The sequence below is a fragment of the Nocardiopsis sp. TRM 82005 genome, from assembly GCF_056312425.1.
This window is the reverse complement of sequence record NZ_JBWDTQ010000011.1, coordinates 1-354,118: the sequence shown is the minus strand read 5'-3', so window position 1 is coordinate 354,118 and position 354,118 is coordinate 1. Positions and strand designations below refer to the sequence as shown.

Sequence of the window (354,118 nt, the reverse complement as noted above, 5' to 3'; positions counted from 1 at the left end):
TGGATCACCAGCACCACGAAAGCGGCATGAGGCTCAGGAACCTCCCGATCAAAACCCGCCACAACCCCCTCCACCTGGCGAACGGAGATGATGGCGGCGTCGCCCGCGTGTTCGAGCAGAGCGGCGTGTGCCAGGTGGGCGAGCGCCTTGGCGTCGTCACGGTCGTCGGCCCAGGCCGAGACCCGGAGCAGTGCTCGCTGGACGATCGGGTAGTTCCCCGTCGTCTCCTCACAGCGCACCGTCAGCTTCGGGGGGTCACCAGGCGCGTGGTCCGGGAAGGACTCGGTCATGACCGGCGTACCGGCCCACGCCGCGGGAAAGTCGGGAACCCTGGAGCGCAGATGGTCGGCGACCAGGTCCTCGATGTCGGAAAAGGGTTGAACGATCATGGCCCGGGGTTCTTCTCCTCTGTCTGTGGAACGGGGTCCGGAAAGCACGGAAGCCCGACCGCGGCCGGGCTTCTCCTCTGTCCGCCCCCGAGTTCCGGGGCGTTGTCGGAACGGTTCGTCCATACCCTCCGGGTCTGTGGAACCTTTCCGACGAAAGGGGTTCAGAACTGCTTCTCGTTGATGGCGGCCTGTAGGAGGCGGGTGGTCTCGGAGGACACGGCGGTGGTCGTCGACACGATTCCGGCGGAGTCGTAACCGACGACGCTCGGCCAGACACCGTCCACGGTCGCCCGCACGTGGCGCTGCACCGCACGCACGGTCTTGGGTCCGAGGAACCCGTCGGCCGCGGCGCCGGTGCGGCGCTGCATCGCGCGCACGGTCACCGGCCCCCAGATACCGTCGTCCGTGACACCGAGCTCGCGCTGGGTGGCCCGCAGGGTCAGTGGCCCGAGGAGACCGTCCTCGTCCAGCCGACCGGACGCGGGAGGCCGCCCCGGCGCAGCGCCCCCTCCGCCGGAGGCGGGCATACCGGCCCGCACCCACGCGCGCAGGTCGGCTCCGGGGCACGATGTGCTGTTACCCGACAGGCCGCCGTGGTAGGTCCTGGCCAGGGTCCTGCCGGCCTTCCGGCACGCCTCGTCGTACAGAGCCCGGATCGCGGTCTTGGCGGCGGGTGTGGCGTCGCCGTCGGAGCCGATGAAGCACACCCCGATGTGGGAGGTGTTGTGCGGAGCGGCGTGCGCGCCGACGGTCAGCCAGCCACGCCCCTCGTAAACGGTCCCAGACCGGTCGACCAGGAAGTTGTAGCCGATGTCGGACCAGCCCCGGCCGTCCATGTGGAAGTCCTGGATCTGGCGCGGGGTCTGGGTCGGCGGCCCCGCCGAGTAGTGCACCGTGAAACCGATGCGCTGCGACCAGCTGGTGAGGCTCCGGGACTTCGGGGAGCGAGCGTCCCACCCGGAGCGGCTGACAATGGTGAGCATGGGGAACTCTCCTTAGGCATGACGAAAAGCCGGTCACGAGGACCGGTGAAAAGGGTTAAAGGGGTGAAACCGCGAGCGGAACGCTCCAGCGGCGGAGAACCGGGCGCATATCCCGGAAACAGAAAAACCCGGCGGGATCCGGGTTTGGGCACAGAAGTCGTGCTGCGTTAAATAGTGCCACACCAGCGCCTGCCGACACAACCCCATGTGGGAGGTAAGCATGAAACAGATGCGTCAAAGCAGGTCAGAAAGGGTGTCACGGCAAAAGGGGCTGGGGTGGCCCCCAGCCCCGGACCCTCCGGGTCAGCGGTAGCCGTCGGGGTTGGCCGACTGCCAGCGCCAGGCGTCGGCGCACGCCTGGGCCACCGTGTGCTCGGCCCGCCAGCCCAGCTCGCGGTTGGCCTGCCCCGGGTCGGCGAAGCAGGTGGCGATGTCCCCGTCGCGGCGCGGTCCCACCCGGAAGGGGATGGGGTGCCCGCACGCCTGCTCGAAGGCACGGACCGCTTCGAGGACCGAGGTCCCCTGCCCGGCCCCCAGGTTGAAGGTCTTCAGCCCCTTCTGGGACTCCAGGTGGTCGAGCGCCGCGACGTGTCCCCGCGCCAGGTCCACCACGTGCAGGTAGTCCCGGACCCCGGTCCCGTCAGGGGTGTCGTAGTCGTCGCCGAAGACCGTGAGTTCGGACAGCCGCCCCGCGGCGACCTTGGAGATATAGGGGAAGAGGTTGTTGGGGATGTCGTTGGGGTCCTCCCCGATCAGCCCGCTGGCGTGGGCTCCCACGGGGTTGAAGTACCGCAGCACGGTGATCCGCCAGTCGGGGGAGCTTGCGGCCACATCCTCCAGGATCCGTTCCCCGAACAGCTTGGTCGCGCCGTAGGGGTTGGTCACCCGCAGTGCGCTGCCCTCGGGGATGGGCACCGTGTCCGGGTCGCCGTAGACCGTGGCCGAGGAGCTGAAGACCAGGTCGCGTACCCCCACCCAGTCCATCACCTCGGCGAGGGTGAGCAGGGCGTCCAGATTGTTGCGGTAGTAGCGCAGCGGTCGGCTCACGGACTCACCGACCGCCTTGAGTCCGGCGAAGTGCACGACGGCGTCGATGCCGTGATCCACCAGAAGGCGCTCGACGACATCATGCTCCGTGCAGTCGCCCTCCACGAACGGGATCTGCGCGCCGGTGATCTTCTCGACCCGGCGCACGGCCTCCATGCTGCTGTTGACCAGGTTGTCCAGGACGACCACCTGGTGTCCACGCCCGACCAGCTCGACAGCTGTGTGGGAGCCGATGTACCCGGCCCCACCGGTCAACAGAATCCGCACGACCCTTGTCTCCTTCTGTGTCGTGGGGCCGCGCTGTCGGGTGCGGCCCCTCCCGTCCTTCGGAACCGTCCGGTTCGGTTCAGAGCAGCTTGCCGAAGACCTGCTCCACGACCCGGGCCGCGGAGGCGGCAGCGCGCTGGCGTGGTCCGCCACATCGGGGGACATGAGGGCGAGAGGGGAGACGAGCCAGGGTCCGAACTCGCCGATCGCGGAACCAGGCCCACCGACAAGCCAAGACAAGTTGCACAAAGGCACCTTCGAGGTTAGCCCATACCTCCGAGGCACCCGGCATCACGGCGTATCGGCCTGCGCGGGTAGCCACGCGGGCCATGGGTGGACGGCTCCGCGTGCTCCGGGGGGAACACGGAGCCGTCCTGCCGTGTCCTGTGTGTCCGTCAGACCAGGTCGCCGGGGTCGGTGACCTGGCCGGACGAGGCGTCCTCCATACCGCCGGAATCACGCAGGTCGTTGCCGTAGCGACGGACCCCGACGCAGGTGTCGGTGATGGACAGGCCCTCGGCACCGCTGACCACACGGTTTCCGGTGAAGGCGAACCCGTCGGTTCCCGTACTGACCCGGACCCCGTAGTTTCCGGCGCCCGAGATCTGGTTGTCCCCGGCCCGGAGCCGCGTACCGCCCTGGACGTGCAGGCCGTTGTGGCCGATCCCGCTCAGGGAGTTGCCGGAGACCACCGTGTCCTCGCAGGAGACCAGGTACAGGCCCGTGCCCCCGGTGCCGGTGAGGGTGTTGGAGGCGATGGACGCTCCCGCCGAGGCGTCGACGCGGACCGCCGAGGTGGTGGTGCCGGTCAACACGTTGGCCGTGCACACCAGCCCCCGCACCCGTCGCCCCCGGATGCCGTAGGAGTCGCTGCCGTTGACGGTGTTACCGGTGATGGCGACGTTGTCGATCCATCCACCGTTGGGGTACCCGTCCAGCCGGATCGCCGCGTGTGATCCGCTGCCGGTGAAGGTGTTCCGCTGACCACCACGTCCGAGACGGGCTGGGAGCGGCCGGTCGGGTCGCCCCAGCCGGGAGGCCGGGTGTCGTTGTCCTTGGTGTCGATGATCGCGACCACCGCGACGCCGCCCGAACAGCCCGAGAAGGTGTTGCCGTGGACCGTCAGCCGGTCCCACGCGTAGGCGTGCACCCCCTCCCGTGAACAGTCCTCGAAGTGGCAACCCAGGACGCGCACACCGCTGTGGCCGCGTTCCAGGGTGGCCGCGTGCGAGCCGATCCCCCGCGGCCAGGGGCCGGTGGCCCCGGAACCGGTGAAGGAGCAGCCCACGACCGTCACATCGGTGCAGGGAGTGTCGTCGTAGGGACCGAACTCTCCGAAGTAGGAGCTGGACTTGGCCAGGTCCAGCTGGATCGCCTCGGTGTAGGAGCGCGTGCCCCGCGGGTCGGCGACCCCCCGTGAAGCGGACGTCCGCCACCCTCACCCCGCGGACCGCGTTGAACTCGATCGCGTGGTACCCGGGAACGTCGCGGACCACCGTGTCACGCACGGTGACGCCGGTGGCGTGGCCGAAGGACAGGATGTTGTTGTACCCGGGCACCGCGACCCCGTTGCCGTCCCACACGCCCCCCTCCACCAGGATGTTCCCGTGCCCGGTGTACCCGGGCAGGTTCTGGCCGGGACCACCGTTGGTCAGCAGGGTGCGCTCCCCGTCCCGGCGCACGACGGCGTTCGGCGCCAGGGCCAGGCGGGTGTCGCGGTAGATCCGCAGCGGCGGGTTGCGCACCGAGTACGTACCGCCCGGTACGTACACCGTCCCGCCGCCGGTGTCGCGTGCGTGGGACAGTGCGGTTTGGAGTGCGGCCGTGTCGTCGGTGCTCCCGTCACCGGCGGCACCGAAGGAGCGCACGTCGTACACCCCGGTGAGCACGGCCTCCGAGGGCATGTAGTGCGCGGGCAGCCTGCCCTCCTCGTCGAGTCTGGCCAGACCGCCGGGCCGGGTCAGGGGCCCGCGTCTTTGCGAGGAGGTGTAGGTGGACCTGACCTGGCGGCGCAGGGCCGCCCACTCGCCGGCCAGGTCGGGGGGATAGCTGGGAAGCGGCATCAGATTTCGTCCTCCGTTCCGGGGGCGGTCTCGACGGGCTCCTCGAAGACCAGCGTCGCGGTGTCCTGGCCCTGTCCCCGGATCGCCGGGGTGACCTCCATACCGATCACCCGCCAACTGTGCGAGAACGAGGGGCGCCCGTTGACCAGCGGGAACCAGTCGTTGACCAGGGTGAGCCGGGCCCTGTCACCCAGCCGGTCGGGGGTGAAGGTGGTCTGTCCGTCCAGGCGTACGCTCACCTGCGGAAAGCGGACGGCGCCCGAGGAGCGGCCCGCCCACCAGCGGGCGTAACCGTCCAGGGTGTCGCGGTCGGTGCTCCCGGGCACGTCGACGGTCCGGTCCAGCAGCGGCCAGCCCGTGTCGGTGAACCGGGGGGCGGACCAGACGCGGGACAGCACCGGTTCGGACTCCTCCTCCGGATCGGTCTCGGGGGCATCTCCCCGGACCTGCCAGGAGGTGGCCGCGTCGGTGGCGTCGGCCGGATAGGTCCACCCCAGCACGTTGCCCGGCTGGGTGAAGACGTGCTCGGCCCGGCCACGCCCCAGCTTCGGGGCGACCACGAACTCCCGGACGCGACGGCCATCGCGGACCGCCGTACGGACCATCCACTCCGGTCCCTGCTCGTGCGAGGACAGGTCCTCCAGTGCCTCGCCGTAGGTGAGTGCCTCCGAGGCCGTATAAGCGGCGTCGCGGACCACCCCCGACGTGCGGGAGTCGGCGTTGGCCAACCCGATGGGCCGCGACGACTCCATGTCCTGGACGAGGGTGCGGGCGATCCGCAGTTGGTCGGTCCCGCTGAAACGCAGGTCGGCGCGGATCTCCCTGTGGTGGAGGTAGCTCTCCAGGGAGGCGCCGGCCAGGTCGACGGTGACCCGGCCGCGGTCGTCGCTCTTGGGACCTGCCGACCAGAGCAGGTAGGTGCCCCAGATCCGGTCGCCGCGCCAGACGTGCACGACGGTGCGGCCCGGGCCGGTGGTCAGGTCGCCGTCGTGCCGACCGGTGACCCGGGCGACCCTGTCGGCGACCGCCGGACTGGTGATCGGGACCGAGCCGCTGAACGCCCCCGCCTGGCAGATCCTCCGGTCGAACCGCACCCCGGTGAGGTCGAGTTCGGCGATGGGCCGGTCGGTGACCAGGTCGCAGAACTGGTAGCGGTAGAAGGGCACGTCACACCTCCTGGACCGCGAGCCAGCTCACGTGGGTGCCGGTGGTGTTGCCCCGCCCCAGCACGATCGTGAAGCCGGAGGACGAGGGGTCGGTGTAGGTGACGTCCAGGGTGATTCCTGGTCCCAGAGAGTGAGAGGTCAGCAGGATACGGGGGGTACGGGAGAACATGCCCTCGGGAAGGTCCACCCTCGCCGAGCCCCGGTAGTAGTCCCGGGAGTAGAAGCTGCTCTCGACCAGCTCGTCCGGTTCGATCCTGACCGACCCAGCGGTCATCCTCGGCACCCCGCGCGGCTCGTACCGGCCGTCCAGCGCGGCGTCGGCCGCGGGCCCGGCGACCGGGCGCCAGTCGCCCGCGTCACGGATGTACAGGTCCCGCGTGGTGGTGACGTGCACCAGCGCGCCCTCCCGGACACCGCTCATCCGGTTGCGCGCCGCCATGCTCGGGACACTGACGACACCGCCGGCGGAGGCCGTGTAGTCGCGCAGGTCCCGGATGTTGCCGGGCAGGGACGTCCCCGGTTCGGCGGGCCAGCTGATCCCGTCGCTGCCGGTGTTCGCGCCCTGTTCGACGACGACCTCGAACAGGGGCAGGTAGGTCTCGTCCTCCTCGGGGTCGACCACCCGGACCTCGGCCCGCACCTGCTCGGAGTCGTCGTAGAGGTCGTCCTTGACCACGACGCCGATGACGTCGGTGCGGTTTCCGGCGGTGGGACCGTCATCCAGAAGCACGTCGACGTCCTCGGTGCTGACCACGAGGTAGGTGCCCTGGAACGGGGACGAGCGGCCGGTCACGGCCGCGGCGAAGGGCCGGACGGTCGCCGTCATCCCGGAACCGCCCAGGTCGGCGGCGCCGGGTGCGTACATCAGACCGCCGCGTCTGTGCAGCGGCCAGGGATCGTCTGCCGGACCGAGCAGGGAGCCGATGAGCAGCCGGTGGTCCTCGGCCGAGGTCTGCCCGGAGCGAAGGGCGAGGGAGCGAATGGACATGGTTCTCCTCCAGAGGGGGTGTTCGCGGGTGTACTGGTCACAGGTACGCGTCGTTCCAGCGGACCGAGGCGGCCGCGCCGTGCGCGGAGGTCTCGGGGCGGAAGTGGACCGGGTTGGGGCCCGGTTCGAGGGTCCAGTGCTCGGGGGGGGTACCGAGGCCGTACTCAGGGTGTGGAAGCCGTCGTTGCTGTTGACGGTGACCGTGCCGCGTTCACAGTCCACGACGAGGGTGTCGGTCAGCCCCAGGGACAGAGTGAACTCCAGGGTCCGTCCGGTGCTCCGGTTGAGCACGCGGGGCCGTGAGCACGGCCCCGTGATCTCGATGACGGGGTTGGTCGCGGTGTCACCGCCGTTGGTGAGTACCGCCGACCCCCCCGCGGCCGGGCTCCCCGTAGTCGAGCGGGTACTCCAGCGGGTAGTCCAGGCCGTCGTCGGAACGCACGGGCGCGGTGACCACGACGGACCCGGTCCGTCCGAAACGGCGGGGATCGGGGCAGGTCCACTGCACGACGACGGTGGGACGGGCCGCCTGGTAGCCGGGTCCTCCCGGAATGGACCTGGCGCTGACCTGGCCGTACGCGGTGAGGGTCTGGCCGCCGACCCGGATCGTGAGCGGGTCCTGGCGCGCGTCCGGTGGCAGGGTCAGGGCCCGGCGCAGCGGAGCGAGCGCGGTCTCCACCTCCCCCAGGCTCGGCGGGCTGGTCATGACCCCGGTCGCGGTGACGGTCCGATGCCCCGCCAGGGCCCGGCCGGGCCAGGCACCGTGCCGGGAAGGGCGTTCGACGTTGCCGATCTCCACGTCGGGGAGGTCGTCCCATCCCTGCAAGTCGACCAGGGCGAAGTCGCGCCCGTCGAACAACATGCGCTCACGCCAGCGAATCTGGCCTTCGGTGAGTTCGCTCATCACATTCCTCTCGATCGCATCAGGAACATCAGCCGCTCGCCGACGTCGTTGGCGGACATGCGTTCCGTCGCCTCGAAATGCTCGACGCGCACGGAAACGGCGCTGGACATGGCTCACCTCTTCTGCTCTGTAGACACGGGTGAGGAGCCCTGCGACCAGGAGAGGCGAGGAGGGGACGACGCCGGGTGGCCTCCGGCGGAGCCGGTGATGACGGACCGGCGCCGAACGCGGACGCGGGGCCCTGTGGGACGACGGAGGTATCCATGAACGCGGTGCGGCGGCGTCGGGGTGACAGGGCCCCAGAAACACGAAAACCCGGCGCGGGGCCGGGTCGAAGCACACATGTGGTGCTGCGGGAGAGCGTGCCAGATGCCGGGGCGGCGCACAACCGCTCATGAGGACGTGTCAGTGTTGGCGCACGTCAGCGGCACCAGAAAAGACCGGTTCCGTGAGTGTCACGGAACCGGTCCTGGCCGGCTCTCACATCACGGTCCCCACTTCCCGCTCGGACTGGCGTGCCCTCTCCCAGGAGGCGGAAAGGGAAGTAGGTTTCCGGGAATTCCTGCATCGTCGGCTTCTGTTCAGGCATGGAGCCGACGTCGTTGGCACAGAAGAAGTCGCACGATATGTCCCGTTGCAGAGCTACGAACTGCTTGTCCGCCTTCTCCCCGGCTATGTCGAGGTAGCGGTAGCTGTACTTGCCGGGCACCACTGGCCGGTGAGCATGGCGTGGTGGTGGGCTATGGCGATAGCAGCGATGCCGCTGGCGGAGCGGGAGCGCGTGGTGCGGGCGAAGTTCTCGGAGAACCTGGGCGACTGACCGCGTCGGGGCGGGCCCTCACCCGGTATGCACGACGATGGCATCCCCGACCGCCCGCTCGCCCTGGGCGGATACGCCGACGAGCACGGGTTCGCCATCGAGCACCATGCTGACCGACCCTCCTCCGTCCAGGGCCACCGCCTCCACCGCACCGAGGTCCCGGATGAGTTCGGCGACTTCGTCCAAGCCGAAACCATCGCTCTCCTCCGGATTCCTTCCCGAAGCGCCAAGCAGGAGCAGACGGCCGTCACCATCCACTCCGATGGCCATGCGCGGGTTGGCCCTCAGTGCCCACTCATAGGCGAACCGGGGGTCATGGGGGTGGATCAGACCGTTGGCCTCGGCGTCGATGCTCACCTCTCCACCACTCAGCAGCCGCGGACCGGCGTTGACGATACTCGTGGTCCCCCCGACCGGCAGTTCCCGGCCGTCGGCACCGAGGACCCGGGTGCCGACGTCGAAGCGCGCGCCGACCCGGCCATGCTCTTCCAACCACAGGGCCGCCTCGCCCCTGCCCTGGAGCGTGTACCCCTCCGGCGGAACCTCGGCACCCGGGGGGCCGAGCGAGACAATCACGCCCGTGGCGTCCACCACCGCCTCGGTTCCGTCCGTCTCGGGGGTGGAACCACCGAAGGCATCCGTGAACAGCACGAGCTCGGAGTCCAGCAGGCAGGTCACGTCATGCAGAGGGACAGGGGCCGGCCGATCGGGGTCGATACAGTTGCGCCGGATACCGGGCACACGATTGACCCCATCCGCCTCTTGGGCCGCCCCTCCCATGGAGACCGTGACTTGTGTGGACATCTCCACGAAGGAAGGGGACAGGCCGTCCCCCTCCAGCACCACCGCGGTCCTGCCGTTGGTCGCCTCGCTCTCGAGCCTTCCGTCGTAGACGCCGACTCCGGCTGGCGTCCCGGGCACGCCGTCCTCCTCGTTCATGACGAAGTAGCCCCCGTTGACTGCGAGAAGGGCCCCCTCCTCACGCGCCATCTCCGAGACCGTACTCGCGGAGTCGATCTCGCTCCCGTACGTGGCGCGCGCATGTCCGTCGAACGCGGCCGGATCTATAACAGCCAGGGCGACGCTCGTCCGGTGGTAGTTCCCGTAGGGCTCAGCGCCTGCCCATTCCACCGACGGATACCAGCCCTCGGCATCGAGCGCCTCGGCACGGGCATCAGCTCCGGACCTGGTCGAATAGCGCTTCTCCAAGAGGACCTTCCATCCGAGCACCTGTCCCGACCGGGCGAAGACCTCAGGCCAGAGGATCTCGGTCACCGCCGCGGGACTCCCCCGCTCGGTGAGCTTGGATGCGGTTTCGTCCGCCTCGGTACGCGATCGGAACCAGTCCTGCCCGGCGGTCACCGACACGGACCAACTGGGCTGTTCTCCACCGACGACCTCCCCCTCGTAGAGAAGGAAACCTGGCGCGGCCTCCCGGACGGCCCAGTCCTCGGACAGGCCGTGGGCCACCTCCGCCGGGTCGCCGGGTGCCACCTTGGCTTCCAGTGGGGCCGAGACCACGCCCTGGCCCGTGCAGGCGGTAGCCGTGAGAATCAGCGCGAGGAACCCGGCCGCGGACCTTCCGCGGGGATGGGGCACAGGACCTCCCTACGAGGCGAACGAAGATGTGGGGGAGCCGGCCGGCCAACGGGGCACACGTTCCGGGCCGTGGACGACGAACAGGGTCCCACGCGAGTATGACGGAAGGAAGGACGGCAAGGATACGAGCGAAGAAACCGGTAAGGCGGCCGACCGCACCGCAGCTCGGTCGCGTCCCCGTATGACATGCGAAGATATCCGGCGGCCCGGACCGGATACGGACTTTTCCACACCTTCCCCCGGGTTTCACTCCGATGGGGTCCGATGCCGTGCCCCGCCCCTTCCCGTCCGTCCCACCGAAACCAGGTGACCTGTGACCCAAGCTCCACCGTCCCCGGAACCCGACGTCATCACCCACCCCGACGGACGGGTCTCCCTGGCCGAAGGCACCTCCCTGCCCGAAAGCCCCTTCGTCAACCCCGACCTCCAACCGGTCCCGATATCCAAACGCACCTGGGGCAGTGGCAGCTTCAGCGCCCTGTGGGTGAGCATGTCGGTCAGCATCCCGGCCTGGACCCTGGCCAGCGGACTGATCTTCCCCTGGCGCCGCTGGCGGACTACGGCTGGGTCGTGGGACTGCTCACCGGCCTGCTGCTGCACTGGGGCCTGGGGGCGCTCTTCCCCGACCGGCGCGCCGCGGACGCCGCTGAGGCCCGGCGAAGGAGAGCGAGGACGATATGAGCACCCCTGAAGGTGTGACGGTCAACACTGTTGTATGAGCGTTGTCAAGGGGCAGGGCCCAGATCAGCATAGCTTCTACACCAAAAGGACAACGAGGCCCCGATCAGGCATAGGGCAGTGTGCGCTGGAGGCCACAATGAGGAGGCTCGGGCAATCAGCCCGGCCTTCGCCCTTCCAATGTTGCTCTGACCAGGTGTATGTCTGTGCCCATCCCCGTGCCCGCGCTTCGCACGCCCGAACGCTCACCGAAACCTCCAGTAGCGGTGCGGCACTCGGCAAAAAGCAGTTATCGGCCTGAGATCGAGGGGCTGCGTGCGGTCGCTGTCCTTCTGGTGGCCGTTTACCACATCTGGTTCGGTACCGTTTCCGGTGGCGTGGACGTGTTCCTCGTACTGACCGGTTTCTTCACCATCGGTTCACTCATACGGACCGTCGAGCGGCGGGGATACGTCAGCCCCGCCGACTTCCTGATCCGTCTGGCCAAGCGCCTACTCCCCACCGCGGCCGTCGTCATGGCGGGTGTACTGGTGGCCACGATCCTGTTCTTCTCCAGGGCGCGCTGGCCGGATGTCGCCGCGGACACCATCGCCTCGGCCCTGTACTTCCAGAACTGGAACCTGGCACTCCACTCCGTCGACTACCTCTCTCAGGACGATGCGGCCAGCCCTCTCCAGCACTTCTGGTCCCTGGCGATCCAGGGCCAGTCCTACCTCCTGTGGCTGATCCTGGTCATGGCTTCCGCCGCTGTCGTACGCCGCTGCTCGCTGTCGCTGCGTACCGCGGTGCTGTTCTGCTGCACCACCGTGTTCGCGGCGTCTTTCGCGTACTCCCTGTATGCGACCTCCAACAACACCGAGTGGGCCTACTTCGACACCGGAACTCGGCTGTGGGAACTGGCGCTGGGAGGCGTCCTCGCCATCGTCCTCCCACACATCAAGGAACTCCCCCGGCGGCTGAGGATCCTGATGGGCTGGCTGGGTTTGGTGGCCCTGGCCCTGTGCGGACTCCTGGTACCCGTCGGCGTTCACTTCCCGGGGTTCATCTCCCTGTGGCCTGTTCTTGCTGCCATCCTGGTCATTCTGGCCGGGAACACGGGCAGCCGTATGGGAGTGGACCGGTTGCTCACCTGGACTCCGCTGGTCCGGCTGGGCGGCATGGCCTACTCCCTGTACCTGTGGCACTGGCCGATCCTCACCTTCTACCTGGAGGTCACGGACAGGGTCAGGCCGAGTCTGACCGGAGGGGCCTACGTCCTGGCGCTCTCCCTCGTGCTGGCATGGGCTACCACACACGTCGTCGAAGGCGGCGTCACCCGTATCACCACGCGTTTTCCGAAGCGGCGCGTGTCCTTGGCGCTGGCTGCCACGTTCCTGGTACCGGTACTGGTGGCGACGCTGGGATGGCAGCAGTACCTGGACCGCCAGGCGGAGCTGCTCCGCTCACACAGCCAGGACACGAGCCTCTACCCCGGCGCAGCGGTCATCAGCAACCCTGCTCTTGCCGAGGGCCTCCCCCAGCTTCCGCTCTTCCCTCAGCCCCAGAACGCCCGCGAGTCCACGGTCGCCGAAACCGATGACTGCAATGTGGGTATGCAGGGAAGCGAACCGATCATCTGCGATTTCGGCCCCGAGGACGCGGATCGCACGATCGCGCTCGTCGGGAGCTCCCACGCCCGGCACTGGTTCCAGGCACTTGAGGAGATCTCGCGCGAACACGAGTGGCGTCTGGTCACCATTCTCAAGAGCGGCTGCCGGTTCAGCACGACGGAACAGGTACACGAGGGTGAGCCCTTCACCAGCTGCACCGAGTGGAACAACGCCGCCTATGAGCGGATCGCCGACGAGCGTCCCGACCTCGTGTTCACGACGGCGACCCGCAGCGATCCCGGCGGGGAGGGAGCGGAGGAACTGCCTGACGGATACCGCGAACGGTGGCAGCAGCTCGACGAATTGGGTGTGCGTGTGGTTGCCCTGAGGGACACTCCCCGCTTGAGTTTCGACGCCACTGAGTGCGTAGACGTCAATAGGCGTAGCAGCTGCACCACCGAAGCCGCCTATTCCCTGGCCGAGGTGCCGCCCTTCGAAGCCGTCGAGGACGAGCACCCGAACGTGCGCTTCATCGACATGACCGACGTTCTCTGCCCTTCAGGGTCCTGCCCCGCGGTGTTCGGCAACATCCTCGCCTACCACGACTCCAACCACCTGACCGCGGCCTTCTCCCGCTCGCTGGCCCCCGTACTGGAGCCCTTGCTCTTGGAGGCGATCGAGTAGCACGCCCACCCGTCGGTCCGCGCCGGAGAACAGACCCGGATCGACGGTCGCAGGGCTTTCATGGTGTTTCGCTCGCAGTGCCTGATAACACACATTTTTTACATCTTGGCTAACGTAAGGTGTCCTTGCGCCCCTGGGACAGAGCCGGGCATCCCACCTTTTGTCGGGACAGCCCCCTGCCCGCGCGAGAACCCACGCAAGCCAAGGCCGCAGCAGGCCCCCGTGCGTCCCGAAAGCCTAGGAAGAGTAGCCAATGGCAGATCTGAGCAGATTCTCCCAACGAGTCAAGGCTTACACGAAACGACGCCTCCCCCCACCGGTCAAGACGGGGCTTCTGCGTGCCACGGCCGAGAAACACCTGCGGAACCGGCCCAGTCTCAAGGTCTCGACCTTCCAGCAGAGCTCTGTTCTCGCCCGGCGTTGGGAAGGCACGTTCTCTGTCGACGCCTTGGTGGCCGCACAGGTGGAAGCGTTCACCGAGCTACTCAAGGCCAACGGGGTGGACTACTTCATCTCTCGCTCGAACCACCCCTACCACCACTCGATCGGGGTGGACGTCGGCTGGCGCAGCAAGATCCTGGGGATTCTCCGGTCGTCCTACTGTGACCGTGGCTTCTACATCAGGCAGGGTGCGGGCTATACCCTGCTCACGGAAAGCCTTCTGCTGAAGCACCTCGACTCCGACGTCCTGCGCCTGGGCGAGTACGTGGTCGGCGATACAGGTCCGGTGGTCACGGGCCCCGCGCACGGCTTCAGCATCGAGTTCTGGCGAGAGGGAGCCAACTTGCTGGACTCCTCGGAGTACAGCAAGCAGAAGCTCGAGGACCTTCGGGTCGTCACCCCCGAGGACGTCCTGCGTGAGTCCCTCGTCGGCCCCCAGCCCAACCCGGTGTGCGAGGTCCTGCCACCGGAAGCCCGTAAAGGCACCACCGTCACCATCGGCGGTAGCACTCACCCGACGCTGGAGGCGTTCACCTGGGACCTGGCCACAGAGGTCAGCTTCCCCATCGATGCCGTCTATACCTGGGTGAACGGCGACGACGAGGAATGGGCCGTCAAACGCAACAAGTACCTGGGCGACAGCGACCGACTGAACCCCGACTCCGCGTCGAAGGCGCGCTACACCAGCCGGGACGAACTGCGCTACTCACTGCGCTCCCTGGAGATGTTCGCCCCCTTCATCCGCAACGTCTACATCGTGACCGACGGCCAGCATCCCGAGTGGCTGCACCTGGACCACCCCCGCGTACGTGTGGTGGACCACAAGGAGATCTTCAGCGACACCTCTATACTGCCCGTCTTCAACTCCCACGCCATCGAGTCCCAACTGCACCACATCGAGGGCCTGGCCGAGCACTACCTCTACCTCAACGACGACGTCTTCTTCGGACGCCCGGTCGCACCCACGAAGTTCTTCTACCCGAACGGGATCGCCAAGCTCAACCCCTCGACCTACCGCTTCGGCCTGGGCTCCGCCGACGTCGAGGACCAGCCCGTGGACGCCGCCGCCAAGCAGAACAGCGTGCTGATCAGGGAGCGCTTCGGCAAGGTGCCCACCACCAAGTTCAAACACACCCCCATCGCGCAGCGGCGCTCTGTCCTACAGGAGATGGAGGAGGCCTACCCGGAGGCCTTCGCTCAGACCGCCGCCTCCCGCTTCCGCCACCCCGAGGACCACTCGATCCCGTCGTCCCTGCACAACTACTACGCGATGCTGAGCGGGCAGGCGGTGTTCGGGAACCTGAGATACACCTACCTGAACCTGGCCAACCTCACCGCAGTGCAGGAACGCACCCGCGAACTCCTGGCCAACCGCAACTACGACTCCTTCTGTGTCAACGACACCACCCCAACGGAGGACGACACCAGCGCCAGGCACGTCGACCGCTTCCTGAATGACTACTTCCCCTTCAAGAGCAGCTTTGAGAAGTAGGCGGGCACGGCCCGGAAGAAGCCGTCCTCCGGCGGCAAGTCGGGGACACCGACACCGAACTCGCCGTCCTCATCGTAGAAGTGCTCATCGCCCTCCGTGCAGGGCTCTTCGCCGTCGATCCGCACTCACGCACCCGCCCAGCTGCTCGTTTGCGCTCCAGCAGCCGAAGAGGCCTTCGCCCTACGCGAAATTGACACACCGCCAGAAACAGGGAAAAACCCTACGTCGGTCAGATAACGGCAAAGCCAACGAGAGCGGCGGCCGCCCCCGCTCGGGGGACGGCCGCCGCTCTCGTTAGGCGGGGTGGGGGCTCTACTCGCCCTTCCACACGGGGGCGCGCTTCTCGGCGAAGGCCGCCGCGCCCTCCATCGCGTCCTGGCTGACGAACACCGGGCCCGTCAGCTCGTTCTGCCTCTCCCACATCTCCTCGGTGGACCAGTCGTCCGAGGCGGTGATGACCTCCTTGGACACCCGCACCGCCAGTGGGCCGTTGGCGGTGATCCGCGCGGCCAGCTCCTTGGCACCCTCCAGGGCGCCGCCGCTGGCGGTGACGTGGTTGACCAGCCCGAGCTCGGCCAGGCGCGGGGCATCGACGAAGCCGCCGGTCAGGGCGAACTCCATGGCGATGTTGCGCGGGATGCGGTGCTGGAGGCGCAGCAGACCGCCCGCTCCGGCGACCAGGCCGCGCTTGGCCTCGGGGATGCCGAACTTGGCCTCCTCGGACGCCACGACCAGGTCGCAGGCCAGCACGGCCTCGAACCCGCCCGCGAGGGCGTAGCCCTCCACGGCGGCGATCAGCGGCTTCTTCGGCCCGCGCTCGGCGAAACCGCCGAACCCGCGCCCCTCCACGGTCGGGACCTCGCCCTTCATGAAGGCCTTGAGGTCCATCCCGGCGCAGAAGGTGCCGCCCGCGCCGGTGATGATGCCGACTCTCAGGTCCTTGCGCGAGTCCAGGTCGTCCAGAGCCTCGGCGACCTGGGCGGCGACCGCGGCGTTGACCGCGTTCCTGGCCTCGGGCCTGTTGATGGTGATGACGGCCACGCCGTCCTCGGCAGTGTAGAGAACATCGTCGGACACAGTGTCCCCTTACTTCGGCGGCATGCGCAGCGCGCCGTCGATGCGGACGACCTCGCCGTTGACGTAGCTGATCTCCAGCAGGGAGCGGGCCAGTCTGCCGAACTCCTCGGCGGTGCCCAGGCGCTTGGGGAAGGGTACCGGCGCGGCCAGGCGCTTCTTGAACTCTTCGGCGCCCTCGCCCTCCCCGTAGATGGGGGTCTCCAGGATGCCGGGAGCGATGGTGTTGACCGAGATGCCGGCGGCCGCGAGGTCGCGGGCGGCCGGAAGGGTCATACCGATGACGCCGCCCTTGGAGGAGGAGTAGGCGATCTGGCCGATCTGGCCCTCGATGCCCGCCAGCGAGGCGGTGTTGACGATCGCGCCGCGCTCACCGTCCTCGTTGAGCGGCTCGGTCTTGCCGATCTCGGCCGCGGCCAGGCGCAGCACGTTGAAGGTACCGATGAGGTTGACCTGGATGACCTTCTGGTAGCTGTCCAGGTCGTGCGGGTTGCCGTGCTTGTCGACGGTACGGGTCGCCCAGCCGATGCCGGCGCAGGAGACCGCCACGCGGAAGGGCTTGCCGGTGTCGGCGGCGGCCTGGACCGCGGCCTTGACCTGGTCCTCCTGGGAGACGTCGGTGCTGACGAAGACACCGCCGATCTCCTTGGCGACGGCCTCGCCGCGCTCGGCGTTGAGGTCGGCGATGACGACGGTCGCACCCGCGGAGGCGAGTTCCTTGGCGGTGGCCTCACCCAGGCCACTCGCGCCGCCCGAGACGAGGGCGGAGATTCCGTTCAGATCCATGGGCCGAACTCTACAGAGGATGGAAGCCACAGACTAGAACCGGGTTCGGTTAATTGCGGGTAGCCCTGTACGACCAGGCAGTCTCACCCGGGGTTGGGAAGGTTCCGGGAAACCACCGCACACCGTCGTCACGGAGCGCTACGGTTCTGTCATGGCGATGGCCAGCACATTAGAGTGGGTTCAGGAATCGACTTTGGAGGTTTCGGTGACTGCTGAGCCCCTTCCCGACTGGTTCATGCCCCCGCCCGGCGGCTGGACCGCTGACGACATGGACGACCTCCCCCCGGGAGCGCCCCGGATGGAGCTCATAGACGGAGCGCTCATCGTGATGTCCCCCCAAACCCGGTTTCATTCTCGGGTGATGGGAAACCTCGCCCACGTCCTCCGCGGAGCATCACCCCCCGGCGTCACAGCTGATCTGGAGATGACCGTCAAACTCGGAAAACGACAGCGCCCGGAACCTGACGTCCTCGTGTACAGGGAACCGAAGGATCCGTATGAGGCGAACAACCGCACCTGTTACTCCCCTGACGAGGTACTTCTCGCGGTGGAGATCGTGTCCGAGGAATCCGAGGATCGGGACCGTACGACGAAGCCGGACAAGTACGCCCAGGCAGGCATCCCCCACTTCTGGCGGATCGAGAGGGAGAAGGGCGAACCCGTCGTCCGCGTGTACGAGCTCGACGGAGCGAAGCTGCCCCGCTACGTCCCCGTCACCATCGCCAGGGAACGGCTCAAGCTCGATGTGCCCTTCCCCATCGACATCGACGTGAAGGCACTGCCCCGCCGGTAGGTCACCGTCTCCCGAAACGTCCCAGGCGGCGCTGACGGCGTCTTTGGCGCCACCGGGGCAGCGCCTCCCGAGCCAGGTCACCGGCGCCGATCAGACCCGCCTCGTTGCCCAGGGCGGCCGCGACCAGCCGGGCCTCCGGCCGGTACCCCCGGCCGGTCAGGTTCCGTTCGAAGGCCGCCCGGGCGGGTTCCAGCAGCAGCTCACCCACCTCCGACACGCCGCCGCCGATGATGAACAGCTCCGGGTCGAACGCGGCGGCCAGGTTGGCCAGGCCCGTCCCGAGCCACTCCCCCGCGTCGCACATCAGCTCCACGCACGCCCGGTCGCCCTTGCGCGCCAGCTCGCTGACCAGCGGACCCGTGATCCGCCGCGCGTCGCCGCCCACCGCCTGGTGCAGTGCTCCCGCCACGGGCGACTCCGAGACCACCAGTTCGCGCGCCTCCCGGGTCAGCGCGTTCCCGCTGGCGTACTGCTCCCAGCACCCCCGGTTGCCGCACTCGCACCGGTGGCCGCCCGGCACCACCGTCATGTGCCCGAACTCCCCGGCCAGCCCGTACCGGCCACGGCGCAGCCGTCCGTCCAGCACGACCGCGCCGCCGATGCCCGTTCCCAGGTTCACCACCACGACGTTGTCCACGCCCTGGCCCGCCCCGGCGCGCACCTCGGCCCAGGCGGAGGCGTTCGCGTCGTTCTCCACCACCACCGGCAGCCCCAGCCTCAACGACAGCGCGTCGCGCAGCGGCTCCTTGCGCCAGGACAGGTGCGGGGCGAACAAGACGTTCGCCCGCCGCTCGTCGACGAACCCGGCGGCTCCCACACCCACGGCGCGCACCCGGAACTCCCGGCGCAGATCATCCACCGTCGAGACGATCGTGTCCTCCACGACCGCCGGGCTCTTGCTGCGCCCGGGGGTCTCCGTCCGCAGCCGCGCCAGGACGCGCCCGCCGGGCGTCACCACACCGGCGGCCACCTTCGTGCCGCCGATGTCCACGCCGATCGTCAGTGCGTGCCCGTACCGCGTGTCCGCCATCGTGACCAACTCCACCGACCCTTCAAGGACCCGCGGCCCCGCGGGCCAGCCACACACGAGAACGCGCACCCGGACGGCTCCGTGCCCGGGTGCGCGGAGAGGAGAGCGGTCCCCTAGCCCAGCGCGGAGCGCACCACGGAGGCCAGGCGCTCGGCCACCGCGGTGGCCTGCTCCTGGTCCGGCGCCTCGACCATGACCCTGACCTTGGGCTCGGTACCGCTGGGCCGGATCAGCACCCGGCCGGTCTCACCCAGCTCCTCCTCGGCCTCACGCACGGCCGCCGCGAGCTCCTCGGACTCCTTGGCCCGGTCCCTGTCCACGTCCGGCACGTTGATGAGGATCTGCGGCAGACGGGTCATCGCCTTGGCCAGTTCGGCCAGCCCCTGCTGGCGGTGGGCCATCGCGGCCAGCAGGTGCAGGCCGGTCAGCACACCGTCGCCGGTGGTGGCGTGGTCCAGCAGGATCACGTGCCCGGACTGCTCGCCGCCGAGGCCGAACCCGCCGCGCTTCATCTCCTCCAGCACGTACCGGTCGCCCACCGCGGTCTCCACCACGGTGATGCCCGCACGCCCCATCGCCAGTTTCAGGCCCAGGTTGGACATGACCGTCACCACGAGGGTGTCGTCGGCGAGCCTTCCGGCCTCCTTGGCCTCGGTGGCCAGGATCGCCAGGATCTGGTCGCCGTCCACGACGCGGCCCTCGGCGTCCACGGCCAGGCAGCGGTCGGCGTCGCCGTCGTTGGCGATACCGGCGTCCGCGCCGTGCAGCCGCACCGCCTCCTGGAGTGCCTCCAGGTGGGTGGAGCCGCAGCCCTCGTTGATGTTGTGCCCGTCGGGCCGGTCGCCGATCGCGACGACCTCGGCGCCCGCGCGGCGCAGCGCCTCGGGAGCGACCAGGGCTGAGGCACCGTTGGCGCAGTCCACCACGACCTTGAGGCCCCTGAGGCCGTGCGGCATCGAGGCGGTCACGTGCTCGACGTAGCGCTCGGCGCCGTCGTGGGCGTCGATGACACGGCCGACACCGTCACCCACGGCGGGGGTGGAGGGCACGCCGAGCATGCCCTCGATCTCCTCCTCCAGGGCGTCCGCCAGCTTCTGGCCGCCCCGCGCGAAGAACTTGATGCCGTTGTCGGGAGCCGGGTTGTGGCTGGCGGAGAGCATCACGCCGAAGTCGGCGTCCAGGTCTCCGGTGAGGTATGCCACGGCCGGGGTGGGCAGCACTCCGACACGCACCACGTCGACGCCGGTGCTGGCCAGCCCGGCGACCACGGCGGCCTCCAGGAACTCACCGGAGGCACGCGGGTCGCGTCCGACGACGGCCCTGGGACGGGTCCCGTCACCACCGCGGGTCAGAACGCGCGCCGCCGCGATGGACAGCTCCAGCGCGAGAGCGGCGGTCAGGTCCTGACCGGCGACACCGCGTACACCATCTGTTCCGAACAGCCGAGCCACAGGCGGACAGCCCCTTTCGAAGACGGCGCCGAGCCGCGGCGCCGATGAAGTTCAACGAAGTTCAACGTGGCCCACAAGCCACCGGGAAAACAAAGAGCCCGCACGCCGTCCCTACAACGGGAACGACGTACGGGCCGAAGCTCAGCCGAGCAGGTGTCGGCGCATGAGCATTAACGCTTGGAGAACTGGGGAGCCTTGCGCGCCTTCTTGAGACCAGCCTTCTTCCGCTCCACCTCACGGGAGTCACGGGTCAGGAAGCCGGCCTTCTTGAGGGTCGGGCGGTTGTTCTCCGGGTCCAGGGAGGCCAGCGCGCGGGCGATGCCGTGGCGCAGGGCTCCGGCCTGGCCGCTGGGGCCGCCGCCGTCCAGACGGGCGAAGACGTCATAGGCGTCCTCGAAACCGAGGGAGACGAACGGCTCCTTGATGGTCTGCTGGTGGACCTTGTCCGGGAAGCAGTCCTCGAGCGGCTTGCCGTTGACCTTCCACTCACCCGCACCAGGGGCGATACGGACTCGGGCGACGGCCTTCTTGCGGCGACCGGTGCCCGCGCTGGGTCCGGAAGCGGTGGGGACGTAGGCGGCGACGTTCTCGTCGGACTCGCTGGTGTACTCGGAGGGGAACTCCTCCGGGTTGTCAACGTACTCCTGCTCGACGTCTTCGATGCCAGTGGGCTCGACCACGGTTCTCCTCGTGCTCTCTGTAAAAGTCTGCGAACGCCTAGGCGGGCTGCTCGATCTTGCTGATTTCGAACGGGACCGGCTGCTGGGCCTGGTGCGGGTGCTCCGGGCCGGCGTACACCTTGAGCTTCTTGGCCATCTGGCGGCCGAGGGAGCCATTGGGCAGCATGCCCTTGATGGCCTTCTCGATGGCCCGCTCGGGGTTCTTCTCCAGCAGGTCAGCGTAAGCGACGGAGCGCAGACCACCCGGGTAGCCGGAGTGCCGGTAGGCGCGCTTCTGCTCCAGCTTCTTGCCGGTCAGGGCGACCTTGTCGGCGTTCACGACGATCACGAAGTCGCCGGTGTCGATGTGGGGCGCGTAGTACGGCTTGTGCTTGCCCCGAAGCAGCGTGGCAACCTGGCTCGCCATACGCCCGAGCACGAGATCGGTAGCGTCGACAACGTGCCACTGACGCTGGACATCGTTTGGTTTGGGGCTGTATGTGCGCACGATCGTTTGCCTTCGCTCTTCAGTCGGCTGCCCCATCCCGTACCGGGAAGGGGGACTCGTATACACACCCGCGGTTGCGGGGTGTTTGGCCGGATGTCCCGTGCCATGCCACACAGGACTCTCCGAATGGTGAGTGCGCAGACGATGGTGCGTGGATCGGCGCCCGACTTCGGGTGGTTCGGGGCCCACGGCAACTCAACGCACAACGACGGAATATCCTACCTGGCCACCACAGCGCAGGTCAAAGCCAGCGGCGGGGCGGACCGGCAGGACCGCGCTCGGCGGTTTACAGCGCAAGCACGGGGTCACATCCGTGACCTCTCCGTCTTTTATTATGCCCGTTGCCGGGAGTGCTTCGTCCTTCTTCCGTCCCCGCGTTGGTTACGCTTGCACCGAAAGGCTGGTCTGTGCCCGCGAGGACGGGCGCCGACGCGAATCATGGAGACGCCCGTCACGGTCACCGACACCCGGGAACCCAGCACGGACGCCACAGCGCGGACCAGGCCACGGACCCGGTGCGCCGAGGTCCAGTCCCACCCCCAGAGCCTTCGGAGACTCCCATCAGTACCCATCCGAACCAGCCGCAGTATGGCCCCGACGGGCGGCCCGTCGGGCCGGAGGCCGGTGACGGCCAGGACCTACTCGGGTCAGCGCCCTCCCACCCTGAGGGTCAGCATCCCACATCGGGACCGCAGCAGACGCACAACGCGCCCGTGCCCGGCCAGCCTCCCTTGTCACAACAGCACTTCCCACCCCATGCGCCACCCGGCGGGCCACAGATGCCCCAGGCGCCACAAGCACCCCAGGCGCCACCGCGTCCCCCGGGCGGACCGGGCGGACCGGGCGGACCGGGCTTCCCCAGCGGCCCTCAGCAGGGCTTCCCCGGCGGGCAGGAAGGCCAGAGCGGCCCACAGGCACCGCCGCACGCGCCCAGCGGCCCACAGGCGCCGCCGCCTCCGGGCGCGCCCGGCTTCCCCGGTGCGCCGACCGGCCAGCCCCCGTACGGCGCTCCCACCGGCGGACAGTTCCCGCCCCGGCAGACGCCATCGGGGGAGAACCCCGCGCCGCAGGCCCCCTCAGGCGGCTTCTCCGGGCCGCAGCCGCCACCGGGAGGCCGCCCTCCGGGCATGGGGCCCCAGACGCCAGGCGGTCCCCACATGCCTCCGGGACAGCCCGGGCAGGCCCTTCCGCCCGGTGCCCCTCCCCAGGGCAGGAACGCCCCTCCCGGCGCTCCCCCGCCGCCGGGCCCGCAGGGCCCTCCCGGCATGCCTCAGGGCCAGCAGGGCCCCGGCCAGCCGCCGCACGGCGCCCCCGGATCGCGCCCCGGAACCCCGGGGATGCCGCCCGGCGCGCCCCCGACCGCCCAGCAGGCCTACCAGGCACCGCCTCCCGGTCCCACTCAGGCCCCCCGGGACGAGCCCGCCTTCCCCGCGGACGCCATGGGCGCGACGCAGCACATCAACGCCGTCCCCGCCGCGCCCGCCGACAAGAACGAGCGCCCGTTGTTCCGGGACGAGGTCCCCGACGACGCCGGCGTCGACACCGCGCAGTTCGACGTCCAGGCGGTCAACGACTACGACGACTATGACAACTACGACGGTTACGACGACTACGAGTACGGCAACGACACGAGCCCGCGTGCCGGGAACCGTCGCGTCCTGCTGATCGCCGGGTTCGTCGTGCTGCTGGTCATCGCGGGCGGAAGCACGTTCTTCCTCGCCAGCGGTACGGGGTTCGGCGGAGGCGTGAGCGCCGCGACCGTGGCGGACGAGGCCGACGACCCGGGTGCGCTCGACGCGGAGTCCCTCTTCCCCGCGACCGTGGACATCGAGGACGAGGGCACGTTCACCCGCGTGGCCGTGGAGGGCACCGAGGACTGCGCAGCGGGTACCCACGGCGACTACGGACAGGTACTCACCGACAACGGCTGCCGTCAGATGGTGCGCGCCTCCTACCTCAGCGAGGACGAGGCCCACGCGGTGACCATCGGTGTCACGGCCATGCCCACCGACGACGACGCGGCCACCGCACTGGACGCCCAGGACCTCGTGGGCGCGCAGTGGTTCTCCGGGCTCCCCGGCGAGGAGGGCAGCCCCGCCGAACGCCTCGGCTACTCGGGCGGCCACGGCAGCAGCGCCCAGTGGGGTCGCTACCTGCTCTTCTCCCTCTCGGCCAACAGCGACGGCACCGAGGAGGGCGGGGAGAGCGAGTCCGCCACCGAGCTGCGCTCCATCGGCGAGGGCTTCCTCGGCCAGGCCCACACCTACCTCAGCGAGGACCGCGGCTGACCCGGTCGAACAACGCGACGGGCACCCGGCGGCCCGAACCGCTCCCCGGAAGCCGGACTGGGAAATCCAGTTCCCTCCGCCGGGGAGCAGCCGCACGTATCCCGCGGGTTCACTGCCCGGGCAGCAACGTCGGGCCGTCGTTCTCCCCGGTCCGGATGCGCGGGGTGCGCGGGCCGGCGCCGACATCGGCCGACGGTGTGTCGCCCACAAGATGACCGCCTTCCCCGTCGGAGGCGTGATGGCCCGTACCCGCGGCGGTCTGGCATGATGGCTATCCGGATCGCTGCTCCGCGCCAATATATGGAACATCGCTCCGCTTGTCAGGTCAGAAGGAGGCGTCTCGAATGACGACAGCCGATACGCCGCCACCCGCCAAGGGTGGCCGGCCCAAGCGGTCCGACGCCCGGCGCAACCAGCAGACGATCCTGGACGCCGCCGCCGTCGTGTTCGTCCGTGCGGGGGTCGACGCCCCCGTGCGGGACGTCGCCGCCGAAGCGGGCGTCGGCATGGGCACCATCTACCGGCACTTCCCCACCCGGGCCGACCTGGTGGTCGCGGTCTTCCGGCACCAGCTCGACGCGCTCGCCACCGCCGCGGCCACTGCCCCGGCAGCCGACGAAACACCGTACGAGGCATTGCGGTCATGGGTTCACCGGTTCGCCGATTTCCTGGTCACCAAGCACGGCCTGGCCGAGGCGATGCGCTCAGACCAGGCCGGGTTCGAGAGCCTGCACGCCGAGTTCGTCGACCGCCTGCTGCCCGTGCTCGACCAGCTGCTGAAAGCATCCGCCGCCGCCGGACGCACACGCTCGGACATAGGGGCCTACGACCTGATGCTCGGTATCGGCAACCTGTGCATCGGGGTCGAGGCCTACCCCGACTACCACGCCCGCCGCATGATCGACCTGCTCCTCGCGGGCCTTGCGCAGGGCGCCCCGGCACCGGCGGGAAGCGAACCCGAATAGCGCCAGCGGACGCTGGCGTTCGGCCGAAGAGCCAGGTGGCGGTCCAACGGTCGCTCCAACCCGCCTCACGGCTCAGGAGCCGCGGCGAAGCGGCCGGCCGGGTGCCCCTCTGCGTACGGGGGCGCAGCGGGAGCCCCGAAGAGGTACACCGCGCGGCCCCGAGGGAAACACTGCTAGCGCCCCCGGCAGGGCAGCTCCCGCACCCGGCGGGTGGCCGAGGCACGCTCGGCCAGTTCCTCGTCGGGCGGGTAACGCACCTCCTCCAGGCTCAGCCCCTGCGGCCCCACCACGTGTACCGACGAATCCCGCTCTCCGGCTCCGAGCACCCTGTCCGGCCAGTCCGCTTCCCGGCGCCCGTCCCCCACCGCCAGGAGCGCGCCCACGAGCGCGCGCACCATGTTGTGGCAGAACGCGTCCGCCTGGATCGTGCCGTGCAGCAGGTACTCGTCCACACGTGTCCATTCCAGGCGCAGCAGCTCCCGGATGGTCGTAGCGCCCTCACGCTTCTTGCAGAACGCCGCGAAGTCGTGCTCGCCCAACAGGCGCCGCGCCGCCTCGTTCATCCGGTCCACGTCCAACGGGCTCCGGTGCCACAGCACGTCCCGCCGCAGCAGCGGATCCGCCCCGTAGGGCGCATCGCTCACCCGGTACAGGTACCGCCGGGACAGCGGCGAGAACCGCGCGTCGAACCCCGGCGGCGCCAGCCGGGCCGTGTTCACCCGCACGTCCTTGGGCAGCACCCCGGCCAGGCGGCGGAGTACCCGCTCCCCCTCGTTCTCCCACGTGCTCGCCGGGATGTCGGCCTGCACCACCTGCCCCCGCGCGTGCACACCGGCGTCCGTGCGCCCCGCGCACGTCAACGACACCTCCGGCAGCCGCAGCACCCGCGACAGCGCCGCCTCCAGCTCCCCCTGCACCGTGCGCCGGTCCGGCTGCTTCGCCCACCCGGAGAAGTCCGTGCCGTCGTAGGCCACGTTCAGCCGTACCCGCACCGTCGTCTCGTCCATGCCACCCATCTCCGCGTACGGAAAAGACGAGTGCCCGACCCCCAGGGGATCGGGCACTCGGCGGGGCACCGCGCGCGGGGCCTCCCGTGCGCGTCGTGCGCCCTACTTGTCGTCAGCCGCGTTCTCGCCCTCGGCCTGGGAGGTCTCCTCGGCCTGAGCGGTCTGGCCGGAGGTGGTGCCCTCGGCGGGCTGCTCGCCCGCCTCGGCGGCCGCGGCGGTCTCCTCGGCCTTGGGCTCGGGAGCCGGGGCTGCCTGCTGGGCCGCGGGAGCGCTCAGCGCCTCGACCAGCTCGATGACGGCCATCGGAGCGTTGTCACCCTTGCGCGGACCGATCTTGGTGATCCGGGTGTAGCCGCCGGGGCGGTTCTCGTAGCGCGGACCGATCTCGGTGAACAGCTCGTGCACGACGGCCTTGTCCGTGATCTTGGTCAGGGCCTGACGGCGGGCGTGCAGGTCACCGCGCTTGCCGAGGGTGATCAGCTTCTCCGCGTACGGGCGCAGGCGCTTGGCCTTGGCCTCGGTCGTGCGGATGCGGCCGTGCTGGAACAGCGAGGTGGCGAGGTTCGCCAGGATGTGCCGCTCGTGAGTGGGCCCGGAACCCAGACGGGCGCCCTTGGTAGGCGTGGGCATGGTGTCGTTCTCCTAGTGATGCGGTCCACGGCCGCACTCGGCCGGGGACCATGTGGGCGACGAAGGTCGGTTAGTACTGCTCCGTCTCGACGAAGGACTCGCCCTCGTCGTCATCGGAGCTGTAGGAGTCGGCCGCCGTGCTGGGGTCGAATCCGGGCGGGGAGTCCTTCAGCGACAGGCCCATGTCGACGAGCTTCTGCTTGACCTCGTCGATGGACTTGGCGCCGAAGTTGCGGATGTCCAACAGGTCCTGCTCGGAGCGGGCAACCAGCTCACCAACGCTGTGGATGCCCTCACGCTTGAGGCAGTTGTAGGACCGGACCGTCAGGTTGAGGTCCTCGATCGGCAGCGCCAGGTCCGCCGCCAGGGCGGCGTCCGTCGGCGACGGGCCCATGTCGATGCCCTCGGCGTCGACGTTGAGCTCACGCGCCAGACCGAACAGCTCGACCAGGGTCTTGCCCGCGCTGGCGACCGCGTCACGGGGACGGATGGCCGGCTTGGTCTCGATGTCGACGATCAGGCGGTCGAAGTCGGTGCGCTGCTCGACACGGGTGGCCTCGACCTTGTAGGTCACACGCAGGACCGGGGAGTAGATGGAGTCGATCGGGATACGACCGATCTCCTGTCCGGCCTGCTTGTTCTGCGTCGCCGAAACGTAGCCGCGGCCGCGCTCGACCGTCAGCTCCATCTCCAGCTTGCCCTTGCCGTTGAGCGTGGCGAGGTGCAGGTCGGGGTTGTGCACCTCGACTCCGGCCGGAGGAGCGATGTCCGCGGCGGTCACCACGCCGGGGCCCTGCTTGCGCAGGTACATCAGCACCGGCTCGTCGTGCTCGGAGCTGACGACCAGGCCCTTGAGGTTGAGGATCATCTCGGTGACGTCCTCCTTGACACCGGGCACGGTGGTGAACTCGTGCTCGACGCCCTCGATGCGGATGCTGGTCACAGCCGCGCCGGGGATGGAGGACAGCAGGGTACGCCGGAGCGAGTTACCGATGGTGTAACCGAAACCCGGCTCCAGCGGCTCGATGACGAACTTCGAGCGCAGGTCCGAGACCGCTTCCTCGGTGAGCGCGGGACGCTGTGCGATCAACATGGTCCGTGTCTTCCCTTCCACATGGCCGCCCGCTATTTGACGGCCACCGGACGGACACCGCGGCTGCGGTGCCCACTACTCGGATTCCTACCCCACCCGCGCGGGCCTCATCGTGCCCACGCGGGATCAAGCGCGGCGCGGCGCCCGCGCGGATAGGACCGCGGGCGCCGGCTGACGGGATCAGACCCGGCGGCGCTTGGGCGGACGGCAACCGTTGTGCGGAACCGGGGTGACGTCCTGGATGGAGCCGACCTCCAGGCCGGTCGCCTGAAGCGAACGGATGGCGGTCTCCCGGCCCGACCCCGGGCCCTTCACGAAGACGTCCACCTTGCGGACGCCGTGCTCCTGGGCGCGGCGGGCAGCGGCCTCAGCGGCCATCTGCGCGGCGTAGGGGGTCGACTTACGCGAACCCTTGAAGCCCACCTGTCCGGAGCTGGCCCACGAGATCACGGCACCGGTCGGGTCGGTGATGCTCACGACCGTGTTGTTGAACGTGCTCTTGATGTGAGCGTGCCCGTGGACAATGTTCTTCTTTTCCTTGCGGCGCACCTTGCGCGCGGCACCCTGACGGCCCTTAGGCGGCATGAGTAAAACTCCCAGAGATCATCGGTCCGTTGTCGCTTCCGGACGCGGTCGTACAGTCCAGTCCGGACGGACTACTTCCTACCGGCCTTCTTCTTACCGGCCACGGTCTTCTTCTTGCCCTTACGGGTACGCGCGTTGGTCTGCGTGCGCTGACCGCGGACCGGGAGTCCACGACGGTGGCGGATGCCCTGGTAGCTACCGGTCTCCATCTTGCGGCGGATGTCGCCCTGCACCTCACGGCGCAGGTCACCCTCGACCTGGTAATTGGTGCCGACCCAGTCGCGCAGCTTGACCAGGTCCTCCTCGGACAGCTGGTAAACGCGCGTGTTGCCGTCAACGCCGGTCTTCTCCAGGGTCTCCAGCGCACGGGTGCGCCCGATCCCGAAGATGTACGTGAGAGCGATCTCCACCCGCTTGTCGCGGGGAAGGTCAACGCCTTCAATACGTGCCATGTGGGCGAGACTCCTATTTGCCCTATGCGGAGGTCTGGCCCGTTCCACCCTCTCGTCGCCCAATCGACGAGGCCCCGGCCTCCGACCAGGGGTGCCTCCCGCGCCTCGCCGGCACAAGGAGTCGGAACAGGTTTTCGTTGTTTCATGAACCCGGTACCGGGCGGTTAAGCCCACCGGGTCGATCGCGGTACGTGAGACCGCAGCCAGCGATCCGGGGTGCTAGCCCTGGCGCTGCTTGTGCCGCGGGTCCGAGCAAATGACCATGATCCGGCTGTTACGGCGGATCACGCGGCACTTCGCGCAGATCTTCTTCACGCTCGGCTTGACCTTCATGGTTACTCCGAACTCATCCCCTCCCGGGCCCTGTGGCCCGCGACGGGGCTACTTGTAGCGATAAACGATGCGCCCGCGTGTGAGGTCGTACGGGCTCAGCTCCACGACGACACGGTCGTCGGGGAGAATACGGATGTAGTTCATCCGCATCTTGCCGCTGATGTGGGCAAGGACCTGGTGCCCGTTGTCGAGCTCTACCTTGAACATAGCGTTGGGTAGGGACTCGACAACGGAACCCTCGATCTCGATGGCGCCGTCTTTCTTGGCCATGTCCTCCACGCCTCGCTCATCGATTGGTTGATCAGGACAACCCGACGCGACCCCAGTGGTCCCGCATGACGCGACGGCCCCGGCGACGGCGGATGCCGTCACCGAAACCAAGACACACTGGAAGTTCAGGCCAACTGCAAGAGCGTGCGTCGGTTGGAAAGACGCGGCACAAAGAAGGCAGACTGACCCAACAGCCCGCGTATGGGCAATGTAAGTCTATCCCCTCGGGGCAAGTGCTCCTGACCACGGCGCGGAGCCCCGAAGAGGCACCGCCTAGCCCTGCCCGCCTTCGGAGCCGTTCTTCTGGGCGCCCAAGACCCCCATGGTCACCACGCCCATCACGACCCCCCACGGCCCCAGAACCCACAGGAACCACGGGTAGCCGTAGCCGGTGGTGAGGAACAGGATCAACCAGATCACGAAGCACAGGACGTTGACCCCGGCGTACAGCGCCCACGGCACGATCAGGGCCGGGTCCCGCATGCTGAGCGGGGGCGCCACCGCGGAGTCCTCCTGCCGGGGCGCCGCTCCTCGGATGTCGGCGAGGTCACGCTCAGGCAGGTCTCCGGTGACCGTGGCCAGTTCGTCCACGGTCCTGGCCTTGTAGACGCGGCCGAGGCGGTCGGTGAACTCCTCGTGGTCCAGCCGCCCCTGGGCGAAGTGCTCCTGTAGTAGCTGCGCCACTCGGTCGCGCTCCACGTCGGACGTTCGCATCGACGGCACCGGGTCGGACACTGCGCACCTCGCATCTTCCCCCGGAGGCTGCCCCGCGTGTGGGACGAAACCCCTACCAGGTCGGCTGGACGAACCCCATGTCATCGATTTTATCGCGGTTGGACTCGCGTGCGGTCAACACGACCGGCCCTTCCGCGGTCACCGCGACCGTGTGTTCGAAGTGAGCGGCCCGCTTGCCGTCCCGAGTCACCACGGTCCAGCCGTCGTCGAGCTGGATCGCGTCGTGGCGGCCCAGGGTGGTCATCGGCTCGATCGCCAGGCACATGCCCTCGACCAGCTTCATGCCCTTGCCGCGCTTGCCGTAGTTGAGCACGTGCGGGTCCATGTGCATCTCGGTACCGATGCCGTGACCGCCGTACTCGCGGACGTTGCCGTAGCCCCCGTTGCGGGAGATGTGGCCGGCGATCGCGTGTCCGATGTCACCCAGGCGCTTGCCCGGACGCAGCTCGGCGATCCCCTGCCACATGGACTCCTCGCAGACCTCCATCATCCGCAGGTCCTCGGGGCGGCCCTCGCCGACGGCGATCGTGACCGCCGAGTCGCCGTGCCAGCCGTCCAGGATGGCCCCGCAGTCGATGGAGATGATGTCGCCCTCGGCCAGCACGCGCTCCGCGCTGGGGATGCCGTGGACGATCTCCTCGTTCACCGAGGCGCAGATGGACCCCGGGAAGCCGTAGTAACCCTTGAAGGAGGGGACGGCTCCCGCCCCGCGGATGACCTTCTCCGCCACGGCGTCCAGTTCCAGAGTGGACACCCCGGGCCGCACCGCGGCCCGGAGGGTGTCCAGGGCGCGAGCCACGATCTGGCCCGCCGCCCTCATCTTGGCGATCTGCTCCGGCGTCTTGATCTGCACGTCCGGTTCACCCTTGCGGAACATCAGGAGTCGGCCCCGGCCTTCGCGATGGCGGCCTTGGCCCGGGCCGTCACCTCGTCCACGGAACCCGTGGCGGCGATGGTGGCCAGCAAGCCCTCCGCCTCGTAGAACTCCACCAGCGGAGCGGTCTGCGCGCGGTAGACCTCCAGGCGGTGCCTGATGGTCTCCTCTCGGTCGTCCTCACGCTGGTACAGCTCCGCGCCCTCGTTGTCGCACTTGCCCCCGGTCTTGGGGGCGTCGTACTCGACGTGGTACACACGGCCGCACTCGGGGCACGAGCGACGGCCCGAGAGGCGTTTGACGACCTCCTCCTCGTCGACCCTCAACTCCAGGACGATGTCCAGGCTGGTGTCGAGGTCGGCCAGGATGGTCCTGAGCGTCTCGGCCTGCGGGACGTTGCGCGGGAACCCGTCGAGCAGGAAGCCCGCGGCCGCGTCGTCCTGTGCCAGCCGATCTTTGACCATGGCGTTGGTGACCTCGTCGGGGACGAGGTCACCGCGGTCCATGTACTCCTTGGCCTTCTTGCCAAGCTCAGTGCCGCCGCTGACGTTGGCCCTGAAGATGTCACCGGTGGACACCTTGGGAATCGACAGTTCCGACGCGAGGATCTGGGCCTGGGTGCCCTTGCCGGCCCCAGGCGGCCCCACCAATACTGCTCGCATTTATCGCAGAAAACCTTCGTAGTTCCTCTGCTGGAGGTGACTCTCGATCTGCTTCACCGTGTCCAGCCCGACACCGACCATGATCAGGATGCTCGTCCCGCCGAAGGGGAAGTTCGCGTTGGCGCCAGTGGCACCGAGCGCGACCATCGGGAGAAGAGCGATCACACCCAGGTACAGGGATCCGGGGGTCGTCAGCCTCGTCAGTACGTAGTCGAGGTATTCGGCGGTCGGACGCCCTGGTCGGATACCCGGGATGAACCCACCGTACTTCTTCATGTTGTCGGCGACCTCAGTGGGGTTGAAGGTAATCGCCACGTAGAAGAACGCGAAGCCGATGATCATGACGAAGAACGTCGCCATGTACACGGGGTGGGTTCCGGTAAGGAAGTAGTTCTGGATGAAGGTCACCGCGGGGTTGGCGGAGTCCTGGCCCATCAGGCCCACGAGCAGCTGTGGAAGGTACAGCAGCGAGGAGGCGAAGATGACGGGGATGATGCCCGCCTGGTTGACCTTCAGCGGGATGTAGGTCGAGCTGCCGCCGTACATGCGGCGGCCGACCATCCGCTTGGCGTACTGCACCGGGATTCGGCGCTGTGCCTGCTCCATGAAGACCACAGCGGCGATGAGCGCCAGGCCCGCGATGCAGATGATGGCGAAGATCCAGACGGAGCGCTCTTGGTACAGCCCGGCGATCGAGGAGGGGAACATCGCGATGACCTGGGTGAAGATCAACAGCGACATGCCGTTGCCCACGCCCCGCTCGGTGATGAGCTCACCGAACCACATGATGATCGCGGTACCGGCGGTCATCGTGAAGACGATGGTCACCAGGGTCAGGATGTCCTGGTTGGGCATGTAGGTATTGACCGGGATGGCCCCCTGGAACAGGGCGCCCGTCCTGGCCATGGCGACGATGCTGGTGGCCTGTAGGACCGCGAGCATCAGCGTCAGGTAGCGGGTGTACTGGGTGATCTTGCTCTGCCCGGACTGCCCCTCCTTCTTGAGGGCCTCCAGGCGGGGGATCACCACCGTCAGCAGGTTGATGATGATGCTCGCGGTGATGTACGGCATGACCCCGAGCGCGAACACCGCGAGTTGCAGCAGCGCGCCGCCGCTGAACAGGTTCACGAGTTCGTACACACCGGACGAGTCGGAGGCGGTGATCGCCTCCATCTGATCCCGGATCGCCGCTGAGTTGATACCCGGAGCGGGGATCACCGAGCCCAGACGGAAGATCGTCAGGATGAACAGTGTGAACAGCAGCTTGTTGCGCAGGTCGGGCGTGCGAAATGCACGAACGAACGCACCTAGCACGTCTCCTCCTGCACGGCTTCGGCGGCGGAACGGGTTCCAGACATCGCGGCCGATCCTGAATCGTCGTAGAACGTCAGCTCCGGGCTGGTCGCCCGTTGCTCGGAAGTATTCACTTTACGTCAAGTGACGTACTCAAACAGATGGCACTGTAACAGTGATCACTCGACAGTTGAGTTCATGAGACATAACGATCACCGCTCACAACGCACGGGGGCGTCCGCCAGGCAGTCTTTCACGGACATGCCGGGCGAACGCCCCCGATCGCACATGGCGGGGAAGGCCCCTACAGCTCGGTGACGGAGCCACCGGCGGCAGTGATCTTCTCCTTCGCCGAGGAGGAGAACGCGTTCGCGCTCACCTGCACGGCGGCGGTGATCTCGCCGGTGCCCAGCACCTTGACGAGCTGGTTCTTGCGAACCGCGCCCTTGGCGACCAGGTCCTCGACTGTGACCTCGCCACCCTCGGGGTAGAGCTCGCTCAGCTTGTCCAGGTTGACGACCTGGTAGGTCGTCTTGAACCGGGCGTTGCTGAAGCCCTTGAGCTTGGGCACCCGGCGGATGAGGGGCATCTGACCGCCCTCGAAGCCGGGGCGCACGGTGTTACGAGCCTTCGTGCCCTTGGTACCGCGACCAGCGGTCTTACCCTTGGACGCCTCGCCACGGCCCTTGCGGACCTTGGCCTTGTTGGAGCCCGGGGCGGGACGCAGGTGGTGCAGCTTGAGCAGCTCGTCGGGGTTGTAGTCGCTCATTCGGCAACCTCCTCGACAGAGACGAGGTGCGCGACGATCGTGATCTGCCCGCGAACCTCAGGGCGGTCCTCACGGACGGTGGACTTACCGATCCGCCCCAGGGCGAGCGACTGGAGAGTAGCGTGCTGCTTCTCCTTGCCGCCGATCCCGGAACGGGTCTGCGTGATCTTGAGCTTGGCCATGGTCAGGTTCCTGCCTTCGCCTCAGCGCGAGCACGCAGCATGGCGGCCGGGGCGACGTCCTCGATCGGCAGGCCACGACGCGCGGCGATCTCCTCGGGCTGGTTGAGGCCCTTCAGAGCCGCCACAGTGGCGTGCACGATGTTCAGCGGGTTGGACGAGCCGAGCGACTTGCTCAGCACATCGTGAATGCCGGCGCACTCCAGCACGGCGCGCACGGGGCCACCGGCGATAACACCGGTACCCGGGGCGGCCGGACGGAGCAGGACGACGCCGGCGGCGTCCTCGCCCTGGACCCGGTGCGTGATCGTGCCCTGGACGCGGGGAACGCGGAAGAAGTTCTTCTTCGCCTCCTCGACGCCCTTGGCGATCGCGGACGGGACCTCCTTGGCCTTGCCGTAACCGACACCGACCATGCCGTTGCCGTCGCCGACGACGACCAGGGCGGTGAAGGAGAAGCGACGGCCGCCCTTGACGACCTTCGCGACCCGGTTGATGGTCACGACCTTCTCGATGTAGGAGACACCCTTGTCTGCGGCGCCGCCGCGGCGATCGTCACGGCGATCACGCCGCTCGCCACCGGCGCCGCGCCGCGGTGCTGCAGCCATCAGTGGTTCCTCTTCTCGTCGTTGTTCTTGGCCGTTACAGAGGTCATCGCTAGAACTCCAGTCCGCCCTCGCGCGCCGCATCGGCGAGCTTGGCGATACGCCCGGTGTACTGATTGCCGCCACGGTCGAAGACCACGGCGGAGACACCGGCGGCCTTGGCGCGCTCAGCGACGAGCTGGCCGACCTTGACGGACTTGTCGGTCTTGGTGCCCTCAGCGGCACGCAGGTCGGTCTCGACGCTGGAAGCAGCGGCCAGGGTGTGCCCCCTGGTGTCGTCGATGACCTGCGCGACGATGTGCTTGGAGGAGCGGAACACGGCCAGACGCGGACGCTCGGCGGTGCCGACGACCTTCTTGCGGACGCGGAACTGGCGGCGCGCACGGGAGGTGGCACTCTTGCTGGTCCGCTTGCGGCTCACGGTGATACCCATGCCTACTTACCAGCCTTTCCGGCCTTGCGGCGGATGTGCTCACCCTGGTACCGCACGCCCTTGGCCTTGTACGGGTCAGGCTTGCGCAGACCGCGGATGTTCGCGGCGACCTGGCCCACCAGCTGCTTGTCGATGCCCTCTACGTGGAAGAGCGTCGGCTTCTCCACACGGAAGCTGACACCCTCCGGGGGCTCCACCACGACCGGGTGGCTGTAGCCCAGCGAGAACTCCAGGTTGGAGCCACGGGCCTGGACGCGGTAACCCACACCGTGGATCTCCAGCGTCTTGGTGTAGCCGTTGGAAACGCCCTCGACCAGGTTGGCGATGAGCGCACGGGTCAGACCGTGCAGCGAGCGGTTCTCAGGCTTGTCGTCGGGACGCACCACCGTGAGCACGCCGTCTTCCAGAGAGACGGTGATCGGCTCGGCGATGGTGTGCTTCAGTTCGCCCTTCGGCCCCTTGACAGTGACGTCTTGCCCGTTAATCGTGACTTCGACGCCCTTGGGGACCGAGAGCGGCAGTCGACCGATTCGCGACATGCTTCAATCTCTCCCTGTTACCAGACGTAGGCGAGGACTTCGCCGCCCACGCCACGCTTCTTGGCCTGCTTGTCAGTCATCAGGCCGCCGGACGTCGAAATGATCGCCACACCGAGGCCACCCAGCACCCGCGGCAAGTTCTCCTTCTTGGCGTACACCCGCAGACCGGGCTTGGAGACCCGGCGGATGCCCGCGATCGAACGCTCTCGGGTGGGGCCGTACTTCAGGTCGAGGACGAGGCTCTTGCCCACAGGGGCCTCCTCGGTCCGCCATCCCTGAATGAAGCCCTCCTGCTGGAGGATCTCGGCGATGTGCGCCTTGATCTTGGAATACGGCATAACCACGGTGTCGTGGAAAGCCGAATTCGCGTTGCGCAGACGCGTAAGCATGTCTGCGATCGGGTCGGTCATCGTCATGGCCGACTGGCCCTTCCTCACCGCGGTTTCCGAGTGCGGGCCTTCCCAGGGCCTGTCCTTGCACGGATACTCCCGTCAAGGTGCACAAACGGACCTACGGCGTGGTCGTGGGCACCGCGGTCCCGAGGGGACTGCCGTGCCCTGATGGTTGGATGTTGCCTGACCGTGCCCGCCTGGTGCGGTCACGGACGTCATAAGCCACCGAGTGGCGGCGTTTCGGGGGGCCGACTCCGCGCTCTGATGTGAGCGCCCGGTCGGCCCCGCCGGAAACTACCAGCTCGACTTGGTGATACCGGGCAGCTCGCCGCGGTGCGCCATCTCGCGGAAGCAGATACGGCACAGGCCGAACTTCCGGAAGACGGCACGCGAACGGCCGCACCGTGAGCATCGAGTATACGCGCGAACGCCGAACTTCGGCTTCCGCTGCGCCTTGGCGATCAGGGACTTCTTAGCCATATGTGCCTTACCCCTCAGGCTTCCTTGAACGGGAAACCGAGCCGCTTGAGCAGGCTGCGGCTCTGCTCGTCGTTCGGCGCGGTGGTGACGACCGTGATGTCCATCCCACGCTGCCGGTCGACCTTGTCCGGGTCCACCTCGTGGAACATGACCTGCTCGGTCAGCCCGAAGGTGTAGTTGCCGTTCCCGTCGAACTGCTTCGGGGACAGCCCGCGGAAGTCCCGGATACGGGGCAGGGCAAGCGAGAGCAGCCGGTCGAGGAACTCCCACATCCGGTCGCCGCGCAGCGTGACGCTGGCGCCGATCGGCTGGCCCTCGCGCAGCTTGAACTGGGCGATGGAGTTCTTGGCCCGGTTGATCTTCGGCTTCTGGCCGGTGATCGCCGACAGGTCGGCGACCGCGCCCTGGATCAGCTTCGCGTCACGAGCCGCCTCGCCAACGCCCATGTTGACCACGATCTTCGTCAGACCGGGGACCTGCATGATGTTGGCGATGTCGTGCTCCTCCTTGAGGGCAGCGACGATCTCGTTACGGTACTTCTCCTTGAGCCGCGGCATCGGAGGGGCCGTGACGTCATTGGTAACCGTCATCAAATGTCCTTACCGGTGCGGCGGGAGACCCGAACCTTGGTTCCGTCTTCCTCGAAGCGGTAGCCGAGCCGGGATGCCTTGCCGTCCTCCGCGAGCGCGATGTTGCTCACGTGGATCGGGGCCTCCTTGGTGACGACCTCGCCCTGCTGGCCGCCCGCCGGGTTGGCCTTCCTGTGCTTCTTGACCAGGTTGACGCCCTCGACGACGACACGGTCTTCCTTCGGCATGGCCTTGACGACCTTACCGGTAGCACCCTTGTCCTTGCCGGCGAGGACGATGACCTCGTCGCCAGATTTGATCTTCATCGCTTAGAGCACCTCCGGCGCCAGCGAAATGATGCGCATGTACTTCTTGTCACGCAACTCACGGCCCACAGGGCCGAAGATGCGGGTGCCTCGCGGGTCCCCACCGTCCTTGATGAGCACGGCAGCGTTCTCATCGAAGCGGATGTAGGAGCCGTCGGGCCGGCGGCGCTCCTTAGCGGTGCGCACGACAACGGCCTTGACGACGTCGCCCTTCTTGACTCCAGCGCCAGGCAGGGCGTCCTTCACCGTGGCGACAATAGTGTCGCCGGTCCCGGCGTAGCGCCGACCCGAGCCACCGAGAACACGGATGGTAAGGATCTCCTTGGCACCCGTGTTGTCGGCGACCTTGAGTCGCGACTCCTGCTGAATCACGTCTGCTCCTGATGTGATGCGTGCGGTCCACTGCCGCACGGCTAGGTGGTCTCACCCCTCGCGCCGGCGGCCGACAACGGATGTCGGCCGCCGACAGGCTGGGGTTACTTAGCCTTCTCCAGGATCTCCACGATGCGCCAGCGCTTCGTCGCGGAGAGCGGCCGGGTCTCCATCAGTTGGACCCGGTCGCCGACGCCACAGGAGTTCGCCTCGTCGTGCGCCTTGTACTTGGACGTCCGGCGGATGACCTTGCCGTACCTGGCGTGCGTGATGCGGTCCTCGACCTCGACAACGACGGTCTTGTCCATCTTGTCGCTGACGACGTAGCCCTCGCGTACCTTGCGGTAGTTCCGGGTCGCGGTCTGGTTCTCACTCATTCGGCTGCTTCCTTCGACTCCTGCGCCGACTCACCAGACAGCGGTGCGATGCCCAGCTCATGCTCCCGCATGACCGTGTAGATCCGCGCGATCTCACGCTTGACCGTACGCAGCCGGCTGTGGTTGTCGAGCTGGCCGGTGGCGGCCTGGAAGCGGAGGTTGAAGAGCTCTTCCTTGGCTTCCTTGAGCTTGGCGACCAGGTCCTCGACGGACTGGTCACGAAGCTCATGGGCAGTCACGGACTTGGCCATCACTCCCCCTCCCGCGTAACAAACTTGCACTTCATCGGGAGCTTGTGCATCGCACGGCGCATGGCCTCCTTGGCCACGGCCTCGGGCACGCCCGACAGCTCGAACATCACACGACCAGGCTTGACCGGCGCGACCCACCACTCGGGCGAACCCTTACCGGAGCCCATGCGGACCTCGGCGGGCTTCTTGGTCAGCGGGCGGTCCGGGAAGATGTTGATCCACACCTTGCCGCCACGCTTGATGTGACGCGTCATGGCGATACGAGCGGACTCGATCTGACGGTTCGTCACGTAGGCCGACTCCAGGGCCTGGATGCCGAACTCGCCGAAGTTGATCGCCGTGCCGCCCTTGGCCTTACCGCGCAGATCCGGGTGGTGCTGCTTGCGGTACTTGACCTTGCGAGGAATAAGCACTGCTAGCTCCCCTCGGTCTTCGCGGGCTCAGCCGGGGCCTTGGCCTCGGTGTTCTGCTGCTGACCGCCGCCGGCACCACCGGTGCCGCCACGACGGCGACGCTGGGGACGCTCACGGCGCTGGCCGCCGCCACCGCCACCACCGGCGGAGCGCTGCGCGGCCTGGGCCGCCTCGCGCTCGGCGCGGGTCGCGGGCGCGTCGCCCTTGTAGATCCACACCTTCACGCCGATGCGGCCGAACGTCGTACGGGCCTCGAAGAAGCCGTAGTCGATGTCGGCGCGCAGCGTGTGCAGCGGGACCCGACCCTCGCGGTAGAACTCCGAACGGGACATCTCAGCCCCGCCCAGACGACCACCGCACTGGATACGGATGCCCTTGGCACCGCTCTTCATGGCGCTCTGCATGGCCTTGCGCATCGCGCGGCGGAACGCCACGCGGCTGCTCAGCTGCTCGGCAACGCCCTGGGCCACGAGCTGAGCGTCGGTCTCGGGGTTCTTCACCTCGAAGACGTTCAGCTGGACCTGCTTGCCGGTCAGCTTCTCCAGGTCGGTCCGAATGCGGTCGGCCTCGACACCACGGCGGCCGATGACGATGCCCGGCCGGGCGGTGTAGACGTCGACGCGGACGCGGTCACGGGTGCGCTCGATCTCCACCTTGGAGATGCCCGCACGCTCCATACCACGGGTCAGCATCCGACGGATCGCGACGTCTTCCTTGACGTAGTCCTTGTAGGACTTGTCGGCGTACCAACGGCTCTTGAAGTCGGTGGTAATTCCGAGGCGGAACCCGTGCGGGTTTACCTTCTGCCCCACTATCGGGTCCTTTCCTTCGTCTTGGACGAGGCGCCCGAGCGCTCAGCGACGACCACGGTGATGTGGCTCGTGCGCTTGGTCACCCGGAAGGCGCGGCCGAAACCCCGCGGACGAATACGCTTCAGGGTCGGACCCTCGTCCACCCACGCGCCTTCGACCACCAGCGTCTCGCGGTCCAGCTTGTCATTGTGCTCGGCGTTGGCGACAGCACTAGCCAGTACCTTGCCAACGGGCTCGCTTGCCGACTGGGGCGCGAACCGGAGCACCGCCTGTGCCTCGTCAGCGGGCAACCCGCGAATAAGGTCCACCACCCGGCGGGCCTTCCGGGGCGTAACACGGATGAACCGTGCCTGTGCCCTCGTTCCCATCGCTTTTCCCTCGCTCACGGAAATTCATCTCCACTCACCGTGGAGAAATGGTTCTTACTCCTGCTGCAACCGCTAACGGCGGCTACGGCGGTCTTCCTTGACGTGGCTGCGGAAAGTACGCGTGGGAGCGAACTCACCGAGCTTGTGGCCGACCATCGACTCGGACACGAACACGGGGATGTGCTTGCGGCCGTCGTGGACGGCGATCGTGTGACCGATCATCTCCGGAACGATCATGGACCGCCGGGACCACGTCTTGATGACGTTCTTGGTCCCCTTCTCGTTTTGCGACTCCACCTTCTTGACCAGGTGGTCGTCGACAAAGGGGCCCTTCTTAAGGCTACGTGGCATCAGACGTGCTCCTTACCGCTTCTTCTTACCGCTACGCCGACGCCGAACAATCAGCTTGCTGCTGGCCTTGCTCTTGTCCCGGGTCCGGCCTTCCTTCTTGCCCCAGGGGCTGACCGGGTGACGACCGCCCGAGCTCTTGCCCTCGCCACCACCGTGCGGGTGGTCGACCGGGTTCATCACGACACCGCGGACGGTCGGACGCTTGCCCTTCCAGCGGGAGCGACCGGCCTTGCCCCAGTTGATGTTGGACTGCTCGGCGTTGCCGACCTGGCCGACGGTCGCGCGGCAGGTGATCTCCACCATGCGCATCTCGCCGGAGGGCATACGCAGCGTGGCGTAACGGCCCTCCTTGGCCAGGAGCTGGATCTGGGATCCAGCGGAGCGGCCCAGCTTGGCACCGCCACCCGGCTTCAGCTCGACCGCGTGCACGAACGTACCCGTGGGGATGTTGCGCAGCGGGAGGCAGTTGCCGGGCTTGATGTCGGACTGCGAGCCGTTCTCGACCCGGTCGCCCTGCTTGAGGCCGGCGGGCGCCAGAATGTAGCGCTTCTCGCCGTCCACGTAGTGGAGCAGAGCGATACGGGCGGTGCGGTTCGGGTCGTACTCGATGTGAGCGACCTTGGCCGGAACGCCGTCCTTGTCGTGGCGACGGAAGTCGATCACGCGGTAGGCCCGCTTGTGACCGCCACCCTGGTGGCGGGCGGTGATACGGCCGTGGCCGTTACGCCCACCCTTGGAGTGAAGCGGACGCACCAGGGACTTCTCGGGCTCCGAGCGCGTGATTTCGACGAAGTCGCTCACGCTGGAGCCGCGACGACCCGGCGTCGTCGGCTTGTGCTTACGAATGCCCATCTTCTTCGCGCATTCCTTTACGTGTTGCTTGGTGTGTAGCGGTCAGACCCGGAAAAGGTCAGACACCGAAGATGTCGATCCTGTCGCCTTCGGCGACACTGACGATCGCGCGCTTGGTGTCAGGACGCTTCCCGTAACCGAAGCGGGTGCGCTTGCGCTTGCCCTTGCGGTTGACCGTGTTCACGCTCGTGACCTTCACTTCGAAGATCTTCTCGATCGCGATCTTGATCTGGGTCTTGTTGGCGTCCGGGCGAACGATGAACGTGTACTTGTTCTCGTCCATGAGCCCGTAGCTCTTCTCGGAGATCACCGGCTCGACGATGATGTCCCGGTGGTCGGCGATCCTCACTGGTCGTCCTCCTCGGACTGCGCGGCCTTGGAGGCACCGGCCGCGTGGGCCAGGAACTCGGCGTAGCCCGCCTCGGTGAAGACCACGTCGTCCGCGTACAGGACGTCGTAGGTGTTCACCTGGTCCGCGTCGAGGATGTGCACCTCTTCGAGGTTGCGCAGGGCACGCCGGTTGTGCTCGTCCTCGCGGGCCAGGACCACCAGGACCTTGTCGGACTCGGTGACCTGACGCAGCGTCTTCAGAGCGTTCTGCGTGAACTTGTTCTCCGCGTCCTCGGCCACGAACTGGCTGACGACGTGGATGCGGCCGTGGTTCGCCCGGTCCGAGAGGGCACCGCGCAGGGCGGCGGCCTTCATCTTCTTCGGGGTGCGCTGGCCGTAGTCGCGCGGCTGGGGGCCGTGAACCGTGCCGCCGCCGGTGTACTGCGGAGCGCGGATGGAACCCTGACGGGCCCGGCCCGTGCCCTTCTGGCGGTAGGGCTTCTTGCCACCGCCGCGGACGTCGCCGCGGGTCTTGGTGGCGTGGGTGCCCTGACGGCCAGCGGCGAGCTGGGCGTTCACGACCTGGTGGATCAGCGGGATGCTGACCTGCTGGGCGAAGACGCTCTCCGGCAGCTCAACGCTGCCCTTGGCGCCGCCCTCGGGGTTCTTGACCTCGATCTGGGCCATGACTTACTTGTCCCCCTTCACAGCGGTGCGGACGAGCACCAGACCGCCGTTGGGACCGGGGACCGCACCCTTGACCAGGATGAGCCCCTTCTCCGCGTCCACGGAGTGAACGGTCAGGTTCTGGACGGTCTTGCGCACGTTGCCCATGCGACCGGCCATCCGCATACCCTTGAAAACGCGGCCGGGTGTGGCGCAGCCGCCGATGGAACCGGGTGAGCGGTGCTTGCGCTGCGTACCGTGTGTGGCGGAGAGACCACGGAAACCGTGGCGCTTCATCACACCGGCGAAGCCCTTGCCCTTGCTCTTGCCCGTGACGTCGATCCTCTGGCCGCTCTCGAAGCTGTCCGCGGCGACTTCCTGGCCGAGCGTGTACTCGGAGGAGTCGGTGGTGCGAACCTCGACATAGTGCCGGCGCGGGGTCAGATCGTGCTTGCGCAGGTAGTCGCCGAGCGGCTTGTTGACCTTGCGCGGGTTGATCTGCCCGTAGCCGAGCTGGATAGCCGAGTAGCCATCGGTGTCCGGAGTCCGGATGCGGCTCACGACGCACGGACCGGCCTTCAGAACCGTCACGGGCACCATACGGCCCGCGTCGTCGAAGACCTGGGTCATGCCGAGCTTTTCGCCCAGAACTCCCTTGATCTGCTTGGTGGCCATGTCTGTGCGTCCTTAAAGCTTGATCTCGATGTCAACGCCAGCCGGGAGGTCGAGTCGCATAAGCGAGTCGACCGTCTTCGGCGTGGGGTCGATGATGTCGATCAGCCGCTTGTGCGTGCGCATCTCGAAATGCTCGCGCGAGTCCTTGTACTTGTGCGGCGATCGGATGACGCAGTAAACGTTTTTCTCCGTCGGCAGCGGCACCGGGCCCGCGACCTGTGCGCCAGTTCGCGTCACAGTCTCAACGATCTTGCGCGCCGAGCTGTCGATGACCTCGTGGTCATAGGCCTTTAGCCGAATGCGGATCTTCTGTCCCGCCATGTGGCCTGTTCGTCCTTAACTTCAGTGTCCGTAACGGTGAGCTGTCCGGTCACAGACGCCCAGGCCCGGCGAAATCCGCCGTGTGGCCGTGAGCCCCTATTCCCTTGAGAAACCGCAACAGGGCTTGCCCCTGCGGTGCGCCACCGTCACAGAGCCCGATGACGTCTTGTCGTGTGGCGGGCGGGCCGCCGGTGGGGGCGGCCCGCCCGCCACGCCCGGGACGGCTCCGTGCGGAGTCGTCACCCGGCGTGTGTGTGCTACTTGATGATCTTCGTGACGCGACCGGCGCCCACGGTCCGGCCACCCTCGCGGACGGCGAACTTCAGACCCTCTTCCATCGCGACCGGCTGGATCAGCTGGACGGACATCTCGGTGTTGTCACCGGGCATGACCATCTCAGTGCCCTCCGGCAGCGTCACGACGCCGGTGACGTCAGTGGTGCGGAAGTAGAACTGCGGGCGGTAGTTGTTGAAAAACGGCGTGTGGCGGCCACCCTCGTCCTTGGACAGGATGACGACCTGGCCCTCGAACTCGGTGTGCGGGGTGGTCGTGCCCGGCTTGATGATGACCTGGCCGCGCTCGACGTCCTCGCGCTTGGTGCCGCGCAGGAGCAGACCGACGTTGTCGCCGGCCTGGCCCTGGTCGAGCAGCTTGCGGAACATCTCGACACCGGTGACCGTGGTGGTCTGCTTGTCTTCCTTGATACCGACGATGTCGACGGTCTCGTTGACGTTGATGACGCCACGCTCGATGCGGCCGGTGACGACGGTGCCGCGACCGGTGATCGAGAAGACGTCCTCGATCGGCATCAGGAAGGGCTTGTCGGTGTCGCGCTGGGGCTCGGGGATGAAGCTGTCCACGGTGCCCATGAGCTCCAGGACGGCGTCAGCCCACTTCTGCTCGCCTTCGAGCGCCTTCAGGGCCGAGACCTTGGTGACGGGAACGTCGTCGCCGGGGAACTCGTACTCGCTGAGGAGCTCACGGACCTCGAGCTCGACGAGCTCGAAGATCTCGTCGTCGTCGACCATGTCGGCCTTGTTCAGGGCGACGACGATCGCGGGCACGCCGACCTGGCGGGCCAGGAGCACGTGCTCCTTGGTCTGCGGCATCGGACCGTCGGTGGCGGCCACGACCAGGATGGCACCGTCCATCTGGGCCGCACCGGTGATCATGTTCTTGACATAGTCAGCGTGGCCGGGGCAGTCCACGTGAGCGTAGTGACGCTCTTCGGTCTGGTACTCGACGTGAGCGACGGAAATGGTGATGCCGCGCTCGCGCTCCTCAGGAGCGTTGTCGATGTCCTCGAACGGGGTGAACGGGTTCAGCTCCGGGTACGCGCTGTGCAGCACCTTGGTGATGGCCGCGGTCAGCGTGGTCTTGCCGTGGTCGATGTGACCGATGGTGCCGATGTTGATGTGCGGCTTAGTCCGCTCGAACTTTTCCTTCGCCACTGGAAGTCTCCTAGACGTACAGAGCTATCTGGGTCCATCCCCAACGCGTGGCCGGGGATCGGATTGGTTACGTGTCCGCGGCTACTCGCCGCGAACCTTCGCCACAATTTCTTGGGCGACAGCGGACGGAACCTCCGCGTAGGAGTCGAACACCATCGAGTAGTTGGCTCGACCCTGCGTACGGCTGCGCAGGTCACCCACGTAGCCGAACATTTCGGAGAGGGGCACCTGGGCCTTGACGAGACGGACGCCGGAACGCTCGTCCATGGACTGGATCTGTCCACGGCGGGAGTTCAGGTCGCCGATGACGTCGCCCATGTACTCCTCAGGAGTGGTGACCTCGACGGCCATGACCGGCTCCAGGAGAGCCGGCTTGGCCAGCTTGACGGCCTCCTTGAAGGCCATCGAACCGGCGGTCTTGAACGCCATCTCAGAAGAGTCGACCTCGTGGTACTGGCCGTCCTGCAACGTCACCTTGATGCCGACGAGCGGGTAGTGCGCGAGCACGCCCAGCTCCGCGGCCTCCTGGCAGCCGGCGTCCACGGACGGGATGTACTCCCGCGGGATACGGCCACCGGTGACGGCGTTGGCGAACTCGTAGCCCGAGGCGTCGCCGCTTTCGGTCTTGAGGGGCTCAAGATCGATCTTGACCTTGGCGAACTGGCCCGACCCACCGGTCTGCTTCTTGTGGGTGAAGACGTGGCCCTCGACCTTCTTGCGAATGGTCTCGCGGTAGGCCACCTGGGGCTTACCGATGTTCGCCTCGACCTTGAACTCGTCACGCATGCGGTTGACGAGAACCTCGAGGTGCAGCTCGCCCATACCGGAGATCACGGTCTGGCCGGTCTGCTCGTCCGTGGCGACCTGGAACGAGGGGTCCTCGTCCGCGAGACGCTGGATCGCGATGCCCAGCTTCTCCTGGTCGCTCTTGGTCTTGGGCTCGATGGCCACCTCGATGACCGGCGCCGGGAAGGTCATGGACTCAAGGACGATCGGGTTGGCCTGATCGCACAGGGTCTCACCGGTCGTGGTGTCCTTCAGGCCCATGACGGCGACGATGTCGCCCGCGCCGACCTCGGGGATCTCCTCACGCTTGTTGGAGTGCATGCGGTAGATCTTGCCGATGCGCTCCTTGCGGCCCTTGAGGCTGTTCAGCACCTGGGTGCCGGCCCGCATGATGCCCGAGTAGATGCGCACATACGTGAGCTTGCCCAGGTGCGGGTCGCTCATGATCTTGAAGACCAGGGCCGAGAGGGGCTCGTCGTTGCTCGGCTTGCGGGCGAGCTTGGGCTCCTCGGTCTCGTCCTTGGGGTCGTGGCCCTCGATGGCCTCGACGTCCAGGGGCGCGGGGAGGTAGGCGATGACCGCGTCGAGCAGGGGCTGCACGCCCTTGTTCTTGAACGCGGTACCGCACAGCACCGGGACGGCCGTGCCGGCGATGGTCGCACGACGGATCGCGGGGACGAGCTGCTCCACGGTGGGCTCCTGGCCCTCCAGGTACATCTCCATGATCTCGTCGTCGGCCTCGGCCAGCGTCTCGATGAACTGCTCGCGTGCCTCACGGGCGGCGTCCACGTGGCTCTCGGGGATGTCGATCGTGTCGTACATCTCGCCGAGCGCGGCTTCCTGGTTCCAGACATAGGCCTTCATCTGGACCAGGTCGATGACGCCTCGGAAGTCGCTCTCAGCACCGATGTTGAGCTGGATCGGCATGGCGTTGGCGCCGAGGCGCTCACGGAACATGTCGACACAGCGCTGGAACTCGGCGCCGATCTTGTCCATCTTGTTGACGAAGCAGACGCGCGGAACGCCGTAGCGGTCAGCCTGGCGCCAGACCTGCTCCGACTGGGGCTCGACGCCTTCCTTGGCGTCGAACACCGCGACGGCACCGTCGAGCACACGCAGCGAACGCTCGACCTCGACCGTGAAGTCGACGTGGCCGGGCGTGTCGATGATGTTGATGGTGTGGTCGTCCCAGTGGGTGGTGGTAGCAGCCGAGGTAATGGTGATACCCCGCTCCTGCTCCTCCTTCATCCAGTCCATCGTGGCGGCGCCGTCGTGGACCTCACCCACCTTGTGGGTGACACCGGTGTAGTAAAGGATCCGCTCAGTCGTCGTGGTCTTACCCGCGTCGATGTGAGCCATGATCCCGATGTTGCGGACCTTGGCCAGGTCAAGAACAGTCTTAGCAGCCATGAGGCTCGTCGTCCCTCGGTCTTTTTCGATCCGCCGCTTACCAGCGGTAGTGCGCGAAGGCCTTGTTCGACTCGGCCATCTTGTGCGTGTCCTCACGCTTCTTGACGGCCGCGCCGAGACCGTTGCTGGCGTCAACCAGCTCGTTCATCAGACGCTCGGTCATGGTCTTCTCACGACGCCGGCGCGAGTAGGAGACCAGCCAGCGCAGGGCCAGCGTGGTGGACCGGGAGGCGCGGACCTCGACCGGCACCTGGTAGGTCGCGCCACCAACACGGCGGCTGCGGACCTCGAGCGCGGGCTTAACGTTGTCCAGACCCCGCTTGAGAACGACGAGCGGGTCCTGGCCGGTCTTCTCACGGGCGCCCTCCAGGGCGTCGTAGACGACGCTCTGGGCGATAGAGCGCTTGCCGTCGAGCAGCACCTTGTTGATCAGTGCGGTGACGAGCGGCGAGCCGTAGACCGGATCGGTGATGAGCTGGCGCTTCGGCGCCGGGCCCTTGCGCGGCATGCTTACTTCTCCTTCTTGGCGCCGTAGCGGCTACGCGCCTGCTTGCGGTTGCGGACACCCTGGGTGTCGAGCGAGCCGCGGACAATTCGGTAACGGACACCCGGCAGGTCCTTCACACGGCCACCGCGCACGAGCACGATGCTGTGCTCCTGGAGGTTGTGACCGATGCCGGGGATGTAAGCCGTGACCTCGATGCCACTGCTCAGCTTCACTCGGGCGACCTTGCGCAGAGCGGAGTTCGGCTTCTTAGGCGTAGTGGTGTAGACACGCGTGCACACACCACGACGCTGCGGACTCCCCTTCAGCGCCGGGGTCTTGTTCTTTGCGACCTTGTCCTGTCGGCCCTTACGGACCAGCTGCTGGATGGTGGGCACCGCGTCTCCGTCTTCCTCGTGACCTACGCCGGTTCTCGTAGCCGATATCGCTATTGACCTGCTGAACTTCCCGAATCCCCCGGCCCCCGATGTCGGGCGTGTCGCATTCATGCCCACGCATGGCGACAAGGCGTTCACACCCGGCCGCAGGCCGATTATGGGAGGGGGTTCGCATGCGCCGCGCGCCGTAGGACCTCATTACTGGGGCCGGGCGCCGCACACGCACGTGTGACCCGTCGACTCACGGGCACAATCACACAGGCTACCGCTTGCCATCAGAGTGGTCAAAACGATGTGCGACACGGCGAGAACCGTGGAACCGGTCCCCGCATAGCCGTGGGTCTCCCCTAGTCTACGCGGTCCCGGAGTTCTTTCGTCCCCGTTTTTTCCTCAGGGGGCGGCCAAAGGCGAACGAGCCGCCTCCCTGACGACTATTGTCACCCGGGAGGCGGACTCGAAGCTACAGAATCAACCAGAGGGCGACGGAGATCACCGTCACCAGGATGCCGAACACGGCGAAGACCGTGCCCGTGGTGATCAGTCCGAGCCCGTCCAACTCTCCGCGGGACTCCCGAATCGCCTTCTTCGCCTTGGGCCCGGTGACCAACAGTGCCACGAGGGCCGTGACCAGGCCCACGCCCGGAATCAGCGAGGCCACACCCAGCCACAGGGTCAGGAACGCTCCCCGCTCGGTGTCGGCCAGGAAGTCGATGTTGTCGTAGCCGGGGTAGGACTCCCCGGTGTCACCGCCCAGGGGCGGGTCGTTGAAGCCGGGGAAGTCCTCCGCCACGGAGCTCCTGCGCCACCTGCGGCTGACCGTGGTCTCGGACATGCCGTAGTCCGCCGGCGTGAAGCCGTCGTCGTACTCCGACTCCTCCCGTCCGTCGTGCTCCGGTTCCGCCGGATCGTCGTACTCCGGCTCCGCCAGATCGTCGTACTCAGGACCGTCGTCGTAGCCGGGCTCCTCGTCCTCCCCGGCCAGGTCGTCCCCGGACGCTCCGGTGTCACCCCAGGCGTCCTCCCGGACGTCGAACATCCGCGTGGCACCGTCCGGCTCCTCGTCCCTGGACCGGGCACGCGTCTGCATGTCGGCGATCGCGGCCAGGGGGTCGTCCGAGGCTGGAACCGCCGAGGAGAGCTCCCCGGTGTCGGGCTCCCCCCACGCGACGGCCTCCGGCTGACCGGCGGCGGCCTCTCGGCGCCGCTGCTCGGCCTCCCGGACCACGTCCGGCAACCGGGGATCGTCACGGTCGAACGCCCAGGTGTTGCCGGTCCCCGAACCCGCTCCCGGGTGGGAGAGCTCGTCGCCGTAACCGTCGCTCCACCGCTGGTCGGGCTCCGCGCCGGCCCAGCCGCCGGTTTCCCGGGAGGGCGTCCACGAGTCCGGACCGCCGGTGCCCTCCGCGGGCCGGTCGGTCCCCCAGGAGCCACCGCCCAGTTCATCGGTGTCCCAGGACGATCCCCGCGCCTCGTTACCCCTGAGAGGGCCGTCCGCGTCCCGGAACCGCTCGCCGGACATGCCCGTGTCCGACACTCCCGTGCCGGCAGGAGACCAGGAACCGGAGTCACCGCCCCACGGCTGCCCATCGGTCGCACCGGTCACACCGGTGTCGGGAGACCAGGAACCGAGCTCATCGGCACCACCGGCCGGAACCTCCCCGCCCCAGGCGGAAGAACCGCTCACACCCTCATCCCACGGCTGCCTCTCGGCGCCGGGCGTATCCGCGGTACCGCTTACGGAAGAGGGATCCGTCCCAGCGTTGGTGCCCCAGGCGTCCGCGCCGAACGCGTCGTCACTGCCGGGAGCGTCGACGCCCCAGGCGGAGGGAGCGCGCGCATCGTCCCACGGCTGCCCGCCGACCACACCGGTGTCGGGAGACCAGGGACCGAGCTCATCGGCACCACCGGCCGGAACCTCCCCGCCCCAGGCGGAAGAACCGCTCACACCCTCGTCCCACGGCTGCCCACCGACAGGAGCGCCAAGCGCACCGGTGCCCCCGGACACGGAAGGGGACGGGGCGTCCCAGGAGTCGAAACCGCGCCCGCCGACGGTGTCGCCGCCCCAGGTGCCAAGGTCCTGCTCCCGGGCGTTACCGGGGCCCCAGGGCTGGCCGCCCGGTGCCTCGGGGCCGGAGGACGGCGCGCCCCAGGCGGTGTCGTCTCCACCCGCCTCAGGACCGCGCGCGTCTTCTGCCTCACGGACACCCTCGTCCCACGGCTGCCCATCGGTCGCACGGGTCACACCGGTGTCGGGAGACCAAGAACCGAGCTCATCGGCACCACCGGCCGGAACCTCCCCGCCCCAGGCGGAAGGACCGCTCACACCCTCGTCCCACGGCTGCCCACCGACAGGAGCGCCAAGCGCACCGGTGCCCCCGGACACGGAAGGGGACGGGGCGTCCCAGGAGTCGAAACCGCGCCCGCCGACGGAGTCCTCGTCCCAGGGCCGGCCACCGACCGTGTCAGATCCGGCTGCGCCAGCGCCGCCGGGCACGGAGGCGGACAGCTCATCCCAGGCGGCGCCCCCTCCGTCCGTCGTGGAACCGGAAGCACCGTCATTGGGCGCACCGGGTTCCCAGGCACCGGGGGTGCCGCCGGTGTCCCAGGGCTGACCGGGGTCCGCACTGGAATCCCCGGAGCCCGTCTGGGCGGCATCGGCTTCCCCGGGGGCGTCCCAGGCTCCCGGAACGGGGATCTCCTGGGTCTGCGGGCCTTCGGACCAGGGGCCCTGTGAGTCACCCTCCGCTGAGTCCCCGGGAAGGGGCACCTGCGCACTGGCCGCCACACTCGGCAGGTCCGGGCCCTCGGTCTCTCCCGGAATCCTGGTCAACGGCTGGTAGGCCGACTCCCCGGCCCCCGGGTAGGAGATGCCGTTGGAGGGCGGCGGACCGCCCAACGCCTCCGGATACGGCTCCACCAGAGCCGGCCGGGACGAACTCAGCCCCGTGTACCCCCCGCTGTCAGGGAAGACCGTGTCCCCGGTCTCCTCGCCTTCGAGCGGGTCCTGGTAATCCGACTGTGTGCGATAGCGGTTCTCACTCGGCTTGAACCACGAGTCCCCCGCACCGGAGTCCCGCCGCTCGCCCCCGTTATCAGTCACCTGTGCCTCTCCCGCCAGCGCAGTAGCGCCGTCTCCCGTCCGCCTCAGCGGACCCTCTACGCGGCAACGGCGGCGGTACCACCCCCTGAGGGGGTGGCGGACCGCCGCCGTCAGCTCAGCAAACTACTTCTTACCGGTTGTACGGTCCGAAGTCGTACTCCTCCAGCGGGACGGCCTCGCCCGATCCCTGACCGAAGGTGTACTCACTCGGCTCCTCGTACCCGGAGACCGAGTACATGGAAGCCTTGGCCTCCTCGGTCGGCTCCACCCGAACGTTGCGGTACTGCGGAATACCAGTACCGGCCGGGATGAGCTTACCGATGATGACGTTCTCCTTGAGGCCGAGCAGCGGATCGCTCTTGCCGTGGATCGCGTTCTCGGTGAGCACCCGGGTGGTCTCCTGGAAGGAGGCCGCGGACAGCCAGGACTCCGTGGCCAGCGAGGCCTTGGTGATACCCAGCAGCACCGGGCGCCCGGCCGCGGGCTGGCCGCCCTCGGACACGACGCGGCGGTTGATCCGCTCGAACTTCGGACGCTCGACCATCTCACCGGGCAGCAGTTCGGTGTCGCCCGACTCCAGGATGTTCACCCGCTTGAGCATCTGGCGAACGATGATCTCGATGTGCTTGTCGTGGATGGACACACCCTGCGACTTGTACACCTCCTGGACCTCCGACACCAGGTGCTGCTGCACCGCGCGGGGACCCTGGATGCGCAGGACCTCGTGCGGGTTGATCGCACCCTGGATCAGCTGCTGGCCGACCTTGACGTGGTCGCCGTCGGTCACCAGGAGCTGAGCACGCATCGGAACCGGGTAGGCGATCTCGTCCGTGCCGTCGTCGGGAATGACGACGATCTTGCGGCTCTTCTCGGTGTCGTCGATCCGGATCCGGCCCTCCATCTCGGAGATCGGGGCCACACCCTTGGGGACGCGGGCCTCGAAGAGCTCCTGGACACGGGGCAGACCGTGGGTGATGTCCTGACCGGCCGAACCGCCCATGTGGAAGGTCCGCATGGTCAGCTGGGTACCGGGCTCACCGATGGACTGGGCCGCGATGATACCGATCGCCTCACCGACGTCCACCGGCTTACCGGTCGCCATGGAGCGGCCGTAGCAGGTGGTGCAGACGCCGATCTTGGCCTCACAGGTCAGCGACGAGCGGATACGGACACGGGTGCGCCCGGCCTGGACCAGCTTGTCGATGTTCTGCTCGGAGGTGTCGCTCAGCGCGGGCAGGATGACCTTGCCGTCGGCGTCCAGCGCGTCCTCGGAGAGGGTACGGCCGAAACCGGTGTTCTCGACGTTGTGCTTGCGCACCACGACACCGGCGGCGTTCTTCTCACCGATCTCGTGCCAGATGGAGCGGTCGGTACCGCAGTCGATCTCCCGGACGATGACGTCCTGCGCCACGTCCACCAGACGACGGGTCAGGTAACCCGAGTCGGCGGTACGCAGGGCGGTGTCCGCCAGACCCTTGCGCTGACCGTGCGTGGAGATGAAGTACTCCAGCACGGACAGGCCCTCACGGTAGGAGGACTTGATCGGACGCGGGATCGTCTCACCCTTGGTGTTGGAGACCAGGCCGCGGATACCCGCGATCTGGCGCACCTGCATCGGGTTACCACGGGCGCCCGACTGGACCATCATCCACACCGGGTTGTCGGCGGGGAAGTTGTCCTCCATGTTCTGGGCGACCTCGGTGGTGGCCTGGGTCCACACCTCGGTGAGCTCCTGACGGCGCTCGTCGTCGGTGATCAGACCACGGTCGTACTCGCGCTGGATCTTGTCGGCCTTGCGCTCGTACCCCTCCAGGATCTCGCCCTTGCGCGGCGGCGCGACGACGTCCTCGATGCCGATGGTCAGGCCGGACCGGGTGGCCCAGCGGTAACCGGCGTCCTTGAGGGCGTCCAGGGTCGTGGCGACCTGGACCTTGGGGTAGTTCTCGGCGAGGTCGTTGACCAGGGTCGAGATCTGCTTCTTGCCCACCTGGAAGTTGACGTACGGGTAGTCGACCGGGGTGGTCTCGTTGAACAGGTACCGGCCCAGAGTGGTCTCCAGGAGGTAGTCCTCGCCCTGCTGCCAGCCCTCCGGAGGCGTCCAGTCCTTCGGCGCCGGGGCGCTGTCGGCGATCCGCAGGTGGATCCTCGCCTGTAGGTCGAGGTCACCCAGGTCGTAGGCCATGAGCGCCTCGGCCGGGGAGAGGAACGCACGCCCCTCACCCCTGGCGCCGGCCTTCTCCGTCGTCAGGTAGTACAGACCGATGACCATGTCCTGGGTGGGCATAGTCACGGGCTTGCCGTCGGACGGCTTGAGGATGTTGTTGGTGGCCAGCATCAGCAGCCGCGCCTCGGCCTGGGCCTCGGCGGACAGCGGCAGGTGCACGGCCATCTGGTCACCGTCGAAGTCGGCGTTGAACGCCGTACACACGAGCGGGTGGATCTGGATGGCCTTGCCCTCGACCAGCTGCGGCTCGAAGGCCTGGATGCCCAGGCGGTGCAGCGTCGGGGCGCGGTTCAGCATCACCGGGTGCTCGGTGATGACCTCTTCGAGGACGTCCCACACCACGGGGCGGGACCGCTCCACCATGCGCTTGGCGCTCTTGATGTTCTGCGCGTGGTTCAGGTCGACCAGGCGCTTCATCACGAACGGCTTGAACAGCTCCAGCGCCATCTGCTTGGGCAGACCGCACTGGTGCAGCTTCAGCTGCGGGCCGACGACGATGACCGAACGGCCGGAGTAGTCGACACGCTTACCGAGCAGGTTCTGACGGAAGCGGCCCTGCTTGCCCTTGAGCATGTCGGACAGCGACTTGAGCGGACGGTTGCCGGGACCGGTGACCGGGCGGCCGCGGCGGCCGTTGTCGAACAGCGCGTCGACGGCCTCCTGCAACATCCGCTTCTCGTTGTTGACGATGATCTCGGGCGCGCCGAGGTCGAGCAGCCGCTTGAGGCGGTTGTTGCGGTTGATGACACGGCGGTACAGGTCGTTGAGGTCGGAGGTCGCGAAGCGGCCACCGTCCAGCTGCACCATCGGACGCAGGTCCGGCGGAATGACCGGGATGCAGTCCAGCACCATGCCCATGGGGCTGTTGGTGGTGTTGAGGAACGCCGAGACGACCTTGAGCCGCTTCAGGGCGCGGGCCTTCTTCTGGCCCTTGCCGGTGCGGATGGTCTCACGGAGCTTCTCGGCCTCCGCGTCCAGCTCGAAGTTGGCGAGCCGGTCCTGGATGGCCTGGGCGCCCATGCCGCCGCGGAAGTACTTACCGAAGCGGTCCCGCATCTCGCGGTAGAGCATCTCGTCGCCCTCGAGGTCCTGGACCTTGAGGTTCTTGAACCGGTTCCAGACCTCGTCGAGGCGGTCGATCTCCCGCTGGGCACGGTCGCGCAGCTGGCGCATCTCGCGCTCGGCGCCCTCGCGGACCTTGCGGCGGGCGTCGCCCTTGGCGCCCTGCTCCTCCAGCTCGGCGAGGTCGGCCTCCAGCTTGCGGTGGCGGTCCTCGACGGTGGAGTCGCGGCGCTGCTCCAGGTGCTGCTTCTCGACCGAGATCCGCGCCTCCAGGGACTGGAGGTCGCGTTCCCGGGCGTCGGTGTCCACCCACGTGACCATGTAGGCGGCGAAGTAGATGATCTTCTCGAGATCCTTCGGCGCCAGGTCGAGCAGGTAGCCCAGACGGGAGGGCACGCCCTTGAAGTACCAGATGTGCGTGACGGGAGCGGCCAGCTCGATGTGGCCCATCCGCTCACGGCGCACCTTGGCGCGGGTCACCTCGACGCCGCAGCGCTCACAGATGATGCCCTTGAACCGGACGCGCTTGTATTTGCCGCAGTAGCACTCCCAGTCCCGGGTCGGGCCGAAGATCTTCTCGCAGAAGAGGCCGTCCTTCTCGGGCTTGAGGGTGCGGTAGTTGATGGTTTCGGGCTTCTTGACCTCGCCGTGCGACCACTGGCGGATGTCGTCGGCCGTGGCCAGACCGATGCGCAGCTCGTCGAAGAAGTTGACGTCGAGCACTTAATTCGTCCCCTGCTCTCGAAGAATGCGGAAGTTAGACCTCTTCGACACTGCTCGGCTCGCGCCTACCCAGGTCGATTCCCAGTTCTTCCGCGGCGCGGAAGACGTCCTCGTCGCTGTCCCGCATCTCGATGGACATACCGTCACTGGACAGCACCTCCACGTTCAGACAGAGCGACTGCATCTCCTTGATGAGCACCTTGAAGGACTCAGGGATGCCCGGCTCGGGGATGTTCTCGCCCTTGACGATGGCCTCGTAGACCTTGACTCGGCCCACCACGTCGTCGGACTTGATGGTGAGCAGCTCCTGGAGGGCGTAGGCGGCGCCGTAGGCCTCCAGCGCCCACACCTCCATCTCCCCGAAGCGCTGGCCGCCGAACTGCGCCTTACCGCCCAGCGGCTGCTGGGTGATCATGGAGTACGGGCCGGTGGAGCGCGCGTGGATCTTGTCGTCCACGAGGTGGTGGAGCTTGAGGATGTACTTGTAGCCGACGGAGATCGGCTCCGCGAACGGCTCGCCGGTGCGGCCGTCGAACAGGAGCGCCTTGCCGTCGGTGTTGATCAGGCGGTTGCCGTCCGCGTTGGGGCGCACCGAATGGATCAGGCCGCTGAGCTCGTCACCGCGCAGGCCGTCGAAGACCGGCGTGGCCACACGGGAGTTCGGCGGCACTTCGGACGCGCCGACGGCCTCGAGCGACTTCTGCCACTCCTCCTCGACCCCTTCGACCAGCCAGCCGTTCTTGGCGAGCCAGCCCAGGTGGACTTCCAGGACCTGGCCGACGTTCATACGGCCGGGGACGCCCAGCGGGTTGAGAATGATGTCGACCGGCGTGCCGTCCTCCAGGAAGGGCATGTCCTCCTGGGGCAGGATCTTGGAGATGACGCCCTTGTTGCCGTGACGCCCGGCGAGCTTGTCACCGTCGGTGATCTTGCGCTTCTGGGCCACGTAGACGCGGACCATCTCGTTGACGCCCGGGGCGAGCTCGTCGCCCTCGTCACGGCTGAACACGCGAACGCCGATGACCTTGCCGGTCTCGCCGTGCGGAACCTTGAGCGAGGTGTCACGGACCTCGCGCGCCTTCTCACCGAAGATCGCGCGCAGCAGGCGCTCCTCCGGGGTCAGCTCGGTCTCGCCCTTGGGCGTGACCTTGCCGACGAGGACATCGCCGTCAACGACCTCGGCGCCGATGCGGATGATCCCCCGGTCGTCCAGGTCGGCGAGGACCTCCTCGCTGACGTTGGGGATCTCCCGGGTGATCTCCTCCGGACCCAGCTTGGTGTCGCGGGCGTCGACCTCGTGCTCCTCGATGTGGATCGAGGAGAGGACGTCGTCCTGCACCAGACGCTGGGAGAGGATGATCGCGTCCTCGTAGTTGTGGCCCTCCCAGGACATGTACGCCACGAGCAGGTTCTTGCCCAGCGACATCTCGCCCTGGTCGGTGGAGGGCCCGTCCGCGAGGACCTGGTTCTCCTCGACCCGCTGGCCCTCGGCCACGATCGGCCGCTGGTTGAAGCAGGTGCCCTGGTTGGAGCGCTGGAACTTGCCCATGCGGTACGTCTTGCGCGTGCCGTCGTCGGCCATGACGGTGACGTAGTCGGCGGTGACGTCCTCGACGACACCCGCCTTGTCGGTGAGGATGACCTCTCCGGCGTCGGTGGCGGCGCGGTACTCCATGCCGGTACCGACGAACGGCGACTCGGCGCGCAGCAGCGGCACGGCCTGGCGCTGCATGTTGGAGCCCATGAGGGCGCGGTTGGCGTCGTCGTGCTCCAGGAACGGGATCATGGCGGTGGCGACCGACACCATCTGGCGCGGTGACACGTCCATGTAGTCGACCTCGTCGGTGCTGACCTGCTCGAACTCCCCGCCCTTGCGGCGGACGAGCACGCCGGCCTCGGCGAAGGAGCCGTCGGCGTTCATCGGCGTGTTGGCCTGCGCGATGACGAAGCGGTCCTCCTCGTCCGCGGTGAGGTAGTCGACCAGGTCGGTGATGCGACCGTCGACGACCTTGCGGTACGGGGTCTCCACGAAACCGAAGGAGTTGACCCGGCCATAGGCGGCGAGTGAGCCGATCAGACCGATGTTGGGGCCCTCAGGCGTCTCGATCGGACACATACGGCCGTAGTGCGAGGGGTGCACGTCGCGGACCTCGAAGCCCGCGCGCTCACGGGACAGACCGCCCGGACCCAGCGCCGAGAGACGGCGCTTGTGGGTCAGACCCGCGAGCGGGTTGGTCTGGTCCATGAACTGGGACAGCTGCGAGGTGCCGAAGAACTCCTTGATGGAGGCCACGACGGGACGGATGTTGATCAGGGTCTGCGGCGTGATCGCCTCGACGTCCTGAGTGGTCATCCGCTCACGAACGACGCGCTCCATACGGGCCAGGCCCAGGCGGACCTGGTTCTGGATGAGCTCGCCGACGGTACGCATACGGCGGTTGCCGAAGTGGTCGATGTCGTCGGTCTCGATCGGGTTGGGACCCTTGACGGTGTCCTTCTCGACCTCACCCGCGTGCAGACGGACGAGGTAGTCGATCGTGGCGACGATGTCCTCTTCGGTCAGCGTGCCCTGCGTGTAGTCGGTGTCGAGACCGAGCTTCTTGTTGATCTTGTAGCGGCCGACCTTGGCCAGGTCGTAGCGCTTGGGGTTGAAGTAGAGGTTCTCCAGCAGCGCCTGGGCCGACTCCTTCGTGGGCGGCTCGCCCGGGCGCAGCTTGCGGTAGATGTCCAGCAGCGCGTCGTCGGTACCCGCGGTGGGGTCCTTCTCCAACGTGTTGCGGATGGACTCGTACTGGCCGAAACGCTCCAGGATCTGGTCCGTGGTCCAGCCCAGCGCCTTGAGCAGGACGGTGACGCCCTGCTTGCGCTTGCGGTCGATACGGACACCGACGAAGTCGCGCTTGTCGACCTCGAACTCCAGCCATGCACCGCGGGACGGGATGACCTTGCAGCCGAAGAGGTCCTTGTCCGTGGTCTTGTCGATGGACTTGTCGAAGTACACGCCCGGCGAGCGGACCAGCTGGGACACGACGACGCGCTCGGTGCCGTTGATGATGAAGGTGCCCTTGACGGTCATGAGCGGGAAGTCGCCCATGAACACCGTCTGGCTCTTGATCTCACCGGTGTCGTTGTTGATGAACTCCGCCGTGACGAACATCGGGGCGGAGAAGGTCATGTCCTTGTCCTTGCACTCCTCCTCGGAGTACTTGGGCGGCTCGAACCGATGGTCGCGGAACGACAGGGACATCGTGCCCGAGAAGTCCTCGATCGGGCTGATCTCCTCGAAGATCTCTTCGAGACCGGACTGCTCCGGAACGTCCTTGCGGCCAGCGTTTCGGGCTGTCTCAACCCGGGTCTTCCACTTCTCGTTACCCAGCAGCCAGTCGAACGACTCGGTCTGGAGGGCGAGGAGGTTCGGGACCTCCAGTGGCTCCTGGATACGGGCGAAGGAAACGCGGTGCGGACCAAGGGCGTTAGCGGAGGCGTTGCGCGAGGCTGCCAACAGGGGTCCTTCCGAAGGCTTGTGGCGGTTGAAGCGCGCACGCCAGACGATCCGTCACGGGAAGGACCGCCGCAACACGGTTGAGACGGTCACATCGAGCGGGAGCGGGCCACCGTATGTCCGGAAATGGAGTGGGCGGTAGCCGTTCACCGACATAGGGATCACCAAAGGGCAGCGCAAAAGAGCAGTGTAGCCGAACACCACACCGCTGTCCACTCACGGTTCGCAGCGCCACTCACGACACCGGCAGGATCGCCCGTTGAGGGCGATCCGTCAACCCCAACCAGGTGGTTCTCACCTCAACCTTGCTCGCCGAGTCGTCCAGAACTGCCGTCGGTGGACTGGTGCGCCTGCCCTGGCCCCGGGGGTGGAAGCCAACGGACATTCGAAGGATTCCCCCGCCGTGGTCGGGTAAACACTTCCTCAGGGCCTCACCAGGTTTCCCGGGACGGGAGGTTACCGCGTTCGGGGGACAGTTCGCACACGCACGCCCCGCCCGGGGCTCCCGAGCCCGCCCAGCTTCGCACACGCCGCAGGACAAGCCGTGGCGGACACGGCCGTGGCGCGTACCAGGATATCCGAGCGACGCCCGGCGGAAGGCCCTCAGAAAGCACAAAAGCGGCCGCCCCTCCCCGGGGGGAGGGGCGGCCGCGCTACGCAGACCAGCGGGCTTCTACGGCCCGCGGAGGACTACTTGAGGGTGACGGTGGCGCCAGCGCCCTCGAGGGCGGCCTTGGCCTTGTCAGCGGCCTCCTTGTTGACGCCTTCCAGCAGCGCCTTCGGGGCGTTGTCGACCAGGTCCTTGGCCTCCTTGAGACCCAGGCTCGTGAGGCCGCGGACCTCCTTGATGACCTGGATCTTCTTGTCGCCGGCGGCCTCGAGAACGACGTCGAACTCGTCCTTCTCCTCCTCGACCGCGGCCTCGCCGCCACCGGCGGCGGGGGCGGCGGCCACAGCGGTCGGGGCGGCGGCGGTGACGTCGAACTTGTCCTCGAAGAGCTTGACGAACTCGGAGAGCTCGAGAAGGGTCATCTCCTCGAACGCGGCGATCAGGTCGTCGTTGCTGAGCTTCGCCATGATGCGATCTCTCTTTCTCTACGGACACGCGTGCCTGTCGGCTTCACGTGCGGGCCAGTGGCCGGGCACCCTCGGTACCCGCCGGGGTGGGAAATGTTCAGGCGGCTTCCTCGGAGCGCTTGTCCGCCAGGGCCTGTGCGAGACGCACAGTCTTGGAGGGCAGCGCCTGGAAGACGGCGGCGGCCTGGCCCTGCTTGGCCTTGAGCACACCGGCCAGCTTCGCGAGAAGAACCTCGCGGGACTCCAGATCGGCCAGCTTGGTGATGTCCTCGGCGTTCATCGACTTGCCGTCGATGACGCCGCCCTTGATCACCAGGGGCGTGTTCGCCTTCGAGAAGTCACGCAGACCCTTGGCGGCCTCGACCACGTCGCCGTGGACGAAGGCGATCGCGGACGGGCCCTCGAGCAGGTCCTTGACCTCCTCGTCCAGCCCGGCCTCCGTGATCGCGATCTTGGTCAGCGTGTTCTTGACGATGCGAAAACGCGCGTTCTGACCGAGGCTGCGACGCAGTGCAGTCATCTGCGCCACAGTGAGCCCCCGGTATTCGGTCAGCACAACGCCGTTCGAGTCACGGAACTCCTCCGTGATCTCGGCGACCGCGGCTGCCTTGTCCGGCCTCGCCATGGGACTCCTTCCAACATTGATCGCTGGTCGAATCCCAAGGACCCGTGCGATCGGCGTCAGCACGAGAAAAGGCCCCGAGCGCAAGGCGCACGGGGCACGACCGCGTTCTACTGGGCGCTCAACACGCGCCCGGAACGGGAAGCTCTTGTGACACCTGCGCGGGCGCCCATCGCGGATGGGACCTTAGACCACCCGTTCGGGTGGCGACCAGCGGTCTTCGGCAAGAAACCAGCATACCGCACATGTCAGGGTGCCCGCCCACGCGAGCGGACCGGACCAGGTGAGCGTTCTCACCCGTGCGAGGGCACGGAACCGTACCGAGGGGTCCAACGTCGCGGTAACGACCGCCGCGGCCCGGACCCGACCATCGGTCCTCCGTGGCAATATAAGCGATCGGGCATCCCGCTTCCAGATATGCCCATCCCCCAAACCAAGAAAGCAGAGTTTCGTGAAGACTCGTATGCCTGCTCTGTTCGCCGCGGGCACTCTGGCCCTGTCCCTCACCGCCTGCGGCGGTGAGGCCCCCGAGGAGGAGTCCACCGACGCGGCCGCCGAAGAGACCGAGGGAACCGAGGACGGCGGCGGCATCCTCGACCTGCTCGCCGGTATCGGCGACAACACCCAGGGCATCGACAACTACACCCTCGACATCGAGATCGCCACGTCCGAACCCGAGGTCGGCGAGGTGAACATGACCATGACCTACGAGGTCATGGACGACCCGCAGAACACCCAGGTCACCGTGGTCATGCCCTTCATGGGCGAGACGATCCTGGAACTGTCGCAGCTGGGCGGGGAGAGCACCGACCTGACCGCGGAGGAGCTCGGCACGTCCATCGTCATCCTCCCGGCCGAGGGCGAGGCCCTCATGTCCAACCACAACGGCCTCCAGGAGGTCGACACCCCGTGGGCGCGCGGTGTGCAGGACACCGAGATGCTCGCCCCGGAGGACACGTTCGACACCGACCACCTCCCCGAGATCGCCGGGGCCCTCGCCGAGATCGAGCAGATCCAGGAGGCGGGCACCGAGGAGATCAACGGTGTCGAGACCACCCTGATCGAGGGCACGATGACCAGCGAGGAGGCCGAGGCCCTGAACGCGGAGCAGAAGCAGGCCTTCGACGAGCTCATGGACGGCATGGAGGGGACCATCGACGCCTCCCTCTGGATCGACGACGACGGCTTCCCGATGCGCATGGACTTCTCCGACGAGGTGTCCGACGTCTCGATGGTCTTCTCCAACCTGGGCGAGACCTCCTTCGAGATGCCCTCCGAGGACGAGATCACCGACCTGTAGGCACTCCCCCGCCGACACGTACGCAACGGTCCCCGAGTCCAGCGGACTCGGGGACCGTTCCCGTCTGTACGGCGGTCGAGGGGACGCGCCGCGGAAGGCTAGACCTCGAGCGGGATGCTCGGGCCCATGGACGTGGTGACCACGGCCTTCTTGATGTAGCGGCCCTTGGCCGCGGACGGCTTGAGGCGACCCACCTCGTCGATCGCGGCCCGGTAGTTCTCCACGAGCTGCTGCTCGCCGAAGGAGGCCTTGCCGATGATGAAGTGCAGGTTCCCGTGGCGGTCCACGCGGAACTCGATCTTGCCGCCCTTGATGTCGGTCACGGCCTTGGCGACGTCAGGGGTGACGGTGCCGGTCTTCGGGTTCGGCATCAGACCGCGCGGACCCAGGACGCGGCCGAGGCGACCGACCTTGCCCATGAGGTCCGGGGTGGCGACGACGGCGTCGAAGTCGGTGAAGCCCTTCGAGACCTTCTCGATCATCTCGTCGTCGCCGATGATGTCGGCGCCAGCGGCGAGGGCCTGCTCGGCACGGTCACCGGTCGCGAAGACCAGGACCCGAGCCGTCTTACCGGTGCCGTGCGGCAGGTTCACGGTGCCGCGGACCATCTGGTCGGCCTTGCGCGGGTCGACGCCCAGGCGCAGGGCGACCTCGACGGTCGCGTCGAACTTGGCGGTGGAGGTCTCCTGAGCAAGCTTCACAGCCTCGGCGGGGCTGTAGGTCTTGTCACGGTCCACCAACTGGCTGGCTTTGCGGTGGTTCTTGCTGCGCTTCACGCTGTTCTCCTAAGGAACTTGTGGTCACGGGGCCAGCGCCTGGCCCTGCCACTGCGGTTCGTGGACGCCGAGCGTCCCCGGCCACTCCGGCCCTCGGGGCCGGTGTCACCGTGCGGGGCTACTTGATCTCGATGCCCATCGAGCGGGCGGTGCCGGCGACGATCTTGGTGGCGGCCTCGATGTCCTCGGTGTTGAGGTCGGGCATCTTGGTCTCCGCGATCTCGCGGACCTGCTCGGCGGTGATGGAACCGGACGTGCTGCGACCCGGGTCGGCAGCGGCCTTGTCCACACCGGCGGCCTTCAGGATCAGCTTGGGCGCCGGAGGCGTCTTGGTGACGAAGCTGAAGGAGCGGTCCTCGTAGATGGAGATCTCCACGGGGATGACGCTGCCGCGCTGGGCTTCCGTAGCAGCGTTGTACTGCTTGCAGAAGTCCATGATGTTGACGCCGTGCGGACCGAGAGCGGTACCGACGGGCGGTGCCGGGGTCGCCTGACCGGCGGGGAGCTGCACCTTGACGAGTGCGGCCAGTTTCTTCTTCTTCGGAGGCATATCGGGTCCTTTGCCTGATCTGCGTTGTGTGCTGGCCCCTAGCCTCCCTGACGGCGCCGCTCGGCCGCGAGGGCCGGGACACCGCTGCCGGAGGAGGCGCGGCCACGCGCGGGGCGGTGGCCCGCCGAGGCCGGACGGGCCGGGACGCGGCCCGCCGGAGGCGGGACACGCGAATGGGTCCGCCGCGGGTGCGGACCCACCAAGTCTATGCCGATCGGTTGGGTGCCTTGGCATGCGCTTCGCGCTGGCAAGGGCTCGACCGGGCGGCGATGACCCGGGGTGTGCCTTGGCTGGGGCTTCGCGGCCGCAGGGCACGCCCGGGCGGCCGCGGCGGCCACAGGGCCGTGCCTTGGCGGAAACCCCGTGCTGGCAGGGCCACACCCGGGCGACGGGCGTCGGACGGGTTCAGATCTTGGCGACCTGGTTGAACGAGAGCTCGACCGGGGTCTCCCGGCCGAAGATAGACACGAGCACCTTCAGCTTCTGGGTGTCGGCGTTGATCTCGCTGACCGTCGCGGGCAGGGTCGCGAACGGACCCTCCATGACCGTGACGGACTCGCCGACCTCGTAGGCCACGTCGGCGCGGACCTCGCCGCCACCGGACGCCTTGGCCTGCTGGGCCTGCTCCGGCTCCTCCTCCGGCTCTGGCGCGAGGAGCTTGGCCACCTCGGTCAGGCTCAGCGGCGCGGGCTTGTTGGACAGGCCCACGAAACCGGTGACGCCCGGGGTGTTGCGGATGGCCGACCAGGACTCGTCGATCAGGTCCATGCGGACGAGCACGTAACCGGGCAGGACCTTCTCGGTGACCTGCTGGCGCTTACCGCTCTTGACCTCGGTGACCTCGTGCTCGGGCACCTCGACCTGGAAGATGTACTCCTCCATGTTGAGGGACTGGGTACGGCTCTCGACGTTGGCCTTGACCCGCTTCTCGTAGCCCGCGTAGGTGTGCACGACGTACCAGTCGCCGGGCAGCAGGACCAGTTCGTTCTTGAACTCCTCGACGGGGTCCAGACGAGGAAGCTCCTCGGCTTCCTCGGCCTCCCCGCCGGTGCTCTCCTGGGTCTCGTCGGCCTCGCCAGCGCTCTCCTGGGCCTCGCCGGCCTCGTCGGCGTCACCGGTCAGCTCCGGGCTGTCGGTGCCGGCCTCGCCGGCCGCGTCCTCCGGCAGCTCGCCCGCCAGGCCGGTCTCTTCCGCCGACGACTGATCCGGCTCCTCTTGGGGGAAGTCGTCAGAGGTCAGTGGGGACTCGGACACGGCTGCTCTTTCTCTCGTCGGATTCGCTCTGCGGGACGACGCACGCGAAACAGCGCCATGCATCGGACCCGGTCATGCCAGCTTACGGTCTATCCGGGCGGACCGGGACCAAGGTGCGGACGAGGAGGGTCGCGCCTCGTCCTGAATCCGAGAGGCGCGAACGCGAAGGGTGTCAGACGCCCTGCGGGGTACCGAACGTGCCGTACAGCCAGGTGATGGCCTCGCCGAAGCCCCAGTCGAGGAGGGAAACGTAACCCAGGACGATCAGAACGAAGACGAGGACCACGATGGTGTAGGTCACGAGCTCGCGACGCGTGGGCCAGCGGACCTTGCGCAGCTCGCCGACGACCTGCTTGGTGAACGTCACCGGACCGGTACGACGCTTGGGTTCCCTGTCGGGCTTGGCGTCGGCGTCAGTCTGAGTCACCTGGGGTCCTTAGGGTCGCGGGCTGCTGGTTGTCCCCGTAGCTGCCGGTGCTCGCGCGACGCGGTGCCCTTTGAGGCCACCACGCCGCGCGCGGACTTGCAGGGCAGGAGGGACTCGAACCCCCAACCGCCGGTTTTGGAGACCGGTGCTCTGCCAATTGAGCCACTGCCCTTAGCGGAAACTGCACTTCCACCATAGCCGGTCCGGAGGCGCTACGCACAACGTGCGCCAGATAACACCTGGGCCACGACCGGCTGACGCGAGAGAGTCTATGCGCTCACGGCCCCCTGGCCAAACCGTTCGTCCTCCAGGACGGGGGAGCTGGTTCTCCATCCCCTTCACCGCCCGTCCCGGACGGGGACTCACATGACAACATGGGACCATGACTGACCGACCTCGTATCTCTGCACGTATCAGCGCCATCTCCGAGTCCGCCACCCTCGCCGTGGACGCCAAGGCCAAGGCCATGAAGGCGGAGGGCCGTCCCGTCATCGGCTTCGGTGCGGGAGAGCCCGACTTCCCGACGCCCGACTACATCGTCGAGGCCGCCGTCGAAGCCGCCCGTCAGCCCCGGTTCCACCGCTACACCCCGGCAGGCGGCCTCCCCGAGCTGAAGCAGGCCATCGCCGAGAAGACCCGGCGCGACTCCGGCTACGAGGTGGAACCCGCCCAGATCCTGGTGACCAACGGCGGCAAGCAGGCCATCTACGAGGCCTTCGCTGCCATGCTGGACCCGGGCGACGAGGTCATCGTCATCGCCCCGTACTGGACCACCTACCCCGAGTCCATCAAGCTCGCGGGCGGCGTCCCGGTCTACGTCGTCACCGACGAGAGCACCGGCTACCTGGCCAGCGTGGAACAGCTGGAGGCGGCTCGCAGCGAGCGCACCAAGGTCCTGGTCTTCGTCTCCCCGTCCAACCCGACCGGCGCCGTGTACCCGCGCGAGCAGGTCCGCGAGATCGGCCAGTGGGCGAACGAGCACGGCCTGTGGGTGCTGACCGACGAGATCTACGAGCACCTGGTGTACGGGGAGGCGGAGTTCTCCTCCCTGCCCGTGGAGGTGCCCGAGATCGCCGACCGCACCGTCGTCGTCAACGGCGTGGCCAAGACCTACGCCATGACCGGATGGCGCGTGGGGTGGATCGTCGGTCCCAAGGACATCGTCAAGGCCGCGAGCAACCTGCAGTCGCACGCCACCTCCAACGTCGCCAACGTCTCACAGGCCGCCGCACTGGCCGCGCTCTCCGGTGACCTGGAGGCGGTGGCCGAGATGCGCGAGGCCTTCGACCGCCGCCGCAAGACGATCGTACGCATGCTCAACGAGATCGACGGCGTGGTCTGCCCCGAGCCGGAGGGCGCCTTCTACGCCTACCCGTCCGTCAAGGGCGTGCTGGGCAAGGAGATCCGCGGCAAGACGCCGCAGAGCTCCACGGAGCTGGCCGAGCTCATCCTGGAGGAGGCCGAGGTCGCCGTGGTGCCCGGTGAGGCGTTCGGCACTCCCGGCTACCTGCGCCTGTCCTACGCGCTCAGCGACGAGGACCTCGCCGAGGGCGTGAGCCGCGTCCAGAAGCTGTTGGCCGAGGCCAGGTAGAACCCCCTTTCGAACGCGCCCCGGCCCCGCGCGGCTCCGGGGCGCGTTCGCGTGTACGGGACCTGGCCCGGACCGGTGAAGTCCGGTGTCTCGGCACCACCGGTGCTCCTCATACGGCAGGCTTACTCCATGGAGACACCGACCAGCGCTCGCCGGTTGGACCGGCTGCCCAAGTCCCATCTGCACCTGCACTTCACCGGATCGATGCGCCACTCCACCCTGGTGGAGATGGCCCGGGAGAACGGGGTCCACCTCCCCCAGGCACTTGTCACGGAGTGGCCCCCCAAGCTCCGCGCCACGGACGAACGCGGCTGGTTTCGCTTCCAGCGCCTCTACGACATCGCCCGATCGGTGCTGCGCAGGCCCGAGGACATGTACCGGTTGCTGCGCGAGGCGGCCGAGGACGAACGCGCCGCGGGGTCCGCCTGGCTGGAGATCCAGGTTGATCCGAGCGGTTACGCGTCGCTCTTCGACGGGCTCACCGCGACCCTGGAGCTGATCCTGGACGCGGCCCGGGCCGCCGAGCACGAGACGGGGGTGGCCATCGGCCTGATGGTGGCCGCCAACCGCACCAGGCACCCGCTGGACGCCAAGGTCCTGGCCCGGCTGGCCCGCCAGTACGCGGGCAGGGGCGTGGTGTCGTTCGGGCTGAACAACGACGAGCGGCGGGGTCGCGCCCTGGAGTTCGAGGGCGCGTTCCGGATCGCGCGCCGGGCCGGACTGCTGTCCGCGCCGCACGGCGGAGAGCTCCAGGGTCCGCGCAGCATACGCGAGTGCCTGGACGAGCTGCGGGCAGACCGGCTGGGGCACGGAGTGCGCGCCGTGGAGGACCCGTACCTGGTGGAGCGGATCGCCGACCAGGGGGTGACGCTGGAGATCTGCCCGACCTCCAACGTGGGCCTGGGGGTCTTCGACGAGCTGGAGCACCTGCCGCTGCGCAGGCTCTTCGACGCCGGGGTACCGATCGCCCTGGGGACCGACGACCCCCTGCTGTTCGGCCCGCGCCTGGTGGAGCAGTACCGCATCGCCCGCGAGGTGTTCGGTTTCTCCGACCCGGAGCTGGCCGAGCTGGCGCGGATGTCGATCCGCGGTTCGGGCGCACCGGAATCGCTGCGCAAGGAGCTGCTGTCCGGGGTGGACTCGTGGCTGGCCAACGAGCCCGGGTGACCTGCCGGGGCCCGTTCGCCGACCGCTGGCTCAGGCCAGGAGCATCCAGGCGCCCTGGCCGAGCATGACCGCGCCCGCGACGAAGAACAGGGCGGCGGCACCGACCTGGATGGCGCGCTCGGGCAGCTTCTTGCCGAGAACGGCGCCCAGGGCGATGGCGATGGCGTCGGCCGCGACCATGCCGACGGTGGAACCGATCCACACGGGCAACCAGTGGTGCTGGGTGCCGACGGTGATGGTGGCGAGCATCGTCTTGTCGCCGAGCTCGGCGACGAGGAAGACGAGGAAGACGGTCGCGAACGCGGAGCGGATCCGCCTGGAGGCGGCACGCTCCTCGTCCTTGTCGGTCATCTCGTCTCCCCGCAGGGTCCACAAACCGAAGAACACGAACGCGACACCGGCGGCGAGAGTGAGCCAGTCGGTGGGCAGCGCGGCGCCGAGGACCTCGGCCAGCAGGACGCTCCCGGCGTGTACGGCGACGGTGGCGGCGGTGATGCCGAGGAGAACCGTGAGGGCCCGGTAGCGAGTGGCCAGGGACATCGCCACAAGCTGGGTCTTGTCCCCCATTTCAGCGATGAAGATGGCGAATGCGCTGAATGCCAGCCCCGTGATAAATCCTGTCACACTTCCTCTTCCGTCCGAGGTGCTCTGGGCGAAGGAGGCGGCGGACGCCACTTCAACCCGGCCTTATCCGGGTCAAAGGTCTCGTCCGCCCCCGGGACAGGGTTCCTGGCCTGACAGGGCTCGTACGACCGGGCCGCGGCGCGGCCAGGGTGTCGATCGTACGCATTGGGGACTACTCCCCTTCGACACGTCCGACTTTATGGGAAAGCAGAAGTGGAATGCAATTCATGGCTTTGCTGAATTTGTTTATCAGCTGGCCCTGAAAAACAAGTTAGCCGTGCCCAACTCAGAAATTGGGCACGGCTGGGAACGGTTCAGAGCGTGACGCCGACCATCACGGGCTCGTTGACGAGGCGGACCCCGAAGGCCTCCTCCACACCCGCGCGCACCTCACGGGCCAGGTCCAGCAGGTCCTCCGTGGTGGCCCCGTCGGGATTGGTCAGCGCCAGGGTGTGCTTGCCGGAGATGCGGGCGGGCCCGGCCCCGTACCCCTTGGCGAACCCGGCCCGGTCGATCAGCCAGGCCGCGGACAGCTTGACGTTTCCCAGGCCGTCGGGGTGGCCGGGCACCTCCACGTCGGCACCGAGGCGGTCGGCGGCCCGCTCGCGCACGGCCTCGAGCTCCTCCGCGGTGACCACCGGATTGGTGAAGAACGATCCGGCACTGCGGGTGTCCGGGTCGTCGGGGTCCAGGACCATGCCCTTGCCCCTGCGCAGGCCCAGGACGGTCTCCCGCGCCCGCTCCAGCGGCACGCGGGCCCCCGCCTCGGTCTCCAGGGTGCGGGCCACCTCGGCGTAGGCGACCGGGCGGCTGAGCTTGGAGCGGTGCAGGGCGAAGGTCACCTCGCACACCACGTAGCGGTCGTCGCCCTTGAAGACGCTGTTCCGATAGGTGAAGCCGCACTCGGCGTTGGTCATCCGGCGCCGCTCACCGGTGCGCCGGTCGTGGACGAGCACCTCGCGGATGGTCTGGCTGACGTCCTGGCCGTAGGCGCCCACGTTCTGGATGGGGGTGGAGCCGACCCGGCCGGGGATGCCCGACAGGAACTCCACGCCGCTGAGGCCCTCGGCGACGACGCGCTCCACCAGCGGGTCCCACTCCACTCCCGCGTCGGCGCGCACCAGCACGACGGACTCGCCCGTATCGTCGACGCCCGTCTCCTCGAAGGAGGTCTCCTGGGAGTCCACCAGGACCACGGTCCCGGGGAACCCGGCGTCGGAGACCACGAGGTTGCTGCCGCCGCCCAGGACGAGGACGGGTTCACCGGACGCGTCGGCCGCGGCCACGGCGGTGACCAGCTCCTCGGTGTTGGCGGCCGCGCGGAACTCCCTGGCCGGGCCGCCCAGGCGCAGGGTGGTGTACTCGGAGAGCGTGGTCACGGTCTACCTCGCCAGGCGCACGGTGGCCTTGGACCGCACCAGGACCTTGGCGCCACCGGAACGGGCGGTCAGCAGCACGCTGACGGTGCCGTCGTCGTTCTTGGCCCCGACCTTGCCCCCGACCGTGATCTCGGCGCCCTCGTCGTCGTCCGGGACCACCACGGGTGCGGAGAAGCGCACCGAGTAGTCGACGACGCAGCCCGGGTCGCCCGTCCAGTCGGTGAGCACCCGAGCGGCTTCAGCCATGGTGAACATGCCGTGCGCGATCACGTCGGGCAGGCCCACCGACTTGGCGAAGCGCTCGTTCCAGTGGATCGGGTTGAAGTCGCCCGAGGCGCCCGCGTAGCGGATCAGGTCCAGGCGGCGGACCGGGAAGGTCCGTTCGGGCAGCTCGGTGCCGACCTCGACGTCGGCGTGGCGCAGCCTGCTCATTCCTCTCCTCCCCGCACGACGAGCATCATCGTGGTGGTGACCACGTGCTCGCCGTCGGCGTCGTCGGCCACGGTCTCCAGGGTGAGCAGTTCGTTGCCGCCTAGGGACTTGATGCCCGTGATGCGGGTGACACTGCTGAGGAGGTCGCCGGCGTGCAGCGGACGGCTGTAGTGAAAGCTCTGGTCGCCGTGCACGACCCGGGAGAAGTCCACGCCCAGCTCGGGGTCGGCGATGGCCTGGGCCGAACCCGCCATGCCGAGGATCACGGGGAAGGTGGGCGGCGCGACCACGTCGGGGTACCCGGCGTCCCGGGCCGCGGCCGGGTCGGAGTAGACCGGGTTGGGGTCGTTGACCGCATCGGCGAACTCCCGGACCTTGCCCCGGGTCACCTCATAGGCCTCCGGCGCGGGATACTCCCGGCCGAGGTAGTCAGGGTTGATCGCCACGCTCTCTCCTGTCGTGAAAGGACCCGGACACGCGAACGGCCCGGTGAGCGGATCGCTCACCGGGCCGGAAGTTCACGAGAACTGCCTCTGCGCCGTCGCACTCAGAGACGATCGCACTCGAAAAGGGCGCTCGCCGAGGACTAGCGGGTCTCGCGGTGCTCGTTGTGCTTGCGGCAGTTCGGGCAGAACTTCTTGATCGCGAGACGGTCGGGGGTGTTCCGACGGTTCTTGCGGGTGATGTAGTTACGGTGCTTGCACTCCTGGCAGGCCAGGGTGATCTTCGGCCTCACATCTGTGGCAGCCACGTCGGAGTGCCTTTCTCGCTGGAAACAGTACAAAACGCCCGCGACGACCCCTGAGAAACGTGACTCAGGGGTCAGCGGGTGGTAGCGGGGGCCGGACTTGAACCGACGACACAGCGATTATGAGCCGCTTGCTCTACCGACTGAGCTACCCCGCCCCGATCAACGGAAGCCCTCCTCACATGGAAAGCTCCCGGTTCAGGCCGGCAGATCCTCCGCCGGCCACCCACCCGAGTGGACCGGACCTCATCAAGTGGTGGAGCCCCTTTACGGAATCGAACCGTAGACCTTCTCCTTACCATGGAGACGCTCTGCCGACTGAGCTAAAGGGGCGCGCTGCTGGGGCTTTCTCTCGTCCGCCCCGGGGGCGTTGCCCCCTTGCGCTGGTTATGACTATACAGGGGTTTGGGGGTGCTCTGCCAAATCGAATGCCCCGAGCCCGTGTCCTGACGGCGAAACCCCTGGTCACAGGCGCTTTCCCCGACCCAGTGTGACTCAGGCCGCGCCCTCGGAGACCCACACGTTGGACATGGCGTCCCGGTTGATCGTGCGGATATCCGCTGGCAAGCCGAGCCTGCGCAGAGCATCGGACAGACGGGTGTCGTGTGTGAACACGATCAGCTGCCGGTGCCTGCCCACCTCAGCCAGCACCGAGGCCAGGCCCTCCACGGTCTCGGTGTCCATCGCCTGGACCGGGTCGTCCAGTACCAGGAAGCCGAACGGATTGCCCTCCAGCAGCGTACGCGGCAGGCAGATGGACAGCGCCAGCGCCTGGAACTCGCCCTGGCTCAGCAGCCCGGGCGCACTGGTCTGGTCCTCGACGCCGTCGACCGCCACGTCCACCTCGACCCTGCGGCGGACGCCCCGGCCTGTCAGCCGCATGCCCTGGAGGTCGATGTGGCGTTCCTGGCGCAGCCGGTACCAGACCTGCTCGGCCTGTGTGGCGACCGGGCCCAGCCGCTCCGCCCGCAGGGCCCGCGCCTGCTCCGACAGCCAGTTCAGCGCGGCCTCGGCCGCGTTCAGCGTGTCCCGTGCCTCGATGGCGCCCTGGGCATCGTCCAGCCACCCCGAAAGCTGCCCGGCAAGCTCCGCCCAGCCGCCGGTGGGGTCCTCCAACCGCTCACTGGCGTCGCGGCGGGCGCTCACCGCGGCCGCCCGCAGTTTGCGGCCGACCACCTCGATGTGCTCGGCCAGCTCTCCCAGGTCGGTGATGTCCGCGCCGGACTCCCACAGCGCCCACACCTGGCCCAGCTCGCTCTCCGGGGGCAGCCATCCCGGCGCCGGGGACATCAGGAAGCGGGCCTGGTCCTTGGCCGCGTCAGCGCGCTCGTAGGCGGCCGCGACGACGGCCGCCTGCGGCCGGAGCGTCCGCAGCTGGGCGTTGGCCCGGCGCGCCCAATCCGCTCCCAGGGGCGCGGAACACGTGGGGCACTCGGTGTCCGTGGGATGGCGCTGATGGTGTTCGAGGGCCTGCTCCAGGAGCCGGACCACTCCGTGGGCGCGGTCGCCCTTGCTGCCCGCGGCCATGGCGAGCTCCATGGCCGCGCCGCGCAGTTCGTTGACCACGTCGGACATCAGTGCCCGTTCGGGCACCGCCAGCCGCCGCAGGCGGCGCAGGACCACGTGCGTGTCAGGATCCCTGGGTCCGTCGTCGGCGGCGATCCTGCGCAGGGCGTCCATGTCGAAATAGGAGGACGTCAGGAGGCTCACGGCCTGGGCGGCCCGGGGGTCGTCGGACTCCCGGAGCGCGTCGAGCAGGTGACGGAGTTCACGCGAGGGCCGGTCGCGGCGTTTGACGAGTCCGTCGCACACCTTGGCCAGTCGGCGCTCGGCCTCCGCCAGGCCGCTCAGCCCCAGCAGAGCGGTCAGCGTGTCGTACAGCTCGGCGGAGCGCCCGCTCACCGTGCGGCCGAGCTCGTCGTAGGACAGGAAGGGCCGGTAGCGCACGAGGTTCTCGCCCCACTCCAGCGTCCGGAGCGGCGAGACCTCGCCGTCCGGGCGGACGACCTCGCCGCGCGCCGAGCGAACGCTCTCACCCGTCCACCTGCGGCTGATCCGGGTGGGCCCCTCGTCCCCGGCGATGCGGATGTCCACGGCCGCCTCGGTGCGCTCGTCATAGTGCAGGTTGCGCCAGCCGTCGCGCCACCCGGTGGGCATCGCGTCCCACCGGGGGTTGCGCCCGGTGAGGGCGGCCTCCGCGGCCTCGGCGAAGCTCGACTTGCCCGATCCGTTGCGGCCCACGATCACCGTGAGGCCGGGACCGGACCCGAAGGTGAGCTCGGCCGGACGGCCGATCCCGCGAAAGCCCTGGACCCTGATCCCCGTCAGATAGGACCGCCGGACCCTGCCCGGGGCCGTCGGCTCCGACTCCGGCTCCGGCTCCTGTACCCGCTCGCCGTTCAGGCGGGCCGTGAGCGCGTCCTCGCCCCACAGGGCCGCCGTGACCCATGAGCGGACCTCGCGGGGGAGCCCGGAGCGCGTCAGAGCGTCCAGGAGCGCCGTCCCGCCCTCGAACGTCTCGGGTACCCGAGTCACCTTCGTCACCCCGCTCCTGTGTTGTTCCTGCACAAGCAGACTAGGACAGCCCGGGAGGAAGTGCTCGCCGAACGCTCTTCATCCGGCGGCGGATCCCCCGTCCCGAGACCCACGACACCACACCGGTTCCCACCGCGCTCGTCATCCGGCCCGACAACCGGGTGCCACCGGCGTGACGGCCGAGCAGGGGACCCTCAGACGCCGACGAGGCGCCTTCTGCTCCCGTCCCACGTGAAGTGCAGTGTCGCGATGCCGGGCACGTTCGGGTCCCTCAGACACTCGTAGATGTTCAGACTCGGCACACTGGCGAAGCAGCCCCACACCCGTTCCGACGTCAGGACGAAGTCCAGGTCCAGTTCCACCAGCAGGCCCAGCAGCCGCCCGTGCGTGGGTTCGTCGACCTTGGCGAAGGCGTCGTCGAGCAGGATCAGCCTCGGTGCCCACGGCACGCGCGCCGCGAGGGCGTCGAAGTGCGCGGCGGCGGCCGCGAACAGCACCAGGTAGGCCACCACCCGCTGCTCGCCCTGGCTGAGCGCCGTGCGGTGCCCCAGGCGCCGCTCGTCACCCGAGGCGTCGGTCACGTACACGGTGAACGTGAACCAGGACCTGTAGTCCAGCGCGGCGCGCAGCTGCGCGCCGCCCGTGGCCGTGGGGTCCAGGCGGCGGATCGCCTCGATACAGCGCCGTAGCGCGTCCCGGAGTCGCGTGGTCTGCACACGGGTGCGCTCCTCGGAGGGCGTGGCCAGGAGCGGCACGACCGCCTCCACGTCCGCGCCCGCGTCGGGGGCCAGCTGCCAGTCCAGGCGCACGCCGAGCCCGGCCGAGGTGGTGACGTCCTTGAGGACGTCGTTCATCGTCGCGATGAGGGCCCGGGCCTCGTCGATCTGACGGGCCAGGTGCCCGGCCAACTCGCCCAGCAGGTGCCGCTCGAAGGCTTCCTCCTCCGCGATCGCGACGCTCTCCTCGGCCTCGGTGACGGCGGTCGAGACCCGCTCGGCGTAGTCGGTGACGTCGTGGGCGCCCTCCTCGTCGTGCACGGTGAGGCGCTTGATCCCCCGGGACTCGCTCATCTCGGTGCGGATCTGCGCCCAACCCGCCGAGGTGAGCAGCCGGTTGAGGTCCTCGCGGCTGCTCAGGATAGCGCTGTCGTCGATCTCCGCGCCGCCCCCGTGAGCGGCGAGGCCCTCCTCTATCTGGTCGACGAAGGCCTCCAGCGAGACGAGTCGGGCGTCCGGCCCGGCGAGGGCGGCCTCGCCACGGGCAGCGAGGTAGGCGGCCAGGGGTGCGTCCTCTCCGGCGCAGGCCGCCAGACCGGCGGCCCTCAGCAGCACACCGTCGGGGACACCGGTGCCGGCCGCTCCGTCAGCGGCCTCCGCGGTGACGGTCGAGACCAACCCGTCCCCCGCCGCGAGCGCGCGACGCACCTGCTCGGTCCTCTCCTGCGTCGCCATGACCAGGCGCGCCTCCGCGCTGACCCGCTCGTCGCGGGACCGCTGGGCGTCTCGTTCGAGTTCGGGCAACCGCTGGGCGGCCTCCTCGGCCCTGGCCCTGACCTGGTCACGCGCGGTTTCGAGCTGCTCGGGGGCCACGCCCCGCGCCCGGTCGCCGAGCTCGATCTGGCGGCGGACGGTGATCATGTCGTCGATGGCCGCGGCCCGGGCGTCCTCGGCGAGCACCCGGTCGGCCCGCGCGTCCCGCCATGCGGTGACATGGGTCTCGTGGTCGGCCAGCTCCCAGGCCAGCACGTCCAGGTCCCGCAGCGCCGAGGCGATGAGCACACGCAGGTGGTCGAGGGCGCGTAGGGCGCTGTCCAGGTCAGCGCGTGAGGTGGGCAGGTCCTGCTCCCGCGGGGAGCCTTCGGCCTCTCCGGCACCGCCCACCGCCGCGGAGGCGCGCAGTTTCGCCCGGATGTCGAGCAGTTCCGCCCGGCAGGACTCCGCGGCGTCGCGCGCCACGTCGTGCACGCGGCGGGCGGCGGCCACGTCCCCGCGGGCGACTTCCAGAGTGGCCCAGGCGCGGATCAGCGAGGCCGGGCCGGGCAGGTCGCGGGAGACCTCCAGAAGCTCGGCGTAGGAGTGCTCGACCGCCCAGCGGCGTTCGCCCGCCTCTGCGAGCAGGGCCTCGGCGATCGCCATGCGGCGTTCGGTGTTGGCGGACTTGCGGTCGCGGGCGCGCTTGCGGGCGGCCTCGCCGATGTACTCGGGCTCGCTCTTGTGGTGGGCGCCGGAGGCGACGCCCAGGCGCCAGCTCCCGGAGAGGGACACGGCGCTGGACAGGGCGACGGTGCCCTGGCCGCCCCGGCGGTGCCTGGGCTCGGCGTCCGGAGCGGCCTGTCCGTCCCGGCGGTGCCTGGCGTCGTTCTCGGTGTCCTCGCCCCTGGCCCGCTCCATCTCAGCGTCCGAGTACAGCGCTATGGAGGACAGCAGGGACCGCAGGCCGTCCTGGTCGACGGTACGGCCGGCCCCGGGGTCTGAGGCGGTGGCCGGCACGAGGACGTCGAGCAGCGTCCGCCCCCGGAACGGCCTCGACAGCGCCGGGAGAGGCACCGGGGAGACCACCAGGTCACGCGTCGTCGGGTCCTGCAAGGCGCCGTCGGCGCGCACCCACCCGGCCAGCAGCCCGCTGGCCTCCAGCGCGGCTTCCAACCCGGCTTGCTCGCGCGTGCTGAGCCCTTCCGCGAAGTCCACCGCCAGGTACAGCGGGGCACCCTCTCCGGCGGGTCGCGGACGGGTGGCCCAACCCGGGCGCTCGGGGGCGTGTTCGGCGTTCCTCGTCCGCCGCTCCGCCAGCTCGGCGAGTTCGTCGGAGAGCTGGCCCTCCTCCCCCACTGCCACGTCCCGGCGGGCCCGCAGTTCCTCCAGCAGAGGGTCCACGGCGGCGTGCGCGAGGCGAGCGACGGTGGCGGGCACGTCCGGGTCCAGGACGCGCAGGGAGTCGCTGATGGGCAGTTCGACGCTGCCCTCCAACTCATGGATGGCCTCGCCCAGGGCGTGCGCGTGGCTGGAGTCCCGCAGCCGGGCCGCCCATGACCGGACGCCCTCCGCGTAGGCGGCGCTCTCCCGCCGCACTCCGCCGATGGCGTCCTGCTCGCGCGCGTGGGCCTGTTCGAGCGCGGCGTCGGCGCCCTCGGCCTCACTCGTCAGGGCGACCAGGCGGCGGTCGGCCTCGGCCTCGGCGGCCGTGAGTCCGGTCAGGTGGGTGGCCAGGTCGGCCCGGTCCGCGGCGCGGTCGGCGGACCCTGTGAGCCGGTCGTGGAGGCGTCCGAGAGCGTCGCGCAGGGCGTCCAGGTCGATGCCCTCCACGGGCTCGCGCTCGACGGCCTGCTCCAGCCCTTGCAGGTCCACCCGCGTGGTGCTCTCACGCGGCGCGTGGACGGCGGGCACCGGGTCCGGGACGGCGCCGAGGCCGTCATGGTCGATCCCCGCGGCGGCGGCCGCGCGCGAGGCCTCGGCGTGGGTCTGGCGCAGCACGTCCAGTGCACGCTCGATCGTGCCGGTGTCCTCGCCCAGCCGCTCGACGGCGTGCCGCTCCACCCGCTCGGCGTGCTCGGCGGCGACCCAGGCGGCCTCGGCCGCACGGATGTAGGCGCCCACGGCGGCGTCGTAGGCGCGGCGCTCGTTGCCCGTGGCCGTGGCGGCACCGCTCTGGGCGGTGGCGAGGGTCCCCTCGTCGGCCTGTGCGGTGTCACGGGTGCGGCGGGCCTGGTCGCGTTCCTCGGAGATCTGGCTCTCCGCCGTGATGAGGCGGTCGAGTTCGGACTGCAACCGCTCGGTCTCCACCGTGCGGTGCGCGGCGGCGTCGACCTGCTCGCGTACCTCGGCTACCCGTGCGCGCAGTGTGTGGACCAGGTAGTCCCGGTAGTCCTCCAGGAATGCGGTAACGCCCGTCCGGGCCTCGGCGAGGGCGTCCTTGTCGGAGCGGGCCTGCTCCAGGTCGGCGATGTTGCGGGCGACCTCGTCCAGGACGGACTCGTCCATGGGCGGAAGCGCCTCGGACAGGACCCCGACGAGTTCGCCGGCCTCCAGGCGGTCGCCGATGGTGGGGCGGCGCAACCGGTAGAGCAGGTGGATGAGGTTGCGGTAGCGGACGGAGTCGTCGATGCCGAACAGGTCGCGCATCACCCTGGCGCGGTAGGGGATGGCGCTGGTGAAACAGTTCTCGGCGCCGATCTCCGAACGGAGGCGGTCCACGGGTTTGGGGCGGCCGTCGGTGACCAGTTCGAGGTCGTGGCCGACCCGGCGCTCGGTGACGAAGAACACGCAGCGCGGGTCGGAGTCGCCCACCGCCATGACGGCGGCGCCCAGGGTCAGGTGGCTGGGCGGGGCGTCGGGGTCACGGGGTTCTTCCCGGTCCGCGTCGGCCTCGGCGCCGGACACGGCGTCGAGGCCGCGTTCACCGCGCTCGGTGGTGAACTCCACCCACAGGTAGCCGAGCCGGGTGGCGGGACCGGTGTCCTCGTCCTCCGGGGCCGCCTCCTCTCCGGCATCCCCGGTGTCGGGACCGCCGAGCAGGTCGGGGCCGAGCTCCTCGGACTCGGGGAGGCTGCCCGCATGGGGGCCCTCAGCCATCAGCCAGCGCAGGCTGGTCCTGTTGGTCCCCGTGGTGTCCAGCCGGCGCACGTCCCCGTCCAGCAGGAACGGGAGCAGCATCTCCATGGCCTTGGACTTGCCCGCGCCGTTGCGGCCACGCAGCAGCAGCCGCCCCTCCGCGAAGTCCAGGATGTGGTCGTCGTACTGCCAGACGTTGCGGATACCCGCGCGTTCGAGGCGGTAACGGGGGATGCCGCGGGAAGCACGGGGGCCGGAGGCGGCGAGGTCAGTCGGAACCGCCGCTGCTTCCGCCCCCGGGGCCTGGCTGGTCTCCTGTGTCACCACTGGACGCGCTCACCTTCTCGTTCGCCACCGCTTGCAGCACGGACTCCACCCGGCTCAGGTCGCCGTGAGGATCGGCGGGAGCGCCGGGCGCGGGGTCGTCACCGGAACCACGTGTCGGGGCGGGTTGTGTCCGGCCGTGTTTGTCATTGTCCTGGATCAGGGGGACGCGCTCGTCCGGTTCGGCCCCGTACCGGGCGGCCGCGGCGGTGAGCCGCCGCTCTCCGGGGGCGCCACACAGCAGTCCGAGCTCCGCCAGCATCTCCAGCACCTGCTCGCGCAGCCGCGCGGGGTCGGGGACCTCGGGCCCGGCGGTGCGGGCCCACATGGCCCGAGCTGGGGCGTCCGCGCCGCAGAGGGCCTCCAGAGCGGCGTGCAGCTCACGCTCCGGAACGGGGACGGAAGTGGCGGGCTGGCCGGGGTGCAGGCGACCGGAGAGGTGCCGGACCAGGGACAGGGCCACCTGGCCGGCCGGGTCGTCGGAGGGGAAGGCGGGGCGGGCCCCGGCCTCGTCGGGCATCACGAGGGCGACGCCCTCGGCGCGGACCTCGGCGTCACAGCCGAGGAGGTTGCCGAGCGCGGCCGCGGCTCTCCACTGGTGCGCGGCGAGGCGGTCGCGCTGCCGGTCGGGAAGCTCCTCGCGGTAGACGACGGCGGTCTCCGCGAGAAGGCGGCGCAGGGCCGTCTCGCCCTGCTGGTCGCTGTCAGGGTCGGTGTCGGAGGCGGCGGCGAGGAAGGAGTCCGGGTCGTCGGCGGCCCGGGGCAGGTGGGCGGCGACGGAGCGGGCGATCTGCAAGTGCGAGAGCAGGTGCGGATCGGAGGTGGGGTCGGCCTGGTGGTCGGCGATGGCGCCGGAGGTCTCGGTGAGGGCGCCGAGTCCGGCCAGGTGGCGCAGGGCGGCGCAGAAGGCGCGGCGCTCCCCGAGGCTCCGGGCGGGGTCGGCGTCGATCCCGGCCTCGTGCGCGGCGGCGCGGACCCGGTCGGCCAGCCGCCGGACCGTGGTGGGGCCGTGTTCCTCGACCAGGACCGCCAGTGCCAGGGCGAGGTAGGTGTGCGTGCGCGGGGTGAAGGGCACGCCGGTCGTGCGTGTGAAGGGGCGTGCCGTCTCCGTGGCGGAACCGCGTTTGACCAGACGGGCGTGGTCCTCGGCGACGGTCAGCCGGTAGCCGAGCACGCGTTGGAACCGCTGGATGAGCCACTCGGCGTGGGAGCGCACGAGGGGGAACTCCGCGGGATGGGTGCGTTCGGTGATGAGGGGCTGCGCCAGCAGGGCGCGGGCCGCAGCCTGGCGCTCGCCGATGAGCGCGGCGTCCTCGCTGTAGACGTCCGTCTTCATCACCCCCACGCTCGGGTCCAGGACCGGTTCGCGGACAGGTCGAGCGGACCCGTGGTCTCGGTGTCGGGGTCCGACCCAGGGAGGTTACCGGTGAGTTCGGGGTCTGCGACAGGGGTCACGGGGAAACCTTCGGTGTCCGGTTCCCCGTTGTCCGAACCGACGGGTTCCTCCTGGCCATCCGGCTCTGCCGAATCGGGCGGCCCCTCCGGGCCGTCCGGCTCCACCGGAGCCTCCGGGCGGAGCGGGTCCGCGGTGTCCTCGGGGTGAGCCGGGTCCGCGGTGTCCTCGGGGTGAGCCGGGTCCGCTGGGACGTCCTGCCTCCCCGAAGGGTCGGAGGCGGAAGGGCCAGGTGGCTCGTCCGGTGCGTCCGTTCCGGGAGCCTCGTCCGAGGGGCCGCCCGAAGGAACATCCGAGAGAGCGTCCACGGGGCCGTCCTCGGCGTCCGCCGGGCCGTCCTCGACGGTGTGCTGCCCGTAGGGGGTGACGCACAGGCGCAGCCCTTCCAGGGACAGCTCGCCGCCCTCACCCTGGATGGTGACCTCGGCCCCCGGAGAGGGGATGACGTGCAGGCGTAGCGCGAACTCCAGGTCCCCGGCCGAAACGGGCCGTCGACTCGCGTCTCCGGAGCCGAGCGCCGCGGTGAGGAGTTCCATGAGGACCTCCGTCCCGGCACCGGACAGGTCCAGGCGGGCGCGGTGGCCGGTGGGCTCGGTGAGCAGTGCGCGGATCTGTGCGGCACCGGCGCGGCGCCAGTGGGCGGAGGACTCGGCCGCGTCGCGCAGGCGTGCCTGCTGGGCGCGGTGGTCACGGACCGGTTCGGGCAGCCGGGTACCGGGGCGCTCGATGACGGTGCTGCGGTCAGGGGCAGCCTGCCACCAGCTGGTGGTGGCGGCGACGCCCTCGTCCGCGCGTCCCTCCAGGTGGAGGGCGGGGTGCAGTGCGTAGGCGGCGGTGGCGAGGGCGTCGGCCCGGTCGGGCCCCGCCTCCTCGAACCAGGTGGCCAGGCGTAGCAGAGCGGCGCGGCCGTGCCGTGGCGCCGATCTCCCTCCGGTGCCTTGTACGTCGTCCGCGCGGTCGTCCGTCCGCTGGTTGAGTCCCACAACTCAGCAGACTAGAGACCTCTCGGGCACGCCACGCCCGTTTCGGCACCACCTGGCCCCGACAAGAGGGCCATGTCACCCGATCTGATCAGGCATTATGTTCTTTTGAGGAACTTTGGCATGATTCTGGGGTCGCGGCGGAGGTGAACCTCACCTTCTCCGAGCACCGCCGGATCCCGGACCCGCCACCGTGTCCTGGCTCACTCCGAGGCCGGCACCGACAGACGTCCGCCGTCGGCGTCCTCCACCGCTTGGCGCATCTCCTCCGGCATGTCCTCGTGGTCGGTGATCGTGTAGGTGGAGAAGTACGTGGTGCCGTCGACCTCCACCGGGTCCCCCAGTTCGACCTCGACGTCGTAGGGGTCGTTCTGGCAGCCCTGGTCCATGCACCAGGTCCCCGAGACCTCCCCCTCGCCCCGTGCGACCTGGTCCGACCACTCCTCCCACTCCATGTCGGAGAAGGTGGTGAACTCGGTGGCGACGTAGTCGGTGGGACGCTGGTCGTCGAAGCCGCTCTCGTCTCCGTACCGGTTGTGGACCTGGGGGCCCTCGCCCTGCGTGCCCCCTTCCGATCCGTCCTGCTCCTCCGGGCTGGAGTGGCCCTCAGGGCTGGACTGGCCCTCAGGGCTGGACTGGCCCTCCGGACCGGTCGCCTCGGGGCTGTCCCCCTGGCCTTCCGGGCTCTGCTCGGTCTCTCCCTCGGGCACGTCGGGCGTGGTCACCTGCTCTCCGCATGCGGTGATCGCCAACAGCAGTGCCGCTCCGGTCAGGATCGTGCGCCTCATCTGGTCTCTCTCCTCCGTCGTTCTCTCCGGATCGCTGGTTCCCCTTGCGGACCCGGGGTTCGGGGCCCGAATCCGTCTACCCGCGCTTCATGGCCCCATGTGCCCGTGTGCCCAGCGGGCACCGGGCGGTGTGCACCCCCCTGTGTCCGACCGCAGCGAGGCCCCCCGGCAGGATGCCGGGGGGCCTCGACGGACCGCGTGTTCGATCACTGCGGGAGCAGGGGCCCCGCCACCCGGAGGTGGTCAGTAACCGTGGCCGTTGTCGTCCTCGTGGCCGCCGGAGCGGTCTTAGTCGACGTTGGTGCTCGCGGGTCCGTTGATGCAGTCACCCGTGGTCTGCGGCGACAGGATCGGGATGTTGACAGCGGCCACGCCCACAGCCAGCTCGGTGTTGCAGAGCTGAACGGGAACCAGCTGCAAGTTCTGGTTGAACTGCTGGTCACCGCCGTGCGAAGCGGAGGCGGGCGAGGCGGCTAGCATCGCGCCCAGGGCGACACCGGCGATCGCGGCGGCCGCTGTGAGCTTGCGCAGCATGCCGTCCCCTATTCGATGTTGGTGCTGATGGGGCCGTTGACGCAGTCGCCGGTGGTCTGCGGCGACAGGACCGGCACGTTGACGCCCGCCAGGAGGCCCACGACCAGCTCGGTGTTGCAGAGCTGCACGGGAACGGCCTGAAGGTTCTGGTTGTACTGCTGGTCACCGCCGTGGGACGACGAACCGGCAGAGGCGGGCGTGGCCGTCAGGATGGCGCCCAGGGCGATCCCGGCGACGGCGGCGGCAGAGGTGAGCTTGCGCAGCATGCCGTCCCCTATTCGATGTTGGTGCTGATGGGGCCGTTCACGCAGTCGCCGGTGGTCTGCGGCGACAGGACCGGCACGTTGACAGCGACCAGGCCGACGACGGCCTCCGTGTTGCACAGCTGCACGGGAACGGCCTGAAGGTTCTGGTTGTACTGCTGGTCACCGCCGTGGGACGACGAACCGGCGGAGGCCGGGGAACCGGCGAGAACGACACCGAAAGCAGCACCAGCGACGAGGCCGGCAACACCGAGCTTACGCAGCATTGAATTACCCTTCGAAATAAATTGAGATATTGTCTCGGTCGGACGGATTGCCGGAACTAGCTGATGTTGGTGCCGACAGGGCCGTTCACGCAGTCACCGGTGGTCTGCGGCGACAGGATCGGGATGTTGACAGCGACCAGGCCGACGCTGGCTTCCAGGTTGCAGGACTGGATCGGAACCAGCTGCAAGTTCTGGTTGAACTGCTGGTCACCACCGTGCGAAGCGTGAGCGTGAGCGGGAGCGCCCATGAGGAGCGCGCCCATCGCGGCACCGGCGACCAGGCCAGCAGCGGCCATCTTCTTGATCATGTTTCCCCCGAGAAACAGTTACGAGGCATTGACAGAAAAAGACGCAGGCGCTTCTTGCACCTGTGTCGCGGTGGACTGGAGCAATCATCATCCGCCCCCCCGGTTTTTGTCAACGCCGAAACTCGGGAAGCAATTTGTCCAGATTGTCGCAAGAATTCTTTTCGCGCCATCCACAAATGGATATATTGGATATGCTTCTGCTCGACTCACACAAAGGACTGACCCACGTACAAGATGGTGCCTGAACGTCGAAACGGGCATATCGCCAGCTACTCGCATACTCGCGACTGACCCTCATCTCCAGGACGGCCCGGAGAAAGGGTGAACCCGCAGCTCAGCGCTCCTGGGGCCGCACACCCCAACCGCCGGCTTCCCGCCGCCTGACAGAAAAAACGGCGTTACCCGCCCGTATCCAAAACGCGACACATCCGCGATCATCCGAATCCTGGGGGTGTCCGCCCCAGGACCGGAACAGCGTCGCCTTCCCCGCCAGTCGCCGCGACTATGACGTAGGTCACTCCAGCTTGGGGCGTGTCCGGCTCCCGCCGTGCGACGGTCCCGAACAAGGCGAGGCCCCGGCACCTCATGGCGCCGGGGCCTCGTTTCCCAGTGGGGCAGGACAAGGATTCGAACCTTGGAAGGCAAAGCCGACGGATTCACAGAGATCTCCCGCTGTGGGCCGCCCTGCCCCTGTCCTGCACCAACGGCCAGTTCGGCAGGTGTTCCAAGCGCGATGTTCCACCGTGGTCGCAGCAGAGCCGCCCAGACGGCCTCTGAGGGCGGCTTGACGTCCCGTGGCGGATCACGCCAGAGGCACCGTGTTCCGCCGTCAGCGAGCACCTCAGACAGTCAGTCTCTGGTCTTGAACCCTTCTGCGTCGCGCACCTCGGTTCGGAACCTCCGAAGACTGCCCGAAGCGTGCGCCAGCGAGGCTCCAGATGACCGGATACGGTCAAGAACCCGCATCGAGAGCCGTGCTCGCTACGGTCACCCCATGACCTCTGCTCCCCCACCTGAAAGTCCCCTGTGGCGGGAACGACTTCAGGAGCGCAAGGTCCGGACCGTCACATGGGCCGACGGCCACAGCCGCGCACTCAGCTGGGGCGGGATCATCGTGGGCGGGCTCTGCGCCACGGTCGCGGCATGGCCTGTGGCCATCACGGCATGGGACTTCCTGGGCCTCACCGACTGGCAGACCTGGCGCCTGGTGCTCTTCGGGGCGGGCGCCCTGGTACTGGCCGCTGGAGTGGTGGGCTCGAATTGGAAGCGCACCCCACCAGTCCGGCTCGTCTGGTTGATCCTGCTTGCCTGGCTGGTGGCCGCGGTCGCGGTCGCGGCCCTGACCGGACTGGCCTGGCTCCTGTTGGACTCCCCCGGATGGAAGCCTCCCACGGATCTGGCCCCCCGGCACCTGGAAGCGATCACCACCCGCGCGTTCGCGATCGTCGCGGGCCTAGGCGGTGTGGCACTGCTGGTGATCGCCTACCGGCGCCAGCGCACCACCGAGGCCGGGGGAGCAGCGGGAGGTCACCAAACTGTTCAACGAGCGATTCACCGCCGCCTACACAGAACTGGGCAGCGAGCATGCGGCCGTACGCTTGGGCGCCGTCCACGCTCTGGCCCACCTAGCCGATGACGCCCCCTCCGAGGAGGAGGTGCAGATGGTGATCGACGTGCTGTGCGCCTACCTGCGCATGCCCTACACCCCCGCACCCGAACCACTTCCGAAGAATGCTTCCCATGTTCGGCGCGAGGAGCACCGCGAGCGCGAACTGGAGTTCACCTCCTTCCGTGAGGTGCGTCACACCATCATCCGGATCATCGGCAACCACCTACGCGAGCCCACCCGCTGGCGCGGCAAGAACTTCGACTTCACCGGTGTCGTCTTCGACGGCGGCGACCTGTCCCGGTCTCGGTTCACCGGCGGGAACGTGAACTTCAGAGGAGCCGCGTTCACCGGCGGGGACGTGAACTTCATCGAGGCCGCGTTCACCGGCGGGGACGTGAACTTCGGAGGGGCCTCAGGGACATGCCCTGCCAAGCTGCTCGAAGCGATCGACCGCGGAGAACCAGGCGTGGTCACGTTGCCCGACCAGTGGCGACCGGACCCCGACGAGAACAGGGGGCGGCCAGGCGCCGGAGACTCTGGTTGACGCAGCCGATCGCTGGCGTCCGCGCCCCGCCGCCCATATCGCAAGAGCACTGCTCTCAATCCTAGGGAAGTCAGATCGATGTCCTCCAGGGTCGGACCGAGAGCCGCCGCGGCTCTCGGTCCGAGGGGGTTCTGCGGCGGTGCGGTGACGTTCCTCGACCTCGCGTGCGAGTACACCGACCTGAAGTGGTCCGAGGACAGCCGCGAACGACCGGGAACGCGAAAGGCCCCGGTGGCCAGCGTGTGGGCTGGTCACCGGGGCCTCTTCCCAGTGTGGCAGGTCAAGGATTCGAACCTTGGAAGGCAAAGCCGACGGATTTACAGTCCGCTCCCATTGGCCGCTCGGGCAACCTGCCTGGGGTGCGGCGACTTGTTCGTCGCGGCGCACAACCAAGACTAGCGGATGATCCGCCCGAACCTGAAATCGCTCGCTCGGGCGCGCCCTGGGCAGGGACTTCGGCGGCCGGGGCGGGGCGCGGCTAAGCTCAGAAGTCCTGCCCGCACCGGGGTCCGGCGCGGGCCGACGAGACCCACGCGGGCGTCCCCGGGCGTCCGCGACCCATGATGACTAGCGGGGTGTGAGCGAACGTGGCCGCCGAATCCAGTTTCGACGTCGTGTCCAAACTCGACCGTCAGGAGGTCGACAACGCCCTGAACCAGACCGGCAAGGAGTTGGCCCAGCGGTTCGACTTCAAGGGCACCGGAACCACCATCTCCTGGCAGGGCGATGACGGGGTCGAGATCAAGGGCAACTCCGAGGAGCGGGTCAACGCCGCCATGGAGGTCTTCAAGGAGAAGCTGATCAAGCGCAAGCTCTCCCTGAAGATCCTGGATCCCGCCGACGAGCCCCGGCCCTCCGGCAAGGAGTACCGCCTTCCTGTCAGCCTCAAGGAGGGCATCAGCTCCGAGGACGCCAAGAAGATCTCCAAGCTGATCCGTGACGAGGGGCCCAAGGGCGTCAAGGCCCAGATCCAGGGCGACGAGCTGCGCGTCAGCTCCAAGAAGAAGGACGACCTCCAGGTGGTCCAGAACCTCATCAAGGAGAAGGACTTCGACCTGGCCCTCCAGTACGTCAACTACCGCTAAGAACGCGGTGGTTCACCGCCGTGACCTGCGCGGGAGCTGAGCGGATCACCGAGGAGGGCACATCCGGGGCACAAGGCCGAGCGCGTTGTCCACGAGGGCGCGCGTTCGGTCTTGGGCTTCGGGCCACTCCCCCACGTAGGTGTTGAGCGTCACGGTCGGGGTGGAGTGCCCCAATGCCATCTGAACTGTCTTGACCGAGGCCCCCTCATGGATGAGCAGGGTCGCGAAGTAGTGCCTCAGGCAGTGCAGGCCGACGCCCTTGGGGATACCGACGGCACGGGCAGCGGGTGACCACACGTGCGACCAGTTGGCCCGGTGAATCGGGGCCAGGTCCCCGAAGCCACCGGTGACACCGCCCCAGAGGAAGACCAGCTTCGCCTTCCTCCATCGAGGGTTGTGGGAGTCTGTCTCGTCTTCGATCTCCACCTCCACCGGAGCGAAGCGCTCAAGATGCCGTTGCAGCGCCTCAGAGGCCACCTCGGGCAGTTCGACCGTGCGGGCCGAGGTCTTGGTCTTGGGAGGCCCCAGGAAGGGCTTACGGCCGGTCACAGCGATGAGCTGTTGGCGTACGTCGATCTCGCGCCGCCCGAAGTCGATCGCGTCGAGTTCGAGACCGAAGATCTCGCCGCCCCGGAGGCCGCAGCCGGCCCCGAGGTAGGCGATACCGGAGTACCGGGCGGGAAGGTGTGCGGCCAGGCCGTGAACCTGGTCAGGAGTCGGAATGTAGTGGTCGTGCTTGCCAGCTTCAGGCAGCCGCTGTTCCTTGCACGGTGAGACCTCTATCGCCCGATCGACCACGGCCCACGAGAACAGCGCGGTCACGTAGCTGTAGGCCACTCGGAGGGTTGAGGAAGCCAGAACGGCCGACCGATCCTTGATCCATGCGCGGATCTGCGATGCCCGCACCTGCGACATCTTGAGGTGCCCGAGGACGGGGTCGATGTGGAGCCGGAAGACGGACTCCATGCGTTCGGCTGTGGAGGCGCGATTGATCGCTCCCGAGCGCCAGAGCGCCCCGTAGTCCCTCAGGAGCATGTTGCTGGAGTCCGTGTCCACGGACAGCCCTTTGGACGCGTTGGCTTTCAGCTTGGCGTCGAAGGCTTCCGCGTGAACCTCGGGGTCTTTGCCTGACTTCTTCGGGAAGTTCCGTTTCCGTTGCCTGCCGAATTCGTCACGCCACCGAACTTGCCAACGGTCCCCGATGCCGTGTTCGGAACCAGGGATCTGCTTGTGCTCGCGGCAGGGCGTGTCACCTTCTGCGGCCTGGGACTTGTGCCATCGGTCGTAGACGGCCATTAGGCGGCCTCTTCCAACTCGGCGAGCTGTTCGCGGCCGATCCTGCGGCTGTACACGCGGCTGCGGTGGTGGGACTCGGCCAACCACCGGTCCACGGGATGCGCGTAGCCCTGCCCGGCGAAGGAGAACGAGCCGACCACGAGCGTGGTGTCCTCGATGGCCTCGGGCAGGTCACCGAGTAGTTCGTCATGACCGGTTTCGCGTGCCTGCCCCATGCGGAAATCCCGCCTCACCTGCCGCAGCTCCCCCAACGTGGTGGAATAGCGCCGCGACTTGGTGGAGAAGTGACCCCGAAAGCCCAGGGTGTGCGCCCACCGGTCAAGCTTGCGCTCCTCCAGGCCCCGCACCTCCGACAGGCGCCAGCACGCGTGGATCAACCTGCGCTGGTGGTCGGACAGGCCCAGGTGGTCCAGCGGAGCACCGGCGAACACGCGCCGGTCCAGGGTGCCGTCCTCGGTGGTGGACTTGGTGGCGTACTTGGCGATGTAGGCGGCCACCGCTTCCTCATCCACCCCACCGGAGGTGAAGGCGCCCGAGGTGATCGCGTGCACGTCCACCTGCTCACCCCAGGACAGGAACCTGGAACCGGTGTCGGTGTCGGCCGGGACCACCACGGCCGCAGCCGCGGAACGGATCGCGTCGGTGAGCAGTTCCACCGTCGCCCAGGCGGGCGGGGGTTCCACGAGGCCGTCCGGGCGTTTGGTGTCCAAGCGGATCACGGCATGGAAGTGGACCAGGCCCCGGGCCTGGAACTCGGCCACCTTGGCGTAGGAGACCCGCACCGTGCGGTTGAACTCGGTGCGCCCGATCCCGGCGGCGTCGGCCAGGTGGCGGCGCAGGTAGACGGTGAAGCGGCTCCACAGGTCCCCGGCGTGGTTGTTCCACAGCACGTGCCCGTCGTAGTCGTAGGCGTCCGCGTCCAGTGGTTGACCCACGGCCGGGTCGTCTGCGGTGTGGCGGCGGTAGCAGGCCGCACCAGTGCGGCGGGGGTGGCAGAGCACGGGCTTGCCGGAGGCGTCCGGTCCCCGGTGGACCGGGCCGAAGCTGGGGGCGGTCAGGGTGGCGAACACGCGCGGGTGGGAGCGCACGGCTTCCGAGACGCCCTTGTCTCCGCCGACGAGTCCGGAGCGGATGAGGTGGAAGGTGTCGCCCCGGTAGGTGTCGGCGCAGGCCGGGCACCGGGAAGCGCGGCGGTTGCCGCAGGCGACCATGAGCACCTGTCCGGGCTGGCCGGTGGTGGACCACACCGCCTCAGAGGTCCCGGTGGCCGTGTCCACGGCCGAGAGTTGGCCGCGCAGCCGCAGCGGCTCAGAGCAGCCACCGACCCGCTTGATGGTGGAGAGCACGTCATCGAGTGCGCCGGTGGCCACGCGTTCGCTGATCTGCTCTGTGGAGGGTGCGCGACGGGGCTGTGGAGCGTCGCCGGGGTGGGGCATGATGGGAAGCGCCTTTCGTTCCTTGCATTCGCGTGTGGGGTTCGTTGGGTAGGTGAAGCCCCGGCCCGGGTGGTGTGTGGAAGCAGCCCCAGGCCGGGAACGTTTCGCGGACCCCGGCACGGTGACGGTTCTTGGTCGGATTGGGCACCGTGTCGGGGGCGGATTCAAAAGTCGGTGTCGGCGTCCATGGGGGTGTCGACAGGCAGGGGCGCGACCTTCAGCAGCGCCCACCCGGTGTCACCGCAGGCCGGGCAGTCCGGCACCCAGGGCACCCGGGCGTTCTCGCAGCGTTGGTGTCCGCTGACCGGGTCGATGTCGCAGGAGGGGCAAGGTCCCCAGTCTTCGCGGACGTTGCCGTGGTCCCTTGTGGTGTGCCGGAAGAACGACGGGGCGCCGTGGGTGCCCCGGGGGTAGCGGGTGAAGTCCCACCCGGAGTGGCGGCCGTTCACCCCGGTGCAGGAGGGGCACAGCTTCCACTGGCCCTTGCGCCCCTTCTTGGGCAGGCAGCCGCGTCCCTCGCACTGGTCGCACAGCTCGCTGTCGGGCAGCAGGGCGAGCGGGGCGGGTACGGGCAGGTTCGCGAAGTCCCCGGCGGCCAGAGCGCCTTCCACCTTGGCGAAGAAGCCAGAACGGGTCATGCGGGTGGAGGAAGCGAGAGCGGAAGCGGCGAGCACCATAAGGTCTCCTCGAAGTGGCTTGAGCCAGTAGTGGCTTAAGCCAGTAGAGCACACCTGTTGAGAGTGGTCAAGCTACTGGCTTGAGCCAGCTTGTACGCTGGGTGTATGACACCGACCGAGGAACCTCTTCTGCCGAGTCGCCGCATAGCGAATGACTTGCGCGACTCCATCACCAGCGGTGTGCTGGAACCCGGCGAGAAGCTGCCATCCGAACGTGAGTTGGCCCAGCGGTACGGGACAGCGCGCAACACAGCCCGGGAGGCCATGCGCCTACTCGCTGACGAAGGGCTAGTGGACGCCCAGCACGGGCGGGGCGTCTTCGTGCGCGCTAAGCGGCAGCTCTTCCGATTCGGCAGCGAGCGCTACTCGCGACGGTTGCGCGAGGAGACCGGCCTGTCCCCCTACCGAGCCGAACTCGCACGCCAGGGCATGGCCGCACGCGTTGACTGCACCTCCATCGAGCGGGTACACCCGCCCGGCCGAGTGAGGGAGCGGCTCGGGCTTGCCGACGACGCTCAGGTGATTCGCCGGGAGAACTGGTACTACGCGGACGAGGCTCCTGTGCAGCTCGGAATTACCTACATCCCCGTGGAAGTCGCCGGGGATACCGTGCTGGCCAACTCCGCCAACATGGGCAAGGGCAGCCTCTACGCACGCTTCGAGGAGCAAGGACACGCGATCACCCGTGTGCGCGAAGAGATCTGCGCCCGGATGCCGACCCGGGATGAGGTCAAAGGACTGTCGATCCCTGACGGTGTGCCGGTCATCGACGTTCTCCACACAGGCATTGACCAGGAAGGCACGCCCTTCGAAGTCACGAACTTCATCATGCGCGCGGACTTCGCAGCACTGGACTACAACATGCCGGTAGAGGACTGAGGACCGATGAGCCACGAGGTGGAAGTCCGACCACGCGAAGAGCAGGACCTAGACACCTGCGCCCGGTTGCTGGTGGAGGTACACGAGCGAGACGGCTACCCCGTGGAAGGCGTTGCCGACCCCCGGGGATGGCTGGAACTCGACGAGAGCGGCCGGGCATGGGTCGCACTAACCGAAGGGTCGGTAGCCGGACACGTCAGCCTCAGTCCCAACAGCAGCGATGACGCCGTGAAGCTGTGGAAGGCCCAGAACAGCAGCAAACGGGAACTCGTGGCCTCAGTCGGCAGATTGTTCGTCTCCCCCACTGCGAGAGGGCGAGGAGCCGCACAGGCGTTGATGAGACAGGTCACGGAGTTCGGCCAAAAGCACGGTTGGCAACTCGTCCTGGACGTGATGGAGAAGGACCAGGCCGCGATACGCCTCTACGAGCGTCTGGGATGGGTGTGCATCGGGGAGATCACCCACCGGCTCGGAGAAGGACAGGAGATACCGGCTCGGGCCTATGCCCTGTCCTGTTGAAGGTTTCCTTACTTCCTCAAGCCCGCACCTGCGGTGCGGGGAGGTCCTGGTGGGGTCGGCGGCGCTCAGACTTTAGGCACCTCTCCGGGGCAGGATCCTCCTGAACCACCGCCAGGGGGCCGGAGGGGTGAAGACGGGGTGAGGGGGCGAGCCCCCTCCCCATTGGCGGGGCAAGCGTAATGGCCCCCTGGCGGTGGTTCAGCCAGCCCCGGACAGGACACCGCCCAAAGTCTGATCACCACCTCAGGGAGGTGGGGAGGGTACGGGAGGAAGGGATTGGGAGGGGTGTGGGGGTGGGGCCTGGTTCCTTTGCTGGGTCGACCCGGGCGGGTCGAAGCGCCAGGCGTATGAGGCAGGCCGGGCCGGGTGTGCGGGAGCGAAGCGCTCGAAAGGGGTGCGGGGCCGGCGGCGGGGTGGTGTTCGGGGGTCGAGGGCGCGGCAGGGGCGAGCGGGTGCGGATGCCGCGGGCACAGTTCACCGGGGAGCGTTCTCCACGGGCGAATCAGTGCGAGCGTGTTGATGTACCGAGCAACCAGGGTGCGCAGAGCGCGGTCGCTGGACACCCTGCCGGGTGCCCGGCGGTAGGCGCGCCGCGTCCGCGCTCGCCAGCGTCCCGCGCGGCGCGTCCTCGCGCGCCCCGCCGTGCCCAAGGAGTTCGGGCACGGCATTCGTCACGGGGTGAGCGAACCAAGGGCAGCACCAGTCCAGGGACACCAAGGGGTGTGGTGGACCGACAGAGCACACAGGCCGGGCAAGCGTCAGGATCCAGACAACCAGGCCAGGACAGCAGCCAGGGAGCGGGCAGCACGCGAAGCGTGTGGCCTCAGGCAAACGCAAAGGAAGAGAAGCGAGGCTAAAAAGCGCGGGAGTGTGGGGGATGTGAATGAAACCTAAGGTAACATTATTGCATCAATTCAGCAAAGAAGTGGTAAATATCTATCCCTGTGCGGGTCATCACTACTACGCTCCGAGATCGGAGATCAGCGCAGCGGTCGGAGCGTAGTAGTGATGACCCTCCAAGACACAAAAAAACACACTCTCTGTAATAACTGCAGGTGAGAGCGTGTAAAGGTTGCGCGTCCCAGGCGTGTTAGGCTCCGTCCACGCGAGCGTGGACGGAGCCTAACACGCCTGGAGGGCACAACGGCAAGTAGATCGGCGACCTATCTTTGCCATGGAAGGCTATGCATCCACGAGTTCAGGCGAGTCTTCCACTGCAGCAAGCCGGGTATGGAAGCGCTCGCTTGGTGTTGGCCTAGCAGCTTCTAGGACAAAGTCAAGGAACTCAACCCCAGCCGTCAGCAGGTCATCTTCGACGTCCAGCCTTGACCAGTGTTTGATCTCGAAGTCAACGGCGAGAGCGAACCAAGCTTCTCGGCCTGCGAACTCGCCTTCCATGAACCGGTGCAGGTCACCAGCAGTCTGGAAGTAAGGGTCGCCCCATACAGCAGCTTCCTCCGCTGTGAAGCATGCATAGGCCCAGACTGAAGCTCGTTCGTGTGCACCATTGAGTGCGGTGAACAGAACGACCTTGCCAGCAACTGAGAAGGTACCGGCCAAGGGACACTCATAGCCGTACCAAACCTGCAGGTCTTCCGCAGTGTTGTTAGGCAACCACGGAGCGTTCCCCCGTGCCACCAAGCTGTCGAGATTCATGTGTTCACCTCATCTCCTTGGTACCCATCAAAGCATGCATCGAAGCTATCCGCCATGTGATTCGGCCAAGGATACTCGGGAGCGTGCAGCGGATCAGTCGCTGGCCACACCACAGACACGTGCGAAGGCCGGAACACCCTGCCGGGAGTGTGGACGACAGCAAAACCTGCTTGCCGAAAGCACTTGGCTGCTGCGATCCGCCAGCTAGCTGCTTGTAGATCCCGTTGCTTGATCTCCCTGCCTCCAAGGATGTACGCGAGCATGTCGCTCAGAGTCACCTGCTCATCCTTGACAAGCAGGGACACATCCACCTCAGGAGGCAACTTCCCTCTGTCTACACGAGGGGCTGAGCGATAACGATCACCTTTGAGAGATACCTGAGCCAACAGACTGTTGTCAGGGACACAGTCTTCAGGTGGGGGGCCGCAGCGGCAGAGACGGCTCCGAAACATGAGCTGGGGGGAGAGCGCCGGGGTCATAAGACGCCAGTGTAGATGGAACCCCTATAGCGCACAGTAAAACCACCTATTCAGCCAGCTCTTCGCTCCTGACAAGCGCACCTGCGCACCCCTCCAGGGCACACCCAGGGCACACGGGTCCGGGATGTAGCGCGAAACAGCGAGAAGCACCAAGAGACGTAACAGCACGTCAGAGGGCATCCCCGTCTCCTGAGCTGGGAGGCCGGGATGCCCTTCTCAGTACGTCAACTACAGGTAGCGACGATCGAACGGCCGCCCACCTCCTGGTGGGCGGCCGTCGCCGTGTCTATCCACCCATGTCCCACTCCCGGCGCAGTCCCCGCAGCCGCCGGATGCGCTCCGCGGTCCGCGGGTGGGCGGAGAAGAGACGACCCACCCCGCCCGGGAACGGGTTGGTGGTCATCAGGTGCGCCGAAGCCAGCAGGCTGCGCTCCCGCGGCAGCGGGTACCGGTACGCGCCCACCTCCAGCTTGCGCAGCGCTCCGGCCAGCCCCTCCGGGTCCCCGGTCAGCCGTGCGGCCTGCTCGTCGGCCCGGAACTCGCGCCGGCGCCCCACGCCGAAGTAGACGATCAGCGCCGCGAGGGGTGCCAGCAGCACCACCATCAGCCCGCCGAGCAGGTTGGGCATGTCGGTCTCCTCCGAGTCCCCGAGCGGGAGGAGGAACGCGACCATGGACATGGCCGTGATCACCGCGGTCAGGGTGGCCGCGACCGAGCTGATCAGGGTGTCGTGGGCGCGGATGTGCGCCAGTTCGTGGGCGATGACCCCGCGCAGCTCGCGCTCGTTCAGAGTGCGTAACAGCCCTGTGGTGCAGCACACGGCGGCACGTCGCGGGCTCCCGCCGGTGGCGAAGGCGTTGGGCGAGCGCACGGGCGACAGGTACAGCCTCGGCATCGGCTGCCTGGCCGCTGTGGCCAGCTCACGGACGATCCGGTACAGCTCGGGCTGCTCGATCTCGCTGACCGGCCGAGCCCGCATCGCGCGCAGCGCCAGGGTCTCACCGAAGAGGTAGACCAGCACCCCGGCGCACACCACCAGGGTCAGGGAGAACTGGGCGCCCTTCTCGGCGCCGCACAGCCAGCCGACCATGACGACGAGCACCGCGACGCCGACGAACAGACCGACCGCACGGGCCACGTTGACGTGCACGCCGCCACCTCCCCACTCAGCCGACCATGGATGCGCATACATGGTGACAAACGTGCGGGTCGGCGCTCCGCGTTCCCCCTGTGGCCAGCCGCCGGTCACACCCCTGGTCTCCCCGGCCCCTCACATGCCCCGTACCGCTCGCCTCCCACCGGCCCCTCTCCCCTCCTCCCGGTGCCCGGGCGCTCACTGTGCCCCGCAGCACGTGTGAGAATCGCCACCCGGGCACCTCCGCGGTGGGCCAGACGACCTATAGTGCGAGCGTGGCCCTCATCACTCCGCGTACCAGGCCGTCGGGACTCCGACCCCTCGGTCCGGTGTGCGGATGGCCGTGTCGTTGAGGACTGGCTCCTTCACGACCCGGCCGTCGCGGCGCGGCCGCACCGCGCGAGACCGGGTTGGCGCATCCGGCGATCGCGAGGGCCGCGAACGCTGTCCCCACGTCCCCGAACCAGGCACCCGTCCCGCGACGATGCGGTCCGGTCGGGGCTGACACACGAGCGCCGCCGCCCGTCACGACCGGCGGCTCACCAAGGAGGTCGTCGATCTCAGTGGCCAAACAGATCGAACAGCTCGACCGCGTCATCATCCGCTTCGCCGGCGACTCCGGCGACGGCATGCAGCTGACCGGTGACCGCTTCACGCAGGAGACGGCGTCGTTCGGCAACGACCTGTCGACCCTGCCGAACTTCCCCGCGGAGATCCGCGCGCCCGCCGGAACGCTTCCCGGAGTGTCCAGCTTCCAGCTGCACTTCGCCGACCACGACATCATGACCCCTGGGGACGCACCGGACGTGCTGGTGGCGATGAACCCCGCGGCCCTCAAGGCCAACCTGGGCGACCTGCCCCGGGGCGCCACCGTGATCGTCAACACCGACGAGTTCACCAAGCGCAGCCTCGCCAAGGTGGGGTACACGGTCGACCCGCTCACGGACGGGACGCTGGAGGCGTTCAAGGTGAGCGCGGTGCCGCTGACGTCCATGACGGTGGAGGCGCTGGCCGATCTGGACATCTCCAAGAAGGACGCGCAACGGGCGAAGAACATGTTCGCCCTGGGGCTGCTGTCGTGGATGTACAACCGGCCGACCGAGGGGACGACCTCGTTCCTGAAGTCGAAGTTCTCCACCAAGCCCGACATCCTCGCCGCGAACCTGACCGCGTTCCAGACCGGGTGGAACTTCGGCGAGACCACCGAGGACTTCGCGGTCTCCTACGAGATCAAGCCCGCCAAGCTCCCGGCGGGCACCTACCGCAACATCACCGGCAACCTGGCCACCGCCTACGGCCTGATCGCCGGGTCCAGGCGGTCTGGCCTGCCCCTGTTCCTGGGCTCGTACCCGATCACGCCGGCCTCGGACATCCTGCACGAACTGTCCAAGCACAAGCAGTTCGGGGTGCGCACGTTCCAGGCCGAGGACGAGATCTCCGGTGTGGGTGCCGCCCTGGGCGCTTCCTTCGGCGGTTCCCTGGGAGTGACCACCACCTCCGGCCCGGGCATGGTGCTCAAACAGGAGACCATGGGACTGGCGGTGATGACCGAGCTGCCGCTGCTGGTCATCGACGTGCAGCGCGCCGGTCCGAGCACCGGCATGCCGACCAAGACCGAGCAGACCGACCTGCTCATGGCCATGTACGGGCGCAACGGCGAGTCCCCGGTACCGGTGGTGGCTCCCTCCTCGCCCGCCGACTGCTTCGACACCGCGCTGGAGGCGGTCCGGATCGCGGTCCGCTACCGCACACCGGTGGTCGTGCTCTCCGACGGCTACCTGGCCAACGGTTCGGAGCCCTGGCAGTTGCCGGAGGTGTCCGAGCTGCCGGAGATCGACCCCGGGTTCGCGACCGAGCCGAACGGGACGGAGGGGGCGTTCCTGCCCTACCTACGTGACGAGGAGACGCTGGCCCGCCCGTGGGCGGTGCCGGGCACGCCTGGTCTGGAACACCGGATCGGCGGCATCGAGAAGCACGCGCAGAGCGGTGACATCTCCTACACGCCCGCCAACCACGACCTGATGGTGCGCACGCGCCAGGGCAAGGTGGACGCGATCGCCCGGGACATCCCCGGGCTGGAGGTGGACGACCCCGGTGGGGAGGCCGACGTCCTGGTACTGGGCTGGGGCGGTACGTACGGCTCGATCACCGCCGCGGTGCGCCGCGTGCGCCGCGCGGGCGGCCGGGTGGCGCAGGCACACCTGCGGCATCTGAACCCGTTCCCGGCCAACCTCGGCGAGGTGCTGCGCCGTTACGAGCGTGTGGTGGTCCCCGAGATCAACCTGGGCCAACTGTCCCTGCTGCTGCGCGGCAGGTTCATGGTCGACGTCATCGGTTACAACAAGGTCCGCGGCCTGCCGTTCAAGGCCGAGGAGCTCGCGGGCGTGCTTCAGGAGGTCATCGACCGTGACTGAGAACGTGACGGGGCACGGCCCCGACCGGGGCGGCCACATCCACGGCGGCCCGGAGTCCGGACCGGACGGAGCCGGCGCCACGGGCGGGCTCCGCCTGGTGCCCACGACCGACACCGCGTACAAGATGAAGGACTTCAAGTCCGACCAGGAGGTGCGCTGGTGCCCGGGGTGCGGTGACTACGCGGTCCTGGCCGCCTTCCAGTCCTTCCTGCCCCAGCTGGGCGTGCCACGCGAGAACATCGTGATGGTGTCGGGGATCGGCTGCTCCTCCCGCTTCCCCTACTACCTGAGCACGTACGGCATGCACTCGATCCACGGGCGCGCCCCGGCGATCGCGACCGGGCTGGCCACCAGCCGCCCGGACCTGTCGGTGTGGGTGGTGACCGGTGACGGCGACGGGCTGTCCATCGGGGGCAACCACCTCATCCACGCGCTGCGCCGCAACGTCAACATCAACGTCCTGCTGTTCAACAACCGGATCTACGGTTTGACCAAGGGCCAGTACTCCCCCACCTCCGAGGCCGGGAAGATCACCAAGTCCTCACCGGTGGGATCGCTGGACCACCCGTTCAACCCCGTGTCGCTGGCGCTGGGCGCGGAGGCCACGTTCGTGGCCCGCACGGTCGACTCCGACCGCAAGCACCTCACCTCGGTGCTGCGGGCGGCGGCCGACCACCCGGGCGCCTCGTTCGTGGAGATCTACCAGAACTGCCCGATCTTCAACGACGACGCGTTCGAGCCGCTGAAGGACCCCGCGGCGCGTGACACCCGTCTGCTGCGCATGGAGCACGGCGAGCCGCTGCGGCTGGGCTCCGACCGGGGCGTGGTGGCGGGGGAGTTCGGCGGCCTGGAAGTCGTGGACGTGGACTCGGTGGGCGAGGACCGGCTGATCCGGCACGACGCGCACCGGGATGACCCCGGGTACGCGTTCGCGCTGTCGCGCCTGGACCAACCGGCGTTCGAGCACGTGCCGGTCGGAGTGTTCCGGGACGTACACCGCCCCACCTACGACGATCTGGTGAACGAGCAGGTCGCCGACGCCCGTGCCGAGCGTGGCGACGGCGAGCTGGCCGCCCTGCTGGCCAGCGGGGACACCTGGACGGTCGAGTAGGGCCGGGTCCTTTCCGGGCTCCGCGCCGGGGCCGAGGGGCCGCGCGGAGTCCGGGGTGTCCCGTCCGTCGGCGGGTTCGCGCCCCGGTTCCCGTGTTCTGAGGACATACGCTTCCCCCATGCGTATCGTCATCGCCGGGGGACACGGGAAGATCGCACTGCGGCTGGCCAGGAAGCTGGCCGACCGCGGTGACGAGCCCGTCGCCCTCATTCGTAATCCCGACCACTCCCAGGACGTGATCGACGCCGGTGCCGAACCGGCCGTGGTCGACCTGGAGAAGGCCACCGTCACCGAGCTGGCAGAGAAGGTCATGAACGCCGACGGCGTCGTGTTCGCCGCGGGCGCGGGTCCGGGCAGCGGCACGGACCGCAAGGAGAGCGTGGACCGCAAGGCGGCCGTGCTCACCGCCGACGCCGCCTCGCTGGCGGGTGTGCGCCGCCTCGTCCAGGTGTCGGCCATCAACGTGGACGAGCCGGTGCCGGAGGGCACCGGCGAAGTATGGGCGGCCTACGTGGAGGCCAAGCGCGCCGCCGACGCCGACCTGCGCGAACGCGGGCTGGAGCTGGACTGGACGATCCTGCGTCCGGGAGGGCTGACCGACGACCCGGGCACCGGAAGGGTGGCGCTGGGCGCCGAGGTCGAGCGCGACTCGGTGACCCGTGACGATGTCGCTTCGGTGATCGTCGCCCTTCTGGACGAACCGGGGACGGTCGGAAAGGTTCTCAACCTGGTGAACGGAGAGACGCCCGTCGTCGAGGCCGTCCGCGCCGCCGCCTCCTGACCCCGTCGGCAGGTGGCCGTTCGGGCTCTGTGGCCAGACGCTCCCGCAGGGGGCATCATGGTTGCGGAGCCCGGCGGAGTCCCGCCACGGTGGACGCGGATGACCGGGTAGCAGCCCGACGGGTACGGCAAGCTCCACGCAGAGCAGATGGGTACGGTTATTCATGAGCGTCACGCAGGTCGTGAGGGACAGCACGGTCGTCGAGCATGCCAAGGTCGCCGCGCAGCAGAAGCGCCGGATGTTCATCATCCAGCTGGAGGTGAACGCCTATGACGAGCCCTCCAGCAAGCTTCGCCCCGGGCTGACCCGCATCCTGGAGGGGATCGAGGAGGCCGGCTGGCACCTGGACCTGATCACCCCGAGCGAGGAGGGTGACAAGCCCGCCCGTCTGTTCATCTTCCGTCCGGACCCGGACGGCAAGAAGAACGGGTCAGCCGAGACGTACCCGCAGGAGCCCTCGGGCCAGCAGTACCCCTACCAGCACCATCCGACGGGGGCCCAGCCGCAGGACCCGTACGCGGGGTACGGCCAGCAGCCCGGCTACGGGCAGCAGCAGTACCCCGGATACGACCAGCAGCAGTACCCCGGGTACGGGCAGCAGTACCCCGGATACGGACAGCAGCCGGGGTATGGCCAGCAGCCCGGGTACGGGCAGCAGTACCCCGGATACGACCAGCAGCAGTACCCCGGATACGGACAGCAGCAGGGCTGGTAGCCCAGAACTGGTTCGGGCCCGCACGGTGACCACCGTGCGGGCTTTTTCTATGCCCGATGTCGGATACACACCGATTCCGATGCATTCGCCGTATACAGGAACCTGCCATCTTTTCGGTCGGTAACGCGGTGACGCTCCGAAGCAGAGATATGTCCGTCATGTCACCTGCGAAGCCGAAGAAATTCCAAGGAAACTCTGGACTCTTCCCCGAAAGTACTCCAAGCACGTCTCTAGTTACGCTAAGTTATTTACGGCGGCTAAAGCCAGCCTGTTTTGAACTTCCGAAAGGCAAGAAGAATGTCCCGTATCGCCAAGGTTTCCGGCTTCGTCCTCGCCACCGGCCTCGCATTCGGTGCCATGACCGGCACCGCCGCCGCGGACAACAACGCCGAGATCCAGAACATCACGATCCCGATCTGCCTGGACGTCCTCGCGGCCTCCGGCGTCAGCGGTGGCGACTGCAACGTCGTGAACTGGAACTCCACGAGCGGCATCGCCATCGACGACTAGGACCCGGTCCCACTCCCGTACCCGGATCCGGCACCACGGGGCCCTGGCCCCTCCAGCATCAACGATCACACCACGAACCGAAAAGGACCAACACCATGAAGCGCTTTGCCTCCGTCTCCGGCCTCGTCCTCGCCACCGGCCTCGCCTTCGGCGCCATGACCGGCACCGCCGCCGCGGACAACAACGCCCAGATCCAGAACGTCACCGTGCCGGTCTGCGCCGAGGTGCTCGCCTTCACCGGCCTGGACGGCGGCGGCTGCAACGTGGTCTCCAGCACCAACACCTCCGGCATCGTCGCCGTGGACGACTAGACCGATCCGCTGGGAACCCCTCAGGCGCGCGAACGTCATGGGGACGCGGGGCACGGCACAGCCGCGCCCCGCGTCCTCGTCCGTGCCGGGGTCGCCCCGCGACGTTCAGTACGCGCAGGGCCGGAGCTCGACGCCTTCCACCGGGTCGGTGGCCAACCGGGCGTGCGAGCCCGTGTCGAACCGCTCGTCGCCGTAGCGGAGCTTCTGTCGCTCGATCCCCTCCGGCCTGAACCCGGACCGGCGCGCCACCAGGCACGAACCCGGGTTGTCCATTCGGTGTCCCAGCTCCAACCGGAACAGGCCCAGCTCGGCGAAGGCGAACTCGCAGGCCAGCAGCGCGCCGGCCGTGGCCACACCCCTGCCCCACGCCTCGGACAGGGTCCAATACGACACCCAGCCGGTGTCGAGGCCCCTGCTGGTCACGTCCACCTGGACGTGCCCCAGCACCGGCCCGTCCGACTCGACGACCGCGAACCCGAACGCGGAGCCCTCCTTCGCCAGGAGCCTCAGCCGGATGATCCACTCACGGGCCTGATCCGGGGTGGTCGGCACCGCTGGCGCCTGCCAGGCCAGCTCCGGCTCGGCGAACGCCTCCAAGAGCCGGTCCGCGTCACCCGGCTCCCACTCCCGCAGTCGGTACACACCGGCTCCTCTCGCTCTCTCCCGCGCCACGCTATCCCCGCCGGGGCCGCGGTGCCTCCCCGGAGGACCACGGCCGGTACCGACACGGCACCAGAGCGCATGTCACACGAGGGCCGGGGTGATACGTCTTCCTGGCATGACGACCGATGTCTTCGAAGAACACCGCTCTCTCCTGACCGGTATCGCCTACCGCGTCCTGGGCACCGCCACCGACGCCGAGGACGTCGTCCAGGAGGCGTGGCTGCGCTGGTCCGCCGTCGATCCGGCCACCGTCGACGACCCGCGCGCCTACCTGGTCACCGTCGTCTCCCGGCTCGCCATCGACCGGCTGCGCAGCGCCCGCGTCCGGCGTGAGGCCTACGCGGGCGACTGGCTGCCCGAGCCGGTCAGCGACGTCCCCGACGGCGCCGAGCACGCCGAGCTGGCGGACTCGGTCGAGTTCGCGCTCCTGGTGGTCCTGGAGACGCTCAGTCCGCTGGAGCGAGCGGTGTTCGTGCTCCGCGAGGCCTTCCAGATGCCCTACGCCGAGATCGGCGGTGTCATCGGCCGGGAGGAGGCCGCCACCCGCCAGCTGGCGCGCAGGGCACGCGAGCACGTTCGAAGCAGGCGCCCCAGGTTCGAGGCCGACCGGGCCCTACGGCGGCGGATCACCGAGCGTTTCCTCAAGGCCTGCCTGGAGGGCGACCTGGACGGGCTGACCGACCTGCTCGCCGACGACGTCACCCTGGTCAGCGACAGCGGCGGCAGGGCCAAGGCGCCCCGGCGGGTGCTGGACGGCGTGGCGAAGGTCGGCCGGTTCCTGACGGCCCTGTCGCAGCCCCGCAACACCGAGCGGTTCCTGCGCTCGATGGGCCTGGCCGGGGGCGACCCGGAGGAGCTGCGGACCGCGGTCACCGAGGTCAACGGCGGTCCGGCGGGGGTCATCTCCGCCGGGGGCAGGGTGGCCACGCTGGTGTCCCTGGACATCGCCGACGGCCGGATCCAACACGTGTACCTCCTGGTCAACCCCGAGAAGATGTCACGCCTGCGGGCACCCGAACCGTCCTAGGAGCATGGACATCACCGTTGTGGGCGGTGGCCTCGCCGGACTGACCGCGGCCATCGCCAGCGCCGAGAGGGGCGCGAACGTCACCCTGCTGGAGGCTCACCGGACCCTTGGGCGGGCGTGCCCGCGCCACCGGGCCGCCGTACGTGGCCAACGAGGGACCGCACGTGCTCTACGGGGACGGGCCCCCGTTCGCGTGACTGGCGGAGCGCGGCCTGCTCCCGCCGTACCTCCCCTTCCCCGCCCGCGGCCTGGCCCGGGTGGGGACACGCCGCCGGGGCCGGGTGGGCGTGCCGCCGTACGCGCTGCTCAGGGCAGCCACACGGCGAAGGCTACGGGCACCGTACGACCGTGACTTCGGCTCGTGGGCCGGAGAGGAGCTCGGTGAGGAGGCCGCTCGGGTGGCCGCGAACATGATGGGCGTGGTGTTGTTCGACCACGACCCGTCGCGGTTGTCGGCCTCCTTCGTCTGGGAGAGGTTCCTACGTGTGACCGCTCCGAGCTGGCCCGCACCCAGGTACCTGGTCGGCGGCTGGACGTCACTGGTGGAGCGGATGGCCGTGCGGGCCCGGGAGATGGGGGTACGGATCGAGACCGGTGCGAGGGCGGACTCGGTCCCCGACACGCCGGCCGTCGTCGCGACATCGCTGGCGTCGGCCCGCGCGCTGCTCGGGGACGACTCGCTGGAGTGGGAGAGCGGACACACCCTGATGGCGGACCTGGCGCTGTGGCGCGGCCGGGACCCGTTCATCGTCTTCGACGCCGACGAGTGCGGTTTCCTGGAACGCTACTCGCTGGTGGACCGCACGCTCGCGCCGGAGGGCGAGGAACTGGTGCAGGCACAGCTGCCGGTGCGTCCGGACGAGTCCCGGTCCGCGGTCACCGAACGCATGGAACGGTTCCTGGACCTGTCCCTGCCTCGGTGGCGGGAGCGGGTGACGTGGCGGCGCGACCAGGCGGCGCGCGGGCGTACCGGGGCGCTGGATCTGCCGGGGCGCACGTGGCGGGACCGTCCGGCGGTGGACCGGGGCGACGGCCTCTACCTGGTCGGCGATTCGGTGGCGGCCCCCGGCCTGCTGGGCGAGGTGTCGTTCAACAGCGCGGTCGCCGCGGCGGAGGCGGCCACGAGCAGGCACTCCGTCGGGGCGGCGTAGGGCCCGCCGGGGAGGCCGGTCGGCGCGGAGCGCCGGCCTCCCACGGTCAGGCGGAACGGTGCTCAGGCGGGGACGTGCGAGACGGTCTCGACGTTGTTGCCGTCGGGGTCGCGGACGAACGCGCCGTAGTAGTGCTCGTGGTACTCGGGCCATACCCGCGGCTCGTGGAGCACCCTCGCGCCCGCCTCGACGGCCGCCGCGAAGAAGGCGTCCACCGTCGCCCGGTCGGGGGCGGTGAAGGCGATGTGGGACTCGCGGGCCCCACCCGGCGTGTTCACGGGCCCGATCCAGAACTCGGGGGAGGACGTGCCGTAGGCGATGTTCGCTCCGAAGTCGAGGACGCGCCTGGCGCCCAACGGGGCGAGGGCCCTGTCGTAGAAGGCGGCGCTCGCCGCGGGGTCGCTGACCTGGATGCCGAGATGGTCCAACATGTGCCGAGTGTGGCACGCGCCACCGACATTTCCGGGGCAAGGGACCCAAGTGCCACGAGTACGCGGCCTTCGGCGTCCCCTCCTACTGGACCACCGCCCCTGCCCGGCGAGGTCGGCGTCACCGAGCCGCGTCTGGGGGAAGGCCAGTACCACGAGGCCGCCCAGGTATACGGGCCCCGGAACCGGCCTCCCCTCCCCAGTGCGGTTCGTACCGCACCGGCCCGCCGCCGACGGCGCGTGGAGGAAGCACATCGGCGGCGGGCCGGAGGAGGCTCAGGCCGCCCAGCGGTAGAGGTGCTCCGGTCGGCCCGCCGAGCCGTAACGCATGCGCAGCTCGGCCCGCCCGTCCGCGCACAGGTGTTCCAGGTAGCGCCGCGCGGTCACCCGGGACACGCCGGCCCGACCGGCGACCTCGGAGGCCGACACCTCCCCCTCCGCCTCACGCAGCACCCCCGCCACCAGGTCGGCGGTGGCCGCTGTCAGCCCCTTGGGCAGCGACCGGGCCGCGGGCGGGCGCAGCAGTCCGAACAGCCGGTCCACCTCCTGCTGGGTGGTCTCCCCGTCGGCGTCCATCTGGCGGCGTGCCACCGCGTACCGTTCCAGCTGGTCGCGCAACGCGCTGAGCGGGAACGGTTTGAGCAGGTAGTGGACGGCGCCGCCGTGCAGGGCCGACCGCACGTGGGCGATGTCGCGCACGGCGGTGATCATCAGGAAGTCCGTCCGCTGCGGCCCGGCGCTGGTCGCGGCGGCTCGCAGGGCGCGCATCACCGAGATCCCGGACGCGTCGGGCAGGTGCAGGTCGAGCAGTACCAGGTCGGGCTGGTGGCCCTGGATCTGGGTGAGGGCCGCGGCCGCCGTGTGCGCGACCCCGGACACGGTGAACCCGGGCAGCGACTCCACCAGCCCCTGGTGGTTGCGGGCCACCCGCACGTCGTCGTCGACGACCAGTACGCGGATCACCGGACCGCCCCCTCCGCCTCGGACGCCTGTAGGGGCAGGCAGGCGGTGAACACCGCGCCCTCGTCGGCGTCGGGCGCCTCCATCTCCACACTTCCCCCTCTGCCCTCGCACACCTGCTTGACCAGCGCCAGGCCCAGCCCGCGCGTCCCGCCGTCCCGGGACGCCTTGGTGGTGAACCCGAGCCGGAAGATCTCCTGCGCCACGTCGTCGGCCACGCCCTGTCCGGAGTCGGTCACCCGGATCTCCAGCAGGTCGTGCGGCGGGTCGACGGTGTCGGCGGTGTGCGGCCTGTGCAGCCGCACCATCAGCTCCACCCACCCGTGCGGGGCGGAGGCCACCGCGTCGAGCGCGTTGTCGACCAGGTTGCCGAGGACGAGCAGTGCGTCGGAGCGTACCTCCCTGTCCAGGGTGGGGACGCTGGTCATCGGGGAGAGCCGCAGCTCCACGCCCGTCTCGGAGGCCTGCGCGGACTTGGCGATGGCCAGCGCGGCCAGCGCGGAGTCGTCGACGTGCTCGGAGATGTCCGTGCTGGTGCGCGTGTGCGTGGCGGACAGGTCGGCCAGGTAGGCGCGGGCCTCGTCGTAGGCGCCGAGTTCGAGCATCCCGGCGACGGTGTGCACCCGGTTGGCGAACTCGTGGGTCTGTGCGCGCAGTCCGCGGGTGACCGTGCGCGCTCCGTCGAGTTCGCCGGTGAGGCGGTCCAGTTCGGTGCGGTCCCGGAAGGTGACGACCGCACCGACGTCCTGGCCGTGCATCCGGACCGGCATCCGGTTGGCGACCAGGATGCGGTTGCCCGCGAGCAGGAGGCGGTCGTCGCCGGGATCGTCTCCGGAGACGATGTCGCGGACGCGTTCGGACAGGCCGAGTTCGTCCAGGCGGCGGCCCTCGGAGCCGTCGGACAGGCCGAGCATGTCGCGGGCGGGCGGGTTGGCCAGAACGAGGCGGTCCTCGCCGTCGACGGCGAGGACGCCCTCACGGACGGCGTGCAGCAGGGCCTCCCGGCTCTCCAGCAGCGCGGTGATGTCGGCGGGTTCGAGCCCGTGGGTCTTGGTACGGACCTGTCGGGAGAGCACCCACGCTCCGCCCACGCCCAGGAGCAGGACCACGGCCACCATGCCCAGTATCGCGGGGACGGCGGCACGTGCCTCGGTGGCGGCGCTGGAGGTGAGGATGCCCAGGGAGACGTAGCCGAGGACCTCTCCCCTGGCGTCGCCGCCGTTGACCGAGCCTCCCCCGGAGAACACGGGGATCTTGGCGCGCACGCTGCGTCCCTGCGTCCCCTCCTGCACGCCGGTCCACTCCCGGCCCTCCGCGGCCGGGCCGGGCGGTGTGGACACGGTGCGGCCTACGCGGTCGTCGTCGGGATGGGAGTAGCGGACGCCCTCGGGGGAGGCGATGACCACGAACTCGGCGTCGGTGGCGGCGGCGATGCGGTCGGCCAGCGGGTCGAGGTCCGCCGCGGGGTCGGGGGCTTGGAGGCCCCCGACGACCTCGGGCATGACGGCGACCGAGCGGGCCACGCTCAGCACCCGCTCGGCGTACTGACGGTCGGTGGCCCGGTCCAGGTGGACCGCCCACAGGGCGCCCACGGCGGCCAGGGCCAGTGCCAGCAGGAGCACGTAGCCGATGAAGAGGGAACCGGTGAGCGAGAGGCGGCCGCGCGCGGGATGCGTGGTCATGTGTCCTCCAGTTCGCCGGGCCGGGGGAAGCGGGGGTCCGGCCGGGCAAACGCCCAGGTGGACGTTTCACGAACAATACGACCAATATGACTCCAGTGTTAACAAAACTCTGACATGGGCGTGCCCGGGGTCACACTGTGGCCTGGATCTCCCCGGCGTCGAGGCTCCGGGAAGACGTACACGTTCATGGAGGAGGAGAGGACCGATGCGCGATCGCGGCGTGTTGCTCCGCCTGGCGGGAGGGCTGTGCGCCCTGCTGCTGGTGGGGACGGCACTGTTCGACGTGCGGCAGAGCGCGGCGTCCGGCAGCGGTGAGCAGGAGAAACTCCTGCTGATCGCACCCGCGGCCCCCGGCGGGGGCTGGGACGCACTGGCCCGGGAGATGCAGAACGGGCTGCGGCAGGAGGACCTGCGGTTCAACGTCGAGGTGCGCAACGCCGAGGGCGCGGGCGGCACCATCGGCCTGGCGCAGACCGCGAACCGCGAGGGCCAGGCGAACGTGCTGACGATGACCGGCATGGGCATGGTCGGCGCGGTGGAGACCACCGGGTCGCCGTACACGATGGCCGACGCCACCCCCGTCGCGCAGATGGCGTCGGAGTACCTGGCCGTGGCCGTACCGGCGGACTCCCCCTACCAGACGCTGGACGACCTGGCCGGGGACTGGCGGGAGAAGGTCGGGACGCTCCCGGTCGCGGGCGGTTCGATGGGCGGTGTGGACCAGATCTTCGCCGCGCAGGTGGCGCGGTCCATGGACATCCCTCCCGGCGAGATCAACTACCTGCCCTACGCGGGCGGTGGCGAGGTGCTGACCTCGCTGTTGTCGGGCACCTCCGAGGTCGGTTTCGGGTCGCTGAGCGACTTCGGCGACCAGATCGGCGAGGACGCGCCGCTGCGCGCGCTGGCGGTCTCCTCCCCCGAGCGGCTGGAGGGCGTGGACATCCCCACCATCGTCGAGCAGGGCTACGACGTGGAGATGTCGAACTGGCGCGGGGTCATCGCCCCGCCCGGGCTGACCGAGGAGGAGACCGACCGGTTGGAGACTCTCGTGGACGAGCTGGTCGCCACCGGGGCCTGGGCCGACACCCTGGAGCGCAACCGGTGGACCGACACCCACCAGGGGCGTGGGGAGTTCGGGGAGTTCCTCGACGAGGAGATCGCCCTGACCCAGGAGACCATCGAGGAGTTGGGACTGTGACCGCCAGGAACGAGGAGGCCTCCGTCGCCGCGGAGGCCAAGGAGGGTTCCGCGGCTGTCGGGACCGATGGAACCGCGGAGCCTTCCGGAATTTTCGAGGCACAGGAGGACGCGCGGACACCGGGGGCCGCCGAACCGTCGGGCCCGGAGACCACTCCGTGGAACGGACCGGCCCGGTGGGTCGTACCCGCTCTGCTGGCGGTACTGGGTGCGGTCGCCCTGTGGGGCGCGTTCACCGTCCAGGCGCCGCCCAACGCCACCAAACCCGGTCCGGGCGCCTTCCCCGGAGCGGTCGGGGCCCTGCTGCTGGTGGTCGCCGCGTGCATGGCGGTCGTGAACCTGCGCGGCCGCCGCGACGCCGCCGCCGGGGCCGCCCTGGCGTGGTTCGAGAGCCGACCGGTCCTGATCGTCCTGGCCGCGCTGGTGGCGCACGTCGCGCTGCTGGAGGTCCTGGGCTGGCTATTCGCGGGGGCACTGCTGTTCTGGGCGGTGGCCTACGCGTTCGGTGCCCGCGCCCACCCGCGTGACGCGGTGGTGTCGCTGTCGATGTCGGCGGCCGTACAGGTCGGATTCTCTCTCGGCCTCGGCCTGAACCTGCCCGGCGGCCTCCTGGGATTGGTGCTCTGATGGACGCTCTGCTCCTGCTCATGGACGGGTTGGCCGCCGCGCTGACCCCGCAGAACCTCGTATGGGCCCTCCTCGGCGTGCTGCTCGGCACCGCCGTGGGCATCCTGCCGGGCATGGGCTCGGCGATGGCGGTGGCCCTGCTGCTGCCGGTGACGTTCCGCCTGGACCCGACGAGCGCGCTGATCCTGTTCGCGGGTGTGTACTACGGCGGGATGTTCGGCGGGGCGACCACGTCGATCCTGCTGAACACGCCGGGTCAGGCCTCCTCGATCGCCACCACCTACGAGGGCCACAAGATGGCGCTCGGCGGACGTGCCGCACAGGCGCTGGGCACGGCGGTCATCGGCTCGTTCGTGGCGAGCGTGATCGGCACTCTGATCGTGGCGCTGTTCTCGCCGGCCATGGTGGAGTTCGCGCTGAGCTTCGGGCCCGGCGAGTACTTCGCGCTGACCGTGTTCTCGTTCGTGGCGGTCGCCGCGGTCGTGTCCGGATCGGTCCTGCGCGGTCTGGCGTCGCTGCTCATCGGTCTGTCGATCGGCTTGGTCGGTATCGACGCGCAGAGCGGTACCGCCCGGTTCGACTTCGGGTCGTCGACCCTGCTGGACGGGATCGACATCGTCATCGTGACCGTCGGCCTGCTCGCCCTGGGCGAGGTGCTGTACGTGGCGGCGCGTGGCAGGTCCGCACCGGACTTCTCGGCGATCCGCACCGGCCGCCCGTGGCTGAGCCGCGGGGACTGGGGACGGTCGTGGAAGCCGTGGCTGCGCGGCACCGCGCTGGGCAGCGCCTTCGGTCCGATCCCGGGCAGCGGCGCGGAGATCCCGACCTTCCTGTCCCTGGGCCTGGAGCGCAGGCTCGCCGAGCGCCGGGAAAAACGCCGAGGCGTGCACGACGAGTTCGGCGAGGGCGCGATCGAGGGCGTGGCCGGCCCGGAGGCGGCGAACAACTCCAGTGCCGCGGGCACGATGGTGCCGCTGCTGGGGCTGGGCCTGCCGACGTCGGCGACGGCCGCGATCATGCTGGCCGCGTTCCAGCAGTACGGGCTACAGCCGGGGCCGGTGCTGTTCGAGCGCAACGCCGAACTGGTGTGGACGCTGCTGGCGAGTCTGCTGCTGGGCAGCTTCCTGCTGCTGGTCGTCAACCTGCCGTTCGCGCCGCTGTGGGCGAAGCTGCTGAAGCTGCCCAAGCCGTACCTGTACGCGGGCATCACGCTGTTCTCGGTGCTGGCGGTGTACGCGATCAACACGTCGGTGGTGCATCTGGTCATGCTGCTGGCCGTGGCGCTGCTGGGGCTGGTCATGCGCACGTTCGGTGTTCCGGTGGCCCCGGCACTGATCGGCGTGGTGCTCGGTCCGATCGCCGAGACCGAGTTCCGCCGTGCGCTGGCGGCGTCCTCGGGCGATCCCTCGATCCTGGTCGGCAGCGGCATCTCGATCGGCCTGTACGCGCTGGTGCTGGTGGCCGCCGTGGTCCCGGTGGTCGCCGCCCTGCGGCGGCGCCGGGTGGCGCGTGCGGCTGCTCCAGCAGAACGGGAGGGCGCTGACCAGGGCTGATCCCGCCATCATCCCTCCACAGCGGCCCCCGGCTCCGTCCGCCGGGGGCCGCACCAGCGCACAGGCCGAAAGGCTCCTCCGCCCGGCCCGTCAGGTGTGCCTGAGCAGGTCGGCCTTCTCCAGTCGGTGGAGACGGGTGTACCCGTACTCCCCGAAGGGGCCGCCGACCGTCCCCGCGGGAAGAGGCGCCCCCAGGACCTCGGCGATCCCGCGGTCCCACGGGTCGCGGGTGCGGTCATCGGTGCCGCCTTCGCGCGGATGGCCGTTTCCCGGGCTCCGCCTCCGGCGGGGCCCCTACCAGCCCATAAGCTGGACGACGTGGCCATACGAGACCTCCGATCGAGTCCAGCAGCCCGGTCGCGCGACGCCGGGCCCCCACGGCGAGAGGCGGTCGACAGCCGCAGGCTCCCCCTCTACGCCGCCGGTGAGATCGATGTGCCGTTCGTCGCCAAGGGCACGGCCGAGGTCATCCCCCGTGACACGTTCTGGGAGGAGCATTCGCACCCGACGCACGAACTGCTCTGGAACCAGCGGGGCGCGTCCTCGGCGACGATCGGCAGACGGGTCTGGACGATCACTCCCACGGTCGGCCTGTGGGTCCCGGCCGGCACGCGCCACTCCGGCTGGACGCCCGCGGGAACGTGGCACCGTGCCGTGCAGTTCGGCGTCCGTTCGGTGCGGTCGGTCTCCGAGGGACCCGTCGCGATGGAGGTCACACCGCTCCTGCGGCTCCTGCTCGACCGGCTCGACGCCGACGGCCTCGTCCCGGACTCGCGTTCGAGGACGGAGGCGATGGTGCTCGACCTCCTCACTCCGGCCCAGCACGAACTGATCCTGCGGGTGCCGGAGTCACCGCTGCTGGCACCCATCGCCGCCGCCGTGCGTGAGGATCCCGCCGACGCCCCGACGCTGGCCGTGTGGGCGGCGCGGCTCGGTGTGAGCACCCGCACCATCACACGGGCGTTCCGCTCCGAGACCGGCCTCGGGTTCAGCCAGTGGCTGGCCACCGCGCGTATGCAGCACGCGGTCTCGATGCTCGCGCGGGGTGACGAGATCGACGAGGTCGCCACCTGTGTCGGGTACCACTCGGTGAGCGCGTTCGGCGCGGCCTTTCGGAGGACCACCGGCCTGAGCCCGGGGCGGTTCCGCTCAGGCGTCCAGTAGGTACCGCGGTGAGCGCCGATCGGACAGCACCTGTCCGTTTCGCGACAAAAGGTGTCACATCTACGTGATTGCGCACCCACCAAGGACACCCTAAATTCGGTTAGGCAAACCTAATCTCTCGGCATCGCCGCGGTCGGGTCGGCGTGTGCACCCCCGTGCCCCGTCCACGCGTCCTGCCTGGCCGGACCCGTGTGGGCCACACGCCGTCGCCCGCGCGCCACGGACGCCACGAGCGGTGCGAGAGCCGAACCATGGCATCGCCATGGCTGAGGCCACACGGCCATAACCGGAAGGAAACCATGCCCCGCGTTTCAAGGCTGGTCGCGTTCTCCGCGACCGCGCTGCTCACCGTCGGGCTCGCCGCCTGCGCCTCGTCCTCCCCCAGCGAGGAGGCCGACGGCTCCGGCGAATGGTCCCCCGCCACCATCGGGCACGCGCTCGGCACGACGACCATCGAGGCGAAGCCCGAACGTGTCGCAACGGTGAACTGGGCCAATCACGAGGTCCCGTTGGCCCTGGGTGTCGTGCCGGTCGGTATGGCCGCCGCCAACTTCGGCGACGACGACGGCGACGGCGTGCTCCCGTGGGTCGAGGAGAGGCTCGGCGAACTGGACGCGGAGACACCGGTGCTGTTCGACGAGACGGACGGCGTCGACTTCGAGGCGGTCGCGGACACCCAGCCGGACGTGATCCTCGCCGCCTACTCCGGGTTGACCCAGGAGGACTACGACACTCTGAGCGAGATCGCTCCCGTCGTCGCCTACCCCGAGACCGCGTGGGGGACGTCGTGGCGGGAGATGATCGAGCTGAACAGCGAGGCCCTCGGCATGGCGGGCGAGGGTGAGGAGCTCGTCGCCGGCATCGAACAGGAGATCGGTGAGGCGGTCGCGGAGTACCCGCGGATCGAGGGCAGGTCGGCGATGTTCCTGACCCATGTGGACACCACGGACCTGAGCGAGGTCAGCTTCTACACGGCGCATGACACGCGTGCCATGTTCTTCGAGGACATCGGACTGGAGACCCCGGAGAGCATCGCTACCGCCTCGGCCGGGACCGACCGGTTCTCCCTGTCCCAGAGCGCCGAGCAGGCGGACGCGTTCAACGACGTCGACATCATCGTCACCTACGGCGGCGACGAGCTCGTGAGCACCCTGGAAGGCGACCCGCTGCTGTCCCAGATGCCGGCGGTGGAGAACGGTTCCGTCGTCAGCCTCCCCGGGGACGACCCACTCGGCACGGCGGCGAACCCGACGCCTCTGTCGATCTCCTGGGTCCTCGACGACTACCTGTCCCTTCTCGCCGCGGCCGCCGACGAGGCGTAGTGACGACGACCGCCTCACCAGCCGTCTCGGGTCCCGACGCCGCGCGGCGCCCGAAACGCGGAAAAACCCTCTGGCTGCTCGTCGTGCTCGGTGCTCTGGCCGCGCTCATGTTCGCCTCGGTCACCATCGGGTCCCGCGACGTACCGTGGTCCGCCGTCGTGGCGGCCCTCGGGGGTTCCCCTGAGGGCTTCGACCAGGCAGCGGTCGCGAAGCGGATCCCCCGGACACTGCTCGCGGTCATCGCCGGTGCGGCTCTCGGCGTGTCCGGGGCCGTCATGCAGGGAGTGACCCGGAACCCGCTGGCCGATCCGGGCATCCTGGGCGTGAACATGGGAGCCTCGCTCGCGGTCATCACGGGTATCGCCTTCTTCGGCCTGGCTTCCGCGGCCAGCTTCGTCTGGGTGGCGATCGCGGGCGCGGGAGTCACCGCGGTGTTCGTCTACGTGGTCGGCTCCCTGGGACGGGGCGGCGCGACACCGCTCAAACTCGCCCTCGCCGGTGCGGCGACCTCCGCCGCCCTGGCGTCGTTCGTCAGCGCCGTCGTCCTTCCGCGCAACGACATCGCCGGCGGGTTCCGGTCCTGGCAGATCGGCGGTGTCGGCGGCGGGACGTTCGACAGCCTCTCGCAGGTACTCCCGTTCCTCCTGGCCGGGCTCCTCGCCTGCCTGCTCTCGGCGCGGGGGCTCGACCTGCTCGCCCTGGGCGACGAGCTCGCCGCCGGTCTCGGCGGGCGCGTCGCCGCCGTGAGGGCGGCGGCCGCCCTCGGTGCCGTCGTGCTGTGCGGCGCGGCCACCGCCGTCACCGGGCCCATCGGTTTCGTCGGCCTCGTCGTTCCGCACGTGTGCCGGTTGCTCGTCGGTGTCGGCCACCGGTGGCTGCTTCCGTTCTCGGCGATCGGCGGTGCCGCTCTCCTGACGGCGGCGGACGTGATCGGTCGCATCGTGGCACGCCCCGGAGAGATCGATGTGGGGATCGTGACCGCGTTGATCGGGGCCCCGTTCTTCATCTACATCGTCCGCCGTCAGAAGGTTCGTGCACTGTGAGCATCTCCACCGTCGAGACCGTCGCCCACGGCCGGGAGCGCCGTGCGCGCCGACGGCGCACGGTGATCGTCGTTCTCGCCGCCCTGGTCGTCCTCGCGTTCGCCATGACCCTGATGGTCGGGCGGACCTTCTATCCCCCCGGCGACGTCGTGCGGGTGGTCCTCGGACAGGACGTGCCGGGCGCCTCGTTCACCGTCGGGCGGCTCCGGTTGCCACGAGCCGTGCTCGCGGTGGTGTCGGGGCTGTGCTTCGGGCTCGCCGGCGTCACGTTCCAGACCATGCTGCGCAACCCCCTCGCCAGCCCGGACGTCATCGGCATCAGCTCCGGTGCCGGCGCGGCGGCGACCTTCGCGATCGTGATGCTCTCGCTCGGCGAGACCGGGGTGTCTGTCTTCGCGATCGTGTTCGGCCTGCTGGTGGCCGTGGTCATGTACGTGCTGTCGTTCAAGAGCGGGGTCACCGGGACCCGCCTCATCCTGATCGGCATCGGTATCGCCGCCATGCTCGACAGCGTCACCTTCTACATCCTCGACCAGGCGGCCGAGTGGGACCTCCAGGAGGCGATGCGGTGGCTGACCGGCAGTCTCAACGGCACCACCTGGGACAGGATCGTCCCGGTCGTCGTCGCACTGCTCGTACTCGCCCCCGTGCTCCTGTACCAGTCGGGCGACCTCGCCATGATCCAGCTGGGTGACGACACCGCGTCGGCCCTCGGCGTCCGTGTCGACCGCGCCCGGCTCATCGTGATCACCGGCGCGGTGGGGCTCATCGCCTTCGCGATCGCCGCTGCGGGGCCGATCGCCTTCGTCGCCTTCCTCTCCGGCCCGATCGCGGCGCGCCTCGTCGGACCGAACGGTTCCCTCCTCGTCCCCTCCGCGCTGGTCGGGGCGCTGCTCGTCCTGACAGCCGACCTCTGTGGGCAGTTCGCCTTCGGGACCCGTTATCCGGTCGGAGTCGTCACCGGTGTACTCGGCGCGCCCTACCTCGTCTACCTGATCGTCCGCACCAACCGTGTGGGGGGCTCCCTGTGACCGGGGACCGTACGCTCCTGGCCGAGGGGCCGACGCCCGGTGGCGGGAGCGCGCGCCCAGAGGCCGTGGCCGACCCCTGAGCGGTATGGCGATCCGGTCCCGTTCACCGACGCGCCTAGGCGCCGTCGATCCGCCGGAACGTGCGTCGCAGGAGCAGCGCCAGCACCCCAGCGGAGACCAGGACCCCGCCCACCAGGCAGAGCCATGGCCCCAGCGGTCCGGAGCCGTAGCCGGGAACGGCCAGAGCCGGCCACGACGGGGGAAGCGGCAGCAGGAGGAGGTTCCACGGCTCGGGGAGGACCCAGGCCGCCACGGGCGTCAGCGCCAGGAAGGCGCCGATGCCCTTGACGACGACCAGGGCCTCCACCTTGTTGGCCGCGAGCGCCGTCATCGACGTCATCAGAAGCGGCGCCTGCAAAGCCGCCAGAACGAGGGCGACCACCATGTCCACGGACCATGCGGCGGCCATGAGCCCGCTCAGGGGCAGTGCCGCGGCGAGGCCCGCCAGGGTCAGGGCCGTGACGAGGACCATCCGGTAGGCGAGGTAGGCGGGCAGGGACACGGGTGAGACGCGCAGCACGAGGAGGACGTTCTCGTCCACGTCCTCGATCGCGCGCAGCCCGCCCACCACCCCGAACATCGTGGGCACGTGCAGCAGGACCGCAGCGGCCAGGACGGCGGGCGCGTGGGGCTCCAGGTCGAACCCGTAGGAGCTGAGGAGGATCCCCGAGGCCGGGGGGAGGGCGAGGCGGATGATCAGCGCCAGCAGCACCGGCGCGCAGAGCAGGAGGAGGAGCAGGGGGTCCCGCCTCGTACCGAAGAGATCGATACGGGCGAAGCGCACGATCGCTGGAAGCGGTCCGCGCCCGGCGGCCCGGAGGGCGGTTCCGGGGGCGGGCACCGGGCTCGTCCGCTTCGGAGGAACGGGGGACGCACCGCGTTCGACCGCGCGGGAGGCGGCGACGAACCCGGCGGCGGCCCACGCCAGCGCGTAGACGACGCCGGCGGACAGGACCAGAGGAGGCGTGTCCAGTGATCCGGGCGAGGTCCCCAGCCGTATGAGGTCCGCGCCGACCGTGCTCGGGACCGCGTACATGAGCGGGTGCTCCACGAGCCCCGAGACATGCGCCAGGGGCACGAGGATCAGCGGCGCGACGGTGAGCGGAGCCGTCAGGAGGAACCCCGACAGGTCGCGTGCACGCGCTCCGACCGTGAGGCACAGCGTGAGCAGCAGGACGGAGGTGAGCGCCACACCTCCCAAGGCGGGAAGCAGGGCCCAAAGAAGGTCGGTGAACCGGCCCCGCACCGACACCGTCACCATCGGCACTGCGATGAGCAGCGACAGCGCGGTGAGTGTCAGTAGTCTGGCCGCCACCCCCTCACCGCTGCGCAGCGGGGTCGCCGTCAGCGCCCGGCGCGTCCCCTCCGTGCGTTCGAAGAGCAGCAGTGCCACGACGAAGAGCGCGCCGAACCCCGCCGTGTCGAGGAACAGCAGATAGGCCGCCACGGTCCCGGCCGCCTCGGCGGGTACCGCCGACAGGACCAGGGTCCACACGGCCCCGAGGGCGGCGGCGACGAGCGCGATGCCGTAACGCGCGTCGACCCGCGCCTCCAGCACGGTGGCCGCGAGCAGCCGGTTCACAGCCTCTCCCGGGTGACCGTCGCGAAGACGTCGTCCAGCGACGCCTCGCGTGTGTGCAGCGTCTCCACCGCGCCCTCCCTCAGCAGGGCCAGGAGGTCGGTGTCCTCGGCGAGGGCCTCGACCGGCATCTCCCTGGGCTCCTGTCCGCGCACCTCGGCGACGAGCCCGGGACGCCCGTGGCGGAGTTTGAAACCGCGCGGGGTGTCGACGGCGGCGATCCGCCCCCGGGCGACGAAGGCGAGGCGGTCGCAGAGAAGGTCGGCGGCGGCCATGTCGTGTGTGGTGAGGAAGACCGTGCATCCCCCGTCAGCCGCCTCACGGACGACCTCACGGACGAGGGCGGAGCGCACCGGGTCCTGCCCCGAGGTGGGTTCGTCCAGGAAGAGGAGTTCGGGCCTGTTGACCAGCGCCCGTGCCAGGTTGAGCCGCATGCGCATGCCCTTGGACAGGTCGTCGACCCGCCTGTCCGCCGCGTCGGACAGGTCCACCCTGGCCAGGAGCTCGTCGGGGTCCTCGACCGGACCCTCGTACAGGGACGCGAACGCGGCGAGGTTCTCGCGCGCGGTGAGCTTGCCGAACCCCGCCGGGAGCTCGAAGCCCACGCCCACCTGCTCGAAGTAGTCGGAGCCCCACTCCCGCAGGGGCCGCCCCAGGACGTTCACCTCGCCCTCGTAGCGGCGCAGCAGCCGGGTCAGCACTTTCTGGGTCGTCGACTTTCCGGCCCCGCTGGGGCCGAGGAAGCCGAACACCTCACCCCGTTCGACGGAGAAGCCCATCTCAGCGACCGCTGGCGTGTGGGTGCCCGGGTATTGGACTCGAAGGTTCTCGACGGTGATGACCTGGTCGGTCATGGGGAGTCCTCGGAATCGGTGATGGCTGTCGTGGAACACGGCGCCCGCAAGGCGAGGAAGACCTGGTCGACGAGTTCGGGCAGTTCCCTCTCCCCGCCCGCGTCGACCCAGGCGACGATGGCCGTGGACAGAGCCGCCGAGCAGGCCGCGGCGACGGCCTGAACCCCCAGGCCGGGACGGCCGGTTCCCCGCGGGGCCAGTCCGCGTTCGAAGGCGGTACGGGCGGAGGCGAGGTTCTCGTCGATACGGGAACGCAGCGCCGGGATGGACAGCAGGAGCACGGCCCGCTTCAGCAGGGCGTCCCGGTCCTGCTCGTACACCCGGCCCAGCCCGATCAGGGTCGCCTGGTGTATCCGCTCCACGGCGGGCCTGGTGTCGGGCTGCTCCCGGACCAGGTCCTCGAGCATCGGGTCGTACTCGTCCTGGAGTACGACGTCCTCCTTGGAGGGGAAGCAGCGGAAGAACGTCATATGGGACACGCCCGCCGCCCGGGCGATCTGGGCGACCGTGGTCGTCTCGTAGCCCTGCTGCTCGAAGAGCCGGAGCGCGGCGTCCTGGATGGCGGCCTTGTTGCGCTGTCTCTTGCGCGTCCGCTGGTCCACGTCCGCCACCGCCTCAGTCGTCTTCCGCACAAGAAGCGTTACTCACTAACACAAGACCGTCAACCTCCGCAGCCGACAGCGGGCGGGCGTGGCACCCGCCCCGCCAGGACAGGCCCTGCTTCGCTGTCGCTTCTACGCGGCAGTGCCCGAGGAGCGTTTTCGGAAGGCCCCCGGATCAGCGAGCGGCCCGGTGCGGCGGGGGACTGGAGCCGCAGGCTCTCCCTGAGGGTGGTGGAGGGCGACGGGCGGGACGACACACCTAGGTCGTGTTTTTTGCATCATTTCGGGCTCGCGTCCACCGGGCTGCCTCTCGCTACGCCTCCGCGCTCGTGAAGCACGACCAGGCTGAACTTCGCACACCGTCTTGCGAGAGACGGCCCGGACGGCCGCTCGCTGACCCGAAAGCCTTCTAAAAAACACTCCCTAGTCCCACCGGTAGTACAGCTGCCATGGAGGCGGTTTGGGGCCGAACGACGTGGTCTTGTGGGGAAGCCGGGTCCCGGACTCGGCGAGGTTCCGTACGTGGTCGAGGGTGGGCGGCGCGAGAAGCACCAGCGTGCCCTCGGACGGCGGCCTCCCGGTCTCCACGTCGGCGTCGTGGAGGTAGCGAATGTCCTCACCGGCGCGGCTGGGAGCCCAGACACGGTCGATCAGGAGGTGATGGAGGACCGCCGTGTCCACGTCACGCCAGGACGCTGGGTGTTCAGCCAGCGCTCGGCGCACCCTTCCGGGATCCGGTGCCGCGACCGACCATGTACGTCCCTCGCCGGACAGGAGTAACTCCCCCCGTACGAGATCCCGTGGAGGACCGTGCCGCTCCGTGACCGGGGCGACCTGGCCCAGCCTCGCGACCGCCCATACGGGGTCCAGGGCGGGAAGCCAGCGGTGGATAGCGGACAACCGCAGCGGGTGGAGGTCGGTGTCGACCACCAGCGCCGGGACGCAACCGGCACCGTGCTGCCCCCTGAGCTCCCGTCGGCGGCGCAGGGCCGCTTCGAAGCGGTGGTGACCGTCGGCGATCAGCGCCGGCGTCCGGTCCAGCCCTTCCAGCAGGACGCCCTGCTCATCATGGTCGGTACAGGCCCAGAGCCTGTGTGCGGTCCCCTCGGCCGAGACGAACTCCTGGTCGGGCGGCCGTCCGGCGACCGCGGCCAGGATGGCCGCACCTCCTCCCCCGCTGCTGGCGAGCATGATCGGCTCAGGGTGTCCGTGGGCCACACGTGCCATGCGGTACTGGAAGTCGACCTTGGCGGGGATGACGTTCTCATGCGGGACGACGGCACCCTCAGCTGAGCCGAGGTGCAGCGCACCGATGATCCCGCGCTGGATCGTGCGCCCCTGGCTTACCTGTTCGATCACGTACAGGGCGGGGCGCCCCTCGCGCTGGAGACCTCCGTCGCCGCGGCACCGGTTCCCGCGGAAAGGGAGCAGGAGTGGTCCGCGGACCGGCCGGAGGCGAGACGTCCCCGGCGCCGGCGCGGTGCGGGTCGTCCGCTGTCGAGGTCGCAGGACTGACTGTTGGGGCATGGGTCGGCACTCCGATGGCGTCCGCTGCTCACGCGCACAGCTTGGCGACGGCTTCTTCGACACGCGTGAGGTACTCGCGTACGTGTGGCAAGGCAAGCGGGTGCGAGGCCGTCAGGGCTGCCCACTGCTGGTCCTCCTCCTCGCCGTAGAGCATGCAGGTGGCCGCCTTGAACCGAAGGGCCTGCGGGTCGTCACCCAGGAGATGGCCCGCGAGCACCGCGATGCCGGACTCCTCGAGCAGGTGGTTGCACAAGGAGTCGGAGTCGGTGACACCGCGCAGTGTGAGGTTGGCGCGCAGCGGCTCGAAGTCGGGGTAGACGTAGAATCCGCTGGTCGGCTTCCGGCAGGTGGCGCCCGCCCCGACCATGATGTCGTACACCGCGCGGGCGAGCTCGCCGTGCAGCCGCGCGGTGGCCGCGACGTGCGCGCGCAGCTCCGGGGGCTCGCTGAACGCGTAGGCGGCCACGGACTGCATCGGACGGGCCAGGGTCGACCAGATCTCGCTGGCCACCGACACCACTCCGTCGCGGGCGCGCAGGCCGGCTGGTGAGGACGGGAACCTGGCGACACCGATACGCCAGCCGCCGATGGCCAGGCTCTTCGACAGCCCGCTCGTCACCACGACGCGGTGGGGTACGACCTCGGCCGGGCTGAGCATATGCGCCCCCGCGTCATGGACGATATCGCGATAGATCTCGTCGGAGACGATGAACAGGTCTTCCTCCTCCGCGATGGCGCAGATCGCGCGGACCGTGTCCGGCGGTGCCAGGGTGCCGGTCGGATTGTCCGGCAGGGTCAGCACGATGATGCGGGGGTCGTGTCCGAGCAGCCTGGCCGCGCGGATGCTGTCGCGCAGGGCGGCCGGCTCGGGTACGCCTCCGCAGTCGTCCGGGATCGGGATTCCGTAGGCCTGCTTTCCCGCCAAGCGCGCCTGTGGCGCATAGGTGTTCCAGCAGGGCCGGGGAATCAGGACGTCTCCGGGAAGTACGAGATTCAGCGCCATGAGCAGCGGCTTGCTGCCGGGCGCGAGGATCACCTGGTCCGGGCTCGTGGGCTGGCGGCGTCGGGTGAAGTACCCGGCCGCGGCCTCACGGGCCGGTTCGTCCCCCAGTACGGGCCCGTAGGAGTTGAACCGCGCCCCGGCGACGAGATGGTCCACCAGGGGCTGGAAGGGCGGCAGTCTCGCCTCCCCGAAGGCCATGTTCACCAGGGACTCACCACGCGCCTTACGCTGGTCGACCTTGTGGCTCAGGTCCAGATTCGGAGAAATTCTTTCGACCGTGGCCGTCACGTAGGCCTCCTCCGCTCGCTCCGTTCCGGCTCTGCGGGACCATGCGTTCGAGAATATCGAAGACATCCCTTCACGAACCGGTTGCCGATGACGGGATTGATGATATTCGGAGCAGGGGGAGTTCAAGGTATTTCAGCAGAGGAAAGTGATAGGCAAGGCTTATGGGAGAATAGGGAGCACTTCTTTCCCAGGGCATACCTCAGGGCGGAGACACGAATGTGCTCCGCCCTTGGATCAACGGTATTCCGGCACCTCGGCGAGCGCCTGGGGGGTCACGATACGGAAGAAGGGAACGACCGTCAGGAGCGCTGCTGCGGCGAAGAGACCGAACGCGGCCTGGACACCGATGAACTCCGCCAGAATCCCGACCAGGCCTGCCCCCAGGGGCATCGCCCCCCAGCTGAACAGGCGGGCCGCGGAATTATATCGGCCCAGCATCCCCGAGGGCACGATCCGCTGGCTGATGGTTCGAGCGTTGACCGTCCACAACGTGCCGCCCATGCCGCCCGCGAACGCGGCGATGCCCACGATCCACAGGTTGGTGGTCAGCGCGGGCGCCGCGACCATCGCCGCGGTGCCCAGCAGGTCGAGGAACATGGACCAGCGCTGGCCCAGCATCCGGTTGATCCAGGAGACGCTCAGCGCCCCGACGATGCCCCCTGCGCCGAGTGCGCCGAGCAGGGTCCCGTACTCCTGATCGCTCAGGCCCATCAGTGTCTTGGCCACCAGCGGCATCAGTGCCAGCCAGGCTCCCCAGGAGGCGGCCAGGACCACCATCAACGCCGCCATTCCGCGCAGCAGTCGGTGGTGCCAGAGGTAGCTGAGTCCTTCGGCGATGCGCTCGTGGACGCCGGTCGTGGTAGTCGACCGGTCGAAGTCAGGGGCGAAGCGCCCGACCAACAGCATCAGGGTCAGCATGCCGACCGCGTAGGCGAGCGCGGTCGCTCCCAGAGCGATGCTCGCACCCAGGGCCACCAGCAGCCCGCCCAGGAAGGGGCCGGTGAACTCGCTGCAAGCGGTTTCGGCTCCAGCCACCCAGGCGTTGGCGCGTTCGCGCTTGGCCGGCCGGACGGCCGCCGGCACCAGGGAGGAGGCCGAGGTCATCGCGATGACCTCGGCGACGCCCAGTACCGCCCCAGCGGTGTAGATCACCGCCAGCGTGATGGTGTCGCTGAGCAGGGCGGCGATGAGCCACGTCATCGCACCCAGGCGCATCAGGTTGGCGATCCACACCAGACCGCGCCGGTCGAACCGGTCGACCATGACCCCCACGTGCAGGGCGGTCAGCAGCCAGGGCAGCGACAGTGTCAGCGCCACCATGGAGATCAGCGCGGGGGACTCCGTCATACGGGTGGCGATCAGGGGCAAGGCGATCTTGAGGACCCCGTCGGCCAGGTTCGTCAGGGCCGTGAACGAGACCAGCACCGCGGTGTTGCGTCCGCTCACCCGGTCCTCGGAGTCGTCCTGCGTGGCCCGTCGCGAGTACTCCTGAGCTTGGAGAACGGGGGTCGGAGCAGCTTCTTCCTCTGGCATCGGGCAATCTCCTTATAGCTTTCTCTGATCTCCGGAGTACAAGCTCCCTCTCCCCCAAGAGATCCGTAGTCGACAAGTATAACCGCCTAAGAGCCTTTGGTGGTTAATCCTCTCGGAAACCATGTCAGTCACACCTGGATCCCTCAGCTCTGGCCGGAGGGGCCCCGCCGCCCGGCGGAACGCGTACGCGTCTCAGGTCGACCGGGACGGCAGTGAGCAACCGGCGGGCATGTGCGCGGCCTTGCCCGCCACGAGCCCGGCCACGAGGTGGGCCGCCTCGCCGAGCAAGCCGTAGTGGTCGGTGGGCAGGCCCACACTGGAGACTCCACCGGTGCACCAGCTCCGCCATGCGGGGACGTCGTCCTTGTTGGACTCGGAGTTGATCAGCAGTGTCGGTGCGTCGACCCTGTGCTCAGCCTCGTAGCGGACCATCGCCCGGTTGTGGCGCAGGAACCGGTCGCGTCGGCGCTGGAGGGCCGCACCGCTGACGGGTATGTCCAGCGTGGCCAGGAGGGCGGCGAGCACGGCGGTCTCCGTCCTGCTCCGCGGGTCGACGCTCAGATGGTCGGGGCGGGCGTCTGGGCTGCCCACGGCGTAGAGCATGGCGTCTGTGAAGTCCAGTTCCTGGTGCCGCCACTGCGGAGACGGAGCGTCCACCAGCACGAGAGGGGGCGGTTGCAGCCCTTCGAGCTGCGCTTGGCCCGCCATGGCGTGCGCCACGAGCCCGCCCATCGACCAGCCGCCCCACAGGTCGGGAAGCCGTCCCTGCGCTAGGAGCTCGTCCAGGAAGCGTCTGGCCAGCGCGCCGATGGACGCCTCGGTACCGCCCTCGTCCTCACTGACGGTCACCCTCCAGCCCGATGGCAAGTGCCGTACCAGCTCCTCGTAGGAGGACCGGTCCAGACCCGCTCCGGGCACGAGGTGCAGCCAGGCCCCGTGCCGGCTCCCTTCTCTGACCACGGCGGGACCGGAGGGCCCCGAGGCGGGGCCCGCTTCCGGGGCGTCGCTGAGAAGCTCGATCATGCGCGCGGGTGTGGGCCGGTCGAGCCAGCCGTTCAGGTCCAGCTGTCGGCCGTTCGCCTCCTCCACGGCGGTGAACAGTTCCAAGACCCTCATGGAGTGCCCGCCAAGGGCGAAGAAGTCGTCCTCCAGGCCGACGTCGGCGCCCAGGACCCTCTTCCAGCAGGCCAGCACCGCTCTGGTGACGCCGTCGCCGCGGGAGCCCGTCGCGGCGGGCTCCCGCGAATCGGTGCGCCTCAGAGCGCTCCACGGTGCCGCCACGGCCCGGGTCGCCACCGGCACCGCGCCGAGTACGCTCCCAGTGGAGCGGGAGCGGGTGAGGACGCCTTCGACGTCCTCCAGGAAGGCGCGCAACGCTCCCTCGTCCAGACCGTCGGCGTCGTACTCGATCTCAACGAGCGTGTCCTCCCCCTGCTCGAAGAGGCTGACCAGGACCTGGCAACGGGCGCTCCTGCTGGGGCTTCTCTGGAGCCGGGCGGGCTGGCCGCCGATCTCCAGCCCTGAGCCGATACGCCCGTTGTGGGTGATGACGACCGCCGGCAAGGTGCCCAGGGCGGCCTTGTCCTCAGCGGACAGGTGCGCGTACACGTCCGCGTAGGGAACGTGCTGGTGGGGCAGGCTGTCCCACAGTGAGTCGCGTGCCCTGGCCACCACGTCGTCGAAGCGTTCGGCAGGGGTGACCGTGTCGGTGAGAACGACGGTGTTGACGCAGTAGCCGACCCTCTCCTGGTCCTCCGGCGTCATACGGTTGGCCACCACGACCCCGAGGGCGCCGCGTTCCCCGGCTCCCCCCAAGGCCAGCACGGAGCGCACGGCCGCGAGCTGCACCGCGAAGGCCGTGCAACCGACTCTGCGGGCCACATCCTCCACCGCCTCCTGGGCTGGACGCGACAACTTGTGCTGGAATACGCGTCCGACGCCGCTGGGGTGCCCGGGGCGGACGCCGCGCAGCGACACGGCTCGGCTACCGCGCAGCCGCGCGGCCCAGTACTCGTGTCCCGCCTCCGTGTCAGGGAGGCTCTGCCCGCGCTGGGCGACCGCCGGCTCCGTGAACACGTCGTCCGGGACGAATCCGTCACCGTGTGCGCGGATCGCCAGGTAGGCGGCGTTCAGGTCCGACATGACCAGCTGGAGCCCCCACCCGTCGAGGACGGCGTGATGGACGGTGCACAGGAGTTCCTGGCGCTCACCCACATCGACCAGCACCAGCCGGATCAACGGCGGCGCGTCCAGGTCGAAGGGGGCAGCGTGCACGTGCGCGGCCAGTTCGTCCAGGAGCGGTTCGGGGTCGCCCGCGAGAGTCTTCTTCCACCGCACGTGCTCGATCCGCGCGTCCACCGCGGGGTGGACCGTTTGGACCACGGTCCCTCCCTGGCGCGCGAATCCGGTCCTCAGAGCCTCGTGCCTGTTCACCGTGTGCTGCCAGGCACGGTTGAGGACGTGCGCGTCGAGGCCGCGTGTGCTCAGCCGCCAGGTGATGTTGTAGAGGTCCTTGCGCTCGGTGCGCTGGTGCACCCACCAGAGCGCTTCTTGTCCTGATGAGACGGGAACGGTCAGGGACTCCGCCATGCTTTTACCTTTCACAGCATTGACATTCTTATGAATTGTTCCCCTGACGGGCATGCGTGGCAAGCCGCTGATACTGGTTCTGCTATACCGTCATAGTTTTTTCGCATGGCCTCAGCCAGCGGAGCCTGTTATGCCTTGATTCCATACTCCTATCAGCCGGAACCGCAGAAGCGTTGACGCACCACGGAGGCGCGAGCATAAGCTTGCTGCATCTCTTGAAAATGCTGTTTCCCTCAGGAAGTGCATCGATGCGACAGCAGACCGAAGAAGACCATTCGACACTGGAAAAATCCCTGAAGGGCCATGTGAGAGTTCCTTACGACGACCGATCACAACTCACCGAAATCGGACTGGACTCGCTGGCGGTCGTTCGCATTGCGGTGGAGGCGAGTCCGGACCCGGATAAGGAAATCGACGTGAGCAGGCTCGCTGACGTGCGCACGGTCGGGGAACTGCGCGCATGGTTGGCCGAACTGACGACCGGAGGCGACACCGCGTGATCATGAGCACGACCGCACCACCCGCTGAGGACGCCACAGACCGAACGACGGTATGGACGGCTCCGGTGACGGAGTCCCAGGCCGGACTGCTCGTCGTGGGACGATCGGTGTCCGCGCCCAACCTGTACAACGTGCTCGCCGAGCTGCGTCTCGATCCCGGATACACCCTCGCCGAGGTACGTTCCGCGATGGTCGCGGTGCTGGCGGTGCAGCCGGCCCTGCGGCTCCGCCTCCTGGAGGACCCCGAACCGCACGCCGCGCTCACCACCGCACCCGGTGACGACGAGCTGCCCCTGGTCCACGAAACCGTCGAAGGCAGCGTCGACGAGCGCAGGGACGAGGTGGTGCGCGAACTCGCGCAGACGGGTTTCGACACGTCCCGAGCACCGCTGATCCGCGCACACCACCTGCGCTCAGCGGCAGGCGACGACTCCAGGTTCGTGTTCGTCGTCCACCACACCGTCTTCGACGGCTTCTCCTTGCGGCCGATGGCCAAGGACTTCGACTCCGCCCTGCGCAAGAAGCTCGACGTCGAGGCCGTCCGTCCCGAGAGGGAGCGCTCCCTCCTCCAGGAGCTGCGAGCCCAGCGCAAGGCAGAAGGGTCCCCCCAGGTCGAGGAGGGGGCATCCGAGATCGGCCGACGTGTGCGCCAGGCGCCGGCCACCACGATCTACCCCCGTCCGGGGCGCCCGCAGGAAACGGCGTTCGAGGGGCGCAGGCGGACGATCGCGCTCGGAGCGCAGGCGTCGGAGGCCGTGGACCGCGCGTGCACGCGGTGGTCCGCGACCCCTTTCGAGTTCTTCTCGGCCGTGTACGGCGCGGTCCTGGCCCGCCACACCGGACAGTCGAGCGTCGTCTTCGGCAGCCCTCTGATGTCCCGACGCACGGTCGGCTCCTACAACCTGTGCGGCTTCTTCGTCAACACGCTCCCCCTGGTCCTGGACGTGGACTGGGACGCGGAGTTCACCCACTACCTGCACGACACCGTCCAGGTCGAGGCCAAGCAGCTCAGGAACCGCTCGTCGGTCCCGTTCACCAGGGTCGTCCGGCACGCCGACCCCGACCGCGCCACCAACCGGAACCCCGTGTTCTCGGTCATGCTGGCGATGCAGGATTCCACTTCCGTGATGCCGGAAGGCGCGGTCACCGGCATCCGTGAGCACGCCCCCGGCACCGCGAAGTTCGACCTCTGGCTCGGGGTGACCCCGACACCAGAGGGGTGGCTGCTCGAGATCGAGTACGACCCCGCGCTTGTACCCGACCCCGTCGCGGACGCCATCGCGCGGTCGCTGCACGGCGCAGTCACCGCGGCTGCCACGACGGACGCGGTCAGGCTGCGCGACCTGTTCGGCGACGAGTCCCTGGAGCTGTCCCGGGCGACGGACGGCTACGGCGCGGAACCGCCCCGCGCGGATCTCGACGCGTGGCTGCGGGACACCGCCGAGCGCAGGGCCGACGCCGTCGCGGTCGAAGAGTCCGGTTACCGCATGACCTACCGGCAACTGGACCGGGACGTGAACAGGGTCTGCGCCGGACTGCGCCGCCGGGGCGTCGCCCCCGGAGACGTGGTGGGTCTGACCACGGACTCGCTGGCCGAGACCGTCGTGGCCATCCTGGCCGTACTGCGGGCGGGCGGTCTCTACCTTCCGCTGGACGGGGCGCTGCCCACGGAACGCCTCTCCTACATGCTGGCCAAGGCCGACTGCCGAATCGCCATCGGCCGACGCGACGTGGGCGACCTCGCCCCCGTGCCGCTGGAAGACCTGGCCGACGACACGTCCGCCGCGCCTACCGGCGAGGGCGGGACCGGCGGCTACGTGATGTTCACCTCCGGGTCCACGGGCCGGCCCAAGGGCGTGGCGATGTCGACCGGCCCCCTGCTCAACCTCACGGCGTGGCAGCTCGAAGCACTGGGGATGGGCCCGCAGACCAGGTTCTTCCAGTACGCGCCTCTCGGCTTCGACGTCTCCTTCCAGGAGATCGTGCCGACACTCGCGGCAGGCGGCACGATCATCGCCCGAGAGCCCGCCGACCGCAGGGACCTGCCCTCAGTGCTCCAGCGCGTGGTCGAGACCGCCGCGACCCACGTGTACCTGCCCGTGGCCGCCCTGCGACCGTTCGTGCAGGCGGCGGCTGACTCGGGCACCGAACTCGAACACGTCACGCACGTCTGCGTCTCAGGCGAACAGCTCATCCTGGACCCGCTGATCGAGCGGTTCTTCGCCCGGCACACGGGGATCGAGCTGATCAATCTGTACGGCCCCACCGAGACGCACGCCGTGACCATGTACCGGCTCTCCTCGGACGGGAGCGGCTGGCACTCCCACACCCCGATCGGCACCCCGATCTCGGGTGTGACGGCACAGGTGGTCGACAGCACGGGGCACCTGGCACCCGTCGGCGTTCCCGGAGAGATGATGCTGGGCGGCCGGTGCACGGCGGACGGCTACATCAACGACGAGGGCAGGACCGTGGAGCGGTTCGTCCCCGACCCCTACGGCCCGTCCGGATCCGTCCGCTACCGGACCGGCGACAGGGTTCTGTGGTCCGATTCAGACGTCCTGATCTTCCTGGGACGCGACGACGACCAGGTCAAGATCCGCGGCTTCCGCGTGGAGCTCGGCGAACTCGAGAGTGCGGCGCTGTCGCACCCGTCCGTGTCCGAGGCTGCGGCAGCGGTCCGAGGCGACGGCGCGGACAGGCACCTACTGCTCTTCGTCCGCACGGCGGACGGGGAGCGGGACAGCCGGGACGGGATCGCGGCCCTGCTCGAGGACGCCCTGCCCGCGTACATGGTGCCGGCAGCGGTGCTTCAAGTGACGGCGATACCCACTACGAGCAACGGCAAGATCGACCGCCGCGCCCTGCTGGGGCAGGCCGACGGCCTCCTGGCCCGGCAGAGCCCTCAGCACCAGGAGGAGAGCACAGCCACCTCACCCGACGATCCACTGCAATCCCGGCTCCTGGAGCTGTGGTCGGAGCTGCTCGGCCGGTCGGACCTGAGTGTGGACCGCTCCCTGCTGGAGTCCGGGGCCCACTCGCTGACCGTCCTCAACGCCGTCTCACGCATCGACCAGCAGGAAGGCGCCCGGCTTTCGATCATCGACATCTTCCGGAACCCGACCATCCGGGAACTGGCCGCACTGGTCCGGAAGGCCGAGAGGTGACGGGGGCCGCGAGCGGTGGAACGGCCGCGGCGGAAGAGCTCCTGGTCCCGGTCAGCCGCGGTCAGGGCCCCCTGCACAGCGTCCTGCTGCATCCGGCGGGGGGCGGTCTGGGCCCCTACCTCGGAGTGGCCTCGATGCTCGGCCGCTGGGGTCCGGTACACGGTATCCGGGCTTCGGGGCTCATGGCGGGCGAACGGCCGGACGACTCGCTCGAGGCGATGGTCGCCCGCTACGCAGCCATCGTGGACGGCCTCGAACGCCCACCTGACCTGCTGTTCGGCTGGTCCCTCGGCGGCATCCTGGCCTTCGAGCTGGCTATCCGTTCCCCGCACGCCCACCGCCCCCGGGTGGTGATGCTGGACAGCCCCGCGGTCCCCACCCCGCGTTCCAAGGACCTGGCGGGCCTGTGCGCGAGGGTGGTCGAAACCGCCGGCCCCCTCATCGGAGGCATCGACCCGGTCCGGCTGTCCGAGACCACCAGAGCCCACCTGCGAGCGGTGCTCGCACACCGTCCGCAGCGCGGGCACGACGGCCCCGCCCTCCTCATCACCTGTGAAGACGAGGACAACGGCGAGCACGTCAGGCGGTGGGAGGCGCTCTCTCCGTCCTTGCGTGTGCGCACGGTGCCAGGCGACCACTTCGAGGCTCTGGCCGAACCGAACCTGTCCGTCGTCCTGGGACACCTCCGCGACTTCCTGACCGACACCCGCGCCGCCGGCGACGCCCCCGCAGTACACGCGCGCCCACTGGCCGCCCATCGAACCATGGAGAACTCATGACCGAACCGATCGCCGTCGTCACCGGCGGAACCAAGGGAATCGGCCTGGCGTTCAGCACACGCCTGGTCAAGCTCGGGTACCAGGTCATCGCCTGCTACTGGTCCGATCCGGACTCGGCGGGCAAGGCCGAAGCGGACCTCGACGGGCGCCTGCACACCATGCGTGCGGACCTGTCCGACCCTGAGGAGACCGCCGGCCTGGCCGAGTACGTGCTCAGAGAACACGGCGCACCGCAGGTTCTGGTCAACAACGCCGGGATCAATGCCGACCGGTCCTTCCTGGAGACGACCGACCAGGAGTGGCGCCGCATCATCGACACCAACCTGTCCGGCCCGTTCTGGCTCACCCGGGCCCTGGCCCCGGCGATGTTGGCGGCGGGCGGCGGCAGCGTGGTCAACATCGGTGCGACCACGGGGATGCGCCCGCGGCTCAACGGCGCCAACTACTGCGCGAGCAAGGCCGGGCTGCTGCAACTGACCAAGTGCCTGGCACACGAACTGGCGCCCACCATCCGGGTGAACGCCCTCATCCCCGGGATGATCGACACCGAGGAGCTGCGTACGCGCCTGCGGCTCGACGATCCCGAGAGGATGCGCGCCGAGGTAACCGAAGCGGTTCCCCAGCGCCGGATCGGATCCCCCGACGAGGTGGCCGACGCCCTGGAGTTCCTGATCGGCCCCGCGGCCGCCTATGTGAACGGGCAGAAGCTCATCGTCGACGGCGGACAGTTCATGTGGTGATGAGTGCTATGAGAGTGAACCACGAACAGATCCTGTCCACCGCGCGAGACGCCTTCCGTTCCGGCCCCTCAGTGGGCGACCCCGCCTACCACCGCTACTGCGCGGAGCTCGCGCGGCGCCTGGGGGAGCACTGGCCCACGGTCCGCCGGGCCAATGACCAGGACGTCAGCGAGGCTCAGCGGCGCGGCTTGCCCGCGACGATCGTCGACAGGCTGCGGCTGACGGACCGGCACCTGGCGGAGTTGACCAGTCGGGCCGCGGAGGTCGCGGAGGAGTTGGCCGCGTTCACCGGCGGAGCGCGAGAGCGCAAGGCCGGCGGCTTCGGTGTCATGCGCCGCGTCCACAAGCCCTTGGGCGTGCTCTTCCTCGTGTACGAGGCGCGCCCGACCGTCACCTTCGACGGTGCGCTCCTACCGGTCGCGATGGGCAACGCCGTGCTGTTGCGCGGCGGCAAGGAGATGGCCTCGACCGACGCCGCGCTCCAGGACGTGGCCCGCGAGGCCCTGAGGGCCGCCGGACTCCCACCGCACCTGGTAACGGTGATCGACGACCCCGACCGGTCGGTGATGAAGGCCTTCCTGGCCAGGCCGGACGCGATCGACGTGCTCATCCCCCGCGGAAGCCCCTCCCTCGTGGAGTACTGCCGCTCCAGCAGCTCCATTCCACTGATCTCCAGCGGAGGCGGAGCCAACCACCTCTACGTACACCGCAGTGCCGACCTGGGCACGGCCGCGGAGGTGACCCTGGACAGCAAGGTCCCCGAACCGGCCGGTTGCACATCGGTGGAGTTCGTCCTGGTCGACGAGGAGGTGGCCGACCAGTACCTGGCCACCCTGCGCGGGGCGGCCGCCGCCAGGAACGAGGAGCTCACCGTCAGGCTCGGTCCGGGCCAGGCCCCTCCCGGGCCCGGCGGCGGGCCGCTGCGGGCCGAGCCCCTGAAGGAGTACGACTTCGGCCGGGAGTTCGCCGACCCGACCATCGGCGTGCTCGCCGTCCGCGGCATCGACGCGGCCGTGCGCCACATCGGAGAACACGGCTCCGCGCACACCGAAGGCGTCATCACCAGGGAGTCCGCGGTGGCCGAGGAGTTCGCCGCCCGGGTCGACGCCGCCGCGGTCATCGTCAACGGTTCCCTTCGCTTGCACGACGCACCCACGCTCGGCCTCGGCCCGGAACTGGCCATCTCCACCGGCAGACTGCACGCCCGCGGCCCCGTCACCCTCGACGCCCTCGTCACGCACTCCTGGGTGGTCGAGGCCAACGGCGCCCTGCGCGGGTGACACGAGCACCCGCCGGCCCGAAACGACTGAACCAGCGACACGGAGACAAGAGAGGAACCCATGTCCACCGTCGAACGACTCGACCGCGCGACCGTCGCGGAGGCCGTCAAACAAGTAGTCATCTCCGAGTCCAAACTGTCCATCGCCACCTCAGAGATCACCGAGCAGGAGCCCCTGGTCGGGGACCGGCTGCGCGTCAACTCGCTCGGACTGGTCGGCATGCTGGTGCGGATCGAGGACGAGCTGTCCGTCACCCTCTCCGACGACCTGTTCGTCGGTAGGAGGTTCCACACGGTCGCCGACCTGGTCGACGTGGTGCTCAGCGGCACGGAGGCGTCATGACGAGCGCGAGCGTGCCCTCGGACTGGCAGAGCGTGCTCCCCCACCTCTCCGAGCCGCTGCCCCCCGACCGCAGCCCCCTGAACGCGGGAGGTTCCGGGGTCCAGGTCAACCTCCCCATGGACCTGGTGCGCCAGAGCGCCCTGAACCGCGAGTACTGGCCGATCCCCGAGGAGGTGGCGCGAGCGTACCGCCGGTACCGCCCCACCCCGCTGTGGCGCGCGAAGAACTTCGAGGACGCCATCGGGTCGAGGGTGCCCGTCTACGTCAAGTACGAGGGCGGCAACATCTCCGGAAGCCACAAGCTGAACACCGCGCTGGCCCAGGCCTACTACTACAAGAAGGCCGGAGTCCGGGAGCTGGTCACCGGCACCGGGGCCGGTCAGTGGGGGACCGCCCTGGCCGCCGCGTGCGCCCTGTTCGGGCTGCGCTGCCGGGTGTTCATGGTCGAGTCGAGTCTGCGCCGCAAACCGTACCGCGGCGTCCTGATGCGCATGCTGGGCGCCGAGGTGTGCTCCAGTCCGAGCGGACTGACCCGTGTGTGCGCCGAACACGATCGCGACAAGGGCAACAGCCTGTCCTTGGCCATCGGCGAAGCGGTGGAATACGCCAGCACGCACGAGGGGGTGGCCTTCTGCATCGGCAGCGGCGAGACCTACAGCATCCTGCACCAGTCGATCATCGGGATCGAGGCCCAGGAGCAGCTCGCCGGGCTGGACGGGAGCGTCGACGCCGTCGTCGGCGCCGTCGGGGCCGGATCCAACTTCGGGGGGATCGCCCTCCCCTTCCACTGCGCGGCGGCGTCGGCGGGCACCCGACCTCCGACGCTCGTCGGCGCGGAGTCGACCACCGCGCCGAAACTCACCCGGGGCGTCTTCGCCTACGACAAGACCGACGCCACCGGCTCCGGTCCGCTTGAGGCCATGTACACGATCGGCAGCGACTACCCCATCCCGGACGCCCACTCAGCGGGCCTGCGCTTCCACGGGGCCGCCAAGGTGATCTCGGCGATGCGGCACACCGGCGACATCGACGCGATGGCCGTCAGCCAGGTCGAGGCGCTGGAGGCGAGCCGCCAGATGACCATCAGCGAGACCGTGCTCGCCGCTCCCGAGTCAGGGCACGCACTGGCCGCCGCCGCCAAGCTCGCCGCGGGCGGCTCCGACGGGCTGCGCGCCGAGCGCGGCGTCCTGGTCTGCGTCAGCGGACACGGATACCTGGACCTGGCCGCCTACGAACAACTCCTCGACGGTGGTCTGGAGGACGAGGCGCCCGCGGACCATGCGCTCATGGCCGCGGTCTCCGGGCTCGCCCCGGCCGGTGCGCCCAACGCGTCCCCTCCGCCGCAGCCCGTGGGAGGAGCAGCATGCCCGTGACGACCGTGAACATCGGGGCGGCCATGGCCAGCGTCCGAGCCCCGCTCCTGGACTGCGTCCAGTCCAACCTCGCCGTCCTGGCCGACCACCACCACGGAGCGGGGACGCACCTGGCCCTCGGTGCCAGCCTCCGCTTCCAGTACAGGCCCACCGATTCAGGTCTGCCGACCGTCGAGCCCACGCTCTCCGACCAGCTCACGGAGGTGAAGGTACTGGGGCTCCAGGCCGGATCCGTCCACATGGGCATCTCCGGTGCCGACCTGGCGCGGACCGCCGCGGAGGAGGGCCCCTTGTACATCGTGGCGGACTCCTACGACATGCCCTGGCTGCCCTACTACGGGCGACGCCACATGGAGCACAGCCTGATCGCCGCCGACCAGAACGGCATGGCGCAGGTCACCGACGCCTACCACAACCCCACCCCGTGGGGACTGGCCGAACCGGGCCAATGGGCGCACGGCTGGGAGACGCTTCCCCGTGCCTCCATCGCGGTCGCGTTCACACCCACCGACGGAGGTCCCCCCGCCTGCTCGCCCAGCACCAGCCTGGACAACGCCGACGCCTATCTGGCCGCTTACGCGGCCCACCCGGACCGGTCGGCCGCGTTGGAGCAGCTCACCACCGAGACTTGGTTCCTCGCCCGCTCACGCAAACTGCACGCCGCCTTCCGCGCCGAGGCCGGCCTGCCGGACCAGCCGGAGGTGAACGACCACCTGCGCCGTTGGGAGCGCCTCGCGGAGCAGGCCTACATCGCGCTGCGCCGTGTCCAACGCGGCAGGCCCGAGCCCAAGCGCCTGATCCCCGACCTGGCCGACACCCTCGCCGCCGACACCGCGGTCTTCGGGGCCAGCAGCCTGTCGGCCCGACGCCCGGTGCGGCGGCCCGCCAGCGAACCCGGGTCAGCCCGAGCCGCGCACGAAGCACACGCGACCGTCCCGGACGCGGTGGCCGCGGTGTTCTCCACGGACGTGGCCACCGTACTCACCGCACCCGCCCTCACCGAACTGAGTGGATACAGCTCATTCCGGCTCATCGCTCTCGTGGAGCGCATCGAACAGGAACTCGACATCGAGTTCGAGCCCGAGGACCTCGTGCCCGAGAACCTGCACCGGCTTGACGACCTCACCCGGCTCACCACCAGAACACTGCACCGCCGACGGAAGGAGACCGCAGATGGACCCCCGATTCCCTGAGCTGCTCACGCCGTTCCTGAAGTACCTCGGCGACCGGAGCATCACCGAGGACTCACCGCTGCCCGCCCTGGGGCTCGACTCGATGCAGTCCATCGAGCTGTTGTTCGCCATCGAGGACACGTTCGGCGTCACGTTGGCGGACGAGTACCTCAACGACTCGACCTTCGCCACCGCCGGGACCCTGTGGACCGCCATCGCCACCACGATGGCGGAGGAAGGCGGGGAGGTGACCACCGCATGAGCACTCCCGCAACCATGGCGCACCGGCCCCGGAGCGCCGCACCGAGCATCACCGAACGCGCGGACCGGGTGGCCGGGACAACGGCGGCGCACGCCCGCCGCACCGACGAGGAGGCCGCCTTTCCCGCCGAGTCCCTCACCGCGATGCGGGAGAGCGGGCTCCTGGGGCTGATCGTCCCGACCGAGTACGGGGGCCTCGGCGGATCCCTCTCCGACCTCTTGGACGTGGCGATCCGGCTCGGTCGCGCCGACATGTCCGCCGCGATGATCCTCACGATGCACTGCCAGCAGGTCGCCGCCATCGTGGAGCACGCGCACGAACCGCTGAGGGGCCCGCTGCTCAAGCGCATCGCCGCGGGCGAGGTCTACCTCGCCTCGGTGACCACGGAGGCCGACAAGGGCGGGCACCTCCTCAGCGCCGAGGCCGGACTGGGCACCGAGCGGGGGAACCTGGTCATCGACCGGTTCGCACCGATCGTGACCGGCGGCACGCACGCCGACGGCTTTCTCATAACGCTGCGGAGCCCGGACGCCGCCTCTCCCAGCGAGGTGTCCCTGGTCTACGCCGATCGGGACCAGCTCACCGTCACCGCCTCCGGCGACTGGCAGCCCCTGGGCATGCGAGCGAGCCACAGCGGTGCGCTGACCCTCAAAGGACAAGTGCCCGCTGACAACGTGGTGGGCGAACACGGTGCGTTCGCACAGATCGCCACGGGCGTGTTCGCCCTGTACGCCCACCTCGGCTGGTCAGCGTGCTGGCTCGGTACCGCCTGCGGAGCACTCTCCCGTGTGATCGACCTGATCCGCTCGCCCGCCGGGCGCAAGCGCTTCGACACCGGGTCCGAGCTGCTGCTGAGCCGCCTGGCGACATCGCGCCAGCGGGTCGACACAGTGCACGCGCTGCTGCGCCACACCGAGCGCACGGTCGCCGGCCTGTCCGACGTATCGGCCCCTCGCCACCAGCTCCTGCTCAACGCGCTCAAAGTCACGGCCTCCGAGGAGTGCCACGCGGCCGTCAACGACCTCGTCGAGGCCCTGGGGCTGCGCCACGGCTATCTCAAGGACTCCCCCACCCAGCTGGAGAAGGCTCTGCGCGACCTTCGCTCGGCACCGATGAACTACAGCAACGACCGCCTGCGTCTGGCCGACGGTCGCCTTGCCCTGCTCGACAAGGAGGTGAACCTTGTCTGAGTCAACGGTGGCCGCACCGGCTGTTCCGCGTGGCGCCCCCGCACTCGACTCCCTGGGCCCCGCGGCGAGCGGCCGGCGGCTCTGGGCAGCGCTCGGTGAGGACCACCGGATCCGCGGAGCCTACCGGAACAGCGACCCGGCCCGGGGCGTTGAGCCCAAGCGCCTGGGCGCCCTGCTCGCCGAAGTGGACGCACGGGTCGGGGTCGGCTCGACGCTCTCCGCCTCCGTCCAGCTCGCCACCGCGGTGCCGCTGCTGGCCGGCGCACCCGGAGAAGTGGCGGCCCGAGCCCTGCGTGCCGCTCTGGACGGGCGGTCGGTCATCTCGTTCGCGGCCACGGACACGGTTCCGGGGTCGGATCTGACCGCCCTGGAGACGGAGGTCGCAGACGACGGCGACCACATCGTCCTGACGGGGCTCAAGAAGTGGATCACCAACGCCACCCAAGCCGACTGGCACCTGGTCCTGGCCAGGCATCGGCCAGGGACCCACTTCACCAACTTCACGTGGGTCCTGGTCCCCGCGAACGCGGCCGGGGTGGGAGTGGAGGAGGCGGACACAGAGCTCTTCGACGGGTCCGGAACCGGGCATGTCAGCTTCGACCAGGTCCGTCTCCCGCGCGACCACATGGCGGGGCGCAAGGGACGCGGTCTGGTCGACTTCGCCGCGCAGATCGCCGTCGAGCGCCTGGCGGGCGCACTGTGGGGCGTCGCCCTGTGCAGACGCGTACTCACTGAAACCCGCGACCTGCTGAGGGGACGCGTGGTCGGGGACGCGACCCTGTGGCACATCGACGGCATCCGGCAGCGTTTCGCGGCCTGCCTGGCCCTGGTCCGGCAGCTTCGGGCGCTGACCGACGAACTGGCGCCCAGGGTCGCCCGCCAGCACGACACCACCGCTGGAGCGCTGCTGAAGGCCAGTGTCGCGCCCACGCTCGACCACGTGCTCACCGAATGCGCCCACCTCCAAGGCGCCGAGGGCTTCAGACGGTCCGGGGCTCAGCAGCTGCGCTCCCAAGCCGCACTGTTCGGGATCGGCGGTGGGACGACCGAGGTGGTCCGGGCCGTGGTCGCGGACAAGAGCGACGCCGTTCTCGCGGAGCTGGTCCCATGACACCTGTCGAAACCGTGCCGGGCGTGTGGTTGGCCTCGGCCTCGATGGACGATGTGGACACCGGGTCCCCGCACCGCCAGGACGCGGCTCGTGCGCACACCATGGCCGCGTGGAGGGCCAGGGAGTTCCTGGCGGGGCGCGCCCTGCTGCGCACGCTCCTCGCCGAGGTCCTGCCCGAGGCGGCCGGTGCGGACGTCGTACCGGACGGCAACGGCAGGCCTGAACTGGACGGCTGGCCGGGCGCAGGCATCAGCATCGCGCACGATGGCGGGTCCGTCGCCGCCTGCGTGTCCACCGACCGGGACGTGGGCGTCGATGTCCAGCATCCTCCCGACCGTCTGGACGCGTCGCTGGTCCGGCGCTGCGTCCGTGAGGGCGCGGGACTCCTGGACCCCATGACGCCAACGCAGCGTGCGCTCGAGTTCGCCTGGATATGGACCGCGCAAGAGGCCTGTGTGAAGGCTGAGGGCACCGGTCTGTCCGGGCGGCCGTGGTCCATCGACGTACCCCCGCAGCTCGGGTCCGGCTACTGGAACGGCTACCACTGGCGCAGCCTGCGCGACCTGTCCGCGACACCGTTGAGCTGCGCTTGGAAGGAGACCACCCGGTGAACGCACCGCCTGTGACGACCATGCCCGAACTCAGCTGCTACACGACGAACCTCCTCGCCTGCCTCCGGCCCCACATCCCCGACATCGCCGAACGCCTGGCCCGCTCGGTACACCTGCATGTGCGAACAGACGGGGAGGACGGCCTCCTCGGTCTGTCCCACCACGAGCGCGTCGACCGAGGCGAGGACGGCCTGGAACTCGGTTACCGGGGAGCCGACTCGTGGCAGCGGGCGCGCGAGGAGCTGGCCGCGGAGATCGCCGCGTCGGGGACGGTGCTGGCCTCGGCCAACACCCGGTACCTTCCGTGGTCTCCGAATTTCGGCACCAGCGAGGTTCCCCACTGGATCCTGTTGACGGGCCGGCGAGCGGGCCGGTGGCAGGTGGCGGACCATTTCCGCGCCCTGCTGCCGCAAGGCGAGCAGTCCCCCTTCTTCGGATGGTTCGACGACCGGGAGCTCCAGCGGGCGCTGACACCCGTGGCGCTCCTGGGACCGGAGTCGGTCATGCGCAACCGGTACGCGCTCGGTGGCGAGACGGACGTTCCGCCCCAGCACCACTACAGCTGGTTGGCACGGCGACCCGCGCTCACCCACCGGGCGGCCGCAGGCACGTGGATCCAGGACCCGCATGCCGCACTCACCCACCTCTGTGACCGCTTGGCCCGGGACAGCCGGGCGCTGGTCCACAACTCGTTCGACGTGTGGGCGGCCACACGCCACCACCAGTACCGCATCGCCTACCTCGCCAGAACCGGGCAGCTCTCAGAGGCCGAGGCCAGCGCCGCATCGGCCGGCTGGGGCGAGCTACCACGGGCGGTGCGCTTCGCCGCGGCCTCGGCGGCACGCGGCCGTCCCCGCCCCGGAGTGATGACCAGGGCCTTCCACGACGTGATCTCCACTCTTTCCTTCGTGTCCCGAACAGGAGCAGACAGATGACGACACACCGAAGCATGTTCGACTGGTTCGCACGATCAGCCGAGCGCGTCGCGGACTCCCAGGCCGCGTTGGAGGTGGGCGACGAGACCTTCACCTACGCCGAGCTGGCACGACTGGCCGGCGGGCTCGCCGAGCACCTCACCGATTTCCACGGATCCGTACCCGACCGCGTCGGACTGCTGGCCAGCAGGAGCACGCTGGCCTACTCCGGGTACCTGGCGATCCAGCGGCTCGGCGCGACGGTCGTCCCCCTGAACCCCGCGTTCCCCGCAGCACGTACCAGCACCATCGCCGCCGACGCCCGCCTCGACATGGTGCTCGGCGAGGCGGGCGCCGCACAGGCCGACCAGCTGCCCGTACCCCTGCTGGCTCTGGAGCCGGACGACCTCGTCCCCCTGCGCCAGGGGCCGAGGGCTCCGGTGCCGCCCGCGGCGCCGGAGGCCGACCACATCGCGTACGCCCTCTTCACCTCCGGCTCCACCGGGCGGCCCAAGGGGGTGCCCATCACGCACTCCAACGTCACGGCCTACCTGAACCATGTGATCGCGCGCTACGGGCTCGGGCCCGGTGCCCGTGTCTCGCAGACCTTCGACCTCACCTTCGACCCCTCGGTCTACGACATGTTCGCGGCATGGGGATCGGGGGCGGCCCTGGTCGTCCCCGAGCAGAAGGACCTCCTCTCCCCGGTCCGGTTCGTCAACCGCAAGGAGATCACCCACTGGAACTCCGTTCCGTCCCTGGTGACGATCGCTACGCGCCTGCGCGCCCTCCGGCCCGGCAGCATGCCGACGCTGAGATGGAGCCTTTTCTGCGGAGAGGCCCTGACCCTCCAGCAGGCGCGGGCGTGGCACGACGCCGCACCGCGGTCCACCGTGGAGAACATCTACGGCCCCACGGAGAACACGATCACCTGGACCGAGTACCGGCTCCCCGAGGACCGTGCCGCCTGGCCCCGTCCGGCCAACGGCACCGTTCCCATCGGCACGCCCTACCCGGGGCAGGAGCACCTCGTCCTGGACGAGGACGGCCGTCCGGCCGACGACGGCGAGCTGTGCGTCCGCGGACCGCAGCGCTTCCCCGGGTACCTGGACCCCAGCGACAACGCCGGTCGCTTCCTCACCTTCGACGGCCGCAGAGCGACGGTGTACCAGGGCACGGAGCCCCTCACCCGTCTGCACTGGTACCGGACCGGGGACCGCGTCCAGGTGTGGGACGGACAGCTGGTGCACCAGGGCCGCCTGGACCACCAGATCAAGCTGCGCGGCTTCCGGGTGGAGCTCGGTGAGATCGAGGCGGCACTGCGCGAGCAGCCCGGCGTGACCGAAGCGGTCGTCCTGGCGCTGCCGGACCTCGAGGGCGGTGGCGAGGACGTCGTCCTCGATGCGGTGTGCACCGGCACGGAGGTCGGGGCCGAGGTCCTGTTGAACGCCCTGCGCCAGCGGCTGCCGCACTACATGGTGCCCCGCGGTGTGCGCTTCCTCAGTGAGATGCCGCTCAACGCGAACGGCAAGATCGACCGCCGCGCGCTGGCTGAGCCCACCCCGGTGACAGCCTGAAAGGGGCGACCATGACCGAAACCGTGGAACAGGTCGAGGGCGCCCTCAGCGCCCGGACCCACCGCGAGACCATGTCGCGCTTCCCGACGTTCTGCACCGTGATCACCACCGCGGGAGCGGACGGCCCGGTCGGCTGCACAGCCACGTCCGTCTTCTCCCTGTCCCTGTGCCCGCCGAGCATCGTGGTGTCGCTGGGGAGCACGAGCACCACTCTGGACGGCGTCCTGTCGAGTGGAGGATTCGTGGTGAACATGCTGTCCGGCCCCCAGCACGACCTCACCGCGCACTTCGCGACCGGAGACCCCCGTCGGAGGCTGGACGGTGTACCGCACACATGGTGGGGAGACATGCCGGTCCTCGCGGACTCGTCGGCCAGCCTGGCCTGCGACCTGGAGCAAGCCATACCCGCCTTCGACCACACGCTGCTGATCGGCCTCGTCCAGTGGACGAGGACCGAAGAGAGCGCTCCGCTGGTGCTCCTGGACGGACGAGCCCACGTCGCCTATCCGCGGCTCTCCGCCTGGGGGGACACGGCCGAGGAGAGAGGGGAGCAGGCATGACACCGCCGCCCATCAGCGCACACCATCTCACGGACCCCCGCGCCGAGACGCTGCACGGGTTCCTCCTGCGCCACGCGGAACGGATCCCCGACCACCCCGCCGTGGTCGAGTACGTCGGCCGCGAAGGGTGCTCGACCACGACCTACCGGCAGCTCAGCGAGCGGGTGCGCGGCTACGCCGCACACCTCGGTGAACTCGGCCTGGACATAGGCGACCGCGTGCTCCTAGAGGCGGACACGTCGTCGGAGAGCATCGCGGTGCTGTTGGCGTGCTCATCACTCGGGCTGGTCTTCATCCCGGTCAGCCCGGAGGCTCCGGACGCCCGGCTCCGGATGATCGCGCAAGCCACGGAACCGCGCCTGTACCTTCAGTCGCGAACCGGTGCCCGCGAGCACGTTCCATCGTCCGCGGGTATCGGCAGGTTCGGCCCTGACGGGCTGCGGATCTCCCGGCTCCCGGAACCGGGCATACGCCGTCGGCGCGCGCTGACGGGGACCGACACCGCGTACATGATCTTCACCTCCGGCAGCACCGGTCAGCCCAAGGGCGTGGTGATGACCCACAGGGCCGTCGTCTCCTTCTACCGGGGGATGCTCCAGCACGGGATCACCGACGAAACCGGACGCGTGGCCACTACCTCGCCCTTGCAGTTCGACTTCTCCCTGCTGGACATCGGCCTGGCCCTTGGCAGCGGTGCGGCTGTCGTACCGGTCCCGCGGACCCTGCTGCGGTGGCCCAGGCGGTTCCTGCAAGTGCTGAGCGCGACCGGCGCCACCCAGGTCAACGGCGTACCGTCCATCTGGCGCCAGGTGCTGCGGCACGAGTTCGACAGGCTGTCCACGGTCACGGCGGTGCGCGGTGTGCTGTTCTGCGGAGAGGAGTTCCCGGTCCCCGAGCTGCGCGCCCTCCAGGACGCGCTGCCCCAGGCGCGCATCGTCAACTGCTACGGCAGCACGGAGTCGATGGCCTGCTCGTTCACCGATGTGCCCAATCCGCTGCCCTCGGACACGAAGGTGCTGTCGATAGGCCACGCCCACCCGGGCGCGGAGATGTTCATCATCGACGAGCAGGGCAGGTCGGTCCAGGAGCCGGGTGTCCCGGGCGAGATCCATATCCGCACGCCCGCGCTGTTCAGCGGGTACTGGGACGACCCCGAGACCTCGCGGCGCTTCCTCGTGACCGATCCGGAGGACCCCCGCTCAGGCAGGACCGTCCTGCGCACGGGGGACCTGGCCTATCGGGATGGCGAGGGTGAACTCTACTTCTGCGGCCGTGTCGACTCACAGGTCCAGATCAGGGGAAACCGCGTCGAGCTCGGCGAGGTCGAGCGCAGGATCCTGGAGTTCCCCGGCGTGTCGGCCGCCGCCGCGCTGGCGGTGGACGGTCCCGGAGGCGAGGCCGTCCTCGGCGCCTTCGTCGTACACGCGGGCCCGGGGGGCGGCCCCGACGAGATCGGCGGGTTCTGCGCGCGGACCCTGCCCGCGTACATGGTGCCGCAGCGCGTACAGCACATCGAGGCCCTGCCGGTCACGCCGAACGGCAAGGTCGACCGAGCGGCCCTCGCAGCACGGCTGACGGCCGCCGACGGTGTCGCGGTGTGAGACCGGGTCGCCGGGTACCGCGGGTTTCAGGGCCTTCGCACCGCAGCCGCCCGCGGCCCGGCACGGCGCCCGGTCGGCACACCCGGCCGGGCGCCGTGCGGGGCGGGTCTCGTGCGGGGCGGACGAATCGGGTGTGCGTCAGGTCAACCGCTCCTGTGCGCCGTCGCCAGTCGGTCGTCCAGCGACTCCGCGCGCTGTTCGGTGATGGCCTGCGCCGCGTTCGCCACCAAAGTGTTCACCACGTGCTTCTCGCTGAGACCGAGGCGCCACACGACTTGGGCGAACACTTCGAAGCTCGGGGTCCAGTCGACCCGGTGGAACCGCTTGTCCTCGATCTCGTCCCTGACCGTGACCTCCGGTAGCAGGGCCACCCCCATGCCGTTGGACACCCCCCGCTTCACCGCGTCGACGGCGTACAACTCGAACACCCTCGACCGACGTTCGGCCGATCGCGCTCTGATGAGGCGCTTGAACTCCAACTGGTACTGCTCGCGGCTGTCCAACAAGAGCAAGTCCGCGTCGAGCAGGTCGCCCTCCGTCACCTGTGAACGATGCGCGAGCCAATGATCCGGGGAGCACACCAGGGCCAAGGGCTCCGGGCACAGGATCTTGCGTTCCAGCCCGGGCCACTCCTCCGCGAAGTCCACGATGAAGGCGCAGTCCAGACGGCCGTCCCGTACATCCTCCAGGGACTCCCGGCCGCGTGCGGACTTCATGGAGACCTGCATCTTCTCGTAACGCAGATACATGTACTCGATCAGCGAGAACAAGCGGTAGTTCAGGAGGCTGTCGACCGTGCCGACACGGAGGTGCCCGGACGGTGCGCCCCTGTCATCCACCGCGTGAAGGATCTGCTTGCTGAGTTCGACGATCTCCCGTGCGCGGGGAAGCAGGTCGGCACCGGCCGGAGTGAGCATCGTCCCTGTGGGCAGCCGCTCCACAAGCGGCACTCCCAGGCTTTGCTCGAGAAGCTTGACACGGGTGGTGACGGTGGGTTGGGAGATCCGCAGCCTGGCAGCTGCCCTAGTAAAACTCTTGATTTCCACAACAGCAATGAAGGTTTCGAGGTGCTTTACGTCCATGCTCAGCCCGCCGAAATCTGGAGGAATAGATTCTACCTTGAATCTTTTGAGCTACAGTAGGGAGCTGGGGCATTCTATCTTTATCTCACAGCTATCCCTGGACTTTCGCACGGGACCTCCATGAGAACGACGGGAGGGGCCGGGCAGGTTGGCCGCACCACCCGCCAGGAAACGGCAGAAGAAGGAGCATTTTACCGGAGGCGGTTCGAGGGCTCCGGAAGCCCCCGGTGCACCCCGTGGACGCGGTTCACCTGTGTCTAATGATGGAGGATGCTGACTCCCGCCCCTTCTGGCACAACCGCCCTCGGCGGGCGGTCCAGAAATGTTGACGCATATCGATAAACCGTTGGAGGGGCGTACCGTTCACAGGAGTCCCTCGGACTCGCGCAGATCCGCGGCTCATGATGGATCGCCGCCCCGAGATCGGTTGGGCAGACGCCTTCGCCACCGCCGGCGACTCCGCACTCGCGCCGGGGAACCCAGAGCCGCGAACGCCGACTCATCAACCAGATAAGCCCGCAAAGTTCCTTCACTGGTTATCACGAGGCAAGAAAGTATGGCCGTAATCGAACATATCTCGTAGGATGGTTGACCCGTAAGCGGCGTTCACCAGTTACCCTGAGACAGAGAGCGAGAGGGGAAGGCCATGGACAGACCGGACTCAGCTGAGCGGATCGAGCTGTTCGCCAACACCTTCGATCTGGAGAGCGGAAGCGACGAGCTGGCCGACGCGGAGCGGCTCAGGCGGTGGCTCGTGCACAACGGGCTCATAGAGCGCACGGCCGCCGTCAGCGAGCAGGAGCACCGCATGTGCCTTGAGTTGCGGGCCGGGCTCCGCGAGGCGCTGTCCGCCGATGGACCGCTCCAGCCCCACCGGCTGGCCCTGGCCGACGTGATCCTGGAGGGGCTGCCCGTCCTGGTCAGCTTCACGGGTTCGTCGGCCACCGCCTCGGGCGAGCGTCCGGGGCCCGTACTCGTGCCGGCCCCCGGGCTGGATCCCGTGCACAGGGCGTGCGCGTTACTAGCCCTGGACTGGGCGGAACTGGTGATGACGGGCCAGGCCGAGCGCCTCAAGCGGTGCGCGGAGCACAGCTGCCGCTGGGTCTTCTGGGACGGCTCGAAGAACCAGAGCCGCCGCTGGTGCTCCATGAAGGTGTGCGGCAACCGCACGAAATCGCGCCGCCACAACGAGCGCGCCAGGCAGGTCCACTCGCCTGCCGCCACCCCACCGCGGGCGCGGTGAGGGCCGTTCGAGGAGGCCCGGCCGGAGAAGACCATCACCGACGCCCCGGCGGCACGCGTCCCTCTACCGCCTGAGCCCTCAGCGAGTTCGGCCCGCTCAAGCACCGCATCCAGGGCGAGTACCGTGACACGCCGGTCAGCGACGAACCGGCCTCCCGCGTGGAGGAGCACGAGAAGCGGTACGGCCTCACTCCGAACGGCTACTACCGGGAGCTCCTCAAGCTCCGGGTCCCGCAGGGCAGCGAGCACCTGGGCAACGCCGGTATCCAACTGATCCGCCCGACCGCGAACCGGGCCCGGACAGGAGCGCCCGCAGCGTTCGCGTCGTCCGTGGAGGCCCCGGCCATCATTCGAGCGTGCGCGGCCGTACACACGTGTGCCCGGCCGAACTACTCGACCGGGCACCCTGAGACCGCGCGGACCGAGGTCACTCCGCGGAGGCCACGCCGATCGGGCAGCTGGCACCGGTACCGCCGATGCCGCAGTAGCCGCCCGGGTTCTTGGCGTCCGACAGGTACTGCTGGTGGTAGTCCTCGGCGAAGTAGAACTCCCCGAGCGGTGCGATCTCGGTGGTGATCGGCCCGTAGCCGGCCTGGGCCAGCACGGGCTGGAACGCGTCGCGGCTGGCCTCGGCCGCGGCCCGCTGAGCGTCGTCGTGGTACAGGATCGCCGACCGGTACTGGGTACCGGCGTCGTTGCCCTGGCGCATGCCCTGGGTCGGGTCATGGCCCTCCCAGAACACCTTGAGGATCTCCGCGTAGGAGATCTTCTCCGGATCGAAGACCACGCGTACCGCCTCGGTGTGACCGGTCAGGCCCGAGCACACCTCCTCGTAGGTGGGGTTGGGCGTATAGCCGCCCGCGTATCCCACCGCGGTCGTGATGATGCCCCGCTCGGCACCCAGCCGCCAGAAGATGCGCTCAGCGCCCCAGAAACAGCCCATCGCCACGTCGGCGATCTCGCTGTCCTCCGGATAGGGCGGGGTGAGGCTGGTGCCGAGGACGGTGTGCTTCCCCGGCTCTGGCAGTGGGGTGTCGCGGCCGGGAAGGGCGCGGGCTGGGTCGACCATGGTCGTCTTTGTCCCGAACATACGTCCAGGGTATCCGCGTGAGGGGACCGGCGCACGGGTTCCGCCGAGACTGTGGACGACCGGTCCGGGCGAAATAGGGGGAGACACGCCGGATCATTCGTCCTACGATTGCGGGCGTGCCCGAATCCAACCGTGGCGTCGCCCTCGGGGCCTCCGCCTTCCTCCTGTGGGGCATCGCGGCCCTGTACTGGCCGCTCCTGTCCGCATCCGAGCCCAGCGAGATCCTCGCCCACCGCATGGTGTGGGCCCTGCTCGCGATGTGCGTCTTCCTCTTCCTCGCCCGCCGGGGCTGGGCCTGGCTTCCGGCGGTGGTACGCAGCCCCAGGCGGCTGCTTCCGGTCGCCGCGGCCGCGGTCCTGATCTCCCTCAACTGGTGGGGGTTCATCTTCTCGGTCTCCGCCGAGCAGACACTCCAGGCCTCGCTCGCCTACTTCATCAACCCGTTGATGTCGGTGTGCCTCGGAGTGGTGTTCTTCTCCGAGCGCCTGCGTGCCGCCCAGTGGGTGGCGGTCGGCCTGGGCGCCCTGGCCGTCCTCGCGATGACCATCGGCTACGGCGTGACCCCCTGGCTGGCCCTGCTCATGGCCTCCTCCTTCGCCGCATACGGAGCGGCGAAGAAGTACGTGGACCTGGACGGCATGCAGAGCCTGACCGTCGAGACCCTGGTGATGTTCCTGCCCGCGCTGGGCTTCGTGGTCTATCTGGAGGCCACGGGGGCGGGCACCGCGTTCTCGGTGTCCCCCGCCCACACCGCCCTGCTGGTCGGCGGCGGCTTCGTGACCGCCCTCCCGCTGCTGCTTTTCGGCATGGCCGCCCGCAAGGTTCCCCTGAGCATCATCGGCATGCTCCAGTACATCGCCCCGACCATCATGTTCTTCGTCGGCTGGCTCGTCCAGGGTGAGGACATGCCGCTCGCACGCTGGCTGGGCTTCTCACTGGTGTGGCTGGCCCTGTGCGTGTTCGCCTTCGACCAGCTGCGCGACGCCCGGTCCCGCCACCGCATCGCGGCCCGTGCCCGGCATGACGGTCCGTCCGCGACGCGTGACGGGCGGCCGTCCGGGACGCAGGCGCCTCCCCAGGATCCGCTCTCGGAGGATCCGATCCGACCGGACCCCGCGGACTGACCTCCGGGTTCCCGGTTTCGAAAAACCCAAACTACACTCCGTGACACTGTGCTAACGTCAGGTCGCGAGTCGGGGGTCTCTCCCGGCTCCGACCAGGCCGCACGTCTCGGAGGGCCACGCCCATGCCTCGCACCAGCCGAACGGCAGGCGCCATGCGCGCCGCCACGGCCGTGTGCCCGCTGGCGCCCTCCCTGCTCCTCCTGCCGTTGGTGGTGGGCGCCTTCCTCGCCGGTCTGTGGCTGCTCGGTGCCGCACCCGCCTCCGCCGACGACGGCTCGGGGAACGGTGCCCTCCGCGGCGGTCCGCTCAACACGGACTCTCTGACGGACGGCTCCCTTCGGGACGGTTCCCTCGGGGAGGGCTCGCTGGGGGAGCGCGTCCTGGACAAGCAGCCCCTGGACGAACGCACCCCGGACGGCGGCTCCCTGGGCCTGCGTGACTCCACCGCGCTGGAGGGGATCGTCCCCAACGAGGTCTCCGAACCGGTCACCGCCACCTTGGGAAGCGTCCACCACCGCCTGGAACAGGGCGCCGAACGCACCACCACCGCCGTCCTGCCCGAAACCGCCTGGCCGGTCGACGGGGGAGCCCGCCGTGTGATCCAGGAGCTCGACCAGACACGCGGCGCCCTCGAAGGCGCCCTCGCCCCGGCCGCGTCGGCGGACACCGGGCCCTCCGCACCCGCGGCCCAGGACGGTGGCGGCTCCGGCCCCGACCGGCGCCCGTCCGAGCGCGAACCGTCCGAGGACGGCGCCGCGGAGCACGGCGCCGCCGACGACCGCGCTCCCCGCTCCGCCCTCGGCACCCTCGCCCCCGCTGACTCCTCCACCGCCGAGGACACCTCCGCCGGCCACGGCTCCGGTGACCGGGCGCCCGCCTCCCCCGTCAGCCAGTTGGCCACCGGTTCGGCCGTGCCCAGCGGAGGCTCCTCCCCCGCACCCGGCTTCGCGGGCTACCTCACCAGCGTGCCCGTCACCACGCCCGCCGCGGACACCGTGCTGCCCGCAGCCCACGCCCTGGGCCATGTGCCGAGCGGCCCGAGCGACGCCCCCACCGTCTCCCCCGACTAGGACGGGTCCTCCCCGCGCGGCCCGCGTCCCGCGCACGGACCCGTTCCCAGCCACGGCCCCTTCCGCGCCGCGTCCTCTGGGAGCTGACGTGAGTCCCGTGCCCCGCTCACGGAATTCACGCCAGCCGGTGGTCCGCCCCGGCTTCGGCCGACCGCGCCCCGCGCGCACGGCCGCCCCGTATCCGCTGATCCAGACCCAGACGCAACATCCGGAAGGAAACACATGCCGCAGGCCAAGCGCATCCCAGCCAGGTCCGTCCTCCTCACCGCGGGAACGGCGGGCTTCGTCGCCCTCGGCTCCGGGGTCGCGGGCGCCGAAGCGCTCTCCTCGCCCGTCCACGAGATCGCGCCCGTCGTCGAGCGGGCACTCCTGGAGGACGTCGCCCCCACCGTGAGCAGCCTGGCGCCCGAGGGCGTCGGACCGATCGCGAACAGCGCGCTGGCGGAGTTGCAGGAGACCGCGCACAACCCCGACAAGCCCGCACCCGACCTGTCCGCGCCGCTGCCCGAGGGCGAGGCCCTGCGCACCCCGGTCGGTGACGTGGCCAACCCGACCTCCGCCCTCGCCGACACCGTCTCCGAGACCCAGGACGCCACCGGCCTGGACGGTGATCCCCACGACACCGTCGGCCACGATCTCGGAAGGGCCCTCGAACACGGCGGCCAGCAGGCGGGCAACGATCTGGAGGACACGGCCACCCGCGCCGGTTCTCGCGCCGAGGACACCGCCAGGGAGGTGCTGCCGCACACCGTGGAGTCCGTCTACGGGCTGCGCGAGGAGGTGGACCTGCCCAGGATCGACCAGCTCGCCCCGCTGCCGGACACCTCCGGGCTCTCAGACGGCGGCTCCCTGCTGACCGGCGCCCTCGCCCCGGCGGGCTCCGCCACCGTGCCGCAGTCCTCGCCCAGCACGCCCGGCCTCGGCGACCTGGCTGACGCCCTCCAGAGCGGCGATGCCCGGACCGCCGGACTGGAGCCCCTCAACGTGGACGGCCCCCTGGCCGACCCCGAGCTGCCCCGTATCTCCGGCACCGGCCTGCCCGTGGTCGACGACACGGCCGACACCGTCCTGCCGCAGCTCGCCGACACCGGTCTGCCCCAGGTCGCCGAGGGCATCGACACCCAGACCGCCGAGGACCTGGTGGCCGAGCTGGGCCGGGGCACGGACCTGCTGAACGAGGTGGACACCAGCGACCTGGTGTCCGTCGAGGGGGGCACCGTCCCGCAGGAGACCCCCGAGGGCATGACCCAGCACCCGACCTTCATGGACATGCCCGGCTCCGAGGCCCTGCCCGTCGTGAGCTAGCCGTACCGGCCCGAGGGGTGGAGACACCGCAGACGTGACGACGGCGCCGTCCCGGTGGGGCGGCGCCGTCGTCCGCGGAACCCCGGAACGCCTCGCCGGGCCTCCGGCACGGCCCCGGACCCGCGTCGGCGCTCACCGGTGTACGCGCGGGTGATACCGGCACCGGGCACACCCTCCTGGAGGCACGCCTTGAGGAGGACGGTCCCGGACGATTCGCTGTGGGCATTCGCGGGCACGCACACGCGGGCCGGCTACGTCCGGGCCCGCAGGAGGCTGAACATCCCCCTGCGACCGTGCTTAGGCCCCGCCGCCCGGAACAGGGCTGCGGGGCCTACGAAGCCTCGAGGGGGCGAAACGGGGCCGAGGACCTGGACCGGAAAGGCCCGCCCCGGTCAGCCGGAGCGCTCGACCACGTAGTCGCACAGCGACTCGAAGGCCTCCCTCGCGGGACCCTGGGACAGGGTCGCCAGCTCGGCGCGCGCCTTGTCAGCCCAGCCTTGCAGGGTGGCCTCGGCCTCGGCCATCGCCGGGTGCACCCGCAGCAGCGCCAGGGCCTCCTCGGCCTCGTCGTCGTCCAGCGGGCGGCCCAGCAGCGACTTGAGCCGCGCGTCGGCCGGGTCCCGCGAACGCAGCGCGTAGAACATCGGCAGGGTGAGCACGCCCTCGCGCAGGTCGGTGCCCGGGGTCTTGCCAGAGTCCGTGCTCTCGCTCACCACGTCCAGGATGTCGTCGGCCAGCTGGAAGGCCATGCCCAGGGCGTCGCAGGCCCGGGTGACCGTCCCGACCGTCTCCGGGTCGACCTTGCCGAACATACCGCCGAACTCCGCCGAGGACGCGATCAGCGACGCCGTCTTGTCGCTGATCACCCGCAGGTAGTGGTCCAGCGGGTCAGTGCCCTCCGGCGGCCCCGAGGTCTCCAGGATCTGCCCCTGCACCAGGCGCCCGAACGTGACCGCCTGCAGCCGGACCGCCTCGGTACCCAGGTCGGCGAGCATCTCCGAGGCACGGGCGAACACGTAGTCCCCGGTCAGGATGGCGATGCTGTTGCCCCAGCGCTGGTTGGCACTCGGCTCGCCCCGCCGCAGCTCGGCCTCGTCCATGACGTCGTCGTGGTAGAGGGTGGCCACGTGCGTGAGCTCCACCACGGCCGCGGCCGGGATGAGGTCGGGCACCGTCGGATCGCCGAAGTGGGCGGCCAGCAGCACCAGGGACGCCCGGAAGCGCTTGCCCCCGGCCTCCAACAGGTGGGAAGCGGCCTGGGTCAGCATGGGGTCGCTCGACTCGACCGACTCCCTCAGCAGGTCCTCGACCTTCCCCAGGTTGTCCTGGACCTCCCGGGCGAGGGCCGCATCGACTCTCGGCAGAGCGAGAAACCCGCTCGGGACAGCACCGCTCACCGTAAAGCTCCACCTGTTGAACGGGCACGGCGGTGACCCCCAGTGAGGGGGTCACCGCGTGCTCAGCACATGAACATGATCCGACTTGCCACGGTATCCGACCCGGAATGAACAGCCAAAGCCACACCCGGGTACGGAACCGTCCGACACCGAACAGCAGGTCAGGACCGATGACCGGTCACTTCTCGCCTGTCTCCGTGGACGCCTGGTCCACCATCACCGCGACCGGATCGGCACCGGTCTCCGAGGACGGCAGCAGGTTGTCCAGTACCGGCCCCGGGTAGAGGCCGAGCAGCAGCGTAGCCGCCACACCGATCGTGATGACCCCGCCCGTGGCCACGCCCGCGCGCACCACCGTGGGACCCTCGCCTTCCGGATCCCGGAAGAACATCACCACGATGATCCGCACGTAGAAGAACGCGGTCACCGCGCTGCTCAGGACGCCCACCACCACCAACGGGGTGGCACCAGCCGCCACGGCAGCCTCGAACACCGCGAACTTGCCGATGAAGCCGCTGGTCAGCGGGATCCCGGCGAAGGCCAGCAGGAACAGCGCCAGCGCCCCGGCCAGTGCCGGGGAGCGGCGGCCCAGCCCCGCCCACCGGTCCAGGTCGCCGAGCTCCTGCCCGCCGTCCTTGGTCCGCACGAGCGTCACCACGGCGAACGCGCCCAGCGTGGTGAACCCGTACGCCGCCAGGTAGAACATGGCGCCCGCGAGCCCGTCGGTGCTGCCCGCCACGACCGCGGTCAGGATGAATCCGGCGTGCACCACCGACGAGTAGGCCAGCAGCCGCTTGATATCGCGCTGGGTGACCGCGATGACCGCGGCGACGACCATCGTCAGGACGGCCACCGCCCACAGCATCGGCTGCCAGCTCTCCGCCGACCCGCCGAAGGGCACGAAGAACACCCGCAGCAGCGCGCCGAACGCGGCGACCAGCGTGCAGGAGGCCATCAGCGCCGTGATCGGGGTCGGTGCGCCCTGGTACACGTCCGGCTTCCAGTTGTGGAAGGGCACCGCGCCCACCTTGAACAGCAGGCCGATCGCCACCAGCCCGATGCCCATCAGCAGCAGCGGTTCACCGTCACCGCCCTGGAAGATCTGCGCACCGCCCGCCTCGACGGCCCCGCGAATCTCACCGAAGTTCACCGAACCGGCGTAGCCGTAGACCATGGCGGCGCCGAACAGGAAGAACGCCGATGAGAACGCGCCCAGCAGGAAGTACTTGACCGCGGCCTCCTGTGAGAACAGGCGGCGGCGCCGGGCCAGCCCGCACAGCAGGTACAGCGGGAGGCTCATCACCTCCAGCGCGATGAACATCGTCAGGAAGTCGTTCGAGGCCGGGAACATCAGCATGCCCAGCACCGCGAACAGCACCAGCGGGTACACCTCGGTGTGCTGGGAGCCCGACAGGATGTGCGCGCGCTCCTCCTCGCTCCCGGGCACCGTCGCCGCCTGCGCGGCGAAGGCGTCGCGTCCGTCCCGGTTCTCCGAGATCAGCAGCAGGCTCACCAGCGCGAGCACGGTGATGGTGCCCTGGAAGAAGATCACCGTCCGGTCCACCGCCAGCACACCGGCGGCGACCGTCACACCCGGCTCTTCGGCCGGCAGGGAGCCCACCTGGAGCACCAGCAGCACGAACGTGCCCAGCAGCGCGAGCGCCGCGAGCCCGATCTGGATCCCGCGGCGCCGCTCCTTCGGCATGAACGCCTCGAGCAGCACGCCCAGGACGCCGGCGGCGAAGACCGTGACCAGCGGCGCGAGCAGCCACCAGTCGATGTCCGGCGGCGTCTCGGTGATGACGGGAAGGTCCATATGGGGGATCACTCCGCGTCTCCTTCCTCTTCCTGGGCGCCCGTGGCGCCCTCACTGCCGCCGTCCGCGGCCGTGCCCGCCGTCTCGGTTCCGATGCCGACGGTGCGCTCGACCGCGGGGTTGATCACGTCCAGCGCCGGCTGCGGGTACAGGCCGAGCGCGAGGATGAGCACGAGCAGCGGGGCGACTGCCCACGTCTCCCGCGCGGACAGGTCGCTCAGTCCGGTCAGCCTCTCCTTGGTGGGGCCGTTCATGGTGCGCTGGTACATCCACAGGATGTACAGCGCGGCCAGCACCACACCCACCGCGGCGATGATCGCCGGAACCGGGTTGAACGCGTACACCCCGACGAACACCAGGAACTCGCTGACGAACGGCGCCAGACCCGGCAGTGCCAGACCGGCCAGGCCCGTCACCAGGAACACCCCGGCGAGCCTGGGCGCGACCTTCTGCACGCCGCCGTAGTCGGTGATGAGCGAGGAGCCCCGGCGGGCGATGAGGAAGCCAACGATCAGGAACAGCGCCCCGGTGGCGAACCCGTGGTTGACCATGTACAGGGCCGCTCCGGCCTGCCCCTGCGCGGTCAGGGCGAAGATGCCCATGGTGATGAAGCCGAAGTGGGAAACCGACGTGTACGCCACCAGGCGCATCATGTCGTTCTGCCCGATGGCGAGGATCGCACCGTAGACGATGCTCACCAGGCTCAGCGCCATCACCGGCCACACGAACCACGACACCGCCGCCGGGAACAGCTCCAGGCAGTAGCGCAGCATGCCGTAGGTGCCGACCTTGTCGAGCACGCCCACCAGCAGCACGGCGGTGCCCGGGCGCGACGCGCCCGCCGCCGAGGGCAGCCAGGTGTGCACGGGCCACATCGGCGCCTTGATCGCGAAGGCGATGAAGAAGCCGAGGAACAGCCAACGCGCCGTGGCCGGGTCCACCGCGGCGAGGGCGCTGCCCTCGCCGACCAGGTCGGTCCACAGGAAGCTGCCGCCGATGACGTACACGCCGATCACCGAGACCAGCATGATCAGTCCGCCCGCGAGGCTGTACAGCAGGAACTTGACCGAGGCCTTGGCCCGGTCGTCTCCGCGCCCGTAGCGCCCGATCATGAAGTAGACCGGGATGAGCATGGCCTCGAAGAACACGTAGAACAGGAAGACGTCGGTGGCGGCGAAGACACCGATCATCATCGCTTCCAGGACCAGGATGAGAGCGAAGTATCCGCGCCCGCCGTCCTCCCGGTCCTCGTGCTCGTTCCAGGCCGCCAGGACGACCAGCGGTACGAGGACGACCGACATCAGGATCAGTGCCAGGGCGATGCCGTCCACGCCCACGGCGTAGTTGACGCCGAAGCGCTCGATCCAGGGGTGGACCTCCTCGAATTGCAGGCTTCCGGCCTGGGAGGTGTCGAACCGCAGCGCCATGGCCACGATGACCAGCAGGGTCGCGAGCGAGAAGCCCAGGGTGAGCCGCTTGGCGGTCTCGGCCGATGCGCCGCCCGTGGTCGCGGCGGCGGGCCGGACGGCCGTGGCCGTGGCCGCGCCGCCGCCCGCCGAGGTCTCGGCCGCTGCGGCAGCGTTGGCTCGGGCCGGGGAGGCCTTCGCCGCTGTGCGCGGTAGTGCCCAGATCAGGGCCGCGCCGATCGCTGGGAGCGCGATCGCGATAGTGAGCCAGGGGATCATTGTCTACAACCTCACAGCCAGCGTCGCGGCGACGATGACGGCGCCGAAGAGCATGGTGAGCGCGTACGTGCGGGCGAACCCCGTCTGGGCCCGGCCCAGTCCTCTGGAGGAGTCGCGCACACCCGCGCCGAGCCCGTTGACCGCTCCGTCGATGACTTTGTCCTCGATGGCGAGCAGGGCCTTGGTGAGCTCCTGGCCGGGCCGCATGAGCAGGCCCTCGTTGATCTCGTTGCCGTACAGCTCGCGGCTGGCGGCGACGGTGACCAGGTTGCCCTCGGGGGCGGTGGTCGCCACCGGCTTGCGCAGGTACACCGCCCAGGCCGCCGCCACGCCGACCACGAGTACGCCCAGGGCCGCCAGGCCGTAGGGCGCGGTGAAGGCGTGCGCCACGTCGAAGTGGTGGGGGTGGGCGCCGGTGGCCGGGGCGAGGAAGCCCGCGAACCGGTCGCCGAGCGTCAGGAAGGCGCCGAGTGCGACCGATCCGACGGCCAGCACCACCATGGGGGCGGTCATGCTGACCGGCGACTCGTGCGGGTGCACGCCCTCGTCCCACCGCTTCTTCCCGAAGAAGGTCATGAAGACCATCCGCGACATGTAGAAGGCGGTGAGCCCCGCCCCGACGATGACGGCCGTCCCGAGCACCATGCCCTGGGTGCCGCCCAGCCCGAAGGCCGCGGAGATGATGCTCTCCTTGGTCCACCAGCCCGACATCAGCGGGAAGCCGATGATGGCCAGGTAGCCCAGGCCGAAGGTGGCGAAGGTGACCGGCATGACCTTGGCCAGCCCGCCGTACCTGCGCATGTTCACGCCGTCGTTCATGGCGTGCATGACCGATCCGGCGCCGAGGAACAGCCCGGCCTTGAAGAAGCCGTGGGTGACCAGGTGGGCGATGGCGGCCACGTAGCCGACCGGGCCCAGCCCGGCGGCCAGCACCATCATGCCGATCTGGCTCATCGTGGAACCGGCCAGGGACTTCTTGATGTCGTCCTTGGCCGAGGCGATGATCCCGCCCGCCAGCATGGTGGCGGCACCCACGACGGTGACCGCCGTCTGGGCCACCGGAGCGCCCTCGAAGATGGGCCCGGCGCGCACGATGAGGTACACACCGGCGGTGACCATGGTGGCCGCGTGGATGAGCGCGGACACCGGGGTCGGGCCCTCCATCGCGTCGAGCAGCCACGCCTGCAACGGCAGCTGCGCGGACTTGCCGCAGGCACCGAGGAGGAGCAGCAGCCCGATCGCCAGCAGCACGCCGTCGTTCGCGCCCGGGACGGCGGCGAACACGTCACTGAAGCTGACCGCGCCCAGCACCGCGAACATGATCATGATCGCGATGAGCAGGCCCATGTCGCCGACCCGGTTGATGAGGAACGCCTTCTTGGCCGCCACGGCCGCGGAGGGCTTGTACTGCCAGAACCCGATGAGCAGGTAGGACGCCAGGCCCACGCCTTCCCAGCCGAGGAAGAGCAGCACGAAGTTGTCCGCGAGCACCAGCACGAGCATGGCCGCCACGAACAGGTTCAGGTAGGCGAAGAAGCGCCGCCTGCCCGGATCCTCGGTCATGTAGCCGACCGAGTAGATGTGGATCAGCGAGCCCACGAAGGTGATCAACAGGACGAAGCTGATCGAGAGCGGGTCCACCAGTAGGTCCGCCCCGGCCTCGAAGCCGCCGACGGAGAACCACTGGTAGACGGGGACGGAGACGCTGCGCGCGTCGGAGGCCCTGCCGAGCAGGTCGAACAGGACGAGGACGGCCCAGGCGAAGGAGGCGACCGGCAGGGCCGTGGCCAGCCAGTGCCCCCACTTGTCGGTGCGCCTGCCGCCGAGTAGCAGGATCGCCGCGCCCGCGAGCGGCAGGGCGATGAGCAGCCAAGCGCCCGACAGCACCGCGCTGTCGGCCGCGGTCGCCACCACGGGTTCGGCGGCGAGGTACGCGTGAGATGTCACAGCCACGTCGCCTTCTAGTGCTTGAGCAGGTTCGCGTCATCGAGCGACGCGGACCTGCGGGTTCGGAAGATCTGCATGATGATCGCGAGGCCCACGACCACCTCGGCGGCGGCGACGACCATCACGAAGAAGGCGATGACCTGCCCCTCGATGTCCCCGTGCATCCGGGCGAACGCGACGAACGCCAGGTTGCAGGCGTTGAGCATGAGCTCCACGCACATGAAGACGATGATCGCGTTGCGCCGGATGAGCACGCCGACGGCGCCGATGGTGAACAGCAGCGCCGCGAGCACGATGTAGTTCATCGGGTCCACGAGGACTCGACCTCCTGCCCGTTGCCGTTGCTGTTGCCGCTGGAGCCGTTCGCCTTCTCCGAACCGCCCGTGCCGTCGGAGGCGTCAGGTGCGCTCGGGTGGCCCGGACCGCCCGTGTCGCCGTTCGCACCCGACGGTCCGTCGGTGCCGCCCGGGTCCCCGTGGCCCTCCGCGCCGGGGCGGGCCTGGTCGTCGGCCACCGGCTCGACCGTCTTGGCCTCGGCGGAGTCCGAGGCCCCGCCGAACAGCGGCGCCTGGCCGGCCCGCACGTCCGCGGGCACCCGCGACTGGTACTCGGGATCGCGAGCGGTGAGCACCGGGTTGAGGGACAGCTGGGAGACCGTGCCGTCCGGCAGCAGCGCGGGCATGTCGATCGCGTTGTGCCGGGCGTAGGTGCCGGGCCCCGGCAGCGGGGTCGGGTGGTCGCCGCGGATGCGGTCCTCAGCGATCTCCCGCTGTGTGCGGCGCTTCTTGGTGCGGGCGGTGTGCGCCAGCACCATGGCGCCCAGGACGGCGGTGATGAGCAGCGCTCCGGTGGCCTCGAAGGCGACCACGTAGCGCAGGATCAGCTCGCCCGCGATCCACGGAATGGTTCCGCCCGCCGCCGCGGCGCCCTCGGTCAGGCCGACCGGGTCGCCCACGGCGATGCGGGTGATGCCGGTGGCCAGGGCGCCGACGAAGCACAGCGCCACGGCGGCCGTCATGATCCGCTGGCCGCTGATCGTCTCCACCAGGGAGTCGGCCGAGCTGACTCCGACGAGCATCAGCACGAACAGGAACAGCATCAGGACGGCGCCGGTGTAGACCACGATCTGCACGACCATCAGGAACGGCGCCGCGTTGATGCCGTAGAAGACGGCCAGGCCGATCATGGTCAGCGCCATGGACATGGCGGAGTGCACGGCTTTGCGGGAGAAGACCACGCCCAGGGCGCCGAGGAGGACCACGGCGCCCAGGACCCAGAACGCCGTGGCCTCGCCGCCGCCGATGGGGGCGGCCAGGTGCAGGGGCTCGTCGAGCGGCGCACCGAGGGGGACACTGGTGAGCGGGTTCAACGGACCGCCTCCGTGTTCTCCTGCGATCCTTGCCCGTCCTGCGAGCCGTGCTGTCCGCGCCCGGTGGCGTAGTAGTCCTGCTCGGTCTCGCCCAGGCGCATCGGGTGCGGCGGCTGCTCCATCCCCTCCTTGAGCGGGGCGAGCAGCTGTTCCTTGGTCCAGATCAGGCTCTGCCTGCTGTCGTCGGCCAGTTCGTACTCGTTGGTCATCGTGAGGGCGCGCGTGGGGCAGGCCTCCACGCACAGTCCGCACAGGATGCAGCGCAGGTAGTTGATCTGGTACACCCGGCCGTAGCGTTCGCCGGGCGAGTACCTGTCGTCGTCGGTGTTGTCGCCGGCCTCCACGTAGATGGCGTCGGCCGGACAGGCCCAGGCGCACAGTTCGCACCCGATGCACTTCTCCAGGCCGTCAGCCCACCTGTTCAGCTGGTGCCGTCCATGGAAGCGCGGCGCCGTGGCGCGCTTGACCTCCGGGTACTCGACGGTCGGCACCTTCGTGAACATCGTGTGGAAGGTGACACCGAAACCCTTGACGGGGTTGAGCCACTCAAGCACCGGTAACCTCCTCACCCTTCTCGTTGCGGTCGGCAGCGGCGGCCGGGGCCGTCCGCGGCGGTTCGGCGAGCACGCTGCTGCCGTAGTGCGGGGCGGTGCTCGGGGGCACCGGGAACCCGCCGAAGGCGGGATCCTTGTGCGCGCGGCGGGCGTTCACGGCGCGCTGGCGGGCCTCCTCGGCGCGTTCGAGGCGCGCGTGGCGCGTCCAGGAGGCGAAGGCGGCCACGGTGGCGGCGGTGAAGGCGACCACCACGAGTCCGATGACCACCGGCGAGGCGTCCTCCAGGACGAGCATCCGCACGACGGCGACGGCGGTGATCCACACCAGCTGGACCGGGATGAGCACCTTCCATCCCAGCTTCATGAGCTGGTCGTAGCGCACTCGGGGCAGGCTGCCGCGCGTCCAGATGAACAGGAACATCACGCAGACGAACTTGAGCAGCCACCACAGGGCGGGCCACCAGCCCTCGTTCGCGCCGGGGAAGAACGCGGTGATCCCGGGCGGGGCGAGCCAGCCGCCGAGGAAGAGCGTGACGGACACGGCGGCGACCGTGCACATGTTCACGTACTCGGCGAGGAAGAACATCGTGAACTTCATGGACCCGTACTCGGTCATGAAGCCGCCGACGATCTCGCCCTCGCCCTCGGCCAGGTCGAAGGGCAGCCGGTTGGTCTCGCCGACCATCGTCACCAGGTAGACGAGGAAGGACGGCAGGAGCAGCACGGCGAACCACAGTCCGCGCTGGGCCTCGACGATCCCCGACGTGGTGAGGGTGCCCGACATGATGAAGACCGCGACGAAGGACAGGCCCATCGCGATCTCGTAGCTGATCACCTGCGCGGAGGCGCGCAGGCCTCCGAGCAGGGCGTAGGGCGACTGGGAGGCCCAGCCGCCGAGCACGAACCCGTAGACCCCCAGCGCGGCGGTGGCCAGGACCACCAGGGCCGCGACGGGCAGGTCGGTGAGCTGGAGCGGGGTCATGACCCCGAACATGTTCACCTCGGGCCCGATCGGGATGACCGAGAACGCGATGAACGCGGGCACGGCCGCGATCATCGGTGCGGCGATGTAGACGAACCGGTCCACCCCGCGCGGGATCAGGTCCTCCTTGAGGGAGAGCTTGATGCCGTCGAAGAGGGACTGGAGCAGGCCGAAGGGGCCCATCCGGTTCGGCCCGTGGCGCTGCTGCATCCGGCCCATGACCTTGCGGTCGGCCATGATCATCATCAGCACACAGACCATGAGGAAGACGAAGATCCCCAGCGCCTTGATGGTGGTGATCCACCAGGGATCGCTGCCGAAGGCGCTCAGTGTCTCCTCGGAGGCCAGGGCCACGCGCGGATCGAGAGCGGCGGGGGTCACTGCTGCCTCCCGGTTGTGGTGGTGGACGCGGCCAGCAGGACGGTCTGCCCGGCGCCGCCGCCCAGGTCGCGGGGTACGTCGCAGCCGTTGGCGTTGGCCGGGAGCCAGACGACCCGGTCGGCGATGTCGGTGACGACCACGGGCACGGTGACCGACCCTCGGGAGCCGGTGACGTGGAGCGTGCCGCCGTCGGGGACGCCGACCTCCTCGGCCGTGGCCTTGGAGAGGTAGGCGCGGGCCTGACGGGCGGTTCCCGCGAGGTAGGGCTCGCCGTCCTCCATGCGGCCGGTGCCCAGCAGCTGACGCCAGGTGGAGAGGATGGCCTGTCCGGGCTCGGGAGCGGTGACCTCCACGGGGCGCTCGCGCGGACCCTCGGCGCGCTCACCGGTCCACAGGCCCAGCTCCATCAGCTCGCCGTAGGCGGACGCTGCGTCGGGCAGGCCCAGGTGGACGTCCATCTGGTCGGCGACCGCGCCGAGTACCCGCAGGTCGGACAGGGCTCCGGGCACCTTGAGCGCGTCACCGAAGGGCCTGTGGCGGCCCTCCCAGTTGACGAAGGTGCCGGACTTCTCAGCCGCGGCGGCCACCGGCAGCACCACGTCGGCGCGGTCGGTGACGTCGCTGGCACGCAGTTCGAGGCTGACGATGAACGGCACCCGGGCCAGGGCCTCGCGCGCGGCGTCGGGGTCGGGTAGGTCGTCCAGTTCGACCCCGGCGATGACCAGGGCGTCGAGCTGTCCGGACGCGGCGGCCTCGATGATGGCGGCGGTGTCGCGTCCGGAGCCCTCGGGCAGGGAGCCGACGTTCCATGCGCGGGCGACCTCGGCCCTGGCGGAGGGGTCGGTGACCGGTCGGCCACCGGGCAGCAGGCCCGGCAGCACCCCGGCGTCGACGGCCCCGCGCTCCCCGGCGCGGCGCGGCACCCACACCAGGCGTGCGCCGGTCCGTTCGGCCAGTGCGGCGGCGGCGGTCAGGGCGCCGGGCACCGCGGCCAGGCGCTCGCCCACCATGATGACCGAGCCCTCCTCGTTCAGGGCCGACACGACCTCGGGGTTGTCCGCGTCCAGGGCGTTGAGGACACGGCCCTCTTCACCGGGGACCGCCTTGACCAGGCTGCCCTTGGTCTTGGTCAGGCCCAGGCTGGCGTGCGAGGCGACCGAGTAGACCCTGAGCCCGCGCTTGCGCGTGCCCTTGCGCAGCCTCAGGAAGACGAGGGGTGACTCGTCCTCGGGCTCGAATCCGGCCAGGAGCACCGAGGGCGCCTTCTCCAGGGCGGTGAAGTCCACGTCGACCGGGGTCCCGGCGACGTGGGCGGCCAGGAAGGCGGCCTCCTCCTCGGAGTGCGCGCGGGCCCGGGCGTCCACGTCGTTGGTGTTCAGGGCCACGCGGGCGAACTTGGCGTAGGCGTAGGCGTCCTCGTAGGTCAGGCGGCCGCCTGCCAGGACGCCGACCCGGCCGCGCGCGGCGGACAGGCCCTGGGCCGCCGTGCCGATCGCCTCGGACCAGGAGGCGAACTCCAGGGCGCGGGAGTCCTCGTCCCGCACCAGTGGGCGGGACAGGCGGTCGGGCTGGGTGGCGTAGCTGAACGCCCACCGGCCCTTGTCACAGTTCCACTCCTCGTTGACCTGCGGGTCGTCCCCGGCCAAGCGGCGCATGACCTTGCCGCGCCGGTGGTCGGTGCGCTGGGCGCACCCGTCGGCGCAGTGCTCGCACACGCTGGGCGTGGACACCAGGTCGAAGGGGCGCGACCGGAACCGGTAGGCGGACCCGGTGAGCGCGCCGACCGGGCAGATCTGCACGGTGTTTCCGGAGAAGTAGGACTGGAAGGGCTCGCCCTCGGCGATGCCCACCTGTTCGTCGGCGCCGCGCTCCATGAGCTCGATGAGCGGGTCGCCCGCGATCTGCGCGGCGAAGCGGGTGCAGCGGGCGCACTGGATGCAGCGCTCCCGGTCCAGCAGCACCTGTGTGGACAGCGCGATCGGTTTGGGGAAGGTCCGCTTGACGTCGACGAAGCGGGTCTCGCCCTGCCCCGCGGACATGGCCTGGTTTTGCAGGGGGCACTCGCCGCCCTTGTCACAGACCGGGCAGTCCAGCGGGTGGTTGATGAGCAGGAACTCCATGATCCCGCGCTGGGCCTTCTCCGCCACCGGGGAGGTCAGGTGGGTGTTGACCACCATCCCCTCCATCACCGTGATGGTGCAGGAGGCCTGCGGCTTGGGCATACCGCGCCCGTTGCCCATGTCGGGGATCTCGACCAGGCACTGGCGGCAGGCCCCGACCGGGTCCAGCAGCGGATGGTCGCAGAACCGGGGGATCTGGATGCCGAGGAGTTCGGCGGCCCGGATCAGCAGTGTCCCCTTGGGCACCTGGATCTGGAAGCCGTCGATGGTGACGGTGATGAGGTCCTCCGGGGGCGGCGCCGGCGCCGATCCGCCGGAGGAGTTGGAGGTGACTGTCACTTGTGTCCTCCCGTCGAGGTCGGCTGGTCGCCCCACAGGGTGGCCTTGGCGTGGTCGAAGGGGCAGCCGCCCCTCTCGACGTGGTCGATGTACTCCTGGCGGAAGTACTTGATCGAGGACATGACCGGGCTGGTCGCGCCGTCGCCGAGAGCGCAGAAGGAGCGGCCGAGCAGGTTGTCGCAGATGTCCAGGAGCTTGTCGAGGTCGGCCTCGGTGCCCTCGCCCCTCTCCAGCCGGTCCAGGACCTGGACCATCCAGAAGTTGCCCTCGCGGCAGGGTGTGCACTTGCCGCAGGACTCGTGGGCGTAGAAGGCGATCCAGCGGCCGACGGCGTGGACCACGCAGGTGGTCTCGTCGAAGATCTGTAGGGCGCGGGTGCCGAGCATGGACCCGGCGGCGCCCACCGACTCGAAGTCGAGGGGGGTGTCCAGGTGCTCCTCGGTGAAGATCGGCGTGGAGGAGCCGCCCGGGGTCCAGAACTTGAGCTGGTGCCCGGGACGGACCCCGCCCGCCATGTCGAGCAGCTCGCGCAGGGTGACCCCGAGCGGTGCCTCGTACTGGCCGGGGTTGGCGACGTGCCCGGACAGGGAGAAGAAGCCGAACCCGGCGGACTTCTCGGTGCCCATGGAAGTGAACCAGTCGACGCCGTTGGCGACGATGCTCGGCACGCTGGCGATGGACTCGACGTTGTTCACCACGGTGGGCGAGGCGTAGAGCCCGGCCACGGCGGGGAAGGGCGGCTTGAGCCGGGGCTGGCCCCGGTAGCCCTCCAGGGAGTCCAGCAGTGCGGTCTCCTCACCGCAGATGTAGGCTCCCGCCCCGGCGTGGACGACGAGGTCGAGGTCGAAGCCGCTGCCGAGGATGTCCTTGCCCAGCAGCCCGGCCTCGTAGGCCTCGGCGACGGCCTGGCGCAGGCGGCGGACGACGTGGACGACCTCGCCGCGCACGTAGATGAAGGCCTGGCTGGACTTGATCGCGTACGCCGCGATCACCACGCCCTCCACCAGCACGTGCGGGTTGGCGAGCATGAGCGGGATGTCCTTGCAGGTACCCGGCTCGGACTCGTCGGCGTTGACGACGAGGTAGCGCGGGTTGGGGTTGTCCGCGGGCAGGAAGCTCCACTTCATCCCCGTGGGGAACCCGGCGCCGCCACGACCGCGCAGGCCGGACTTCTTGACCAGGTCCACGATGGAGTCCGGCTCCATGCCCAGGGCCGTGCGCAGCGCGCCGTAGCCGCCGGTGGCCCGGTAGCCGTCCAGGGTGAAGGAGTCCGGGCGGTCCCAGTTCTGGGAGAGGATCGGAGTCAGGGTGGTCACTTGGCGTCCTCCTCACCCTGTTCGGAAGGCCTGGCAGGCAGGTTGTCAGGGTCAGGAGCCGACCATCCGCGCTCCCTGGCCAGCTTGAGGCCGGCCAGGGAGGGCTCGGCGGCCTGGACGCCCTCGCCCGCACGGCCGTCGTCGAACCCGGCCAACACCCGGGAGGCCTGTTTCCAGGTGCACACACTGGCGGGGCCGCGTGTGGGCGCGACGTCGCCGCCCAGGCGCAGGTCGTCCACCAGCTTCTTGGCGGTCTCGGGGGTCTGGTTGTCGAAGAACTCCCAGTTGACCATCACGACGGGCGCGAAGTCGCAGGCCGCGTTGCACTCCACGTGCTCCAGCGTGACCTTCCCGTCCCCGGTGGTCTCGCTGTTGCCGACCTCCAGGTGGTCCTTGAGGGTCCGGAAGATCTCGTCGCCGCCCATCACCGCGCACAGGGTGTTGGTGCACACGCCCACCTGGTAGTCGCCGCCGGGGCGGCGGCGGTACATGGTGTAGAACGTGGCGACCGCGTTGACCTCGGCGAGGGTGAGTTCGAGCTGGTCGGCGCAGAAGCGCATACCGGCCTTGCTGACGTGTCCCTCCTCGCCCTGTACCAGGTGCAGCAGCGGCAGCAGCGCGGACCGCGACCGCGGGTAGCGGCTGATGATCTCCTTGGCGTCCTGCTCCAGCCGGGCCGTGACCTCGGCGGGGAACGCCTCACGCGGCTCGACCACCTCGGTGGCCTCGGTGTTCTCGTGTTCGCTCACCGGTCCACGCCTCCCATCACCGGGTCGATACTGGCCACGGCCGCGATGACGTCCGCCACCGTGCCGCCCTCGCACATGGCTGCGACGGCCTGCAAGTGGGTGAACGAGGGATCGCGAAAGTGCACGCGGTGCGGACGGGTGCCCCCGTCGCTGACCGCGTAACAGCCGAGTTCGCCCTTGGCGCTCTCCACGGCCGCGTAGGTCTGGCCAGCGGGCACCCGGAAGCCCTCGGTGACCAGCTTGAAGTGGTGGATGAGCGCCTCCATGGAGCCGCTCATGATGTGCGCGATGTGGTCGGGCGAGTTGCCCAGACCGTCGGGGCCCAGCGCCAGCTTGGCGGGCCAGCCGATCTTGGCGTCCTGGATCATCACCGGGCCGGGCTGGAGCTTGTCCAAGCACTGCTCGACGATCTTGAGGCTCTCCTCCATCTCGGCCATGCGCACCCGGTAGCGGGCGTAGACGTCGCCGCCGTCGGAGACGGGGACGTCGAACTCGTAGTCCTCGTAGCCGCAGTAGGGCTTGGCCTTGCGCAGGTCCCAGGCCAGGCCGGAGGCGCGCAGCAGCGGCCCGGTGAGGCCGAGCGCCATGCAGCCGGACAGGTTGAGGGTGGCCACGTCCCTGGTGCGGGCGAGGTAGACGGGGTTCTCGTCCAGGAGCTTGCGCATCGTCGCGATGCGCTTGGGCATCTCCTTGAGCAGCTCGCGGATCTTGCCGACCGAGCCGGGCGGCAGGTCCTGGGCCACTCCGCCGGGGCGGACGTAGGCGTGGTTCATCCTCAGGCCGGTGACCAACTCGAAGATGTCCAGGATCATCTCGCGCTCACGGAAGCCGTTGGTCATGACCGTGGTCGCGCCCAGCTCCATGCCGAAGGTGGCCATCGCCACGAAGTGCGAGGCCATCCGGTTGAGCTCCATCATCATCACGCGGATGACGCTGGCCCGATCGGGGATCCGGTCGGTGATGCCGAGCAGCCTCTCGACCGCCAGACAGTACGCCGTCTCGTTGAACAACGGCGTCAGGTAGTCCATGCGGGTGACGAACGTGGTGCCCTGCGTCCACGTCCGGTATTCCAGGTTCTTCTCGATACCGGTGTGCAGGTAGCCGATACCGACGCGTGCCTCAGTGCAGGTCTCACCGTCCAGGGTGAGGATCAGTCGGAGCACGCCGTGCGTGGACGGGTGCTGGGGCCCCATGTTGACGACGAGGCGTTCGGCGCTGGTGGCCTGCGCCTTCTCGATAACGTCGTCCCAGTCCCCGCCGGAGGCGTCGATGTAGTCCTCGGTGACGGTCATGCCGGGCCTCCCTTCGTGACGGAGTGCGTTGGGATGGGAATCTGTCGCCTCACGTGTAGGACCTCCGCTCGTCCGGCGGAGGCACTGTGGCGCCGCGGTACTCGACCGGGATTCCGCCCAGCGGGTAGTCCTTGCGCTGGGGATGGCCGTGCCAGTCGTCGGGCATCTGGATGCGGGTCAGCGAGGGGTGGCCGTCGAAGACCATCCCGAAGAAGTCCCATGCCTCGCGCTCGTGCCAGTCGTTGGTCGGGTAGACCGACACGATCGAGGGCACGTGCGGGTCGGCGTCGGGGCAGGTGGTGGCGACGCGGATCTCGCTGTTGTGGGTGAGGGAGCGGAAGTGGTAGACCGCGTGCAGCTCCCGGCCGCTGTCGTCGGGGAAGTGCACGCCCGCCACCCCGGTGCACAGCTCGTAGCGCAGCGCCGGGTCGTCGCGCAGCACGCGCACCACCTCCAGGAGCGCTTCGCGGCGCACGTGGAAGGTGATTTCTCCGTAGGCGACCTCGACCCGCTCGACTATTCCGGCGCCCTGGCCCAGTGCGGCCTCCAGGTCGTCGGCCACTCGGTCGAAGTCGGCGGTACGCGGCTCGTCCGGATCGGTGAAGGGGCGCTGACTGTGGGTGGGAGCGCTCCCCCGCACCTGTAGCCCGCCGTAGCCGGAGGTGTCCCCGGTGGTGTTGGCACCGAACATCCCGGTGCGCCTGACCGGTGCGGCCAGCCGCTCGCGTCCCTGCTTCTCCGGGAGGTTGGCGGCTTCCTCGTCGCGTTCGCGTTCGTTCTCGGTGCTCATGTCAGTCCTTGCTCACCAGTGGCAGCGAACGGCGGAGCATGCGCTCCTCGTTCTCGGTGATCTCCTGTTCCCGGTGGGCGCCGAGCTTGGTGTTCTGCACCTTGTCGTGCAGCTTGAGCACGGCGTCCAGGAGCATCTCCGGCCGCGGCGGGCAGCCGGGCAGGTACATATCGACCGGAACGATGTGGTCCACGCCCTGGACGATCGCGTAGTTGTTGAACATGCCGCCGCTGGAGGCGCACACCCCCATGGCGATGACCCACTTGGGCTCGGGCATCTGGTCGTAGATCTGGCGCAGGACGGGGGCCATCTTCTGACTGACACGTCCGGCGACGACCATCAGGTCGGCCTGGCGCGGGGTGGCGCCGAACTTCTCCATGCCGAACCGGGCCAGGTCGTAGTGCGGGCCGCCGACGGACATCATCTCGATGGCGCAGCAGGCCAGACCGAACGTGGCGGGCCACATGGAGCTCTTGCGGGCCAGTCCCACGACCTGCTCCACGGTCGTGAGAACGATGCCGTTGGGCAGTTTCTCTTCGAGTCCCATCAGCTGTGGACCTCCTCCGGGCTGGGCTGCGGGGTGGGGGCGGAAGTCAGCGCGGGCATCAGTCCCATTCGAGGCCTCCCCGACGCCACTCGTAGGCGTAGGCGATGGAGACGTTCACCAGGAAGAGGACGATCGCGACCAGTCCGAACCAGCCCAGGGCGTCGAAGTGCACGGCCCAGGGGATGAGGAAGATGATCTCGATGTCGAAGACGATGAACATCATGGCCGTCATGTAGTACTTGACGGTGAAACGTCCGCCGCCCGCGGGTTGGGGCGTGGGCTCGATGCCGCACTCGTAGGCCTGCATCTTGGCGCGGTTGTAGCGCTTGGGTCCCAGGAGCGCCCCGGCGACCATCGACACCACGACGAACGCGGCGCCGATGCCGCCGAGCACGAATATCGGTGCGTACAGCTCCACGGTCACCCTCCTCCTGGATGGTCGGCACGTCCGCGTGGCGCGCCCGGAGCGCTTGTGATTGCTTTCACTTGTTCGGGCTCATCTCTGGCTCGTCCCGTGTGTCCTGCTTGTGGCTCCGGGCGCGGGACCGCCCGGCCGTGTCTTTCTCGGAGTCGCGCCCGGCCCGGGCTCTACGCCGCCGGAGTGATGCGGGTCAGGCCGTTGATGACCCGGTCCATGGCATCTCCCTTTGTGGGCTCGGTGAGGTTGGCCAGCATCTTCAGCGCGAACTTCATGAGGGTGCGCTGGCGCAGGCCGTACCTGGTCGCGTACTTCATGAACTCGGGCTGGCCGATGACCTTCACGAAGTAGCGGCCGAGCGTGTAGTAGCCGCCGTAGGTGTCGGCGAGCACGTCGGGGTAGCGCAGCAGGGTCCGCTCACGGGTCTGCTGGGTGGGCCTGCCGTGCGCCTGCACGATCACGTCGGCGGCGATGTTGCCGGCCTCCATGGCGTAGGCGATGCCCTCGCCGTTGAAGGGGTTGACCATGCCGCCCGCGTCGCCGACGAGCATGAGTCCCCGGGAGTAGTGCGGAACCCGGTTGAAGCCCATGGGCAGGGCCGCGCCCCGGATGCCGCCCCTCTGGTGGTCCTCGGTGAAGCCCCACTCCTGCGGCATGGAGTCGGTCCAGCGGCGCAGGAGCTTGCGGTAGTCCACGTCCTGGAAGGAGGCGGTGGAGTTGAGGATGCCGAGGCCGACGTTGCTGGTGCCGTCGCCGACGCCGAAAACCCAGCCGTAGCCGGGCAGGAGGACGTCCTTGTCGCCGCTGCGGTCCCACAGCTCCAGCCAGGACTCCAGGTAGTCGTCCGCGTGGCGGGGGCTCTCGAAGTAGGTGCGCACGGCCACGCCCATGGGGCGGTCGTCGCGCTTGCGGATGCCCATGGCAACGGACAGCCGGGAGGAGTTGCCGTCGGCGGCCACGACCAGCGGCGCCCGGAAGGTGACGGGTTCGCGGTCGGCGTTCTTGGCCCGGACCCCGACGATGCGGTTGCTGCGCTCGTCCATGAGGGGACCCGTGACGGTGGTGCGCTCCAGGAGCTTGGCCCCGGAGGAGACCGCCCGGTTGACCAGGATCTGATCGAAGTCGTATCGGGTGCGCACGAGGCCGAAACCGGGGTAGGAGCCCAGGTCGGGCCAGGGCAGTTCGAGGCGGGCACCAGCTCCGACGATGCGCAGGCCGTGGTTCCTGATCCACCCCTCGTCCTCGAAGGTGATCCCCATGGCTATGAGCTGCTTCACCGCCCGCGGCGTCAGTCCGTCCCCGCAGACCTTCTCCCGGGGGAAGGAGGTCTTCTCCAGGAGCAGGACGTCCAGCCCTGCCTGGGCGAGGTAGTAGGCGGTGGTGGAGCCGGACGGACCGGCACCGACGACGATGACGTCGGCGTCGTACTCGATCCGCTCCCGGTTTCTGGGAGAGGAGGTGGCTGTCTCGCTCACGGATGGGTCCTCGACTGCTCGCGCGGGTGCACCGTGGCGGGCCTGCCTGCGGGTTCGACCCGCTCACGGGGGGAGTTACGGGCGCTGCGGAACGCCCGTTATGTCCAACATATGACTGTGTGTCCAAAACCTCGTGGACTTGTGAAGCACTTCACAAGCCTCTTTTCCGAAGTCTAGACCCTCGCGGGACCCGAGGCGAGTCCCAGGGGGGTATACAGACGGCCTCCGCCGAAACGGGATATAGCCCTACAGACGACTCCACAAGCCCCCGAAAACCGCCACTCAGCGCCAAACACCCAGCTCATGTTTGTTTCCGGCACCCCGGACACCCCAGGGGCCCCACTGGCAACGCAAAAGAACCCGGGGAGGCAGAACGCTCCCCGGGTTACAGATTCCTTATGCGCCGCGTGCTACTCGCGGACGGTGTGTGCGGTCGGTCGGCTCCCTACCGCTCTCGGAAACCGCGGTGCAGTGCGACGATCCCCGCAGACAGGTTGCGCCAGGCCACCCGCGACCAGCCCGCGTCCTGTAGGTGCCGTGCCAGCTCGGGCTGCCTGGGCCAGGCCATGATCGACTCCGACAGGTAGTCGTAGGACTCGGCCCGGCCGGAGACCGCGCCCGCGATCCTGGGCAGGGCGCCCATCAGGTACGTGGCGTAGAGCCTGTCCATGGACTCGATCGGGATATGGCTGAACTCACAGATGACCAGCCGCCCGCCGACCTTGGTGACCCGCTGCAACTCGCGCAGCGCCTGGTCGACGTCACTGACGTTGCGCAGGCCGAAGGAGACCGTGACCGCGTCGAAGGTCTCGTCGGCGAAGGGCAGGTGCAGGGCGTCGCCCGCCACGAAGGTCACGCCGCCCTTGGAGGCGCCGCCGCGCCGCCGCACGCCGGTGCGCAGCATTCCGAGGGAGAAGTCGCAGGCCACCACGCGGGCGCCCTTCCTCACGAAGGACTCCGAGGAGGTGCCGGTCCCCGCCGCCAGGTCCAGGACGAGCTCGCCGCTGTAGGCCTCGACCGCTTTGACGGTGGCCTTCCGCCACAGGCGGTCCTGGCCCAGTGAGATGACGTCGTTGACGAGGTCGTAGTTCTCTGCGATGCCGTCGAACATCGCCGCGACGTCCTGGGGCTTCTTGTCGAGCTTGGCGCGGGTCATGGCACAAGACTAAGGGTGCTCTCCGGCGCTTCCGTACCCGGCGTACCCGTGTGTACCGGCCGTCGCGGGACGTCCCCTGGGCAGAGGAGTCCGCGCGCGCCAGAATGGGGAACCGACGGGACGGCGCCCGAACCAGGACGGGGAAACAGACGTCCCATATTCGTGAGGCACATCCCTGAGGGAGGGGGATACGTGAAGTTCGACGTGGTGGAACCGAGCGACGAGCAGGCCATCGTCGACGACGAGGCCGACGCGGCGTCCAGAGCACCGGAGGAGGAACTCCCCCGGATGCACCCCAAGCTCGCACAGGCCTCCCGGAGAATGCGCACCCGGCTCCGGGACGACCTGGCCACCCTGAACGCCTCGCTGGGCAGGCTGAACGAACACGTCCGGACCGCCCGTCGCCGCGAACCCGACGGCACCCCCGCCGGCCCGCCGCCCACGAACTTCCGCGCCGGAGCCTTCTCCCGGCCCGGCGCCCCTACCCCTCGCCCCCGGCCCTGAGAGGAGAACGCCCCCGATGTCCACCTGGAACATCCAGCCCACCGAAGTCAGCGGAGTACTCAACAGCGTCGCCGGACACATCGGCGAGGAAGGCGGCGGCGAGGGTCTCGCCGGCTCCATGAACGCGATCGAGGAGCGGATCACGGCCATCAGCGAGGAAGCGGACAGCGCCCCCGTGAGCATCGCTCTGGGGGAGTTCGCCCAGCACCACTTCGGGCTCATGGGCGACATGGTCGGTCTGACCGTCAGCGCCATCGAGGGCGCGGGCGAGGCCACCACGCAGTACGTCAACGGTGACCTGGAGATGGCCGCCGACGCGCAGGACAACGCGGGCGTGGTACCCGAACCCGAGCCCGCGCCGCAACCGCCCCCGGGCGGACCCAACGTCGCCATGTGACCCCTCCCCGTGCGGTCACCTCCCCGGGTGGCCACCCTTGCCGCTCCCCCGCCCGCGAAGCGACCGTGCACGGACCCGCGCCCCCGGTTTCCGGCCCTCAGCGTCCCTGCTTCCCACCTCGCCCCTGAGGCCTCTGATCTCGGATGGACTAGTTCTCCCGTGTCTGACGCTCCGATCGATCCCGATGAATTCCCGGTCCCCTCGGCCGACCCCGAAACCCTTGAGGGGATGGCCGCCAACCTCAGAACCGACGGCGAGACCCTGGCCGAGGTCGCCCACGGCATCAAGAGCTCCTGGGCCGGGCTCAGCGGCTGCTACTCCGCGCCCGAGGCCGAAACCCTCCTCTCCGTGGTGGACCCGGTCGCGGACGACGGCGACACGGTGCAGACCGGGATGGCCGACGCCGCCACCGCCCTGGAGGCCTTCGCCGAGAAGGTCCGCGAGATCAAGGGCAAGTGGGAGACCCTGAAGGCGGACTCCCGGACCTTCCTCGACTCCATCGAGGGCGACGACGGGTGGAGGGAGGCGGACGGGCTCATCGACCGCTTCCTGGGCCGCGAGAGCGACGAGGTCGAGGAGAACCGTGCGCTGATCAACCGCGCCAACAACCTCCAGGAGGAATACGAGCAGGCCGAGCGCGACTGCGCCAACGCCATCAACGCCAACGTTCCCGACCGCACCGACTTCGTCGCCGGCGACGGCAGCGGTACGCCACCCGGTCCCAACGAGTACCAGCACGGATACGAGGACTACACGCCCGACATGGACATGCCCTGGGGCAGCGCGGCGGAGACCGACCACGGGTGGTGGGTCGACGCCGGGTCCGCGGTGAAGGACTACACCGTGGGTATCGCCGAGGACCTCGGCGGCATGACCGGGATGTACAGCTCCGAGGGCTGGTTCCAGGCGTCCTGGGGCGATGCCCTGTTCGAGTACCACGAGGGCAACTTGCAGTCCTTGGCGTCCATGGCGGGCATGTACGACGCCGAGAACGACAGCTGGGGCTGGCAGGGCCTGGACCGCAGTGCCGAGATCGCCGGGCAGGCGTGGAAGGACGCCGCTCACGCGGTGGTGCCCTGGGAGGAGTGGGGCGACCGTCCCGGGTACGTGATCGGCACCGCCCTGCTCAACATCGGTGCCACCGTGGGCGGCGTCGCCCTGTCCGCGACCGGTGTGGGCGCGGTCGTGGGCGCGCCCCTGCTGGCCTGGCGCGGTTCGGCGATGCTCAACAAGATGGGCGGGGACGGGCCGAGCACGCCCGACGTGGACCTGCCGGACACGAGCCGGATCGACCTGCCCAGCCACCAGCGCTTCGGCGGCAACTCCCCGGCCGACCTGGACATCGACTTGAGCCGTGTCTCGGACGGGTCCTACAGCTCCTCCCAGCTCTCGGAGATGCGGTCACTGCTGGAGCGCCTGAACAACCAGAACCCGGCCGGGAACGGCACCGGAAGCACCCCCGACTCCCCTCGCAGGCCGGGCGGCGACGACGGCGGCAACGGCCCCGACGAGCGCCCCGCGGCGGACCCCACCACGCAGGGCCTGGCGGATACCGACCGGTTCCTGGAGATCGTGAACGACCCGGACAACGCCGGCTTCGGCCGGGAGGTCAGCCAGCGCTACCAGGACGAGATCGCCGAGACCGACCGCAACGCCAAGACCAACCCCCGGGGCGGCCAGGGCTCGTGGGAGGGCAACGACATCGAGCCCGACCGCCTCGGCGACGGGCTGGAGGGCGATCCCGCCCTGGTCCGTGTGGGCGGCGACGACACCCTCACCGCGGAGGCCGAGGCTCCCCGCGACCGGACCGACCAGGTCGTCGGCGACCGCGGCGCCCTCGACGGCGACGCTCTCGGCGACAGGTTCAACGAGGTCGTGGGCGACCAGTTCGACCCCGACGGCCCGCGGATGCGCGCGGACACGCCCGAGGTCCACAACCGCGGCGGTGACGGTGGCGGCCCCCTGGACGGAGCCGGGGACTCCCGTGGCGGCACGGACGTCCTGAACCGTGACGGCGGCGGCACCAGCGGCACCAGCGGCTCGGGCGGCGACGGCTTCGACGGCGGCGGGCGAGCCGGTTCCGGTCCCGGCGGCGGTGACGGTGGCACCGGCCGGAGTGACGGTGACTCAGGCAACGGAGGTGACGACAGGCGGCGCCCGAGGACGCTGGAGGACTTCAAGTCGCACACATGGGGGGACAAGGACGTCCCCGCCAACCAGGACGCGTTCCGCGAGGACCTGCGAAACCTTCTCAACGAGAAGCAGGACGGCCGCGAGTACAACGACTTCTACAAGGAGTTCTACAAGGAGAACAACGGCCACAGGAAGCACGCGGACACCACGATCGGCCCCGACGAGTGGGAGCTTCCGCAGATCAGTCGGGCGGACAACGGCGACTGGGTGCCTCTCGAGGCCGCCGAGCAGCCCAAGTACCTGGGTGACAGGACCGAACTCCGACTCGACGACCCCGAGTTCACGCCGGAGAGGACGAGCGACCTCACACCGGACCAGCTCGATGAGATTCAGCGGCGTGAGCAGCTCCAGACAGAGCTGGGCGAGCTCGACGACCTGGCGGTCGAGCGGCGCGAGGCCGTCAACAATGCCACGAGCGCCAAGGACCACTTGAAGGCCATGGAGGAGCAGCACGGCGAGTACAAGGAGAAGGGAGACAACCACCCCAGGGTCGAGGAGGCCAAGCAGGCATACAAGGACGCCCAGAGCAATTCCACGAGCATCTGCGAGGACTTCGGCGAGGCGACGGCCAGGATCGGTGCCAAGTTCGAATTCAACGGCGACGCCATCAGGGACAACGACGGCAACCCGCTGATGCGGCACGAGGTGGACGCGAACGGTGACACGGTCTACGAGAACGGCAAGCCCAAACTGACGGAGCTGCGGCCGGACCTTGACGGGGCGACGGAGATCGACCGCTCGCCGCACGCTCCCGGAAACGGCAACGACCAGTTCGACCAGATCTACCGCACCAAGGACGGCGATATCGTCATCGCCGAGGCCAAGAGCAGCACCAAGACCGAACTCGGTGAGCGCACGGTCAGGCCGAGCGGCGAGGATCCCAGGAGGGTCAGCCAGGGGACGCGCGCCTACCTGGAGGACATCCTGCGTGCCATGGAGAGGCGGGCCGTGAAAGCGGACGATGAGGTGGAATCGGCCCTCGTGGACGAGATCCGAAAAAAGCTCGATCAGGGCCGGGTCACTTACGCGGCGTTCAAGGGCAACCCCGTTGACACCTACCAGAAGAACACGGACGGAACGCAGGAGTGGACTGGTAACTCCAGGGCCAACGGCTACGACCACCGCATCTTCGATCTGTCAAAGAAGGACTCATGACCACCTACGTCTCCCACCACAATCCTCGCAGCGGAATTCGCCAGGAAATGCTGGAATCCAAGGTGAAGAACCGGTCGGAGAGAATCCGAAGCCTGGAACTGGACGCTTCCAACGCCGACATGTCCCTCTGGCCGGTGTACTGGGTCGCCGAGCTCTCCCTGCTCAACGACCCTGAGGCCGCGAAGGTGGAGACCTGGGAGGCGTGGACCATCGCCATGCAGTTCCACGGCGCGGTCTTCGCCGTCTCCGAGGCCGAGAAGGACTCCGAGGTCGAGTACCTGATCGACCACAGGACCCGCACGCTCCGGGCACCGGGCCTGCTCCACTGCGCCGACCCCTCCACCTGGCAGACCGCGTTCTACCTCGCCGTCGTCTGCCGCGACAACGCACGCGCCCACGCCCTGTGCCAGATCCCCGTGGAACGCCTCCGTCGCGCGGCCGAAGGGGGGCGGGTGGAGTACAACGAGTACACCTACCACTGGATCGCCACGCTCCAGGCCTACGTCAACGGCACCGACGACCTGGTGACCGAACTCCGCCGGGCCATGGAGCTGTCCGACCCGCGCAGGGGCGCCTTCGGCGACGATGCCCTGGACCTGCTGGCCTTTCCGAGGATGGAGGTCTTCCGCCGCCTGCTGATGGGCGGTCCCGAGAAGTTCAACGAGGCCCTCGTCCACGCTCTGGAGAGCTACAAGCGCTACCACACCACCCGCGAGGAACCCCCTTCCAAGGTGGACGGGATCGTCCCGCTGGGCCTGCTGGCCCTGGCCTGCCTGGCCCATGACAAGGCCCAGCGCTCTTCTGGCTTCTCCCTCGACGTGGAGTCGGAGTACCTGCCCAAACACCTCGTCCGGAGGTCCTGGTACGGCGAGTTCCCCGTCTGAGGTCCGCCGCGCGGCCCTCACCTCCAGGCGTGCGGCCGGTCCAGCTCGAACCACACCGTGGTGCGGCTCCCATCGTGGCGGGTCCCCCACCGACTGGCCTCGGCGTCCACCAGACGCAGCCCCAGTCCGCCTTCCCGGCCCGGATCGGCCGGTCGAAGGTGCGGCGAGGTGCCGTTCCGGTCACGTGGCCCCTGATCCACGACCTTGACCTGGATCCGGCCGGGCAGCTGGTTCACGGCGACGACGACCTCACCTCCCGCGTCCCCGCTGCGCGAGTGCGTGATGGCGTTGTTGAACAGTTCACTGGTCAGGACCAGGACGGTGTCGGCGGCGGATTCCGGCACCGCGGTGGCCAGGCGCTCACGCAGCGTGGACGCCTGCTCGGGCAGCCCCGGCACCTTCGTCGCGTGGCTGGGATGGTGCGTCGATGCCTGCCCCAGCACGATCGGTGCCCGCGCCTCGGAATCGGTGACCCGTCTGGGCAACGGCCCGGGGATGCCGGTCATGTGGCTTTTGTTTAGGTTTATGTGCATCACTGCCCCACCTTTAATCCATTCCCCCGCAGCCACACCACGGTGGCTCATCGCACCACCATGGGTGCCCCTCGCACAGGGCGCCATGGATATCACCAAAGGGTCACACTTCGTCGTTCTCCGCACTATTGAGTCGTGCCCTGGTCTTGCATTGGTGGTGGTGGCGATAAACCGGAAATGGGGGTCGTATTGAGTCGCAGGGCCAACCCCAGGTGGAGACGTCTGGGGAAGAAGGTCAGCAACTGCCGCAGGAAGGCGGGGATGACGCAGGGCCAGGTGGCACAGGCACTACGGGTGGTGCAGTCCACCGTATCGGCGTGGGAGCGCGGAACCCGCGGGCTTCCCTCCGACAGGGCAAAGGAGCTGGACGAGTTGTTCGGCGCCTCCGATGCGATAAAGCGCGCCTGGAACACCGCGAACGAGCCCGACGCACTACCGCCTTGGTACACCGAGGTCGGCCAGCTGGAGCGGGAGGCGATCGAGCTGCGCGAGTACCAGCCGGTGATCTTCCCCGGGCTGGTGCAGTGCAGCGCCTACGCCGGAGGACTGCTCGCCGACACCGTTCCGTGGTTCTCCTCCAAGGAGATCGACCAGATGGTCGATCTGCGGATGGAGCGCCAGGAGATCCTGGAGAGGGACAACCCGCCTCTGGTGTCGATCGTGGTGGAGGAGTCGGTGCTCAGGCGCACCGTGCAGGGCGGGAGACCAGTTCTGCGTGAACAGATCGACTGGATTCTCATGTTGATCGACCGGGGAAAGGTCCGCTTTCAAGTGATTCCGGCGGATACCGAGTGCCACCCAGGAGGATCGGGACCGTTTCGTCTCTACACATTTCCCGACAAACCCACGGTTGCCTCCGCAGAACACATGGGAGGTGAGCAGCTCATGGATGACATGATGCAGGTGCAACATTGCGCGACGCTCTTCGGCGTTCTGCAGTCGGAGGCGGTGTCGCCCCGTGCGAGCCGGGAACTCATCAGGAAGGCCAAGGAAGAACTCGATGACGAAGCGTGAGCCCCACTGGCACAAGAGCAGCTACAGCGGCGGGTCGGGCAGCTGTGTGGAGGTGGCCGAAGGGGAAGCGGTCCTGGTCCGCGACACCCGGAACCGCGAACTCGGCCACATCGACTACACCCGCGAAGCCTGGGCCTCGTTCCTTCACTGCACCGCACGCTCCACCCCCTGACCTCGGGCGCGGAAACGGCCGGCCAGCACACTGGTCGGCCGTTTTTTCACCTCTCCCCCACATTGCTTTCCAGCCAGCCCTGAGAACCCAGCCCCGACCTCACGCCAACCGTCCCCTGTGTTTTACCGGAGCGCCATAGCTGTAATATTTTTCAGGATTTCCTTCTGCTCTGCCAACGCCGTCACGGCCGGTCAGACCAGAGTGCAGTTCGCCGTTCCCGTCCGCCTCGGACATGCCTGCGTCCGGTTCAAGGACCGGCGCCCTCGATACGCTGGCCGGCACGGGGACGCCCTGCCTTCGGATGCGGGGCGGCAGTGGCTGGCCAGCCTCCCAGAGTCGGCCGGGCGGCCGGCCACCTGCTGGTGGACCGAGATCCGCACCCGGCGGTCGAGCACGCCGCCGAGGAGGCCGCCGTCGTCGCCCAGGGCCCGAAACCCCGCCCCGACTCCCCCGAGCCCGTCCGGAATCCGGTCCGCTTCCCCGCCTCCGCCCTTCCGGCCTCCCAGGCCCTCCCCGCGGAGGACCTGCGCACGGCCACGACAAAGGGCGTCACCTTAGGTGTTCACGCAGATACTCTTTGCAATAATACGGCCAGTACCCGGCCCGTTCTCCGATCCGTCCCGTAGGACCGCACGACCAGGGAGAGTCCTCTGTGAAACCCAGCCGCCCGCTCCTCGCCCTGACGATGGGCACGATGCTCCTGCTCCCCGTCGGGCACGCGGCGGCAGCACCGACAGCTCCGCCCGCGGACCACCTCCGCGTGGTCGGCGAACAACCCGCTCGGTGGACACCTCACGTCCTGAACGGGACGGTCAAGGACATCCTGCGGATCGGTGACACCGTCGTCGTCGCCGGAGGCTTCAGCCAGGTGGCCGAGGCCGGGGAGGAGCGCACTCAGAGCCTCCACAACCTGTTCGCGTTCGAGCACGGCACCGGACGGATCATCCGGGGGTTCTCCCCGAGCGTGGACGGCACCGTCACCTCGCTGGCCGCCGGACCCGGCCGGACGGTGATCATCGGCGGAGAGTTCGAGACCGTCAACGACACGGCGTCACGGGGCCTGGCCCGCCTCTCGCTCCGCGACGGCCGGGCGGCGCCCGGGTTCCGCGCCTCCCTCGACGGGGGATCCGCCTACCGCGTCGCAAGCGACGGCGGGCACCTCTACGTCGGCGGCAACTTCTCCGGAGCCAACGGCGTGGAGCGCGTCGCGCTGGCCCGCCTCGACGCCTGGACCGGCGCGGTCGACGACGGGTTCGCGCCGCGCGTGTCCGAGCCGCGCCGAGGCGGCCTGAAGGTCCAGGACCTGGCACTGAGCCCGGACGGGCGGCGGCTGGCCGTCAACGGCACGTTCACGAAGGTGGACGGCCACGACCGCTACCAGATCGCCATGATCGACACCGCCGACGGCTCGGTCACCCCGTGGTCCACCTCGGCCTACGAGGCGGACTGCGACTACTCGCGAATGCACACCTACATGCGGCAGATGGACTTCGCCCCCGACGGCTCGCACTTCGCCGTGGTGACCGCGGGCGGACCGAAGGTCAAGCCGGGCCTGTGCAAGTCCGTGACGCGCTTCGAGAACACCGACGTCCCCGGTTCCGAGCCCACCTGGACCAACAAGACCGGCGGCGACTCGCTGTACTCGGTGGAGATCACCTCGTCGGCGGTGTACGTGGGCGGGCACCAGCGCTGGATGGACAACCCCGAGGGCGCGCTCAACCCCGGCCCCGGGTCGGTGGCGCGTGAGGGCATCGCGGCCGTGGACCCGTGGACCGGCAAGGCGCTGGAGTGGAACCCCGGGCGCACGCGCGGGCACGGTGTGGAGGCCCTGCACGCCACGCACGACGGGCTGTACGTGGGCAGCGACACCGACCGCCTGGCCGGCGAGTACCACCCCCGCTTGGGGATGTTCCCGCTCTCCTGAAGGCCGGGGAGGGAAGGCCAGGCCGCGGGGCTGCGCCCGCGGCGCCCCGTCGTCCGCCGGACACGGGTGTCCACGCCCTTGAGCAGTCGCTGGGCCCCTGTCCGGGAATGCCTCCAGCGGACCAGGCATGATGTCCGCGGTCTCATCGGTTCCGGGTTGCCGACACTCGCCCAAGCTTTCTTGGCCAACAACCCTTGGCCAAGAGCCCTTGGGCGTCTACGGTGACGTCATGAACGACGAAACCCCCAGCGACACCGGCGTTCCCGATCCCTTCGCGAAGGCCACCACCCTCGACGCCCGCTCCCTCCGGGGGCTGGCCCACCCCCTTCGCGTGCGCATCCTCGGCCTCCTCCAGGACCGGGGCCCCGCCACCGGCAAGACCGTGTCGGAGTGGGTGGACGCCTCCTCGGCCTCGGCCAGCTACCACCTGCGCCAGCTCGCGGCCCACGGGTTCATCGAGGAGGACCCGGGCATGGGCACCTCCCGGGAGCGCTGGTGGCGCGCGCGGCACGAGGGGTTCCGCCTCCCCGAGCACCTGGACACCGACGAGCCCGAGCTGAGCACCGCCGTGCGTATGGCCCTGGCCGCCAGCTGGAGCGAGCAGCTGGCCGCGGCCGTCAACATGTGGTCGGCCCAGCCCGGGGGCTGGCGCGGGGCACAGGTCATGTCCGGGCGGCGTACCGAGCTCACGCTGGAGGAGCTCACCGCCTTCCGCGAGGAGGTCCGCGTGCTCTTCGACCGCTACGCGCGCGAGAGCGGCGCACCCGGGAGCCGCCCGGTGCACATTCAGTTCGCGGCCTTCCCCGATCCCGGGGACCGGAGCACCGGAGAGGGGTCCGACGGGGCGACGGGGACGTGAGGGGTCTCGCGGGTCTGCTCGCGGCTGAGGCGTTCTGCTACACCGCCACCCGGCTGGCACTGATCGCCATCCCCTGGTTCGTGCTGGAGAGCACCGGCAGCCCGGCGTCCATGGGGCTGGTGGCCTTCTTCGAGACCGGCGCCTACACGCTGGCGAGACTGTTCGGCGGCCCCCTGCTCGACCGGGTCGGCAAGCGCGCGATGAGCGTGCGCACCGACCTCGTGGCCGCCGGAGCCGTGGTCTGCGTCCCGCTGCTGCACGCGGCCGGGCTGCTCCCCTTCCCCGTGCTCCTGGCGCTGGTTACGGTGATCGGCCTGGCCACCGGCCCCGCCGAGGCCGCCAAGGTGTCCATGGCTCCGGCCGTCGCCGAGCGCGGCGGTATGCGCATCGAGCGGGTCACCGGGCTCACCGGAACCGTGGACCGGCTCTCCATGACCGTCGGCCCGGTCCTCGCGGGCGGGTTCGTGTCCCTGGCGGGCCCGCTTCCGTCCCTGTACGTCAATACCGTCCTGCTCCTGGCCGCGGCGGTGACGCTGGCGGCCACCCAGCCGCGGGACCGTCCGGCACCGGAGTCGGACCCCGAGGCCGGGACGGGTTACCTGGCCCGGCTGTACACCGGGTGGCGGGTCGTCTGGACCGACGCCACCCTGCGCGCCCTGGTGGCCATGCTCGCGGTCACCAACATGATCGACATGACCGTGACGTCGGTGCTGCTGCCGGTGTGGGCGCACTCGACCGGCATGGGGCCGGCGGTCGTCGGGATCGTGGGCGGCGTGATCGGCGCGGCCTCCGTGGTCGGCTCGCTGGCGGCCACGGCCGTCGGGCACCTGCTGCCCCGGAGAGCGGTGTTCTTCGCCGCGCTGGTGGTGGCCGGACCGCCCCGCCTGCTGGTGCTGGCGCTGGACGTGCCGCTGTGGGCGGTCCTCGTGGTGTGGGGGGTGTCCGGACTCGGAGGAGGGTTGCTCAACCCGATCCTGGGCGCGGTCCTGTTCGAGCGCCTGCCCCGCAGCGCCGTGGGGCGCGGGACCGCGATGATCGGCGCGCTGACCCGCATGGCGGCCCCGGTCGGCGCCCCTGTGGCGGGCGCGGCGGTCGGCCTGGCCGGAGCGGCTCCCGTGCTGGTGGTGTGCGCGGCCCTCTACCTGGTCTCGGTACTGGTACCGGTGGTCGGCCGCGCCGCCGAGGGGCTCGACGCGTCCGAGCCGGGCCGGACGGGGACCCCCGGGTGAGGCGGGCCGGAGATCCCCGGGTGGGGCGGGCCGGGGAACGGGGCTGGCCGGGAGCGTGCCCGGTCAGGGCTCCCGGGTCGCCGCCGGCGCTTCCCCGTCCCTCTCGGCCGCGTCGTCGCCCGCGCTCCCGCGGGCCTCCGTGCTCTCGTCGGCCTGCGCGCTCTCGCTCTCGCCCGCACCCGCGTCCGCGCCGGCGTCCTCGTCCTTGGCCGCCACCTCGTCGGAGGGCCCTCCGTCGGCCTCCTGGACGTGGTCCTCACGGGCGGCTCCGCCCGCCAGGCGGGCGCGGCGGCGCTCCAGCCGGTCCACCGCGTTGGCGGAGACCCGATCCCGCAGATTGGACAGGAGAACGTAGGAGGCCAGCCCGCTGATCACCCAGGCGAGGATGAGCGCGATCCACGAACGGGCGCCGAAAAGGTAGACCACTCCGAAGGCCGCCGCGAACAGCCCCAGGCGGGCGGCGGTATAGGTCAGCAAGCTACGCATCCAAAAGCCTCACAACAGATGATTACCTGGACTAGATTGGTCGCTACGCCTATCGGCGACACGGGACGATCGGCCCTACCCGTGGTCCGCGCCGTCCTCGGCCCCGACCGGGGCCAGGCTGGTGGCGTTCCACGTGCTCTTATCCCCAGGTTAAGGGCGCGACCGGTACAGCGGGCGTCGGGGCGGCATGTCGCCCTCAGCACAGGCTGACCGGGGTGTGCGCGAGTTCGATTCAGATAATCATGGGATGTTTCCAATCCCGACAGCAGGGCCCGAACATCACGTTCCGGTCACATATCCCGTACTCCTCCCCCCAACACCGCAATTTCTCCGAAAACTAGGGAGGAAACGGACCAACTCATGCACACTAGGGGATCAAACGCCCGCCGCCCCCACAGTCCGAGGCGGGCACGATTGGGGGAACGTGAAGGTGGAACGAGCAAGCGAACGCCTGTTGACCCCCGGGGAAGTGGCCTCACTCTTCCGGGTTGATCCCAAGACCGTCACGCGATGGGCCGCCTCCGGGCGGATCAGCAGCATCCGTACTCCGGGCGGGCACCGCCGTTTCCGCGAGTCCGAGGTGCGCGCCCTGTTGCTCGGAGAGCCGAGCGAGAGTACCCACTGAAGGACGGGTACACCCCTGGGAGAGCATCCGGGCGAGTCCTCCCGGGGCGGGGCGGCGCCCAGGCCGTTCCGGCCGCGGACCAAGCGCGGCCGCCCGCAGCCCGGCCAGGTGTCCCGACCGGGAGGAGTGGACAGCAAGAGTTAGGCTGGAACCATGGTGTGGCTTGGTGGCCTGATCACGGTCTTGTCGATCGTTCTCTGGGTGTACGCGTTCTTCGACGCGCTCACCACCCCTTCTCATGAGGTGCGCAATCTGCCGAAGATCCTCTGGGTGGTCGTCATCGCGCTGTTCATGCCCGTCGGCTCGATCCTGTGGCTCTTCCTCGGCCGTCCGCGCCAGGCCGCCGTCGACGGGGTCGCGTCCTCCCCTGCCCAGGACGATCCCTCGGCCGACGACCTCGATCCGTCCGACTTCGCCGCGCCCTCAGACAGCCCGCATCCGCTCGGCCCGGATGACGACCCCGAATTCCTGAGACGGCTCGACCGGCGTATCGATCCGGACGAATGACCGCATCCGACACGCTGACGACACAACGGTGGGGCCGCGCCCGAAAGGACGCGGCCCCACCGTTTTCCTTGCCTGTCGGCCTACCTCAGAGCAGCCCGGCGCCCACCTTGCGCGGCAGTCCGCGCAACGCCTGCGCCGGCTCCACGCGCGTGGAGAACTCCGGTGTCCAGGTCTGCTCGGTGCCCAGTGCCTCGTCCGGGTTGGCCTCGTTGTAGGCCCGCACCAGGTCGACGTCGGTGAGGCGTCCGCGACCGTCCCGCATAAGCATGTTGCCGTGCTCCACCATGTCGGTGCCGCGCCAGTTCTCGACGATCTCGTCGGCGCCGATTCCGTCGTGCACGTCGAAGAGGTTGTTCTCCGCGTACAGGTGCGACTCGAAGCCCACTCCCAGGCTGTACTGGTACAGGTCCCCGGCCACCGTGTAGTAGTTGTTGTAGACGTGCACCTGCCCGTAACGCACCCGGGGCGCGCGCTGGCCCAGCCCGTCGAAGTGGTTGTGGTGCCATGTGACCCGCAGGTGACCGCGGTCGGTGGTCCGGCCGTCGCTGTTGCCCAGCAGCAGCGCCTTGTCACGGCCCTCGAAGTGGTTGTACGACGCCGTCACCAGGTCGCTCTGCCGCACGATGTCGAGCAGGCCGTCGTGTACCTCGTACTTGCGCCCGAAGTACTCCGGCAGCTCCGATCCCGGGTTGTCGCCGTCGTCGAACGTGTTGTGGTCGATCCACACGTTCGTGGCGCCCGATACCTCAAGCTGGTCGTAATCGGAGTTCCAGTTGCCGCTGCCGCCGTCGCCCGGGTCCCAGCCCGGGAAGCAGTCGTAGGTGTCGGAGAAGGTCAGGTTCCGCAGGATGACGTTGTCCACGTTGTTGACCCGCAGGTTCATCCCGGTGATCTCCGCGTCGTCTCCGGCACCCACCACGGTCGTGTTGGAGCCGACGCTCACACGGATCTGCTCGGCCTGCACGTCGGACGAGGCCGCACGGGCCTCCTCCAGCGGGCCGCTCGGGTCCACCCAGCCCCACACGTCGGGGTCGTAGGCGGCCAGGTAGTCCTCCTGCGTGTAGCCGTCCACGGCGTAGTCCTCGCACGCCAGGGGTGTGCCGTCAGCCGCCGAGTTGGCGTCGACCGTGCCCTCGACGTAGACGATCTTCGGCTCGTCTCCGCTCACCGCCTCGCGGAACTCCTGCACCGTGGAGACACGGAAGACGTTCCCGGAGGAGGCCTGCGACCCTCCCGTGGTCCCGGCACCGGCCGAGCCCCAGCCGTTGCCCTCGGACAGGACCTGCCTACCGATGTCGGGCGCTGCCTGGGCGGGTGTCACGGCGGTCATCACCAACACCGCGCTCAGAGGAAGTACGAGCTTGCGCATGGTCCTGCTCCTCAGGGGGAATTGCAAACGGTTGCATGAACATCTCTCACCACGCCGATCTGCGTCAACCCTTCCGACCCGGGAAAACTGCGGAAAACCAGGCACCAAACAACAAACTACGCAGTGGCGGATCACAACCGGTTGCCGTTAGTCTCTCCCTATACCAACGCAAAGGAGGCCACGGGTGGCCGTGACCATCAAGGACGTCGCCCATGCGAGCGGCGTCCACGTCTCCACCGTCTCCCGGACCTTCTCCGCCGCGCACCTGGTCAACCCCGAGACCCGCACCCGCATACTCGCCGCGGCCAACGCCCTGGGTTACCGCCCCAACCGCGCGGCCCGCGCCCTGTCCACCCGCCGCACCGGCAACCTGGGGCTGATCGTCGCAGACATCGCCAATCCCTTCTTCCCGCCCCTCATCAAGGCCGCCCAGGCACACGCGCGCAGGAGCGACCACCACGTGTTCGTCGCCGACACGGACGAACAGGCCCGCGTGGAGGAGGAGCTGATCCGCTCCATGGCCACCCAGGTCGACGGCGCCCTGCTGGTCGCCCCGCGCCTGAGCAACCGCCTGATCGCCGAGCTCAGCGCCGACGTGCCCTTCGTCGTCGTCAACCGCCAGCCCGCGCACCTGCCCGCCGTCCTCATGGACGTGGCCTCGGGCGCGCAGCAGGCCCTGGAGCATCTCGTCTTCCTCGGGCACCAGGAGATCGCCCTGCTCACCGGCCCCCGCGCCTCCTGGACCAACCAGCGCCTGGAACGGTCGGCCGCTGACGCCGCCGAGCGCCTCGGAGCGCGCCTGCACGGTCTGGGCCCCAACCAGCCCACCGAGGAGGGAGGGGCCGGTGCCGTCTCCGACGTACTCGCCAGCGGGGCCACCGCTGTCCTCGCCTACAACGACCTGGTCGCCCTCGGACTCGTCCAGGAGCTCAGGGCCCGGGGCGTGGCGGTACCCGGCGAGCTCAGTGTCATCGGTGTGGACAACACCCACACCGCCCGCCACTGCGATCTCACCACGATCGACATGCCCACCGCCGCGGCCGGACGCGCCGCCATCGACCTGCTGTTGCGCCGCATCACCAACGAGGACGCCCCCGGCACGGTCACCCTGGACACCCACCTGGTGGTGCGAGGCTCCACTGCGGCCTCGACGGGCTGAGGAACTCCGGCACGAGGGCTCCGGACACGACGGAGAGCCCCGCCGTGGGGCCCTCCGCTGACGGGTCCGCGGGCTCCGGCCCGGGGACCCGAGGTCAGGCGTAGGAGTGCAGACCGCTGAACATGTAGTTCACCGCAAAGAAGTTGAACAGGATGGTCAGGAAGCCCAGCACGTTGATCCAGGTCGCCTTGGGGCCGCGCCAGCCGCCGGTGGCCCGTGCGTGCAGGTAGGCCGCGTAGATCACCCAGGAGATGAACGACCAGACCTCCTTGGGGTCCCAGCCCCAGAAACGGCCCCACGCCTCGTCGGCCCAGATGGCACCGGCGATGATGCCGAAGGTCCACAGCGGGAAGGCGAAGAGGATGAACCGGTGGGAGATCCGGTCGAGCAGTTCCGGGCTCGGCAGGCGGCCGGCGATGCCGGTGACCTTCTCCCCCAGAGCGCGCTTGGCCTCGGCGCGGTGCGAGACCAGGTAGGTGACACCGGCGGCACCGGAGACCATGAACGAACCGCCCGCGATGATGGCCGCGGTCACGTGGATCGGTACCCAGTAGGAGTGCAGGGCCGGGATCAGCGGGCCCGGTTCCACGTAGAGCCACCGGACGCCGACGCCCAGCAGGATCAGCACGGGAACCAGCACGAACGCGCCGAGGAAGCGGGCCTGGTAGCGGAAGGACGCGTACAGCAGCCCGCCCACCGCGACCAGGCACAGAGCCACGACGAACTCGAACATGTTGCCCCAGGGCCACCGCTCCGCGGCCAGGCCACGAGTGATGATCTGCACCAGGCCCATGAGGAACCCGAACGCCGTCACGCCCAGGGCGATCCTGCCCAGCACGCTCTGGGCGGCCTGTGCCTCGCCCTCGGTGGTGCGGACGTTCACCTCGATACCGCTGTCGCCCGCGCCGTCCGCTCCGGAGCCGCCACCGGCACCGGCGGCGGCGCTGACCGGCATGAGCCGACCGTCCCTGAGCCTGGTGCGCCGCCCGTAGGCGGCCTCGAAGGCGAAGAGGAACAGGGCGGCCGCGTACGTGACGATCATCGCGATGATCAGCGAGTCACTGACTGATACCAGTGTCTCGTCCATCGCTCCGGCGAGTGTGTACGTCACCCGTCACTCCCTCGTTGTCGTCGACTCTGGCGGGTCGGTTGGTGTGTTGGTGTCGGCTCCGGTACCGGAGCCCTCAGAACCCGGAGGTCCGTCGTCCGACCCGCTCCGGAGCCGTTCGGCGAGTTCCGTGGTGAGTTCGTGGAACTCGGTGTTGTTTCCGGCCACCTCGGTCTTGCCGAGGCCGGCCAGCTCCACCCGGGTACGGCCGTCCTCGCCCGGAACAGCGCGCACCCACACGCGGCGCGGGCGGACGAACAGGGTGATGATCAGGCCGAGTACGGCCAGGGAGGCCGCGGCCAGCGCGGGCAGCCGGGCGCCGTCCCGGTTGGACTGGAGGCTGATGTACTCGCTGTAGCCGGAGAAGGTGACCGACCCGGCTCCGTCCGGCAGCTCCCAGGTGTCACCGACCTCCATCACGGGCGAGCTGCCGAGCTCCTCCATTCCGGTGGTGCTCAACTGGTAGACCGACTGCGGTTCGACCAGTCCCAGGTCTCCCTGGTAGCCCTCCAGTGTGACCTGCGGGTTCTCCGGACCGGGGAAGTCGGAGACCAGTTCACCGTCCTCGGTCTCCACGGCGCTGGGCAGGAACACACCCACGAAGCCGAGTTCCTCGCCGCCGGTGTCGGGGACCTTGACCACGCCGTCGGAGGTGAAGGTCCTGGTATCGCGGTGCAGGAACGGGACCGCTTGGTCGAAGACCACGTCCCCGTCGGCGTTGCGCACCTCGAACTCCGGCGCGTACCCGTGCCCGAGCAGGTAGACCTGCACACCGTCCACGGTCAGCGGGTGGTTGACCTCCAGCCGGTGGTGGGCCTCCTCGCTTTCCGGGTCCTCCTTGTAGGAGAGGTCGGCGACGTAGGACTCGGCCTGCCCGCGCAGGTCGCCGTCCTCGATGAAGGAGGCCTCGAAGTCGTCCAGGCGGATGGTGAACGGCTCCAGGTCGTCGGTGTCGGTCCAGTGCCCGGGGTAGATGGCGTCGTACGAGGTCAGGGTGTTGGCGAACCCCTGGCCCTCCACCAGCAGCATGTTGCCCCGGTAACCGAAGAAGGCCCCTCCGGCCAGGGCCAGCAGCAGGCCGAGCAGCGCGAAGTGGAACAGCACGTTCCCGGCCTCGCGCAGGTACCCGGTCTCGCTGGAGACGGAGTCCCCGTACCGTTCGATCCGGTAGCCCTTGAGGATCCCGCGGGCCCGCTCCAGGACCGTCTCCGGCGCGGCGTCCGTCGTGAACTTCGCCGCGTACGGCATGCGGCTCAGGTTCCGGGGCGTGCGGACCGGTCTGGCCCGCACCGCACGGGCGTGCGTGAGCGCCCGCGGGATCACGCAGCCCGCGAGGGAAACGAACAGCAGCAGGTAGATCGCCGCGTACCAGGGCGAGGAGAACACGTCGAAGAGGTAGAACCGGTCCAGCCAGGGTGCCAGCTCGGGGTTCTCCCGGAAGTAGGTGGTCACCTCGTCGACGCTGACCACGTTCTGCGGCAGGAACGAGCCGGGGATGGCGCCGACCGCCAGCAGGAACAGCAGGATCAGGGCGGTGCGCATCGAGGTGAGGGTCCGCCAGGCCCAGCGCAGCCAGCCGAGCGGGCCCAGCCCTCCGGCCCGGCCCCGGGCCTCGGAGCCGGTCCTCGCGGATCCGGCGGCGTTGTCGGTGTCGTTCGTGGTCGTGCTCATCAGATCACCGTCTGGAAGTCGGCGGCCCAGCCTTGCATGGCGATGGTCAGCTGTGTCCACAGTCCGGTCACCATCGCCAGGCCGACCAGGACGAGCATGGCACCGCCTGCCACGGCGACGGCACGGGTACGGCGCTTGAGCCAGCCGAAGGCGCCCAAGGCGCGCCGGTACAGGAGCGAGGCGAGGATGAAGGGCAGCCCCAGCCCGACACAGTAGACCAGGGACAGCAGCATGCCGCGTCCCGCGCCGCCCTCGACGAAGGCGAGGGTCTGCACGGCGGCCAGGGTCGGCCCGATGCACGGTGTCCAGCCGAGGCCGAAGAGGACGCCGAGCAGGGGCGCGCCCGCCAGGCCGGCGCGGGGCAGCCGGTGGAAGCGGAACTCACGGCCAAAGCCCGGTATGGCGCCCATGAAGGCCAGGCCGAGAACGACGGTGAGGACCCCGAGTACCCGTGTGATGGGGTCGGCGTAGTCCATCAGGATCTCGCCGAGCCAGCCGACGAAGCCGCCGACGGCGACGAACACGAGGGTGAACCCGGCGATGAACAGGGCACTGCCGGTGACCATGGTCCAGCGGCGGGAGGCCAGTTCGGCGTCGACGTCGGCGACGGTCGCCGTGGTGGACCCGCTCTCCGCGTCGGCGGCTCCGGCGGCGGCGCGCTCGCGCATGTCGGCGCCGCTCATCCCGGTCACGTAGGACAGGTAGCCGGGTACGAGCGGGAGCACGCACGGGGAGAGGAAGGAGACGAGCCCCGCTGCCAGGGCCAGCGGGACCGCGGCGAGCAGGGAACCGGTGAGGACGGTGGTACCGATCGCGTCCATCAGCGGTCGTCCCCGGAGGGCTCGTCCTCGGAAGAGCTTTCGGAGGGCTCCGCGGACGCCTCCCCTCCGGTTTCCTCTGCTTCCTGCTCCGCGACCCTCGGGCGTTCCTCCGGGTCGCCGAAGCCGGACTCGACCACCAGCGGGTTGAGCAGATCGGTCAGCTGGCCGTAGGTGGTCGGACCGATGACGCGGGCGGCGATACGGCCCTCGGGGTCGATGATGAGCGTGCTGGGGATGGACCGCGGCGGAACGGTGTCGCGGAAGGCCTGCGGCACCTCGCCGGGCTGGTCGTACAGGCTCGGATAGACGACGTCCTTGCTGTCCAGGTAGGACTGGGCGGCGGTCTCGTCGTCCTTGATGTTCACGCCGAGGAAGTCCACGCCCAGGTCGGCGTACTCGGTGTGGACCTCGTCCAGGACGGGTTGCTCGGTGCGGCAGGGGCCGCACCAGCTCGCCCAGACGTTGAGGACGAGGATGCCGCCCTCGTAGTCACTGAGGGAGATCTCGCCTCCGTCGAGGGTGGCCTCGGTGACGTCGGGCGCCTTCACGCGGTCGGCCGCATCGAAGGAGGTGGCGCTGCCGTCCCCGGAGACGAAGCGGCTGTCCTCGTCACTGGCCTGGATCTCGTTGCCCCCGGCACAGCCGGTCAGGGCGAGTACGGCGGCGAGCGCGGTCGCCGCCAGGCGCGGCACGGCACGGCTTCGGCGCGTACCGGTGCTGGTGCTGGGCATCGAGGGGACCTCGCGAACGGGGTGTGAACAGGGCGGACTACAACAACGACAAAGTGTAGTAGATGCCCTGGGAACCGTTCCGGCGCCCCGGCACAAGGGCCGTTTCGCCCGTCGGCGGGACGGTCGGCCGTGCGGGGCGGTGCGCGGCGAGGAGGGACTCTGCCGGAAGGGGCGGGAGTGGGGGGCGATGGCCGTGGGACACCGCCCCCGCGTTGCCGGCTGACCGGGGACTGGGGGCAGCCACCGGTCAGCCCGACCCTGGATCAACCAGCCTCGACGAAAGCCTCGCGGAGGTAGTCGTGCACGGCCCGCTCGGGGACCCGGTAGGAACGCCCCACGCGAATCGCGGGGAGAACTCCCGAGTGCACCATTCGGTAAACGGTCATCTTGGACACACGCATGATCGTGGCGACCTCCGCCACGGTCAAAAACCTGACCTCTTCAAGAGGAGGCTTGCTCCCGTTCATCTTCCGACGCCCTCATTCCCGGACGTGAGCATTGTCTACCGTTCAGCCCGGCGTGGTGCACGGCGGGAAGAGCGACCCCGGTGTGCCCGTCCCAACGCCACGCCAGCGTGTCATGCTGTCACTACTGACACGTCCGTTTTCAGGGTAGAGCCGAGTTCCCTCCAGCGAAAGGCCGTTCGTGCTGTCTTCGCCGATATGCGTTGATGGCGGGACAGTTGAGGTTTAACGCTGGGTATAAATGGTCTTCCCCTGTCACAACAGACCGCCCCGGGCGAGAACGTATTGGCTCAGCGGAGCGTAGTCCTCGGTCAGATATCCGTCGTCCAAAGGCACGGTGACCAGTAGTTTTCCCTCGGATTCGGCGAGAAACAGGGCGGGGTCGTTGCAGTCGGCGAAGCCCATCGTGGGCACTCCAGCCTCCCCCGCCGCACCCGCGAACCCGTGGTCGGCGATGACCAACTGCGGCCACGCCTCGCCGCGGTCCGCGAGGTCGGCGAGGATGGCACGCATGGCGAAGGGGTGATGGCTGTGGCGAGCGAGGCGTCCATCCGTGACGATTGCGATGTCGTCCTCCCAGACCACGATCCGACGGTTCGGGGGGCGTTCTGTGGTCACCTCGTAGGAGTATCCGCCGCCTGCGGTGATGATCGGACACCCGCGTTCGGCGAGGGCTTCCTTCCAGGCCCGGTAGGTCTCGCGAAGGTTGCGGGGGTGGCCGGTGGCGAACATGACCCGCTCCCGGCGCTCGGCGGCCAGTGCCATCCGGTCGGCGAGGGCCTCCAGGGCGTCGATGGTCAGGTCTGGATCGATCGTGTCGATCCCCCACACGTACTCCTCGTCGGCCACCACACCGCAGCGCTTGCTCATCAGGGAGAGGACCTCGGGGTAGGCCCAGTCATGGGAGAACGTGAGGCCGAACTGGTGGTAGGGGTCCTTCTGGACGAGTCGCCGGTAGTGCCGAAGATTGTTCTGGCGTGGGGTGTCGACGTGTCCAGCGATCCCCGTGCGCACCAGATAGGTGATGAGTTCAGCGCGTGTGGGCGGCGTCACCTGGCGTTCCCCTTCCTCGTCTGCGCAGCGAGCGTGCGCCACGCCGTGCTGCCACCACGACGCCTGCTCCTGTTCGCCCGGTATTCAACCTCTGTCCTACCCGCTTGGGACGCGTCACGCGCGGGTACCCCGGAATTCGCGCCGGTCGACACCGGGGTGTTATCGGAAGGGACCGAGCCGCCGTTCCCGAGGGATCCGGAAGGGTCGGGGACGTGGCCGGAGCCGATTGCCGGGGCCGGAGGCACCACCGCGCGCCCGGCACACGGCTACAGGCTCGGGTCGATCCCGTGGCTGGGGAAGACGGCGGTACGGGTCGCGTGGATGGCGCGGTCCACCGGGTCACCGGGGTCATAGCCGTTCTCGAAGGGCTCGAAGGACACCTCGCGCCCGTCGGTCATGTACAGCGGCGCCAGCTCCCCGGTGCGCTGGCGCACGAAGTCGCGCCAGCCCTGCGGGGTCTCGGCGTCGGGGTGGATCGGGTGCCCGGCGGCCTCGCCCAGCAGGTGGGTCCAGGCGCGCGGGACGACGTGCACGAGCCCGTATCCGCCGCCGCCGAACAGCAGCCACCGGCCGCCCGCGGTCTTCTGGGCGAGTTTGTGCAGCTCGGTGTAGGCCCGGCGCTGGCCGTCCACGCTCAGGGTGAGGTTGGCGAGCGGATCCAGGGCGTGGGTGTCACAGCCCTGCTGGGTGACCAGGATCTCCGGCTGGAACTCGTGCAGTAGCGGCGGTACGACCGCGTCGAAGGCCCGGTGCCAGCCCGTGTCGCCGGTACCCGCGGGGAGGGCGACGTTGACCGCGTACCCCTCAGCGCCTGGCCCACCGGTCTCCGACGCCTGGCCGGTGCCGGGGAACAGGGTCGCCGGTGACTCGTGGAGGCTGATGGTGAGCACACGCGGATCGTCGTAGAAGGCGTTCTGGACGCCGTCCCCGTGGTGGACGTCCACGTCCACGTAGGCGATCCGCTTGGCGCCCTGCTCCAGCAGCCAGGCGATGGCCAGGGCTGGGTCGTTGTAGACGCAGAAGCCCCACGCGTTGCCGCGCATGGCATGGTGCAGGCCGCCCGCGATGTTGGCGGCGTGCGCGCACTCCCCGGACCACACGGACCGGGCGGCGGCCACGGACGCGCCGGAGATGAGCGCGGCGGCGTCGTGCATGTCCTTGAAGACGGGGTTGTCCGGTGTGCCCAGCATATGGGCTTCATCGGGCTCCAGGGCGCGGCCCGCGCGCTTGACCGCCTCGATGTAGGCGGGATCGTGCACCAGGGACAGTAGTTCGTCCGAGGCCGGTTCGACGTCCAGCAGCCCGACACCAGGCGCGTCCAGGACGCCGAGCTCACGGCTGAGCGCCATGGTCAGCTCGACGCGGATCGGTGCCATCGGATGCTGCGGCCCGAAGTCGTAGGCGGTGAGTCCGTCGTCCCATGCCACCCGAAGCGAGCAGGACATGCGCCCTCCCATGTGGTGACCCCCGTTTCAGGTGTGCGTGCTCCGAAGCACACAGTACGCAAAACCGGACGGCGACCCGAACCCCGGGGCATACGTTGGCCCGCGGGGCGGGGCCGCCGGGCCCGGCGCGGGGGGTCCTTCCCGCGCCGGGCCGGGGAGCCTGGCTACTCGATCGGCCCTATTCGTCTTCGGTGATGTAGTAGCAGGACTCGTGCTTGTCGCCCGCCTTGAAATCAACGTTGCCGTGCAGCGGTGCCGTGAAGAGCGAGTCGTTCGAGGTGAGCAGCACCCGGTACTCGCCGGGATCGAACTCCACCTTCATCACCTCACCGTCGTCGAAGCAGGAGTTGCCCGTGGGCGGCGAACTGTAGGCCTCACAGTTCTCGCACGCGGGGGTGACGATCTCGTCATGGACCTTGCCCGGACCGACGTAGAGGAACCGCATCTCGTACGGCGAGTTGTTGGTGATCTCCAGGACGGTCTTGTCGTTGCCGGAGCTGCCTGTGGCGGACGGGGCGAAATCGACCTCGCCGATGGCGGTCAGGGTGTCCATCTCGGACTCGATGCGCCCGGCACCGATGTGAACGACCATCTTCTCGACGTCGTCGGCCTCGTGGTCGGGGTACTCCTCCTCCAGGAGGGTGACCATCTCCTCGGCGGGTGCGAAGCGGCCCTCGTAGACGTTCTCCCAGCCGCAGTTGAGCGCGGCGTCCGGGCGCTCGGTGACGATGCGCTCGGCGACCTCGGGAACGGACTCCCAGTCCAGGTCGGAGAACATCTCGATCTGGTCGAAGCCCGCGCACCAGTTCTCGTCGGCGTACTGGCGGGTCCCGGTCTCGTACAGCTCGGTGAGCGCGTCGGGCACGCTCCCGGCCGCCTCGGTGCCCTCATAGTCCACGGGGATCACACTGTAGATCTCGTGGGCCTGGCGCATGCTCTCGCGGTAGTCCTCGGTGACCTCGCCGGTGAAGTCCCCCTCGGCCGTCGACACCAGGTCGTCGGCGTAGGAGAGGTGGATGCCGGCGACCTCACCGTCGGTGTCCTCCCAGCGGGAGGCGGGATGCTCGAAGTAGACACCGTAGGAGTCCAGGGCCTGCTCGTAGTCCTCGGCGGCCACGTCCGACTGGGCCCGCTCCAGCAGAGCGCAGGCCTCGGCGCCCGCTCGGGCACGCTCCATGAGCGACGGCGAGAAGGAGAGCTGGAAGAGGTTCTCCACGCCCTCGTACGCGGCGACGGCCTCGCTCTGGCCGCACTCGCCGCGGGCCTGGGCGCTGTCGGCGACGCGCAGCCGCCACTCACCCGCCTGCCACACGCCGGTGAGGGAGGCGAGCAGGACGACCGCCAGGCCCGCCGCCGCGAAGAAGGGCACCGCGCCCTTGGACGGCTGTTCGCCCCGGGCAAGGGTGCGCTCGTCGCGGGAACGCCCGGCGAAGAGGCCGTGCGCGGCGGTGATGAGGAACCAGGCGGCGAAGATCGACGCCCAGAGCAGGACGTTGTCGGCGGCGCCGATGACGGCCGCGGTGACCAGCAGGCCGATGGTGATGATGAGCGCGGCGGCGAAGAAGGGCCACTGGCGCAGGTAGAAGTACCCGGCGCCCATGCCGGAGACGTTGAGCAGCGAGGTGCGCACCGCCGAGGGCGCGGAGAACAGGCCCAGCCTGCGCGGCTTCGGCGGCGGGGGCGGCGGGGGCGGCGGCGGACCGCCGAACTGGCCCGGGGGGATTCCGCCGGGGGGCATCCCTCCTGGAGGCGGGCCGCCCGGGGGCATCCCTCCCGGGGGCGGACCGGCGGGGGGCATACCGCCCGGAGGCGGGCCTTGCATACCGCCCGAGTACATCCCTCCGGCGGGCGTGCCGCCGGACGGGCCGTGGGGTACACCGTCAGCGGGCGTACCACCGGTCGGGTTGCCGCCGGACGGGCCGTGGGGCGTGCCCTCCGGAGGCGGGAAGCCTGAGCCGGGCGGCTGGGACGGATCGGGCGGGGGAGGGGAAGAGTTCATGGAGGACCCTGGGTTCGGCAGACGGGGGAGGGTCCCGTGCGATACGGGACCGAAAGGGTCACGTACACCCTTTCCTATGCACATTACCCATGCGGACCGACACGGGCCCCCGTGGGGCGGACCGCTTCCGGCCATCTTCCGCCGTCAGCTGCCGGAGAGGGCGTTGCTCCGGTCGCGTGCCGCCTCGATGGCGTCGGTGAAGGCCGTGCGCACGCCGTGCCGTTCCAGCTCGCGTAGCGCGGCGGCGGTGGTGCCACCGGGCGAGGTGACGGCCTCGCGCAGTACCACCGGATGCTCACCCGACTCGTTGAGCATGGTGGCGGCACCCGTGATGGTCTGACCGACCAGCTTCTGCGCGGTGGCGCGCGGCATCCCCATCGCCACACCGGCCTCGATCATCGTCTCGGCGATGAAGTAGAAGTAGGCGGGACCGCTGCCGGAGATGGCGGTGACGGTGTCCATGTGCTGCTCGCCCACGCGGATCACCTCGCCGACCGCGCTCAGGAGCGCCTCGGCGCGGTCCAGGTGGGCACTGTCGGTGTGGGCTCCGCCCGCGACCGCGGTCATGCCCTGTCCCATGAGCGCGGGGGTGTTGGGCATGGCGCGGACCACTGGCGTGCCGGTGGACAGGTGGCCCTCCAGCACGGCGGTGGTGATTCCGGCCGCGACCGAGATCACAAGGCACTCGGACGACAGGTGCGGCGCCAGCTCGTCCAGTAGCGTCACCATGTCCTGTGGTTTGAGGGCGAGCAACAGCGTGTCGGCACGCTTGGCCGCGTCCGCGGCCGGGACGACCTCGACGCCGTAGCGCCCGCGCAGTTCCGCGGCGTGGTCCTCACGCGGCTCGGTGACAAGCACGTCCTGCGGCGCGTGGCCCTTGGCCAGCATTCCGGCGAGCAACGCCTCGCCCATCTTCCCTGCGCCGATGATCGCGATCATGAAGGATCCTTCCTGCGGATACCCTCCACGCTAGCCGCAGTCGCGCTCCAGGGTGGACAGCGGTCCCACTCCTTGGACACTCACTTCGTGTCCGGGTCGGCCGTGCCCTCGTCGTCGACGGTCCCCTCGGCGTCCACCGCGAAGCGGCGCGTCGGTGCGGCGGGGGTGCCGCGCAACAGCGCCGTGCGCTCGCGTCGGTCGCGCGGGCGGTCGTCGGGCGCGGCGGTCTGGGCGAAGTGCAACCGGGTGAAGGCCAGTGCCTCTGCCAGCTCGCGCATGCGCGCCTGCCGGTCGGGGGCCTTGCGGGTGCTGACCTCCAGGACCAGCTGGCCCTCGAAGCCTCCCCCGGCGAGGTACTCCAGGAGTTCACCGACGGGCTGGCGGCCGCGCCCGGGGATGAGGTGCTCGTCGAGGTTCTGGCCGCCGAAACCGTCGGCGACGTGAATGTGGGAGAGGCGGTCGCCCAGTCGCTTGGCCATGTCCATGGCGTCGGAGCCGGACATGGCGGTGTGTGACAGGTCGAGCGTGACGTCGGGGTAGTCCCGGTCCAGCGGGTTCCAGCTCGGCGCGTAGGGGACGACCTCGCGGTCGCGCACACGCACCGGGTACATGTTCTCCACCGCGAAGATGACGTCGGTCTCGTCCTGCATGCGGGCGATACCGGTCTCGAACTCGCGGGCGTAGTCGCGCTGCCAACGGAAGGCGGGGTGCACCACGATGGTCTTGGCCCCCAGGGCCTCGGCCATCTCCTTGGAGCGGACGAGCTTGCCCCAGGGTTCCTTGCCCCACACACGCTGGGTGAGGACCAGGCAGGGCGAGTGGACTGCGGTGACGGGCATCTGGTGGTAGTCCGAGAGGCGCCGCAGGAGGTCGATGTCCTGGCTTGCCGGATCGGAGGAGACGAGCACCTCCACGCCGTCGTACCCCAGCTTCGCGGCGATCTCGAAGGCGGCCGGGGTCTTCTCCGGGTAGACCGACGCCGACGACAGGACGACGGGCGCGTCTGGGACCTGGATAGGGCTCACGGCACACAGACTATGTGCTTCCACCCCTCATTCGCGTACCCGTCCGTGTGAACGCGGCGTGCCGTTCTCCCCTCCCCCGGGTGTGGTCCGCGTGCCGTCGCGTGCCCGGTCGGCGGTTGGACGCGGGCGGGCGCCCGGCCCGGAGGACGTCCGCGCGCTGGACGGAGCGGGCCCAGCGGCGTGCTCCGCCCCCGACTTCCGTCGTCGAGGCCGCGCACGCGCGCCGGGCCCGGGTGTACTGACTGCTGGGCTGGTCCTTCACCGACCGCCACGACGCTGGGGCGGTGGTACGGACCGGGCGCCCCTCCGCTCTGGCCGGTCAGGATCGCCGGACCCGTCCGGGCCTGTCCGTGGACCAAGTGGTCGATCTGTGGCGGCGGCGGTACTGAGCACCTGGTGCAGGGGTGCGTTCGGGGCTGGTCGGATTCACTCTCCGGGGCGTGTGGGGCGGCCGTCAGCGCACCGCGCGAGGCCTGCCGGTCTCACAGCCGGACTGCGCCCTTGAGGTTGTAGTGGTTGACGTCCCGCTCACGAACGTGGTCCCCCGATCGGGGGGCGTCGATCATGCGGCCGTCACCGAGGTAGATGGCGATGTGGTAGGCGTACCCACCGCTGTTCGTCCAGTAGAGGAGGTCTCCCCTGCGGGCGTTGGAGTAGGAGATCCGGGTTCCGGATCCGACCTGGTCGTGGGCGACGCGGGGCAGGTCCACCCCGGCCTGCTTGTAGGACCACTGCACGAGGCCCGAGCAGTCGAACCTGTTCGGTCCGGTCCCGCCCCAGCCGTACGGGGTGCCCTTCTGGGACTCGGCGGCGCTGATGGCCCTCTCGGCGGCGGACGGGGACAGCGCCTGGTGGACGCGCTGGGCTCCGTCGGAGTCCTGCGCGGTGGTCGTCACGGGCTGCACCGGCCACAGCGGTAGGACGGGCTGGGCCAGGGCGGGCGCCGAACCGACGGCCAGAACAGCCGCGGTCAGCGCGGCGACGGCGAGCGCACGCGGCCCGCTTCGCCGCACGTGGGCGGACGAGGCCTGCCGCCCCGAGTCCGTAGGACGGCAGGCCTGCGTTTGCTCGTAGTGTCGCGGTATTCGCATGACGGTGGTTCCCCCACATCCGTTGGGCGCGTCGCGACGCCCACGCCGCTGTGACGTGAATCTCTCCGTCGCGACGTCCTCACCATTCGTCACACAAAAAACGCAATAAATCACTCTCCGTAGCGCCGCCGGTGGCCAAAGAAGGTAAAGAGTCTTTGGCTTTTGGGGTGTAAAACGGTCATCCGAGGGTCAATCGGACTCGCTTCCACGGAGATCAGTCACGCTCGGCTACGCCACCTCGTCCACCGGCAGGCCGAGCTCGGAACCCACGAAGTCGGCCGTGGCCTCCATGCCCAGGTAGTTCGGGTGTACCGGAGCCCCGTTCTCGGGGATCAGGCCCTCCACCCAGCGGACGTCGGAGGACGTGCAGACGTCGTGGCCGCGCTCGAAGACGTCCACGAAGACCGCTCCCTGGGCCCGCGCCTCCTCGGCGATCATCGCGTTCAAAGAGGTCTGCGCCTGGTCCAGGAACGGCACGTCGCCCCACGCGATGGGCGTGCTCGGCCAGCAGCCCCGCCTCTCCGGCATGATCTGGAGGTAGCCCACGGCCAGGACCGTGGCCTGGGGGCTGCGCTCGGCGATATCGGCGTAGACCTGGGAGACCTCCGGACGCAGGTTCTCGATCCGGTCGTCCAGCTCGTCGCCGTAGTGGTTCGCGCACGGGCTGCCCAGAGGGTTGCTCAGGCTCCGCTTGGCGCACTCGACCAGGATGTCGGAGAAGCCGAAGTCGTTGCCCGAGATACCGACCGTGACCAGGTCGGTCTCAGGGGTCAGAGCGTCGAGCTGGGGCAGAGTGTCGCTGAACTGCTGCTCGTAGAGGTCGTTGATGACCGCTCCGGAGCAGCTCGCGTCCGTGAACTCGGCGGCGCCGAGCCGCTCGGCGAGCATCGTCGGGTAGTTGTTGGATGTGCGCATGCAGCCCAGCAGGGGCATCCGGGTGTTGACCCTCTCCTCTCGGATGAGCGGACCGGCGACGAAGGAGTCGCCGAGGGCGACGTAGTTCTGGAAGGACGCGGTCTCCACCGGCTCGGCGGCGACGGGCGCGGCTGCCAGGGACACTCCCAGCGCGGCGGCGGCCAGCGGGGCCAGCACGCGGCGCAGGGCTCGGAACGGGGACACGGCTTTGACGGATGTACGGGGCACTCGGGCTTCCTCTCCAGGAGCGGGGGCGTGGAGCTTTCGGACCCTAAGGATTCTTTAACACGGCCTACGGAAAAAGGCCTCTAACTCGTAGGTAACTTTCATGTGTCCCACGAGCTCTCCGCCGCCTTCCGCCAGGGCTGTCCTCAGCAGCCGTTAGCGTTGCCACCATGGCAAAGGCAGCGAAGACCACGTTCCGGTGCATGGAGTGCGGATGGAGCACCCTCAAATGGGTGGGCCGCTGCGGCGAGTGCCAGTCCTGGGGCACGGTCGAGGAAGCCGGTGCCCCGGCGCCCACCACCGTCGCGCCCGCGCCCGTCACCTCCCGGGCCCTGCCCATCACAGAGATCAGCGTGGAGAGCGCCGAAGCCGTCTCCACCGGCGTCGACGAGCTCGACCGGGTCCTGGGCGGCGGCGCGGTTCCGGGCGGCGTGGTGCTGCTCGCGGGCGAGCCCGGCGTGGGCAAGTCCACCCTGCTGCTGGAGGTCGCCGCGATGCGGGCGGCCGAGGGCCCCGTGCTGTACGTGACCGGCGAGGAGTCGGCCGGTCAGGTGCGGCTGCGCGCCGAACGGCTCGACGCGCTCTCCGACAAGCTGTACCTGGCCGCCGAGACCTCCATCGCCTCCCTGGTCAGCCACGTGGAGGCGGTCGGGCCCCAGCTCCTCATCGTGGACTCGGTGCAGACCATGGTCTCCCCCGACGCGACGGGCGTGCCGGGCGGCGTCACCCAGGTCCGGCAGGCGGCCGGTTCACTGATCCAGATCGCCAAGGAGCGCGGGATCGCCACCGTGCTGGTCGGCCACGTCACCAAGGACGGGGCCATCGCCGGCCCCCGCATGCTGGAACACCTGGTGGACGTGGTGCTGCACTTCGAGGGCGAACGCCACTCCCAGCTGCGGCTGCTGCGCGCGGTCAAGAACCGGTACGGACCCACCGACGAGATCGGCTGCTTCGAACTGACCGAGAGCGGCATCGTCGGCCTGCCCGACCCGAGCGGGCTGTTCCTCACCGAGCGCACCGACCCGGTCCCCGGCACGTGCGTCACCGTGGCCCTGGAGGGGCGGCGCCCCCTGATCACCGAGGTGCAGGCGCTGGTGGCGACGAGCCCTCTGCCCGCGCCACGCCGGGCCACCTCGGGCCTGGACACCTCGCGTGTGAACATGATCCTGGCGGTACTGGAGAAGCGCACCGGCATGAGGCTGGCCAACATGGACGTGTACGCGTCCACGGTGGGCGGGGTGAAGCTGACCGAGCCCGCAGTGGACCTGGCGCTGGCCATGGCGGCGGCCAGCTCCAACAACGACGTGGCGCTGCCCGCGGGGTTCATCGCCATCGGCGAGGTGGGCCTGGCGGGCGACGTGCGCACCGTGACGGGGGTGCGGCGCCGGGTGGCCGAGGCGCAGCGGCTCGGCTTCACCGAGGCGGTCGTACCCAAGCACTTCGGTGATCCCGTCCCGGGCATCCGGACCCACGAGGTGGAGGAGCTGAGCGAGGCCCTGGCCAGGGTGGCCAAGCGGTCCAAGCGGGCGCGCGGGCCCCGGGACGAGGACTGACCGGGGGCCGGGGCCCGGGAAGCGCGGCCGGAGCCCGGGCCCCGGCGTTCCTAGAAGTCGAAGATCGCGCCCTTCTCGCCCTTGAGCACGCAGTCGTTCGAGAACTCCTGCTGGTAGTCCTCGGCGCCGGAGGCCGTGGCGACGACGGGGGCATGGATGAGCGGGCAGGTGCGGCGCTGGCCGCTGACGTCCTCGATCGATCCGCCCTCCGCGATGGCCTCGCAGGCCGCATCGGCCCTGGGGTGGGTGCCGCCGGCGGGGGCGCACTCCAAGGTGACCTCCTTGGTCTCGTCGGTGGCCGGGTACCGGACGGTCAGGGTGTAGCTCGCATCGGAGGCCTGCTCGACCCCGGTTGCGTGCACGGGCGCGGTAAGTGCCAGCGCGAGTACGGGAGCGGCGGCCAGGATGATGCGTTTCACGACGGGCTCCAGAGAGTGCGGGACCAAGGTTCACCACGAATAGTAACCAAGTCACCACGAAGGGCTGTCGCTTTTGCGAGAGGTCGCCAGGATTTTCGGACCGCGCAGTTTCCGAGCATGCCCGAATACTGGATGAAGCGCCAAGAAAGCGAACTACGTCCGGACACTCCGGACTTCCTCCCCGCCCCGTCCCCTCAGCCGCCAGGCCGCCGTCGGGCCCGGCGTCGCTCCGCATGCGGAAACCTCTTGCGTTGAGAACGGGTGCTCCCTGGGGGAGCACCCGCATGGGAGCGCTCCCAATAGCAAAAATGCTATCCGCGGACCACATTGGAGTAAAGGACGCAATCCCTCTTGACAGACGACCGGGGACGGGATCGCGGCGTTCCCGTCCCCGGTCGGTTCACTCAGGCCTTCAGCTGGAACGCCAGCTGGGACTGGTCCCCGACGTAGTCCCCGTGCAGGTTGGCGCGGTACCAACCGGGCTTGGCCCCGGAGGTGCCGTCCCGGCAGTCCTCGAAGGAGCGCTCGCGCTCCCAGACGACCGTGTACACGTGCGGGACGCCCCGGCTGAGCTGGACCTCCTCGCCGCCCCCGCCCTGCACGCAGTCGGCGGTGGAGAAGATCCGGTCGTCGCCGGAGTGGATGCGGACCTCCATGGACTCGCCGCCCACGTCGACGGTGCAGGTCTGCTCGTTGGCGTTCACCACGGTGATTCTGAACTCCGGACTGGCTCCCGAGCCGTAGACCTCCTGGTCCTCCTCTGCGAACTCGAAGGTGACCACCAGGTCCTGCGGACGGCAGAGGTCCTCCGGACCCTCCGGGGCGGGCACCTCACCGTCGGCGGCGTCCCCGCCGCCGGCCGCTCCCCCACCGGGCTCCTCGTCGTCCGCGCCGTCCTCGGCGCCCCCGGCGCCCTCGGAGGGATCGGCGCTCTCCTCGGCCCCCTCGGACTCCTCCGCACCGGGTTCCTCGCTCCCGTCCTCGGAGGGCTCCGCGGGTGCGACACTGGGAGAGGCCTGCTCGCCCATCCCCGCCTCGGACCGACTCGGGTCACCGTTCTCTCCGCCGGAGGGGCGGCAGGCATACGCGATGACCGCGAGCACCAGCATGACCCCGGCCAGTACGAAGGCACGCCGCTTCCAGTAGGTCTCGCGGCTGACGGCTCCTGGATGTCCGGTACTTGACGCCATGCGCCGTAGTATTGCGTTTTTGCGTGCCTCTCACCTACTCAACCCGCCGATTCCCGGTTAAAGATGAGCGATAACCCTTACAGCACCGCCGTTTTGGCGTGGTACGAAACCAACGCTCGCGACCTTCCCTGGCGACGGCCGGACGCTTCCGCCTGGTCGGTCCTGGTCAGCGAGATCATGCTTCAGCAGACACCCGTCGTGCGGGTGCTGCCCGCTTGGCGCGCCTGGATGGAGCGTTGGCCCACCCCCGCTGACCTGGCCGTGGAACCCTCTGGCGAGGCCGTGCGCATGTGGAACCGGCTGGGCTACCCACGCCGCGCGCTGCGCCTGCACGCGTGCGCGGTGGCCATCACCGAGGAGCACGGCGGCCAGGTCCCGGACGACCACGCGACCCTGCTCTCCCTCCCAGGCATCGGTTCCTACACGGCCGCCGCGGTGGCGAGCTTCGCCTTCGGACAGCGGCACGCAATTCTGGACACCAATGTTCGGCGTGTCCTCGCAAGGACCGAAACAGGAGTCCAGTACCCGCCGAAAACACAGACCAAGGCGGAGACCGCCCTCGCCGAGTCCCTGCTGCCGCCCACACCGTCGGTCGCCGCCCGCTGGGGCGTGGCCGTGATGGAACTGGGCGCGCTGGTGTGCACCGCCCGCACGCCCGCGTGCGCGGACTGCCCGATCGCCAACCAGTGCGCCTGGCGGATCGCGGGCAAGCCCGCCTACGACGGGCCGCCCCGGCGAGGCCAGACCTACGCGGGCACCGACCGGCAGGTGCGCGGACGGCTGCTCGCCGTGCTGCGCGACTCCGCCCATCCGGTGCCCAAAGACGCGCTGGACGTGGTCTGGGACGACCACGTCCAGCGCGAACGAGCCCTGGACGCACTGGTGTCCGACGGCCTGGTGGACCCGCTCGACGACGGCCGGTACGCCCTTCCCGGCTAGGGCGCGGCCACGCCCTAGGGAGTGTTTTTTAGAAGGCTTTCGGGTCAGCGAGCGGCCGTTTGGGCCATCTCTCGCAAGACGATGTGCGAAGTTCAGCCTGGTCGTGCTTCACGAGCGCAGAGGCGTAGCGAGAGGCAGCCCGGTGGACGCGAGCCCGAAATGATTCAAAAAAACACGACCTAGCCGATCCGGCCGGCGAAGTCCGCGGCGGCGGTTCCGACACCGTCGTTCCCGGTCCCGGAGTGGCCGCCGCTGCACGCGGCGCCCGGCTCGGGGGTGTTCTCGCCCCGCACGTACTCCACGAGGTACTCGGTCAGGCGCGGGTCCGCGGGGTCCTCCAGGCGCAACTGGGATCCCCAGGCCGACGCCACCACCGGGGCGGGCAGGTCGTCCGCGGGGCTGATCACCAGGTAGTCGCCGGGCGAGTAGTAGTCGTGCAGGGTCTGGACCTCCGCCTCCGACAGCCCCGGGTCGTAGGCGATCCACACGGCCCCGTGCTCCTGGGAGTGCACGACGTACTCCGAGCGCAGCGGCTCCTCGTAGACCCCGCAGTCCTGCCAGACGGGGTAGTGCGGCCCTCCCGCCGGCGGATACACCTCGTACTCGATGGTCTCGCCCGCGTCGATGTGGTCGGCGGACAGGTCCGTGAAGTGGCTGACCGTCCCGATACCCTCCGCTGAGCCGCCCGCGTCCCGGGAGAACAGCGAGTACGCCGCGAAACCGCCACCCGCCATGAGGACGAGAACGAGAGCCACCGCACCGATGATCAGGCCGGTCCCGACACCGCTCTTCTTACGCGGCGGCTGGTGGGGATAGGGGCCGTAAGGGCCGTAGGGCCCCTGCGGTTCACCCGGGGGGATCCCGCCGGGAGGAACCGAGCCATGGTGGCCGGGCGGTGGGGGCCCTCCGCCGGGCTGAGGGCCGGGGAGAGCATGTCCGGGCTGGGGGTACTGCCCCTGCTGGGGGTACTGGCCCTGTTGTGGCCACGGGCCGTGCTGTTGGGGATCTGGATGAGTCACGCTCGCACACTAGCCGCACAACGACGACGGGGGCACCCCCGAAGAGGTACCCCCGCCTCACGCTCGAACCGGCGCAGAAGCCGCTCCTGGCGGCTACTCCCGCTTACCGGCGGCCGACTCCTCGACCTCGGGCGTGTCCGGCACGTCGGACGGCTTCGGCACACCCTTGAAGGTGAACTTGGCGTCCTTGCCCTCGCCCTCGGCGTCGATCACCACGATCTGGCCGGCCTTGAGGTCGCCGAACAGGATCTTCTCCGACAGCTGGTCCTCGACCTCCCGCTGGATCGTCCGGCGCAGCGGCCGGGCACCCAGCACCGAGTCGAACCCTCGTTCGGCCAGGACTTCCTTGGCCTTGGGCCGCAGCTCGATCCCCATGTCCTTCTCCTTGAGGCGGGTGTCGAGGTTGGTGACCATCAGGTCGACGATCTGGAAGATCTCCTGCTGGGTCAGCTGGTGGAAGACGATGACGTCGTCCACACGGTTGAGGAACTCGGGCCGGAAGTTGTTCTTGAGCTCCTCGCTGACCTTCGACTTCATCCGCTCGTAGTTGGTGGCGGCGTCGTCCTCCTTGGCGAAGCCCATGGCCACGCCCTTGGAGATGTCCCGCGTACCCAGGTTGGTCGTCATGATGATGACCGTGTTCTTGAAGTCGATGTTGCGACCCTGGGCGTCGGTGAGACGACCCTCCTCCAACACCTGGAGCAGCGAGTTGAAGATGTCGGTGTGGGCCTTCTCGATCTCGTCGAACAGGACCACGGAGAACGGCTTGCGGCGCACCTTCTCGGTGAGCTGGCCGCCCTCCTCGTAGCCGACGTACCCGGGCGGGGAACCGAACAGCCGCGAGACCGTGTGCTTCTCCATGAACTCGGACATGTCCAGCTGGATCAGTGATTCCTCGTCCCCGAACAGGAACTCGGCCAGCGTCTTGGACAGCTCGGTCTTACCCACACCGGACGGACCGGCGAAGATGAACGAACCACCCGGACGCTTGGGGTCCTTCAGACCAGCGCGGGTACGGCGGATCGCCTGGGAGAGCGCCTTGATGGCGTCCTCCTGGCCGATGACGCGCCGGTGCAGCTCGTCCTCCATGCGCAGCAGCCGGGAGGACTCCTCCTCGGTGAGCTTGAAGACCGGGATGCCGGTGGAGGCGGCCAAGACCTCGGCGATGAGCTCCTCGTCGACCTCGGCCACGACGTCCATGTCGCCGGCCTTCCACTCCTTCTCCCGCTGCGCCTTCTTGTTGAGCAGCTGCTTCTCGTCGTCGCGCAGCGACGCCGCCTTCTCGAAGTCCTGCGCGTCGATCGCGGACTCCTTGTCGCGACGCACCCCCGCGATCTTCTCGTCGAACTCGCGCAGGTCCGGCGGAGCGGTCATCCGCCGGATGCGCATCCGCGAGCCCGCTTCGTCGATCAGGTCGATGGCCTTGTCCGGCAGGTACCGGTCGCTGATGTAGCGGTCGGCCATCTGCGCGGCGGCCGCCAGGGCGCTGTCGGTGATGGAGACCCGGTGATGGGCCTCGTAGCGGTCTCGCAGGCCCTTGAGGATCTCGATGGCGTGCTTGATGGAGGGCTCGTCCACCTGGATCGGCTGGAAACGGCGCTCCAGGGCGGCGTCCTTCTCCAGGTACTTGCGGTACTCGTCCAGCGTGGTCGCACCGATGGTCTGTAGCTCACCCCGCGCCAGCATGGGCTTGAGGATGGAAGCGGCGTCTATGGCACCTTCCGCCGCCCCCGCGCCGACCAGCGTGTGCAGCTCGTCGATGAACAGGATGATGTCGCCCCTGGTGCGGATCTCCTTCAGCACCTTCTTGAGGCGCTCCTCGAAGTCACCGCGGTAGCGGCTGCCCGCCACCAGCGCGCCCAGGTCCAGCGTGTACAGCTGCTTGTCCTTGAGCGTCTCAGGGATCTCGCCCTTGACGATCTTCTGTGCCAGGCCCTCGACCACGGCGGTCTTACCGACGCCGGGTTCACCGATGAGGACCGGGTTGTTCTTGGTCCGCCGCGAGAGCACCTGCATGACGCGCTCGATCTCGCTGTCCCGGCCGATGACCGGGTCGAGCTTGCTCTCCCGGGCGGCCTGGGTCAGGTTGCGACCGAACTGGTCCAGCACCAGCGAGGTGGAGGGGGTGGACTCGGAGGAGGCTCCTGTGGCCTGCGGCTCCTTGCCCTGGTAGCCGTGCAGCAGCTGGATGACCTGCTGGCGCACGCGGTTCAGGTCGGCGCCGAGCTTGACCAGCACCTGGGCGGCGACGCCCTCACCCTCACGGATCAGGCCGAGCAGGATGTGCTCGGTCCCGATGTAGTTGTGGCCGAGCTGAAGCGCCTCTCGCAGCGACAGCTCCAGGACCTTCTTGGCCCTCGGGGTGAAGGGAATGTGCCCCGACGGAGCCTGCTGGCCCTGGCCGATGATCTCCTCAACCTGCTGCCGAACCGCTTCGAGGCTGATACCGAGGCTCTCCAGAGCCTTGGCGGCGACACCCTCACCCTCATGGATGAGGCCGAGCAGGATGTGCTCCGTACCGATGTAGTTGTGGTTGAGCATCCTGGCCTCTTCCTGGGCCAGAACCACCACTCGCCTCGCGCGGTCGGTAAACCTCTCGAACATGTCTCGTCGCTCCTCTACAGAGCGGTCAGGCAGGGACGGTTCACTCCGACCCAACTCTTCCGCATATCGGCCCCACAGGGATTAACCGCCCCGGGGAGCACTGTCGCACCCGTCCGAACGGTCGACCGGATGCCGACCAGACGGACGTCTCCGTACGGACGGCCGAAGCCGCCCGTGCCAGAGACTTTCCCCGACGATAGGGCGTTCATCCACATCCAACTACCAATTGCGGCTTCAGATTTCCCTGTACGCCGAAGGCGAACGACCCGGGCACTCCCGCGTCGCGGGAGTGCCCGGGTCACACGCACCTAAGCCTTTTCGGCTCTAAGCGAACAGAGGCAAACTTTGTTCTTCGGACCGGACGAGGAAAGCGGAAATACGCGTCGCCGGACCGGTCGGACTCGCGGGGAGCGGCCCCGGCCCCGCGACTCCAGGGCCGCGGGGCCGAGAGTGAGGGCCTCCGCGGGAACGGGGAACGCGTGGCGGTCCCGTGCGTGTACTCGACCGGACGCGGCCGGGCACGTGTCCGTGGTTCTGCGGCGGTTCGGCGGAGGATCCGGCCCCGCCGGGCCTCGCCGTCCGGCCCACCCCGTGGGTGTGGCGGCGGAGACCCGAAGCCATGAGGACCGGCTACCGCCGATACCGGCGGGGAACCCGTCCTCGACCGCCTGAGGGGTCCGTCAGTCCCGTCATATCCCCTGGCATCCCCGTGTCACTGGGCCGCGCGCGGCCCGGGATGGTCGGGTTCGGGTGTCCCCCGGCAGACGCCGGTTGTAATTCGATCAAGACCTGACAACATTCCGGCGAACCAGGGGCATGGGCAAAGTTAGCCCTTGACGGCCTCGTATTCGGCGACGATCGCCGCGGGGATACGGCCGCGCTCATTGACGGGCTTGCCCGCGGCCTTCGCCCACGCGCGAATCTCGGCGCTGCGCTCACGGCTGGGAGCATTCCGGCTGCTCCCCCGGCGGCCCGTACCGCGCGACGCCTTGGCCGGGGCCTTGCGGGCGGCTTCGACGAACGGAGTAAGGGCCTCACGGAGCTTGGCGGCATTACCAGCGCTGAGGTCGATTTCGTACACGGAGCCGTCCAGACCGAACGTCACCGTCTCCTCGGCCTCGCCGCCGTCGAGGTCGTCAACCAGGAAAACCTGGACCTTCTGTGCCATGGATTCAAACCTTTCAGAAGAGCGGTGTCTCCACACCTGAATATAAAGCTATCTCGCGGGAACGCAGAAGACAATTCCCGGCGTGCCTGAAATCACCCGGATCCGGTCTCGGGTTTCAGCGCTCACTTGGGCAGCGCGAGGTAGGGGGACGGCCCACGCACGTATGAAGCGACTGATCCGGCCCCACGGGGCTCATGATCGGTCAAGTACCGTATCAACAACCGTCGGATTCGGCGCGTTCCCCGTCATGGACAATCGGCGTACCACTCGCGGTCTCGGTCTCCCCGACCGTATCCGTGTTCTGGTCCTCACCCGGGCCCTTGGCCGCCTCGTCCTTGCTGACCAGGCTTCCGTCCATCCGCCGGGGCGCCATCTCCTTGCGCAGCAGCTGGATGACGAAGGTGCAGAAGACCGCGCCGACAACCACCGGTGGGATGAGCGCCGACAATACGTCGATCAGCCCCGGGGGGAGCATCGACGACAAAAAGTCACCCATCGAAGCGGTCCACCCTTCCTGGTTGTTACTTATTGCAGCAAATACCCGACTCCGTGTCGGGACACTCCTGGGGGATGGCTCGCCAGACACCCGGGCAAACGCATACCCGACATCATAGACATCGTTTGCCCCCGGTTTGACACTGAACGTACCCGAGCGGCCCTCGGCAAACCCGGTGGCGGCCAATGTCCGGCCTTGCGTTCAGAGTCCTCGTACGCCCCCGGAGGGAACACGGCCTCCGCGGATCTGAATCGCGACCCTTCGTCACCGTCACTTCGACGTGTGGGAGAGCCTCCCCTCGTACACAGACACATTACCCGCCCCCTTCCACCCTCCCACCATCCGGTTGTGCATAAGCTCGTGCGTCTGCGGGCGCCGGTGTTGGCGCGACGTGGATCCGTAAGGGAACTGAGACCCGAGTACGCCCGAAAACCTTTAGGCGCGGGAGGTTCGCGTTGCCTCGTCGAGGTACACAAGCATGCGGGTGTTCCCGAGAGTGTTGGGCTTAACCCGCTCCAAGTCGAGGAATTCAGCGACCCCCTCGTCATAGGAACGCAGGAGTTCCTCGTACACACGGGGCGAGACGGGCGTGCCCTGGATCGGGGCAAAGCCGTGTTTGGCGAAGAAACCAGTCTCGAATGTCAGACAGAACACACGCCGTACACCCAACTCGCACGCGGCATCGAGCAGCTCGGCCACGATCCGGTGTCCTACACCGCAACCGCGTAAGGAGGGGTCCACGGCGACTGTGCGCACCTCCGCCAGGTCCTCCCAGAGCACGTGCAGAGCCCCGCAGCCCACCACTCGGTGCTCGGGTTCGACGGCGGTACCGCCGAGGGGGTCCGGCCCGTGGGGCGGCGCGTCGGGGACGACCTCCGCCTCGGCCACCCAGAACTCCTGGATGTCCTCATAGAGGTTGACGGTGCTCTTGGAGAGCACGCGCCGGTCGGTCGTGTAGGTGTCGACGAGCCGGCGGACATGGGCGACGTCGCGCGTCCTGGCTCGGCGCACGTGAACATGGCGAACGGGCATAGCCGGACCAGACTATGCCCATGCCCACGTCCCGGCGGACGCCGCTTGGGCCGAAAAACGCGTCGGCACCCACCGGAGGATCCCCGGTAGGTGCCGTGTCGGTGGAGGCCGCGTCCGCCGTCCACCGGAGCGCTCTTCCTCCGGTGGGGCCGCGCGGGCGGTCGTTTCCGGCCGCCGGGGCCGTCTCAGATGAGCTGGCGCCGTGCGGCCCAGACAACCGCCTCGATGGGTGTGTTCACGCTGAGCACGTCGCAGATGTTGCGGATGCGGCGGCGCAGGGTCCGGGCGCTGAGTTCGAGATGCCGGGCAGCCACCTCGGTGGTGACCCCGGTGGCGATCTCGGCGAGCAGTTCGAGGTCCTCGTGGCTCAGTTCCACCGACGCGTAAGGGCTGTCCACAGCCGTCTCACGCGGGCGGGCCTGAAGGGGGACCACGTTCTCTCGGTGCTCTCTGCCCTGGAGAGCGGCCTGGTCCTCAGCGGTGCGTCGTACGAGTGTGGCCTGTTCCACTCCGTCCTCCCTCATCCATGTGAGTGCGGAACATCAACTCGTCACCTGGTGAACGCGAGCGCACCTGACGGAAGAGGAGCCCCTCTGCCATCGGTGCGACGGAGTACGCCGCACGCCACGAATCTCCGCGAACCCCTCTGGCACAGGGGTCGGGAAAGGGCGAACGGGCCGCAGGGGCCGGATTCGCTGGGGCCTGGGACGGACAGGCTCCACCGAGGGCGCACATGCGCGCGGGGTTCGCGAACTGCCGCACGGCAATCCTCGTCCCCGCTCACCGTCGTTCTCGATCCACTTCGGCAAACTCACGGGCCGCAGCCCGCTCTCAAGCACGCTAGGCGGACGAGATGATACCGTCAAGACCCAATAAATCACCATGTGTAATTATGACAGTTCCTTCCGTGACAATGTAACGGAAGGGAAAATTCCTCAGCCACATTGACCTGCGTAAACAACCTTCAGCGGAGAGTGTTCGCCCACGGTGTCCGACTGGCGGCGAAAACACCGCTCTGTCGCCGGGGCCACGCCCCTCTGGCTGCCGGTTCGTACCGTGTGTCCGCATGGTGAGGCATATCCCGTGTTCCCTGCCACATCCTGGAACGGACCACGGGGCCGCCGCGCCCATGGCGCGACGACCCCGTCCTGTTCTCGGACATCCGGCGCACTTGTCAGGTACCCGGTAAATCCAAGGCCACGGTGTTCCGGGTCAGTCTCCTGAGGGCTTCACGATCGGAAAAAGGACAGTTTCCCGAATGTTCTTTCCCGTGAAGGCCATGAGCAGACGGTCGATACCGACGCCCACGCCGCCGGACGGCGGCATACCGTACTCCAGTGCCCGCAGGAAGTCCTCGTCCAGCTGCATCGCCTCGGGGTCTCCCTCGGCGGCCATCAGCGACTGCTGGGTGAGCCGCTGGCGCTGCTCGACCGGGTCGACCAGTTCCGAGTAGCCGGTACCCAGCTCCATACCGAAGCCGATCAGGTCCCACTTCTCGGTGAGCAGCGGGTCCTCCCGGTGCTGACGGGTGAGCGGGCTCGTCTCCACCGGGAAGTCCCGGACGAAGGTGGGCTGCACGAGCGTGTGCTCCACCAGCTCCTCGAAGAGGTGCTCGACGAGCTTGCCCTGGCCCCAGTCGGAGCTGTATTCCACACCCCTGGCCTCGGCCAGGCGGCGGACCTCCTCGATCGGGGTGCGAGGGTCGACCTCGGTGCCCAGGGCCTCGGAGACCGCGCCGTACAAGGTGACCTGCGGCCATTCCCCGCCCAGGTCGTAGGTCCGGCCGTCCCGCTCGACCACCGTCGAGCCGAACACGGCGCGTACCGCGTCCTGGACGAGTTCCCGGGTCACGTCGGCCATGACGTTGTAGTCGGCGTAGGCCTGGTAGAACTCCAGCATCGTGAACTCGGGGTTGTGCGTGGAGTCCGCGCCCTCGTTGCGGAAGTTCCGGTTGAGCTCGAAGACCTTCTCCAGTCCGCCCACGACCAGCCGCTTGAGCGACAGTTCCGGGGCGATACGCAGATACAGGTCCATGTCGTAGGCGTTGATGTGGGTGACGAACGGGCGTGCCGTGGCGCCGCCGTGCACCCGCATCAGCATGGGCGTCTCGACCTCGATGAAGTCACGGGAGTTGAGCCCGTCCCGGATCGCCCGGATCGCGGCCGAGCGACGGCGCACCATCTGCTGGGACTCGGGGTTGACGATGAGGTCGACGTAGCGCTGGCGTACCCGGGCCTCGGGGTCGGCCAGGCCCTTGTGCTTCTCCGGCAGCGGGCGCAGGCACTTGGCCGTGAGCGCCCAGCCGTGCACCAGGATCGACAGCTCGCCGCGGCGGGAGGTGATGACCTCACCTTCCACTCCCACGTGGTCACCGAGGTCGATGTCGGCCTTCCAGGCGTCAAGGCGCTCCTTGCCGACCCGGTCCAGGGAGAGCATGATCTGGACGTCGCCGGTCTCGTCGCGCAACGTCGCGAAGCACAGTTTGCCGCCGGTGCGGTAGAGCATGACGCGACCGGTGATGGAGACCTCCACACCCGTGTGGGTGTCCGGTTCCAGCCCCTGGTGTTTGTCTCGCACGGCTCCGATCGACGTAGTCCGCGGGAAGGTCACGGGAAAGGGATCGGTGCCCTCCTCCCGCAGCCGGTCCAGCTTCTGCCGCCGGACCCGCATCTGTTCGGGCAGGTCGTCGTAGGTGTCGTCGTGCGCGTGGTTCACGCGCACGATCCTACCGGCGCTCGGGGCCCGCCCGAACGGTTCTCGGCGGCGTACCCGTCCGCCGCGGGCCCCGGTGCCGGAGGAGCAGGGGCCGGGGCACAGCTCACCGGCGGACCCGCGGGGGGCGCCACCGAGGAGCACCCCTCCGGGTACGGACGCGAGCGCTACGTGTACTCGTTCATGGTGGCGATCGTGCTCTTCAGCGTCGGCGGTCTGTTCGCCCGGACCCGACGGCGTGGCCGCCACCTCCGTGGGGCTTGGCCCGGCCCGGGGCGGGAAGGTCCCCGCCCCGGGCCGTGTTGGTCAGCCGGCGTTGCGCCCGAAGACCAGCCGCAGGCCGATGAGGGTCAGCCACGGCTCATGCAGGTCGACGGTCTCGCACTCGCCGACGACCGTGCTGGCGAGCCCTCCGGTGGCGACCACGGTCACGTCGTCGGGCGTATCGGTGAGCTCGGCGACCATGCGGTCCACGATCCCGTCCACCTGGCCCGCGAAGCCGAACACGATGCCCGAACGCAACGCCTCGGTGGTGTTCTTGGCGATGGCGGAGCGCGGCCTGACGATCTCCACCATGTGCAGCTGTGCGCCGTGCCGGGACAGGGCGTCCACGGAGATGTCGATACCCGGGGAGATGGCCCCTCCCACGTACTCCCCCCGGGCGCTGATGGCGTCGAAGGTCGTCGCGGTACCGAAGTCCACCACCACCGCCGGACCGCCGTAGAGGTGGCTGGCGGCCAGCGCGTTGATGATCCGGTCGCTGCCCACCTCCTTGGGGTTGTCCATCCGGATCGGCACGCCGGTCTTGACGCCGGGCTCGACGATCACGGCGGGGATGTCACCGAAGTGACGGCGGAACATGTCGCGCATCTCGTGCTGTACCGACGGCACCGAACAGCACATGGCGATCCCGTCGATCTCGTCGGGGCTGCCCAGGCTGCTGCCTTCGACCAGGCCCCTCAGCACCACGGACCACTCGTCCGCGGTGCGACGCGTGTCGGTTCCCACCCTCCAGTGTTCGAGAAGGTCGTCGGACTCGAAGAGCCCGAACACCGTCTCGGAGTTACCGACGTCGATCGCGAGCAGCATGCTGGGGGCCTCATCTGTGGTCGAAGTGGTGTGTTTTCAGGGAATCTTCCACCAACCGGGCCACTCACAACAGGTCGAGTGCGATATCCAGTGCCGGACTGGAGTGGGTGAGCGCGCCGACCGCCAGGTAGTCGACCCCGGTGCGGGCCACGTCGCCCGCCACGTCCAGGGTCAGCCCGCCGGAGGACTCCAGCCGGACACGGCCCGCGACCAGCGCGACCGCTTCGCGGAGCCGCTCGACGGTGAAGTTGTCGAGCAGGACCTCCTCGGCTCCCGCGGCGATGGCGTCCTCGATCTGGTCGATCCGGTCCACCTCGACCTCCAGCGGCAGGTCGGGGAAGCGTGCACGGACGGCGCGGACCGCCTCTCCGACGCCCCCGGCGGCGAGCACGTGGTTGTCCTTGACCAGTCCGGCGTCGCTGAGGCCGTAGCGGTGGTTGGTACCGCCGCCGCAGCGCACCGCGTACTTCTCCAGGGCACGCAACCCGGGCCGGGTCTTGCGGCTGTCGCGGATCCGGGCGCCGGTGCCGGCCACGGCGTCCACCCAGGCGCGGGTGGCGGTGGCGATTCCGGACATGTGGGTGAGGAAGTTCAGGGCGGTCCGCTCGGCGGTGAGCAGGTCGCGTGTGCGGGCGTTGACGGTCATCAGCACGTCGCCGCGCTTGACCGCGGCACCGTCCTCCACGGTGCGGTGCGCCTCAAGGACACCGTCGCAGACCAGCCAGAACACGAGCTCGGCGAGCGGGAGCCCGCTGACGGTGCCGTCGGCACGGGCCACCACGTGCGCGGTGCGCACCTGGTCGGCGGGGATCGTGGCGACGGTGGTGACGTCGATGCCCGGACCGGCGGTGAGGTCCTCGGACAGGGCGCGGCGGGCCAGGTCCACGTGGGACTCGGAGGGCGCGGCGTAGGGAAGGGTGAACTCGGCGCGGGAGTCCGGATCGGCGACTGTTCCGGTGTCCGAACCGCCCGGAGCCGTGTCCGGTCCCAGTGGGAGTGTGACGGCGTCCAGCTCCGCGACGAGCGCGGGCGGCAGGGAGGGCGTCCAGTCCTCGTCGGTGGTCACGGTGGTATCCCCTTCCAGTCGGACGACGACGGGCCGGATCCGGAGCCCGGGCCGGGCTCCGGGGTGGTCGGCCCGCTGGTGGGAGCCCCTGCTCTCGGTCCTGTGCAGTGCGGCGGCGGCCACGAGACGGGCCACGGTGAGCAGGTTGGCGGTCTCCCAGGCGGCCACGTGGGGGATGGCGGGGGATGCGGGACGGGCGAGGGCGTCGAGCTCGGCGACCAGTTCGGTCAGCCCTTCCCCGGTGCGCAGCACCCCCGCGTGGCGTGACATCAGGGTACGCACCCGGGGATCGGTGGCCGGGTCCGCGAGCGGCGTGACGGTTCCGGAGGCGATACCGCGCGAGGGCCTGGGCTCGGGCGCGTCGGCCAGGCGTGCGGCGATCCGGTCGGCGTAGACCAGCCCTTCCAGCAGGGAGTTGGAGGCGAGCCGGTTGGCGCCGTGTACCCCGGTGCGGGCGACCTCGCCGACGGCCCACAGGCCGGGGACCGAGGTGCGGCCGTCGATGTCGACCTCGGCACCGCCGGAGGCGTAGTGGGCGGCCGGGGCGACGGGGACGGGTTGGACGAGCGGGTCGACCCCGTGTTCGCGGCAGGAGGCGAGGATGGTCGGGAAGCGCCTCTCCCATGTGTCCCGGCCAAAGTGGCGGGTCTCCAGGTAGACGTGGTCCACGCCCCGCTCGTTCATGGTGCGGGCGATGGTGCGTGCCACCACGTCGCGCGGGGCCAGGTCGGCCAGCTCGTGGACGCCCTCCATGATGCGGCCTCCCTCGGCGTCCACGAGGTAGGCGCCCTCACCGCGCAGGGCCTCGGAGACGAGGGGCTGGCGGCCGCGCGCCTCGGGGCCGAGCCAAAGCACGGTGGGGTGGAACTGGATGAACTCCAGGTCGCGCAGACGCGCCCCGGCCCGTGCGGCCAGGGCGAGGCCGTCACCGGTGGACACGGGTGGGTTCGTGGTGGCGGCGAAGATCTGTCCCATGCCCCCGGTGGCCAGGACCACCGCGGGGGCGAGCACGGCCCCGACACCGTCACGGGCGCCCTCGCCCATGACGTGCAGGGTGGCGCCGCAGACGTGCCCGGTGCCGGGGTCGCGCAGGGCGTCCAAGGCGACGGCGTGCTCGATGGCCTCGATCCGGTCCTCGGCGAGGACGGCGGCGACGAGGGCGCGCTGGATCTCGGCACCGGTGGCGTCGCCGCCCGCGTGTGCGACGCGGTCGGCGCGGTGACCTCCCTCGCGTGTGAGGGACAGCCGTCCGTCGGCGGAGCGGTCGAACTCGGCGCCCAGACCGATGAGCCAGCGCAGGGCGTCGGGTCCCTCGGTGGCCAGGACGTTGACGGCGTAGGGATCGGACAGGCCCGCCCCGGCCAGGTGGGTGTCGACCATGTGGGCGACGGGCCCGTCCTCGGGTGCCATGGCGGCGGCGATCCCGCCCTGGGCGTAGCTGGTGGAGCCGGTGGAGAGCCGGTCCTTGGTGACGAGCACGACTCGGCCGCGCTCAGTGCGCTGGACATAGCGCAGTGCGGTGCTCAGGCCCGCGATGCCCGATCCGACGACCGCGACGTCGGCCTCGACGGTCCACCCGGGTTCGGGGGCGTCGAGCCGTGTCTGGGTGGGTGTGCTCATCTGGGTTCTCTTTTCCGGGGTGCCGCCGGTGCGCGGCACGGCCGCGTTGCGCGCCGGGGAGGATGGGGGCCGTGCACGGCTACAGGGTCACCGACACGTTGTCGATGAGCCGGGTCGCGCCCACACGGGCGGCGACGGCGAGGACGGCCTCGCCCTCGTGTCCGTCGGAGGCGTCGGCGAAGGTGGCGGGGTCGACCAGGGCAAGGTAGTCGGGTTCGACTGGCGGTTCGGCCTTGGCCGCCTCGTCCAGGACGGCCTGGGCGGCGGCGCGGACGGCGTCGGGGCCGTCGGCCGCGGCGCGGCGGCCCGCGGTCAGGGCGCGGGACAGGGACAGGGCACTGGCCCGCTCCGCGTCGGAGAGGTAGACGTTGCGGCTGGAGGTGGCCAGGCCGTCCGGGTCGCGCAGGGTGGGGGCGCCGACGATCTCCACCGGCATGTTGAGGTCGGCGACCATGCGGCGGACCACGGCGAGCTGTTGGGCGTCCTTGCTGCCGAAGACCGCGAGGTCGGGGCCGACCAGGTGGAGGAGCTTGCTGACGACGGTGAGCACGCCGGTGAAGAACCCGGGGCGTGAGGCGCCTTCGAGGCGCTCTCCCATCGCACCGGCCTGCACGGTGACCACCTGCTCGGTGGGGTACATGGTGTTGACGGTGGGGGCGAAGACCACGTCGACGTCCTCCTGGGCGCACACGGCGGTGTCGGTGTCCAGGGTGCGGGGGTAGCGGTCGAAGTCCTCGCTGGGCCCGAACTGGAGCGGGTTGACGAAGATGCTGACGACCACGGTGTCGGCACGTTCCCGAGCCAGCCGCATGAGGGTGCGGTGGCCCTCGTGCAGTGCGCCCATGGTGGGGACGAGGGCGACGCGTCCGGCGTCGGCGAGGACGCTGCGCAGCTCGTCGGGTGTGTGCGCGAGGCGGGGCCCGCCGGTGGTCGGGGGCTGCGGTGTGGGTTCGGTCATCGGTGGTTTCCCGTGGTGGTGTTCTGCGAGCGGCTGCCGGGTACTGCCGTGGGCGTGCCTCAGCGGCGCAGGACGTCGAGCAGGCGCGCGGCGTCCTCGGGCTTGAGCATCCCGGCGTTGATGGCTCGGTCAGCGGTGAGCCTGGCGAGTTCGACGTAGCTGGCCACGCTCTCGGGGGCGTTCTCGCGCAGCTGCTCGATGTGCCCGGCGACGGTTCCGGCGTCGCCGCGCAGGACGGGCCCGCTCAGACCGTGGATGCCCAGGCGCAGAGCGTTGTCCAGGGAGGCGCTGAGCATGGGAGCGAGCACCCGGTTGGGTTCGGGAACCCCGGCTGAGGCGAGCAGGGCGGCGCTGTCGGCGACCAGGGTGACCAGGTGGTTGGCGCCTCCGGCGAGGGCCGCGTGGTAGAGCGTGCGCTTGTCCTCGGAGATCCACACGGGTTCGGCGCCCATCTCGACGACGAGGGCCTCGGCGATCGGTCGCAGCTGCTCGGGCGCGGTGACGCCGAAGGCGCAGTTGGCGAGTCGGTCGTCGTCCTCGTCACGTCCGGTGAAGGCCATGGCGGGGTGGAGCGCGAGCGGGAGGGCGCCGACGAGGGTGGCCGGGGCGAGAACGCCGTAGCCGTGGGCCCCGCTGGTGTGGACGAGGATCTTGCCTCGCAGGTCGGTGCCGGTGGAGGCGAGGCCCTCGACGAGCTCGGGCAGGGCGTCGTCGGGGACGGTGAGCAGGACGAGGTCGCTGGACTCGGCGACCTGGGCCGGTTCGAGGACGCGGGCGGTGGCCAGGCGGTCGGAGACACGGGCCTTGGATGCCTCGGAGACCGCGGAGGCGGCGACGACCTTGTGCCCGGCGCGGCCGAGGGCCTGGCCGATGACGGAGCCGACCCGACCGGCTCCGATGACGCCGACTCGCAGGCGGGCGGGGCGTCCCTGCGTCGTCTCCATGTGTGTGCCCCCTCGTGGTGCGGTGCGTCCGGATTCTGCCTCACCGTGACGCCTGAGCACACGATAGTCCTCCCTGACCGGTGGCCTGCCGCCCCGCCCCCGGACACGTACGTGGGGACGGACACTGTGTGTCCGCCCCCGTACCCCGGTTTCCCCGGCCGCCCCCTCGCGGGATCCCCGTTCGGGCACCCGGACCACGGGCGGCCGCGCCGCGGGCGTCCGTTGAGGGTGGTGGAGGGCGACGGGAGAGCTCCGCGCCGCAGGCGTCCGTTGAGGGTGGTGGAGGGCGACGGGCGGGCGGAGCAGGGCTCCGAGGAGAACACTCCCTAGTTCTGGATGATCACCCCGTGGTTGACGCAGGAGCCGAGGGACTTGCCCATGACCGCGTTGGAGTTGCCGCAGCCCGTGTTCTCGTTCTCGATGCCGTTGATGTAGGCCAGGTTGCCGCTGAGCTCGGACCCGTAGTTGTGAGTCCAGGTACCGGCGTGTGCCGCCGCCGGCGAGGCGGTGAGGAGGACCCCGGCGGAGGCGAGGATCACGGCACCGGTGGCGAGCGTCTTCTTGAGCACTACGCGTCTCCTTCTGTGTCCGGTCGGGGGGACCGCGCCGGACTGGTGGTTTTCGTCAGCGCCTTGGCGCGCCGAGACGAAGCTACCCGCGAAGAGCCCTCACTCACCCGCTTTGAGCTGGTGTCATTACGTTGAATACTACTAAGGACACGCTCCGTGAAGCCACTTCCCGGGCCGATCGGGACAAAGGTTCCGCATCCGCAGGAGGGACGAACGCGCAGCGTCACGGGCGAACGCGTTTCCAGTCAGGCACCAATGGGAGGTTGCGGCTGGCCGGGTCGGGCTGGAACCAGGAAGGGGCACGCGGGAAGCACGGCGGGGGTGGTCCGGCCGCGCGGAGGGGGACCGCCCCCCCGACGGAACATGACGAAGGCGCCACCCCGTCGTCACGGGATGGCGCCTCGCTCGAGGAGCTCACGGCCCCCATCCGACCCCGGGAACGCTGGGCCGGGTTGTGTGGGCTGTTCCGCGTTCGCGTCCCTCAGGCCGCCTCTCGCCGCTGCCGGTGACGCTTGCGAGGCCAACCACGGCCGCGTCGCGCGCCGCGCCCCGCAGGAGGCGGCCCGGCGGGCCGCTCACCCGGGTCGGCCTCGCCGGTGCGGGCGAGGGCGGCCAAGAACGGTTCCTAGTTCTTGACGGTGGCGCCGGAGTCGACGCAGGCGGCGCCGGCGTTGCCCAGAACGGCGATGGCGTTGCCGCAGAGGTTGATCGGGACGTCCAGGTCGGCCACGAGCTGGTTGCCGCCGAGGATCGATCCGTTGCCGGAGGTGAAGACGTCGCTGTTGGCCATGGCCGGAGAACCGGTGAACAGGACACCCGAGGCGGCGGCGACGATGGCACTGGCGGCGAAAGCCTTCTTCAGCATGTGTTTCTCCCGTCAGACCCGTTGGCGGGGGGGCGCCAACCGGTCGATAACGTTGCGATGTGTATGACAGCGAACACTCCTCGTGTTCGGCCACCATTTAGCCATACTCAACCGCTCCGTGTGACCAGAATGCCAAAGCGTTTCGCGCCCGCCACCGGGAGTTATCACCTTCAGTGAGCACCCATGTCCGACATGTGAACCATAACTGGAAGCACTTTGACCTCTTAATGTGACACACGCCACATCAGTGCCCGGGGGTGTCCCCGGGGTTCTCCGTCCCACCCTCGACAGGGGTGTCCGGCGTGCCGGTTTTCCCGGTTTCCGATTCCCCTGGCTCCGGTCCTCCGGGTTCGGGACCTTGGACTTCCGTTTCCGCGGAACGGGGGCGCTGGGGCCCCTCCGAGCGCCCCTCCGGCCGGGCGGGAGCGGATCCGGCGTCTCCGGGCCGACGGGACAGGGTCGACCGGGTCGCCCAGCGCTCGGTGCCCGCCGCGGGCACTCGGGCCCGGCGCCCGTGTTCCACCAGCGCGTCCAGGAAGCGGCGCGCCTCCCCCGCCTCGCGGCCGGAGGCCTTCGCCCGGACCGGCCCCGGGGGCGTGTCCACGTCCACCGCGATCCGGCCGGTGAAGCGGGACAGCGGCCCCGCCACCAGGCGCACGGCCTGTACGCGCTCCACCGGGACGATCTCCGTCACCAGGCAGAACAGGCCGCGGGTGCTGACGAACAGGCGCTCGTCCACTCCCACCATGCTCGGCACCGGGCTGCGGTTGGGCACCAGCGGCACGTACGCCGCCTCGCTCTCCGGGAAGAGCTCGTTGACCAGCGCGAAGGCCCTGCGGCGCGGTGCGGCGGGCAGCAGCGTGGCCGAGTCGCCCTGGCGAGCGCCCGCGTACCCGGCGACGTTGGCCTCGACCCGTGCCACTCCCAGAGCACGCCAGAGCAGGGGCTCGACCACGCGGACGGCCTGCACCCGGCCCGGCGGGACCGTCTGCATGCGGCGCTGGAACATGCCGTAGCGCAGCCGCAGGCCGTCGGAGGACAGGGAGGCGTAGTAGTCGGTGTAGCGGGTCAGCGGGCCCCAGAAGTAGCGCAGCAGCCCCAGGGTGAGCGGCAGCAGCGCACCGAACACGCCGGGCTCGCCGAAGACCGAGCCGGCCGTGGCGAGCATGAGCAACAGGATGAAGGACAGCAGGATCGGTACGCGGAAGGTGAGCGCACCGAGCAGGAGCAGGAACGGCAGACGGTAGAACGGCCACTCCGGCGCCTCGGGCGAGCGCCCGGGGAGCCCGGCGGCGTGCGCGAGGATGGCCACCCGCATGCGCTCGGCCAGGTTCCGTGGCAGGTAGCGCAGCCGGATGGCGCTCCCGTCGCCGCCCGCCATCTCGATGCGGAGTTCCGCCATGCCGAAGACCTGCATGAGCAGCGGCCGAACGACGTCCACCGCTTGTAGACGGCTCAGTGGGACCTCGCGCGAGCTGCGCATGACGAGGCCGCTGTGGACCACCAGATGGTCCTCGCGCAGGCCGAAGGTGCCGTACCACCAGGCGGGCAGGGCGTAGGCGAGGGTGCCGAAGGCGACGGCCACCGTCATCAGCACCACCCAACCGAGACCGAAGGTGTTGAGGATCGGGCCCACCAGCGCCACGAAGACCAGGGTCACCGCGATGACCTGGAGCGGGATGATCATCCAGTGGGACCGGTACACACCGGTGGTGACGTCGGCCTCGGGCCGGGGGCGCACGACGGGCGGCGGCCGCCATCCCACGGACGGGGGCAGGAGTGTGGGCACCTGCGGGGGCGGCCACGGGGATCCCACGGGCCCTCCGGGGGCTCCCGGAGGCGGTCCCCCCTGTGGGGCGCCGTGATGGCCCGGTGGCGGCGTGGGCCGGTCCGGCTGGTGCTGCGGTCCGGGCGGGCCGGAGCGACCGGCGGACGCGTCCCCGCGGTCGTACGGCTGTCCTGGCGGGTGAGCTGGTCCGTGCACTTACAACCCCGTCGAGAAGCTCTCACTGCGCGCCGCGAGCCGGTCGCGCATCTGCACGGCCTCCGCCAGCGGCAGCCCGACCACCCGGGTGTCGGCGGTGCTGGCGGCGGTGCGCACCTGAACGGTGGCGATCCCCAAGGCCTGTTCGAGGATGTCGGCGGTAACGTCCACGACCTGCATACGGCCGTAGGGGATGACCACCAGCTGCCGGACGAACACCCCGTAGGTGAGGTAGAGCTCCTCCCTGGCCTCTGTGTAACCCCACGACCGGCGGAAGAGTCCGGCCAGCACCCAGCCCACGACGAAGGCCAGTAGGGCGAGCGCCGCCCAGGCGGCGGCCCAGGGCCAGGAGGCCCACACGAACAGCAGCGGGGCGCCTCCGCCACCGACGATCAGGCACAGGGCGCCCACCACGATCCTGCGATACCAGGCCAGAGCGGGCGACACGCGGTTCCAGGAGGATTCCGCGGGTGGCGCGAACACGGCGTCGAGCGGCCGTGGCGGCCCGTCCGGCTGGGTCCGTCCGTCCGGAGAGGCGGGGCTCGGCGGCGATGTCGGGTCACTGGTCTCCACGAAGCCAGTCAACCATCCGCGGGCAAGGGTCCGCCGGAACGGCTCGGCGCGGGATCGGAATCGGACGAAAGATTGCTTTCCCGCTTCTTTCCGGCGCTACGCGGTGAAGACACCGGAACTAGGAACCTCTAGGTGACACCCGGCGGATCGTCATCGTTCTCGTCATCGTCGTCGGGGACCCGGCAGGCGTACTCCAGGGAGAGGGCGGCGGCAAGCAGCAGACCCGCCGACAGCGCCGTGCCCAACGCGGTGAGGAACACCTGCCAGTGGGTGGGCAGCACCAGCGTGTCCGACACCGACAGCGCCATCCCAGCGAAGAAGCCCAGTGCCAGCGAGGAGAACAGCGCGCTGGCCTTGGCCAGAGCGACCAGCCGGGCGGCGCTGAGCGGCTGGATCGGCTCGGTACCCGGGTCCCGACGGATACGCCGCCGGGTCCGCCCGGCCGTGTAGCCCTCCGCCAGCGCGAGCAGCAGCAGGGTCGGGATCGCCGACCACGGCAGCGGCGGCAGCCCCGCCAGGGAGTTGGTGAGCAGCACTCCCAGGAGGCCGCCGACCACCGCCAGCAGCGCGGGGCCCCGCCACCCGGTGGGGCGCAGCCGCCCCTCGTCCTCCTCCGACATCAGCGCCGGTCCTCCTCGCCCGGCAGACGCAGGCACAGATCCCCGCGTCGGCGCAGCTGCTGCTCGTCCCCGCCGTCCTCCGCCGTCACCGACGCCAGCAGGCCGGCGACCGGGCCGCGGCCGGGCAGCTCCGCGAGGGGATCGGTGTCCACCCACGGTTGGAGCACGAACGCCCGCAGGTGCGCACGCGGGTGCGGGAGCGTCAGCTCCGGGTCGTCGTCGCGCACGTCTCCGAACGCGATGACGTCCACGTCCAGCGTGCGCGGGCCCCAACGGACCTCGCGGACCCGGTCGAAGGCCCGTTCCGCGGCCTGGGCCCGCTCCAGCAGGGACCGGGGACCGTCGTCGGTGTCCACGACGAGGACCGCGTTGAGGAAGGCGCCCTGTTCGGGTCCGCCCACGGGCGCGGTCTCGTAGACGGGGGACACCGCCACCGGGACCGGCGCGTCAGCACCGCCCAGCAGCGTGTCCACGGCGCCCTGGAGGGTCGCCATCCGATCCCCGAGGTTCGATCCCAGGGAGAGCACGGCACGGGTCACGTCCGCACCCGCCGTTCGTCCCGGCGCCCGGGATCCCCCGGCCCTCCCGGGTCTCTGGGGTCGCCGAGGTCTCCGGGCTCCCGCCGCGTCCGCGCTTCCCGTCCTTCGGACTCCGACCGGTCCCGGGTAACGGTGACCGCCACGTCCGTGAACTCGTGCTCGATGGGCGCAGACGGCTTGTGCACCGTCACCTCCGCCCTCTCGACCAGCGGCTCGGCCAGGCACTCCGCGGCCAGCCGTGCGGCGAGGGTCTCGATCAGGTTGACCGGCTCCCCCGTCACGATCGCGACCAGCCGGTCGGCGAGCAGGCCGTAGTGCACGGTGTCGCCCACGTCGTCGGAGGCCGCGGCCGGGGCGGTGTCCAGGTGGAGCACCGCGTCGACCACGAAGTCCTGGCCCTCCCTGCGCTCGAAGCCGAACACGCCGTGGTGGCCGCGGGCCCGCAGTCCGCTGAGCGCGACGCGGTCACGCATCGCCGGCCTCTCCCTCTTCATCTTCCTCCATCAGCACCGGCGAGGCGTGGTGCGACCACAGCCGCCACCCCTGGTCGGTGTGCACGAACAGGTTGGTGGTCACCACCTGGCCGCCCGCGACGAAGCCGGGGCTGTCCTCCTCGGCGGTCAGCACGTTCTCCTCGCATGTCACCATGGCGACCTCGCCGCCGACCCCGATGTGGGTCTCGGTGAGTACGTACTGGATGTAGGTGACGTTGGCCATGATCAGCGACCAGGCGCGCATGATCTCGGTGCGCCCGCGCAGCAGCGGCCAGCCGGGGTTCACGCACACCAGGTCGGGTGCCTCGTGCTCCTCCGCCCATACGCTGCGCATCAGGTCGATGTCGCCGTTCTCGATGGCACTGTAGAACTGCGCGTTGGCCTCGGCCACGCGCTCCATGACCTCCTGGCGGGACTTCACAGGCCGCCCCGCTCCACCGGCTCGGCGCGCCCCTGGTCCAGGCTGGCGCCCCCGTCGGCCCAGGCCGCGGCCACGCGCACGGCATCGGCGTTGGGACGTACGTCGTGAACCCGCACGGCCCACGCGCCCCGGTCCGCGGCCAGGGTGGTGACGGCGGCGGTGGCCGCGTCACACTCGGTGAACGGGCGGTCCTCGCCCTTGGGGTCACCGAGCAGACGGCTCAGGAAGCGCTTGCGCGACCCCGCCACCAACACCGGGCGGCCGAGTTCGTGGAAGCGTTCGAGGTCGTGGAGGAGCGCCCAGTTGTGGGCCTTCTCGGGGCGCTTGGAGAATCCCAGCCCGGGGTCCAGAACGATCTGGCCGGGGTCGACACCTGCACTGATCATGGCCTCCATACGGTCGCGGAGCTCCTCTAGGACCTCCTGGACGACATCCGTGTACACGGCACGGCTCTGCATGTCATGACTATGCCCACGCCAGTGCATCAACACGTAGGCAACGCCGGAAGAAGCCACGAGACGTGCCATGGCCGGGTCGGCCAGTCCACCGCTGACGTCGTTGACGAGGACGGCTCCGGCCTCCACGGCCCTCTCGGCCGACTCGGCGCGCATGGTGTCCACGCTGACGGGCACGCCGCGCGCGGCGAGTTCGCGCACGACCGGCTCGACCCTGCGCAGCTCCTCACCAGAGGAGACGCGCTGCGCGCCGGGGCGGGTGGACTCACCGCCCACGTCGATGATGTCGGCGCCCTCCTCGACCAGGCGCATCCCGTGCTCGACCGCCCTGTCGGGATCGAACCAGGCTCCGCCGTCGGAGAAGGAGTCGGGGGTGACGTTGACTACCCCCATGACCAGGCACCGCCCGAGATCGGGCAGGCCCGGAAGTGTGTGTTTCGGCCCCATAAGGATCACCCTACGCTTACGCCGAAGGGCCGGGAGCGTGTCCCCCGGCCCCTCCTGGGAGTGTTCGCGACGCCACCCGTCCACAGGCCGTGGACGCCCCTGGCGGGCGGGTGCCGCTGCGGGGTCTCATGGATAAGGGGGTCCCACCCCCCGCTGGCACCGTGCTGCCCTCGTTCCGCACGGGGCTCCGGCCCGGTGCCCCCTTCCGACCCTTCCCACGGGGCCCGGCAGCCCCTACCGGCGGTCGAGGATCAGGCTCATCGCCTCGGAGCGGGTCCGGTCGCTGCTGCGGAAGATCCCCCGAACCGCGGAGGTGACGGTCTTGGCCCCGGGCTTGCGCACCCCGCGCATGGTCATGCACAGGTGCTCGGCCTCGACCACGACGATCACACCGCGCGGCTGGAGGTGGTCCATGATCGCGTCGGACACCTGCCCGGTGAGCCGCTCCTGCACCTGCGGGCGGCGTGCGTACACGTCCACCAGGCGGGCGAGCTTGCTCAGGCCGGTGATACGGCCGTCGGCGCCGGGAATGTAGCCCACATGCGCCACCCCGTAGAACGGCACCAGGTGGTGCTCGCACGTGGAGTAGAGCTCGATGTCCTTGACCAGGACCATCTCCTCGTGGTCGGCCTCGAACACCGTGGTGAGCACGTCACCGGGCTTTTGCCCCAACCCCGCGAACTGCTCCTCATAGGCCTTGGCGACCCGCTCGGGGGTCTTGACCAGGCCGTCGCGGTCGGGGTCCTCTCCGATGGCGCTCAGGATCTCACGGACTGCCCGTTCGATGCGTGGCCGGTCCACGGATCTGGGCGGTAGTTCGTCGGCGCCGCTCACTCGTCGTCTCCCTCGATGCTGGTGGACGAGCCGGGCAGCCGTCCGTTGGTGGAGGAGGGCCGGACCTCGGAGCCGTTGAGCCTGGCGAGCTCCTTCTTCGAGTGCACCGGCGGCCGCTCGGAGGGCTGACGCTTGCCGTACCCGGTGTAGGAGCCGCGGTTCGGGCGCTTGCGCACGGGCGCGAAGATCTCCAGCACCTGGTCCTTGCTCAGGGTCTCCTTCTCCAGCAGTGCCACGACCAGGTCGTCCAGGACGTCCCGGTACTCGACGAGGACCTCGTAGGCCTCGTCGTGCGCGGACTCGATGAGGCGGCGCACCTCCTCGTCGATGATGGAGGCGATCTCCTCGGAGTACTCGCGTGCGTGCGACATCTCCCGGCCCAGGAACGGCTCGGAGTTGGACGAGCCGAACTTGCGGGCACCCAGACGCTCGCTCATCCCGTACTCGGTGACCATGTTGCGGGCCAGCGAGGTGGCCTTGTCGATGTCGTTGCCCGCACCGGTGGTGGGCTCGTGGAAGACGAGCTCCTCGGAGGCGCGCCCGCCGAGCATCATGGCGAGCTGGTCCATCATCTGCGAGCGGGAGGTGAGGAACTTGTCCTCGGTCGGTACCGACATCGTGTAGCCGAGGGCGCGTCCGCGCGGCAGGATGGTGATCTTGTGCACCGGGTCGGAGTTGGGCAGCGCGTGGCCCACCAGGGCGTGGCCGCCCTCGTGGTAGGCGATGACCTTCTTCTCCTGGTCCGACATCACACGGGTCTTGCGCTCGGGCCCGGCCATGACCCGCTCGATGGCCTCTTCCAGGATGGCGTGGGTGATGACCGGCTTGTCGCCGCGGGCGGACAGCAGCGCGCCCTCGTTGATGACGTTGGAGAGGTCGGCACCGGTCATCCCGGCGGTCTGGCGGGCGATGACCTGGAAGTCGACGTCGTCGGCCATGGGCTTGCCCTTGGCGTGGACCTTGAGGATGTCGCGGCGGCCGTCCATGTCGGGACGGTCCACGACGACCTGCCGGTCGAAGCGGCCGGGGCGCAGCAGTGCCGGGTCGAGGATGTCGGGCCGGTTGGTGGCGGCGATGAGGATGACGCCGCCCTTGACGTCGAAGCCGTCCATCTCGACCAGCATCTGGTTGAGGGTCTGCTCGCGCTCGTCGTGCCCGCCGCCCATACCGGCGCCGCGGTGGCGGCCGACCGCGTCGATCTCGTCGACGAAGATGATCGCGGGTGCGTTGGCCTTGGCCTGCTCGAACAGGTCGCGCACCCGGGAGGCGCCGACACCGACGAACATCTCGACGAAGTCCGAACCGGAGATGGAGTAGAACGGCACCTCGGCCTCGCCGGCGACGGCGCGGGCCAGCAGGGTCTTACCGGTTCCGGGAGGGCCGAACAGCAGCACGCCCTTGGGGATCTTGGCACCCATCGCCTGGAACTTGGCCGGGTTCTGTAGGAACTCCTTGATCTCGTGGAGCTCCTCGATGGCCTCGTCCGCGCCCGCGACGTCGGAGAAGGTGTTCTTGGGCGTGTCCTTGGTGATGAGCTTGGCCTTGGACTTGCCGAAGTTCATCACGCGTGAGCCGCCGCCCTGCATCTGGCTGAAGATGAACCAGAAGATGACGATGATGATGATCAGCGGCAGCAGGCTGAACAGGGCGGTGGTCCAGACGGGCGTGGTGGCGACCGAGACCTCGTAGGACTCCAGCGCGGTGTCCTCGCTGTCCAGGGAGGTCTGGAGCATGTCCGCCAGCTGCAACCCCTGGCCCTCGACCCAGTACGCCTCGTAGATCTCGTCGTCGACCGTGGTCAACACGATGCGCTGGTCGCGGTCGACGATTTCGGCGTTGTCCACCTGGTCCTGCTCGATGAGCTGGTGGACCTCTGAGATGTCGGCCTCTTCGGGCTGAGGGCCGCCACCGACGTCGAACACGCGGAAACCGATAATGAGCATGAGGCCGACGGCCAGGATCCAGATCCACGGGCCGCGGAAAAAGCGCTTCAGATTCATGTGAGCGAAACCCTGTCGGGTCCGTCCCTCCTGACCAGGCCGCCCGCCCCAGAGGACTTTCCGAAGCAGGACCTAACGGACACGTGGCTCCCCGGGATATAGCCGGGATATTCGACGGTACACCTCGCCCCGCCGGGCGGACGCACCGCGCGGGAACGGACAGGAGCCGTCATGAGAGCAACGACAGCGCACCGCCGTGTGTTCCCGGTGTCGGAACCCCGCCCGTTCCTGTGAGCCCCTCAGAGGGAGCCTCACGCGCGGCGGCACCGAGACTAGTTCTCGTAGACGTGCGGTGCGAGAGTGCCGATGAAGGGCAGGTTGCGGTACTTCTCGGCGTAGTCGAGGCCGTAACCGACGATGAACTCGTTGGGCAGGTCGAAGCCGGTGTACTTGACGTCGAGATCGACGTCGAAGGCCAGCGGCTTGCGGACCATGGTGCAGACCTCCACCGAACGGGGACCGCGCGACCTCAGGTTGCCGATCAGCCAGGACAGGGTCAGACCGGAGTCGATGACGTCCTCGACGATCAGGACGTCGCGGTCCTTGATGTCGGTCTCCAGGTCCTTGAGGATGCGGACCACCCCGGAGGACGTGGTCCCGGCCCCGTAGGAGGAGACCGCCATCCAGTCCATGGAGACGGGTGTGTGCAGCACGCGTGCGAGGTCGGCCATGACCATGACCGCGCCCTTGAGCACGCCGACGATGAGCAGGTCCCTATCCGCGTAGTCAGCGTCGATCCGCGCGCCCATCTCCTCCAGACGCGTCTTGATCTCTTCCTCGGTAACCAGGACCTTCTCCAGGTCCTGGCCCATGTCCTTAGCGTCCACGCTCATGTCCTCGCTGCTGGATTCCCCGCTTGCGGCAACCAGGATAAACGTGCCGAACACGGCAACGACGCCGGAGCGGGGTCCCACCTTCCGAAACGGCGCGTCAGCGGGCGTGACATGCCGGAGGTACGCGGCATCAGCGATCGAACCGGATCCGGCCCGTGACACGGCGACCGCGGACGCCGCCGGGCAGGTCGATGTGGGACTGGCCACGCCACTCGGTGACCAATCGGTCCAGCTCACGCACGTGCCGGGCGGTCAGCGCGCCGGCCGGGCAACCCGCGGCCAGCGCGGCGCGGCGCAGCACCCGGGTACGCAGAGAGGCCGGGGCCGCCTCCAGGGGCGCCACCGCCAACTCCGGTCCGACCGGGTTCCGGGGCGCTTCCCCGGTCGCCTCGGTGTACAGCCCGTCGGCGAACAGGTCCAGGGTGTCGGCGTCGGCGCGCAGCATCCCGGCCGTGCGGGCGAGGGCGGCGGCGATCCCCGGACCCAGCGCCCGTTCCAGGGCGGGCAGCGCCTGGTGGCGCACCCGGGACCGGGCGAAGCGGGGGTCGAGGTTGTGCGGGTCCTCCCAGGCGTCCAGACCCATCCGTTCGCAGGCCTCGCGCACGGTGGCGCGGTCCATGCCGAGCAGAGGGCGCAGATAGTGGCCGGTGCTCGGGGCCATTCCCGCCAAGGAGCGGGCCCCGGATCCGCGGGCCAGGCCCAGCAGGACCGTCTCGGCCTGGTCGTCGAGGGTGTGGCCGAGCAGGACCGCCGCCGGTGCGTGGTCGGCGACCGCGCCGTCCAGCGCCTCGTAGCGGGCGTACCGGGCTGCGGCCTCGGGTCCGCCTCTCCCGTTGACCTCCACGGTGCGGACCAGGACCGGGTGGAGGCCGAGTCCGTGCAGGACCTTGGCCACCGACTCGGCGCGTTCGGCCGAGCCCTCCTGGAGCCCGTGGTCGACAGTGACCGCCCCGGCTGCCCGGCCCGCACGCGGCGCCTCGAAGGCCACCGCCCCGGCCAGGGCCAGGGAGTCGGCGCCACCGCTGCACGCCACCAGCGCCGTGGTGTCGGCGGGCAGGGCGGACAGTGCACGCCGCACCGCCGAGCGGACGGCGGCCACGGCGGGGGGCGGACCGCTCACTCGGTGATGGCGGTCTGGCGCACGACCCGGTCCATCCAGGCGGTGGGGTTACGGATCTCCGCCAGGGTGGGCAGGGTTTCGCGCGAGGTCCAGACCTTGTTGAACTCGGTCATACCGACCTCGGCCACCACCGCGCGGACGAAGGCGGCGCCCTCCTCGTACTGGCGCATCTTCATGTCCATGCCGAGCAGCTGACGCATGACCCGGTCGATCGGGTTGGCCGACCCGCGGCGCTTCTGGAAGCGGGCTCGGATGGTGGCGACCGTGGGCACCACGTCGGGCCCGACCTCGTCCATGACGAAGTCGCCGTGGCCCTCGGCGAGGCTCATGACCGCGGTGACCCGGTCCATGATCTCCCTCTGCTCCGGGCTCTGGATGGCGGTGATGAGGTTGCCCTCGCCGCCGCGGACGGCGTCGGCGACGGCCTCGCCCGCGGACCGCAGCCTGCTGATGAGGTCGCCGGCGTCCATCTCCGAGGACAGGAGCAGCTCCTGCATGAGCTCCTGGACGTAGCCGCGCAGCCACGGCGTGGCCGTGAACTGCATGCGGTGGGTCTCCTCGTGCAGGCACACCCACAGGCGGAAGTCCCGGGAGTCGACGTCCATCTCGCGTTCGGTGTTGACGATGTTGGGCGCCACCAGGGTCATGCGGCCGGTCGGCAGGCTGCCGTCGGGGCCCGGTGGCAGGAAGAGTTCGTACTGGCCGAGGACCTTCCCCGCCAGGTAGGACAGCACCGCTCCAAGCTGCACACCGGTGATCCGGGAGCCGACCGCGGTGGTCAGGTTCCCGGCGGGACCGCTGTTGAGCCGGTCAGCGCCCATTTGTTCGAGCACGGGTTCGATGACCACTCGGAACCCGTCGACGTTGGCTCGAATCCAGCCGGGGCGGTCCACGATGACCGCGGGGCCCGCTGGTTCGAGGGGGTTCATTCCGGTGAATTCGCGCACATGCCCGGCCGCCACGGTGGAAAGCTCGCGCAACTGCGCCACGGCCTGCCGTGCGTCGGACAGGTCCACCTGGGGCCCAGGGCGCACCAAGCGGACACCGGTGTTGACGGCTACGTCCCAGTCGATCACAGTCACACCGCCACCCTACCCACGCAGCCTCGGAGGGCACGGGGATCAGGGTCGCAATTCCGGGTGCTTCCAGGGTTCCCCTGAGAACGGCCGGGCACGGTCAGGAGCAGCCGCACCGGCTGAGCGCGGCGGCGAGGAGATCCAGGCGGAAGCCCTCGGCCATCGGGTGGTTGGCCATGAAGGCGAAGAAGAACGTGTTGCCCTCCTGGTCGTGGACGCTCCCCGCCAGCGTGCTCACCCCGTTCAGGGTGCCGGTCTTGCCGCGCACCAACCCGGCGCCCTCATGCGCGGACGAGTGCTCGGAGTAGCGGCCCGCCTTGGCCAGTGTGCCCGTGGAGTTCGCCGTGGGCAGTCCCGTGATGGCGGCGTTCAGCTCGGGGCGCTCGCCGCTCGCGGCCAGGTCCAACAGCTTCACCAGGGCACGCGGCGTGATCTCGTTCTGCGGGCTCAGGCCGCTGTTGTCGGCCAACTCCACCCCGTCGACGCCCAGGCCTTCCATGACCCGGTGGGTGGCCGCCGCCCCGCCGTCGAAGGAGGGCTCCTCGCCCATCTCGATCGCGGCGATCCGTGACAGCGACTCGGCCATGTTGTTGTCGCTGGCCAGCATCATGAACTCGACCAGGGCCGACATCGGAGCCGAGTCGACGCTCGCGACGGGTTCCCCGACGGCCTCGGACTCGACCGGAGGACCCTCGACCGCGATCCCCGCCTCCTCCAGCTGCTCGGCGAAGGCCTCCGCGGCGGCCAGCGGCGGATCCGTCACCCGCGAGCCGTAGCCGCTGGCGCCCGGGGAGCGGCGCCCGGAGTCGATGAGCAGCGCGTGGACCGTGGCGGTGCTGCCCTCGGTGACGTAGGTGGGCTTCCAACCGGGACCGGTGTCCGGACCGGTGAACAGCGAGTCGTCGTAACCCAGGGAGACGGTGTCGAGCCCCTGCTCCGCCAGCGCGTCCTCGGTGCGCTCGGCCAGCTCCTCCAAAGTGGCTACCTGCGGGTAAGATGTGGGTTCCGCGGTCGCGGTCAGTGTCACGTCGCCCCCGCCGCGCAGCACCACCCGGGTCTCCCCGGGATCGAGGTAGGTCTCGGTGCGCAACACGTGGTCGGGGCCGACGGTGTCCAGCGCGGTGACGGCCGTGGCGATCTTCGTAGTCGACGCCGGGGTCACGGGTGTGTCCGGATCCCGTTCGAAGAGGGTTTGGCCGGTAGCCCCGTCGATGACGTAACCGGAGAGGCCCTCCTCGATCCCGGAAGCCGACATGGGATCATCAAGGATGTCCGCGATCCGTTCCGGGTCCGCCGGAGTCGAGGCCGCGGGTTCCGCCGCCGCCACGCCCTCGGCGTCCGTGACCGGTTTGGGCACCGCGGGAAGCGGTCGGGCCTCGATCATGTCGAGGGCGACGAACCCGGTGACCAGCACGAATATGTTGAGCAGGGCCAGCGCGAGGAACGCCTCGCCTCGTACCCGTCGCACCCGGGGCACCTGCCCTTCCTTTGGTGTCGCGGCCTGACGTTGTAGTTATACGGCGACATTAGTCGCATTGGGAGCCGAGATCAGCATGGAATTCGACGTTACGATCGAGATCCCCAAGGGGGAGCGCAACAAGTACGAGGTGGACCACGAGACCGGCCGCATCCGTCTCGACCGGATGCTGTTCACCTCCACGACCTACCCCGCTGACTACGGGTTCATCGAGGGAACCCTCGGCGAGGACGGCGACCCCCTGGACGCCCTCGTACTGCTCAAGGCCCCTACGTTCCCGGGCTGCCTCATCCGGGCCCGTACCATCGGCATGTTCCGTATGCGTGATGAGGCCGGGGGCGACGACAAACTGCTCTGCGTCCCGGCGACGGACCCGCGTCAGGAGCACCTGCGTGACATTCACCACGTGAACGAGTTCGAGCGCCTGGAGATCGAGCACTTCTTCACGGTGTACAAGGACCTGGAGCCCGGCAAGTCCGTGGAGGGCGCCACCTGGGTCGGCCGCCACGAGGCCGAGCAGGAGATCGTGGCCTCGGTCAAGCGTGCCGAGGAGGCCGGAGCGCACGGCGACCCCTCGCACATCTCCGACCTCAAGAGCGACAAATAAGCGCCGACCACACGTGTCTCGGTGTTGCGACGACGGCCCGGCGGGGACACCCCGCCGGGCCGTGGCGTACGCGGGCCCGGGATCCCGGAAGGCTCAGTCCCCGCTGGAGGGGTGGCGGCGCTCCGGATCTCCGGGAGCGCCCGGAGGCGGCTCCGGACTCGGCCGCCCCTGGGTACGGGCGCGCAGCCACAGCAGCACGAAGGTGAGCACGGCCAGGACCGTGACCAGCACGGCCGCCTCGGGGCCGAGGAAGCCGAGCGCCATCACCCCGGCAGCCGTGACGACGAGCGCGCGAACCAGCACACGCGCCCACAGTCCCGGTGCCTCGGAATTCAACTGCACCTTCTGGGAACGGATGCCATAACGGCCCCTCCTGTCACTACGGCTGGGAGGATGCCTTTTCCAGCGGAGCCGCACACCGTACTCGGGTTCCACATGTCACCACCGCGGAGCGCCGCCCGCAACACGCCGGGAGGCGCCGGGGGGGGTGGGGCCGACACGCGGGATCGCCGGACCATCGCTTGACTCCTCCCGGACTTTGCTGGTCTCCTTACACCCATGTATCCGCGCACCCGCACCGATGCCATGGCTCGTACGGCCCCCGGGGCCTCCAGCCGCCTGGCCCGTGCGGCGTGTCCGTGTTGTCGTCACTGAGCCGTCCGGCGTTCGCATACGCCACCGCTCAGCCGCGTGCCCTTCCGCGCCGCCCGCTTCAACGCGCGCGGCCCGGCCGTGAGGCACATCCCGCAGGGTGATCTCCGTCCGCGCGCACGTGCGCGCGAAGGCCCCTGCCGCCCCGGAGCGCCGGGGCCTCCAGACGACATCCGCGCGCTCTCGTTCCCGAGCGCGCACACGTGAAGGATCCTCTCACGATGCCTCAGCGCACTCTCGCCAGCACCGCCGTACTGCCTGCCCGGGAGACCGTCACCGCCCGGCCCTCCGCCCGGATCGCGAACGTCTCCCCCGAGGGGATCGGCGACGTGGTGGACGCCGGACGTAGCTCCGGCTACGCCCACCTGGGCGAGCGCCGCCTGCCGACCGTCGGGCGCCTGGTGGCCGCCGCCCGCGGTGCCGCGGCCGCCCTGGACAGGCCCGCCCTGTGGCCGCACCGGCGGGGGCACTGGCAACTCGCGCCCCGCGTCGCCCGGCGCCACGCGAGCGGTCGGCTCCGCGTGGCCGCGGTGTCGCTCGAACCCAACAGCTTCGTGTCCGGACCCGCTCCGCGCTCCGCCCGGCCGCACGGCATGGAGGTGCTGTATCTGGTCAGCGGCCGCGCTCACCTGATCACCTCGGCCCCCGACGGGCAGATGCGCTCGGCGTCGGAGCTCTCCGCGGGCCGGGCCCGGGTTGTGGGGGCGACGGGAGAGCCTGGACGGGGCGGTCACTTCCTGGTGAACACGGGTGAGGAGGTGGCCGTGGTGGTCCGGGTGACCGCCTGAGCGTTCGACCGGGCGCGGCGGGTCACCCATCCGCGCCCCGTCCGGCGGCGGCCGCGCGCAGGGCGGCGTCGACCGCCTCGACCGACCTGAGGACCCCCGCCATACGCCGCCCTTCGGCGAGGTAGGCGTTCATCACCTGGTCGAGGGCGTGCGGGGGCAGGTGGTCGCGCAGGTCGATCCGTGCCGTGCGGTACCCCTCCCGAGCGGCCTCCAGCGCCGAGGAGACGTACTGGCGGGCCAGCCGGGAGAGGGCGACGGGATGCCGCCGAAGGACGCCGTGCAGCCGGTAGTCCGCGGGCACGTGGTCGAACAGCCACACCAGGGCCGTCTGTTCGAAGGAATCCGACCCGGGCGGGTGGACACTCGCGGGCCAGTCCGGCGTCAGCGACTGATCGGGCATGCCTCCCAGCATACCTCTTGTTCGAAAAAGTGTTCGAGGCGGCTGCGGGTCACTCCACGCTCCCCGAGGGCTCGGACGTGCCGCCCTCGGCTGACTGCCGTCTTTCCAGTTCCACCCTGATCGCCTGTTCCGCGGCGTCCACGGCGGCACGTGCGGTGATGGCGTTCGTGTGTGCCCGGTCCAATTCCTCGAGCAGGATGCAGTCGAAGGAGACCCGGGCGTCGTGGACGGCGGCTTCCAGTTGACGTGATGCCTCTTCCAGACTCATGTCTCTCCCTTCCCCAGAAGTCAGCACTTGCACACACCGGTCACGTGTGCCTCCGCTCGTGTTCATATCCGGACTGTCACCGGACCGTTCTACGATGTTCCTGAATCGCCGCTGCTCATGGCAGTGTCGACCATCCGCCCCGAGAGGAACCCATGCGCAACCGCTACCCCGGGACATGTACCGGCTGCCAGTCCGTCGTCGGCGTTGGCGAGGGTGCCGTCGTCAAGGAAGGCGGCCGCTGGCGCACCTACTGCGCCGAGCACGAGCCGCGCCCGACCCCTCCCGCCCGGGGCGGCCACCTGGGCTGGCACACCACCCATCTGCTGGGTTTCGACTCCGAGACCTCCTCCCGGGACCCCGACACCGCCTTCCTGGTGTCGGCCGCGCTGGTGGACCGCGAGGGCAAGTCCCTCACCTGGCTGGTGGACCCCGGCCCCCGGGAGATCCCGTCGGAGGCCGTCGCCATCCACGGGATCAGCACGGAGCGGGCCCGCGCCGAGGGGCGCCCGGCCGCGGAGTGCCTGGAGGAGATCAGCCAGGCGCTGGTCGACCACCTCTCCGCCGGTCAGGGGCTGGTGGTCTTCAACGCCCCCTACGACCTCCGGGTGCTCTCCGGCGAGCTGGGACGGCACGGGCTGCCGTCGCTCCCCGACCGCTTGGGCGCTCCCCCCGCGCCGGTGGTGGACCCCCTGGTGATCGACCGGGGCGTGGATCCCTACCGCAGGGGCAAGCGCAACCTGGGCGCCATGTGCGAGTACTACGGAGTGGAGCTGACCGACGCCCACACCGCGTCCGCCGACGCCTCCGCCGCGCTGTCCCTGGCCGAGGAGATCGGTGCCCGGCACCCGGAGCTGGCCTCGGCCAGTCTGGCCGAACTGCACCAGCGACAGATCGACTGGTCCCTCGCCTTCGCCCGCAACCGCCAGGAGTGGCTCGACCGCAGCAGGCCCGGCCACGGAACCGTGGTGGACGGCACCTGGCCCTGAACCCCGCCGACAGGCGGGCTGCCAGGCCCGCACAGCTCCGTGTCGCCCGGCTGAACCGGCACCGCGACAGGAGCGTCCGCCTTCCGAACGGCCCATGTACGTGCGACTCGTCGCAGAACGGGTAGGTATCCTGACCGAACGTACATACTCAGGAGGCGACATGGTCTACTTCATCCTGGTGCTTCTGGCGATATGGCTGATCCTCACCATCGTCGGCATGGTCGTCAAAGGACTGCTCTGGCTCGCCGTCATCGGCGCCGTCCTGTTCGTGGCCACCGCTGTGTGGGGTTGGTTCCAAAACCGGCAGCGCGCCTGAGGACCCGGCGAAACGCGCGGCCTCCGCCCCGTCCGTGACACGGCCGGGGCCGTCGGCGTGCCGGGGCGACCCGCGCCGGAGCCCGGAACCGTACTGTCGGGCCCGCGGCCCTCAGGGGTTCAGGATCCGGTCGTCGCCACCGATCTCCGCGACGATCCTGCGGGCACGGACCTCATCGACGTCGATCCGCCCGCACACCATCCGCACCGCCTCCTCGCCCTGTCCCAGGGCGACCAGGTCCCGGACGCGCACACACAGCGGCAGCGGCAGTCCGTCGGGCTCCCGGGGCGCGGGAACGTACCCGCCCACCTGCGAGTACGACTCCACCGGCGGCCCAGGACCCGGGGGCTCCGCTGCCGTGGCTCTTTCATCCATACGGGCGGAGAGCCAGCGCAGCACGTAGGAGCCACCGCCGAGCACGAGGACGGACCCCGACAACGCGAACAACATGAACATCAAGCTCATATCGTGCGCCTACCCACGTTTCCGGCAGTACACATCCGCGGGCCGACACGTCGGAGGATCGTCCGGTGGCTAACAAGCCCTTGAAACGCCCCAGGCCCGCCCGGATGACCGGGCGGGCCTGGTGTCGGAGCCGCCTGTCGGAATCGAACCGACGACCTATTCATTACGAGTGAATCGCTCTGCCGACTGAGCTAAGGCGGCGCGACGCCGCGTGTCACACGCGGCGAAGCGGTCACCAGTCTAGCGCCTCCGCGGAGTGCCGGATACACACCCGCCGAATGCTCCCGTCAGGCGCAGGCCATCCCGTCCTCGGGCACGGCGAGGTCGATCAGGTAGGTGTCCACGATCTCGTCGACGCACTGGTCGCCCATCCGGTAGCCGGTGTGACCGTCACCGTCCCGGGTCACCAGGAAACCCGAGTCCAGCTGCTCGGCGAGCGCCTCGGACCACGCGTACGGGGTGGCCGAGTCCCGTGTGGTGCCCACCACCATGACGGGGTCGGCACCCGCACCGCTGAGCTCGGCGGTCGGGGCCACCGCCTCCTCCGGCCAGTACGCGCACGGCAGCGCGCCCCACGCCAGCGTGGGCCCGAAGATCGGCGACTCCTCACCGGCCTCGGCGGCGGCGTCGGCGTAGGCTCCGACGTCGCGCGGGCTGGCGGAGTCGGAGCAGTTCACCGCGATGAGCGCCGCGGTGGAGTTCTCGTAGGCGGCCGGGTCGTCACGCCCGTACAGGTCGTCGGCGAGCTGCATCAGCACGGTGCCGTCGCCGTTCTCCATTCCGGTGGTGAGGCCCTCGCGCACCCGCGACCACCGGTCCTCGGCGTACAGGGCGGAGAGCACGCCCAGCTCGGCGCGGGCCCGGTTGACCTCGCGGGCGTCCATGCTGTTGGACAGCGGTTCCTCGGCGGCGTCGGCCAGGAAACCGCTCAGGGTCTCGATACCGTCGTCCACGCTGTCACCGGACCCGCCCAGCGGGCACTCCGACCGGTCGAGGCAGTCCTCCACGAAGGACCGCAGGGCGGTCTCGAAGCCGGTCGCCTGCGCCACGCTGAGGTCGAGCTGCCCCTGGCCGGGGTCCACGGCGCCGTCGAGCACCAGGGCACGTACCCGGTCGGGGAACTGCTCGGCGTACTGGGCTCCGATGTGGGTGCCGTAGGAGGCGCCCAGGTAGGTGAGTTGCTCGTCGCCGACCAGGGCGCGCAGGATGTCCATGTCGCGGGCGACGTTGGCGGTGCCCATGTGCAGCATGAGCTCGGGGTCGTTGGCCTGGCAGGCCTCGACGAAGCCGCGGCTCTCCTCCTCCAGCTCCTCCAGCTCCGCATCGGTCACCTCGGCCATGTCGCCGTCGCCCTCGACGCTGTCCGTCCCCCCGAGGAACTCGTCGATGCCCTCGGCGTCCAGACAGGTCAGCGGTGAACTGCGCCCGACCCCGCGCGGGTCGAACCCGACCACGTCGAACTTCTCGCGCACCGCGTCGCTGACGATGTAGGGGGCGTGGTCGGCGAAGTCATACCCGGAGCCGCCCGGGCCGCCGGGGTTGACCAGTAGGGAGCCGAGGGCGTCGCCGCTCTTGGCGGGGAGCCGCTTGACCGCGATCTCGACGCGCTCGCCGTCGGGGGCGTCGTAGTCCAGGGGCACCTCATAGGTCGCGCACTCGGTACCGGGCGTGCCGCTGTCGCACTCGCCCCAGGCGAACTCCTGCTCGGAGAAGCCGGCCAGTCCGCCCGATGCCTCGGGGACGTCCCCCTCTCTCGGCGACTCCTCCTGGTCCGCCGTGCACGCCGTCGCCGACAGCACGACCCCGGCGAACACTGCCGCCCACGATCCCCGAACCCTCATCCCCACCGGCGTCCGCCCTCTCGCTTCCGGCCGACCATGGTCGGCGTGTGTCAACGCCGCACCATTCTCCACGAACGGCGCGGCCTCCGGGCCCGAGGGACCGTTTCCGGCGGTCACTCGGCTGCTCCAGGCCCCGCGCGGCCTGGCCCCCACGCCCTCTCGGCCCTTCGTGCCGCCGCGAACCCCGTGAGGCGGCGGGGCCGGGCGTACCGGCTATCCGGCCAGGAGGGCTGAGGTCATGGCCTCCATGGCGATCTGGGGATGCACGTTCGCGGCGATGCGCTCACGGCACTCCATGATGGCGTCGATCCGGCGCAGCGTGGACTCGGGTGTGCTGGCGCGCGCGACGCGCTCCAGGTCGCCGGAACGCTCGGCGGTGGACAGCTCCACCCGGGCCCCCAGCTGCAAGGTGAGCACGTCCCGGTAGAAAGCGGCCAGATCGAGCAGGGCCCGGTCGTAGGAGTCGCGCTTGGTCCGGGTCGCGCGGCGCTTCTGCCGCTCCTCCAGATCCTTCATCGCGCCCGCCGAGCCGCGCATCGCCTTGGCTACGCCCCTGCCCGTGGAACCCTCACCGAACGCGGCTTTGAGCTCTCCCTTCTCCTTCTCGTCGAGCGCCGTGGTGAGGGCCTTGGACTCCTCCTCGGCGATCTCGTAGAGCCGTGCCGCGTAGGTGACGCACGCGCCGAGCCCGTCGAGCCGGACCGGGATGGACAGCACTTCCTCCCGGCGTCTGCGCGCCTCGGGGTCGGTGGCCAGCTGCCGGGCCCGGTCGATCCGCCCGGCGGCGGCGGAGGCGGCCGAGCGGGCGGTGCCGGCGTCGATCCCGTCGCGCTGGACGAGGGCCTCCACCAGCTCCCGGGTGCTCGGTGCGGTCAGGGTGACCAGGCGGCAGCGGGAGCGGATGGTGACGAGCAGGTCCTCGGGTGTGGGCGTGCACAGCAGCCACACCGTGCGCGGGGAAGGCTCCTCCACCGCCTTGAGCAAGGCGTTGGAGGCGGCCTCGGTGGCACGGTCGGCGTCCTCGAACAGCACGATCCGAAACCGCCCGCCAGAGGGCTTGGAACCCGCGCGCAACACGAGGTCGCGGGTGGCGGCCACGCCGAAGCTCAGCCCGCTGGGCCGCACGTACAGCACGTCGGGGTGGGTCCCGGCGAGGGTCTGGTGGCAGGAGTCGCAGTGCCCGCAGCCGCCGTCGGCGCACTGGAGGGCCGCGGCGAAGGCCCGCGCGGCCTCCGAACGGCCGGAGCCGGGCGGACCGGTGAACAGCCAGGAGTGGGTCATCCCGGTGCCCCGCCCTCCGGCGACGAGGTCGGCGGCGCCGGCCACGGCCCGCTGGAACCGGCCCACCGCACCCTGCTGACCGACGAGGTCGTCGAAGACCGTCACTCTTCCCCCTGGGAACCACCGCTGTTGTCTGAACCTTCAGGATAGGAGCCGGCACCGACGCGCGGGCCGTTGTCCACAGGCCCGCTCCTCCGGCCCGGAGCGCCTTCGTGCCCTTCCAGGACGGAGTCGGCGTCGACGCGGACGTAGACGTCGGCCCCATCACCCTCAAGGCGCTGATGGCCCAGGAGGCCTGGTCCGGTCGGGCCCCGAGAGAGCACGGAAGGGCTCCCTCGGAGGGAACCCTTCCGTGCCGTGGGGCTCAGTCGTTCCTGATCACCGGGATCATGCCGGTGACCGCCTCCGAGCTGCTCGGGACCGGGTCGGGCAGCAGGGAGCGCACCCGGCGCTGGATCTGGCGGGTGATCTTCTCCTGCGGTTCGCGGGCGTCGAGCACCAGGTAGCGCTCGGGGGCGGCCCTGGCCAGATCCAGGAAGCCCTTGCGAACCCGGTTGTGGAACTCCACCGACTCTCCCTCGATGCGGTCGGCGGGGCCGCCCAGGCGGGACAGGCCGTCCTCGGGGCGCACGTCCAGCAGCACCGTCAGGTCCGGCACCAGGTCCTGTGTGGCCCAGTCGCTGATGTCGCGGACCTCGTCCACCGACAGGTCCCGGCCGGTGCCCTGGTAGGCGAGCAGCGAGTCCACGTAGCGGTCGCTGATGACGATCGCGCCGCGCCGCAGCGCGGGCAGGATCTCCTGCTCGACGTGGTCGGCCTTGTCGGCCGCGTACAGCAGCACCTCGGCACGCGAGGTGATGTGCGAGTTCTCCCGGTCCAGGAGCAGGCCGCGCAGGCGCATGCCGAGCTTGGTCGCGCCCGGCTGGCGGGTGCCGATCGTCTCGAAGCCCTGGTCGCGCAGCCACACCGTGAGATCGCGCACCTGGGTGGACTTGCCCGCGCCCTCGCCGCCCTCGATGACGATGAACGCGCCGGGGGGCTTGGCCTCCTCGCTCCCCTCCTCCCTGATCGCGACACCGCGCAGCGCCGCGGCCAGTTCGGGAAGCAGGCCGGGACCGGCCTCGGGGTCGTCCTTGCGGTTCATCTGGCGGTAGCAGACCAGGGCCACGACGACGGCGAGCAGCCCGGAGGCCATCAGTACGACACCGCTGCCGCGCAGGTCGTAGGTGAGCGGGCCTATCGGGACCTCGTAGCTGCCGATGAGTCCGGCCGCCAGGGGGGCGAGCGCGGTGGCACCCACCAGGACGATACGGGCGGCACCGTGCAGGAAGGCGAAGGTGCGGCCGCGGTACTCGTCCTCGACCTCGTGGCCGAGCATGGTCAGGCCGATCACCCAGGCGATACCGGCGCCCACCCCGAGCAGGGCGGTGAGGAGGGCGGTGAAGACCATGTCGGCGACGGCCCCCGCGAACAGCAGGGCCAGACCGGCCAGGGCGATACTCAGGCCGAACAGGCGGCTGCGGCTGAACTGCTTGAGGACGCGGGGCCCGGCGAGCATGCCCAGAGCCATTCCCGCGAAGACCGCCGCGAAGACCATGCCGAAGCCCGCGTTGCCCGCGCCCAGGCCCTCGACGTGGATGCGGCCGACGCCGATGACGGCGCCCCCGGCGGCGAAGGCACCGAGCATGCCCAGGATCAGGCCGCGTACGAGCGGCGTGCCGCCCGCGTAGCGCCAGCCGGTCCACACCGAACGCAGGATGCCGCTGTCGCGGGTGTGGCTCTCGCTGTCCTTGGACGGCCTGTGCTTGGGAATCGGCAGTCCGGCGATGACGATCGCCGCGACGAGGAAGGTGAGGCCGTTGAGGTAGAGGGCGACGTCCGCCTCGGGGCTGGCCATCGAGGGCAGCAGCGCGCCGAGCACGTTGCTGACGGAGGCGAGCGCGGCGAACAGCAGCGCAGCCACGGGGGCGGTGCCGTAGGTGGTGAGCAGGCTCAGCTGGTTGGCCTGCTCCAACAGTTTGCGCGGCACCAGGTTGGGAACCGTGGCGTCCTTGGCCGACGCCCAGAACAGGGCGACGATCTCGGCCAGGAAGTTGGCGATGAGCAGCCACTCCAGCGCGAAACCGGGGAGGAAGAGGCCCATGAGGGGGATGGAGACGTACAGGACACCGCGCAGGAGCTCCCCGACCACCATCGTCCACTTGCGGTCGAGGCGGTCGGCGACCACCCCGGCCAGCGGGCTCAGCAGGATCGACGGGGCGAGCTTGATCACCACGACGCCGCTGACGGCCAGGTACTGGACGAGCTGGGAGCTGTCAGCGGTGAAGACCGCCGCCAGGGACATCAGGGCCAGCAGGCTCAGCCAGTCACCCAGGCTGGAGAGGGAAAGCGAGATCCACAGCCTTCGGAAGGGTGTGATCGCAAGGACGTTGCGCGCCTCGTCCGGCGCTCCCAGTGGTGCAGATCTGCTCATAGCGCTCAAGATTATCGGTGAGGGGGAGGGGGAATGACGGATCGTTGGTCCGCCCCGGATTCGGTGGATACCGTTGGGGCCACACACGTTCCCGCATCCCCATCAGTCCCACCAAGCCTAGTACGGAAGGTGCCTCCCGAACAGAGGTGAGAGCATGCTCACCCGGGGTGAACACCGACGGAGGTGCTCACCCGGACATCCCTGTCGGGAGGTGCCCGGGTGAGCCTACGGGTGAAGAGGACCAGCGGCGAATCCCCGCGGGCCCGGACCGCCGCGCGCTGCCGGCCCGGCTACTCCTCGGTGGAGGACTTGGGCGTACCGGTCTTCTTGGCCGGGGCCTTCTTGGCGGCCGTCTTCGTGGTGGCCGCCTTCTTGGCGGTGGTCCCGGTCGCCTTCTTGTCGGTGGTCTTCTTGGCGGTGGTCTTCTTCGCCGCGGTCTTCTTGGCGGCCGGCTTCTTCTTGGCGGGGGCCTTGGCCCGCCGCTCGGCCAGCAGCTCGGCGGCCCGGCCGTCGGTGACCGAATCGACCTCGTCACCCTTGCGCAGGGAGGCGTTGATCTCCCCGTCGGTGACGTAGGGGCCGAACCGGCCGTCCTTGATCACCATCTTGGCGCCCGACTCCGGATCCTCGCCCAGCTCGCGCAGTGGCGGGGCGGCGGCACGGCGTCCGCGCTGCTTGGGCTGGGCGAACAGCGCCTCGGCCTCCGCCAGGGTGACCGTGAAGATCTGCTCCTCGGTCTCCAGGGAACGGCTGTCGGTGCCCTTCTTCAGGTAGGGCCCGAACCGTCCGTTCTGCGCGGTGACGTCCTCACCGTCGAGCTGGCCGACCACGCGGGGCAGCGACAGCAGGCGCAGCGCGTCGTCCAGGGTGATGGTGTCCAGACTCATCGACTTCAGCAGCGAGCTGGTGCGCGGCTTGGGCTTGGCCTTCGCCTTGCCCTTGGGCTTGGTCCCGCCCTCGGCCGCCTCCTCCGGGTCCTCGATCACCTCGGTAACGTAGGGACCGAACCGCCCGGACTTGGCCACGATCATGCGTCCGGTCCCGGGATCGGTGCCCAACTCGCGGTCGCCGCTGGGCTGGGCGATCAGCTCCTCGGCCTTCTCCTTGGTCAGCTCGTCCGGGGCCAGGTCCTCGGGCACGTTCACCCGCACGCCGTCCTGGTCCAGGTAGGGGCCGTATCGTCCCACCCGCAGCACGATGCCGGTGCCTGGCAGCGGCAGGGAGCTGATCTCCTTGGGATCGATGTCGGAGAGCTGGTCGCCCACAAGCTCCTTCAGCCCGGTCTCCCGCCGCCCCTCGGTGTCCTCTCCACCGAAGTAGAAGCGGCGCAGCCACGGCAGGCTCTCGGCCTCGCCCCGGGCGATGTCGTCGAGCACGTCCTCCAGGCGCGCGGTGAACTCGTAGTCCACCAGGTTGCCGAAGTGCCGCTCCAACAGCTGCACCACGGCGAAGGCCAGGAAGGACGGCACGAGCGCCGTGCCCTTCTTGAACACGTAGCCGCGGTCCAGGATGGTGCCGATGATCGAGGCATAGGTGGAGGGACGGCCGATCTCCCGCTCCTCCAGCTCCTTGACCAGGGTGGCCTCGGTGTAGCGCGCGGGCGGCCGGGTGCTGTGCCCCTCGGCCTCCAGGCTCTGCGCCTTGAGCGGGTCGCCCTCGGACATCACGGGCAGACGGCGCTCGCGGTCGTCCAGGTCGGCGGCCGGGTCGTCGGAGCCCTCCACGTAGGCCTTGAGGAAGCCGTGGAAGGTGATGGTCTTGCCGGTCGCGCTGAACTCGGCGACCTCGCCGTCGGAGGAGGTGCCCTCGATCCGCACCGTGACGGACTCACCGACCGCGTCCTTCATCTGGGAGGCGACGGTGCGCTTCCAGACCAGCTCGTAGAGCCGGAACTCCGGGCCGGACAGGCCGGTGGAGGAAGGGGTGCGGAAGGTGTCTCCGGTCGGCCGGATCGCCTCGTGCGCCTCCTGCGCGTTCTTGACCTTCTTGGCGTACACCCGCGGTTTGTCGGGCAGATAGTCGCCGCCGTACAGGCTGCGCGCCTGGGAGCGGGCGGCTTGGATGGCGCTGTCCGACAGCGTGGTGCTGTCGGTACGCATGTAGGTGATGTAACCGTTCTCGTACAGCCGCTGAGCGACCTGCATGGTCTGCTTGGCGGACAGGCCGAGCTTGCGCGAGGCCTCCTGCTGGAGGGTGGTGGTACGGAACGGCGCGTAGGGCGAGCGGCGGTAGGGCTTGCGCTCCACCGAGCTGACCGAGAAGCCCGCGCCGGTCAGGCGCTCAGCCAGGCCGCGCGCCGCGGCCTCGTCCAACTGGCGGACACGGCGGTCGGAGCGCAACGCGCCCTGCGAGGTGAAGTCACGGCCGACGGCGACGCGGGTGCCGTCCACCGAGACCAGGGTGGCGGGGAAGGCCGCGGGGGCCTCGGCGCCGGTGGCGTCGAAGGCCGCCTTGATGTCCCAGTACTCGGCGGAGGTGAACGCCATGCGCTCGCGCTCGCGCTCGACCACCAGGCGGGTGGCCACGGACTGCACACGGCCCGCCGAGAGTTTCGGCATGACCTTCTTCCACAGCACGGGCGAGACCTCGTAGCCGTAGAGGCGGTCCAGGATGCGCCGGGTCTCCTGGGCGTTGACCAGGCGGGTGTTGAGGTCGCGCGTGTTGTGGGCCGCACGCTGGATGGCGTCCTTGGTGATCTCGTTGAACACCATGCGGCTGACGGGGATCTTGGGCTTGAGCTCCTCCATCAGGTGCCAGGCGATCGCCTCGCCCTCGCGGTCCTCATCCGTGGCGAGGAGGAGTTCGTCGGCCTCCGCCATAAGCTCCTTGAGCTTCTTGACGTGCGCCTTCTTGTCGCTGTTGACGACGTAGAGCGGCTCGAAGTCGCCTTCGACGTCCACGCCGAGCCGTGCCCAGGCCTGCCCCTTGTACTTGGCGGGGACCTCGGCGGCCTTGTTGGGCAGGTCACGGATGTGGCCGATGCTGGACTCCACGACGTAGCCGCGCCCCAGATAACCGGCGATGGTCTTCGCCTTGGCTGGTGACTCGACGATGACGAGGGCGGTACCCGCCCCCTCCCGTCCACTGTCCTTCGAGCCGTTCTTGCCGGCGCTGCCCTTCGTGGGTGGCACGCTCTTCCCCTACGTCTAGCCTTCGTGATCTATCCGGCCGCGGTACGTCGGTGTCCCGTGGGAACCGACAGGAACCGAAACTCCAGGCACTCCCCCGTCGGTGAGCGGGTGGGACTCCCACCTCTCGCGGGTGAGGGTTCCGTCGCCCTGAGTAGAAACCCGGCTCTCACCCACCGGCATCCGCAGAATAAGCGCTTCCCGCACCGGTACCGATCCGTAGCGTACGTGAGCCGTCCCGGCAACGCGCGCCGATTGGCGGTCACCGGCTCTGACGAGCACCCATAACGCCCTCCGAAAGTGACTTCGGCCACATTTGCCTGTGGCCGAGCGCCTACTCCCCCAGAATGCGGCGAGTCCTCCCGGATATTCCCGGGAGGACTCGGCTCGCGTCCTGGGCTGGCGGCCCTCACCCCACACTCCCCGCAGTCCACCGCGTTCCTTACGGAACGGAGAATGCGAAGGCGAGCGGTCCAGCCCAGTCGACGCGCACGGCACTCGAAGTGCCGGTGTGGAAATCCCGCCCCGGGCCACCGCCGCCCTGTGGTGTTCGGCACCTCGCAGTCCACCGCGTTCCTCACGGAACGAGGCGCCGTACCCCCAAGGCCGCGCGGTCACCCGCGGACACGATCCCCTGTTCGGTCGCTACAGGCCCGCGCCCGCGGCGCCGAGCACCTGGCTGACCGGGTCGGCCCCGTCCGAGGCCTCGGGCAGCTGGTCAGCCTGCTCCGGGGCGTGCTCCTCGACGGCCTGCCTGGTGGTCTCGCTCACCTCGTAGGTGGCGGGCAGCATCTCCGAGACCGGGACCTCGGGCAGGTCACTCACGAGGGGCACGGAGTCCAGCGCGCCGGTCTGGTGCTCGGTGGCGCTCTGATGCACGACCGCGGAGCCGTCGCCGGTGCTGCTGGCACCGGCCATGCCCGCGACCGCGCCGACGGCGTTGCCCGAGACGTTCACCGGGACGTCACCGTCCACGACCAGCTGGTTGCCGCCGACCGCGGAGCCGTTTCCGGATGTCGCGACGTGCTTCGCGTCCTCCTTGACCAGGGCGCCGCTGTCGGTCGAGGCCGCACCGGCCACGCCGCCGACGGCGCCGACCGCGTTGCCCGCGACGTTCACCGGCACGTCCAGGTCCACGACGGCCTGGTTGCCGCCCAGGAGCGAGCCGTTGCCCGAGGTGGCGACGGACTGGTGTCCGTGCCCGTGCCCGCCGGACTGGTGCTCGCGCGGAGCCGACTGGTGCAGCACGCCCGCGTCCACGCCGGAGGTGTCGGGCACCGGCAGCACGCTGGCGTTACGGGTGGCCTCGTCCACCAGGTCCATGGCCGTGTACTCGGCGGGAGCGGAGTGGTGGTGGCGGTGGTGGTGACCGTGGGTCTCCTTCACCACAGCACCGGTGTCGGTGGCCGCGGCGCCCGCGATACCGCCCACCGCGCCGACCGCGTTGCCCGCGACGTTGACCGGAACCTCGGCGTCCACGACCAGCTGGTTGCCGCCCAGGAGCGAACCGTTGCCCGAGGTGGCGACATCCGGGCTGTGGTGGTCGTGGCGGATCACGGAGGCGCCGTCGCCGGTGCTGCTGGCACCGGCTGTGCCCAGCACGGCACCGACGGCGTTGCCCGAGACGTTCACGGGGATGTCACCGTTCACGACGGCCTGGTTGCCGCCGAGGAGCGAGCCGTTTCCGCTGCTCGCGACGTCGCTGTCGGCGAAGGCCACGCCGCTGCCCAGCGCGACGAAGCCCGCCGTCAGCAGCACGGTCTTCGCTGAGGTGCTGGCCCACTTGTGCATGTGGGAAGTCCTTTCGGAGAGTCTTGATGAGAAGGTGTGTGCTTGGGCCACAGGCCGTTCCACGCCCCTGGATTGGGTGTGGGCCCTCGGCCACGGCCGGGGATCATCCGGTCGGCCTCGCACCTGGGCGGTGCGTGTCACCGGTTCTGGAGAGCGCGCCGCGATCCCGCTCCGCTGGTTGCGGACGGACGCGCGCGCTCCGTCGGTCAGCTCCGCCCCGGGGGCGGCGGCTGACGTGAACCCCGCGCACATGGCCTTGGCCGGTGCTACGGGACTCGCGTCAGCCCCCGGGCCGCGAGCGGCCCGGGAGGCCGACCTCAGGCTCGGGCGCGGCGGCGCTTACCGAAGAAGACCAGTCCGACACCGGCCGCGACCGCTGCGACGGCGGTGGCCAGCAGCCCGGACAGGGCGCTGCCGTTGGTTCCGGTGAGGGCGAGCTCGGGAGCCGGGGCGCCCTCGTCCGTGACGGACGACCCCTCCGGCGGAACTCCGCCCCCGCCGGGGGTCTCACCGCTACCGGGGTAGTCCTCCTCGGGCGTCTCCTCGTCCCCCGGGTACCCGGGCTCCTCAGGGTCCTTCGGGTCCTCGGGGTCCTTCGGGTCCTCGGGGTCCTTCGGGTCCTCGGGGTCCTTCGGGTCCTCGGGGTCCTTCGGGTCCTTGGGCTCCTCAGGGTCCTTGGGCTCCTCGGGGTCCTTCGGGTCCTCGGGGTCCTTCGGGTCCTTCGGGTCCTTCGGGTCCTCGGGGTGGTCCGTGACCGTTGCCCCGCTGTCGACGCAGTTGGCACCGGCCAGGCCGAGCACGGCGATGGCGTTACCGCAGATGTTGACGGGGATGTCACCGTCCAGGACCAGCTGGTTTCCACCACCAATGGAACCGTTTCCGCTGGTCATGGTGTCAGCGTGGGCGATTCCACCGGTGGTGGCGAGGAATCCCGCGGCCACCAGTGCGGCGATCCGGGCGTGCGTGTCGTAGGTCATCGCGTGTCCTTTGGTCAGCGAGAAGTGAAGCCAGCCAGCTGCTCGTGGACCGCGGAAGGAGAGCTTCGTGCTCCGGGGATGCCCGGAAGAAGGCGCGCCCGCCGGTTCGGCGAGGCGGCTGCGCGCAGGGGCGCACGGACCGGCCGCGGTCAGACGATGCGGCTAGTCAGGCGCGAAGGAGGGGTCGTCCGCGGCGTCGCGGACGACCAGGGTGGGGTCGCCGGGAAGGGCGACCCGCTGAACCCGGGGAGCCAGGTGGTCGGCCCGGGCCATGAGGAACCCGGCAGCACCGGGCACGGGGAAGAACGGGGCGGCGGCGCCGGTGGCGTCCGTCCCGGCCGGGTGGTGCGCTCCGCCCGCGATGAGGTGGATGCGCTCCCCGGGTGCGTCGTCCGGGTCCTGTTCGGCGGCCTCGGCGACTGCCGATCGCCACACGGCCGGGTCCACTGGTGTGTGGGCGGCCGTACCGGCGCCGGTACGCTCCCGCTCCGCGCCACGACCGTGGTCGTCGGCGTCAGAGGTGCGCTCGTCCGTGGAACCGGACGGGTTCACGGCGGGTTCGTCGGAGGTGCCGAGGATCGGCAGGTCGAGCGGCGCCGTGGTGTTGACGGCGTCGTCGATCCGGCCGTGGACGGCGCGTGTGGAGTCGGTCAGTCCTTCGGTGACCGTGTCCACGAGACGGCTGTCGCGCAGCGACCCGTCGGTGGACTCCACGACGTCGTGGCCCCTGCGGGCTAGGCCACCGACGATGTCGCCCGCGCCGCGGGCGGTGTCATCGACGGTCCGGGTGGTGTCCCTGACCGCGTTGTTGGCGGCGGTGCCGGTCCTGGTCTCGTCGAGCGCCGAGGTGACACCGGTCTCGTGCAGGGCGTTGGCTGGAAGCGCGGCGGCCTGGGGCACGACAGTGTCGGTGAGCGACTCGGTGGTGGAGGCGGCACTGGCCGTGGTGTCGGAGAGGCGCGCGTCGCGCGTCTCCCGAACCGCGGCCTGTCCGGCGCGCTCGGCGCTGTCGCCGACCTCCATGACCCGGTCGACCAGGCCGCCGGGCTCGGGGGCGGCCTCACCATGGGCGACACCGATCCCCCCGGCCAGCCATGCGACGGCGACGATGCCGGACAGGAGCAGCAGCCGAGCGTAGGCACTCTGGGACACGCAGGCAGCGCGACTGTTGAACAGCCACTCCTGACCCGCGAGCACCATGGATGCCCCCTCGCTTCGCTACTGCTGGACGGTCCCGTGCGGCGGTTCCGCCACGGCCGTACGGCGGTGCCGGGAGTTCCGCGCCCGCAGAGGCGAGCGAGGAACCACGGCACCGTCGAACTCACAGCAACACTAACATCACGTTCGGTGATCAAGGGTCAGATCAGTGAACCGCGCCGAGAACTTTCTCGGCACGGTTCACCAGGAGGACGTCACAAAACGATTCGAGGTCAGCTCAACCCGACGAAACGGTCCAGGACACGGACGCCGAACTGGAGGCCGTCCACGGGGACCCGCTCGTCCACCCCGTGGAACATGCCCGCGAAGTCCAGCTCCGGGGGAAGCCGCAGAGGGGCGAAGCCGTAGTTGCGCACACCGAGGCGGGAGAAGCTCTTCGCGTCCGTGCCGCCGGAGAGGCAGTAGGGGACGGCCTTGGCCCCCGGGTCCTCGGCCAGCAGGGACTCCGACATGGCGTTGACCAGGCCGCCGTCGAAGGAGGTCTCCACCGCGGGCAGGTGGTGAATGAACTCGCGGCTGACCTTGGGGCCCAGGAGGCGATCGATCTCGGCGAAGTACTCGTCCTCGGTGCCCGGCAGGAAGCGGCCGTCCACCTGGGCGGTGGCCTCTCCCGGAATGACGTTGGCCTTGTAGCCGCCGCCCAGCACCGTGGGGTTGAGGGTGTTGCGCAGGGTGGCGCCGATCATGCGGGCGATGGGACCCAGGCGTGCGACCGTGGCATCGACGTCCTTCTCGTCGAAGGGGATGCCGAACTCCTCACATATCTCCTCCAGGAAGGTCCGTACCGTCGGGGTGAGCTGCACGGGGAACCGGTGCTCGCCGAGCCTGGCCACGGCCGCGGCCAGCTCGGTGACGGCGTTGTCGGTGCTGACCATCGAGCCGTGCCCGGCGGTGCCGCGCGCGGTCAGCTTCATCCAGGCGATGCCCTTCTCAGCGGTCTCCACCAGATAGAGGCGACGGTTCTCCTTGACCGTGAACGAGAAGCCGCCGACCTCACTGATCGCCGAGTCGCAGTCGGCGAACAGCTCGGGGTGCTCGTCCGCCAGGTACTGGGCACCCCAGGTGCCCCCGGCCTCCTCGTCAGCGAGGAAGGCCAGCACGATGTCGCGCGGGGGACGGCGCCCCTCCCGCAGGCGCTGGCGCAGCATCGCCAGAACCATCGCGTTCATGTTCTTCATGTCGATCGCGCCGCGCCCCCACACGCAGCCGTCGGCGACCTCTCCCGCGAAGGGGTGGTGGGTCCAGTCCTCCGGGGCCGCCGGGACGACGTCCAGGTGGCCGTGGATGAGGAGAGGGGGGCGGCTGGAGTCCTCCCCCGCGATCCTCGCCACGACGTTGCTGCGCCCCGGGTGCTTCTCGTAGATCTTCGACTCGACGCCGACCTCGTCGAGCTTGGCCGCCACGTACTCGGCCGCCTTGCGCTCACCGGGCCCCGAATGGTCACCGTAGTTGGAGGTGTCGAACTCGATGAGCTCCCGGCACAGGTCGACCACCTCCACCTCGGCCGCGCTCAGGTCCTTGTCCGGTTCTGCCATCTGACGCTCCCGTCCAGCCACACCTTCTGCCCTACTGTCCAACTCGACCCTGCCACGGTCCGCTCCGACGGGAAACCTGGTTCGGGCCGCCCCAGACCTTTGCTATGGTTGATCTGTCCGGAGCGAGAGCGCCGGATGTACCCGGTCCGGGTGGCGGAATAGGTAGACGCGCTAGCTTGAGGTGCTAGTGGCCGTTAAGGCTGTGGGGGTTCAAGTCCCCCCTCGGACACGAACCCTTCCCCCGCGGGAAGCGTTGAACTTGCGGTGCGGGTCGAGTCGAATCTCGGCCCGCACTTTGTTTTGCACCGGGTGGTAGCGCATCCGCGGGCCCGGGTCCTGGTTACGACTCGACCTCGCCCCGTGGCTCGGCCTCACCGAGCACTCTGGCATGTCGCCCAGGTCGTCAACCATCCTCATGGCTTCGTCCCTACCGGCCTTCCTCGGCGTCCGCTCCACACGGTGCAGCCTGACCTCAGCAGCCGACCCCTCAGCCTCAGTCTCATTCATCCACTGCGTGACCTCTCCAGGATCGGCACCAGCCTCCAGCACAGTGCTGTCTGAGCCTGCGATCGCACTCGGACACCGTCTGTCGAAGTTCAGCGACCTCACGAGCTCTCCGGGTGTCCTGTCCCGCGTCCTCCTCCACGAGTGCGTCCGCCGTCGCTGCGATCCGGCTCGGGGAGGACTCGGCGGCGATCCACTCGTCCAATGCCGGAACCACATCCACCTCCGGCAGGCAGACGTCACGCGGGTGGTGGAGCCTGTCGGCCAACGCGCACTCCTCCGGGAACCGGCAGCGGTAGTAGGCCTCACCGTGGGACCACCGCCCCTGCATCCTGCGACCGCACAGGCAGCACCCGGCAGCGCCCCGGAACAAGTAGGGGTTCCGGGTGCTTTGCGTCTTGTGCTCCCCTCCCGGTATCCGCCCACGCGAGCCCATCAGCGCCTTCGCCTGCGTGAAGCCCTCAGGAGTGACCGGCGAATCATGGACCTGTTCCCGGGACCACACCCACGCATCGTCTCCGTTCCACCGAACCAGGGTGCGATGGCCGAGCTGGACGCCTGGAGGCCGCGTGAGCCTTGAGCAGGCGTTGCCGGGTGCCCGGAGCTGGTCGGTGCGCGGCAATCCAAGGTCGGGATCGGTGACCCACCCGTTGGGCGGGCCCATCATCCACTCGACCAGGACGGCACTCAGCCGAGGCTGTCTCCGGGTACCGACCTCGGTGGTCGGGGCGCCGCTCTGCCGAACACCTCCCCCACCGCCGGATGGCGGGATCGTACTCGCCTCTTGCGTACGCGAACGGCACCGCCCCGTTCACGGATGCGTGGTGTGGCCGCCGGCGTGCGTACCGATGACCGCGGAGGCCAGTGTGGGGCGGATGGCAGTGCGGGGCGGGTGGCACGGCACATCGGACACCCGCACCCGGCGTCCGCGCCGCGTACGCCGTGCACGCCCAACAGGTTGCCCAGTCGACGTGAACAGTGGCTGGGATGCGTGCGGCCAGGTGGGTGCGCTGGCGGGCATTCTCTGCCCGGCGGCTCCGGCGCACCAGTCGGGAGAGTGCCGTCAGGCCGGACACCGGGATCTAAGGCGGACGCGCTCCGGGAGGTGAAACCCCGATCACCTCCACCGACCTTGATCGATGACGCCGCGTTCGATGCGTGTTTGGATCTTCGCTCACTCATACTCACCGCCGCCGCCATCGCACGCCGCGCCCTGCCACGACCGATGAGTGATGCCGGTCCCGTCCATGGCCGAGCCCGATCCACCGGGGCAGTGGACGTTCGCTGCCCCCTGGCCGGTCGGAGCGGTTTCGCTAATGGAGTTCACGCAGGATCACCTCGACCAGGACGTCGATGTCTGCGGCGACCATCGGTTCACCGGTCATGCCGAGCCGGTGGAGCAGTGCTCCGACCGTGACGTCGATGAAGAACAGGACTCGCTGTTCGGGTTCTCCCAGCGCATCTTGGAGCGCGATCCGATAGGGGTCTTGCAGCCGGCTGGACAGGATCCGGCGTAGGGCCGGGTCGTTGATGGCGTCGGTGAACACGCCAGCGAACGCCGCGCCGACCCCGGGCTCACCGATTTTCGCCGCAACCCAGCGAATCGCCGATGCCATGAGCTCCTGTCGGCCATCCCCTCCCAGCGGCACTGGGCCGAATGTGTCGACGAGGCAAGCGGTGACCAGCTCTCCCTTGGAAGGCCAGCGACGGTAGATCGTGGTCTTGGCGACACCGGCTGCGGCGGCGATGCGATCGACCGTGGCGCGCGTATAACCGAGTTCGTCGATAGTGCTCAAGGTAGCCGCGAAGACCGCGGCATCGACGCTGGCACGAGGCCGACCGGGCGGTCGGGCCGATGAGGGCGCTGAGGTCATGGACACACCATATCTTGTTTCGCTACACTTAGTATCGATACTGAAGGTAGCGAAAAGAAACGAGATGAGGCCGGTACATGGGCAAGACGACCACCACAGCACAGCGGCCCGCGCCGGGTATCCGTCTCCTGAGTCCGCTGCTGAGCAGGGAGCCTGACTGGTCGGCCATGACATCTGAAGTACTGGCCGCCTTCTGTGAGGCAGAGAACCGCAAACGGACCTCGTCGCTGATCAGGCTGATCGCGGGGTTCCCCGATCGTGGAGCCACTATCGCCTGGCAGCAGGTGGCACTGGACGACCGGGTGCTGCCTGTGCGGATCTACCGCCCCTCACACGGGCGCGGCCAGAAGGACGGCTCGGCGCCACTACCACTCGTGCTGCACGTGCACGGCGGCGGATTCGTCGGCACCGCCGCCCAGAGCGACTGGATCAACAGCCACCTCGCCGCACGACTGCCGGCCGTGGTCATCTCGGTTGATCACCGCCTCCTGACTCACCAGATCCCGTTGTCGGCGGCCGTTGATGACGGCTGGGACGTATTGCAGCATCTGGTCCAGCGGGCGGCGCGGTGGGGAATCGATCCGGACCGCATCGCGGTCTTCGGGGAAAGCGCCGGTGCGATGGTCGCTGCCCTGACCGCGATCCGAGCCAGAGAATCCGGTCTGGGTCTGCGGGCTCAGATCTTGGTCAACCCGTGTGTCGATCTGACCGCGACGGCCTTCGACTACCCCTCGATCACCGAACATGCCAAGAGCCCGACCCTCACCGTGACCCAGATCGAGTTCTTCCGCCGTTTGGCCGTCCCTGGAGGCGCCGATCCGCGCACGGTGTCACCCTTGTATGCCGGGGACCACCGTGGTCTGGCCCCGGCCCTCGTGGTGGTTCCGACCCTCGACCCCCTGGCCGACCACGGACGGGCCTACGCCGAAGGACTACTCCAGGCTGGAACCACCGCTCGATTGAGCGAACACCCCGGCGCGGTACACGCCTTCCTCAGCCTGCCCCGCCTGGTCCCCCAAGCCAAGGCCGCGCGCGTCCACATCACTGACTGCCTCGAAGAGCACCTCACACCATGACGGGTGCCAAGGCACTGTCGTGTGCTTCATGTCCAAGGATGTACACGGCCGGGGCAGACCCTACTCATGGCTCGTGAGTGTTTCGCGGACCAAGCATGCATCCCGGCGCCCCCATGCCTTCCGCGGAACACAGGCCGGCTGCATACCGCACTGCTTCGGGCCGGACCACCCGTGCCCCGGACGCAACCGCGAACAGGCATCGGTCCATAACTCCAGGGGGCGCCCGGGAGCCCTGGTCGACAGCCAGGAGGTTGTGCCCGGGCGGTTTCGCGGCCGAGCCGCCCGGGAAGACCGCCCTCCTCGCGCCAGACGGCGGACCGTCCGACCGGTCGCGGCTCGTCCGGCACCGGGGAAAGCGCCGTGCGCGGAGGCCGTCCGTGCTGTTCCCGCGGCGGTGCGGGGACTCAGGTCAACGGCGTTACCGACGTGTGGGTGAACGCGGACCCCCAAAGGTCGCAGGACGACTTCCTACTCGGGGCAGAAGACTGGCCACCCTGAATCGCGCGATTCTGGGGCCACCCATGACAGGCGTGTCCACGGTGCCGCCTGATGTCATCAATCCCCAGGAGTAGTTCGTGTTTGCGACCAGTCCGACCCCCCGGGCACACCGCCCACGGCGCGGGCGCCGACGCCCTCTCGCCGTACTCGCCGCAGCGGGCGCCATCGCGGTCCTCGCGGCCGGCTGCACCGGGGCCGCCGGGTCGGATCCCGCCCCCGCGCCGAAGCCCCACAACCCGGAGGCCACCGACGCGGCCCTCACGGAGCAGGACGTCAACGCCTGGCTCGACGGGATGCTGCCCGCCTACCTGAACGAGGCCCAGATCGCCGGGGCGGCCGTGAGCGTCGTCGCCGACGGCGAGCTTCTCACCGCACGCGGGTACGGCTACTCCGATGTCGAGGCGCGGGAGCCGGTCGACCCCGAGGAAACGCTCTTCCGTATCGCTTCGGTGTCGAAGACGTTCACCGCGACCGCCGTGATGCAGCTGGTCGAGGAGGACCGGCTCGACCTGGACACCGACGTGGACGAGTACCTCGACTTCGAGGTCGAGAAGTCGTTCGACGAGGACCTCACCCTTCGCCACCTGCTGTCGCACACGGGCGGGTTCGAGGAGCGGGTCGCCAACGCGATGCTCCCCGACGGCGAGGAGGTGGACCTGCGCGAGGTCGTCGTCAACGACCCGCCGGAGCAGGTCTACGAACCGGGAACGACACCCGCCTACTCCAACTACGGCATCGCGCTCGCCGGCTACGTCGTCGAGGCCACCAGCGGAGTCCCGTTCCCGGAGTACCTCGACCAGCACGTGCTCGCACCGGCCGGGATGGAGTCGTCCACCTTCGAGCAACCGCTGCCGGAGGGGCTGGAGTCCCGGCTCTCGGAGGGCTACGCCACCGACGAGGACCCGCCGATCGAGCGGTTCGAGACCGTCTCCGACTCCCCGGCGGGTGCGCTGACCGCGTCGGCGACCGACATGGCCGGATTCATGCGCGTGCACATGGAGGCGTCCGGAGGCGCCGGTGTGCTGGAGCCCGAGACGATCTCCCAGATGCACGAGCCGGCTCTGGGCGAAGAGAGCCTCGGCGGGCTCGCCAACGGCGGACAGATGACCCTCGGGTTCTTCTCGGAGGAGCGCAACGGCAACCGGATCGTCAGCCACGGCGGGGACACAGACGTGTTCCACTCCGAGATGCAGATCTACCCCGAGGAGAACGCGGGGATCTTCGTCACCATGAACAGCAGCGGGATCTCGGGGATCGTCGCCCAGAACCTGCGTGTCACCCTGGCGGAGGGGTTCGCCGACCGCTACTTCCCCGGCGAGCAGGCTGACGGCGGAGAGGCCGAGTCCACCGCGTCGGAGCACGCCGCGATGCTTGAGGGAACCTACTCGGCTTCCCGGGAGATCCACAGCAACTTCCTCGCGGCCATGTACGCCGTGGACAAAACGCAGATCACGGCGACAGAAGAGGGAACGATCGTCCTGACGAGCCCCGAGACCGGGCAGCCGACGGAGTACATGGAGGTCGATCCCTGGCTGTGGCGCGAGGTCGGCGGGCACCGCACACTGGCGGCGGACGTGGTCGACGGCGGGGTCAGGGCGATCGGAACCACGGCCTTCACCTTCCTGCCCGAGGGCGAGGAGGCCCCGGCCTCGGTGCTCCTTCCGATCGCCGCCGTCTCAGGGGTGATCATCGTGGTCGCCGTCATTTCGTGGATCGTCGGGCCCGTCGTCCGCTGGAGGATGGCACTGCCCCGGCGCGGCAAGGCCGGGCGTTGGGCACGGGTACTGACCCGGGCCGCCGTTGTGGCCACCGTGCTCGGTTTCGCCGGTTGGGCGTTCGCCGTCCAGGTGGCCTTGGCCTTCGAGCCGGTCTCCTTCCCCATGTTGAAGGGCTTCCAGGTCGTCCAGGGCCTGGGCCTGATCGGGGTCATCCCGGCAGGGGTGGTCGTCTACGACAACATCCGGCGCAAGGAGAGCGTGGACCGCGTCATCGGCAGCGTGCTCGTCCTGCTGGCGCTGATGGGCACCGGTACGATCGCTGCCATGTTCGGGATGGTCGTCGGCAGTGTGACGTTCTGAGTCCCCGGCGGGGCACCGACACGGGTCTGGTGCCCCGCCCGCGCTGCTTCCGTCCCTTCCTGGGCGTTCGCCGCACTCGCCTCGATCCCCATCCGCCTCTCGGCCGTGGTCCTCGCAGGGGCCGAGGGGAAGCCGTTCGCGCCCGAAGAGGACCGCCGCCGGCTCAGCCGCGTGGGCCCCGCATGCGCCGACGGCGGCCGGGTCCGTGACCAGCTCCGCGCGCACGGCCGAGAGGCTGCGCCGGAGCACGCGGCCCCGTCAGGGCACGGACGTAGGATTCGGGCATGGACGGCCACGCGGACACCCTGGCCCTCAGACCGGGGATCGGCGGCATCGCCGAGGTGTTCCACACCCATCTCCGCCACCACGCGTACCCGATGCACACGCACCGGTCCTGGACCCTGCTCATCATCGACTCCGGCACCGTCCGCTACGACCTGGGGCGGCACGAGCACGGGGCGCTCGACCGGACGGTCACGCTGCTGCCGCCGCATGTGCCGCACAACGGAACCCCCACGACCGAGCAGGGACTCCGCAAGCGGGTCCTGTACCTGGAACCGGAGCAGATCGGCCCGGACCTCGTCGGACGGGCGGTGGACCACCCGATGTTCGACGACCCCCTCCTGCGCCACCGGATCCACCAACTGCACGGCGCCCTGTTCCGGCCGGGCGACCGGCTGGAGGCGGAGAGTCGGCTCGAACTCGTCTCCGAGCGCCTCCGCCGACACCTGCGCGGCGCTCTGGGGCCGTCGCCCGTGGTCGACGACCCGGGCCTCGCCGACCGGCTGCGCGACCTCATCGACGCGCGCACGGTCGAGGGCGTCTCCCTGACGGAGGCCTCCGACCTGCTGTTCTCGCATCCGACCCACCTGGCCCGGGCGTTCAGCCGCCGGTTCGGTATGGCACCGCACCAGTACCTGGTGGGGCGGCGCGTGGACCTGGCCCGGCGGCTGATCCTCGACGGTGCGGCACCCGGGGACGCCGCCGCGGCGGCCGGGTTCCACGACCAGCCCCACCTGAACAGGCACTTCAAGCGGATCCTCGGTATCGCGCCGGGACGCTACGCGTGCGCCCTCCGGGGAGGCCGCGGCCTCCTCGAACCCGCGCGGCCCTGACCGGGCCACTGATCCGGGAGCCTGGCAAGGACGCTCCTCAGCGGTGCATCCGGGCACCCTTGACGATCTTGTCCACGCCGTTCCTCGGCCCGTGCACCGCGAGCCCCACCAGGTCGAGGGCCTCGCCCGGGACCGCCCGCACAGCGGCCCGGTTGTCCCGGTCGTTCCCGGTGGTGAACAGGTCCGAGGTGAACACAGCGAGCGCCACGTCCCGCGACAGGGCCTTGGTGTGGGCCTTGGCCAGCGTCTCCTTGGCCCCCTCGAACACCAGGACCGGCTGCCGGAACATCGGCAGGTAGCCGGTGCCGTCGGCGTCCTCGTAGGGTTCGCCGACCAGTTCGGGGACACGGGCACCGAGCCCGCTGACCAGGAAGGCCGTCACGTTGAGCCGCTGCCAGACCTCGAGGTCGTCACGGAGCAGCACGGCGATCTTGGTGTCGAAGCGCACGGGGGCGTCTGTGGTCTCCATGCCCGGCATCCTCGCCGAAGGGCGCTCCCCGGGTCTTGTACGTTCTTAGCCCTGGTCGCCTTCCCGGACGCGGTGCCCGTGGTCCAGGCCGATGCCCCGCGCCCACAGCCGGGTGGCGGTCTCCACGACCACGTCGGGGTCGTGCTCCTCCCCGTACAGGAAGAGCATCCGGGCCGTGTGCTCCACCATCCCGCCGAGCATGCTCGCGGTGGTCTCCACGTCGATGTCGGCCGAGGCCAGCCCCTCCTCCTGGAGGCGGCGGGTGCCCGTGCTGATCCGGTCGACGAAGAGCCCGCGGATCTCCAGGAAGAGGGTGCGAAAACGCGGGTGGCGCGGGGAGACCTGCTCGATGACCTGCATGATCCGCGCGTTGTCCCGGTAGGCGGCCAGGAAGCGCTCGGTGGCGTGCCTGATCCGGTCGACCGGGGCGGCCCCCGGCGGCGCGGCCGAGCGCGCGGCGTCGAACATCTCCCCGGCCACACCCTTGGCGACCTCGTGGAAGACCTCGTCCTTGGAGTCGAAATAGGTGTAGAAGCTCCCGTAGGCGATCCCCGCGCGACCGGTGATCTGGGCGATCCTGGTGCCGTCGAACCCGCGATCCTCGAAGACCTCCCGCGCCGCGTGGACGAGGGCACCGCGCTTGCGCCGACCGCGTTCCGTGGGCGGCCGCCCGGTCAGCGTCTGTTTCCCCACTGGTCTCCCTGGTCTTCCTCTGCTCCCGTGGGCCCAAGCGGTCAGCGCAGCGGGAGGAACTTCGCGATGACCTCGTTCATGATCTCGTAGGTTCCGCCGCCGATGCTGAACACCCTGGCGTCCCGGTAGTGGCGCTCCACCTCGGTCCCGCGCATGAACCCCATGCCGCCGTGCAGCTGGACGGCGTTGTCCACCACGTAGTCGAGGGCCTCGGTGGCGGTGTTCTTGGCCATGGCGACCTCCGCGATGAGGGGTTCGCCGTCCTGGAGACGCTCGGCGATCCCCCGCACGTAGGCCCGGGCGACCTCGGTACGGCGGTGCATCTCCACCAGCCGGTGCCGCAGGACCTGGCGGCGAGCCAGCGGCCCGCCGAAGGCCTCGCGTTCCCGGACCCACTCCACGGAGAGGTCGACGCAGCGCCGCGCCATCGCGCAGGCCTGTACGGACAGGCCGATCCGCTCGCTGGCGAACTGGCCCATGATCTGGAAGAAGCCCTGGTCCACCTCGCCCACCAGCCGCTCAGCCGGAACACGGACGTCGGCCAGGAAGAGTTCGGCGGTGTCCGAGGAGCGCCAACCCATCTTGTCCAGTCTGCGGGCGGCCGTGAAACCGGGGGTGCCGCGCTCCACGACGAACAGCGAGACACCCTCGTGCCCGGTGTCCGAGGTACGGGCGGCCACAGTCACGAAGTCGGCACGGTAGCCGGAGGTGATGAAGGTCTTCGCGCCGTTCAGCACCCACTCGTCGCCGTCGCGCACCGCACGGGTGCGCAGGCGGGCCACGTCGGACCCCGCTTCGGGTTCGGTGATGCCGAGCGAGCAGACCAGCTCTCCGGCGAGGGCCGGGCGGACGTAGTCGCGCACCAGGTGCTCGCGGCCGTCCGCCACCAGGGCGGGCAGCGCGATGGTGTGGGTGAACAGCGAGGCCAGGACCCCGGTGGGCACCCCGGCGAGAACCGCCTCCTCTGAGACCACGAGCTGGTCGAGCATCTCGCCCTCCCCGCCCACGGTCTCGGGGTACCCGAGCCCCAGCAGCCCGAGCCGGGCCGCGGCCCGGTGCAGGTCGCGGGGCAGTTCCCCCTCGTCCTCCCACCGCTCCACGTGGGGCAGGACCTCCTTGGCCGCGAAGGTCCGCACCGTCTCCCGGAGCGCTGCCCGCTCCGGTGTGTTCCAGCGGTCGGCTCGGGGGGTACCGGTCGCGGTCATGTACGCACGCTCACATCCGTCTCGGGGCGGCCCTGGCCCGTGGCGCCCCGGACCGTGAAGATCCGAAGCCCTGGGAGAGTCAGGTCACACTTTGCTATGGTGCGCCGAACATGACAAACCAGTCAACATTGGTCGGCTGCCGACGGGAGGCCGTCGGACACCCCCTGAGGAGATCCCGTGGTCGACACGCACGCTCTCGTGGATGACCTCCGCGCTGAACAGGAGGAGCTCGCCGCCCTGCTCGGCGGGCTCGACGCCGCCGACTGGGCGCGGCCGACCCCCGCGCCCGGGTGGACCATCGCCCACCAGGTCGCCCACCTGGCCTACTTCGACCGGGTGGCGCTCACCGCGCTCACCGACGAGGACGCCTTCACCGAGATCCTGAACGCCGCGGCGGGCGACCCGAACGGCTTCGGAGACAGGGCCATCGCCCCCTTCACCGGACTCGCTCCGGAAAGCCTGCTCGCTGAGTGGCGCGACGCCTCGGGCGCCCTCCGCTCCGCCCTGGCCTCGGCGCCCGCGGGGACGCGCGTGCCGTGGTTCGGGCCGCCGATGAGCGTGGCCTCGAAGGCGACCGCGCGTCTGATGGAGACGTGGGCGCACGGCCAGGACGTGGTCGACACCCTGGGCACCACACGCCGGTCCGGCACCCGGTTGCGGCACATCGTCCACATCGCCCTGCGCGCCCGGCCCTACAGCTACCTCGCCCGCGACCTGCCGGTTCCGGAGGCACGGGTGCGCGTGGAGCTGACCGGACCGGACGGAGAGCTCTGGCGGATGGGCCCCGACGGCGCCGAGGACGTGGTGCGCGGCGACGCCGAGCAGTTCTGTCTCGTCCTCACCCGTCGCCGCCACGTGGCCGACACGGACCTGGCCTCGGAGGGCGCAGCCGCCGAGGAGTGGCTCCGGGTCGGGCAGGCCTACGCGGGCGCCCCCGGCGGGGGACGCGAACCCGGACAGTTCTCCGGCGGGGGCCCAGCCGGGAAAAGCTGACTACCTTGTCAGGTTTGAACGGTGCGCCCTTCAGCGTCAGTCTCCGGAGGGCGCTCGCCCCCCGGGGTCCGGACGCCCGGAGGGCTGACCCGACCGCGTCACCGACAGCGTCCGGCCCCTCCCGCCCGGCGGCACCGGCGGGGAGGGGCTTTCCGTCTGCGGCGAAAGGCGAAGCCGCCTGCGCCGAAAGTCGCCAGTCCGATGTGGACCTCCGGCCGATGTGCCGGAGGGGCCGGCTACAGCACGCTGGTAACCACAGCACCGGGTGAGGCGACACCGGCGACGTCCGAACGCCCGGTACGGCCGACGGAGCAGGAGAGAGTTCGTGACCGCCCCCGCAGCACCCCCTCAGACCGGCCCCGCCCAACCGCGACGGTCACCCCGGGCGCTTCTGACGGCCCTGGCGGTGGCCGCGGCCGACACGGCCCCCGTGCCACCGGTCACCTCCACCGCGACCGCCGACCCCACCCAGGAGGCCCTGGAGACCTGGCTGGACGGCCTGGTCCCCGCGGGCCTCCAGCAGACGGGTATCCCGGGTGCGGCCGTGAGCGTCGTCCACGAGGGCGGGGGCTCACCTCCAGCGGCTACGGCTACGCCGACACGGGCTCGGAGGGGTCCGGTCCGGTACCGGTGGGCCCCGACGAGGCCACCGGGATCTTCGTGACCCTCAACGGCGGCGGTCACGGGGCATCCGACAGTCACAAGCTGCGTGAGGCTGCACTGTCCGGGTTCGCGGACCGCTACTTCCCCGGCTCGGAAGACGGGGACTCCCCGGCGCAGTCCACGGCCGCCGAGCACACCGCGATGGCCGAGGGCACCTACGGGTCCTCACAGTCGGTGCGCAGCAACTTCCTGGCCGCCATGGACGTGCTCGGCACACAGCCACGGGTCGTCGCACGTGAGGACGGCACGATCCTGGTCTCCCCGGCCGCCGTGGTCCTGTTCGACGACGTCCGCCACCGCAGGGGCTGGGCGCGGTGCCTGGGCGGCGCGCTCATCCTGCTGGCACTGGTGGGGGGCCTGCTCCGCCGCCCTCTTCGGCCTGCTCTCCTCCAGCGTCACCTACTGACCTGCCGTTCTGGCCCGGCTGGACACCGCCCGTCGGCCCCGGCCCGGGGCGCGGCGTCATACTCGCAGTCCCATGGAAAAGGAAACGGTGGACGCAATGACCGACGACGGCCGGGCGGACAGGGCCGGGAACACCTCGGAGCCAGGCGCCGCCGGCACCACGGCGCCCCGGGCGATGATGTGGGCCGACGACGCGCTGAACCGTCTGGCCCCGCGATCCGGGTTCGCTCGTGACTGCTCTCTCGCGATGGTCGTGGCACTGGTCTCCGGTGCCCTGGTCTGGCCCGTGGTGAGCCTGCTGCGGAACGTGGACGGTGTCGAGCTCTCTCCGGCCGTGACGACCGCACTCACCATCCTGACCTGCGCACAGTCCCTGGTGCTGTGTGCGAGGCGCAGGAGTCCGGCCCTGTGCCTGATCACCGTGGGACTCGTCCAGCTGGCGATCACGGCCGTGGTGCCCCCTTTCGTGAGCTTCCAGATGGCGGTGCCCGTCGCCGCCTACACCTGCGGCACCCTCATGCCTCCGCACCGGCTGGCACGGCTCCTCGTTCCCGTCACCCTCCTGCACGGTGTGCTTGGAGCCCTGGTGTCGGGGCGGCTGTCCGGCACGGACGCGGTCCCGGAGGCCACCGCCCTCATACAGCAGCCGGGCCCGACGGGGTACCTGGTACTGGTCGGCGGAACACTGGTCTCGGGCCTGTTCATGTACGTGGTAACGGCGCTCGTGGGGGCCTACGTGGGGACCCGGCGGCACTACGCCGAACTGGTCCGGGCCCACGCCGCCGAAGCCGTCCGGGCGCAGCGGGAGAGGGCCGAGAACGCCGTCAGGAACGAGCGCACTCGCATGGCACGCGAACTGCACGACATCGCGGCGCACCACCTGTCCGGCATGGTCGTGCAGGCGGGTGCCGTGCAGCAGTTGATCGGCCGCGACGACCAGGCCGCGCTGGAGGCGACGGCATGGGTGCGCTCACAGGGCAAGGAGACGCTCGACAGCCTGCGCCTGGTCGTGGGGGCGCTGCGCGATCCCGGCGAAGAGCCCACCTCGACCGGGGGCGACCTGTTCCACAGCGGCGACCCGGGGTCGCGGGGCGCGCCCGTCCCCGGTGCCGAAGCACTCGACAGGCTGGTGGAGACGGAACGCGAGCTCGGCTCGGCGATCGACCTCGTACGCGAGGGCGATCCCTACCCGCTGCCCCCGATCGCCGACATCACCGTCTACCGGGTGGCCCAGGAGGCGCTCTCCAACGCCCGTGAACACGCCGCCGGGGGCGGGGCACGCCTGCTGCTGCGCTACGGCGGCTCCCACCTCGTCCTCCAGGTGGACAACGGGGACGGGAGCCCAGCGGCGGACCAGGGCAAGAAGGCCGCAGGGGTCCCGCGCGGGCTGGGGCTGCTCGGCATGAGGGAGCGGGCCCACATGGTCGGTGCGACACTGGAGGCGGGCTCGACCGCCCGGGGTGGTTGGCGTGTGCGGTTGAGCCTTCCCGTGAGCAGGGAGGTGTCCGCTGCCGGAAGCCGGAGCGTGTCCGAGAGGAACGGCGCATGATCAGAGTGGTCCTCGTGGACGACCAGACCGTCGTCAGAGCGGGATTCCGTGTCATCCTCAACCTCGCGGACGACATCGAGGTCGTCGGAGAGTGCGGTGACGGGCCCACGGCGGTCACCCTCGCCGAACGTCTCCAGCCCGACGTCATCTGCATGGACGTGCGCATGCCGGGCGGGGACGGGCTGTCCGCGACCCGCCGGATCCTCGCGCGCGCCTCCGCCGAACCGCCCGCCGTCCTCATCGTGACCACCTTCGATCTGGACGAGTACGTCTTCGGTGCGTTGGAGGCGGGCGCGAGCGGGTTCGTCCTCAAGGACACCGAGCCCGACGAGCTGATCGACGCCGTGCGCAGACTCGCCAACGGCTACGGACTGGTGGACCAGGCCGTGACCCGCCGGGTGATGACCGAGTTCGCGCGTCGCAGGTCCGCCCCTCCCCGCACCAAGGCCTTCGACCTGCTGACCGGGCGCGAAGCCGACATCGTCCGTCTTCTCGCGCAGGGCATGTCCAACGCCGAGATCGCCGGGGAGCTGTTCATCGAGGCGAGCACGGTCAAGTCGCACCTGGGGCGGGCCATGACCAAGATCGGTACCCGCGACCGGTTGCAGACCGTGGTGTGGGCCTACCAGAACGGCGTCGTGCAGGTCCGGTAGGACCCCCTGCCGGCCTGAGCCGACACGTGCTCCGCTGGGTCGCTGTCCCCGTCTGCGTCCCCGGGGCCGCGCCCCGGATGCCGCTACGTGCGTCCGCGCGCGGCCGGCACCGCCGCGACGGCGGTGGCGGAGAAGACCGCGGCCACCGCGAAGACGGCGGGCAGGCCCGCGAACGTGATCACGGCCGCCATGAGCACCGGGGTCAGCGTCGTACTGATCGCCTGGAGCCAGTTCTGCACGGCCAGGGCCCGCCCGGCCCACGGGGTCCCCGCGATCTCCGCGACGGCGGTGAAGGTCAGGCCGTTGTGCCACATCGTCAGGACCAGGCAGAGCAGGACCATCGGCACCGCCGTCCACGCCCAGGCGTTCGGCAGCGCGGCGAGCAGGACCAGGCAGGTTCCGGAGACCGCCGCCAACCACCGCACCGGCCGCATCCGGTCCCCGGTCCGGTCCGACCGGACGCCGAGCAGCAGACGCCCGGCGGCCCCGGGCACCTGTGCCGCCGCGACGACCGCGCCGGCGGCGGGCGCGCTCCACCCCTGCTCCTGGACCAGGTAGACGACCGCGTAGGTCATGAGCGTGACTTGGGGGACCCCGAGCAGCATGCTCACGCCGTGCACCCGCCAGATCGCCCAGTGGCGGTACGGCGACCCGGCCGGGGAGCTCGAAGCGGTGCCGGCGCGCGCCGTACCCCCCGCCGCGACCGGGGCCGGGGTCCTCTCAGGGGCCGTCGCGGGCATCGCCAGTACGAGCGGGAGCGCGAGAAGCGCGAGCACGGCCGGGAGCGTCATCGCCCCGACGAACCCCCACGCGTCGGCCACGCCGGGAAGCACCAGGGCGGAGACGCCCACGCCGAGGGGCAGCGCCGACTGCCGGATGCCCATGGCCAGGCCCCGCTCCTCCGAGGAGAACCAGGAGAGCACCAGCCGCCCGCTCGCCGCGTTGACCGGGCCGCCGACCGCTCCCACCAGAAGCAGGACCGCTGCGGCGCCCCACAGGTGCGAGACGGACCAGAGCAGGCCGAGCGCACCCGCCGTGAGGACCAGGCTCAGCGCCATCGTCGACCGCTCCCCGGCCCGGTCGATCACCAAGCCCCAGAGCAGGAGTGTGAGCAGCAGCCCGAACGACGGCAGCCCGGCCAGGACCCCGGCCTGTGCCGTCGTGATCCCGAAGGCCTCCCGCAGCTGCGGCAGCACGATGGGCACGCCGAACATCGCCGACACGCTGGCCACCTGCGCCACCACGCTGACGGACAGGACGACCCAACGATTCCGCACGAGCATCCCGCCAGCCTAGGTTCGGTGGACCATTCCGCGCCCGCCTTCGGTACGGGCCCGCGGGCAACCGTCCTCACGCGGATTCCCCGGGGTCGGAGCCGGCCGCGCGCCCTCCTGGTGGCGCGCCCTCCCCCGGCACTCGGTCCGGCGGCGGGGACACCGCCGCCGGACCGGTGCACCGGTTCCCGGGTCAGCGGTCGCCGCCGACCGCCCCGTCCCGTGTCGCGCGGGCGTCGCGCATCAGGGCGGCGTAGCCGTCCTCCAACGTGGCCGCGGCGGGAACGGCGTCCGCGGAGGGAGCGTCGGTGACGACGCGGTAGCGCATACCGTCGCCGGTGGACGCGGCGTTGGTGACGGAGAGGTCCCCGGCGGGCTGGGGGCCGCCCGTGTCGACGTGGTAGGTGCGGCCTTCGGCGAAGGCGGTGAGGCCCGAGGTCGAGCCGTCGTAGACGATCCGTCCCGCCACCAGGACCGCGGCACGGGAACAGGTCTGTGCGACGTCGTCGAGGATGTGCGTGGACAGCACCACGGTGCGCCGCCCGCCCAGGCTCGCGAGCAGCGAGCGAAGGCGCATGCGCTCCTCCGGGTCCAGGCCCACGGTCGGCTCGTCCACGACCAGCAGCCGGGGATCCCCCATGAGCGCCTGGGCGATGCCGACCCGCCGCTTCATGCCGCCGGAGAAGCCGCCCAGGCGGCGTTTGGCGCTGTCGGTCAGACCGACCTGGTCGATCAGGGCGTCGACCTGGGCACGGCGTGCCCGTTTGTCGTCGATCCCCTTGAGCAGGCCGACGTAGTCGAGGAACTCGCGGGCGCTGAGGTCGGGATAGGGGTCGAGGTGCTGCGGCAGGTAACCCAGCATCCGCTTGACCGAGGCACGCCCGGCCCGGTCGCCGAGATCGTGCCCGCCGACGGTGACGCGCCCCGACGAGGGCCGCAGGACACCGGTGAGCAGCCGCATCAGGGTGGTCTTCCCGGCCCCGTTGGGACCGAGAAGGCCGACCATCCCCCCGCCGAACCCAAGGTCCACCCCGTCCAGCGCCGTGTGCCGACCGAAGGTCTTGGTCAGGCCGTTGATGGTGACGTCCATCGTCGGATCACCTTCTCCGCATCATGATCAGGCGCGCGCAACCGACCATCAGGGCTGTGCCCAGCAGCACGCACGCGAGGTTCGCCAGGCCGGTCGCCGCGCCGTCGGGGGCTGGGCTGAGCCAGTCGGCCTGTCCGTGCCCGGCCCAGGACGGGGTGGTGCCGAACCACGCCTGGGCCGGGTACTCGCCGGAGGGGACCAGGAGGGTACCGACCGGGGTGGGGACCCACAGCAGGGTGTAGTTCCAACTGGTGGCCCACAACCACAGAGGGATGGCAAGGAACCGGGCCAGCGTGACCGGGAGGACCAGGCCCAGCAGCGAGGTCAACGCCGTCGTCCACGCGCAGGCCGGCAGTATGACGAGCAGGAGGGCCAGCACCGCCCACGCCGGTGCCGTGGCCTCGCCCGTGCGCACCGCGATGACCGTGCCCAGGGCCACGACCAGGGCCAGGACGGGGATGAGCGCGACGGCGAGCGCACCACCGAGGACACCGAGGACGCGGGCCGTGCCGTTCAGCGGCGCGGTGTCGAGGAGTTCCTCCAGCCCGGTGGCCCCACTGCGGCGCAACCGGTCGGCCAGCACCACGGCGACGCCGACGGGCACGAGGAGGGTCAGGGCCCCGGCCATCGCACCGGTGTTGAGCCGGGCGCTCTCCTGCCCGGTCAGGGGCGCGAGGGCGACGGGCAGCCCCAGCAGGGCCACCGGGACCATCCCGATCCACACGGCCCTGGCGCGCGCGGCCATGCGCACCTCGTAGCGAACGACCGCCGCGACACCTCTCATACCGCCTCCTTCGCCAGGACCCGCGCGGGGTCGTTGAGGGACCGCAGCCCGAGCCAGACCAGCAGTGCCCCCGTGACTGCGCAGACCAGCCGGTCCACCTCGGGGGGAACGCTGGCCGCCCAGAAGAGCGCGTGACCCAGCCACACCGCGATCAGCGCGCCCGACGCCGCGGCGACCGAGTGCCACCGCGCCCACGTCCACAGCGCGGCCCCGGTCAGCAGAGCCGCGGTGCACAGCACGGCCCCGGCCGTCTCCGCTCCTCCGGCCAAGATGACGGCCGCCCCTTCCGTCCCGGCCTCGGGGACGAGCGCGATCCCCCCGGCGGCGGCACCCGCGAACGCGGCGAAGGCCGACACGACCGCGATCCGCCGTGCCACCAGGACCGGGACCGGCACCGGCATGGACAGGTGGAGCTCCAACATCCGCTCCCTGCCGAGCGCCGCCACGGCACACAGCGCCGTGAGGCCGGCCAGTGCGACGCCGGAGACGAGGAGCAGGACCGGCCGCACCGTCGGAGGGAACAGGAGCACGGTCAGGCCCGCCGCCGCCCCGGCCACCAGCAGCGCCCAGACGGCGGGACCGCAGCGACGCGAATCGTGGCGCAGCAGCGAGGCCGCGACGGGAGCACACCGCACGATCACGCCGCACCTTCCCGTAGGCCGTGTTGGGGACGGGTGATGAGGAACGCGGTGAGACCGATCAGCAGCGACGCCGCCGTCAGGGTGCCGACGTTGGTGGTCCACGCGGTCGCGACCGCCCCGAGAAGGGTTCCGGGTACCGGCAGCAGACCGCCCGTGGCCGCGGCCGCCCCGGCCAGCCATCCGCAGCCTCCCAGCACCGCTCCGACCGTCGGGGAGTGCCACACCGAACCGAACGCGGCGAGCGCCGCCGTGAGCAGTGCCGGACCGAGCCACAGCGTGACCAGGTGCACTGCACCGGCGTCACCGCCCGGCAACCACCCGACCACGACGGTGAGCACCGTGGCGGCGACGAGGTCGACGCCCACGACGAGCGCCAACCTGGCCAGCCACACCGCGACGGGCGGCACGGGCATCGAGTAGAGCACCTCGCGCCGGGGGTCACGGCGCGGCTCGCACACGGCGAGGGCCCCCACCGTCACCAGGAGGGTGACCCCGGGCCCCAACAGGACCGATCCCGTGACCGGACCGAAGCTCCAGGCGAGAGGCAGCAGCGCCGCGAAGCCCAGAGCGGTCAGCGGCCACAGCGCACCAGGCACCAGGCGGGCCTGGCGCAGTACCAGCGCGGCGGTGAGCCGCCACGACGCCGCCGCGGTCGGAGCGGCCACCGGAACGGGATCGGCCGGGCGGCGCAGTTCGGGCAGCACGAGCGCGTCGAAGGCCGGGACGACGGCACCGGCGCCGGGTGCGTCCTCGGCCTCGACCGCGGTGACCGCGTCGCGCAGCGCCTCGGCCCCGGCCGCCCTGCGGCGGCAGTGCTCGCATTCCGCGAGGTGCGACGCCGCCTCCGCGCCGGGTGGGGTGTACCCGGAACGGACCGCGGCGAGGATCTGCTCTTCGTCGAGGTGTCTCATGTCCCTTCGGCCCCCTCGTCCTGCACTGAACGCACCAGACGTGCGCGGGCGTTCGCCATGCGGCTCTTGACGGTGCCCACGGGCACACCGAGCACCTCGGCGATGTCGCGGTAGGGCAGACCGTCCACGAACGCGAGCACGACGACCTCCCTGGACCGTGTCGGCAGACGGCGGACGGCGTCCATGATCGCCTCATGGCCGATGGCGGCCAGCACCTGCCCCTCGACGTCGGCGCGGACGTCGACGGGTTCCGGCGCCTCGTCGACGTCGACCGTCGTGAGCGCGGCCCTGCGCAGACGGTCGTGGGCCCTGCGCCGGGTGATCCCGAACAGCCAGGCGCGCACCGACGACTCGCCCCGGTAGCCGCCGGCCGAGCGCCACACCGCCAGCCACGCCTCCTGAAGGATCTCCTCGGCCGTCCCGGTGTCGGATGTGAGACGGCGCAGCAGGCGCAGCATGTCGGCGGCGTGGCGTTCGTAGAGGCGGCGCAGTGCGTGCTCGTCACCGTCGGCGGCGCGGGCGAGCAGGATGCGGTCCGCGTCCACCTGCGCCTCCTTCACGCTCGTCCGGGGTCGCGGGTGTGGTGGTGGGGCGCTTCGCGCCCCGTCGTGGATGATCATCACGCTCGCACCGCCTCAGAGGAGGCCCAGCAGCGCGAAGAACCCCTTTTCCAGATCGCCGTCCGGGGCGAGCCCGTCCAGTGCCCCCTCATAGCGCATACGTCCTTCGGCGAGGACGCCGACCCGGTCGCAGACGTGCGCGATCTGGTCGAGGTTGTGGCTGGAGACCAGGACGGTCACGCCGTCGGACGCGAGGCGGCGCAGCAGGGTCCGCACGTCACGCATGCCCACCGGGTCCAAGCCGTTGGTGGGCTCGTCCAGCACGAGCAGCCGCGGCTGGGCCAGCAGCGTAATGGCGATACCCAGCCGCCAGCGCATCCCCAGCGAGTACGTCGACACACGCCGCTCGGCGAACCCGCTCATACCGACGGTCTCCAGCAGCTTCGGGATCACCTCCGGGTCGGCACCGCGCAGCCGGGCGTGCATGCGCAGGTGCTCGGCCGCGTTGTAGCGAGCCCACAGCCCCGGCTCGGTGACGAGCGCCCCGACCTCGCGCAGGGCGCCGCGTTCGAAGGGGGAGCCGAACAGCTCGAACGAGCCGGAGTCGGGACGTGCCAGACCGGTGATGGTCTTCAGCAGGGTGGTCTTTCCCGCGCCGTTGGGGCCCAGGAGGCCGTAGACCTGACCGGTCTCCGCCTCCAACTCCACTCCGGCGAGGGCCTGGTGCCCTCCCAGGCGCTTGGTGAGGCCGCTGACGCGGACGGCGGTGGCCACTACGGTTCCTTCCGGTTGACACGGTGGGCGCCGACGGCGAGCAGCACGGCGGCGAGCCCGACGGACATGGCGATGATGGCCGGGACGTTCCCGGCGTCGGTGAGCGGATGCCCCTCCGGCAGCGGGACCCCGCTGGCGTGGATGTCGACGAGGGGGACGACCACGGTCATGGGCCAGCCCAGCGGGACGATCCACCACACGTCCTTGTCGGCGAGCAGGGCACCGAACATCGACCCCAGGACACCTAGGCAGACGGTGGGCGCGAACCCCCACTCCTCGGCGACCAGCAGGCACAGCGCCAACGCTCCCAGGGACGCCGCCCAGGGCAGCAGGATCGACAGCGCGGTCCCGCCGATGACGTGGGGCCCCTCCAGCACCGCCCCCATCGGAACGAAAAGCGCCACCAGCAGGACGGCCTGGCAGAGCCCGAGAACGGCCAGGGCCGCGAACCGGCCTAGGAGGAAGCGGTACCGGGGTACCGCGTAGCCGTAGAGCACGGCTCGCGCGCCCTCGTCCTGACGCGCGGCCGTCGACGCGTACAACGCGCTGACCATCGGTAGCGAGACGCCCCAGAACATCGCGACGACACCGGACCAGATCCCCCACACCTGTCCGGCCTGGCCCTCGGGCGAACCGAACGAGATCAGGCCCAGGGGGAGCACCAGCGCGCACGGGAGCCCAAGGGTGAACCAGAGCGGGAACCCGCGCCGCATCCGGGCCAGTTCGACGACGGTGACCGTGGACAGGGACGGGTCGTCACGTCGGAGTGCCCGGACTCCTGCGTCGGGCGCGGCGGCTGCCATGGCGTCTCCTCGGACATCGGAACTCACTGTCGAGGAGTACGTAGCGCCTGGTCTCCGCCCCGGTTCATCCGCCCGGACGTGACTCGCGCCACACGGCCATGGCTTCGGTGCCCGGCGGCGCGGATGCCCCGAGGGGAGTCCGCGCCGCCGGGCCCTCTGCTGTGCTCGGCCCGGGCCGACTCACCCCAGCAGGCGACGCGCCATCCAGCCCAGGGCCCGCGCCATACGCTCGATGTCCATCCCGACGGTGTCGCGCTGGTGGGCGAAGAGGTCGGGGTCCAGGGGCGCGAGGAGCTGGTCCACCAGGGCCTCGCGGTCGGCCCCCGGGGCGTCGGTGAGCAGCGTGCCGACGTGCATGCGCCAGAAGGAGTAGGCGCCGGTGGCGAAGCGCCTGCGGCCGGTCTCGGCACCGAGAACGAGCGGCAGGTGGCGGTCCAGGAGGCCGACGGCCGCTGCGTAGAAGGCGGCCAGGCGCTCGGCGGGCGCGGCTCCGGGACCGAGCGGGGGCGGCCCGTACATGATCTCGCCTTGCAAGCGGCACTCGTGCTCGTCGAGCAGGGCGACGGCCACCGATCCCGTGTCCGGATAACGACGGTAGAGGGTGGCGCGGCCGACACCGGCCGCCCTGGCGATGTCCCCCATGGTCACCGTGCGGGGGTCGGCCTCGGCGAAGAGGCGCTCGGCCGCGGTCAGGATCCGCGAACGGTTGCGCGCGGCGTCCGCACGCTCGCGCGGCGGACCGTTCCCCTCGGAGAGCGCGACGGGGAGCGGGGGCACGCCGGGCCGCGCGACGACCTGGTGCGAAAGGTGTGCGTCACCGTCTTCCATATCCCGATGGTACGGCATCCCGGGATTATATGGACAGCGTGTCCACTTACGTGCTACTCATGGACCACAAGCGGACAGGGTGTCCGCATCATCTTCGAGGAGAGCCATGCACACCGCACTGCTCGCGGCGGCCCTGCTGATCGGCTGCTTGCTGGCCGTCCAGGCCTCGGTGAACCAACAGCTCAACAAGGCCGTCGGCACTCCCTACGGCGCGTCGACCCTGCAACTCGCCCTGGCCACAGGTCTGCTCCTGCTCCTGAGCGTGTTCGCGGGCGCGGCCACCGACCTCACCGGTGTGGCCGACGCTCAGTGGTGGCACCTGTTGGGCGGCCTGGCCAGCCCCTTCTACATCACCAGCGGCATCCTGCTCATCCCCCGGCTGGGTGCGGTCACCACCGTCGGGCTGTTCGTGTCAGGACAGATGTTCGCCTCCATCGCCCTGGACCTGACCGGGGTCCTAGGCATCGAGCAGCAACCGCTGTCCCTTGGCATGGTGTTGGGCGGCCTAGCCGTGCTCGCCGGGATCATCGTGGTCGTGCGGGCGCAGAGCCGCGCCGCGGCGCCCGCCCCGGTACCGGCCACCGTCGGCGGTGGAGGCGTCGACGTCGCTCCCGGGGACGGTCAGCGGTTCTCCCCGGGGCGCCTGGGGTGGCCGCTCCTCGGGCTGGCCGCGGGCGGGGTCCTGCCGGTGCAGGGGGCGGTCAACGCACAGTTGCGCGAGGTTCTGAGCGACCCACTGGCCGTGGCCTCCGTCAGCTTCATCGTGGCGACCCTGGCCATCGCCGTGGCGCTGCTGGTGCTGCTCGCCACGCACCGGACCCCACGGCCACGGACGGGACCGCTGCGGCACATGCCGTGGTGGGGCTGGCTGGGCGCCGCCTGCGCGGTCGGCTACGTTACCGGCACCTTCCTGCTCATCCCCCTGATCGGCGCCGCCGTGACCGTCGCGCTGACCGTCAGCGGCCAGCAGCTCACCTCTGCCGCCATCGACCACTTCGGCCTCTTCCGCCTCCCCCGGCGCCCACTGACCTCGGTGCGGGTCACGGGCCTGTTCCTCCTCGTCGCCGGCGCCTTCGTCATCCAACTCCTCTGAGGGAGCCCTCCGTGAGAGAGCCCTACCGGGTCGCCCCCGGCATCCACGCCCTGCCCTCCGAGCTACCCATCCCGGGGCTGGGCCTGCAACCCGTCAACGCGTTCCTCGTCATGGCGGCGGAACCGATACTCGTCGACGCCGGCATGCCGGTCGACCGTGCCGCCTTCGAACGGGCCCTGTGTTCCCTGATAGACCCCGCCGACCTTCGGTGGATCGTGATCACGCACGACGACCGTGACCACACCGGGCTGCTGCCGCGCCTGTTGGAGACGGCTCCCCGGGCGACCCTGGTCACCAGCCCCATATCGGTCACACGTCTGACCGAGGAGTTCCAGCTGCCACAGGAGCGGATCGTCACCGCCAACCCGGGCGGGAGGCTGCGGACGGCCGACCGCGTACTCAGCTTCCACCGGCCGCCGGTGTTCGACTCCCCGGGCACCCTCGCGGTCCACGACCACGCCTCGGGGACCCTCTACAGCTCGGACAGCTTCGGCACGGTGCTGCCGGGCGTCGGCAACCACCTGTACGACCACGACGAGAAGGAGTTCTTCGAGGGGTTCGCCGTGCTCAACCGCGCGATCGCCCCGTGGACGTCGCTGGTCGACCCGGAAAGGTTCCGGCACCCGATCACCGAGCTGCGCGACCTTCGTCCGCAGCGGCTGCTCAGCTCGCACGCCCCTGCCGCGGAGGGAGACCTGGACCCCTTCTTCGAGGCGATGTGCCGCGTCCCCGGCCTTCCCCCATGGCTGCCCGACGCCGACCTGGAGGCCGCCCTGGACGCACACGAGGCCGCGGCGGGCTCCGCCTGAGACCGATTTCCGTTCCTGACCTTCCGAGGAGAAACGCCATGACCGACAACCTGACCCCGCCGCCGGGGACCATCATCGTCTTCTCCGACATCTGGTGTTCGTTCGCCCATGTCGCCGTCCACCGGCTGCACGCCGCACGCAGCACGCTGGGCCTGGAGAACGAGGTCACCCTCGACCACCGCGCCTTCCCCCTGGAGCTGCTCAACCGGGCCCCGAGCCCGCGTTCGGGCACCGACAGCGAAGTCGGCCGCATCGCCTCACTCGAACCGAACGCGGGCTGGCAGCTGTGGCAGGCGCCGGACTGGCTGTACCCGTCGACGACACTGCCCGCCCTGGAAGCGGTGCAGGCGGCCAAGGAACAGGGCCCACGCGCCTCGGAACAGCTCGACCTCGCCCTGCGCAAGGCCTTCTGGGCCGAGTCGCGCTGCATCGCGAACCGAACGGTCATCCTCGAAGCCGCGGCCTCCGCCGACGGTGTCGATCCCGACCACATCGCGGCCGCGCTCGACGACGGCCGCGCCCGCAGATCCCTGTCCGAGCAGGCCGCGGTCTCGGCCACCGACCGTGTGAACTGCAGCCCCCACCTCTTCCTGCCCGACGGCAGCGACCACGCCAATCCCGGTATCGATGTCGCGTGGGCCGGCGGCTACGGCACCGGCTGGCCCGTCATCTCCTCCGACGATCCCAAGGCCTACGAGGACCTCGTCCGCCGCGCCGCGGCCTGATCACCGTCCGGTCCCCGCCGAGGGGAGCCCCGAGCCCCCGGGCCCCTTCGGCGGCCGATTTTCCCCACGTATTTCACTGATCACCGACACACACCGAGATAGAACCGAACATCGTTCAGCCAGGTGAGAGACGCATTCCATAGAAGTGGAATGCGCTTTTGTGCTGCCATTTTATCCCCCGTGGCCGGATTGTGCCAATTGAAGGCAATTTCTCCAAATTGTGGATTTCTTGGCTACCTTTACCTGTGGCTGCGCCGGAACATACACCTCCAACCGCTGACGCGATCAGGTGCGGGCGCGGCGGTGACCCACCGATCCCAGACCACGGAGAACCGGATCAACACGAAGGGCTGAACGATGTCTTCGATTTCCCTTGAGAGCAACACGGACACCACAGCTGGGAACGATCGTCCACTCGATCTCACACAGCACGAGATCCAGGCACTGAAGACGCGCTACAACCTGGCTGACGCGCACACCCACCAGCGGCAGTCCGGAAGCCAGGAAAAGATCGTCGAACGGCTTCCCGAACTGTGGCACGAGTCCGAGGAAGAGCAGCAGGCCTACTTCGAGGAGCGCTTCCTTTCGGCGTTCTTCCGCCTCCACAAGCAGCCCACCGCGCACTCCATGCACCGCACGCTGCTCTCGTACTCGGCCAGCGTCTCGACGATGGTCGCCGGAATGTACCTCAAGCAGCACGACATGTCCGTGTCGCTGATCGAACCCTGCTTCGACAACCTCATCGACCTGTTGCGCAACATGCAGGTCCCGCTCTCCCCGGTTCCGGAGACCGCGCTGGCAGATCCGGGGCGCATCTATGAACGCCTGACCGAAACCTGCGAAGGCGACGCCCTCTACCTCGTCGACCCCAACAACCCCACAGGATTCACCCTCCTGGCCCAAGGAATCGACGGCTTCCGCGAGGTCGTGCGCTACTGCGTCGACAACGACAAGCTGCTGATGATCGACTTCTGCTTCGCGTCGTTCGCCCTGTGCGACGAGAAGATCGGCCGATTCGACGTGTACGAGCTCCTGGAGGAGTCCGGCGTCACCTACATGGTCATCGAGGACACCGGAAAGACCTGGCCCATCCAGGACGCCAAGTGCGCCATGATCACCGCCAGCCGCGACATTCACCCCGAGGTCTACAACCTCCACACCAGCGTCCTGCTGAACGTGTCGCCGTTCGTGCTCAACATGGTCGCGCACTACGTCGAGGACTCCATCAGGGACGGCTTCGCGTCGGTGCGCCGGATCATCGAGGAGAACACCGCGACCGTACGCAACGCCCTCGCCGGGACGATCCTGGAGTACCAGGAGCCCGTGGTGTCGACGAGCGTCGCCTGGTTCCGCGTTCTCCCTGCCGGACCCAAGGCCGAGGAACTACAGGCCGAGCTGTTGCAGGAGGAGGTGTACGTGCTGCCCGGCACCTACTTCTACTGGAACGAGCCAGCCAGGGGCGAGCGCTTCGTCCGACTCGCCCTCGCCCGCGAGCCGGAGATGTTCCGGCTGGCCATGGACCGCATGCGCAAGGTGCTGATGCGCCATGGCCGGTGACCTCTTCATCGACGCCGACGTGTTCATGGGCATGCACCATGAGGACGAGGCGGTCCGACGCAGCTGCAAGGCCTTCTTCGTCGAACACCTGCGAGGGCGCGTGGCGATGAGTCTGGAACAGGTGGGACGCTGCGACGACCTGGTCTGGCGGCGGAGCCGGGAGTCGCAGGACGCCTACTACCCCTTCATGGACCGCCTGCACACGGACATGGCCATCGACCGCACCGGCTACACCGAGCAGGACGTCCGCTGCGCCTGGAAGTCCCCGGGGCTGAACGGGCTCCCACCCCACCAGCGGCTGGTACTGGGACAGGTGCTCGCCCGGGACGGGAGGCTGCGGACGATCGCTCCAGAGCTGATCCGCGACGGCCTGCCGGCGGACACCGTGCCCGTCCACGGTGAGGAGGACGAGGAGCCGGTCTTCCCCGAGCCCCTGGAGCACCTGTACCAGGAGTCCCTGGTCCTACGCGTCCCCGCCCGAGACCTGTGAGAGAGGACGGCAGCATGTACTCCGGAACGATCGTTCCCCTGGTCACACCGTACGACGGCGACGGACGCGTCTGTGAGGAGAGCACCGCGAGCCTGATCGAGTACCTGCACACCGACGTGACCGCCCTCATGCCGACGCTGAGCTCCGGCGAGGGGTGGTGGCTCGACGAACGGCAGTGGACCGACATGGTTCACTACACAGTGACGCACAGTCACGGCTTGCCGGTGCTGGCCGGTATCCAGCTCCAGGACACGGAGGCGGTCCTGGAGCGGGCGCTTCTGGCCGAACGGCTGAGGGTCGACGCGGTCGTGGTGACGACGCCCTTCGGTCCCGGCGTGACCCAGGACGACATCCACGACCACTACCGAACCATCCGCGCGGGCACCGGTGTCCCGATCTTCCTCTACAACGAGGACGCCGTCTCCGGTAACCGCATCGAGTACGAGACGCTACTCGCGCTGTGCGAGCTGCCCGGCGTCGTCGGCGTCAAGGAGTCGAGCGGATCGGCCGAGTTCACCACCAGGATCGCCAACGCGGGGACCGGAGTACCGGTCTTCGAGGGCTGGGAGAACCTGCTCTCCTCGGTGGACGGCGTCGACGGGTTCATCGGTCCGCTGGCCAATCTTCAACCCGACCTGTGCAACGCGATGCTCGTCGACCCCACGCGGCGCGCACAGGAGGTCCTCGACCTCGTCTGTGAGCAGTACGGGATCTTTCTCGACGACTGGTACGTGCACGTGAAGCGGGAACTGCGGCGACGCGGTGTCATCACCACCGAGGCGAGTCTGGAGGACGCATGACCACGACCGCTCCACTGGCCCCCGACACGACCACTGCCCGAGCACGCGCGAAGGCCACGGACCAGCGGCGGCTCTACCGCCTCTACCGCAGTGTGCCCACCGTGGCGGAGTACGAGGAACTGCTGGACCTGGAGGACCGGTGGATCACGCCGATGGCGACCGCCTTCACCGCCTCGGCTCCCCCGCTCCGCTCACGTGGCGACCTGCTCCGGGCGTTACGCGAACGCCTGGCCCAGGAAGAGGCCTCGCCCGCTCCGGCGGACCGCTTCCTCGCCGAGGAGGCGACTCTTGAGCAGTTCCGGACGGTGGTGAGCGAGTTCGCCGTGGACGGGCTGACCGAGTCGGAGTATCTGCTGCCCGTGGTGCCGAGGCTGCCTTTCGGGGCGGGCATGGCGGTGTTCCGGGTACTCGTCGACGAACTCGGCTCCGGAAACGACGAACAGGCGCATTCCCAGCTCTACCGGAACTTACTGACCGAGCTGGGTATGACGCTGGACCTGGAGCACTACGTCCAGCAGGCGTGCCCGGAGGCCCTGGCCTACGTCAACATGTTCCACTGGCTGGCCAGCCGTGCACCCTCCCCCGAGTACTTCCTGGGGGGCTACGCCTACTTCGAGTCCAGTGTGCTCTACGCCTTCCGCAGCTACCGGCGGGCGGCCGAGCGTCTCGGCATCGCGGCGCACGGATACTACAGCGAGCACCTCTACATCGACAGCTTCCACAGCAGGCAGATGCGCGCAGCGATCCGTGTCCTCGACGAGGAGAACGGTCTCGACCTGGCACGGGTGTGGTCGGGAGTGGAGCTGACCAGCACGATCGTCGCCTCGGCCTTCGAAGGGGTCGTCGAGAGGGCGGGGAGGACGGCATGACCTCGCTCTCCGGCTCCAACGCCTCGGGCGGTGGCGATGACGGCGGTACGTCCGCGCCCAGGGTGGTGCAGGTGACCGAGGACCTGGTGATGATCGAGGTGGCGGGCAGACGCGTGATCGCCGAGGCGCGCTGCCCCCACCGCAAGGGCAAGCTGAAGTTCGCCCACGTCGACGGGCGGAAACTGCGGATCCGCTGCCAACTGCACCACTCGACGTTCGACCTGGAGGACGGCGAGGCCGTCACCGGGCCGGCGTGCACACCGCTGCGTGTGGTCGCGAACCTGTTGGACGCCGACGGCGACGGCTCCGGCGCACTGGAACAGAGGTGATCGGCGAGGGTCCGGTCCAGCTCCGCACCGCCTGACCGGCCGGCGCCCCGGCCCTGAGCAGGGGCGCCGGTCCCGATGGCCGGTGTCCGGCCCGTCGACGCCGTCATCGGGGAAACGACCTGTTCCGAGTCCGACCGCCCTTCACCCCCTTGCCGGCGTGTTCGCGTCGGCATACCTTCGCGTGGCCAGCAGTGACCAACAGCGGACCGTCCGTGTTGGTACGAACGAAAGGCACCGCAGTGGCTACGACCGACTGGACGTCACGGACGGCGGAACCGTCGCCGACGACCAGCTCTCCTACGGCATCTACTCGCAGGCGGCGCAGGCCCTGCGCTCCTCCGGAGACCTCACCGGCGGGACCGAGGTCGACCAGGTCCTGGCCATCGGGGCTTCTCAGTCCGCGGGCCGCATGACGGTCTACTACGAGGAGGTCCTCCCCCGCATCGAGCCGGTCTTCGACGGATACGGCTTCGTCGTGGGCTCGGCCCCGAGGCCGACCGTCCCGAACCGGTGTTCCAGGTGCTGTCGGAGACCGACGCCGCCTGGATCGGTCCCGCGGAGGACACGGAGGCCTTCCGCCGCTGGGAGGTGGCGGGCTCCGCACACTCCGGCTGGGCCGGACGGCAGGCGCGCGAGGATGTCGAGGAGCGCGACTTCGGCCGGCAGCCGCGGTACGACTGCGTCGAGCCCCCGTTCAGCCGCGTGCCGCTGCATCACGTGCTCAACGCCTCCTACGACCACCTCAGCGAGTGGGCCTCGGACGGGACCCCGCCGCCGGCCGCGGAACCGATCACGCGCACCGGGCGGGGGAGATCGTCCGGGACGAGGACGGATTCGCGGAGGGAGGCGTCCGGCTCTCCCGGGTGGAGGCGCCCACGGCGCTGAACACCGGCGGCAACGCCCCGGCGGCCCCGGAGGACTACTTCTGTGTGCTCTTCGGCTCGCACGCCCCCTTCGACGAGGACGAGTTGGCGGAGCGCTACCGCGGTCACGGACAGTACGTGTGGGCGGTCAACCGCGCGGAGGATGAGAACGTGCGCGAGGGCTACGTCACGCGCGCCGGCTCCCTGCGGACCAGGCTGGAGGCCGCGCGTCGCTGACGCCTCCGCCGGTCGCCGCGCGTCATACGGGACCCCGTCCCGTGGCCCACCGCGGTGGGCCACGGCGCGCTCCCTAGCCGATGAGGCCGCGGCGGTAGGCCTCGGCCACCGCCGCGGCCCGGTCGCGGACGCCGAGCTTGTTGTACACGTGCTGTAGGTGCGTCTTGACGCTCGCCTCGCTGATGAACAGGCGCGCCGCCGCACTCCGGTTGGACGCCCCGTCGGCGACGAGCCCCAGCACCTCCAGTTCACGGGCGCTCAGACTCTGGCCGGCGGGCCTGCGGACCTGGCCCATCAGGTGCCGCACCGCCGTCGGCGCCAGGACCGACTCCCCGCGGTGCACGGCGCGTACCCCGCGCAGCAGCTCGTCGGTCGAGGCGTCCTTGAGCAGGTATCCGGTGGCACCGGCCTCGACGGCCGGGAGGACGTCGCTCTCGCTATCGAAGGTGGTGAGGACGAGGACGCGCACGTCCGGCGCCTCCCGGGCCAGGGCGGCGATCGCCCCGACCCCGGAGAGCACCGGCATGCGCAGGTCCATCAGCACGACGTCGGCGGAGAACTCCCCCGCGCGTTCGACCGCCTCACGGCCGTTGGACGCCTCACCGACCACCTCGATGTCGTCCTCCGCGGCGAAGGCGCCGCGCAGGCCGTCGCGCACGACGGGGTGGTCGTCGGCGATGAGGACACGGATCACGTCGCCTCCACCGGGATCGCGGGCACGGTCGCGCTGACGGCGGTGCCCTCCCCCTCGCCGGTCTCGATCTCCACCGTGCCTCCGATCCCGCGAATGCGCTGGCGCATGCTGTTGAGTCCGAACCCGTGCCGGTTGCCCCCGGCCATCCCCCGCCCGTCGTCGCGGACGTCGAGCAGGACCACGTCGTCGGAGTAGGACAGGGTCACGCCCACCCGGGAGGCGTCGGCGTGCTTGGCGACGTTGGTGAGCGCCTCCTGGGCGACACGGAAGAGGGCCACCTCGATCGCCGGGCTCAGTGCGACGCGCTCGCCGGTGACGTCGAGCCCGGAGCGGACGCGGTGCTCCTCCTCCCAACGGCGGGTGAGCTCGCCGAGGGCCTCGGGCAGCTGGCTCTCCACCAGCTGCCGGGGGCGCAGGGCCTGCACGGAGCGCCGCGCCTCGGCCAGGCTCTCCCGGGCCAGGTTGAGCGCGCGGTCCACGTGCGGGCGCGCCGACCCGGGATCGTCCCACACCCGCTGCGCCGCCTGGACCTGCGTCACGATCCCGGTGAGCCCCTGGGCCAGGGTGTCATGGATCTCCCGCGCCATACGCTGGCGCTCGTCCAGCGCCCCGGCCTCCCTGGCCTGTGTGAGGAGCTGCGCGTGCAGGCCGGCGTTCTCCTCCAGGGCCGCCTCGAGCTTGACCACCATCGTCTGGCGTTCCCTGTGCTGCTCCGCGCCCTTGGCCGCGACCACGAGCCCTCCGCCTATGGCCACGGTCTGGACGGTGACCACGCCGACGTAGACGAAGAGGTGTTCCAGGAAGGGCATCTCCGTGTCCGTCCCGGGGAAACCCATGGTCGTCGTGTGCAGCGCGATCGACGCGGCCGCGACACCGACGAAGGCCAGAGGCCAGGGCAGCACCAAGGCGTGGAAGAACAGTGTGATGGCGAACATCAGGAACAGGGGATTGTGCGCCATCATCACGGAGCACAGTGCGACGAGCCCGGCGAAGTAGAGCAGGGAGGGCAGCATGCGGTTGTCGCGGCCGGGTGGGGTGAGCACGTAACCGAGGAGCACCCAGGCCGCCGCGAACACGGCCAAGCCGAAGGTGACCGCGTGCCCGGTCCAGTCCCGCACCGGCTGGGAGAGGACCAGCGCCGTCGAGGGCAGCAGCAGGACCCAGGGGATGACGACGACGAACCGCTCCCACCACCGGTCCCAGTCCCGTTCCCAGTCCTGCTCCCCGGCGGTGTCCTCACAGTTGCCCCGCGGGCTCATCCGCCGTTCACTCCCATCGGAACAGTCTGGCCGCCAGCGCAGCGGCCACCACGGCGACTCCCGCCATTATCGCCAACTGGACGATCTGGGGGAAACCGGTGGCCGCCACGTCTCCGGACCAGCTCTCCAGCAGGAGTTGGGCCCCGGGCGGCGTGAACTCTCCCATCCGCACGAGGACGTCGGGCAGGAAGACCCTCGGTAGGAAGACCCCGCCCACGATCATCAGCAGCATGTACAGAACCATCGACAGACCGTTGGCCGCGCGTGCGTTGGGCACCACCGCGGCGACCAGGGTCCCCAGCGCGATGAGTGACGCGGCCCCGACGACGAACCCGGCAGCGAACAGCAGCGGCCGGCTCGGCGGCTCGATGTCCAGGACCAGCCAGGCGGAGACCACCAGGAGCACGGCGGAGACCGCCGCCGCCGCGAACACCACGATGATCTGCGCGGCCAGGACCATACCGGGGTGCACCGGCGTGGTCGCCATCCGGCGCAGTACGCCGTTCTCCCGATAGCTGGCCAGGGCGGACGGCAGGTGCTGGAGGCACAGGATCCCCATGCCGAGGATCAGGGCCGTGGGGGCCCAGGTCTCGATGAAGCTCATGCCGCCGAACTCCGGGGTCGGTTCACGCATCATCGGCAGGGCGCCGAGGCCCAGGAGGATCACGGTCGGCAGCACGATGCCGAGACCGATGGCCGTGGGCTCGCGTAGCAGCAGCCTGGCCTCGGTCACTGTGAGCTGGCGCAGGGCGGACACGGTGGCTCCCTCCTTCTCGGTGGCGGTGTTCATGACTGGAGGGTGCGGCCGGTCAGGGTGACGAACGCGTCGTCCAGGCTGGAGCGCTCAATGCGCAGCTCCTCGGCGATGACGTGCTCACGGGCCAGGGCAGAGGTCACCGCGTGGAGCAGGTTTCCCTGGCCGGTCACCTGGATCCGGGAGCCGCTGCGTCGTACGGAGCCGACCTCGGGCAGAGCGGCGAGTACCTGCTCGTCGAGTCCGGCGGACACACGGAAGGTCACCTGCTGTTCCGGGCTGGCCTGGGCGACGAGTCCGGCGGGGGTGTCCAGGGCGGCGATGCGGCCCGCGTCGATCAGGGCGAGCCGGTCGCAGAGCCGTTCGGCCTCGTCCATGAAGTGCGTGACGAGCACGATCGTGACCCCGGAGTCGCGCACGTCCTCGATGAGGTCCCAGGTGTCGCGCCGCGCCTGCGGGTCCAGGCCCGTGGTCAGTTCGTCGAGGATGGTCACGGTCGGACGGCCCACGAGAGCGAGGGCGATGGACAGCCGCTGCTTCTGCCCGCCGGACAGCCTGCGGTACTGGGTGTCGCGCTTGTCGGCGATCCCGAGCATCTCCATGAGCTGACCGGTGTCGGCCGAGGCACGGTAGAAGGAGGCGTAGAGCTCCAGGGCCTCCCCCACCCTGATCCGGTCGGGCAGCCGCGCCTCCTGGAGCTGCACGCCGAGGCGCTCGCGGATCTCGCCCCGGTCCCGCCTCGGATCCCGGCCGAGCACGGTGATCGATCCGGTGCCGGCGGGGCGTATCCCCGCCACGCACTCGACAGTGGTGGTCTTCCCGGCTCCGTTGGGGCCGAGGATCCCGAAGATCTCACCCTCCTCGACGGAGAAGGACACGTCGTCGACGGCGGTCTTCTCCCCGTAGCGCTTGTGCAGGTTCCTGACGTCGATGATCGGCATGCTCCGAGCATCGCGCGGGACCGGGGGGCCACGAATCACCCGCACGGCCACGGGATCGGTGGATTCCGCGCATCAACCGATCGGTCGACCCGGCCACCGGTCGGCCCGGGGGGGGCGGACGCCGCGGCTCGGGGCCGGGGCGGGACAATAGGCCCGATGATCGACAGACCCCGTCTCCATGCTCCGGTACCCGCCATCCCCACGGCGGGAGACGTGCGATGAGGCCGACAGGGACCCCCGGCCGCGCTACCCCCTCGCCCGCCCGGGTCGTAGCCGCCTCCGCGCTGGTCCTGGCGCTGAGCGGCCCGGGGCAGACCGCGGGTGTCTCCGTGTTCGTCGACCATGTCATCGCCGACCTGGACATCAGCCGATCGGCCGTCTCCCTCGCCTACATGGTCGGCACGCTCAGCGGCGCGCTCGCACTGCCCTGGCTGGGGCGGGCCGTCGACAGGTTCGGGGTCCAGCGGGTCCTGGCCGCGGTGGCGCTGGGCTTCGGCGGATTCCTGGTCCTGCTGGCCTGCGTACAGGGACTGGTGGGGCTGACCGCGGGCTTCGTCGGGGTACGCGCCCTGGGCCAGGGCGGCATGTCGCTGATCGCCAGCACCGCCGTCGCGATCTCGGTGACCCGCGGCCGGGGCACCCTGCTCGGGCTCACCACCTCGGCGGGGAGCGCGGGGATCTCGCTGTTCCCGCTGATCGCCGAGCAGGTGGTCTCCGTCCTGGGCTGGCGGTACACCTTCGCCGCCGAGGCGCTGCTCATCTGGGTGGTCGTGCTGCCCCTGGCGTTCTGGGGCCTGCGCGGGGTCGCCCGGGCGCCCGAGCGGTCCGAGGGGGCCAAGGCGCCCGGACGGACCGGGCCCGGGGAGACCGAGCGGACCGGGAAGCCCGCACACGCGGGGCCTGCCGCGACCGTCGAACCGGAGTGGCCGCTGCGGGCGATCGTGCGCACCTCCGTCTTCTGGGCGTTGACCGGGGCGGTGGCGTGCAGCGGGCTGGTGTCCACCGCCGTGTTCTTCCACCAGATCGCCGTGCTGGGCGAGCAGGGGCTCACCCCGACGCAGGCCGCCGCCAACTTCCTGCCCCAGACCGTCGCCGGGCTGGGTTCGGCGCTGCTCTTCGGTTCGGCCGCCGACCGGCTGTCCCCCAAGATGCTGATGTGCGCGGCCATGGCCATGCACGCGCTGGCGCTCACCCTGCTGCCGCTGGTCGCCCCGGGCCTGGGAGCGGTCCTCTACGGGGTGGCGCTGGGCGCGGCGGCTTCCGGGGCCCGCGCGGTGGAGAACGCCGCGCTGCCCTTCTACTTCGGCACCGCCAACCTCGGCTCCCTGCGCGGGGTGACCCAGTCCGTCGCGGTCGCCTCCACCGCAGTGGGCCCCATCCTGTTGTCCCTGGCCCACGGGTGGGCGGGGTCCTACCGGCCCGGCGTCCTGGGGCTGGCCCTGCTCTGCGCGCTGATGGCGGTCGCGGTGTGCTTCGCCCGGCGGCCCGTGCCCCCGCGCGCCGACGCGTGGCCGGATCCGGCCATGCCTAACCGCGGGTGAGGGCTCTCCGCGTCTCCCTGACCGGAAGCAGGGAAACCGGGGCCGGGTGGCGCTCCTTCATGAGCTCCGCATACGCGATGGGCCCCGCCACGACCCACGGAAACCCGCGGTCGACTGACGAATATTTGATTCACCCTGGGTAAATGTCTGTAAAGTTAATTCTTGCTCCCATACCCCTGAACTCTGTAGAACAGGGGAGCCGCGGCACTTCTCGTAGTACGACCACGGATCGGAAGTGGAAATACCTCACCAGGAGAAGAAGACCTTCGCGCTCCCCCGGATGGGACGACGGGCCATCACCGGACTCTTCACCTTGGCCCTGGTGGCCGGAGGGGGAGTGGTGGAGGTGATCGACGCCGACCCCGCAGCCGCCTGTGTGCGCGGATACCGGGACGTTACCACCGGATATTCGAGTGCGAGCACAAGCACGAGCGGCTGCAGTGCCTTCGGGCGTTCCTGGGCCTACCACGGAGATGCGTCCCAATCAACACATTGGTATCCGAACAGCAGCAGCGCCTACGCTTCTGACCACAGCGGGGCGGCCCCCCGATACGCGGGTTACGAGTTCGGCTGATTCCTGACCGAATCCGCGACCGGGCACAGGGAGGCCTCCACGCCCGGTCGCGGTGCCACAGAGAAAGGAATGACTTTGGGCAAGCATTCCGAATCCGGTGTCCTGTGTACGGCGGTGGTCGCCCTTTTGATCGCCGGATGCGGTGCGCAGCAAGAGAACGAGGGGTTGTCCGAGGCCGCACAGAACGCCGGGACGATGGACCAGACCCTCGTGGAGCAGTTCGAATGGGCGCGCGGGGAGTCCACCTAGGACTTCGAGCGCGAGGTTTTCGACCGCGCCATCGAGAACGGCGAGATAGCGCCGGAGGACTACGAGGAGGCGTTCAACCGCTGCCAGGAGTGCGCCGAGGCGGCCGGGCCGGAGGAAACCTACGAAAAGATGCCGAGCGGCCTGTACCGGATGGAGGAGTCCGACCACGGTGACAGCGAGGAAACCGTGAGCGCGTCAATGGGCGCCGGTGCCGAATGCGCCGACGGGACCCTGATGAGGATCGAGGGGATGTACGCGGTCCAGGTGGGCAACCCGCACATGCTCGCTGACACTCGGGCCGCGGTCATCCAGTGCCTCTACGAGGAGGGGTTCGTGGAGGCAGGCTACTCCGTGGAGATGTTCGAAAGCCACATGGAGGAAGGCATGCGAAGCGCGCCGTTCGACATGGCGAACGAGACGGTCAGCGACTGTTTCTACCGTTCAGGCTTCGCGATCTCCTCCGGGCAGTGAGGACTCCACGGTGAAGACCCTCTCCCCGGAAACTTCCTCCTGGGCGGACTCCTGCTGACCATCACCGCAGGCACGGCCGGTTTCCTGTTGCGCCCCGCCGACCCGCCCCCGAGCCTGGCCACCGCCGAGGACACCGTGTCCGCCCCCGCCTCCGTGGAGCGGTTCGCCGACGGGCACACGGTCGAGGTGACTCTCAACACCGCTCCGACCCCGGACCTGGAGATGGGCAGGAGCGGCCGGATCACCGACACTTCCTGTACGGCGGGTTCCACCCTGCGCTCGGGCGAGACAGCGGCGGAGGTCGACGGTGACCCGCTCCTGGCCCTGGCGACGCCCCGGCCCCTGCACCGGGACCTGGGCCGTGGCGACCGCGGCCCCGACGTGGAGGCACTACAGGCCGAGCTCGACCGGCTCGGGTACGCCGCTGCGGAGGACGGCACCTACGGCTGGCAGACCGCCGCCGCGGTGCGCACGCTCGAGGAGAGGTCCGGTGTCGACCAGCCCGACGGCGTGCTGGGCCTGGCGGACGTCATGTGGATGCCCGCCTCCGAGGTCGTCCTCGACGAGTGCCATGCTCTGCTCGGCAGCACGGTCGGGGCCGGAAGCGCGTTCGCCGGGGTCCCCGGACGCCTGGAGTCGATAGCGCTGGCGCCGCTTCCCGCCGCGGCACTTCCCGGAGACCGCGTGCTGACCCTCGGGGAGGTGACCGGACCGGTCGACACGGACGGGTTCGGCGACGATCCGGAGTTCCTGAGGCGGCTGGCCGACACGCCCGAGGCGCAGGCGGCCCGGGAGCGGACCGGTGAGGACGCACCGGTCATGGGCACTTCCTCCTTGGCCGAGCCGGTGGACGTCCTGAAGGTACCGCCAGGAGCGCTCTTCGCGACCGGGGACGGCTCCGGCTGCCTCCAGTCCGGGAGCGAGGTGTACCCGGTCGAGATCATCAGCTCCGCCATCGGATCGACCCTGGTCGTGGCCTCCGGTGACGGGGTATCGCCGACCTGCCCGACAGCGTCGACCTGGGCCGGGGCGTCACCGCCGACTCCTGTCGGGGCGGCCGACCGTGACGAACACCGCCCACGTGCACGCCACCGGACTGGCCCACCGCTTCCCTGGGACCGCGCTGCTCTTCTCCGACCTGGACTTCGGGCTGCGGCCGGGTGAGACCAGCTGTGCGGCCCCTCCGGGTGCGGCAAGTCCACACTGATGTCCATCCTCGCAGGGTGGGTCGACCCCCTCGCCGGAACCGTCGAGACGTCGGGCGTGACCCGCACCGGCTGGGTCTTCCAGAATCCCTACGGCGTTCCCGGACGCACCGCGCTGGACCACGTCGTCCTACCACTGCTCGCGCGGGGCTACCTCCGCGGGAAGGCCGAAGAGCGCGCGCTGGAGGCCATGGCGGCCTTCGATCTCACCGAGGTGACCGGACGGCCCTTCCGGGAGCTGTCGGGCGGCGAGGCCCAGCGGCTCATGCTCGCCCGCGCGGTGTGTTCGGCACCTGACCTACTCCTGGTGGACGAACCCACGGCCCAGCTCGACCTGCGTACCGCCCGGGCCGTCAACGCCACCTTGGGCCACGTCGCCCGGGAGGGGACCATCGTGGTGGTCGCCACGCACGACCCGCACACGCGGAAGGCGTGCGCCCACGTCGTCGACCTGGAGGCCGGCACTCGGAAGGGTGGGACGGAGTGAGGCCTTCCGCTGTCCTGTCCGAGGCTTGGCGCAACCTCGCGACCGGCACCACCCGGGCCACGGTCCTCGCGCTGGTGCTCGCCGCGGTCAGCGCCGCACTGGCCATCACCGACGCCCGCACCGTCATCGGCCTGCAGCAGCGCGCCGCCGACTTCGTCACCGCGGGGGCCTCGGTCCGGGTGCTCAGCGCGGCCGGGGGCGTCGACGGCGCCTCCTGCGACGGCCTCGCCGAACTGCCCGCCGTCACCTCCACCGGCGCGCTGCGCGAGCGTGACGCCTTCCTGCTCGACGCGATGCCCGCGAACCCGCTGCCCGCCTACACGGTGACCCCCGGGATGGCACACGTTCTGGGGGTGGACGCCGTCTCAGCGGAGGGCGTGTGGGTCTCCAAGGACACGGCCCGCACACTACGGGTCGTTCCCGGCCAGACCCTGGAGTCCTCGGAGGGACCACTCACCGTCGCAGGGGTGTTCGACTACCCCGACGACGGCAGGGACGACCGGCCCCGTTACGCGGCCCTGGTCCCCGATGCGGCCCCGGGCGCCTTCGACCAGTGCTGGGCGCAGGTGTGGCCGCCATCCGCGCAGACGGACGAACTACTCCTCACCGCCGTGGTGACGGATCTGTCGCCGAACGTGGCAGTAACCGTCGGCCAGCTCAACAGCAGCCTGGGCGAGCCCTTCGACGGCGCCGCAGCGTTCACCGGCCGAATCACTCGGTTCGCACTGCCCGGAGCGGCCCTGACCGGTCTGGTACTGGGATTCGTCGCGGTCCGGCTGCGCCGCCTGGAGATCGCTGGTGCGCTGCACGTGGGGCAGTCGCGGCGGTCCCAGTTGGCCATCGCGGCCATCGAGACCGCGGCATGGTCCCTGGCCGGACTGGTGCTGAGCGTCTGCGCCCTACTCGTGGCGGCCCGCATCCGCGGTCCGGCCGATCCGGCCCACGTCTTCTGGACCGACGTGCGCGGACCCGCGGCGGCGGTGCTGGCGGCCCAGGCCGGAGCGGTCGCCGCGCTGGCCCCGGTCCGTGAGAACCACCTGTTCCGGTACTTCAAGGACCGTTGAGGAGGGGCAAGGCCGAACAGGGCCAGTTCCCGCGGCCGCATGGTGTCGAGCGGTGGCGGACCCGACCGGATCGGGGTAGCGGTACCGACAGGGGTGGGTCGGCCGGACGACCTTCACGCTACCGGCTGGTAACGTCCAAATACGCCCATACTTCTGTTAAATTGCCACAACACACGTAAGGAGGAGGGCTGGGTCGTGCGAACAGCAAAACGAGCGTCGTCCGCCTCCTGCGTGGCATTCGTAGCCATCCGAGCTGTGGACGGGTACTGAATCCGGAAGAAGAGGACGAGGCAGCGATGAGGGACCCCGCCAACCTCGGCACTGCCGGGGGGACGGCATGGCCGCCCACTTCACCCCGGACCTCTGAGAGACCGCCCGTGTCCGCGGCGACTTGAGGCTCCGCTCTCACGTGTACCGTCCGGGAACGGGGCCAGTAACACGACACACGCTGGCCCGACACATGCAGGCCCTGCCCCGGAACTGGCGGGGACGTACACGATGCCACCTCTATCCCGGTGACTCTCAGTAACAACTCTGTCGTGGTGTGTGCGCCTTCGTGGTGCTTACCGTCCCTCAACCCCGATTGGAGGCTCTTTGTCTCCCCGTTCCATCAAAGAGGTCCCGCTTCCCGCCCCAGCCGTCGTCGAGGCGGTCCAGCACTCCTGCGCCTCTTTACCACCCGGTTCGACCCGCCTGTCCGAGCGCTTCTACCAGAACCTGTTCTCCATGGCGCCCGAGGTGCGGGGTATGTTCCCCGAGAACATGCAGGTCCAGAAGGAGCGCATGGCCTTCGCCCTGCTGGAGGTCGTCCACCACCTCGGCCAGCCCGACGAGGTGGCCGGTTACCTACAGGAACTGGGCGCCCAGCACAGGCGTGAACTCGCCATCGAACCCGAGCACTACCCCTACGTGGGCCGTGCCCTGGTGCGCGCCGTCAGCGAGGTCTCACCGACCTGGTCCTCCTCGATGAGCTCGGCCTGGGTGATGGTCTACGAATGGATCACCGCCAACATGCTCGAAGGCGCACGCGAGGCCGACGCGGGCAAGCCCGCGGCACACAGCCGCCACGCGGCTCCGCGCACCGGGCACCAGCGAACCGACACGGCCGACTCCACCTCACCGTCACGCTGACCCAGCGTGGCCGCTTCCGCTCCGAGCCTGGCCCGGGGCGCTCTCTACCCCACCAACTCCACCGCCCCGGCCGACTGCGATCCAGCCAGTCCCACCAGCCCCACCAGCCCCAGTGAGAGGCAGTGATGCGCGAGACCTCCCCACAGCATGTACCCGGCAGCGCGGGTGAACGCCGCGTGCAGGAGATAACCGGCACGGGCGAGCGCGCCGAACGCTTCTACCGCGACCAGATGCTCGACCACCTGAACCCGCGGATGCGCGAGTTCGTCGCCCGGCAGGAGATGTTGTTCATCGCCACCTCGGACCGCGGCGGCGAGTGCGATTCCAGCTTCCGCGCGGGGCCGCCCGGCTTCGTCCACGTGATCGACGAGCACACTCTGGCCTATCCGGAGTTCCGGGGCAACGGTGTGTTCGCCAGCGTGGGCAACATCCTGGAGAACCCGCACGTGGGCCTGATGTTCATGGACTTCGCACGCGACCGCATCGGACTGCACGTCAACGGCCGCGCGACCCTGCTGGAGGACGTGGAGCTGCGACGCCACATCCCGGGCCTGCCCGAGCCCGACGTCCCCGGCCAGCGTGCCCTGATGTGGACCGTCGTGCACGTGGAGGAGGCCTACATCCACTGCCGCAAACACATCCCGCACCTACGCAAGGTCGACCGGGACGAGGACTGGGGCACCGACGACACCCTGCGCAAGGGCGGCGACTTCTTCTCGGCCAAGAGCACCCCCAAGCAGTGGAGTGAGCCCTCCGCTCCCGCCTATCCGTCCTGACCGGCGAGCCGCCGCCTGGCCTCCAGCGAGGCCGGGCGGCGGCCCCGTCTACATCAGGGTGTTGAGCAGCGGCCCGAACTCCTGGTCGTCGGTGTACAGCGAGACCGTCTCGGCCTCGCGGTCCACCTCCACCGCCACGGCGCTCAGGCGGGGCGGGACGTCCCCCTCCTCGGAGCGCCACCAGTACAGCTGGGAGCTGATGGGCTTGTCCGCGTCCGCGACGAAGCGCTCGGCGAGCTCCTGAAGGCGTTCCATCGCCGTGATCGGGTGCCCCTGGCCCAACGGGTGCGCCAGAAGCACCTGCGGCACCGGGAACGCGACGAGCGCGCCGTGCGGTGCCCTCCCCAGATGCCGGTCCAGGACGTGCACCTGCGCCGAGACGTAGGGGTGCTGACCCCCGACGTGGACGATCCCCACCCCGTCGATCTCGTGCTCGCTGGTCTCCACCGGCTCGGACACGGTGTGGGCGACGGCCTCGGCGAAGGCCTCCTCGGTGGACCGGCCCGACCGCTCCCGGGCGCGGCGGCTGAGCGGCTGAACGCTGTCGGGGAGGTCCACCGCCACGGTCTGCCACAGCCCGGGGGCGACTTCCCTGGCCACGAGCTTGTCGATCACGCCCTCGGGAAAGGCGCTGTCGGGGTAGAGCCGGACCCGCAGCCGCTCGTCTGGCACGGAGTCCTGTTCCCGCGAACGCGCGATCTGCTGGGCCACCGCCTGGGCGAAGCGGCCCGCCGCCTCGAAGGCCTCGTCCACGGAGGCGTTCTCCACCTCGGCCAGGTAGGCGCTGACGTCGATGGTGGCACGGTCGCCTTCGGACAGCGGCAGGCTCAGGACCTGTGGTGACTCGAAGCGCGCGTCGATGCCCATGTGTTCGAAGACCGCGATCAGGGCGCCCCGGCCGTGGTCGTCGGAGCGCGGCGGGTAGTGGGTCCCCAGGGCCACGCCCCGCTCACGGAACATGCGCATCGTGGCGCGGACGACCTCGTCGGCCATCTGCGGGTACTGCTCAACGGGGTGGGAGCGGGCACGCTCGACCGCGTCCGCGTAGTCGGTGTCGAAGGGGTCGGCGCCGGGCAGGGGGACGCGCACACCCGTCGCGGACAGCCGTTCGGCACGGATGTCCGCACGGTGGTAGGCCTCCACCAGGAGAGCGACGAAGTCCGTGTCCCCGCCGCCGGGGTTCGATGTCTGTGCCATACAGCGTGTGACTCCTCGTTCACGGCCGTGGTTCGCGTGCTCCAAAGGGGACTCGCGCGTTCCCGGGGGTGTACCTGGTACCGGGGTGCCGTCTCCCGCCCCCCAGTATCAACGGCCGGTGACGCGGTACGCGCCCGGCTGGAACGCACGTCACGAGCAGCTGGAACACCTTGCTTGCCCGTTGTGCTGCAATTGTTCACAGGTCCGCGGGGCCTGTGAGGATTCATGGGCCCGCAACAGCACATCGAAGAGGAGGGTTGGTGTCCGATGACCAACCGCGCGTACGTGATCGCAGGGTCGGAGGCCACCGGCGGCGCTGGCGTCCAGGCCGATCTCAAGGCCTTCCAGGAGCTGGGTGTCTACGGCATGGGGACGATCACCTGCATCGTTTCCTTCGATCCGAAGAACGGCTGGGGCCACCGCTTCGTCCCGATCGCCCCGGACGTCATCGCCGACCAGATCGAGGCAGCGACCTCATGCCATGACCTGGACGTGGTCAAGCTCGGCATGCTCGGCACCCCGGACACCATCGACGTGGTCGCCGAGGGGCTGCGCCGCCAGCCGTGGCGGCACGTGGTCCTGGATCCCGTGCTGATCTGCAAGGGGCAGGAGCCGGGGGCCGCGCTGGACACCGACAAGGCACTCACCGCGCAGATCCTGCCGTTGGCCACCGTGATCACGCCCAACCACTTCGAGGCGCGCACCCTCGCGGGCATGGAGAGCATCGAGACGGTGGACGACCTGATCGAGGCCGCGCACCGCATCCACGAGCTGGGCCCTCGGCACGTCGTGGTCAAGGGCGGTGTGGAGCTGCCCGGACCGGACGCGGTGGACGTGTACTTCGACGGCGAGGAGGTGACCGTCCTCAGCGCGCCCAAGATCGGCGACGCGCGGGTGAGCGGCGCGGGCTGCACCTTCGCCGCCGCGATCACCGCTGAGCTGGCCAGGGGCAGCGGCATGGGGGAGGCCGCGGACGTGGCCAAGGCGATGGTGCGTGAGGGCATCAGCCGCCGGGTGGGCACGCACGCACCGTTCGCCTCGGTGGCCGCGGTCGCGCCGCAGGTTCAGAGGTTCGGACACCAGGCCTGACCTGCACATTGACCGTTATGTCCAGGTTTTCGCTCTACCTATGATTGCGGACCCCGCCGGACGGTTATGGGTGTGGACAGGACCGGAAGCCGAGCAGGAGGTGGGTATGACCGAGCGCGATCAGGCCCACAACAAGGCTGAGGAGTTCAAGGGAAAGGCCAAGGAGGGCCTCGGCAGGGCCACGGACAACGAGCAGTGGCAGGCCGAGGGCAAGGCCGAGGAGAAGTCCTCGAAGCTCAAGCAGGCCGGGGAGAAGATCAAGGACACCCTGACCGGGAACGACAAGCCCGGCAGGTAGCGGTCTCAGGCCCCCGGTGACGCGGGGAGGCGCCGGTGCGCCGGCGCCTCCCCGTTCGCGTGCGGCGAGCACGCCGGCTGCTCGCGGCGTCAGCCGACCGGGGAGAACCCGAGCCGGAGCCTGTGTTCCCCGGCCGCGAGGCGGTGTCCGGGGAGCACGCCGGGTCCGCACGAGGCTGAGCCGATGCCGTGATGGGCCAGGTCCAGGTGCAGGTGTACCCGACCGCTGGGGACCAGCTCGTGGGTGTGGCCGGCCGCGTCGAGCGCCGCCGTGTCCCAGCGGCGTGCGGAGAAGTCGAACACCGGGTCGCCCTCCACCCGCAGGCCCGTCCCGTCAGCCCCGCGTATGACGAGCCACCTGGCGTCCGTGCGGTTGCCGTTCTCCTGGGGCCGCAGGTAGGGGATCTGGAGGCCGTCGACGGTACTGGAGAAACGGCCCACCCTCGCTGCCTGGGCCACGTCCCGGTATGCCTCACCGGGACCCCGCCCGAACCACTCCACCTCTCCAAGGGAGCCGGGCAGGGCGGTGCGCACACCGAAGCGCGGCAGGGGGCAGGGCCAGTCCCCCTCGGACTCGGCCTCCACGGTCAGAAGCAGGAGCCCGCCGGCCGAGCCCCACCGGTGGACGACGCGCATGCCGAAGTCGACCGCGGCCGGGGCCAGTCTGGTCCGGACGACGAACTCGTCCCCCTCCCACCCGGTGGAGAGCAGACGCGTGGTGAGCCGGTCCAGGCCGGACCGCCGCCACAGGGCGGCCACGGAGATCCCGTGCGGGGCCACGTCGTTGTCGGTCGGGGCGCGCCAGAGGTCCACCTCGGGCTGGTGCACGGGCAGTCCGCCGACCGAGAGCAGAGCTCCGGTCTCCGCGTCCAGCAGGCCCGGGCCGATCCGCAAGGTGCCGTCTCCGGCGGCTGGCGGCGCGTGGCGGGCCGAGCCCCCCGCCCCGCCACGCGAGGACGTGTCCGCGTCCTCGGGAACGTCCACCCGTGCCTGTCCCCAGGCCAGTTCGTGCCCAGCCGGGGCCCAGGGCTCCTCCCCGGCCAGCCGGGCGGACACGGTCAACCAGGTCTCCCCGCCTCCGGACGGCTCGGGCAGCGCGGGCAACGGCACGTCGGCGGCCGCTCCGGGCGCGAGGACCGGCACCTCCAGGACGCCCTCACCGAGCAGCACGCCCTCCTCCTCCACACGCCAGGAGAAGGCCAGGCCCGAGGTGTCCCGGAAGTCCCAGGTGTTGGTGACGGCGACGGTTCCGGTCACCGGGTCAGGGCCCACCCTCACGGGTTCGATGGTCCTGGCGTACGCGGTCAGCCCCGGACTGGGCGTGCGGTCGGGGAACAGCAGGCCGTCCGCGACGAAGTTGCCGTCGTGCACGACCTCGCCGAAGTCGCCTCCGTAGGCGAACCACTCGGTGCCGTCCGGTTCCCGGCGGCGGATCCCGTGGTCGATCCACTCCCAGATGAATCCGCCCTGGCAGCGGTCGTGCCGCTCGAACAGCCGCTGGTACTCCTCCAGCGCCCCCGGGCCGGTTCCCATGGCGTGGCCGTACTCGCACAGGACGAAGGGCAGCCCGCGCCGGTGGGCGTCATCGCTCTCGTCGGCCGTCTTGCCCTCCTCGCCCCGGCCGATGGCGTCCACCTCGTCGTGCGGCGCGTACATGCGCGAGTACACGTCCACGTACGGGCTGTCGCGCTCACCCTCGTAGTGGACCGGCCGGGAAGGATCGTGCTCGCGCGTCCACTCCGCCATGGCCCTCAGGTTCCCGCCGGCCCCGGCCTCGTTGCCCAGGGACCACAGGATGACGCTGGGATGGTTGCGGTCCCGCCCGACGGTGCGGCGCATCCGGTCCAGGTAGGCGTCGAGCCAGCGCGGGTCGTCGGAGGGGTTGCCGCGCCATCCGACCTCCTCGAACCCGTGGGTCTCCAGGTCGCACTCGTCCACGACCCACAGGCCCAGTTCGTCGCACAGGTCCAGGAAGTCGGGGTGGGGCGGATAGTGGCTGGTGCGCACCGCGTTGACGTTGTGCCGCTTCATCAGCAGCACGTCCTCGCGCATGGTCTCCCGGGGTACGGCACGGCCGTGGTCGGGGTGCCACTCGTGCCGGTTCACCCCCCGAAGCAGCAGCGGACGTCCGTTGACGCGCAGCAGCCCGCCGGAGACCTCCACGGTCCGGAAGCCGACCCGCGTCCGGACCCGCTCCCCCGGCGCACGCACCTGCGCGTCGTAGAGGCGAGGCACCTCGGCCGACCACGGCTCCACCGCACCGACCGCGTGCTCCACACCCGCGGCCGCGTCCACGAGCCCCAGTTCGGGAACGCTGACCAGGGCGTCCGGTGCCCCCTCCACGTCGATCCGCAGGGTTCCCGTCCCGGTGGTGTGGTCGTAGGCGGCGTGTACGGCGAGATCGTCGATCCCCGCCGGGGGCCGGGCGGTGAGGGTGACGTCGCGGAAGATCCCGGACAGCCACCACATGTCCTGGTCCTCCAGGTAGCTGGCCGCCGACCACTGGTGGACGCGGACGGCCAGGGTGTTGCGTCCGGGGCGCAGCAGGTGACCGACGTCGAACTCGGCGGCCAGGCGGCTCCCGGTGGAGAAGCCCAGCTCGGCGCCGTTGAGCCAGGCCCGGAAGCAGGAGTCGACCCCGTCGAAGCGCAGCACCGCCTCGCCCCGCGGCCACTCGCCGGGCAGGTCGAAGACCCGCCGGTGGTCGCCGGTCGGGTTGTCGTCGGGCACGTGCGGGGGGTCGACCGGGAAGGGATAGGAGATGTTCGTGTAGGCGGGGGCTCCGTGGCCGTGCAGCTGCCAGTGCGCGGGCACGGGAAGGTCGGACCACCCGGAGTCGTCGAAGCCGGGGCCCTCGAACCCGTCGGTGCCGGCCTCGGCCCGGGGAAGCAGCCGGAACCGCCATGTGCCGTTCAGGTCCAGCGAGGGGGCGTCGGAGACGAAGCGGGCCCGGGGCGCGCGTGTCCCCCGGGAAGGGGCGAAGTCCTCCAGGTAGGCGGGCTTGCGGGGTGCGGGCACGTCAGACCTCCCTCAGGTGCAGGAGCAGGGCTTGGGCCGGGTTGAGGTTGGGCGGTTGCACGCCGGCGCGGGTGAGCACCGCGCCCGACACGGTCGCCCCGCCCTCGGCGAACCATGCGGGAAGCACGTGCTGCATGGTCGAGGGCGGGCCTGTCTCCTGCCGCCACACCAGGCGGTAGGTCCGGTCCGGGCACAGGCCGGGCAGCCGGACCCGTCCGGGCAGGGCGCGTGCGGAGGTGGCCAGCCGGGCGTACCGAAACACCGCCTCGCTCCTGTCCGGGGCGACCACCCCGTCCAACTGTTCGGAGGGGTCGGACGGATCGGCGTGGACGGCCTCGCCCGAGTGCAGCAGCGGGCGCAGCTCCTTGTACAGGCTGATCCAGGAGGCCAGAGCCCCGAGTTCGTCGTCGGTGCACTGGGTGATGTCCCACTCGATGCCGGCGTGCGACATCAGGCTGGCCAGGCAGCGGAAGGGCAGGTCGGCGTCGCGTCCGGTGGTGTGCGCGGTGCGCCCCCCGACGTGGCTTCCGACCAGCTCGGGCGGCAGCAGCAGGGCGGTCCAGCGCTGGATGGCCAGCCGTTCCAGGGGATCGTTGGTGTCGGAGGCCCACACGCGGTCGGTGCGCTCCAGGATGCCCAGGTCCACACGGCCGCCACCGGAGGAGCAGGACTCGATCTCCAGACCGGGGTGGCGCTCGCGCAGCCGGTCGAGCAGCGCGTAGACGGCCAGGGTCTGCCGGTGTGTTCCGGCTCCGCCGGTGGGTGCGTGCACGGGTTCGAGCAGGTCGCGGTTGTGGTCCCACTTGAGATAGTCGAGCCGGTACTCGGCGACCAGCGCGTCCAGGTGCTCGAACACGTACTGGAAGGCCTCTGGGCGGGACAGGTCCAGCAGCTGCTGGTTGCGGCTGGGCAGCGCCATGCGCCCCTCCGCGGCCAGGATCCACTCGGGATGCGCGCGCGCCAGGTCGGAGTCGGGGTTGACCATCTCCGGCTCCACCCACAACCCGACCTGCATGCCCCGGTCCCGGACATGGTCGAAGAGCGGGTGCAGGCCCTCGGGCCATACGCCGGTGTCCACCGTCCAGTCGCCGAGCCCGGCGGTGTCGTCCCGGCGCCCCCGGAACCAGCCGTCGTCCAGTACGAACCGCTCCACGCCGATCCCGGCGGCGGTGTCGGCGAGCCGCCTGAGTTTGGCGAGATCGTGGTCGAAGTAGACGGCCTCCCACGTGTTGAGGACCACCGGGCGCGGGGAGGAGGGATGCCCCGGCCGTGCGCGCAGCCAGCCGTGGACGCGCGCGGACATACCGTCCAGCCCCTGGTCGGACCAGGACAGGAGCACCCACGGCGTGGAGTAGGACTCCCCGCGCGCGAGGCGGACCTCGCCGGGGTGGAGCAGCTCGCCGCCCGCGATCACGCCGTCGGCCTGCCCGGCGCCCTCTGGCAGGCGCTCGGCCAGGTGGACGTGGTCGCCGCTCCATGCGGTGTGCACGCCCCAGACCTCGCCGCCGCGGAACCCGAACCCGGGTGTCCCGGCGGTGAGCAGCAGCGGGGCGTCGTGTCCGGTCCGGCCGCGGCGCGAGGCGCGCAGCCTGGTGCCCATGGAAAGGCCCTGACGCTGGGGTGAGCGCTCGCGGCACCAGCGCCCGGTCAGGTCCAGGACCTCCTCCGCCTCCCGCGGCAGGGGCAGCGTGACCCGGAGGGTGTCCAGGGTCCAGGGCTCGGCGTCGGTGTTGGAGACCGTGTTGCGGGCGCGGACCAGCCCGGAGGTCTCCATCCGCAGTTCGCAGCGCAGCTCCAGCCCGGGGGTCTCGGCCAGGACCGTGAGTATCCCGCCGGCGCCGGGCGCCGCGTCCTCCAGCGGGTCGGAGGCGACCTCGCGGACGGTCCAGTCGGGGAAGGTGACCCGGCCCTCGTGGTGCCCGGCGATCCCGGGGTGGCCGCGCCACCCCTCGGCCTGGGTGGGTACCAGCGACATCCACTGGGACACGTCCACCCCGTTGTGCGCGGCAGGGGGCGACGAGACGGCGGCGAGCCCCCCGGTGTCGGACAGGTCGGCGCCCCAGTGCAGGACGTGGGGCAGCCCGGTCTCGGGCACGCCGAGGACCAGTGCGGTCCCCGCCGCGCTGAGGTGAACGGTGCGGTACGTCAACCTTTACTCGCTCCCAAGGTGAGTCCGGCGACAAAGTGGCGCTGCAACAGGAAGAACACGATCAGCGTCGGCAGGGCGACGATGATCGAGCCCGCCGAGAGCAGGTTGTAGTCCACGAAGAAGGCGCTCTGAAGGTTCTGTAGGGCGGTGGTGATGGGCAGCTTGTCCCCGCTGGACAGCAGCGCCAGCGCCCAGAAGAAGTCGTTGTAGATCCACGTGACCAGCAGCGTGGCCAGGGCGGCCAGGCTCGGGCGGCACAGCGGGAGCACGATCCTCCAGTACTGCTGGAAGACCGACGCCCCGTCCACCTTGGCCGCTTCCAGCAGCGAGGTGGGCATGGCCTTCATGAAGTTGCTCAGCACGAACGTGCAGAAGCCGATCTGGAAGGCCGTGTGGATGAGGACGATGCCGGTGTGGCTGTCGTAGAGGGACCCGGACTCGCTGATCCAGTACGGCAGCTGGATGGCGTTGTAGAGCCGGAACAGCGGCACGAGCAGGGCCTGGGGAGGCAACAGGTTCGCGGCGAGGAACACCGCGAGCATCACCAGGTTGAACCCGCGCGAGTACTGGGACAGCACGAAGGCCGCGCAGGAGGACAGGAACAGCGTCAGCGCCACAGCGGGGACCGTGATGACCAGCGAGTTCCAGAAGTAGCCGGGGAGCTCGCCCTGGTTCCAGGCGTTGGCGTAGTTGTCCAGGGTGAATCCGCCCAGGGACAGGTAACCGTGCAGCGCGGTGTAGTCGTAGTCTCGGAAGGAGTTGATGAGCGCCCACAGGACGGGGAAGAACCACGCCAGCGCGGTGGCGCCGAGGAAGGCGTGCAGCAGCGCCCGGGCCGGGCGGACCCTGCGGCGGCGGTACTGCCGGGAGGCGTCGGGGAGGGTCGTGGCGGTCACCGGTAGGCCCCTCTCAGCATGGTGGACACGTAGACGATGATGAACACCAGCGAGATCACCAGCATGATCACGGCCAGCGCCGAGCCGAAGCCCACCCGGCTGGCCTCGCCGATGACGTTGGAGGTCACCAGCGCCGATATCAGTTCCAGGCCGTTGCGGCCCCGGTTGATGATCCACACGATGTCGAAGGCGCGCAGCGCGTCGATGACGGTCACGACGAGCACGACCAGGTTGATGGGCAGCAGGGCGGGGAAGACGACCCGGGTGAACGTGCGCACCGGTCCGGCGCCGTCGATGGCGGCGGCCTCGCGCAGGGAGGGGTCGACCGCCTTCAGTCCGGCCAGGTAGAGCAGCATGATGTACCCGGTGTGCCGCCACCCGGCCGCGACCAGCACCGCGTACAGGTTGATGTCGGAGTCACCGAACCAGTCCACGGGCTGGACGTCGGCGACCACGGTGAGGAAGGCGTTGAGCAGCCCCTGGTCGCGGGAGTAGATGAGCTGCCAGATGAACCCGACCAGGGCCAGTGACAGCACGACCGGCATGTAGAAGACGCTCTGGTAGACCGACCCGCCGCGCAGCTCCCGGTCGAGCAGCACCGCCAGGAGCATGCCGAGGAGGGTGGGGACCGCGAACAGGGCCACCAGCCAGATCAGGTTGTTGCGCAGCGCCGGTTCGAACGGCGGATAGATCGTGAACGCGTCCGTGTAGTTCTGCGCACCGACCCACTCGATGGTCTCCAGGCCGCCGATGCCGTCCCAGCGGGTGAACGACAGGATGACCGTGGCCATCGCGGGCAGCCACACCAGGCCCACCACGAGCAGGGCGGGTGCGCCCAGCATCAGCGCGAGGGTGATCCGGTCCCCTCTGCTGTTGCGCATGCCCGTGCGCGGGTGCCGGGACGCGCCCGGTCGGCGCGATGGTCCCTCTCCGGACCGTGTGGCCCGTTCCTGAGGCGGTGAGGGGGCGTTCGACACCACACCTTTCTCCCTTCTGGTTCACCGGCCGAAGATGGACAGCTTCTGGCGTTGGATGGTGGCGGTCAGATCGGCGATGTCGTCGGGCTGGCGCACGAAGCGCTGCAAGGCCGGGATCATGACGACGGACGCGAAGTCGGGACGGGTGTCCCGGTCCATGTACTGGGTGAGCGCACCGGCGTTGGCGATCATGTCGTTGACCTTGGCGTCCAGGGGGTCGAACCCGCTGGTGTCGGCATCCAGGTGGGTGGGCAGCGCCTGCGGATCGATCGCGGTGTAGAGCTCCTGCGCCTCCAGGGTGCCCATGTGTCCCACGAGCTCTCGGGCTCCCTCGGGGTTGCGCGGGTCCCCGGAGACCATGAACCCGTCGATGGGCGCCTCGACCGCGTCGGCTCCGATCTCGGAGTCGAACTCGGGGAAGGCGAAGCAGTCCAGGTCGTCCAGGTCCTCCCCCTCGGGGAAGACGTGGGAGATGAACATGCCGCACAGCATCATCCCGGCCTCGCCCCGGACGAGCGCTGTCTGGGCCTCGTTGACGCCCCGGCCCAGAGGGTCGGGCTGGTGGTGGGGCAGCAGTTCGGCCCAGGTGCCGAAGACGCTCCTGACCTCGGGGGAGTCCCAGGAGTGGTCGCCGTTGAGCAGCTCCACGTGGAACTCCGGGCCGTTCAGCCGCAGGTTGAGGTGGTCGAACATGCCCATCGCGGGCCAGCCCTCCCGGATACCCGAGGCGAGCGGGTCGAGCCCGTCCGCACGCATCCGCTCGCACAGTCCGACGAACTCCTCGCGGGTCGTGGGGACCTCGTAACCGTTCTCCTCGAACAGGCTCTTGCGGTGGAAGACCGCCCAGGGGGCCGTGGAGTCGGGAACCATGTACTGCTTGCCGTCGGCGGCGGTGCACAAACTGCGCATCTGGTCGGTGAAGGCGCCTTGGAAGCGCCGGTCCCAGACCTCGGAGACGTCGCTGATCAGGCCGCGCTCGGCGAAGAAGCGCATCCGGTAGCCCGCGAACCAGCCGATGACGTCGTCCGGGGTGCCCTGGAGGTAGTTGTTGACGCTCTCCTGGAAGGCGGTGGACTCGAAGGTGTTGACCTCCACCGACAGCCCGGAGTCCGCCTCGAAGTTCCCGATGCTCTCGCTGACGGCCTCGCGCTGGGCGGGATTGGCCCGGTTGGAGGCCATGGTGACCGTGTTCGGGTCCCCGCGTCCGCCCGCGCCGCATCCGGCCAGGCCGGGCAGCGCGAGCAGCGTCCCGGCACCGGCCAACCCGCTCAACAGGGTGCGGCGCCGCAGGCCCGGCGGTCCCGCAGGTCTGTGGTGCATCGGGGGCTCCTCCGAACTGCTGTGAAGGCGGTCACACGGACGTTCCCCACATATTCGACACCCCGCCATTGGCTTGTCAACAGCTACCAACGTTTTCCAACAGTTTTCCTCAGCGGAATCCCACAGGATTGACAGCGGAGAGGAACATGCAAAACTAGAACCAACACGTTCACACACTTCCAATCACGCCTGGGGGGCGGATGCTGGCTGCGCAACGGCAGGAGCTGATCCTCGAACAGGTGCGGCGTATCGGGGCCGTACGGGTCGCCGACCTCGTCGAGAGCCTCGCCGTGTCGGACATGACGGTGCGCCGTGACCTCGACGCTCTGGAGAACCGGGGCGCGCTGCGCAAGGTGCACGGCGGTGCCGTCGCCCCGGACGGCGCCCGCACCGAGGAGCCCGGCTTCGAGGCCAAGTCCACGCGCCAGGAGGACGAGAAGCACGCGATCGCCCGGGCCGTCGCCGAGATGGTCGAGCCGTACAGCGCCGTCGGGCTGTCCGCGGGCACCACCACCGCCACCGTCGCCGAGTACCTCACCGAGACGCCGGGGCTGACGGTGGTCACCAACTCCCTGCGTGTGGCCGAGGTGTTCTACCAAGCCGCCCGCCCCTACCAGACCGTGGCGCTCACCGGCGGCTTCCGCACGCCCTCCGACGCACTCGTGGGGCCGCTCGCCCTCGCCTCCGTCCGCGGCCTCAACCTGGACACCCTCGTCCTGGGTGTGCACGGCATGCAGGAACGCGCCGGGTTCACCACACCCAACCTCATGGAGTCCGAGACCAACCAGGCCCTGGTGGAGGCCGCCGCCTCCCTCGTGGTCGCCGCCGACCACAGCAAGTGGGGCACGGTCGGGATCAGCACCATCGCCCCGCTGGACCGCTGCGACGTGCTGGTCACCGACTCCGGTACCGACCGAACCACCCAGGACATCCTGACCGAGCACGTGGGCCGCCTCGTGGTCGCCGACGTCCGACCGAGGAAGGAGGACGGATGAGGAGAACCTCAGCGCACCTGGCAGACGGCCGCGAGATCGTCTACTTCGACGAGGGCGACACCGTCCGCGAACCCGCTGCCGACCTACGCGATCTCCCCCCGTCCGCGACGGGCGCGGAGATGCGCTTCGACCCCCTGCTGCGCGAATGGGTGGTCGTGGCCTCCCACCGGCAGGGCCGCACCCATCTGCCCTCCAGCGACGAGTGCCCGCTGTGCCCCTCCTCGGGCGAGCGGCTGACCGAGGTCCCGGCCTCCTCCTACGATGTGGTCGCCTTCGAGAACCGCTTCCCGTCACTGGCCGCCGACGACGGCCGCGCCCTGGATGGCGTCGGGGAGCTGGAGGGGTCCCGGCGCGTGGCGGCGGGCCGCTGCGAGGTCCTCGTCTTCGGCTCCGACCACAACGCCTCCTTCGCCGACCTGACCCCCGAGCGGGCACGCACGATCATGGCCGCATGGGTCGACCGGACCGAGGCCCTGTCGGCGGTGCCGGGTGTGGAGCAGGTGTACTGCTTCGAGAACCGGGGGCCCGAGATCGGGGTGACCCTGCACCACCCGCACGGGCAGATCTACGCTCTCCCCTTCGTCACCCCGCGCACGCGGCGGATGCTCGACTCCGCCGGTGAGTACCGCGAGCGCACCGGCGGCGACCTGTTCGCCGACGTGCTGCGCGCCGAGCAGGAGGCCGAGGTCCGGGTGATCGCCCGAACCGGCCACTGGACGGCGTTCGTCCCGGCCGCGTCCCGCTGGCCCGTGGAGGTGCACCTGTACCCGCACCGCCGGGTACCCGACCTGCCCGCGCTGTCGGAGGAGGAACGCGAGGACTTCGGCCACCTGTACCTGGACGTGCTGCGCCGCATGGACACGCTCTACGGCATGCCGCTGCCCTACATCTCCGCCTGGCACCAGGCACCCGTACACGACCGACGTGACCTGGCCCGCCTGCACCTGGAACTGTTCTCGGTGCGGCGGGCCCCGAACAAGCTCAAGTACCTCGCCGGGACCGAGTCCGGCATGGGCGTGTTCGTCAACGACGTCGCGCCGGAGACCACAGCCCGGCGACTCCGGGAGGCCGCACCGTGAAACTGCTCGTGACCGGCGGTGCCGGATACGTGGGAAGCGTGGTGACCGCCCTTCTTCTCGGAGCCGGTCACGAGGTGACCGTGCTCGACGACCTGTCCACCGGGCACGGGGACGCCGTCCCCGAGGGCGCCAGGCTGGTGGTCGCCGACCTGCACGAAGCCGCCGACGTGCTGGACCCGTCCGTGGACGCCGTCCTGCACTTCGCCGCGAAATCCCTGGTGAGCGAGTCGGTGGTGGCGCCGGAGAAGTACTGGCGCACCAACGTGTCGGGGACGCTGGCGCTGCTGGAGGCCGCGCTGCGCCACGGGGTCCGGCGGCTGGTGTTCTCGTCCAGCGCCGCCACCTACGGCGAACCCGGGTCCGACGCGCCGATCAGCGAGACCGAACCGGCGGTGCCCACCAATCCGTACGGGGCGAGCAAGCTCGCCGCCGACCACATGCTGGAGTCATGGTCGCGGGCGCACGGGCTGGGTGTGGCGAGCCTGCGGTACTTCAACGTGGCCGGGGCCCACCTGGGGCTCGGCGAGCGGCACGACACGGAGACCCACCTGGTGCCGAACCTGCTGAGGGCGGCCGTCGAGGGGGGCGAGAGCGCGAAGGTGTTCGGCACCGACTACCCGACCCGCGACGGGACGGCGGTACGCGACTACCTGCACGTCGCCGACCTGGCCGAGGCACACCTGCGCGCCCTGGAACACGTACGGCCGGGCGGCTTCCGCGTTCACAACCTGGGGACCGGCGGCGGGCACAGCGTGCGCGAGGTCATCGAGGCCGTCCGGCGGGTCACCGGCCGCCCGGTGCCGGCGGTGGACGCCCCGCGCCGCGCCGGTGACCCCGCCGTCCTGGTCGCCGCCAACGGCCGGGCCCGCCGGGAGCTGGGCTGGGAGCCGGTGCGCACGCTCGACGAGACCGTGGCCGACGCGTGGGAGTTCACGCGCTCGCGCGTGCCCGTCGCTCGTGGGGAAGGGGCACAGCCGCGTGGATGACGTGACGACCGGGTTCCGCTCAGCGTTCGGATACGGGCCCGAGGGAGTGTGGACCGCGCCGGGGCGGATCAACCTCATCGGCGAGCACACCGACTACAACGACGGGTTCGTGCTCCCGTTCGCCCTGCCCCACACGCTGACCGCGGCCGCCGCCCGGAGGCCGGACGAGGCCGTGCGGCTCCGGTCCCGGCAGTCCGCGCGGGAGCGCCTGCTCCGGCTGCCGGACCTGGTGCCCGGCGCGGTGGAGGGATGGGCCGCCTACCCCGCCGGAGCGCTGTGGGTCCTGCGGGACGAGGGGTACGCGGCGGAGGGGCTGGACCTGCTGGTGGACAGCACCATCCCGACCGGTGCGGGCCTGTCCTCGTCGGCCGCGCTGACGTGCGCGACCGTCATGGCCGCGTCCTCCCTGCACGGCGCGGACCTCGAACCCGCCGAGGTCGTCCGGCTGGCCCAGCGGGTGGAGAACGACTTCGTGGGCATGCCGTGCGGAATCATGGACCAGTCCGCGTCGATGCTGTCCGCCGAGGGGCACGCCCTGTTCATGGACACGCGGTCCCTGGGGACCGAACAGGTGCCCTTCGACCCGGCGGAGGCGGGGCTCACCGTGCTGGTCGTGGACACCCGCGCCCCGCACCGGCTGGTGGAGGGCCACTACGCCGAGCGCCGGAGGTCCTGCGAGGAGGCCGCGCGCTTCCTGGGGGTGGCGGCCCTGCGCGACGTCACCGACCTGCCGGGGGCCCTGGCCGCGCTTCCGGACGAGGTGTCCCGGCGCCGGGTGCGCCACGTGGTGACCGAGAACGCGCGGGTGCTGGAGACCGTGGACCTGCTCCGGTCGGGGGATCCGCGTGCGGCCGGGCCGCTGCTCACCGCCTCCCACGCTTCCCTGCGCGACGACTACGAGGTCAGCGTCCCGGAGGTGGACACCACCGTGGACGCCCTCCTGGCAGCCGGTGCGCTGGGCGCGCGGATCACCGGCGGCGGTTTCGGCGGGTGCGTGGTCGCCCTGGTCGACACCGACCTCGTGGATGCCTGCGAAAAGGCGGTACGGGGGGCCCACCGGGAACGGGGCTTCGCCGAACCGGCGGTCTTCGGGGCCCTCCCGTCGGCGGGAGCGCGCCGCCTGCGCCTCTGAGCCGCGTGGTGCGCGGGCGGCCGCCGTCCGGGCGCACCCGCCCACCTCTATGGGAGCGCTTCCATGGACAATGGTCGGTGGTCGAGACTAGGGAGTACTGCATGGGACTCAGGTTCGGAGTGCTGGGCACGGGCTACTGGGCGGCGGAGACGCACGCCGCCGCGTTGGAAGAGCACCCCGGCGCCACCATCGCGGGGGTGTGGGGGCGCGACCCGGCGAAGGCCTCGGCACTCGCCGAGCGGTACGGGACCCGTGCCTACGACGAGGTCGACGCTCTGCTGGCCGACGTCGACGCCGTGGCGATCGCCCTGCCGCCCGACGTCCAGGCCGAGTTGGCGCTGCGCGCCGCACGTGCGGGGAAGCACCTGCTGTTGGACAAGCCCGTGGCGCTGTCGGTCGCCGCGGCCGACGAACTGGCCGCCGAGGTGGAGGAGCGCGGTCTGGCGTCGGTGGTGTTCTTCACCAGCCGCTTCTCGGACAACGTGACGGAGTTCGTGGAGTCGGCCGCCGGCGAGGGCGGCTGGAACGGGGTGCGGGCGACGCTGTTCGCGTCGATCTTCCAGCCCGGCAACCCCTTCGGCGCCTCCCCCTGGCGTAAGGAGAAGGGCGGTCTGTGGGACGTGGGGCCGCATGTGCTGTCCCTGGTACTGCCGGTACTCGGTCCGGTCACACAGGTGACGGCGCTCGCGGGACCACGGGACACCGTGCACATGCTCACCCGGCACGAGGACGGCGCGGTCGGCTCCTTCTCGGTGACGTTGGACGCCGCCCCCGAGGCACAGACCTTCGAGGTCGTGCTGCACGGCGAGCGCGGCTGGGTGACGGTGCCCGGCGGCGACCGGAGCCCGGTGGAGGCCTTCGGCGCCGCGGCCGACCGGCTGCTGGCGCAGGTGGAGGGCACTGTCGGCGACCCCTGCGACGTGCGTTTCGGCCGTGACGTGGTGGCCGTGCTTGAGGCCGCCGAGACCTCTCTGCGCCTGGGGAAGGCCGTGGATGTGGACGGGGCCGCCGGGTAGGTCCCGGCGGCCCGGAGCGGGGCGGGCCGCCTCAGGCGGTCCTGCCCCCGGCGCTCTTGGAGTAGAAGCCGTCCGCGAGGTAGACGATCGCGGCTGCCACCAGCACCTGGATGATCACTACGAAGAGCCAGAAACCGGTGAACAGGGAGGCGATCCAGCCGCCGACGAAGGCCGCCACGATGCCCAGGAGCAGGGTCAGCCAGATCGGCAGGTGCTGTTTGCCGGGAACGACGAGGCGTCCCAATGCGCCGATGATCAGTCCGACGATGATCGCGCTGATGATTCCGGTGATCTCCATGGGTTCCTCCGGATGTAGACGCTCTCTCCTCCTGCCCGCTCCGTGAAGGGGAAAACCCGGGGAACACGCGTTCGGGACGAACCTTTGGGCCGCTTTGGAGGGATCCGCGGGCGGCATCTCGGGTACTTCCACGGTCTGGTTCTGCCCTACGCAGAAGGCCTGTGGACGACTCCCCCGCGACACGGTCCGCGGCGTACGCTCGGGAGAGACCAACGCCAGACCGGGAGGCCCCGATGACCGACGTCCTACGCTCTCTGGAGGAGGCCCGCGTGGGCGGCGCCAGGGAACCGGAGGAGCCCCTCATGCGCGACCTCCTCGGTGACCTGCTGCGGCGCGCCCGGACCGAGCAGGGCCGGACTCTGCGCGAGGTGGCGGAGGATGCCCAGGTGTCGCTTCCCTACCTGTCCGAGATCGAGCGCGGGCGCAAGGAGGCCTCCTCCGAGGTGCTCGCCGCCGTCTACCGTTCTCTCGGGCTGAGCCTCGCCGAGGTACTGGGGGAGCTGTACCAGCGGACCGTGGCAGCGCCGCTCAAGCGGACCGGCACCGCCCTGGGCGACTACCGGGCCGCGGGCACCTCCACCACGACCGTGCCCGTCCACCGTGCACAGGTGCTGTCACTGGCCGCCTGAGCCCCGGCGCGCACGCGTCCCCGCCTCCCTTCCCGGAGACGGGGACGCGCCGTCCGGGGCCGGCCCCGGACGGCTCCGCTACGCGGCGCTCCTGGCGGCCGGGGCGACCTCCCGGGTCGTGATAACCCCGTCCACCAGGCCGTACTCCCTGGCCTGCTCGGCGGTGAAGATCTTGTCCCGGTCGGTGTCGGCGCGCAGGCGCTCCTGGGTCTGTCCGGTGTGCCGGGCCAGGATCTCCTCCACCTGGGAGCGGACCCGCAGGATCTCCCCGGCCTGGATCTCCAGGTCGGCGGCGACCCCCTGCCCCTCCCCGGAGGGCTGGTGCAGCAGCACCCGCGCGTGCTCCAGCGCCATCCGCTTACCGGACGTGCCCGCCGCGAGCAGCACCGCCGCCGCGGAGGCCGCCTGCCCCATGCACACCGTAGCCACGTCGGCGCGCACGAACCGCATGGTGTCGTAGATGGCGGTCAGGGCGGTGTTCGAGCCGCCGGGCGAATTGATGTAGAGCTGGATGTCGGTCTCACTCGACTCGTAGTCGAGGTGGAGCATCTGCGCCATCACCACGTTGGCGACGTCGTCGTCGATCGGCGTGCCCAGGAAGACGATCCGCTGCGAGAGCAGCCTGCTGAACACGTCGAAGGACCGCTCGCCCTGGGGCGTGCGCTCCACCACCATCGGCACCGTGTAGCGACCGCTCATCGTCCCTCTCCCCCCACCTGGGTGGCGAATCCCGGCGAACCGGCGCCCAGCCGCAGCCCGCTGCCGTTCATCTGTGACACGGACTCGACCACGTGGTCGACGAACCCGTACTCCTTGGCCTCCTGCGCGGTGAACCAGGCGTCGCGGTGCTGGTCCCGAAAGACGGTCTCCTCGGTCTGGCCGGTGTGTTTCGCGATCAGCCGCACCATGGTCTGCTTGGTGTGCGCCAGGTTCTCGGCCTGGATGGCGATGTCGGCGGCGGTCCCGCCCAGCCCTCCCGAGGGTTGGTGCATCATGATCCTCGCGTTCGGCAGGCTGTACCGCTTGCCCGGGGTACCGACACAGGCCAGGAACTGGCCCATGCTGGCGGCGAAACCCATGACCAGCGTGGACACGTCGTTGGGCACGAAGTTCATCGTGTCGTAGACCGCCAGGCCCGCCGAGATCACGCCGCCCGGACTGTTGACGGCCAGCGTGATGTCCTTGCGCGGGTCCTCGTCGGCCAGCAGCAGGATCTGCGAGCACACCCGGTTTGCGCTGGTCTCGTCGACCTGCGTGCCCAACAGCACGATGCGGCTGCGCAGCAGGCGCGCGGCCAGCTGGTCGTCGAAGGCGCCGCCGGGACCCTCCTCAGCGAGCCGTTCCTGGATCAACATGGACGCTCTCCCTCTCCCGGCCCCCTGTGCGGGGTGGTCGCCCGCCCGGCCGGTGATCCCAGCCTGCGTCGGCGGACCGTGCGGCTTCCACCGTTTCGGCCCGGGGCAGATCTGCCCATGGCAGACCCCTTCTGCCCTCACCGGAGAGCGCAGGTCACAGGGATGCCGGGAGCCCGGGCATCCTCAGGGCCGGAGGAGGAGACGGTCGACGACCTCGTGTACCCCGGCGCGGACCCGCTCCACGCCCATCCCCCGGGTCCGCCGCTGGTGGACGTAGAGAGCGGCTTCCAGCGGGGTGAGCAGGGCGTCGGCCACGTAGGCGGTGTCGGCCTCCGGACGCAGCTGCGCGACCAGGGCCGCCAGGTGCGCGTGATGTGCGGCGTAGGCCCCACTGCGGTAACGGGCCTGGGTGGAGTCGGTCTCGGCTACGGCGAGGAGTTCGGCCTGGATCTCCAGCCGGTCGACGAAGGCGTCCGCGAAGGCGTGCAGGCGTTCGAGGGGCGGCGCCCCCGGTCCGAGCGGCGGCGGCCCCTGGAGGAAGCCCCGCTGGAACCCGTACTCCTCGGCGTCGACCATCGCGTGGGTGAGCCCGGCCAGGTTTCCAAAGCGCCGGTAGACGGTTCCCACCCCGGTGCCCGCACGGGCGGCCACGGCCTCCAGGGTCAGGCCGTCCACGCCGTGCTCGGCGAGGAGCTCGTGGGCGGCCGCGACGAGGGCGCGGCGGTTGCGCGCCGCGTCAGCGCGTTCGGGGCGGGCGGCCCCGGCCATGGGCAGCGCCCGCCGCCGGGACACGGGCCCGCTCACGGCGCGGCCCTCGGGGGTTCCTGATGACCTGCGAACACGCGGAGAGTATAGCCATCCCCCACACCCCTTGTAAGTGGAATTAATTCCACTTAGCATCGGCAGTGGCAGACACACCGACACCAAGGAGCCGACATGGCCCCCAGCACTCCTTCAGGCCCCCTCGCCGGACGCGTCGCCCTGGTCACGGGCGGCAGCCGCGGGATCGGCGCCGCCGTCGTCCGCAGACTCGCCGCCGAGGGAGCGGACGTGGCGCTGACCTACCTGAACGCGGAGGATCGCGCCGAAGCCGTGGCCCGCACCGCCCGGGCCCAGGGGGTGCGCGCCCTGGCGGTGCGCGCCGACTCCGCCGACCCCGAGGCGGTACGCGGTGCCGTCGACCGGGTCCGCGAGCGGCTCGGCGGCCTCGACCTCCTGGTCAACAACGCCGGAACCGCCCCCTTCGGCCCCTTCGAGGAGGCCACCGTGGCCGAGTTCGACCACACGATGGCCGTACACACCCGTGCTGCGTTCGTCGCGGCGCAGGCCGCCGTCCGGCACATGGGGCCCGGCGGGCGGATCGTCAACATCGGGAGCAACCTGAGCGAGCGCGCCTCGCTCCCGGAGATGACCGTGTACACCACGAGCAAGGCGGCGCTGCTGGGGCTCACCCGCTCCCTGGCCCGCGAACTCGGTCAGCGGGGGATCACGGTGAACCTCGTCCACCCGGGCTCGACCGACACCGAGATGAACCCGGCGGAGGCCCCGGAGGCGGAGGCCGAGCGCGCGCTGACCGCGCTGGGCCGCTACTCCTCGCCGGATGACGTGGCCGCGTCGGTGGCCCACCTGGTCGGGCCGGACGGGCGCAGCATCACCGGGACCTCGATCCTCGTCGACGCGGGGGCGAACGCGTGAGCGGCGTGAACCTGCCCGGCTGGCTTCCGGCGGGGTGGCTGCTCCTCGGGAGCGCCGCCGCCCTGGAGGTGGTCTGGGCGCTGGCCATGAAGGAGTCGCACGGTTTCACCCGGCTGTGGCCGAGCGTTCTGACGGTCGGCGCCGCCGCCACCAGCTTCGCCCTGCTCTCCCTGGCCCTGCGCGACCTGCCCGTCGGCACGGGGTACGCGGTGTGGGTCGGGCTCGGCGCCGCGGGGGTGGTGCTGGCCGGAATCGCCTTCCTCGGGGAGGACGCGAGCCCGCTGAGGATCGTCTTCGTCCTGCTCATCCTCGCCGGAGTCGCCGGACTGCACGCCGTGGACGGACGCGTCTCCTAGGAGTCTCCCCGCCCCACGGGCGGAGGCGCCGGGTCGGGGGACGGCGGCCGCGCCGACCGGGACCCGGCCCGCGCGCCCCTCAGGTCTCTTCCAGGGCCTCGCGCAGGTCACGCAGGAGGGTGAGCACCATGGGGCGCAGCGACGGCCTTATGGCGTCGAAGACCTGCCGCTGTTTGTGCTCCATGTCCTTGCGGCGGATCGCCAGTACCCGCTCGCCCTCCTCGGTGATGGTCACCACGGTGCTGCGCTCATCACGTTCGGAACGACGGCGCGCCATCATGCCCTTGCGCTCAAGCTGTTGGATCATGCGTGTGGCGGAAGGAGAGGAAACACCGACAATCTGGGCGACCGCTCCGACACTGGGATGGTCCATCCCACGCACCGCCTCCATAAGAAGCGCCTGCGTGAGAGTGAGTTCCTCGGCGCCCCGGTGGCCGTGCCCGCTGCGGGAACGAGCGTGGATGGCCGTATTGATGAGTTCGGTCCAGGCGCGCTGAAACTCTTCGAGTTCAGCATCGTGCTGCTCGGCACGGGGCTCGTGTGGCTCGTCGGGCACGAAACGGTCCTCGCAGGCTGGGCGGGTGCCGCGGGCCCACGACCGCGCGGCGGTTTGACGTTTGCGTAGTCTAGCTATTAAATAGCTTATACACGCAAGTTCACACACATCCTTGCCCCTTACGAACCGTAGCGACACCCCGTCCACTGATCCGGTTGTGGGCAAGAGGACCGCTGCTGGGGGCAGTGGACGTCCGCCCGGAAACAGGGCGGGCCCGGGTCGGTCCGGGAGGGGCGCATTGACAACAGTGCTGATCGCGCATTTCGTCGCAGCTGCGATCGCGCCCTTACTGGTGCGCCAGTGGGGGCGCAACGCCTTCTTCGTACTCGCCGCCGTACCCGGCGCCTCCGCCGTCTGGGCCCTCTTCCGGATACCCGAGATCCTGCACGGCGAGGTGCTCGCCACCTCCCTGCCCTGGGCCCCCGAGTTCTCGCTCCGGCTCGGCCTGTACATGGACAGCCTGGGCCTGGTCATGACGCTCATCGCCGTGGGCGTGGGCGCCCTGATCCTGGTCTACTGCGGCCGCTACTTCGAGGACTCCGAACCCAACCTCGGGCGCTTCGCCGGGGTCTTCGTCGCCTTCGCCGGGGCCATGCTCGGCCTCGTGCTGGCCGACGACCTCATCCAGCTCTTCGTGTACTGGGAGCTGACCACGGTCTTCTCCTACCTCCTCATCGGGCACAGCACCGAACTCAAGGAGAACCGGCGAGCGGCCATGACGGCCCTGACCGTCACCACCTTCGGTGGCCTGACGATGCTCGTCGGCATGGTCGTGCTCGGCGAGACCGCCGGGACCTACGTCATCTCCGAGATCGTCGCCGCACCGCCCAGCGGCACCGCGGTCAACGTCGCGCTCGTCCTGGTGATGATCGGCGCGATGTCCAAGTCGGCGCTGTTCCCGTTCAGCCTGTGGCTACCCGCCGCCATGCGCGCTCCCACCCCGGTCTCCGGATACCTGCACGCCGCGGCGATGGTCAAGGCGGGCGTCTATCTGGTGGCCCGGCTCACCCCCGCCTTCCACGACGCCGTCACCTGGCAGTACACGGCGCTGTTCTTCGGCGCGCTCACCATGGTCCTGGCGGGCTGGAAGGCACTGCGCCAGTTCGACCTCAAGCTCGTCCTGGCCTACGGCACCATCAGCCAGCTCGGCTTCCTCATCACACTGCTGGGCGCGGGAACCCGGGCCGGAGCCCTGGCCGGGATCTCCATGCTCATCGCGCACTCGCTGTTCAAGGCGCCGCTGTTCCTCGTGACCGGCGTCATCGACCACAGCACCGGCACACGCGACCTGCGTGAACTCTCCGGCCTACGCACGTCCATGCCGGGGTCCTTCTGGACAACGGTCGTGGCCCTGGTCTCGATGGCGGGCCTGCCGCCCGCTCTCGGGTTCGCCGCCAAGGAGCTGGCCTTCGGCGCCTTCACCCACGGCGGTGCCGTCGACATCGCGGTCCTGGCCGGTATCACGGTGGGCACCGTCTTCACGGTCGCCTACAGCATGCGCTTCCTGTGGGGCGCCTTCTCCGTCAAGGAGGACGTCACTTCCACACCGGTCCACTCCCCCGGCCCGCTGTTCCAGGCACCCGCCGCGATCATGGCCGGACTCGGACTCCTGGGCGGCCTGCTCTCCAGCCTGGCCGACCCCCTCCTCGCCGTGTACGCGGACACCGTCCCCGCCGCGCCCGGCGCCGAGGAGAAGCACCTCGCCCTGTGGCACGGCTTCGAGCTTCCCTTGCTGCTCTCGGCGGCGTGCGTCGGCGGCGGCCTGGTGATGTTCGTCTTCCGCCACCAGGTCGTGTGGGCGGGCAGGCGGACAGCGCTGCCCGCCCCCGACCGGGTCTACCGCCGTATGCTCGCCGGACTGGAGAACCTGGCCCTACAGGTCACCGGCACCACCCAGCGCGGTTCACTGCCCATCTACCTCGGCACGATCCTGGTCGCCCTGGTGGTCGCCGCCGGGTGGTGGATGATCAGCGGGCAGGTCTGGGACGGCGACTACCCGAGTCCGCGCCCGTGGGACTCCCCGGTGCAGATGATCCCCGGCCTGATCATCATCGTCACCACGCTGCTCACACTGTTCGTGCGGCGCCGCCTGTACGCGGTGATCCTCGTCGGTACCGGCGGCTACGGCGTCGCCACCCTCTTCTACGTGATGGGGGCCCCCGACATCGCGCTCACCCAGTTCCTCGTGGAGACCGTCAGCCTGGTGGTCTTCGTGCTGGTGCTGCGCCGGTTCCCGTCCCACTTCTCGGTACCCGCCCTGCGCGGACGCCGGGTGTGGAACCTGGCCCTGGGCCTGGCCACCGGCGTCGTGGTCGCCGCGATGACCTGGTTCTCCCTGGCGGGCCGCAAGGAACCGTCCATCTCGGAGGGCTACCCGGCCGCGGCCAAGGAGGCGGGCGGTGACAACATCGTCTCGGTCCTGCTCGTCGACATCCGCGCCTGGGACACCATGGGCGAGATCTCGGTACTCGCCGCCGCGGCCGCCGGCGTGGCCAGCCTGATGTTCGTGCGCCGCCGCGTCCAGCCCCGCAAGACCCCGGGCGGGGTGATGGCCCTGTCGATCACCACGCCGCCGGAGCCCGCCGACGACCAGGACAAGCTCGACCTCGGCGAACTCCGGCTGGCCCCGCGGGACATGCACATCAAGCCCCGGTGGCAGCACACCTGGCTACCGGGCGCCGACGCCCTGCCCACCGAGCGCCGGTCGGTCATCTTCGAGGTCGTCTCGCGCTTCCTCTTCCCGGTGGTCATGGTGATCTCGGTGTACCTGCTGCTGACCGGCCACGGCTCGGTCGGCGGCGGCTTCGCGGGAGGCATCGTCGCGGGGCTGGCGTTCATCGTCCGCTACCTCGCCGGGGGCCGGTTCGAGCTGTACGCCACCGCGTGGGTACAGCCGGGCGCCCTCATCGGCACCGGCCTGGCCGTGGCCACCGGTACCGCGCTGGGCGGCGCGGTCTTCGGTACCGACGTCCTGGCGGGCGGCCACGCCTACATCGACCTCTGGATCCTGGGCGAAGCCCACGTCACGGTGTCCCTGCTCTTCGACTTCGGCGTGTACCTGCTGGTCATCGGGCTGATCCTGGACATCCTGCGCAGCCTCGGAGCCCGCATCGACGAACAGATCGAACGGGACGCCGCGCACACGCGGGAGGAAGGCAGGACCGAACCCTCCGAGCCCGCCGAGGAGGTCATCTCGTGAACGACTCCCCCAGCCTGCTCATCGTCATCGTCGTCGGCGTCCTCGTCGCGGTGGGGGTCGTACTCCTGCTGGAACGCAGCCTCACCCGTGTGCTGCTCGGCTTCATCATGCTGAGCAACGGCGTCAACCTGATGATCCTGTCCATGGCGGGCGAACCCGGCGGGCCGCCGATCATGTGGCTCACCGAGCCCGAGAACATGACCGACCCGCTGCCGCAGGCGATGGTCCTGACCGCGATCGTCATCACCCTCGGCATCACCGCGTTCCTGCTGGCCATGGCCTATCGGAGCTGGCAGCTGGAAGGCAACGACGAGGTACAGGACGACGTCGAGGACCTGCGTATCGTCCAGGGTGAGGGCCGCCGCGCCGTGCGCCAGCGCTTCCTCAAGGAACGGCGCAGGCTCCAGGCCGACATCCGCCGCCAGCGCGCTGAGCTCCAGGCGACCATCGCCGTCGCCGACGCCCGGGAGCTGGCCGAGCAGGCCCGCATCAAGGCGGAGATCGCCAGGGCGCAGGCCGAACTGGCCCGCTACGAGTTGGAGGCCGAGGACCACGACCCGGACAAGAAGTCCCAGGAGACCATGCGCCGCCTGAGCGACCGCGCGGAGAGCATGACCGCACAGGTCCAGGAGTTGCGCGGCCGGATCCGGCAGGGCCGGAAGCGGCTGCGCGAGCACAAGAGGGCTGACCGCGCCGCGGAGCGCGAACTGTGGCGCGAGCTGCGCCGCCGCGTCCGCTCACAGCGGCGACAGGCGCGTCAGGCCATGCGGGCCGAGCGCGAGCGCCTGGCTCGCGCTGAGGACAGCGACCTGCAAGGGAGCGAGTGACCATGGGTGTGGACCACCTCGCCGGTATCCTGCACTACCTCGTTCCCCTGCCGGTGGTGCTCCCGCTGTTCACGGCCGGTGTGAAACTGGCCCTCGGCATCCGCTGGCCCCACCTACAGCAGTGGCTGAGCGTCATCTCGCTGACCCTGGTCCTGGCCGTCGGCCTGGTTCTGATGCTGGGCGCACACGAGTTCGGGCCGCAGGCCGTACAGGTGGGCGGCTGGGAGACGCCGATCGGCATCACCCTGGTCGCCGACAGGCTGTCCGCTCTGATGGTGACGGTCTCGGCGGCGATCACGCTGGCCGTGCTGGTGTACTCCATCGGTCAGGGCATGGCGGGCAAGGCCGAGGTAGCGCCCCTGTCGGTGTACCAGCCGACCTACCTGATCCTGGTGGCGGGCGTGTCCAACGCCTTCCTGGCCGGCGACCTGTTCAACCTGTACGTCGGGTTCGAGATCCTGCTGACCGCCAGCTACGTGCTGCTGACGCTGGGCGGCACGCAGTCCCGCATGCGGGCGGGCGCCACCTACGTCGTGGTGTCGCTGGTGTCGTCGGTACTGTTCCTGATCGCCATCGCGCTGGTCTTCGGTGCCACCGGCACGGTGAACATGGCCCACCTCGGCGAGCGGCTGCCGGAGCTGTCCACCGACCTCAGGGCGGTCCTACAGATCATCCTGCTGTTCGCCTTCGGCATCAAGGCCGCGGTGTTCCCGCTCGCCGCCTGGCTGCCCGACTCATATCCGACGGCGCCCGCCCCGGTCACCGCGGTGTTCGCCGGCCTGCTCACCAAGGTGGGCGTGTACACCATCATCCGTACGCAGACCCTGCTGTTCCCCGGCGAACAGCTCAACGGCCTGCTGATGTGGGTGGCACTGGCGACCATGATCATGGGCATCCTGGGCGCGGTCGCGCAGACCGACATCAAGCGTCTGATCTCGTTCACGCTGATCAGCCACATCGGGTACATGGTCTTCGGCGTGTCCCTGGGCAGCGAGCAGGGCATGGCGGGCGCGGTGTTCTACATCGCGCACCACATCACGGTGCAGACCACGCTGTTCCTGGTCACGGGCCTGATCGAACGCCGGGGCGGGTCCACCTCCCTGGACCAGCTGGGCGGCCTGGTGCGGATCGCACCGGTACTGGCGATCCTGTTCTTCGTCCCCGCGATGAACCTGGGCGGGATCCCGCCGCTGTCGGGCTTCCTCGGCAAGATCGGCCTGATGCAGGCCGGTGTGGAGGCGGGCACGCCGCTGGCGTACACGCTGGTGGGGGCGTCGGTGCTGACCAGCCTGCTGACCCTGTACGTGATCGCCCGGGTGTGGAACTACGCGTTCTGGCGGACGCCTTCCGAGGGCATGGTGGCCGAGCCCGGTACCGTCCTGGAGGACACCGAGACCGACGACCCCTCCACCGCGGCGCTGGGCCCCGGTGAGGCGGTCGGTCCGTCCTCCCGGCTGAGGGACACCTCGACCGCGGCCACGCCGGTGGTCACGTCGGTGGTCCTGCCGAAGAGCATGGTCGGCGCCACCGTGGCACTGGTGGTGTTCGGCCTCGCCCTGACGGTGTTCGCGGGTCCCCTGATCAGGTACTCGTCCGATGCCGCGATCGAACTACAGGCACGCGCGTCCTATATCGAGGCGGTTCTCGGAGGCGACCGTTGATCGACCTGAAGGAGAAGAAGAGACTCGGCCTGACCGCGTTGCGACGCCGTCTGGGCAAGGTGCAGATCCCGGTCGCACTCGGCATGACCCTGGTGTGGATGCTGCTCTTCGAGGGCTTCCAGCCGCGTTGGGAGTCGCTGGGCCTGCTGGTCCTGGGCTTCCTGGTGTCGGTACTGATCATGCTGCTGTTCCCTTTGCCGCCGATCACCCCCGTGCCCCGCTTCCACCCGGTGAACCTGGCCCGGCTGATCCTGCACGTGTTCGCCGAGATGGCCATGGCCAGCTTCCAGGTGACCGTGATGACCTTCAGCCCCGGACAGGTGCGCAACTCGGTGGTGGCGGTGCGGATGCGCACCGACTCGGACCTGACGATGGTGTGCACCGCGATCGCCGCCTCGATCATCCCCGGCACCCTGATCGTCGAGACCAAACGGCCCGAGCGCATCCTGTACGTGCACATCCTGGGCACGGAGGACGAGGCGTCCGTCGAGAGGGGCCGCCGAGACGTCTGGAAACTGGAAGAGCGGTTCGTGATGGCCCTGGGTACCCACGAGGACATGGCCGCGCTCCGTGCGGGCGGTCCCGAGAATCTCGAAGAGAGGGGGAGAGCGTGACCGTTCTGTGGACCGTCATCGGCGTCATGCTCGGCCTGGCGGCGCTGATGGGCCTGACACGGATGCTGATCGGCCCGAGCATCCTGGACCGGGCACTGTCCGTGGACGTACTGCTCGCCTCGGCGCTGACCGGCGCGGGAGCCTACGCCGCCTTCAACCGCGACCCCACCGTGCTGCCGACCCTGCTGGTGCTGTCCCTGCTGGGCTTCGTCGGCTCGGTCAGTATCGCCAAGTTCGTCGCCCGACGGACACGGCAGGAGCACGTGGCTCCGACGACCGACACGCACCCGTCCTCGGCCGCGCCCATCGACGCGGTCCCCGAGTCCGAGAGGGGGGAGACCCCGTGAGCGAGCAGTTCACCGCCGTCCTGGACTGGGTGGCGATCCTGTGCATCCTGGCCGGGGCCATGCTCTCCCTGGTGGCCGGAGTGGGGCTGCTCCGCTTCCCGGACCTGCTCTCACGCATGCACACCGCCGCCAAGCCCCAGGTGCTGGGGTTGCTACTGGTGCTGGTGGGAATCGGTATCCGGCTGATCCCGGTGGAGACCAACGTGTTCAGCGTCGGGACGTTGGTGCTGGTGGGGCTCTTCCAGATGGTGACCATCCCGGTGGCGGGCCACATCACCGCCCGGGTGGGCTACCGGACCGGGCGCATCGACGAGAGCCTGATGACGAGCGACGAGCTGGCCGATCGCCTGGCGGCCAAGGACGGCGCCGGCGAGGACTCAGAAGGCGGCCCGGTCCGGTAGGCGGGAAGCGGTCAGAGGCCCTCGGCCTGGTCGTCGCTCATCAGACGGGAGCGGATGAGGAACCGGTTGCCGGTCGGGCCTCCAGGGAGAAGCCCGAGCCCCGGCCCCGGACGACGTCGATGGTCAGGTGGGTGTGGCTCCACAGATCGAACTGCGCGCGGGACATCCACACCGGTACCGGTTCGGGCGCACCCGCGTCCAGGCCACCCAGTCGGACGTCGGAGTCCCCGGTGCGCAGCTCCCCCGCCGGATAGCACATCGGCGAGCTGACGTCGCAGCATCCGCCGGACTCGTGGAACATGAGCGGCCCGTGTTCGTCGCGCAGCCGGCGGATCAGGGCGGCCGCCGCGTCGGTGACGGCCACCCCTCTCCACCGCCGCGTCGTCGGCGGAGGAGTCCATCAGAACAGCCCCAGTCCCTCGTCGGAGTAGCGCCCGGCCGGCCGCTGGGTCGACCCCTCCGTCCAGACACCCCGTCACGGGGTGGCAGGGACGCGTGACTCACGCCCCGCGTCCCACACGACACAGCCGCGGTGGGCGATCGTGCGGGAAGCATTCCGGTCGGCGTGGGCAACGACCCCGCGCCCCCAGCAGACGAAGCGGGCCTGATCGGCCCGGTTGCGTTTGTCGATGTGACGGCACTGGGCGCGTTCCCGGCTGGTGTAGGCCGGATCGGCGTACACCGTCGGGACTCCAGCGCGGCGGGCCTTGTACTCGAGGAACTGACCGAGCTGGGCGAAGGCCCAGGAGTGGAGCGTGACCCGTTGGGGCTTCCTCGGCCGTACCCTCTTGCCCGGTACCGCCCAGGTCCTCCAGGGCGATCCCGTTCGAGATGAGCTCAGCCCCGGTCACGATCTTCTTCGGGAGGCTCCCATTCCGGACGTTGGCCTTGAGCGTCGAGTACGCACCGGCGACCTTCCGCAGCACGTGCGGCGCGGGCTGAGCCGACAGCCCCAGGCCTTTCAGGTCGCGGTAGGCCAGTTCCTGCGACGCCTCGCGGGAGGACTCGCCCCGCTCGTGCGCCTGGCCCGAGAGCCGGTTCGCCGCACCGTTGCAGGCGTGCGGGGTGCACTCGAGTGCCGACGCCACCTCGGGCGTGGGCATGGGGCGCACCTGCACGACGATCTTCATGCGAGCACTATAGGTGTCTGGGTCACGACGCTGGGAGCCGAACCCCGATATCCGTAGGGGCCGTAGTGTCGTCTATACCCTGCGCGGGTTCAACGGCGAACGCGATCACGTGCCCGGCACCCGAGCCTCCGGGCCCGCGCAAGACGGGCGTCCGAGTCACGGACGGTCATTGCCGCCTGACACAATTCCGGTCATGTCGAATCCTTCCCTCCCCACCTCCGCACGGCCCCCGGGCGCTCCCTCCTCCCCCGCCGTGCCTAGCCGTGTCGGGTACCTGCTGAGCGTGGTCGTCCTGGTGGCCTCGCTCCTCGTCGGCGGCGTGCTGATCGCCATCGGAACGGAACCCGACCGGCCCACGCCCGACTTCGTCGCCGAGCTGGAGGGCCAGGGCTCCGTGACCTTCGTGTCGGCGAGGGCGAGGAGGGCGAATGGGCGCTGTTCACCACGGACCCCAACGTGTTCAGCTGCTTCCATGTCACCCCGTCCGGCGAGTACGGCGAGACCGACATCGACACGGGGTACGCGACGGACGACGGCCGGTGGCGCATGCTGCGCGTGCTGGACACCCGCGAGCCCGGGACACACACCTACCTGTGCGACGAGGAGTCCGACATCAGCCACGGGATCGCCGGCATGGACGTGGTACGTGACGCCGAGGCCGAGCAGCTGGTGAAGGCCGTGGTCTGGCTGGCCATCCCCTCCCTGGGCACCCTCGCCGCCATCGTGATCGCGGTCGTCACGGCGATCCGGCGCGGCTCGGCCAGGAAGCGCCCGGCCGCCGCGGGGGCCGCACCCGCGCAGCACGGCTGACCGGAGGGGAGGGGCACGGGTCGGTGCCCCTCCCGGAGAACCTCTCTCGGGGACTTGACTTTTCCCCTTTGTGACTGTGTACTCACATACATGAGCACCACCGAAGCACCCCGATCCAACGCCGATGCCCGACGCACGGCCATTCTGGCTCAAGCCGTCCCCGTGTTCGCCCGGACCGGCTACCACGCCACCCCGGTCACCGAGATCGCCGACGCCGCAGGCATCTCCCAGGCCTACGTGTTCCGCCTGTTCCGCAGCAAGCTGGGACTGTTCACGGCGACGCTGGAGCGGTGCTTCGAGCTCATCGAGGCGGCGCTGCGCCAAGGCGCGCAGCACACCGCCGAGGAACCGTCCGCCCAGGTACTGGAGGCGATGGGCGACGCCTACGCCGACCTCATCGCCGACCGCGACCTGCTCATGCTCCAGGTCCACGCCCAGAGCGCGACCGAGATCCCGGAGGTGCGCGACACCCTGCGGCGCGGTTACGCCGGGGTGGTCACCCTCGCGCACGAGCTGTCCGGCGGCACCCGCGAGCAGGTGCAGCGCTTCGTCGCCATGGGCATGCTGTGCCACCTGGTCACCGCCCTGGACCTGGACGAACTCGACAACCCGTGGACGCGCACACTCACCCAGGGCATGCGCCACGCCCCCAGGCCACCCGAAGGGAGGTGAGAGCCGCGAACGAGACCGCGATGCGCTGGATCACCCTGATCCCGCTGACCGCCCTGGCCGTCACCATGTTCGCCACCTGGAGCTGAACCGCGCACTCCCGCGCCACTCCGGGCTTTTTTCTGCCCCATTTTGTAAGTGGCCACTCACAAACAAGGAGGAGACCGTCATGACACAGCAGGACCGCTCCACACAGCACGACCGGCCCGCCGGCCGCGCCGCCCGAAGCACCGTCGAGGTCGTCCTGCCCGGCATCGTGGCCGCCGAGGACCTGGAGATCCGCCACCGCCAGCTCGACCCTCCGGGCCGCGGGCAGGCCCTCGTCCGTCTGGAGGCCACCGGAGTCTCCTTCGCCGAGCAGCAGATGCGCCGGGGCAAGTACTTCGACCAGCCGCCGTTCCCGTTCGTCCCCGGCTACGACCTCGTCGGCACGGTGGAGGCGGCGGGGCCCGGGACCGACTCCTCGCTGGTCGGCAGACGAGTCGCCGCGCTCACCAAGACCGGGGGATGGGCCAGCCGGGTCCTCCTGCCGGCCACCGACCTGGTCCCCGTACCCGAGGGCGTCGACGCGGCCGACGCCGAGGCCATGGTGGTCAACGGCGTCACCGCGTACCGGATGCTGCACCGGCTGGCCCGTGTCCGTAGAGGTGACACGGTCGTCGTGCTCGGCGCCAACGGAGGCGTGGGCTCGACCCTCGTGCAGATGGCCCGGCACGCGGGTGTCCACGTCGTCGGCACGGCCTCCGCCCGGCACGCCGAGGCCGTACGTGCCCTCGGTGCCCTTCCCCTCGACCGCGAGGCCCCCGACCTGCACGCCAGGATCCGCGAACTGGCGCCGAACGGCGTGCGGGCGGTCTTCGACCATGTGGGCGGCCCGGGCATCGTCGACTCCTTCCGGCACGTGGCCCGGGGCGGCACCCTTGTGTCCTACGGCACGGCCTCCACCCGCGACGTCCCCGGCGACCCGCGCCTTCCGGTACTGGCCCTGTTCGCCCGCCTGCTGCTGTGGAACGCGCTGCCCAACGAGCGCGGCGCGCACTTCTTCAACCTGTGGGAGGGCCACCGCCGCCCGGACCGCTACCGAAGCCTGCTGGCCAGCGACCTGGGCGCGGTCCTGGGACTTCTCGCCGAGGGCGCGGTCACGCCGCGGGTGGCCGCACGGATACCGCTCAGCGAGGCTGGCGCGGCCATGGCGCTGGCGGAGTCGGGCGGCGTGGTGGGCAAGGTGGTGCTCGTCCCCGACGAGGGGAGCTGAGGCAGCGCGGCACCGGGTACGGCCGCACCGGGATCACCTCCGGGCCGGCCCCTCTCCGGAGGCGCCCACCAGGGCGGCCAGCGCGACCGTCATCGCCACGCGGGCCTCCGGGTCGTGCAGCCGCAGGTCCGCGACCCCGCCCATCCGGCGCAACCGGTACCGCACCGTGTTCGGATGCAGGCCCAGGAGCTGCGCGGTCCGGCCCAGGTCGCCGTGCGCGTACAGCCAGGTGCGGAGCGTACGCGCGTAGTCCGTGCCGTGCTCGGCGTCGTGACGCACCAACTCCGCCACCGGGTTCCGGACGGGCAGACGGCCGCTCTCGGCCACCAGACGCAGTCGGCGCAGCAGCACGGAGTGCCAGGCGTCGTCGTAGACGACCGCGTCGGCTCCCTCCGAGACCCGTCCACGCAGTGTCAGGCACTCGTCCGCCTCCTGCCTGCTCGCGGGCAGTCCGGAGACGTCGGCGACACCGCCCACACCGGCGACCACCCCCAGGCTGCCGGGCAGGCCCCGCAGCGTGGAGCGCACCCACTCCACCGCGGGAGCGGGGTCGCTCCCGCAGGGCAGCACCGTGTACACGGTAGTTCCCAACAGCGTGCTGCGTCCCGGTCGTGACCAACCGAAACCGGTGGTGACCTGCTCGAACAGGTGCAGGATCGCGACCTCGGGCTCGGTGCGTACACGGGCCTGGAAGGCGACCACGCGCAGCCCCTCGGCGAGCAGGCCGATCCGCCCGGCCGTCTGCGTCGGGTCGGCCGATCCCTCCAGGAGGTCGATCACCGACTCCGACTCGACCTGCCTCTCCAGGTCGCTGCTCACCCGGGCCCGCAACATGTGCAGGCCGACCGTGTAGGCGCCCTCGCGCAGAGCCCGCGACCGCTCCGCGCCCAGCGGGGCGTCGCACACCACCCACAGAGATCCCAGGATCTCGCGGCCCACCCGGATGGACACGGCGGTGCGTCCGCCCACCCCGAGCGCGGGTGTTCCCGGAACGAACCGGGGTTCGGCGGACGCCGCCAGACGGGTGAACACCCCGTCAGCGTCGAGCCGTTCCCGGACCGCCTCCGGTACCCGGCGCTCCACGAGGGTCTCCCGCCGTACCTGGTCGGTGTCCGCCTGGGAGGCGGAGTAGGCGATCACCCGGGAGGCGCGGTCCTCGATGGTGACGGGTCCCCCGACCTCGGAGGCGATGGTGTCGGCGAGGGCGAACAGGTCGCTGGGACCGCGTCCGGCCTCGGTCTCACGCCCTTCGAGCACCAACCCGTAGACGACGCCGGATATCTGGCTCCACGACACGGCGGGCTCCACGGTGAGAAGTGCGAGCCCGCTCTCGCGGAGGCGCCCGCGCACCTCGTCGCCGGGTTCGTCGGCGGAACGGACGATGACGACGGTCGCACGGGCCTGTTCGGCGAGGCGCACGGCTTCGGCCGCCGAGTCCACACCGACCGCGAGGAACGCGTCGCCCAGGAGCCGCACGTCGTCGGTGGGATCGTGCATGGCCACGCTGCGCAGCTCCTGGCGGCGCAGCGGCTCCGGACCGGCCAGCCGGGCACCGTATCCGCCCAGAACATTGACGAGCCGGTCGAGGTGAATCACGTTTCCCCTTTCCCCAACAGGGGTGTTGTCCTGCTTCCACAAAGGAGCGTCGACTGTTTGTGGCTTGAGGATAACGCTCAGCACCGCGGCCGTGGACACACTTGTCATGAGCGGCAGCACCCCCGGCCCTCGCTGTGTTCGCCTGCCCGCGGTCCGGTCCGCGGGCGGCCTGTGAAGACAAGGAACGTCCCATGGCGAAGACCACCGACCGATGGATGACCAGGGAAGCCCACGAGCGGCTCCAGGAGGAGCTCCGGGCACTGCGCGCGCTCCCCGACGACGGCCCGGGAACCCGGGCGGACGGGGGCGCGGGGGACACACTCCCCGCGCCCCGCTACATTCACGATCCCGCCGTGCGGCAGGCCCGTGCGCAGACGATCGAGAGGTTGCTCAGCGAGGCCGTGGTGGAGGAGGCCCCCGACGACGGGATCGCCTCCCCCGGCAAGGTGCTCACCATTCGCTACGACGGCGAGGAGGAGACCGAGGAGTTCCTGCTCGGTGTCCGGGACGCGTCCGTGGCGGACCGGATGACCGTGTACTCCCCGGACTCCCCACTGGGCGCGTCGCTGGTGGGCGCCCGCCGGGGCGAGCGGCACACGTTCACCGCACCGCGCGGCGCGGTCATCGGGGTCACCCTCGTCAACGCCCAGCCGTACCGGGCCGCCGCGGCTCACTGACCCGCGGGCGGTCCTGCTCCTGGTGGCACTGTGGGACGCCGACAGTGCCGTTGGGAGCGGGACCACCCCGGGTGGGCCCTCGCTAGTGGCCGCCCGGGTAGCCGCCCTGAACGGGCGGGTAACCGCCGGGGCCGCCCGGGTAGCTGGGCGCGCTGGGATCCGTGGCCCGGAACCAGTCCTTGGAGTCCTGCTTCAGGATCAGGACCAGCACGACCACCAGCAGGACGATGCCCAGGGCGGGGTTGGAGCCGGTGAAGAGGTTGATCAGCGCGCTGGCGAGGCCGATGCCCACGACCACGCGCAGGAGGGTCTGGGCCCTGAATCCTCCCTTGCCCATGGCCACGATGGCGTAGACCTCGAAGGCCGTGAGGGCGACGCCGAGGACCAGGAAGATCACCGTGACGCCCAGGGACATGCCCAGCTCGGCCTCGACCTGGGCGCTGGGAAGGCTCGCGAGCACGGTCAGTCCGAGGAACGCCAGGGCGTAGATGATGGCCGCGAGGACCACCCGGATGACCAGGAGGACCCGAACCGCCTTCAGCGATCCGGGCATCGGGGGCGCGGGGGTGTGGGGGTACATGGGGGACTACTCCTCGTCTCGGGCCCGGGCGGGTGCCGACAGGCCACTGGTCTTACTGAGAGCAGACTCCATCCGGGCCACGAAGGTTCCTAACATTTCGCCACATTTCGACCACTGTCGAGAACGGTGGCACCTCCCCGAGCGCTTCCAGCGCAGGCTTCCCCGCTGTCCGACCCCATCCGCCCCATATGGTGATATGCGTCACACGACACCTCTGTCGCCACGGAGAACGACGGCCAAGGGAAACACGGGACGTTACACCTGTTGACTTCAGAGTCACTAAATGGACACTTAGTTTCCAGTCTCTACCCGCTATCCAAGGAGACGGCCGTGATCAATCGCAGACTCTTCCTCGGAGGAGTGTCCCTGGCCGCCGGGGTCCCCCTGCTCGGCGCCTGCGCCCCCTCCGGCGACCAGGCGTCGCTCCAGTCGAACACACGCGGAGCCGCCAACCCGGGAGCGCTCCCGGTCAGCATCGCCAACGAGACGGGGCGCTACTCCGACAGCGAGGTCCTCGTCTACATCGTCGGCACCGACCTGACCACCGACCAGCACTGCTGGGTGGACTCCGCCGGGACACCGCACCCCGTCAGCGTGGACGACAACACCGACGACGGGTACACCGACTACGCGATCCCGCTCGACGCGCTGCCCGCCGACATGACGCTCCCCTACATGTCCGGCCGGATCTACCTGACGCTGGGCGGCAAGCTCGGCATCCGCATCGTCACCGACGGCAACGGCAACCCCGCCCTCCAGCTCCCCGCCGGCTGGGTGGAGAGCGATCACGGGTACGACGTGCTGCACGACTCGGTCGAGTTCACCCACAACGGGGACGGGATGTTCTGCAACACCAGCATGGTGGACCAGTTCAGCGTCCCGATCGGCATCCGACTGACCGGTGACGCCGACCAGAGCACCGGCACGTTCGTGCCCGGCGGGCGCGACGCCGTGTTCGAGACCCTCTCCGCCGACCCCGTCTTCTCCTCGCTCGTCGTCGACGACCTGCGGGTGATCGCGCCCGGGCACGGGATCGACGCCGGGCTGTTCCCCTCCGACTACTACGACCCCCACATCGACGAGGTCTGGTCCCACTACACAGCCAACGACCTGCGTGTCACCACCAACGAGGGGACCTTCACCGGGCGGGTGCGTGAAGACCAGTTCGTCTTCGACGGCGGTGTGGCCCCCATCTCCCGGCCCTCGACCAGGGACGTCTTCTTCTGCGACGGCAACCTGGCCGCTCCCAACGACGGGCTCACCGGCCCGGTCGCGGCCATCCTGGGCGCGGCCCTCAACCGGTCCACCCTGCTGACCGCCGCCGAACAGCCCACCAGCGACCCCGACGCCTTCTACCTGGCGGAGGTCACCAACCGCTACGCCGGGGTCTTCCACGACAACACCGTGGACGGCAAGGCGTACGGGTTCGCCTTCGACGACGTGGCCGGCTTCGCGTCCTATATCCAGGACCACGGCCCCGCGGAGCTCGAGATCACCCTGACGGCGTTCTAGGTTCCGGCCCCGGCCCGCGCCGCCCCGTCGCCAGATCCGCCCTCCCGGCGGGATGTGGTCCGGGGATCCGTCAGCGCGGCGGGGCCGGGACGGCGGGCGCTTCCGTGCCACCGGGCACGGAAGCGCCCGTCCTCACTCCCCCGGGCCGGCCAGCCCCAGCGGGCCGTCCGGGGCCGGGACGAAATGGCGGGCCACATCGTCGTCGGTGACCGCCTCCAGGGTGTCGGGCACCCACTTGGGCGAGCGGTCCTTGTCGACCACCTGTGCCCGGATCCCCTCCACCAGGTCGGGTGAGGCCAGCGCGGCGCAGGACACCCGGTACTCCTGTTCCAGGACGGCCGCCAGGTCGGGCAGGCCGCGGGCCCGGCGCAGCGCGGCCAGGGCCACCTTCACCGAGGTCGGCGACTTGCCCGCGATGGTCTCGGCGGCCCGCGCGGCCTCCGGTTCGCCGTGGTCACGCAACCGGGACACGACCTCCTCGGCGGTGTCGGCGGAGTAGCAGGCGTCTATCCAGTGCCGCCTGGCTTCGAGGGCCGGCGCGGGTGCGGGTTCGGCGAACCGGGCCACCACCTCGGTGATCCTGTCGGCGGCGGCGTCGGCGAGCGCGTCGGTGAGATCGGCCAGCCGCCCCGAGGGCACGAAGTAATCGGCCAGGCCCATGTACACGGCGTCGCCCGCGCCGACCGGCTCCGCGGTGAGCGCCAGGTGGGCGCCGGTGTCCCCGGGCGCCCGGGACAGCAGGAAGGTGCCGCCGACGTCGGGTACGAACCCGATGGTGGCCTCGGGCATACCGACCAGGGAGCGCTCGGTGACGATGCGGACCGAGCCGTGCGCGGACACGCCCACGCCGCCGCCCATGACCACGCCGTCCATGAGGGCCACGTAGGGCTTGGCGAAGCGGGCGATGTGCGCGTTGAGGAGGTATTCGTCGCGCCAGAACGCGGCCGCCGAACGGCTCCCGTCCCGGGCACTGGACCGGATCGCGCGGATGTCGCCGCCCGCGCACAGTCCGCGATCCCCGGCACCGTCGATCAGGACCGCGGCGACCGCGTCGTCGTCCTCCCAGCCGGTGAGCGCCTCCCGGAGACGGATCACCATGGCGTGGTCGAGGGCGTTGATGGCACGCGGCCGGTTCAGGGTGAGGCGGCCCAGGCGCCCCTCGACGCGGGCCAGAACCTCGTCCCCGTCCTCGGGCACGGTAGTGGTCGGACTCATGGGTCTCGCTGGTTCCTTCCAGGCTCGGGTACACCCTGTGTATCGGCGCGCCGTGTGCGCGTTCAAGGTCGTGGACGATCCTCTCAGTGCCGTCCCCCGCGAGGCCGTCGTGCCTCCGGGGAAGCGACGCCACGGAAGCATCCGGGTAGCGGCCTCTGTGGGACCATGCGGTACCGACCACGAGAACGACGGCGAACGGGAGCCGGGACATGGCCAAGGACACGGACGACGCACGCTGGTCTCCGGTCGGGGACTGGCACACGGCGGTGAACGGACGCGACCTGACGGCGGCCAGGTCCATCGTGGACCCCGACGTCAGGATCGGCGGCCCCGAGGGCTCCACCCGGGGCGTGGAGGTCTTCCTGGACTGGGTTCGCGAAGCCGGTATCCGTCTCGTACCGGTCGCCTGGCACGGTGTCGACGACGAGCGCGTCGTGGTCGAGCAGGACGCCACCTGGCCCGGCCGCGCCGGCTCCGTTCCGGAGGCGGCGCCGCTGCGCACGGCGACCCTCTTCGAGGTGCGCCACGGTCTCGTCACCGCCGTGCTCCGCTATGACGAGGGCGTGGACGCGGCCGTCGAGGCGGCGCGACGGACCTGACGGTGCGGCGGCGCCGACGTTCGGTCTCCGGCGCCGCCGTGGTCGCTGTCCCTTCCGGTGCCCTCGCGGCCACCGGACCCGCCCACCGGATGCGCGGGCGGGGAGGTGAGCGGCCTCGGACGGAGGGCCGCGGTCAGGAGACCGCCTGCCCTCCGAGGGTGCGCAGCAGGCTATGGGCCTCGTCCAGCCGTACGGGGAAGGCCTCGGGGTTCTCCGCGAGCCGCATGGCGGTGAGCTCGCAGGCCATGGCGGTGTGGGCGGCGAGCACGGCGATGTCCTCGGTCGCGCCCGCATCCACCAGGGCACTGGCCAGCCTGCTGGCCCGCTGCTGCCGGGTGAGCAGGTAGCGGGCGCGCAGGTCACTGCTCTCCCGGAGCAGGCGCACCAGGACGGCCGAGTGCGCGGGCGAGAGCGGGTTATGCGGCCTGGTGGCGGCGCCCGCCTCCCTGAGCAGCTCGACGGCGGCGCACAGGTCGTCACCCAGCGGACGGGGCGCCCTCTCCCGTACGTAGGCGCACATGCGCTCGGCCTCGGCCCCGTCATCAGCGAACAGCACCTGTTGTTTGTCGCCGAAGTACCTGAAGAAGGTGGTCCGGCCGACCTCGGCGCGCTCGGCGATCGCGGCGACCGTGACGTTGTCGAATCCGTGTTCGGCGAAGAGCTCGAAGGCTGCTGACACGATGATGGCTCGGGCCTTGCGTCGTTTGCGAGCGTGGAGCGTGTCCGGGGGGTGGTGCATGAGGCGACCTTATCGAGTGGGTACCCGGTTCTCCTTGGTACGCGGGACCATTGGGACGGTAGTCCTGAAACGCGCCGTGGAGATCGGGAGAGCGGGAAGTCGTCTGTCCTGTTCATAGTGGGGAACGCAGCCGGTGGGCGCAGGACGGCACCCACACGGGCACACCGGTTGGCCCGGAATCTTATTGCAGAGCAGTCTTCGTCTGACAACCGCCTTCCACTTCGTGGTGAACACCTGCCCGGAAAGTGGTTCCCCCCTCACGGAAGATATGCCTTCGGCGGGCGGGCCATTTCAGTTCAGCGCTCATTAAACATCTTCCTGGAAACCTTTTAGGCCCCTAACTATTGGTGTCCTCGCGTGACAGGAACCCTTGGCCCCGCCGCGTCGACACCAGACTCCGCAGAATGTCAGTGCCCCGTGTCACAGTGGAACCCTCCTTTTTCGTCTTGGAGTTGGTCATGGCATATCTGCTGGTCATCGGCACACGCAAAGGGCTCTTCACGGCGCTCAGCGAGGATCGGCGGGGTTGGGAGGTGAGTGGACCCCACCGGCTCGACTCCGCGGACTACGCCAGCATGAGCGCTGTGTACGCGGTCGGGATCGACCCGCACAGCGGCCGCGTCCTGGCGGGGGCGGAGAGCTCCCACTTCGGGCCGAGCGTCTGGTACAGCGATGACCTGGGCCTGACCTGGCACGAGCCCGCCGCCACGCCCATCGCCTTCCCCGAGGACACCGACGCGTCTCTCACCCGCGCCTGGCAGTTCACCTTCGGCGACGATCCCGGCACCGTGTACGCGGGGGTGGAGCCGCACGCCCTGTTCCGGTCCTCCGACGGAGGGCTGAGCTTCGAGCTCGTCCGCGCCCTGTGGGACCATCCCCACCGCGCCGACTGGTTCCCCGGCGCGGGCGGCGGCGCGATCCACACGGTCCTGCCCGGGGTCCTGGGCGTCGGTGAACGCTCCCCCGGCGCCGTGACGGTGGCCATGTCCACCGGTGGTGTCTACCAGACCCGCGACGACGGTGCCAGCTGGGCTCCGGCCAACCGGGGGATCTCGGCGGTGTTCATGCCCGACGAGGAGCCCGAGTACGGGCAGTGCGTACACAAGGTGGCCGCCGGACCGAACGGCGTGCTCTACGCACAGAACCACCACGGGGTGTACCGCAGCGAGGATCCCGCCGGGCGGGGGTGGACCGCGGTGGAGAAGGGGCTGCCCACCGACTTCGGGTTCGCGGTGGTCGCCCACCCGCACCGGCCGGAGACGGCACTCAACTTCCCCGTGGTCAGCCAGGAGGTCCACCTGCCGCCCGACCACCGGCTGGGGGTGTACCGGACCGACGACGGGGGCGGCAGCTGGCGACCGTTCACGCGGGGCCTGCCGGAGGACCCCTACTTCGGGATCGTGCTGCGCGACGGTGCCTGCACCGACGGCGCGGACGACCCCGGATTCTACTTCGGCACGCGTACCGGCGACGTCTACGCGGCCACCGACGGCGGTGAGGGCTGGCACCGGGTGGCCGAGCACCTGCCCGACGTCCTGTGCGTCCGCGCCGCGGAGGTGTGACATGCGGGTGACGGTACATCTGCCGGGACTGCTGCGCGTGGACGCCGACGGCTCCGCCCACGTCCCGGTGGAGGTCGACGACGGCACGGCGCTGGGTGGGGTGCTGGACGCTCTCACCGCCCGGTATCCCGGCCTGGATCGGCGGATCCGCGACGAGCGGGGGCGGTTGCGCCGCTACGTCAACGTGTTCGTGGACGAGGACGAGTGCCGCGCCCTCGGCGGGTTGGCGGCGCCGGTACACGACGGTGCGGACGTGCGCGTGCTCCCATCGGTGGCGGGCGGCTGACGTTCCGGGAACGGGGGCGGGACGCCATGAGCGGGCCCCGCCCCCGCACGTGCGGCCAGGTCATGCTTCATGAACCGCCCCGGGCCCGGCGCCGGAGGCCGGCCGCCCCCTCAACACGCAGGGGCACGGGACGCAGGTAGGTCAGGAGCCGCCACACCCACTCCAGCGGACCGGTCCGGAAACGGACCGTCCACACACGGGCGAAGACGGCGGCCGTGACGAAGTAGGCGATGGCCAGGCCGTACTGGGCCAGCAGCGGGACGGTTCCCTCGAACGGGCCCATGACCGCCAGGAAGACCGCCGTACTGCCCAGGTACACCGTGAGGGTCATTCGGCCGAGCGGGGCCAGTACGCCCAGCACACGCGACGCGGTCCGGCCCCTGTCCACCAGCCACCACACCAGCCCCAGGTAGAACAGAGCACCGCCCAGGTTCATGAGGGTGTCTCCGAAGAACACGAGCACGGACTCCCCCGGGGAGTCCACCGGCACACCGTCGGGACCGAACTCTCTCGGGAGGAGCAGGCTGGAGAGGAGCATGGTGGCGATACCGATGACCTGGCCCGCCACACCGAGCCAGAGCATGCCCAGCGGCAGCCGGGAGGATCCGAACGCGCGCGCGTCGGAACCAGCACCGGGCGCGGACCCGGCGACGAGCTCGGGCCGGCGCGCCAGCCACACGCCCACGCAGAAGAAACCGAGGGTCTGCGCGCCGAGTTTCACCGTGTTCGCCCACTCGTGTCCGGGGAGGGTGAGGGAGAGCAGAAGGTCCGCCACCGGCGCCGCGACGAACAGCACGGCCGCCGCGGCCAGCGGCCGAAGGCGTGATCCGCCGAGCAGCAGCGGCATCAGCGGAGCCAGCACCAGCGCCGTGACCGAGTAGTGGGTGAGGATGTCCCCGTCGAACACCAGCAGGTGCGGTATCCCGAATAACAGCCCCAGAACGGCGTAGCGGCGCAGCATCACGACCATCGGCCGTCCACCGCGCCGGACGGCGGACCGCCAGGCGAGCACCGTCCCCGCGCCCAGCAGCAACATGAGCATCGTCCGGGCCTTGCCCGACAGGAGCAGGGTGAAGGCGGTGTCCGCGACGGAGGTCAGCGCGCCCCGGCCCCGCTCACCCGCCATCTCGGCGGAGTACACGACGGCGGGCGCGTTCATCATGACCACGCCGATCATCGCGAGCGCCCGCGCGACGTCGAGGAAGACCACACGGCGGGCCGGTGGCGGCTGCTCCGGAACGGCGCCGTTTCGCGCGGCCTCCGCCTCGGCCGTGTGTACTTCGCTCATGTGGTGTCTCCCTCTCGGCAACGGACACCCCAGCCTCACCTTCGGTCCCGTGGCCGCGCATCACCCGAACGGCCGAGCCATCGGATCGGCCGCCTCGTCCCTTCGGCCGAGGTCCGCCGTGCCAGCCACGGCCTAGCCTGAGTGCCATGGCGTTGAACAGGGTGCTCACACCGGTCGACGGCCGCCTGGGCCGGTTCGGCGACACGCTGCTTCGGCTCGTGCCGTGGGCTGTGGCGTGCGTGCTCGCGGTGGTGTGGACCTTCGACCTGGCCCACGTTCTCCGCCTTCCCCCCGAGCCGGGCTGGCCCGGTCCACCCCGCTCCCCCATGGACCACGCGCCGGTGGTCTCCGGCGGAGTGGTCGGCGTGCTCGCCATGGCCGCTCTGATACACCCGAAGGCGGGCCCGGCGCTGACCACGGCGGCCGGGGTGGCGGCCGCAGCCGTGGTCCTGGCGACGTCGGCGGTGCTGTGGCCGATGCCCACCGGAGACTTCGGCTACAGCTTCTCCCACACGGAGATACTGGCGCTGGTGGTGCTGCTCGTACTGGCCGGACTGCGCTGCCGCGTCTGGCAGATCGGCGCGGTCTCACTGTGCGCGTTCGCGGTCCTGCTCTCGGATTATCTGCGGGAGCCGTTCGCGTTCGACTTGGGCCTGGTCACCACGGCGCTGACCTTCATCGCCCTGGGGCTGTCCCCGGGGCTGTACCTGCGGTGGTGGAAGTTCCAGCAGCGCATCCACGTGGAGCGGGCCCGGTTCCAGGAACGGTTGGCGATCGCCCGCGACCTGCACGACGTCGTGGCGCACGAGGTGACCGGTATCGTCGTCCAGGCGCAGGCACTGCGGCACATCGCCGACCGCGATCCCGGCGCGGTGCGGACCGCGCTGCCCCAGATCGAGGCGTCGGGCGCACGTGCCCTGGAGTCCATGCGCGGGATGGTCACACGGCTCCGGGAGCCGGACGACGTGCCGCTGGCTCCGGATATCGCCGAGGGGCTGACCCGGTTGGGGACGCCCGCCTCCGACGGCCGACCGGAGGTGTCGGTGCGGTGCGAGGGCCCGGTGGGCGGTCTGCCTCCGACCGTGGGCAGTACGGTGCTGCGAATCGCCCAGGAGTCCGTCACCAACGCCCTGCGGCACGCCCGTGGCGCGACCCGTCTGGACGTGGTGGTGGAGGCTGGAACGGACGGTGTCCGGGTGAGGGCGTGCGACGACGGCTGGACCGCCGGACAGGGCGGCGGCGGTTTCGGCCTGACCGGGATGGCGGAGCGGGTGCGCCTGCTCGACGGGCGGTTCTCCGCCGGACCCCGCGGAAGGGGCCCCGGCTGGGAAGTGAGGGCGTGGCTGCCGCTGAGGGGGGACGGGTGACGATCCGGGTGCTGCTGGCGGACGACCAGCAGATGGTGCGGACCGGGTTCCGCTACATGTTGGCGGCCGAGGACGACGTCGAGGTGGTGGGAGAGGCCGGTGACGGCCTGGAGGCGGTCCGGATGGCGCTGGAGCTGCGCCCGGACGTGGTGCTCATGGACATCCGGATGCCGGGTGTGGACGGGCTGGAGGCCACCCGGCGGCTGGCCGGCCCGGGAGTGGCCGACCCGCTCCGGGTGGTCGTGGTGACCACGTTCGACCTCGACGAGTACGTGCACGCGGCGCTGACCGGAGGGGCCGTCGGATTCCTGTTGAAGGACGCGGGGCCGGCCCTGCTGCTGGAGGCGGTCCGGGCCGCCTCCAGGGGCGACGCCCTGGTCTCCCCGAAGATCACCGTCCGGCTGCTGCGGCACTTCGCGGCGGCGCCCCGGACCGCGTCGGACGGGGGCGGCCTGACCGCGCGGGAGCTGGACATCGTGCGGTCGACGGCGCGGGGACTGACCAACACCGAGGTGGCCGAGGAACTGTTCGTCACGGTGAGCACCGTGAAGACGCACCTGGCGAGCGTGCAGGCCAAGCTGGGTGCGCGCAACCGTGTGGAGGTGGCGGCATGGGCGTACCGGAACGGGCACGCCGTGTAGTCGATGGGCGTGGGCGGCCTGGGCTGCTCTCCGCCTTCCCGGGCGGCGGGGATCGGTTGTTCGACCTGAACCTGGCCCCGTCCCAGGTGTCGCCTTCATTCGTGTTCGTCTTCGTTCGATGATGCTCGGGAGGAAGTTCCGACAACAGCGGATGCGAGGATCTCCATGGCCACGATGCGTGCGGCCCGGCTCAACGTGAGGACCCGGACTCTGGAGCTCAGGGACGTCCCCAGGCCCGTTCCCGGCCGGGGCCAGGTCCTGGTGCGGGTGAAGGCGGCCGGGGTCTGCCTGTCCGACGTGCACCTGATCGACGGCACCCTGACACCGCTCTATCTGGAGGGCGACGAGGTCACTTTGGGGCACGAGGTGTCCGGTGTGGTGGAGGAGCTCGGTACCGACGTCGTGAACGCCGGGGTGGGCGAGCGTGTGGCGCTCCAAGCGGGGCAGACCGACCGCTCCGGGAAGGTGCTCACCCGGGGTGTGGACTACGACGGCGGGTGGGCCGAGTACGCGCTCGCCGACGAGGAGACCCTCGTGCCGATCCCCGACGACCTGCCCTTCGACCAGGCGGCGATCATCCCCGACGCCGTGTCCACACCGTGGGCGGCGGTCACGTCCACCGCCGACGTCGGGCCGGCCGAGGCCGTGGCCGTGTGGGGCGTGGGCGGCCTGGGCGCACACGCGGTGAAGCTGCTGCGCCTGGTGGGCGCGGCGCCGATCATCGCCGCCGACCCGGATCCGCGTGCCCGTGAGCGTGCACTCGCCTTCGGAGCCGACGCGGCTCTGGACTCGACCGCCTCGGACTTCCTGCCGAGGGTCGGAGAGTTGACCGGAGGGCAGGGGCTCAACGTCGCCTTCGACTTCGCCGGCGTCCCGGTCGTGCGCGAGCAGGCTCTCCGGCTGCTCGGCGAGCGCGGCCGCCTGGTGCTCGTCGGCCTGACCGACAAGCCGCTGGAGGTCAGGGACGGTACGCGCTTCAGCTACCTACAGCAGCAGATCCTCGGCCACTACGGTTCCGAGCCCGAGCACGTCGTCCAGCTGGTGGAACTGGTCAACGCGGGCCGTGTGGACTTCGCCAGCTCGATCAGCGGCACCCTCAGCCTGGAGGAGGCGCCGGCGGCGGTGGAGCGGTTGGAGGAGCGGACCGGCTCCCCCGTACGACTCGTGCTCGAACCCTGACCATCCGCGGGCCGCCGTCGTCCGAGGCACCGGATGCGGGGGGACGGCGGCCGCCCGGCGGCCGGGGCCTCCGGCCCGGCCCCTCCGGCCTACCAGTTGGCGGGGGCGTAGTCCTTCAGGAAGCACCCGTACAGGTCCTCCCCCAGCTCGCCCCGCACGATGGGGTCGTACACCCGCGCGGCCCCGTCCTCCAGGTCCAGCGGCGCGTGGAACCCGGCCTCGGCCAGCCGTTCCTTGTCCGGATGCGGCCGCTCGTCGGTGATCCACCCGGTGTCCACACTGGTCATCAGGATCCCGTCGGACTCCAGCGCCTCTCTGGCACTGGTGCGGGTGAGCATGTTCAGGGCGGCTTTGGCCATGTTCGTGTGCGGATGCCCCGGACCCTTGTAGCCGCGTCCGAACACCCCCTCCATCGCCGACACGTTCACGACGTAGGTACGGCGTGCCGGGGACGAGGCCAGAGCCGGGCGCAACCGGTCCACCAGCAGGAACGGCGCGCTCACGTTGCACAGCTGCACTTCCAGCATCTCGACGGGATCGACCTCGCCGACCCGCTGCGTCCAGCTGTTCACCGGCGCGAGGTCGGGGACCAGTCCGCCCGCGTCGATCGCCGCACCGGCGCGCACCTTGTCCATTGACGCCGAACCCGTGGTCAGCGCCAGCGACGTGAGCATCCGCGGGGTGAAGGCGTGTGGAGCCGGGGCGAGCCCGCCCGTGTCGGAACCCGCGTCAGGACCGGCTTCGACACCGGCTCCGCCGCCGGGCGAGACGTCCTCCAGGACACGCGGACGCACACCGCCCAGGACGAGCGGCTCCGGCAGCCCGTCATCCGTGAGCGGCTCGGCCTCGGCTTCGAGCAGCGGCCCGTACGATCCCGGGGCCCGGCGTACCGTCTGCGCGGCGTTGTTGATGAGGATGTCCAGCGGACCCTGCTCGGCCACCGAGTCGGCCAGTCGCACCACCTGGGTGGGGTCGCGCAGGTCGATACCCACCACTCTCAGCCGGTGCAGCCACTCGGCGCTGTCCGGCATCGCGGCGAACCGGCGCACGGCGTCGTTGGGGAACCGCGTGGTGATGGTGGTGTGCGCACCGTCCCGCAGCAGCCGGAGGGCGATGTACATGCCGATCTTCGCGCGGCCGCCGGTGAGCAGGGCCCGACGGCCGGTCAGGTCGGTGCGTGCGTACCTGCGCTCCCTGTTGAAGACCGCGCACGCCGGGCACAGCTGGTGGTAGAAGGAGTCGACCTCCCGGTACTTCTGCTTGCAGACGTAACAGGGCCTGGCCTTGTGCAGTACGCCGGCGAGAGCGCCGCTGCTCCCGCTGGTGAGGGCGCGGCCGCTGGTCTCGTCGTCGATCCGGTCGGGGGCCGCGGTGGCGGTGGCCGCGAACACGGCGCCGTCGTGGGCCTTCTGCCTGGCCTGGCGCTCCTTGCGGCGCTGCTCCTTGACCGTCTTGAACAGCCCGGCGGTGGCCCGCTGCAAGACCACCGAGTCCGGGTGGTCGCTGGGCAGCTCGCCCGCGCGGGAGAGCACGTCCAGGCACACGGCCAGCTGGTCGGGGGCGATGCCCTCCACCGGCTCCACCCGTGTCCGCGCCGGGGCTCCCGGCTGTGTCTCCAGGTCCGTGTCCGTCATCGTGTCCGTCACCCGCTCCGCCGCCACACAGCTGTCACACCGCCGCCGCCACCGTTGTCGCGGCCGCCGTCCCTCGCCGTTCCCGACGAACGGCGCGCTCCCGACTCGGGGCCATCAGGAACCTTATGTGCACCCGGACACCGCATGGGGCACAAACAGGTGCAGGTGACAGGTGACCATAGAGAACAAGCAGACGACATGTGGGGCGTTCGAATCCCACAGGCAGGGGGAGATCCGTGATCCAGCCGACGGCCGCCGCGACGGGCACCGGTCCCGAACGCGAACTCGTGGTACTGCTCGACGAGGAGTACCAGCGTGTGGGCGTCGCCGACAAGGCCGCGGTACACACCGAGAACACCCCCCTACACCTGGCGTTCTCCTGCTACGTCCTGGACGCTGACGGGCGGGTCCTGATCACCCGCCGGGCTCTCGGCAAGACCACCTGGCCGGGGGTGTGGACGAACAGCTGCTGCGGCCATCCCGCCCCCGACGAGGGCATCGAGGAGGCCGTGCGCCGTCGGGTCGCGCAGGAACTGGGGATGGACGTCACCGGGGTACGGCCCGCGCTGCCCGACTTCCGGTATCGGGCGGTGTCGGCCGAGGGAATCGTGGAGAACGAGTTCTGCCCGGTGTTCTGGGCCCGGGCGGAGGGCGGGCCGGGCCCGGAGCCGAACCCGGACCCGTCGGAGGTCGCCGAGTACGCGTGGGCGGAGTGGCCGGACCTGGTGGCGATCGCCGAACGGACCCCCTGGTTGCTGAGTCCGTGGGCGGTCGAGCAGGTTCCCCGCCTGAACGCCTCCTGACCACGGCGCCGCACGAGCGGCCGTGGCCGGGACACCGGCGAACCGGAGGCGGAACCGGGGCTGGTCGAGGGCAGGGCGAGGGGGCGAGGGCTGAGGGCCGCGTGCCCGGGTAGGAACCGGGTGGGTCTCCCCCTCGTCCCCTTGGAGCCAAGCCCATGCCCGAACGCCCCGTCGGACGGCCGGCCCGCCCGACCGCTCTCGTCCTCGACGTTCTCGACACCCTCTTCCCGCTGGCGCCCCTGGAGTGGCGGTTCCGGGAGGCCGGCGTCCCCCGGGTTCTCATGGCCCGGTGGTCGGACCACCTACTGCGCGACTCGTTCGCCCTGACACTGACGCACGGCGACGGCCCCTCCCCCGTCGAGCGCTCCTTCGAGGACGTGTTCCGGAGCGCGCTGAGGGACGTCACGGGCCACCAGATCGCACCGTCGGCCGAGGACGCCATCATCGAGGGCACGGCCGAGCTCGATCCCCGCCCCGAGGCGGCCGCCGCCCTGGCCGCCGCACGCGAGGCCGGACTGAGGGTGGTCACCCTGAGCAACCACGATGGCGTTCTCCCCCGGAAGCTGCTGGAGCGCGCCGGTCTGCTGGATCTGGTGGAGGACGTACTGGCCGTACGCCCCGCAAGAAGATGGAAACCGATGCCCGGCGCCTACCACGCCGCCGCGCAGTCCCTGGACCTCTCCCCGGAGCGGTTGGCCCTGGTCACCGCGCACGGTTGGGATGTCGCCGGGGCGAGGACCGCCCGGATGGCGACCGGATGGTCCGCTCACCTGGAGGGACGCTTCCCGTCAGCCTTCGCCCCACCGGACGTCTCCGGCCGGGACCTCGCCGAGACGGTGGACAAGCTTCTCGAACTGCCCCGGTGATCTCCGCGTATCGCAACCCCGTTCTTGACCAATCGTTCTAGATAGGGTTAGAATTTCCAGCATGTCAAGGACCAAGGAGTTCGACCCGGACACCGTCCTGGACCGCGCCGTGGACCTCTTCTGGCGCAAGGGCTACGAGGCCACGTCCATGAACGACCTCGTGGAGCACCTCGGGATCAGCCGGGCCAGCCTGTACTCCACCTTCGGGGGAAAGCACGAGCTGTACGTCAAGGCCTACGACCGCTATCTGAGGAACGGCGTCGACTTCGTGGACCTGCTGTCCCAGCCCGGGCCCGCCCTGCCCGCGGTACGGGCACTGGTGGAGCGTTACGCGGAGGAAGCGGCCAACGACACCGACCGGCGCGGCTGCCTGGTGGTGAACACCGCCGTGGAGATGGCACCGCACGACACGGTGCTCGCCCGCCGGATCGAGGCCAACTGGAACCTGATCGAGACCGCCCTGACCTCGACGCTCATCCGGGCACGCGCCCAGGGCGAGCTGGCCGAGGAGCGCGATCCCCGTGCGCTGGCGCGCCTCCTGCTCGTCCTCCTCCAGGGCATGCGCGTCGTCGGGAAGAGCTCCAACGACCCCACCCGGCTGCGCGACACCGCCGAACAGGCCCTGTCAGCCCTTCTCTGAGTAGGCCCGAGCTCTGGGGCTCGGGCTTTTTCATGCCCATATTGTAGAACGATCGATCTTAAAAAGAGGGGCAATGACGGTCGTCGGCACCGCTACCACCCGCCCCGGTCTGGCCTTCGCCCTGCTCGGCTGCGTCCAGATGGCCCTGATCGCGGGTATCACCGTGACCTCGGTCGCCCTGCCCGCGATCCGATCCGAACTCGACTCGTCCTCTGCCGGCCTGGCCCTGGTCCGCTCCATCGTGGCCGACCCCGCCCGCCGGATGCGCGCCCTCTCCCTGTGGGGCGGCCTCTCCGGGGTCGGCGCCACCCTTGGCACACTGCTCTCGGGTGTGTTCACGCACTGGGGGGCGTGGCGCTGGGCCCTCGCCGTACTGGTCGTCGTCGCCGTCGTCGCACTGGTCGCCGTTCCCCGCCTGGTGACCGATGAGGGACCCACCGGTCACGGCTGCCTGGACCTGCTGGGCGCCGCGCTGGCCACGCTCGGGTTGTCCGCCCTCAGTCTCGGGCTCGTCCAGGGCTCCGTACCGGTGTCCGCGTCGGGCGCCGTGCTGCTGGCCGTGTTCGCCGTGTACGGAGTCCTCGCAGCCGGGCTCGCCCTGGCCGCCGCCGGCCCCTCGCGCTGCTCGCGCGGCTGGACTGGGCGGTGGTCGCGGGCCTGCTGACCATGCCCGTCGGTAGCGGTCTGGCCTTTTCCTCGGCGACCGTTCTGGCGCTCCGCGACACCCCCGAGGACCAGGCCGGGCTGGCCGGAGGAGCGACCAACACCGCCATGGAGGTCGGTCCGACCGCTGGTTTCGCCGCCCTGGTCGCCCTGGCCGCCGCGTCATCCGGGGGCTACGGCACCGCGCTCGGCGTCGCCGCGGCGGTCTTCGCCCTCGCGTCCCTGACCACCATCACCCTGTTCCGGCGCCAGTCTCGCCACACCGCAAGAAGGAGAAAAGCATGAACTCACGTTTCCATGGACGCGTCGCCCTCGTCGTGGGCGGCAGCAAGGGGATCGGCCAGGCGACCGCGCGGGCGTTCGCGCGGGAGGGCGCCACCGTGGTCGTCACGGGAACCGACGAGGCGGCCCTGAAGGAGACGGTGTCCCTGATCGGGGGAGAGGGCGGCAGCGCGGACCACGTCACCGCCGACGTCACCCGTGAGGAGGACGTCCGGCGCATGGTCGACGTCACGGTGGAACGCCACGGCGGTCTGCACGTGGCCCACAACAACGCCGGTGTCCTCGGAAGCCCCGCACCGCTGGCCGACCTGGACCCGCGGACCTGGCGCCGGGTGATGGACGTCAATCTCACGGGCCTGTTCCTCGCCATGAGGTACGAGATCCGCCACATGCGCGACAGCGGCGGCGGCGCGATCGTCAACACCTCGTCCAACATCGGCCCGCACGTCCGCATGCCCGGGCTCGCGGCGTACGGGACGTCCAAGGCTGCCCTGAGCTCCCTGACCCGGACCGCGGCCCTGGACCACATCGGCGACGGTGTCCGTGTCAACGCGGTCAGCCCCGGAGCGGTGGACGCCCCGATGTCCCTCCAGCCGGGGGAGACCGATGAGGAGCGCACCGCCCGGCTCGCTCCGACGATCCCCCTCCGCCGGATCGCCGCCCTGGAGGAGGTCGTCGGAGCGGTGCTGTGGCTGGCCTCGGACGAGGCGGGCGCGACGGTCGGGCACGACCTGGTGGTCGACGGCGGGATCAGCGCCTAGAGCACCCCGGGGACGTGGAAGGCGTGGAGCAGAGGGGCCCTACGCCTCCCACGAGCTGTCGTAGTCGGGATGGGCCCGGTAGACCGCTGCCAGGTACTTCACCGCCAGCCGCCAGGCCAGCAGCTCCGACCACGTGTCACCGCCGTCGGCGAATCGTCGGGAGCCGGGGCGGGAGTGGGTGTCGGGGGCCAGGGCCGGTTCGAGACTGCGCATACTCGCGCGGTGGGCTTCGGCGTATCCGCGGACGATCTTGCGCTTGGCCGCGACCTCCGCCAGCGCCCGGTCCCGGCCTCGCGTTCCCGCGGGAACGGCCTTCGACGCGCGTTCGTCCTCGTCCAGACGCGCGTTCAGGAACTCGACGATGGTCAACGGACAGCTCCTATCTTGTCCCCCCGTTGCTCTGCACAGGGCTCAGTATCTGCCATACGTCCTGCTCAGACCACACCCGAAGCAGCCTGGAGGGCACACTAGCGGTCCCGGCCGCGTCCCCCCTCACTTGCAGCCCTCGAACTGGGGCACGCTCGTCACCACCCGGAGATCGGTCTCGCCGAACCAGTTCTCCAGAAGCTTCTCGGCGGTGTCGTCCTGGTACATCTCGCTGACGGCCTTGTTGACGGCCTCGCAGGCGCGCACGTCGCCGTACGGCAGGCCGACGCCGTACTTCTCGTCGGTGAAGGGGTTGTTGACGAGGCGGAAGGCGGAGGGGTCCTCGGCGAAGAACCCGGCCAGGATGAGGTTGTCGGTGGAGACGGCGTCCACGTTGCCCTCGCGGAGGGAGTCGATGCAGGCACTGTAACTGGGCGCGTCCATCTGCTGGACGTCGATACCGAGGCCCTCGGTGATGCGTACGGCGGAGTTGGAACCCTCTCCCTGGCAGACGCTGAACCCCTCCAGGTCGCGGACGCCCCTGATGTCGGTGTCCTCAGCGCGTACGAGTACGTCCTGCTTGGCCACGTAGTAGGGGCCGCCGAAGGTGACCTGGGTCTTGCGTGCGGGAGTGATGGAGTAGGTGGCCACGACCATGTCCACCTCACCGTTGACCAGCTTCTCCTCGCGCTCGGCGGAGGTGATGCCGGTGAACTCCACGTCCTCGGCGGACACGCCGAGTTTGTCAGCGATGTAGAGGGCCACGTCCACGTCGAAGCCCGTGATGTTGCCGTTGCCGTCGTCCAGTCCCAGTCCGGGTTGGTCGGCCTTGACTCCGATGGTCAGCGAGGTCGCGTCGGCCAGCGACTCCTCCTCGCCCAGCACCGCCGAGCAGGCGGGCAGTCCGGACACCGCCGCGGCGGCCAGGGCGGCCGCGGCGGCGGTGCGACGGTGGCGAAACCTCATCGGCCTGTTCCTTGTCTCTCAGGGGCTCTCGGGATCTTCGGTGCTCTTCGTGTCCCTGGCGGCTTCCAGCGTCCCTCGGGGACTTCCGCCGGCTTCGAACTCAGCGGTACTCGGCCAGCCGGGGGCGGACCCCGAGCACGACGAGGGCGAGCAGCAGGAGTGAGCCGGCGGGCAGCAGCCACGCCCAGGGGGAGAGCACCGCTTCACCGCGTTCGATGCCCTCGTAGAACGCGCCCTCGTGCAGGTCGATCAGCTCCCCCAACGCGGTCTCGTAGGCCTGGAAGGCGCCGTCCTCGGAGTGCGCGACCCCCATGCGGGTGTCGATGGCCCCGGCCAGGTCGCCGTTCTCCGCGGCCGAGCGCAGTGCCCGGTCCTCGTTCTGGAGAGCGCTGTAGGACTCCAGCACCTCGGCGAGCGCGTCCTCCTGGCCTGGCAGCAGCGCTTCCTGTGCGCTCTGTCCCAGGTAACCGAGCGTGCCCGGGTCGTCGGGGTCGGTCCCGTCCTCGCCGGGCAGCGCCGGGTAGGCGGCGGCCACCCCGTCGGCGGCCTCGTAATAGGCCTCCAGGTTGTTGGCGGGACGAAACAGCACCTGCTGCGCCCGTTCCAGATACACCTGCTGGTAGTTGTCGGCCATGGCCGGGTCGACCAGGTACCGGCTCTCGTCCGCCTGCATGTCGGTGGCGATCGCCCCGGCCCGGGACAGTGCCATGGCCGCGTCCAGGCCCTCCTCCTTGGCGTCGTGCTGGTGGCCGCCACTGGTGAACAGGGCGAGGACCACTCCGGCGGTGAGCAGGACCGTGCCCGCCGTCGCCGCCATCAGCGGAGCGTTGACCCGTCTGCGGAACCGCACGCGCAGGTACAGCTGGAGGCCGAGCAGCGCGGCGACCGACACCGCACCGACCGCGCCCACCCCGAGCAGGCCGGTCCCGACGGACTCCTGCCGCTGCTCGTGGTTGGCGCGCACGATCGCCGACGAGTCCAGCCCCAGGTTGAACGCCTTGGGCAGCAGCTCCGTGTGCATCAGCCGTGTGGCCCGGCGATACGACTCCAGGGCGGTTCCGTCCACCCGCCCTGGCGGGGCCTGCGCCTCGTCGTTGAGCAGCCGCGCCTCGGCGGCCAGCTGCTCGTAGGCACCCATCCCGTCCAGGACCGCCCGGATGTTCTCCTCCTCCACGGTGTCGCCCTCGGTCAGCGATGCCGCCTGTAGCAGGGCCTCGCTGGCCTGCGCCCGACTCCTCTCGTACCGTTCCAGGGCGTCCTCGCGGCCCGATCCGAGGTCGTGGTCGGTCCCCATGAGCAGCACATCGGCCATGAGGGCGTCCATGTCGGCGAGCGCCAGGTACAGCTCGGTGGTCGTCATGGCCTGTGGCCCGGCGTCGTCCCCGAGCACGCTGAGACCGTCGCGGGCCTGGTTGAGGGTGAAGGTCGCGGAGCCGAACAGCCCGGCGATCGCCACCACGCACACCGAGGTCAGCAGCCACACCCGAGCCGGAGTGGTGCCCAGCCAGCGTCGGGCACCGGCGCCCCGGCCGCGCGCGCCGGTCCGCTCCTCGTTGGGGGGCATCAACGGGGGTCACCCCCTCTGGAGGATGATGACGGTCCATGCACCGACGTAGATCCGGTCGCTGTCATTCAGGGGAACCTCCACGTTGGGAGCGATGGGGTTGGCAGTCCCGTTGACCGTGGTGCCGTTGGTCGACCCCGGGTCAAGGAGCGCCCAGGTGTCGCCGGGCTTGGCGATCAGGACCGCGTGGATGTGGGATATCGCGGGGTCGCCGTTGGATCCGCCCAGGTCGATCTCCGGGGTGAAACCGCGGGAGGCGCTGCGACGCCCGATGTGCACCCGGTCGCCCGTGAGCGTCACCCGGCGCTGCACGTTGCCCGCGGGGAAGGAGATCTGGGCGGGGTCGAGCATGCCCTGGTCGACCATGTACTGGTAGTACGCGGGGTCGGCGGCCACGATCGCACGCCAGTGCGCCCCGGCCGGGGCGCCTCCCGGCCCGGAGTGCCCGCGCTGGTGGCCGCCGGACTGTGAGGCGAAGTCGTACCCGCACTCCTCGCAGAACCGGCCCGTCCGGGAGGTGCCGCACTCGGGGCAGGGTCCTCCCCTGGGCGCGCTCGTCGGGCGGCGCGGCGCGGGGGGCCGCGCCGGGGACAGGGGCGGTGTCGGCGGGGTCGGGTGGCGGTGCGCCGGGGGCGGCGCCGCCGGGGAGTAGGCATGGAGGCGCAGTCCGCAGACGTCGCAGAAGTCGGTCGCCGTGGAGCGGTGCCCGGAAGGGCAACTCGGCATGGGTCCCTCCTACCCGGATACGGGGGCACCGCCGGTGTCCGGCCCGCTCTGCCTGGGTCGGGTCCGTACGGTCCGGGTCGAGTTGGTGTCCAAGGTCATCTCGTCGACCTTGTCGACGCTGGGCTTGAGCCGGACGGTTCCGGTGACGGGGTCGGCCACGTCGACGACCCTGTCGAGGAGCTTCGCGGTCTCCTCGTTGCCCGACTCATGGGCGAGTGCGACGGCGCGGCCGAGCCGCGTGGTGGCGATGTCGTCGTCGCCGTCGCGACGGGCCGCGAGCCCGTCCTGGATGGCCTGCGCCAGTTCGGCCTGGCCGGTGTAGTGGGCCACGCGGGGGTTGATCTCCGTGACCCTGGCCTCGTCCGAGGTCCATTCCGCGAGGATGTTGCCCGAAGCGAGGAGCCGCTCCTGGTCCCCGTCGGTGCCGGGGATCACCAGGCGCACCCATCCGGCGCGCAGCTGGCGGCCGGGATCGCCCGGCGGCACCCCGACGCACACGTGGTAGTCACGGCTCTCGGTGCCCCAGGAACCGGTGGGGTAGTCGTCTGCCTGGGGCGTGCGTTCCACCGCGCGCCCGGTGAGGTCCCGCACCGTGGGAGCGACCTGTTTGACGTAGCGCACCACTGAGTTCTGGGGCGTCCACAGGCGCAGCGCGACGTCGGCGACGGCCTTGCCCATGGACGCCTGGGTTATCGCCCGGAAGTCGGCGGCCATGTCCGCGGGGTCCGCGATGATGCCGGGGCCGCCGCCGAGCAGGGCGGCGTCGATCCGGCGCAGCTCGTCGACCTTCCAGTCGGTGCCCACGCCCCGGCAGTCGCACACGAACTCGCCGGCGACCCGGGTCAGCGCCCGTTCGAAGTCCGCGTCGATCTCGTTGTTCTGTCCGTCGGTGAGCAGGATGGCGTGTTTGACACCGACGCCGACGGTGGCGAACAGCTCAGCCGCCCGGGTCAGCCAGGTGCCCATGCGGGTGCCGCCGTCAGCACGCAGGCGGCCGATTGCCGCCAGGGCCTCGGTGCGCGTGCGGGCGTCGATCCGCGCCATCCCCGCCCCGGCCTCGGGGTAGAGCACGTGGGCCTTGCTGTGTCCGGTGACCACCGCGAAGTGGACACCGTCGCGCAGGGCCCCGACGGCCGCCCGGGCCGCCTGCTTGGCGGCGTTGAGCTTCTCCCCGTACATCGACCCGGAGGTGTCGACGATGATGACCTCGGCCGCTTGCGCCGACGACCCCGCCGGTACGGAGCCGTCGGAGGTGATGCTGACGACCGCGTGCACCTCGTGCCCACCGATCGGCAGGAACCTGTTCTGATCGATCTCGATCCGGAACCCGGGCTCGGCGGTGCGGTCAGTCGTGTCCGGCACGGGGACCCCCTGAGGGCACGGGAATGACGACGACGGTGATGTTGTCCTTGCCTCCCGCCTGGAGGGCGAGACTGACGTAGGCGCGGGCGGCGTCGTGGGGGCTGACGCCCGCCCCGGGGACGGCGTCGGTCAGGGCCTGTGCCTCGGGGTAGTAGTTCCACAGGCCGTCGCTGCACAGAACGACGGCGCCGGGACCGGTCGGGGTGACGGTGGAGATGTGCGCGTCGATCTCGCCGGAGTCAGCGCCCATCCACGCGATGAGGGCGTGGGCGTTGGCCGAACGCATCGCCTCCTCGCGTGAGAGGGCGCCCATCTGCACCATCGCCTCGCTCCATGAGTCGTCCTTGGTCAGGAGAGCGGACGCGCTGGCGGTGGGGCCCCCGGAGAGCCAGTAGGCGCGGCTGTCGCCGACCCAGCCGACGGTGACCGCGCCCGTGTCGGGGTCGACCACCGCGGACACGAAGGTGCAGGCGGGCGCGGAGCTGGGCGAGTCGGCGATACCGGCGACCGCCTCGGCCGCCCTGGTCATCGCCGCCCCGGTGGCCTCGCGGGGGTCGACACCCTTGCGCACCTGCTCCGCCAGGACGGACGCGCCGGTATCGGCGGTGACCCGGGAGGCCTCGTCCGAGCGCGGTGAGCTGGAGACCCCGTCGCAGACCACCGCGCAGATCGTGCCGGGCGCGCGAGAGGCGTCGGCCTCGATTACGCGGATCGCCATGGCGTCCTCGTTGCGCTTGTGCCGCAGTCCCCGGTCACTGACGCCGACGGCGCCGCGCGTACGCACCTCGACGTGGTCGCGACCGGTGGGTTGGCGGAAGCCGCACGTCTCGCAGTAGCCGCCGCTGACCCGGCCGGGACACCACGCGCACAGGTCGGGGTCGGCGGGCCGTCCCGGGTCGCCGCCGGTGGCGGGCGGCGGCCGGTCGCCCAGCGATCGCCCACCGCCCTGGGAGGGTGTGGTCGCGGAGTCGCCACGGGCGGACCGGGACGCCTCCTCCGTGGGTCCTCCGGTACTCCGTTCGGCCTTCAGACTCACCTGTGGCGCGGTGGGGGCACCCTCGCTCGGTACCAGTCCTGGGCGTGTTCCGCCGTCGGAACCGTCCCCGTCGGAGGCGCCGGGCGGCACGGCACCGGACATGCTCACCTGCGGGGTCGTGGGCACCGAGTCGGGGTGCTCCCCGGACGCGGTCATGACGTCCTCGGGCAGGGGGCGACCGCACCCCTCGCAGAAGACGTCTCCCGCAGCCACCCTGTCCGAACAAGCAGGACAGATCCGCACCTTGGTCATCGCCGTTCCCTCGATCCTCACAGCAGTGTCACGGGGCGTAGGGAGTTGGCCCTGTCGATGAGTTCATAGCGTTCGGAGCGCGCGGTGGCGCGCTGGGCCAGAGCGCGGTAGCGACGCTCCAGGTTGGTTCGTACGCCCTCTTCGGTGAGTGGGCCGTCGAGCAGCCTCTCCCCGTTCGGGACCCTGCCTCCCATGCGGAGCCAGCCCAGGGCCGACTCCAGGACCCGGGCGGCCAGGCGGTCGGCGGACTCGCCGTCCAGGCCGACCCGCTCCAGGCGCCGTCCCGCCTGCACGAAGTCGGCGGCATCCGCGCCCCGGTGCTGGGCCGCGAGCACCGCGATCAGCGCGGTCTGCGCGTGGACGTGGAGGCTGGACAGCTCCGGGACCGTGTCCAGGACGGCGATGGCCTCGGCCCGGTTTCCCTGGACCAGGCGGATGCGGGCCAGGCCGAACGCGGCGCTGACGAAGGAGTGGTCGGTGTTCCAGACCGTCTGGAACTGTCGGGCGGCGGTCCCGTGTTCGCCGATCCGCTCGCAGGCCAGGGCCAGGCCCAGCTTGGGCGCGGACTCCCCGGGCAGGTGGTCGTACAGTTCGTCGAAGTGGCCGCGGGCCTCGCGGAACTGGCTGGTGCTCAGTTCGGCCACCGCCAGGTACCACATGGTGCGCCAGTCACCGGGGACCGCTTCGCTGAACTGCTGGAGGGTGTCCATGGCCTCTCCGTGGCGGCCGACGGTGATGAGCGCTCGGACCAGCATCAACAGGGTCTCGGGAGTGGGCGCGGGCATGGAGCGCAGCGCGGGGACGAGCTCCTCGGGTGGGAGCGTCTGGAAGCCGCGCAGGTGCTGGGCGGCCGGGTCGGCCTGGTCGATGAGGGGCACGGGCAGCAGCGCGGCCGCCTCGGTGGGCGGGGGCGGGGCGAGCATGCGGTCGGCGTTGTGCGCGCCGAGATCGGGGCCGTTGACGGAGTTCTCGCCGCCGAAGAGGGCGGAGGCGGCCGGGTACGGAACACCCTCCGTGTCGGAGAGGACCTCACGCAGCACGCCCGTGAGCTGGTCGGCCATGTCGTCGGCGTCGTGGAAGCGCAGTTCGGGCTCGCTGTGGGTGGAGCGGCGCAGCAGCCGGTCGAAGGACTCGTGGCGCTGGAGCAGCGGCACCGTCTCACGCGGTGGGATGCTGTGCGGGTACTCGCGCATGAAGCTGAAGCGGAAGCTGAGCACGGCCAGGGCACGGCCCACCGAGTACAGGTCGGCGCTGACGGTGGGTCCGGGATCGCGCAGTTCGTCCTCGGGAACCCGGTAGCCGGGGGTGGTGTAGACGGGGCTGACGGTGTCGTCCATGCGCCGCACACCGCCGAGGTCGATGAGTTTGATCTGCTCCTCGCTCTGGATGACGTTGTCGGGCTTGAAGTCGCAGTAGAGCAGGTTCTTGGCGTGCAGATGGCCCAGGGCGCGTAGGACCTCCAGGCCGTAGGCGATGACCTGGCCCAGGGGCAGGACCGCTTCGGGGTCGTCCTCGCGGCATTCGATGAGCAGCTCGCGCAGGGACTTGCCGCCCACGTACTCCATGACGATGTGGCCGCCGGGGATGCCGGTACGCGGGTCGGGGTGCTGGGAGAAGTTGATGATCTTGACGATGTTGGGGTGCTCGACCTCGGAGAGGAACGCGCGTTCGGCGGCGGCCGCTTTGTGCGCCTCTGCGTCACCGGCGTTGAGCAGGCCCTTGAGAACCACCCAGCGGTCGTTGACGTTGCGGTCACGGGCCAGATAGATCCAGCCGAGACCGCCGTGGGCCAGGCAGCCGAGCACCTCGTACTGTCCACCGACCATGTCATTGGCGGAGAGTTTGGGGGTGAAGGAGAACTGGGTCCCGCACTTGCGGCAGAAACCCTCGGTGCGGCCTGGCTGGTCGTCCCGGGTACGGCCCACCCTCTCACCGCAGTTGCCGCAGAAACGGTTCTTCTCCGAGACGACGGGGTTCTCCATGACGGCCTCGGCGGGGTCCCGGTAGGGGACCAGGGGCACCTGGACCATGCCCATGCCGAGCATGCCGCGCGAGGAGCGGCGGCTGGCGGATCCCATGCCCGCGCTGCTGGCACCGATGCCCGTGGGGCCGGAGATACTGCCGGGACCGGAGCGGCCGGAGAGCCTGGCGTTGCCTGAGACGGGATGGGAGTGCACCGGGTCGCCGCTGAAGGGGTCTCGCGCCGAGGGATCGGAGGGAAGCCACTGGCCGAGTGCCTCGTCCCGGACCCCGGGAGGGCTCGGCGGCGCGGCTGCGGACGGAGGGGGCGGGGCCTGCGGGAGCCCAGCACCCACGGGGGCCCGTCCGCACACACCACAGAAACCGTCCTCGATCAGGCCGTGGCAGCCGGAGTCCGTGCACTTGGTCATCTGCTCACACCACCCTCGCTCTCGTCATCTGACGCGCCCGCTCCCGGTGTGGTTCTACTCACATGGGTGTCGGTTTTACTGAGGCCCTGGAGCGTGCGTTGGTATGAGGCCAGTGCCACCGTGGCCGCGCGCAGGTCGCAGGGGGCGGTCCACAGCTCCCAGTGCGCCGTGCGGTGGAGTTCGGTCAGCCGCTCTTCCTCGGCGAGTCCGAGCCGGACCGCGCGGGCCCGGTAGGCGTCCAGGCGGCCGCGGAGCTCGGCACGGCGCTCCAGGAGCCCGGTGAGGCTGGCCTCGCGTTCGCGGGCGTCGTCGGCGGCATCGTGGACGGCTCGCTGTAGTTCGCCGAGGTGTACGCCGAGTTCGCGCCACCGGCTCCGGGCACGCAGGGCGTCCATGTCCGCGATACCGGCACGCAGCACGGGGACGTGGTCGGGAACGTCGACAGCCGGGGGCGAGGAGATCTTGGTGACCACCTGCTCGCGGAGCCGGCGGGCGCGGGTCAGGACCTCACCGACGTCGTCGATGGCGGAACTGAGCCGCTCGATGCTCTCGGTGTAGGAGTCGCGCATGCGCAGGGCGTCGCGGAGCTCGCCGCGCACGCGTTCCAGCCGCAGGCGCAGCCGTTCGGTGGAGGAGGTGTCCACGCGCCCGTCCTCGACGAGCGAGAGGGGGTCGCGCCGCACGGTGGCGCCCACCGCTGCCAGGTCGGCACGCAGGGACTCGTGTTCGTTCTCGCCGAGTCCGATCAGGTCGGAGAGGGTACAGATCTCCTGCCACATCGTGTCGAGCTCGGCCAGGCGCGGGTGGAGGGCGTCCCAGGCCGTCTCCACGGCAGAGATGACCTCGGTGGCCTCCTCGTAGTCGGCGGACATGCGGGCGACGGCGTCGGCGAGGGTGACGGAGTCTCCGTCGGTGTGGAGCAGCCCGCGCTCGTGCAACGGGACCCCTCCGGCGGGCAGCGGCACGGAAGCATCGTTGAGCAGGGAGGCCAGGGCGGCTTTGCCGTCGGGGCCCTCGCCTCCGGAGAGGCGGAGATCGCGTGCCTGGTCGACGATGCGGCGGAAGACGTCGTAGACCGCCCACAGGTCGTGGACGTGCCTGCTGGCGTACTCCCAGCGCCGCCGGGTGCGTCCGACGAGGTCGGCGCACCGGAGCAGCTGGTGACCGACGTGGTCGTCCAGGTCCGCGAGGTTGAGGGCGATCCGGTCGGCCTCGCCTCGCACACGGTTGAGCGCGTGGTCGATGCCCTCCCAGCTCATGGGAGGCATGCTCGCCCCGGACGCGCTGGCCACCTGCCGAGTTCCTCCCAGCATCCCGATCCCGCACCCGCCTCGGGTGTGGATGTTCAATGTCCCTTTACACAGACACGAGTCTGGCGTCGGCACGCGGGAACCACAAGGGAGAGTCCGGTTTACGGCCGCGAACGGCCACATATGCCCTGTTTGTGAAACAAAGGCACCTTGAGGCGACAGAGGTTTTCTCCCATCACAGGGACCACAACCTCACCTGTCCCTGTCGGCGCTCGCGGAGGGTCGGGGCGTATGGGCCAGGACGAAGCGGACCCGTTCGGCGACCGGAACGCGCGGCAGTTCCACCAGCTCGTAGCCGCACGCCGTGTAGGCCCCGACCATCGCCCTGTGGGTGCGCTCGGCTTCCTCCGGGGACTGGTGGCGCTCAGTGTCACCGGTGAAGATCTCCGGCCACGGCGGTGCGACGAACACCCTGCGGTGGTACCGGAACCGGCGGGCCGCCTCGGTGACGTGCTCCGGAACCGGCAGGCCGCGCAGAAGGAAGTAGCCGACCAGGTCGGGCACGCCCCGGTCGCAGAAGACCGGACCGGGCAGGTCGGCGGCATCGCGGTGCGAGCGCATCTCCCACGAGAGCATGAGTTCGGCGAACAGGTCGTCGTCGCACCAGGCCAGGCCGCGACCGCCGACCTCCCTCTGGTCGCGGATGACCGCCCGTCCGGCCTCGGTGGTGCGCGCGTACCCGAGCGAGGCCAGGTGGTCGAGCAGGGTGGTCTTGCCCGACCCCGGACCTCCGGTGACGGCGACGAGGTGATCCATGGTCCCTCCGCTGGATGCCGGGGGCGTTCGGGAAGGGGCCGGTGCGCCGTGTCCGGGGACGCGGCGCACCGGGAGCGCGGCGCGGGGCTCCGGCTAGCCGGGCAGCTCCGCCTCGATCAGGTCGGCCGCGTAGGAGGTACCGCTGGCCTGGAGCCGGGCGCTGATGTCGGCCAGCCTCCGGGCGACCTCGGGGTCGGAGGTCAGTTCCAGCAGCGCCGAGCGCAACCGGTCCGCTGTGGCGTCCTCGGTGTCGATCCGCCTGGCGACGCCGATCCCCTCCAGCCGGTCGGCGTTGTCGAACTGGTCGACGGCCTGGGGGACGGCGATCATCGGGACCCCGCTGTACAGGCCCTCGCTGGAGCCCCCCATGCCGGCATGGGTGACGAAGGCGTCGGCCTGGCGCAGGATGGCCAGCTGCGGCACCCACGTGTAGACCTCGACGTTGTCCGGGACCTCCCCCAGCTCGGCGGGGTCCACGTACTTGCCGACCTGGAGCACCACGTGCCAGCCGGGCAGGCCGCCGAAGGCCTCCAGGCAGGCGCGGTAGAACCCCGGCTGGTTGGTGAAGGCCGATCCCAGCGACACCAGCAGGACGTTCTCGGCTTCCGCCGGACGGGTCCACTCCCCCTGGTCGGCCCGCTCCCCGAGGCAGGGTCCGACGAAGGTGACCGTGTCGGCCACGGTGTCGGCGAACGGCTGCATCTCGCGCGGGATCATCGCCAGCGTCCGGTCCGGGCGCGCGAGGAAGGAGGTGTGGTCCAGGCCGGTGACACCGTTGTCGGCCAGCCAGGCGTCGCACTTGGCGTAGTGCTCCTTCGCGCCGGGCAGGGCGTAGAGCTCCTTCATGACGGTGTCGCCGTAGTCCGCCCAGGCCACATAGGTGGGTGAGAGCTGGACGGACGGCACGTCCCACTCGATGCCGAGGATCCGGCAGGCGAACCCCGAGATGTCGTACAGGAACAGGTCGGGGCGGTCGTTCTCGTAGGCCGCGCGCAGGGCGGGCAGCTGGTTGATCGCCTCGTCCAGGAAGATGTCCATCCCCTTGACCGGGTCGTCCGGCCAGGTCTCGTCGCCGGTGGGCAGGACGGTGGCGTACGGGACGAGTTCGGCGCCGGTGCCGGTGATCATGTCGGCCAGCAGGGGGTCGTTGGCGTAGGTGACGCGGTGGCCCCGGTCCACCAGCTCACGGATGATCTCCAAGCCGGGCAGGACGTGGCTCACGGTGGGGGTGCCGACCATGGCGATGTGGGCGCGACGGTTCATCGCTGTTTCTCCAGAATCTCAGTGTCTACGGGCAGGGCCTTCGAGCACCCGGCCCTGCTGGGGGCGGGTGCGCGGCTCGCGTCGGGGAGGGCTGCCTTCAGCCGTAGATCTGGAGGTGCATGCGGGCCATGGTACCCACGCGATCGGCGGCGCGCAGGTGCTTTTTCCGGAGGTTCCGGCGCCTCACGGTCCGACGGGGAGAGGGCCCGTGTGGTCGTCCCCGGCGGCCGGGAGGACCGCCGGGGCACGCTCCTCGTCAGCGGGGCCCGTCCGGACGGCCCTCGTCGCCGTCCGGTGCCCGGTGCCTGCCGCCCGGGCGGTCGTCGCGGTCCTCGCGGTCGTCGGGGAGGTCTCCGTGGGGCCCGGAGGGCTCTTCGTCCACCGGCTCCTCGGAGCCGCGGAGGCCGCCGGGGGCTCCCGCCTCCTCCGGGTCCAGGAAGACTTCGGCGACGCTGCGGAGGCGGAACCCGGCCACGGCCATCACCGCACCGAAGATGACGGCGTACATCGCGATCACGAACATGATGGCCTGCGCGCCCTCCAGGGGCCAGAACCACAGCAGCAGGCCGAAGACGACCGAGAGGGCGCCGACGAAGATCAGCAGCCACTCGGAGCTGATGTGCGCTCGCAGGCGGATGGCGGTGATGATCTCGGCGACACCGGTGACCACTGCCCAGACACCGATGACGAACACCAGGGCGATGATCGCCGCGAGCGGCCAGAGCAACGCGATCAGGCCCATGACGATGCTGAGGCCCGCCTGCACGGCGAGCGGGACGCGAACGTCCGGTGACGCGCGGTAGGCCGTGTATCCCAGAGCGGCGCCGTCAGCCAGAGCGTAGACACCGAAGACGACCGCCAGGACCACCAGGGTCTTCTCCGGCCAGACCAGCGCGACCAGGCCGAAGATGACGGCGGCGACTCCCCGGAGGACCACCAGCCACCAGTGCCGGCTCAGTTCGTCGAGCAGGTCGCCGGACAATGCGTACCGGACCATCATCGTCTCCCTCCACGGCCCCTGCCGGACCCGTGTCCTGTCCGTTCCCCGACGTCGTACCCCGAGGACAGCCGACCTCAGCATGCGGGGAGGACGGGGCCGCCCGCCGGTGTCCTGGTACGGGTGGTACCCGCCGTGTCCCGCGTGCAACAGCAGAAAGCGGAGACGGCACGAGAGCGCCCGCCCCGTCGGTGACGCGGGCGGGCGCTCTCGGTGTTCCCCGGGAGGCTTACTCCTGGCCGGGGAGCCGGCGCTCGGGGGAACCGATGTAGTGCTGGCGCGGACGCGCGATCCGGAAGGCCGGGTCGTGCAGCTGCTCGCGGTAGTGGGCGACCCAGCCGGGCAGGCGGCCGATGGCGAACAACGCGGTGAACATGTTGTTCGGGAAGCCCATGGTGCGGTAGATGACGCCGGTGTAGAAATCGACGTTCGGGTAGAGCTTGCGCTCAGTGAAGTAGGGGTCGTCGAGCGCCGCGGCCTCAAGCTTGAGAGCGAGCGCGAACAGCTCGTCGGGGTTGTCGTCACGATCGAGGATCTGGCTGGCCAGAACCTTGATCTCCTTGCTGCGCGGGTCGAAGTTCTTGTAGACCCGGTGGCCGAAGCCCATGAGGCGCACTTCGCGGGCCTTGACCCGCTCCAGGAAGTCCTCGATGGAGATGCCCGAGTCGCGGATCTGCTCCAGCATCTCCAGCACGGCCTGGTTGGCGCCGCCGTGGGACGGACCGGAGAGCGCGTTGAGGCCCGAGGCGACGCTGGCGTAGATGTCGGCCTTGGCGGAACCGACGACGCGCACCGTGGCGGTGGAGCAGTTCAGCTCGTGGTCGGCGTGCAGGACCAGCAGCATGCCGACGGCCTTGTTGAACAGGTCGCCGAGCTCGCTGTTGGCGTGGGTGTCGCCGAAGGTCATCCGGATGAAGTTGTCGACGTAGTCGAGCGAGCTGTCCGGGTTGATCGGCTTCTCGCCGATGGAGTTGCGGTAGATGCGCGCCGCGATCGTCGGCAGCTTGGCCAACAGCCGGATCGTGGCGAGCTCGACCTGGTCCTCGTCACCGGGGTCGACGCTGTCGTCGTAGTAGGCGGCGAGGGTGTTCACGGCGCTGGCCATCAGTGCCATGGGGTGGCCGTTGCGGGGCATCGCGTCGATGAGCGCGCCCATGTCGGCCGGGATGTCGGCGTTCTCGCGCAGCTTGTCGGAGAACTCCTTGAGCTGGCCCGACTCGGGCAGCTCGCCGTAGATCACCAGGTAGGCGACCTCCAGGAAGGTCGCGCCCACGGCGAGGTCCTCGATCGGATACCCGCGGTAGCGCAGGATCCCGGCGGCCCCGTCGATGTAGGTGATCTTCGAGCTGCACGAAGCGGTGTTGCTGAACCCCGGGTCCAGGGTCGTCATGCCAGTCGACCCCAGCAGGGTCTTCAGCTCGATGGTGCGCTCACCCTCGGTACCGGTGAACACCGGCAGCTTCAGCACGCCGCCCTCGTAGTGGAGCTCCACCGTGCGCTCTTTGTCGTCTTCGCTCATGCCCGAGGTCAACCTTTCCAGGCGGGGGATACGTGAGGTGCGTCAGACGCGGGGCGATCCGCCGCCACGTTCCTGCTTCACTCGTTATTGTTCTGTTTTGTTAAACGACAGTTAAGCAAAAGCATATAAGTTTCACCGATTCACGAACAGGTGACATGCAACACATACCCACACGTGAGCGGAATTACCGCAGGGTGAAGATTTACAAACTTTGCCAGTTGTCGATTAATCCGTGATCGCCCTGAGACGTGGTGAGCGGCGGCCGGGGCCTCCCGACACCGCGTCGCCTCCTGTACCGGTCCCCTGAGCAGTCCACCGCCCACCCGCACCCGCCCCTTCCCGGCCGTCCTTCACAGAAGTGGACAGAGCCGAACGAAGCTCGGTGCGGCCGCGTGGCCGAACGCGCCCTAGTGGCCTCTTCTCAGAGTACCTTCGCCCTGATCACGGGGGTTGACACGGGGTACCCGACAACCGGTGATATTGACCTCTGCCTGGACTTCGGGAGCCCCGCGGATCCTTCGGACCCACCGGACCGGGCCTGTCATGGCAACGGGCTGTGCACGGGGCACGGGAGTTCACACATGCCACCGGGGAACACACCCGGTGCCCCTTCCACCATCCAATTCACACGGGTGCGGAATCCGCGCGCGACAGCGGGTTATCGGTATTCACCCGGGGTAAACAAGGCGGGTGCGCTTTACCGAAAAGGCGGCGGGGCCCGACACCGGCACCCGCCAAAGCGGCGCGGAGGACGTCACGCGCCCACGTCGACTCCTCCGGCGAGTAGGGGTTCCATGAACAGCTCCGGATGGTCGCGCTCGATCACCCGCAGACGCCACTTGTT

333 protein-coding genes, 7 tRNA genes and 7 pseudogenes are annotated in these 354,118 nt (G+C 69.9%); 128 read left to right on the top strand and 219 right to left on the bottom strand.

What is annotated here, in order from left to right; translation table 11 throughout:
* The 8 genes and pseudogenes from AC0T5L_RS09335 to AC0T5L_RS09300 all read right to left on the bottom strand — a co-directional run.
* The coding region (locus AC0T5L_RS09335) for a hypothetical protein (RefSeq protein WP_476164986.1) at nt 1-389 on the bottom strand (389 nt) is incomplete at its 3' end.
* A 161-nt stretch (nt 390-550) separates the two neighbouring features.
* Nucleotides 551-1,372, bottom strand: coding sequence for a peptidoglycan recognition protein family protein (locus AC0T5L_RS09330; RefSeq protein WP_476164985.1), 822 nt, complete (start codon nt 1,370-1,372; stop codon nt 551-553).
* Nucleotides 1,373-1,675: 303 nt separating this feature from the next.
* The gene (gene galE, locus AC0T5L_RS09325; RefSeq protein WP_476164984.1) at nt 1,676-2,686 is read right to left on the bottom strand and encodes a UDP-glucose 4-epimerase GalE; all 1,011 of its coding nucleotides are present in this window, start codon (nt 2,684-2,686) and stop codon (nt 1,676-1,678) included.
* A gap of 395 nt (nt 2,687-3,081) precedes the next feature.
* The gene (locus AC0T5L_RS09320) at nt 3,082-4,749 is read right to left on the bottom strand and encodes a glycosyl hydrolase family 28-related protein (RefSeq protein WP_476164983.1); all 1,668 of its coding nucleotides are present in this window, start codon (nt 4,747-4,749) and stop codon (nt 3,082-3,084) included.
* On the bottom strand, nt 4,749-5,915 hold the full coding sequence (locus AC0T5L_RS09315) for a hypothetical protein (RefSeq protein ID WP_476164982.1): 1,167 nt from the start codon (nt 5,913-5,915) through the stop codon (nt 4,749-4,751). Before AC0T5L_RS09315 ends, AC0T5L_RS09320 begins: the two co-directional genes overlap by 1 nt.
* 1 nt (nt 5,916) lies before the next feature.
* A complete protein-coding gene (locus tag AC0T5L_RS09310; protein ID WP_476165003.1) occupies nt 5,917-6,903 on the bottom strand; it encodes a hypothetical protein in 987 nt (328 codons plus the stop codon).
* Between the two features lie 213 nt (nt 6,904-7,116).
* Nucleotides 7,117-7,194: pseudogene (locus AC0T5L_RS09305) on the bottom strand (hypothetical protein); the annotation flags it as partial.
* Between the two features lie 52 nt (nt 7,195-7,246).
* Nucleotides 7,247-7,807: a hypothetical protein gene (locus tag AC0T5L_RS09300; protein ID WP_476164981.1), complete on the bottom strand. Its 561-nt coding sequence runs from the start codon at nt 7,805-7,807 to the stop codon at nt 7,247-7,249.
* 448 nt (nt 7,808-8,255) lie between these two features.
* Between AC0T5L_RS09300 and AC0T5L_RS09295 the strand changes: the two genes are divergently transcribed.
* Complete coding sequence (locus AC0T5L_RS09295) at nt 8,256-8,627, top strand: hypothetical protein (RefSeq protein ID WP_476164980.1); 372 nt, start codon at nt 8,256-8,258, stop codon at nt 8,625-8,627.
* Between the two features lie 18 nt (nt 8,628-8,645).
* On the opposite strand, the gene AC0T5L_RS09290 is transcribed toward AC0T5L_RS09295, so the two are convergent.
* Nucleotides 8,646-10,226, bottom strand: coding sequence for a phosphodiester glycosidase family protein (locus AC0T5L_RS09290; protein ID WP_476164979.1), 1,581 nt, complete (start codon nt 10,224-10,226; stop codon nt 8,646-8,648).
* 313 nt (nt 10,227-10,539) lie between these two features.
* Here AC0T5L_RS09290 and AC0T5L_RS09285 point away from each other — a divergent pair.
* The 4 genes and pseudogenes from AC0T5L_RS09285 to AC0T5L_RS09270 all read left to right on the top strand — a co-directional run.
* Nucleotides 10,540-10,782 (top strand): annotated as a pseudogene (locus tag AC0T5L_RS09285) (nitrate reductase); the annotation flags it as partial.
* The gene (locus AC0T5L_RS09280) at nt 10,707-10,907 is read left to right on the top strand and encodes a hypothetical protein (RefSeq protein ID WP_476165005.1); all 201 of its coding nucleotides are present in this window, start codon (nt 10,707-10,709) and stop codon (nt 10,905-10,907) included. The pseudogene AC0T5L_RS09285 and the gene AC0T5L_RS09280, both read left to right, overlap by 76 nt.
* A gap of 197 nt (nt 10,908-11,104) precedes the next feature.
* Nucleotides 11,105-13,177: an acyltransferase family protein gene (locus AC0T5L_RS09275; RefSeq protein WP_476164978.1), complete on the top strand. Its 2,073-nt coding sequence runs from the start codon at nt 11,105-11,107 to the stop codon at nt 13,175-13,177.
* A gap of 451 nt (nt 13,178-13,628) precedes the next feature.
* Nucleotides 13,629-15,110, top strand: coding sequence for a stealth family protein (locus AC0T5L_RS09270; protein WP_476164977.1), 1,482 nt, complete (start codon nt 13,629-13,631; stop codon nt 15,108-15,110).
* Here the strand turns inward: AC0T5L_RS09270 and AC0T5L_RS09265 are convergent.
* The 3 genes from AC0T5L_RS09265 to AC0T5L_RS09255 all read right to left on the bottom strand — a co-directional run bounded on the left by AC0T5L_RS09265 (nt 15,077) and on the right by AC0T5L_RS09255 (nt 16,970).
* A complete protein-coding gene (locus tag AC0T5L_RS09265) occupies nt 15,077-15,235 on the bottom strand; it encodes a hypothetical protein (RefSeq protein ID WP_476164976.1) in 159 nt (52 codons plus the stop codon). The two genes, AC0T5L_RS09270 and AC0T5L_RS09265, sit on opposite strands and share 34 nt — an antisense overlap.
* Nucleotides 15,236-15,422: 187 nt before the next feature.
* Nucleotides 15,423-16,187 (bottom strand): crotonase/enoyl-CoA hydratase family protein, encoded by a 765-nt coding sequence (locus tag AC0T5L_RS09260; protein ID WP_476164975.1) that lies wholly within the window; start codon nt 16,185-16,187, stop codon nt 15,423-15,425.
* A 9-nt stretch (nt 16,188-16,196) separates the two neighbouring features.
* Nucleotides 16,197-16,970 carry an SDR family NAD(P)-dependent oxidoreductase gene (locus tag AC0T5L_RS09255; RefSeq protein ID WP_476164974.1) on the bottom strand — a complete coding sequence of 258 codons (774 nt, stop codon included), beginning with the start codon at nt 16,968-16,970 and terminating at the stop codon, nt 16,197-16,199.
* 157 nt (nt 16,971-17,127) lie between these two features.
* On the opposite strand from AC0T5L_RS09255, the gene AC0T5L_RS09250 reads away from it, so the two are divergent.
* Nucleotides 17,128-17,763, top strand: coding sequence for a Uma2 family endonuclease (locus AC0T5L_RS09250; RefSeq protein WP_476165002.1), 636 nt, complete (start codon nt 17,128-17,130; stop codon nt 17,761-17,763).
* Between the two features lies 1 nt (nt 17,764).
* Here AC0T5L_RS09250 and AC0T5L_RS09245 read toward each other — a convergent pair whose 3' ends face one another.
* The 4 genes from AC0T5L_RS09245 to rplM form a co-directional block, all read right to left on the bottom strand.
* Nucleotides 17,765-18,793 (bottom strand): ROK family glucokinase, encoded by a 1,029-nt coding sequence (locus AC0T5L_RS09245; RefSeq protein ID WP_476164973.1) that lies wholly within the window; start codon nt 18,791-18,793, stop codon nt 17,765-17,767.
* Between the two features lie 113 nt (nt 18,794-18,906).
* The gene (gene glmM, locus AC0T5L_RS09240) at nt 18,907-20,244 is read right to left on the bottom strand and encodes a phosphoglucosamine mutase (protein WP_476164972.1); all 1,338 of its coding nucleotides are present in this window, start codon (nt 20,242-20,244) and stop codon (nt 18,907-18,909) included.
* Nucleotides 20,245-20,414: 170 nt separating this feature from the next.
* On the bottom strand, nt 20,415-20,924 hold the full coding sequence (rpsI, locus tag AC0T5L_RS09235) for a 30S ribosomal protein S9 (protein WP_476164971.1): 510 nt from the start codon (nt 20,922-20,924) through the stop codon (nt 20,415-20,417).
* Between the two features lie 37 nt (nt 20,925-20,961).
* On the bottom strand, nt 20,962-21,411 hold the full coding sequence (rplM, locus tag AC0T5L_RS09230; protein ID WP_476164970.1) for a 50S ribosomal protein L13: 450 nt from the start codon (nt 21,409-21,411) through the stop codon (nt 20,962-20,964).
* Between the two features lie 1,337 nt (nt 21,412-22,748).
* Between rplM and AC0T5L_RS09225 the strand changes: the two genes are divergently transcribed.
* Nucleotides 22,749-23,699, top strand: coding sequence for a hypothetical protein (locus AC0T5L_RS09225; protein ID WP_476165001.1), 951 nt, complete (start codon nt 22,749-22,751; stop codon nt 23,697-23,699).
* A 344-nt stretch (nt 23,700-24,043) separates the two neighbouring features.
* Entirely contained in the window at nt 24,044-24,664 is a 621-nt protein-coding gene (locus tag AC0T5L_RS09220) for a TetR/AcrR family transcriptional regulator (RefSeq protein ID WP_476164969.1), read from the top strand.
* Between the two features lie 173 nt (nt 24,665-24,837).
* Here AC0T5L_RS09220 and truA read toward each other — a convergent pair whose 3' ends face one another.
* The 41 genes from truA to rplJ form a co-directional block, all read right to left on the bottom strand.
* Nucleotides 24,838-25,671 carry a tRNA pseudouridine(38-40) synthase TruA gene (gene truA / locus AC0T5L_RS09215; protein ID WP_476164968.1) on the bottom strand — a complete coding sequence of 278 codons (834 nt, stop codon included), beginning with the start codon at nt 25,669-25,671 and terminating at the stop codon, nt 24,838-24,840.
* A gap of 102 nt (nt 25,672-25,773) precedes the next feature.
* A complete protein-coding gene (gene rplQ, locus AC0T5L_RS09210; RefSeq protein WP_476164967.1) occupies nt 25,774-26,301 on the bottom strand; it encodes a 50S ribosomal protein L17 in 528 nt (175 codons plus the stop codon).
* A 70-nt stretch (nt 26,302-26,371) separates the two neighbouring features.
* Complete coding sequence (locus AC0T5L_RS09205; RefSeq protein WP_476164966.1) at nt 26,372-27,394, bottom strand: DNA-directed RNA polymerase subunit alpha; 1,023 nt, start codon at nt 27,392-27,394, stop codon at nt 26,372-26,374.
* Between the two features lie 180 nt (nt 27,395-27,574).
* Complete coding sequence (gene rpsK, locus AC0T5L_RS09200) at nt 27,575-27,979, bottom strand: 30S ribosomal protein S11 (protein ID WP_067597829.1); 405 nt, start codon at nt 27,977-27,979, stop codon at nt 27,575-27,577.
* Nucleotides 27,980-28,050: 71 nt separating this feature from the next.
* On the bottom strand, nt 28,051-28,431 hold the full coding sequence (gene rpsM, locus AC0T5L_RS09195) for a 30S ribosomal protein S13 (RefSeq protein WP_476164965.1): 381 nt from the start codon (nt 28,429-28,431) through the stop codon (nt 28,051-28,053).
* 219 nt (nt 28,432-28,650) lie between these two features.
* Entirely contained in the window at nt 28,651-28,764 is a 114-nt protein-coding gene (gene rpmJ / locus AC0T5L_RS09190) for a 50S ribosomal protein L36 (RefSeq protein ID WP_026117481.1), read from the bottom strand.
* Nucleotides 28,765-28,812: 48 nt separating this feature from the next.
* Nucleotides 28,813-29,034 carry a translation initiation factor IF-1 gene (gene infA, locus AC0T5L_RS09185; RefSeq protein ID WP_013156135.1) on the bottom strand — a complete coding sequence of 74 codons (222 nt, stop codon included), beginning with the start codon at nt 29,032-29,034 and terminating at the stop codon, nt 28,813-28,815.
* 273 nt (nt 29,035-29,307) lie between these two features.
* A complete protein-coding gene (locus AC0T5L_RS09180; protein ID WP_476164964.1) occupies nt 29,308-29,769 on the bottom strand; it encodes a DUF1707 SHOCT-like domain-containing protein in 462 nt (153 codons plus the stop codon).
* A gap of 52 nt (nt 29,770-29,821) precedes the next feature.
* A complete protein-coding gene (gene map, locus AC0T5L_RS09175) occupies nt 29,822-30,646 on the bottom strand; it encodes a type I methionyl aminopeptidase (protein ID WP_476164963.1) in 825 nt (274 codons plus the stop codon).
* Nucleotides 30,646-31,305 (bottom strand): adenylate kinase, encoded by a 660-nt coding sequence (locus AC0T5L_RS09170; RefSeq protein WP_476164962.1) that lies wholly within the window; start codon nt 31,303-31,305, stop codon nt 30,646-30,648. Before AC0T5L_RS09170 ends, map begins: the two co-directional genes overlap by 1 nt.
* Nucleotides 31,306-32,619, bottom strand: a complete 1,314-nt coding sequence (gene secY / locus AC0T5L_RS09165) for a preprotein translocase subunit SecY (protein WP_476164961.1) — start codon at nt 32,617-32,619, stop codon at nt 31,306-31,308.
* A gap of 283 nt (nt 32,620-32,902) precedes the next feature.
* On the bottom strand, nt 32,903-33,367 hold the full coding sequence (gene rplO, locus AC0T5L_RS09160) for a 50S ribosomal protein L15 (RefSeq protein WP_476164960.1): 465 nt from the start codon (nt 33,365-33,367) through the stop codon (nt 32,903-32,905).
* Nucleotides 33,364-33,549, bottom strand: coding sequence for a 50S ribosomal protein L30 (rpmD, locus tag AC0T5L_RS09155; protein ID WP_476164959.1), 186 nt, complete (start codon nt 33,547-33,549; stop codon nt 33,364-33,366). Before rpmD ends, rplO begins: the two co-directional genes overlap by 4 nt.
* 2 nt (nt 33,550-33,551) lie before the next feature.
* Entirely contained in the window at nt 33,552-34,154 is a 603-nt protein-coding gene (gene rpsE / locus AC0T5L_RS09150; protein WP_476164958.1) for a 30S ribosomal protein S5, read from the bottom strand.
* A gap of 49 nt (nt 34,155-34,203) precedes the next feature.
* A complete protein-coding gene (gene rplR / locus AC0T5L_RS09145; protein WP_476164957.1) occupies nt 34,204-34,584 on the bottom strand; it encodes a 50S ribosomal protein L18 in 381 nt (126 codons plus the stop codon).
* Nucleotides 34,585-34,586: 2 nt separating this feature from the next.
* Entirely contained in the window at nt 34,587-35,123 is a 537-nt protein-coding gene (gene rplF / locus AC0T5L_RS09140) for a 50S ribosomal protein L6 (protein WP_476164956.1), read from the bottom strand.
* A gap of 17 nt (nt 35,124-35,140) precedes the next feature.
* Nucleotides 35,141-35,539 carry a 30S ribosomal protein S8 gene (gene rpsH, locus AC0T5L_RS09135; RefSeq protein WP_476164955.1) on the bottom strand — a complete coding sequence of 133 codons (399 nt, stop codon included), beginning with the start codon at nt 35,537-35,539 and terminating at the stop codon, nt 35,141-35,143.
* A 270-nt stretch (nt 35,540-35,809) separates the two neighbouring features.
* Complete coding sequence (locus AC0T5L_RS09130) at nt 35,810-35,995, bottom strand: type Z 30S ribosomal protein S14 (RefSeq protein WP_476164954.1); 186 nt, start codon at nt 35,993-35,995, stop codon at nt 35,810-35,812.
* A 14-nt stretch (nt 35,996-36,009) separates the two neighbouring features.
* On the bottom strand, nt 36,010-36,585 hold the full coding sequence (rplE, locus tag AC0T5L_RS09125) for a 50S ribosomal protein L5 (RefSeq protein ID WP_476164953.1): 576 nt from the start codon (nt 36,583-36,585) through the stop codon (nt 36,010-36,012).
* Nucleotides 36,585-36,890, bottom strand: coding sequence for a 50S ribosomal protein L24 (gene rplX / locus AC0T5L_RS09120; protein ID WP_476164952.1), 306 nt, complete (start codon nt 36,888-36,890; stop codon nt 36,585-36,587). The genes rplE and rplX overlap by 1 nt, the downstream gene beginning before the upstream one ends.
* A 3-nt stretch (nt 36,891-36,893) precedes the next feature.
* The gene (gene rplN, locus AC0T5L_RS09115) at nt 36,894-37,262 is read right to left on the bottom strand and encodes a 50S ribosomal protein L14 (RefSeq protein WP_476164951.1); all 369 of its coding nucleotides are present in this window, start codon (nt 37,260-37,262) and stop codon (nt 36,894-36,896) included.
* 104 nt (nt 37,263-37,366) lie between these two features.
* On the bottom strand, nt 37,367-37,639 hold the full coding sequence (gene rpsQ, locus AC0T5L_RS09110) for a 30S ribosomal protein S17 (RefSeq protein WP_476164950.1): 273 nt from the start codon (nt 37,637-37,639) through the stop codon (nt 37,367-37,369).
* Nucleotides 37,636-37,890 carry a 50S ribosomal protein L29 gene (rpmC, locus tag AC0T5L_RS09105; protein WP_476164949.1) on the bottom strand — a complete coding sequence of 85 codons (255 nt, stop codon included), beginning with the start codon at nt 37,888-37,890 and terminating at the stop codon, nt 37,636-37,638. The genes rpsQ and rpmC overlap by 4 nt, the downstream gene beginning before the upstream one ends.
* A complete protein-coding gene (gene rplP, locus AC0T5L_RS09100) occupies nt 37,890-38,303 on the bottom strand; it encodes a 50S ribosomal protein L16 (protein WP_476164948.1) in 414 nt (137 codons plus the stop codon). The genes rpmC and rplP overlap by 1 nt, the downstream gene beginning before the upstream one ends.
* 2 nt (nt 38,304-38,305) lie before the next feature.
* Nucleotides 38,306-39,115 (bottom strand): 30S ribosomal protein S3, encoded by an 810-nt coding sequence (gene rpsC, locus AC0T5L_RS09095; RefSeq protein WP_476164947.1) that lies wholly within the window; start codon nt 39,113-39,115, stop codon nt 38,306-38,308.
* Nucleotides 39,115-39,483 carry a 50S ribosomal protein L22 gene (gene rplV / locus AC0T5L_RS09090; RefSeq protein ID WP_476165000.1) on the bottom strand — a complete coding sequence of 123 codons (369 nt, stop codon included), beginning with the start codon at nt 39,481-39,483 and terminating at the stop codon, nt 39,115-39,117. Before rplV ends, rpsC begins: the two co-directional genes overlap by 1 nt.
* Nucleotides 39,484-39,555: 72 nt before the next feature.
* Nucleotides 39,556-39,834 (bottom strand): 30S ribosomal protein S19, encoded by a 279-nt coding sequence (rpsS, locus tag AC0T5L_RS09085; protein ID WP_476164946.1) that lies wholly within the window; start codon nt 39,832-39,834, stop codon nt 39,556-39,558.
* 12 nt (nt 39,835-39,846) lie between these two features.
* Nucleotides 39,847-40,686 carry a 50S ribosomal protein L2 gene (gene rplB / locus AC0T5L_RS09080; RefSeq protein WP_476164945.1) on the bottom strand — a complete coding sequence of 280 codons (840 nt, stop codon included), beginning with the start codon at nt 40,684-40,686 and terminating at the stop codon, nt 39,847-39,849.
* Between the two features lie 58 nt (nt 40,687-40,744).
* Entirely contained in the window at nt 40,745-41,035 is a 291-nt protein-coding gene (rplW, locus tag AC0T5L_RS09075; protein ID WP_476164944.1) for a 50S ribosomal protein L23, read from the bottom strand.
* Nucleotides 41,032-41,703 carry a 50S ribosomal protein L4 gene (rplD, locus tag AC0T5L_RS09070; protein ID WP_476164943.1) on the bottom strand — a complete coding sequence of 224 codons (672 nt, stop codon included), beginning with the start codon at nt 41,701-41,703 and terminating at the stop codon, nt 41,032-41,034. Before rplD ends, rplW begins: the two co-directional genes overlap by 4 nt.
* 3 nt (nt 41,704-41,706) lie before the next feature.
* Nucleotides 41,707-42,357, bottom strand: coding sequence for a 50S ribosomal protein L3 (gene rplC / locus AC0T5L_RS09065; RefSeq protein ID WP_476164942.1), 651 nt, complete (start codon nt 42,355-42,357; stop codon nt 41,707-41,709).
* A 12-nt stretch (nt 42,358-42,369) separates the two neighbouring features.
* Entirely contained in the window at nt 42,370-42,678 is a 309-nt protein-coding gene (gene rpsJ, locus AC0T5L_RS09060) for a 30S ribosomal protein S10 (RefSeq protein WP_013156110.1), read from the bottom strand.
* Between the two features lie 257 nt (nt 42,679-42,935).
* Nucleotides 42,936-44,129: an elongation factor Tu gene (tuf, locus tag AC0T5L_RS09055; RefSeq protein ID WP_476164941.1), complete on the bottom strand. Its 1,194-nt coding sequence runs from the start codon at nt 44,127-44,129 to the stop codon at nt 42,936-42,938.
* Nucleotides 44,130-44,210: 81 nt separating this feature from the next.
* Nucleotides 44,211-46,325: an elongation factor G gene (gene fusA, locus AC0T5L_RS09050; protein WP_476164940.1), complete on the bottom strand. Its 2,115-nt coding sequence runs from the start codon at nt 46,323-46,325 to the stop codon at nt 44,211-44,213.
* A 37-nt stretch (nt 46,326-46,362) separates the two neighbouring features.
* Complete coding sequence (gene rpsG / locus AC0T5L_RS09045) at nt 46,363-46,833, bottom strand: 30S ribosomal protein S7 (protein WP_476164939.1); 471 nt, start codon at nt 46,831-46,833, stop codon at nt 46,363-46,365.
* A 2-nt stretch (nt 46,834-46,835) separates the two neighbouring features.
* On the bottom strand, nt 46,836-47,207 hold the full coding sequence (gene rpsL / locus AC0T5L_RS09040; RefSeq protein WP_017538026.1) for a 30S ribosomal protein S12: 372 nt from the start codon (nt 47,205-47,207) through the stop codon (nt 46,836-46,838).
* 460 nt (nt 47,208-47,667) lie between these two features.
* A complete protein-coding gene (locus AC0T5L_RS09035; RefSeq protein WP_476164938.1) occupies nt 47,668-50,307 on the bottom strand; it encodes a hypothetical protein in 2,640 nt (879 codons plus the stop codon).
* Between the two features lie 130 nt (nt 50,308-50,437).
* Nucleotides 50,438-54,316, bottom strand: coding sequence for a DNA-directed RNA polymerase subunit beta' (locus AC0T5L_RS09030; RefSeq protein WP_476164937.1), 3,879 nt, complete (start codon nt 54,314-54,316; stop codon nt 50,438-50,440).
* A 34-nt stretch (nt 54,317-54,350) separates the two neighbouring features.
* Nucleotides 54,351-57,818 carry a DNA-directed RNA polymerase subunit beta gene (gene rpoB / locus AC0T5L_RS09025; protein ID WP_476164936.1) on the bottom strand — a complete coding sequence of 1,156 codons (3,468 nt, stop codon included), beginning with the start codon at nt 57,816-57,818 and terminating at the stop codon, nt 54,351-54,353.
* A 690-nt stretch (nt 57,819-58,508) separates the two neighbouring features.
* The gene (rplL, locus tag AC0T5L_RS09020; RefSeq protein ID WP_476164935.1) at nt 58,509-58,895 is read right to left on the bottom strand and encodes a 50S ribosomal protein L7/L12; all 387 of its coding nucleotides are present in this window, start codon (nt 58,893-58,895) and stop codon (nt 58,509-58,511) included.
* 97 nt (nt 58,896-58,992) lie between these two features.
* Entirely contained in the window at nt 58,993-59,520 is a 528-nt protein-coding gene (gene rplJ, locus AC0T5L_RS09015; RefSeq protein WP_476164934.1) for a 50S ribosomal protein L10, read from the bottom strand.
* Between the two features lie 448 nt (nt 59,521-59,968).
* Between rplJ and AC0T5L_RS09010 the strand changes: the two genes are divergently transcribed.
* Nucleotides 59,969-60,817, top strand: coding sequence for an SCO4651 family lipoprotein (locus tag AC0T5L_RS09010; RefSeq protein WP_476164933.1), 849 nt, complete (start codon nt 59,969-59,971; stop codon nt 60,815-60,817).
* A 98-nt stretch (nt 60,818-60,915) separates the two neighbouring features.
* Here AC0T5L_RS09010 and rplA read toward each other — a convergent pair whose 3' ends face one another.
* The 5 genes from rplA to AC0T5L_RS08985 form a co-directional block, all read right to left on the bottom strand.
* The gene (gene rplA, locus AC0T5L_RS09005; protein ID WP_476164932.1) at nt 60,916-61,593 is read right to left on the bottom strand and encodes a 50S ribosomal protein L1; all 678 of its coding nucleotides are present in this window, start codon (nt 61,591-61,593) and stop codon (nt 60,916-60,918) included.
* 118 nt (nt 61,594-61,711) lie between these two features.
* Nucleotides 61,712-62,143 (bottom strand): 50S ribosomal protein L11, encoded by a 432-nt coding sequence (gene rplK, locus AC0T5L_RS09000; RefSeq protein WP_476164931.1) that lies wholly within the window; start codon nt 62,141-62,143, stop codon nt 61,712-61,714.
* Nucleotides 62,144-62,548: 405 nt separating this feature from the next.
* The gene (gene nusG / locus AC0T5L_RS08995; RefSeq protein ID WP_476164930.1) at nt 62,549-63,397 is read right to left on the bottom strand and encodes a transcription termination/antitermination protein NusG; all 849 of its coding nucleotides are present in this window, start codon (nt 63,395-63,397) and stop codon (nt 62,549-62,551) included.
* A gap of 172 nt (nt 63,398-63,569) precedes the next feature.
* A complete protein-coding gene (gene secE, locus AC0T5L_RS08990; protein WP_476164929.1) occupies nt 63,570-63,824 on the bottom strand; it encodes a preprotein translocase subunit SecE in 255 nt (84 codons plus the stop codon).
* A gap of 99 nt (nt 63,825-63,923) precedes the next feature.
* Nucleotides 63,924-63,996: transfer RNA gene (locus AC0T5L_RS08985), tRNA-Trp, on the bottom strand.
* A 210-nt stretch (nt 63,997-64,206) separates the two neighbouring features.
* On the opposite strand from AC0T5L_RS08985, the gene AC0T5L_RS08980 reads away from it, so the two are divergent.
* Both AC0T5L_RS08980 and AC0T5L_RS08975 read left to right on the top strand, forming a co-directional pair.
* Nucleotides 64,207-65,415 (top strand): pyridoxal phosphate-dependent aminotransferase, encoded by a 1,209-nt coding sequence (locus AC0T5L_RS08980; protein ID WP_476164928.1) that lies wholly within the window; start codon nt 64,207-64,209, stop codon nt 65,413-65,415.
* A gap of 129 nt (nt 65,416-65,544) precedes the next feature.
* Nucleotides 65,545-66,582, top strand: coding sequence for an adenosine deaminase (locus AC0T5L_RS08975; protein WP_476164927.1), 1,038 nt, complete (start codon nt 65,545-65,547; stop codon nt 66,580-66,582).
* Nucleotides 66,583-66,612: 30 nt separating this feature from the next.
* On the opposite strand, the gene AC0T5L_RS08970 is transcribed toward AC0T5L_RS08975, so the two are convergent.
* The 17 genes from AC0T5L_RS08970 to AC0T5L_RS08890 all read right to left on the bottom strand — a co-directional run bounded on the left by AC0T5L_RS08970 (nt 66,613) and on the right by AC0T5L_RS08890 (nt 82,462).
* Nucleotides 66,613-67,206: a TMEM165/GDT1 family protein gene (locus tag AC0T5L_RS08970; RefSeq protein WP_476164926.1), complete on the bottom strand. Its 594-nt coding sequence runs from the start codon at nt 67,204-67,206 to the stop codon at nt 66,613-66,615.
* Between the two features lie 314 nt (nt 67,207-67,520).
* Nucleotides 67,521-68,585 carry a UDP-N-acetylmuramate dehydrogenase gene (locus AC0T5L_RS08965; protein WP_476164925.1) on the bottom strand — a complete coding sequence of 355 codons (1,065 nt, stop codon included), beginning with the start codon at nt 68,583-68,585 and terminating at the stop codon, nt 67,521-67,523.
* Nucleotides 68,586-68,588: 3 nt separating this feature from the next.
* Complete coding sequence (locus AC0T5L_RS08960) at nt 68,589-69,017, bottom strand: MaoC family dehydratase (RefSeq protein WP_476164924.1); 429 nt, start codon at nt 69,015-69,017, stop codon at nt 68,589-68,591.
* Nucleotides 69,014-69,463, bottom strand: coding sequence for a MaoC family dehydratase N-terminal domain-containing protein (locus AC0T5L_RS08955; RefSeq protein ID WP_476164923.1), 450 nt, complete (start codon nt 69,461-69,463; stop codon nt 69,014-69,016). The genes AC0T5L_RS08960 and AC0T5L_RS08955 overlap by 4 nt, the downstream gene beginning before the upstream one ends.
* 140 nt (nt 69,464-69,603) lie before the next feature.
* A complete protein-coding gene (rpmG, locus tag AC0T5L_RS08950) occupies nt 69,604-69,768 on the bottom strand; it encodes a 50S ribosomal protein L33 (protein WP_077693140.1) in 165 nt (54 codons plus the stop codon).
* A gap of 79 nt (nt 69,769-69,847) precedes the next feature.
* A tRNA-Met gene (locus AC0T5L_RS08945) sits at nt 69,848-69,923 on the bottom strand.
* Between the two features lie 99 nt (nt 69,924-70,022).
* A tRNA-Thr gene (locus AC0T5L_RS08940) sits at nt 70,023-70,098 on the bottom strand.
* 162 nt (nt 70,099-70,260) lie between these two features.
* On the bottom strand, nt 70,261-72,300 hold the full coding sequence (locus AC0T5L_RS08935) for an ATP-binding protein (RefSeq protein WP_476164999.1): 2,040 nt from the start codon (nt 72,298-72,300) through the stop codon (nt 70,261-70,263).
* 194 nt (nt 72,301-72,494) lie between these two features.
* Complete coding sequence (locus AC0T5L_RS08930) at nt 72,495-77,174, bottom strand: SbcC/MukB-like Walker B domain-containing protein (RefSeq protein WP_476164922.1); 4,680 nt, start codon at nt 77,172-77,174, stop codon at nt 72,495-72,497.
* Nucleotides 77,116-78,507 (bottom strand): TIGR02678 family protein, encoded by a 1,392-nt coding sequence (locus AC0T5L_RS08925; RefSeq protein WP_476164921.1) that lies wholly within the window; start codon nt 78,505-78,507, stop codon nt 77,116-77,118. The genes AC0T5L_RS08930 and AC0T5L_RS08925 overlap by 59 nt, the downstream gene beginning before the upstream one ends.
* Complete coding sequence (locus tag AC0T5L_RS08920; RefSeq protein WP_476164920.1) at nt 78,507-79,607, bottom strand: DUF2397 family protein; 1,101 nt, start codon at nt 79,605-79,607, stop codon at nt 78,507-78,509. Before AC0T5L_RS08920 ends, AC0T5L_RS08925 begins: the two co-directional genes overlap by 1 nt.
* A gap of 200 nt (nt 79,608-79,807) precedes the next feature.
* Nucleotides 79,808-80,392: a hypothetical protein gene (locus AC0T5L_RS08915; protein WP_476164919.1), complete on the bottom strand. Its 585-nt coding sequence runs from the start codon at nt 80,390-80,392 to the stop codon at nt 79,808-79,810.
* Between the two features lie 288 nt (nt 80,393-80,680).
* Nucleotides 80,681-80,926, bottom strand: a complete 246-nt coding sequence (locus AC0T5L_RS08910; protein WP_476164918.1) for a hypothetical protein — start codon at nt 80,924-80,926, stop codon at nt 80,681-80,683.
* Between the two features lie 8 nt (nt 80,927-80,934).
* Nucleotides 80,935-81,192: a hypothetical protein gene (locus tag AC0T5L_RS08905; RefSeq protein ID WP_476164917.1), complete on the bottom strand. Its 258-nt coding sequence runs from the start codon at nt 81,190-81,192 to the stop codon at nt 80,935-80,937.
* An 8-nt stretch (nt 81,193-81,200) separates the two neighbouring features.
* Complete coding sequence (locus AC0T5L_RS08900; protein ID WP_476164916.1) at nt 81,201-81,455, bottom strand: hypothetical protein; 255 nt, start codon at nt 81,453-81,455, stop codon at nt 81,201-81,203.
* A 56-nt stretch (nt 81,456-81,511) separates the two neighbouring features.
* Nucleotides 81,512-81,763 (bottom strand): hypothetical protein, encoded by a 252-nt coding sequence (locus tag AC0T5L_RS08895; RefSeq protein WP_476164915.1) that lies wholly within the window; start codon nt 81,761-81,763, stop codon nt 81,512-81,514.
* A gap of 610 nt (nt 81,764-82,373) precedes the next feature.
* Nucleotides 82,374-82,462, bottom strand: a tRNA-OTHER gene (locus tag AC0T5L_RS08890).
* A gap of 295 nt (nt 82,463-82,757) precedes the next feature.
* Between AC0T5L_RS08890 and AC0T5L_RS08885 the strand changes: the two genes are divergently transcribed.
* Both AC0T5L_RS08885 and AC0T5L_RS08880 read left to right on the top strand, forming a co-directional pair.
* Entirely contained in the window at nt 82,758-83,399 is a 642-nt protein-coding gene (locus AC0T5L_RS08885; protein ID WP_476164914.1) for a hypothetical protein, read from the top strand.
* Nucleotides 83,362-83,916, top strand: coding sequence for a pentapeptide repeat-containing protein (locus AC0T5L_RS08880; protein ID WP_476164913.1), 555 nt, complete (start codon nt 83,362-83,364; stop codon nt 83,914-83,916). The genes AC0T5L_RS08885 and AC0T5L_RS08880 overlap by 38 nt, the downstream gene beginning before the upstream one ends.
* Nucleotides 83,917-84,189: 273 nt before the next feature.
* Here the strand turns inward: AC0T5L_RS08880 and AC0T5L_RS08875 are convergent.
* A tRNA-Tyr gene (locus AC0T5L_RS08875) sits at nt 84,190-84,271 on the bottom strand.
* Between the two features lie 232 nt (nt 84,272-84,503).
* Here AC0T5L_RS08875 and AC0T5L_RS08870 point away from each other — a divergent pair.
* Entirely contained in the window at nt 84,504-85,001 is a 498-nt protein-coding gene (locus AC0T5L_RS08870; RefSeq protein ID WP_476164912.1) for a YajQ family cyclic di-GMP-binding protein, read from the top strand.
* Between the two features lie 45 nt (nt 85,002-85,046).
* On the opposite strand, the gene AC0T5L_RS08865 is transcribed toward AC0T5L_RS08870, so the two are convergent.
* From AC0T5L_RS08865 to AC0T5L_RS08855, 3 genes are all read right to left on the bottom strand, one after another.
* Entirely contained in the window at nt 85,047-86,057 is a 1,011-nt protein-coding gene (locus AC0T5L_RS08865; protein WP_476164911.1) for a tyrosine-type recombinase/integrase, read from the bottom strand.
* 239 nt (nt 86,058-86,296) lie between these two features.
* The gene (locus tag AC0T5L_RS08860; protein ID WP_476164910.1) at nt 86,297-87,733 is read right to left on the bottom strand and encodes a replication initiator; all 1,437 of its coding nucleotides are present in this window, start codon (nt 87,731-87,733) and stop codon (nt 86,297-86,299) included.
* A gap of 164 nt (nt 87,734-87,897) precedes the next feature.
* The gene (locus AC0T5L_RS08855) at nt 87,898-88,410 is read right to left on the bottom strand and encodes a hypothetical protein (RefSeq protein WP_476164909.1); all 513 of its coding nucleotides are present in this window, start codon (nt 88,408-88,410) and stop codon (nt 87,898-87,900) included.
* A 105-nt stretch (nt 88,411-88,515) separates the two neighbouring features.
* Here AC0T5L_RS08855 and AC0T5L_RS08850 point away from each other — a divergent pair, with 105 nt between their 5' ends.
* Both AC0T5L_RS08850 and AC0T5L_RS08845 read left to right on the top strand, forming a co-directional pair.
* The gene (locus AC0T5L_RS08850; protein ID WP_476164908.1) at nt 88,516-89,289 is read left to right on the top strand and encodes a GntR family transcriptional regulator; all 774 of its coding nucleotides are present in this window, start codon (nt 88,516-88,518) and stop codon (nt 89,287-89,289) included.
* Between the two features lie 6 nt (nt 89,290-89,295).
* Entirely contained in the window at nt 89,296-89,808 is a 513-nt protein-coding gene (locus AC0T5L_RS08845; protein WP_476164907.1) for an N-acetyltransferase family protein, read from the top strand.
* A 1,182-nt stretch (nt 89,809-90,990) separates the two neighbouring features.
* Here AC0T5L_RS08845 and AC0T5L_RS08840 read toward each other — a convergent pair.
* Both AC0T5L_RS08840 and AC0T5L_RS08835 read right to left on the bottom strand, forming a co-directional pair.
* Nucleotides 90,991-91,464: a hypothetical protein gene (locus AC0T5L_RS08840; protein ID WP_476164906.1), complete on the bottom strand. Its 474-nt coding sequence runs from the start codon at nt 91,462-91,464 to the stop codon at nt 90,991-90,993.
* Between the two features lie 765 nt (nt 91,465-92,229).
* On the bottom strand, nt 92,230-93,093 hold the full coding sequence (locus tag AC0T5L_RS08835) for a M48 family metalloprotease (protein WP_476164905.1): 864 nt from the start codon (nt 93,091-93,093) through the stop codon (nt 92,230-92,232).
* A 548-nt stretch (nt 93,094-93,641) separates the two neighbouring features.
* On the opposite strand from AC0T5L_RS08835, the gene AC0T5L_RS08830 reads away from it, so the two are divergent.
* The 6 genes from AC0T5L_RS08830 (at nt 93,642) to AC0T5L_RS08805 (ending at nt 98,920) form a co-directional block, all read left to right on the top strand.
* Complete coding sequence (locus AC0T5L_RS08830; protein ID WP_476164904.1) at nt 93,642-95,492, top strand: 2-oxoacid:acceptor oxidoreductase subunit alpha; 1,851 nt, start codon at nt 93,642-93,644, stop codon at nt 95,490-95,492.
* Complete coding sequence (locus tag AC0T5L_RS08825) at nt 95,485-96,603, top strand: 2-oxoacid:ferredoxin oxidoreductase subunit beta (protein ID WP_476164903.1); 1,119 nt, start codon at nt 95,485-95,487, stop codon at nt 96,601-96,603. The genes AC0T5L_RS08830 and AC0T5L_RS08825 overlap by 8 nt, the downstream gene beginning before the upstream one ends.
* Nucleotides 96,604-96,721: 118 nt before the next feature.
* Nucleotides 96,722-97,384 (top strand): SDR family oxidoreductase, encoded by a 663-nt coding sequence (locus AC0T5L_RS08820; RefSeq protein ID WP_476164902.1) that lies wholly within the window; start codon nt 96,722-96,724, stop codon nt 97,382-97,384.
* Between the two features lie 163 nt (nt 97,385-97,547).
* Nucleotides 97,548-98,099, top strand: a complete 552-nt coding sequence (locus AC0T5L_RS08815; RefSeq protein WP_476164901.1) for a hypothetical protein — start codon at nt 97,548-97,550, stop codon at nt 98,097-98,099.
* A 297-nt stretch (nt 98,100-98,396) separates the two neighbouring features.
* Nucleotides 98,397-98,609, top strand: coding sequence for a hypothetical protein (locus tag AC0T5L_RS08810; protein ID WP_476164900.1), 213 nt, complete (start codon nt 98,397-98,399; stop codon nt 98,607-98,609).
* 95 nt (nt 98,610-98,704) lie between these two features.
* Nucleotides 98,705-98,920, top strand: coding sequence for a hypothetical protein (locus AC0T5L_RS08805; protein ID WP_476164899.1), 216 nt, complete (start codon nt 98,705-98,707; stop codon nt 98,918-98,920).
* Nucleotides 98,921-99,025: 105 nt separating this feature from the next.
* Here the strand turns inward: AC0T5L_RS08805 and AC0T5L_RS08800 are convergent, their stop codons facing one another.
* On the bottom strand, nt 99,026-99,562 hold the full coding sequence (locus tag AC0T5L_RS08800; RefSeq protein ID WP_476164898.1) for a GNAT family N-acetyltransferase: 537 nt from the start codon (nt 99,560-99,562) through the stop codon (nt 99,026-99,028).
* A 136-nt stretch (nt 99,563-99,698) separates the two neighbouring features.
* Between AC0T5L_RS08800 and sigJ the strand changes: the two genes are divergently transcribed.
* Nucleotides 99,699-100,610: an RNA polymerase sigma factor SigJ gene (sigJ, locus tag AC0T5L_RS08795; protein ID WP_476164897.1), complete on the top strand. Its 912-nt coding sequence runs from the start codon at nt 99,699-99,701 to the stop codon at nt 100,608-100,610.
* A gap of 4 nt (nt 100,611-100,614) precedes the next feature.
* Nucleotides 100,615-101,761 (top strand): annotated as a pseudogene (locus AC0T5L_RS08790) (NAD(P)-binding protein).
* 62 nt (nt 101,762-101,823) lie between these two features.
* On the opposite strand, the gene AC0T5L_RS08785 reads toward AC0T5L_RS08790, so the two are convergent.
* The 3 genes from AC0T5L_RS08785 to AC0T5L_RS08775 all read right to left on the bottom strand — a co-directional run bounded on the left by AC0T5L_RS08785 (nt 101,824) and on the right by AC0T5L_RS08775 (nt 104,831).
* On the bottom strand, nt 101,824-102,192 hold the full coding sequence (locus AC0T5L_RS08785) for a VOC family protein (RefSeq protein WP_476164896.1): 369 nt from the start codon (nt 102,190-102,192) through the stop codon (nt 101,824-101,826).
* 273 nt (nt 102,193-102,465) lie between these two features.
* On the bottom strand, nt 102,466-103,152 hold the full coding sequence (locus tag AC0T5L_RS08780; RefSeq protein ID WP_476164895.1) for a response regulator: 687 nt from the start codon (nt 103,150-103,152) through the stop codon (nt 102,466-102,468).
* Nucleotides 103,149-104,831 (bottom strand): ATP-binding protein, encoded by a 1,683-nt coding sequence (locus tag AC0T5L_RS08775; protein WP_476164894.1) that lies wholly within the window; start codon nt 104,829-104,831, stop codon nt 103,149-103,151. The genes AC0T5L_RS08780 and AC0T5L_RS08775 overlap by 4 nt, the downstream gene beginning before the upstream one ends.
* A gap of 205 nt (nt 104,832-105,036) precedes the next feature.
* Here AC0T5L_RS08775 and AC0T5L_RS08770 point away from each other — a divergent pair, with 205 nt between their 5' ends.
* The 7 genes from AC0T5L_RS08770 (at nt 105,037) to AC0T5L_RS08740 (ending at nt 112,768) form a co-directional block, all read left to right on the top strand.
* Complete coding sequence (locus AC0T5L_RS08770; RefSeq protein ID WP_476164893.1) at nt 105,037-106,029, top strand: Bug family tripartite tricarboxylate transporter substrate binding protein; 993 nt, start codon at nt 105,037-105,039, stop codon at nt 106,027-106,029.
* The gene (locus AC0T5L_RS08765) at nt 106,026-106,655 is read left to right on the top strand and encodes a tripartite tricarboxylate transporter TctB family protein (protein ID WP_476164892.1); all 630 of its coding nucleotides are present in this window, start codon (nt 106,026-106,028) and stop codon (nt 106,653-106,655) included. Before AC0T5L_RS08770 ends, AC0T5L_RS08765 begins: the two co-directional genes overlap by 4 nt.
* Complete coding sequence (locus AC0T5L_RS08760; RefSeq protein ID WP_476164891.1) at nt 106,655-108,208, top strand: tripartite tricarboxylate transporter permease; 1,554 nt, start codon at nt 106,655-106,657, stop codon at nt 108,206-108,208. Before AC0T5L_RS08765 ends, AC0T5L_RS08760 begins: the two co-directional genes overlap by 1 nt.
* A gap of 318 nt (nt 108,209-108,526) precedes the next feature.
* The gene (locus tag AC0T5L_RS08755) at nt 108,527-109,372 is read left to right on the top strand and encodes a helix-turn-helix domain-containing protein (RefSeq protein ID WP_476164890.1); all 846 of its coding nucleotides are present in this window, start codon (nt 108,527-108,529) and stop codon (nt 109,370-109,372) included.
* 299 nt (nt 109,373-109,671) lie between these two features.
* Complete coding sequence (locus AC0T5L_RS08750) at nt 109,672-110,694, top strand: iron-siderophore ABC transporter substrate-binding protein (RefSeq protein WP_476164889.1); 1,023 nt, start codon at nt 109,672-109,674, stop codon at nt 110,692-110,694.
* Nucleotides 110,694-111,737, top strand: coding sequence for a FecCD family ABC transporter permease (locus tag AC0T5L_RS08745; protein WP_476164888.1), 1,044 nt, complete (start codon nt 110,694-110,696; stop codon nt 111,735-111,737). Before AC0T5L_RS08750 ends, AC0T5L_RS08745 begins: the two co-directional genes overlap by 1 nt.
* Entirely contained in the window at nt 111,734-112,768 is a 1,035-nt protein-coding gene (locus AC0T5L_RS08740; protein WP_476164887.1) for a FecCD family ABC transporter permease, read from the top strand. Before AC0T5L_RS08745 ends, AC0T5L_RS08740 begins: the two co-directional genes overlap by 4 nt.
* A gap of 115 nt (nt 112,769-112,883) precedes the next feature.
* Here the strand turns inward: AC0T5L_RS08740 and AC0T5L_RS08735 are convergent, their stop codons facing one another.
* The 7 genes from AC0T5L_RS08735 to AC0T5L_RS08705 all read right to left on the bottom strand — a co-directional run bounded on the left by AC0T5L_RS08735 (nt 112,884) and on the right by AC0T5L_RS08705 (nt 122,803).
* The gene (locus AC0T5L_RS08735) at nt 112,884-114,410 is read right to left on the bottom strand and encodes a fluoroquinolone export ABC transporter permease subunit (protein ID WP_476164886.1); all 1,527 of its coding nucleotides are present in this window, start codon (nt 114,408-114,410) and stop codon (nt 112,884-112,886) included.
* Nucleotides 114,407-115,261, bottom strand: a complete 855-nt coding sequence (locus AC0T5L_RS08730) for an ABC transporter ATP-binding protein (protein ID WP_476164885.1) — start codon at nt 115,259-115,261, stop codon at nt 114,407-114,409. Before AC0T5L_RS08730 ends, AC0T5L_RS08735 begins: the two co-directional genes overlap by 4 nt.
* On the bottom strand, nt 115,258-115,893 hold the full coding sequence (locus AC0T5L_RS08725; RefSeq protein WP_476164884.1) for a TetR/AcrR family transcriptional regulator: 636 nt from the start codon (nt 115,891-115,893) through the stop codon (nt 115,258-115,260). Before AC0T5L_RS08725 ends, AC0T5L_RS08730 begins: the two co-directional genes overlap by 4 nt.
* Before the next feature lie 393 nt (nt 115,894-116,286).
* On the bottom strand, nt 116,287-117,390 hold the full coding sequence (locus AC0T5L_RS08720; RefSeq protein ID WP_476164883.1) for a DUF1015 family protein: 1,104 nt from the start codon (nt 117,388-117,390) through the stop codon (nt 116,287-116,289).
* 28 nt (nt 117,391-117,418) lie between these two features.
* Nucleotides 117,419-118,681, bottom strand: coding sequence for a pyridoxal phosphate-dependent aminotransferase (locus AC0T5L_RS08715; protein ID WP_476164882.1), 1,263 nt, complete (start codon nt 118,679-118,681; stop codon nt 117,419-117,421).
* 234 nt (nt 118,682-118,915) lie between these two features.
* The gene (locus tag AC0T5L_RS08710) at nt 118,916-120,214 is read right to left on the bottom strand and encodes an MFS transporter (protein WP_476164881.1); all 1,299 of its coding nucleotides are present in this window, start codon (nt 120,212-120,214) and stop codon (nt 118,916-118,918) included.
* A gap of 192 nt (nt 120,215-120,406) precedes the next feature.
* Nucleotides 120,407-122,803, bottom strand: a complete 2,397-nt coding sequence (locus AC0T5L_RS08705) for a condensation domain-containing protein (protein WP_476164880.1) — start codon at nt 122,801-122,803, stop codon at nt 120,407-120,409.
* A gap of 248 nt (nt 122,804-123,051) precedes the next feature.
* On the opposite strand from AC0T5L_RS08705, the gene AC0T5L_RS08700 reads away from it, so the two are divergent.
* The 16 genes from AC0T5L_RS08700 to AC0T5L_RS08625 all read left to right on the top strand — a co-directional run bounded on the left by AC0T5L_RS08700 (nt 123,052) and on the right by AC0T5L_RS08625 (nt 139,982).
* Nucleotides 123,052-123,303, top strand: a complete 252-nt coding sequence (locus AC0T5L_RS08700; protein WP_476164879.1) for an acyl carrier protein — start codon at nt 123,052-123,054, stop codon at nt 123,301-123,303.
* A 65-nt stretch (nt 123,304-123,368) separates the two neighbouring features.
* On the top strand, nt 123,369-126,470 hold the full coding sequence (locus tag AC0T5L_RS08695; protein WP_476164878.1) for a non-ribosomal peptide synthetase: 3,102 nt from the start codon (nt 123,369-123,371) through the stop codon (nt 126,468-126,470).
* On the top strand, nt 126,467-127,249 hold the full coding sequence (locus tag AC0T5L_RS08690) for a thioesterase domain-containing protein (protein WP_476164877.1): 783 nt from the start codon (nt 126,467-126,469) through the stop codon (nt 127,247-127,249). Before AC0T5L_RS08695 ends, AC0T5L_RS08690 begins: the two co-directional genes overlap by 4 nt.
* Complete coding sequence (locus AC0T5L_RS08685; RefSeq protein WP_476164876.1) at nt 127,246-127,989, top strand: SDR family NAD(P)-dependent oxidoreductase; 744 nt, start codon at nt 127,246-127,248, stop codon at nt 127,987-127,989. Before AC0T5L_RS08690 ends, AC0T5L_RS08685 begins: the two co-directional genes overlap by 4 nt.
* 8 nt (nt 127,990-127,997) lie before the next feature.
* A complete protein-coding gene (locus AC0T5L_RS08680; RefSeq protein ID WP_476164875.1) occupies nt 127,998-129,269 on the top strand; it encodes a glutamate-5-semialdehyde dehydrogenase in 1,272 nt (423 codons plus the stop codon).
* Nucleotides 129,270-129,329: 60 nt separating this feature from the next.
* Nucleotides 129,330-129,611 (top strand): acyl carrier protein, encoded by a 282-nt coding sequence (locus tag AC0T5L_RS08675; protein ID WP_476164874.1) that lies wholly within the window; start codon nt 129,330-129,332, stop codon nt 129,609-129,611.
* Complete coding sequence (locus AC0T5L_RS08670; RefSeq protein ID WP_476164873.1) at nt 129,608-130,984, top strand: TrpB-like pyridoxal phosphate-dependent enzyme; 1,377 nt, start codon at nt 129,608-129,610, stop codon at nt 130,982-130,984. The genes AC0T5L_RS08675 and AC0T5L_RS08670 overlap by 4 nt, the downstream gene beginning before the upstream one ends.
* Entirely contained in the window at nt 130,975-132,177 is a 1,203-nt protein-coding gene (locus AC0T5L_RS08665) for a hypothetical protein (RefSeq protein ID WP_476164872.1), read from the top strand. The genes AC0T5L_RS08670 and AC0T5L_RS08665 overlap by 10 nt, the downstream gene beginning before the upstream one ends.
* Nucleotides 132,158-132,418 (top strand): phosphopantetheine-binding protein, encoded by a 261-nt coding sequence (locus AC0T5L_RS08660; RefSeq protein ID WP_476164871.1) that lies wholly within the window; start codon nt 132,158-132,160, stop codon nt 132,416-132,418. The genes AC0T5L_RS08665 and AC0T5L_RS08660 overlap by 20 nt, the downstream gene beginning before the upstream one ends.
* On the top strand, nt 132,415-133,608 hold the full coding sequence (locus AC0T5L_RS08655) for an acyl-CoA dehydrogenase family protein (RefSeq protein WP_476164870.1): 1,194 nt from the start codon (nt 132,415-132,417) through the stop codon (nt 133,606-133,608). Before AC0T5L_RS08660 ends, AC0T5L_RS08655 begins: the two co-directional genes overlap by 4 nt.
* Nucleotides 133,601-134,719, top strand: coding sequence for an acyl-CoA dehydrogenase family protein (locus AC0T5L_RS08650; protein ID WP_476164869.1), 1,119 nt, complete (start codon nt 133,601-133,603; stop codon nt 134,717-134,719). The genes AC0T5L_RS08655 and AC0T5L_RS08650 overlap by 8 nt, the downstream gene beginning before the upstream one ends.
* Nucleotides 134,716-135,330 (top strand): 4'-phosphopantetheinyl transferase family protein, encoded by a 615-nt coding sequence (locus AC0T5L_RS08645; RefSeq protein ID WP_476164868.1) that lies wholly within the window; start codon nt 134,716-134,718, stop codon nt 135,328-135,330. The genes AC0T5L_RS08650 and AC0T5L_RS08645 overlap by 4 nt, the downstream gene beginning before the upstream one ends.
* Entirely contained in the window at nt 135,327-136,265 is a 939-nt protein-coding gene (locus AC0T5L_RS08640; protein WP_476164867.1) for a hypothetical protein, read from the top strand. The genes AC0T5L_RS08645 and AC0T5L_RS08640 overlap by 4 nt, the downstream gene beginning before the upstream one ends.
* Nucleotides 136,262-137,821 (top strand): amino acid adenylation domain-containing protein, encoded by a 1,560-nt coding sequence (locus AC0T5L_RS08635; RefSeq protein ID WP_476164866.1) that lies wholly within the window; start codon nt 136,262-136,264, stop codon nt 137,819-137,821. The genes AC0T5L_RS08640 and AC0T5L_RS08635 overlap by 4 nt, the downstream gene beginning before the upstream one ends.
* Before the next feature lie 11 nt (nt 137,822-137,832).
* The gene (locus AC0T5L_RS08630) at nt 137,833-138,381 is read left to right on the top strand and encodes a flavin reductase family protein (protein ID WP_476164865.1); all 549 of its coding nucleotides are present in this window, start codon (nt 137,833-137,835) and stop codon (nt 138,379-138,381) included.
* Nucleotides 138,378-139,982: an AMP-binding protein gene (locus AC0T5L_RS08625; protein ID WP_476164864.1), complete on the top strand. Its 1,605-nt coding sequence runs from the start codon at nt 138,378-138,380 to the stop codon at nt 139,980-139,982. Before AC0T5L_RS08630 ends, AC0T5L_RS08625 begins: the two co-directional genes overlap by 4 nt.
* Before the next feature lie 143 nt (nt 139,983-140,125).
* Here AC0T5L_RS08625 and AC0T5L_RS08620 read toward each other — a convergent pair whose 3' ends face one another.
* A complete protein-coding gene (locus AC0T5L_RS08620) occupies nt 140,126-141,064 on the bottom strand; it encodes a LysR family transcriptional regulator (RefSeq protein ID WP_476164863.1) in 939 nt (312 codons plus the stop codon).
* Between the two features lie 646 nt (nt 141,065-141,710).
* Between AC0T5L_RS08620 and AC0T5L_RS08615 the strand changes: the two genes are divergently transcribed.
* Complete coding sequence (locus tag AC0T5L_RS08615; protein ID WP_476164862.1) at nt 141,711-142,307, top strand: CGNR zinc finger domain-containing protein; 597 nt, start codon at nt 141,711-141,713, stop codon at nt 142,305-142,307.
* A 426-nt stretch (nt 142,308-142,733) separates the two neighbouring features.
* Here AC0T5L_RS08615 and msrA read toward each other — a convergent pair whose 3' ends face one another.
* Nucleotides 142,734-143,396, bottom strand: coding sequence for a peptide-methionine (S)-S-oxide reductase MsrA (msrA, locus tag AC0T5L_RS08610; protein ID WP_476164861.1), 663 nt, complete (start codon nt 143,394-143,396; stop codon nt 142,734-142,736).
* 116 nt (nt 143,397-143,512) lie between these two features.
* Here msrA and rarD point away from each other — a divergent pair, with 116 nt between their 5' ends.
* The 3 genes from rarD (at nt 143,513) to AC0T5L_RS08595 (ending at nt 146,895) form a co-directional block, all read left to right on the top strand.
* Entirely contained in the window at nt 143,513-144,520 is a 1,008-nt protein-coding gene (gene rarD, locus AC0T5L_RS08605) for an EamA family transporter RarD (protein WP_476164860.1), read from the top strand.
* A gap of 122 nt (nt 144,521-144,642) precedes the next feature.
* Complete coding sequence (locus tag AC0T5L_RS08600; RefSeq protein WP_476164859.1) at nt 144,643-145,590, top strand: flagellar associated protein; 948 nt, start codon at nt 144,643-144,645, stop codon at nt 145,588-145,590.
* A 222-nt stretch (nt 145,591-145,812) separates the two neighbouring features.
* Nucleotides 145,813-146,895, top strand: a complete 1,083-nt coding sequence (locus AC0T5L_RS08595; protein ID WP_476164858.1) for a hypothetical protein — start codon at nt 145,813-145,815, stop codon at nt 146,893-146,895.
* A 392-nt stretch (nt 146,896-147,287) separates the two neighbouring features.
* On the opposite strand, the gene AC0T5L_RS08590 is transcribed toward AC0T5L_RS08595, so the two are convergent.
* The 17 genes from AC0T5L_RS08590 to AC0T5L_RS08510 form a co-directional block, all read right to left on the bottom strand.
* On the bottom strand, nt 147,288-148,292 hold the full coding sequence (locus AC0T5L_RS08590) for a polyprenyl synthetase family protein (RefSeq protein ID WP_476164857.1): 1,005 nt from the start codon (nt 148,290-148,292) through the stop codon (nt 147,288-147,290).
* 178 nt (nt 148,293-148,470) lie between these two features.
* Nucleotides 148,471-150,108 carry an NADH-quinone oxidoreductase subunit NuoN gene (gene nuoN, locus AC0T5L_RS08585; protein ID WP_476164998.1) on the bottom strand — a complete coding sequence of 546 codons (1,638 nt, stop codon included), beginning with the start codon at nt 150,106-150,108 and terminating at the stop codon, nt 148,471-148,473.
* A gap of 8 nt (nt 150,109-150,116) precedes the next feature.
* On the bottom strand, nt 150,117-151,793 hold the full coding sequence (locus AC0T5L_RS08580) for an NADH-quinone oxidoreductase subunit M (protein WP_476164856.1): 1,677 nt from the start codon (nt 151,791-151,793) through the stop codon (nt 150,117-150,119).
* Nucleotides 151,794-151,796: 3 nt separating this feature from the next.
* Entirely contained in the window at nt 151,797-153,740 is a 1,944-nt protein-coding gene (gene nuoL, locus AC0T5L_RS08575) for an NADH-quinone oxidoreductase subunit L (RefSeq protein ID WP_476164997.1), read from the bottom strand.
* A gap of 14 nt (nt 153,741-153,754) precedes the next feature.
* Nucleotides 153,755-154,054, bottom strand: a complete 300-nt coding sequence (gene nuoK / locus AC0T5L_RS08570) for an NADH-quinone oxidoreductase subunit NuoK (RefSeq protein WP_220563458.1) — start codon at nt 154,052-154,054, stop codon at nt 153,755-153,757.
* The gene (locus tag AC0T5L_RS08565) at nt 154,042-155,109 is read right to left on the bottom strand and encodes an NADH-quinone oxidoreductase subunit J (protein ID WP_476164855.1); all 1,068 of its coding nucleotides are present in this window, start codon (nt 155,107-155,109) and stop codon (nt 154,042-154,044) included. Before AC0T5L_RS08565 ends, nuoK begins: the two co-directional genes overlap by 13 nt.
* Nucleotides 155,106-155,663: an NADH-quinone oxidoreductase subunit NuoI gene (gene nuoI / locus AC0T5L_RS08560; RefSeq protein WP_476164854.1), complete on the bottom strand. Its 558-nt coding sequence runs from the start codon at nt 155,661-155,663 to the stop codon at nt 155,106-155,108. The genes AC0T5L_RS08565 and nuoI overlap by 4 nt, the downstream gene beginning before the upstream one ends.
* A complete protein-coding gene (gene nuoH / locus AC0T5L_RS08555; RefSeq protein ID WP_476164853.1) occupies nt 155,656-157,026 on the bottom strand; it encodes an NADH-quinone oxidoreductase subunit NuoH in 1,371 nt (456 codons plus the stop codon). The genes nuoI and nuoH overlap by 8 nt, the downstream gene beginning before the upstream one ends.
* On the bottom strand, nt 157,023-159,485 hold the full coding sequence (locus AC0T5L_RS08550; RefSeq protein ID WP_476164852.1) for an NADH-quinone oxidoreductase subunit G: 2,463 nt from the start codon (nt 159,483-159,485) through the stop codon (nt 157,023-157,025). Before AC0T5L_RS08550 ends, nuoH begins: the two co-directional genes overlap by 4 nt.
* On the bottom strand, nt 159,482-160,801 hold the full coding sequence (nuoF, locus tag AC0T5L_RS08545) for an NADH-quinone oxidoreductase subunit NuoF (protein WP_476164851.1): 1,320 nt from the start codon (nt 160,799-160,801) through the stop codon (nt 159,482-159,484). Before nuoF ends, AC0T5L_RS08550 begins: the two co-directional genes overlap by 4 nt.
* Complete coding sequence (gene nuoE, locus AC0T5L_RS08540; RefSeq protein ID WP_476164850.1) at nt 160,798-161,550, bottom strand: NADH-quinone oxidoreductase subunit NuoE; 753 nt, start codon at nt 161,548-161,550, stop codon at nt 160,798-160,800. The genes nuoF and nuoE overlap by 4 nt, the downstream gene beginning before the upstream one ends.
* The gene (locus AC0T5L_RS08535; protein ID WP_476164849.1) at nt 161,547-162,842 is read right to left on the bottom strand and encodes an NADH-quinone oxidoreductase subunit D; all 1,296 of its coding nucleotides are present in this window, start codon (nt 162,840-162,842) and stop codon (nt 161,547-161,549) included. Before AC0T5L_RS08535 ends, nuoE begins: the two co-directional genes overlap by 4 nt.
* A gap of 49 nt (nt 162,843-162,891) precedes the next feature.
* Nucleotides 162,892-163,632 (bottom strand): NADH-quinone oxidoreductase subunit C, encoded by a 741-nt coding sequence (locus AC0T5L_RS08530; protein WP_476164848.1) that lies wholly within the window; start codon nt 163,630-163,632, stop codon nt 162,892-162,894.
* 1 nt (nt 163,633) lies between these two features.
* Nucleotides 163,634-164,179 (bottom strand): NuoB/complex I 20 kDa subunit family protein, encoded by a 546-nt coding sequence (locus AC0T5L_RS08525; protein WP_476164847.1) that lies wholly within the window; start codon nt 164,177-164,179, stop codon nt 163,634-163,636.
* Between the two features lie 58 nt (nt 164,180-164,237).
* A complete protein-coding gene (locus tag AC0T5L_RS08520; RefSeq protein WP_476164846.1) occupies nt 164,238-164,597 on the bottom strand; it encodes an NADH-quinone oxidoreductase subunit A in 360 nt (119 codons plus the stop codon).
* Nucleotides 164,598-164,767: 170 nt separating this feature from the next.
* Nucleotides 164,768-166,072 (bottom strand): geranylgeranyl reductase family protein, encoded by a 1,305-nt coding sequence (locus tag AC0T5L_RS08515; RefSeq protein WP_476164845.1) that lies wholly within the window; start codon nt 166,070-166,072, stop codon nt 164,768-164,770.
* A 445-nt stretch (nt 166,073-166,517) separates the two neighbouring features.
* Nucleotides 166,518-167,228, bottom strand: coding sequence for a demethylmenaquinone methyltransferase (locus tag AC0T5L_RS08510; RefSeq protein WP_476164844.1), 711 nt, complete (start codon nt 167,226-167,228; stop codon nt 166,518-166,520).
* A gap of 192 nt (nt 167,229-167,420) precedes the next feature.
* Between AC0T5L_RS08510 and AC0T5L_RS08505 the strand changes: the two genes are divergently transcribed.
* From AC0T5L_RS08505 to AC0T5L_RS08490, 4 genes are all read left to right on the top strand, one after another.
* On the top strand, nt 167,421-167,732 hold the full coding sequence (locus tag AC0T5L_RS08505) for a hypothetical protein (RefSeq protein WP_476164843.1): 312 nt from the start codon (nt 167,421-167,423) through the stop codon (nt 167,730-167,732).
* 16 nt (nt 167,733-167,748) lie between these two features.
* On the top strand, nt 167,749-168,129 hold the full coding sequence (locus tag AC0T5L_RS08500) for a DUF6507 family protein (RefSeq protein ID WP_476164842.1): 381 nt from the start codon (nt 167,749-167,751) through the stop codon (nt 168,127-168,129).
* Between the two features lie 159 nt (nt 168,130-168,288).
* Complete coding sequence (locus AC0T5L_RS08495) at nt 168,289-171,477, top strand: hypothetical protein (RefSeq protein WP_476164841.1); 3,189 nt, start codon at nt 168,289-168,291, stop codon at nt 171,475-171,477.
* A complete protein-coding gene (locus AC0T5L_RS08490; protein ID WP_476164840.1) occupies nt 171,474-172,361 on the top strand; it encodes an immunity 49 family protein in 888 nt (295 codons plus the stop codon). The genes AC0T5L_RS08495 and AC0T5L_RS08490 overlap by 4 nt, the downstream gene beginning before the upstream one ends.
* 17 nt (nt 172,362-172,378) lie before the next feature.
* Here AC0T5L_RS08490 and AC0T5L_RS08485 read toward each other — a convergent pair whose 3' ends face one another.
* A complete protein-coding gene (locus AC0T5L_RS08485) occupies nt 172,379-172,867 on the bottom strand; it encodes an ATP-binding protein (RefSeq protein WP_476164839.1) in 489 nt (162 codons plus the stop codon).
* Between the two features lie 204 nt (nt 172,868-173,071).
* On the opposite strand from AC0T5L_RS08485, the gene AC0T5L_RS08480 reads away from it, so the two are divergent.
* From AC0T5L_RS08480 to AC0T5L_RS08460, 5 genes are all read left to right on the top strand, one after another.
* Nucleotides 173,072-173,908, top strand: coding sequence for a helix-turn-helix domain-containing protein (locus tag AC0T5L_RS08480; RefSeq protein ID WP_476164838.1), 837 nt, complete (start codon nt 173,072-173,074; stop codon nt 173,906-173,908).
* Complete coding sequence (locus AC0T5L_RS08475; RefSeq protein ID WP_476164837.1) at nt 173,895-174,080, top strand: DUF397 domain-containing protein; 186 nt, start codon at nt 173,895-173,897, stop codon at nt 174,078-174,080. The genes AC0T5L_RS08480 and AC0T5L_RS08475 overlap by 14 nt, the downstream gene beginning before the upstream one ends.
* 652 nt (nt 174,081-174,732) lie before the next feature.
* Nucleotides 174,733-176,004, top strand: a complete 1,272-nt coding sequence (locus tag AC0T5L_RS08470) for a delta-60 repeat domain-containing protein (protein WP_476164836.1) — start codon at nt 174,733-174,735, stop codon at nt 176,002-176,004.
* Between the two features lie 229 nt (nt 176,005-176,233).
* Nucleotides 176,234-176,863, top strand: coding sequence for a helix-turn-helix domain-containing protein (locus AC0T5L_RS08465; protein WP_476164835.1), 630 nt, complete (start codon nt 176,234-176,236; stop codon nt 176,861-176,863).
* The gene (locus AC0T5L_RS08460; RefSeq protein ID WP_476164834.1) at nt 176,860-178,092 is read left to right on the top strand and encodes an MFS transporter; all 1,233 of its coding nucleotides are present in this window, start codon (nt 176,860-176,862) and stop codon (nt 178,090-178,092) included. Before AC0T5L_RS08465 ends, AC0T5L_RS08460 begins: the two co-directional genes overlap by 4 nt.
* A 63-nt stretch (nt 178,093-178,155) precedes the next feature.
* Here the strand turns inward: AC0T5L_RS08460 and AC0T5L_RS08455 are convergent, their stop codons facing one another.
* On the bottom strand, nt 178,156-178,578 hold the full coding sequence (locus tag AC0T5L_RS08455; RefSeq protein WP_476164833.1) for a DUF4229 domain-containing protein: 423 nt from the start codon (nt 178,576-178,578) through the stop codon (nt 178,156-178,158).
* 424 nt (nt 178,579-179,002) lie between these two features.
* On the opposite strand from AC0T5L_RS08455, the gene AC0T5L_RS08450 reads away from it, so the two are divergent.
* The gene (locus AC0T5L_RS08450; protein ID WP_470388297.1) at nt 179,003-179,203 is read left to right on the top strand and encodes a BldC family transcriptional regulator; all 201 of its coding nucleotides are present in this window, start codon (nt 179,003-179,005) and stop codon (nt 179,201-179,203) included.
* Nucleotides 179,204-179,356: 153 nt separating this feature from the next.
* Nucleotides 179,357-179,710 carry a PLD nuclease N-terminal domain-containing protein gene (locus AC0T5L_RS08445; protein WP_476164832.1) on the top strand — a complete coding sequence of 118 codons (354 nt, stop codon included), beginning with the start codon at nt 179,357-179,359 and terminating at the stop codon, nt 179,708-179,710.
* A gap of 85 nt (nt 179,711-179,795) precedes the next feature.
* Here the strand turns inward: AC0T5L_RS08445 and AC0T5L_RS08440 are convergent, their stop codons facing one another.
* The gene (locus AC0T5L_RS08440; RefSeq protein WP_476164831.1) at nt 179,796-181,079 is read right to left on the bottom strand and encodes a pectate lyase family protein; all 1,284 of its coding nucleotides are present in this window, start codon (nt 181,077-181,079) and stop codon (nt 179,796-179,798) included.
* Nucleotides 181,080-181,263: 184 nt separating this feature from the next.
* Between AC0T5L_RS08440 and AC0T5L_RS08435 the strand changes: the two genes are divergently transcribed.
* Nucleotides 181,264-182,238, top strand: coding sequence for a LacI family DNA-binding transcriptional regulator (locus AC0T5L_RS08435; RefSeq protein ID WP_476164830.1), 975 nt, complete (start codon nt 181,264-181,266; stop codon nt 182,236-182,238).
* A gap of 94 nt (nt 182,239-182,332) precedes the next feature.
* Here AC0T5L_RS08435 and ccsB read toward each other — a convergent pair whose 3' ends face one another.
* The 12 genes from ccsB to AC0T5L_RS08375 all read right to left on the bottom strand — a co-directional run bounded on the left by ccsB (nt 182,333) and on the right by AC0T5L_RS08375 (nt 195,728).
* The gene (ccsB, locus tag AC0T5L_RS08430) at nt 182,333-183,349 is read right to left on the bottom strand and encodes a c-type cytochrome biogenesis protein CcsB (RefSeq protein WP_476164829.1); all 1,017 of its coding nucleotides are present in this window, start codon (nt 183,347-183,349) and stop codon (nt 182,333-182,335) included.
* Nucleotides 183,350-183,352: 3 nt separating this feature from the next.
* A complete protein-coding gene (resB, locus tag AC0T5L_RS08425; RefSeq protein ID WP_476164828.1) occupies nt 183,353-185,017 on the bottom strand; it encodes a cytochrome c biogenesis protein ResB in 1,665 nt (554 codons plus the stop codon).
* The gene (locus tag AC0T5L_RS08420; RefSeq protein WP_476164827.1) at nt 185,017-185,838 is read right to left on the bottom strand and encodes a cytochrome c biogenesis CcdA family protein; all 822 of its coding nucleotides are present in this window, start codon (nt 185,836-185,838) and stop codon (nt 185,017-185,019) included. The genes resB and AC0T5L_RS08420 overlap by 1 nt, the downstream gene beginning before the upstream one ends.
* Entirely contained in the window at nt 185,838-186,569 is a 732-nt protein-coding gene (locus AC0T5L_RS08415; RefSeq protein ID WP_476164826.1) for a TlpA family protein disulfide reductase, read from the bottom strand. The genes AC0T5L_RS08420 and AC0T5L_RS08415 overlap by 1 nt, the downstream gene beginning before the upstream one ends.
* A 263-nt stretch (nt 186,570-186,832) precedes the next feature.
* Nucleotides 186,833-187,036 (bottom strand): helix-turn-helix domain-containing protein, encoded by a 204-nt coding sequence (locus AC0T5L_RS08410; protein WP_013155995.1) that lies wholly within the window; start codon nt 187,034-187,036, stop codon nt 186,833-186,835.
* 252 nt (nt 187,037-187,288) lie between these two features.
* The gene (locus AC0T5L_RS08405) at nt 187,289-188,086 is read right to left on the bottom strand and encodes a phosphatase (protein WP_476164825.1); all 798 of its coding nucleotides are present in this window, start codon (nt 188,084-188,086) and stop codon (nt 187,289-187,291) included.
* Between the two features lie 266 nt (nt 188,087-188,352).
* Nucleotides 188,353-189,513 (bottom strand): acetoin utilization protein AcuC, encoded by a 1,161-nt coding sequence (locus AC0T5L_RS08400; protein ID WP_476164996.1) that lies wholly within the window; start codon nt 189,511-189,513, stop codon nt 188,353-188,355.
* A gap of 196 nt (nt 189,514-189,709) precedes the next feature.
* A complete protein-coding gene (locus tag AC0T5L_RS08395; RefSeq protein ID WP_476164824.1) occupies nt 189,710-191,269 on the bottom strand; it encodes a DUF1109 domain-containing protein in 1,560 nt (519 codons plus the stop codon).
* A gap of 405 nt (nt 191,270-191,674) precedes the next feature.
* On the bottom strand, nt 191,675-192,469 hold the full coding sequence (gene proC, locus AC0T5L_RS08390) for a pyrroline-5-carboxylate reductase (protein ID WP_476164823.1): 795 nt from the start codon (nt 192,467-192,469) through the stop codon (nt 191,675-191,677).
* Between the two features lie 80 nt (nt 192,470-192,549).
* Entirely contained in the window at nt 192,550-193,494 is a 945-nt protein-coding gene (locus tag AC0T5L_RS08385; protein ID WP_476164822.1) for a sugar phosphate isomerase/epimerase family protein, read from the bottom strand.
* 482 nt (nt 193,495-193,976) lie between these two features.
* The gene (locus AC0T5L_RS08380; RefSeq protein ID WP_476164821.1) at nt 193,977-194,585 is read right to left on the bottom strand and encodes a C40 family peptidase; all 609 of its coding nucleotides are present in this window, start codon (nt 194,583-194,585) and stop codon (nt 193,977-193,979) included.
* A 228-nt stretch (nt 194,586-194,813) separates the two neighbouring features.
* A complete protein-coding gene (locus AC0T5L_RS08375; protein WP_476164820.1) occupies nt 194,814-195,728 on the bottom strand; it encodes an SGNH/GDSL hydrolase family protein in 915 nt (304 codons plus the stop codon).
* Nucleotides 195,729-195,895: 167 nt separating this feature from the next.
* On the opposite strand from AC0T5L_RS08375, the gene radA reads away from it, so the two are divergent.
* Nucleotides 195,896-197,278, top strand: a complete 1,383-nt coding sequence (gene radA / locus AC0T5L_RS08370) for a DNA repair protein RadA (protein ID WP_476164819.1) — start codon at nt 195,896-195,898, stop codon at nt 197,276-197,278.
* Nucleotides 197,279-197,328: 50 nt separating this feature from the next.
* Here radA and AC0T5L_RS08365 read toward each other — a convergent pair whose 3' ends face one another.
* Both AC0T5L_RS08365 and AC0T5L_RS08360 read right to left on the bottom strand, forming a co-directional pair.
* The gene (locus tag AC0T5L_RS08365) at nt 197,329-197,697 is read right to left on the bottom strand and encodes an SSI family serine proteinase inhibitor (protein ID WP_476164818.1); all 369 of its coding nucleotides are present in this window, start codon (nt 197,695-197,697) and stop codon (nt 197,329-197,331) included.
* A gap of 404 nt (nt 197,698-198,101) precedes the next feature.
* Nucleotides 198,102-198,806, bottom strand: coding sequence for a hypothetical protein (locus tag AC0T5L_RS08360; protein WP_476164995.1), 705 nt, complete (start codon nt 198,804-198,806; stop codon nt 198,102-198,104).
* Between the two features lie 144 nt (nt 198,807-198,950).
* Here AC0T5L_RS08360 and AC0T5L_RS08355 point away from each other — a divergent pair, with 144 nt between their 5' ends.
* On the top strand, nt 198,951-199,826 hold the full coding sequence (locus AC0T5L_RS08355) for an HhH-GPD family protein (protein WP_476164817.1): 876 nt from the start codon (nt 198,951-198,953) through the stop codon (nt 199,824-199,826).
* A 179-nt stretch (nt 199,827-200,005) separates the two neighbouring features.
* Here AC0T5L_RS08355 and AC0T5L_RS08350 read toward each other — a convergent pair whose 3' ends face one another.
* The 7 genes from AC0T5L_RS08350 to lysX all read right to left on the bottom strand — a co-directional run bounded on the left by AC0T5L_RS08350 (nt 200,006) and on the right by lysX (nt 208,860).
* Nucleotides 200,006-200,581, bottom strand: coding sequence for a DUF3105 domain-containing protein (locus AC0T5L_RS08350; RefSeq protein WP_476164816.1), 576 nt, complete (start codon nt 200,579-200,581; stop codon nt 200,006-200,008).
* Nucleotides 200,582-200,938: 357 nt separating this feature from the next.
* Entirely contained in the window at nt 200,939-203,449 is a 2,511-nt protein-coding gene (locus AC0T5L_RS08345) for an ATP-dependent Clp protease ATP-binding subunit (protein ID WP_476164815.1), read from the bottom strand.
* Between the two features lie 826 nt (nt 203,450-204,275).
* Nucleotides 204,276-204,617 carry a histone-like nucleoid-structuring protein Lsr2 gene (locus AC0T5L_RS08340; RefSeq protein WP_073700615.1) on the bottom strand — a complete coding sequence of 114 codons (342 nt, stop codon included), beginning with the start codon at nt 204,615-204,617 and terminating at the stop codon, nt 204,276-204,278.
* 214 nt (nt 204,618-204,831) lie between these two features.
* Nucleotides 204,832-205,113, bottom strand: a complete 282-nt coding sequence (locus AC0T5L_RS08335) for a hypothetical protein (protein ID WP_476164814.1) — start codon at nt 205,111-205,113, stop codon at nt 204,832-204,834.
* 435 nt (nt 205,114-205,548) lie between these two features.
* Nucleotides 205,549-206,145 carry an amino-acid N-acetyltransferase gene (locus AC0T5L_RS08330; protein ID WP_476164813.1) on the bottom strand — a complete coding sequence of 199 codons (597 nt, stop codon included), beginning with the start codon at nt 206,143-206,145 and terminating at the stop codon, nt 205,549-205,551.
* A gap of 185 nt (nt 206,146-206,330) precedes the next feature.
* A complete protein-coding gene (locus AC0T5L_RS08325; protein WP_476164812.1) occupies nt 206,331-206,654 on the bottom strand; it encodes a LuxR family transcriptional regulator in 324 nt (107 codons plus the stop codon).
* Between the two features lie 703 nt (nt 206,655-207,357).
* Nucleotides 207,358-208,860: a bifunctional lysylphosphatidylglycerol synthetase/lysine--tRNA ligase LysX gene (gene lysX / locus AC0T5L_RS08320; RefSeq protein WP_476164811.1), complete on the bottom strand. Its 1,503-nt coding sequence runs from the start codon at nt 208,858-208,860 to the stop codon at nt 207,358-207,360.
* 126 nt (nt 208,861-208,986) lie between these two features.
* Here lysX and AC0T5L_RS08315 point away from each other — a divergent pair.
* Nucleotides 208,987-209,082 (top strand): annotated as a pseudogene (locus tag AC0T5L_RS08315) (cation diffusion facilitator family transporter); the annotation flags it as partial.
* An 81-nt stretch (nt 209,083-209,163) separates the two neighbouring features.
* On the opposite strand, the gene AC0T5L_RS08310 reads toward AC0T5L_RS08315, so the two are convergent.
* From AC0T5L_RS08310 to dacB, 19 genes and pseudogenes are all read right to left on the bottom strand, one after another.
* Nucleotides 209,164-209,946, bottom strand: a complete 783-nt coding sequence (locus AC0T5L_RS08310; RefSeq protein ID WP_476164810.1) for a type III pantothenate kinase — start codon at nt 209,944-209,946, stop codon at nt 209,164-209,166.
* 64 nt (nt 209,947-210,010) lie between these two features.
* A complete protein-coding gene (locus tag AC0T5L_RS08305) occupies nt 210,011-212,632 on the bottom strand; it encodes an L-aspartate oxidase (RefSeq protein WP_476164809.1) in 2,622 nt (873 codons plus the stop codon).
* 79 nt (nt 212,633-212,711) lie between these two features.
* The gene (panC, locus tag AC0T5L_RS08300) at nt 212,712-213,590 is read right to left on the bottom strand and encodes a pantoate--beta-alanine ligase (RefSeq protein WP_476164808.1); all 879 of its coding nucleotides are present in this window, start codon (nt 213,588-213,590) and stop codon (nt 212,712-212,714) included.
* Nucleotides 213,591-213,649: 59 nt separating this feature from the next.
* Nucleotides 213,650-214,534, bottom strand: coding sequence for a Rossmann-like and DUF2520 domain-containing protein (locus tag AC0T5L_RS08295; RefSeq protein WP_476164807.1), 885 nt, complete (start codon nt 214,532-214,534; stop codon nt 213,650-213,652).
* A 326-nt stretch (nt 214,535-214,860) separates the two neighbouring features.
* Nucleotides 214,861-215,103: a hypothetical protein gene (locus AC0T5L_RS08290; protein WP_476164806.1), complete on the bottom strand. Its 243-nt coding sequence runs from the start codon at nt 215,101-215,103 to the stop codon at nt 214,861-214,863.
* 625 nt (nt 215,104-215,728) lie between these two features.
* A complete protein-coding gene (locus AC0T5L_RS08285; RefSeq protein WP_476164805.1) occupies nt 215,729-215,968 on the bottom strand; it encodes a chaplin family protein in 240 nt (79 codons plus the stop codon).
* 244 nt (nt 215,969-216,212) lie between these two features.
* Nucleotides 216,213-217,655, bottom strand: a complete 1,443-nt coding sequence (locus tag AC0T5L_RS08280) for a PH domain-containing protein (protein ID WP_476164994.1) — start codon at nt 217,653-217,655, stop codon at nt 216,213-216,215.
* A gap of 297 nt (nt 217,656-217,952) precedes the next feature.
* Nucleotides 217,953-218,399 carry a PH domain-containing protein gene (locus AC0T5L_RS08275; RefSeq protein WP_476164993.1) on the bottom strand — a complete coding sequence of 149 codons (447 nt, stop codon included), beginning with the start codon at nt 218,397-218,399 and terminating at the stop codon, nt 217,953-217,955.
* 254 nt (nt 218,400-218,653) lie between these two features.
* Nucleotides 218,654-219,145 (bottom strand): DUF3180 domain-containing protein, encoded by a 492-nt coding sequence (locus AC0T5L_RS08270; protein WP_476164804.1) that lies wholly within the window; start codon nt 219,143-219,145, stop codon nt 218,654-218,656.
* Nucleotides 219,145-219,684: a 2-amino-4-hydroxy-6-hydroxymethyldihydropteridine diphosphokinase gene (folK, locus tag AC0T5L_RS08265; protein WP_476164803.1), complete on the bottom strand. Its 540-nt coding sequence runs from the start codon at nt 219,682-219,684 to the stop codon at nt 219,145-219,147. The genes AC0T5L_RS08270 and folK overlap by 1 nt, the downstream gene beginning before the upstream one ends.
* A gap of 110 nt (nt 219,685-219,794) precedes the next feature.
* Nucleotides 219,795-220,157 (bottom strand): annotated as a pseudogene (gene folB / locus AC0T5L_RS08260) (dihydroneopterin aldolase); the annotation flags it as partial.
* Entirely contained in the window at nt 220,150-220,599 is a 450-nt protein-coding gene (locus AC0T5L_RS08255) for a nuclear transport factor 2 family protein (protein ID WP_476164802.1), read from the bottom strand. The pseudogene folB and the gene AC0T5L_RS08255, both read right to left, overlap by 8 nt.
* Nucleotides 220,596-221,501: a dihydropteroate synthase gene (gene folP / locus AC0T5L_RS08250; RefSeq protein ID WP_476164801.1), complete on the bottom strand. Its 906-nt coding sequence runs from the start codon at nt 221,499-221,501 to the stop codon at nt 220,596-220,598. The genes AC0T5L_RS08255 and folP overlap by 4 nt, the downstream gene beginning before the upstream one ends.
* Nucleotides 221,502-221,735: 234 nt before the next feature.
* Nucleotides 221,736-222,335: a GTP cyclohydrolase I FolE gene (folE, locus tag AC0T5L_RS08245; RefSeq protein ID WP_476164800.1), complete on the bottom strand. Its 600-nt coding sequence runs from the start codon at nt 222,333-222,335 to the stop codon at nt 221,736-221,738.
* A complete protein-coding gene (gene ftsH, locus AC0T5L_RS08240; protein ID WP_476164799.1) occupies nt 222,332-224,335 on the bottom strand; it encodes an ATP-dependent zinc metalloprotease FtsH in 2,004 nt (667 codons plus the stop codon). The genes folE and ftsH overlap by 4 nt, the downstream gene beginning before the upstream one ends.
* Nucleotides 224,336-224,607: 272 nt before the next feature.
* On the bottom strand, nt 224,608-225,162 hold the full coding sequence (gene hpt / locus AC0T5L_RS08235; RefSeq protein WP_476164798.1) for a hypoxanthine phosphoribosyltransferase: 555 nt from the start codon (nt 225,160-225,162) through the stop codon (nt 224,608-224,610).
* 136 nt (nt 225,163-225,298) lie between these two features.
* Entirely contained in the window at nt 225,299-226,288 is a 990-nt protein-coding gene (gene tilS / locus AC0T5L_RS08230) for a tRNA lysidine(34) synthetase TilS (RefSeq protein ID WP_476164797.1), read from the bottom strand.
* Nucleotides 226,285-227,364: a zinc-dependent metalloprotease gene (locus AC0T5L_RS08225; protein WP_476164992.1), complete on the bottom strand. Its 1,080-nt coding sequence runs from the start codon at nt 227,362-227,364 to the stop codon at nt 226,285-226,287. Before AC0T5L_RS08225 ends, tilS begins: the two co-directional genes overlap by 4 nt.
* Nucleotides 227,365-227,464: 100 nt before the next feature.
* Nucleotides 227,465-228,841 (bottom strand): D-alanyl-D-alanine carboxypeptidase/D-alanyl-D-alanine endopeptidase, encoded by a 1,377-nt coding sequence (gene dacB / locus AC0T5L_RS08220; RefSeq protein ID WP_476164796.1) that lies wholly within the window; start codon nt 228,839-228,841, stop codon nt 227,465-227,467.
* A 76-nt stretch (nt 228,842-228,917) separates the two neighbouring features.
* On the opposite strand from dacB, the gene AC0T5L_RS08215 reads away from it, so the two are divergent.
* Complete coding sequence (locus AC0T5L_RS08215; RefSeq protein WP_476164795.1) at nt 228,918-229,448, top strand: inorganic diphosphatase; 531 nt, start codon at nt 228,918-228,920, stop codon at nt 229,446-229,448.
* A 93-nt stretch (nt 229,449-229,541) separates the two neighbouring features.
* Here AC0T5L_RS08215 and AC0T5L_RS08210 read toward each other — a convergent pair whose 3' ends face one another.
* Nucleotides 229,542-229,784 (bottom strand): hypothetical protein, encoded by a 243-nt coding sequence (locus AC0T5L_RS08210; protein WP_476164794.1) that lies wholly within the window; start codon nt 229,782-229,784, stop codon nt 229,542-229,544.
* A 536-nt stretch (nt 229,785-230,320) separates the two neighbouring features.
* Here AC0T5L_RS08210 and AC0T5L_RS08205 point away from each other — a divergent pair.
* Nucleotides 230,321-230,887: a cupin domain-containing protein gene (locus AC0T5L_RS08205; protein ID WP_476164793.1), complete on the top strand. Its 567-nt coding sequence runs from the start codon at nt 230,321-230,323 to the stop codon at nt 230,885-230,887.
* A gap of 22 nt (nt 230,888-230,909) precedes the next feature.
* On the opposite strand, the gene AC0T5L_RS08200 is transcribed toward AC0T5L_RS08205, so the two are convergent.
* Both AC0T5L_RS08200 and AC0T5L_RS08195 read right to left on the bottom strand, forming a co-directional pair.
* Nucleotides 230,910-231,299 (bottom strand): hypothetical protein, encoded by a 390-nt coding sequence (locus AC0T5L_RS08200; RefSeq protein ID WP_476164792.1) that lies wholly within the window; start codon nt 231,297-231,299, stop codon nt 230,910-230,912.
* A gap of 37 nt (nt 231,300-231,336) precedes the next feature.
* Complete coding sequence (locus AC0T5L_RS08195) at nt 231,337-231,555, bottom strand: hypothetical protein (RefSeq protein WP_476164791.1); 219 nt, start codon at nt 231,553-231,555, stop codon at nt 231,337-231,339.
* Between the two features lie 152 nt (nt 231,556-231,707).
* On the opposite strand from AC0T5L_RS08195, the gene AC0T5L_RS08190 reads away from it, so the two are divergent.
* Both AC0T5L_RS08190 and AC0T5L_RS08185 read left to right on the top strand, forming a co-directional pair.
* The gene (locus tag AC0T5L_RS08190) at nt 231,708-232,541 is read left to right on the top strand and encodes an exonuclease domain-containing protein (RefSeq protein WP_476164790.1); all 834 of its coding nucleotides are present in this window, start codon (nt 231,708-231,710) and stop codon (nt 232,539-232,541) included.
* 160 nt (nt 232,542-232,701) lie between these two features.
* The gene (locus AC0T5L_RS08185) at nt 232,702-232,857 is read left to right on the top strand and encodes a hypothetical protein (RefSeq protein ID WP_476164789.1); all 156 of its coding nucleotides are present in this window, start codon (nt 232,702-232,704) and stop codon (nt 232,855-232,857) included.
* Nucleotides 232,858-232,968: 111 nt separating this feature from the next.
* On the opposite strand, the gene AC0T5L_RS08180 is transcribed toward AC0T5L_RS08185, so the two are convergent.
* The 10 genes from AC0T5L_RS08180 to AC0T5L_RS08135 all read right to left on the bottom strand — a co-directional run bounded on the left by AC0T5L_RS08180 (nt 232,969) and on the right by AC0T5L_RS08135 (nt 247,566).
* Nucleotides 232,969-233,313, bottom strand: coding sequence for a hypothetical protein (locus AC0T5L_RS08180; RefSeq protein ID WP_476164991.1), 345 nt, complete (start codon nt 233,311-233,313; stop codon nt 232,969-232,971).
* Between the two features lie 137 nt (nt 233,314-233,450).
* A tRNA-Thr gene (locus tag AC0T5L_RS08175) sits at nt 233,451-233,523 on the bottom strand.
* Nucleotides 233,524-233,609: 86 nt separating this feature from the next.
* Nucleotides 233,610-235,163: an alpha/beta hydrolase gene (locus tag AC0T5L_RS08170; protein ID WP_476164788.1), complete on the bottom strand. Its 1,554-nt coding sequence runs from the start codon at nt 235,161-235,163 to the stop codon at nt 233,610-233,612.
* A 213-nt stretch (nt 235,164-235,376) separates the two neighbouring features.
* The gene (locus AC0T5L_RS08165; protein ID WP_476164787.1) at nt 235,377-236,549 is read right to left on the bottom strand and encodes a DNA polymerase III subunit delta'; all 1,173 of its coding nucleotides are present in this window, start codon (nt 236,547-236,549) and stop codon (nt 235,377-235,379) included.
* Between the two features lie 259 nt (nt 236,550-236,808).
* Nucleotides 236,809-238,917, bottom strand: coding sequence for a dTMP kinase (gene tmk / locus AC0T5L_RS08160; RefSeq protein WP_476164786.1), 2,109 nt, complete (start codon nt 238,915-238,917; stop codon nt 236,809-236,811).
* 290 nt (nt 238,918-239,207) lie between these two features.
* Nucleotides 239,208-242,048, bottom strand: coding sequence for a type I DNA topoisomerase (topA, locus tag AC0T5L_RS08155; protein ID WP_476164785.1), 2,841 nt, complete (start codon nt 242,046-242,048; stop codon nt 239,208-239,210).
* 642 nt (nt 242,049-242,690) lie between these two features.
* A complete protein-coding gene (locus tag AC0T5L_RS08150; protein WP_476164784.1) occupies nt 242,691-243,836 on the bottom strand; it encodes a hypothetical protein in 1,146 nt (381 codons plus the stop codon).
* A 317-nt stretch (nt 243,837-244,153) separates the two neighbouring features.
* Complete coding sequence (locus AC0T5L_RS08145; RefSeq protein WP_476164783.1) at nt 244,154-244,813, bottom strand: chaplin family protein; 660 nt, start codon at nt 244,811-244,813, stop codon at nt 244,154-244,156.
* Nucleotides 244,814-244,975: 162 nt separating this feature from the next.
* Nucleotides 244,976-246,013 carry a hypothetical protein gene (locus tag AC0T5L_RS08140; protein ID WP_476164782.1) on the bottom strand — a complete coding sequence of 346 codons (1,038 nt, stop codon included), beginning with the start codon at nt 246,011-246,013 and terminating at the stop codon, nt 244,976-244,978.
* A gap of 230 nt (nt 246,014-246,243) precedes the next feature.
* Nucleotides 246,244-247,566 carry a M20/M25/M40 family metallo-hydrolase gene (locus AC0T5L_RS08135; RefSeq protein WP_476164781.1) on the bottom strand — a complete coding sequence of 441 codons (1,323 nt, stop codon included), beginning with the start codon at nt 247,564-247,566 and terminating at the stop codon, nt 246,244-246,246.
* A gap of 144 nt (nt 247,567-247,710) precedes the next feature.
* Here AC0T5L_RS08135 and AC0T5L_RS08130 point away from each other — a divergent pair.
* Nucleotides 247,711-247,795: transfer RNA gene (locus AC0T5L_RS08130), tRNA-Leu, on the top strand.
* Nucleotides 247,796-249,383: 1,588 nt separating this feature from the next.
* Here the strand turns inward: AC0T5L_RS08130 and AC0T5L_RS08125 are convergent.
* A complete protein-coding gene (locus AC0T5L_RS08125) occupies nt 249,384-249,866 on the bottom strand; it encodes a TetR/AcrR family transcriptional regulator (RefSeq protein ID WP_476164780.1) in 483 nt (160 codons plus the stop codon).
* 155 nt (nt 249,867-250,021) lie between these two features.
* Between AC0T5L_RS08125 and AC0T5L_RS08120 the strand changes: the two genes are divergently transcribed.
* From AC0T5L_RS08120 to AC0T5L_RS08110, 3 genes are all read left to right on the top strand, one after another.
* Complete coding sequence (locus tag AC0T5L_RS08120) at nt 250,022-251,020, top strand: alpha/beta hydrolase (protein ID WP_476164779.1); 999 nt, start codon at nt 250,022-250,024, stop codon at nt 251,018-251,020.
* A gap of 575 nt (nt 251,021-251,595) precedes the next feature.
* Nucleotides 251,596-253,596, top strand: a complete 2,001-nt coding sequence (locus AC0T5L_RS08115) for a serine hydrolase domain-containing protein (protein WP_476164778.1) — start codon at nt 251,596-251,598, stop codon at nt 253,594-253,596.
* Between the two features lie 284 nt (nt 253,597-253,880).
* Entirely contained in the window at nt 253,881-254,711 is an 831-nt protein-coding gene (locus AC0T5L_RS08110) for an AraC family transcriptional regulator (RefSeq protein ID WP_476164777.1), read from the top strand.
* 37 nt (nt 254,712-254,748) lie between these two features.
* Here the strand turns inward: AC0T5L_RS08110 and AC0T5L_RS08105 are convergent, their stop codons facing one another.
* From AC0T5L_RS08105 to AC0T5L_RS08095, 3 genes are read right to left on the bottom strand one after another with little or no spacing between them, the layout of a single operon-like run.
* Nucleotides 254,749-255,180, bottom strand: a complete 432-nt coding sequence (locus tag AC0T5L_RS08105; RefSeq protein WP_476164776.1) for a DUF2000 family protein — start codon at nt 255,178-255,180, stop codon at nt 254,749-254,751.
* 45 nt (nt 255,181-255,225) lie between these two features.
* Nucleotides 255,226-255,873, bottom strand: coding sequence for a TetR/AcrR family transcriptional regulator (locus AC0T5L_RS08100; RefSeq protein WP_476164775.1), 648 nt, complete (start codon nt 255,871-255,873; stop codon nt 255,226-255,228).
* 41 nt (nt 255,874-255,914) lie between these two features.
* Nucleotides 255,915-257,078 (bottom strand): acyl-CoA dehydrogenase family protein, encoded by a 1,164-nt coding sequence (locus tag AC0T5L_RS08095; protein ID WP_476164774.1) that lies wholly within the window; start codon nt 257,076-257,078, stop codon nt 255,915-255,917.
* 177 nt (nt 257,079-257,255) lie between these two features.
* Between AC0T5L_RS08095 and AC0T5L_RS08090 the strand changes: the two genes are divergently transcribed.
* The 4 genes from AC0T5L_RS08090 (at nt 257,256) to AC0T5L_RS08075 (ending at nt 261,341) form a co-directional block, all read left to right on the top strand.
* Complete coding sequence (locus AC0T5L_RS08090) at nt 257,256-258,071, top strand: TIGR03084 family metal-binding protein (protein ID WP_476164773.1); 816 nt, start codon at nt 257,256-257,258, stop codon at nt 258,069-258,071.
* 630 nt (nt 258,072-258,701) lie between these two features.
* Nucleotides 258,702-259,373, top strand: a complete 672-nt coding sequence (locus tag AC0T5L_RS08085) for a hypothetical protein (protein ID WP_476164772.1) — start codon at nt 258,702-258,704, stop codon at nt 259,371-259,373.
* Nucleotides 259,315-260,688, top strand: coding sequence for a sensor histidine kinase (locus tag AC0T5L_RS08080; RefSeq protein ID WP_476164990.1), 1,374 nt, complete (start codon nt 259,315-259,317; stop codon nt 260,686-260,688). The genes AC0T5L_RS08085 and AC0T5L_RS08080 overlap by 59 nt, the downstream gene beginning before the upstream one ends.
* Nucleotides 260,685-261,341: a response regulator gene (locus AC0T5L_RS08075; RefSeq protein ID WP_476164771.1), complete on the top strand. Its 657-nt coding sequence runs from the start codon at nt 260,685-260,687 to the stop codon at nt 261,339-261,341. Before AC0T5L_RS08080 ends, AC0T5L_RS08075 begins: the two co-directional genes overlap by 4 nt.
* Before the next feature lie 83 nt (nt 261,342-261,424).
* On the opposite strand, the gene AC0T5L_RS08070 is transcribed toward AC0T5L_RS08075, so the two are convergent.
* The 9 genes from AC0T5L_RS08070 to AC0T5L_RS08030 form a co-directional block, all read right to left on the bottom strand.
* Entirely contained in the window at nt 261,425-262,624 is a 1,200-nt protein-coding gene (locus AC0T5L_RS08070) for an MFS transporter (RefSeq protein ID WP_476164770.1), read from the bottom strand.
* A gap of 184 nt (nt 262,625-262,808) precedes the next feature.
* Nucleotides 262,809-263,705, bottom strand: coding sequence for an ABC transporter ATP-binding protein (locus AC0T5L_RS08065; RefSeq protein ID WP_476164769.1), 897 nt, complete (start codon nt 263,703-263,705; stop codon nt 262,809-262,811).
* A gap of 7 nt (nt 263,706-263,712) precedes the next feature.
* Entirely contained in the window at nt 263,713-264,489 is a 777-nt protein-coding gene (locus tag AC0T5L_RS08060) for a hypothetical protein (RefSeq protein ID WP_476164768.1), read from the bottom strand.
* Complete coding sequence (locus AC0T5L_RS08055; protein WP_476164767.1) at nt 264,486-265,130, bottom strand: hypothetical protein; 645 nt, start codon at nt 265,128-265,130, stop codon at nt 264,486-264,488. The genes AC0T5L_RS08060 and AC0T5L_RS08055 overlap by 4 nt, the downstream gene beginning before the upstream one ends.
* Nucleotides 265,127-266,041, bottom strand: coding sequence for a cupin domain-containing protein (locus AC0T5L_RS08050; protein WP_476164766.1), 915 nt, complete (start codon nt 266,039-266,041; stop codon nt 265,127-265,129). The genes AC0T5L_RS08055 and AC0T5L_RS08050 overlap by 4 nt, the downstream gene beginning before the upstream one ends.
* The gene (locus tag AC0T5L_RS08045) at nt 266,038-266,586 is read right to left on the bottom strand and encodes an RNA polymerase sigma factor (protein ID WP_476164765.1); all 549 of its coding nucleotides are present in this window, start codon (nt 266,584-266,586) and stop codon (nt 266,038-266,040) included. Before AC0T5L_RS08045 ends, AC0T5L_RS08050 begins: the two co-directional genes overlap by 4 nt.
* Nucleotides 266,587-266,676: 90 nt before the next feature.
* Nucleotides 266,677-267,375: an ABC transporter ATP-binding protein gene (locus tag AC0T5L_RS08040; RefSeq protein ID WP_476164764.1), complete on the bottom strand. Its 699-nt coding sequence runs from the start codon at nt 267,373-267,375 to the stop codon at nt 266,677-266,679.
* Complete coding sequence (locus tag AC0T5L_RS08035; RefSeq protein WP_476164763.1) at nt 267,375-268,178, bottom strand: lantibiotic immunity ABC transporter MutE/EpiE family permease subunit; 804 nt, start codon at nt 268,176-268,178, stop codon at nt 267,375-267,377. The genes AC0T5L_RS08040 and AC0T5L_RS08035 overlap by 1 nt, the downstream gene beginning before the upstream one ends.
* A gap of 180 nt (nt 268,179-268,358) precedes the next feature.
* A complete protein-coding gene (locus AC0T5L_RS08030) occupies nt 268,359-269,006 on the bottom strand; it encodes a TetR/AcrR family transcriptional regulator (RefSeq protein WP_476164762.1) in 648 nt (215 codons plus the stop codon).
* 106 nt (nt 269,007-269,112) lie between these two features.
* Here AC0T5L_RS08030 and AC0T5L_RS08025 point away from each other — a divergent pair, with 106 nt between their 5' ends.
* The 9 genes and pseudogenes from AC0T5L_RS08025 (at nt 269,113) to AC0T5L_RS07985 (ending at nt 276,778) form a co-directional block, all read left to right on the top strand.
* Nucleotides 269,113-270,099, top strand: a complete 987-nt coding sequence (locus tag AC0T5L_RS08025; RefSeq protein ID WP_476164761.1) for a DMT family transporter — start codon at nt 269,113-269,115, stop codon at nt 270,097-270,099.
* A gap of 11 nt (nt 270,100-270,110) precedes the next feature.
* Entirely contained in the window at nt 270,111-270,908 is a 798-nt protein-coding gene (locus AC0T5L_RS08020; protein WP_476164760.1) for an oxygen-binding di-iron domain-containing protein, read from the top strand.
* A 38-nt stretch (nt 270,909-270,946) separates the two neighbouring features.
* Nucleotides 270,947-271,633 carry a DsbA family oxidoreductase gene (locus AC0T5L_RS08015; RefSeq protein ID WP_476164759.1) on the top strand — a complete coding sequence of 229 codons (687 nt, stop codon included), beginning with the start codon at nt 270,947-270,949 and terminating at the stop codon, nt 271,631-271,633.
* A gap of 357 nt (nt 271,634-271,990) precedes the next feature.
* Nucleotides 271,991-273,190, top strand: coding sequence for a PLP-dependent aminotransferase family protein (locus tag AC0T5L_RS08010; RefSeq protein WP_476164758.1), 1,200 nt, complete (start codon nt 271,991-271,993; stop codon nt 273,188-273,190).
* A complete protein-coding gene (locus AC0T5L_RS08005; RefSeq protein ID WP_476164757.1) occupies nt 273,180-273,680 on the top strand; it encodes a DUF6190 family protein in 501 nt (166 codons plus the stop codon). Before AC0T5L_RS08010 ends, AC0T5L_RS08005 begins: the two co-directional genes overlap by 11 nt.
* A gap of 14 nt (nt 273,681-273,694) precedes the next feature.
* Nucleotides 273,695-274,480 carry a dihydrodipicolinate synthase family protein gene (locus tag AC0T5L_RS08000; RefSeq protein ID WP_476164756.1) on the top strand — a complete coding sequence of 262 codons (786 nt, stop codon included), beginning with the start codon at nt 273,695-273,697 and terminating at the stop codon, nt 274,478-274,480.
* The gene (locus AC0T5L_RS07995; RefSeq protein ID WP_476164755.1) at nt 274,477-275,349 is read left to right on the top strand and encodes an iron-containing redox enzyme family protein; all 873 of its coding nucleotides are present in this window, start codon (nt 274,477-274,479) and stop codon (nt 275,347-275,349) included. Before AC0T5L_RS08000 ends, AC0T5L_RS07995 begins: the two co-directional genes overlap by 4 nt.
* Nucleotides 275,346-275,678, top strand: coding sequence for a Rieske (2Fe-2S) protein (locus tag AC0T5L_RS07990; protein ID WP_476164754.1), 333 nt, complete (start codon nt 275,346-275,348; stop codon nt 275,676-275,678). The genes AC0T5L_RS07995 and AC0T5L_RS07990 overlap by 4 nt, the downstream gene beginning before the upstream one ends.
* Nucleotides 275,617-276,778, top strand: a pseudogene (locus AC0T5L_RS07985) (alpha/beta hydrolase domain-containing protein). The gene AC0T5L_RS07990 and the pseudogene AC0T5L_RS07985 overlap by 62 nt, the downstream one beginning before the upstream one ends.
* A 73-nt stretch (nt 276,779-276,851) precedes the next feature.
* Here the strand turns inward: AC0T5L_RS07985 and AC0T5L_RS07980 are convergent.
* Genes AC0T5L_RS07980 through AC0T5L_RS07965 form a run of 4 tightly spaced genes read right to left on the bottom strand, consistent with a single transcriptional unit; the run spans nt 276,852 to nt 280,426 of the window.
* The gene (locus tag AC0T5L_RS07980) at nt 276,852-277,472 is read right to left on the bottom strand and encodes a response regulator (RefSeq protein ID WP_476164753.1); all 621 of its coding nucleotides are present in this window, start codon (nt 277,470-277,472) and stop codon (nt 276,852-276,854) included.
* Nucleotides 277,469-278,731: a sensor histidine kinase gene (locus tag AC0T5L_RS07975; protein ID WP_476164752.1), complete on the bottom strand. Its 1,263-nt coding sequence runs from the start codon at nt 278,729-278,731 to the stop codon at nt 277,469-277,471. The genes AC0T5L_RS07980 and AC0T5L_RS07975 overlap by 4 nt, the downstream gene beginning before the upstream one ends.
* A gap of 7 nt (nt 278,732-278,738) precedes the next feature.
* The gene (locus tag AC0T5L_RS07970; RefSeq protein ID WP_476164751.1) at nt 278,739-279,521 is read right to left on the bottom strand and encodes an ABC transporter permease; all 783 of its coding nucleotides are present in this window, start codon (nt 279,519-279,521) and stop codon (nt 278,739-278,741) included.
* Entirely contained in the window at nt 279,518-280,426 is a 909-nt protein-coding gene (locus AC0T5L_RS07965) for an ABC transporter ATP-binding protein (RefSeq protein WP_476164750.1), read from the bottom strand. The genes AC0T5L_RS07970 and AC0T5L_RS07965 overlap by 4 nt, the downstream gene beginning before the upstream one ends.
* Before the next feature lie 218 nt (nt 280,427-280,644).
* Between AC0T5L_RS07965 and AC0T5L_RS07960 the strand changes: the two genes are divergently transcribed.
* The 8 genes from AC0T5L_RS07960 to AC0T5L_RS07925 all read left to right on the top strand — a co-directional run bounded on the left by AC0T5L_RS07960 (nt 280,645) and on the right by AC0T5L_RS07925 (nt 287,924).
* Complete coding sequence (locus tag AC0T5L_RS07960) at nt 280,645-281,967, top strand: MFS transporter (RefSeq protein ID WP_476164749.1); 1,323 nt, start codon at nt 280,645-280,647, stop codon at nt 281,965-281,967.
* A gap of 649 nt (nt 281,968-282,616) precedes the next feature.
* On the top strand, nt 282,617-282,790 hold the full coding sequence (locus AC0T5L_RS07955; protein ID WP_476164748.1) for a hypothetical protein: 174 nt from the start codon (nt 282,617-282,619) through the stop codon (nt 282,788-282,790).
* 129 nt (nt 282,791-282,919) lie between these two features.
* Nucleotides 282,920-283,261 (top strand): hypothetical protein, encoded by a 342-nt coding sequence (locus AC0T5L_RS07950; RefSeq protein WP_476164747.1) that lies wholly within the window; start codon nt 282,920-282,922, stop codon nt 283,259-283,261.
* A gap of 87 nt (nt 283,262-283,348) precedes the next feature.
* Nucleotides 283,349-284,425 (top strand): peptidoglycan-binding domain-containing protein, encoded by a 1,077-nt coding sequence (locus AC0T5L_RS07945; protein WP_476164746.1) that lies wholly within the window; start codon nt 283,349-283,351, stop codon nt 284,423-284,425.
* Between the two features lie 42 nt (nt 284,426-284,467).
* Complete coding sequence (locus AC0T5L_RS07940; protein WP_476164745.1) at nt 284,468-284,953, top strand: ATP-binding cassette domain-containing protein; 486 nt, start codon at nt 284,468-284,470, stop codon at nt 284,951-284,953.
* Entirely contained in the window at nt 284,950-286,017 is a 1,068-nt protein-coding gene (locus AC0T5L_RS07935) for a hypothetical protein (RefSeq protein ID WP_476164744.1), read from the top strand. The genes AC0T5L_RS07940 and AC0T5L_RS07935 overlap by 4 nt, the downstream gene beginning before the upstream one ends.
* A gap of 594 nt (nt 286,018-286,611) precedes the next feature.
* Nucleotides 286,612-287,148 carry a globin domain-containing protein gene (locus AC0T5L_RS07930; RefSeq protein WP_476164743.1) on the top strand — a complete coding sequence of 179 codons (537 nt, stop codon included), beginning with the start codon at nt 286,612-286,614 and terminating at the stop codon, nt 287,146-287,148.
* Between the two features lie 125 nt (nt 287,149-287,273).
* The gene (locus AC0T5L_RS07925; RefSeq protein WP_476164742.1) at nt 287,274-287,924 is read left to right on the top strand and encodes a pyridoxamine 5'-phosphate oxidase family protein; all 651 of its coding nucleotides are present in this window, start codon (nt 287,274-287,276) and stop codon (nt 287,922-287,924) included.
* A 48-nt stretch (nt 287,925-287,972) separates the two neighbouring features.
* Here the strand turns inward: AC0T5L_RS07925 and AC0T5L_RS07920 are convergent, their stop codons facing one another.
* A complete protein-coding gene (locus AC0T5L_RS07920) occupies nt 287,973-289,121 on the bottom strand; it encodes a hypothetical protein (protein ID WP_476164741.1) in 1,149 nt (382 codons plus the stop codon).
* 267 nt (nt 289,122-289,388) lie between these two features.
* Here AC0T5L_RS07920 and thiD point away from each other — a divergent pair, with 267 nt between their 5' ends.
* Both thiD and AC0T5L_RS07910 read left to right on the top strand, forming a co-directional pair.
* Complete coding sequence (gene thiD / locus AC0T5L_RS07915; RefSeq protein WP_476164740.1) at nt 289,389-290,210, top strand: bifunctional hydroxymethylpyrimidine kinase/phosphomethylpyrimidine kinase; 822 nt, start codon at nt 289,389-289,391, stop codon at nt 290,208-290,210.
* Nucleotides 290,211-290,316: 106 nt separating this feature from the next.
* Nucleotides 290,317-290,508 carry a CsbD family protein gene (locus tag AC0T5L_RS07910; protein ID WP_476164739.1) on the top strand — a complete coding sequence of 64 codons (192 nt, stop codon included), beginning with the start codon at nt 290,317-290,319 and terminating at the stop codon, nt 290,506-290,508.
* An 89-nt stretch (nt 290,509-290,597) separates the two neighbouring features.
* Here AC0T5L_RS07910 and AC0T5L_RS07905 read toward each other — a convergent pair whose 3' ends face one another.
* From AC0T5L_RS07905 to AC0T5L_RS07885, 5 genes are all read right to left on the bottom strand, one after another.
* A complete protein-coding gene (locus tag AC0T5L_RS07905) occupies nt 290,598-293,525 on the bottom strand; it encodes a glycoside hydrolase family 2 TIM barrel-domain containing protein (protein WP_476164738.1) in 2,928 nt (975 codons plus the stop codon).
* Nucleotide 293,526: 1 nt separating this feature from the next.
* Entirely contained in the window at nt 293,527-295,674 is a 2,148-nt protein-coding gene (locus AC0T5L_RS07900; protein ID WP_476164737.1) for an alpha-galactosidase, read from the bottom strand.
* On the bottom strand, nt 295,671-296,570 hold the full coding sequence (locus tag AC0T5L_RS07895) for a carbohydrate ABC transporter permease (protein ID WP_476164736.1): 900 nt from the start codon (nt 296,568-296,570) through the stop codon (nt 295,671-295,673). The genes AC0T5L_RS07900 and AC0T5L_RS07895 overlap by 4 nt, the downstream gene beginning before the upstream one ends.
* Complete coding sequence (locus AC0T5L_RS07890; RefSeq protein WP_476164735.1) at nt 296,567-297,451, bottom strand: carbohydrate ABC transporter permease; 885 nt, start codon at nt 297,449-297,451, stop codon at nt 296,567-296,569. The genes AC0T5L_RS07895 and AC0T5L_RS07890 overlap by 4 nt, the downstream gene beginning before the upstream one ends.
* Before the next feature lie 117 nt (nt 297,452-297,568).
* A complete protein-coding gene (locus AC0T5L_RS07885) occupies nt 297,569-298,867 on the bottom strand; it encodes an ABC transporter substrate-binding protein (protein ID WP_476164734.1) in 1,299 nt (432 codons plus the stop codon).
* A 200-nt stretch (nt 298,868-299,067) separates the two neighbouring features.
* Here AC0T5L_RS07885 and AC0T5L_RS07880 point away from each other — a divergent pair, with 200 nt between their 5' ends.
* From AC0T5L_RS07880 to AC0T5L_RS07860, 5 genes are all read left to right on the top strand, one after another.
* Nucleotides 299,068-299,862 (top strand): DeoR/GlpR family DNA-binding transcription regulator, encoded by a 795-nt coding sequence (locus AC0T5L_RS07880; RefSeq protein ID WP_476164733.1) that lies wholly within the window; start codon nt 299,068-299,070, stop codon nt 299,860-299,862.
* Complete coding sequence (galT, locus tag AC0T5L_RS07875; protein ID WP_476164732.1) at nt 299,859-300,941, top strand: galactose-1-phosphate uridylyltransferase; 1,083 nt, start codon at nt 299,859-299,861, stop codon at nt 300,939-300,941. Before AC0T5L_RS07880 ends, galT begins: the two co-directional genes overlap by 4 nt.
* The gene (galE, locus tag AC0T5L_RS07870) at nt 300,938-301,927 is read left to right on the top strand and encodes a UDP-glucose 4-epimerase GalE (RefSeq protein ID WP_476164731.1); all 990 of its coding nucleotides are present in this window, start codon (nt 300,938-300,940) and stop codon (nt 301,925-301,927) included. Before galT ends, galE (AC0T5L_RS07870) begins: the two co-directional genes overlap by 4 nt.
* Nucleotides 301,920-303,059, top strand: coding sequence for a galactokinase (galK, locus tag AC0T5L_RS07865; RefSeq protein ID WP_476164730.1), 1,140 nt, complete (start codon nt 301,920-301,922; stop codon nt 303,057-303,059). Before galE (AC0T5L_RS07870) ends, galK begins: the two co-directional genes overlap by 8 nt.
* A 101-nt stretch (nt 303,060-303,160) precedes the next feature.
* Nucleotides 303,161-304,075 (top strand): Gfo/Idh/MocA family protein, encoded by a 915-nt coding sequence (locus AC0T5L_RS07860; protein WP_476164729.1) that lies wholly within the window; start codon nt 303,161-303,163, stop codon nt 304,073-304,075.
* A 31-nt stretch (nt 304,076-304,106) separates the two neighbouring features.
* Here the strand turns inward: AC0T5L_RS07860 and AC0T5L_RS07855 are convergent, their stop codons facing one another.
* On the bottom strand, nt 304,107-304,373 hold the full coding sequence (locus AC0T5L_RS07855) for a GlsB/YeaQ/YmgE family stress response membrane protein (RefSeq protein ID WP_476164728.1): 267 nt from the start codon (nt 304,371-304,373) through the stop codon (nt 304,107-304,109).
* Between the two features lie 233 nt (nt 304,374-304,606).
* On the opposite strand from AC0T5L_RS07855, the gene AC0T5L_RS07850 reads away from it, so the two are divergent.
* The gene (locus AC0T5L_RS07850; RefSeq protein WP_476164727.1) at nt 304,607-305,002 is read left to right on the top strand and encodes a helix-turn-helix domain-containing protein; all 396 of its coding nucleotides are present in this window, start codon (nt 304,607-304,609) and stop codon (nt 305,000-305,002) included.
* A 78-nt stretch (nt 305,003-305,080) separates the two neighbouring features.
* Here AC0T5L_RS07850 and AC0T5L_RS07845 read toward each other — a convergent pair whose 3' ends face one another.
* The 3 genes from AC0T5L_RS07845 to AC0T5L_RS07835 all read right to left on the bottom strand — a co-directional run bounded on the left by AC0T5L_RS07845 (nt 305,081) and on the right by AC0T5L_RS07835 (nt 307,161).
* Entirely contained in the window at nt 305,081-305,701 is a 621-nt protein-coding gene (locus AC0T5L_RS07845; protein ID WP_476164726.1) for an ATP-dependent Clp protease proteolytic subunit, read from the bottom strand.
* A complete protein-coding gene (locus tag AC0T5L_RS07840) occupies nt 305,698-306,357 on the bottom strand; it encodes a ClpP family protease (RefSeq protein WP_476164725.1) in 660 nt (219 codons plus the stop codon). The genes AC0T5L_RS07845 and AC0T5L_RS07840 overlap by 4 nt, the downstream gene beginning before the upstream one ends.
* Nucleotides 306,358-306,540: 183 nt before the next feature.
* Nucleotides 306,541-307,161: a TetR/AcrR family transcriptional regulator gene (locus AC0T5L_RS07835; protein ID WP_476164724.1), complete on the bottom strand. Its 621-nt coding sequence runs from the start codon at nt 307,159-307,161 to the stop codon at nt 306,541-306,543.
* A gap of 132 nt (nt 307,162-307,293) precedes the next feature.
* Here AC0T5L_RS07835 and AC0T5L_RS07830 point away from each other — a divergent pair, with 132 nt between their 5' ends.
* Together AC0T5L_RS07830 and AC0T5L_RS07825 are read left to right on the top strand one after the other, a co-directional pair.
* On the top strand, nt 307,294-308,052 hold the full coding sequence (locus AC0T5L_RS07830) for an SDR family NAD(P)-dependent oxidoreductase (RefSeq protein WP_476164723.1): 759 nt from the start codon (nt 307,294-307,296) through the stop codon (nt 308,050-308,052).
* On the top strand, nt 308,049-308,408 hold the full coding sequence (locus AC0T5L_RS07825) for a DMT family transporter (RefSeq protein ID WP_476164722.1): 360 nt from the start codon (nt 308,049-308,051) through the stop codon (nt 308,406-308,408). Before AC0T5L_RS07830 ends, AC0T5L_RS07825 begins: the two co-directional genes overlap by 4 nt.
* Before the next feature lie 79 nt (nt 308,409-308,487).
* Here AC0T5L_RS07825 and AC0T5L_RS07820 read toward each other — a convergent pair whose 3' ends face one another.
* Complete coding sequence (locus AC0T5L_RS07820; RefSeq protein ID WP_476164721.1) at nt 308,488-308,964, bottom strand: MarR family winged helix-turn-helix transcriptional regulator; 477 nt, start codon at nt 308,962-308,964, stop codon at nt 308,488-308,490.
* Between the two features lie 247 nt (nt 308,965-309,211).
* Here AC0T5L_RS07820 and AC0T5L_RS07815 point away from each other — a divergent pair, with 247 nt between their 5' ends.
* Genes AC0T5L_RS07815 through mnhG form a run of 6 tightly spaced genes read left to right on the top strand, consistent with a single transcriptional unit; the run spans nt 309,212 to nt 316,013 of the window.
* Nucleotides 309,212-312,163, top strand: coding sequence for a Na+/H+ antiporter subunit A (locus tag AC0T5L_RS07815; RefSeq protein ID WP_476164989.1), 2,952 nt, complete (start codon nt 309,212-309,214; stop codon nt 312,161-312,163).
* Nucleotides 312,160-312,990: a Na(+)/H(+) antiporter subunit C gene (locus AC0T5L_RS07810; RefSeq protein ID WP_476164720.1), complete on the top strand. Its 831-nt coding sequence runs from the start codon at nt 312,160-312,162 to the stop codon at nt 312,988-312,990. The genes AC0T5L_RS07815 and AC0T5L_RS07810 overlap by 4 nt, the downstream gene beginning before the upstream one ends.
* A gap of 2 nt (nt 312,991-312,992) precedes the next feature.
* Nucleotides 312,993-314,651, top strand: a complete 1,659-nt coding sequence (locus tag AC0T5L_RS07805; RefSeq protein WP_476164719.1) for a Na+/H+ antiporter subunit D — start codon at nt 312,993-312,995, stop codon at nt 314,649-314,651.
* Nucleotides 314,648-315,265 (top strand): Na+/H+ antiporter subunit E, encoded by a 618-nt coding sequence (locus tag AC0T5L_RS07800; RefSeq protein WP_476164718.1) that lies wholly within the window; start codon nt 314,648-314,650, stop codon nt 315,263-315,265. The genes AC0T5L_RS07805 and AC0T5L_RS07800 overlap by 4 nt, the downstream gene beginning before the upstream one ends.
* Nucleotides 315,262-315,612 (top strand): monovalent cation/H+ antiporter complex subunit F, encoded by a 351-nt coding sequence (locus AC0T5L_RS07795; RefSeq protein WP_476164717.1) that lies wholly within the window; start codon nt 315,262-315,264, stop codon nt 315,610-315,612. The genes AC0T5L_RS07800 and AC0T5L_RS07795 overlap by 4 nt, the downstream gene beginning before the upstream one ends.
* A complete protein-coding gene (mnhG, locus tag AC0T5L_RS07790) occupies nt 315,609-316,013 on the top strand; it encodes a monovalent cation/H(+) antiporter subunit G (RefSeq protein ID WP_476164716.1) in 405 nt (134 codons plus the stop codon). Before AC0T5L_RS07795 ends, mnhG begins: the two co-directional genes overlap by 4 nt.
* Before the next feature lie 11 nt (nt 316,014-316,024).
* Here mnhG and AC0T5L_RS07785 read toward each other — a convergent pair.
* A pseudogene (locus AC0T5L_RS07785) lies at nt 316,025-316,414 on the bottom strand (DUF779 domain-containing protein).
* Between the two features lie 74 nt (nt 316,415-316,488).
* The gene (locus tag AC0T5L_RS07780) at nt 316,489-316,854 is read right to left on the bottom strand and encodes a transposase (RefSeq protein WP_476164988.1); all 366 of its coding nucleotides are present in this window, start codon (nt 316,852-316,854) and stop codon (nt 316,489-316,491) included.
* 745 nt (nt 316,855-317,599) lie between these two features.
* On the opposite strand from AC0T5L_RS07780, the gene AC0T5L_RS07775 reads away from it, so the two are divergent.
* From AC0T5L_RS07775 to AC0T5L_RS07765, 3 genes are all read left to right on the top strand, one after another.
* A complete protein-coding gene (locus tag AC0T5L_RS07775; protein ID WP_476164715.1) occupies nt 317,600-317,953 on the top strand; it encodes a hypothetical protein in 354 nt (117 codons plus the stop codon).
* A 90-nt stretch (nt 317,954-318,043) separates the two neighbouring features.
* Nucleotides 318,044-318,625: a TetR/AcrR family transcriptional regulator gene (locus AC0T5L_RS07770; RefSeq protein ID WP_476164714.1), complete on the top strand. Its 582-nt coding sequence runs from the start codon at nt 318,044-318,046 to the stop codon at nt 318,623-318,625.
* A gap of 166 nt (nt 318,626-318,791) precedes the next feature.
* Nucleotides 318,792-319,877 carry a medium chain dehydrogenase/reductase family protein gene (locus tag AC0T5L_RS07765; protein WP_476164713.1) on the top strand — a complete coding sequence of 362 codons (1,086 nt, stop codon included), beginning with the start codon at nt 318,792-318,794 and terminating at the stop codon, nt 319,875-319,877.
* A gap of 33 nt (nt 319,878-319,910) precedes the next feature.
* Here AC0T5L_RS07765 and AC0T5L_RS07760 read toward each other — a convergent pair whose 3' ends face one another.
* Complete coding sequence (locus tag AC0T5L_RS07760) at nt 319,911-321,473, bottom strand: PucR family transcriptional regulator (RefSeq protein ID WP_476164712.1); 1,563 nt, start codon at nt 321,471-321,473, stop codon at nt 319,911-319,913.
* Nucleotides 321,474-321,664: 191 nt separating this feature from the next.
* Here AC0T5L_RS07760 and AC0T5L_RS07755 point away from each other — a divergent pair, with 191 nt between their 5' ends.
* Nucleotides 321,665-322,150 carry a GreA/GreB family elongation factor gene (locus tag AC0T5L_RS07755; RefSeq protein ID WP_476164711.1) on the top strand — a complete coding sequence of 162 codons (486 nt, stop codon included), beginning with the start codon at nt 321,665-321,667 and terminating at the stop codon, nt 322,148-322,150.
* Nucleotides 322,151-322,232: 82 nt separating this feature from the next.
* On the opposite strand, the gene AC0T5L_RS07750 is transcribed toward AC0T5L_RS07755, so the two are convergent.
* Entirely contained in the window at nt 322,233-322,730 is a 498-nt protein-coding gene (locus AC0T5L_RS07750) for a hypothetical protein (RefSeq protein ID WP_476164710.1), read from the bottom strand.
* A 330-nt stretch (nt 322,731-323,060) separates the two neighbouring features.
* Here AC0T5L_RS07750 and AC0T5L_RS07745 point away from each other — a divergent pair, with 330 nt between their 5' ends.
* The gene (locus AC0T5L_RS07745) at nt 323,061-324,242 is read left to right on the top strand and encodes a beta-1,3-glucanase family protein (RefSeq protein ID WP_476164709.1); all 1,182 of its coding nucleotides are present in this window, start codon (nt 323,061-323,063) and stop codon (nt 324,240-324,242) included.
* Nucleotides 324,243-324,374: 132 nt separating this feature from the next.
* Here AC0T5L_RS07745 and AC0T5L_RS07740 read toward each other — a convergent pair whose 3' ends face one another.
* Nucleotides 324,375-325,457 carry an enoyl-CoA hydratase/isomerase family protein gene (locus AC0T5L_RS07740; RefSeq protein ID WP_476164708.1) on the bottom strand — a complete coding sequence of 361 codons (1,083 nt, stop codon included), beginning with the start codon at nt 325,455-325,457 and terminating at the stop codon, nt 324,375-324,377.
* A gap of 209 nt (nt 325,458-325,666) precedes the next feature.
* Between AC0T5L_RS07740 and AC0T5L_RS07735 the strand changes: the two genes are divergently transcribed.
* The gene (locus AC0T5L_RS07735) at nt 325,667-326,056 is read left to right on the top strand and encodes a nuclear transport factor 2 family protein (protein ID WP_476164707.1); all 390 of its coding nucleotides are present in this window, start codon (nt 325,667-325,669) and stop codon (nt 326,054-326,056) included.
* A gap of 133 nt (nt 326,057-326,189) precedes the next feature.
* Here AC0T5L_RS07735 and AC0T5L_RS07730 read toward each other — a convergent pair whose 3' ends face one another.
* Nucleotides 326,190-326,795, bottom strand: coding sequence for a TetR/AcrR family transcriptional regulator (locus AC0T5L_RS07730; RefSeq protein ID WP_476164706.1), 606 nt, complete (start codon nt 326,793-326,795; stop codon nt 326,190-326,192).
* A 458-nt stretch (nt 326,796-327,253) separates the two neighbouring features.
* Here AC0T5L_RS07730 and AC0T5L_RS07725 point away from each other — a divergent pair, with 458 nt between their 5' ends.
* Together AC0T5L_RS07725 and AC0T5L_RS07720 are read left to right on the top strand one after the other, a co-directional pair.
* Entirely contained in the window at nt 327,254-328,357 is a 1,104-nt protein-coding gene (locus tag AC0T5L_RS07725; protein ID WP_476164705.1) for a WD40/YVTN/BNR-like repeat-containing protein, read from the top strand.
* Between the two features lies 1 nt (nt 328,358).
* Nucleotides 328,359-328,643: a MoaD/ThiS family protein gene (locus tag AC0T5L_RS07720; RefSeq protein WP_476164704.1), complete on the top strand. Its 285-nt coding sequence runs from the start codon at nt 328,359-328,361 to the stop codon at nt 328,641-328,643.
* A gap of 67 nt (nt 328,644-328,710) precedes the next feature.
* On the opposite strand, the gene AC0T5L_RS07715 is transcribed toward AC0T5L_RS07720, so the two are convergent.
* Nucleotides 328,711-329,931 (bottom strand): DUF418 domain-containing protein, encoded by a 1,221-nt coding sequence (locus tag AC0T5L_RS07715; protein ID WP_476164703.1) that lies wholly within the window; start codon nt 329,929-329,931, stop codon nt 328,711-328,713.
* Nucleotides 329,932-330,077: 146 nt separating this feature from the next.
* Between AC0T5L_RS07715 and AC0T5L_RS07710 the strand changes: the two genes are divergently transcribed.
* From AC0T5L_RS07710 to AC0T5L_RS07700, 3 genes are all read left to right on the top strand, one after another.
* Complete coding sequence (locus AC0T5L_RS07710; protein ID WP_476164702.1) at nt 330,078-331,298, top strand: sensor histidine kinase; 1,221 nt, start codon at nt 330,078-330,080, stop codon at nt 331,296-331,298.
* Nucleotides 331,295-331,939 (top strand): response regulator, encoded by a 645-nt coding sequence (locus AC0T5L_RS07705; protein WP_476164987.1) that lies wholly within the window; start codon nt 331,295-331,297, stop codon nt 331,937-331,939. Before AC0T5L_RS07710 ends, AC0T5L_RS07705 begins: the two co-directional genes overlap by 4 nt.
* 165 nt (nt 331,940-332,104) lie before the next feature.
* Complete coding sequence (locus AC0T5L_RS07700) at nt 332,105-333,118, top strand: zinc-binding dehydrogenase (RefSeq protein ID WP_476164701.1); 1,014 nt, start codon at nt 332,105-332,107, stop codon at nt 333,116-333,118.
* An 89-nt stretch (nt 333,119-333,207) separates the two neighbouring features.
* On the opposite strand, the gene AC0T5L_RS07695 is transcribed toward AC0T5L_RS07700, so the two are convergent.
* On the bottom strand, nt 333,208-334,752 hold the full coding sequence (locus AC0T5L_RS07695; protein WP_476164700.1) for an SDR family NAD(P)-dependent oxidoreductase: 1,545 nt from the start codon (nt 334,750-334,752) through the stop codon (nt 333,208-333,210).
* A gap of 236 nt (nt 334,753-334,988) precedes the next feature.
* Here AC0T5L_RS07695 and idi point away from each other — a divergent pair, with 236 nt between their 5' ends.
* The 6 genes from idi to AC0T5L_RS07665 all read left to right on the top strand — a co-directional run bounded on the left by idi (nt 334,989) and on the right by AC0T5L_RS07665 (nt 338,767).
* On the top strand, nt 334,989-335,555 hold the full coding sequence (gene idi, locus AC0T5L_RS07690) for an isopentenyl-diphosphate Delta-isomerase (protein WP_476164699.1): 567 nt from the start codon (nt 334,989-334,991) through the stop codon (nt 335,553-335,555).
* A 155-nt stretch (nt 335,556-335,710) separates the two neighbouring features.
* Nucleotides 335,711-336,421, top strand: coding sequence for an HAD family hydrolase (locus tag AC0T5L_RS07685; RefSeq protein WP_476164698.1), 711 nt, complete (start codon nt 335,711-335,713; stop codon nt 336,419-336,421).
* Nucleotides 336,422-336,482: 61 nt separating this feature from the next.
* On the top strand, nt 336,483-337,061 hold the full coding sequence (locus tag AC0T5L_RS07680) for a TetR/AcrR family transcriptional regulator (RefSeq protein WP_476164697.1): 579 nt from the start codon (nt 336,483-336,485) through the stop codon (nt 337,059-337,061).
* Nucleotides 337,062-337,134: 73 nt separating this feature from the next.
* Nucleotides 337,135-337,725, top strand: a complete 591-nt coding sequence (locus tag AC0T5L_RS07675; RefSeq protein WP_476164696.1) for an MFS transporter — start codon at nt 337,135-337,137, stop codon at nt 337,723-337,725.
* Nucleotides 337,707-338,009 carry a hypothetical protein gene (locus tag AC0T5L_RS07670; RefSeq protein ID WP_476165004.1) on the top strand — a complete coding sequence of 101 codons (303 nt, stop codon included), beginning with the start codon at nt 337,707-337,709 and terminating at the stop codon, nt 338,007-338,009. Before AC0T5L_RS07675 ends, AC0T5L_RS07670 begins: the two co-directional genes overlap by 19 nt.
* The gene (locus AC0T5L_RS07665; RefSeq protein ID WP_476164695.1) at nt 338,006-338,767 is read left to right on the top strand and encodes an SDR family NAD(P)-dependent oxidoreductase; all 762 of its coding nucleotides are present in this window, start codon (nt 338,006-338,008) and stop codon (nt 338,765-338,767) included. The genes AC0T5L_RS07670 and AC0T5L_RS07665 overlap by 4 nt, the downstream gene beginning before the upstream one ends.
* Before the next feature lie 39 nt (nt 338,768-338,806).
* On the opposite strand, the gene AC0T5L_RS07660 is transcribed toward AC0T5L_RS07665, so the two are convergent.
* The 12 genes from AC0T5L_RS07660 to AC0T5L_RS07605 all read right to left on the bottom strand — a co-directional run bounded on the left by AC0T5L_RS07660 (nt 338,807) and on the right by AC0T5L_RS07605 (nt 353,274).
* Nucleotides 338,807-339,136 (bottom strand): DUF6221 family protein, encoded by a 330-nt coding sequence (locus AC0T5L_RS07660; protein ID WP_476164694.1) that lies wholly within the window; start codon nt 339,134-339,136, stop codon nt 338,807-338,809.
* 123 nt (nt 339,137-339,259) lie between these two features.
* Entirely contained in the window at nt 339,260-340,099 is an 840-nt protein-coding gene (locus tag AC0T5L_RS07655) for a glutamate ABC transporter substrate-binding protein (RefSeq protein ID WP_476164693.1), read from the bottom strand.
* Between the two features lie 100 nt (nt 340,100-340,199).
* Nucleotides 340,200-341,663, bottom strand: coding sequence for a hypothetical protein (locus tag AC0T5L_RS07650; protein WP_476164692.1), 1,464 nt, complete (start codon nt 341,661-341,663; stop codon nt 340,200-340,202).
* A gap of 9 nt (nt 341,664-341,672) precedes the next feature.
* A complete protein-coding gene (locus AC0T5L_RS07645) occupies nt 341,673-342,389 on the bottom strand; it encodes an FHA domain-containing protein (protein WP_476164691.1) in 717 nt (238 codons plus the stop codon).
* Between the two features lie 9 nt (nt 342,390-342,398).
* Nucleotides 342,399-343,751: a vWA domain-containing protein gene (locus AC0T5L_RS07640; protein WP_476164690.1), complete on the bottom strand. Its 1,353-nt coding sequence runs from the start codon at nt 343,749-343,751 to the stop codon at nt 342,399-342,401.
* On the bottom strand, nt 343,735-345,039 hold the full coding sequence (locus AC0T5L_RS07635; protein ID WP_476164689.1) for a PP2C family protein-serine/threonine phosphatase: 1,305 nt from the start codon (nt 345,037-345,039) through the stop codon (nt 343,735-343,737). Before AC0T5L_RS07635 ends, AC0T5L_RS07640 begins: the two co-directional genes overlap by 17 nt.
* Nucleotides 345,040-345,056: 17 nt before the next feature.
* A complete protein-coding gene (locus tag AC0T5L_RS07630) occupies nt 345,057-347,429 on the bottom strand; it encodes a serine/threonine-protein kinase (RefSeq protein WP_476164688.1) in 2,373 nt (790 codons plus the stop codon).
* A complete protein-coding gene (locus AC0T5L_RS07625; protein WP_476164687.1) occupies nt 347,426-348,688 on the bottom strand; it encodes a hypothetical protein in 1,263 nt (420 codons plus the stop codon). The genes AC0T5L_RS07630 and AC0T5L_RS07625 overlap by 4 nt, the downstream gene beginning before the upstream one ends.
* 243 nt (nt 348,689-348,931) lie before the next feature.
* Nucleotides 348,932-349,495 carry an AAA family ATPase gene (locus tag AC0T5L_RS07620; RefSeq protein WP_476164686.1) on the bottom strand — a complete coding sequence of 188 codons (564 nt, stop codon included), beginning with the start codon at nt 349,493-349,495 and terminating at the stop codon, nt 348,932-348,934.
* Nucleotides 349,496-349,588: 93 nt separating this feature from the next.
* Nucleotides 349,589-350,758 carry a macrolide family glycosyltransferase gene (locus AC0T5L_RS07615; protein ID WP_476164685.1) on the bottom strand — a complete coding sequence of 390 codons (1,170 nt, stop codon included), beginning with the start codon at nt 350,756-350,758 and terminating at the stop codon, nt 349,589-349,591.
* Nucleotides 350,759-351,014: 256 nt separating this feature from the next.
* On the bottom strand, nt 351,015-351,755 hold the full coding sequence (locus tag AC0T5L_RS07610) for an HdeD family acid-resistance protein (protein WP_476164684.1): 741 nt from the start codon (nt 351,753-351,755) through the stop codon (nt 351,015-351,017).
* 229 nt (nt 351,756-351,984) lie between these two features.
* Entirely contained in the window at nt 351,985-353,274 is a 1,290-nt protein-coding gene (locus tag AC0T5L_RS07605) for a citrate synthase (protein WP_476164683.1), read from the bottom strand.
* Nucleotides 353,275-354,118: the final 844 nt, after the last annotated feature.

Bases quoted from the DNA above. Each gene is read 5' to 3' on its own strand.
- AC0T5L_RS09330 (WP_476164985.1), bottom strand. From the start codon at position 1,372: ATGCTCACCATTGTCAGCCGCTCCGGGTGGGACGCTCGCTCCCCGAAG.
- AC0T5L_RS09320 (WP_476164983.1), bottom strand. From the start codon at position 4,749: ATGCCGCTTCCCAGCTATCCCCCCGACCTGGCCGGCGAGTGGGCGGCC.
- AC0T5L_RS09310 (WP_476165003.1), bottom strand. From the start codon at position 6,903: ATGTCCATTCGCTCCCTCGCCCTTCGCTCCGGGCAGACCTCGGCCGAG.
- AC0T5L_RS09300 (WP_476164981.1), bottom strand. From the start codon at position 7,807: ATGAGCGAACTCACCGAAGGCCAGATTCGCTGGCGTGAGCGCATGTTG.
- AC0T5L_RS09275 (WP_476164978.1), top strand. From the start codon at position 11,105: ATGTCTGTGCCCATCCCCGTGCCCGCGCTTCGCACGCCCGAACGCTCA.
- AC0T5L_RS09255 (WP_476164974.1), bottom strand. From the start codon at position 16,970: ATGGATCTGAACGGAATCTCCGCCCTCGTCTCGGGCGGCGCGAGTGGC.
- AC0T5L_RS09250 (WP_476165002.1), top strand. From the start codon at position 17,128: ATGGCCAGCACATTAGAGTGGGTTCAGGAATCGACTTTGGAGGTTTCG.
- AC0T5L_RS09245 (WP_476164973.1), bottom strand. From the start codon at position 18,793: ATGGCGGACACGCGGTACGGGCACGCACTGACGATCGGCGTGGACATC.
- AC0T5L_RS09225 (WP_476165001.1), top strand. From the start codon at position 22,749: ATGCCGCCCGGCGCGCCCCCGACCGCCCAGCAGGCCTACCAGGCACCG.
- AC0T5L_RS09220 (WP_476164969.1), top strand. From the start codon at position 24,044: ATGACGACAGCCGATACGCCGCCACCCGCCAAGGGTGGCCGGCCCAAG.
- truA (WP_476164968.1), bottom strand. From the start codon at position 25,671: ATGGACGAGACGACGGTGCGGGTACGGCTGAACGTGGCCTACGACGGC.
- rplQ (WP_476164967.1), bottom strand. From the start codon at position 26,301: ATGCCCACGCCTACCAAGGGCGCCCGTCTGGGTTCCGGGCCCACTCAC.
- AC0T5L_RS09205 (WP_476164966.1), bottom strand. From the start codon at position 27,394: ATGTTGATCGCACAGCGTCCCGCGCTCACCGAGGAAGCGGTCTCGGAC.
- rpsK (WP_067597829.1), bottom strand. From the start codon at position 27,979: ATGCCGCCTAAGGGCCGTCAGGGTGCCGCGCGCAAGGTGCGCCGCAAG.
- rpsM (WP_476164965.1), bottom strand. From the start codon at position 28,431: ATGGCACGTATTGAAGGCGTTGACCTTCCCCGCGACAAGCGGGTGGAG.
- rpmJ (WP_026117481.1), bottom strand. From the start codon at position 28,764: ATGAAGGTCAAGCCGAGCGTGAAGAAGATCTGCGCGAAGTGCCGCGTG.
- infA (WP_013156135.1), bottom strand. From the start codon at position 29,034: ATGGCCAAGAAAGACGGCGCCATCGAGATCGAGGGTTCCGTTGTCGAG.
- map (WP_476164963.1), bottom strand. From the start codon at position 30,646: ATGTTCCGCAAGGGTGAACCGGACGTGCAGATCAAGACGCCGGAGCAG.
- AC0T5L_RS09170 (WP_476164962.1), bottom strand. From the start codon at position 31,305: ATGCGAGCAGTATTGGTGGGGCCGCCTGGGGCCGGCAAGGGCACCCAG.
- rplO (WP_476164960.1), bottom strand. From the start codon at position 33,367: ATGAGCGACTACAACCCCGACGAGCTGCTCAAGCTGCACCACCTGCGT.
- rpmD (WP_476164959.1), bottom strand. From the start codon at position 33,549: ATGGCCAAGCTCAAGATCACGCAGACCCGTTCCGGGATCGGCGGCAAG.
- rpsE (WP_476164958.1), bottom strand. From the start codon at position 34,154: ATGGCTGCAGCACCGCGGCGCGGCGCCGGTGGCGAGCGGCGTGATCGC.
- rplR (WP_476164957.1), bottom strand. From the start codon at position 34,584: ATGGGTATCACCGTGAGCCGCAAGCGGACCAGCAAGAGTGCCACCTCC.
- rplF (WP_476164956.1), bottom strand. From the start codon at position 35,123: ATGTCGCGAATCGGTCGACTGCCGCTCTCGGTCCCCAAGGGCGTCGAA.
- rpsH (WP_476164955.1), bottom strand. From the start codon at position 35,539: ATGACGATGACCGACCCGATCGCAGACATGCTTACGCGTCTGCGCAAC.
- AC0T5L_RS09130 (WP_476164954.1), bottom strand. From the start codon at position 35,995: ATGGCTAAGAAGTCCCTGATCGCCAAGGCGCAGCGGAAGCCGAAGTTC.
- rplE (WP_476164953.1), bottom strand. From the start codon at position 36,585: ATGACGGTTACCAATGACGTCACGGCCCCTCCGATGCCGCGGCTCAAG.
- rplX (WP_476164952.1), bottom strand. From the start codon at position 36,890: ATGAAGATCAAATCTGGCGACGAGGTCATCGTCCTCGCCGGCAAGGAC.
- rpsQ (WP_476164950.1), bottom strand. From the start codon at position 37,639: ATGAGTGAGAACCAGACCGCGACCCGGAACTACCGCAAGGTACGCGAG.
- rpmC (WP_476164949.1), bottom strand. From the start codon at position 37,890: ATGGCCAAGTCCGTGACTGCCCATGAGCTTCGTGACCAGTCCGTCGAG.
- rplV (WP_476165000.1), bottom strand. From the start codon at position 39,483: ATGGGAACGAGGGCACAGGCACGGTTCATCCGTGTTACGCCCCGGAAG.
- rpsS (WP_476164946.1), bottom strand. From the start codon at position 39,834: ATGCCACGTAGCCTTAAGAAGGGCCCCTTTGTCGACGACCACCTGGTC.
- rplB (WP_476164945.1), bottom strand. From the start codon at position 40,686: ATGGGCATTCGTAAGCACAAGCCGACGACGCCGGGTCGTCGCGGCTCC.
- rplD (WP_476164943.1), bottom strand. From the start codon at position 41,703: ATGGCCCAGATCGAGGTCAAGAACCCCGAGGGCGGCGCCAAGGGCAGC.
- rplC (WP_476164942.1), bottom strand. From the start codon at position 42,357: ATGGCCACCAAGCAGATCAAGGGAGTTCTGGGCGAAAAGCTCGGCATG.
- rpsJ (WP_013156110.1), bottom strand. From the start codon at position 42,678: ATGGCGGGACAGAAGATCCGCATTCGGCTAAAGGCCTATGACCACGAG.
- fusA (WP_476164940.1), bottom strand. From the start codon at position 46,325: ATGGCTGCTAAGACTGTTCTTGACCTGGCCAAGGTCCGCAACATCGGG.
- rpsG (WP_476164939.1), bottom strand. From the start codon at position 46,833: ATGCCGCGCAAGGGCCCGGCGCCGAAGCGCCAGCTCATCACCGATCCG.
- rplL (WP_476164935.1), bottom strand. From the start codon at position 58,895: ATGGCGAAGCTCAGCAACGACGACCTGATCGCCGCGTTCGAGGAGATG.
- rplJ (WP_476164934.1), bottom strand. From the start codon at position 59,520: ATGGCGAGGCCGGACAAGGCAGCCGCGGTCGCCGAGATCACGGAGGAG.
- rplK (WP_476164931.1), bottom strand. From the start codon at position 62,143: ATGCCTCCGAAGAAGAAGAAACTGGCCGCACTCGTCAAGGTGCAGCTC.
- AC0T5L_RS08980 (WP_476164928.1), top strand. From the start codon at position 64,207: ATGACTGACCGACCTCGTATCTCTGCACGTATCAGCGCCATCTCCGAG.
- AC0T5L_RS08975 (WP_476164927.1), top strand. From the start codon at position 65,545: ATGGAGACACCGACCAGCGCTCGCCGGTTGGACCGGCTGCCCAAGTCC.
- AC0T5L_RS08960 (WP_476164924.1), bottom strand. From the start codon at position 69,017: ATGAGCAGGCTGCGCCACGCCGACGTCGAGGTCGGCACCGAGCTGCCC.
- AC0T5L_RS08925 (WP_476164921.1), bottom strand. From the start codon at position 78,507: ATGAAGACGGACGTCTACAGCGAGGACGCCGCGCTCATCGGCGAGCGC.
- AC0T5L_RS08915 (WP_476164919.1), bottom strand. From the start codon at position 80,392: ATGAGGCGCACGATCCTGACCGGAGCGGCACTGCTGTTGGCGATCACC.
- AC0T5L_RS08910 (WP_476164918.1), bottom strand. From the start codon at position 80,926: ATGCTGCGCAAGCTCACAGCGGCCGCCGCGATCGCCGGTGTCGCCCTG.
- AC0T5L_RS08905 (WP_476164917.1), bottom strand. From the start codon at position 81,192: ATGCTGCGCAAGCTCACCTCTGCCGCCGCCGTCGCCGGGATCGCCCTG.
- AC0T5L_RS08900 (WP_476164916.1), bottom strand. From the start codon at position 81,455: ATGCTGCGTAAGCTCGGTGTTGCCGGCCTCGTCGCTGGTGCTGCTTTC.
- AC0T5L_RS08895 (WP_476164915.1), bottom strand. From the start codon at position 81,763: ATGATCAAGAAGATGGCCGCTGCTGGCCTGGTCGCCGGTGCCGCGATG.
- AC0T5L_RS08885 (WP_476164914.1), top strand. From the start codon at position 82,758: ATGACCTCTGCTCCCCCACCTGAAAGTCCCCTGTGGCGGGAACGACTT.
- AC0T5L_RS08860 (WP_476164910.1), bottom strand. From the start codon at position 87,733: ATGCCCCACCCCGGCGACGCTCCACAGCCCCGTCGCGCACCCTCCACA.
- AC0T5L_RS08855 (WP_476164909.1), bottom strand. From the start codon at position 88,410: ATGGTGCTCGCCGCTTCCGCTCTCGCTTCCTCCACCCGCATGACCCGT.
- AC0T5L_RS08850 (WP_476164908.1), top strand. From the start codon at position 88,516: ATGACACCGACCGAGGAACCTCTTCTGCCGAGTCGCCGCATAGCGAAT.
- AC0T5L_RS08845 (WP_476164907.1), top strand. From the start codon at position 89,296: ATGAGCCACGAGGTGGAAGTCCGACCACGCGAAGAGCAGGACCTAGAC.
- AC0T5L_RS08840 (WP_476164906.1), bottom strand. From the start codon at position 91,464: ATGAATCTCGACAGCTTGGTGGCACGGGGGAACGCTCCGTGGTTGCCT.
- AC0T5L_RS08820 (WP_476164902.1), top strand. From the start codon at position 96,722: ATGCGTATCGTCATCGCCGGGGGACACGGGAAGATCGCACTGCGGCTG.
- AC0T5L_RS08815 (WP_476164901.1), top strand. From the start codon at position 97,548: ATGAGCGTCACGCAGGTCGTGAGGGACAGCACGGTCGTCGAGCATGCC.
- AC0T5L_RS08810 (WP_476164900.1), top strand. From the start codon at position 98,397: ATGTCCCGTATCGCCAAGGTTTCCGGCTTCGTCCTCGCCACCGGCCTC.
- AC0T5L_RS08805 (WP_476164899.1), top strand. From the start codon at position 98,705: ATGAAGCGCTTTGCCTCCGTCTCCGGCCTCGTCCTCGCCACCGGCCTC.
- sigJ (WP_476164897.1), top strand. From the start codon at position 99,699: ATGACGACCGATGTCTTCGAAGAACACCGCTCTCTCCTGACCGGTATC.
- AC0T5L_RS08785 (WP_476164896.1), bottom strand. From the start codon at position 102,192: ATGTTGGACCATCTCGGCATCCAGGTCAGCGACCCCGCGGCGAGCGCC.
- AC0T5L_RS08775 (WP_476164894.1), bottom strand. From the start codon at position 104,831: ATGACCACGCATCCCGCGCGCGGCCGCCTCTCGCTCACCGGTTCCCTC.
- AC0T5L_RS08770 (WP_476164893.1), top strand. From the start codon at position 105,037: ATGCGCGATCGCGGCGTGTTGCTCCGCCTGGCGGGAGGGCTGTGCGCC.
- AC0T5L_RS08760 (WP_476164891.1), top strand. From the start codon at position 106,655: ATGGACGCTCTGCTCCTGCTCATGGACGGGTTGGCCGCCGCGCTGACC.
- AC0T5L_RS08750 (WP_476164889.1), top strand. From the start codon at position 109,672: ATGCCCCGCGTTTCAAGGCTGGTCGCGTTCTCCGCGACCGCGCTGCTC.
- AC0T5L_RS08730 (WP_476164885.1), bottom strand. From the start codon at position 115,261: ATGACCGACCAGGTCATCACCGTCGAGAACCTTCGAGTCCAATACCCG.
- AC0T5L_RS08720 (WP_476164883.1), bottom strand. From the start codon at position 117,390: ATGCCCCAACAGTCAGTCCTGCGACCTCGACAGCGGACGACCCGCACC.
- AC0T5L_RS08710 (WP_476164881.1), bottom strand. From the start codon at position 120,214: ATGCCAGAGGAAGAAGCTGCTCCGACCCCCGTTCTCCAAGCTCAGGAG.
- AC0T5L_RS08705 (WP_476164880.1), bottom strand. From the start codon at position 122,803: ATGGCGGAGTCCCTGACCGTTCCCGTCTCATCAGGACAAGAAGCGCTC.
- AC0T5L_RS08700 (WP_476164879.1), top strand. From the start codon at position 123,052: ATGCGACAGCAGACCGAAGAAGACCATTCGACACTGGAAAAATCCCTG.
- AC0T5L_RS08685 (WP_476164876.1), top strand. From the start codon at position 127,246: ATGACCGAACCGATCGCCGTCGTCACCGGCGGAACCAAGGGAATCGGC.
- AC0T5L_RS08680 (WP_476164875.1), top strand. From the start codon at position 127,998: ATGAGAGTGAACCACGAACAGATCCTGTCCACCGCGCGAGACGCCTTC.
- AC0T5L_RS08675 (WP_476164874.1), top strand. From the start codon at position 129,330: ATGTCCACCGTCGAACGACTCGACCGCGCGACCGTCGCGGAGGCCGTC.
- AC0T5L_RS08670 (WP_476164873.1), top strand. From the start codon at position 129,608: ATGACGAGCGCGAGCGTGCCCTCGGACTGGCAGAGCGTGCTCCCCCAC.
- AC0T5L_RS08665 (WP_476164872.1), top strand. From the start codon at position 130,975: ATGCCCGTGACGACCGTGAACATCGGGGCGGCCATGGCCAGCGTCCGA.
- AC0T5L_RS08660 (WP_476164871.1), top strand. From the start codon at position 132,158: ATGGACCCCCGATTCCCTGAGCTGCTCACGCCGTTCCTGAAGTACCTC.
- AC0T5L_RS08655 (WP_476164870.1), top strand. From the start codon at position 132,415: ATGAGCACTCCCGCAACCATGGCGCACCGGCCCCGGAGCGCCGCACCG.
- AC0T5L_RS08645 (WP_476164868.1), top strand. From the start codon at position 134,716: ATGACACCTGTCGAAACCGTGCCGGGCGTGTGGTTGGCCTCGGCCTCG.
- AC0T5L_RS08635 (WP_476164866.1), top strand. From the start codon at position 136,262: ATGACGACACACCGAAGCATGTTCGACTGGTTCGCACGATCAGCCGAG.
- AC0T5L_RS08630 (WP_476164865.1), top strand. From the start codon at position 137,833: ATGACCGAAACCGTGGAACAGGTCGAGGGCGCCCTCAGCGCCCGGACC.
- AC0T5L_RS08625 (WP_476164864.1), top strand. From the start codon at position 138,378: ATGACACCGCCGCCCATCAGCGCACACCATCTCACGGACCCCCGCGCC.
- AC0T5L_RS08620 (WP_476164863.1), bottom strand. From the start codon at position 141,064: ATGGACGTAAAGCACCTCGAAACCTTCATTGCTGTTGTGGAAATCAAG.
- AC0T5L_RS08615 (WP_476164862.1), top strand. From the start codon at position 141,711: ATGGACAGACCGGACTCAGCTGAGCGGATCGAGCTGTTCGCCAACACC.
- msrA (WP_476164861.1), bottom strand. From the start codon at position 143,396: ATGTTCGGGACAAAGACGACCATGGTCGACCCAGCCCGCGCCCTTCCC.
- AC0T5L_RS08600 (WP_476164859.1), top strand. From the start codon at position 144,643: ATGCCTCGCACCAGCCGAACGGCAGGCGCCATGCGCGCCGCCACGGCC.
- AC0T5L_RS08595 (WP_476164858.1), top strand. From the start codon at position 145,813: ATGCCGCAGGCCAAGCGCATCCCAGCCAGGTCCGTCCTCCTCACCGCG.
- nuoN (WP_476164998.1), bottom strand. From the start codon at position 150,108: ATGGACCTTCCCGTCATCACCGAGACGCCGCCGGACATCGACTGGTGG.
- AC0T5L_RS08580 (WP_476164856.1), bottom strand. From the start codon at position 151,793: ATGATCCCCTGGCTCACTATCGCGATCGCGCTCCCAGCGATCGGCGCG.
- AC0T5L_RS08535 (WP_476164849.1), bottom strand. From the start codon at position 162,842: ATGACCGTCACCGAGGACTACATCGACGCCTCCGGCGGGGACTGGGAC.
- AC0T5L_RS08530 (WP_476164848.1), bottom strand. From the start codon at position 163,632: ATGAGCACCGAGAACGAACGCGAACGCGACGAGGAAGCCGCCAACCTC.
- AC0T5L_RS08525 (WP_476164847.1), bottom strand. From the start codon at position 164,179: ATGGGACTCGAAGAGAAACTGCCCAACGGCATCGTTCTCACGACCGTG.
- AC0T5L_RS08510 (WP_476164844.1), bottom strand. From the start codon at position 167,228: ATGACCCGCGCCAAGCTCGACAAGAAGCCCCAGGACGTCGCGGCGATG.
- AC0T5L_RS08500 (WP_476164842.1), top strand. From the start codon at position 167,749: ATGTCCACCTGGAACATCCAGCCCACCGAAGTCAGCGGAGTACTCAAC.
- AC0T5L_RS08490 (WP_476164840.1), top strand. From the start codon at position 171,474: ATGACCACCTACGTCTCCCACCACAATCCTCGCAGCGGAATTCGCCAG.
- AC0T5L_RS08485 (WP_476164839.1), bottom strand. From the start codon at position 172,867: ATGACCGGCATCCCCGGGCCGTTGCCCAGACGGGTCACCGATTCCGAG.
- AC0T5L_RS08480 (WP_476164838.1), top strand. From the start codon at position 173,072: ATGGGGGTCGTATTGAGTCGCAGGGCCAACCCCAGGTGGAGACGTCTG.
- AC0T5L_RS08475 (WP_476164837.1), top strand. From the start codon at position 173,895: ATGACGAAGCGTGAGCCCCACTGGCACAAGAGCAGCTACAGCGGCGGG.
- AC0T5L_RS08465 (WP_476164835.1), top strand. From the start codon at position 176,234: ATGAACGACGAAACCCCCAGCGACACCGGCGTTCCCGATCCCTTCGCG.
- AC0T5L_RS08455 (WP_476164833.1), bottom strand. From the start codon at position 178,578: ATGCGTAGCTTGCTGACCTATACCGCCGCCCGCCTGGGGCTGTTCGCG.
- AC0T5L_RS08445 (WP_476164832.1), top strand. From the start codon at position 179,357: ATGGTGTGGCTTGGTGGCCTGATCACGGTCTTGTCGATCGTTCTCTGG.
- AC0T5L_RS08440 (WP_476164831.1), bottom strand. From the start codon at position 181,079: ATGCGCAAGCTCGTACTTCCTCTGAGCGCGGTGTTGGTGATGACCGCC.
- resB (WP_476164828.1), bottom strand. From the start codon at position 185,017: ATGAGCACGACCACGAACGACACCGACAACGCCGCCGGATCCGCGAGG.
- AC0T5L_RS08420 (WP_476164827.1), bottom strand. From the start codon at position 185,838: ATGGACGCGATCGGTACCACCGTCCTCACCGGTTCCCTGCTCGCCGCG.
- AC0T5L_RS08415 (WP_476164826.1), bottom strand. From the start codon at position 186,569: ATGCCCAGCACCAGCACCGGTACGCGCCGAAGCCGTGCCGTGCCGCGC.
- AC0T5L_RS08410 (WP_013155995.1), bottom strand. From the start codon at position 187,036: ATGAACGGGAGCAAGCCTCCTCTTGAAGAGGTCAGGTTTTTGACCGTG.
- AC0T5L_RS08395 (WP_476164824.1), bottom strand. From the start codon at position 191,269: ATGCCCCCCGGCGGAATCCCCCCGGGCCAGTTCGGCGGTCCGCCGCCG.
- proC (WP_476164823.1), bottom strand. From the start codon at position 192,469: ATGATCGCGATCATCGGCGCAGGGAAGATGGGCGAGGCGTTGCTCGCC.
- AC0T5L_RS08380 (WP_476164821.1), bottom strand. From the start codon at position 194,585: ATGCGAATACCGCGACACTACGAGCAAACGCAGGCCTGCCGTCCTACG.
- radA (WP_476164819.1), top strand. From the start codon at position 195,896: ATGGCAAAGGCAGCGAAGACCACGTTCCGGTGCATGGAGTGCGGATGG.
- AC0T5L_RS08360 (WP_476164995.1), bottom strand. From the start codon at position 198,806: ATGCTGGTGCTCGCGGTCATCGCGTATGCCTGCCGCCCCTCCGGCGGA.
- AC0T5L_RS08355 (WP_476164817.1), top strand. From the start codon at position 198,951: ATGAGCGATAACCCTTACAGCACCGCCGTTTTGGCGTGGTACGAAACC.
- AC0T5L_RS08345 (WP_476164815.1), bottom strand. From the start codon at position 203,449: ATGTTCGAGAGGTTTACCGACCGCGCGAGGCGAGTGGTGGTTCTGGCC.
- AC0T5L_RS08340 (WP_073700615.1), bottom strand. From the start codon at position 204,617: ATGGCACAGAAGGTCCAGGTTTTCCTGGTTGACGACCTCGACGGCGGC.
- AC0T5L_RS08335 (WP_476164814.1), bottom strand. From the start codon at position 205,113: ATGGGTGACTTTTTGTCGTCGATGCTCCCCCCGGGGCTGATCGACGTA.
- AC0T5L_RS08330 (WP_476164813.1), bottom strand. From the start codon at position 206,145: ATGCCCGTTCGCCATGTTCACGTGCGCCGAGCCAGGACGCGCGACGTC.
- AC0T5L_RS08310 (WP_476164810.1), bottom strand. From the start codon at position 209,946: ATGCTGCTCGCGATCGACGTCGGTAACTCCGAGACGGTGTTCGGGCTC.
- AC0T5L_RS08305 (WP_476164809.1), bottom strand. From the start codon at position 212,632: ATGAGCACACCCACCCAGACACGGCTCGACGCCCCCGAACCCGGGTGG.
- panC (WP_476164808.1), bottom strand. From the start codon at position 213,590: ATGACCGAACCCACACCGCAGCCCCCGACCACCGGCGGGCCCCGCCTC.
- AC0T5L_RS08295 (WP_476164807.1), bottom strand. From the start codon at position 214,534: ATGGAGACGACGCAGGGACGCCCCGCCCGCCTGCGAGTCGGCGTCATC.
- AC0T5L_RS08285 (WP_476164805.1), bottom strand. From the start codon at position 215,968: ATGCTGAAGAAGGCTTTCGCCGCCAGTGCCATCGTCGCCGCCGCCTCG.
- AC0T5L_RS08280 (WP_476164994.1), bottom strand. From the start codon at position 217,655: ATGATCATCCCGCTCCAGGTCATCGCGGTGACCCTGGTCTTCGTGGCG.
- AC0T5L_RS08270 (WP_476164804.1), bottom strand. From the start codon at position 219,145: ATGTCGGAGGAGGACGAGGGGCGGCTGCGCCCCACCGGGTGGCGGGGC.
- folP (WP_476164801.1), bottom strand. From the start codon at position 221,501: ATGGGGCCGAAACACACACTTCCGGGCCTGCCCGATCTCGGGCGGTGC.
- ftsH (WP_476164799.1), bottom strand. From the start codon at position 224,335: ATGAATCTGAAGCGCTTTTTCCGCGGCCCGTGGATCTGGATCCTGGCC.
- AC0T5L_RS08215 (WP_476164795.1), top strand. From the start codon at position 228,918: ATGGAATTCGACGTTACGATCGAGATCCCCAAGGGGGAGCGCAACAAG.
- AC0T5L_RS08205 (WP_476164793.1), top strand. From the start codon at position 230,321: ATGCCTCAGCGCACTCTCGCCAGCACCGCCGTACTGCCTGCCCGGGAG.
- AC0T5L_RS08200 (WP_476164792.1), bottom strand. From the start codon at position 231,299: ATGCTGGGAGGCATGCCCGATCAGTCGCTGACGCCGGACTGGCCCGCG.
- AC0T5L_RS08195 (WP_476164791.1), bottom strand. From the start codon at position 231,555: ATGAGTCTGGAAGAGGCATCACGTCAACTGGAAGCCGCCGTCCACGAC.
- AC0T5L_RS08190 (WP_476164790.1), top strand. From the start codon at position 231,708: ATGCGCAACCGCTACCCCGGGACATGTACCGGCTGCCAGTCCGTCGTC.
- AC0T5L_RS08185 (WP_476164789.1), top strand. From the start codon at position 232,702: ATGGTCTACTTCATCCTGGTGCTTCTGGCGATATGGCTGATCCTCACC.
- AC0T5L_RS08180 (WP_476164991.1), bottom strand. From the start codon at position 233,313: ATGTTCATGTTGTTCGCGTTGTCGGGGTCCGTCCTCGTGCTCGGCGGT.
- AC0T5L_RS08170 (WP_476164788.1), bottom strand. From the start codon at position 235,163: ATGAGGGTTCGGGGATCGTGGGCGGCAGTGTTCGCCGGGGTCGTGCTG.
- tmk (WP_476164786.1), bottom strand. From the start codon at position 238,917: ATGAGCAGATCTGCACCACTGGGAGCGCCGGACGAGGCGCGCAACGTC.
- AC0T5L_RS08150 (WP_476164784.1), bottom strand. From the start codon at position 243,836: ATGCACAAGTGGGCCAGCACCTCAGCGAAGACCGTGCTGCTGACGGCG.
- AC0T5L_RS08145 (WP_476164783.1), bottom strand. From the start codon at position 244,813: ATGACCTACGACACGCACGCCCGGATCGCCGCACTGGTGGCCGCGGGA.
- AC0T5L_RS08140 (WP_476164782.1), bottom strand. From the start codon at position 246,013: ATGGTGCTCGCGGGTCAGGAGTGGCTGTTCAACAGTCGCGCTGCCTGC.
- AC0T5L_RS08135 (WP_476164781.1), bottom strand. From the start codon at position 247,566: ATGGCAGAACCGGACAAGGACCTGAGCGCGGCCGAGGTGGAGGTGGTC.
- AC0T5L_RS08120 (WP_476164779.1), top strand. From the start codon at position 250,022: ATGGGCAAGACGACCACCACAGCACAGCGGCCCGCGCCGGGTATCCGT.
- AC0T5L_RS08110 (WP_476164777.1), top strand. From the start codon at position 253,881: ATGGACGGCCACGCGGACACCCTGGCCCTCAGACCGGGGATCGGCGGC.
- AC0T5L_RS08105 (WP_476164776.1), bottom strand. From the start codon at position 255,180: ATGGAGACCACAGACGCCCCCGTGCGCTTCGACACCAAGATCGCCGTG.
- AC0T5L_RS08095 (WP_476164774.1), bottom strand. From the start codon at position 257,078: ATGACCGCGACCGGTACCCCCCGAGCCGACCGCTGGAACACACCGGAG.
- AC0T5L_RS08080 (WP_476164990.1), top strand. From the start codon at position 259,315: ATGATGTGGGCCGACGACGCGCTGAACCGTCTGGCCCCGCGATCCGGG.
- AC0T5L_RS08075 (WP_476164771.1), top strand. From the start codon at position 260,685: ATGATCAGAGTGGTCCTCGTGGACGACCAGACCGTCGTCAGAGCGGGA.
- AC0T5L_RS08070 (WP_476164770.1), bottom strand. From the start codon at position 262,624: ATGCTCGTGCGGAATCGTTGGGTCGTCCTGTCCGTCAGCGTGGTGGCG.
- AC0T5L_RS08065 (WP_476164769.1), bottom strand. From the start codon at position 263,705: ATGGACGTCACCATCAACGGCCTGACCAAGACCTTCGGTCGGCACACG.
- AC0T5L_RS08060 (WP_476164768.1), bottom strand. From the start codon at position 264,489: ATGAGAGGTGTCGCGGCGGTCGTTCGCTACGAGGTGCGCATGGCCGCG.
- AC0T5L_RS08050 (WP_476164766.1), bottom strand. From the start codon at position 266,041: ATGAGACACCTCGACGAAGAGCAGATCCTCGCCGCGGTCCGTTCCGGG.
- AC0T5L_RS08035 (WP_476164763.1), bottom strand. From the start codon at position 268,178: ATGGCAGCCGCCGCGCCCGACGCAGGAGTCCGGGCACTCCGACGTGAC.
- AC0T5L_RS08030 (WP_476164762.1), bottom strand. From the start codon at position 269,006: ATGGAAGACGGTGACGCACACCTTTCGCACCAGGTCGTCGCGCGGCCC.
- AC0T5L_RS08025 (WP_476164761.1), top strand. From the start codon at position 269,113: ATGCACACCGCACTGCTCGCGGCGGCCCTGCTGATCGGCTGCTTGCTG.
- AC0T5L_RS08015 (WP_476164759.1), top strand. From the start codon at position 270,947: ATGACCGACAACCTGACCCCGCCGCCGGGGACCATCATCGTCTTCTCC.
- AC0T5L_RS08010 (WP_476164758.1), top strand. From the start codon at position 271,991: ATGTCTTCGATTTCCCTTGAGAGCAACACGGACACCACAGCTGGGAAC.
- AC0T5L_RS08005 (WP_476164757.1), top strand. From the start codon at position 273,180: ATGGCCGGTGACCTCTTCATCGACGCCGACGTGTTCATGGGCATGCAC.
- AC0T5L_RS08000 (WP_476164756.1), top strand. From the start codon at position 273,695: ATGTACTCCGGAACGATCGTTCCCCTGGTCACACCGTACGACGGCGAC.
- AC0T5L_RS07995 (WP_476164755.1), top strand. From the start codon at position 274,477: ATGACCACGACCGCTCCACTGGCCCCCGACACGACCACTGCCCGAGCA.
- AC0T5L_RS07990 (WP_476164754.1), top strand. From the start codon at position 275,346: ATGACCTCGCTCTCCGGCTCCAACGCCTCGGGCGGTGGCGATGACGGC.
- AC0T5L_RS07975 (WP_476164752.1), bottom strand. From the start codon at position 278,731: ATGAGCCCGCGGGGCAACTGTGAGGACACCGCCGGGGAGCAGGACTGG.
- AC0T5L_RS07970 (WP_476164751.1), bottom strand. From the start codon at position 279,521: ATGAACACCGCCACCGAGAAGGAGGGAGCCACCGTGTCCGCCCTGCGC.
- AC0T5L_RS07965 (WP_476164750.1), bottom strand. From the start codon at position 280,426: ATGCCGATCATCGACGTCAGGAACCTGCACAAGCGCTACGGGGAGAAG.
- AC0T5L_RS07960 (WP_476164749.1), top strand. From the start codon at position 280,645: ATGAGGCCGACAGGGACCCCCGGCCGCGCTACCCCCTCGCCCGCCCGG.
- AC0T5L_RS07950 (WP_476164747.1), top strand. From the start codon at position 282,920: ATGCCGAGCGGCCTGTACCGGATGGAGGAGTCCGACCACGGTGACAGC.
- AC0T5L_RS07940 (WP_476164745.1), top strand. From the start codon at position 284,468: ATGTCCATCCTCGCAGGGTGGGTCGACCCCCTCGCCGGAACCGTCGAG.
- AC0T5L_RS07925 (WP_476164742.1), top strand. From the start codon at position 287,274: ATGCGCGAGACCTCCCCACAGCATGTACCCGGCAGCGCGGGTGAACGC.
- AC0T5L_RS07920 (WP_476164741.1), bottom strand. From the start codon at position 289,121: ATGGCACAGACATCGAACCCCGGCGGCGGGGACACGGACTTCGTCGCT.
- thiD (WP_476164740.1), top strand. From the start codon at position 289,389: ATGACCAACCGCGCGTACGTGATCGCAGGGTCGGAGGCCACCGGCGGC.
- AC0T5L_RS07910 (WP_476164739.1), top strand. From the start codon at position 290,317: ATGACCGAGCGCGATCAGGCCCACAACAAGGCTGAGGAGTTCAAGGGA.
- AC0T5L_RS07890 (WP_476164735.1), bottom strand. From the start codon at position 297,451: ATGCGCAACAGCAGAGGGGACCGGATCACCCTCGCGCTGATGCTGGGC.
- AC0T5L_RS07885 (WP_476164734.1), bottom strand. From the start codon at position 298,867: ATGCACCACAGACCTGCGGGACCGCCGGGCCTGCGGCGCCGCACCCTG.
- AC0T5L_RS07880 (WP_476164733.1), top strand. From the start codon at position 299,068: ATGCTGGCTGCGCAACGGCAGGAGCTGATCCTCGAACAGGTGCGGCGT.
- galT (WP_476164732.1), top strand. From the start codon at position 299,859: ATGAGGAGAACCTCAGCGCACCTGGCAGACGGCCGCGAGATCGTCTAC.
- AC0T5L_RS07860 (WP_476164729.1), top strand. From the start codon at position 303,161: ATGGGACTCAGGTTCGGAGTGCTGGGCACGGGCTACTGGGCGGCGGAG.
- AC0T5L_RS07855 (WP_476164728.1), bottom strand. From the start codon at position 304,373: ATGGAGATCACCGGAATCATCAGCGCGATCATCGTCGGACTGATCATC.
- AC0T5L_RS07850 (WP_476164727.1), top strand. From the start codon at position 304,607: ATGACCGACGTCCTACGCTCTCTGGAGGAGGCCCGCGTGGGCGGCGCC.
- AC0T5L_RS07845 (WP_476164726.1), bottom strand. From the start codon at position 305,701: ATGAGCGGTCGCTACACGGTGCCGATGGTGGTGGAGCGCACGCCCCAG.
- AC0T5L_RS07840 (WP_476164725.1), bottom strand. From the start codon at position 306,357: ATGTTGATCCAGGAACGGCTCGCTGAGGAGGGTCCCGGCGGCGCCTTC.
- AC0T5L_RS07830 (WP_476164723.1), top strand. From the start codon at position 307,294: ATGGCCCCCAGCACTCCTTCAGGCCCCCTCGCCGGACGCGTCGCCCTG.
- AC0T5L_RS07805 (WP_476164719.1), top strand. From the start codon at position 312,993: ATGGGTGTGGACCACCTCGCCGGTATCCTGCACTACCTCGTTCCCCTG.
- AC0T5L_RS07770 (WP_476164714.1), top strand. From the start codon at position 318,044: ATGAGCACCACCGAAGCACCCCGATCCAACGCCGATGCCCGACGCACG.
- AC0T5L_RS07765 (WP_476164713.1), top strand. From the start codon at position 318,792: ATGACACAGCAGGACCGCTCCACACAGCACGACCGGCCCGCCGGCCGC.
- AC0T5L_RS07755 (WP_476164711.1), top strand. From the start codon at position 321,665: ATGGCGAAGACCACCGACCGATGGATGACCAGGGAAGCCCACGAGCGG.
- AC0T5L_RS07750 (WP_476164710.1), bottom strand. From the start codon at position 322,730: ATGTACCCCCACACCCCCGCGCCCCCGATGCCCGGATCGCTGAAGGCG.
- AC0T5L_RS07740 (WP_476164708.1), bottom strand. From the start codon at position 325,457: ATGAGTCCGACCACTACCGTGCCCGAGGACGGGGACGAGGTTCTGGCC.
- AC0T5L_RS07735 (WP_476164707.1), top strand. From the start codon at position 325,667: ATGGCCAAGGACACGGACGACGCACGCTGGTCTCCGGTCGGGGACTGG.
- AC0T5L_RS07730 (WP_476164706.1), bottom strand. From the start codon at position 326,795: ATGCACCACCCCCCGGACACGCTCCACGCTCGCAAACGACGCAAGGCC.
- AC0T5L_RS07725 (WP_476164705.1), top strand. From the start codon at position 327,254: ATGGCATATCTGCTGGTCATCGGCACACGCAAAGGGCTCTTCACGGCG.
- AC0T5L_RS07720 (WP_476164704.1), top strand. From the start codon at position 328,359: ATGCGGGTGACGGTACATCTGCCGGGACTGCTGCGCGTGGACGCCGAC.
- AC0T5L_RS07715 (WP_476164703.1), bottom strand. From the start codon at position 329,931: ATGAGCGAAGTACACACGGCCGAGGCGGAGGCCGCGCGAAACGGCGCC.
- AC0T5L_RS07710 (WP_476164702.1), top strand. From the start codon at position 330,078: ATGGCGTTGAACAGGGTGCTCACACCGGTCGACGGCCGCCTGGGCCGG.
- AC0T5L_RS07700 (WP_476164701.1), top strand. From the start codon at position 332,105: ATGGCCACGATGCGTGCGGCCCGGCTCAACGTGAGGACCCGGACTCTG.
- AC0T5L_RS07695 (WP_476164700.1), bottom strand. From the start codon at position 334,752: ATGACGGACACGGACCTGGAGACACAGCCGGGAGCCCCGGCGCGGACA.
- AC0T5L_RS07685 (WP_476164698.1), top strand. From the start codon at position 335,711: ATGCCCGAACGCCCCGTCGGACGGCCGGCCCGCCCGACCGCTCTCGTC.
- AC0T5L_RS07680 (WP_476164697.1), top strand. From the start codon at position 336,483: ATGTCAAGGACCAAGGAGTTCGACCCGGACACCGTCCTGGACCGCGCC.
- AC0T5L_RS07675 (WP_476164696.1), top strand. From the start codon at position 337,135: ATGACGGTCGTCGGCACCGCTACCACCCGCCCCGGTCTGGCCTTCGCC.
- AC0T5L_RS07665 (WP_476164695.1), top strand. From the start codon at position 338,006: ATGAACTCACGTTTCCATGGACGCGTCGCCCTCGTCGTGGGCGGCAGC.
- AC0T5L_RS07655 (WP_476164693.1), bottom strand. From the start codon at position 340,099: ATGAGGTTTCGCCACCGTCGCACCGCCGCCGCGGCCGCCCTGGCCGCC.
- AC0T5L_RS07650 (WP_476164692.1), bottom strand. From the start codon at position 341,663: ATGCCCCCCAACGAGGAGCGGACCGGCGCGCGCGGCCGGGGCGCCGGT.
- AC0T5L_RS07645 (WP_476164691.1), bottom strand. From the start codon at position 342,389: ATGCCGAGTTGCCCTTCCGGGCACCGCTCCACGGCGACCGACTTCTGC.
- AC0T5L_RS07635 (WP_476164689.1), bottom strand. From the start codon at position 345,039: ATGACCAAGGTGCGGATCTGTCCTGCTTGTTCGGACAGGGTGGCTGCG.
- AC0T5L_RS07630 (WP_476164688.1), bottom strand. From the start codon at position 347,429: ATGACCAAGTGCACGGACTCCGGCTGCCACGGCCTGATCGAGGACGGT.
- AC0T5L_RS07625 (WP_476164687.1), bottom strand. From the start codon at position 348,688: ATGAGCTGGGAGGGCATCGACCACGCGCTCAACCGTGTGCGAGGCGAG.
- AC0T5L_RS07620 (WP_476164686.1), bottom strand. From the start codon at position 349,495: ATGGATCACCTCGTCGCCGTCACCGGAGGTCCGGGGTCGGGCAAGACC.
- AC0T5L_RS07615 (WP_476164685.1), bottom strand. From the start codon at position 350,758: ATGAACCGTCGCGCCCACATCGCCATGGTCGGCACCCCCACCGTGAGC.
- AC0T5L_RS07610 (WP_476164684.1), bottom strand. From the start codon at position 351,755: ATGGTCCGGTACGCATTGTCCGGCGACCTGCTCGACGAACTGAGCCGG.
- AC0T5L_RS07605 (WP_476164683.1), bottom strand. From the start codon at position 353,274: ATGAGCGAAGACGACAAAGAGCGCACGGTGGAGCTCCACTACGAGGGC.